The organism is Serratia plymuthica, from assembly GCF_018336935.1.
Taxonomy (GTDB): Bacteria; Pseudomonadota; Gammaproteobacteria; order Enterobacterales; family Enterobacteriaceae; genus Serratia; species Serratia plymuthica_B.
This window is the reverse complement of record NZ_CP068771.1, coordinates 691,275-1,152,647: the sequence shown is the minus strand read 5'-3', so window position 1 is coordinate 1,152,647 and position 461,373 is coordinate 691,275. Positions and strand designations below refer to the sequence as shown.

The 461,373-nt window shown below is 56.9% G+C and carries 428 protein-coding genes, 12 tRNA genes, 4 other RNA genes, 5 pseudogenes, 2 riboswitches and 1 other annotated feature (2 of these 452 running past the window's edge); of the genes and pseudogenes, 207 read left to right on the top strand and 242 right to left on the bottom strand.

The features are described 5' to 3' along the window. Positions 1–381, bottom strand: the 5' portion of a protein-coding gene (locus tag JK621_RS05470) for a LysR family transcriptional regulator (RefSeq protein ID WP_212558931.1). It extends 498 nt beyond the left edge of the window; 381 of the gene's 879 nt are visible here — the first part of the coding sequence; it begins with the start codon at positions 379–381; its stop codon lies beyond the left edge, outside the window. Between the two features lie 99 nt (positions 382–480). On the opposite strand from JK621_RS05470, the gene JK621_RS05465 reads away from it, so the two are divergent. Both JK621_RS05465 and JK621_RS05460 read left to right on the top strand, forming a co-directional pair. Further along, positions 481–1,404 carry a DMT family transporter gene (locus tag JK621_RS05465; protein ID WP_249337145.1) on the top strand — a complete coding sequence of 308 codons (924 nt, stop codon included), beginning with the start codon at positions 481–483 and terminating at the stop codon, positions 1,402–1,404. Between the two features lie 108 nt (positions 1,405–1,512). Next, on the top strand, positions 1,513–2,049 hold the full coding sequence (locus JK621_RS05460; RefSeq protein WP_212558930.1) for a GNAT family N-acetyltransferase: 537 nt from the start codon (positions 1,513–1,515) through the stop codon (positions 2,047–2,049). A 37-nt stretch (positions 2,050–2,086) separates the two neighbouring features. On the opposite strand, the gene JK621_RS05455 is transcribed toward JK621_RS05460, so the two are convergent. Both JK621_RS05455 and JK621_RS05450 read right to left on the bottom strand, forming a co-directional pair. Next, positions 2,087–3,004, bottom strand: coding sequence for a DUF808 domain-containing protein (locus JK621_RS05455; protein WP_212558929.1), 918 nt, complete (start codon positions 3,002–3,004; stop codon positions 2,087–2,089). Positions 3,005–3,095: 91 nt separating this feature from the next. Continuing rightward, entirely contained in the window at positions 3,096–3,491 is a 396-nt protein-coding gene (locus JK621_RS05450) for a VOC family protein (RefSeq protein ID WP_212558928.1), read from the bottom strand. Positions 3,492–3,555: 64 nt separating this feature from the next. On the opposite strand from JK621_RS05450, the gene JK621_RS05445 reads away from it, so the two are divergent. After that, entirely contained in the window at positions 3,556–4,011 is a 456-nt protein-coding gene (locus tag JK621_RS05445; RefSeq protein ID WP_212558927.1) for a GNAT family N-acetyltransferase, read from the top strand. Between the two features lie 34 nt (positions 4,012–4,045). On the opposite strand, the gene pbpG is transcribed toward JK621_RS05445, so the two are convergent. The 3 genes from pbpG to JK621_RS05430 form a co-directional block, all read right to left on the bottom strand. Next, the gene (gene pbpG, locus JK621_RS05440) at positions 4,046–4,975 is read right to left on the bottom strand and encodes a D-alanyl-D-alanine endopeptidase (protein ID WP_212558926.1); all 930 of its coding nucleotides are present in this window, start codon (positions 4,973–4,975) and stop codon (positions 4,046–4,048) included. A 162-nt stretch (positions 4,976–5,137) separates the two neighbouring features. Then, positions 5,138–6,241 (bottom strand): adenosylhomocysteinase, encoded by a 1,104-nt coding sequence (locus JK621_RS05435; RefSeq protein ID WP_212558925.1) that lies wholly within the window; start codon positions 6,239–6,241, stop codon positions 5,138–5,140. A gap of 48 nt (positions 6,242–6,289) precedes the next feature. Next, positions 6,290–7,234 carry a GlxA family transcriptional regulator gene (locus JK621_RS05430; RefSeq protein ID WP_212558924.1) on the bottom strand — a complete coding sequence of 315 codons (945 nt, stop codon included), beginning with the start codon at positions 7,232–7,234 and terminating at the stop codon, positions 6,290–6,292. Between the two features lie 91 nt (positions 7,235–7,325). Between JK621_RS05430 and JK621_RS05425 the strand changes: the two genes are divergently transcribed. Together JK621_RS05425 and JK621_RS05420 are read left to right on the top strand one after the other, a co-directional pair. Further along, entirely contained in the window at positions 7,326–8,006 is a 681-nt protein-coding gene (locus JK621_RS05425) for a DJ-1/PfpI family protein (protein ID WP_212558923.1), read from the top strand. Between the two features lie 50 nt (positions 8,007–8,056). After that, a complete protein-coding gene (locus tag JK621_RS05420; RefSeq protein ID WP_212558922.1) occupies positions 8,057–8,620 on the top strand; it encodes a DedA family protein in 564 nt (187 codons plus the stop codon). 2 nt (positions 8,621–8,622) lie between these two features. Here JK621_RS05420 and JK621_RS05415 read toward each other — a convergent pair whose 3' ends face one another. Both JK621_RS05415 and JK621_RS05410 read right to left on the bottom strand, forming a co-directional pair. Next, on the bottom strand, positions 8,623–9,246 hold the full coding sequence (locus tag JK621_RS05415; RefSeq protein WP_212560133.1) for a LysE family translocator: 624 nt from the start codon (positions 9,244–9,246) through the stop codon (positions 8,623–8,625). 78 nt (positions 9,247–9,324) lie between these two features. Further along, on the bottom strand, positions 9,325–10,218 hold the full coding sequence (locus JK621_RS05410; RefSeq protein WP_212558921.1) for a LysR family transcriptional regulator: 894 nt from the start codon (positions 10,216–10,218) through the stop codon (positions 9,325–9,327). A 112-nt stretch (positions 10,219–10,330) separates the two neighbouring features. On the opposite strand from JK621_RS05410, the gene JK621_RS05405 reads away from it, so the two are divergent. Continuing rightward, the gene (locus JK621_RS05405; protein ID WP_212558920.1) at positions 10,331–10,768 is read left to right on the top strand and encodes a PACE efflux transporter; all 438 of its coding nucleotides are present in this window, start codon (positions 10,331–10,333) and stop codon (positions 10,766–10,768) included. A gap of 561 nt (positions 10,769–11,329) precedes the next feature. Then, a complete protein-coding gene (ansP, locus tag JK621_RS05400; protein ID WP_212560132.1) occupies positions 11,330–12,793 on the top strand; it encodes an L-asparagine permease in 1,464 nt (487 codons plus the stop codon). Between the two features lie 39 nt (positions 12,794–12,832). Here ansP and JK621_RS05395 read toward each other — a convergent pair whose 3' ends face one another. Continuing rightward, on the bottom strand, positions 12,833–13,612 hold the full coding sequence (locus JK621_RS05395) for a HalD/BesD family halogenase (protein WP_212558919.1): 780 nt from the start codon (positions 13,610–13,612) through the stop codon (positions 12,833–12,835). A 112-nt stretch (positions 13,613–13,724) separates the two neighbouring features. Between JK621_RS05395 and JK621_RS05390 the strand changes: the two genes are divergently transcribed. Then, entirely contained in the window at positions 13,725–14,636 is a 912-nt protein-coding gene (locus JK621_RS05390) for a LysR substrate-binding domain-containing protein (RefSeq protein WP_212558918.1), read from the top strand. Here JK621_RS05390 and JK621_RS05385 read toward each other — a convergent pair. Next, complete coding sequence (locus tag JK621_RS05385; RefSeq protein ID WP_212558917.1) at positions 14,633–15,502, bottom strand: ATP-grasp fold amidoligase family protein; 870 nt, start codon at positions 15,500–15,502, stop codon at positions 14,633–14,635. The genes JK621_RS05390 and JK621_RS05385 overlap by 4 nt on opposite strands. A 155-nt stretch (positions 15,503–15,657) precedes the next feature. Between JK621_RS05385 and JK621_RS05380 the strand changes: the two genes are divergently transcribed. Then, entirely contained in the window at positions 15,658–16,950 is a 1,293-nt protein-coding gene (locus tag JK621_RS05380; RefSeq protein WP_212558916.1) for an oligosaccharide flippase family protein, read from the top strand. A 25-nt stretch (positions 16,951–16,975) separates the two neighbouring features. Here the strand turns inward: JK621_RS05380 and JK621_RS05375 are convergent, their stop codons facing one another. Beyond that, positions 16,976–17,836 (bottom strand): DMT family transporter, encoded by an 861-nt coding sequence (locus JK621_RS05375; RefSeq protein ID WP_249337144.1) that lies wholly within the window; start codon positions 17,834–17,836, stop codon positions 16,976–16,978. Positions 17,837–17,917: 81 nt separating this feature from the next. On the opposite strand from JK621_RS05375, the gene JK621_RS05370 reads away from it, so the two are divergent. Together JK621_RS05370 and JK621_RS05365 are read left to right on the top strand one after the other, a co-directional pair. Beyond that, the gene (locus tag JK621_RS05370) at positions 17,918–18,853 is read left to right on the top strand and encodes a LysR substrate-binding domain-containing protein (protein WP_212558915.1); all 936 of its coding nucleotides are present in this window, start codon (positions 17,918–17,920) and stop codon (positions 18,851–18,853) included. Positions 18,854–19,012: 159 nt separating this feature from the next. Next, complete coding sequence (locus tag JK621_RS05365) at positions 19,013–19,774, top strand: arylamine N-acetyltransferase family protein (protein ID WP_212560130.1); 762 nt, start codon at positions 19,013–19,015, stop codon at positions 19,772–19,774. A gap of 683 nt (positions 19,775–20,457) precedes the next feature. Here the strand turns inward: JK621_RS05365 and JK621_RS05360 are convergent. The 4 genes from JK621_RS05360 to rhlE all read right to left on the bottom strand — a co-directional run bounded on the left by JK621_RS05360 (position 20,458) and on the right by rhlE (position 26,334). Beyond that, positions 20,458–22,551 (bottom strand): AAA family ATPase, encoded by a 2,094-nt coding sequence (locus JK621_RS05360; RefSeq protein WP_212558914.1) that lies wholly within the window; start codon positions 22,549–22,551, stop codon positions 20,458–20,460. A gap of 132 nt (positions 22,552–22,683) precedes the next feature. After that, positions 22,684–23,613 (bottom strand): tRNA dihydrouridine(16) synthase DusC, encoded by a 930-nt coding sequence (gene dusC, locus JK621_RS05355; RefSeq protein WP_212558913.1) that lies wholly within the window; start codon positions 23,611–23,613, stop codon positions 22,684–22,686. 284 nt (positions 23,614–23,897) lie between these two features. Next, positions 23,898–24,857: a D-2-hydroxyacid dehydrogenase family protein gene (locus JK621_RS05350; RefSeq protein WP_212560129.1), complete on the bottom strand. Its 960-nt coding sequence runs from the start codon at positions 24,855–24,857 to the stop codon at positions 23,898–23,900. Positions 24,858–24,975: 118 nt separating this feature from the next. Further along, positions 24,976–26,334: an ATP-dependent RNA helicase RhlE gene (gene rhlE, locus JK621_RS05345; RefSeq protein WP_064798705.1), complete on the bottom strand. Its 1,359-nt coding sequence runs from the start codon at positions 26,332–26,334 to the stop codon at positions 24,976–24,978. Between the two features lie 302 nt (positions 26,335–26,636). On the opposite strand from rhlE, the gene cecR reads away from it, so the two are divergent. The 5 genes from cecR (at position 26,637) to JK621_RS05320 (ending at position 32,479) form a co-directional block, all read left to right on the top strand. Next, on the top strand, positions 26,637–27,326 hold the full coding sequence (cecR, locus tag JK621_RS05340) for a transcriptional regulator CecR (protein WP_212558912.1): 690 nt from the start codon (positions 26,637–26,639) through the stop codon (positions 27,324–27,326). A gap of 146 nt (positions 27,327–27,472) precedes the next feature. Then, positions 27,473–28,459, top strand: a complete 987-nt coding sequence (gene hlyD, locus JK621_RS05335; RefSeq protein WP_212558911.1) for a secretion protein HlyD — start codon at positions 27,473–27,475, stop codon at positions 28,457–28,459. 10 nt (positions 28,460–28,469) lie between these two features. Continuing rightward, positions 28,470–30,200, top strand: coding sequence for an ATP-binding cassette domain-containing protein (locus JK621_RS05330; protein WP_212558910.1), 1,731 nt, complete (start codon positions 28,470–28,472; stop codon positions 30,198–30,200). Continuing rightward, positions 30,197–31,363 (top strand): ABC transporter permease, encoded by a 1,167-nt coding sequence (locus JK621_RS05325; RefSeq protein WP_432761919.1) that lies wholly within the window; start codon positions 30,197–30,199, stop codon positions 31,361–31,363. The genes JK621_RS05330 and JK621_RS05325 overlap by 4 nt, the downstream gene beginning before the upstream one ends. A gap of 9 nt (positions 31,364–31,372) precedes the next feature. After that, a complete protein-coding gene (locus JK621_RS05320; protein WP_212558909.1) occupies positions 31,373–32,479 on the top strand; it encodes an ABC transporter permease in 1,107 nt (368 codons plus the stop codon). Positions 32,480–32,659: 180 nt separating this feature from the next. Here the strand turns inward: JK621_RS05320 and JK621_RS05315 are convergent, their stop codons facing one another. From JK621_RS05315 to moaA, 6 genes are all read right to left on the bottom strand, one after another. Further along, positions 32,660–33,370, bottom strand: coding sequence for a Bax inhibitor-1/YccA family protein (locus JK621_RS05315; protein WP_004941907.1), 711 nt, complete (start codon positions 33,368–33,370; stop codon positions 32,660–32,662). Between the two features lie 129 nt (positions 33,371–33,499). Then, entirely contained in the window at positions 33,500–33,967 is a 468-nt protein-coding gene (gene moaE, locus JK621_RS05310; protein WP_212558908.1) for a molybdopterin synthase catalytic subunit MoaE, read from the bottom strand. Between the two features lie 2 nt (positions 33,968–33,969). Next, a complete protein-coding gene (gene moaD, locus JK621_RS05305) occupies positions 33,970–34,215 on the bottom strand; it encodes a molybdopterin synthase sulfur carrier subunit (protein WP_212558907.1) in 246 nt (81 codons plus the stop codon). Further along, a complete protein-coding gene (gene moaC / locus JK621_RS05300) occupies positions 34,212–34,691 on the bottom strand; it encodes a cyclic pyranopterin monophosphate synthase MoaC (RefSeq protein WP_212558906.1) in 480 nt (159 codons plus the stop codon). Before moaC ends, moaD begins: the two co-directional genes overlap by 4 nt. A gap of 5 nt (positions 34,692–34,696) precedes the next feature. Beyond that, a complete protein-coding gene (gene moaB / locus JK621_RS05295; RefSeq protein WP_212558905.1) occupies positions 34,697–35,209 on the bottom strand; it encodes a molybdenum cofactor biosynthesis protein B in 513 nt (170 codons plus the stop codon). Positions 35,210–35,312: 103 nt separating this feature from the next. Continuing rightward, positions 35,313–36,299, bottom strand: a complete 987-nt coding sequence (moaA, locus tag JK621_RS05290) for a GTP 3',8-cyclase MoaA (protein ID WP_212558904.1) — start codon at positions 36,297–36,299, stop codon at positions 35,313–35,315. Next, positions 36,286–36,429, bottom strand: a riboswitch (molybdenum cofactor riboswitch). It overlaps the preceding gene by 14 nt. A 260-nt stretch (positions 36,430–36,689) precedes the next feature. On the opposite strand from moaA, the gene yvcK reads away from it, so the two are divergent. Further along, positions 36,690–37,607: a uridine diphosphate-N-acetylglucosamine-binding protein YvcK gene (yvcK, locus tag JK621_RS05285; protein WP_004941894.1), complete on the top strand. Its 918-nt coding sequence runs from the start codon at positions 36,690–36,692 to the stop codon at positions 37,605–37,607. Positions 37,608–37,622: 15 nt separating this feature from the next. On the opposite strand, the gene JK621_RS05280 is transcribed toward yvcK, so the two are convergent. Together JK621_RS05280 and uvrB are read right to left on the bottom strand one after the other, a co-directional pair. After that, on the bottom strand, positions 37,623–37,880 hold the full coding sequence (locus JK621_RS05280; protein WP_063202833.1) for a VF530 family DNA-binding protein: 258 nt from the start codon (positions 37,878–37,880) through the stop codon (positions 37,623–37,625). Positions 37,881–38,039: 159 nt separating this feature from the next. After that, complete coding sequence (gene uvrB / locus JK621_RS05275; protein ID WP_212558903.1) at positions 38,040–40,052, bottom strand: excinuclease ABC subunit UvrB; 2,013 nt, start codon at positions 40,050–40,052, stop codon at positions 38,040–38,042. A gap of 1,319 nt (positions 40,053–41,371) precedes the next feature. On the opposite strand from uvrB, the gene JK621_RS05270 reads away from it, so the two are divergent. Both JK621_RS05270 and JK621_RS05265 read left to right on the top strand, forming a co-directional pair. Further along, complete coding sequence (locus JK621_RS05270; RefSeq protein WP_119803970.1) at positions 41,372–42,082, top strand: ATP-binding cassette domain-containing protein; 711 nt, start codon at positions 41,372–41,374, stop codon at positions 42,080–42,082. Positions 42,083–42,253: 171 nt separating this feature from the next. Beyond that, positions 42,254–43,900 carry a hypothetical protein gene (locus JK621_RS05265; protein WP_212558902.1) on the top strand — a complete coding sequence of 549 codons (1,647 nt, stop codon included), beginning with the start codon at positions 42,254–42,256 and terminating at the stop codon, positions 43,898–43,900. A 59-nt stretch (positions 43,901–43,959) separates the two neighbouring features. On the opposite strand, the gene bioD is transcribed toward JK621_RS05265, so the two are convergent. Genes bioD through bioB form a run of 4 tightly spaced genes read right to left on the bottom strand, consistent with a single transcriptional unit; the run spans position 43,960 to position 47,572 of the window. Next, positions 43,960–44,640 carry a dethiobiotin synthase gene (gene bioD / locus JK621_RS05260; protein WP_212558901.1) on the bottom strand — a complete coding sequence of 227 codons (681 nt, stop codon included), beginning with the start codon at positions 44,638–44,640 and terminating at the stop codon, positions 43,960–43,962. Continuing rightward, positions 44,633–45,400 (bottom strand): malonyl-ACP O-methyltransferase BioC, encoded by a 768-nt coding sequence (bioC, locus tag JK621_RS05255; protein WP_212558900.1) that lies wholly within the window; start codon positions 45,398–45,400, stop codon positions 44,633–44,635. The genes bioD and bioC overlap by 8 nt, the downstream gene beginning before the upstream one ends. Then, positions 45,384–46,535, bottom strand: a complete 1,152-nt coding sequence (gene bioF, locus JK621_RS05250; protein WP_212558899.1) for an 8-amino-7-oxononanoate synthase — start codon at positions 46,533–46,535, stop codon at positions 45,384–45,386. Before bioF ends, bioC begins: the two co-directional genes overlap by 17 nt. Then, complete coding sequence (gene bioB, locus JK621_RS05245) at positions 46,535–47,572, bottom strand: biotin synthase BioB (RefSeq protein WP_212558898.1); 1,038 nt, start codon at positions 47,570–47,572, stop codon at positions 46,535–46,537. Before bioB ends, bioF begins: the two co-directional genes overlap by 1 nt. Positions 47,573–47,662: 90 nt before the next feature. Between bioB and bioA the strand changes: the two genes are divergently transcribed. Next, on the top strand, positions 47,663–48,937 hold the full coding sequence (bioA, locus tag JK621_RS05240) for an adenosylmethionine--8-amino-7-oxononanoate transaminase (RefSeq protein WP_212558897.1): 1,275 nt from the start codon (positions 47,663–47,665) through the stop codon (positions 48,935–48,937). A 4-nt stretch (positions 48,938–48,941) separates the two neighbouring features. On the opposite strand, the gene JK621_RS25505 is transcribed toward bioA, so the two are convergent. Next, positions 48,942–49,343 carry a YkvA family protein gene (locus tag JK621_RS25505; RefSeq protein ID WP_212558896.1) on the bottom strand — a complete coding sequence of 134 codons (402 nt, stop codon included), beginning with the start codon at positions 49,341–49,343 and terminating at the stop codon, positions 48,942–48,944. A gap of 165 nt (positions 49,344–49,508) precedes the next feature. Here JK621_RS25505 and JK621_RS05230 point away from each other — a divergent pair, with 165 nt between their 5' ends. Beyond that, a complete protein-coding gene (locus tag JK621_RS05230) occupies positions 49,509–49,991 on the top strand; it encodes a kinase inhibitor (RefSeq protein WP_212558895.1) in 483 nt (160 codons plus the stop codon). A 144-nt stretch (positions 49,992–50,135) separates the two neighbouring features. On the opposite strand, the gene pgl is transcribed toward JK621_RS05230, so the two are convergent. Beyond that, entirely contained in the window at positions 50,136–51,131 is a 996-nt protein-coding gene (gene pgl, locus JK621_RS05225) for a 6-phosphogluconolactonase (protein ID WP_212558894.1), read from the bottom strand. 178 nt (positions 51,132–51,309) lie between these two features. On the opposite strand from pgl, the gene JK621_RS05220 reads away from it, so the two are divergent. After that, the gene (locus JK621_RS05220) at positions 51,310–52,134 is read left to right on the top strand and encodes a pyridoxal phosphatase (RefSeq protein ID WP_212558893.1); all 825 of its coding nucleotides are present in this window, start codon (positions 51,310–51,312) and stop codon (positions 52,132–52,134) included. Positions 52,135–52,166: 32 nt separating this feature from the next. Here the strand turns inward: JK621_RS05220 and modC are convergent, their stop codons facing one another. The 4 genes from modC to JK621_RS05200 all read right to left on the bottom strand — a co-directional run bounded on the left by modC (position 52,167) and on the right by JK621_RS05200 (position 55,007). After that, the gene (gene modC / locus JK621_RS05215; RefSeq protein WP_212558892.1) at positions 52,167–53,234 is read right to left on the bottom strand and encodes a molybdenum ABC transporter ATP-binding protein ModC; all 1,068 of its coding nucleotides are present in this window, start codon (positions 53,232–53,234) and stop codon (positions 52,167–52,169) included. After that, a complete protein-coding gene (modB, locus tag JK621_RS05210) occupies positions 53,235–53,924 on the bottom strand; it encodes a molybdate ABC transporter permease subunit (protein ID WP_212558891.1) in 690 nt (229 codons plus the stop codon). Then, on the bottom strand, positions 53,921–54,694 hold the full coding sequence (gene modA / locus JK621_RS05205) for a molybdate ABC transporter substrate-binding protein (RefSeq protein ID WP_212558890.1): 774 nt from the start codon (positions 54,692–54,694) through the stop codon (positions 53,921–53,923). The genes modB and modA overlap by 4 nt, the downstream gene beginning before the upstream one ends. Before the next feature lie 163 nt (positions 54,695–54,857). Continuing rightward, a complete protein-coding gene (locus tag JK621_RS05200) occupies positions 54,858–55,007 on the bottom strand; it encodes an AcrZ family multidrug efflux pump-associated protein (RefSeq protein WP_004941845.1) in 150 nt (49 codons plus the stop codon). A 190-nt stretch (positions 55,008–55,197) separates the two neighbouring features. Here JK621_RS05200 and modE point away from each other — a divergent pair, with 190 nt between their 5' ends. The 9 genes from modE to gpmA all read left to right on the top strand — a co-directional run bounded on the left by modE (position 55,198) and on the right by gpmA (position 64,262). Continuing rightward, complete coding sequence (modE, locus tag JK621_RS05195) at positions 55,198–55,989, top strand: molybdenum-dependent transcriptional regulator (protein WP_212558889.1); 792 nt, start codon at positions 55,198–55,200, stop codon at positions 55,987–55,989. Positions 55,990–56,079: 90 nt separating this feature from the next. Further along, positions 56,080–57,552: a molybdate ABC transporter ATP-binding protein ModF gene (gene modF / locus JK621_RS05190; protein ID WP_212558888.1), complete on the top strand. Its 1,473-nt coding sequence runs from the start codon at positions 56,080–56,082 to the stop codon at positions 57,550–57,552. A 131-nt stretch (positions 57,553–57,683) separates the two neighbouring features. Next, the gene (locus JK621_RS05185; RefSeq protein WP_212558887.1) at positions 57,684–58,256 is read left to right on the top strand and encodes a cysteine hydrolase family protein; all 573 of its coding nucleotides are present in this window, start codon (positions 57,684–57,686) and stop codon (positions 58,254–58,256) included. A gap of 154 nt (positions 58,257–58,410) precedes the next feature. Beyond that, a complete protein-coding gene (locus JK621_RS05180) occupies positions 58,411–59,229 on the top strand; it encodes a CPBP family intramembrane glutamic endopeptidase (protein ID WP_212558886.1) in 819 nt (272 codons plus the stop codon). Between the two features lie 286 nt (positions 59,230–59,515). Next, positions 59,516–60,565, top strand: coding sequence for a galactose-1-phosphate uridylyltransferase (gene galT / locus JK621_RS05175; protein WP_212558885.1), 1,050 nt, complete (start codon positions 59,516–59,518; stop codon positions 60,563–60,565). Then, complete coding sequence (gene galK, locus JK621_RS05170) at positions 60,565–61,716, top strand: galactokinase (protein ID WP_212560127.1); 1,152 nt, start codon at positions 60,565–60,567, stop codon at positions 61,714–61,716. Before galT ends, galK begins: the two co-directional genes overlap by 1 nt. After that, positions 61,710–62,753: a galactose-1-epimerase gene (galM, locus tag JK621_RS05165; protein ID WP_212558884.1), complete on the top strand. Its 1,044-nt coding sequence runs from the start codon at positions 61,710–61,712 to the stop codon at positions 62,751–62,753. Before galK ends, galM begins: the two co-directional genes overlap by 7 nt. A gap of 197 nt (positions 62,754–62,950) precedes the next feature. After that, complete coding sequence (locus tag JK621_RS05160) at positions 62,951–63,295, top strand: PsiF family protein (protein WP_212558883.1); 345 nt, start codon at positions 62,951–62,953, stop codon at positions 63,293–63,295. A 214-nt stretch (positions 63,296–63,509) separates the two neighbouring features. Then, a complete protein-coding gene (gene gpmA, locus JK621_RS05155) occupies positions 63,510–64,262 on the top strand; it encodes a 2,3-diphosphoglycerate-dependent phosphoglycerate mutase (protein WP_013811938.1) in 753 nt (250 codons plus the stop codon). 272 nt (positions 64,263–64,534) lie between these two features. Here the strand turns inward: gpmA and aroG are convergent, their stop codons facing one another. Beyond that, positions 64,535–65,587, bottom strand: a complete 1,053-nt coding sequence (gene aroG, locus JK621_RS05150) for a 3-deoxy-7-phosphoheptulonate synthase AroG (protein WP_212558882.1) — start codon at positions 65,585–65,587, stop codon at positions 64,535–64,537. 331 nt (positions 65,588–65,918) lie between these two features. On the opposite strand from aroG, the gene JK621_RS05145 reads away from it, so the two are divergent. Genes JK621_RS05145 through zitB form a run of 3 tightly spaced genes read left to right on the top strand, consistent with a single transcriptional unit; the run spans position 65,919 to position 70,692 of the window. Beyond that, positions 65,919–66,524 carry a response regulator gene (locus JK621_RS05145; RefSeq protein WP_212560126.1) on the top strand — a complete coding sequence of 202 codons (606 nt, stop codon included), beginning with the start codon at positions 65,919–65,921 and terminating at the stop codon, positions 66,522–66,524. After that, positions 66,521–69,730, top strand: a complete 3,210-nt coding sequence (locus JK621_RS05140) for an ATP-binding protein (RefSeq protein ID WP_212558881.1) — start codon at positions 66,521–66,523, stop codon at positions 69,728–69,730. The genes JK621_RS05145 and JK621_RS05140 overlap by 4 nt, the downstream gene beginning before the upstream one ends. Then, positions 69,730–70,692 (top strand): CDF family zinc transporter ZitB, encoded by a 963-nt coding sequence (gene zitB, locus JK621_RS05135; RefSeq protein WP_212558880.1) that lies wholly within the window; start codon positions 69,730–69,732, stop codon positions 70,690–70,692. The genes JK621_RS05140 and zitB overlap by 1 nt, the downstream gene beginning before the upstream one ends. 37 nt (positions 70,693–70,729) lie before the next feature. On the opposite strand, the gene pnuC is transcribed toward zitB, so the two are convergent. The 21 genes from pnuC to cydA form a co-directional block, all read right to left on the bottom strand. Continuing rightward, positions 70,730–71,455 (bottom strand): nicotinamide riboside transporter PnuC, encoded by a 726-nt coding sequence (pnuC, locus tag JK621_RS05130; protein WP_212558879.1) that lies wholly within the window; start codon positions 71,453–71,455, stop codon positions 70,730–70,732. 26 nt (positions 71,456–71,481) lie between these two features. Beyond that, positions 71,482–72,543, bottom strand: coding sequence for a quinolinate synthase NadA (gene nadA, locus JK621_RS05125; protein WP_013811933.1), 1,062 nt, complete (start codon positions 72,541–72,543; stop codon positions 71,482–71,484). A 223-nt stretch (positions 72,544–72,766) separates the two neighbouring features. Then, positions 72,767–72,891: non-coding RNA, RtT sRNA (locus JK621_RS05120), on the bottom strand. Between the two features lie 43 nt (positions 72,892–72,934). Further along, positions 72,935–73,010 (bottom strand) — tRNA-Lys (locus JK621_RS05115). Between the two features lie 58 nt (positions 73,011–73,068). After that, positions 73,069–73,190, bottom strand: a non-coding RNA gene (locus JK621_RS05110) — RtT sRNA. Between the two features lie 13 nt (positions 73,191–73,203). Further along, positions 73,204–73,279 (bottom strand) — tRNA-Lys (locus JK621_RS05105). Positions 73,280–73,350: 71 nt separating this feature from the next. Next, a non-coding RNA gene (locus tag JK621_RS05100) (RtT sRNA) lies at positions 73,351–73,471 on the bottom strand. 14 nt (positions 73,472–73,485) lie between these two features. Continuing rightward, a tRNA-Lys gene (locus JK621_RS05095) sits at positions 73,486–73,561 on the bottom strand. Between the two features lie 7 nt (positions 73,562–73,568). Then, positions 73,569–73,644, bottom strand: a tRNA-Val gene (locus JK621_RS05090). Positions 73,645–73,676: 32 nt separating this feature from the next. Continuing rightward, a tRNA-Lys gene (locus JK621_RS05085) sits at positions 73,677–73,752 on the bottom strand. 178 nt (positions 73,753–73,930) lie between these two features. Then, the gene (gene cpoB / locus JK621_RS05080; protein WP_212558878.1) at positions 73,931–74,731 is read right to left on the bottom strand and encodes a cell division protein CpoB; all 801 of its coding nucleotides are present in this window, start codon (positions 74,729–74,731) and stop codon (positions 73,931–73,933) included. Positions 74,732–74,740: 9 nt separating this feature from the next. Further along, entirely contained in the window at positions 74,741–75,256 is a 516-nt protein-coding gene (gene pal / locus JK621_RS05075) for a peptidoglycan-associated lipoprotein Pal (RefSeq protein ID WP_013811931.1), read from the bottom strand. Between the two features lie 44 nt (positions 75,257–75,300). Then, positions 75,301–76,593 (bottom strand): Tol-Pal system beta propeller repeat protein TolB, encoded by a 1,293-nt coding sequence (gene tolB / locus JK621_RS05070; RefSeq protein ID WP_212558877.1) that lies wholly within the window; start codon positions 76,591–76,593, stop codon positions 75,301–75,303. A gap of 133 nt (positions 76,594–76,726) precedes the next feature. Beyond that, complete coding sequence (tolA, locus tag JK621_RS05065) at positions 76,727–78,064, bottom strand: cell envelope integrity protein TolA (RefSeq protein ID WP_212558876.1); 1,338 nt, start codon at positions 78,062–78,064, stop codon at positions 76,727–76,729. Positions 78,065–78,145: 81 nt separating this feature from the next. Further along, complete coding sequence (tolR, locus tag JK621_RS05060) at positions 78,146–78,574, bottom strand: colicin uptake protein TolR (RefSeq protein ID WP_004949769.1); 429 nt, start codon at positions 78,572–78,574, stop codon at positions 78,146–78,148. Between the two features lie 12 nt (positions 78,575–78,586). After that, entirely contained in the window at positions 78,587–79,270 is a 684-nt protein-coding gene (tolQ, locus tag JK621_RS05055; protein WP_006324117.1) for a Tol-Pal system protein TolQ, read from the bottom strand. Beyond that, complete coding sequence (gene ybgC / locus JK621_RS05050) at positions 79,267–79,671, bottom strand: tol-pal system-associated acyl-CoA thioesterase (RefSeq protein ID WP_212558875.1); 405 nt, start codon at positions 79,669–79,671, stop codon at positions 79,267–79,269. Before ybgC ends, tolQ begins: the two co-directional genes overlap by 4 nt. A gap of 130 nt (positions 79,672–79,801) precedes the next feature. After that, positions 79,802–80,098, bottom strand: coding sequence for a cyd operon protein YbgE (gene ybgE / locus JK621_RS05045; RefSeq protein WP_212558874.1), 297 nt, complete (start codon positions 80,096–80,098; stop codon positions 79,802–79,804). Next, positions 80,098–80,211: a cytochrome bd-I oxidase subunit CydX gene (cydX, locus tag JK621_RS05040; RefSeq protein ID WP_004949761.1), complete on the bottom strand. Its 114-nt coding sequence runs from the start codon at positions 80,209–80,211 to the stop codon at positions 80,098–80,100. Before cydX ends, ybgE begins: the two co-directional genes overlap by 1 nt. 17 nt (positions 80,212–80,228) lie before the next feature. Further along, positions 80,229–81,368, bottom strand: a complete 1,140-nt coding sequence (gene cydB / locus JK621_RS05035; RefSeq protein ID WP_212558873.1) for a cytochrome d ubiquinol oxidase subunit II — start codon at positions 81,366–81,368, stop codon at positions 80,229–80,231. A gap of 14 nt (positions 81,369–81,382) precedes the next feature. After that, positions 81,383–82,951 (bottom strand): cytochrome ubiquinol oxidase subunit I, encoded by a 1,569-nt coding sequence (cydA, locus tag JK621_RS05030; protein ID WP_004949759.1) that lies wholly within the window; start codon positions 82,949–82,951, stop codon positions 81,383–81,385. Between the two features lie 808 nt (positions 82,952–83,759). Between cydA and JK621_RS05025 the strand changes: the two genes are divergently transcribed. Beyond that, positions 83,760–85,658 (top strand): bifunctional metallophosphatase/5'-nucleotidase, encoded by a 1,899-nt coding sequence (locus JK621_RS05025; protein ID WP_212558872.1) that lies wholly within the window; start codon positions 83,760–83,762, stop codon positions 85,656–85,658. 63 nt (positions 85,659–85,721) lie between these two features. On the opposite strand, the gene sucD is transcribed toward JK621_RS05025, so the two are convergent. From sucD to sdhC, 8 genes are all read right to left on the bottom strand, one after another. Further along, on the bottom strand, positions 85,722–86,594 hold the full coding sequence (gene sucD, locus JK621_RS05020) for a succinate--CoA ligase subunit alpha (protein ID WP_004949757.1): 873 nt from the start codon (positions 86,592–86,594) through the stop codon (positions 85,722–85,724). Continuing rightward, positions 86,594–87,760, bottom strand: coding sequence for an ADP-forming succinate--CoA ligase subunit beta (sucC, locus tag JK621_RS05015; protein ID WP_004949756.1), 1,167 nt, complete (start codon positions 87,758–87,760; stop codon positions 86,594–86,596). The genes sucD and sucC overlap by 1 nt, the downstream gene beginning before the upstream one ends. A gap of 238 nt (positions 87,761–87,998) precedes the next feature. Further along, a complete protein-coding gene (gene odhB / locus JK621_RS05010) occupies positions 87,999–89,219 on the bottom strand; it encodes a 2-oxoglutarate dehydrogenase complex dihydrolipoyllysine-residue succinyltransferase (RefSeq protein WP_004949755.1) in 1,221 nt (406 codons plus the stop codon). Positions 89,220–89,237: 18 nt separating this feature from the next. Next, positions 89,238–92,045, bottom strand: coding sequence for a 2-oxoglutarate dehydrogenase E1 component (gene sucA, locus JK621_RS05005; RefSeq protein ID WP_126486279.1), 2,808 nt, complete (start codon positions 92,043–92,045; stop codon positions 89,238–89,240). 384 nt (positions 92,046–92,429) lie between these two features. Next, positions 92,430–93,146 (bottom strand): succinate dehydrogenase iron-sulfur subunit, encoded by a 717-nt coding sequence (locus tag JK621_RS05000; RefSeq protein WP_212558871.1) that lies wholly within the window; start codon positions 93,144–93,146, stop codon positions 92,430–92,432. Positions 93,147–93,162: 16 nt separating this feature from the next. Beyond that, positions 93,163–94,929: a succinate dehydrogenase flavoprotein subunit gene (gene sdhA / locus JK621_RS04995; RefSeq protein ID WP_212558870.1), complete on the bottom strand. Its 1,767-nt coding sequence runs from the start codon at positions 94,927–94,929 to the stop codon at positions 93,163–93,165. Next, the gene (gene sdhD, locus JK621_RS04990; protein ID WP_004949748.1) at positions 94,930–95,277 is read right to left on the bottom strand and encodes a succinate dehydrogenase membrane anchor subunit; all 348 of its coding nucleotides are present in this window, start codon (positions 95,275–95,277) and stop codon (positions 94,930–94,932) included. After that, entirely contained in the window at positions 95,271–95,660 is a 390-nt protein-coding gene (sdhC, locus tag JK621_RS04985) for a succinate dehydrogenase cytochrome b556 subunit (RefSeq protein ID WP_212558869.1), read from the bottom strand. Before sdhC ends, sdhD begins: the two co-directional genes overlap by 7 nt. Positions 95,661–96,395: 735 nt before the next feature. Here sdhC and JK621_RS04980 point away from each other — a divergent pair. Next, the gene (locus tag JK621_RS04980) at positions 96,396–97,688 is read left to right on the top strand and encodes a citrate synthase (RefSeq protein WP_004949745.1); all 1,293 of its coding nucleotides are present in this window, start codon (positions 96,396–96,398) and stop codon (positions 97,686–97,688) included. A 59-nt stretch (positions 97,689–97,747) separates the two neighbouring features. Here the strand turns inward: JK621_RS04980 and nei are convergent, their stop codons facing one another. The 12 genes from nei to JK621_RS04920 form a co-directional block, all read right to left on the bottom strand. After that, the gene (gene nei / locus JK621_RS04975; RefSeq protein WP_212558868.1) at positions 97,748–98,539 is read right to left on the bottom strand and encodes an endonuclease VIII; all 792 of its coding nucleotides are present in this window, start codon (positions 98,537–98,539) and stop codon (positions 97,748–97,750) included. A 58-nt stretch (positions 98,540–98,597) separates the two neighbouring features. Beyond that, positions 98,598–99,242 carry a pyroglutamyl-peptidase I gene (gene pcp / locus JK621_RS04970; RefSeq protein WP_212558867.1) on the bottom strand — a complete coding sequence of 215 codons (645 nt, stop codon included), beginning with the start codon at positions 99,240–99,242 and terminating at the stop codon, positions 98,598–98,600. A gap of 8 nt (positions 99,243–99,250) precedes the next feature. Next, on the bottom strand, positions 99,251–100,270 hold the full coding sequence (locus JK621_RS04965; RefSeq protein WP_212558866.1) for a DUF979 domain-containing protein: 1,020 nt from the start codon (positions 100,268–100,270) through the stop codon (positions 99,251–99,253). Continuing rightward, positions 100,267–100,998 (bottom strand): DUF969 domain-containing protein, encoded by a 732-nt coding sequence (locus JK621_RS04960; RefSeq protein ID WP_212558865.1) that lies wholly within the window; start codon positions 100,996–100,998, stop codon positions 100,267–100,269. Before JK621_RS04960 ends, JK621_RS04965 begins: the two co-directional genes overlap by 4 nt. Positions 100,999–101,168: 170 nt before the next feature. Then, positions 101,169–101,906 (bottom strand): 5-oxoprolinase subunit PxpA, encoded by a 738-nt coding sequence (gene pxpA, locus JK621_RS04955; RefSeq protein WP_212558864.1) that lies wholly within the window; start codon positions 101,904–101,906, stop codon positions 101,169–101,171. Next, complete coding sequence (gene pxpC, locus JK621_RS04950) at positions 101,896–102,828, bottom strand: 5-oxoprolinase subunit PxpC (RefSeq protein ID WP_212558863.1); 933 nt, start codon at positions 102,826–102,828, stop codon at positions 101,896–101,898. The genes pxpA and pxpC overlap by 11 nt, the downstream gene beginning before the upstream one ends. Then, a complete protein-coding gene (gene pxpB / locus JK621_RS04945; RefSeq protein WP_212558862.1) occupies positions 102,822–103,478 on the bottom strand; it encodes a 5-oxoprolinase subunit PxpB in 657 nt (218 codons plus the stop codon). Before pxpB ends, pxpC begins: the two co-directional genes overlap by 7 nt. Before the next feature lie 280 nt (positions 103,479–103,758). Then, the gene (locus JK621_RS04940) at positions 103,759–104,502 is read right to left on the bottom strand and encodes a type 2 GTP cyclohydrolase I (protein ID WP_212558861.1); all 744 of its coding nucleotides are present in this window, start codon (positions 104,500–104,502) and stop codon (positions 103,759–103,761) included. A 17-nt stretch (positions 104,503–104,519) separates the two neighbouring features. Beyond that, on the bottom strand, positions 104,520–105,500 hold the full coding sequence (locus JK621_RS04935; protein ID WP_212558860.1) for an MBL fold metallo-hydrolase: 981 nt from the start codon (positions 105,498–105,500) through the stop codon (positions 104,520–104,522). Between the two features lie 22 nt (positions 105,501–105,522). Further along, positions 105,523–106,953 carry a deoxyribodipyrimidine photo-lyase gene (gene phrB, locus JK621_RS04930; protein ID WP_212558859.1) on the bottom strand — a complete coding sequence of 477 codons (1,431 nt, stop codon included), beginning with the start codon at positions 106,951–106,953 and terminating at the stop codon, positions 105,523–105,525. 15 nt (positions 106,954–106,968) lie between these two features. Continuing rightward, positions 106,969–107,925: a YbgA family protein gene (locus JK621_RS04925; RefSeq protein WP_212558858.1), complete on the bottom strand. Its 957-nt coding sequence runs from the start codon at positions 107,923–107,925 to the stop codon at positions 106,969–106,971. A 579-nt stretch (positions 107,926–108,504) separates the two neighbouring features. Then, a complete protein-coding gene (locus JK621_RS04920; RefSeq protein WP_126480932.1) occupies positions 108,505–108,711 on the bottom strand; it encodes a YbfA family protein in 207 nt (68 codons plus the stop codon). 444 nt (positions 108,712–109,155) lie between these two features. On the opposite strand from JK621_RS04920, the gene JK621_RS04915 reads away from it, so the two are divergent. The 6 genes from JK621_RS04915 (at position 109,156) to kdpE (ending at position 117,216) form a co-directional block, all read left to right on the top strand. After that, positions 109,156–109,245, top strand: coding sequence for a K(+)-transporting ATPase subunit F (locus JK621_RS04915; RefSeq protein ID WP_004949718.1), 90 nt, complete (start codon positions 109,156–109,158; stop codon positions 109,243–109,245). Beyond that, complete coding sequence (kdpA, locus tag JK621_RS04910; protein WP_212558857.1) at positions 109,245–110,933, top strand: potassium-transporting ATPase subunit KdpA; 1,689 nt, start codon at positions 109,245–109,247, stop codon at positions 110,931–110,933. Before JK621_RS04915 ends, kdpA begins: the two co-directional genes overlap by 1 nt. Positions 110,934–110,959: 26 nt before the next feature. After that, positions 110,960–113,029: a potassium-transporting ATPase subunit KdpB gene (kdpB, locus tag JK621_RS04905; RefSeq protein WP_212558856.1), complete on the top strand. Its 2,070-nt coding sequence runs from the start codon at positions 110,960–110,962 to the stop codon at positions 113,027–113,029. Between the two features lie 142 nt (positions 113,030–113,171). After that, positions 113,172–113,741 carry a potassium-transporting ATPase subunit KdpC gene (gene kdpC / locus JK621_RS04900; RefSeq protein ID WP_212558855.1) on the top strand — a complete coding sequence of 190 codons (570 nt, stop codon included), beginning with the start codon at positions 113,172–113,174 and terminating at the stop codon, positions 113,739–113,741. 73 nt (positions 113,742–113,814) lie between these two features. Then, entirely contained in the window at positions 113,815–116,508 is a 2,694-nt protein-coding gene (gene kdpD, locus JK621_RS04895; RefSeq protein WP_212558854.1) for a two-component system sensor histidine kinase KdpD, read from the top strand. Between the two features lie 18 nt (positions 116,509–116,526). Next, positions 116,527–117,216: a two-component system response regulator KdpE gene (gene kdpE, locus JK621_RS04890; RefSeq protein ID WP_212558853.1), complete on the top strand. Its 690-nt coding sequence runs from the start codon at positions 116,527–116,529 to the stop codon at positions 117,214–117,216. A gap of 25 nt (positions 117,217–117,241) precedes the next feature. Here kdpE and JK621_RS04885 read toward each other — a convergent pair whose 3' ends face one another. From JK621_RS04885 to seqA, 4 genes are all read right to left on the bottom strand, one after another. Next, positions 117,242–117,541, bottom strand: coding sequence for a DUF3861 domain-containing protein (locus JK621_RS04885; RefSeq protein WP_212558852.1), 300 nt, complete (start codon positions 117,539–117,541; stop codon positions 117,242–117,244). Further along, positions 117,541–118,182 (bottom strand): PadR family transcriptional regulator, encoded by a 642-nt coding sequence (locus JK621_RS04880; RefSeq protein WP_212558851.1) that lies wholly within the window; start codon positions 118,180–118,182, stop codon positions 117,541–117,543. The genes JK621_RS04885 and JK621_RS04880 overlap by 1 nt, the downstream gene beginning before the upstream one ends. Positions 118,183–118,369: 187 nt before the next feature. Continuing rightward, entirely contained in the window at positions 118,370–120,013 is a 1,644-nt protein-coding gene (gene pgm / locus JK621_RS04875) for a phosphoglucomutase (alpha-D-glucose-1,6-bisphosphate-dependent) (protein ID WP_212558850.1), read from the bottom strand. Between the two features lie 77 nt (positions 120,014–120,090). After that, a complete protein-coding gene (gene seqA / locus JK621_RS04870; protein WP_126480916.1) occupies positions 120,091–120,630 on the bottom strand; it encodes a replication initiation negative regulator SeqA in 540 nt (179 codons plus the stop codon). 284 nt (positions 120,631–120,914) lie between these two features. Between seqA and ybfF the strand changes: the two genes are divergently transcribed. From ybfF to fur, 4 genes are all read left to right on the top strand, one after another. Next, the gene (gene ybfF / locus JK621_RS04865) at positions 120,915–121,688 is read left to right on the top strand and encodes an esterase (RefSeq protein WP_212558849.1); all 774 of its coding nucleotides are present in this window, start codon (positions 120,915–120,917) and stop codon (positions 121,686–121,688) included. 256 nt (positions 121,689–121,944) lie between these two features. Then, a complete protein-coding gene (ybfE, locus tag JK621_RS04860) occupies positions 121,945–122,232 on the top strand; it encodes a LexA regulated protein (protein WP_004949692.1) in 288 nt (95 codons plus the stop codon). 229 nt (positions 122,233–122,461) lie between these two features. Then, positions 122,462–123,001: a flavodoxin FldA gene (gene fldA, locus JK621_RS04855; protein WP_212558848.1), complete on the top strand. Its 540-nt coding sequence runs from the start codon at positions 122,462–122,464 to the stop codon at positions 122,999–123,001. A 322-nt stretch (positions 123,002–123,323) separates the two neighbouring features. Next, complete coding sequence (fur, locus tag JK621_RS04850) at positions 123,324–123,770, top strand: ferric iron uptake transcriptional regulator (protein ID WP_004949689.1); 447 nt, start codon at positions 123,324–123,326, stop codon at positions 123,768–123,770. Positions 123,771–123,976: 206 nt separating this feature from the next. Here fur and JK621_RS04845 read toward each other — a convergent pair whose 3' ends face one another. The 8 genes from JK621_RS04845 to nagE form a co-directional block, all read right to left on the bottom strand. Then, positions 123,977–125,938 carry a glycosyltransferase gene (locus JK621_RS04845; RefSeq protein ID WP_212558847.1) on the bottom strand — a complete coding sequence of 654 codons (1,962 nt, stop codon included), beginning with the start codon at positions 125,936–125,938 and terminating at the stop codon, positions 123,977–123,979. Positions 125,939–125,940: 2 nt separating this feature from the next. Next, positions 125,941–126,972: a UDP-glucose 4-epimerase GalE gene (gene galE / locus JK621_RS04840; RefSeq protein ID WP_212560125.1), complete on the bottom strand. Its 1,032-nt coding sequence runs from the start codon at positions 126,970–126,972 to the stop codon at positions 125,941–125,943. A 48-nt stretch (positions 126,973–127,020) separates the two neighbouring features. Then, positions 127,021–128,175, bottom strand: coding sequence for an MFS transporter (locus tag JK621_RS04835; protein WP_212558846.1), 1,155 nt, complete (start codon positions 128,173–128,175; stop codon positions 127,021–127,023). A 71-nt stretch (positions 128,176–128,246) separates the two neighbouring features. Then, positions 128,247–130,904 (bottom strand): beta-N-acetylhexosaminidase, encoded by a 2,658-nt coding sequence (locus tag JK621_RS04830; RefSeq protein ID WP_212558845.1) that lies wholly within the window; start codon positions 130,902–130,904, stop codon positions 128,247–128,249. A gap of 18 nt (positions 130,905–130,922) precedes the next feature. Beyond that, on the bottom strand, positions 130,923–131,249 hold the full coding sequence (gene chiQ, locus JK621_RS04825) for a ChiQ/YbfN family lipoprotein (RefSeq protein WP_212558844.1): 327 nt from the start codon (positions 131,247–131,249) through the stop codon (positions 130,923–130,925). Positions 131,250–131,297: 48 nt separating this feature from the next. After that, complete coding sequence (gene chiP, locus JK621_RS04820) at positions 131,298–132,701, bottom strand: chitoporin ChiP (protein WP_212558843.1); 1,404 nt, start codon at positions 132,699–132,701, stop codon at positions 131,298–131,300. Positions 132,702–133,276: 575 nt separating this feature from the next. Then, the gene (gene glnS, locus JK621_RS04815; RefSeq protein WP_212558842.1) at positions 133,277–134,941 is read right to left on the bottom strand and encodes a glutamine--tRNA ligase; all 1,665 of its coding nucleotides are present in this window, start codon (positions 134,939–134,941) and stop codon (positions 133,277–133,279) included. Positions 134,942–135,182: 241 nt separating this feature from the next. Further along, positions 135,183–137,219 carry an N-acetylglucosamine-specific PTS transporter subunit IIBC gene (nagE, locus tag JK621_RS04810; protein ID WP_212558841.1) on the bottom strand — a complete coding sequence of 679 codons (2,037 nt, stop codon included), beginning with the start codon at positions 137,217–137,219 and terminating at the stop codon, positions 135,183–135,185. Between the two features lie 335 nt (positions 137,220–137,554). Between nagE and nagB the strand changes: the two genes are divergently transcribed. The 12 genes from nagB to JK621_RS04750 all read left to right on the top strand — a co-directional run bounded on the left by nagB (position 137,555) and on the right by JK621_RS04750 (position 146,119). Beyond that, a complete protein-coding gene (gene nagB, locus JK621_RS04805) occupies positions 137,555–138,355 on the top strand; it encodes a glucosamine-6-phosphate deaminase (RefSeq protein WP_013811891.1) in 801 nt (266 codons plus the stop codon). Between the two features lie 18 nt (positions 138,356–138,373). Further along, positions 138,374–139,513: an N-acetylglucosamine-6-phosphate deacetylase gene (gene nagA / locus JK621_RS04800; protein ID WP_212558840.1), complete on the top strand. Its 1,140-nt coding sequence runs from the start codon at positions 138,374–138,376 to the stop codon at positions 139,511–139,513. A 149-nt stretch (positions 139,514–139,662) separates the two neighbouring features. After that, entirely contained in the window at positions 139,663–140,883 is a 1,221-nt protein-coding gene (gene nagC / locus JK621_RS04795; RefSeq protein WP_212558839.1) for a DNA-binding transcriptional regulator NagC, read from the top strand. Between the two features lie 68 nt (positions 140,884–140,951). After that, positions 140,952–141,704, top strand: coding sequence for an HAD-IIA family hydrolase (locus JK621_RS04790; protein ID WP_212558838.1), 753 nt, complete (start codon positions 140,952–140,954; stop codon positions 141,702–141,704). Positions 141,705–141,905: 201 nt separating this feature from the next. After that, the gene (locus JK621_RS04785) at positions 141,906–143,345 is read left to right on the top strand and encodes a carbohydrate-binding protein (protein ID WP_212558837.1); all 1,440 of its coding nucleotides are present in this window, start codon (positions 141,906–141,908) and stop codon (positions 143,343–143,345) included. Positions 143,346–143,633: 288 nt separating this feature from the next. Then, complete coding sequence (gene asnB, locus JK621_RS04780; protein ID WP_212558836.1) at positions 143,634–145,298, top strand: asparagine synthase B; 1,665 nt, start codon at positions 143,634–143,636, stop codon at positions 145,296–145,298. 219 nt (positions 145,299–145,517) lie between these two features. Then, positions 145,518–145,594: transfer RNA gene (locus JK621_RS04775), tRNA-Met, on the top strand. Positions 145,595–145,601: 7 nt separating this feature from the next. Further along, positions 145,602–145,686, top strand: a tRNA-Leu gene (locus tag JK621_RS04770). 29 nt (positions 145,687–145,715) lie between these two features. Next, positions 145,716–145,790, top strand: a tRNA-Gln gene (locus JK621_RS04765). 43 nt (positions 145,791–145,833) lie between these two features. Then, positions 145,834–145,908 (top strand) — tRNA-Gln (locus tag JK621_RS04760). A 40-nt stretch (positions 145,909–145,948) separates the two neighbouring features. Beyond that, positions 145,949–146,025 (top strand) — tRNA-Met (locus tag JK621_RS04755). Positions 146,026–146,044: 19 nt separating this feature from the next. Beyond that, positions 146,045–146,119, top strand: a tRNA-Gln gene (locus tag JK621_RS04750). A gap of 108 nt (positions 146,120–146,227) precedes the next feature. Here JK621_RS04750 and ubiF read toward each other — a convergent pair. Next, positions 146,228–147,409, bottom strand: coding sequence for a 3-demethoxyubiquinol 3-hydroxylase (gene ubiF, locus JK621_RS04745; RefSeq protein ID WP_212558835.1), 1,182 nt, complete (start codon positions 147,407–147,409; stop codon positions 146,228–146,230). Between the two features lie 197 nt (positions 147,410–147,606). On the opposite strand from ubiF, the gene miaB reads away from it, so the two are divergent. The 12 genes from miaB (at position 147,607) to JK621_RS04685 (ending at position 159,388) form a co-directional block, all read left to right on the top strand. Further along, positions 147,607–149,043: a tRNA (N6-isopentenyl adenosine(37)-C2)-methylthiotransferase MiaB gene (gene miaB, locus JK621_RS04740; protein WP_212558834.1), complete on the top strand. Its 1,437-nt coding sequence runs from the start codon at positions 147,607–147,609 to the stop codon at positions 149,041–149,043. Positions 149,044–149,286: 243 nt separating this feature from the next. Continuing rightward, complete coding sequence (locus JK621_RS04735; RefSeq protein ID WP_004949642.1) at positions 149,287–149,622, top strand: zinc ribbon domain-containing protein YjdM; 336 nt, start codon at positions 149,287–149,289, stop codon at positions 149,620–149,622. 202 nt (positions 149,623–149,824) lie between these two features. Next, positions 149,825–150,880 (top strand): PhoH family protein, encoded by a 1,056-nt coding sequence (locus tag JK621_RS04730; RefSeq protein ID WP_004949638.1) that lies wholly within the window; start codon positions 149,825–149,827, stop codon positions 150,878–150,880. Next, entirely contained in the window at positions 150,877–151,350 is a 474-nt protein-coding gene (ybeY, locus tag JK621_RS04725; protein WP_212558833.1) for an rRNA maturation RNase YbeY, read from the top strand. Before JK621_RS04730 ends, ybeY begins: the two co-directional genes overlap by 4 nt. A gap of 84 nt (positions 151,351–151,434) precedes the next feature. Continuing rightward, entirely contained in the window at positions 151,435–152,313 is an 879-nt protein-coding gene (gene corC / locus JK621_RS04720) for a CNNM family magnesium/cobalt transport protein CorC (protein ID WP_006319913.1), read from the top strand. Between the two features lie 7 nt (positions 152,314–152,320). Continuing rightward, positions 152,321–153,850 carry an apolipoprotein N-acyltransferase gene (gene lnt / locus JK621_RS04715; RefSeq protein WP_212558832.1) on the top strand — a complete coding sequence of 510 codons (1,530 nt, stop codon included), beginning with the start codon at positions 152,321–152,323 and terminating at the stop codon, positions 153,848–153,850. Between the two features lie 383 nt (positions 153,851–154,233). Further along, the gene (locus JK621_RS04710; protein ID WP_212558831.1) at positions 154,234–155,130 is read left to right on the top strand and encodes an amino acid ABC transporter substrate-binding protein; all 897 of its coding nucleotides are present in this window, start codon (positions 154,234–154,236) and stop codon (positions 155,128–155,130) included. A gap of 216 nt (positions 155,131–155,346) precedes the next feature. Then, positions 155,347–156,087 (top strand): amino acid ABC transporter permease, encoded by a 741-nt coding sequence (locus JK621_RS04705; RefSeq protein WP_212558830.1) that lies wholly within the window; start codon positions 155,347–155,349, stop codon positions 156,085–156,087. Then, positions 156,087–156,761: a glutamate/aspartate ABC transporter permease GltK gene (gltK, locus tag JK621_RS04700; protein WP_212558829.1), complete on the top strand. Its 675-nt coding sequence runs from the start codon at positions 156,087–156,089 to the stop codon at positions 156,759–156,761. The genes JK621_RS04705 and gltK overlap by 1 nt, the downstream gene beginning before the upstream one ends. After that, positions 156,761–157,486: an amino acid ABC transporter ATP-binding protein gene (locus JK621_RS04695; protein ID WP_126480871.1), complete on the top strand. Its 726-nt coding sequence runs from the start codon at positions 156,761–156,763 to the stop codon at positions 157,484–157,486. The genes gltK and JK621_RS04695 overlap by 1 nt, the downstream gene beginning before the upstream one ends. A gap of 122 nt (positions 157,487–157,608) precedes the next feature. After that, positions 157,609–158,541 carry a pyrimidine-specific ribonucleoside hydrolase RihA gene (gene rihA / locus JK621_RS04690; protein WP_212558828.1) on the top strand — a complete coding sequence of 311 codons (933 nt, stop codon included), beginning with the start codon at positions 157,609–157,611 and terminating at the stop codon, positions 158,539–158,541. 148 nt (positions 158,542–158,689) lie between these two features. Then, positions 158,690–159,388 carry an FMN-dependent NADH-azoreductase gene (locus JK621_RS04685; protein WP_212558827.1) on the top strand — a complete coding sequence of 233 codons (699 nt, stop codon included), beginning with the start codon at positions 158,690–158,692 and terminating at the stop codon, positions 159,386–159,388. A gap of 49 nt (positions 159,389–159,437) precedes the next feature. On the opposite strand, the gene JK621_RS04680 is transcribed toward JK621_RS04685, so the two are convergent. After that, the gene (locus JK621_RS04680) at positions 159,438–159,920 is read right to left on the bottom strand and encodes a zinc ribbon-containing protein (protein WP_126480865.1); all 483 of its coding nucleotides are present in this window, start codon (positions 159,918–159,920) and stop codon (positions 159,438–159,440) included. A 276-nt stretch (positions 159,921–160,196) separates the two neighbouring features. On the opposite strand from JK621_RS04680, the gene leuS reads away from it, so the two are divergent. The 13 genes from leuS (at position 160,197) to lipA (ending at position 173,754) form a co-directional block, all read left to right on the top strand. Continuing rightward, positions 160,197–162,779, top strand: a complete 2,583-nt coding sequence (gene leuS / locus JK621_RS04675) for a leucine--tRNA ligase (RefSeq protein WP_212558826.1) — start codon at positions 160,197–160,199, stop codon at positions 162,777–162,779. A gap of 14 nt (positions 162,780–162,793) precedes the next feature. Beyond that, on the top strand, positions 162,794–163,354 hold the full coding sequence (lptE, locus tag JK621_RS04670; RefSeq protein ID WP_212558825.1) for an LPS assembly lipoprotein LptE: 561 nt from the start codon (positions 162,794–162,796) through the stop codon (positions 163,352–163,354). Further along, the gene (gene holA / locus JK621_RS04665; RefSeq protein WP_212558824.1) at positions 163,351–164,385 is read left to right on the top strand and encodes a DNA polymerase III subunit delta; all 1,035 of its coding nucleotides are present in this window, start codon (positions 163,351–163,353) and stop codon (positions 164,383–164,385) included. The genes lptE and holA overlap by 4 nt, the downstream gene beginning before the upstream one ends. Then, the gene (gene nadD, locus JK621_RS04660) at positions 164,375–165,037 is read left to right on the top strand and encodes a nicotinate-nucleotide adenylyltransferase (RefSeq protein ID WP_212558823.1); all 663 of its coding nucleotides are present in this window, start codon (positions 164,375–164,377) and stop codon (positions 165,035–165,037) included. The genes holA and nadD overlap by 11 nt, the downstream gene beginning before the upstream one ends. A gap of 188 nt (positions 165,038–165,225) precedes the next feature. Next, entirely contained in the window at positions 165,226–165,543 is a 318-nt protein-coding gene (gene rsfS / locus JK621_RS04655) for a ribosome silencing factor (RefSeq protein ID WP_004949598.1), read from the top strand. Between the two features lie 3 nt (positions 165,544–165,546). Further along, a complete protein-coding gene (gene rlmH / locus JK621_RS04650; protein WP_004949595.1) occupies positions 165,547–166,017 on the top strand; it encodes a 23S rRNA (pseudouridine(1915)-N(3))-methyltransferase RlmH in 471 nt (156 codons plus the stop codon). Between the two features lie 38 nt (positions 166,018–166,055). Next, positions 166,056–167,951 (top strand): peptidoglycan DD-transpeptidase MrdA, encoded by a 1,896-nt coding sequence (gene mrdA / locus JK621_RS04645; RefSeq protein ID WP_212558822.1) that lies wholly within the window; start codon positions 166,056–166,058, stop codon positions 167,949–167,951. An 8-nt stretch (positions 167,952–167,959) separates the two neighbouring features. After that, positions 167,960–169,072 carry a peptidoglycan glycosyltransferase MrdB gene (gene mrdB / locus JK621_RS04640; protein WP_212558821.1) on the top strand — a complete coding sequence of 371 codons (1,113 nt, stop codon included), beginning with the start codon at positions 167,960–167,962 and terminating at the stop codon, positions 169,070–169,072. 10 nt (positions 169,073–169,082) lie between these two features. Beyond that, the gene (gene rlpA, locus JK621_RS04635; protein ID WP_212558820.1) at positions 169,083–170,168 is read left to right on the top strand and encodes an endolytic peptidoglycan transglycosylase RlpA; all 1,086 of its coding nucleotides are present in this window, start codon (positions 169,083–169,085) and stop codon (positions 170,166–170,168) included. A gap of 238 nt (positions 170,169–170,406) precedes the next feature. Further along, positions 170,407–171,618 carry a D-alanyl-D-alanine carboxypeptidase DacA gene (gene dacA / locus JK621_RS04630; protein WP_212558819.1) on the top strand — a complete coding sequence of 404 codons (1,212 nt, stop codon included), beginning with the start codon at positions 170,407–170,409 and terminating at the stop codon, positions 171,616–171,618. A 111-nt stretch (positions 171,619–171,729) separates the two neighbouring features. Continuing rightward, on the top strand, positions 171,730–171,993 hold the full coding sequence (gene ybeD / locus JK621_RS04625) for a DUF493 family protein YbeD (RefSeq protein WP_004949579.1): 264 nt from the start codon (positions 171,730–171,732) through the stop codon (positions 171,991–171,993). Positions 171,994–172,127: 134 nt separating this feature from the next. Then, positions 172,128–172,796, top strand: a complete 669-nt coding sequence (lipB, locus tag JK621_RS04620) for a lipoyl(octanoyl) transferase LipB (protein WP_212558818.1) — start codon at positions 172,128–172,130, stop codon at positions 172,794–172,796. After that, a complete protein-coding gene (gene lipA, locus JK621_RS04615) occupies positions 172,789–173,754 on the top strand; it encodes a lipoyl synthase (protein ID WP_012005634.1) in 966 nt (321 codons plus the stop codon). Before lipB ends, lipA begins: the two co-directional genes overlap by 8 nt. A gap of 94 nt (positions 173,755–173,848) precedes the next feature. Here the strand turns inward: lipA and tatA are convergent, their stop codons facing one another. Then, positions 173,849–174,058 carry a Sec-independent protein translocase subunit TatA gene (tatA, locus tag JK621_RS04610; RefSeq protein WP_212558817.1) on the bottom strand — a complete coding sequence of 70 codons (210 nt, stop codon included), beginning with the start codon at positions 174,056–174,058 and terminating at the stop codon, positions 173,849–173,851. Positions 174,059–174,277: 219 nt separating this feature from the next. On the opposite strand from tatA, the gene JK621_RS04605 reads away from it, so the two are divergent. Continuing rightward, on the top strand, positions 174,278–175,339 hold the full coding sequence (locus JK621_RS04605; protein WP_212558816.1) for a diguanylate cyclase: 1,062 nt from the start codon (positions 174,278–174,280) through the stop codon (positions 175,337–175,339). Here JK621_RS04605 and JK621_RS04600 read toward each other — a convergent pair. Beyond that, positions 175,336–175,767, bottom strand: coding sequence for a GNAT family N-acetyltransferase (locus JK621_RS04600; protein ID WP_212558815.1), 432 nt, complete (start codon positions 175,765–175,767; stop codon positions 175,336–175,338). The two genes, JK621_RS04605 and JK621_RS04600, sit on opposite strands and share 4 nt — an antisense overlap. Before the next feature lie 81 nt (positions 175,768–175,848). Further along, positions 175,849–175,911: riboswitch (Fluoride riboswitch) on the top strand. A 76-nt stretch (positions 175,912–175,987) separates the two neighbouring features. Between JK621_RS04600 and crcB the strand changes: the two genes are divergently transcribed. The 3 genes from crcB (at position 175,988) to JK621_RS04585 (ending at position 178,458) form a co-directional block, all read left to right on the top strand. After that, positions 175,988–176,371, top strand: coding sequence for a fluoride efflux transporter CrcB (crcB, locus tag JK621_RS04595; RefSeq protein ID WP_062793053.1), 384 nt, complete (start codon positions 175,988–175,990; stop codon positions 176,369–176,371). A 293-nt stretch (positions 176,372–176,664) separates the two neighbouring features. Beyond that, the gene (locus JK621_RS04590) at positions 176,665–177,261 is read left to right on the top strand and encodes a TetR/AcrR family transcriptional regulator (protein ID WP_212558814.1); all 597 of its coding nucleotides are present in this window, start codon (positions 176,665–176,667) and stop codon (positions 177,259–177,261) included. 6 nt (positions 177,262–177,267) lie between these two features. Beyond that, a complete protein-coding gene (locus JK621_RS04585; protein WP_212558813.1) occupies positions 177,268–178,458 on the top strand; it encodes a multidrug effflux MFS transporter in 1,191 nt (396 codons plus the stop codon). 67 nt (positions 178,459–178,525) lie between these two features. On the opposite strand, the gene cspE is transcribed toward JK621_RS04585, so the two are convergent. Further along, the gene (gene cspE / locus JK621_RS04580; protein ID WP_002210315.1) at positions 178,526–178,735 is read right to left on the bottom strand and encodes a transcription antiterminator/RNA stability regulator CspE; all 210 of its coding nucleotides are present in this window, start codon (positions 178,733–178,735) and stop codon (positions 178,526–178,528) included. A gap of 345 nt (positions 178,736–179,080) precedes the next feature. Between cspE and JK621_RS04575 the strand changes: the two genes are divergently transcribed. From JK621_RS04575 to JK621_RS04555, 5 genes are all read left to right on the top strand, one after another. Beyond that, positions 179,081–180,244 carry a M20 peptidase aminoacylase family protein gene (locus tag JK621_RS04575; protein WP_212558812.1) on the top strand — a complete coding sequence of 388 codons (1,164 nt, stop codon included), beginning with the start codon at positions 179,081–179,083 and terminating at the stop codon, positions 180,242–180,244. A gap of 198 nt (positions 180,245–180,442) precedes the next feature. Further along, positions 180,443–181,768 carry an LLM class flavin-dependent oxidoreductase gene (locus tag JK621_RS04570; RefSeq protein ID WP_212558811.1) on the top strand — a complete coding sequence of 442 codons (1,326 nt, stop codon included), beginning with the start codon at positions 180,443–180,445 and terminating at the stop codon, positions 181,766–181,768. 129 nt (positions 181,769–181,897) lie between these two features. After that, entirely contained in the window at positions 181,898–182,425 is a 528-nt protein-coding gene (locus JK621_RS04565; protein WP_212558810.1) for a GNAT family N-acetyltransferase, read from the top strand. Positions 182,426–182,467: 42 nt separating this feature from the next. Further along, positions 182,468–183,355 (top strand): amino acid ABC transporter permease, encoded by an 888-nt coding sequence (locus tag JK621_RS04560; protein WP_212558809.1) that lies wholly within the window; start codon positions 182,468–182,470, stop codon positions 183,353–183,355. A gap of 8 nt (positions 183,356–183,363) precedes the next feature. After that, on the top strand, positions 183,364–184,191 hold the full coding sequence (locus tag JK621_RS04555) for an amino acid ABC transporter ATP-binding protein (RefSeq protein ID WP_283249346.1): 828 nt from the start codon (positions 183,364–183,366) through the stop codon (positions 184,189–184,191). A gap of 34 nt (positions 184,192–184,225) precedes the next feature. On the opposite strand, the gene JK621_RS04550 is transcribed toward JK621_RS04555, so the two are convergent. Further along, positions 184,226–184,735 (bottom strand): VOC family protein, encoded by a 510-nt coding sequence (locus tag JK621_RS04550; protein ID WP_212558808.1) that lies wholly within the window; start codon positions 184,733–184,735, stop codon positions 184,226–184,228. A gap of 166 nt (positions 184,736–184,901) precedes the next feature. Between JK621_RS04550 and JK621_RS04545 the strand changes: the two genes are divergently transcribed. Both JK621_RS04545 and JK621_RS04540 read left to right on the top strand, forming a co-directional pair. Continuing rightward, entirely contained in the window at positions 184,902–185,381 is a 480-nt protein-coding gene (locus JK621_RS04545) for a cold-shock protein (RefSeq protein WP_126486273.1), read from the top strand. A 167-nt stretch (positions 185,382–185,548) separates the two neighbouring features. Continuing rightward, positions 185,549–185,710 (top strand): YnfU family zinc-binding protein, encoded by a 162-nt coding sequence (locus JK621_RS04540; RefSeq protein ID WP_164713297.1) that lies wholly within the window; start codon positions 185,549–185,551, stop codon positions 185,708–185,710. 5 nt (positions 185,711–185,715) lie between these two features. On the opposite strand, the gene JK621_RS04535 is transcribed toward JK621_RS04540, so the two are convergent. The 3 genes from JK621_RS04535 to JK621_RS04525 form a co-directional block, all read right to left on the bottom strand. Then, on the bottom strand, positions 185,716–187,164 hold the full coding sequence (locus JK621_RS04535; protein WP_249337143.1) for a GGDEF domain-containing protein: 1,449 nt from the start codon (positions 187,162–187,164) through the stop codon (positions 185,716–185,718). A gap of 630 nt (positions 187,165–187,794) precedes the next feature. Beyond that, positions 187,795–188,346 carry a flavodoxin family protein gene (locus tag JK621_RS04530; RefSeq protein ID WP_212558806.1) on the bottom strand — a complete coding sequence of 184 codons (552 nt, stop codon included), beginning with the start codon at positions 188,344–188,346 and terminating at the stop codon, positions 187,795–187,797. Positions 188,347–188,476: 130 nt separating this feature from the next. Beyond that, positions 188,477–189,388, bottom strand: a complete 912-nt coding sequence (locus JK621_RS04525; protein WP_212558805.1) for a LysR family transcriptional regulator — start codon at positions 189,386–189,388, stop codon at positions 188,477–188,479. Positions 189,389–189,485: 97 nt separating this feature from the next. On the opposite strand from JK621_RS04525, the gene JK621_RS04520 reads away from it, so the two are divergent. Beyond that, complete coding sequence (locus JK621_RS04520; RefSeq protein ID WP_212558804.1) at positions 189,486–190,550, top strand: aldo/keto reductase; 1,065 nt, start codon at positions 189,486–189,488, stop codon at positions 190,548–190,550. A 299-nt stretch (positions 190,551–190,849) separates the two neighbouring features. Next, the gene (locus JK621_RS25325; RefSeq protein WP_249337142.1) at positions 190,850–191,014 is read left to right on the top strand and encodes a YnfU family zinc-binding protein; all 165 of its coding nucleotides are present in this window, start codon (positions 190,850–190,852) and stop codon (positions 191,012–191,014) included. Positions 191,015–191,084: 70 nt separating this feature from the next. On the opposite strand, the gene JK621_RS04515 is transcribed toward JK621_RS25325, so the two are convergent. Then, positions 191,085–192,629: a glycosyltransferase family 39 protein gene (locus tag JK621_RS04515; protein ID WP_212558803.1), complete on the bottom strand. Its 1,545-nt coding sequence runs from the start codon at positions 192,627–192,629 to the stop codon at positions 191,085–191,087. Positions 192,630–193,561: 932 nt separating this feature from the next. Here JK621_RS04515 and JK621_RS04510 point away from each other — a divergent pair. Beyond that, on the top strand, positions 193,562–193,828 hold the full coding sequence (locus JK621_RS04510; RefSeq protein WP_212560123.1) for a hypothetical protein: 267 nt from the start codon (positions 193,562–193,564) through the stop codon (positions 193,826–193,828). 157 nt (positions 193,829–193,985) lie between these two features. Here JK621_RS04510 and JK621_RS25320 read toward each other — a convergent pair whose 3' ends face one another. Further along, positions 193,986–194,369: a hypothetical protein gene (locus tag JK621_RS25320; RefSeq protein WP_249337141.1), complete on the bottom strand. Its 384-nt coding sequence runs from the start codon at positions 194,367–194,369 to the stop codon at positions 193,986–193,988. Between the two features lie 426 nt (positions 194,370–194,795). Further along, positions 194,796–196,694 (bottom strand): beta-ketoacyl synthase, encoded by a 1,899-nt coding sequence (locus JK621_RS04500; protein WP_212558802.1) that lies wholly within the window; start codon positions 196,692–196,694, stop codon positions 194,796–194,798. A 218-nt stretch (positions 196,695–196,912) separates the two neighbouring features. Between JK621_RS04500 and JK621_RS04495 the strand changes: the two genes are divergently transcribed. Next, a complete protein-coding gene (locus JK621_RS04495) occupies positions 196,913–197,935 on the top strand; it encodes a GlxA family transcriptional regulator (protein WP_249337140.1) in 1,023 nt (340 codons plus the stop codon). Positions 197,936–197,978: 43 nt separating this feature from the next. Here JK621_RS04495 and JK621_RS04490 read toward each other — a convergent pair whose 3' ends face one another. Next, positions 197,979–199,178 (bottom strand): L-dopachrome tautomerase-related protein, encoded by a 1,200-nt coding sequence (locus tag JK621_RS04490; RefSeq protein ID WP_212558801.1) that lies wholly within the window; start codon positions 199,176–199,178, stop codon positions 197,979–197,981. Between the two features lie 71 nt (positions 199,179–199,249). Beyond that, entirely contained in the window at positions 199,250–200,044 is a 795-nt protein-coding gene (locus JK621_RS04485) for an SDR family NAD(P)-dependent oxidoreductase (protein WP_212558800.1), read from the bottom strand. Between the two features lie 220 nt (positions 200,045–200,264). On the opposite strand from JK621_RS04485, the gene JK621_RS04480 reads away from it, so the two are divergent. After that, complete coding sequence (locus JK621_RS04480) at positions 200,265–201,158, top strand: LysR family transcriptional regulator (RefSeq protein ID WP_212558799.1); 894 nt, start codon at positions 200,265–200,267, stop codon at positions 201,156–201,158. Between the two features lie 58 nt (positions 201,159–201,216). On the opposite strand, the gene JK621_RS04475 is transcribed toward JK621_RS04480, so the two are convergent. From JK621_RS04475 to JK621_RS04465, 3 genes are all read right to left on the bottom strand, one after another. Next, a complete protein-coding gene (locus tag JK621_RS04475; RefSeq protein WP_212558798.1) occupies positions 201,217–203,346 on the bottom strand; it encodes a prolyl oligopeptidase family serine peptidase in 2,130 nt (709 codons plus the stop codon). A gap of 16 nt (positions 203,347–203,362) precedes the next feature. Then, positions 203,363–203,572 carry a hypothetical protein gene (locus JK621_RS04470; protein WP_212558797.1) on the bottom strand — a complete coding sequence of 70 codons (210 nt, stop codon included), beginning with the start codon at positions 203,570–203,572 and terminating at the stop codon, positions 203,363–203,365. A 159-nt stretch (positions 203,573–203,731) separates the two neighbouring features. Next, positions 203,732–203,890 carry a hypothetical protein gene (locus tag JK621_RS04465; RefSeq protein ID WP_212558796.1) on the bottom strand — a complete coding sequence of 53 codons (159 nt, stop codon included), beginning with the start codon at positions 203,888–203,890 and terminating at the stop codon, positions 203,732–203,734. Positions 203,891–204,138: 248 nt separating this feature from the next. Between JK621_RS04465 and JK621_RS04460 the strand changes: the two genes are divergently transcribed. Then, entirely contained in the window at positions 204,139–205,419 is a 1,281-nt protein-coding gene (locus JK621_RS04460) for an HlyD family secretion protein (RefSeq protein ID WP_212558795.1), read from the top strand. Between the two features lie 15 nt (positions 205,420–205,434). Further along, positions 205,435–207,534 carry a peptidase domain-containing ABC transporter gene (locus tag JK621_RS04455; protein WP_212558794.1) on the top strand — a complete coding sequence of 700 codons (2,100 nt, stop codon included), beginning with the start codon at positions 205,435–205,437 and terminating at the stop codon, positions 207,532–207,534. Between the two features lie 300 nt (positions 207,535–207,834). Here JK621_RS04455 and JK621_RS04450 read toward each other — a convergent pair whose 3' ends face one another. Next, complete coding sequence (locus tag JK621_RS04450; protein ID WP_212558793.1) at positions 207,835–208,452, bottom strand: GntR family transcriptional regulator; 618 nt, start codon at positions 208,450–208,452, stop codon at positions 207,835–207,837. A gap of 1,573 nt (positions 208,453–210,025) precedes the next feature. On the opposite strand from JK621_RS04450, the gene JK621_RS04445 reads away from it, so the two are divergent. The 5 genes and pseudogenes from JK621_RS04445 to JK621_RS04425 form a co-directional block, all read left to right on the top strand. Then, the gene (locus tag JK621_RS04445) at positions 210,026–211,327 is read left to right on the top strand and encodes a sensor histidine kinase (protein ID WP_249337139.1); all 1,302 of its coding nucleotides are present in this window, start codon (positions 210,026–210,028) and stop codon (positions 211,325–211,327) included. After that, positions 211,312–212,649 carry a sigma-54-dependent transcriptional regulator gene (locus tag JK621_RS04440; RefSeq protein ID WP_212558792.1) on the top strand — a complete coding sequence of 446 codons (1,338 nt, stop codon included), beginning with the start codon at positions 211,312–211,314 and terminating at the stop codon, positions 212,647–212,649. Before JK621_RS04445 ends, JK621_RS04440 begins: the two co-directional genes overlap by 16 nt. Before the next feature lie 151 nt (positions 212,650–212,800). Continuing rightward, positions 212,801–213,487 carry a hypothetical protein gene (locus JK621_RS04435; protein WP_212558791.1) on the top strand — a complete coding sequence of 229 codons (687 nt, stop codon included), beginning with the start codon at positions 212,801–212,803 and terminating at the stop codon, positions 213,485–213,487. 180 nt (positions 213,488–213,667) lie between these two features. Then, a complete protein-coding gene (locus JK621_RS04430) occupies positions 213,668–214,900 on the top strand; it encodes an MFS transporter (protein WP_212558790.1) in 1,233 nt (410 codons plus the stop codon). Between the two features lie 22 nt (positions 214,901–214,922). After that, positions 214,923–215,162: pseudogene (locus JK621_RS04425) on the top strand (tyrosine-type recombinase/integrase); the annotation flags it as partial. A gap of 15 nt (positions 215,163–215,177) precedes the next feature. Here JK621_RS04425 and JK621_RS04420 read toward each other — a convergent pair. From JK621_RS04420 to JK621_RS04410, 3 genes are all read right to left on the bottom strand, one after another. Next, positions 215,178–215,254 (bottom strand) — tRNA-Arg (locus JK621_RS04420). 146 nt (positions 215,255–215,400) lie between these two features. Continuing rightward, on the bottom strand, positions 215,401–215,697 hold the full coding sequence (locus tag JK621_RS04415) for a hypothetical protein (protein ID WP_212558789.1): 297 nt from the start codon (positions 215,695–215,697) through the stop codon (positions 215,401–215,403). Further along, the gene (locus JK621_RS04410) at positions 215,694–215,894 is read right to left on the bottom strand and encodes a hypothetical protein (protein WP_212558788.1); all 201 of its coding nucleotides are present in this window, start codon (positions 215,892–215,894) and stop codon (positions 215,694–215,696) included. Before JK621_RS04410 ends, JK621_RS04415 begins: the two co-directional genes overlap by 4 nt. 208 nt (positions 215,895–216,102) lie before the next feature. Between JK621_RS04410 and folD the strand changes: the two genes are divergently transcribed. Further along, a complete protein-coding gene (gene folD, locus JK621_RS04405) occupies positions 216,103–216,969 on the top strand; it encodes a bifunctional methylenetetrahydrofolate dehydrogenase/methenyltetrahydrofolate cyclohydrolase FolD (RefSeq protein ID WP_004949430.1) in 867 nt (288 codons plus the stop codon). A 10-nt stretch (positions 216,970–216,979) separates the two neighbouring features. Next, positions 216,980–217,192 (top strand): ribosome-associated protein YbcJ, encoded by a 213-nt coding sequence (gene ybcJ, locus JK621_RS04400; protein ID WP_212558787.1) that lies wholly within the window; start codon positions 216,980–216,982, stop codon positions 217,190–217,192. A 61-nt stretch (positions 217,193–217,253) separates the two neighbouring features. Here ybcJ and cysS read toward each other — a convergent pair whose 3' ends face one another. Beyond that, the gene (gene cysS / locus JK621_RS04395; protein ID WP_212558786.1) at positions 217,254–218,639 is read right to left on the bottom strand and encodes a cysteine--tRNA ligase; all 1,386 of its coding nucleotides are present in this window, start codon (positions 218,637–218,639) and stop codon (positions 217,254–217,256) included. Positions 218,640–219,067: 428 nt separating this feature from the next. Here cysS and ppiB point away from each other — a divergent pair, with 428 nt between their 5' ends. From ppiB to purK, 4 genes are all read left to right on the top strand, one after another. Further along, positions 219,068–219,562: a peptidylprolyl isomerase B gene (gene ppiB, locus JK621_RS04390; protein ID WP_212558785.1), complete on the top strand. Its 495-nt coding sequence runs from the start codon at positions 219,068–219,070 to the stop codon at positions 219,560–219,562. 10 nt (positions 219,563–219,572) lie between these two features. Next, complete coding sequence (locus JK621_RS04385) at positions 219,573–220,295, top strand: UDP-2,3-diacylglucosamine diphosphatase (RefSeq protein ID WP_212558784.1); 723 nt, start codon at positions 219,573–219,575, stop codon at positions 220,293–220,295. 165 nt (positions 220,296–220,460) lie between these two features. After that, positions 220,461–220,985: a 5-(carboxyamino)imidazole ribonucleotide mutase gene (purE, locus tag JK621_RS04380; RefSeq protein WP_126480807.1), complete on the top strand. Its 525-nt coding sequence runs from the start codon at positions 220,461–220,463 to the stop codon at positions 220,983–220,985. After that, positions 220,982–222,049 (top strand): 5-(carboxyamino)imidazole ribonucleotide synthase, encoded by a 1,068-nt coding sequence (gene purK, locus JK621_RS04375; RefSeq protein ID WP_212558783.1) that lies wholly within the window; start codon positions 220,982–220,984, stop codon positions 222,047–222,049. Before purE ends, purK begins: the two co-directional genes overlap by 4 nt. Positions 222,050–222,235: 186 nt before the next feature. Here purK and galE (JK621_RS04370) read toward each other — a convergent pair whose 3' ends face one another. The 4 genes from galE (JK621_RS04370) to ybbA form a co-directional block, all read right to left on the bottom strand. After that, positions 222,236–223,258, bottom strand: a complete 1,023-nt coding sequence (galE, locus tag JK621_RS04370; RefSeq protein ID WP_212560120.1) for a UDP-glucose 4-epimerase GalE — start codon at positions 223,256–223,258, stop codon at positions 222,236–222,238. 73 nt (positions 223,259–223,331) lie between these two features. Continuing rightward, positions 223,332–224,738, bottom strand: a complete 1,407-nt coding sequence (locus JK621_RS04365) for a sugar porter family MFS transporter (protein ID WP_212558782.1) — start codon at positions 224,736–224,738, stop codon at positions 223,332–223,334. Between the two features lie 407 nt (positions 224,739–225,145). Further along, the gene (gene ybbP / locus JK621_RS04360; RefSeq protein WP_212558781.1) at positions 225,146–227,578 is read right to left on the bottom strand and encodes a putative ABC transporter permease subunit YbbP; all 2,433 of its coding nucleotides are present in this window, start codon (positions 227,576–227,578) and stop codon (positions 225,146–225,148) included. Next, complete coding sequence (gene ybbA / locus JK621_RS04355) at positions 227,575–228,261, bottom strand: putative ABC transporter ATP-binding protein YbbA (RefSeq protein WP_212558780.1); 687 nt, start codon at positions 228,259–228,261, stop codon at positions 227,575–227,577. Before ybbA ends, ybbP begins: the two co-directional genes overlap by 4 nt. Between ybbA and tesA the strand changes: the two genes are divergently transcribed. The 3 genes from tesA to JK621_RS04340 all read left to right on the top strand — a co-directional run bounded on the left by tesA (position 228,232) and on the right by JK621_RS04340 (position 230,606). Continuing rightward, the gene (tesA, locus tag JK621_RS04350; RefSeq protein ID WP_212560119.1) at positions 228,232–228,870 is read left to right on the top strand and encodes a multifunctional acyl-CoA thioesterase I/protease I/lysophospholipase L1; all 639 of its coding nucleotides are present in this window, start codon (positions 228,232–228,234) and stop codon (positions 228,868–228,870) included. The two genes, ybbA and tesA, sit on opposite strands and share 30 nt — an antisense overlap. Positions 228,871–228,895: 25 nt before the next feature. After that, positions 228,896–229,672 (top strand): SDR family oxidoreductase, encoded by a 777-nt coding sequence (locus JK621_RS04345; RefSeq protein WP_212558779.1) that lies wholly within the window; start codon positions 228,896–228,898, stop codon positions 229,670–229,672. Between the two features lie 79 nt (positions 229,673–229,751). Beyond that, positions 229,752–230,606: a thioredoxin family protein gene (locus tag JK621_RS04340; RefSeq protein WP_212558778.1), complete on the top strand. Its 855-nt coding sequence runs from the start codon at positions 229,752–229,754 to the stop codon at positions 230,604–230,606. A gap of 280 nt (positions 230,607–230,886) precedes the next feature. Here JK621_RS04340 and cfa read toward each other — a convergent pair whose 3' ends face one another. Beyond that, positions 230,887–232,038 (bottom strand): cyclopropane fatty acyl phospholipid synthase, encoded by a 1,152-nt coding sequence (cfa, locus tag JK621_RS04335; protein ID WP_212558777.1) that lies wholly within the window; start codon positions 232,036–232,038, stop codon positions 230,887–230,889. A gap of 261 nt (positions 232,039–232,299) precedes the next feature. Here cfa and JK621_RS04330 point away from each other — a divergent pair, with 261 nt between their 5' ends. Further along, a complete protein-coding gene (locus JK621_RS04330; RefSeq protein ID WP_212558776.1) occupies positions 232,300–233,205 on the top strand; it encodes an SPFH domain-containing protein in 906 nt (301 codons plus the stop codon). 2 nt (positions 233,206–233,207) lie between these two features. Beyond that, positions 233,208–233,669, top strand: coding sequence for an NfeD family protein (locus JK621_RS04325; protein WP_212558775.1), 462 nt, complete (start codon positions 233,208–233,210; stop codon positions 233,667–233,669). Here the strand turns inward: JK621_RS04325 and cueR are convergent. Continuing rightward, a complete protein-coding gene (gene cueR, locus JK621_RS04320) occupies positions 233,666–234,067 on the bottom strand; it encodes a Cu(I)-responsive transcriptional regulator (protein WP_126480791.1) in 402 nt (133 codons plus the stop codon). The two genes, JK621_RS04325 and cueR, sit on opposite strands and share 4 nt — an antisense overlap. A 107-nt stretch (positions 234,068–234,174) precedes the next feature. Between cueR and copA the strand changes: the two genes are divergently transcribed. From copA to ybaK, 3 genes are all read left to right on the top strand, one after another. Beyond that, on the top strand, positions 234,175–236,895 hold the full coding sequence (gene copA, locus JK621_RS04315) for a copper-exporting P-type ATPase CopA (protein WP_212558774.1): 2,721 nt from the start codon (positions 234,175–234,177) through the stop codon (positions 236,893–236,895). A 169-nt stretch (positions 236,896–237,064) separates the two neighbouring features. After that, positions 237,065–237,868, top strand: coding sequence for a TraB/GumN family protein (locus JK621_RS04310; protein WP_212558773.1), 804 nt, complete (start codon positions 237,065–237,067; stop codon positions 237,866–237,868). A gap of 228 nt (positions 237,869–238,096) precedes the next feature. Beyond that, the gene (gene ybaK, locus JK621_RS04305; RefSeq protein ID WP_126480785.1) at positions 238,097–238,576 is read left to right on the top strand and encodes a Cys-tRNA(Pro)/Cys-tRNA(Cys) deacylase YbaK; all 480 of its coding nucleotides are present in this window, start codon (positions 238,097–238,099) and stop codon (positions 238,574–238,576) included. Positions 238,577–238,763: 187 nt separating this feature from the next. On the opposite strand, the gene ushA is transcribed toward ybaK, so the two are convergent. Then, positions 238,764–240,416 (bottom strand): bifunctional UDP-sugar hydrolase/5'-nucleotidase UshA, encoded by a 1,653-nt coding sequence (ushA, locus tag JK621_RS04300; protein ID WP_212558772.1) that lies wholly within the window; start codon positions 240,414–240,416, stop codon positions 238,764–238,766. Positions 240,417–240,598: 182 nt separating this feature from the next. Between ushA and JK621_RS04295 the strand changes: the two genes are divergently transcribed. Together JK621_RS04295 and ybaL are read left to right on the top strand one after the other, a co-directional pair. Then, on the top strand, positions 240,599–241,819 hold the full coding sequence (locus tag JK621_RS04295) for an MFS transporter (protein WP_212558771.1): 1,221 nt from the start codon (positions 240,599–240,601) through the stop codon (positions 241,817–241,819). A gap of 244 nt (positions 241,820–242,063) precedes the next feature. Beyond that, positions 242,064–243,755: a YbaL family putative K(+) efflux transporter gene (gene ybaL / locus JK621_RS04290; protein ID WP_212558770.1), complete on the top strand. Its 1,692-nt coding sequence runs from the start codon at positions 242,064–242,066 to the stop codon at positions 243,753–243,755. Between the two features lie 51 nt (positions 243,756–243,806). Here the strand turns inward: ybaL and JK621_RS04285 are convergent, their stop codons facing one another. The 9 genes from JK621_RS04285 to JK621_RS04245 all read right to left on the bottom strand — a co-directional run bounded on the left by JK621_RS04285 (position 243,807) and on the right by JK621_RS04245 (position 253,563). Continuing rightward, positions 243,807–245,111, bottom strand: a complete 1,305-nt coding sequence (locus JK621_RS04285) for an inosine/guanosine kinase (RefSeq protein WP_212558769.1) — start codon at positions 245,109–245,111, stop codon at positions 243,807–243,809. 76 nt (positions 245,112–245,187) lie between these two features. Next, positions 245,188–246,150, bottom strand: a complete 963-nt coding sequence (gene hemH / locus JK621_RS04280) for a ferrochelatase (RefSeq protein ID WP_212558768.1) — start codon at positions 246,148–246,150, stop codon at positions 245,188–245,190. Positions 246,151–246,341: 191 nt separating this feature from the next. Then, positions 246,342–246,986 carry an adenylate kinase gene (adk, locus tag JK621_RS04275; protein ID WP_212558767.1) on the bottom strand — a complete coding sequence of 215 codons (645 nt, stop codon included), beginning with the start codon at positions 246,984–246,986 and terminating at the stop codon, positions 246,342–246,344. A gap of 327 nt (positions 246,987–247,313) precedes the next feature. Continuing rightward, on the bottom strand, positions 247,314–249,179 hold the full coding sequence (gene htpG / locus JK621_RS04270; protein ID WP_212558766.1) for a molecular chaperone HtpG: 1,866 nt from the start codon (positions 249,177–249,179) through the stop codon (positions 247,314–247,316). Positions 249,180–249,320: 141 nt separating this feature from the next. Continuing rightward, on the bottom strand, positions 249,321–249,926 hold the full coding sequence (gene recR, locus JK621_RS04265; protein WP_212558765.1) for a recombination mediator RecR: 606 nt from the start codon (positions 249,924–249,926) through the stop codon (positions 249,321–249,323). Next, complete coding sequence (locus tag JK621_RS04260) at positions 249,926–250,255, bottom strand: YbaB/EbfC family nucleoid-associated protein (RefSeq protein WP_004949379.1); 330 nt, start codon at positions 250,253–250,255, stop codon at positions 249,926–249,928. The genes recR and JK621_RS04260 overlap by 1 nt, the downstream gene beginning before the upstream one ends. A gap of 41 nt (positions 250,256–250,296) precedes the next feature. Next, on the bottom strand, positions 250,297–252,246 hold the full coding sequence (gene dnaX, locus JK621_RS04255) for a DNA polymerase III subunit gamma/tau (protein ID WP_212558764.1): 1,950 nt from the start codon (positions 252,244–252,246) through the stop codon (positions 250,297–250,299). Beyond that, positions 250,900–250,964: a sequence feature (DnaX frameshifting element), on the bottom strand. Its footprint overlaps the gene before it by 65 nt. A 92-nt stretch (positions 252,247–252,338) precedes the next feature. Continuing rightward, positions 252,339–252,890, bottom strand: a complete 552-nt coding sequence (apt, locus tag JK621_RS04250; protein WP_212558763.1) for an adenine phosphoribosyltransferase — start codon at positions 252,888–252,890, stop codon at positions 252,339–252,341. A 292-nt stretch (positions 252,891–253,182) separates the two neighbouring features. Continuing rightward, positions 253,183–253,563, bottom strand: a complete 381-nt coding sequence (locus JK621_RS04245) for a DUF454 family protein (protein WP_212558762.1) — start codon at positions 253,561–253,563, stop codon at positions 253,183–253,185. Between the two features lie 150 nt (positions 253,564–253,713). Here JK621_RS04245 and priC point away from each other — a divergent pair, with 150 nt between their 5' ends. Beyond that, a complete protein-coding gene (gene priC / locus JK621_RS04240) occupies positions 253,714–254,250 on the top strand; it encodes a primosomal replication protein PriC (protein WP_212558761.1) in 537 nt (178 codons plus the stop codon). Positions 254,251–254,359: 109 nt separating this feature from the next. Then, the gene (gene rsmS, locus JK621_RS04235; RefSeq protein WP_126480765.1) at positions 254,360–254,539 is read left to right on the top strand and encodes a pleiotropic regulatory protein RsmS; all 180 of its coding nucleotides are present in this window, start codon (positions 254,360–254,362) and stop codon (positions 254,537–254,539) included. A 44-nt stretch (positions 254,540–254,583) separates the two neighbouring features. Here rsmS and mscK read toward each other — a convergent pair whose 3' ends face one another. From mscK to acrR, 3 genes are all read right to left on the bottom strand, one after another. Next, a complete protein-coding gene (gene mscK, locus JK621_RS04230; RefSeq protein WP_212558760.1) occupies positions 254,584–257,970 on the bottom strand; it encodes a mechanosensitive channel MscK in 3,387 nt (1,128 codons plus the stop codon). Between the two features lie 99 nt (positions 257,971–258,069). Next, positions 258,070–258,423, bottom strand: a complete 354-nt coding sequence (locus tag JK621_RS04225) for a DsrE/DsrF/TusD sulfur relay family protein (RefSeq protein ID WP_126480761.1) — start codon at positions 258,421–258,423, stop codon at positions 258,070–258,072. A gap of 13 nt (positions 258,424–258,436) precedes the next feature. Further along, entirely contained in the window at positions 258,437–259,117 is a 681-nt protein-coding gene (gene acrR / locus JK621_RS04220; protein ID WP_212558759.1) for a multidrug efflux transporter transcriptional repressor AcrR, read from the bottom strand. A gap of 142 nt (positions 259,118–259,259) precedes the next feature. On the opposite strand from acrR, the gene sdeX reads away from it, so the two are divergent. From sdeX to ykgO, 4 genes are all read left to right on the top strand, one after another. Continuing rightward, positions 259,260–260,447 carry a multidrug efflux RND transporter periplasmic adaptor subunit SdeX gene (gene sdeX / locus JK621_RS04215; protein WP_212558758.1) on the top strand — a complete coding sequence of 396 codons (1,188 nt, stop codon included), beginning with the start codon at positions 259,260–259,262 and terminating at the stop codon, positions 260,445–260,447. A 17-nt stretch (positions 260,448–260,464) separates the two neighbouring features. After that, positions 260,465–263,611 (top strand): multidrug efflux RND transporter permease subunit SdeY, encoded by a 3,147-nt coding sequence (gene sdeY, locus JK621_RS04210; protein WP_212558757.1) that lies wholly within the window; start codon positions 260,465–260,467, stop codon positions 263,609–263,611. A gap of 180 nt (positions 263,612–263,791) precedes the next feature. Further along, positions 263,792–264,046, top strand: a complete 255-nt coding sequence (locus JK621_RS04205) for a type B 50S ribosomal protein L31 (RefSeq protein ID WP_004949355.1) — start codon at positions 263,792–263,794, stop codon at positions 264,044–264,046. A 12-nt stretch (positions 264,047–264,058) separates the two neighbouring features. Next, positions 264,059–264,199, top strand: coding sequence for a type B 50S ribosomal protein L36 (ykgO, locus tag JK621_RS04200; protein WP_006322277.1), 141 nt, complete (start codon positions 264,059–264,061; stop codon positions 264,197–264,199). Between the two features lie 115 nt (positions 264,200–264,314). On the opposite strand, the gene JK621_RS04195 is transcribed toward ykgO, so the two are convergent. From JK621_RS04195 to JK621_RS04180, 4 genes are read right to left on the bottom strand one after another with little or no spacing between them, the layout of a single operon-like run. Continuing rightward, on the bottom strand, positions 264,315–265,193 hold the full coding sequence (locus JK621_RS04195; protein WP_212558756.1) for a metal ABC transporter substrate-binding protein: 879 nt from the start codon (positions 265,191–265,193) through the stop codon (positions 264,315–264,317). 25 nt (positions 265,194–265,218) lie between these two features. Then, complete coding sequence (locus JK621_RS04190) at positions 265,219–266,076, bottom strand: metal ABC transporter permease (RefSeq protein WP_212558755.1); 858 nt, start codon at positions 266,074–266,076, stop codon at positions 265,219–265,221. Continuing rightward, the gene (locus JK621_RS04185; protein ID WP_212558754.1) at positions 266,073–266,786 is read right to left on the bottom strand and encodes a metal ABC transporter ATP-binding protein; all 714 of its coding nucleotides are present in this window, start codon (positions 266,784–266,786) and stop codon (positions 266,073–266,075) included. Before JK621_RS04185 ends, JK621_RS04190 begins: the two co-directional genes overlap by 4 nt. Beyond that, positions 266,783–266,932: a hypothetical protein gene (locus JK621_RS04180; RefSeq protein WP_212558753.1), complete on the bottom strand. Its 150-nt coding sequence runs from the start codon at positions 266,930–266,932 to the stop codon at positions 266,783–266,785. The genes JK621_RS04185 and JK621_RS04180 overlap by 4 nt, the downstream gene beginning before the upstream one ends. A 331-nt stretch (positions 266,933–267,263) precedes the next feature. Here JK621_RS04180 and JK621_RS04175 point away from each other — a divergent pair, with 331 nt between their 5' ends. From JK621_RS04175 to JK621_RS04160, 4 genes are all read left to right on the top strand, one after another. After that, positions 267,264–267,590, top strand: a complete 327-nt coding sequence (locus JK621_RS04175; protein WP_212558752.1) for a hypothetical protein — start codon at positions 267,264–267,266, stop codon at positions 267,588–267,590. A gap of 159 nt (positions 267,591–267,749) precedes the next feature. Next, the gene (tomB, locus tag JK621_RS04170) at positions 267,750–268,118 is read left to right on the top strand and encodes an Hha toxicity modulator TomB (RefSeq protein WP_004949348.1); all 369 of its coding nucleotides are present in this window, start codon (positions 267,750–267,752) and stop codon (positions 268,116–268,118) included. A 46-nt stretch (positions 268,119–268,164) separates the two neighbouring features. Beyond that, on the top strand, positions 268,165–268,368 hold the full coding sequence (locus JK621_RS04165) for an HHA domain-containing protein (protein WP_006322256.1): 204 nt from the start codon (positions 268,165–268,167) through the stop codon (positions 268,366–268,368). 462 nt (positions 268,369–268,830) lie between these two features. After that, positions 268,831–270,840 (top strand): right-handed parallel beta-helix repeat-containing protein, encoded by a 2,010-nt coding sequence (locus JK621_RS04160; RefSeq protein ID WP_212558751.1) that lies wholly within the window; start codon positions 268,831–268,833, stop codon positions 270,838–270,840. A 79-nt stretch (positions 270,841–270,919) separates the two neighbouring features. Here JK621_RS04160 and ffs read toward each other — a convergent pair. Continuing rightward, positions 270,920–271,016, bottom strand: an RNA gene (ffs, locus tag JK621_RS04155) — signal recognition particle sRNA small type. 158 nt (positions 271,017–271,174) lie between these two features. On the opposite strand from ffs, the gene JK621_RS04150 reads away from it, so the two are divergent. Further along, complete coding sequence (locus JK621_RS04150; RefSeq protein WP_119804832.1) at positions 271,175–271,489, top strand: MGMT family protein; 315 nt, start codon at positions 271,175–271,177, stop codon at positions 271,487–271,489. 65 nt (positions 271,490–271,554) lie between these two features. Here JK621_RS04150 and JK621_RS04145 read toward each other — a convergent pair whose 3' ends face one another. After that, entirely contained in the window at positions 271,555–272,046 is a 492-nt protein-coding gene (locus JK621_RS04145) for a YbaY family lipoprotein (RefSeq protein ID WP_212558750.1), read from the bottom strand. A gap of 230 nt (positions 272,047–272,276) precedes the next feature. Here JK621_RS04145 and tesB point away from each other — a divergent pair, with 230 nt between their 5' ends. After that, on the top strand, positions 272,277–273,140 hold the full coding sequence (tesB, locus tag JK621_RS04140) for an acyl-CoA thioesterase II (RefSeq protein WP_212558749.1): 864 nt from the start codon (positions 272,277–272,279) through the stop codon (positions 273,138–273,140). Positions 273,141–273,226: 86 nt separating this feature from the next. Here the strand turns inward: tesB and amtB are convergent, their stop codons facing one another. The 5 genes from amtB to JK621_RS04115 all read right to left on the bottom strand — a co-directional run bounded on the left by amtB (position 273,227) and on the right by JK621_RS04115 (position 279,290). Continuing rightward, a complete protein-coding gene (gene amtB / locus JK621_RS04135) occupies positions 273,227–274,513 on the bottom strand; it encodes an ammonium transporter AmtB (RefSeq protein ID WP_212558748.1) in 1,287 nt (428 codons plus the stop codon). A 36-nt stretch (positions 274,514–274,549) separates the two neighbouring features. Further along, on the bottom strand, positions 274,550–274,888 hold the full coding sequence (glnK, locus tag JK621_RS04130) for a P-II family nitrogen regulator (RefSeq protein WP_004949337.1): 339 nt from the start codon (positions 274,886–274,888) through the stop codon (positions 274,550–274,552). Positions 274,889–275,187: 299 nt separating this feature from the next. Then, the gene (locus JK621_RS04125; RefSeq protein WP_212558747.1) at positions 275,188–276,966 is read right to left on the bottom strand and encodes a SmdB family multidrug efflux ABC transporter permease/ATP-binding protein; all 1,779 of its coding nucleotides are present in this window, start codon (positions 276,964–276,966) and stop codon (positions 275,188–275,190) included. Further along, entirely contained in the window at positions 276,959–278,734 is a 1,776-nt protein-coding gene (locus tag JK621_RS04120) for a SmdA family multidrug ABC transporter permease/ATP-binding protein (RefSeq protein WP_212558746.1), read from the bottom strand. The genes JK621_RS04125 and JK621_RS04120 overlap by 8 nt, the downstream gene beginning before the upstream one ends. Positions 278,735–278,828: 94 nt before the next feature. Beyond that, the gene (locus JK621_RS04115; RefSeq protein WP_004949329.1) at positions 278,829–279,290 is read right to left on the bottom strand and encodes an Lrp/AsnC family transcriptional regulator; all 462 of its coding nucleotides are present in this window, start codon (positions 279,288–279,290) and stop codon (positions 278,829–278,831) included. Positions 279,291–279,412: 122 nt separating this feature from the next. Between JK621_RS04115 and JK621_RS04110 the strand changes: the two genes are divergently transcribed. Continuing rightward, positions 279,413–280,453, top strand: coding sequence for a PLP-dependent cysteine synthase family protein (locus JK621_RS04110; RefSeq protein ID WP_212558745.1), 1,041 nt, complete (start codon positions 279,413–279,415; stop codon positions 280,451–280,453). Between the two features lie 116 nt (positions 280,454–280,569). Here the strand turns inward: JK621_RS04110 and cof are convergent, their stop codons facing one another. Continuing rightward, the gene (gene cof / locus JK621_RS04105) at positions 280,570–281,394 is read right to left on the bottom strand and encodes an HMP-PP phosphatase (protein ID WP_212558744.1); all 825 of its coding nucleotides are present in this window, start codon (positions 281,392–281,394) and stop codon (positions 280,570–280,572) included. Positions 281,395–281,497: 103 nt separating this feature from the next. Between cof and JK621_RS04100 the strand changes: the two genes are divergently transcribed. Then, positions 281,498–283,213 carry an SgrR family transcriptional regulator gene (locus tag JK621_RS04100; RefSeq protein WP_212560118.1) on the top strand — a complete coding sequence of 572 codons (1,716 nt, stop codon included), beginning with the start codon at positions 281,498–281,500 and terminating at the stop codon, positions 283,211–283,213. 124 nt (positions 283,214–283,337) lie between these two features. After that, a complete protein-coding gene (queC, locus tag JK621_RS04095; protein WP_126480697.1) occupies positions 283,338–284,036 on the top strand; it encodes a 7-cyano-7-deazaguanine synthase QueC in 699 nt (232 codons plus the stop codon). Positions 284,037–284,199: 163 nt separating this feature from the next. Here the strand turns inward: queC and JK621_RS04090 are convergent, their stop codons facing one another. From JK621_RS04090 to bolA, 9 genes are all read right to left on the bottom strand, one after another. Continuing rightward, complete coding sequence (locus tag JK621_RS04090) at positions 284,200–284,613, bottom strand: acyl-CoA thioesterase (protein ID WP_212558743.1); 414 nt, start codon at positions 284,611–284,613, stop codon at positions 284,200–284,202. A 157-nt stretch (positions 284,614–284,770) separates the two neighbouring features. Continuing rightward, entirely contained in the window at positions 284,771–285,160 is a 390-nt protein-coding gene (locus JK621_RS04085; RefSeq protein WP_212558742.1) for a ComEA family DNA-binding protein, read from the bottom strand. A gap of 138 nt (positions 285,161–285,298) precedes the next feature. After that, on the bottom strand, positions 285,299–287,182 hold the full coding sequence (ppiD, locus tag JK621_RS04080) for a peptidylprolyl isomerase (RefSeq protein ID WP_212558741.1): 1,884 nt from the start codon (positions 287,180–287,182) through the stop codon (positions 285,299–285,301). Positions 287,183–287,364: 182 nt separating this feature from the next. Further along, complete coding sequence (gene hupB, locus JK621_RS04075) at positions 287,365–287,637, bottom strand: nucleoid-associated protein HU-beta (RefSeq protein ID WP_006319790.1); 273 nt, start codon at positions 287,635–287,637, stop codon at positions 287,365–287,367. Positions 287,638–287,853: 216 nt separating this feature from the next. Beyond that, a complete protein-coding gene (gene lon / locus JK621_RS04070; protein WP_212558740.1) occupies positions 287,854–290,208 on the bottom strand; it encodes an endopeptidase La in 2,355 nt (784 codons plus the stop codon). Between the two features lie 193 nt (positions 290,209–290,401). Further along, positions 290,402–291,673: an ATP-dependent protease ATP-binding subunit ClpX gene (gene clpX / locus JK621_RS04065; RefSeq protein WP_006319788.1), complete on the bottom strand. Its 1,272-nt coding sequence runs from the start codon at positions 291,671–291,673 to the stop codon at positions 290,402–290,404. A 162-nt stretch (positions 291,674–291,835) separates the two neighbouring features. Next, a complete protein-coding gene (gene clpP / locus JK621_RS04060) occupies positions 291,836–292,459 on the bottom strand; it encodes an ATP-dependent Clp endopeptidase proteolytic subunit ClpP (RefSeq protein WP_006319787.1) in 624 nt (207 codons plus the stop codon). Positions 292,460–292,897: 438 nt separating this feature from the next. Next, a complete protein-coding gene (tig, locus tag JK621_RS04055; protein WP_006319786.1) occupies positions 292,898–294,202 on the bottom strand; it encodes a trigger factor in 1,305 nt (434 codons plus the stop codon). Positions 294,203–294,568: 366 nt separating this feature from the next. Next, positions 294,569–294,883 (bottom strand): transcriptional regulator BolA, encoded by a 315-nt coding sequence (gene bolA, locus JK621_RS04050; protein ID WP_004949296.1) that lies wholly within the window; start codon positions 294,881–294,883, stop codon positions 294,569–294,571. Between the two features lie 365 nt (positions 294,884–295,248). Between bolA and JK621_RS04045 the strand changes: the two genes are divergently transcribed. The 8 genes from JK621_RS04045 (at position 295,249) to JK621_RS04010 (ending at position 304,283) form a co-directional block, all read left to right on the top strand. Continuing rightward, a complete protein-coding gene (locus JK621_RS04045; protein ID WP_006319785.1) occupies positions 295,249–295,827 on the top strand; it encodes a lipoprotein in 579 nt (192 codons plus the stop codon). Positions 295,828–295,880: 53 nt separating this feature from the next. Next, positions 295,881–297,359, top strand: coding sequence for a muropeptide MFS transporter AmpG (gene ampG / locus JK621_RS04040; protein WP_212558739.1), 1,479 nt, complete (start codon positions 295,881–295,883; stop codon positions 297,357–297,359). A gap of 442 nt (positions 297,360–297,801) precedes the next feature. After that, positions 297,802–298,749, top strand: a complete 948-nt coding sequence (gene cyoA / locus JK621_RS04035; protein ID WP_006319783.1) for a cytochrome o ubiquinol oxidase subunit II — start codon at positions 297,802–297,804, stop codon at positions 298,747–298,749. A gap of 4 nt (positions 298,750–298,753) precedes the next feature. Continuing rightward, positions 298,754–300,745, top strand: a complete 1,992-nt coding sequence (gene cyoB, locus JK621_RS04030) for a cytochrome o ubiquinol oxidase subunit I (protein ID WP_013811740.1) — start codon at positions 298,754–298,756, stop codon at positions 300,743–300,745. Further along, positions 300,735–301,352, top strand: a complete 618-nt coding sequence (locus tag JK621_RS04025) for a cytochrome o ubiquinol oxidase subunit III (RefSeq protein ID WP_013811739.1) — start codon at positions 300,735–300,737, stop codon at positions 301,350–301,352. Before cyoB ends, JK621_RS04025 begins: the two co-directional genes overlap by 11 nt. After that, positions 301,349–301,687, top strand: coding sequence for a cytochrome o ubiquinol oxidase subunit IV (locus tag JK621_RS04020; protein WP_126480678.1), 339 nt, complete (start codon positions 301,349–301,351; stop codon positions 301,685–301,687). Before JK621_RS04025 ends, JK621_RS04020 begins: the two co-directional genes overlap by 4 nt. Before the next feature lie 18 nt (positions 301,688–301,705). Further along, positions 301,706–302,596 carry a heme o synthase gene (gene cyoE / locus JK621_RS04015; RefSeq protein WP_004949283.1) on the top strand — a complete coding sequence of 297 codons (891 nt, stop codon included), beginning with the start codon at positions 301,706–301,708 and terminating at the stop codon, positions 302,594–302,596. Between the two features lie 322 nt (positions 302,597–302,918). Next, positions 302,919–304,283: an MFS transporter gene (locus tag JK621_RS04010; protein WP_212558738.1), complete on the top strand. Its 1,365-nt coding sequence runs from the start codon at positions 302,919–302,921 to the stop codon at positions 304,281–304,283. 51 nt (positions 304,284–304,334) lie between these two features. Here the strand turns inward: JK621_RS04010 and JK621_RS04005 are convergent, their stop codons facing one another. After that, entirely contained in the window at positions 304,335–304,826 is a 492-nt protein-coding gene (locus tag JK621_RS04005) for a YajQ family cyclic di-GMP-binding protein (RefSeq protein WP_006319770.1), read from the bottom strand. Between the two features lie 183 nt (positions 304,827–305,009). Here JK621_RS04005 and panE point away from each other — a divergent pair, with 183 nt between their 5' ends. Together panE and yajL are read left to right on the top strand one after the other, a co-directional pair. Next, positions 305,010–305,921, top strand: coding sequence for a 2-dehydropantoate 2-reductase (gene panE / locus JK621_RS04000; RefSeq protein ID WP_212558737.1), 912 nt, complete (start codon positions 305,010–305,012; stop codon positions 305,919–305,921). Further along, positions 305,884–306,474 carry a protein deglycase YajL gene (gene yajL, locus JK621_RS03995; RefSeq protein ID WP_006323929.1) on the top strand — a complete coding sequence of 197 codons (591 nt, stop codon included), beginning with the start codon at positions 305,884–305,886 and terminating at the stop codon, positions 306,472–306,474. The genes panE and yajL overlap by 38 nt, the downstream gene beginning before the upstream one ends. Before the next feature lie 150 nt (positions 306,475–306,624). Here the strand turns inward: yajL and thiI are convergent, their stop codons facing one another. Further along, on the bottom strand, positions 306,625–308,073 hold the full coding sequence (gene thiI, locus JK621_RS03990) for a tRNA uracil 4-sulfurtransferase ThiI (RefSeq protein WP_212558736.1): 1,449 nt from the start codon (positions 308,071–308,073) through the stop codon (positions 306,625–306,627). A gap of 232 nt (positions 308,074–308,305) precedes the next feature. Between thiI and xseB the strand changes: the two genes are divergently transcribed. The 4 genes from xseB to JK621_RS03970 all read left to right on the top strand — a co-directional run bounded on the left by xseB (position 308,306) and on the right by JK621_RS03970 (position 312,476). Further along, positions 308,306–308,569, top strand: a complete 264-nt coding sequence (gene xseB, locus JK621_RS03985) for an exodeoxyribonuclease VII small subunit (RefSeq protein WP_004949276.1) — start codon at positions 308,306–308,308, stop codon at positions 308,567–308,569. A gap of 5 nt (positions 308,570–308,574) precedes the next feature. After that, on the top strand, positions 308,575–309,495 hold the full coding sequence (gene ispA / locus JK621_RS03980) for a (2E,6E)-farnesyl diphosphate synthase (RefSeq protein ID WP_212558735.1): 921 nt from the start codon (positions 308,575–308,577) through the stop codon (positions 309,493–309,495). A gap of 32 nt (positions 309,496–309,527) precedes the next feature. Continuing rightward, entirely contained in the window at positions 309,528–311,393 is a 1,866-nt protein-coding gene (gene dxs / locus JK621_RS03975; protein WP_212558734.1) for a 1-deoxy-D-xylulose-5-phosphate synthase, read from the top strand. Between the two features lie 108 nt (positions 311,394–311,501). Then, the gene (locus JK621_RS03970; RefSeq protein WP_212558733.1) at positions 311,502–312,476 is read left to right on the top strand and encodes an aldo/keto reductase; all 975 of its coding nucleotides are present in this window, start codon (positions 311,502–311,504) and stop codon (positions 312,474–312,476) included. A gap of 46 nt (positions 312,477–312,522) precedes the next feature. Here JK621_RS03970 and pgpA read toward each other — a convergent pair whose 3' ends face one another. The 7 genes from pgpA to JK621_RS03935 all read right to left on the bottom strand — a co-directional run bounded on the left by pgpA (position 312,523) and on the right by JK621_RS03935 (position 317,086). Beyond that, positions 312,523–313,077, bottom strand: a complete 555-nt coding sequence (gene pgpA / locus JK621_RS03965) for a phosphatidylglycerophosphatase A (RefSeq protein WP_212558732.1) — start codon at positions 313,075–313,077, stop codon at positions 312,523–312,525. Next, positions 313,019–314,002, bottom strand: a complete 984-nt coding sequence (thiL, locus tag JK621_RS03960; RefSeq protein ID WP_212560117.1) for a thiamine-phosphate kinase — start codon at positions 314,000–314,002, stop codon at positions 313,019–313,021. Before thiL ends, pgpA begins: the two co-directional genes overlap by 59 nt. Before the next feature lie 176 nt (positions 314,003–314,178). Next, complete coding sequence (nusB, locus tag JK621_RS03955; protein ID WP_006319758.1) at positions 314,179–314,595, bottom strand: transcription antitermination factor NusB; 417 nt, start codon at positions 314,593–314,595, stop codon at positions 314,179–314,181. A gap of 20 nt (positions 314,596–314,615) precedes the next feature. Continuing rightward, positions 314,616–315,086 carry a 6,7-dimethyl-8-ribityllumazine synthase gene (ribH, locus tag JK621_RS03950; RefSeq protein ID WP_004949262.1) on the bottom strand — a complete coding sequence of 157 codons (471 nt, stop codon included), beginning with the start codon at positions 315,084–315,086 and terminating at the stop codon, positions 314,616–314,618. Between the two features lie 243 nt (positions 315,087–315,329). After that, the gene (ribD, locus tag JK621_RS03945; RefSeq protein ID WP_212558731.1) at positions 315,330–316,439 is read right to left on the bottom strand and encodes a bifunctional diaminohydroxyphosphoribosylaminopyrimidine deaminase/5-amino-6-(5-phosphoribosylamino)uracil reductase RibD; all 1,110 of its coding nucleotides are present in this window, start codon (positions 316,437–316,439) and stop codon (positions 315,330–315,332) included. 10 nt (positions 316,440–316,449) lie between these two features. Next, positions 316,450–316,899: a transcriptional regulator NrdR gene (gene nrdR / locus JK621_RS03940; RefSeq protein ID WP_004949256.1), complete on the bottom strand. Its 450-nt coding sequence runs from the start codon at positions 316,897–316,899 to the stop codon at positions 316,450–316,452. Continuing rightward, the gene (locus JK621_RS03935; protein ID WP_212558730.1) at positions 316,871–317,086 is read right to left on the bottom strand and encodes a hypothetical protein; all 216 of its coding nucleotides are present in this window, start codon (positions 317,084–317,086) and stop codon (positions 316,871–316,873) included. The genes nrdR and JK621_RS03935 overlap by 29 nt, the downstream gene beginning before the upstream one ends. On the opposite strand from JK621_RS03935, the gene JK621_RS03930 reads away from it, so the two are divergent. Continuing rightward, entirely contained in the window at positions 317,085–317,645 is a 561-nt protein-coding gene (locus JK621_RS03930; protein WP_212558729.1) for a DUF3251 domain-containing protein, read from the top strand. The genes JK621_RS03935 and JK621_RS03930 overlap by 2 nt on opposite strands. 78 nt (positions 317,646–317,723) lie before the next feature. Here the strand turns inward: JK621_RS03930 and secF are convergent, their stop codons facing one another. The 5 genes from secF to queA form a co-directional block, all read right to left on the bottom strand. Further along, entirely contained in the window at positions 317,724–318,692 is a 969-nt protein-coding gene (gene secF, locus JK621_RS03925; RefSeq protein WP_212558728.1) for a protein translocase subunit SecF, read from the bottom strand. A gap of 10 nt (positions 318,693–318,702) precedes the next feature. Continuing rightward, positions 318,703–320,550 carry a protein translocase subunit SecD gene (secD, locus tag JK621_RS03920; RefSeq protein ID WP_212558727.1) on the bottom strand — a complete coding sequence of 616 codons (1,848 nt, stop codon included), beginning with the start codon at positions 320,548–320,550 and terminating at the stop codon, positions 318,703–318,705. 25 nt (positions 320,551–320,575) lie between these two features. Then, entirely contained in the window at positions 320,576–320,908 is a 333-nt protein-coding gene (yajC, locus tag JK621_RS03915; protein WP_004949246.1) for a preprotein translocase subunit YajC, read from the bottom strand. Positions 320,909–321,065: 157 nt separating this feature from the next. Beyond that, on the bottom strand, positions 321,066–322,193 hold the full coding sequence (gene tgt / locus JK621_RS03910; protein WP_212558726.1) for a tRNA guanosine(34) transglycosylase Tgt: 1,128 nt from the start codon (positions 322,191–322,193) through the stop codon (positions 321,066–321,068). Between the two features lie 73 nt (positions 322,194–322,266). Further along, positions 322,267–323,337: a tRNA preQ1(34) S-adenosylmethionine ribosyltransferase-isomerase QueA gene (gene queA / locus JK621_RS03905; protein ID WP_212558725.1), complete on the bottom strand. Its 1,071-nt coding sequence runs from the start codon at positions 323,335–323,337 to the stop codon at positions 322,267–322,269. Positions 323,338–323,457: 120 nt separating this feature from the next. On the opposite strand from queA, the gene JK621_RS03900 reads away from it, so the two are divergent. From JK621_RS03900 to ggt, 3 genes are all read left to right on the top strand, one after another. Beyond that, a complete protein-coding gene (locus JK621_RS03900; RefSeq protein WP_212558724.1) occupies positions 323,458–324,039 on the top strand; it encodes an ACP phosphodiesterase in 582 nt (193 codons plus the stop codon). Between the two features lie 228 nt (positions 324,040–324,267). Next, the gene (locus JK621_RS03895; RefSeq protein ID WP_004949238.1) at positions 324,268–324,870 is read left to right on the top strand and encodes a peroxiredoxin C; all 603 of its coding nucleotides are present in this window, start codon (positions 324,268–324,270) and stop codon (positions 324,868–324,870) included. A 229-nt stretch (positions 324,871–325,099) separates the two neighbouring features. After that, the gene (gene ggt, locus JK621_RS03890; protein ID WP_212558723.1) at positions 325,100–326,863 is read left to right on the top strand and encodes a gamma-glutamyltransferase; all 1,764 of its coding nucleotides are present in this window, start codon (positions 325,100–325,102) and stop codon (positions 326,861–326,863) included. A 65-nt stretch (positions 326,864–326,928) separates the two neighbouring features. Here ggt and malZ read toward each other — a convergent pair whose 3' ends face one another. After that, positions 326,929–328,752, bottom strand: coding sequence for a maltodextrin glucosidase (malZ, locus tag JK621_RS03885; protein ID WP_212558722.1), 1,824 nt, complete (start codon positions 328,750–328,752; stop codon positions 326,929–326,931). Between the two features lie 248 nt (positions 328,753–329,000). Here malZ and JK621_RS03880 point away from each other — a divergent pair, with 248 nt between their 5' ends. The 4 genes from JK621_RS03880 to JK621_RS03865 all read left to right on the top strand — a co-directional run bounded on the left by JK621_RS03880 (position 329,001) and on the right by JK621_RS03865 (position 331,311). Next, a complete protein-coding gene (locus tag JK621_RS03880) occupies positions 329,001–330,263 on the top strand; it encodes a mechanosensitive ion channel family protein (RefSeq protein ID WP_212558721.1) in 1,263 nt (420 codons plus the stop codon). A 134-nt stretch (positions 330,264–330,397) separates the two neighbouring features. Next, positions 330,398–330,661, top strand: coding sequence for a hypothetical protein (locus JK621_RS03875; RefSeq protein ID WP_212558720.1), 264 nt, complete (start codon positions 330,398–330,400; stop codon positions 330,659–330,661). 84 nt (positions 330,662–330,745) lie between these two features. Continuing rightward, complete coding sequence (locus tag JK621_RS03870; protein ID WP_062869834.1) at positions 330,746–331,024, top strand: type II toxin-antitoxin system RelE/ParE family toxin; 279 nt, start codon at positions 330,746–330,748, stop codon at positions 331,022–331,024. Further along, positions 331,024–331,311 carry a HigA family addiction module antitoxin gene (locus JK621_RS03865; RefSeq protein WP_212558719.1) on the top strand — a complete coding sequence of 96 codons (288 nt, stop codon included), beginning with the start codon at positions 331,024–331,026 and terminating at the stop codon, positions 331,309–331,311. The genes JK621_RS03870 and JK621_RS03865 overlap by 1 nt, the downstream gene beginning before the upstream one ends. Positions 331,312–331,365: 54 nt before the next feature. Here the strand turns inward: JK621_RS03865 and proY are convergent, their stop codons facing one another. The 6 genes from proY to phoB all read right to left on the bottom strand — a co-directional run bounded on the left by proY (position 331,366) and on the right by phoB (position 339,108). Then, positions 331,366–332,772 carry a proline-specific permease ProY gene (gene proY / locus JK621_RS03860; protein WP_212558718.1) on the bottom strand — a complete coding sequence of 469 codons (1,407 nt, stop codon included), beginning with the start codon at positions 332,770–332,772 and terminating at the stop codon, positions 331,366–331,368. Positions 332,773–332,842: 70 nt separating this feature from the next. Further along, on the bottom strand, positions 332,843–334,162 hold the full coding sequence (gene brnQ / locus JK621_RS03855) for a branched-chain amino acid transport system II carrier protein (protein ID WP_212558717.1): 1,320 nt from the start codon (positions 334,160–334,162) through the stop codon (positions 332,843–332,845). A gap of 642 nt (positions 334,163–334,804) precedes the next feature. Next, positions 334,805–335,911, bottom strand: a complete 1,107-nt coding sequence (locus tag JK621_RS03850; RefSeq protein WP_212558716.1) for a cobalamin-independent methionine synthase II family protein — start codon at positions 335,909–335,911, stop codon at positions 334,805–334,807. Between the two features lie 211 nt (positions 335,912–336,122). Next, the gene (locus JK621_RS03845; protein WP_212558715.1) at positions 336,123–337,061 is read right to left on the bottom strand and encodes a PstS family phosphate ABC transporter substrate-binding protein; all 939 of its coding nucleotides are present in this window, start codon (positions 337,059–337,061) and stop codon (positions 336,123–336,125) included. A 16-nt stretch (positions 337,062–337,077) separates the two neighbouring features. Next, positions 337,078–338,394, bottom strand: a complete 1,317-nt coding sequence (gene phoR, locus JK621_RS03840) for a phosphate regulon sensor histidine kinase PhoR (protein WP_212558714.1) — start codon at positions 338,392–338,394, stop codon at positions 337,078–337,080. A 24-nt stretch (positions 338,395–338,418) separates the two neighbouring features. Next, positions 338,419–339,108 (bottom strand): phosphate response regulator transcription factor PhoB, encoded by a 690-nt coding sequence (gene phoB, locus JK621_RS03835; RefSeq protein WP_004949222.1) that lies wholly within the window; start codon positions 339,106–339,108, stop codon positions 338,419–338,421. A gap of 224 nt (positions 339,109–339,332) precedes the next feature. On the opposite strand from phoB, the gene sbcD reads away from it, so the two are divergent. The 4 genes from sbcD (at position 339,333) to licT (ending at position 346,563) form a co-directional block, all read left to right on the top strand. After that, positions 339,333–340,565, top strand: a complete 1,233-nt coding sequence (gene sbcD / locus JK621_RS03830) for an exonuclease subunit SbcD (RefSeq protein WP_212558713.1) — start codon at positions 339,333–339,335, stop codon at positions 340,563–340,565. Further along, positions 340,562–343,816 carry an exonuclease subunit SbcC gene (sbcC, locus tag JK621_RS03825; protein WP_212558712.1) on the top strand — a complete coding sequence of 1,085 codons (3,255 nt, stop codon included), beginning with the start codon at positions 340,562–340,564 and terminating at the stop codon, positions 343,814–343,816. The genes sbcD and sbcC overlap by 4 nt, the downstream gene beginning before the upstream one ends. 262 nt (positions 343,817–344,078) lie before the next feature. Continuing rightward, positions 344,079–345,446 carry an ethanolamine permease gene (gene eat / locus JK621_RS03820; RefSeq protein WP_212558711.1) on the top strand — a complete coding sequence of 456 codons (1,368 nt, stop codon included), beginning with the start codon at positions 344,079–344,081 and terminating at the stop codon, positions 345,444–345,446. Positions 345,447–345,720: 274 nt separating this feature from the next. Further along, positions 345,721–346,563 carry a BglG family transcription antiterminator LicT gene (licT, locus tag JK621_RS03815; RefSeq protein ID WP_212558710.1) on the top strand — a complete coding sequence of 281 codons (843 nt, stop codon included), beginning with the start codon at positions 345,721–345,723 and terminating at the stop codon, positions 346,561–346,563. Positions 346,564–346,565: 2 nt separating this feature from the next. Here licT and JK621_RS03810 read toward each other — a convergent pair whose 3' ends face one another. The 3 genes from JK621_RS03810 to mak form a co-directional block, all read right to left on the bottom strand. Continuing rightward, on the bottom strand, positions 346,566–346,952 hold the full coding sequence (locus JK621_RS03810) for a type II toxin-antitoxin system VapC family toxin (RefSeq protein WP_212558709.1): 387 nt from the start codon (positions 346,950–346,952) through the stop codon (positions 346,566–346,568). Continuing rightward, complete coding sequence (locus JK621_RS03805; protein ID WP_212560116.1) at positions 346,949–347,182, bottom strand: type II toxin-antitoxin system Phd/YefM family antitoxin; 234 nt, start codon at positions 347,180–347,182, stop codon at positions 346,949–346,951. The genes JK621_RS03810 and JK621_RS03805 overlap by 4 nt, the downstream gene beginning before the upstream one ends. 101 nt (positions 347,183–347,283) lie before the next feature. Further along, complete coding sequence (gene mak, locus JK621_RS03800) at positions 347,284–348,192, bottom strand: fructokinase (protein ID WP_212558708.1); 909 nt, start codon at positions 348,190–348,192, stop codon at positions 347,284–347,286. 192 nt (positions 348,193–348,384) lie between these two features. On the opposite strand from mak, the gene JK621_RS03795 reads away from it, so the two are divergent. After that, the gene (locus JK621_RS03795; protein ID WP_212558707.1) at positions 348,385–349,125 is read left to right on the top strand and encodes a response regulator; all 741 of its coding nucleotides are present in this window, start codon (positions 348,385–348,387) and stop codon (positions 349,123–349,125) included. Here JK621_RS03795 and JK621_RS03790 read toward each other — a convergent pair. The 6 genes from JK621_RS03790 to JK621_RS03765 form a co-directional block, all read right to left on the bottom strand. Further along, positions 349,100–350,113, bottom strand: coding sequence for a carbohydrate kinase family protein (locus JK621_RS03790; RefSeq protein WP_212558706.1), 1,014 nt, complete (start codon positions 350,111–350,113; stop codon positions 349,100–349,102). The two genes, JK621_RS03795 and JK621_RS03790, sit on opposite strands and share 26 nt — an antisense overlap. Continuing rightward, positions 350,113–350,973, bottom strand: a complete 861-nt coding sequence (locus JK621_RS03785) for a ketose 1,6-bisphosphate aldolase (RefSeq protein ID WP_212558705.1) — start codon at positions 350,971–350,973, stop codon at positions 350,113–350,115. Before JK621_RS03785 ends, JK621_RS03790 begins: the two co-directional genes overlap by 1 nt. A 12-nt stretch (positions 350,974–350,985) precedes the next feature. Further along, positions 350,986–351,672 (bottom strand): D-lyxose/D-mannose family sugar isomerase, encoded by a 687-nt coding sequence (locus JK621_RS03780; RefSeq protein ID WP_212558704.1) that lies wholly within the window; start codon positions 351,670–351,672, stop codon positions 350,986–350,988. 61 nt (positions 351,673–351,733) lie between these two features. Beyond that, positions 351,734–352,675 carry an ABC transporter substrate-binding protein gene (locus JK621_RS03775; RefSeq protein ID WP_006323889.1) on the bottom strand — a complete coding sequence of 314 codons (942 nt, stop codon included), beginning with the start codon at positions 352,673–352,675 and terminating at the stop codon, positions 351,734–351,736. Positions 352,676–352,774: 99 nt separating this feature from the next. Continuing rightward, on the bottom strand, positions 352,775–353,764 hold the full coding sequence (locus tag JK621_RS03770) for an ABC transporter permease subunit (RefSeq protein ID WP_212558703.1): 990 nt from the start codon (positions 353,762–353,764) through the stop codon (positions 352,775–352,777). Positions 353,765–353,792: 28 nt separating this feature from the next. Further along, the gene (locus JK621_RS03765; RefSeq protein WP_212558702.1) at positions 353,793–355,313 is read right to left on the bottom strand and encodes a sugar ABC transporter ATP-binding protein; all 1,521 of its coding nucleotides are present in this window, start codon (positions 355,311–355,313) and stop codon (positions 353,793–353,795) included. 141 nt (positions 355,314–355,454) lie between these two features. Here JK621_RS03765 and JK621_RS03760 point away from each other — a divergent pair, with 141 nt between their 5' ends. Together JK621_RS03760 and rdgC are read left to right on the top strand one after the other, a co-directional pair. Next, entirely contained in the window at positions 355,455–358,067 is a 2,613-nt protein-coding gene (locus JK621_RS03760) for an ATP-binding protein (protein WP_212558701.1), read from the top strand. An 88-nt stretch (positions 358,068–358,155) separates the two neighbouring features. Further along, entirely contained in the window at positions 358,156–359,067 is a 912-nt protein-coding gene (gene rdgC / locus JK621_RS03755; RefSeq protein ID WP_006321205.1) for a recombination-associated protein RdgC, read from the top strand. Between the two features lie 66 nt (positions 359,068–359,133). Here the strand turns inward: rdgC and ppnP are convergent, their stop codons facing one another. The 3 genes and pseudogenes from ppnP to JK621_RS03740 all read right to left on the bottom strand — a co-directional run. Beyond that, entirely contained in the window at positions 359,134–359,421 is a 288-nt protein-coding gene (gene ppnP / locus JK621_RS03750) for a pyrimidine/purine nucleoside phosphorylase (RefSeq protein ID WP_212558700.1), read from the bottom strand. Between the two features lie 317 nt (positions 359,422–359,738). Beyond that, positions 359,739–359,939, bottom strand: a complete 201-nt coding sequence (locus JK621_RS03745; protein ID WP_212558699.1) for a YaiA family protein — start codon at positions 359,937–359,939, stop codon at positions 359,739–359,741. A 47-nt stretch (positions 359,940–359,986) separates the two neighbouring features. Then, positions 359,987–360,151 (bottom strand): annotated as a pseudogene (locus JK621_RS03740) (nuclear transport factor 2 family protein); the annotation flags it as partial. Between JK621_RS03740 and JK621_RS03735 the strand changes: the two are divergent. Beyond that, positions 360,151–360,309: pseudogene (locus JK621_RS03735) on the top strand (AraC family transcriptional regulator); the annotation flags it as partial. The pseudogenes JK621_RS03740 and JK621_RS03735 sit on opposite strands and share 1 nt — an antisense overlap. On the opposite strand, the gene JK621_RS03730 reads toward JK621_RS03735, so the two are convergent. The 5 genes from JK621_RS03730 to JK621_RS03710 all read right to left on the bottom strand — a co-directional run bounded on the left by JK621_RS03730 (position 360,233) and on the right by JK621_RS03710 (position 364,497). Beyond that, positions 360,233–360,820 carry a TetR/AcrR family transcriptional regulator gene (locus JK621_RS03730; RefSeq protein WP_212558698.1) on the bottom strand — a complete coding sequence of 196 codons (588 nt, stop codon included), beginning with the start codon at positions 360,818–360,820 and terminating at the stop codon, positions 360,233–360,235. The pseudogene JK621_RS03735 and the gene JK621_RS03730 overlap by 77 nt on opposite strands. Before the next feature lie 81 nt (positions 360,821–360,901). Further along, positions 360,902–361,948 carry an aldo/keto reductase gene (locus tag JK621_RS03725; protein ID WP_212558697.1) on the bottom strand — a complete coding sequence of 349 codons (1,047 nt, stop codon included), beginning with the start codon at positions 361,946–361,948 and terminating at the stop codon, positions 360,902–360,904. A gap of 176 nt (positions 361,949–362,124) precedes the next feature. Then, positions 362,125–362,649 (bottom strand): shikimate kinase AroL, encoded by a 525-nt coding sequence (gene aroL / locus JK621_RS03720; RefSeq protein WP_212558696.1) that lies wholly within the window; start codon positions 362,647–362,649, stop codon positions 362,125–362,127. Between the two features lie 117 nt (positions 362,650–362,766). Next, the gene (locus JK621_RS03715; RefSeq protein ID WP_212558695.1) at positions 362,767–363,285 is read right to left on the bottom strand and encodes a GNAT family N-acetyltransferase; all 519 of its coding nucleotides are present in this window, start codon (positions 363,283–363,285) and stop codon (positions 362,767–362,769) included. 96 nt (positions 363,286–363,381) lie between these two features. Next, positions 363,382–364,497, bottom strand: a complete 1,116-nt coding sequence (locus JK621_RS03710) for an ABC transporter substrate-binding protein (protein WP_212558694.1) — start codon at positions 364,495–364,497, stop codon at positions 363,382–363,384. A 210-nt stretch (positions 364,498–364,707) separates the two neighbouring features. On the opposite strand from JK621_RS03710, the gene JK621_RS03705 reads away from it, so the two are divergent. Beyond that, positions 364,708–365,169: a GNAT family N-acetyltransferase gene (locus JK621_RS03705; RefSeq protein WP_212558693.1), complete on the top strand. Its 462-nt coding sequence runs from the start codon at positions 364,708–364,710 to the stop codon at positions 365,167–365,169. Here the strand turns inward: JK621_RS03705 and JK621_RS03700 are convergent, their stop codons facing one another. Beyond that, complete coding sequence (locus tag JK621_RS03700; protein ID WP_212558692.1) at positions 365,170–365,727, bottom strand: class I SAM-dependent methyltransferase; 558 nt, start codon at positions 365,725–365,727, stop codon at positions 365,170–365,172. It abuts the gene before it with no gap. Positions 365,728–365,973: 246 nt separating this feature from the next. Further along, a complete protein-coding gene (locus JK621_RS03695; protein ID WP_212558691.1) occupies positions 365,974–366,258 on the bottom strand; it encodes a YdgH/BhsA/McbA-like domain containing protein in 285 nt (94 codons plus the stop codon). A gap of 311 nt (positions 366,259–366,569) precedes the next feature. Here JK621_RS03695 and JK621_RS03690 point away from each other — a divergent pair, with 311 nt between their 5' ends. Further along, positions 366,570–367,751, top strand: a complete 1,182-nt coding sequence (locus JK621_RS03690) for a low temperature requirement protein A (RefSeq protein ID WP_212558690.1) — start codon at positions 366,570–366,572, stop codon at positions 367,749–367,751. Positions 367,752–367,791: 40 nt separating this feature from the next. Here JK621_RS03690 and JK621_RS03685 read toward each other — a convergent pair whose 3' ends face one another. Further along, positions 367,792–369,153 carry an esterase-like activity of phytase family protein gene (locus JK621_RS03685; RefSeq protein WP_212558689.1) on the bottom strand — a complete coding sequence of 454 codons (1,362 nt, stop codon included), beginning with the start codon at positions 369,151–369,153 and terminating at the stop codon, positions 367,792–367,794. A 447-nt stretch (positions 369,154–369,600) separates the two neighbouring features. Here JK621_RS03685 and aqpZ point away from each other — a divergent pair, with 447 nt between their 5' ends. Beyond that, positions 369,601–370,296 carry an aquaporin Z gene (gene aqpZ, locus JK621_RS03680; protein WP_212558688.1) on the top strand — a complete coding sequence of 232 codons (696 nt, stop codon included), beginning with the start codon at positions 369,601–369,603 and terminating at the stop codon, positions 370,294–370,296. A 57-nt stretch (positions 370,297–370,353) separates the two neighbouring features. Here the strand turns inward: aqpZ and JK621_RS03675 are convergent, their stop codons facing one another. Next, positions 370,354–371,124 (bottom strand): class I SAM-dependent methyltransferase, encoded by a 771-nt coding sequence (locus JK621_RS03675; RefSeq protein WP_212558687.1) that lies wholly within the window; start codon positions 371,122–371,124, stop codon positions 370,354–370,356. Between the two features lie 183 nt (positions 371,125–371,307). Between JK621_RS03675 and JK621_RS03670 the strand changes: the two genes are divergently transcribed. The 3 genes from JK621_RS03670 (at position 371,308) to JK621_RS03660 (ending at position 373,619) form a co-directional block, all read left to right on the top strand. Beyond that, positions 371,308–372,093 (top strand): helix-turn-helix transcriptional regulator, encoded by a 786-nt coding sequence (locus JK621_RS03670; protein WP_212558686.1) that lies wholly within the window; start codon positions 371,308–371,310, stop codon positions 372,091–372,093. A gap of 125 nt (positions 372,094–372,218) precedes the next feature. Continuing rightward, complete coding sequence (locus JK621_RS03665) at positions 372,219–372,968, top strand: DUF2076 domain-containing protein (protein WP_212558685.1); 750 nt, start codon at positions 372,219–372,221, stop codon at positions 372,966–372,968. Positions 372,969–373,067: 99 nt separating this feature from the next. Next, positions 373,068–373,619 (top strand): GNAT family N-acetyltransferase, encoded by a 552-nt coding sequence (locus JK621_RS03660; protein ID WP_212558684.1) that lies wholly within the window; start codon positions 373,068–373,070, stop codon positions 373,617–373,619. On the opposite strand, the gene JK621_RS03655 is transcribed toward JK621_RS03660, so the two are convergent. The 5 genes from JK621_RS03655 to JK621_RS03635 form a co-directional block, all read right to left on the bottom strand. Beyond that, positions 373,616–373,870, bottom strand: a complete 255-nt coding sequence (locus tag JK621_RS03655; protein ID WP_212558683.1) for an ABC transporter ATP-binding protein — start codon at positions 373,868–373,870, stop codon at positions 373,616–373,618. The two genes, JK621_RS03660 and JK621_RS03655, sit on opposite strands and share 4 nt — an antisense overlap. 87 nt (positions 373,871–373,957) lie before the next feature. Beyond that, entirely contained in the window at positions 373,958–374,422 is a 465-nt protein-coding gene (locus JK621_RS03650) for a thiol-disulfide oxidoreductase DCC family protein (RefSeq protein WP_212558682.1), read from the bottom strand. Positions 374,423–374,492: 70 nt separating this feature from the next. Then, positions 374,493–374,825: a hypothetical protein gene (locus JK621_RS03645; RefSeq protein ID WP_212558681.1), complete on the bottom strand. Its 333-nt coding sequence runs from the start codon at positions 374,823–374,825 to the stop codon at positions 374,493–374,495. Between the two features lie 175 nt (positions 374,826–375,000). Continuing rightward, complete coding sequence (gene ycaC, locus JK621_RS03640) at positions 375,001–375,627, bottom strand: isochorismate family cysteine hydrolase YcaC (protein ID WP_212558680.1); 627 nt, start codon at positions 375,625–375,627, stop codon at positions 375,001–375,003. A gap of 121 nt (positions 375,628–375,748) precedes the next feature. Next, positions 375,749–376,630, bottom strand: a complete 882-nt coding sequence (locus JK621_RS03635) for a pirin family protein (RefSeq protein ID WP_212558679.1) — start codon at positions 376,628–376,630, stop codon at positions 375,749–375,751. A 126-nt stretch (positions 376,631–376,756) separates the two neighbouring features. Between JK621_RS03635 and JK621_RS03630 the strand changes: the two genes are divergently transcribed. Together JK621_RS03630 and JK621_RS03625 are read left to right on the top strand one after the other, a co-directional pair. Next, positions 376,757–377,665 carry a LysR family transcriptional regulator gene (locus JK621_RS03630; RefSeq protein WP_212558678.1) on the top strand — a complete coding sequence of 303 codons (909 nt, stop codon included), beginning with the start codon at positions 376,757–376,759 and terminating at the stop codon, positions 377,663–377,665. 116 nt (positions 377,666–377,781) lie between these two features. Next, a complete protein-coding gene (locus JK621_RS03625) occupies positions 377,782–378,399 on the top strand; it encodes a hypothetical protein (RefSeq protein WP_212558677.1) in 618 nt (205 codons plus the stop codon). Positions 378,400–378,434: 35 nt separating this feature from the next. Here the strand turns inward: JK621_RS03625 and JK621_RS03620 are convergent, their stop codons facing one another. From JK621_RS03620 to pagP, 3 genes are all read right to left on the bottom strand, one after another. Next, a complete protein-coding gene (locus tag JK621_RS03620) occupies positions 378,435–378,698 on the bottom strand; it encodes a putative hemolysin (protein ID WP_212558676.1) in 264 nt (87 codons plus the stop codon). A gap of 113 nt (positions 378,699–378,811) precedes the next feature. Continuing rightward, on the bottom strand, positions 378,812–379,297 hold the full coding sequence (locus JK621_RS03615) for a DUF2501 domain-containing protein (RefSeq protein WP_126480561.1): 486 nt from the start codon (positions 379,295–379,297) through the stop codon (positions 378,812–378,814). Between the two features lie 173 nt (positions 379,298–379,470). Then, positions 379,471–380,064, bottom strand: a complete 594-nt coding sequence (gene pagP / locus JK621_RS03610) for a lipid IV(A) palmitoyltransferase PagP (protein ID WP_212558675.1) — start codon at positions 380,062–380,064, stop codon at positions 379,471–379,473. Between the two features lie 893 nt (positions 380,065–380,957). Here pagP and JK621_RS03605 point away from each other — a divergent pair. Beyond that, entirely contained in the window at positions 380,958–382,634 is a 1,677-nt protein-coding gene (locus tag JK621_RS03605) for an alpha-keto acid decarboxylase family protein (protein ID WP_212558674.1), read from the top strand. A gap of 22 nt (positions 382,635–382,656) precedes the next feature. Here the strand turns inward: JK621_RS03605 and JK621_RS03600 are convergent, their stop codons facing one another. Continuing rightward, positions 382,657–383,565 carry a LysR family transcriptional regulator gene (locus JK621_RS03600; protein WP_212558673.1) on the bottom strand — a complete coding sequence of 303 codons (909 nt, stop codon included), beginning with the start codon at positions 383,563–383,565 and terminating at the stop codon, positions 382,657–382,659. Between the two features lie 65 nt (positions 383,566–383,630). Here JK621_RS03600 and JK621_RS03595 point away from each other — a divergent pair, with 65 nt between their 5' ends. After that, positions 383,631–384,476, top strand: a complete 846-nt coding sequence (locus tag JK621_RS03595; protein ID WP_212558672.1) for an alpha/beta fold hydrolase — start codon at positions 383,631–383,633, stop codon at positions 384,474–384,476. Positions 384,477–384,504: 28 nt separating this feature from the next. Beyond that, a complete protein-coding gene (locus JK621_RS03590) occupies positions 384,505–385,113 on the top strand; it encodes a glutathione S-transferase N-terminal domain-containing protein (protein ID WP_212558671.1) in 609 nt (202 codons plus the stop codon). On the opposite strand, the gene JK621_RS03585 is transcribed toward JK621_RS03590, so the two are convergent. Continuing rightward, entirely contained in the window at positions 385,110–386,225 is a 1,116-nt protein-coding gene (locus JK621_RS03585; protein ID WP_212558670.1) for a DUF1615 domain-containing protein, read from the bottom strand. The two genes, JK621_RS03590 and JK621_RS03585, sit on opposite strands and share 4 nt — an antisense overlap. A gap of 229 nt (positions 386,226–386,454) precedes the next feature. Here JK621_RS03585 and tehB point away from each other — a divergent pair, with 229 nt between their 5' ends. The 3 genes from tehB to JK621_RS03570 all read left to right on the top strand — a co-directional run bounded on the left by tehB (position 386,455) and on the right by JK621_RS03570 (position 389,782). Continuing rightward, the gene (gene tehB, locus JK621_RS03580; protein WP_212558669.1) at positions 386,455–387,315 is read left to right on the top strand and encodes an SAM-dependent methyltransferase TehB; all 861 of its coding nucleotides are present in this window, start codon (positions 386,455–386,457) and stop codon (positions 387,313–387,315) included. A gap of 171 nt (positions 387,316–387,486) precedes the next feature. Further along, the gene (leuE, locus tag JK621_RS03575) at positions 387,487–388,125 is read left to right on the top strand and encodes a leucine efflux protein LeuE (protein WP_212558668.1); all 639 of its coding nucleotides are present in this window, start codon (positions 387,487–387,489) and stop codon (positions 388,123–388,125) included. 157 nt (positions 388,126–388,282) lie between these two features. Next, positions 388,283–389,782, top strand: coding sequence for an aldehyde dehydrogenase family protein (locus JK621_RS03570; RefSeq protein ID WP_212558667.1), 1,500 nt, complete (start codon positions 388,283–388,285; stop codon positions 389,780–389,782). 35 nt (positions 389,783–389,817) lie between these two features. On the opposite strand, the gene feaR is transcribed toward JK621_RS03570, so the two are convergent. The 3 genes from feaR to JK621_RS03555 form a co-directional block, all read right to left on the bottom strand. Next, positions 389,818–390,732, bottom strand: a complete 915-nt coding sequence (feaR, locus tag JK621_RS03565) for a transcriptional regulator FeaR (protein WP_212558666.1) — start codon at positions 390,730–390,732, stop codon at positions 389,818–389,820. Positions 390,733–390,914: 182 nt separating this feature from the next. Next, entirely contained in the window at positions 390,915–392,762 is a 1,848-nt protein-coding gene (locus JK621_RS03560; protein ID WP_212558665.1) for a hypothetical protein, read from the bottom strand. Between the two features lie 171 nt (positions 392,763–392,933). After that, the gene (locus tag JK621_RS03555; protein WP_212558664.1) at positions 392,934–393,572 is read right to left on the bottom strand and encodes a DsbA family protein; all 639 of its coding nucleotides are present in this window, start codon (positions 393,570–393,572) and stop codon (positions 392,934–392,936) included. Between the two features lie 231 nt (positions 393,573–393,803). Between JK621_RS03555 and JK621_RS03550 the strand changes: the two genes are divergently transcribed. Together JK621_RS03550 and JK621_RS03545 are read left to right on the top strand one after the other, a co-directional pair. After that, positions 393,804–394,052: a hypothetical protein gene (locus tag JK621_RS03550; RefSeq protein WP_212560115.1), complete on the top strand. Its 249-nt coding sequence runs from the start codon at positions 393,804–393,806 to the stop codon at positions 394,050–394,052. Positions 394,053–394,399: 347 nt separating this feature from the next. Next, positions 394,400–394,630, top strand: a complete 231-nt coding sequence (locus JK621_RS03545; RefSeq protein ID WP_212558663.1) for a hypothetical protein — start codon at positions 394,400–394,402, stop codon at positions 394,628–394,630. Between the two features lie 211 nt (positions 394,631–394,841). Here JK621_RS03545 and JK621_RS03540 read toward each other — a convergent pair whose 3' ends face one another. The 3 genes from JK621_RS03540 to JK621_RS03530 all read right to left on the bottom strand — a co-directional run bounded on the left by JK621_RS03540 (position 394,842) and on the right by JK621_RS03530 (position 401,247). Beyond that, positions 394,842–396,074: a YncE family protein gene (locus JK621_RS03540; RefSeq protein WP_212558662.1), complete on the bottom strand. Its 1,233-nt coding sequence runs from the start codon at positions 396,072–396,074 to the stop codon at positions 394,842–394,844. A gap of 45 nt (positions 396,075–396,119) precedes the next feature. Then, positions 396,120–399,023 carry a condensation domain-containing protein gene (locus tag JK621_RS03535; RefSeq protein WP_212558661.1) on the bottom strand — a complete coding sequence of 968 codons (2,904 nt, stop codon included), beginning with the start codon at positions 399,021–399,023 and terminating at the stop codon, positions 396,120–396,122. Positions 399,024–399,123: 100 nt separating this feature from the next. Then, positions 399,124–401,247 carry a TonB-dependent receptor gene (locus tag JK621_RS03530; protein ID WP_212558660.1) on the bottom strand — a complete coding sequence of 708 codons (2,124 nt, stop codon included), beginning with the start codon at positions 401,245–401,247 and terminating at the stop codon, positions 399,124–399,126. Between the two features lie 504 nt (positions 401,248–401,751). Here JK621_RS03530 and JK621_RS03525 point away from each other — a divergent pair. Together JK621_RS03525 and JK621_RS03520 are read left to right on the top strand one after the other, a co-directional pair. Next, complete coding sequence (locus JK621_RS03525; protein WP_212558659.1) at positions 401,752–403,344, top strand: condensation domain-containing protein; 1,593 nt, start codon at positions 401,752–401,754, stop codon at positions 403,342–403,344. Positions 403,345–403,416: 72 nt separating this feature from the next. Then, positions 403,417–406,509 (top strand): amino acid adenylation domain-containing protein, encoded by a 3,093-nt coding sequence (locus JK621_RS03520; RefSeq protein WP_212558658.1) that lies wholly within the window; start codon positions 403,417–403,419, stop codon positions 406,507–406,509. A gap of 43 nt (positions 406,510–406,552) precedes the next feature. Here the strand turns inward: JK621_RS03520 and JK621_RS03515 are convergent, their stop codons facing one another. Then, positions 406,553–407,899, bottom strand: a complete 1,347-nt coding sequence (locus tag JK621_RS03515) for a condensation domain-containing protein (RefSeq protein WP_212558657.1) — start codon at positions 407,897–407,899, stop codon at positions 406,553–406,555. A 340-nt stretch (positions 407,900–408,239) separates the two neighbouring features. Between JK621_RS03515 and JK621_RS03510 the strand changes: the two genes are divergently transcribed. The 3 genes from JK621_RS03510 to JK621_RS03500 all read left to right on the top strand — a co-directional run bounded on the left by JK621_RS03510 (position 408,240) and on the right by JK621_RS03500 (position 411,391). Beyond that, a complete protein-coding gene (locus JK621_RS03510; RefSeq protein ID WP_212558656.1) occupies positions 408,240–409,838 on the top strand; it encodes an ABC transporter substrate-binding protein in 1,599 nt (532 codons plus the stop codon). 115 nt (positions 409,839–409,953) lie between these two features. After that, positions 409,954–410,478 carry a cytochrome b561 gene (gene cybB / locus JK621_RS03505; protein WP_212560114.1) on the top strand — a complete coding sequence of 175 codons (525 nt, stop codon included), beginning with the start codon at positions 409,954–409,956 and terminating at the stop codon, positions 410,476–410,478. A gap of 373 nt (positions 410,479–410,851) precedes the next feature. After that, complete coding sequence (locus tag JK621_RS03500; protein ID WP_212558655.1) at positions 410,852–411,391, top strand: hypothetical protein; 540 nt, start codon at positions 410,852–410,854, stop codon at positions 411,389–411,391. A gap of 85 nt (positions 411,392–411,476) precedes the next feature. Here JK621_RS03500 and JK621_RS03495 read toward each other — a convergent pair whose 3' ends face one another. After that, on the bottom strand, positions 411,477–411,740 hold the full coding sequence (locus JK621_RS03495; protein WP_212560113.1) for a helix-turn-helix domain-containing protein: 264 nt from the start codon (positions 411,738–411,740) through the stop codon (positions 411,477–411,479). Between the two features lie 104 nt (positions 411,741–411,844). On the opposite strand from JK621_RS03495, the gene JK621_RS03490 reads away from it, so the two are divergent. Further along, entirely contained in the window at positions 411,845–412,090 is a 246-nt protein-coding gene (locus tag JK621_RS03490; protein WP_212558654.1) for a helix-turn-helix domain-containing protein, read from the top strand. A 196-nt stretch (positions 412,091–412,286) separates the two neighbouring features. On the opposite strand, the pseudogene JK621_RS25315 reads toward JK621_RS03490, so the two are convergent. Next, positions 412,287–412,644 (bottom strand): annotated as a pseudogene (locus JK621_RS25315) (DDE-type integrase/transposase/recombinase); the annotation flags it as partial. 678 nt (positions 412,645–413,322) lie between these two features. On the opposite strand from JK621_RS25315, the pseudogene JK621_RS25570 reads away from it, so the two are divergent. After that, a pseudogene (locus tag JK621_RS25570) lies at positions 413,323–413,566 on the top strand (IS30 family transposase); the annotation flags it as partial. 19 nt (positions 413,567–413,585) lie between these two features. Here the strand turns inward: JK621_RS25570 and proA are convergent. The 5 genes from proA to gpt form a co-directional block, all read right to left on the bottom strand. Further along, positions 413,586–414,839 carry a glutamate-5-semialdehyde dehydrogenase gene (gene proA, locus JK621_RS03475; RefSeq protein WP_212558652.1) on the bottom strand — a complete coding sequence of 418 codons (1,254 nt, stop codon included), beginning with the start codon at positions 414,837–414,839 and terminating at the stop codon, positions 413,586–413,588. Between the two features lie 10 nt (positions 414,840–414,849). Next, positions 414,850–415,953 carry a glutamate 5-kinase gene (gene proB / locus JK621_RS03470; RefSeq protein WP_006323805.1) on the bottom strand — a complete coding sequence of 368 codons (1,104 nt, stop codon included), beginning with the start codon at positions 415,951–415,953 and terminating at the stop codon, positions 414,850–414,852. 174 nt (positions 415,954–416,127) lie between these two features. Continuing rightward, positions 416,128–416,529 (bottom strand): sigma factor-binding protein Crl, encoded by a 402-nt coding sequence (gene crl / locus JK621_RS03465; RefSeq protein ID WP_212558651.1) that lies wholly within the window; start codon positions 416,527–416,529, stop codon positions 416,128–416,130. Positions 416,530–416,589: 60 nt separating this feature from the next. Beyond that, on the bottom strand, positions 416,590–417,837 hold the full coding sequence (frsA, locus tag JK621_RS03460; protein ID WP_212558650.1) for an esterase FrsA: 1,248 nt from the start codon (positions 417,835–417,837) through the stop codon (positions 416,590–416,592). 243 nt (positions 417,838–418,080) lie between these two features. Beyond that, the gene (gpt, locus tag JK621_RS03455) at positions 418,081–418,539 is read right to left on the bottom strand and encodes a xanthine phosphoribosyltransferase (RefSeq protein WP_004949082.1); all 459 of its coding nucleotides are present in this window, start codon (positions 418,537–418,539) and stop codon (positions 418,081–418,083) included. 325 nt (positions 418,540–418,864) lie between these two features. Here gpt and pepD point away from each other — a divergent pair, with 325 nt between their 5' ends. Next, positions 418,865–420,325 carry a beta-Ala-His dipeptidase gene (pepD, locus tag JK621_RS03450; RefSeq protein ID WP_212558649.1) on the top strand — a complete coding sequence of 487 codons (1,461 nt, stop codon included), beginning with the start codon at positions 418,865–418,867 and terminating at the stop codon, positions 420,323–420,325. Between the two features lie 50 nt (positions 420,326–420,375). Here the strand turns inward: pepD and dinB are convergent, their stop codons facing one another. Then, the gene (gene dinB / locus JK621_RS03445; protein WP_212558648.1) at positions 420,376–421,437 is read right to left on the bottom strand and encodes a DNA polymerase IV; all 1,062 of its coding nucleotides are present in this window, start codon (positions 421,435–421,437) and stop codon (positions 420,376–420,378) included. A 239-nt stretch (positions 421,438–421,676) separates the two neighbouring features. Between dinB and JK621_RS03440 the strand changes: the two genes are divergently transcribed. Then, entirely contained in the window at positions 421,677–422,573 is an 897-nt protein-coding gene (locus JK621_RS03440) for a glycerophosphodiester phosphodiesterase family protein (protein ID WP_212558647.1), read from the top strand. A 28-nt stretch (positions 422,574–422,601) separates the two neighbouring features. Here the strand turns inward: JK621_RS03440 and nqrM are convergent, their stop codons facing one another. The 8 genes from nqrM to JK621_RS03400 are packed head-to-tail and all read right to left on the bottom strand — an operon-like array spanning position 422,602 to position 429,711. Beyond that, on the bottom strand, positions 422,602–422,829 hold the full coding sequence (gene nqrM / locus JK621_RS03435) for a (Na+)-NQR maturation NqrM (RefSeq protein WP_212558646.1): 228 nt from the start codon (positions 422,827–422,829) through the stop codon (positions 422,602–422,604). Between the two features lie 7 nt (positions 422,830–422,836). Next, complete coding sequence (locus JK621_RS03430; RefSeq protein WP_212558645.1) at positions 422,837–423,868, bottom strand: FAD:protein FMN transferase; 1,032 nt, start codon at positions 423,866–423,868, stop codon at positions 422,837–422,839. Further along, a complete protein-coding gene (gene nqrF / locus JK621_RS03425; protein ID WP_006321304.1) occupies positions 423,869–425,092 on the bottom strand; it encodes an NADH:ubiquinone reductase (Na(+)-transporting) subunit F in 1,224 nt (407 codons plus the stop codon). Positions 425,093–425,107: 15 nt separating this feature from the next. Then, complete coding sequence (gene nqrE / locus JK621_RS03420; protein WP_004949072.1) at positions 425,108–425,704, bottom strand: NADH:ubiquinone reductase (Na(+)-transporting) subunit E; 597 nt, start codon at positions 425,702–425,704, stop codon at positions 425,108–425,110. 6 nt (positions 425,705–425,710) lie between these two features. Beyond that, the gene (locus JK621_RS03415) at positions 425,711–426,340 is read right to left on the bottom strand and encodes an NADH:ubiquinone reductase (Na(+)-transporting) subunit D (protein WP_004949071.1); all 630 of its coding nucleotides are present in this window, start codon (positions 426,338–426,340) and stop codon (positions 425,711–425,713) included. Then, positions 426,333–427,127, bottom strand: a complete 795-nt coding sequence (locus tag JK621_RS03410; protein WP_212558644.1) for a Na(+)-translocating NADH-quinone reductase subunit C — start codon at positions 427,125–427,127, stop codon at positions 426,333–426,335. Before JK621_RS03410 ends, JK621_RS03415 begins: the two co-directional genes overlap by 8 nt. Then, complete coding sequence (locus JK621_RS03405; protein WP_212558643.1) at positions 427,117–428,358, bottom strand: NADH:ubiquinone reductase (Na(+)-transporting) subunit B; 1,242 nt, start codon at positions 428,356–428,358, stop codon at positions 427,117–427,119. The genes JK621_RS03410 and JK621_RS03405 overlap by 11 nt, the downstream gene beginning before the upstream one ends. Before the next feature lie 3 nt (positions 428,359–428,361). Beyond that, on the bottom strand, positions 428,362–429,711 hold the full coding sequence (locus JK621_RS03400; RefSeq protein WP_212558642.1) for a Na(+)-translocating NADH-quinone reductase subunit A: 1,350 nt from the start codon (positions 429,709–429,711) through the stop codon (positions 428,362–428,364). Between the two features lie 594 nt (positions 429,712–430,305). On the opposite strand from JK621_RS03400, the gene dpaA reads away from it, so the two are divergent. Beyond that, entirely contained in the window at positions 430,306–431,073 is a 768-nt protein-coding gene (gene dpaA, locus JK621_RS03395) for a peptidoglycan meso-diaminopimelic acid protein amidase (protein WP_212558641.1), read from the top strand. Here the strand turns inward: dpaA and JK621_RS03390 are convergent. Further along, the gene (locus JK621_RS03390; protein WP_212558640.1) at positions 431,008–431,811 is read right to left on the bottom strand and encodes a class II glutamine amidotransferase; all 804 of its coding nucleotides are present in this window, start codon (positions 431,809–431,811) and stop codon (positions 431,008–431,010) included. The genes dpaA and JK621_RS03390 overlap by 66 nt on opposite strands. 97 nt (positions 431,812–431,908) lie before the next feature. Beyond that, the gene (gene lpcA, locus JK621_RS03385; RefSeq protein WP_004949058.1) at positions 431,909–432,490 is read right to left on the bottom strand and encodes a D-sedoheptulose 7-phosphate isomerase; all 582 of its coding nucleotides are present in this window, start codon (positions 432,488–432,490) and stop codon (positions 431,909–431,911) included. Between the two features lie 245 nt (positions 432,491–432,735). On the opposite strand from lpcA, the gene fadE reads away from it, so the two are divergent. Together fadE and JK621_RS03375 are read left to right on the top strand one after the other, a co-directional pair. Beyond that, positions 432,736–435,192 carry an acyl-CoA dehydrogenase FadE gene (gene fadE, locus JK621_RS03380; protein ID WP_212558639.1) on the top strand — a complete coding sequence of 819 codons (2,457 nt, stop codon included), beginning with the start codon at positions 432,736–432,738 and terminating at the stop codon, positions 435,190–435,192. Positions 435,193–435,479: 287 nt separating this feature from the next. Then, positions 435,480–435,632 (top strand): Hok/Gef family protein, encoded by a 153-nt coding sequence (locus JK621_RS03375; RefSeq protein WP_212558638.1) that lies wholly within the window; start codon positions 435,480–435,482, stop codon positions 435,630–435,632. Between the two features lie 84 nt (positions 435,633–435,716). Here JK621_RS03375 and mtnK read toward each other — a convergent pair whose 3' ends face one another. Then, positions 435,717–436,916: an S-methyl-5-thioribose kinase gene (mtnK, locus tag JK621_RS03370; RefSeq protein ID WP_212558637.1), complete on the bottom strand. Its 1,200-nt coding sequence runs from the start codon at positions 436,914–436,916 to the stop codon at positions 435,717–435,719. Between the two features lie 143 nt (positions 436,917–437,059). Between mtnK and mtnA the strand changes: the two genes are divergently transcribed. Then, positions 437,060–438,088, top strand: a complete 1,029-nt coding sequence (gene mtnA, locus JK621_RS03365) for an S-methyl-5-thioribose-1-phosphate isomerase (RefSeq protein WP_212558636.1) — start codon at positions 437,060–437,062, stop codon at positions 438,086–438,088. 17 nt (positions 438,089–438,105) lie between these two features. Here mtnA and JK621_RS03360 read toward each other — a convergent pair whose 3' ends face one another. Genes JK621_RS03360 through JK621_RS03350 form a run of 3 tightly spaced genes read right to left on the bottom strand, consistent with a single transcriptional unit; the run spans position 438,106 to position 439,945 of the window. Next, the gene (locus JK621_RS03360) at positions 438,106–438,648 is read right to left on the bottom strand and encodes a 1,2-dihydroxy-3-keto-5-methylthiopentene dioxygenase (protein ID WP_212558635.1); all 543 of its coding nucleotides are present in this window, start codon (positions 438,646–438,648) and stop codon (positions 438,106–438,108) included. Then, positions 438,645–439,334, bottom strand: coding sequence for an acireductone synthase (gene mtnC / locus JK621_RS03355; RefSeq protein WP_212558634.1), 690 nt, complete (start codon positions 439,332–439,334; stop codon positions 438,645–438,647). The genes JK621_RS03360 and mtnC overlap by 4 nt, the downstream gene beginning before the upstream one ends. Continuing rightward, the gene (locus JK621_RS03350; RefSeq protein ID WP_212558633.1) at positions 439,331–439,945 is read right to left on the bottom strand and encodes a methylthioribulose 1-phosphate dehydratase; all 615 of its coding nucleotides are present in this window, start codon (positions 439,943–439,945) and stop codon (positions 439,331–439,333) included. Before JK621_RS03350 ends, mtnC begins: the two co-directional genes overlap by 4 nt. 162 nt (positions 439,946–440,107) lie before the next feature. On the opposite strand from JK621_RS03350, the gene JK621_RS03345 reads away from it, so the two are divergent. Together JK621_RS03345 and JK621_RS03340 are read left to right on the top strand one after the other, a co-directional pair. Further along, the gene (locus JK621_RS03345; RefSeq protein ID WP_212558632.1) at positions 440,108–441,268 is read left to right on the top strand and encodes a pyridoxal phosphate-dependent aminotransferase; all 1,161 of its coding nucleotides are present in this window, start codon (positions 440,108–440,110) and stop codon (positions 441,266–441,268) included. Next, positions 441,256–442,029: an amidohydrolase gene (locus JK621_RS03340; RefSeq protein ID WP_212558631.1), complete on the top strand. Its 774-nt coding sequence runs from the start codon at positions 441,256–441,258 to the stop codon at positions 442,027–442,029. Before JK621_RS03345 ends, JK621_RS03340 begins: the two co-directional genes overlap by 13 nt. A 34-nt stretch (positions 442,030–442,063) precedes the next feature. Here the strand turns inward: JK621_RS03340 and JK621_RS03335 are convergent, their stop codons facing one another. The 10 genes from JK621_RS03335 to JK621_RS03290 form a co-directional block, all read right to left on the bottom strand. Beyond that, complete coding sequence (locus JK621_RS03335) at positions 442,064–443,416, bottom strand: nucleobase:cation symporter-2 family protein (RefSeq protein WP_212558630.1); 1,353 nt, start codon at positions 443,414–443,416, stop codon at positions 442,064–442,066. Between the two features lie 74 nt (positions 443,417–443,490). After that, positions 443,491–443,826, bottom strand: coding sequence for a hydroxyisourate hydrolase (gene uraH / locus JK621_RS03330; protein ID WP_013811619.1), 336 nt, complete (start codon positions 443,824–443,826; stop codon positions 443,491–443,493). Then, positions 443,819–444,319 carry a 2-oxo-4-hydroxy-4-carboxy-5-ureidoimidazoline decarboxylase gene (uraD, locus tag JK621_RS03325; protein ID WP_212558629.1) on the bottom strand — a complete coding sequence of 167 codons (501 nt, stop codon included), beginning with the start codon at positions 444,317–444,319 and terminating at the stop codon, positions 443,819–443,821. The genes uraH and uraD overlap by 8 nt, the downstream gene beginning before the upstream one ends. Further along, positions 444,319–445,575, bottom strand: a complete 1,257-nt coding sequence (hpxK, locus tag JK621_RS03320) for an allantoate amidohydrolase (RefSeq protein ID WP_212558628.1) — start codon at positions 445,573–445,575, stop codon at positions 444,319–444,321. Before hpxK ends, uraD begins: the two co-directional genes overlap by 1 nt. Then, positions 445,575–446,816, bottom strand: a complete 1,242-nt coding sequence (locus JK621_RS03315; RefSeq protein WP_212558627.1) for a pyridoxal-phosphate-dependent aminotransferase family protein — start codon at positions 446,814–446,816, stop codon at positions 445,575–445,577. Before JK621_RS03315 ends, hpxK begins: the two co-directional genes overlap by 1 nt. Before the next feature lie 46 nt (positions 446,817–446,862). Continuing rightward, positions 446,863–447,606 (bottom strand): amino acid ABC transporter ATP-binding protein, encoded by a 744-nt coding sequence (locus tag JK621_RS03310; RefSeq protein ID WP_004949026.1) that lies wholly within the window; start codon positions 447,604–447,606, stop codon positions 446,863–446,865. Further along, positions 447,587–448,243: an amino acid ABC transporter permease gene (locus JK621_RS03305; RefSeq protein WP_013811615.1), complete on the bottom strand. Its 657-nt coding sequence runs from the start codon at positions 448,241–448,243 to the stop codon at positions 447,587–447,589. Before JK621_RS03305 ends, JK621_RS03310 begins: the two co-directional genes overlap by 20 nt. After that, a complete protein-coding gene (locus JK621_RS03300; RefSeq protein WP_212558626.1) occupies positions 448,243–448,908 on the bottom strand; it encodes an amino acid ABC transporter permease in 666 nt (221 codons plus the stop codon). Before JK621_RS03300 ends, JK621_RS03305 begins: the two co-directional genes overlap by 1 nt. 12 nt (positions 448,909–448,920) lie before the next feature. Beyond that, on the bottom strand, positions 448,921–449,712 hold the full coding sequence (locus tag JK621_RS03295; RefSeq protein ID WP_212558625.1) for a transporter substrate-binding domain-containing protein: 792 nt from the start codon (positions 449,710–449,712) through the stop codon (positions 448,921–448,923). A 219-nt stretch (positions 449,713–449,931) separates the two neighbouring features. After that, positions 449,932–450,771, bottom strand: coding sequence for a MurR/RpiR family transcriptional regulator (locus JK621_RS03290; RefSeq protein ID WP_212558624.1), 840 nt, complete (start codon positions 450,769–450,771; stop codon positions 449,932–449,934). Positions 450,772–451,039: 268 nt separating this feature from the next. Between JK621_RS03290 and JK621_RS03285 the strand changes: the two genes are divergently transcribed. From JK621_RS03285 to JK621_RS03260, 6 genes are all read left to right on the top strand, one after another. Continuing rightward, positions 451,040–452,626 (top strand): gamma-glutamyltransferase family protein, encoded by a 1,587-nt coding sequence (locus JK621_RS03285; RefSeq protein WP_212558623.1) that lies wholly within the window; start codon positions 451,040–451,042, stop codon positions 452,624–452,626. A gap of 24 nt (positions 452,627–452,650) precedes the next feature. Then, complete coding sequence (gene hpxX, locus JK621_RS03280; RefSeq protein WP_006322394.1) at positions 452,651–452,842, top strand: oxalurate catabolism protein HpxX; 192 nt, start codon at positions 452,651–452,653, stop codon at positions 452,840–452,842. Next, a complete protein-coding gene (locus JK621_RS03275) occupies positions 452,839–454,239 on the top strand; it encodes an AtzE family amidohydrolase (protein WP_212558622.1) in 1,401 nt (466 codons plus the stop codon). Before hpxX ends, JK621_RS03275 begins: the two co-directional genes overlap by 4 nt. A 3-nt stretch (positions 454,240–454,242) precedes the next feature. Beyond that, the gene (gene hpxZ, locus JK621_RS03270) at positions 454,243–454,629 is read left to right on the top strand and encodes an oxalurate catabolism protein HpxZ (RefSeq protein WP_212558621.1); all 387 of its coding nucleotides are present in this window, start codon (positions 454,243–454,245) and stop codon (positions 454,627–454,629) included. 85 nt (positions 454,630–454,714) lie between these two features. Further along, positions 454,715–454,993 (top strand): CopG family ribbon-helix-helix protein, encoded by a 279-nt coding sequence (locus tag JK621_RS03265; RefSeq protein WP_212558620.1) that lies wholly within the window; start codon positions 454,715–454,717, stop codon positions 454,991–454,993. Continuing rightward, complete coding sequence (locus JK621_RS03260; protein WP_212558619.1) at positions 454,981–455,271, top strand: type II toxin-antitoxin system RelE/ParE family toxin; 291 nt, start codon at positions 454,981–454,983, stop codon at positions 455,269–455,271. Before JK621_RS03265 ends, JK621_RS03260 begins: the two co-directional genes overlap by 13 nt. A gap of 9 nt (positions 455,272–455,280) precedes the next feature. On the opposite strand, the gene JK621_RS03255 is transcribed toward JK621_RS03260, so the two are convergent. Continuing rightward, positions 455,281–456,165, bottom strand: coding sequence for a siderophore-interacting protein (locus JK621_RS03255; protein WP_212558618.1), 885 nt, complete (start codon positions 456,163–456,165; stop codon positions 455,281–455,283). Positions 456,166–456,170: 5 nt separating this feature from the next. Next, entirely contained in the window at positions 456,171–457,394 is a 1,224-nt protein-coding gene (locus JK621_RS03250) for an MFS transporter (RefSeq protein WP_212558617.1), read from the bottom strand. Positions 457,395–457,531: 137 nt separating this feature from the next. On the opposite strand from JK621_RS03250, the gene JK621_RS03245 reads away from it, so the two are divergent. The 3 genes in view from JK621_RS03245 to iucC are tightly spaced (each overlapping or abutting the next) and all read left to right on the top strand, a layout consistent with a single transcriptional unit that may run on beyond the window. Further along, a complete protein-coding gene (locus JK621_RS03245) occupies positions 457,532–459,277 on the top strand; it encodes an IucA/IucC family protein (protein WP_212558616.1) in 1,746 nt (581 codons plus the stop codon). Further along, the gene (locus tag JK621_RS03240) at positions 459,274–460,224 is read left to right on the top strand and encodes a GNAT family N-acetyltransferase (protein WP_212558615.1); all 951 of its coding nucleotides are present in this window, start codon (positions 459,274–459,276) and stop codon (positions 460,222–460,224) included. Before JK621_RS03245 ends, JK621_RS03240 begins: the two co-directional genes overlap by 4 nt. Then, positions 460,221–461,373 carry the 5' portion of an aerobactin synthase IucC gene (iucC, locus tag JK621_RS03235; RefSeq protein WP_212558614.1) on the top strand. 596 nt of this gene lie beyond the right edge of the window, so only the first 1,153 of its 1,749 coding nucleotides appear in the window; the start codon lies at positions 460,221–460,223; its stop codon lies beyond the right edge, outside the window. Before JK621_RS03240 ends, iucC begins: the two co-directional genes overlap by 4 nt.

Genomic DNA, 461,373 nt, shown 5'->3' with positions numbered 1-461,373 from the left:
CGCCAGTAAGGTCAGCTGTAAATCGGGATAACGCCGCTGTAACTGGACAATACGCGGCGCGATCAGCTTCAGCCCCATCACGGGCGGTACGCTTAGCGTCACGACCCCTGCAATGCCCTGTCGACCGCTAAGTGCGGCGCGGCTGACCGCAAAAGCGTTGAGGGTCATGCTGTCGCCCTCTGCGGCGATACGTTGTCCGTCGGCAGTCAGCAAGTAGCTGCGCGGGCGACGATCCACCAGCTTCAACTTTAGCGACGTTTCCAGACTGGCAATACGCCGAGCGACGGTGGCGTGATCGACCTTCAAACTGCGGGCGGCACCCGACAGCGATTTTTCCTGCGCGAACACCATGAAGTAGTGCAGATCTTCCCAATTGAACATGGGCGTTTTCTCACATCAAAAGTGAACATATAGGGAATATTAACGCAAAGGATTAGAGCGCAAACTGTTTTTATGTTTATTTTGTCACCACAGGAAACCATGATGAAAACCTCGCTGCCGCTGGCCTATCTGGGCGTCATTGTCGCCACCTTTTTCTGGGGCACCAACTTTAATGCCGGTGCCTACGTCATCGCCCGTCAGCCACCAATCAGCGCATCTATCGAGCGTTTCAGTTTGGCAACGCTGGCGCTGTTGGTGTTTTTCGGCCTGCGCGGGCAGCTGCGCCTCAGTACGCTGAAAAACAACTGGCCGGCTTATTTAGGGCTGGGTGTACTGGGTTTCACGATATTCAATCTGTGCACCTTTTTCGGTCTGCAGTCCACCACGCCGGTCAACGGCGCGCTGATCCTCGCCACGACACCCTTATGGACACTGGTCTTTGGCGTAATTTGGGAAAATGAAAAACTGAACGGATCACGCATCGCCGGTCTGCTGGCAGGCTTTATCGGCGTGGCGTTGGTGATCACCAAAGGCCATATCCAAACGCTGCTGCGTCTGGAGGTTAGCCCGGGCGATGGCATTATTTTACTCGGTAGCCTCGCCTGGGCACTGAATATGGTTGGCACCCGTCGTCTGGTACGTAATGCCACTGCCATCGAAAACACCAGTTATTCAATGCTGTTCGGCACCCTGGCCCTCCTGCCCCTGGGATTTATCTTCGAGCACCCACTGCAAAACCTGGCCTCAGCCAACCTTGGTGTACATGCCGCCGTGGCTTATCTGGCACTGTGTGGGTCACTGCTGGCCTATTTGCTGTGGTTCAACGGGCTGGAAAAAATCGGTTCGGTACGCACCGCAATTTTCTTTAATCTGGCGCCGGTTTTCACCATGTTGGTGGCAACAATCACAGGTACCGCCCCCAATGTTTGGCAATTGGCCGGGGCAGCCTGGGTGATCCTTGGCGTGCTTTTGGCCTCGGGTATATTCATGCGTTTTATGCCACGGCGCTCGGCCATAGGTTAGCCATAGTTTTTTTTATCATCGGCATAAAAAAGCCCAATTTACCCTGGCGGCGAACGGGGAGCATAATGCGCTTATCTTCTGATTTCTCAAGGTAAACAGATAACCCTTATGTCCCTCTCCGCCCCGTTGATCATCACCGACGCCACGCCGGATGACCTGACCGCCGTACAACAGATCTACGCCTACCACGTGCTTTACGGCGCGGCATCCTTTGAAGAAACGCCGCCCACGCGGGAAGAAATGCAGCAACGGTGCAGCAAGGTACAGGAGGCCGGGCTGCCCTGGCTGGTCGCCAAACGGGAGGATCGCGTAGTGGGCTACTGTTACGCCACGCCTTATCGGCCGCGCCCGGCCTACCGGTTTACCGTAGAAGACTCGGTGTACATCGCCGAAGGTCTGCAGGGTAACGGCATCGGCAAGGCGCTGCTGGCCGAACTGATCGCCCGTTGCGAACGCGGCCCCTGGCGGCAGATGCTGGCGATCGTCGGCAATGCCGGAGACAATCGGGGTTCGCTGGCCTTGCATCGGAAACTGGGTTTTACCAGCGTGGGTACGCTGAAGGCGGTGGGATTCAAACTGGGTGAATGGCGCGACACGCATATCATGCAACGCGCACTGGGTGAAGGCGACGACAGCCGCCCCTGACGGCAGCTACGGGGGGCGCAAACGCCCCCCGCGGTTATCAGGCGGTAAAGCGCGCGCGGATAGCCCCCAGCGCCGAAACCACCAGCAGCACCACGCCGCCGGCAATCAGGCCGAACACCACGTTGAGCAAGACGGGGAGCGCCCCCTGCAGAATATGGCCGAAGGTCGGTACCAGGGTAGCGTACGACGCCCAGTCTTCGAACAAATGATGCACCGGAGGCAGACCGTGGGTCAGAATGCCGCCGCCGACCATAAACATGGCGACAGTACCGACGATCGACAGGGTTTTCATCAGGTAAGGCGCGGCACTGACAATGCCATTGCCGATCGAGCGCGCCAGCGCGCTGGTTTTTCGGCTCAGGTACAACCCCAGATCGTCAAGCTTGACGATGCCGGCCACGATACCGTAAACGCCTATCGTCATGACAATCGCGATACCGCTCAGCACAATCACCTGCTGGGTGAAACTCGCCCCGGCCACGGTGCCGAGGGTGATGGCGATAATTTCGGCGGACAGCACGAAATCGGTGCGGATTGCCCCTTTCACCTTGCGCCGCTCGTAGGCCGCCACGTCTTCATTGGCGTCCAGCTGTTCTTTTTTTTCCTCCCCTTGCTCGCCGTGGGTCAGGCTGTGGAACACCTTTTCAAAGCCTTCGTAACACAGGTAAGCACCGCCCACCATCAGCAGCGGCGTGATCGCCCAGGGGGCAAATGCGCTGATCAGCAGCGCCAGCGGCACCAGAATCAGCTTGTTGATAAACGAACCTTTGGCCACGCCCCACACCACCGGCAGTTCGCGATCGGCCTTTACTCCGCTAACCTGTTGCGCATTCAGCGCCAGATCGTCCCCCAGCACCCCGGCGGTCTTTTTCGCCGCCATTTTTGTCATCAAAGAGACGTCGTCCAGCAGCGAAGCGATGTCGTCGATTAAAGTCAGTAAGCTACTTCCAGCCAAAGCGGTTCATCCTTTTCAAATTCATGGGTCGTTACCCGTTTAGCATAGCGGTAAACGGCCCTGGATGTGTATAGGAGGATGGCGCGGTTGGTCAGGTGGCCGGCACGTTCAACTGCCAGGAAAGCCCAAAGCGATCGTTCAGCCAACCGAAACGTGCGCTGAAGCCGTAGTCATCGAGCGGCATCAGCACTTCACCGCCATCCGCCAGGCGGGCGAATACCCGTTCAAGTTCGGCTTCGGTCACCAAATTAACGTGGAGAGATACCGCCGGGGTAAAGCTGAAATCATGGCTGACCGGGCTGTCGATAAACACCAGATTCTGCCGGTCAAAGTCTATCGAGGCGTGTTTGATTCGCCGCTGCCCGTCGTGCGTCTCGTCATAATGCAGCAGCTGTTGAACCCTGAAGCTGCCGAACAACTCGCTGTAAAGATCGATAGCCTGCCGGGCGTTGCCCTGAAACATGATAAAGGTTGCAACCTGACTCATAGGATCCCTCTTTCGCATGCGATAGTGTATGGATTAATGATAGCGGATGAATAAAGGAGGAAAGATGGCAATCACCTATCGCCTGGCACAGTTGAACGATCTGGCCGGCCTTCAGGCGCTGTATCAGGAATTGCGTCCGCAGGATCTGCCGCTGCGTCCGGATAGCGCCCAGCGCACGTTACAACGTTTGCTGGACAACCCGGCGATTCGTCTGGTGGTCACCGCCGACGGTGAACAGCCGGTGGCGACCTGCATGCTGGCGATGGTGCCGGGGTTGGTTCATCAGGCTCAGCCGTTCGGTATCATTGAGCACGTGGTGACGGCACCGCCGTATCGCGGGCAAGGCATTGCCCTGGCGATGCTGGAATACACCTTGCAACTGGCGTGGCGTAAAGGGTGCTACAAAGTGATGCTGCTTTCCGGTCAGCAACGCACCGGGGCGCACCAATTGTATCTGCGCGCCGGGTTCGACGGCGATCGGGAACGGGGGTTTGTCATCAAGCGCCCTGAGGGCCGATAGCGGCCTGCGATGGAAACCGCAGGCCAACCCGGAATTATTCGGTTTCGTTCTTCGCCAGACGGGCGTCTTTTTGGCGGCGATAGTCGCGGGCAGCGGCCGGGATCGGCGTCACCTTGCCGGTTTCGATCCAGGTGCGCAGGCGGTTGGCGTCGGCAAAGTGGGTGTACTTGCCGAACGCGTCGAGCACCACCAGCGATACCGAACGGCTGCCGATCATGGTTCGCATCGCCAGGCAATGCCCCGCTTCGTTAGTGAAGCCGGTTTTGGTCAGTTGGATGTTCCATTTCGGGTTGTACACCAAATGGTTGGTGTTGCGGAACGGCAGCGTATAGTCAGGATCCTTGAAGCTCGCCATGCGCTCGGTGGTGGTGCTGAGCTGGCCAATCAACGGATATTGCTTGGTGGCGATCAGCAGCTTGGTCAGGTCACGCGCGGTCGAAACGTTATGTATCGACAACCCGGTCGGCTCCACATAATGGGTATTGGTCATGCCCAGCGATTTCGCCTTGGCGTTCATCGCCTTGATAAAGGCACCGTAACCGCCCGGATAGTGATGCGCCAGGCTGGCGGCGGCGCGGTTTTCCGACGACATCAGCGCCAACAGCAGCATGTCTTTGCGGGTGATTTCGCTGTTCAGGCGCACGCGGGAATAAACGCCTTTCATTTCTGGCGTCTGGTGAATGTCCACCGACAGCATTTCATCCAGCGGCAGATGGGCATCCAGCGTCACCATGGCGGTCATCAACTTGGTGATGGAGGCGATCGGCACCACTTCATCCGGATTGCGCGCATACATCACGTTGTGGGTCTGCATATCCACCACCATCGCACTGCCGGAAGCCAGTTCAGGCTGGGCAGCATGGGCGGCGGCGTTATTTTCGCTGGCCAGCGCGCGCGGCGCGATGCCGGCTCCCGCCTGCAAAGCGAGCAGGGTTAGTACCAAAACACGTATTTTCACATGCATTACTCTGTCACTGGAGAAGATGAAGGTCTTGTTTGGCAGAATTATATGTGAGGGATCTCAAGTTGGCACTGTGATTATGCGCACCCATTTGTGACAAATTCTGTCGGACAGAATATTGCGCAAACCGCGAGCGCTCTGGCATGAGCGCCCGCGATTAAAAAGTTACAGTGCCGGTTGCCACGCCGCCTGCGGCAACAGATACAAACCGGGAGCCTGGCGAGCACCGTCACCAACGATATGGCCAATGCCCGCCGCCATCACCGCCAGCGTCACATCGAAGGCGTTCAGGCTGTCGCCGTAGCCTGCCGTCAGGTTGAACATCGACCCGTTGGCCAACAAATAGATCGTTTTATCACCCAATTGGTAAGCGTTCACAAACGGCATAGGTTCGCTGTGCGGCAGGTTCTTCAGGAAGCCGACGTCAATTTCGGCCGCCACGTGCCCGACGTTGAGAATAAACACCCCGTCCTTCGCCTGTTGCAGATGTTGCGCCGACAGCACGTTTTTCGCCCCGGTCGCCGTGGCGATCACATCAGCCTGGGTAACCGCAGTGGCCAGGCTGACCACCGCCCAGCCGTCGTAACGCGCCTGCAATGCTCGCGCCGGATCGATTTCCGCCACGATAACCTGCCCGCCGTAGGCCTTCGCCGCCGCCGCAACGCCCTGCCCAACCAGACCATAGCCAATCACCAGCACGCATTTTTCATGCAGCGTCAGATGCGTGGTCTGGAAGAAGGTGTGCCAGGCGGTGAGGCCGACCATATGGCGGTTATGCAGCCCTTCTTTCACCGGCAGATCGTCCCAATTGAAGATCGGGTAGCGCGGCGCCATACCGTTCAGTCGGCTGATGCCGGAACCGGTCGCTTCCAGGCCGGCGATAATCTGCGGGCCTTCGGCCGACTGGTGCAAACGGGTCGTCAGATCCGCGCCCATTTCGCACAGGTGGGTCGGTTCCCAGGCCAACGCACGATCGAAGGATGACGACCAGTCGGCATCGCTCATGTCACGCCAGGCGTGAGCCTGTGCGCCGCGCCGCTCCAGCCAGGCGACCACGTCGTCCTGCACCGTGGTCGGGTTGCAGGTGGTCAGGTAAACCGCCGCGCCCTTGCCCAGCAGGCCCGCCACCAGCGGCGCCATTTTCAGATCCAGGTGCATGTTGCACGCCAACCGCACGCCGTTCAAATCGGGCAGCGCCGCAACCGCCGCATGAGTACGCGGCATATGGCGCATAGCCCAATCCAGTTCGCTTTCAAAATCCTGATACATCTGTTGCTCCTTTACTGCGCCACGCCACTGGAGGCATAGCTGAATGAGTTAGCCGGCGCGGCTCAGCCGCCGCATCGCCTGCGGCGACAAACCGAAGACGCGAATAAATGCCCGCCGCATACGCTCCGGATCGCTAAAACCGACGGCACGGGCAATAGCCTCCAACGCTTCGCCGCTCTCTTCAATTCGCCCCCGCGCCGCTTCCACCCGCAGTTGCTCGATCACCTTGGCCGGAGTCTGACCGGTTTCCGCGCGAAACAACCTGCCGAATTGGCGTTCGCTCAGGCAAGCGGCATCGGCCAAATCCGCCACCGTCAGCGGCTGGTGCAGATGCTCACGGGCGTAAGAAAGTGCGCTGCGGATACGGTCTGAAGAAGGATTAAGCGCCAGCAACAGCGAATACTGCGACTGCCCGCCAGGACGGCGGTGATACACCACCAGTTGCCGCGCCACGTTGGCCGCCACCTCTGCGCCGAGATCCTCTTCAATCATCGCCAGCGCCAGATCTATGCCGGCACTGATGCCGGCCGAGGTCCAGAGAGCACCGTCACGAATAAAGATGCGATTGCTGTCAACGCGAATGCCCGGGTAGCGCTGCTGCAACCGCGCGGCGTGGAACCAATGGGTGGTGGCGCGCTTGCCGTCCAGAAGCCCGGCGGCAGCCAGGATAAATGCGCCGGTACACACGCTGGCCATGCGCCGCACCTGCCGGTTCTGCTGCCGCAACATCCCGATCAACGCCGGGGACTCCGCCGCCGCCGCGTTGCCGCGGCCACCGGCAATCAGCAGCGTATCAAAAAGACTATCATCCAATGGCTGGGTCATCACCGCCACGCCGGACGAACCGATCACCATTCCGCCCACCTGCGACACCGGCACACAACGGTATGCCGGTGCGTCGGTAAACCGATCGGCCTGCTCGAAAGCCGCCAACGGCCCCGCAAAATCCAGCAGGTTAAAATCAGGGAAGATCACAAAGCCGATGTTTTTCATGATGGCGCTTTTTGAGGGTTATATGACATACCAGCCAAAAACAGGACAGCTATTATTACCCAGACCAAAGGACAAAACCGAGGCGAATATCATGTCTGCACCATTAGTCATTGTTTTTCCGATCTATCAGGGCGTTACCCAGTTGGATTTCACCGGCCCGCTGCAATTTCTGCGGCGTATGCCCGATGCTGAAATTATCGTTGCCTCAGTCGGCGGCGCAGACGTCAGTTCGGAGGGGCTGCACTTCTCCCGGCTGCAAACGCTGGAGGACGTCAGGCACTGCGATGTCCTGTGCGTGCCGGGTGGCGGCGGCTGTACCCAGGCGCTGCTGGATGAAAACTTCATGCAGCAGATCCGCCGGCTGGGAAGCGGCGCCCGCTATCTGACCTCGGTCTGCACCGGTTCGCTGATCCTGGCCGCAGCTGGGCTGTTGCAAGGCAAGCGCGCTGCCTGCCATTGGTCGATGCGTGAAAGCCTGGCGCTGTTCGGCGCTATCCCGAGCAGTGCGCGGGTGGAGCGCGACGGCAACGTGATCACCGGTGGCGGCGTGACCGCCGGCATCGACTTCGCCCTGACACTGATAGCCGAGCTGCACGACGAAGAAACCGCGCAAATGATCCAGTTGTATTTGGAGTATGCTCCGGCACCGCCGTTCCTGGGGGGAACGCCAGAGCTGGCACCTGCGGGAATTCTGGCGCGAGTGGAGGAAAACATGGCCGACAGCCTGCAACAACGCCGGGCGTTGGTGGCGCAGATAGCCGCCCGCAGCTAGCGCACAGGGCGTATACTTAACCTTATGTGTGAAAGACATAGGGAATCAGAATGGCAGATTTAGCCCACTACATTACGGATTACGGTTACTGGGCGCTGTTTATCGGCTGCCTGGCCGAGGGGGAAACCATCACGTTGCTGGGCGGCATTGCCGCTCATCAGGGGTTGCTGCATCTACCCTGGGTGATTGCGGTAGTGGCGCTGGGCGGCACGCTGGGGGATCAAGTGCTGTTCTTTCTGGGCCGCCGCTTCGGCGGGAAAGTGATTTCACGGATGAAAAGCCAGGAAAAGCGCATCGAGCGCGCCAACAAGCTGATTGCCCGCCACCCGATGCTGTTCGTGATCGGCGTGCGCTTTATGTACGGCTTTCGCATTATCGGCCCGGTGCTGATCGGCGCCAGCAAATTGCCACCGTCACGCTTTGTGCCGCTGAACATTCTGGGCGCCATTCTGTGGGCGACGATTTTCGTGCTGCTGGGTTATTTCGGCGGTGAAGCCATCGCCCGCTTTATCTCCGGCTTCGACAAAAGACTGACCAGCCTGCTGTTCTGCGCGCTGGTGATCGCCGCCATCCTGCTGCTGCGCTTCTGGTGGCGGCGTCGCCGCGCCGATTAAGGCTATTTGTTGAGCATCAGTTTCAGGCCGAGCAACGCCAACACGCCGCCACCCAGCCGATCGAACCAGGCTTTAAAACGCAGGTAAGCGCGGCGCGGGCGCGGCGATGACAGCACAAACGCCACAAAGGCGTACCACAGGACGTCGATCGTCAAGGCAATCACCGGCAACACCACGTACATCAGCGGCGAAATTTTATGGCTGAGCAACGCGGCGAACACGCTACCGAACACGATGGCGGTGTTCGGGTTGCCGAGTTGGGTCAACAAACCGGTGGTGAACGCCTTGCGAAACCCCAGATGTCGCTCGCCGACCGCCTCCACGTTCAGCGGCCGATTTGCCCCGCGCAGCATGTTAAACGCCAAATAGATAAGATAGGCGCCGCCCAGAACCTTCAGCGTGGTGTACAACCACGGCAGCGCCAGCAGCAGCGACTGCAATCCCAGCAGCGCGATCAAGGCAAAGATAAAACAACCGACGCCCATGCCCAACGCCACCGCCATGCCATCGCGGCGCGAAGAAGCAACTGCGGTGCGCGCCACCAAAATAAAACTTTGCCCCGGGCTCATCGCCCCGAGCGTTATCGCCCCGGTAATGCTCAATACCGATAATGCCGTTTCACTCATCATGCTCGCGATACTCCCTTAACAATCCACAGTTCAAAGTAGCGCAGGGACGAAAATAAAAACAATGAATACCGGAGATCATTCAACCTGATCCGCATCGCGCATCAGCGCTACCAGCTCCCGCGCGGCCTTGTCCAGCGGCGCATTTTTTAGCCAGACCAGATGTATCGGCAACCGCAGTTCGTTTTTGGTGTTTTTGAATTTCAGCCGGATTAACCGCCCCTGCGCCAACAAAGGCGCAGTCAGCGACAACGGGAAATTGCCCCAACCCAACCCGGCCTCGACCATGCTCAACGCCATCGGCAGGCTGTCGGTGCGCCAATAGGATTCCGCCACCTGCGGCCGCAGATCGGCGATCGGCAGATCGCGGCTGGCCACCATAATCTGCCGCACGTTGACCAGGTCTTCGAAAAACAGCTCGTCCGCCGCCCCCTGCAACGCCGGGTGGCGTGGCGATAACGTGGCGACCAGCGATTCCGCCCCCACGGAATGGAACTGCTCCAGGCTGTTGACGTTAAGCCCGCCAAACGCCAGGCAAACGCCCACCCTGCCCTGATGCAGCATATGCAGCACATCATCCTGCGGAGCGGTCAGCACTTCGATGTTCAGCAACGGATAACGCTCCGCCAGCGTTTTGATCGCCGCCAGCAGGCCGCTGCCGTTGATGTCCGAAGCGACGCCGATCGACAACGTACTCTCCAGCCCCTGCGACAATTCGATGGCGTGGTTTTGCAATTGTTCAAGTTGGTCGGCGATCAGCCGGGCATGCGGCGCCAGCGCCAGTGCCAGCGCGGTCGGCACCGGTTCGCGGTGCGAGCGGTCAAACAGCGGGAACCCGAGTTCCGCCTCCATGTTGGCGATGCCCATGCTGACCGCCGAAGGCACGCGCCGCAGCGAGCGGGCGGCGGCGGAAAACGAGCCGCGATCCAATACCGCCAGAAACAGCTCAATGTTATCGCTGGAAAAGTTCATTGCGTTACCTGTCAGTAAAACTGACAGCTCCTGACTTTTTCTATCAATGTGATTGACGTTATCTTAGCCGCCACAACCCAAGAAACCACCAAAAATAATTCAGGAGAACATAATGCAAGGCGTTAAACGCAAACTGGTGTATGTCACCGCCTATGAAATTATCGGCATGGCGATCTCCGCTTTGGGGCTGGCGCTGCTTTCCGGCAGCGCGCCCAGCAGCACCGGGCCGCTGGCGGTGATCATTACCACCATCGCCGTAAGCTGGAACTTCATCTACAACTCGCTGTTTGAGCGCTGGGAAAGTCGCCAGACGTCACGCACCCGCACGCTAAAGCGCCGCATTGTGCACGCCGTGGGGTTTCAACTGACGCTGGTGGTGTACCTGATCCCGCTGATCGCCTGGTGGATGGGGATTTCACTGCTGGAAGCGCTGCTGCTGGATATGGCGCTGATCGTCATTATCCCGTGCTACACCTTCGTGTTTAACTGGGCGTTCGACCTGGTTTTCGGTCTGCCTGCCTCGGCTCTGCCGGCCAGGGAATCTGCCTAAGAAATCGCCGTTAATCCCCTCGCCTGCGGGCCATAATCGCCGCAGGCCACAAAAATCTTATTTCTCCTCTTTTTTCACGCCTCGAAAAATAAGCAAAACTCCCTGCAATTTGCGCGGTAATTAATATTTTGTGATTTTCGTCACTTTTTATTCTTCGATGTTTCCGCGTCGAGAAACTTACTCATCATATTGAATAATATTACATTTTATATATGTAATAAAAAATAAACACAATTTATCACGATTTATACGCAGGATTTTTTGCCACGTTTACGGAGAAAAGGTAGCATGCCTCGCCGTTATTTAATGACGGCTGTACATATAATATACCCCAGGGGTTTCAAGTTGCAGCCAAGCGGCCAGCTCGCTTATCACCAGGCGCATACTCAGGTACGTCACTGGGGTAAGCCAGTGCAGCCAACAACCTTGCAGCTTGAAAGACGACGGGTATAAAACAACAGAATGATGCCATGACCTCATTCTCATAACGATTGCCAATAGCAATCGTTTGCTCTCGTCCGAGAGCTGGGTAACCCTATAGACAGGTAAACAGGACGGATGATGCAATCACATAAAAAAACTGCGCATGACAAACACGCCGCCAGAAGACGTTGGTTAGACTCACATGAATCCGGATATCACAAAAGCATGGGCAACCGGCAGATACAGATGATCGCCATCGGCGGCTCCATCGGTACCGGTCTGTTCCTCGGTACCGGCGGCCGACTGGAAATGGCCGGCCCGGCGCTGGCTTTGGTCTATCTGGTGTGCGGGATTTTCTCTTTCTTCATTCTTCGCGCGCTGGGCGAGCTGGTGCTGCACCGCCCTTCCAGCGGCAGCTTCGTTTCTTATGCCCGCGAGTTTCTCGGCGAAAAAGCCTCTTATGTCGCCGGCTGGATGTATTTCCTCAACTGGGCGATGACCGGCATCGTCGACATCACGGCGGTCGCGCTGTACATGCACTACTGGGGCACCTTCGCCGACGTGCCGCAATGGCTGTTCGCGCTCTGCGCTCTCGGGGTCGTCGCGACCATGAACATGATCGGCGTGAAGTGGTTCGCCGAGATGGAGTTCTGGTTTGCGCTGATCAAGGTCGCCGCCATTGCCCTTTTCCTGGTGGTCGGCGTGGTCTTTCTCGGCATGGGCACCCCGGTGGCGGGTAACACTACCGGCCTGCACCTGATTACCGAAAACGGCGGCATGTTCCCGCACGGCTTGCTGCCTGCGTTGGTGCTGGTGCAAGGGGTAATCTTCGCCTTCGCCGGCATCGAGCTTATCGGCACGGCCGCCGGCGAATGCAAAGATCCGGCAAAAATGCTGCCGAAGGCGATCAACAGCGTGATCTGGCGTATCGGCCTGTTCTACGTCGGTTCCGTGGTGCTGCTGGTGCTGCTGCTGCCGTGGAATGCCTATCAGGCCGGCCAAAGCCCGTTCGTCACCTTCTTCAGTAAACTGGGCGTACCTTATATCGGCACCATCATGAACATCGTGGTGCTGACCGCCGCGCTCTCGAGCCTGAACTCCGGCCTGTACTCCACCGGCCGTATTCTGCGTTCGCTGTCGATGGGCGGCTCCGCGCCGAAATTCATGTCAAAAATGAGCAGCCAGCAAGTACCTTATGCCGGCATTCTGGTGACCTGCGGCATCTACGTGATCGGCGTGTTGTTGAACTATCTGGTGCCTTCGCAGGTGTTTGAGATCGTGCTGAACATTGCCTCACTGGGCATTATCAGCTCCTGGGCATTCATCATCGTTTGCCAGATGCGTCTGCGTAAAGCGGTGAGAGAAGGTCGCGCTCAGCCAGTCACCTTCAAGATGCCCGGCGCGCCGGTCACCTCATGGCTGACGCTGGCGTTCCTGCTGGCGGTCGTGGTGATGATGGCGTTCGATTACCCGAACGGCACCTGGACCATCGCTACCATTCCGGTGCTGGCCGTGTTGCTGGTGCTGGGCTGGTTTGGCCTGCGCAAGCGCGCGCAGGAAGTGAAGCTGGAACAGTTGGCTCACGAAGAATCCCACCACTGAGTCTCCGAACTGCCCCCACCGGGGCAGTTTTTTTATCCGTTACAAGCGGCCATAAAAAGTCATGCGCGCGCTCTCCGACAGCGCGATATCCGGCTGGGCATTATAGGCCAGCACCACCAGCATACGGGTGATATCGCCTTCGGTTGGCGTAACCCGGTGCATGGCATTGCGCCCACGAAACAGCACCAAATCCCCCTCCTCCATCGCCAGCGTCTTCACCGCACGCTCGCCGTCCAGCACCTGGGTTACCCCCGCGTAATTCATCTCGCCGCGATCGGCATCCCGCAGGTTTTCCACATATTCAAACCGGCCGCCGGCCTGCGGTTTTTGGATCAGGAGCGTGATGGCGAATGAGGAGTTATCAAAATGCCAGCCCAGTTCCTGCCCACGATGCGCGTAGTGCAGGTTGATCGACGACAGCCGATCGGCGTAGGGATAAAGCTGTTGCTCTTCAAGCACCGCACAGAGGAAATCGCGGAAAGGTTGGGCATCATACAGCGTGCGCAGCGGCGACTGGGCCGGGATATCCTCGTCGGTAATACAGCCCTTGGACGACACCACCTGCCGGTTGCGCGCATGGTCGGCAGGCAGGCTTTCATCCTGCGGTTTCAGGTATACGTTATGCTTGCTGGCGGCATAAAACGCCGCATGGCTGTGTTCTGCCCCTTCCAGACGAACGGTCGCCAACGCGGCTGCGGTCAGAAAGCCCCGCAGCACCAACGCCCCCGCCGTGTCCAGGGTCGCTTTGCATCGGGCTTGAAAATCGGCGTCGCCAATCGGGTTGGCGGATAAATCAACGATATGAGCGAGTTGCTGCATGAGAAGCTCCTGAAGGCTTGGCGGCCGGATACCCCACTGTAGCGAATGTCGCATTGCCGTAATAACAAAAATGCGTTAAGGATGAGGTAACCCATTCTTAACGATAGCCGCCATGAACGCACCTTCCCGCAGCCGCCTGCCCAAACTGAGCGCCATTTTGGCGTTTGAAACCGCCGCCCGTACCGGCAGCCTGACCAGAGCGGCAGACAGCCTGGCGCTGACCGCCGCCGCCGTCAGCCAGCAAATCCGCCAGCTTGAACAGCATCTGGGCATTCAGCTGTTTACCCGCGCCAAAAGCGGCGTAACGCTGACCGAACAGGGAGCGGATTATCTGGCCTATGTGCAGGACGCGTTTGAGACGCTGCGCGTGGCGCAGCAGCATGTCGATCGCCAGCGGGGCCAGGAAACCTTGACGGTGTTTGCGCTGCCGGCGCTGGCGTCAAAATGGCTGAACCCGGCGATTGGCGATTGGCTAGTGCGCCATCCACAGGTGGATATCCGCCTGCACGCCACCCATGCCACGGTGGATTTCGCCGCTTCGGCGGCGGATTTTGCCCTGTGCTTTGGCGATCAAGACTATCCGCTGCTGGAAAAAGTACGGCTGTTTCAGGATTACGTGCAGCCGGTGTGCAGCCCGCAACGGCAGGCTGCCGGTGACTGGACCCGGCAACCGTTGATTCATGTCGATTGGGGAAAGGAGAGCCAGTTCCTGCCGGGTTGGCATGAGTGGTTCAGCGCCGCCGGGCTACCGCTGCCTCAGCGGCGCGGCCTGACCTATAACCTGACCTCGCTGGCGATTGATGCGGCGGTGGCAGGCCACGGCATTCTGCTCGGCCAACAGAGGTTGATCCGGCGCGAACTGGCCAACGGCACGCTGGTGCCGCTGGCGGAACCGGTGCTGCCGCTCAGCAAGCCTTACTATGTCGCCTATCCGCAGCGCACGCTGGACAAACCCAAAGCGGCGGAATTTTTGGCCTGGCTGCAAAGCATCGCACCTCCGCATGCCAGCCGGCAACCGAGCTAACCGCCGCAGCGGCTACCGGCCCTGGACATCATCTCGCCCAACAGCAGGTTGGTCGCACGCGGGAGAAAAACCTCATTACCGGCGCCGGGCGTCAGCGTCAGTTCGCCAATGTAGAGCTGCTCGGGAGTGCGATAGAAATCGACGCGGCAATAGTCGAGATCCGCCGCCACGGCTTTGGCTACCTGGATCATCTCATCCCAAAACGCAGGTTTGGCCTGCAACGTATTGATCTGCGGAATATCCTTCTGAATAAAAAAGCAGGGGTAAACATGCGCGTCCAAAAATTCCAGCGAAGTGGGTTCAGGCCCGCCGCGCAGTAACTCAACGAACAGATAAGGTTGATTTCCATTAAAAACATGCACCTTGTAATCGATCAATTCTCCGCTGCACTCAATATCCAGCAATTTCTCGACGATGATTTTTTGCGGAATAGTGGCGTAATGCTTTTCCCTAAACCTTTTCCAATAGGTTATGCCAGACCAGCCATTAATAATATTCATAATATCCTGATAGCTGGTCTGACTTTTGTCTTTGACTATTTCAACCTGTTGAGACGCATTATTGGTTTTAATTACAAACGATTGTGGCAGAGAAAGGTAGTCCTGCTCGGTAAAATCATCGGTGATCATGATGATCGGCGTTAGGTATTTTTCCGAAACCCGCTGTGAAATATACTCCCTCACCGCGACCTTGTCCGCCAGCAGGCTGAAGCCATACTGTGGATAGCGCATACGTTGATAAATTTTCTCGGAAAATGTCTTCGGGTTTTTGAAATTAACCAAAGAGCCATGAGCAAGATAATGGCTAATTTGATAATAGATAGCATCAGGTGCGGCCCGATAGAGCCGTTTTGCGAGTTTTCTCATTCTTCTGTTTCTTCCATGAAGATAGCATACGGAGAAATGCTTTTAACATTTCGATTATTGCCGCTCAATTATAAAGCCCTGCGGCCCCATCCTTACAGGGGATGGGATAATAATCGGATGATTCTTATCATGGCATGCGACAGGGAAAATCGCTGATGCAATTGAAATTCATAGATATCAATATAGTGAAAAACGCATTCTGGATGATATCTGAAAAAATGGTCTCTATTCTTGGCGTCATTTTCATCACCGCCTATATGGCGAAATATATTGGCCCGGAAAGTTTTGGCAAGATCACCTTCGCTACCGCTATTTTCGCCATTACCCAGACGCTGGCGCTGCTGGGCTCCGACACAGTGCTGTTCAAACGCATCAGCCGCAATCCGCGCTCCGGCACCGCATTGATGTTTTCCACCAACCGGCTGCGCCAGGGCTGTTTTATCCTGTTTTCCGCAGCCATCTTGCTTTACACCGGGTTACGGGACGATTTCATTACCTTCTATTTTTGCGCCGCCACCTTTATCGCCGGCTTTTTCTCGCTCAGGGACGTGTTCACCATTTACCACGACGCCCGGCTGGAGTCGCGCTTCAATACTCTGGCCAACGTTGCCGGCCTGGGCAGCGCCCTGCTGGCGCGTTATCTGATTGTTTATTTTGATCTGCATCTGTATTTCCTGGCGATCCCCATAGTGATGGTTTATCTGATCCCTTACCTGATCCGCCACCGCCTATACCATCGCCGCCACCCGCGCTTTACCGCCCCCGCTCGCGTTCGGCGCAAATATGTGCGCTATCTGCTCGCCAGCGGGCTGCCGCTGGCGGTCTCCAACGTCTCCATCGCCATTTACACCCGGCTGGCGCAGCTGTTCCTGATGTGGTTCGTTTCCGCCGAAGCGCTGGGTATTTATTCCGTCGCCATCACGCTGGCCACCGCCTGGATGTTCGTCACCAACGCAGTGATCTCCTCGTTTTTTGCCAAGATATTCGCTTACCGCCGTGACGACGCGGTGCGCGCCGCCGCCAAACTGAATGGGCTGGTGCTGGCGATCGCCGCCGCAATAGTGGCAGGCATCGTTTTGCTCGGCAAACCGGTGATCGTGCTGCTGTACGGAGAGCAATACCTGGCGGCCTATCCGGCCATGGGCGTGCTGGCGGTAGCCACGCTGCTTTCGGCACTCGGCACCCTGGCCTATAAATACATTGTGATGTTCTCGGGCTACGGCTTCTTGTCGAAGAAGATGCTCCTGGTGTTTATCATCAATATCCCGCTTTCTTATTGTCTGATCCGCCAGTACGGCATAATGGGCGCCGCCTACAGCACCCTGCTGACCGAACTGCTGTCGCTGACCCTGCTCAACTACGTCTTCCAACGCGGCGTGGTCTTGCAAATGCACCTGCGCTCGCTGAACCCGCTCACTTATCTTCGCCGCACACCGCAGGCAGGTTAGGCGAGCCTACCCGCGAGGGAGACAGTTATGTTGGCTTTAAATGCAGCACCACAGCGCCCGCCAACACCGTGAATACCCCCAGCCACTGGAGGCCGGAAAGCCGCTCGCGCAACAAAAGCGCGCCCAACAGCGCGGCGATACCGCCGGACAACGTGCTGAGCACGGTGACGACAGCCACCGAGCCCGCCCCGGCGCCCACGGCAAAGGCGGTAAAACCGCCCAAACTCAGCAGGCTGGCGGCCAGCAACAACCCGCCTTGCCGCCAGGTAGGGCGCGCAACCAGCGCTCGTCGGTCAGTGTTCAGGATCAACACCGCCGCCAACCCGACCGTATAGCCGAGCCACAGGCTGACCCGTGGCCCCAGCACCGGCAGCGTGTATTTTCCCTGCAGCCAAAAACAGGTGCCGTAACAGAGCGCTGCCATCAACGAGAAGGCGACGGAGGGCCATGCCGAACCGGATTTTTCAGGCTGGCGGCCCGGCTCCATCGCGCTGAGTATGACCCCAAACAGACATACCGCCAGCCCCGCCAGCGTCAGCGCGCCAAGCCGTTCGCCGCCGAGCCAGGATAACAGCGTGGTCACCGCGCCGTAGCTGGTGACCAAGGGTGCCACCAGCGCCGTTTTGCCGATGGCAAAAGCCCGGGACAGCGCCAGCGTTGCGCCCACCATCAGGCCGGCGGCCAGCAGCGCCAATCCCCAAACCCTGGGCGACGCCGCAAAGGCGGGAATGGCGGTAGTCAGCAACAACCCGGATAGAATGACAAAACCGATCGCCTGGGAGAAGAATACCGCCCTGCGCACGCCCACCGCCCGCGCGTTGATACCGATCAAAAAATCCGTGCTGCCCCAGCACAGCGCGGCGGCTAACCCCATGAATATATCCACCCAATTCTCCCGTCCGATTCGTTGACAAAAAGTAAGAGAAAAATCGCTTGTGGAACATCGATAGATTGGCAATATGGTTGAATGAAACTCAAGCTGAACGCCCAACCACGACTGCCGTCGCTGAAAGCCTTGCATACCTTCGAGGTGGCGGCGCGCTGCGCCAGTTTTACCGAGGCGGCGGAGCAGTTGAACGTCACGCTTGGGGCGGTCAGCCGCCAGATACGCCAGTTGGAGAACGAGCTGGGCGTTGAACTTTTTCACCGCAAGGGCAATGCGGTGGCGCTCAACGACACCGGCAAACGGCTGGCTACCGACGTCACCCGTGCGCTGACGCTGCTGCAAAAAGCCAGCGATCGCGCCCGGCCGACGCAGCAGCAAACGCTGAAACTCACCTGCACGCTGGGCATTGCCAGCCATTGGCTGGCGGCGCGTTTACCGGCGCTGCGCCACGCCGATCCTGATGTCTCGCTGGTGCTGGACGCCAACGAAAGCCTGCGCGATTTAGCCAGCGGCGAAGCGGACATCGCCATCCGTTACAGCCCCACCGCCAACCCGCCGCCGCATTCCCGCGAACTGTTGGCCGATGCCTTTGCGCCGCTGGCGAGCCCCGCATTTCTGGCCGCACATCCTGCGTTCACCCTCGCCGATTTGCCGCAGGCCCCCTTGATTCACTCGCCGTGGAAGGATGCGCAAGGGCTGGGCGCCGCCGGCTGGCAAGACTGGTTCGCCGCCTTTGGCGCAGGCGCAGCGACACCGCGCGGCATCCTCACCGTTAACAGCGTCGGCCATGCGTTGCAGGAAGCGATGGAAGGCAACGGCATCGTGCTCGGCAGCCTGGCGGTGGCGCAGGATGCGTTAGCCGCAGGCAAGCTGGTGCCGGTGTTTGGCGAATACGGACGACTGCCCTGCGCCTATCAATATCGCCTGTGCTGGGCGGACAGCGCGTTCGTTAGCGCCACCACCCGCCGCTGGGTGAATCTGCTGCTGCAGGCGGCAGGCAAACCCCCGGCGTTTTGACACAGCACGTATTGCGCCCACAGCGGTGAAAAATCCAACTATTTTATATATCCACAATAATTCGAGTTGCATCGCGGCGACACCTAAGCGCAGGCAGTCAACAAAGATGCGGCTTGGAGTATGAAAGATATCATCGATTTTTTGGCTGCGAGACACTCCGTGGATAAACAACGCTACCTGCAACATATTGGATTTGCAGGCATCCCCCAGGCTGACCTCCTGACGCTGCAACAATTACACCGCTGCCATATGCTGAGCGTGCCCTTTGAGAACCTGAGCATTATTTATCGCCAGGGCATTCATCTGGAAGAACAGGCGCTGTTCAATAAAATTGTCGAACGCAACCGCGGCGGCTTTTGCTATGAGCTGAACCGGCTGTTTGCCCTGCTGTTGAAGGACATCGGCTTTAACGTGCAGTTTATTTCCGGCGAGATCCGCGCGCGCGACGGCAGCTTCGGCGCGCCCTTCGACCATATGGCGCTGAAAGTGGAGCTGGATCAGCCGTATCTGGTGGACGTGGGGTTTGGCGATTCGTTCCTGACGCCGCTGAAAATCACCACCACCGAACAGCAGCCGCAGACCAGCGGCACCTTCCATCTAGAACAGGAAGGCGAGACTTATTACCTGGAACGCAGAAACGGCGATAACCGCTCACACGCCAAAACCCTGTACCGCTTTACCCTGCAAGCCCGTGAGCCGAGTGAGTTCGACGGCATGTGCCACTACCACAGCACCTCGCCGCAGTCGCATTTTACCCAGCGGCTGGTGTGCTCGCGGCCAACGGAAAATGGCCGGGTAACCCTCAGCGAGAACAAGCTGATTATCACCGAAGATCACCAGCGCCATGAATCTACGCTGCATTCAGAAGACGAACGGCGTGCAGTGCTGATGCGCTATTTTGGAATTGATTTGGGCCGTTGATGACACAGTTTTAATTTTTTGAGCGCTACTTGGCCCGATGGAATTGTGTTAAATAAGCAGAAGGCAACCTTACTCTGTTTTTTCTCATCAGCTTGGCCAAGTTATTCGGGTATCAATCATGCACCCGCCTATAGGTACTGTTAAGCGATTTATTGCGTTAATAGAGCTGACTGCTAACTATGAATAGCTCTACGCCCCCCATTGATGATCTTACTAGTACAGTGATGATCAACGTTACAGACTGGGAGGAGAGAAAAACCTTTATAGACCGGCTGGTACCACGCTGACTCCTAATCCGGTGAGCTGCTTTCGACTAATGCAAAAAGATCATTTATTTTAGTAATGAAGAGAAAAAATTGGTAGAGTTGAATAAGCTGATACCTCATCTGCTCGAAATCGAGCTAAAAACGCAACGAGACTAATCAAAACCTTGGAATACCTTTATATTAATAGATCAGAGGGTCGCCGCAGGGTAAATGCCTGAGTTCCGAGCCACGTGGTAGATAGAACACTTAAATCTCCGGTAAAAATTCACTATAAAAAACCTGTTATGCAGGAGTTTTATTTTTAAAAACCCAGCCATCAAAAAAATAAAACATGAAAAACGGTGATTAATTATGCAAGTTGCATCCACAAGAGTATACTAAACCGGTTCATCCCCATTATTAAGAACAATTTCACATTTAAGAATTAACTATCTTATTTATTATTTCCTTCATACCAAATGGACGATAAGAATCATTTTTCATGCTAGCGATTATAACATTTCTGAAAACGTCATATGCTACCCCACCACCATGCTTACCAACAAATGACTTAAGCACATCCCTACCTCTGATAATATTAACCCAGGAACCATCAGACAAGCTGCCATAGTACTTTTCACTTAATTTATTTTCAAATTCACTAAGAGATGATACGCTTAATTCATTATCGGTAACACTTTTTATTTTATCCAGTGAATTAGAAGTCGCGGCAAATAACTTACTAGCCAAATCATTAGTATTAGGAGCTACTTTTAAATTAATGCACCTTAATATTTTTTCATTAACAAAGCATGATAGCTCATGTCTTATTAACTCTGGAATTGTTTTAGTTGCACAATCACGTAATTCACTGAGGATAAAATCTTCACTATATCCTTCATTAAGATGAAGAATTGATAATGCATCTTTTATATATTTAGTATTTAGGAAGTAATTTTCTATATGATATACATCCCATGTAAAAATATTTTTTGATGAGTCTTTGTCAATTTTCCTTTCAGAATCCATGTCAGTAATGCAATAAAAATCAAATGGTAATGCCTCATTTGAGGAGAGCTTGTTTAAAATTTCATGTAATGCTCTAACTCTCATTTTATTACTACCTGATATGAGATTGACATGACCAAATAACTCAGGAAATAAAGTCGATATTACCTTCTGATCAAAGTCTGAATCCCCCCCTCCTTCCAAAATAATTACTTTCCCACCAGGTCTATATGCAGCCAAATCTCCGACCATATCAACGAGTGCCAAATCAAGATCTTTTGTCGCAGAAAGTTTCTTTATCTGCCCTACATCATCACCTATACTCCAACATGGTACCATATGAAAGACACTATACGTTTCCACCCCTACAACCTCCCGAAGAAGTGAATCCGAATGAGTAACAAGCCAAATTTGATTATCCAAATCCTCTCCCAGATGTTTATTATAAAAACGAGGCAATGATCTAATTAACCTAGGATTTAAATGTAACTCTGGTTCATCGAGTAAAATTATAGAGTATTTAGGGGCGGAATTCCTAATTCTCAAATATCCATATAGTATTTCCTTCTCACCGGAACTCAATTCATCTAAATCATGGACACTTCCATTTTTTGTCTTAACAGGAAATATCAAACTACCTTTTTTTGTTGGTTGCGGTCCTAAAAACTCTTTTTCAGGAAAAAATGTAGTAAATAGTTCTTTTAACGTATTAGTCAAAGATAACTGTTTTTCTCGAGGGATCCCTGCTTGCTCAATTAACATCTCCTTAATATAGGAGGATGCCATTTCACCCTTTATATTATTATATTTTGACCCATAGTTATATAAGGCAGAATGACTACGCTGTTGCTCAATAGAGTCCAAGTTTAAATTTATACCTTGAATATTCTCTCGACTATAATGCCGCTGGGCACCATGATAATCAACAACTCCTATATCGCTCAATTTGAAATTACTAAAAATTATCGATAAAACAGGAGATAACTCAAACTGGGGAGGTTCATTTGGTTCAATAAAAAACTCCCCTCTTATACATTCATAACTCAACTCTTTTTTAAGAAGATCATTTTCATATTTGAACTTTTCATTAAACTCAATCTCTTTATCTTTAAATTTAGCAGTAAATGCAGCCATCACTTTCACCCCGGATTGATATGCTTCCGGCATCATATCTCTCCAGATTTTTTCCTTTAATAACACTGTTGAATTGTTATTTATATATTCCTTTTCTTCTTTTGACAAACTAAAATCGCAAATAATCCTTACAACTTCAAGCCTATTGTTAAATATAGGGGAAAAATCATCGGGGTTATTCGTAATACTAATTTGAAACTCGCCCATCCATTGATGCCACTCATTTGGCTGATAACCTCCATAGACTGATTTTAGTAACCTAATAGCATCAAAAACACACGATTTCCCAGAACCATTTTGCCCAGCGATTACGACCATTCTACCTAAATTCTCTAATGTTATTTCCTTTATCCCTCTAAAATTAATTATTTTTAAATAATCTATTTTCATTTGATTAGTCACTATTTTAATTTTAAATTAAAACCAGTATAGACTATAACTTTAAACCTGCCAGTACATTAAATGAAAACAATATCGCCAATAGAATAAATCGACCATTAATTTAATTATTTTATATTATTATCACCCACAAATCACCCGCGCAATGTCCTTCGAGTTGGTCAGAGCGCGAACTTCGCCGAACAGGTCGGTGGCCTCGGCATACTCTTTGCGTAAATACCCCAGCCACTGCTTGATGCGCGCCACGTGATACAGGCCGGTGTCGCCCTGTTTTTCCAGATGAACGTATTTTTGCAGCAGTTGCACCACCTGCGGCCACGGCATGCGCGGTTCGTTGTATTTCACCACCCGGCTCAGGTTCGGTACGTTTAATGCGCCGCGCCCCAGCATCACCGCGTCGCAGCCGGTAGTTTGCCGGCAGTCTTGTGCGCTTTGGTAATCCCAGATTTCGCCGTTGGCGATCACTGGAATGGTCAGCCGCTTGCGGATTTCGCCAATCGCCGCCCAGTTAATGCGTTCTGCCTTGTAGCCGTCCTCTTTGGTACGGCCATGCACCGCCAGCTCGGTGGCGCCCGCCTGTTGCACCGCGTCGGCGATTTCAAAACTGCGGCTGTCGCTGTCCCAACCCAAGCGTACCTTTACCGTCACCGGCAGATGATCCGGCACCGCTGCGCGCATCGCTTTCGCACCCTGGTAAATCAGTTCCGGATCTTTCAGCAAGGTCGCCCCGCCGCCGCTGCCGTTGACCAGCTTGGACGGGCAACCACAGTTGAGATCGACGCCGTAAGAACCCAGTTCGACCGCACGGGCGGCGTTTTCCCCCAACCACTGCGGGTGCTGGCCCAGCAGTTGGATGCGCACCAGCGTGCCGGACGGGGTGCGGCTGGCGTGATGCAGTTCGGGGCACAGGCGGTAGAAAGATTTGGCCGGCAGCAGTTGGTCAACCACGCGCAGGAATTCGGTGATGCACAGGTCGTAGTCGTTCACTTCGGTGAGCAGCTCGCGCACCAAAGAATCGAGAACGCCCTCCATCGGAGCCAATAATACGCGCATGATCACCCCAGCTAAAAAAGACGCGCAATGATACGGGGGAATGCCGCCATCAGACAAGCGCACGGGGGAATAAACCCTGCATATTTGAAGCTGCATCTTTGTTGGCTTCCTGCGGATATTCGGCCCATCCGTGGGCCCCCCCCCCTTTGGGGCCGCTGCAAGCAGCGTTCAAATCTGTTCCTGACAGATTTGTCACCCCGGTCACATACTACCTGTACGCTCCCAGGGATGCGCTTAGTTGCCGCCGCGATGCAACTCCAATTATTTTGGGATTCAAACCGCGCTTAGCCCAACCTGCGCAGGGGCTGTCCGGCGAGAAACGCCTCGATGTCCTCAATCGCCTCGCGGAAATAGATGCGGTAGTTGTCATCGGCCACGTAACCCAGGTGCGGCGTCGCCAGCACGTTGGGCAGGCGGCGGAAGATATCGTCCATCGGCAAAGGTTCAACCTCGAACACGTCCAGCCCGGCGCCGGCGATCCGTTGTTGTTGCAGAGCTTCTATCAACGCCTCCTGATCGACAATCGCCGCGCGCGAGGTGTTGATCAGATACGCGGAAGGCTTCATCGCGGCCAGTTCATCGCGCCCCACCAGCCCGCGGCTGCGTTCGCTCAGCACCAAATGGACGGAGACAAAATCGCTCTGCTCGAACAGCGCCAGTTTCGATTCGGCCAGCGCAACGCCCTGTTGCCCGGCTCTTTCCGCCGTCAGGTTCTGGCTCCAGGCCAGCACCCGCATGCCGAACGCCTGCGCCACCTTGGCCATCTGGCTGCCAATCTTGCCCAGCCCCAGCAGGCCCAGCGTTTTGCCTTGCAGAGTGACGCCAAGCGCCTGTTGCCAGGGGCCGTTATTGCGCAGCCCGGCGTTTTCCGCCACCGTGTGCTTTGCCAACCCCAACAGCAGCGCCCAGGTCAGTTCCATCGGCGCGGCCGAACCGCTGGCGGTGCCGCAAACCACAATGCCGCGCTGCTCGGCGGCGGCCAGATCGATAGAGGCATTGCGCATGCCAGAGGTGATCAGCAGTTTTAACTTCGGCAACCGGGCCAGTAGCGTGGCGGTAATCGGCGTGCGTTCGCGCATGATCACCAGCATGTCACAGTCTTGCAGGTGCACCGCCAGCTCCGCCTCATCGGTAAAATGCTGGCTCATGGCGAACACCTCGACCCGCCCGGCTATCGTCGACCAGTCCGCCATCGTGAGTGCCACCTGCTGATAATCATCAAGAATTGCGCACTTCAGTTTCATCATCGGCTCCAGAGAAATTGGCTTACCCCGTCGATCCTAGTACGAAAATTCACTTCCGCCAGACATAAAAAAAGCCACCTGTAAAGGTGGCCTGATAGCATCTTGCAACAGCGCGATATTACTCGCCTGGCTTGCGGCTGCGTGGACGTCGTGCCGGCGCGCCTGAACGTGGCTTGCCGTCACCCTGAGGGCGGGCACTGCCGCCGCCACGGTTTTCACGTTGGCCGCTATGGCCACCGCCGTTACCGCTGCGCTGGCCGCCGCCGGAGCGTTGACCGCCGCCGTTGCCGCGCCCGCCACCCTGACGGCCGTTGATGATCGGCTCCGCCTTGATGCTTGGGTCCGGCTCATAGCCTGGCAGGGCAATACGCGGGATTTCACGCTTCAGCAGGCGCTCGATGTCGCGCAGCAGTTTGTGTTCATCTACGCAGACCAACGAGATCGCCTCACCGGTACGCTCTGCACGGCCGGTACGGCCGATGCGGTGCACGTAATCTTCCGGCACGTTAGGCAGCTCGTAGTTCACCACGTGCGGCAGTTGGTCGATGTCCAGACCGCGCGCCGCGATGTCGGTTGCCACCAGCACGCGAATTTTGCCGTCTTTAAAATCGGCCAATGCACGGGTACGCGCGCCCTGGCTTTTATTGCCGTGGATCGCTGCGGCAGTGATGCCGTCTTTGTTCAACTGCTCGGCCAGGTGGTTGGCGCCGTGCTTGGTGCGGTTGAACACCAATACTTGCTTCCAGTCGCCTTCGCCGATCATCTGCGACAGCAGTTCCCGCTTACGCTTCTTGTCGACGAAGTGCACGCTTTGTTCGATCTGCTCGGACGCCGTGTTGCGGCGCGCCACTTCCACCGAGGCCGGGTTGTGCAACAGCTTGTTCGCCAACGCTTTGATGTCGTCGGAGAAGGTGGCTGAGAACAGCAGGTTCTGACGCTTGGCAGGCAGCTTGGCCAGCACGCGGCGGATATCATGGATAAAGCCCATATCCAGCATGCGGTCAGCTTCGTCCAGCACCAGAATTTCAATTTTGGACAGATCAACCGCGTTCTGGTGTTCCAGATCCAGCAGGCGACCCGGTGTTGCCACCAGAATGTCGACGCCGCCGCGCAGTTTCATCATCTGCGGGTTGATGCTCACGCCGCCAAACACCACCAGCGAACGCAGGCGCAGGTGTTTGCTGTAAGCTTCGACGTTTTCGCCGATCTGCGCCGCCAGTTCACGGGTTGGCGTCAGGATCAACGCACGTACCGGGCGACGGCCCTTGATCGGATGATCATGCTTACTCAGCAGCTGCAACAGCGGCAGGGTAAAGCCAGCGGTTTTACCGGTACCGGTCTGTGCGCTGGCCATCAGGTCACGACCTTCCAACACTACAGGGATAGCCTGGCGCTGAATTGGCGTAGGTTCGCGATAGCCCTGTTCTTCAACAGCGCGCAGAATTTCAGCACTTAAGCCGAGAGTTTCAAATGACATAGTAGAGAAAAGCTCCAGATCCCCCCTAACCTAAACAATGTTCGGTGCAGTTTCCTGGGAGGATGATCAGACGGGGCATTAAGCATGACCACGAGGGATTTGGCACAAACTGCAGTGCACCAGCGCGGGAGTGTAGCAGAAGTCGCACAAGAAAACGCAATTTTACTGACTGAGAGCACAATATGCCGGAAATTCAGTATATCCTGAAAATAACCTGAATTAAAAAAGGGTTTCTGATTGCATTTTACCCAATCTGGCATAAAGTTAATCATACGATTGATTAACTTTTGCGAGCACTGTCTATGCCAGGTAACCAAACTGCCGGCCGGGCGCGCGGCGAACAGGCGCGCCGGCAGCTGATCGCCGCCGCCATCGAGATGTTCGGCGAATACGGCATTCAGGGCGCGACCACCCGCGATATCGCCCAGCGCGCCGGGCAGAACATCGCCGCCATTACCTACTACTTCAATTCCAAAGAAGGCCTTTATCTGGCCGTTGCACAGTGGATTGCCGATTTTATCCAGCAGGCATTCCGCCCGTTGGCCGAGGAGATTGACCGCTTCTGGCAACGGCCTGCCGCCGAGCGCCGGCCGGAGCAGTATCTCGCCTACCTGAAAAGCGGGCTGCTGGCGTTCAGCGAACTGATGACTCAACCGCATACGCTGAACCTGAGCAAAATCATGTCGCGCGAGCAACTCTCCCCTACCGACGCTTATCCGCTGATCCACCAGCAGGTGATAGCGCCGCTGCATAGCAAACTGTGCCGCCTGCTGGCGGCCTATACCGGCATCGACGAGCGCTCGACCAAAATCGTGCTGCACACCCATGCGCTGCTCGGCGAGGTGCTGTCGTTTCGCATCGCGCGGGAAACCGTGCGCCGGCAGGCGGGCTGGCAGCAGATAGGTACGGCCGAAGCGGCGCAAATCGGCGAGGTGCTGGCGGAACACATAGATCTTCTGGTTAATGGGCTGCGCCAGCGTTATGGCGCATAAACCCCGCGTATTTCAAGCTGCGGCGTTGTTGGCTGCGTGCACGCCCCCCAGTCACTTACTTGAGTAAGCTCCCGGGGATTCGCGCACTTGTCGCCTGGCCGTAACGTGAAATTCATCGGGTTTAATCTTTATAGGCAGGGAGTGTTATGAACAAGAAACGCAGTGCCATCATTGTGGCGATTATCGTGCTGATCGCCGGCGCCGGTTATGGTTTTTGGCATTACCACCAGCAGCAAGAGCAGCCGCTGACGCTGTACGGCAACGTCGATATCCGCACGGTGAATCTCGGCTTCCGCGTCGACGGGCGGCTGGCGTCGCTGACCGTCGACGAAGGTGATGCCATTCAGCCCGGGCAACTGCTCGGCAAGCTGGACGACGCGCCGTACATCAACGCGCTGCAACAGGCGCAGGCTAACGTCGCCAGCGCCAAGGCCAAGCTGGCGCTGCTGCTGGCCGGTTACCGCGCCGAAGAGATTGCCCAGGTGCGTTCGGAAGTGGCGCAACGCCTTTCCGCCTTTAACTATGCCGACAGCTTCTTCAAACGTCAGCAGGGGCTATGGGCGAAAAATGCCACCTCCGCCGATGCGCTGGAAGATGCCCGCACCTCGCGCAATCAGGCGCAGGCCAACCTGCAGGCCTCGAAAGACAAGCTGTCGCAATACCTCAGCGGCAACCGCCCGCAGGAGATAGAAGAAGCCAAAGCCAATCTGGCGCAAAATGAGGCCGCGCTGGCGCAGGCACAGCTGAATTTGCACGATACCACCCTGGTTTCCCCCTCGGCCGGCACGGTGCTGACGCGCGCAATCGAGCCGGGCACCATGCTCAGCGCCGGCGGCACGGTATTCACGCTTTCGCTGACTCGCCCGGTGTGGGTGCGCGCCTATGTGAACGAATCCAGCCTGAGTAAAGCGGTGCCGGGTGCCGAACTGGAAATTTATACCGATGGCCGGCCGAACAAGCCTTATCACGGCAAAATCGGCTTCGTGTCGCCGACCGCCGAATTTACGCCGAAAAGCGTCGAAACCCCGGATCTGCGCACCGATTTGGTGTACCGGCTGCGGGTGATTGTCACCGACGCCGATGACGCGTTGCGCCAGGGCATGCCGGTCACCGTTCGTTTTGCCAAACCTTGAGGCGGCGGTAATGGAACAGGTTATTGAACTGGAGGCATTGGAAAAACGTTTTCCATCGTTGGCAAAACCCGCGGTCGCCAGCCTGACCACCCGCCTGACCAGTGGCGCGGTCACCGGGCTGGTTGGCCCGGACGGCGCCGGCAAAACCACCCTGCTGCGCATGCTGGCCGGGTTACTGAAACCCAGTAGCGGCATGCTGCGCGTCGCCGGGCTGGATCCGATCGCGCAAGATCGTCAACTGCACGCCATCCTCGGCTACATGCCGCAAAAATTCGGGCTGTATGAAGATCTTACCGTCATGGAAAACCTGACGCTGTACGCCGATCTGCGCGGGGTCACCGGCGATCTGCGAAAACAGACCTTCGATCGGCTGCTGACCTTCACCGATCTCACGCGCTTTACCACCCGCCTCGCGGGCAAGCTTTCCGGCGGCATGAAGCAAAAGCTCGGGCTGGCCTGCACGCTGGTGGGCCAACCGCAGGTGCTGCTGCTGGATGAGCCGGGAGTCGGCGTCGATCCGATCTCGCGCCGCGAGCTGTGGCGCATGGTGCATGAACTGGCCAACGACGGCATGCTGATCCTGTGGAGCACCTCCTATCTTGACGAAGCCGAGCAGTGCCGCGAAGTGCTGTTGCTCAATGAAGGGGAATTACTGTTCAGCGGCGCGCCTAAAGACCTGACCCAGCGCATGGTCGGGCGCACAGTGCTGATTGCGCCCCCCGCCGGCAGCCACCGCGCCCTGCTGCAACGGGCGATCTGCCTGCCTTCGGTTACCGACGGGGTGATCCAGGGCAAATACCTGCGGCTGATCCTCAGGCAGGGCGAAGATCACCGGCAGGTACTGCAGGCGCTGGATCTGCCGGACGCGGAAATGACGGAGGCGGATCCGCGCTTTGAGGATGCGTTTATCGATCTGCTCGGCGGCGGGCCAAACAGTAAATCGGCGCTGGCGGAGATCATGCCGACCGTCGAGGGTGAAAGCTCGCAAACGGTGATTGAAGCGCAGGGGCTGACCAAGAAGTTCGGCGATTTCGCCGCCACCGACCACGTGGACTTCAAGGTGCAGCGCGGCGAGATTTTCGGCCTGCTCGGCCCGAACGGCGCCGGCAAGTCCACCACCTTCAAAATGATGTGCGGGCTGCTGGTGCCGACCGAAGGCAAGGCGTTGGTGCTGGATATGGATCTGAAAACCAGCTCCGGTAAAGCGCGCCAACGTCTGGGCTATATGGCGCAGAAATTCTCGCTGTACGGCAACCTGACGGTGGCGCAGAACCTGAAGTTTTTCTCCGGCGTCTACGGCCTGAGCGGCAAAGCGCAGCGCGACAAAATCAACGAGATGTCGACCGCCTTCAACTTTGAGCCAATCCTCAGCCAAACGCCGGATTCACTGCCGCTCGGCTTCAAGCAGCGGCTGGCACTGGCCTGCGCGCTGATGCACGAACCGGACATTCTGTTTCTCGACGAACCGACCTCGGGCGTCGATCCCCTGACCCGCCGCGAGTTCTGGTTGCACATCAACGGCATGGTGGATAAAGGCGTGACGGTGATGGTCACGACCCACTTTATGGACGAGGCGGAATACTGCGATCGCATCGGGCTGGTGTATCGCGGCAAGATCATCGCCGCCGGCACGCCGGACGATCTCAAACAGCAGATCGCCTGCGACGACAACCCCAATCCTTCAATGGAGCAGGCGTTTATCGAGCTGGTGCAGGGTTACGATCGGGAGGAGCAGCCGTGAACGAGAAAATAGCCGTGAGCCAGAACCCCACCGACGCCAGCGGTTTCTCCTGGCGACGGCTGCGTGCGCTGTGTCTGAAAGAGACGCGGCAGATCCTGCGCGATCCCAGCAGCGGGCTGATTGCCTTTGTGATCCCATTGATGTTGCTGTTTATCTTCGGCTACGGCATCAACCTCGACTCCAGCAAGCTGCGGCTGGGCATTTTAATGGAGCAACAGAGCGAGGACGCCCGCGATCTGGCCCACGCTTTCGCCGGTTCGCCCTACATCGAACCGACCATCAGCGACAACCGCCAACAGTTGATCCAACTGATGCAGGCCGGGCGGATCCGCGGCTTGGTGGTGATCCCCAATGACTTCGACAAACAGCTGGCGCGGCCGCACGACAGCGCGCCAATCCAGATTATCACCGACGGCAGCGAGCCGAACACCGCCAACTTTGTCCAGGGCTATACCCAGGGAGTGTGGCAAGTCTGGCAGCAGCAGCGCGCCACCGATCGCGGGCGCGAGGATAAGCCGCTGATTGACGTGCAGATGCGTTACTGGTTTAACCCGGCGGCAATCAGCCGGCATTACATCATTCCCGGCGCCATCACCATTATCATGACAGTGATTGGCGCGATCCTCACCTCGCTGGTGATCGCCCGCGAATGGGAACGCGGCACCATGGAAGCCCTGCTCTCCACGCAGGTGACGCGCAGCGAACTGTTGCTTTCCAAACTGGTGCCCTACTACTTCCTCGGCGTGATCGCCATGGTGCTGTGCATGGTGGTGTCGGTATTCGTGCTCGGCGTGCCCTATCGCGGTTCGCTGCTGATTTTGTTCGTGATCAGCAGCCTATTCCTCGCCAGCACGCTCGGCATGGGGCTGTTGATTTCCACCATCACCCGTAACCAGTTCAACGCGGCAATGGTGGCGCTGAACGCCGCCTTTCTGCCTTCGATCATGCTGTCCGGCTTTATCTTCCAAATCGACAGCATGCCGGCGATCGTGCGCGCCGTGACTTATATCATCCCGGCGCGCTACTTCGTCAGCACGTTGCAGACGCTGTTTTTGGCGGGCAACGTCGGCACGGTACTGATGATTAATCTGCTGTTCCTGATCGCCTCGGCGACGGTGTTTATCGGCCTGACGGCCTGGAAAACCCAGCGGCGGCTGGACTAAGGGGGAAGTATGTTTCACCGTCTCTGGACGTTAATCATTAAGGAAATGCAATCGCTGCTGCGCGATCCGCAGACCCGCGCCATCCTGATTTTACCGGTTATTCTGCAGGTGCTGCTGTTCCCGTTCGCCGCCACGCTGGAGGTGACCAACGCCACCATCGCGGTGTACAGCGAAGACAGCGGCCATGCTTCGGTGGAGCTGACCCAGCGCTTCGCCAAGGCGAAAGCCTTTTCGCACGTCTTGCTGCTGCGCAGCCCGCAAGAGATACAAGCCACCCTCGACAACCAGCGGGCGTTGCTGCTGATCCGCTTCCCGGCGCAGTTCTCGCGCGATATCGCCAGCGGCACGACCGCCCCGCTGCAATTGCTGCTCGACGGGCGCAATTCCAACAGCGCGCAGATCGCCGCCAACTATGTGCAGCAAATTGTGCAGGATTATCAAAACGAGCTGATCGGCAACCGCGTCAAACCCAACAACAGCGAGCTGGTGGTGCGTAACTGGTATAACCCGAATCTGGATTACAAATGGTTCGTGGTGCCTTCGCTGATCGCCATGATCACCACCATCGGCGTACTGATTGTCACTTCGCTGTCGGTGGCGCGCGAACGCGAACAGGGCACGCTGGAGCAGTTGCTGGTGTCACCGCTGACCACCTGGCAGATTTTTATCGGCAAAGCGGTGCCGGCGCTGATTGTCGCCACCTTCCAGGCCAGCATAGTGCTGATGATTGGCATCTTCATGTACCAGATCCCGTTCGCCGGCTCGCTGCTGCTGTTCTACGGCACCATGCTGGTTTACGGGCTGTCGTTGGTGGGGTTCGGGCTGCTGATTTCGTCGCTGTGCGCCACGCAGCAGCAGGCGTTTATCGGCGTGTTCGTGTTTATGATGCCGGCGATCCTGCTTTCCGGTTATGTCTCGCCGGTGGAGAACATGCCGGTGTGGCTGCAGGACCTCACCTGGGTTAACCCGATTCGCCACTTTACCGACATCACCAAACAGATCTATTTGAAGGACGCCAGCTTCCGCATTATCTGGCACAGCCTGTGGCCGCTGCTGGTGATCACCGCCACCACCGGCAGCGCCGCCTACGCCATGTTCCGCCGCAAAATGGCATAAAAAAGGGGTTCAGTACATGTGAACTGAACCCCACTATCCAACACTGAGTTTAACCGCGGCGAGACCAAGCTATTGGGCACCGCCCGCAGCACAGAAAGCGCAGTTGACACATAGTCAATGAGCATTTCGAGCAGCGTACGGTGGACAAGAGCGCCGTGTCGCAGCCCGGTTAAAACCGTGTTAGCGACGGTTGCCGAAAATGCGTAATAACATCAGGAACAGGTTGATGAAATCAAGATACAGCGTCAGCGCGCCGACGATGGCGTATTTGCGGAAGCTGTCTTTATCATCGGCGTTCAGCTGCTCGCCCATCGCCTTGAGTTTTTGCGTGTCGTACGCCGTCAGGCCGACGAATACCAGCACCCCGATATAGGTAATCGCCCACATCAACGCCGTGCTTTTCAGCCAGATGTTTACCAGCGAGGCCAGCACGATACCGATCAGCGCCATAAACAGCATGCTGCCGAAACCGCTCAAGTCACGCTTGGTGGTGTAACCGTACAGGCTCATCGCGCCAAACATGCCGGCGGTCACCACAAAGGTGCTGGCGATCGAGCTGTAGGTGTAAGCGATGAAAATGCTGGAAAGCGTCAGCCCGGTCAGCGCCGAATAAAGCATAAACAGCGACGTAGCCACAGTGCCGCTCAGGCGGTTGACCATGCCGGAAATCACGAACACCAGCGCCAACTGGGCGATAATCAGGCCGAAGAAGGTGATCTGGCTGGAGAAGATGAAGTTGAGGATCGCAGGCGTATTGGCCGCGTACCAGGAAACGAATGCCGTCAACAGCAGGCCACAGGTCATCCAGCCATAAACCTGCGCCATATAAGCCTGAATGCCGCTGTTGGCACGTTCAACGATTGAACCATTAGAGCGTGGATATCGGTCCATGACGGTTACCTTTTGCGTATGAAACAAGATTTCGAACCCCATTTATGGGGCTCGGCCTGCTATAAGCCTACCACAGAAAGCCTAGCCTGAAAGTTGCAAAGGTATTGATATATTTCTGCGGTTTACCCTTTATTTACTCGCATTATGCCAACGTTCCGCCGCCTGACGATCGCTGTCGCGCGCGTCGACCCAGCGCTCCCCCTGCCCGGTTGCCTCGCGCTTCCAGAACGGCGCACGGGTTTTCAGGTAGTCCATGATGAACTCGGTGGCGGCGAACGCCATGCTGCGGTGCGCGCTGGTCACGCCGACGAACACAATCTCCTCGCCGGGAAACAGCTCGCCCACGCGGTGGATCACCGTCGCCCGTTGCAACGGCCAGCGGCCGCGCGCTTCTTCGACGATCTCCGCCAGCGCTTTTTCGGTCATGCCCGGGTAGTGCTCCAGCGTCAGCGCACTGACGTTATCGCCCAGATTATGGTTGCGCACCTTGCCGGTGAAGGTCACGACGGCACCGTCGTCATCGCACTGCGCCAGCCACTGATACTCATCGCCGACGCTGAAGGGCGCGGCGCCAACGCGGATACGGGTATTTTCCACTGTTAACCTCCGGTTACCGGCGGAAAGAAAGCGACTTCATCGCCGGCGCGCAGCGGGTGCTCTGCCGCCACCAGCGACTGATTGACCGCCGTCAGCAGCCTGCCGGATTCCAGCGCCAACGCCCAGCGCTCGCCGCGTGCGCACAGCGCCTTGCGCAGCGCCTCTACCGTGGGATAGTCCGCCGGCATCGACAAATCGCCGGTGCCCACCAGTTCGCGCACCTGCGCAAAAAACAGAATGTTAATCATAGGTCCACCTTAAAATCACCGGACTTGCCGCCGCTTTTCGCCAGCAGCCGCACCGGGCCGATCACCATATCTTTCTGCACCGCTTTGCACATGTCGTAAATGGTCAACGCGGCTACCGAGGCGGCGGTCAGCGCTTCCATTTCGACGCCGGTCTTGCCGGTCAGCCGGCAGCAGGTTTCGATGCGCACCCGGCTGTGTTCCGGTTGCGCCTCCAACTGCACTTCAACCTTGCTCAGCATCAACGGGTGGCACAGCGGGATCAGTTCCCAGGTGCGTTTCGCCGCCTGAATGCCGGCGATACGCGCCGTGGCGAATACATCGCCCTTATGGTGGCTACCGCCGAGGATCATCGCCAGCGTGGTGGGCAGCATCTCGACAAAGGCCTCGGCACGGGCTTCGCGCACCGTCTCCGCCTTGGCGGACACGTCGACCATATGGGCTTCGCCCGCGGCGTTAATATGGGTTAGCTGCGTCATGGATCTTATCTCTTCAGATGAGGCTGGAAGTTGCACGGGCGGTGGCGCGCGTCCAACTGCTCTTCAATAATGCGCTCCCAGGCGGTGCGGCAGGCGCGGGTCGAACCCGGCATGGCGAAAATCACCGTCCGGTTGGCGATGCCGGCCAGCGCGCGCGACTGGATAGTGGCGGTGCCGATTTCTTCGTAGGACACCATGCGGAACAGCTCGCCGAACCCTTCGACCTCGCGGTCAAACAGCGGCAGCAGCGCTTCCGGGGTGTTGTCGCGGGCAGTAAAACCGGTACCGCCGGTGATCAGCACCGCCTGCACGCCTTCATCGGCAATCCACGCGGAAACCCGCGCGCGGATCTGGTATTTATCGTCTTTGACGATGGCGCGATCCACCACCCGATGGCCCGCCTCCTGCGCCGCTTCCTGCAGATACTGGCCTGAGGTGTCTTCCTCTTCGCCGCGGCTGTCCGAGACGGTCAGAATGGCGATGTGCGCCGGAATGAATTCACTGCTGGCATGGCTCATTGTTAACGATGCTCCTCTTCGTTGGATACCCAATAGATTCCCGGCCGTCATCAGGGGTGACCGCGTGCAACCGACAACGCTGCGCGTTGAAATACGCAGGGTGTCAGCCGCCGATAAACGACAGGTTCTGGGTAATGCCGGTGTTGTTTTGATGCAGGAAATGGGTCTGTTTTTTGCTCAGCAATCCGCCCTGGATACGTTGCTTCAATGCCTCGAGCTGGCCGTCGTCCGCCAGCAGATCGCGCAGCGTGATGCCCTGCTCGCCGAACAGGCACAGGTGCAGATTGCCGATAGCGGAAACCCGCAGCCGGTTGCAACTGGCGCAGAAATCTTTTTCGTACGGCATGATCAACCCCACTTCACCCTGGTAATCGGGGTGGCTGAACACCTGCGCCGGGCCGTCGCTGCGGCCGCGCGGTTGCCGTTGCCAGCCCTGCCGCTCCAGTTGCAAACGAATCACTTCGCCGGACACGTGGTGCCGGCGAAACAGCTCGCCACCCTCACCGGTTTCCATCAGTTCGATAAAACGCAGTTGGATCGGGCGGTCTTTGATCCAGTGCAGGAATGCGCCCAGTTGCTGATGATTGACGTCACGCATCAGCACCGCATTGACCTTGACCTTGTCGAACCCGGCGGCAAACGCGGCATCGATGCCGTCCATCACCTGGCGGAACTTGTCCTGGCCGGTAATGGCGTGAAACTGGCGGGCGTCCAGACTGTCGACGCTGACATTGATCGCCGTCAGGCCGGCGTCGCGCCACTGGGCAACGTCGCGCGCCAGGCGGTAACCGTTGGTGGTGACCGCTAGGGTACGGATGGCCGGGTTTTCACGCACGGCGGCGATGATCTCGGTAAAATCGCGGCGCAGCGAAGGTTCACCGCCGGTAAGGCGGACCTTTTCAGTACCCAGTTCGGCGAATGCGCGGCTGACGCGCCGGATTTCATCCAGCGACAGGAAGGTTTTCGGGCTGCCTTTAGGCTGGTAACCGTCAGGCAAGCAGTAGGTGCAACGGAAGTTGCACACGTCGGTGATCGACAGGCGCAAGTAATAGAACTTACGCTCATAAGCATCAATGAGTTGCGGCACCATAACACCTTTCCAAAGTCGGGAGATGCAAGCGTTTCCACTCTGCACCCTGGTGGCTGACTTCGCCACGGCCCAAGCGCCATATTGTTCGCAGGAACAACGTAGGCCCAGAGGCTAGGAGTTTTGGTCTCAGTTCCCGCTGCTTGAATAGCCGGAACGAAACCGTGGTTTTCACCAGAATACTAGCGCTAAATAAACGCGATAGCCAACCCGCAATTTCGCTATATAATTGTGTATACAGCGTTTTTACGCGCTTCCAAATCTGGTAAACCATGATAAACGTCCTTTACGCAGACGAATTGACCGGAATCACGCATATCACACTCTTTTTCGCGTTTTTACGCCAGATCCGCTATTTTATGCGGGCAGTTCAGCCCCTTTGTAAGGAAATTTATGCGTAATCGTACCCTGGCCGATCTCGATCGGGTGGTGGCATTAGGTGGCGGCCACGGTCTTGGTCGCGTGATGTCTTCCCTGTCGTCTTTAGGCTCCCGTTTAACCGGCATTGTTACCACCACCGATAATGGCGGTTCCACCGGTCGCATCCGCCGCTCGGAAGGCGGCATTGCCTGGGGCGATACCCGCAACTGTCTCAATCAACTGATCACCGAACCGAGCGTCGCCTCCGCGATGTTCGAATACCGCTTCAGCGGCAACGGCGAGCTGTCAGGGCACAATCTCGGCAATCTGATGTTGAAAGCGTTGGATCACCTCAGCGTGCGCCCGCTGGAAGCGATCAATCTGGTGCGCAGCCTGCTGAAAGTAGATGCGGCGCTGATCCCGATGTCCGAGCAGCCGGTGGATCTGATGGCGCACGATCACGAAGGCCACCAGGTTTACGGTGAGGTAAACATCGACCAGCTTACCCATATGCCGCAGGAGCTGATGCTGTCACCGCACGTCCACGCCACGCGTGAAGCGCTGGATGCCATTGCGCAGGCCGACGTGATCCTGATTGGGCCGGGCAGTTTTCTCACCAGCCTGATGCCGCTGTTATTGCTCGACGATCTTACCCAGGCTCTGCGTCGCAGCAGCGCCAATATGATCTACATCGGCAATCTGGGGCGCGAACTGAGCGTCGCGGCGGCGGCATTGTCGCTGAAGGATAAGTTGGAGCTGATGGAAGAGCGGATTGGCCGCAAGATGATTGATGCGCTGATTGTCGGCCCGGCGGCGGATACCGGAGCGGTGCAAGATCGGGTAGTGATTCAGCAACCGCTGGAAGCCGCAGATATTCCTTACCGCCACGATCGTCAACTGCTGCGCCAGGCGCTGGATCAGGCGCTGATAGAATTGGGTACTCGCGCCTGATTTAATCGCGGCCGGTTAATCGCGCCCGCGCAGCCACGGGTTGTCGCTGGCGGCGCTGTTGACCATATCGATATAGAGATCTTCCACCTGCTTGCGCGCCCACGGCGTGCGGCGCAAAAACTTCAGGCTGGACTTGATGCTGGGATCGCTGCTGAAACAGTTGATGCGAATGCGTTCGGCCAGCCCTGACCAGCCATAGCTCTCCACCAGCTTAGTTAAAAGTTGTTCCAGAGTGACGCCGTGCAACGGGTCTTTGGACTGGTGTTCGGTCATGGTCTTTGGCTCGCGTTAGTCAATTGGCCGCACACCATAATCAGCTTTGGCGCAGGCGACAAGAAATTTATCCCCTTCGTCTTTCAAACTGCAGCATTGTCGGCTGCAGCTTGAAATCCATTGGGGATAAACCTGAACAACATCCGCTGTCTTAACGACTCACGAGATGGCGATAAACTGCTCGCGCAGCTGATGGATTTCGTCACGCAAACCGGCAGCCAGCTCGAACTCCAGATTCTGCGCGTGGGTATACATCTGCGCTTCCAGCTCGCGGATTTTCTGATCCAGCGCTTTTGGCGTCAGGTGCTGATACTGGGCGGCGCTTTCTGCGGCCTTGCCCTTCCCTCGGCCCTTGCTGCGGTTGCCCGGTTGGCCGAGCTGCAGGATATCGGACACTTTCTTGTTCAGGCCTTTAGGCACGATGCCGTTTTCTTCGTTGAACGCCTGCTGTTTGGCGCGGCGGCGTTCGGTCTCGCCAATCGCCCTGGCCATCGAGTCGGTAATTCTGTCGCCGTAGAGGATCGCCTTGCCGTTGAGGTTACGCGCCGCACGGCCGATGGTTTGGATCAGAGAACGTTCGGAGCGCAGGAAGCCTTCCTTGTCTGCGTCCAGAATCGCCACCAGCGACACCTCAGGCATGTCCAGCCCCTCGCGCAACAGGTTGATGCCCACCAGCACGTCAAACTCGCCCAGGCGCAGGTCACGAATGATTTCGACGCGTTCCACGGTATCGATGTCCGAGTGCAGATAGCGCACGCGCTCGCCGTGCTCTTCCAGATATTCGGTCAGATCTTCCGCCATGCGCTTGGTCAGAGTAGTGACCAACACGCGTTCCTTGACCGCCACCCGCTTGCGGATCTCGGAAAGCAGGTCGTCCACCTGGGTGGTGACCGGCCGTACTTCCACTATCGGATCCAGCAGCCCGGTAGGCCGTACGACCTGATCGACAATGTCGCCGCCGGATTTCTCCAGCTCATATTTGCCCGGCGTGGCGGACACGTAGATTGTCTGCGGCGCCAGCGCTTCGAACTCTTCAAAACGCATCGGGCGGTTATCCAGCGCCGACGGCAGGCGGAAACCGTATTCCACCAGCGTTTCCTTGCGCGAACGGTCACCTTTGTACATGCCGCCGATTTGCGGAATGGTGACGTGCGATTCATCGACCACCAGCAGGCCATCCGCCGGCAGATAGTCAAACAGCGTCGGTGGCGGCTCACCCTCGCTGCGCCCGGACAGATAGCGCGAGTAGTTTTCGATGCCGGAGCAGTAACCCAGTTCGTTCATCATCTCCAAATCAAACTGGGTACGCTGCGTCAGACGCTGTTCTTCCAGCAGCTTGTTGTTGGCCAGCAGCACCTTGCGTCGCTCGGCCAGATCCACCTTGATCTCTTCCATCGCCTGCAGGATCCGCTCGCGCGGCGTCACGTAGTGCGACTTCGGGTAAATGGTAAAACGCTGTACCACCTGCTCGATCTGGCCGGTCAAGGGATCGAACAGCGAAAGCCGCTCGACTTCTTCATCAAACAGCTCGATGCGCAACGCCAGCTCGTCCGACTCTGCCGGGAAGATGTCGATCACCTCGCCGCGCACGCGGAAGGTGGCGCGCTGGAAAGCCTGATCGTTGCGGGAATATTGCAGCTCCGTCAAACGCCGCAGGATCGAACGTTGATCGATGATCATGCCCTTGGTCAGGTGCAGCATCATCTTCAGATACAGCTCCGGATCGCCCAGGCCGTAGATGGCCGACACCGATGCCACCACCACGACGTCGCGGCGTTCCAGCAGCGCTTTGGTGGCTGAAAGGCGCATTTGTTCGATGTGCTCGTTCACCGCGGAGTCTTTTTCAATAAAGGTGTCGGAGCTGGGGACATAGGCTTCCGGCTGGTAGTAGTCGTAGTACGAGACAAAATACTCAACCGCATTCTCGGGGAAGAACTCTTTCATCTCGCCATACAGCTGCGCCGCCAGCGTCTTGTTTGGCGCCAGCACCATGGTCGGCCGGTTTAGATCGGCGATGACGTTGGCGACGGTAAATGTCTTGCCCGAACCGGTAACGCCCAGCAGCGTTTGATGCGCCAGACCGTCTTCCAGGCCCTCTTCCAGCTTGCGAATGGCTTCCGGCTGATCGCCGGCCGGTTTGAAATCGGAATGCAGTTTGAAAATTTTACTCATTGACTCGGCTACCCTGTGGAGATGCGCGCGCTCAGGCGGCCATGGAGCGGATGCTCGACGAATGGCCCCTAATTATGGAAAGCCCCGGCGATTTTCGCCAGTGCCTATGATACTGGATATAAAACCAGCTTCAAGCGATTCGTTGCTCAAGATAATGCATCCCGCTGTTGGCCCCCGCGCCGACGCGCAATAGCAAAGCGCCCCCTGATGCGCATCGGCGGGGCGCGGATGCACCGACAGGGTTACAGCCGCGTGACATTTTTATTGTCAATAACTGATTTATCCCCAAAATCCGTCAAAAATTAACTTATTGATAGCACTGCGGTGAAAAATCATACATAGGAACCGCATCAATACATCGGCGTCTTGATTTTAGTTAATTTATTGATATAAAACACAATTAATAAAAAGATGAGAATGCGGTCAACGCGAACAAAACCCGCGCCCGCTCTCGCTTTAAACCGCTTTTCTAAATCTAATGCACAAGGTTATCCACAGGAATAGTGGATAACTCCCACCGCCCCGCCCGTGACGGGAGTTGCAGAAAGAACGCTTTTTGGCGTTTCACCTCGCCGAAACGGCTTTTTTAGTTATTTTTTCACAAAAATATCGCTTTGTTTATGCCGATTAGTGCTAAAAATCCCCATTGCCAAAAACACATTTATCCCATTATCGCGCTCATGCGCTGCATCTTGCCGCAACCGGTAAAATAGTTTGCACCATCGCTTTTCCTCACAGCACTGCAACAGTGCAAAAATCGTCCGCGTTAACTTTCCACCTTATTTTCATCCAGGCCGCGAGGCCAGCTCATGCCTGCCAAATGGTTAACATGGCAATAACATTCCCCTTTTTTTCCGGATTGAAAAAGTTGGCCTGAGAGTTGCAATAACGTTTAACGACAAAAGTGCGACCGGGTGAAATATCCGTGCAGGCACGGCAGGATTACCTGCTCCTCGCTCGGCGTCGGCATGGGGCTAAATAACTGGCAATGTCGAGATAAAGGCGAGAGAGCGCTGATAAACCGCCATTAACGGCCATTTTTACCTGTAAATCGTTTGTTTTTCCTGAACCTGAACTACCTCGTTAAAGGTAGCCATGCAGCATTTTATTCTGGACATTAAGACACTCGGGAAAGAAACCGCTAAGGCGGTTCGAGCAGTAAGGAGTGGATAACGCAGGGAAGTAGACGTTTGATTGCCGTTCCTGCACAAATGCCGCCCGGTGAAATCAGTGCGGTCTTTAACAGAGAACGCGTTACGCCTGCGCCCATCAGGGCGCACATCCACGAGTGGAATACGGGTCTTTGAGGAGAGTGCCGGATGTTGAGTTTAAGGTCAGTGAACCAGTTCTACGGGCAAAATCATACCCTGTGGGATATTAACCTGGAGTTGCCGCGCGGCCAGTGCACGGTGCTTATCGGTCGCAACGGCGTGGGCAAAACCACGTTGGTCAACTGCATTATGGGGCATTTGCCGGTCGTCAGCGGCAGTATGACCTGGCAGTTGGCGGATGAACCTCCGCAGAATCTGCTGCAACAGCCGATGGAAAACCGGGCGGCGCTGGGCATCAGCTACGTGCCGCAAGGGAGGCAAATATTCTCGCAGCTCAGCGTGGAAGAGAACCTGCAGGTGGCGCTGATGGCCGGCCGGGACAAAACCCGGCGCATTCCGCCGCTCATTTACAGCCTGTTCCCCAACCTGCGAGAAATGCGCAGCCGCCGGGCCGGTGATTTGTGCGATGGCGAGCAGCAGCAACTGGCGATTGGCCGGGCGCTGGTGCTGGAGCCGGAGTTGCTGATCCTTGATGAACCTACCAGCGGGGTACAACCTTCGATCGCCGCCGATATCGGCAACGCGATCCGCAAGCTGAACCGCGAGCTGGGCATGACGATCCTGCTGGTGGAACACAAATTGCCGTTTGTACGCCGCGTGGCGGATCGCTTTTGCCTGATGGATCAGGGCCGCAGCGTGGCGAACGGCACGCTGGAGCAGTTGGACGAGGAGTTGATCAATGCCTATCTGGCAGTGTAACTGGCGGGGCGCGGAGTATTGCGCCCCTGCTCTCGTTCGCGCCGGTTGATCCCCTTTCTCTGCTCCTGAGTTGTACCAGCCAGGACAGAGCCTGCATTGCTGTGAACGAGTCTGTGCGCCTTCCATACTCAATGGGCTTTCATACCGATTGACCTTACTGAGGAGTGGACAATGGCCGATAACGACGCAGCATTTATTCAATATAGCGACCTGAACACGAAGACCTGGACCCTGAAAGAACGTCTCGATATCGGGGGCATTTACGTCAAGTCACGCGATGAGCTGATCAAAGCGCAAACCTTCATTAAAGACACATTAAAACGACCGGCAATCGTCAAATTCACTGCCCCCTTTGAGGTATGGGTAGCGCCCAAGACCGATATCGACGTGGGTTTCGTTTATATCGACGGCAACGGCGTAAATATAACCGCTAATATTCCGAGTGGCACTGAAGACGATCACAATTATTTTATGCGTTGCTACACGACCGCCCTCGCGTTGGATAATGGTGTCCCAATTCGACCAGCGCCAATCTTAAGAAACTTTACCGTCAAAGGGATCGGTGCAAAGAAACAACCCACACCGACTACTGTAGCCGATGAAGAAAAACCCGAATACAACTTTATTGACGGGATTTTATTTGATTCACCAGAAAGCCTGCTGGGAAATTTCTCCGTTAGTAATGTATATGTCTCCGGTTTTTATTACGGCATGTATTTTGGCACCAACGCCTATATTGGGCATCACTATGCCTGCGAGATCATCCGCTGCCATGAGTGCGTGCACATGCCCACTGCTGAATCCGGTGCTAAAAATTTTGGTGAAGGGATCAACTTCTTTGGCGGCACGCTCGGTAACTCGCAAGGGCTGGCCATCGGCAACCAGAACCCGAATGGCGCTTTTCGTTTCTTCGGTACATCAATAGATTACGCTGGCGCTATCGTGAATGTGCAAGCAGGGAGCGTCGAACTGCACGGTTGCCATATCGAGTTCAATAATGAAAATAGCCCACTCACCGATTTCCCCTTCCGTTGTAGCGCCAACCAAAATGCTTCATTGCTTATTCAGGGAGGTGAGATTATTACGCTGGAAGGCCCTCTGACCAAAGATTACTGTTTTTTTGCCGAAGCGGGCAGCAGTGGAATTATCGTCGAAAACGTTAAATTTTACGGTGTAAGAACCGCGACAGGGCGTTATTTCGGCGGCACTGGCGACTTTGTGATTAATAACAGCCGGCTCGATGGCGGCGGCGGGGGTAAAGGCCTTCAAACTTTAACTACCGCGAATAATAATAAAATCAAGGACGGCAGTTTCGCATTCAGCACCAAACCCTTAGGTTGGGAGGTTTCCGGCGGTAACGTCAGCGATCCTTTTACCTCGGATGCCATTACCCTTGCCATTGAAACCGGTGCGGGCGTTAACGGCAGCAATGCGTTAAAAGTGACCAAACTGGGCAATACCAATACCAACGCCGGTCTGAGGGTGGTTGTTCCGGTATCGCAATATGAACAGTTGGGGGCCTGCTTTACTCTGAAAACGCTGAATGGCGGGTCCGGCAATTTATTTGCCACGCTTCGTTATGTCTGCATTCAGGAAACAGAAAGCAATGGCGTGTCGATCATCGCCAAATCTGATGCCGCCGCCTGGGATGGCACCCTAAACGCCAATGATTATGCTCAGTTCAAAGAGTACCGTTTCAACAGCAACAGACGAAAAGTGCCGGTTTGGGCAACCCACGTCATCCTGTCTTTCAATTTGTATGCTTTAGCGAAAAATGGCGTTCTGTACTTCGATAATGCCTGTGTTACTGCCATGTGAAAACGACAAGTCACATGATCCCCGTCCACGGCAAATGCCGTGGACGGACGACTCGACGATCAGTGGGATAAAGCGCTCAAATCCAGGTACGTTCCCAGCGCCTGCCGTTCAGGTTGCGGCAGATGCGGGATCTCCCCCAGCATTGGCGCAGGCAGCATACGGCGCAGCGTAGCCAAATATTCCTGATGACGGCGGCCCGGTGCGGTAACGTCGTTGGCAATCCACCCGGCAAGCTGCAACCCCGCCTGCTGGATCGCCTGCGCGGTCAGCACGGCATGGTTAATGCAGCCCAGTTTGATGCCCACCACCAAGATCACCGGCAGTTGTTCCCGCTGTACCCAGTCGGCGAAGGTATGCTGCCCGGAAAGCGGCGTAAACCAACCGCCGGCCCCCTCGACCAACAACCAGTCGGCCCTTTGCTCCAGGTGGCGCAGACCGGCGGAAAGCTGGGCCAGCTCGATTGGCCGCCCTTCGTCGGCACTGACAATGTGCGGCGAAGTCGGTTCGGCAAACACATAAGGATTCACTTCCTCGTAGCTCAGCGCCACGGCGCTGTTGGCCTGCAATGCCAACGCATCGCCGTTGCGCAGCCCTTCGGCCGTCATCTCGCTGCCGGAAGCGACCGGCTTGTAACCGGCCGTGCGATACCCCGCCGAAGTGGCCGCCTGCAACAAGGCGCTGCTGGCCACGGTTTTACCCACTTCGGTATCGGTACCGGTGACGAACCAACGCTTAATCACGATAAATCACTCCATAAACCAGATGATAGCTGAGCGGAAATTCCCCGCCCCGGCGCGGATAGGCCGCCTGCAAGGCGGCAAGCCGCCGGCGGGACAGCAAACCGGCTTCGCGCCCCTGATGCAAATGGGTGGCGCCGATCCCCTTGAGCGATCGCATCAGCGCCATCACATCAGGATAATGCAGGGTTTTCCGCTCCGTCTCCAGACGGTGGCGATAGCCGGCGCAGGCCGCGTCGATCTGCGCCAGCGGCAGAAAGTCGTTCACGTGACGCTCGCCGTCTACCTGCTGCCAGGCATCGCCCAGCTCCTGCAGCGAACCTTCCGCCAGCGTAGAAAACAAAATCACGCCACCCGGCCGGGTGACGCGGTACAGCTCCGCCAAAGCGCGCGGTAAATCACTGCACCATTGCACCACCAGGCTGCTGAAACAGATATCCACCGCAGCAGCTGGCAACGGCACATTTTCGATATCCCCCAGCAAATAATGGTCCGCAGCCTGCTGCTGGCGGGCGAATGCCAGCATGCCCGGCGCCAGATCGAGCGCGGTGACCTGTTTCCCCCGTTCGCGCCAACGGCGGCTGAAGTGCCCGGTGCCGCAGCCTGCGTCGAGCAGCTGTTCGCCCCGATGCTCCGCCCCCATCCCCAGCAAGCGCTCACCGACGTCACGTTGCAGCACCGCCGCCGAATCATAACTGCCCGCCGCGCGGCTGAAGGCCGAGGCTACCGCCTGCTTGTTGACCGGCTCAAAGGCTGACGTCATGCAATACCTCCAGCAGGCGATCGATATCCTGCGGCTGATGCGCCGCCGTCAGGGTAATGCGCAGGCGCGCGCCGCCCGGCGGCACCGTTGGCGGGCGAATGGCGCTCACCCACAACCCCTGGTCACGCAGTTGCTGCGCCAGATCGAGCGTACGCTGGTTGTCACCCACCAGCAGCGGCTGAATGGCGGTCACCGACGCCGTCAGGGCTAATGGCAACTGGGCCGCACCTTGCCGGAAGCGCTGAATATTGTCCTGCAGCCGGGCGCGCAATTCGTCACCCTGCTGGATGCGCTGCAACGCCGTCTGCAAGGCGCAAGCCTGCGCCGGCGGCATTGAGGTGCTGTAAATCAAATGGCGGGCAAACTGCAGCAGATATTCCGCCGTGGCCTCGTCGCACAGCACGGCCGCGCCGCTGACGCCAAAGGCTTTGCCAAAGGTGACCACCAGCAGTTCGGGCCGCACGCCCTGCTGCCAGCAACTGCCGCGCCCCTGTTCGCCATGAACGCCGATGCCGTGCGCGTCATCGACCATCAGCCAGGCTCCCGCCGCTTGGGTCAGGCGATGCAGCTCCGCCAGCGGTGCGCTGTCGCCGTCCATGCTGAACACCCCTTCGGTCACCGCCAGCATCTGGCCACCGCAGGATTTTGCCAGCAGACCGGCCAGCGCCTGCGGCTGATTGTGGCGAAAGCGACGCAGTTGGGCCGGTGAATGGGCGGCCGCCTCCAGCAGCGACGCGTGGCTGAGCCGGTCCGCCAAGATGCGATCGTCCGCCTGCATCAGCGCCGCCAGCAATGCCTGATTGGCGGCATAGCCGGAGATAAACAGCAGCGCACGCGGGTAACCGAGCCACTCCGCCAGTTGCTGTTCCAGCGCCTGATGCGCCGCACTGAACCCGGTGACGTGCCCGGAGCCGCCACTGCCGACGCCATACTGCTCGGCGCCCTGCTGCCAGGCGGCGATCACCTGCGGATCCTGGCTCAGGCCAAGATAGTCGTTGCCGGAAAAGTTCAGGTAGCGCTCGCCGTTGAGCTGAATATGGCGGCCATTGCCGCCCTGATTCACCTGGCGACGACGGTAAGCGGCATTCTGCTGCCGCTCCTCCAGCGCCTGTTCAATACGTTGTTGCCAGCTCATTACAGCGCCGCGTTGTAAAACTCAGCGGTATCGGCATGCAGCAGTTGCTCCGCCAGTACCTGTTGCTGCTGGTTGTCGCCGTGCTCGGTTGCGGTCTGCTGCGGGTTGAGGCCCAGTTTGCGGAACAGTTGCAGATCTTTGTCTTCTTCCGGATTTGGCGTGGTCAGCAGTTTGCAGCCATAGAAGATAGAGTTGGCGCCGGCCATAAAGCACATCGCCTGAGTTTGCTCGTTCATTTGTTCGCGACCGGCGGAAAGGCGGACGTAAGAGGCCGGCATCATGATGCGCGCCACCGCGATGGTGCGGATGAAATCGAACGGATCGACGTCATCGTTATCCGCCAGCGGCGTGCCTTTTACCTTCACCAGCATGTTGATCGGCACGCTCTCCGGCGGTGTCGGCAGGTTAGCCAGCTGCACCAGCAGCCCCGCGCGGTCACGCACCGTCTCGCCCAGCCCGACGATGCCGCCGGAACAGACTTTAATGCCCGCCCCGCGCACCTTGTCCAGCGTGTCCAGACGTTCCTGATAGCTGCGGGTGGTGATGATGTTGCCGTAGAACTCCGGCGAAGTGTCCAGATTGTGGTTGTAATAATCCAGCCCGGCGTCCGCCAGCCGTTCTGCCTGGGTGTGGTCAAGCGTGCCCAACGTCATGCAGGTTTCCATGCCCATCGCCTTCACCCCCTGCACCATCTGTTGCAGATAAGGCATATCGCGCTCGTGCGGATTCTTCCACGCCGCCCCCATGCAGAAGCGGGTCGATCCATTCGCTTTGGCCTTGCGCGCCGATTCCAGCACCTGTTCCACCTGCATCAGCCGCTCGGACTCAAGACCGGTTTTGTAGCGTGAACTTTGCGGGCAGTATTTGCAGTCTTCCGGACAGGCGCCGGTTTTGATTGATAACAGCGTACTCACCTGCACCTGGCGCGGGTCAAAATGCTGACGGTGAACGGTCTGGGCTTCAAACAGCAGCTCAAGTAACGGTTTATCAAATAAGGTCTGGGCAAGACCTACTGTCCAGTGAATGCGATCGGCCATTACGGCGTCTCCAAAAATGAAAAAAGTGTCATCAGTGTAGATATTGTGGATATACTGTCAACCATTACGAATATGATTTGGTTTACAAGAATGTCTATCAGCGCCTCCGACCTTGAATTCGACCAGCGCCATATCTGGCACCCCTACACCTCCATGAGCCATCCATTGCCCTGCTATCCGGTAGAGGCCGCCAGCGGCGTCGAACTGCAATTGGCCGATGGCCGGCGTCTGGTAGACGGCATGTCTTCCTGGTGGGCGGCGATCCACGGCTATAACCACCCGCAGCTGAATCTGGCCGCCACCCGGCAGTTGGAAAAAATGTCGCACGTGATGTTCGGCGGCATCACCCATCCCGCCGCTATCGCACTGTGCCGCAGGCTGGTGGAGATGACGCCGGAGGCGCTGCAATGCGTGTTTCTGGCGGATTCCGGCTCGGTGGCCGTCGAAGTGGCGCTGAAGATGGCGCTGCAATACTGGCAGGCGCGCGGGGAGCGGCGGCAGCGTATTCTGACCCTGCGTCACGGCTATCACGGCGATACCTTCGGCGCGATGTCGGTGTGCGATCCGGACAACTCGATGCACAGCCTGTATCAGGGCTATCTCGCGCCGCACCTGTTCGCCACCGCGCCGCAGTGCCGTTTTGATGAGCCGTGGAATGAAAACGACATTGCGCCGTTCGCCGCGCTGCTGGAACAGCATGCCGGGGAGATCGCCGCAGTGATTCTGGAGCCGGTGGTGCAAGGCGCAGGTGGGATGCGCATTTACCACCCGACCTACCTCAAGCGGGTGCGCGAGCTGTGCGACCAGCACCAGATCCTGCTGATTGCCGATGAAATCGCCACCGGTTTTGGCCGCACCGGCAAGCTGTTTGCCTGTGAGCACGCGGCGGTGGTACCGGATATTCTCTGCCTGGGCAAGGCGCTGACCGGCGGTTATATGACGCTGTCGGCTACCCTGACCACCCGCCACGTGGCGGAAACCATCAGCAACGGCGCGGCAGGCTGCTTTATGCACGGGCCGACCTTTATGGGTAACCCGCTGGCCTGCGCGGTGGCCGAAGCCAGCCTGTCGCTGTTGGCGGAAAACCATTGGCAGCAGCAGGTCGCCGCCATCGAAACTCAGCTAAAACAGCAGCTATTGCCGCTCCTGTCGCTGCCAAAAGTGGCGGATGTGCGAGTGCTGGGGGCGATTGGCGTGGTGGAAATGCGCGAACCGGTGGACGTGGCGCAGTTGCAGCGCGGTTTTGTCGAGCGCGGAGTGTGGATCCGGCCATTCGGCAAGCTGATTTACCTGATGCCGCCTTACATCATTCAGCCCGATCAACTCAGCCGGTTGACCGCCGCCGTGGCCGCAGCGGCGAGCTAACGGCTTACCAGTGCTGGTCCAGATAGCGGGCCAGCAACACCAGACACAACACCCACAATAAAATGATCATCACCGCCGCCATGCGGCCGGTGGGATTATCGATACGCCGTTGCGCCTTCTCCCGCAGTTCCGCCATCAGCGGCCTGGGGATCAGGCGCACCGCCAGCATGATGCCCAACGGCACGATGATCACGTCGTCCAGATAGCCCAACACCGGAATAAAGTCCGGAATCAAATCGATAGGCGACACCGCATAACCCGCCACCAGCAGGGCTACCAGTTTGGCGTACCAGGGCGTGCGCCGATCGCGGGCCGCCAGCCACAGTGCATAGATGTCGCGCTTGATGCCCTTGGCCCAGCGGCGCAGCCAGCCAAACCACGGCGTGCGTTTTTTGAATGAAATCATGATTGCTTTTATCGATCTGTGAATTATTGATGTCGCATATGTAGCTTCGGCGTTAACTATGGTAACTCATAGGTGAAGCCGCTGGCGAGATGCAATGACGCTTGTGTTATCGCGCCAAAAAGCTCTGGCTTAGGCATTCCGCTTTTACCGACCAATGGAGTCATCATGAACTTTCGTTTGTACAGCAACGATCTGCAAGACGGCGCGAAAATGCCGGAGCGCCAGGTGTTTAACGGCATGGGCTATCAGGGCGAGAACCTGTCGCCGCACCTGGCCTGGGATGGCGTGCCGGAGGGCACCAAAAGTTTCGTGATTTCGGTGTACGATCCCGATGCCCCGACCGGCTCCGGCTGGTGGCACTGGGTGGTGGCCAATATCCCGGCGCAGACGCGCGAACTGCCTCAGGGCGCAGGCTCCGGCAAAGGCGGCCTGCCGCTCGGCGCCATCCAGACCCGCACCGATTTCGGCTCAGCCGGCTACGGCGGCGCGGCGCCCCCACAGGGTGAAAGCCATCGCTATCACTTCACGATTCATGCATTGGATGTGGAGAGCATTGAGGTGGATGAAGGTTCCAGCGGCGCGCTGGTCGGCTTTAACGTGCACTTCCACAGCCTCGGCAGCGCCACGCTGACGGTGACGTACAGCTGATTTTTGGCAAATAAAAAGCTCTTCCGAGCCTGCGTTTGATGACAAAAGTCGTTTTTTAGCCCGAGATACCCGGGCCTGGCGCACCGAGGGGCGCTGCATGCCGCGCCCGCTTTAATCGGGGCGAATGTATTCGCCCCCTACTGTTTACCTGGCTAATACGCTGACCCACATCGGGCCTTTACCTACCGGATAACGCGCCAACGTGGTCAATTTGCCGTTGGTCTGGTCGATTTCATAGACGCCGATATGATCGGATTTCTGACCTGCGGCAATCACGAAGCGGCCGCTGTGGTCGATATTGAAACCGCGTGGCTGCTCTTCGATCGGATGATGGCCGACCGGCGACAGGGTGCTGCCGTCTTCGGACACTCTGAAAATCGTCAGGATGCTGGCGGTGCGGTCGCTGGTGTACAGGAAGCGGCCATTCGGCGTGATGTGGATATCCGCCGCCCAGCGGGTGCCGTCGAAATCGTCCGGCATGATGTTCACCGTCTGCGTCAGGGTGTATTTGCTGCCGTTTTCAGTGATGACGAACACGTCTACTGTGCCGTCCAGCTCGTTCACGCAGTAGGCATAGTTGTCATTGTGATGGAACGCCATATGACGCGGGCCGGCGCCGGTTGCGGTAGCCACCGCGTCCTGCGCGTGCGGCGTCAGTTTGCCTTCCAGACTCAGGTTGAACAGGCGGATGCGATCTTCTTTCAGGCAGGGAACCAGCAGCAGCTGATTGGTCGGGTCGATATTGGCCGAGTGCGGCGCGGTTAAACCGTCGATCTGCTGAAGGGGCGCCACTACCACGCCGTCATGGCCGATCGGGCTGACGCTGGCGCAGTTGCCGCTGTAAGACGCGGAGAACAGATAGCGGCCCTGCAAATCGGTGGAAATATGGGTCGGGCTGCCCGGCAGCGGTGCCATGCCGGCCTGTTGCAGCTTGCCGTCCGCCTCAATGCGGTAGCTGACGATCCCGAAGGCCGGGCGCACGCCAACGTAGAGGTGCGTTTTATCCGGGTGGATCGCCATCGGTTGTACCTGGCCCGGTACGTCGACGGTCTGCAGCAGATCCAGTGCGCCGGTGTCATTTAACTGCCACACGTGGATTTGCTGGCTTTCCGGGCTGGCGACATAAACGATTTGCTTCATGTGTTCTCCTTGAAGAGAGTAAAAGAGAAACCGGTTTCAGGTTTTTCGGTTTCCCTTAGCTTACCTCACATCGGTGACATAACAACCCCGGGTTGCAGATGAAATATGTGCGGTTTTATCCATCGCTTATCCGGTGTACCATCGGGTTAGTTTTGTTGCTAACGATAATGAGATCCCTATGAGCTACCGCGTCATTGCCCTCGATCTGGACGGCACCCTGCTGGACAACCAAAAACGCATTTTGCCGCAGTCGCTGGCAGCCCTGGCTGAAGCACGCGCCGCCGGTATCAAAGTGGTGGTGGCCACCGGTCGCCATCACGTGGCGATCCACCCGTTCTACCAGGCGCTGGAAATAGACACGCCGGCGATCTGCTGCAACGGCACCTATTTGTATGACTTCCAGCAGAAAAAGGTGCTGGCTGCCGATCCGCTGCCAAAAGAGCAGGCCAGGTTGGTGCTGCAAATGCTGAAACAAAGCGGCATTCACGGCCTGATGTACGTAGACGACGCCATGCTGTATCAGGACACCAGCGGCCACATCACCCGCTCGCTGGCCTGGACGGAAACCCTGCCCCCGGCGCAACGCCCGACGCTGCTTCACGTCGACAGCCTGGTTCAGGCGGTGGACGAGGTGCAGTCGATCTGGAAGTTCGCGACCTCGCACGACGATATTCCCGCGCTGCGCAGCTTTGCCGAAACGGTGGAAAAAGAGCTGGGGCTGGCGTGTGAATGGTCATGGCACGATCAGGTCGATATCGCCAAAGGCGGCAACAGCAAGGGCAAACGCCTGCAACAGTGGGTCGAGTCTCAGGGGCTGAGCATGGATCAAGTGGTGGCCTTCGGGGATAACTACAACGATCTCAGCATGCTGGAAGCGGCCGGTCTGGGCGTAGCCATGGGCAACGCCGATGACGCTATCAAACAGCGCGCCGATCTGGTGATCGCCGATCACCTGCAGCCAGGCATCGCCGACGTGATCCGCACGCGGGTGCTGGGCCGGTAACCCCCTCGCCCTCCCCTGCGGGAGGGCCGTATTCAGCGCGCCTCGCGACTGATCGACACGCTTTTCACCTGCGCGTACAGCCACTGCCCCGGTCTGATCGCCAGCTCGTCACGCGCCCACGGCGTAATGCGCGCCCACAACACGCTTTCCCCCACCGCCAGCTTCACTTCCACCTGCCCGTCGACTTCCAGACACTCGGTCACCCTGGCCGGCAAGACGTTGCGAATGCTGCTGTTAACCGGCGGCTGCAAGACCAGCGACACGTCGGCGGCGTTGATGCGGATACGCAGTTGCGCCCCCAGTGGAGCATCGACACCGCTGACCCACAGGCGTTGATCGCCCAGCGCCAGCGCGGTCATGGCATAACGAGAATGATGCTCGATCACGCTGACGCGCAACACGCTGCTTTGATCTTCGCGCTGTAGCCAGGGCCGCAGCGCGCTGCTGGCCCAAACCTCTTCCAGCCCGCCGAATGCCCGCACCTGGCCGTTATCCAGCACCATCACCTGTTCCGCCAGGCGCAGGATTTCATCCATGCTGTGGCTGACGTAGAGGATCGGGATATTGACGTCCTGCGCCAGCCGCTCCAGGTAGGGCAGCAGTTCGCGCTTGCGCGGCAGATCCAACGACGCCAGCGGTTCGTCCATCAACAGCAGTTCCGGGGCGGTCAGCAAGGCGCGACCAATCGCCACCCGCTGTTTTTCACCGCCGGACAAGGTCAACGGCAGGCGGTTGAGCAAGGGGCCGATACCCAACAGTTCAACGATACCGTCGAATTGCGCGCGCATGCCGGCCGCCATGCCGTATTGCAGGTTGCCGCGCACCCGGTAATGCGGGAACAGGCGCGCGTCCTGAAACACGTAGCCGATGCGGCGTTTTTCCGGCGGCAGACACAGGCCACTGGCGGTGTCCACCAGCGTGCGGCCATTGAGCGCTATGCGCCCCTGCTGCAAACGCGTCAGGCCGCCGATGGCGTTGATTAGTGAGGTTTTACCGGCGCCGGACAGGCCAAAAATGGCGGTAATGCCCTGAGCGGGCAGATCCGCACGCACGTTGAGGTTGAGATCGCCAAGGCGTTGGGAAAAATCCAGCTCCAGCATTTAGATACCCATACGTTTGCGGCCCCAGCGGGCCAGCCACTCGGAAACCATCAGTGAAACCAGCGACAACACTATGGCAATTATGCACAGGCGCGCGGCGGCGGCTTCCGCTCCCGGCGTTTCAATCAGGGTATACATCGCCAGCGGAATGGTGCGCGTTTCGCCGGGAATATTGGACACAAAGGTAATGGTAGCGCCGAACTCCCCCAACGAACGGGCAAAACCCAGCACCACGCCGACGATGACCCCAGGCAGTGACAGCGGCAGCGTAATGGTGAAAAACACCCGCCACGGGCTGGCGCCCAGAGTGCGGGCGGCCTGTTCGAGGCGGGTATCCACCGCCTCCAACGCCAGACGGATGGCACGCACCATCAGCGGAAACGCCACCACGGCGGACGCCAACGCCGCACCGCGCCAGCTAAAGCTGAAACTGAAACCGAACCAGTCATACAGCCATTCGCCAATCACCCCGCGCCGCCCCATGGCGATCAGCAATATATAGCCGACCACCACCGGCGGCAGCACCAGCGGCAGGTGGATAAGACTATCCAGCAGCGATTTGCCGGGGAAGCGGCAGCGCACCAGGATCCAGGCCATCAGAATGCCGAAAGGCAAGCTGCAAACTACCGCCACGGCGGACACTTTCAGGCTCAGTTCAACGGCCTGCCACTCGTACTCACTCAGAATCATTTACGCGGGGAGAATCCATAATGGTGAAAAATAGCCGCCGCTTCCGGGCTTTTCAGGTAGTTATAAAAAGCGCTGACGGCCGGTGTCTGATGGCCTTTAACCACCGCCATCGGGTATTCGACCGGTTTGTGGCTGTCTTCCGGGAAGATGCCCACCACGCTGACTTTATCACTGGCCACCGCATCCGAGCCATACACAATGCCCAACGGCGCCTCGCCGCGCTCCACCAGCGCCATTGCGCTGCGTACGTTGTTGGCCCGCGCCAGTTTAGGCTCCAGCGCGGCCCAAACGCCGAGATTCTGCAACGCTTCTTTGGCGTAGATCCCCGCCGGTACGTGGTCCGGATCGCCCACCGCCAGGCGGCCGCCGTTCAACAGCTTCGCCCAGTCGGTCTGTTTGTTAAGCGTAACGTTACCCTGCTTGCCGTCTTTGGCGGCGATCAGGACCAGTTCGTTGCCCAACAGCGTATACCGAGTCTCTTTGACCATCTGCTGTTTGTCGATGGCGTAGTCCATCCACTGCTGATCGGCGGAAATAAACAGATCGGCCGGAGCGCCCTGTTCAATCTGGCGTGCCAGCGTAGAAGACGAGGCGAATGAAGGAACCACCTGCACATCCTTGCCTTTCTGATACTGGGTCGCGATATCCTGCAGCGCGTTAGTCAGCGATGCCGCTGCAAAAACGGTAATTTTCTCTGCCGCAGACGCCTGCATGACCATACCTGATGCCAATACAATACCGCCGATCCATTTCGTCCATTGCTGTTTCATGGTGTTCTCCGCAAATTAATGTGTAATATTGCCCTTCGTTATATAAAAAATAATATAACGTTGCGCAGAAGCTTGTCATGCGGTTTATCGGCAGGGGAGGACATATCTTGAGAAACACCCGCCGAACGGCGCCGGCGGGCATTGAGAGGGAAATGGGTGACGATCAGTGCTGAGTGCGGTTTTCTTTCGAGCGGCCCACTTTGGAGAAAATGTTGAACACTTCCGCCAAACCGTAGATCAGGCCGAGGATGATCGCCATGACCACCGGCACCATTACCACAGCGAACAGCAAACTTTTTAATAATTCCAACATGGTAGCCTCACTTAACTGCCCATTGAGCGGTAATTGACACCGCTACGTAGCGCTATTTTAAACCAAAATAGCCGCTAAAACGCAGCTATTTTAAACATCGGGTGAAATTTGTAACCGGCCAAACGTGCCATTTTGGCGCTTTGCCGGCAAATCGGCGACAATAAGGCTTTTGCAGCCGACAGGACGCGTTATGCAGGCCGAAATCCTCCTTACCCTAAAACTCCAGCAGAAACTGTTCGCCGATCCACGCCGCATCGCGCTGCTCAAGCAGGTCCGGCACACCGGCTCCATCAGCCAGGGCGCCAAACTGGCGGGCATCAGCTATAAAAGTGCCTGGGACGCCATCAATGAAATGAACCAACTGGCGGAACAAACGGTGGTGGAACGCGCCACCGGCGGCAAAGGCGGCGGCGGCGCTCAGGTCACTCACTACGGTGAACGGCTGATCCAGCTTTACGATCTGCTGGGCCAAATCCAGCAAAAGGCCTTCGACGTATTGCAGCAAGACAACCTGCCGCTCGACAGCCTGCTGGCGGCAATTTCACGCTTTTCGCTGCAAACCAGCGCGCGTAATCAGTTCTTCGGCACCGTCATCGAGCGCGACCATCGGCAGGTGCAGCAGCATCTGGAGATTTTACTGAGCGATGGCAAAACCCGTCTCAGCGCGGCCCTTACCCAACAGAGCGCCGACCGGTTGCAGCTCGCCCCCGGCAAGGAAGTGTTGGCGCTGATTAAAGCGCCATGGGTGAAACTGAATAGCGATCCGGCCCTCGCCGGGGCGGCGGACAATGCGCTGGCGGGCGTGGTGGCCAGCATCCAGCCAGGCGCCGATCACAGCGAAGTGCTGGTGACGCTGACTGGCGGCGAAACCCTGTGCGCCACGGTGGCCAACCAGGAACTGCAGCAGCTTAAACTGCAGCCCGGCAGCGCGGTACACGCCCTGTTTAACGCCGATCGGGTGATTGTCGCCACGTTGTGTTAAACGCAACGTAACGTTGCGTTTTTGCCGATTGACTTCATACGGCAATACGCCTATTTCTAAATCAAATAATTGCACAATAAGGAATAGGTAATGTCATCGTTGCACATTTCGCAAGGTTCATTTCGCTTAAGCGATACCCGAACCCTGACGCTGGATGCGCTGGAGATTCAGTCTGGCGACAGCTGGGCCTTTGTCGGCGCCAACGGCAGCGGAAAATCCGCCCTGGCGCGTGCGCTGGCCGATGAGCTGGTGTTGCTGAGTGGCGAACGTCGCAGCGATTTCAGCCGCCAGGTGCGCATCTCCTTCGAGCAGTTGCAAAAACTGGTCAGCGACGAATGGCAACGCAACAATACCGACCTGCTCAGCCCCGGCGAAGAAGACACCGGCCGCACCGCGGCGGAAATCATTCAAGAAGAAGTGAAAGACCCGGAGCGCTGCGCGCAACTGGCCGCACAGTTCGGCATCACTCCGCTGCTGACGCGTCGTTTCAAGTACCTTTCCACGGGCGAAACACGCAAGACCTTGCTGTGCCGGGCATTAATGCCGCAGCCCGACTTGCTGATCCTGGATGAACCCTTCGACGGCCTGGACGTGAATTCCCGCGCGCAATTGGCTGCGCTGCTGAGCTCTCTCTCCGAACAGGGTTACACCCTGGTGCTGGTGCTCAACCGTTTTGACGAGGTGCCGGACTTTATCCGGCAGGTGGGGGTGCTGGCGGATTGCACTCTGGCAAGCCAGGGCTCGCGCCAACAGGTGATGGCGGACGCGCTGGTGGCGCAATTGGCGCACAGCGAAAATCTGCATGGCCTGGCGCTGCCGGAAACCGAGGATCCGGCCCAGAAACCCACCTTGCCGGCGGATCAACCGTTAATCATGCTGCGTGACGGCGTGGTCAGTTACAACGATCGCCCCATCCTTAATCATCTCGACTGGCAGGTCAATCCCGGTGAGCACTGGCAAATCGTCGGCCCGAACGGTGCCGGTAAATCTACCCTGCTCAGCCTGATCACCGGCGATCACCCACAGGGCTACAGCAACGATCTTACCCTGTTCGGCCGCCGTCGCGGCAGCGGAGAAACCATCTGGGACATCAAGCGCCATATCGGCTACGTCAGCAGCAGCCTGCATCTGGACTATCGCGTCAGCTCGAACGTACGCAACGTGATCCTGTCCGGCTTTTTCGACTCCATCGGCATCTATCAGGCCGTGTCTGACCGGCAGCGGCAGTTGGCCGACCAATGGTTGGCGCTATTGGGGTTGGGCGGTTCACGCGGCGATATGCCGTTTCACAGTTTGTCCTGGGGTCAACAACGGCTGGCGTTGATTGCCCGTGCGCTGGTCAAGCATCCGACATTGCTGATCCTCGACGAACCGCTGCAAGGCCTGGATCCGCTCAATCGCCAGTTGGTGCGCCGCTTTATCGACGTGCTGATCGGCCAGGGCACCACCCAGTTGCTGTTTGTTTCCCACCATGCGGAAGACGCGCCACAGTGCATTACTCACCGCCTGAGCTTTTTGCCCGACGGCGACGGTTACCGCTATCAGCACGATCGGTTGGCCTGATATCCCGGATTATCCTGCGGAGGGGCGGCCCCGGCACTCCTCCGACGACATATCCGGCAACACTTCCTCCGCAACACATCGCAGTGGGCCTTTTATCATAAGGGGATGAGGGATTCATTTTTGGAGAGGCCATGTCCGCTGCACTGATTATTATCGATCTGATTGAGGATCTGATTGGCCCCAAGGGGCGCGCGAATCACTGCCGTGAACAGGTGGTGGCGCATAACCTGATTGCCAACACCAACGCTGCCGCGGCCTACGCGCGCGTACGCAAAATTCCGGTGATTTGGGTACGCGTGGGGTTTGCCGACGATTATCACGATATCCCTCCCCACTCTCCCTTGTTCAACCACCTTAAACAGATAGGCGCCCTGCGTTTGAGCAGCCCCGGTTGCCAATGGGACAAGGCGTTACAGGTATTGCCGGTGGATTTTCAATTCGAAAAGCATGCCGTTTCCGCCTTTGCCGGTAACAATTTGTTAGCCTGGTTGCAGCAGCATCGTTGCCATCACCTGTTGCTGGGGGGCGTCAGCACCCCGCTGGCAATTGAAAGCACTGCGCGACAGGCGCACGATGCCGGTTTTCAGGTCACCGTATTGCAGGATTTGTGCGCCGCAGCGAGCGAGGAGATACACCAGCAAAGCCTGGATATCTTGCAAAACCTGGCGGAAATCACCCGTTCGCAGGCCTGGATGAAAGGCTAAATCAGACAGTTGCCGAATAAACTCGCTTCAGATCACTGTCCGGACCTTTGCTGTAACCTCTCTATGTTACTATTCGCCATAGCGCTCAACTTCGCCATACTCACACGCCGCACAGGCACTGAGCGCTGTGTGCATATTTTAAAGGGATAGAGTTATGTGGGGCGTACTTTCGATTTCGTTATTCTTTTTGCCATTTAACCGGCTGATTGCCTGGTTATTTCTGGCCGCATCGGCGGGCATGGGGATGTATCACGGGATATTGACCCCGATCAGCCTGGGCTGCGTGTTGGTCATTGCTGCACTGGCCGGCCTGCGACACCATTACCGCGCCCAACGTAATCTGGCAATGCCGCTGGAAGTGCTGGTGGTGGCAAGCTGCGTGGCGCTATTCCTGCATCTGGTGCCGGGGTTCCATAATCAGTTGATGATCGACGGTGAAAAACCCGGTCCGCTCAGCGCGCCGTTCACCATGTATTACAATTTCGACAAAGCGCTGGTGCCATTCCTGTTGTTTGCCTGCCTGCCGACATTATTTGCCGCTGAAACCGGCAAAAGCGTCGGTAAAACCGGTTGGATCGCGCTGATAGCCGCAGTGCCTGCCTTACTGCTGGTGGCGGTGGCGCTCGGCGGCTTGAAGATTGAACCGCATGCACCGGGCTGGATCCTGGCGTTTGTGATGGCCAACCTGTTCTTTGTCTGTATGGCGGAAGAAGCGCTGTTCCGCGGTTATTTGCAACAGCGCCTTAGCCAGTGGTTGGGCGCCTGGCCGGCCTTGATTATCGCAGCACTGGTGTTTGGCGCCGCGCATCTGGCCGGCGGCATGCTGATGGTGGTATTTGCCACGCTTGCCGGTTTGATTTACGGCCTGGCATGGATGTGGAGCGGCCGCCTGTGGGTGCCGATCCTGTTCCATTTCGGGCTTAACCTCACGCATCTGCTGTTATTCACTTATCCACTGTATCAACATCCCTGACGTTATCAGCCGGCAGGGATCCTCCTGCCGGCGATATGGATGAAAACGCTATCATCCTGTTTCTCACCCTACCCGCTCCGTTCTGTAACCCCTGTTGTGTTACCTGTATCCCTTCTTGTCGCACCCAAGTGTAAACGATTCCATTTTTCGCTCTGGATCACCTTTTTGCTCTGTCGGGCATGCTATCTTTTTGCGCATCGTTATCTATTTTAATCTGTAAAGGGTGCGCCTGGCATTGATGAAAGCGATTACATTCAGCCGCGCCGGCCAAGAAAAAGGAACCGCAATGACGGATTTTAATCCCATCGATCATCCCCATCGCCGCTATAACCCGCTGACCGGTCAATGGGTACTGGTGTCGCCGCACCGCGCCAAGCGCCCATGGCAGGGTCAACAGGAACCCGCGCAGCAGGAAACGCTGCCGCAGCACGATCCGGACTGCTTCCTCTGCCCAGGCAATACCCGCGTTACCGGCGATAAAAACCCGGATTATCAGAACACCTATGTATTCACCAATGACTTCGCCGCGCTGATGACGGATACGCCGCAGGCACCGGAAAGCCGGGATCCGCTCATGCGCTGCCAGAGCGCGCGCGGCACCAGCCGGGTCATCTGTTTCTCCCCCGATCACAGTAAAACCCTGCCGGAACTGACGCTTGCGGCACTGGAACGGGTGATTGCCACCTGGCAGGAGCAAACTGCCGATCTCGGGCGCAGCTATCCGTGGGTACAGGTATTTGAAAACAAAGGGGCGGCGATGGGATGCTCCAACCCGCACCCGCATGGACAAGTATGGGCCAACAGCTTCCTGCCGAACGAAGTCGAGCATGAAGATCGCTTGCAGCGCGAATATTTCCAACAACACCAGTCCCCCCTGCTGGTGGACTACGTACAGCGCGAACTCGCGGACGGCAGCCGGACGGTAGTAGAAACCGAGCACTGGCTGGCCGTGGTGCCCTATTGGGCCGCCTGGCCGTTTGAAACGCTGCTGCTGCCGAAGGCCGCCGTGCAACGCATTACCGATCTGAGCGCCGCACAGAGCAGCGACCTGGCCGTCGCGCTGAAAAAACTGACCAGCCGCTACGACAATCTGTTCCAGTGTTCTTTCCCTTATTCCATGGGCTGGCACGGTGCGCCGTTCAATGATGCGGATAACCGCCACTGGCAGTTGCATGCGCATTTCTATCCGCCGCTGCTGCGCTCCGCCACGGTGCGCAAATTTATGGTGGGTTACGAGATGCTGGCGGAAACCCAGCGAGATCTGACTGCAGAACAGGCGGCAGAACGTCTGCGCGCCGTTAACGACATTCATTACCGTGAAGCCGGAGCCGAATGATGAGTTTGAAAAATATTACCCACGCCATTTTTACCGAACGTTTTGGCTACGCGCCCGCACTGACCATTCAAGCGCCTGGACGAGTGAATTTGATCGGTGAACATACCGACTATAACGACGGTTTCGTGTTGCCGTGCGCCATTGATTACCAGACGGTGATCGCCGGTGCCAGGCGTGACGATCGCCAGATACGCGTGATCGCGGCCGATTACGATGGCCAACTGGATCAATTTTCGCTCGACGATCCGATCGTCAGCCACCCGAATCAGCTTTGGTCCGATTACGTGCGCGGCGTAATCAAACACCTGCAACTGCGCAACGCCAATTTTGGCGGCGCGGATCTGGTGATCGCCGGCAACGTGCCGCAAGGCGCCGGCCTCAGCTCTTCCGCCTCACTGGAAGTGGCCGTTGGCCAGGTGATGCAGGCACTGTATGAACTGCCGCTCGATGGCGTAGCGCTGGCTTTGAATGGCCAGGAGGCGGAGAACCAGTTCGTCGGCTGCAATTGCGGGATCATGGATCAGCTGATTTCCGCGCTCGGTGAACAGGATCATGCCTTACTGATCGACTGTCGTTCACTGGAGACCCGTGCGGTGTCGGTGCCGGAAAATATTGCCGTGGTCATCATCAACTCCAACGTGAAGCGCGGGCTGGTGGACAGCGAATACAACACCCGTCGCGAACAATGCGAAGCCGCCGCACGCTTCTTCGGCGTCAAGGCGCTGCGCGACGTCAGCCCGGAACTGTTCTTCCCGATCCAGCATGAATTGGATCCGATCGTCGCCAAGCGAGCGCGCCACGTGATCACTGAAAACGATCGCACCCTGGCCGCCGCAGATGCCTTGGCGGCGGGCGATATGAAACTGATGGGCAGGCTGATGGCGGAATCTCACGCTTCAATGCGGGATGACTTTGCCATTACCGTACCGCCGATCGACCAATTGGTTGAGATCGTCAAAAGCGTTATCGGCGATCGCGGCGGCGTGCGCATGACCGGCGGCGGCTTTGGCGGCTGCATCGTGGCGCTGATGCCGCAAGAGCTGGTGGAGCCGGTGCGCGAGACGGTGACGCGCGAATATCCATTGCAAACCAACGGACTGAAAGAAACCTTTTACGTTTGCAAGGCATCAGCGGGGGCCGGAATATGCTGACAGACAGCCTGCAACTGGCCCCTGATGGCCAGCCTTACCAGCTAACCCGGTTGCAAAACGCCGGTGGGATGACGGTCACGCTGATGGATTGGGGCGCCACCTGGCTTTCCGCCGTGCTGCCGCTGAAATCGGGCGAAACGCGTGAACTGCTGTTGGGCTGCCGGACTCCGGCGGACTATCAGCGGCAGGCGGCCTATCTTGGCGCCACCGTCGGGCGCTATGCCAACCGCATCGGTTACGCCAGTCTGCTGATCGGCAACAAGCCGCATCCGCTGCTCGCCAACCAAGGGGAGCACCAACTGCATGGCGGGCCGGAAGGCTTCAACGCCCGCCGCTGGCGGATTGTTCGGCAAGATGCGCAGCAGGTGAGCTACGCGTTGCATTCACCCGACGGCGACCAGGGATTTCCCGGCAATCTCGAGGTTGAGGTCAATTACCGGCTCACTGCCGATAACCGGCTGGAAATCAGTTATCAGGCCCGGACCGATCGCGCCTGCCCGGTCAATCTGACCAACCACGCTTATTTCAACCTGGATGGCGCCGGCACCGACGCCCGCCGGCAACGGCTGCAACTGTTTGCCGACCGTTATCTGCCGGTCGACAGCGAGGGCATACCCAACGCCGAACTCACGCCGGTAGACGGCAGCGGCATGGATTTTCGCCACCCGAAAACGCTGCTGCAGGATTTCCTGCGCGACCGCGATCAGCAGCGGGTAAAAGGCTACGATCATGCCTATCTGCTGCACCGTACCTGCGGCGCTCTGGACTGCCCGGCGGCGCACCTGTGGTCGGCGGACGGTCAGGTGCAGATGAGCGTATTCACCAGCGCTCCGGCGCTGCAACTGTACAGCGGCAATTACCTGGACGGCACGCCGGCACGTGATGGCGGCAACTATGCCAGTTACGCCGGCATAGCGCTGGAAAGCGAGTTTTTGCCGGACAGCCCGCACCACCCGGAATGGCCGCAGCCGGACTGTTGGCTCAAACCGGGGCAGCAATATCAAAGCGCCACCCATTATCAGTTTTATCCTATCTGACCCGTCGCGCCCCTTGCCATGCGGCCAGGGGCCCTTTGTTATAAATGCTTACCTTTTTACACGCCGGCCCCACCGGCACCTGCCTTTCCTTATTCCAAAGCGCACACTAGAATCAGGCTACGGTGATAAGCACAACCTCTTGTGCTGCGTCACAATTTTCGGCCATCTCTGGCCGGTCAATAGCTGAAGGAACACCTATGCGTCTGATTACTGCACTCCCATTACTGGCGGGTTTACTGCTGAGCACCAACCTGATGGCTGCCGATACCGCAACCGCAGCAAAAACGCCTTCGCCGGCGCAGGCTGCACAGCAAAAGCGCATGACTGATTGTAATCAACAAGCCTCCTCCAAAACGCTGAAAGGCGCGGACCGTTCCACCTTCATGAGCACCTGCCTGAAGGCAGAAGGTTCCACCGCAGCGAAAACCCTGACGCCGCAACAGCAGAAAATGAAAACCTGCAACGCCGACGCCAAAGCTAAAAGCCTGAAAGGCGACGAGCGTAAAACCTTTATGAGCAACTGTCTGAAAAAATCAGCCTGATTGCCCTTCGCCAGCGGCACGGCCGGATCTGATTCCGCCGTGCCGGTTTCCCCCGTGACGCCCGCCTGATCGATTCAGCTTTTCCTCAGAACAGTACTTACTTTGCGGCAAGAAATTGGCTATGGTTAGACACTATCGATTGCCGAGCCACCGGCCGCGGCAATATAATGATTTTCGTTATCATTGAAATGTCAGATTATTAAGGAGTTAAGCTATGGCTGTAACTAAGCTGGTTCTGGTGCGTCACGGCGAAAGCCAGTGGAACAACGAAAACCGCTTTACCGGTTGGTATGATGTTGATTTGTCCGACAAAGGTCGCACCGAAGCGAAAGCTGCAGGCAAGCTGTTGAAAGATGAAGGTTTCTCTTTTGACTTTGCTTACACCTCCGTACTGAAGCGCGCGATCCATACCCTGTGGAACATTCTGGACGAACTGGATCAGGCCTGGCTGCCGACTGAAAAATCCTGGAAGCTGAACGAACGCCACTACGGTGCGCTGCAGGGTCTGAACAAGGCTGAAACCGCTGAAAAATACGGTGACGAGCAGGTTAAGCAATGGCGTCGCGGCTTCGCCGTTACCCCACCAGAGCTGACCAAAGATGATGAGCGTTACCCGGGCCACGATCCACGTTACTCGGCGCTGACCGAAAAAGAGCTGCCGCTGACCGAAAGCCTGGCGCTGACCATCGATCGCGTGATCCCTTACTGGGACGAAGAAATTCTGCCACGCATCAAAAGCGGTGAGCGCGTTATCGTTGCCGCTCACGGCAACTCGCTGCGTGCGCTGGTGAAATACCTGGATAAGCTGAGCGAAGATGAGATCCTCGAACTGAACATCCCAACCGGCGTGCCGTTGGTGTATGAATTCGACGAAAACTTCAAGCCAATCAAACGTTACTATCTGGGTAATGCCGACGAGATCGCTGCTAAAGCGGCCGCCGTGGCAAACCAGGGTAAAGCGAAGTAATTTTCGCCCGTTGATCTAAAAAGCCCCCGGTTTTGGCCGGGGGCTTTTTTTTATTAAGAAACTCCACATCCTATCCCCTATGGCTTTCAAGTTGCAGCCAGGCGGCCAGCTCGCTCATCCCCAGGCGCTTACTTGAGTAAGTAACTGGGGTGAGCGACAAATCTGTCGGGAACAGATTTGAACGCTGCCAGCAGCGGCCCTGAAAGGGCAAGGTCCATGGATGGACCTTGTAAGCAGGTAACAACGCTGCGGCTTGAAAGACGACGGGGATATTAGGCGCGGCGCGCTTTCACGGCTGCCGCCAACTCACGCAGCACGGTTTCCGTGTCTTCCCAGCCGATGCAAGCGTCTGTCACGCTCTTGCCATAGACCAGCGGCTCGCCGCTTTCCAGATTCTGGTTGCCTTCCACCAGATGGCTTTCGATCATCACGCCGATAATCGCTTTTTCACCGCCGGCGACCTGTTTGCACACGTCCGCATTCACGTCCAACTGCTTTTTGAACTGCTTGCTGCTGTTGGCGTGGCTGAAGTCGATCATCACCTGCGCCGGCAGGCCCGCTTTGACCAGCCCGTCTTTGACTTCTTTCACGTGCGCCGCGCTGTAGTTCGGCTCTTTGCCGCCGCGCAGAATAATGTGGCAATCGCCGTTACCGCTGGTGTTAACGATCGCCGAGTGGCCCCATTTGGTCACCGACAGGAAACAGTGCGGTGCGCTGGCCGCGTTGATGGCGTCAATCGCCACTTTAATGGTGCCGTCGGTGCCGTTCTTGAAACCAACCGGGCAAGACAGGCCGGAAGACAGCTCGCGGTGCACCTGGGATTCCGTGGTACGTGCGCCGATCGCGCCCCAGCTCATCAGATCCGCCAGGTACTGCGGGGTGATCATGTCGAGGAATTCCCCCGCAGCCGGCAAACCGCTATCGTTGATATCCAACAGCAGCTTACGGGCAAGGCGCAGACCGTCGTTGATCTGGAAGCTGTTATCCATCAGCGGATCGTTGATCAGCCCTTTCCAGCCCACGGTGGTACGCGGTTTTTCAAAGTAAACGCGCATCACCACTTCCAGTTCGCCGCTCAGTTCCTGGCGCAGCGTCAGCAAGCGCTCGGCATACTCTTTTGCCGCTTTGGTATCGTGGATCGAGCATGGGCCGATAACCACCAGCAGGCGATCGTCGTTACCGCGAAGGATCTTGTGAATTGCACTGCGCGCCAGGGACACCGTCTCAGCTGCACGTTCAGTGGCCGGAAACTTCTCTAACAGGGCCACCGGTGGCAGGAGTTCCTTAATTTCTTTAATGCGTAGATCATCATTTTGGTAATTCATAACTTTTCCATTCGGTATCGAGGGGCGGTATTTCACAAAGCGCATACCCTATGAATTTCAAGTTGCAGCTAGGCGCCCAGTTCACTCATTCCCAGGCGCTTACTTAAGTAAGTAACTGGGGTGAGTGAGTGCAGGTAACAACGCTGCGACTTGAAAGGCGACGGGTATAGATCCAACCAATTTAGCCTGTGAGGGTAGCGCTGTAAATCACCTTAGCCGCCTCGCGGCTGAACGACCAAGTTATCAGTAGATTGTGCTGTTTCATCGGGAGAGCGCAGTGGCTCCTTTTTCGCTATGCTAGCGATCAGGATACCGCTACTTGAGCCAAACCATGCCTTCTCTGTTATTAGTTGATGACCACCCGGTGGTTCATGTCGCACTGGAAGCGGCGCTAATGAAGTCTTCCTGCCCTTATAGCCTGCAGGCGGTACAGGACGATGTTCAGGCCTTGGCCCAATTGGCCAGCGCCGATTTTTCGCTGGTCATTCTGGATATCGGCCTGCCGCAGGTAGACGGCTTGCAACTGCTGAAAAAGATCCGCCGCCACTACCCGCAACAACCGATCCTGATCTACACCGCGCAGGAAGAAGAGATCTACGCGCGCATGGCCTGGGCGGCCGGCGCTAACGGGTTTGTGCATAAAGGCAGCCGGCTTGAACAATTGGTGCAGGCAATTGAAACCGTGCTGGCCGGGGAGCCGAGTTTTCCCGCCGGCGCGATGGCGGAAGAAACGCAATCGGCGGAGGGAACGCTACTGACACCCAAAGAACTGCAAGTCCTCGGCCTGCTCAGCAAGGGGCTGTCCAATCTGCAAATTGCCGAGATGCTGAACATCAGCAACAAAACCGTCAGCACCCACAAGAAGAATATTCTGCGCAAAACCGGCGCCGGCAACCTGTTGGAACTGGTGGCGGTATTTAGAGAACTGACGCCATGATGCGTGGCGTTCTGCTGCTATTGGCGATGCTGTGCAACCTCGCCTACGCGGCGCAACCGGTGCCTTATCGGTTGGTCAGCAGCCTGAATATTCCGGCGGATATGCTGATTGCCAGCGAGAAAAATCCCTGGCGCGACGCTACGCTGCGTGTGGGTATCATCAGCGAGAATGCCAGCCCCTATAACATTATTGTGGACGACGATCTGTACGGGCTGAACGCCGACTACCTCGGTTATATCCAGCAAGTTACCGGCATCCGCTTTCAGATTTACGGCTTCGCCGATTTGCCGCAGCTCGAACAGGCGCTGCACAGCGGCGTTATCGATCTGGTGTACGGCATTCCGCAGAATGAGGCGCTGGAGGATCTGAAAATCTCCCAGCCTTATTACGTCAGCAACCTGCGCGTACTGCGCGATCGGAGCAATGACCGCCAGGTGATGCTGAACTCCGCCGATGCGCGAGTGGCGATCAGTACCCTGACCGATATGCAGGCCGGCAACGCGCTGAAGGCGGTGTCTTCCCACGTGCAGCGTTATGACAATAACCTGCAGGCGGTGTATGCCTTGCTGAACGGCAGCAGCGATTACTTTATTGCCGACGAAGCCAGCGCCAGCTTTATTATTGACCAGTTGCAGCTCGGCCAGCTTTATCAGATCGAAAGCACGGTCAATCTCGGTAACCTGTCTTTCGTCTTCGCCGCCGACAACCCGGCGCTGATCGACACCCTCAACGTCGCCATCGCCGATACGCCCATGGAGTTGATGAACGCCATTCAAAGCCGCTGGAGCAAAAAGATCCCCAGTTATCTCGATACCGGCAACGCCGATCTGACGCAGATGGAAAAAAACTGGGTAGCAAAACACCCCACCGTCTATTACGCCGCCATAGAGGATAACTTCCCGTTCGCCTATCGCGGCTCCGACAACCAACCGCGCGGCTACGCTATCGACATACTCAATATCATTGCGCAAAACACCGGGCTGCGTTTTGCTCCGCTATGGGCGCGCAATGCCGAACAGGCAGATCAACTGGTGTTGTCCGGCCAGGCCAGTTTCCGCACCGCTCTGCCGCTGGCGCGCGGCGTTAAGGCACGTTACAGCACCAGCATGCCGATTCACCGTTCGTTGTGGGGGGTTTATGTAGGTCAGTATGCCAACGGGATTTCTACCTGGAACGATCTGGCCGGCAAGCGCATCGGCGTACTGCAAGGCGATCTGGCGCAGGGGCTGGTCCCTCCGCACGAAGAGCCGGTGCGCTTTGCCGATAGCAAGGCCATGTACGACGCCCTGGCCAACGGCCAGTTGGATGCGCTGGTGGATAACGTGATCTCGGCGAACTTTATCGCCCTGTCACGTTATTCCGGGGCAATAAAACTGGCGTTCGCCGCCAATAACGTCGCCTATCCGGTGGCGTTCGGCGTGCGCCAGGATCAGCCGCTGCTGCTGGCTATCCTCGATAAAAACCTGATGCAGATCCCCTCGGAAACCCTGCAATCGCTGCGCGATGAGTGGATTGTCGATCGCAGCAACCTGATTGACGCGGTGAACGACAACCGCATGCAGCCGCAAACTACCTGGCTGCTGGCGCTACTCGCAGCGGCGATCCTGCTGCTGCTGGCGCTGACATTGCGCCGGTTTATTTTGCAGCGCAGGGAAAAGCGCGAGCGTGAAGTGATCGAGCAGGCACGCCGCCAGGCCGAAGCCGAGAACAGGATGAAAAGCAAGTTTCTGGCCACCATCAGCCATGAACTGCGCACGCCCATGCACGCCATACTCGGCCTGCTGGAACTGGAGCTGAAACGCCGGCCAATGCCGGAGGGGCTGCCGGTGATTTACAGTTCGGCGTCATCCTTGCTCAATCTGCTTAATGATTTACAAGATTACGCCCGGCTGGAAACCGGAACCTTGACGCTGGCGCCAAAGCCCCTGGCGCTGCAACCCTGGCTAGCCCATATCAGCGCGCTGTATCAGCCGCTGATCGGCGAACGCCCGGTAACCTTGAGCGTTACCGCCGGCCACCCACTTCCTGCCGCCGTTGTTATTGATGGTGAGCGTTTACTTCAGGTAGCTAACAACCTGATAAATAACGCCATTAAATTCACTCCGCGCGGCAGCATTCAGGTCAATATCGGCTGGCGCGAGCAGGATAAACAACAGGGCGAGTTGTTACTGACGGTGACCGATAGCGGCTGTGGTATCGCCCCCGATGAGATCGGCAAACTGTTCCAACCCTTCTACCGCGCCCGCGGCGCACAGCGCGTATCGGTACAGGGTACCGGGCTGGGATTGTCTATCTGCAAGGAAATTATCGAGCAAATGGGCGGCCGGATTGAGCTGCAATCGCAACCCGGCATAGGTACGCAGGTCAAGGTTTCGGTGCCGGTTACCCAGGCCCCCCTGGATACCGCTCCCCTCCGCCAGACCGACCCACCGCTCAGCCTGCCGTCGCCCTCCACGCTGCGCGTGGCGCTGATTGACGATCACCCGACCAACCTGCTGCTGATGGAACGGCAACTGCGTCACTTCGGCCTGCAGCCGGCACTGTTCGAACACGGTTATGCACTGCTGAAAGTTCACCGCAGGCAGCCGTTTGATCTGCTGTTCATCGATTACAACATGCCGCGCCCGGACGGCCTGACATTGGCGCGACTGATACGCCGCGATGAACAGCGCTATCGTCGCCCGGCCTGCCAGATTATTCTCTGTTCGGCAGACGTGCAGGAATTTACCCGCATTCCGCAGGGACGGGCGTTTGTCGATCGCTTTTTGACCAAACCGATTTCACTGGCCGCCATTGCCCAGGCGTTACCGCAGCAACCGCAGGCGCTGGAACGGCAGTTAGCCCTTACTGACCTAAAACGGGTGCTGGGCGATATGGCCGGCAATGATCGGCTGATGGCGCAACGCCTGGCCACCACGCTGATCTCCACGCTGCGACAAGACCGGCAACGACTTGACCAGGCGGCGGAGAGCGAAGACTGGCCGAGCCTTGGGCAGGCCGCACATCGCATCAAGGGCAGCCTGCTGATGTTGCAGCGGCCGGAGACGGCAAACCTGTGCCAATTATTGGTGGAAAGCGGCCGTGAAGGGGTATTGGCTCAGGCCGCCTATACTGAACTGAGCGCGTTGGTAGAACAGATACTGATAGAACTGGACGGACTGGTCACCACTGACGCGCCGTATTTCGCTATACATAAGGATAAATAATGACGGACTCCCCACAGGCACATCAGCCAAAAAACAGTAATAGTAAACGCCTACTGACCGCTTTTTTAGTCACTGCGGTATTTATGATCGCCGAAGTGGCAGGCGGGCTGATTTCCGGCTCGCTGGCGCTGCTGGCCGACGCCGGCCATATGCTCACCGACGCGGCGGCGCTGCTGGTGGCGCTGATGGCGGTACACTTTTCACAGCGTAAACCCAACGCACGCCATACCTTCGGCTATTTGCGCCTGACCACGCTGGCGGCGTTTCTCAATGCCGCCGCCCTGTTGGTGATCGTGGTATTCATCCTGTGGGAAGCGATACGGCGTTTCTTCGAGCCACAGCCGGTGATGGGTGTGCCGATGCTGATCATCGCCATAGCGGGGCTTCTGGCTAACCTGTTCGCCTTCTGGCTGCTGCACCGCGGTACGGAAGAGAAGAACATCAACGTGCGGGCCGCTGCGTTGCACGTGTTGGGGGATTTGCTGGGCTCGGTGGGGGCCATCGTTGCCGCCATTGTGATCCTGAGCACCGGCTGGACGCCGATTGACCCGATACTGTCGGTTCTGGTGTCCTGTCTGGTGGTACGCAGCGCCTGGCGGCTGCTGAAAGAGAGCTTCCACGAGTTGCTGGAAGGCACGCCGCAGGAGGTAGATATCAACAAACTGCAAAAAGACCTGTGCCTGAATATCCCTGAAGTGCGCAATATCCATCACGTTCACGTCTGGCAGATTGGCGAACAGAAACTGATGACGCTGCATGCGCAGGTGATACCGCCAAACGACCACGATGGCCTGCTGCGCCGCATTCAGGCTTATCTGCTGGAACACTACCGGATCGGCCATGTCACCATTCAGATGGAATATCAGCACTGCGATACTCCGGACTGCGGGATTAATCGGGCACCCGAGCCGAGTGACCACTCACATTCCGGCTCGCATTCACATCTGGGTCATCACCACTAAAAGTACGAGGGCGCCAGTTTGGCGCCCTCTGCGTTTGTTATTGCGAGGAAGATAACGGCAGGGAATGGTTGCGACCTGCACTTTTGATCCACAACCAGGAACCGTTCAGCGCAATCAGCGTCAGGATCACGTATTCCAGCGCCATGGCGTACACACCCTGATAGGCGAAAATCGCCACGCTGATGACGTCAATCACCACCCACAACAGCCAGTTTTCCACGTATTTGCGCGTCATCAAAATCATCGCCACAATCGACAACACCATCATCGCCGAGTCCCAGAACGGGAAAGCATCCGGTTGCAGTTGCGGCATCTGCACGTTAAGGCCTACTCCCTGCATTACCGTCACCGCAAGCTGCGTCAGCCAGGCAAAGACGCTGTCGATATTGAAGGTCATCAGGGCAATGCCGATAACGCACACCGCCGCCCAAGCCAGCGCTTTCGGTAACGGCAGCCAGCGGATTTGCAGCTCGGCCTGATTGTCCTGGGTTTGGCGGCTCCAGGCATACCAGCCGTAAATATTGGCGACAAAAAAGAACAGCTGCAGCAATAGGCTGGCGTAAAGCTGGATCTGAAAGAAAATCACCGCAAACAGCGTGACGTTAATCAGGCCAAACAGATAGTTGATAATTTTCTCTTTGCTGGCGTACCAGATGCATAGCAGGCCGAACAAGGTCCCTATGGCTTCAATCCATGACAGATCGTAACCGCCCGCCCCCAGCGGGATGTGCACCAAGATATTGCTGGTACTGAAAAAGCTCATCTGTTCTTCCTTATCAAAGAGTTAACTCAGGCGTTTCCTTTAACCTGCATTTTCAGTTGCGCGGCAAAGTCCAGCATCCGGTTAAGCGGGATCAGCGCCTTTTCGCGCAGCGCGGCATCCACGTGGATTTCATGCAGGGCGCCGCCCTGCTCCAACCCGTCGGCAATCGCCTTAAGGCCGTTCATCGCCATCCACGGGCAGTGAGCGCAACTGCGGCAGGTAGCGCCTTCGCCGGCTGTCGGGGCCTCGAACAGTTCTTTATCCGGACAGGCCTGCTGCATCTTATAAAAAATGCCGCGATCTGTGGCAACAATCAGCTGCGGGTTAGGCAGCGTTTTGGCCGCCTGAATCAGCTGGCTGGTTGAGCCGACCGCATCGGCCAAATCGACCACCGCCTGTGGGGACTCTGGATGCACCAGTATCGCCGCTTCCGGGTACAGGGCCTTCATGCGCATCAGCGCCTGGGTTTTAAACTCATCATGGACGATACAGGCCCCTTGCCAGCACAGCACGTCGGCACCTGTCTGCTTTTGCACATAGTTGCCCAGATGGCGGTCCGGCGCCCAGATGATTTTTTCGCCCAGGCTGTCGAGGTGTTCTATCAACTCTACGGCGATGCTGGATGTTACCACCCAATCCGCGCGCGCCTTGACCGCAGCTGAAGTATTAGCGTAGACCACCACGGTACGATCCGGATGGCTGTCGCAAAATGCATGAAACTCTTCTTCCGGGCAACCGAGATCCAACGAACACTCGGCGTTCAGCGTTGGCATCAGCACCTGTTTTTCAGGGCTGAGGATCTTGGCGGTTTCCCCCATAAAGCGCACGCCGGCGACCAGCAGAGTCGAAGCCGGGTGATTGCTGCCAAAGCGCGCCATCTCCAGCGAATCCGCCACGCAGCCACCGGTCTCTTCCGCCAACGCCTGAATTTCCGGATCGGTGTAGTAATGGGCCACCATCACCGCATTGCGCTGCTTGAGCAGGGTTTTAATCTTCTCGCGATAAAACGCCTTTTCCGCTACGTCCAGCGGCACCGGTTTGGGCGGGAACGGGTACACCGCCGCATTGACATCAAACATTTCACTCATCGCTGCAATCGTCTCTGTGCTAGGCTGGGTGTCTGCTGCACGGGTCTCCCCTTCGCAACCGCCACTCGTTTTATATACTAAACAAAATACCTAAAAATACGCCAAAAGTCCGCTGATATTTTCACTATTACGTTTATAGCGTTTAATGGATTGAATTTTTGATAAAAGCAGAGAGTCTGCTGGAAGCAAAATGCATTCCTGAGGAGAAAGGGAACGGATTAGATGGTGGGTCGTGCGGGATTGATTCGGCCTTTGGCCTCACCCTTCGGGCAACGCTACGCGTTGTCGTATCGCTGCGCGATGCTCGAACCTGAACGCAGGGTCTCACCCACACGATTCGTGCGTTATGTAATATTTGAGTTTGGGAAAAGTGCTGAAGTACTTTGAGAAATGGTGGGTCGTGCGGGATTCGAACCTGCGACCAATTGATTAAAAGTCAACTGCTCTACCAACTGAGCTAACGACCCACTGATGTGGTTTACTGCTGAACTGCGTAAGCAGGAGAGAGACTCGCTGCAATAACAATGGTGGGTCGTGCGGGATTATTCGGCTTTCAGCCTCACCCTTCGGGCCATCACTGCGTGATGTTGTCTCGCTTTGCGAGACTCGAACCTTTACGGTTCTCACCCTTACGATTCCACATCGTAATCACGTCTAAAATGGTGGGTCGTGCGGGATTCGAACCTGCGACCAATTGATTAAAAGTCAACTGCTCTACCAACTGAGCTAACGACCCACTGACGTGGTTTACTGCTGAACTATGAATACAAAACCGAGGATTTGTATTGCGGAAAAACAACTCTGAAATGGTGGGTCGTGCGGGATTATTCGGCTTGCGCCTCACCCTTTGGGCCATCACTGCGTGATGTTGTCTCGCTTTGCGAGACTCGAACCTTTACGGTTCTCACCCTTACGATTCCACATCGTAATCACATCTAAAAATGGTGGGTCGTGCGGGATTCGAACCTGCGACCAATTGATTAAAAGTCAACTGCTCTACCAACTGAGCTAACGACCCACAGCAGTGGTGGGTGATGACGGGCTCGAACCGCCGACCCCCTCCGTGTAAAGGAGATGCTCTACCAACTGAGCTAATCACCCACTAGTGTGGTTACTGCTACTACTTCAGAAATTGGTGGGTCGTGCGGGATTCGAACCTGCGACCAATTGATTAAAAGTCAACTGCTCTACCAACTGAGCTAACGACCCAATTTCCTAGCTGCTTTAACATCTTGCAAGATGTCTTGGCAACGGCGGCATATATTACTAATTTATCTTGGCAGCGCAACTTAAATTTTAAAACAAGTGGTTCAACTGCTTGTTCTTCACACGAATGAGCCCAGAAAGCGGTCAGATAGACTAATTTCTGGGCTCATTTTTTTGCTTGTTAACCGGCAACGCGACTTTTCGCCTGTTTGGCCGCAGCACTGGTTGGGTATTGTTTAATCACCTGCTGGAACACGGCTTTGGCTTTATCGGCCTGCCCTTTTTCCTGCATGATGATACCCACCTTGTACATTGCGTCCGGCGCCTTAGGTGACTTTGCGTAATTCTTCACCACGACGGCAAAATAGTAGGCCGCATCGTCTTTCTTACCCTTGTTGTAGAACAACTGCCCCAGCCAATAATTGGCGTTGGGTTGGTAAGTAGACTTTGGGTACTGTTTTACGAAGGTCTGAAAAGCGGCGATCGCCTGATCATACTGTTTTTTTTCCAGCGCCAATGAAACAGCGGCGTTGTAGTCGCTGTTTTCATCGCCCGTACTGGCCGGAGCAGCCGCTGAGGCGCCCGCAGACGCGCTGTCAGCGCCGTCGGTAGAGGCAGCCGCTGCTGCCCCACCTGCGGCACCCGCAGCGGCTGCGGAGCTCTGAGCGCCGCCCTGGCTGATGCTATCCATCTGTTGATAGATCTGCTTTTGGCGTTCAACAACCTGATTCAGTTGATATTGGCTTTCCTGGATTTGCCCGCGGAGAGAATCAATATCGCGCTGGTTGTCAGAGAGTTGTTGCTGGAGTTGGTTTAAAAGCTGGCCCTGAGCATTGGAGATACGCTCAAGTGAAGTGACACGGTCTTCGACCGAGCCGGAGCCGACATTACTGATTGGCGCTTGGGCAGTAGCGGCCCATGGGACCGCTACGCCAACCAGTAACGACAGACTCAACAAGTGACGTCTGAAGTTACTGTTCATGCGATTCTCTTAGTAAACCAGAACGGCACGACGGTTTTTAGCATAAGCCGCTTCGTCGTGGCCCAGTACTGCTGGTTTTTCTTTACCGTAAGAAACGATAGAGATCTGGTCAGCTGAAACGCCTTTGCCTTGCAGGTACATTTTAACTGCGTTAGCACGACGCTCGCCCAGAGCGATGTTGTATTCCGGCGTGCCGCGTTCGTCCGCGTGGCCTTCAACGGTCACTTTGTAAGACGGGTTGTTACGCAGGAATGCAGAGTGTGCGTCCAGCATCTGAGCGAACTCGGAGCTCACGTCATACTTGTCCAGGCCGAAGTAAACAATGTTGTTCTTCTGCAGTTCTTGCATCTGCAGACGAGCTTGTTCTTCAGAAGACAGGTTGCTGCTGCCGTTTTCTGTACCAGTGCCAGCGCCAGCGCCCAGACCAGATTGGTCGTTGTTTGCGCTTTTGTTAGAACTACAAGCCGCTACAGCCAGAACTGGCAGTGCCAGCAGAAGCCCTTTCAGCACTTTGTTCAGTTGCATTTCTTTGATCCTTTTATAGTTTGCCATACATATTTACACATGCATCACAGATACGGCGACCAGGCAGGGAATTTGACCTGTCCATCAGTTGCCGGAAGACGCGCTTTGAAACGCCCATCAGTCGATACCAGTTGCAGCACGGAGCCCATACCTTGCGTGGAGCTATAGATCACCATGGTGCCATTTGGCGCAATACTAGGCGTTTCGTCCAGGAACGTGCCCGTTAAAACTTGAACGGCTCCCGATCCAAGATCTTGTTTGGCGATATGCTGAGCGCCGCCATTGGAGCTCACCATCACCAGGAATTTACCATCAGAGCTGACTTCAGAATCCTGATTCTGAGAGCCTTCCCACGTCAGACGCTGTGACGCACCGCCACTGGCACTGACTTTATAAATCTGCGGTCGGCCGCCCTGATCGGAGGTATATGCCAGAGACTGGCCATCCGGGAACCAGGTCGGTTCGGTATTGTTGCTGCGCCCGTCGGTGATTTGCGTGATCTGGCCAGAGCCGAGATTCATCACGTACAGGTTCAGGCTGCCGCTTTTAGACAGCGCGAAGGCCAGACGGCTGCCGTCCGGTGAGAACGCCGGTGCACCGTTGTGACGCGGGAACGAAGCGATCTGACGGATAGCACCATTAGCCAGGGTCTGTACGACCAGCGCAGAACGGCCGCTTTCAAAGGTCACGTACGCCAGTTTGCTGCCATCCGGCGACCAGGCCGGGGACATCAGCGGCTCCGGTGAACGGTGTACCACAAACTGGTTGTAACCGTCGTAATCCGCTACGCGCAGCTCGTACGGGAATTTCCCGCCGTTGGTCTGCACTACGTAAGCGATACGGGTACGGAATGCGCCCTTGATACCGGTCAGCTTCTCGAACACTTCATCACTGGCGGTGTGTGCAGAATAACGTAACCATTGTTTGGTCACTTTATACTGGTTTTGCGCCAATACGGTGCCCGGTGAACCTGAAGTGTCCACCAGCTGATAGGAGATCAGGTAGCCGCCGTCTGCACCAGGTTGCACCTGGCCGACCACGACCGCGTCAATGCCCAATGCAGTCCAGGCCGCCGGCGTCACTTCAGACGCGGAGGTCGGTTGCTGCGGCATGCGCGCCACGTCAATAGGGTTGAATTTGCCGCTGTTGCGCAAATCTGCGCCGACAATCTTGCCAATATCTTCCGGAGGCGTGCCTGGGCCAGCCCATTTAAACGGTACCACGCCAATAGGACGAGCGGAGTCGACCCCTTGGGTGATTTCGATGCGAACTTCCGCGTGAAGAACGGACGCCCACAGTATTAAAAAACCTAACGCTACTCGAAATGCCTGCTTCATCTCATCTCCCTTATCCAGGCGGGATGCCTGCGATAAATTAGCAGAATTTTAACAAACCAACGCAAACAAAACTACATAATCCCTGTTGGTTACCTTAGTACATCCCTGCGATATGACTTAGCTCAGACAACCATTACTGTGGTTTAAATTCAAGAATAGAACTCTTAAATTGCTGATAAACGGCATCGCTCGGCGGTTTAGGAATATTTGCCGATCTTGCTGCTGCTACCGCTGCCTGACATAAGGCAGGATCGCCACCCGCCGCCTGAACGCTAATCAATAAACCATCAGGAGCCAAGCGGATACGCAGATCGCAGGTTTTCCCACTGTAATCCGAAGCACCGTAGAACTTGCTCTTTATAGCTGCCTGAATTTGACTTTTATAACCATTAATATCAGCCCCACTGGCCCCTGCAGTCTTGGCATTGCCCTGACCGGCAGGTTTACCGTCGCCCTTCGACTTAGCGCCGCCAGACTTGGCGCCGCCGCCTTTCGGTGCGTTCTTACCGTCCGCCAGGTCGCCAAACAGATCGTTCACATCGGAAGACTGCTCAGCAGCGGCGGCAGCCGCCTTCTTCTTGGCATCCGCTGCGGCTTTCTTGGCTGCGGCCTTCTCGGCGGCAGCCGCTTTTTTCTCAGCCTCTGCGGCCGCTTTCTTTTCGGCGTCAGCCGCTGCCTTTTTCTCGGCTTTCTCGGCTTCCGCTGCAGCTTTCTTCTCAGCTTCCGCTGCGGCTTTCTTCTCGGCGTCAGCAGCCGCTTTTTTCTCTGCGGCTTCAGTCGCTTTTTGCTCAGCGGCAGCCGCTTTCTTCGCTTCTTCCGCCTGTTTCTTGGCGGCAGCGGCAGCGGCGGCTTCTTTCTTGGCTTCAGCTTCCGCTTTCTTCTGCGCGTCCGCCTGTGCCTTGGCAACTTTATCCGCTTCGGCCTTGGCCTTGGCGGCGGCGGCTTCCGCTACTTTCTGTTGTTCTTTGGCTTTCTCCGCAGCCTTCTCGGCTACTTTTTGCTGTTCAGCGGCCTGCTTTTGTTGCTCGGCGGCCTGTTTCTGCTGTTCTGCCGCTTGCTTTTGCTGCTCTGCGGCCTGCTTTTGCTGTTCAGCCTGTTCTTTCGCGTCCTGCGCCGCTTTTTCCTGCGCGGTCAAACGCTCTTTCTCCAGCTCTTTCAGGCGTTGTTGTTCCGCCGCCTGCTTCTGCTGAAGTTCTTCGGCCTGTTGCTCCGCTTTTTTCTGGCGCTGCTTTTCAGCACGCTGCGCGTCGTTACTCTGCTGTTGCTGGCGGTTGTACTGCTCCACCACTGCCCCAGGATCGACCATCACTGCACCGACGACCGAACCTTCGCCGCCACCGCCGGCGCTGTCCATGTTGACGTTTTCTTGCAGCGATCCCCAAATCAGCAGGGCAATCAATATGAAGTGCAGAACGACCGAAACAATAACGGCGCGGTTCAGCTTATCGTTTTGCTCAGTTGCCTTTACCAAAATAGATTCCCAAAAACTGGTGTTGCTTATACGGGGTTCCTGCGCCGCAGCACAGGAACCGGGTTGCCTCTAACCTTGTGGTCAGATTGGCTGGGTCATCAGCCCCACGGAAGCGACGCCCGCCTGATGAAGAATATTCAATGCCTTGATAATCTCATCGTAGGGTACTTCCTTCGCCCCGCCGATCAAAAAGACCGTCTTCGGGTTAGCCGCTAAACGCGACTTGGCTTCGGCTGCAACCTGCTCCGGCGGCAACAACTCCATGCGGTTGTGATCCACCACCAGCGTATATTGACCGACACCGGAAACCTCGAGGATCACCGGCGGGTTATCGTCACTGGACACCGCCTTGGAATCGGTGGCATCAGGCAGATCAACCTCAACGCTCTGGGTGATGATCGGCGCGGTTGCCATAAAGATCAGCAACAGCACCAGCAACACGTCGAGCAACGGAACTATGTTAATTTCGGACTTCAGCTCGCGCCGATTGCGTCCACGAACTCTCGCCATGCTACCTCCTACTTATTTGCTGTCGCTGGAGAAGGCCTGACGATGCAGAATAGCGGTAAACTCTTCCATAAAGTTGTCGTAATTCTGCTCAAGCTTGTTAACGCGCTGGTTGAGACGGTTATAGGCCATAACGGCCGGGATAGCGGCAAACAAACCGATGGCGGTTGCGATCAGTGCTTCGGCGATACCCGGTGCTACCATTTGCAGCGTGGCCTGTTTCACCGCACCCAGTGCGATAAAGGCGTGCATAATCCCCCACACGGTGCCGAACAAACCGATATACGGACTGATCGACCCCACGGTGCCGAGGAAAGGAATGTGGTTTTCCAGCGTTTCCAGCTCGCGGTTCATCGAGATGCGCATGGCGCGTGACGCGCCTTCGATCACCGATTCCGGCGCATGGTTGTTAGCGCGGTGCAAGCGAGCGAATTCTTTGAAACCAGAATGGAAAATTTGTTCGGAGCCGGTCAGGCTATCGCGACGTGCCTGGCTTTCCTGATACAGACGGGAAAGTTCAATACCGGACCAGAATTTGTCTTCAAAGGCCTCGGCGTCACGCGTGGCCGCATTAAGGATGCGGGTGCGCTGAATGATGATCGCCCAGGAGGCCACTGAGAAGCATATCAAAATCAACATGATAAGCTTAACCAGCAGGCTTGCCTTCAAGAATAAATCTAGGATGTTCATCTCATTCACTGCTTAAACTCCGCGACAATAGACTTAGGAAGCGCTATCGGCTTCATTTGGTGTGGATCAATGCATGCAATCAACACATCGGCCTGACTCAAAAGAGTTCCGTCAGAATTGACAATACGTTGAGCAAACGTGAGAGAAGCCCCGCGCATTAAGATGATTTCACTCTGCACTTCCAGCTGTTCGTCGAGACGAGCCGGAACCAGATAATCCACCGTCATGCGCCGGACTACGAAAGCGATATGTTCACTGAGCAGCTGCTGTTGATGAAAGTTGTGGTGACGCAGCATCTCGGTGCGCGCTCTTTCAAAAAAGGCGACATAGCGGGCGTGATAGACCACACCACTGGCATCGGTATCCTCGTAGTAAACGCGAACCGGCCATCGAAACAACGTATTACTCACTCTACTTCCCAGCAATGCAATTTAACGGTGCTACTATACGCAAGACGGATCGGGTTGGGAATGGGTTACAAGAAGGGAACGAAAATAATTATGGGCCTGAACGGCCCATAACACGGGGATATAACGGAGATTATAAAGAAACGTAAAATAATCCTGCGGCCAGGATCACAATTGCCGGAAGTGGCGCAAAAAAAGCGCGCCATAACGAACGCTGCGGCCGGAACCCGACGCCGTGAATCACGCCGGTGCACACCGCCCAAATAAGCAGCAGGCCTTCCCAAATCTCCAGCGAGCTGGTCTTCGCCGCAAAGCGGGTCGGATCCCAGAAAATACAGCCCGCCAAAATCAACGCCAGCACCAATGAAAGGGCCCGAACCGGGCCCTTGTCAGTCATGGCGTACAGCTTGTCAGCCAATGACGCACTCATCACTTGCCGTCTTGCTGCGCTTTTGAATCTTCGTGGTGCTCAAGCGCCAGCGCCGTAATGATACCGAAGGCACAGGCAAGAAGCGTTCCGAGGATCCAGGCAAAATACCACATGGTTTAGCTCCTTATCCTTAATACAGCGAATGCTTGTTGTTCTCGATGAAGTTCTTGTCGAGACGGCCAAACATTTTGTAGTACGACCAACTGGTGTACGCCAGAACGATAGGCACGAAGATCGCCGCAACAACGGTCATCACTTCTAGCGTAAACAGGCTGGACGTCGCGTCCCACATGGTCAGGCTAACGTTAGGCACGGTGCTTGACGGCATCACGAACGGGAACATGGTTACCCCGGCGGTCAGGATCACACAGGCAATGGTCAGCGACGAAGACACGAAGGCCAACGCGTCTTTCTGCAAGCGCGAGAACAGCGCGGTGAACAACGGCAGCACGACGCCCAATGCAGGCAGCGCCCACAGAGCCGGGAACTTGTTGAAGTTAATCAACCAGGCACCCGCCTGATGCGCCACTTCTTTACGCATCGGGTTAGACTCCGCCATGGTATTCAGCGCCGAGGTAATCACATACCCATCGATGCCTTTCACCAGCCATACGCCGCCCAACAGGAAGCATACCGCCATCACCAGCGTGGAGATCTGCGCCGCAGCGCGTGCGCGCAGGTGGATCTCGCCGGAGGTACGCATCTGCAGATAAGTTGCCCCTTGCGTCACCAGCATGGTCAGGCTGACCACGCCCGCCAACAGGCCGAACGGGTTCAGCAGTTGGAAGAAGTTGCCGGTGTAGAACAGACGCATGTATTCGTCCATGTGGAACGGCACGCCCTGCAACAGGTTGCCGAACGCCACGCCGAACACCAAGGCCGGCACGAAGCTGCCGATGAAAATGCCCCAGTCCCACATGTTGCGCCAGCGGCTGTTTTCCAGCTTCGAACGGTAGTCAAAACCGACCGGGCGGAAGAACAAGGCTGACAGCACCAGGATCATCGCGACGTAGAAACCGGAGAACGCCGCCGCATAGACCATCGGCCAGGCGGCGAACAGGGCGCCACCCGCGGTGATCAGCCACACCTGGTTACCGTCCCAGTGCGGAGCGATGGCGTTGATCATCACCCGGCGCTCAGTATCGGTTTTGCCGATAATGCGCAGCAGAATGCCGACGCCCATGTCGAAACCGTCGGTGACGGCGAAACCGATCAGCAATACGCCAATCAGAGCCCACCAGATAAATCGCAGTACTTCATAGTCAAACATACGTGGACTCCTGTTTAGCGCGCTTCCTGCACGGCGGCAGTCGGTTGTTCAAAGTGGTAGCGGCCAGTTTTCAGGCTGCTTGGACCCAGACGCGCAAATTTGAACATCAGGTACATCTCAGCCACCAGGAACAGGGTGTACAAGCCGCAAATCAGCCCCATCGAGAACAGAATGTCGCCCGCAGTCAGTGAAGAGTTGGCGACAGCCGTCGGCAGCACCTCACCGATCGCCCAGGGTTGACGACCGTATTCAGCCACAAACCAGCCGGCTTCGATCGCAATCCAGGGCAGCGGCAAGCCGTACAGCGCCGCGCGATGCAGCCATTTTCTCTGACCGATGCGACCGCGAATCACGCTCCAGAACGACAGACCGATAATAAACAGCATCAGCACGCCACAGGCCACCATGATGCGGAAGGCGAAGTACAGCGGCGCCACGCGTGGGATGGAGTCTTTGGTCGCTTGCTGGATTTGCGCTTCCGTCGCGTCGGTGACGTTCGGGGTATAACGCTTCAGCAACAGACCGTAGCCCAGATCCTGCTTGGCTTTATTGAACTCGGCACGCACGGCCGGATCGGTATTGCCGCCACGCAGCTCTTCGAGCAGTTGGTAAGCTTTCATGCCGTTGCGGATACGCACTTCATGCTGCGCCATCAGATCTTTCAGGCCGGTGACCTGGGTGTCCGTTGAGCGAGTCGCAATCAGCCCGAGCGCGTAAGGGATTTGAATCGCGTAGGAGTTTTCCATTTTATCCTGATTCGGGATCCCGAACAGGGTAAAGGCGGCCGGAGCCGGTTGGGTTTCCCACTCGGCTTCGATAGCGGCCAGTTTGGTTTTCTGCACGTCGCCCATTTCGTAACCGGATTCATCACCCAGCACGATAACGGACAATACGGCAGCCATACCGAAACTGGCGGCAATGGCGAAGGAGCGCTTGGCAAAGGCGACATCGCGGCCTTTCAACAGATAGTAAGAGCTGATACCCAGAACGAACATCGCGCCACAGGTGTAGCCGGCAGCCACGGTGTGCACAAACTTCACCTGCGCAACCGGGTTGAGCACCAATTCGGAGAAGCTGAGCATCTCCATGCGCATGGTTTCGAAGTTGAAGTCAGAGGCGATCGGGTTCTGCATCCAGCCGTTGGCAACCAGGATCCACAGTGCGGAGAAGTTCGAGCCCAGCGCCACAAGCCAGGTTACCGCCATGTGCTGCACTTTGCTCAGACGATCCCAGCCGAAGAAGAACAGGCCGACCAGCGTCGATTCCAGGAAGAACGCCATCAGACCTTCGATGGCCAGCGGGGCCCCGAAAATATCACCGACGTAATGGGAGAAATATGACCAGTTGGTCCCGAACTGGAACTCCATGGTCAAACCGGTGGCCACACCCAGAGCAAAGTTAATTGCAAATAACTTGCCCCAGAATTTGGTCATGTCTTTATAGATTTGTTTGCCAGACAGCACATATACCGTTTCCATAATTGCCAGCAAAAACGCCATGCCTAGCGTTAATGGGACAAATAAGAAATGGTACATAGCCGTTAAAGCAAACTGTAAGCGCGACAGTTCGACAATATCAAACATCTTGACTCCTTGCTCCTCGCAGGAAGACTCCGACATGCGGTTATCGGCATATACCCGTCATACTTGAAGCTGCATCTGTGTTGGCTGCGAACGCTCACCCCGATCGCTTACTTAAGTAAACTCCCAGGAACTCACGCTCTTGCCGTAGTGATGCAACATCCATTATTCAGGGTATGACTTTTTTCAAAGCTGCCGGTAACGCCCCGCAGTGAATGCCCTTAAAAACAACAAATTTGATCCAGCTTCTCCGCTTTCAACCGCACACTCACCGCAAGGCCCTGCGGGCCAACGTCAAGCACACCACTGAAAACCGACAACGGGTAACAAATGCAACAAGATCAACCATCCATAATCACAACATGGATGATACTCGCCCAATCCCACACAATAAATAGGTTTTTGCGTGATGTGGGTTAGACTTTTGGTTACAGGTCAAATCCTGGCCAAAAGAGGGACTCCAGGCTAATTTGATCTGAAACAATTTAAGCCTATCTCAGTATTATTTCCATATTCATCAGCACATTTCTCATAATTTTCTTAGGGTCATGTTGCGCAATGGTTTAATTGTTTTTTAATGATATTTTTGTGTTAAATAAATGTAATTTAAAAGCGGCACCATTGTATTATTACGCGCTTATTATGCGACATAATTAACTTTTTATTTCCAATAATCGAACACAGTGATTTCAGTCACAAAAGCAAAAAACTCTCTCCAATATTAGTCTATTTTTAGCTATTTGATCGTAAAGGTTGCATTTTTGTAGCAAAATAAAATCTTGTATAGAAAATCTTTGGCCTACAATAACTTATGAAAAAAATTCTTTTTGCCTCTGTTCTTGGACTCTCAGGGAGCGCCATTGCCGCGGAAACGGTGAATATTACGTTGCTGGGCACCTCTGACCTGCACGGCACCTTCGTGCCCTGGGACTACGCCAGCGATACCGAAAACCTGGCAGGTAGCCTGAGCCAGATCGCCACTCAGATTAAAAAACTGCGCGCCGAGCAGCCCAACCTGATCCTGGTTGACGCCGGCGACACCATACAGGGCAACTTTGTCGAAACCTTCAAACATGAAGCCATCAGCCCGATGATGCTGGGCTTCAACGCGCTCAGGTACGACGTCTGGGTGATGGGCAACCATGAGTTCGATTTCGGTCTGCCGGTGTTGGCGACACCGCTAAAACAGTTTGAAGGCACCGCGCTGGCGGGCAATATTTTCTGGGATAACGGCAAGCCGTTCCTGCCGGCGTACAAAATTGTCGAACGCCAGGGCGTTAAAATCGGCATTATCGGCATGGATACGCCAATGACCGCCGAGTTTGCCAAGGGCACCGATCGCACCAAAGGGCTGAACTTTACCGACCCTGTGCAAGCGGTGAAGAACGTAATCAGCGAGATTGACGGCCAGGTCGACGCCATCGTTCTGGTGGCGCATATGGGTATCGATAACGAAAACCAGCGACCAGGCACCGGCGTGGCCGACATTGCCAACGCCAACCCGCAGCTGGCGGCAATCGTCGCCGGGCATATGCATGTAAAAATCGACAAGGCGGTGGTCAACGGCGTCATTATTACCGAGCCGGATAAATATGGCCGCGCGCTATCGCGCATCGATCTGCAGTTTGAACGGCGCGACGGCAAATTCGCCCTGATCAATAAAGACAGTTTTACCTACCCGATTAAGGGCATCACGCCCGATAGCGGCATGCTGGCCCTCTACCAGCCGTATCACGATATCCTGCGCGCCAATGCCAATCGGGTGGTGGCGACGCTGACCGGCAGCGACCTGGTGCCTGCCGACGAGATCAAGGGCATTCCGCAGGTGCATATTCAGGATACCGGCATCAGCGCCCTGTTCCAGCAGGCCGCCCGTTATTACGCGCCGCAGGCGCAGGTGATCGCCCTGCAGATCGATAATGACTCCGCCAAACTCGATGTCGGTGAAATCAAGGCCAAGGATATCGCGTTTAACTATCAATACGCCGGCGGCGAAATCACCGTTTATCAGCTCAACGGCAAAGCGTTAAGGCAGTATATGGAATGGTCCGCCGGCTACTTTAACCAGCTTAAGCCGGGTGACGTCACCTACAGCTTTAACCCGGCGCGTCGCGCCTCCAAATACTCCACCAACGACTTTTTCGACGGCGTCACCTACAGCATCGATCTGCGCCAACCCGCCGGTTCGCGCATTACCGATTTACGCCTGGCCGATGGCACCCCGGTCACCGACGAGATGCCGATTCGCCTGGGCATGAACAGCTATCGCATGGGGCATCTGACGCAAAAAGGCGGCGCGCTGGAGGGACAATCCTTCCCGATACTGTCCGACAGCAAGGCGCAATACGGCGAGGAAGAAGGCACCATTCGCAATCTCACCCTGCGTTATCTGACGGAAGTGAAAAAAGGACAATATCAAGGGCAGCCGCAGCAACGCTGGAAACTGGTGGGCATGGAAGGTTATGAACCCCAACGGGCGATCGTTAAAAGTCTGTTAAATCAAGGTATCATCCGCGTTCCCACCACCGATGATGGCCGTTATACCAACGTGGCCTCGATCAACGTCAAAGACGCATTATTCAGTGACGCCGCCGGCTATAACGCCGCTCTCTCCTCGCTCGAAAAGCAACGGAGAACCGGCAACGACGCAATGCAAAAACAACGTCTGCAGGATCACATCGCGCTGATCAAGGCACTCAACAGCTTCTGATCCCTTGCCATAAAAAAGGCCACCCCAAAGGGTGGCCAATCATATCGAGAGAGTCTTGCCGTATCAGCGATTCAATACCGCTTTTACCGCTTCACCGATGTCAGCCAGGCTGCGCACGGTTTTAACCCCGGCCGCTTCCAGCGCGGCGAATTTTTCGTCCGCAGTGCCTTTACCGCCGGCGATGATTGCGCCCGCGTGGCCCATACGTTTGCCTTTCGGCGCGGTAACGCCAGCAATGTAACCCACGACCGGCTTGGTGACGTGTTCTTTGATGTAAGCAGCCGCTTCTTCTTCCGCGCTACCGCCGATCTCGCCGATCATCACAATCGCTTCAGTCTGCGGATCTTCCTGGAACATTTTCAGGATATCGATGAAGTTGGAGCCAGGGATCGGGTCGCCGCCGATGCCCACACAGGTAGACTGGCCCAGACCGGTATCGGTGGTTTGCTTAACCGCTTCATAAGTCAGGGTACCGGAGCGGGAAACGATGCCCACTTTGCCCGGCAGGTGGATGTGGCCTGGCATGATGCCGATTTTGCACTCGCCCGGAGTGATAACGCCAGGGCAGTTCGGGCCAATCATGCGCACGCCGGCTTCATCCAGCTTCACTTTCACGGTCAGCATATCCAGCGTCGGGATGCCTTCGGTGATGGTGATGATCAGTTTGATGCCTGCATCGATAGCTTCCAGAATGGAATCTTTGCAGAACGGCGCCGGGACGTAGATCACGGACGCAGTGGCGCCGGTGGCTTCTACCGCTTCGCGCACGGTGTTGAACACCGGCAGACCCAGGTGTTGAGTGCCGCCTTTGCCCGGCGTAACGCCACCGACCATTTTGGTGCCGTAAGCGATAGCCTGCTCGGAGTGGAAGGTCCCCTGGCTACCGGTGAAGCCCTGGCAAATTACTTTGGTGTTCTTATCGATTAAAATGGACATTATTTACCCTCCACTGCCGCAACAACTTGCTGAGCCGCATCAGTCAGGCTGGTCGCAGCAATGATATTCAGACCGCTGTCCGCCAGTTTCTTGGCGCCCAGTTCGGCATTGTTCCCTTCCAGGCGCACGACCACAGGGACGTTAACGCCCACTTCGGCGACTGCGCCAATGATGCCGTCGGCGATCAGATCGCAGCGTACGATACCACCGAAAATGTTGACCAGAACCGCTTTCACCTTGTCGTCGGACAGAATGATTTTGAACGCTTCGGTCACGCGTTCTTTGGTCGCGCCGCCGCCTACGTCGAGGAAGTTGGCCGGTTCGCCGCCGTGCAGTTTAACGATGTCCATGGTGCCCATCGCCAGACCGGCGCCGTTAACCATGCAGCCGATGTTGCCGTCGAGAGCAACGTAGTTCAGCTCCCACTGCGCAGCGCGAGATTCACGCTCATCTTCCTGAGAAGGGTCACGCATTTCGCGCAGTTCAGACTGGCGGAACAGTGCGTTGCCGTCGGCGCCCAGTTTGCCGTCCAGGCAGATCAGATCGCCCTGCTTGGTCACTACCAGCGGGTTGATCTCAACCATCGCCAGGTCGCGCTCCAGGAACAGCGTCGCCAGACCCATGAAGATCTTGGCGAACTGGCCGACTTGCTTGCCGGTCAGGCCCAGTTTGAAGGCCAGCTCACGGCCCTGATAAGGCTGTGGGCCTGCCAGTGGGTCGATGGTCATTTTGTGGATCAGTTCCGGGGTTTCTTCCGCAACTTTTTCAATCTCAACGCCACCTTCGGTGGATGCCATAAACACCACGCGACGGCTTGCGCGATCGACCACCGCGCCCAGGTACAGTTCTTTATCGATGTCGGTCGCCGCTTCTACCAGGATCTGGTGAACCGGTTGGCCCAGCGCGTCAGTCTGGTAGGTCACCAGACGCTTGCCCAGCCAGGCTTCAGCGAAAGCACGGATGTCTTCTTTGCTGTTAACCACTTTAACGCCGCCAGCTTTACCGCGACCGCCAGCATGAACCTGACATTTTACCACCCACGGGCCTGAGCCGATTTTGGATGCGGCTTCTTCTGCTTCACGCGGTGTGGTACAGGCGTAACCGGTTGGTGCCGGCATGCCATACCGAGCAAACAGCTGTTTTGCCTGATATTCGTGTAAATTCATGATGTTCTATCCATTCAGTTCTGAAGGTTTTAGCCGAGCCATTTTGGCGGAAAACCGCATGACTTTAGTCGGCCACATAGCACAGAGTGTGGACGCGGCGTACCCGTCATACTTGAAGCTGCATCTTTGTTGGCTGCCTTCTCTCACCCCAGTCACATAGTTCGCTATGTTCCTGGGGATTCGTTCCGTTGCCGCCGCGATGCAACTTCAATTATTTAAGGTCGCGCGCCCATCAGGGTTATACGTCCAGCAGCAGACGAGCCGGATCTTCCAGCATCTCTTTCACCGTCACCAGGTAACCAACGGACTCTTTGCCGTCGATCAGGCGGTGATCGTAAGAAAGCGCCAGATACATCATTGGCTGGATCACAACCTGGCCATTCACCGCCATTGGGCGATCTTTAATGGCGTGCATGCCCAGGATCGCGCTCTGCGGCGGGTTGATGATCGGGGTAGACATCAATGAGCCGAATACGCCGCCGTTGGTAATGGTGAAGTTACCGCCGGTCAGTTCTTCCACGGTCAATTTACCGTCACGGCCTTTGACCGCCAGCTCTTTGATTTTCTTCTCGATATCCGCCATGCTCATGCTGTCCACATCGCGCAGAACCGGGGTCACCAGGCCGCGTGGAGTAGATACCGCAATGCTGATATCGAAGTAGTTGTGGTAGACCACGTCGGTGCCGTCGATGGAAGCGTTCACTTCCGGGAAGCGTTTCAGCGCTTCAACCACCGCCTTGATGTAGAAGGACATGAAGCCCAGACGTACACCGTGGCGTTTTTCGAAGGCTTCACCGTACTGCTTGCGCAGGTCCATGATCGGCTGCATGTTGATTTCGTTGAAGGTCGTCAGCATCGCAGTGCTGTTCTTCGCTTCCAACAGACGCTCAGCCACGCGCTTGCGCAGACGGGTCATCGGCACGCGTTTTTCGCTGCGGTTGCTCAGAGCAGGCTGCGGTGCGGCTTCAACTGCGGCTGCGGCCGGCTTGTCGGCTTTCTTGCCGTTAGCCAGATGCGCTTCCACGTCTTCGCGAGTGATGCGGCCACCCACGCCGCTGCCTTTGATGGCTGCAGCGTCGAGATCGTGTTCAGCAATCAGGCGGCGGATCGCCGGGCTGAGCGCATCGTTGCTCTCTTCTTCCAGGCTGGCGGTTGCGCGCTGTGCCGGAGTGGCTTCTTTAGCCTGGCTTTTCTCTTCGGTCGGCTTGCCAGAGCTGTTGCCCGGGCGAATACGGCCGAGGATCTGGCGAGAAAGCACGGTTGCGCCCTCTTCTTCCACGATCGCATCAAGAATACCTGCTTCGCTGGCCGGCACTTCCAACACAACTTTGTCAGTTTCGATTTCAACCAGCACTTCGTCACGCTGGACGCTGTCGCCTGGTTTCTTGTGCCAGGTGGCTACGGTCGCATCGGCAACCGATTCAGGAAGGTCAGGAACCAGAATATCTACGCTACTCATTTAGCTTTCCTTTAATCTTTATTCAATATTCAGCGCGTCATTAACCAGAGCCTGTTGCTGCTTCTGGTGTACGGACATATAACCGACCGCCGGAGAGGCGGAGGCTGGACGTCCGGCGTAACGTAAAGAAGCCCCGAACGGCACGACTTCACGGAAATTGTGTTGGCTGCAGTACCAGGCGCCCTGGTTCAGCGGCTCTTCCTGGCACCAGACGAAATCATGCACGTGAGCATACTTCTCCAGCACGGCCTGAACGGCCTGGTGCGGGAACGGGTACAGCTGCTCGATGCGTACGATAGCCACGTCTTTCTGGTCGTTCTTGCGGCGCTGTTCCAGCAGGTCGTAATACACCTTGCCGGAGCACATCACCACGCGTTTGACCGCTTTCGGATCCAGCTCGTCGATCTCGCCGATAGCCGGCAGGAAGGTGCCGTTAGCCAGTTCGTCCAGGGAAGAAACCGCCAGCGGATGACGCAGCAGGGATTTCGGTGACATCACCACCAACGGACGGCGCATACCGCGCAGCGCCTGACGACGCAGCATATGGTAAACCTGTGCCGGGGTGGACGGGATGCACACCTGCATATTCTGTTCTGCGCACAGCTGCAGGTAACGCTCCAGACGCGCGGAGGAGTGCTCCGGACCCTGGCCTTCGTAGCCGTGCGGCAACAGCATCACCAGGCCACACATACGGCCCCATTTCTGCTCGCCGGAGCTGATGAACTGATCGATCACCACCTGAGCGCCGTTGGCGAAGTCACCGAACTGCGCTTCCCAGATGGTCAGGGTGCGCGGTTCCGCAGTGGCGTAGCCGTATTCGAACGCCAGCACCGCTTCTTCAGACAGCACGGAGTCCCAGACTTTAAACTCGCCCTGCCCGCTGTGCACATTCGCCAGCGGAACGTAGACCGAACCGTTTTTCTGGTTATGCACCACTGCATGACGGTGGAAGAAGGTCCCGCGCCCGGCATCTTCACCGGAAATGCGAATCGGAATGCCTTCATCGACCATAGTGGCGTAGGCCAGCGTTTCAGCCGCGCCCCAATCGAACGCTTTGTTGCCTGCGGCCATCTCTGCACGGTCGCCGTAGATTTTCGCTACGCGCGACTGCATTTCGATCGCTTCCGGGACGGTGCTGATGCGACGAGCCAGTTCCTGCAAGCGCTTCATCTCAACCTTGCTTGGGTACTCTTCGTCCCACTCGTGGTTCAGGTACGGCGACCAGGTAAAGGAATGCAGATTCATCGGACGCCATTCTTCAACCACGCAATCGCCGCGATCGAGCGCATCGCGATACAGGTTGACCATTTCCGTGGCATCTTCCAGGCTCGCGACTTTCTGTTCGGTGAGAACGTCAGCATAAAGCTTGCGCGGCGTCGGATGTTTTTTGATTTTCTGGTACATCACCGGCTGGGTTGCACTTGGCTCGTCGGCCTCGTTATGCCCATGACGACGGTAGCAGACCAGATCGATCATCACATCGCGTTTGAAGGTGTTACGGAAATCCAACGCCAGGCGGGTAACGAACGCCACCGCTTCCGGATCGTCGGCATTGACGTGGAAGATCGGCGACTGCACCATTTTGGCGATATCGGTACAGTATTGGGTCGAACGCGCATCCAACGGGTTGGAGGTGGTGAAACCAACCTGGTTGTTGATGACGATACGCACCGTGCCGCCCACTTCGTAACCGCGAGCCTGCGACATGTTCAGGGTTTCCTGAACCACGCCCTGGCCGGTAATAGCGGCGTCACCGTGGATGGTGATTGGCAGCACCATGTTGCTGCGCGCTTCGTCCAGACGATCGCGGCGGGCACGTACGGAGCCCATCACCACCGGGCTGACGATCTCCAGGTGCGACGGGTTGAACGCCAGCGCCAGGTGAACCATGCCGCCTTCGGTTTCGACGTCGGAGGAGAAGCCCTGGTGATATTTTACGTCACCGGTGCCGAGGTGTTCTTTATGCTTGCCGGCAAACTCGTCGAACAGGTCGGCCGGTTTTTTGCCCAGCACGTTGATCAACACGTTCAGACGGCCGCGGTGAGCCATGCCCAGCACCACTTCGCGCGTGCCGTTCTTGCCGGCGTGGCGAACCATCTCTTTCAACATAGGCACCAGCGCATCGCCGCCTTCCAGAGAGAAGCGTTTCGCTCCCGGGAATTTAGCGCCGAGATAGCGTTCCAGACCTTCCGCTGCGGTCAGCTCGTTCAGGAAACGGCGTTTCTCTTCGTTGGTAAAGCTGGCGCGCCCCGCTACCGATTCGATGCGCTGTTGGATCCAGCGTTTCTCTTCGGTATTGGTGATGTGCATGTATTCCGCACCGATCGAACCGCAGTAAGTCTGCTTCAGCGCGGCATACAGATCGCCCAGCTTCATGGTCTCTTTGCCGATGGCAAATGAACCCACGTTGAAGGTTTCCTGGAAGTCTGCGTCGGTCAGATTGTGGTAAGCGGGATCGAGATCGGCAACGGTCTCTTGTTGCCACAGACCGAGCGGGTCGAGGTTGGCATGCTGATGTCCGCGGAAACGGAAGGCGTTGATCAGCTGCAGTACCTTGACCTGTTTGGCGTCGGTGTCTGGATCGTTGATGGTGGTGTTGTAACGCGCAGAGTCTTTCGCCAGGCGGCGGAAGTAGTCACGCGTTTGAGAGTGAAGCTGATCGGGTTTAACACCCGCGGTTGGTAGCTGTTGAAAAATGGAACGCCAGCTATCTTCAACGGAGCCCGGATCGGTTAAGAAGTCTTCATAGAGCTGTTCTATGTAAGACTGGTTCGCGCCCGCCAGATAGGAGGAATCCAGCCAGGCCTTCATTGCGCCGTTCTGCATCATGATCCCTTAAGCTTTGAAGCTTTAGTTTTCGCCGTGGTTAACATAATTACCGTGATGGATACGGTTTGCCGTAGAAACGGTTCACTCGACGTACTTAATACCCGTCGCCTTTCAAGCCGCAGCGTTGTTGCCTGCGTTCGCTCCCCCCAGTAACTTACATGGGGACTCGCGAACCGGTCGCCTGGCTGCAACTCGAAAATCATAGGGTATGCCATTATGGCCTGATACGTTTTGTTATGGACCTTGCGGTCCCTTACAAGGAACCTCTAAAAACCGGCGGGCGAACCAGGCTGCATAGCGCCGCAGCCGCGGGTCAGTTTTTAGAGGCTCCCTCCTTTGCGATGTGCGCCGGGACCTGCCCGGCGCAGCATCTCGTTTCGCTTATGCGCCGCGTTGCAGCAGCATAGACTTGATATGACCGATCGCACGCGTCGGGTTCAAGCCTTTAGGGCATACACTGACACAATTCATAATGCTATGGCAGCGGAAAACACTGAAAGCGTCGTCCAGATCGTCTAAACGTTCTTCCGTTTCCGTGTCACGGCTGTCGATCAGGAAGCGATACGCCGCCAACAGACCGGCCGGCCCTATGAACTTGTCAGGATTCCACCAGAACGATGGGCAAGACGTCGAGCAACAGGCGCACAGGATACATTCATACAAACCGTCCAGTTTAGCCCGTTGTTCCGGCGATTGCAGGTGTTCGCGCGCCGGAGGATTCTTGCCGTCGTTCTGCAGGTAAGGTTTGATCTTTTCATACTGGGTATAGAACTGGCCCATATCAACCACCAGATCCCGCACCACCGGCAACCCAGGCAGAGGACGGATCACAATCTTGTTGTTGCCTTTGCGCAACGCCGAGACGGGGGTAATGCACGCCAGACCGTTTTTACCGTTCATGTTCAGACCATCGGAACCGCACACGCCCTCACGGCACGAACGGCGGAACGACAGGGTCGGATCTTTCTCTTTCAACTGGATTAACGCATCCAGCAGCATCATGTCCCGGCCTTCTTCCGCTTCCAGGGTGTAATCCTGCATATGCGGAGCGTCATCGACATCCGGGTTATAGCGATATATTGAGAATTCGAGTTTCATCAATCGATCTCCGCGATCAGTAGGAACGCACTTTCGGTGGGAATGCCGGGCGCAGCTTCGGTTGCATGTTCACTTCACGACGCGTCATGCTTTCCGATTGCGGCTGATACAGCGAATGGCACAACCAGTTGGCGTCATCGCGATCCGGGAAGTCGAAGCGGCTATGCGCCCCACGGCTCTCGGTACGGAAGTTGGCCGACACGGCGGTGGAAAACGCAGTCTCCATCAGGTTATCCAACTCCAGGCATTCGATGCGCTGGGTGTTGAATTCGCTGGAGGTATCGTCCAGGCGTGCGTTCTTCAGACGTTCACGGATCTCTTTCAACTCTGCCAGCCCTTTCGCCATGGCATCACCTTCACGGAATACCGAGAAGTTGTGCTGCATACAGGCTTGCAGCGCCTTGCGAATTTCAACCGGATCTTCGCCGGAACGGGTATTGTTCCAACGGTTCAGACGATCAAGCGACGCTTCCACATCCGACTCACTGGCGTCACGGCTTTCGCCCTGCTCCGCGAGTGACTCCTGCAAATGCATGCCGGCAGCACGCCCGAACACTACCAGATCCAGCAGTGAGTTGCCGCCCAGGCGGTTGGCGCCGTGTACCGATACGCAGGCGATTTCGCCCACGGCAAACAGACCCGGGATCACCACGTCTTCGCCTTTCTCGTTCACGGTCAGTGCCTGGCCGGTCACCTTGGTCGGAATGCCGCCCATCATGTAGTGACAGGTCGGGATAACCGGGATCGGCTCTTTGACCGGATCGACGTGCGCGAAAGTGCGCGACAGTTCCAGAATGCCCGGCAGGCGGGATTCCAGCACCTCTTTACCCAGGTGATCCAGCTTCAGCTTGACGTGTGGCCCCCACGGACCGTCACAGCCGCGGCCTTCGCGGATTTCAATCATGATCGAACGGGCAACCACATCACGGCCTGCCAGGTCTTTGGCGTTCGGCGCATAGCGCTCCATGAAACGCTCGCCGTGTTTGTTCAGCAGGTAACCGCCTTCGCCACGACAACCTTCCGTCACCAGAACCCCGGCGCCGGCAATGCCGGTCGGGTGGAACTGCCACATTTCCATGTCCTGCACCGGCACGCCGGCGCGCAGCGCCATGCCGACACCGTCGCCGGTATTGATATGCGCGTTGGTGGTGGACTGGTAAATACGGCCTGCACCGCCGGTCGCCAGCACGGTGGCTTTGGCTTTGAAGTAAACCACTTCACCGGTTTCAATGCAGATAGCCGTGGTACCCACTACCGCGCCATCCTGGTTTTTCACCAGATCCAGCGCATACCACTCGGAGAAAATAGTGGTGTGGTTTTTCAGGTTCTGTTGATACAGGGTGTGCAACAGGGCGTGACCGGTACGGTCAGCCGCCGCCGCGGTGCGTGCCGCCTGCTCGCCACCAAAGTTCAGTGACTGGCCGCCGAACGGGCGCTGATAAATGCGGCCTTCGTCCGTACGGGAGAACGGCAACCCCATATGCTCCAGTTCCAGAACCGCTTCCGGGCCGGTTTTACACATATATTCAATGGCGTCCTGGTCACCGATATAATCGGAACCTTTCACCGTGTCATACATATGCCATTCCCAGTTATCATCGTGGTTATTGCCCAGGGCTACGGTAATGCCGCCCTGCGCAGACACGGTATGGGAACGGGTCGGGAATACTTTGGATAGCAGGGCACAAGTTGAGCCCGCTTGAGAAATCTGCAGTGCAGCGCGCATACCTGCACCGCCAGCACCGATAACTACTGCATCAAACTCTCTGACCGGCAGCTTCATTTACACACCCCACACTACGATTGTTCCGTACAGTAAATAGACCAGCAACACGACAACGATCGCCAGTTGCAATACCAGACGCACTGCCAGCGGTTTGACGTAATCCGTCAGCACCTGCCACAAACCGACCCAGGCGTGAACCAGAATCGACAGCAGCGTCAGCAGCGTGAACACTTTCGTAATAGAGGTGGCGAAGAAACCGCGCCAGATTTCATAGGTGAGATCCGGAGCCGTGACGAAGAAGCCCAGGATATACAGCACGTACAGGGTGATGACGATAGCGGAAGCACGCAATAACAACCAATCGTGTACGCCATTGCGCCCTAATGCAGAAACATTGTTTACCATACGAGGACTCCAGCCAGAACTGACAGCACGACGGTCAGACCGATCGCCACTTGGGCAGAACGTTGACCTACGGCTAAACTCTCTTCGATATAGCCAAAATCCATTAACAAGTGACGGATGCCACCGCAAATGTGATAGGCCAACGCCGTGAGGATGCCCCAAAATATGAATTTAACGATGAAGCTATTCATGATGGCAGCAGCCTGCATGAAACCCTCTTGGGAAGAGAGAGACAGGCCCAGCAGCCAGAGGAGGATACCTACGGCAACGAAGGTAATTACGCCAGAGACTCGGTGTAAAATGGACGCTATCGCAGTTACGGGAAACTGAATCGTTTGCAGATCCAGGTTGACAGGTCTTTGTTTTTTCACGTTTTTGCCCACACAGCTCTTATTATTTTCCTTCCTCCGGGCCTGGGTGGGGATCAGACAGCGTTAAGAGCCAAAACCCTTACACGTCACGCGCTCAAACATCAACATCCTCTGTGCTTAAACGGCGCGCATTTATAACGCTGGGTGCTCCTACTTCAGGGTAATCCGGAGACCTGGCGGCAGTATAGGAGGATCACATTCTGATTACAATTCCCATACAATCTGTTTGGTAACATTTCCCCCGAACAGTGATTGAGATCACGGATTTCACAATTAGCACAAAATTAATTATCTGATTTGACAAGAGATCAACATTTCCATTACATATAGGGGCACAAACGGTCCTATGATGCGCTATAGGTCAGCAGATACACTTCCCCCAGTGTTCAAGATATGCAACAGTGTATTTGGCAGAACCTATCCCAATAACCGTTTTTGCCGGTCATGTTTGCAACAAACCACCGCAGGTAAAAGCAAATAAGGCAAATAAAACAGCATATTGGGATAGGTTCATAAAACCCCCGAACACGTCGTAGGTACGATTAACAGAATATAACGAATTCCGATGAATCGTTAACAACTGGTCACCCGCCTCGTTCGCCTGGTTAGCACTCTGTACCCTACCCGCGCAATTGCGCAGTCGCTCACAGAGTTAGCGCCCGCTCCATTTTTTGCGGGCAACCTGCGGAGAATTAAGGTATTTCAGTTGTTAGAGGTTTTTAAAATAAGGCGCTAAGGAGACAGTAAATGACTGATAAGAAAGCGACGCTAACCATTAACGATGGCGAAGCTCCGATCGAACTGGGCGTATTATCCCCGACGCTGGGCCCCGATGTCCTCGACGTCCGCGCTCTGGGCTCCAAAGGTTATTTCACATTTGATCCCGGCTTTACTTCTACCGCTTCCTGCGAATCCAAAATCACCTTTATCGACGGTGACAAAGGCGTGCTGCTGCACCGTGGCTTCCCGATCGAACAACTGGCGAAAGAGTCTTCCTACCTGGAAGTGTGCTACATCCTGTTGTACGGCGAGACCCCGACCGCAGAAGAGTTCGAGACCTTCAAAACTACCGTGACCCGCCACACCATGATCCACGACCAGATCACCCATCTGTTCCGTGGCTTCCGTCGCGACTCGCACCCTATGGCGGTGCTGTGCGGCGTAACCGGTGCGCTGGCGGCGTTCTACCACGACGCGCTGGATGTGAACAACGAGCGTCACCGCGAGATCACCGCATTCCGTCTGCTGTCCAAAATGCCTACCGTGGCGGCGATGTGTTACAAATATTCCCTGGGCCAGCCGTTCGTTTACCCACGTAACGATCTGTCCTACGCCGGCAACTTCCTGCACATGATGTTCGCTACCCCATGTGAAGAATACGTGGTGAACCCGGTGCTGGAACGCGCAATGGATCGCATCCTGATCCTGCACGCCGACCACGAGCAAAACGCCTCCACGTCTACCGTACGTACCGCAGGTTCTTCAGGCGCTAACCCGTTTGCCTGTATCGCGGCCGGTATCGCCTCTCTGTGGGGGCCGGCGCACGGCGGCGCCAACGAAGCCGCGCTGAAGATGCTCGAAGAGATCAAAACCGTTGAGCACATCCCAGAGTTCATCAAGCGCGCGAAAGACAAAAACGATTCGTTCCGTCTGATGGGCTTTGGCCACCGCGTGTACAAGAACTACGATCCGCGCGCCACCGTGATGCGTGAAACCTGTCACGAAGTGCTGAAAGAGCTGAACAAGAAGGACGACAACCTGTTGGAAGTGGCGATGGAGCTGGAACACATCGCGCTGAACGACCCGTACTTCATCGAGAAGAAACTGTACCCGAACGTCGACTTCTACTCAGGCATCATCCTGAAAGCGATGGGTATCCCTTCTTCCATGTTCACCGTTATCTTTGCCATCGCCCGTACCATCGGCTGGATTGCGCACTGGAACGAAATGCATGACGAAGGCATCAAAATTGCTCGTCCGCGTCAGCTGTATACCGGCTATGCCGAACGTGATTTCAAATCCCAGCTGAAAAACAAATAACGCCGCTTTACCCTACATAAAGCAGCACAGCGCCGCCCAATTGGGCGGCGTTTTTTTTGCTATTTTTGGCAACCGGGGCACCAATAAAACGGCCGCGACGACAGCTGGGTTTTGACAATCATCACGCCGCAGCGCCCGCAAGGCTCGCCGCTGCGATGGAACACGTTGAAGCTGAACAGCGCGCCGTGATGACGATTCTCATCCGCCAGCCCACGTGTCCGGTAAGAGAGGCGCGGCACCGCCAACAGAGCCTCCGCCAGCCGCTGTAACACTTCCGGCGCCAGCTCTTGCGGCCGGTGCTGCGGCGCCAGTTCCGCCTGCCAGAGAATTTCAGCGCGCAGGTAATTGCCCAAACCGGCAAGAAACGCCTGATCGAGCAACATTCCTCCCAATTGTCGGCGGCGAAACGCCGGCGACAACAGCCGTTGTTCCACCGTTGTCACCGTCAGCGACATATCCAGCACATCGGGCCCAATACGTTGCAAGAATGGGTGTTGCTCAATCTCTTCGCGCGGCCCCAGGGTGATCTCCGAGGCGCTGTACAATAAAATCGCCCGCTCCGCCGTTTCCAGCCGCACCCGCAAATCGCGTTTGGTGTCCGGCGTCTCCCCCGCCGCCGCCACCTTCCATACGCCATACAGCTGATTGTGGCTGTACATCGTCAGCCCGTTGGAAAAGTGGGTCAACAGCGCCTTGCCGCGTGGCTCGATAGCAATAATGCGCTCACCGATTAACCGGTCGCGGTAATGTTTAAGCTGGGGAAAAGCGAAATCGACGTCGGTCAGCGGCTGATCGATCACCGCCGTAGCCAGCGCATCCGCCGCCCGGCGAATTTCCGGTCCTTCCGGCATGTGGCAACTCCTGAATTAACCGGGGTACCGCAGCGGGCGCCCCGGTGAAAAACACCTGTTAATGCGTGGCACCACCCACCACTTTCAGATCGTGCTCCACCTGCAACGCGATGGAAACGGCCAGCTCCAGCGCAAACAGCACCGTCTGAGACGCCATGCTGGGCGCACCGGGGTGCGCAGCGGCCTGTTCCGGCAGATAAGGGATATGAATAAATCCCCCCTTGATCTCCCCCTGCCCGCTCAGGCGATGCAACAGTCCGTACATCACGTGGTTGCAGACATAGGTGCCTGCAGTTTGCGAAACGGAAGCCGGAATGCCGGCCTCACGCATCGAGCTGACCATCGCCTTGATCGGCAAGGTGCTGAAATAGGCCGCCGGGCCGCCGGCGACGATCGGCTCATCGACCGGCTGCTGCCCCTGATTATCGGGGATGCGCGCATCATCGACGTTGATCGCCACCCGTTCAATTGTGATATCGGTACGCCCACCGGCCTGGCCGATAGCCAGCACCATGACCGGCTGCACCTCGTCGATCGCCGCGTTCAGCGCTTCCAATGCCGCGCCGAACACGCATGGCAGCTGGCGCGCCACGATGCGCGTGCCGACCAGTTCCATATCGTTGAGCTGCTTTACCACTTCCCAGGAAGGATTGAGGCGCTCGCCGCCAAAAGGCTCAAAGCCGGTAATCAATACTTTTTGCATCCTTACTCCTACAGGAACATCAGGAAATAAAGCAGGAACACGTTCACCAATAGCAACAGCGCCCCGGTCGGCACCTGTGCCTTGATCACCGCATTCTTGTCCGGCAATTCCAGCAACGCCGCCGGCACAATATTAAAGTTAGCAGCCATTGGCGTCATCAGCGTGCCGCAATAACCGGAAAACATGCCGATTGCCGCCATGACGGCCGGATTACCACCGTGTTGCAGCACCAGGATCGGGATGCCGATGCCGGCAGTGACGATCGGGAAGGCAGCGAAGGCGTTGCCCATCACCATGGTCAGCAGCGCCATGCCGATGGCGTAAACCGCCACGGCGATAAAGCGGTTGTCGACCGCCAGGTATTCCTGGGTCAAATGGGAAATCGCGGTGCCGACGCCGGCGGCAGTGAACAGCAAACCCAGCGTGGCCAGGATCTGCGGCAAAATAAACGCCCAGCCGACCGAATCCAACAGACGACGCGCTTCCTGTATCGGCTGTGACAGGGTTTCGCGAGTCATGCGCACCGCAATAATGCCACCCAGCACCACACCCAGCGCCATCGAGAACAGCGTAATCAACGTGGCGTGATTGCCGCTGCCGAACACCGCCTTCTGCAAAGCCGGAATATTGTTGAACAGCAACACGCCGGCCACCGTCACCACCGGGATCGCCAATGCAGGAATAAACAGTCGATTGCCCAAGCGCCTGGCACTTTCCTCACGTTGCTGCGGAGTGCGCTGATGGTAACTGCCAAGCCGCATGCCGCCAAAACCGGCGATCAATGCCATCACTATGACCACAATGCCGACGATGATATGCAGCACGCGTTTCTCATTGCCGCCCTCGCCCAACACGTCACCCAGCAGGCTGTAGGTCCAGTCGCCGACCAAAAAGACCAGGCCGTACAGCGCCCAGAACAGCCCGGTGGTGATGCGACGCGGGTTGGCGCGATCGCGGAACGACATCACCGCGACGATCAACAGCACCGCACCGGCCAGCCAATAGAGATATTGTTGTTGGAAATTCATTGGGTATCTCCTTTGGCCCGCAACGCCGCCTGATTGAGCTGCGCCAGCTCGGCGCTGAGCTGTTTGTCCATCCGATAAAGCCGGAAGGCATGGATCAGGAAAGCGAAAATGGCGGTCGGAATGCCCCATAAAGCGATATGCAACGGCTCGGTCTGGATACCGCCAGACTCCAGCATAAAGTTATGCATGAAGATGATCGCCCCAAAGGCCACGAAGATATCCTCGCCAAAGAACAGCCCGACGTTATCGGTGGCGGCGGACATGGCACGCAGGCGATGCCGCGTGCGTTCCGGCAACTCGCCGTAGCGGTTTTCGGTTGCCCCTTCCGCCATCGGCGCCAGCAGCGGCCGCACCATTTGCGGGTGTCCCCCCAGGCTGGTCAGCCCCATGGCGGCGGTGATTTCACGCACAAACAGGTAGACGATCAGCAACCGCCCGGCGGTGGCGCTCTTGATCTTGGCGATCCACGCCTGCGCGCGCTCTTTCAGCCCGTGGCGTTCCAGCAGACCTATTACCGCCAGCGGTAGCAGCAGGATCAGCGGCAGATTCCGGGTATTGAGGAAGCCTTCGCCCAGCTTTTCCAGAATGACGTCCAGCGGCATCAGCGCCGCCAGCCCGGTGATGATGCCGGCGGCAATCACCACCAGCACCGGATTGAAACGCAAAACAAAACCAACCACGATGGCGACAATGCCAATCAATGGCCATAAGTTAACAACCTGTTCCATAGCGCCTTCCTTTTCCCCTCGGCTTTCAAGCCACAGCGTTGTTAGCTGCATGCGCAAACGCCAGTCACTTACTTAAGTAAGCTCCTGGAGATTTACGCCCTTGCTGCCTAGCTGTGACTCGAAATCCATTGGGTATTATTGTGTTGTGTGTTGTGTATATTTAATTATTTTTATTCTGCGCTGACGCTAATGCCCTCTACGGCGAAACGTTCGCGCAGCGTGCGGGCGAAACTTAACGCATGTTCACCGTCGCCGTGCAGACAGACGGTTTCCGCCTGCACCGCCGCCCAGGTGCCGTCCTGCGTGCGCACCCGATGATGTCGCACCATTTCCAGCGTTTGCGCCAGCGCCTGTTCGTCGTCCTCGATCAGTGCGCCCGGCTGCCCGCGCGGCACCAGCGTGCCGTCAGCCTGATAGCCGCGATCGGCGAACACTTCCTGCCGCGTCGCCAAGCCCAGTTTTTCGCCGGCGCGGATAAGCTCGCTGCCCGCCAACCCCACCAGCCGCATGGCAGGATCGACCGCCTTCACCGCCCGGGCGATGGCCTCCGCCAAAGCCGGTTCTACCGCAGCCTGGTTGTACAACATGCCGTGCGGCTTCACATGCACCATCACCCCGCCTTCGGCACGGGCCATCGCCGCCACCGCCCCCAGTTGATACACCATCTGCGCATACACCGTTTCCGGCGGCAGTTGCATGCGGGTACGGCCAAAGTTCTCGCGATCGGGGAAACTAGGGTGCGCGCCAATCGCCACGCCATATTGCAGCGCCCAACGGATCGACTGACGCAGGGTTTGCGCATCACCGGCGTGAAAACCGCAGGCAATATTGGCCGAACTGACCAGTTGCAGCAGCGCCTCGTCGTTGGCGCAGCCTTCGCCGAGATCGGCGTTCAGATCAATGAGCATCTAACCCCCAGGCAATTTGTTGGATAAAGCGATCCTGCTCAGCCTTGGCGCGTTGCGCCTCCGCCAGCGTGCAGGGAACAAAGTGGATAGCCTCGCCCAGACGGATCTGCGCCAAATGGTAGAGATCGGCTTCGATCACACAGGCAATGCGCGGATAACCGCCGGTAGTTTGCGCATCGGCCATCAGCACGATCGGCTGGCCGTTATGCGGCACCTGCACCACGCCCGGCAACAGGCCGTGCGACAGCATTTCGCGGTCGGTGGTGCGGCCCAGCACAGTGCCACCGTGCAGACGATATCCCATGCGGTTGCTCTGCGGGCTGAGCTGCCAGGCGGTACGCCAGAAAGCCTCCTGCGCCTCGGGGCTGAACTCGGCATATTCCGGTCCCGGCAAGGCGCGGATGCGGTTATTGAACAGCAGTTGCTTTACGCCACAGCTGTTTTGCGGCAGGGAAGCCGGCTTGCCCAACGGCAAGCTGTCGCCGTCTTTCAGGTTGCGCCCTTCCAGCCCGCCAAAGGCAGCTTTGATATCCGTGCTGCGCGAGCCGAGCATTTCGGGCACGGCGATCCCCCCTGAGAGCGCCAGATAGCTGCGCATACCGCGTTTAGGCATACTCATGAGCAGTTGCTGGCCCGCTTTAACCGGGTAACGCCAGCCGGTCCACAGCGGTTTTTCGTCCAGTTTTGCATCGCAACCGGCCCCGGTCAGCGCGATCCACCCCGCCTGGGTGAATTCGACGCTGAATTGACCCAAGGTGATTTCCAACCCGGCGGCATCCGCTGAATTACCCACCAGCAGGTTAGCAATTTTCAGCGCCGGCAGGTCCAGCGCACCTCCCTGACTAACGCCAAGGCGGCGGAAACCTTGACGGCCCGCATCCTGTACCGTGGTGTAAATGCCCGCACGCAGGATCTTCAACATACGCCCTCCTTCTGCGGCACAAAGCGCACGTTATCGCCAGGACGCAGCAGTGTCGGCGGCATGTCATAAGGATTGAATAACGACAGCGGCGTGCGGCCAATCAACTGCCACCCCCCCGGCGTGACCAGCGGATAAATGCCGGTCTGGCTGCCGCCGATGCCGACGGAACCTGCGGCCACCGCCTGGCGCGGTTCGGCGCGGCGCGGCGTCGCCAATTTTTCCGGCATGCCGCCCATATAAGAAAAGCCCGGCTGGAAGCCAAGGAAATAAACCACATAGGCCGCAGAAGAGTGGCATTCCACCACCTGCTGCGGCGTCATGCCGGTATGGCGCGCGACCTCGTCCAGATCCGGCCCATATTCGCCGCCGTAGATCACCGGAATATCTACCTCGCGCAATTCCGGCACCAGGCTTTCCTCGCTGTCCCAGCCCTGCTGCAACAGCGCCAGCATCGCTTCGGCGTCCGCCTGCGGCGTATTCAGCAACAGCGTCAGATTGTTCATTCCCGGCACCACTTCCAGCACATCGGGATGATGATTCAGTTTTTCAGCCAGCGCCCAGATCCGCTGCTGGCTCGGCAGCGTCACCGGTGGCGACAGCTCAAGCACTACCGCTCGTTCACCCAACAGGTAATATCGCGCTTGTTGCACCCTTCTTCTCCTTTAACCGTTAACCGCCGTCTTTCAAGCCGCTGCGTTCCGCCCAACTTACCTGGGCGCAACATGCAACGCCCCGACAATAGTTGGGTATCAACGAACAGGTCGCCTGGCCGCAACTGGAAATACATAGGCATTTTTATTATTTGCAATAACACAGTTATGCGCGACACGGCTCCGGCTGTCAATAAAACGCAATCATTGTGAAAATAAGGAGTTAGCAACGCAGAAGGATTCAGCCGACGTGTGAATCGGGCTGAATCCCAGGGAGAAATCAGGCGGGGTTCGGGATATCGATAAAGGTCACTTCAAAGCCATGATGCTGCGCCAGCCATTCACCCAGCGCCTTCACGCCGCCACGCTCGGTGGCGTGGTGACCGGCAGCGAAGAAGTGAACGCCCATTTCCCGTGCGGTGTGAATGGTTTGTTCCGACACTTCGCCGCTGATAAAGGCATCCACGCCGAAACTCGCCGCGCTATCGATGAAACCCTGGCCGCCGCCGGTACACCAGGCCACGCTGCGAATGTGCGCCGGCGCGTTATCGCCACAGTGCAGCACTGCACGGCCCAGGCGGCTCTCAATGCGTTGCTGCAGCTCAACGCCGGTCAAGGGTTGTTCAAACTCGCCGTGCGGCACCAGCGGCTCCACTTCGCCAATCACGCGAATGCCAAGCAGATGCGCCAGTTGCGCGTTGTTGCCCAGCACCGGGTGGGCATCCAGCGGCAGATGATAGCCGTACAGGTTGATATCATTGGTCAGCAAGGTTTTCAGCCGATTGCGTTTCATGCCGCGCACCGCCGGCGCTTCGTTTTTCCAGAAATACCCGTGATGCACCAGGATAGCGTCCGCCTGCTGCTCCACCGCCGCATCCAGCAGCGCCTGACAGGCCGTCACGCCGGTGACGATGCGCTTCACGTGCGGCCGCCCTTCTACCTGCAGGCCATTCGGCGCATAGTCCTGAAACGCGGCGGTGTTCAGTTTGCTGTTGATCAGATTTTCCAGATCGAGGTTACGCATAGTCTTCTCTCTTCAATTCAAAATGTCTGCCGGTCACCCTGTTGCATCAGGATAAACTTCACGCCCAGATCGTTGCCCTGATCCAACTGCCGTTTAATGGTAGCGCGCACCTCTTCGCCCTGCTTCAGGCTGGGTTTGATGTGGCCGATCACTACCGGAAAATCTTTCAGCGAGCCTTCGCCGCCGCTGTACTGAGTCAGATTTTTCAGCTCTTTCAACAGCCACGCCGGCGTCAGGTGGCCGTACAGGTTTTTATCTTCAACGCCATTGGGGTAAGAGGTTTCAATAATCATCCCCTTCAGCTTTTTCTGTTCAATTAACGGCCCCAGCGCGCGCCAGGCGGTATCCAGATTGCGCGACTGCTCGAGCGCATCCGGCCCGGTGTCGCCGAAATAAGCGAAGGATCCGCTGCGATCGGACACCAGCAGCATCGAAGAAGGATAGCGATCGTGGCTAAGCGGATACATCACGCCGCTCAGGCCGGTGACGCCAAGGGTAAAGCGCTGCTGCGGCCGCACCGTTTGCAACCGATAGGTGCCCAGCCGCGACCCGTTACCGGCGTCGGTGAAGTTTGGCCAGGCCTTCCAGTTAAAGTAATGATTGCGCAAGGTCAGGATGGTATCGGCCTGGGCATAAATATTTTTCTTGCTGTCCTCGGGCGAGGCGATAATCAGCCCAGCCACGTGGTCCAGATGGCCGTGACTGATAAAGTAACCGCCGATCAGTTGCCGAAACACATAGCCTTGCGGCGTATAGGGCGCCGCAAGTTCGGGGGTCACCTGCGGGAAACTGCCTTTTTCCAACCCTTTGGCAATGCCCGGCAACAGTGAGCCGGCATCGAGCGCCAGATATTGCGGCTGGTTGTCGCTGCGGATCAGATAGGATGTCAGATTGCCGTCGCTGACGCCGCCGTCAACGCCAAGCGCTACCACGTCAAAGCCGGCCAGCGCCAGGGCTGAATAGCCGCTCAGGCACAGGGCCAGCACCTTGTTCATCATTCTTTCGCTCCTTGCTGTCGCCTTAATATTCCCCCCGCCTGGCCGCTTCAAAGGCCGCCAGCGTCTCCAGCCGGGCCTGCTTGTGATCGACAATCGGCAGCGGGTAATCCAGCGTGCGTTGCTGTTTTTCCGCCCAGCGATGGGGTTGATGGAGAGCATTGTCCGGTACATCCGCCAGCTCGGGCAACCATTTACGGATAAAAGTGCCTTGCGGATCAAAACGTTCGCCCTGGGTGGTCGGGTTAAAGATGCGGAAATACGGTGCGGCGTCGGTGCCGGTTGAGGCCGCCCACTGCCAGCCACCGTTGTTCGCCGCCAGATCGCCGTCCAACAGCTGCGACATGAAATAGCGTTCGCCGGCGCGCCAGTCGATCAGCAGGTCCTTCACCAAAAAGCTGGCGCTGATCATGCGTAACCTGTTGTGCATCCAGCCGGTTTTATTCAATTGACGCATGGCGGCATCGACGATCGGATAACCGGTCGCGCCTTGCTGCCAGGCCAGCAACAGCATGTCGTTATCCCGCCAGCGTACCTTATCCGTCCACTCGATAAAGGGACGGTGCCTGCATAATGCAGGATAGGCCACCATCAGATGCCGATAAAATTCGCGCCAGATCAATTCGTTCAGCCAGCCAAAAGCGCCGCTGTCGCTGTTTTCCAGCACCTGCGGGCATTCGGCGCGCAGGCGGTTAAAGCACTGGCGCGGCGACAGTACGCCAATCGCCAGATACGGCGACAGGCTGCTGGTACCGGCAATAGCGGGAAAATCACGTTGTGGCAGGTAATCTTGCACCTGCTCACGGCAGAAAGCGCGCAGCCGTTGCAGCGCCGCCTCTTCCCCGGCGGGAAAATCTGCGCCCACCTCGGCCTGCGGGTAATCGAACGCCGCCGGCGCAACTGACACCGGCAGCACGCCGCCCTCACGGGATTTGGGTGCCGGCAGAGAACGAACGTCGGATTCGGTCAGCCGCTGGATGAAAGCCTTGCGAAACGGCGTATAAATCTTGTACATCTCACCGCCACCGGTTTGTACGCTGCCCGGCGGCAACAGCAGGCTGTCATCGAAGCTCTGGCAAATCACCTGCCCGGATAAACGCCGCTCTGCCTGCCGGTCACGCTTTAGCTCATTGAGCTCGTACTGGCGGTTATAAAACAGCGTATCCACCCGCTCTTGCGCGCAATATGCCACCAGCCAGTCAACCGCAGCGGCAAAATCATCGCACTGATGGCAGACCAGCGGAATACCGCGATCCGCCAGCGCCTGCTGAACCTGCAGCAGGTTGGCATGAATAAACGCCGCCTGACACGGCGCCATCTCATGCTGCCGCCACTGCCCAGGGGTTGCGATAAACACCGCCAGCACGCGGGCGGCGGGATCGAAACAGGCGGCGTGCAGCGCTTTGTTATCGGTTATACGCAGATCGTTACGTAACCAGACCAGATGCGTGGCCATAAAACTCCTCGTCGGTTAGTGGCCGTAACGCAGGCGCAAGGCTTCGGGATAGGGTTCGAAATAACGTTGTTCGGCCAGATAGCGATCCGGGTATTCGGCCATGTAATGTTTGAGCAGGGCGATCGGTGCCAACAGCGGCTGCATTCCCTGGCGATAGCGGTCGATCAGCTGCGCCAACTCCTGCCGCTGAGCAGAACTGAGCTGGCGGCGGAAATACCCCTGCACGTGCATCAGCACATTGGTGTGATTGCGGCGCGTAGCCTTGTGCGCCAACAGCCTCATCAGGCGGCTGCGGTATTCAATGGCGAACGCCTCCAGCGACTCCCACTTTTCGATACCGGCGACAAAACGGCCCAGTTCGCGGTATTCCGGCTGCGAATGCGCCAGCAGCGAAAGCTTATAGCGGCTGTGGAAAGCGATCAGCCCGCCACGGGTCAGCCCCTTGCGCCACAGCATATTCAGTTCATACAACGCATAAACCCGCTCGATAAAGTTTTCCCGCAGGGTGGCATCGTTCAGCCGCCCGTCTTCTTCTACCGGCAGCCACGGCATCTGGCGCATCAGTTCGGCGGTGAATAACCCGACGCCGCTTTTGCGCGACTCCTTTCCGTTTTCGCTGTAAACCCGCACCCGCTCCATACCGCAGCTCGGGGATTTGGCGCAGACGATATAGCCGCACAGATGCCCCAGCTCCGCGACGCGTAGCTCGGAGAACTGCTGCATTTTGTCGGTCACGTCGACGCTGTCGTCGTTGCTGAAACGCATTGCCGGCGATGGATGCGGCCGTTTGCTCAATCGCAGGGCCGGGCGTGGAGTCGGCAAGCCGATAGCCATTTCCGGGCACACCGATTCAAAACGCACATAAGGTGCCAGTTGCTCCACCGCAAAGGCCAGGCGTTTATGGCCGCCGTCGAAACGCACCGCGTCGCCCAACAGGCAGGCGCTGATCCCGACCGGAATTTTGTCACTCATGATTTGTTCCCACAGTCCTGAACGATGCTAAAAGTGTAGAGGAATTCACGCGGGGAAACGACAGTTAGCTGGGCATGACCGGGCTGCGCCCATAAAAACCCCCTGTGGCGAGGTGCAATGCCGGTCAGTTAAGCCTGACTGATGCGCACTAAGGTCAACACACGAATCGGCTGCCACCGGGCAACCTATGCCCTTAATTTGATATTGCGTGATGAAAGACAGTGAAAATAGTGAGATGAGCAGGAAGTTGGCCGCCCTTGAAGACGCCGAACGCAGGAACGGCGCATAGGCGAAACCGCCATGGACGGCGGTTTCAGGCGAGACAGGCAGGGACGCCTGTCGTAGCCGGCCGTGATGCGACGTGACGGAGGGAGGGGAGTTGGCGCAGCCAACCGTCTGATAGGGCAAAGGCGTGGGTTGCAAGGGACCCCGCCCTGGGTCCCTTGCTCGGTCGAGGCGCGTGGGCCTCATGTTGCATCTCACCTTTATCGACCGAAAACGTCACTAATACCTGCAGAAAAACGCTAACTGACTGGCATTACGCCGCGAGGCGAGGGTTTCAGGGGACGCTGGCGGCGATCAGTAGAAATCGCAGGACGCCAGTTCTGCCTGTTGTAGCCAGACCGGCTTATCGCTGGTTTTAGACCAGACGCGGTGCAGATAGCTGTAAAAACGTGCCCGGTCGCTGCGGAACAGCATAACCGGTAAAGCCAAAATTCCTGCCAGGATCACTGCGCTGCGGCGCAGGAGAATCCGATGCAATGAATAAGCGTGATAAATAGACATGCGAACCTCCTCAAAAACGCCCGGCCGTTGATTTTCTGGAAACAGCGCTGGCGTAGACAATGTAAATGCGACAATTTGGTAACTGAACAAAATTTTAGCGCAACCGATGAAAGTTTACTACTCATCCGACCACTAAATTGCACAAAAAATCGCAAATAAATGCGCCATTCCGTAATTTTGTTACAGCAAGGTTAATAACAAACTAACCATTGGTTATATTGTGGTTATTTACGGTCGGTTTACGCCTGCCGCTTCCCCAGGCAGGGCAGAACACGGGCTGAAACGCGCCACTCGCTCATAAAACCGCCGTTAAAAAGCCATTTTTTGCTGTAATTTCAGCCATTTTTATACATTTTTTACACCGGCTCGCGCTATTTTTTCATCTTCTTTTGATCGCCCTCCCTACACTCGCAGTATCAAAAACTACACCTCTGGAGGTGTCCTGTGAGTATCAGCGTTATTGGTGGTGCGCTGTTGGTTCTGCTGCTATTGGGCTATCTGGTTTATGCCCTGTTCAACGCGGAGGACTTCTGATGGCGGCTTCAGCCTTTTTACTGATTGCCAGCTTCCTGCTGGTGCTTCTGCTGCTGGCCCGGCCTTTGGGCAGCTTTTTGGCACGCCTGATCGAAGGCGAGCCGCTGCCTACCCTGCGCCATGTGGAAGCCACCGTCTGGCGCTGCTGCGGCAATGACACCGCCGAGATGAACTGGTGGCAATACGCGTTGGCGATTTTGTGGTTCAACCTGCTTGGCCTGGCGCTGCTGTTCGTGTTGCTGATGACTCAAGGCTCGTTGCCGCTTAACCCGCAGGGTTTCCCTGGGCTGTCGTGGGATCTGGCGTTCAATACCGCCGTCAGCTTTGTCACCAATACCAACTGGCAGGCTTACAGCGGCGAAAGCGCCCTCAGTTACCTCAGCCAGATGGCCGGGCTGGCAGTGCAAAACTTCTTGTCCGCCGCCACCGGCATCGCAGTGGCCTTTGCGCTGATCCGTGCCTTCACTCGCCGTTCCAGCGCCACCATAGGTAACGCCTGGCTCGATATTTTCCGCGTGACGCTGTACGTATTGCTGCCGATTTCTCTGCTGATCGCGCTGTTCTTCGTCAGCCAGGGCACGCTGCAAAACTTCCTGCCTTATTTGCATACCACTACGCTAGAAGGCGCGCAGCAGACGCTGCCGATGGGGCCGGTGGCCTCGCAGGAGGCGATCAAGATGCTCGGCACCAACGGCGGCGGCTTCTTTGGCGCCAACTCGGCTCATCCGTTCGAGAACCCGACCGTACTGACCAACTTTGTGCAGATGCTGGCGATCTTCCTGATCCCGTGCGCGCTGTGCTTCGCCTTCGGTCAGGTTGCCGGTGAGAACCGCCAGGGCCACGCGTTAATCTGGGCGATGGCGCTGATCTTCGTGGTGGCGGTGGTCGTGGTGATGTTCGCCGAACTGGCGGGCAACCCGCATCTGGGCGAACTGGGCAGCGCCAGCAACATCAATATGGAAGGCAAGGAATCGCGCTTTGGCATTCTCGCCACCAGCCTGTTCTCGGTGGTGACTACCGCCGCCTCCTGCGGCGCGGTCAACGCGATGCACGACTCCTTCACCGCGTTGGGCGGCATGGTGCCGATGTGGCTGATGCAGATTGGCGAAGTGGTGTTCGGCGGCGTAGGTTCCGGCCTGTACGGCATGCTGCTGTTCGTGCTGCTGACGGTGTTTATCGCCGGGCTGATGATCGGCCGCACGCCGGAGTACCTGGGTAAAAAGATCGACGTCTATGACATGAAAATGACCGCCCTGGCGATCCTGGTCACGCCGACACTGGTGTTGCTGGGTACGGCGCTGGCCATCGCCACCGACGCAGGCCGCGCCGGCATCCTTAACCCAGGCGCGCATGGCTTCAGCGAAGTGCTGTATGCCCTGTCCTCCGCCGCCAACAACAACGGCAGCGCCTTTGCCGGCCTGAGCGTCAACACGCCGTTCTACAACCTGCTGCTGGCTTTTGCCATGTTCGTCGGCCGCTTCGGGGTCATCCTGCCGGTGCTGGCCATTGCCGGTTCGCTGTGCGCGAAAAAACGTCAGCCTGCGGGCAACGGCACCCTGCCCACCTACGGGCCGCTGTTTATCGGCTTGCTGATCGGCACCGTGCTGCTGGTGGGCGCATTAACCTTCGTACCGGCGTTGGCGCTGGGACCGGTGGCCGAGCATTTACAGCTTTGGTTGGCAAAATAACGGACGTCATAGAGAGAGAATGAGAGATGACTCGCAAACAACGCGCACTGTTTGAACCGGCATTGGTCCGTACCGCGCTGATCGATGCGGTGAAAAAACTGGATCCGCGCACCCAATGGCGTAACCCGGTCATGTTCGTGGTGTATATCGGCAGTATTCTGACCACCATAATCTGGCTGGCGATCCTGGCGAAGCAGACCGACGGCAGCGCCGCTTTTACCGGCAGCATCGCCCTGTGGCTGTGGTTCACCGTACTGTTCGCCAACTTTGCCGAAGCGCTGGCCGAGGGGCGCAGCAAGGCACAGGCTGAAAGCCTGAGGGGCACCAAGAAAACCAGTTGGGCAAAGAAATTGGCCGTGCCGCATCGCGAGGGCGCTACCGAAAAAGTGTCCGCAGAGAGCCTGCGCAAAGGTGACGTGGTGCTGGTGGAAGCCGGTGATACCATCCCCTGCGACGGCGAGGTGCTGGAAGGCGGCGCGTCGGTGGACGAAAGCGCCATTACCGGCGAATCCGCACCGGTGATCCGCGAGTCCGGCGGCGACTTCTCGTCGGTGACCGGCGGCACCCGCGTGCTGTCCGACTGGCTGGTGGTGCAGTGCAGCGTCAACCCGGGCGAGACCTTCCTCGATCGGATGATCGCCATGGTGGAAGGCGCCAAACGGCGTAAAACCCCGAACGAGGTGGCGCTGACCATCCTGCTGGTGGCGCTGACCATCGTGTTCGTGCTGGCGACCGCTACGCTGTTCCCGTTCTCGCAGTACAGCGTCGACGCGGCCAAAGGCGGCTCGGTAGTCACCATCACCGTGTTGGTGGCGCTGTTGGTCTGCCTGATCCCAACGACTATCGGTGGCCTGCTGTCTGCCATCGGCGTGGCGGGGATGAGCCGGATGCTGGGCGCTAACGTGATCGCCACCAGCGGCCGGGCCGTGGAAGCCGCCGGCGACGTCGACGTGCTGCTGCTGGACAAAACCGGCACCATCACGCTGGGTAACCGTCAGGCCTCCGAGTTTCTGCCTGCGCCTGGCGTGAAGGAACAGGACCTGGCCGATGCGGCGCAGCTGTCTTCGCTGGCCGATGAAACGCCGGAAGGCCGCAGCATAGTGGTGCTGGCCAAACAGCGCTTTAACCTGCGCGAACGCGACCTGCAGGCGCTGAACGCCACCTTCGTGCCCTTCTCCGCCCAGACGCGCATGAGCGGCGTCAACGTGCAGGACCGCATGATCCGTAAAGGGGCGGTGGATGCCATTCGCCGTCACGTGGAATCCAATCAGGGCCACTTCCCGCAGGCGGTGGACGATCTGGTGGCTAGCGTCGCACGTACCGGCGGTACGCCGCTGGTAGTGGCCGAAGGGCCACGGGTGCTGGGCGTGGTGGCGCTGAAGGATATCGTCAAGGGCGGCATTAAAGAGCGTTTCGCCGAGCTGCGTAAAATGGGCATCAAAACGGTGATGATCACCGGCGATAACCCGTTGACCGCTGCGGCTATCGCCGCCGAGGCCGGGGTGGATGACTTCCTGTCGGAGGCCACGCCGGAAGCCAAACTGGCCTTAATCCGCCAGTACCAGGCGGAAGGCCGGCTGGTGGCGATGACCGGCGACGGCACCAACGATGCGCCGGCGCTGGCGCAGGCCGACGTGGCGGTAGCGATGAACTCGGGCACTCAGGCCGCCAAAGAGGCGGGCAACATGGTCGATCTGGACTCCAACCCGACCAAGCTGATTGAAGTGGTGCATATCGGTAAACAGATGCTGATGACGCGCGGCTCGTTGACCACCTTCAGTATCGCCAACGACGTGGCGAAGTATTTCGCCATTATCCCGGCGGCGTTCGCGGCAACCTATCCGCAGTTGAACGCGCTGAACGTGATGCACCTGCACTCCCCCGCTTCCGCCATTATGTCGGCGGTCATTTTCAACGCTCTGGTGATCGTATTCCTGATCCCGCTGGCGCTGAAAGGGGTGAGCTATAAGCCAATGAGCGCCGCGGCGCTGCTGCGCCGCAACCTGTGGATGTACGGTGTGGGAGGTCTGTTGGTGCCCTTTGTCGGCATCAAACTGATCGATCTGGTCCTGGTTGCCTTGCATATCGCCGGCTAACCATTAATACCCAAAATAATTCGAGTTGTATCAAGGCGGCAACTGAGTGAATCCCCAAGAGCTTAATCCAGTAAGTGACTGGGGTGAGCGAGGGCAGCCAACAAAGATACAGCTTGAAGTATGCAGGGTTAAGGAGATGAACATGTCTTATTTACGACCTTCGCTGGTAATGCTGATTTTGCTGACGTTGATTACCGGCATTGCCTATCCGCTGTTGACTACCGGGCTGTCGCAGTTGCTGTTTTCCGGCGCGGCCAACGGCTCGTTGCTGTATCAGGGCGACAAGGTGGTGGGGTCCGCGCTGATCGGCCAAAACTTTACCAAACCGGAGTATTTCTGGGGGCGCCCTTCTGCCACCGGTGATTCGGCCTATAATGCCATGGCGTCCGCCGGCAGCAATCTGGCCGCCACCAACCCGGCGCTGGATAAAGCCATCGCCGAACGTGCGGCGCAGCTGCGTCAGGCCAATCCGGCGATGAAAGGCCCGATCCCGGTCGATCTGCTGACCGCCTCCGGCAGCGGTCTGGATCCGCAGATTTCCATCGCTGCGGCGCAATATCAACTGGCCAGGGTTGCCGCGGCGCGCCAACTGCCGCCGGAGCAAATCGCCAGGCTGATTGACGAAAACACCGATCAGGCAACCCCCAACTTTATGGGCGAATCGGTGGTTAACGTGCTGAAATTGAACCTGGCGCTCGACGCATTGCGGTAATACGCCGCATTCAGCATAGTGAGAGGGTTCGGCGTGCCGAACCCATTTTTGCTTTGTTACGCAAGGAATTGTAATGGTCGAAGAAGAACAGCAGCGCCCCGATCCTGACAGCCTGCTGGCGGTAGCCAATGAAAAACCGCGGGGCCGGCTGAAGGTGTTCTTCGGCGCCTGCGCTGGGGTGGGCAAAACCTACGCCATGCTGCAAGAAGCCCAACGCCTGCGCGGTCAGGGGTTGGACGTGCTGGTTGGCGTAGTCGAAACCCACGGCCGCAGCGAAACCGCTGCGCTGTTGACCGGCCTGGACGTGCTGGCGAAAAAGCGTATCCAGTATCGCGGCCGGCTGGTGCAGGAATTTGATCTCGATGCCGCGCTGGCACGCCATCCGGCGTTGGTGCTGATGGACGAACTGGCGCACAGCAACGCCCAGGGTTCGCGTCACCCGAAACGCTGGCAGGATGTGGAGGAGTTGCTGGACGCCGGTATCGACGTGCTCACCACCGTGAACGTGCAGCATCTGGAGAGCCTGAACGACGTGGTCGGCGGCGTAACCGGAGTGCGGGTGCGCGAGACCGTGCCTGACCACGTGTTCGACGAAGCCACCGAAGTGGTGCTGGTCGATCTGCCGCCGGACGATCTGCGCCAGCGGCTCAATGAAGGCAAGGTGTACATTCCCGGCCAGGCCGAACGCGCCATCGAGCACTTTTTCCGCAAGGGTAACCTGATCGCCCTGCGCGAGCTGGCGCTGCGCCGCACCGCCGATCGGGTCGATGACCAAATGCGCGCCTTTCGCGATACCCAGGGCCGGGAGAAAGTGTGGCACACCCGCGACAGCATTTTGCTGTGCGTCGGTCACAACAGCGGCAACGAAAAGCTGGTGCGCATCGCCGCCCGGCTGGCGGCGCGCCTGGGTTGCCACTGGCATGCGGTATATGTGGAAACGCCGAAGCTGCACCGGCTGCCGGAAAACCAACGCAGGGCAATCCTGCGGGCGCTGCGGCTGGCGCAGGAGCTGGGAGCCGAAACTGCCACCCTGTCCGATCCTACCGAAGAACGCGCGGTGCTGCGTTACGCCCGCGAGCACAACCTGGGCAAAATCATTATCGGCCGGCGTGGTGAGCAGCGCTGGAAACTGCGCGGCAGCTTCGCCGATCGCCTTGGCCGTCTGGGGCCGGATCTCGATTTGGTGATCGTCGCACTGGAAAACGACAGCGTCCCGCAGCCCGGCAAAGAGCATGACAACCGTAACTTCAGCGAGAAGTGGCGCATGCAATTGCGCGGCTGTGCCGTCGCCGTGGCGCTGTGCGCCCTGATCACCCTGCTCTCGCAATGGCTGCTGCCGGGTTTTGATCAGGCCAACCTGGTGATGGTATATCTGCTCGGCGTGGCGATCGTCGCACTGTTCTTCGGCCGCTGGCCGTCGGTGCTGGCAGCGGTGATCAACGTCGCCAGTTTTGATCTGTTTTTCGTCCAGCCCGAATGGTCGTTTGCCGTCAGCGATATGCAGTATCTGCTGACCTTCGGCGTCATGTTGATCGTCGGCATCACCATAGGCAACCTGACCGCCGGGGTGCGTTACCAGGCCCGGGTCGCACGCTATCGCGAACAGCGAGCCCGCCACCTGTATGAGATCTCACGCGGCCTGAGCCAGGCGCTGACCCCCGAAGATATCGCCAAAACCAGCCGCCACTTCCTCTCCAGCAGCTTCCAGGCCAAAACCGTGCTGCTGCTGCCACAGCAGGACGGCAAGCTGCAACAGATGGTCGGAGAAACCGGCGGGTTGTTGTCGGTGGATGAGGCGATTGCCCGCTGGAGCTTTGACAAGGGCATGCCGGCCGGTGCCGGCACCGACACTCTGCCCGGCGTGCCTTATCAACTGCTGCCGTTAACCGCCTCGAAGCAGACCTTCGGCCTGCTGGCTATCGAACCCGGCAACCTGCGCCAACTGATGGTGCCGGAGCAGCAGCGGCTGCTGCAAACCTTTGCGGTGCTGATCGCCAGCGCGCTGGAACGGCTGCACCTGGCACGCAGCGCCGAGGAAGCCAAGCTGGAGGCCGAACGGGAACAACTGCGCAACTCTCTGCTGGCGGCGCTGTCCCACGATTTACGCACCCCGCTGACGGTGCTTTTCGGCCAGGCGGAAATTCTGACGCTCGATCTGGCGGCCGAAGGCTCCAGCCACGCGCCGCAGGCCAGCCAGATCCGTCAGCAGGTGCTAAGCACCACCCGGCTGGTGAATAACCTGCTGGATATGGCGCGTATTCAGTCCGGCGGTTTTAACCTGCGTAAAGAGTGGCAATCGCTGGAAGAGATCGTCGGCGCATCGCTGCACATGCTGGAACCCTTGCTGACCCAACACCAGATCAAGGTTGAGCTGCCGCCTGATCTGGTGCTGGTCAATTGCGACGGCAGCCTGCTGGAGCGCGTCTTCACTAACCTGTTGGAAAACGCCAATAAATACGCCGGCATCGATGCTATTATCGGCATTCGCGCCCATACTCTGCCGGAGTGGCTGGAAGTCGAAGTCTGGGACAATGGCCCCGGCATTCCCGAGGGGAAAAAACAGCTGATTTTCGATAAGTTCGCCCGCGGCAATAAAGAGTCGGCAATTCCCGGCGTAGGGTTGGGGTTAGCGATTTGCCGTGCCATTATTGAAGTGCACGGCGGCCGCATCTGGGCGGAAAACGGCGCCAACGGCGGTGCCAGTTTCCGTTTTGTTCTGCCGCTGGAAAAACCGCCCGAAATTGACGGCGAGTCCTTCGATCTGTAATCAAACCCTGGGAGCACTGTGAGCAACGCGCCAACCAATATTCTGATTGTCGAAGATGAAAAAGAGATCCGGCGTTTCGTACGCATCGCATTGGAAAGCGAAGGTCTGCGGGTGTTTGAAAGCGAAACGCTGCAACGCGGGCTGATTGAAGCCGGCACGCGTAAACCGGATCTGATTATTCTCGATTTAGGGTTGCCGGACGGCGACGGGCTGGACTATATCCGCGATCTGCGGCAATGGAGCGCCATTCCGGTGATCGTCCTCTCGGCGCGCAATGCCGAAGAAGACAAGGTCGCCGCACTGGACGCCGGGGCAGACGACTATCTCAGCAAACCTTTTGGCATCGGCGAACTGCTGGCGCGGGTGCGGGTTGCCTTGCGCCGCCACTCCGGCAGCCAGCAGGAGAGCCCGCTGATCAGCTTTTCCGAAATCACCGTCGATCTGATCAACCGTCGGGTGCTGCGCAATGGCGAAGACTTGCACCTGACGCCGATAGAGTTCCGTCTGCTGGCCGAGTTGCTGGCCAACTCCGGCAAAGTGATCACCCAACGTCAGTTGCTGAGCCACGTCTGGGGGCCGAATTACGTCGAGCACAGCCACTATCTGCGCATTTATATGGGGCACCTTCGGCAGAAACTGGAGGCCGACCCGGCGCGGCCGAAACACCTGCTGACCGAGACCGGCGTCGGATACCGATTTATGCCTTAAGGCTAACGGGGGCCGTGCGACGCCCCTACAAATGCGGCCCTTTCTTCAACCCCATCATAAATTCCTTGAACGCCTCGCGCAGCGGTGCGAACACCGGATGCTTGCGGTTCTCGATCATCACCTCCGAAAACAGCTTCAGGCCGACGGCAAAGGCCGCACTTTTATCTTCGCCAAAGTTCAGATCTTCACGCGCCTTGATACGCTCGACGATACCGAGAATGTCGTCGTGGTTTTCCACTTCAAAACTCAACGGCGCTTTATCGACCGGTTCGCCTTTGCGATCGTTCAGGGCTTCAACGGTGATACGGAAACGGTGGCCTGGCATCAGTCGTTCTCCTGCGTTGTCGTGTTAATGTTCATTTCACTTTCGATCGTCGCCACTGCGGTGAGCAACGCCTGATTGATGCGTTCAACCTGCTGGGGCGTGAGATCGGCGCGCATCACGTTACCGCGCAGCAAACTGCGCAGGCGGTTCATGGCTTCGGAGATACCCTCCGCCAGATTGCCGTGATGATGATGACTGCGGCCGGCCCCGGCCAAACGGGCAAGGATCAGATCGACGGCGGCCTGGTGCTTTTGCAGTTCACTCTGGCCAAGCGCAGTGATTTGGTAGCTTTTGCGGCCATTACCGGTGGTGATCGGCTCGAGGAAGTCCTGCTCTTCCAACAGCGTCAGGGTCGGATAAATGACGCCTGGACTTGGCACGTACAAGCCGGAGGAAGCCTCGTCGATCGCCTTAATCAGCTCATAGCCGTGGCTCGGTTTGCGCGCCACCAGCGCCAGCAGCACCAACCGCAAATCGCCATGTTCAAACATGCGGTGACGGCTGCCGCGCCCACCGCGTCCGTGTTCTTCGCCGTGCTCGCCGCCAAAGTGGTGACGCCCGCCGCGGCGACGATGTTCGTGCCCTGCTTCACTGTCATGGTGGCAACCGTGCCGGCGATGTAAACCTAATCGATGGAACATAGGGTTTTACCTCTCAATGGATAGTCAGTTGACGAAGTGATTTAGATATATCTAACTAACTTCGATATATCTAATCTAGATCGATATATCGAAATGTGCAACGGGTCTTTGTAAATAGATATATCTAAATTGCAGGCATAAAAAAAGCGCTGTAAAAACAGCGCTTTTCATCAGGAAATAGAAGAGATTATTTGGCGGAGGCCAGCACTTCGCTGACGATATCTACCGCTTCACGCTCGATCTTTGCGCGGTGTTCGGCGCCCAGGAAGCTTTCGCAATAGATTTTGTAGGCTTCTTCGGTACCTGAAGGACGGGCAGCAAACCAGCCGTTGTCGGTCATCACTTTCAGGCCGCCGATGGAGGCGCCGTTGCCCGGAGCCGCCGTCAGACGAGCGGTGATCGGATCACCCGCTAACGTGCTGGCCTTGACCATTTCCGGCGACAGCTTGGCCAATGCGGCTTTCTGCGCATGGGTAGCCGGTGCCTGAATACGGTTATAGCTCGGTGCGCCGAAACGCTTGGCCAGATCGTCGTAATGACTCTGCGGGTTTTCGCCCGTCACAGCGGTGATTTCCGCCGCCAGCAGGCACATGATGATGCCGTCTTTGTCGGTCGACCACGGGGTGCCATTGAAACGCAGGAACGAAGCCCCGGCGCTCTCTTCGCCGCCAAAGCCAAAGCTGCCGTCGAACAGACCGTCAACAAACCATTTGAAACCGACCGGCACTTCCACCAGTTTGCGGCCCAGGGAGGCCACCACGCGGTCAATCATCGCGCTGGAAACCAGCGTTTTGCCCACGGCCACATCCGCGCCCCACTGCGGGCGATGCTGGAACAGGTAGTTGATGGAAACGGCCAGATAGTGGTTCGGGTTCATCAGGCCTTTAGGCGTGACGATGCCGTGGCGATCGTAGTCCGGGTCATTGGCGAACGCCAAATCGAACTTGTCGCGCAACGCCAGCAGGCCGGCCATCGCAGATTCCGACGAGCAGTCCATGCGGATAATGCCGTCGTGGTCCAGGTGCATAAAGCGGAAGGTCTGATCGATGGAGTCGTTGACCAGCGTCAGATCCAGCTTGTAGTGCTCGGCAATGCGCTGCCAGTAGGCAATGCCGGAGCCGCCCAGCGGGTCAACGCCCAGCTTCAGGCCGGCACGCTGAATGGCGGGCATGTCAACCACGTCCACCAGCCCTTCCACATAAGGTTGCACCAAATCCTGCGCGTGCAGATGACCGCTGTTCCAGGCTTTGTCCAGCGACTGGCGCTGAACGCCTTTCAGCTGTTGCGCCAGCAGTTCGTTGGCGCGTTTTTCAATCACCGAGGTCAGGTTGGTGTCGGCCGGGCCGCCGTTGGTCGGGTTATACTTGATGCCGCCGTCTTCAGGCGGGTTGTGCGACGGGGTAATGACGATGCCGTCGGCCTGCGCCCCGCCGTTGCGGTTGTGGCACAAAATGGCATGGGATACCGCAGGGGTTGGCGTAAAGCCGTTATTTTCCTGCACGATCACATCTACGCCGTTGGCAGTCAGGACTTCCAGCACGGAAATAAAGGCCGGCTCCGACAGCGCGTGGGTGTCTTTACCGACGTAGCAAGGGCCGGTAACCCCTTGCTGGCGACGCACTTCGGCAATCGCCTGAGCGATAGCGAGGATATGGGCTTCATTGAAGCTGTGGCGCAGGGCACTGCCGCGATGCCCTGAAGTACCGAACTTCACCGCGTGTGCGGCGTTGCCCGCTTCCGGCTGCAGTACATAATACTGCGACGTCAGTTGGGCTACGTTGATCAAATCGCTTTGCTGAGCCGGCTGCCCGGCACGTGGGTTATTCGCCATCGACATATCTCCCTAATCCCTGTCCGGCAGCCGGGCAATATGTCGCTCACGGCCACCATGACGGGCTGTTCGCTAAATTAGATAGTGCCGCAAACTTTATCTGTCAGTTCCGCAGGGAACTGCATAGCCTGCATGATGTGCTCAACCATGCTGCGTTTACGACCGGTATTGGTATTGGTGATCACCCAGTAAGGCGTACCCGGAACGTGCTTTGGCTTGGTATGCGTTCCGTTCGCCAGCAGGGTTTGTTGATCGCCGGCAAAATAGGTGCGGGTGCGGCCATGCAATGCATCGGTCGCTGCGGCAAAACCCGCCGCATCGAGGGTATACAAGGTCGAAAGCACCAGCATAAAACGATTAACCGCTCTGCTCTGTTCGGCATATTCGTCCGACAACAACAGCTCGCGCACCGCGCGCACACGATCGCGAGGACGCTGCGCGGCGACGGTTTTTTCCTGCTCGGCGCTCTGAACACTGGCGGCAGGCGCGACGCGCAATGGCTGGCCTGCGGTAAACTTCAACATACGGCGTAAAATATCGGACGCGCTCTCACCAATATGTTGCGTGTGGCTGGCAATATAGCGGTAAAGCTCTTCGTCGACTTCAATAGTTTTCATCTTTATCCAGTACTGTTTTTTTCTACTTAGAACCTGAAGCCAGATCCTGCATTCAAGCCATGGGATTATAAGGTTAAAAGCGCTAGAGCGAACACAACTATGTGTCTGCGGGCGGAAAATGCAGACTAATACCTATAGTCGGCGCTGCCAAGCCCGAACCTCGAAAAATCCGCGATATACCCTATGGATTTCAAGTTGCCGCTAACCAGGCTGCTGCCTGAAAGGCGACGGGTATATTCGTCGTGTGTTTTAATCATGATACCCTAATCTGAATCTCTCTCAGTATGAACTTCGCCATGAAATTACATTATCAACTGCTGGCCACCGAGTCCGCCGCCCTGCCGGTCGTGCTGATCCACGGGCTGTTCGGCAATCTGGACAACCTTGGCGTGCTGGCGCGCGATCTGAATCAACGGCACAGCGTGATTAAAGTCGATCTGCGCAACCACGGCCTTTCGCCGCGTTCTGCGGTAATGACCTATCCCGAGATGGCGCAGGACCTGCTGGCGCTGTTCGATGAGTTGCAGTTGGAGAAAGCGATTGTGATCGGCCACTCCATGGGCGGCAAAGCGGCGATGGCGCTGACGGCGATCGCCCCGGAACGGGTCGAAAAACTGATCGTTATCGACGTGGCGCCGGTGGATTACCGCACTCGTCGCCACGACGAGATTTTCGCCGCCTTAACAGCGGTGAGCGCGGCCGGCATCACTCAACGCCAGCAGGCGGCGGAATTGATGCGCAGCTACCTGCAAGAAGAAGGCGTGATCCAGTTTCTGCTGAAGTCCTTTCATCAGGGCGAGTGGCGCTTTAATCTGCCGGTGCTGATCGACCAATACGAAAACGTCACCGGCTGGCAGGAGGTTCCCGCATGGCCGCACCCGACGTTGTTTATCCGCGGCGGCCTGTCCCCCTACGTTCAGGACAGCTATCGTGAAGATATCGCGCGCCAGTTCCCGCAGGCGCGCGCGCACGTGGTTGCCGGCACGGGCCACTGGGTGCACGCGGAAAAACCGGAGGCGGTACTGCGTGCCATCCACCGTTTTCTCGGCGAAGCCTGAATAAAAACCGCCCACTGGCGAAAAAACGCGCTAAAGATAACGGCTTAGCGCGTTTTCGGTTCAGTTAAACATTGTCGTTGCTCTATCTGCTGGGGTAATATGGCGCGCTATAATTTTGCCGCCCTGCTCTGCGTGTTCAGTAACGTCAGGCCGGGGGTGAATTTGGGTTAGGGTTTATTGACCCGAAGTGTGTTAACCGAACCGTCCGGAAGCGTATACGCTTTTTGATGCAAACTCCCTTGCAGTACCGCTACCTATGGCAAAAGAACAAACGGATCGCACGACGCTGGATCTGTTCGCAGATGAACGCCGTCCGGGGCGCCCGAAAACCAACCCGCTATCCCGAGATGAACAGCTTAGAATCAATAAGCGTAATCAGCTTCGACGCGATAAAGTCCGTGGCTTACGGCGCGTGGAACTGAAAATCAACGCGGATGCGGTGGACGCCCTGAACAAACTGGCGGAACAGCGTAATATCAGCCGCAGCGAGCTTATTGAGCAAATGCTGCTGGCACAACTGGCGGATGAACAGCCGGAACATTGATCTTTGCAGCCGCACATGCGGCACGGTGTTATGGATGACACCGATCAACACCGTTTTATTCCTCCCGGCATCGCATAAACGCGATAAAACCCCGGGGTAAATCTCTGGCATGATACGCACTTACCGGTAAGAGGCAGATTCTTGCCATGTCATCATTTTAATCGGTGTTATCGCGTTCAACGCTAACATCGTGCAATGCAATTAATTGAATTTAAAGGTTATACGCGATATGGCTAATGTAGGCATTTTCTTTGGCAGCGACACTGGCAATACCGAAAACATTGCCAAGATGATCCAGAAAATTCTTCAGCAGCAGTTTGGCAAAGAGGTGTCGGAAATCCGCGACATCGCCAAAAGCAGCAAAGAGGATCTGGAAGCTTTCGACATTCTGCTGTTGGGTATTCCTACCTGGTACTACGGCGAAGCCCAGTGCGATTGGGATGATTTCTTCCCGACGCTGGAAGAAATTGATTTCAACGGCAAGCTGGTTGCGCTGTTCGGTTGTGGCGATCAGGAAGACTACGCGGAATATTTCTGTGATGCGATGGGCACCATCCGCGACATCATTGAGCCACACGGCGCCGCGATTGTCGGCCACTGGCCGACCAAGGGTTACCACTTCGAAGCATCGAAAGGTCTGGCGGACGACAATTTCTTCATCGGCCTGGCGATTGACGAAGATCGTCAACCGGAATTGACCAACGAACGCGTCGCAGCCTGGGTGAAGCAGATCAGCGAAGAACTGAGCCTGGCCGATATCGTCGGCTAACCCTCAAAGGTTGAACAAAAGCCCTGCAAAGTGCATAGTGTTGCCAGCAGGGCCGTTCATCGGCAGCACGGATTTCTGCAATAGAAGCTACATGTTTGTAACTTCCCACATCGTCAAGGTAGACTGAGATATCGGTTTATCCCATCCATCAAGACGTTGCGTGTGTAACATGCAATTGTGCCATGATATCTTTGTTAACAACCGGCGGTTTCCATTTAGGGCAACCGGTTCTATAATGACACGCAATTAACTCTTTGTGCCGACCGATGCCACAGGCAAAAATGCCTCAACTTGATTAGCATAGTAACAGGACTGAATCCGCATGACTGACAACAACACCGCATTGAAGAAGGCCGGCCTAAAAGTCACGCTTCCGCGACTCAAAATCCTGGAAGTACTGCAAAATCCGGAATGCCATCACGTCAGTGCGGAAGATTTGTACAAAAAACTGATCGACATGGGCGAAGAAATTGGCCTGGCGACGGTTTACCGCGTACTGAACCAGTTTGATGATGCCGGCATTGTAACCCGTCATAATTTCGAAGGCGGCAAGTCCGTGTTCGAATTGACCCAACAGCATCACCACGATCACCTGATTTGCCTGGACTGCGGCAAAGTGATCGAATTCAGCGATGAGTCTATCGAAGTGCGTCAGCGTGATATCGCCAAGCAGCATGGTATCAAGCTCACCAACCACAGCCTGTACCTGTATGGTCACTGTGAAATCGGTGATTGCCGCGAAGACGACACCTTGCACGACAAAAAATAATGCCCTCAACCGGCATTGAGAACCGCCTTAACGGCGGTTTTTTTATGCCTCCAGGCAGGGATAAAAAAATCCCCGGACAGGCCCGGGGAAAATCACATCCGAAAGACAACAATTGCAGCGGCACTTCTCCGCGGTACTTCTCTCACTACCCACTGACACTCACTTCACCGTCAACTCACCCGCCGACACGCGGATGGGTAAACTCGTCACAATGCATATTCAAGCAACAGCAGCCGATCGAAGAAAATCGGCCAGGCATCGTCGAAAACGCCGCGAACGCGGAACCCTTGCTTCAAGTAGATTTGGCAGGCATCGCTGCTTTGCCATACGCACAGCACGATATGTTTCGCCCGGCGCTGCTGCGCGCGCTGCTTAATCAGAGCAAACAACGGGTTAAAATAGCCCTGCCCGCGAAACCGGCTCTCGATGGCCAGGCTGCAGATAAAGTAATCGTCCTCCGTGCACTGCGTTCGCACAAAACCGTCGTAGGCCTCATCCAGCGGCTTTATTTCATCGCGATATAGATAGCTCGCCTCAACGCCATATAACTCGTCGAGACTCGCCGCAGTGAAAAATCCGACAAACGCCCCGCACCGATCGTAAGCCAGGGTAATCAGGTCCAGATAGGGGTCGATATTTTGCGCCTGCTGCAGAGAGACCAAACCCATCCCGGCCGGGTTGCCGGCGGAACAATACTCCAGGTAGCTGGTGGCAAAAATCAGCTTCGCCATGCGAGTCTTGTCCGCGTCGTCCGCCTGGCACCCCGGCAGAAAATGCAACCCGCCCTGCGATAGCGGCAATACCGCATCGCCCGCGCCGACGGTTGGCCGCCAGTAATGGCCCTCATCGATCTGCCGTCGGTTATCGGCTATCAAATACTCGCCGAAAAGCCGGTTCACCCGATCCAGCGCGCGATCATGAGACAGCACCGAATAGTAATGGTAGTGATCGATATCGGACCTTATCTGCGCCGGATAGGCCATGCGCGGCACCTCATCGACGGTAAATATTTCCGCATGGCGCGCCAGGTCCATCGGTTGCTCAAGCTGCCAATCCACCTGCTCCAGCCGATCAATGCATTGCCGATAGCTGCGCAGTTCCTCCTCCCCGAGCGGCAACCTCTCATTGGTGATCACATCTTCCAACAGGCGCATGCCGCGGATACCGCAGGTCACCGCCTGCGGAACAGCGTCATAATGAACCCCATGATCCTGGCAAAAACTATCGTGGCTGAGGAAAGTCCTGCCAATGTGGCGGCTCCACAACAGATAAAACGCATCGAACAACTTTCTTTCATAGATGGGGTTTTTATCCGGCACGTCACCGGTTTGCGCCGCATGGATCCGATCCAGGCCCGCCAATATTTTGCACAGCGACCTATCGCCGCTGCGGCCAATGATCATCCCGGTTTCATCAAGAAACAAATTCAACCCGCTGACGTGGCTGACTTCGCCATCGGGCAGGAGCTGAAGGTAATCCGGCACTTCCGGCTTCAGCAGGAAAAACGTCGCCGAACGGTGCGGAAGGGTGTCGATATCCATGTACATTCCGCCCATTTCAATCAGGATCAAAAAGCGAAAGTAATCAGAAAGCGTGGCGTAATAGCGCTTATCATGGAGCACGTGGATAAAACCCAGGTTGCCGCCGACCCTTTTTTGCGCCAGTTCACTCAGCGAATGCACCTGCAACCGGTGGTTGCCGGCATCGAACTCCCCCAGCAGCCCGCCTTTCACTTCCGCCGCAGGGGTAAAATACGCCTCGTTTTTGAGTTGCCGCGCATCCCATACCCAGAGCATCCCGGTCCATTCGTCGGCGATTGTGCTGCGAACAGCCTGCTGCGCATCTCCCCATTGGGAGATAACCTCTCTGGCATCGTCTGGAATGGCGCCGCCCAGCCAAATGCGGTGCAGCAATTTTTCCTGCGCGGCCAACTGGCGCGTAGGAACGCAAAATAATGAGGAGCACTGCGCGGCATCGAATAAATGCCCTTGTTCAGCCAGCCACGCCCGCAGTTGGCCAACCCCTCGCCGGTACTGCCCCAGCAACGCCGGGGAACGCTGGCGCTGATATTTCACGAACGCTAACTTCAGATTATTAATCCAGGCCTCGTAGTCGGCGCGAAACAGGTCATGCCGCATCAATCCCAAACGCTCGTCATCAAGCTTCATCGTCAGCCTCCCGCCTGCGGTGAACAAGATCCGTATCCCTGTGGATTTTTGCTCTGCCAATGCCAGGCGTCGCGAACCATTTTTTCCAGACCTCTCTTGGCTTGCCAGCCTAATTTTTCCGCCGCCAGCGTCGGATCAGACCAGCACTCGGCAATATCTCCTGCGCGGCGCGGGTTAATTTGATAGGCGATTTTAAATCCGCAGGCGTGTTCAAATGCCTGGATAATCTCCAGCACCGAATAGCCTTTGCCGGTGCCCAGGTTATACACGTTAAAACCCGGCCGCAGATTATCCAGCGCTTTCAAATGCCCTTCGGCCAGATCCATAACGTGAATGTAATCACGCACCCCGGTGCCATCACTGGTGGGATAGTCATTGCCATACACCGGCAACACCGCAAGTTTGCCAATAGCCACCTGCGCCAGATAAGCCAGAAGATTATTGGGAATGCCTGCGGGGTCTTCACCGATCAACCCCGACTCGTGCGCCCCGGCCGGGTTAAAGTAACGCAGCGCGGTGATCGCCATCTGCGGTGCGGTTCTGGCGAACTCCGCCAGGATCTGCTCCACAATCAGCTTGGAAGTGCCGTAAGGATTTGTCGTCTGCCCGACGCGGCAACTCTCCGTCAGCGGGGTATATGCCGCTGGCCCGTATACGGTGGCGGAAGAACTGAAAATAAATTGCCGAACCCCGGCATGGCGCATTCTGTCCAGCACGATCAGCGAGCCGGAAATATTATTTTGATAATACTTCAGCGGCTCTTCGGTAGACTCGCGAACCGACTTCAACCCCGCAAGATGAATAACCGCATGAATATCATGCCGGCGAAAGAGATGATCCAGTAAATGATGCTCTTGAATATCCCCCTGATAAAAAATCACTTTCTTACCGGTCAGCCTCTCCACTCGAAACAGCGATTCCGGTGAACTGTTGGACAAATTGTCCAGCACGACAACGTCCTCTCCCCTTTCCAGCAATGCCAATACGGTATGCGAGCCGATATAACCGGCGCCGCCCGTCACTAATATAGCCATCATGTATCCTTGTTTGTGTTTAAAAATAAACGACTCACTCAGAAACCACTAAACTTCCCGAACGTTACACCCCACGGGCAAAGCAATTAAAAGCAGTAACACGGCTAACAGATAAACGGAGGAATGCGGCCCGTACTCGGTCAAAGCGCCTTGTAATATTCCGGCCAGGATCACGCCGGTTGAAATGCTGTTGGTAAACAACGTGGTGGCCATTCCGGCTCGATCCGGCATCAGATCCTGAAAATAGAGCATGCCGACGGTGGCGATAATGCCGATGAATATCGCGTTAAACGCCTGCAGAGCCAGCAATCCGCCGGCGGTGGTAAACCACAGCATGCCGGCATAAAACAGCATGCCGGCCACGATGGCGCCTGCCATCATCGGGCGCTTGCCCACTCGGTTCACATAACGCCCGGCCAGAATCATGATCGGGATCTCGACTGCGGCGGCAACGCCCATAACCCAACCTGTCAGGCTCTGCGACAACCCCAGCTCGGCAGTGATATACAGCGGCACGTCGATCAGATACATGGCGCTACAGGTCCACATCAATACCGAGGCGCAAAACAGCAGGCCAACGTCTTTATCGAAGGCCCCTTTTCGCCGCAACGGCGGATCAATATCGACGTTGCCCGCTTCGGTTCGCTCCACGCCGGGCAATACCCGCCAGGCCAACAGCGTGACCAACAGGAATATCCCAGCGGCAAACATAAACATGGCCGTAAAGCCGTAATTCACCACCAGCATAAAAGCCAATGGCGGGCCAAAGACCCAGGCAAGCGAAAGCTGGGCGCGCATAATCGCGCTGAACATCGCCACGTTATGCGATGTTTTCTCGCCATACTCACGCGCCAGCGCAAATAATTGCGGTATCGCCGTATTGGCGATGGCGGTTAACAGCACGCCCGCCGTAATCAACGTCAAATAATTGCGGTTAAACGCAAACAGCAGGCAGTTACCCGCAGCCAATAAATAACAGATGACAATCAGACTGCGCCGGTCACGCTGACGATCCGATCTTTTTGCCAGCAAGAAACTGACCACAATGCCCGTGCCGGCGTTAACCGCATAAAAAAATCCGACCCATAACGACGTGACCTGCACCTCGGTGGTAAGAAACAGGCTCAGCGTCGGTATTTGCAGTGCGCCGGCAATACCGGAGCAAAAAGCGACCGCCATAAACGTCAGCCGTATCGAATTCATGATTGATGACCGCCGAACGTTACCGTTGAAAAAAATGGCCCGCCTGCAATCAGACGAGCCACGGTTAAGGCTTACACTTTCTCTGCACGGCTATAGCGCTTGCCATCCGGGCTTACCGCCCGAATCTGCACTTCGCCGGTTACCGCAGGTTTGGCTGTGGCGTCGTAGCGCTGCCAATGTTTGCCGCCATCGATGGAATACTCAATGCCCAGGCCCGGCAGCGAGATATTGGCTTCCAGCTTGCCGCCCACCACGCGGGCGCCCGGAACCGGCAAGCGATAGCTCACCCCGCCCTTGTCCAGTTTCGCCAACTCGCGTTGCCCCAGAATATTGGCAAAGCGCAGCCAGTCCCGATCCAGTTTCTTGCCGTCGACAAAATGGGTTTCCCCGCCTTTATACTCGCGCCCCGCCCGGTAATCCTGCTCCCAGCCGGCGCGGTGCCATGCGCGTTCGGCCACCGATAACGAGCGAGGGAAGATCATGTATTCCATTTGCGGATCGGTGCGTTGGGTTTCGCTCCACATCTGTGCGGAGATGCCGTAAGCGCCCGGCCAGGGTTTGTCGCTCTTGGCGGTAAAGTGGTTGCCGTCGCGGTCAACCGAGGTTTCGGCGTTCTGCGACAGATTGTTCGGCGCGAAGCTGAACATTTTCCGTTCGTCGCTGAAGCGTGTCCCCCAGTAGTAGCCGCGCTCGTCCGGGTTCACCTCATACGGGAAGTCCATGTAGACGTAATCCGGGTTGGAAAGGATAACTTCGTAACCTTTGTTCGCCCAATCGTTGGCGCTATCAAAACCGCCCCAATACAGGGTATCCCAGAAGTTCACCCCAACGCGTTGGGTGGCGAATGCCTTGGCGTCCTTCGCATCTTTCAGGCCATCCTGCCACGCCTGCATTCTGTCGATGCCATGCGCCTTCACCAGTTGGCTGACTTCCAGCCCGAAGTAGCTTGGCAGGTGTTCCATATCGGCCACTTTGCCTGCTTTAATCATCGCCTGGCACACCTGAGATTTCGCCCAAGGCTTGTCTTCCTTGCTCTGATCGATGATGCCTTTGCCCGCCTCCGGCTTGCTCAGATTGGAATAGCCCGCGCCCAGACGAATGTTTTTCGCCTCATCGCCGCCAAAATGCCAGGTGCGCAGCGGCTGCCCGGCCTCTTTGTGCATCTGGGCAATCTCACCGATCACCTTGTCGACAAAGCGTTTGGATGAGTTCAGGCACGGATTCAGGTAGCTCTGGCGGTTAAAATACTGCACCGAGGTGGTGTTCGAGGTATCGGTCGGGTCCAGCAGACGGAACTCGTCCGCCTCTTTCTCTTTCCCGGCGGCGTGCAGCTTTTTGTAACGCGCCTCCATCGAAACCACCGCCGCACGGGCATGCGCCGGCATGTCGATTTCCGGGATCACTTCAATCTGGCGCGCCTGGGCGTATTTGATAATGTCGATGTAATCCTGGCGCGAGAAGAACCCGCCGTACACGTCAGGCCCCTGACCGTATTGCGGCAGCAGGCAGGCGGTTTCGCTCAGGTCGTGACAACGCCGCCCCCCGACTTCGGTCAACTCCGGCAGGCCCGGGATTTCAATGCGCCAACCTTCGTCATCGCTCAGATGGAAGTGGAATTTATTGAGTTTGTAAGCCGCCATCTGATCGAGCAACCGCAGCACCGTATCCTTCTGGTGGAAGTTGCGCGCCACGTCGAGGAAGATGCCGCGATACTGGAAGCGCGGTGCATCTTTCGCGTCCAGCGTGGCGATATTGGCGCTGCCGTCTGTCGGGACAAGCGACAAAATAGACTGCAGACCATAGAACACCCCGGCCTGATCGAAGCCGATGACCCGCGCTTCCTTATTGCCAATCTTCAGCTCATACGCGCCCGACACCGCCAGCTCACCTTTAAATTTACCCGGTTGGATATCGGTTTTTATGGGGTAGCCGCTCGCATTATTGGTCACCCCCAGCAATGCGAAGCGTTCGGCCGCCGCGTCGGCAGCAGGCTTGCTCAACGCGCTCAGTTCGAGCGCCACGCCGTTGCTCAGGTCCACATCCTGCCGGTGCACTTTCACCTCCAGCGGCGTCGGCACTATTTGGCCACGCAGCGACGCTGCCGGTAAGGTTTTCAGCTCGGCGTTTTTAGTGAAACGAGAAGCCGGGGTCATCAGGATATTGTTGTCATCCTTGGTGCGCTTCCACTGGTCACCGGTAAAGGGCGCCACAAACCGGTTCAGATCTTCGGTATCGGTATTCACCAGAATTTTTGGTTTGGCATCGCCGGAGGTCGCGTACCAGCGCGGCACGAAGTCGGTTTTAAACAGCTGCCAGTATTCCGCAATAATCGGAATTTCCACCGTTTTACCGGCAGGGAACCCGGTAAACTTGGCGGTCGGCTCCAGTTTGTACAAATCCCCGGTCACATGAGAGACAGTGAACTGGTCGTTATCCACTCTCATGGTCTGGCGGGCGCTGTGAAAATAGATCGCCCAGTCTTGGCCTTTAATGTCCTGATTATCGTTGGTCAGGCCGATCAGGACTTTATTGCAGGCTGCCCAGTCGGCGCCCAGCTTGCCGCAATCCAGGCCGCTGTCGGCCGCGCGGTTGTCCACCATCTTTAAATTCAGCTTTAACTGGCCGAGTTGATCCACCAGCTGTTGATCGGCCATTGCGTTCCCCACGCCGCCAAACAATCCAACGGTCGCCGTCAGGGCGGCAAGCGCGTTCAATTTAAATGTGTTCATCGTTAACATCATCCTTAATTAATTGTTATTTTCGCGGATCTCTTTCCAAATCTTGCCGCATTTGGCGTCGTAGGCCTGGCCGTTACCGCTGTGGGCTGCCTGAATGCAGCTCTGGTAATCCATCACCCGCACCTTTTCCTGCGCGGCAAACTGCTGGTGCTGCTTTTCTTGCCGCAGCACGTTCAGCACCGCCTGGCACGACTGCAGTTTTTCCGGCGAACCTTCCGCAGTGTTAATGCAGGCGCTGTACGCCTGTTTCAATTTGGTGTCTTCCGGCGGTGCGGCGGGCTGCACACAGGCATTAAGCGTGACCACGGCGGCCAACGTCAGCATCATTTTTTTCATCGTTATATTCCCTTTTAAGCTTCCCCGGCGTCACCGCCGGGGAAGGCATCAGAAGATGGTGAATGGCGCGATAACCATGAATTTGACGTCTTTCTCGTCCTGGAAGATGTTGCCGTAACCGCCGCTCCAGCTTGGGATGTCGGTGTGATTGTCGTACTGGGTGTAATGCAGTTTCAGCAAGGTACCTTTGGCGCGGCCTTCCTGTACGGTGTACATGGCGTCCAGACTCCAAGCGCTCTCTTTCAGACGCTGGCTCTGATCGTAGATAGGGTTGGTGCTTGGTTTGGCATCCCAGGCATACACGTAAGAACCGCCCACCGCCATGCCCGGAAGATTCCAGTTGCTCAGGTCATACATCACGCCGGCATAAACGGCTTTCTCGCCGTTGGCGTTGAAGTCGGAGCGGTTATCCCACCACACGTCGAGGCGGCCGTTGGAGGAGGCGTAGGTTGGCGTCATACGCTGCAGGAAGAAGCCCTGATTGCCTTCGGCTTTCACCATGGTGCCTTCCAGCCGCCAGTTAAACTGACCGGTGGTGTAACCGAAGGTCAACGCCTGCAGCCAGGCCAGGCCGTCGTAAATGCTGTTAGCGTCGTTTTTGTCGCTGATGCGGTCTTCCGCACCGTAGAACTGGTAGCTGGTGGTTAACGGGTTGCCCAACAGATCGAACTTATAAGACGCCTTGGTAAAGTACTGGTTTACATAGCCCTGAGCCTGACCGAACGCCGCTTCCAGCACCAAATCATTTTTGAAGTCGTACTTGGCGCCGAGTGAATGCAGGTAGGATACGCCGGTTTTTTTATCGTTTTGGCGGAAGTCGTCCATCTCGATATGCCATGGCGCCTTGTACTTGTTGGTCCACATGTAGGAGAAGCTCAACGCGCCGGCATCGCCGTAGTCAAACTTGGCGCCGGCCTCGGCCCCCTGATAGGTGCCCGGCATAAAGCTCCAGTGCGGCGCCAGCAGCGTCTGACCGCTTGGCTGGATATAACCGGCACGCGCCCAGAGCGGGCCGTATTTGAACTTGCCGGCCGCTTTATACAGGCTGATGCCGCCTTTGTCGCCGCTGTAGTCTTCATCATAGGTACGGTTTTTCGCGGAGAATGCAATTTCGTTCGGGTGGCCACTGGCACTGGACTCGGCCAGCTCAATGGCGGTGAAGGCGCCCACGTCCAGACCGAACATATCCCAGGCATAGCCCGAAGCGAAATCCAGGCTCAGGTTGGCCGTCGAGTGCGACAGGTTGGTGGTGTATTTATTGTAATCGTCGCTGGTCGGATTGAGATCTTTACGGTCGCGCTCACGTTGCCAGTAATAAATACCGCCGGTCAGCGTGGAATCATCGACAAACCCTGCGGCTTTCGCCTCAGGGGCCATGGCAAACCCTGTTCCCAACAGCGCACCCGCTATGGCGAGCGCCAGCGTTTTACGCTGAGCACCGTGCGTACCCATAATGAAATTCCTCTTTGACTTAACTTTAAAAGTTGCAGCCGCCCGTGTTCACCACTGCCCTGCACGACTGCCAATAAAAACCCAATCGGGTAAAAAAATATTGCGGCGGGGTGAAATCCCCACAGCACTTATTGCTACAGACAGACTATTTTTCGCGACGCGAATTATCAAATGAAAAATGAGAGAGATTTGTCAAAGTATGACAAAGAGCACATATCGATGAGATTATGTTACGTCGCTATGCAAAGAGGAAATTGAATAAAAAATTCAATAAAATCAGAATAAATATTGATACCAGGTCAATCAGAGACGATTAATGGTTTCAGCTTGACGAAAACCATCAGCCAGAAAGGAAAAAATGAGAGCGCTCTCCAAATGACATTAATTCGCATCACAAATATATAAGATTATGTTAACTGAATGAAGCCTTATATCAAGGAATTGATGATTAACCGCTGTGATGAAAGTTTTAAATCAGATTGAGGAAATGAGGCATGATCGGAGAGAAAAAGAGGCGAGCACCATAAAAAAAGCGCAACCGAAGTTGCGCTTTTATCTGTCAGCGGTAATCACGCTCAGGCGTCGATTTTCGCCCAGGTGTCACGCAAGCCAACGGTGCGGTTAAACACCAGATGCTCAGCCGAAGAGTAGCGGCTGTCGGCGCAGAAATAGCCTTCGCGTTCGAACTGGTAGGCTTTTTCCGGCTGTGCGGCAGCCAGGCTTGGCTCCACGAAGCCATGCTTGATAACCAGCGACTCAGGGTTGATGGTAGCGAGGAAGTCCTCTGCCGCCGCCGGGTTCGGTACGTTGAACAGGCGATCGTACAGGCGGATTTCCGCCGGCAGCGCATGCGCAGCGGAAACCCAGTGGATCACGCCCTTCACCTTGCGGCCATCGGCAGGATCCTTGCTCAGCGTATCCGCATCGTAGCTGCAGAAGATGGTGGTGATCTCGCCCTCGGCATCCTTCTCGACGCGTTCAGCCTTGATCACATACGCATTGCGCAGACGCACTTCCTTGCCCAGCACCAGACGCTTGTATTGCTTGTTGGCTTCTTCGCGGAAGTCGGCACGATCGATATAAATCTCGCGGCTGAACGGCACTTCGCGGCTGCCCATTTCCGGCTTGTTCGGGTGGTTAGGCATGGTGACCATTTCCACGCCTTCCGCCCGGTTCTCGATGATCACTTTCACCGGATCCAGCACGGCCATAGCACGCGGCGCGTTCTCGTTCAGGTCTTCACGAATGCAAGCCTCCAGCGCCACCATTTCGACGTTGTTATCCTGCTTGGTCACGCCGATACGCTGGCAGAACTCACGGATAGAAGCCGCGGTATAACCACGGCGGCGCAGACCGGAAACGGTCGGCATACGCGGGTCGTCCCAACCTTCAACGATATTCTCGGTCACCAACTGGTTCAGCTTGCGCTTCGACATGATGGCGTACTCAAGATTGAGGCGCGAGAACTCGTACTGACGCGGATGGCAAGGGATGGTGATGTTATCCAGCACCCAGTCATACAGACGGCGGTTGTCCTGGAACTCCAGCGTACACAGCGAGTGGGTGATCCCTTCCAGCGCATCGGAAATGCAATGGGTGAAATCGTACATCGGGTAGATGCACCACTTGTTGCCGGTCTGATGGTGTTCCGCGAATTTAATGCGGTACAGCACAGGATCGCGCATCACGATGAACGGCGAAGCCATGTCAATTTTGGCTCGCAGGCAGGCGGTGCCTTCGGCAAACTCGCCATTGCGCATTTTCTCAAACAGCGCCAGGTTCTCTTCCACGCTGCGGCCGCGATACGGGCTGTCTTTGCCGGGCGCAGTCAGGCTGCCGCGATATTCGCGGATCTGCTCAGGCGACAGTTCGTCGACGTAGGCCAGCCCTTTGTTGATCAGCTCAACCGCATAGTGGTGCAACTGATCGAAGTAATCCGAGGAGTAACGGACATTGCCGCTCCACTCAAAGCCCAGCCACTCCACGTCGTGCTTGATTGACTCAACGAATTCGATGTCTTCTTTTACCGGGTTGGTATCATCGAAACGCAGGTTGCACTGGCCCTGGTAATCCTGGGCGATGCCGAAGTTCAGGCAGATGGATTTGGCATGGCCGATATGCAGATAGCCATTTGGCTCCGGCGGGAAACGGGTATGTACCGACGCGTGTTTCCCTGACGCCAGATCTTCATCAACGATCTGACGGATAAAATTGGTTGGGCGGGCTTCAGCCTCACTCATTTGACTATTCCTCAATGCAAAGCGCTACACATAACCGCCTATGATCCAACAAGCCACGCCCGGAAACAACCGTTTGTTTCACGAAAAACTCACCGCGCTGCACCGCGATAGACCGCAGCACCACTACGGGGCAAATTGCGCCCATAAAAAAGCGGGAAGAGATCGCTCTCCTCCCGCCAAAGGTAGGGTGTGTTCCGTCATGACTCGTTAAACACCCTGGGTACTCCTCAGGTAAAACGCTTTACTTCTGGATGTCGAACAACTTGGTCTGGCCTGCGATTACGGAACCGGTCGCCAGCGCAGCCAGGCCGGCGTAATCGTCAGAATTGCTGACCACCACCGGGCTTATCATCGAGCGGGCATTGGCGTTCAGGTAGTCCAGATCCAGCTCAAGAATCGGCTGGCCGGCTTTCACCTCAGCGCCCTCTTCCACCAGACGTTTGAACCCCTGACCGTTCAGCGCCACGGTGTCGATGCCCATATGCACCACAATCTCCGCGCCCTTGTCGGTTTCCAGACAAAACGCGTGGTTGGTGTTGAAGATTTTCACGATGGTGCCGTCCGCCGGTGCCACCACGGTTTTGTCGGTCGGGCGGATAGCTACGCCGTCGCCCACCGCTTTGCTGGCAAAGGCTTCATCAGGAACCTGATCCAACAACACCACTTCACCGGTTACCGGTGCCACCAGCGTCTCAAAAGCCGCCTTCGGCGCATTAGGCACCGCCTGCGGCTTGGCTTCGGCCACAGGGGCCGCGGCAGGCGCTACGGTAGCGGCAACCGGACCTGCGGCGACCACGTTGCGCATGGCGCTGGCAATCAGCTCCGCACGGGTGCCGACAATCACCTGCACGCTTTGTTTGTTCAGGCGGATCACGCCGGAAGCACCCAGGCGTTTCGCCACCGCGTCGTTCACCAGCGCAGAGTCTTTCACGTTCAGACGCAGACGAGTGATACAGGCGTCGATGCCGGTCAGGTTATCAGAACCGCCGATGGCGCCCACGTAACGGCGTGCCAGCGTCGTGGTTTCGTTTTCGTCTTTACCGGCGTCGGTGCCGACGTTAACGTCATAACCGTCGGTTTCGTCACCGGCAACCGCCAGTTCGCGCCCTGGGGTCATCAGGTTGAACTTGTTGATGGTAAAGCGGAACACCGCGTAGTAAATGGCGAAGAACACCAGGCCCTGCGGGATCAGCATGTACCAGTGGGTCGCCAATGGGTTGCGTGACGACAGCACCATATCCACCAGACCGGCGCTGAAGCCGAAACCGGCAATCCAGTGCATGCTGGCGGCGATGTATACCGAAATGCCGGTCAGTATCGCGTGGATCACATACAGTACCGGAGCCACGAACATGAAGGAGAATTCCAGCGGTTCGGTGATGCCGGTAAAGAAGGCGGCAAAGGCGCCCGCCATCATGATACCCAGCACTTTGGCTTTGTTTTCCGGACGCGCGCAGTGATAAATAGCCAGCGCCGCACCCGGCAGACCGAACATCATGATCGGGAAGAAGCCCGCCTGATAACGACCGGTGATGCCGACAACCGCTTTACCGGCTTCGATAGACTGCTGGCCGCCGAGGAAGTTAGGGATATCGTTAATGCCGGCCACGTCGAACCAGAACACCGAGTTCAACGCATGATGCAGGCCAACCGGGATCAGCAGACGGTTGAAGAACGCATAAATACCTGCGCCGACGGAGCCCAGCTTCTGAATGTGCTCACCGAAGTTAACCAGGCCACCGAAAATCATCGGCCAGATATACATCAGAATGAAAGCCACCAGGATCATCAGGAAGGAGATCAGGATAGGCACCAGACGGCGGCCGCTGAAGAACGACAGCGCTTTCGGCAGCTCAACGCTGCTGAAACGGTTGTAGACTTCGGCGGAGATAATGCCCACCAAAATACCGACGAACTGGTTCTCAATCTTGCCAAACGCGGCAGGCACCTGGTCGAGAGGGATCTTCTGAATCATCGACACGGCGGCCGGCGAACAGAGGGTGGTCAATACCAGGAAACCGACAAAGCCGGTCAGCGCGGCGGCGCCATCCTTGTCTTTGGACATGCCATAAGCCACACCGACGGCAAACAACACCGACATGTGTTCGATAATGGCAGAGCCGGATTTAATAAAGAAAGCAGCGAGAGCGTTGGAGGCGCCCCAACCCGTAGGGTCAATCCAGTACCCGACGCCCATCAAGATCGCGGCGGCGGGCAGCGTGGCGACCGGCACCATCAAGGCGCGGCCCACTTTTTGCAAATAACTAAGAATGTTCACCTTTTCCCCCTATGTTGTCCGCGGACGGACCCTATTAGTAGTTTATTTAACGCTCTCACTACCTTTTAGAAATAACGCATGGCACGTATCACTCATGCGGAGTGTAAAAAAATTATTTCGTATCGCAAATTAAAAGCTCCTTTTTTGTGATTTATATCACCAAAAAGTAGTCTTAACCTGCCACATTGCTAGCCATCACACAAAACTTATTTTATCATTCGAAAAATCATCGGGACTGACGCTTCACGTGAGAATCATAAAGTTGGATTACGCTTAGACTCTTATTCAGGCCCGTAACAGTATAGCTTTAGTTTACTTACCCAAAGAGGTGTTAGATGAGACTTATCCCACTGAAAGATACTGCACAAGTCGGCAAATGGGCCGCCCGCCATATCGTCCAGCGCATCAACGCATTCAAGCCCACTGCGGAGCGTCCGTTTGTGCTCGGCCTGCCGACCGGCGGCACTCCGCTCGAAGCCTACAAACATCTGATTGCGATGCACAAAGCAGGTGAAGTAAGCTTTAAGCATGTTGTGACTTTCAACATGGATGAATACGTTGGCCTGCCGCAGGAGCACCCGGAAAGCTATCATACCTTCATGTACCGTAATTTCTTTGATCACGTTGATATTCCAAGTGAAAACATCAACCTGCTGAATGGCAATGCGCCGGATGTTGACGTCGAATGCCGTAAGTACGAAGAAAAAATCAAATCTTACGGTAAAATCCACCTGTTTATGGGCGGCGTCGGCGTTGACGGTCATATCGCGTTTAACGAGCCGGCTTCATCACTGGCGTCGCGTACCCGTATCAAAACGCTGACTGAAGATACCCGCATCGCCAACTCTCGCTTCTTCGGCGGGGATGTCAGCCTGGTGCCGAAATACGCGCTGACCGTGGGCGTGGGTACGCTGCTTGACGCAGAGGAAGTGATGATCCTGGTGACCGGCCATGCCAAGGCGCAGGCGCTGGAAGCCGCAGTGGAAGGCAATATCAACCATATGTGGACCATCAGTTGCCTGCAGCTGCACGCCAAGGCGGTTGTGGTGTGCGATGAACCTTCCACCATGGAACTGAAAGTCAAAACCGTTAAATACTTCCGCGAATTAGAAGCGGAAAGCGTTAAGAGTCTTTAATTTTTGCAGGGGGCTACGATGTTCGCTTTAACCCAATGCCGGATTTTCACCGGCCACGACGTGCTTGACGACCATGCGGTAATCATCGCTGATGGACTGATTGAACGAGTCTGTCCGCTGGCTGAACTGCCGGCCGGCATGGAAACGCGCGATCTGGGTGGCGCTATCCTGGCCCCCGGTTTGATCGACGTGCAGCTTAACGGCTGTGGCGGCGTACAATTTAACGATTCGCTGGAGGCCATTTCGGAAGAGACGCTGGAGATCATGCAGCGCGCCAACGAAAAATCCGGCTGCACCAGCTATCTGCCGACGCTGATCACCAGCAGCGACGAGTTTATGAAGCACAGCATCGATGTGATGCGCACTTATCTGAAAAAACACCCGAATCAGGCGCTTGGTCTGCATCTGGAGGGGCCGTACCTCAGCCCGCTGAAAAAAGGCACCCACAACCCGGCGTTCATCCGCAAACCGACTCGCGAGATGATCGACTATCTGTGCGCCAACGCCGACGTGATCACCAAAGTCACGCTGGCGCCGGAAATGGTAGAACCGCACTTTATCAAGCAGCTGACCGCGGCGGGCATTGTGGTCTCCGCCGGCCACTCGAACGCCACCTACGATCAGGCCCGCACCGGCTTTGCCGCCGGCGTCACCTTCGCGACCCATCTGTATAACGCCATGCCGTATATCACCGGGCGCGAACCTGGGTTGATGGGGGCGATTTTCGATACGCCTGAAGTGTATACCGGCATCATTGCCGACGGCCATCACGTGGCCTGGGCGAGTATCCGTAACGCCAAGCGCATGAAAGGTGATAAATTGGTGCTGGTCACCGATGCCACCGCCCCGGCGGGCGCAGAGATTGACCAATTTATTTTTGCCGGTAAAACAATATACTATCGCGACGGGCTGTGCGTGGATGAGAACGGCACCCTGAGCGGCTCTGCGCTGACCATGATCGACGCGGTGAAAAATAGCGTAGAGCACGTCGGTATTGCGCTGGACGAAGCGCTGCGGATGGCAACCTTGTATCCGGCGCGCGCCATCGGCGTAGACCATCTGTTAGGCACAATCGAAGCCGGCAAGGTGGCAAACCTGACCGCATTTACCCGTGATTTTAAAATCACCAAAACGCTCGTTAACGGTAACGAGGTTTAACTAACATATGTACCCAAAATAATTCGAGTCGCAGGCAGGCGGCAACTGAACGAACCTCAATGCGCATACGCCGATATGTGATTTGAGTGAGTAAAGGCGGCCCCCCTGCGACTTGAAGTATGAAGGGTAGACAGAGAGTAAAATTATTGATGAGTACTGGCGGACAGGCACAAATAGGGAACGTTGACTTAGTCAAGCAACTCAACGGCGCAGCAGTGTACCGCCTGATCGACCAGCAGGGTCCGATCTCGCGCATTCAGATAGCCGAGCTCAGCCAGCTAGCGCCCGCCAGTGTCACAAAAATTACTCGCCAGCTGTTGGAGCGCGGGCTGATCAAGGAAGTCGATCAGCAAGCTTCCACCGGCGGCCGCCGCGCCATTTCCATTGTCTCCGAAACCCGGCACTTCCACACCGTGGCGGTGCGTCTTGGGCGTCACGACGCCACCATCACCCTGTACGACATGAGCGGAAAATCGCTCGGTGAAGAACACTACCCGCTACCGGAACGTACCCAGGAGACGCTGGAAAACGCACTGTTCAACGCCATTGCGCAGTTTATCGAAAGCTACCAGCGCAAGCTGCGCGAACTGATCGCCATCGCGGTGATCCTGCCAGGCCTGGTTGATCCGGCGCAGGGCGTGGTGCGCTATATGCCGCACATCAGCGTCAACCACTGGCCGCTGGTAGATAACCTGCAGCAACGTTTCAACGTCACCAGCTTTGTCGGGCACGACATCCGCAGCCTGGCGCTGGCGGAGCATTACTTTGGCGCCACTCGTGACTGCGAAGACTCTATTCTGGTGCGTCTGCACCGGGGTACCGGTGCCGGCATCATCGTCAATGGCCAGATTTTCCTCGGTAACAACGGCAACGTCGGCGAAATCGGCCATATTCAGATCGATCCCTTGGGCGAACGCTGCCACTGCGGCAATTTCGGCTGTCTGGAAACCGTGGCCGCCAACGCCGCGATTGAACACCGCGTGCGCCATTTGCTGACCCAGGGTTACCCAAGCAAGCTGACGCTCGACGATTGCAGCATCGGCGCCATCTGCAAAGCCGCCAACCGTGGCGATCTGCTGGCCAGCGAAGTGATCGAGCACGTTGGCCGCTACCTCGGCAAAGCGGTGGCTATCGCCATTAACCTGTTTAATCCGCAAAAAGTGGTGATCGCCGGGGAAATTACCGAAGCCGAAAAAGTGCTGCTGCCGGCCATCCAAAGCTGCATCAATACTCAGGTACTGAAAGACTTCCGCAAAAATCTGCCGGTGGTCACTTCCGAACTCAATCATCGCTCGGCGATCGGCGCTTTCGCCCTGGCCAAGCGGGCAATGCTCAACGGCGTGCTATTGCAGCGATTGCTGGAAAGTTGAGCCGCCGCTTCAGGCAGGTGTGCATCTACGCGTTTTTTGCCTGCCGTAAATCATGAGAAACAGCAACGATGACAATCAAGAACGTTATATGTGATATCGATGGCGTGCTGCTGCATGACAACACGCCGGTTCCCGGTGCCGATCTTTTTCTGGCGCGCATTCAGGAACAGGGTATGCCGCTGGTGGTGCTGACCAACTACCCGTCGCAGACCGCGCAGGATTTGGCGAACCGCTTCGCCGCCGCCGGATTGGACGTGCCTGAGAGCGCGTTTTATACCTCCGCGATGGCCACCGCCGATTTTCTGCGCCGCCAGGAGGGCAAAAAAGCCTATGTGGTCGGTGAAGGTGCATTGATTCATGAGCTCTATAAAGCCGGTTTTACCATTACCGACATCAATCCGGACTTCGTGATTGTCGGCGAAACCCGCTCCTACAACTGGGATATGATGCATAAGGCCGCCTACTTCGTGAATAACGGCGCGCGCTTTATCGCCACCAACCCGGATAGCCATGGCCACGGCTTCACGCCGGCCTGTGGTGCGCTGTGCGCGCCTATCGAAAAGATCACCGGCCGCAAGCCGTTTTACGTCGGCAAACCAAGCCCGTGGATCATTCGCGCCGCGCTGAACAAAATGCAGGCGCATTCGGAAGAAACGGTGATCGTCGGCGACAACCTGCGCACCGACATTCTGGCGGGCTTCCAGGCCGGTCTGGAAACCGTGCTGGTGCTGTCCGGAGTCTCGACGCTTAACGATGTCGAAACCATGCCGTTCCGCCCGAGCTATATTTTCCCTTCCGTGGCCGACATCACTATTTTTTAATTCCCGTGGCGGCCTCAATGGCCGCCTCTGCCCGATTATCTCAATAATAAAACCTTCGCCAACGTGAATTTAATTTATTCCTGGGCGCAAAAGGTTTCAGCCTGCCCTCGTTAAAAATCCGCACTATGTATTTACACCCCGCCAATCACTGAATGGCCGGCGAGTGAAAATACCCCTACGCAAAAAGATAACGAGGTCACTATGAGCACGAATAACATTCTCAATGCACAAGCCGCAGACGCTGCTGCCGCGATGCCGGACCTGACCGGTAAAAAAATCCTGATGGGTTTTTGGCATAACTGGCTGGCCGGCGCCAGCGATGGTTACAAACAAGGCAAATTCGTCAATATGGATCTGACCGATATTCCGCCTGAATATAATGTGGTGGCGGTCGCCTTTATGAAGGGTGAAGGCATTCCCACCTTCAAACCTTACAACCTGTCCGACGCCGAGTTCCGCCGCCAGGTTGGCGTGCTGAACAGCCAGGGCCGGGCGGTGCTGATTTCACTGGGTGGCGCAGACGCGCACATCGAGTTGAAAACCGGCGATGAAGACAAGCTGAAAGATGAAATTATTCGTCTGGTAGAAACCTACGGCTTTGATGGCCTGGATATTGACCTGGAACAAGCGGCGATTGGCGCAGCCAATAATAAAACCGTATTGCCCGCCGCGCTGAAAAAAGTTAAGGATTATTATGCCGCCCAAGGCAAAAAATTCATTATCAGCATGGCGCCGGAATTCCCTTATTTGCGTACCAACGGCAGCTATCTGGATTATATTACCGCGCTCGAAGGCTATTATGACTTTATCGCGCCGCAGTTCTATAACCAGGGCGGCGATGGTATTTGGGTTGACGAGCTCAATGCCTGGATCACCCAGGTTGACGATGCCAAAAAAGAAGAGTTTCTTTATTACCTGACCGAAAGCCTGGTGACCGGCACCCGCGGTTATACCAAGATCCCGGCGGCCAAGTTTGTGATCGGCCTGCCAAGCAACGTGGACGCAGCAGGAAGCGGCTATGTGATCAATCCGCAGGCGGTATTCAACGCTTTCAAACGCCTGGATGCCAAAGGGCTGTCGATCAAGGGGCTGATGACCTGGTCGATCAACTGGGACAACGGCAAAAACAGCGCCGGCGTTGCCTATAACTGGGAATTCAAAACGCGCTATGCGCCGTTGATCCAGGGCGGCGTCACCCCGCCGGGAAAGCCTGATGCACCCACGGCGCTGGCAGCCTCGGATCTGACGGCCACCTCGCTGAAACTGAGCTGGCACGCTGCAACCGGCCCTGCGCCGATCGCCAGTTACAGCGTTTACCGCAACGGTAGCGCCATCGGCCAGACCGGCGGCCTTTCGTTGCAGGACAGCGGCCTGCTCCCATCCACTCAGTACAGCTATTTCGTTACCGCAACCGACAGCCAGGGCAATACCTCGCTGCCAGGCAGCGCACTGGTGGTGAAAACCGCCGACGGTAGCACGCCACCCGATCCGGGCGTAACCGAGTGGCAAAGCAATCACAGCTACAAAGCGGGCGATGTGGTGACCTATAAAGGCAAAAAATACACCTGCCTCCAGGCTCACACCTCGAATCCCGGTTGGACGCCGGATGCAGCCTTCACCCTGTGGCAGTTGACCGCCTGATAGTCGGCAACGAGTCGCCGGTAAAACTGGTCGGCGACTCACTCATTCACCAAAAAATTGAATATTCCACAATTAAAGACGATAAAAACTGAATATCCGCTAAAAACCGAACTACCCCAAACAACTATTTTTCCGCGTAACGCTAAAACGCTTGCATCCCCTGCCGGTTTTGACGCATTTTCATAAACACAACGCAGCAAAACCGCGTCATCGCTGATGAACCGGCCGCGCCGCCCATAACAGCAAAACAACATCACAGTCTAAAAAAGTCGTTAGGAGAGTCGTTATATGTGTTCTATTTTCGGTGTGCTTGATCTGAAGTCCGATCCCGTTGAACTGCGTAAGAAAGCGCTGGAGCTGTCTCGTCTGATGCGCCACCGCGGTCCGGACTGGTCCGGCGTTTACGCCAGCGATAAAGCCATTCTGGTGCATGAGCGCCTGTCGATCGTCGACGTCAACAATGGCGCCCAACCGCTGTACAACGCTGCGCACACCCACGTTCTGGCCGTAAACGGTGAGATCTATAACCACCAGGCACTGCGCCAACAGCTGGGCGATCGTTACGAGTTCCAGACCGCTTCCGACTGTGAAGTGATCCTGGCGCTGTATCAGGAAAAAGGCATCGACTTCCTCGACGATTTGCAGGGCATGTTCGCCTTCGCCCTTTATGATTCAGAGAAAGACGCTTACCTGATTGGCCGCGATCACTTGGGCATTATCCCGCTCTACATGGGCCATGACGAATTCGGCAACCTGTATGTCGCCTCCGAAATGAAAGCGCTGGTGCCAGTCTGCCGCACCATCAAAGAATTCCCGGCGGGCAGCTATCTGTGGAGCCAGGACGGCGAGATCCGTGAATATTACCAGCGCGACTGGTTCGATTACGACAATGTCAAAGACAACGTGACCGACGCCAACGCACTGCGCAACGCGTTGGAAGACTCGGTGAAAAGCCACCTGATGTCCGACGTGCCGTACGGCGTACTGCTGTCTGGCGGCCTGGATTCCTCCGTGATCTCCGCCATTACCAAAAAATACGCCGCACGCCGAGTGGAAGATCAAGAGCGCAGCGAAGCCTGGTGGCCACAACTTCACTCCTTCGCCGTCGGCCTGGAAGGCTCACCGGACCTGCGCGCCGCGCAGGAAGTGGCCAACCATTTGGGCACCGTGCACCATGAAATTCACTTCACCGTGCAGGAAGGCCTGGATGCCATTCGCGACGTGATTTATCACATCGAAACCTACGACGTCACCACCATTCGCGCCTCCACGCCAATGTATCTGATGTCGCGTAAAATCAAGGCGATGGGCATCAAGATGGTGCTGTCCGGCGAGGGTGCGGACGAAGTGTTCGGCGGCTATTTGTACTTCCATAAGGCGCCGGATGCGCGTGAATTCCACGACGAGACCGTGCGTAAGCTGCTGGCGCTGCATATGTTCGACTGCGCGCGCGCCAACAAGGCGATGTCCGCCTGGGGTGTGGAAGCCCGCGTCCCCTTCCTGGACAAGAAATTCCTCGACGTGGCGATGCGCATCAACCCGAAAGATAAAATGTGCGGCAACGGCAAAATGGAAAAACACATCCTGCGCGAGTGTTTTGAATCCTATCTGCCGGCCAGCGTGGCCTGGCGCCAGAAAGAGCAGTTCTCCGACGGCGTGGGCTATAGCTGGATCGACACGCTGAAAGAAGTCGCTGCGAAGCAAATCAGCGATCAACAGCTCGAAACCGCACGTTTTCGTTTCCCGTACAACACGCCGAGCTCCAAAGAAGGCTACCTGTATCGCGAAATCTTCGAAGAGCTGTTCCCACTGCCAAGCGCGGCCGAATGCGTACCTGGCGGCCCGTCAGTGGCTTGCTCTTCAGCGAAAGCCATCGAATGGGATGAATCCTTCAAAAAGATGGATGACCCTTCTGGCCGTGCCGTAGGCGTCCACCAATCCGCCTACAAGTAATCGCGCGGGTTTTATCTTCAGGGCGGGCCTCATGGCCCGCTTTTTTGTTGATGTTTTCAACCATTAATCACCTGAATTGATGCTTTTATCACCATACTGTTCACAACCCAGACAAACAACACATCCAGCCGCTTTTTCGGGAAAAAACTTGTTGACGCAAAACGGCCATATACGCATAATGCGCCCCGCAACGCCGATGAAGGTTGCGCGAAAAAAGATGGCTACGTAGCTCAGCTGGTTAGAGCACATCACTCATAATGATGGGGTCACAGGTTCAAATCCCGTCGTAGCCACCATCTTTTTGCGGGAGTGGCGAAATTGGTAGACGCACTAGATTTAGGTTCTAGCGCCGCAAGGTGTGCGAGTTCAAGTCTCGCCTCCCGCACCATTTCTTTTCATCGTCGTGCAGGCAACAGGTGGGGTATCGCCAAGCGGTAAGGCACCGGTTTTTGATACCGGCATTCCCTGGTTCGAATCCAGGTACCCCAGCCATCTTTTTTAGGATGGGGATGTTGCAAAAAAGTTTACGTGTTGATGGGGTATCGCCAAGCGGTAAGGCACTGGTTTTTGATACCAGCATTCCCTGGTTCGAATCCAGGTACCCCAGCCATACCGACACTGTTGACTTTTAAGGTAAAATATCGAAAAATGGCTACGTAGCTCAGCTGGTTAGAGCACATCACTCATAATGATGGGGTCACAGGTTCAAATCCCGTCGTAGCCACCATATTTTACTGTTATACCATTGGGGTGTCGCCAAGCGGTAAGGCTCTGGTTTCTGATACCAGCATACCCAGGTTCGAATCCTGGCACCCCAGCCACATTTAGAAAAGCCCGCTTCGGCGGGCTTTTTGCTATTCTGAATTTATTGACGTCTCGTTAAAGCGGGCGCAGCCTGTTGCGCCCGTACCCGACAATATCCCCCTCGACTACAAGCCCAATGCGTATTTCAGCGCATGCTCCTTCAGCCTGCCTACCCGCTGGGCCGCCATCAGCGCAATATTGCGCGCTACGTTCAGCGGCGCCAAATTATTGCTGAAAGCGGTATAAAACAGATCCATGCCGCTTTGCATCAGCAGGTTATCGGTGCGACGACGGCGCTGATAGCGCATCAGCACCGCTTCACTGCTCCAGTCCTCGCCCAGCTCCCGCGCGTCGCTCAGTACCGCCAGCAACGCTTCCACATCGCGATAGCCCAGGTTCACTCCCTGCCCCGCCAACGGGTTGATGGTGTGCGCTGCATCACCGAGCAACGCCAGCCCCGGCAGCACATAGCGCTGTGCGTGGCGGCGCGCCAGCGGAAAGGCCCCGGCGGCATGCACTTTTACCGCCCCCAGGCGAGCCGGAAACGCTTCGGCGATTTCCCGCTCAAGCTGCGCCGGCGGCAGCGCTTGCAACTGACGGATGCGTTGCGGGCTGTCATACCACACCAGCGAAGCCCATTGATCGTATAGCGGCAGGAAAGCGCGCGGCCCGGAAGGGAAAAATTGCTGCCAGGTCACATCCTGCTGCGGCGCACCGGTATCGACGGTGATCAACATGCAGGACTGGCGATACTGCCAGCCGCTGGTGCCGATGGCCGCCAGATTACGCACCTGCGAATTGGCGCCGTCGGCGCCCACCACCAGCCGCGCCTGCAGCCTCTCAGAAGAGTCCAGCTCCAGTTGCCAGTGGTCATCTGCCCGTTGCAGCGAACGCAGCCTGGCGGGGCAACAGAGCGTCAAATTGCCGCACCGCTCCATTTGCTGCCACAGCGCCAATTGCAAAATCCGATTTTCCACCATAAAGCCCAGCTCAGGCAGGCCCAGCGAGGCCGCGTCAAACGCCACGCGTGAGGACGCCCATTCCCAGGTTTCCAACCGGCGGTACGGCGCCGCACGCATGCCCGCCACCGCTTGCCAGACGCCAAGCTGCTTGAGCAGCCCCACCGAGGTGCAACCAATCGCGGAAATACGCAGATCCGGCGGGCTTTGCTCATCGAACGCCTGCGGCGCCTGATGTTCCAACAGCGCCACCGACCAACCGGCCTGCGCCAATCCCAGCGCCGCCGCCGCGCCGACCATCCCGCCGCCAACCACTACGGCGTCATACCTTTTTTGAGATGTGTTCATTTTGGTCATGTTTTCTTAGTGAATTATCGCCATCCCAGCGGGCACGGCATTTGGCATCAGTGTACCGGATTTTTAATTGCGCATCAGGTCGCATACCGTTTTCCCCACGCTGGTCACAACGGCGCCAAATGATTACAATACGCATTCTGCATGTCGCGTAACGCAACTTTCGCTCCGCACTGAGTAATGGCAAGTCAATGACGAAAAAACTACATATCAAAACCTGGGGCTGCCAGATGAATGAATACGATTCATCGAAAATGGCCGACCTGTTGAACAGCACACACGGCTTCGAGTGGACCGAAAACGCCGAAGAAGCGGACGTGCTGCTGCTGAATACCTGCTCAATTCGTGAAAAGGCGCAGGAAAAAGTTTTCGCCATGCTTGGGCGCTGGAGATTGCTGAAAGAGAAAAACCCGGCGCTGATCATCGGCGTGGGCGGCTGCGTCGCCTCTCAGGAAGGCGAATTGATCCGCACTCGCGCGCCCTGCGTTGACGTAGTGTTCGGCCCGCAGACCCTGCACCGCCTGCCGGAAATGATCAACCACGTACGCGGAACCCGCAGCCCAATCGTCGACATCAGCTTCCCGGAGATCGAGAAGTTCGACCGCCTGCCGGAACCGCGCGCCGAAGGCCCAACCGCCTTTGTTTCCATTATGGAAGGCTGCAACAAATACTGTACCTTCTGCGTGGTGCCTTACACCCGCGGCGAGGAAGTGAGCCGCCCAAGCGATGACGTGCTGTTCGAAATCGCCCAACTGGCGGCACAGGGCGTGCGTGAAGTGAACCTGCTAGGCCAGAACGTCAACGCCTACCGCGGCGCCACCTACGATGGCGGTATCTGCTCGTTTGCCGAGCTGCTGCGCCTGGTGGCGGCTATCGACGGCATTGACCGCATCCGTTTCACCACCAGCCATCCGATTGAGTTCACCGACGACATCATCGCGGTGTATCAAGACACGCCAGAGCTGGTCAGCTTCCTGCATCTGCCGGTACAGAGCGGCTCAGACCGCATACTGACCATGATGAAACGCGCGCACACCGCGTTGGAATACAAAGCGATCATTCGCAAACTGCGCAAGGCGCGGCCGAACATACAGCTCAGCTCCGACTTTATCATCGGCTTCCCGGGGGAAACCCAGGCCGACTTCGAACAGACCATGAACCTGGTCGCCGAGATTAACTTCGACGCCAGCTTCAGTTTTATCTATTCGTCACGCCCGGGCACCCCAGCGGCCGATATGGTGGACGACGTCAGCGAAGACGAAAAGAAACAGCGCCTGTATATCCTGCAGGATCGCATCAACCAGCAGGTGTTGCAGTTCAGCCGCCGCATGCTCGGTACCGTGCAGCGTATTCTGGTGGAGGGCACCTCGCGTAAAAGCCTGATGGAGCTGGCCGGCCGCACCGAATGCAACCGTATGGTGAACTTTGAAGGTACGCCGGATATGATCGGCCAATTCGTTGACGTGGAAATCACCGAAGTCATGACCAACACACTGCGTGGCGCAGTGGTGCGTACCGAACAGCAGATGGATCTGCGCGTACATGAATCCCCGCAGTCGGTGATCGCCCGTACCCGCAAAGAGAATGCGTTGGGCGTCGGCACTTACCAGCCCTCCCTTCATACTTGAAGCTGCATCTGTGTTGGCCCCCCAGTCATTTGGTTTACTAGGCTCCTGGGGAGTCAACCCGGCAAAGCCTCACCCCGTTGGGGCCCGTGCAAGCGCTGCTCAACAAAGCCGTGGCTTTGTTGTGATGCAACTCCAATTATTTTGGGATGGCATCCAACACAAAAACATTATTTCTCCGCCGGGCGCTTGCGTCCGGTGATGTTCTTTTTTGTTTTTTTATTATTTATTAAGAGGCGACATAGCATGCAACTCCCACACTGCCCGAAATGCAACTCCGAATACACCTATCAGGACAATGCGATGTTTATCTGCCCTGAATGCGCCCACGAGTGGAGCGACAGCGCCCCGGCGGAAGACAGCGATGCATTGATTGTCAAAGACGCCAACGGCAACCTGCTGGCCGACGGCGACGCCGTGACCGTGGTGAAAGATCTGAAGGTCAAAGGCAGCTCTTCGATGCTGAAGATTGGCACCAAGGTGAAAAACATTCGCCTGGTGGAAGGCGACCATAACATTGACTGTAAAATCGATGGTTTTGGCCCGATGAAGCTGAAATCCGAGTTCGTGAAAAAGAACTGATCCCCGCACAATTACGCGGCTGTTTTTGCCGCGTTTTTTCCTCTTCCGGCCCTTGAATTACGCCGCCGGCGCACAGATAGATCATGGGTAAACTTGCGCCAGTGCGGCGCACCATGAATAATTCAAGGTAGAAACATCAGGGTTTACCCTGAATGCGCGTACCGAAAATCAACCAGGCCCGATGTGAGCCTTGAGGAATAGTTTGAACGTCGCAACACAAGAAATTTTGTTAGAGCCGGCAGACAATAAGCGATTGCTCAGCCTGTGCGGCCCGTTTGATGACAATATCAAACAGATCGAACGCCGGTTGGGGATCGAGATCAACCGCCGTGACAACCGTTTTAAGCTGGTTGGCAAAAACCCGTGCGTGGTTGCCGCCGCCGATATCTTGCGCCACCTGTACGTGGACACCGCGCCCATTCGCGGTGTGATCCCGGATATCGACCCGGAACAGATCCATCTGGCCATCAAAGAGAGCCGGGTGCTTGAACAGGTAGCCGACAGCGTGCCGGATTACGGCAAAGCGGTGACCATCAAAACCAAGCGTGGCATGGTGAAACCGCGCACGCCGAATCAGGCGCAGTACATCGCCAATATTCTCGATCACGACATCACCTTCGGCATTGGGCCGGCGGGGACCGGGAAGACCTATCTGGCCGTCGCCGCTGCGGTAGACGCCCTGGAACGCCAGGAGATTCGCCGCATTCTGCTGACGCGCCCGGCGGTTGAGGCCGGTGAAAAACTGGGCTTCCTGCCGGGGGATCTGAGCCAGAAAGTCGATCCTTACCTGCGCCCGCTGTACGACGCCCTATTCGAAATGCTGGGCTTTGAGCGCGTGGAGAAGCTGATCGAACGCAACGTGATTGAGGTCGCGCCGCTGGCCTATATGCGCGGCCGCACGCTGAACGATGCCTTTATCATTCTCGATGAGAGCCAGAACACCACCATCGAACAGATGAAGATGTTCCTGACGCGCATCGGCTTCAACTCGAAGGCGGTGATCACCGGCGACGTGACGCAGATTGACCTGCCGCGCAACCAGAAATCCGGCCTGCGCCATGCGATAGAAGTCCTGTCGGATGTCGAAGAACTGAGCTTCAACTTCTTCCATAGCGAAGACGTGGTGCGCCACCCGGTGGTAGCTCGCGTGGTTATCGCCTATGAAGCCTGGGAAGCCGCCGAACAAAAACGCAAAGACGCGATTGCCGAACAACGTAAGCACGAGGCCATCATCGCCTCCGGGCAGGAGACACTATGAGCCAGGTGATTTTGGATCTGCAGATTGCCTGTGCAGACAGCAACGGCCTGCCGGACGAAACCACCTTCCAGCGCTGGCTGGAAGGCGTGCTGCCGCAGTTTCAGGAAGAGGCCGAGGTCACCATTCGCGTGGTGGACGAAGCCGAAAGCAACGAACTGAACCTGACCTACCGCGGGAAGGACAAACCGACCAACGTACTGTCCTTCCCGTTCGAAGCCCCGCCGGGCATCGAGCTGCCGCTGCTCGGCGATCTGATCATCTGCCGTCAGGTCGTTGAACAGGAAGCGGTTGAACAGGGCAAGACGCTGGAGGCCCACTGGGCGCATATGGTTGTCCATGGCAGCCTTCATCTGCTAGGGTATGACCACATCGAAGACGATGAAGCCGAAGAAATGGAGTCTTTGGAAACCGAAATCATGCACGGCCTGGGCTATCCGGACCCGTACCTGGCGGAAAAAGACCCCGTCTGACGTCAGCTGATTCCCCCGCAGCCCCTGTAAGGGGCTGTCGCTGACGCCCCTAACTCTTACATGAGTGATATTAACTAAAACGCCATGAGCGACGACCATTCACAAAGCAATGACAGCCCCAGTCCCAAGAAGGGGTTCTTTACTCTCATCCTTAACCAGCTATTCCACGGCGAACCGAAAAACCGTGGCGATCTGGTAGAGCTGATCCGCGATTCCGAGCAAAACGATCTGATCGACCCCGATACCCGAGACATGCTGGAAGGCGTGATGGATATCGCAGAGCAGCGCGTACGCGACATCATGATCCCACGCTCCCAGATGGTCACACTCAAGCGTAACCAGACTCTGGAAGAGTGCCTGGACGTGATTATCGAATCCGCCCACTCGCGTTTCCCGGTGATCAGCGAAGATAAAGATCACATCGAAGGCATTCTGATGGCCAAGGATCTGCTGCCGTTTATGCGCGCAGAGTCTGAACCGTTCAGCATCGACAAGGTGCTGCGCACCGCGGTGGTGGTACCCGAAAGCAAGCGGGTTGATCGGATGCTGAAAGAATTCCGCTCCCAGCGCTATCACATGGCGATCGTCATTGACGAGTTCGGCGGCGTTTCCGGCCTGGTCACCATCGAAGATATTCTGGAACTGATTGTCGGCGAAATCGAAGACGAATATGACGACGAGGAAGATCTGGATATCCGCCAACTCAGTCGCCATATGTATACCGTGCGGGCGTTGGCGCCGATTGAAGACTTCAACGAAGCCTTCAATACGCACTTCAGCGACGACGAGGTCGACACCATCGGCGGCCTGGTGATGCAAGCCTTCGGGCATCTGCCTGCGCGCGGGGAAACCATTGAAATCGAAGGTTACCTATTTAAAGTTGCGATGGCCGACAGTCGACGTATCATCCAGGTTCATGTAAAAATTCCGGACGATTCTCCGCAACCGAAACTGGAAGACTAAATCCAACATGGCTAAAGCCTCTTTCCTTGAACGCCAGCGGGTTCGCGCCCTGCTGGCGCTGTTGTCTGGTGCCGGCGGCGCGCTGGCGTTTTCTCCTTACGATATGTGGCCTGCGGCCATTGTTTCCCTGTTCGGCCTGCTGGCCGTTACCCTGAACCGCACCGCCAGACAATCCGCCCTGCTCGGCTTCTGCTGGGGGTTCGGTCTGTTTGGCGCCGGCGTCAACTGGGTTTACGTCAGCATTGCCGACTTCGGCGGTATGCCGTTTGCCGTCAATATTTTCCTGGTCGCGCTGCTGGCCGCTTACCTGGCGTTGTATACCGGGCTGTTCGCCGGGTTGTTGGCGCGCCTGTGGCCGGCCACCAGTTGGTACCGCCTGGCGATTGCCGCGCCGGTGCTTTGGCAAGTGACCGAGTTTCTGCGCGGCTGGGTGCTGACCGGTTTCCCCTGGCTGCAGTTCGGCTACAGCCAGCTCAACGGGCCGCTGAAAGGCGTCGCGCCGCTGCTGGGGGTTGACGCCATCACCTTCATGCTGATGGCGATCGCCGGGTTGCTGGTGTATGCCATCAATCAGCGCCGCGTTGCCGCGGCGGTCGTTGCCATCGCACTGCTGCTGCTGCCCTGGCCACTGCGTCAGTTGCAGTGGTTTACCCCGCAGCCGGAGAAAGCGGTGAATGTCGCCATGATACAAGGCAACATCGCCCAATCGATGAAGTGGGATCCGAAAGCGCTGGTCAGCACGCTGCAAACCTATCTGGATGAAACCCGCCCTTATATGGGCAAGGCGCCGATCATCATCTGGCCGGAATCCGCCATCCCGGATTACGAGGCCAGCCAGAATGGCTTCCTGACCATGATGGACGACCTGATGCGCGCCAAAAACAGCAGCCTGATCACCGGTATTGTCGACGTACGCGCCACTCCGCAAGGCCAGCAAATCTATAACAGCGCCATTGTATTGGGTGAACAGACGCCGTACGTCTACCCGGCCAAAGACCGCTATAACAAGCATCATTTGGTGCCGTTCGGCGAGTTTGTACCGCTGGAAACGCTGTTGAGGCCACTGGCGCCGTTCTTCGATCTGCCGATGTCGTCCTTCAGCCGCGGCGATTACGTTCAACCGCAGTTGAGCGTGAAAGGGTATAACCTGACGGCGGCTATCTGTTATGAGATTGTTCTCGGCCAGCAGGTGCGCGATAACTTCCGCCCGGACACCAACTTCCTGCTGACCATCTCCAATGACGCCTGGTTCGGCCATTCCATCGGCCCGTGGCAGCACTTCCAGATGGCGCGCATGCGTGCGCTGGAGTTGGGGCGCCCGCTGTTGCGCAGCACCAACAATGGCGTAACCGCCGCCGTTGACGCCAACGGTGAGGTGATAGCGGAGATCCCGCAGTTCACCCGCAGCGTGCTTGAGGTGAAAGTCACCCCAACCACCGGCATTACGCCATACGCCCGCTTTGGCGCCACACCGTTGTGGATCATCACCCTGCTGCTTGGCGGCATGGCGCTGATGCTCGGCCTGCGCCGCAGGTAATCTCACCCGGTGCGCAGTTCAGTGAACTGCGCACCGCGTCCCTATCCCTATCTCAAACACCCGTCAAATCAACGCTTCTGGCACACTCCTTGCTTTAATTACTCTGTGATTTAAGACCGATTTACTTTTACTGACGTTTTGTCGCACTTATGCACAACTTGAGAGCATCACTGGCACCGGAAAGGTGCATCAGGGTTTTGTTGCATTAATTTGGTGCGCGTGGCGTCTCAAAAAATGAAACATCTTAGTTTCATTGTGTTCACAATCGGCTATTTTCTAACGGTTATCTGTTCCAAGACTATCTTTATATCTTGAGTAAGAGATCCCGTTTTAAACCTGACACTCTTGAGTCAGAACCACGACAACAGCAAAGGAGCTGGACCATGCAAATGCGTAAATTGGCGTTATCGTTACTGCTGATCGGTATGGCGGGTAACGTAGCCCATGCGGAAGAACTGACCGGTACGCTGAAGAAAATCAAAGACAACGGCGTGATCGTTGTCGGCCATCGCGAATCGTCAGTGCCGTTCTCCTACTACGACAACCAGCAGAAAGTTGTGGGCTATTCCCAGGACTACTCCAACCAAATCGTTGAAGCGGTTAAGAAAAAACTGAACCTCCCCGATCTGCAGGTAAAAATGCTGCCGATCACCTCGCAGAACCGTATCCCGCTGCTGCAGAACGGCACCTTCGATTTTGAATGTGGTTCAACCACCAACAACGTTGAACGTCAAAAACAAGCGGCCTTCTCCGACACCATCTTCGTGGTCGGTACCCGCCTGCTGGTGAAAAAAGGCTCTGACGTCAAAGACTTCAAAGATCTGGCCGGCAAACCGGTGGTAGTCACCTCCGGCACCACATCGGAAGTGCTGCTGAACAAATTGAACGACAGCGGCAAGATGAACATGCGCATCATCAGCGCCAAGGACCACGGTGACTCGTTCCGTACCCTGGAAAGCGGCCGTGCCGTAGCCTTCATGATGGATGATGCGCTGTTGGCAGGCGAACGAGCCAAAGCGAAGAAGCCGGATCAATGGGAAATTCTCGGCACGCCGCAGTCGAAAGAAGCTTACGGCTGTATGCTGCGTAAAGACGATCCTGAGTTCAAAAAACTGGTCGATGACACCATCGCTCAGGCCCAAACCTCCGGTGAAGCGGCAAAATGGTTTGATAAGTGGTTCAACCAGCCAATTCCACCAAAAAACCTCAACATGAACTTCGCCCTGTCAGATGACATGAAGCAGCTGTTCAAAGAGCCAAACGATAAAGCACTGAACTAATAGAAAAAGAGCTGGGGCGGCCGCCAGGCCAAACCGGCCCTGTTGATGGCTGGGACAGACAGGAATGAGGGGGGCCGTTCCCCTCCCTCATTTTCCCCCTAACTCACAACCGATCTCCGCGCGCACAAGCCAGCCTGACTGGCTGCGATTCGATCGGCGCCGAGCCGAATAGTCATCAATCTTTAGGCGCTCTGCGCCCGCTTAACGGAGTTTGTTATGTCAATAGATTGGAACTGGGGTATCTTCCTGCAGCAGGCCCCGTTTGGGAATACCACCTACCTCGGCTGGATTTGGTCCGGCTTTCAGGTCACGGTAGCCCTCTCCGTCTGTGCTTGGATTATCGCTTTCTTTGTCGGTTCGCTGTTCGGTATTTTGCGTACCGTGCCAAACCGTTTTCTTTCCACTCTCGGCACCTGTTACGTCGAACTGTTCCGTAATGTGCCGCTGATTGTGCAATTCTTTACCTGGTATCTGGTGGTTCCGGAACTGCTGCCGACCAATCTGGGTATGTGGTTCAAAACCGAACTCGATCCTAACGTGCAGTTCTTTATCTCCTCCATGCTGTGCCTCGGGCTGTTTACCGCTGCTCGCGTATGCGAACAGGTGCGCGCCGCTATTCAGTCCCTGCCGCGTGGCCAACGCGCCGCCGGGCTCGCCATGGGCTTGACGCTGCCGCAAACCTATCGCTACGTGCTGCTGCCGAACGCCTACCGGGTCATTGTGCCGCCGATGACTTCGGAAATGCTCAACCTGGTCAAAAACTCCGCCATCGCTTCAACCATTGGTCTGGTGGATATGGCCGCTCAAGCCGGCAAACTGCTGGATTACTCCGCGCATGCCTATGAATCCTTTACCGCCATTACGCTGGCCTATATCGGCATCAACGCCGTGATCATGCTGTTTATGCGTTTGGTAGAGAAGAAAGTGCAGTTGCCTGGCAATATGGGGAGTAAATAATGTACGAATTTGACTGGGCATCCATTGTCCCAAGCTTCCCTTACCTGCTGCAAGGGTTGGTCATCACGCTGAAGATCACCGTGACCGCCATCGTTTTCGGCATTCTCTGGGGCACCATTTTGGCGGTCATGCGCCTGTCGCCAATCAAACCTATCAGCTGGTTTGCCACAATCTACGTCAACCTTTTCCGTTCCGTACCGCTGGTGATGGTGCTGCTGTGGTTCTACCTGGTGGTTCCAAGCTTATTACAACAAGTTCTGGGGCTGTCGCCGAAAACCGATATTCGGCTGATCTCGGCTATGGTAGCCTTTTCCCTGTTTGAAGCGGCCTATTACTCGGAAATTATCCGCGCCGGCATTATCAGTATTTCCCGCGGCCAGTCATCCGCCGCGCTGGCGCTGGGCATGACCCACTGGCAGTCGATGAAGCTGGTGATCCTGCCGCAGGCGTTCCGCGCAATGGTTCCGCTGCTGCTGACCCAAGGCATCGTATTGTTCCAGGATACCTCGCTGGTCTACGTACTGAGCCTGGCCGACTTCTTCCGTACCGCCTCAACCATCGGCGAGCGCGACGGCACACAGGTTGAAATGATCCTGTTCGCCGGTTTTGTCTATTTTGTTATCAGTATCGCCGCCTCGGCGCTGGTAAGCTATTTGAAGAAAAGGACTGTTTGATGATATCCCTGAAAAATGTTTCTAAGTGGTACGGTCACTTTCAGGTTCTGACCGATTGCACCACAGAAGTGAAAAAAGGCGAGGTGGTGGTAGTCTGTGGTCCTTCAGGCTCGGGCAAATCTACCCTGATCAAAACCGTCAACGGTCTGGAGCCGATTCAGCAAGGCGATATCCTGGTGAACGGCACGGCGGTCAACAACAAGAGCACCAACCTGGCGCAGCTGCGTTCCAAAGTGGGCATGGTATTCCAGCATTTTGAGCTGTTCCCGCACTTGTCGATCATCGACAATCTGACGCTGGCGCAGGTAAAAGTACTCAAACGCGATAAAGCCGCCTCCCGAGAGAAAGGCCTGAAATTGCTGGAGCGCGTCGGCCTGATCGCCCACGCCAACAAGTTCCCCGGGCAGCTTTCCGGCGGCCAGCAGCAGCGCGTGGCCATCGCCCGTGCGCTGTGCATGGATCCGATCGCCATGTTGTTCGATGAACCGACCTCCGCGCTTGATCCGGAAATGATCAACGAAGTGCTGGACGTCATGGTTGAGCTGGCGCAAGAAGGCATGACCATGATGGTGGTAACCCACGAAATGGGCTTTGCCCGCAAGGTGGCCCACCGGGTGATCTTTATGGATGAAGGCAAAATTGTCGAAGACCGCAACAAAGACGACTTCTTCAATAACCCGGAATCAGAGCGCGCCAAAGACTTCCTGGCCAAGATCCTGCATTGATTCATTGACACTATGCGCCCCGCCCGGGGCGCATTCTCGCCCCCCTTTCCCGGCACTAAAAGCACTTGTTTATCCCCTGTTTTGATCCGATGCTCACTGGATAACAACAAAAGGAGATAAACATGCCCCGCCCTATCATTATCGATTGCGACCCCGGCCTCGACGACGCCATTGCCCTTGCCATGGCGCTGCGCTCGCCGGAACTGGACATCAAGGCCGTCACCACCTCCGCCGGCAACCAGACGCCTGAGAAGACCCTGCATAACGCGCTTGGCCTGCTGACGCTGATGAAACGCGAAGATATTCCCGTCGCTGCCGGCGCCGCTGCGCCGCTGATGCGCGCGCTGGTGATTGCCGATCATGTCCACGGCAAAACCGGTATGGGCAATACCCATCTGCCGACGCCAACGATAAAACCGGTCGCGCAAACCGCCGTGGAACTGATAGCCGGGCTGCTGCGCACCAGCCCGCAACCGATCACCCTGGTGGTCACCGGCCCGATGACCAATATCGCCCTGTTACTGGCACAGCATGCCGAGCTGAAAGGCAACATCGATCGCATCGTATTTATGGGCGGCGGAATGAATGCCGGCAACGCCACGCCGGCGGCGGAATTCAATATCTTTGTCGATCCCGAAGCCGCAGAAATCGTACTGAAATCCGGCGTGCCACTGACCATGGCCGGGTTGAACGTCACCCATCAGGCACTGGTGCTGCCCCAGGATATCGAACGTATCCGCCAGATTGACAATCCGGTGGCGCAGGCGGTCGCAGAGATGCTCGATTTCTATCTGCCGCTGTACCTCAGCCACCCACGCGGGTTGCCGGGTGCCGCGATGCACGATCCCTGCACCATCGCCTGGCTGCTGGCACCGCAGCTGTTTACCGGCATCGAACGCTGGGTCGGCGTGGAAACCAAAGGGGAATATACCCTCGGCATGACGGTGGTGGATCACTTTCAGCAGAGCGGTAAGCCGGCCAACGTTGAAGTGCTGACCGGTATTGATCGCGAAGGATTTATCGAACTGCTGATTGAACGCGTGGCGCGTTACTGATTGGCCGGGGTGCTTGCTGCACCCCGTTACATTCAATTTTTTTGATTTAACTCAGCGAATTTTTACGCTATCACTGACCACGACTTGCCTCTAAGATGCCTTATACACCGTATCAACAACACCTTAGAGAAAGTCTGGAGATAGCCTGATGAGTCGCATACTGGTCCTGAAATCAAGTATTCTGGGCGATTATTCCCAGTCTGGAAAATTAGTCGATTTTTTTGTTGAACAGTGGCAAAAAGCGCATCCGGATGACACATTTACCCTTCGCGATCTGGCCAACCCAACTCTGCCCGAACTGGATGGCGAAGTGATTGGCGGTTTTAACGCCGGCGATAACCCATTGACGCCACATCAAAAAGAGACGCTGGCGCTTTCCGATGAGCTGATTGCCGAATTGAAATCGCACGACACCATCATCATCGGTGCCCCGATGTACAACTTCAATATCCCCACTCAGTTGAAGATCTACTTCGATCTGGTGGCCCGCGCCGGGCAAACCTTCCGTTACACCTCTGAAGGCGCAGAAGGCCTGGTGACGGGTAAAAAAGCGATCGTGATCTCCAGCCGCGGCGGTATCCACGCCGATACGCCAACCGATCTGATCACCCCTTATCTGAAGCTGTTCCTCGGGTTTATCGGCATCACCGACGTAGAGTTCGTGCTGGCGGAAGGTTTTGCCTATGGTCCGGATGCCGCTGAAAAAGCCGCACAAGACAGCCGTATCGCCGTGACGCAAAAAGTGCCGGCCAAGATACAGCTAGCCCCAGTAGCCCAGCCTGCGGCGGTACAGCCCCCGGCGAACGGCGGTTTTCTGAGTAATCTGATGAAAAAGCTCTTCGGCTGATAGCCTCCCCTCATCCTGACTTGGCAGAAAGAAGAATGAGGGGGCAAACTCAAGGTTCGAAAGGCCGACGCTGGAACTGGTCATGGCCGCATTTAGGGCAGAGCGGCAGCACTTCCGGCGTGTAAAACGCCAAATTATGGTGGCACTGTTCGCACACCAGATTACCCAGCCCGACCACCTCACCGCTGTGGTAGACGCCGTGATGGCTGACGTCTTTAAACACTTCTCGCCATTCCAACTGGGTTTTATCCGTAATATCCGCCAGTTCCTGCCACAGGCTCTCCTTGATTACCCGCATAAAGACGCTGTCGGTAAACTCGCCCTTGCTTTCCTGGTAACTGCGGGCGAACTCTTCCAGGTCTCGCCGTACCGCCTGGATCACCTGCTCCACCTCACCGCGCGTCAATTCACCCGCTTCGTTCAGCCGTTTCTCGGCGCCGGCGACCAATTCGTCAATATCACGCTCGCCATTTTTCAGACGTTCGGTCAGAGATGCCACCAATTCGCGGTAATACTGAGCAACCTTGTTCATATTCTCTCCTCGATGAACTTACGTGACAGGGCTTATCTCCTAAAACTATCTCTTATCATTTTAGTCGTAAATTGCTGATGTCACTTGGCAAGGCTCGGGATCCCCAAGATGTGAGTCATATCATGGCGGGGATTTTTTAAATGCGCCGAGTCGGGCGCTTGGTGTTGTTGCCGGGAGGTCTTATCAGCTATGCTATGCGGATCTACGAATACTAAATCTTCATAGCCTTATCTCTGACTGAGATAACGGTTTACACCAACAGGACCACCGGCCGCCATGCAAGAGCAATACCGTCCAGAAGACATAGAATCGAACGTACAGCTTCACTGGCAAGAGAAGCAAACTTTCAAGGTTACCGAAGACGCAAGCAAGGAAAAGTACTACTGCCTATCCATGCTGCCCTACCCATCAGGCCGTCTGCACATGGGACACGTTCGTAACTACACTATCGGCGACGTGATCTCGCGCTATCAGCGCATGCTGGGCAAAAACGTGCTGCAGCCAATCGGCTGGGATGCTTTCGGCCTGCCGGCGGAAGGCGCCGCGGTGAAGAACAACACCGCACCGGCTCCGTGGACCTACGACAACATCGAATACATGAAGAACCAGCTGAAACTGCTGGGCTTCGGCTATGACTGGGATCGCGAGATCGCCACCTGCGATCCGGATTACTACCGTTGGGAACAGTGGTTCTTCACCAAGCTGTACGAAAAAGGCCTGGTCTACAAGAAAACCTCTGCGGTCAACTGGTGCCCGCACGATCTGACCGTACTGGCCAACGAACAGGTTATCGACGGCTGCTGCTGGCGCTGCGACACCAAGGTCGAGCGTAAAGAGATCCCGCAGTGGTTTATCAAAATCACCGACTACGCCGATCAACTGCTCAACGATCTGGATACGCTGGAAAGCTGGCCTGAGCAGGTGAAAACCATGCAGCGCAACTGGATTGGCCGCTCTGAAGGGGTGGACATCACCTTTGACGTGGCGGGCAGCGACGAGAAGCTGACCGTTTACACCACCCGTCCGGATACCTTCATGGGCGCCACCTATGTGGCCGTCGCGGCGGGCCACCCGCTGGCGCAACAGGGTGCGGTGAATAACCCGGCGCTGGCTGAATTTATCGAAGAGTGCCGCAATACCAAAGTGGCCGAAGCCGACATGGCGACGATGGAGAAGAAAGGCATGCCGACCGGCCTGTTCGCCATTCATCCGCTGTCCGGCGAGAAGGTGCCGGTTTGGGTTGCCAACTTCGTCTTGATGGAATACGGCACAGGTGCAGTGATGGCGGTTCCGGCTCACGACCAGCGCGACTGGGAGTTCGCCACCAAATACGGTCTGCCGATCAAACCAGTCGTGCTGGCGCTCGACGGCAGCCAGCCGGACGTGCATGCCGAAGCCATGACCGAAAAAGGCACGCTGTTCAACTCCGGCGAGTTCGATGGCCTGGATCACGAAGCCGGTTTCAACGCCATTGCCGACAAACTGGTCGCCATGGGCGTGGGCCAACGCAAGGTCAACTACCGTCTGCGCGACTGGGGTGTGTCTCGTCAACGTTACTGGGGCGCCCCGATCCCGATGGTGACGCTGGAAGACGGCACCGTAATGCCAACGCCGGAAGACCAACTGCCGGTGATCTTGCCGGAAGACGTAGTGATGGACGGCATTACCAGCCCGATCAAAGCCGATCCCGAGTGGGCGAAAACCACGGTCAACGGCCAGCCGGCGCTGCGTGAAACCGACACCTTTGACACCTTTATGGAGTCCTCCTGGTACTACGCGCGCTACACCTGCCCGCAGTACGACCAGGGCATGCTGGACCCGGCCGCCGCCAACTACTGGCTGCCGGTCGATCAGTATGTCGGCGGTATCGAACACGCCATCATGCACCTGATGTATTTCCGCTTCTTCCACAAACTGCTGCGTGACGCAGGCATGGTTGATTCCGACGAGCCGGCAAAACGCCTGCTGTGCCAGGGCATGGTGCTGGCGGACGCCTTCTACTACACCGGCAACAGCGGCGAACGCGTCTGGGTTTCCCCGGTCGACGCCACCGTTGAACGCGACGACAAAGGCCGCATCGTTAAAGCCACCGATCCACAAGGCCGCGAACTGGTCTATGCTGGCATGAGCAAAATGTCGAAGTCGAAAAACAACGGCATCGACCCGCAGGTGATGGTCGAGAAATACGGCGCGGATACCGTGCGTCTGTTCATGATGTTCGCTTCGCCGGCAGAAATGACGCTGGAATGGCAGGAATCCGGTGTGGAAGGGGCAAACCGCTTCCTGAAACGCGTTTGGAAACTGGCCTACGAGCACCTGGAGAAAGGCGCTGTCCAACCGCTGAACGTCGCGACGCTGAACGAAGATCAGAAAGCGCTGCGCCGTGATCTGCATAAGACCATCGCCAAAGTGACCGATGATATTGGCCGTCGTCAGACCTTCAACACCGCCATTGCGGCCGTGATGGAGCTGATGAACAAACTGGCCCGCGCGCCGCAGGAAAGCGAGCAGGATCGCGCTCTGTTGCAGGAAGCGTTGCTGTCCGTCGTTCGTATGCTGTATCCGTTTACCCCGCACGTTTGCTTCTCGCTGTGGCAGGCGTTGGGCGGCGAAGGCGATGTAGATACCGCAGCCTGGCCGCAGGCCGACGAGCAGGCGATGGTCGAAGACTCCAAGCTGGTCGTGGTACAGGTAAACGGCAAAGTTCGCGCTAAAATCACTGTGGCAGCAGATGCAACCGAAGAGCAGGTACGTGCGCGTGCCGCTGAGGAACATCTGGTCGCTAAATATCTGGACGGGGTTACGGTTCGTAAAGTGATCTATGTTCCGGGCAAATTGCTTAACCTGGTTGTGGGTTAACACAAGGAGGAGTTGTGCGACATCGTATTCTGACGCTGTTGCTGGGGTTGGCGGTGCTGGTCACCGCCGGCTGCGGTTTTCACCTGCGTGGCACCACGCAGGTCCCCTCGGAAATGAAAACGCTGATACTGGACAGCGGGGATCCTTACGGCCCTCTGACCCGCGCAGTGCGTGAGCAGTTGCGTCTGAATGACGTGACAATCGTCAAGGATCCGAAAAGTAAGGATATTCCTTCCCTGCGTATCATCGGTTCCAGCGAAAGCCAGGACACCGCCTCGATCTTCCAGGACGGCAAAACCGCTGAGTATCAGATGGTGCTGACCGTTCAGGCTCAGGTGCTGATCCCGGGTCACGATCTGTATCCGCTGAACGTGAAAGTCTTCCGTTCGTTCTTCGACAACCCGCTGACCGCGCTGGCAAAAGATTCCGAACAGGACATTATTCGCCAGGAAATGCGTGTTCAGGCCGCCCAGCAACTGGTGCGTAAACTGCTGACCGTGCATGCGGCGGAAGAACAAGCTCAGCAAAAAGCTGCCGCCGCCGGTGAAAAAGCGGAAAGTCTCTCAGCGCAATGATCCGTATTTATCCTGAACAACTTGCCGCGCAGCTCCGAGAGGGGCTGCGCGCTTGTTATTTATTGAGTGGCAATGAACCGTTACTGCTGCAGGAAAGCCAGGATCTGATCCGGCAGGCCGCGCAACAGCAGCAGTTCACCGAGCACTACAGCATTTCTCTCGACGCCCATACCGACTGGGACGCCATTTTCAGCATCTGTCAGGCCATGAGCCTGTTCGCCAGCCGCCAGACGCTGCTGCTGATCTTGCCGGAAAACGGCCCGACCGCCCCCCTCGGCGAGCAACTGATCAAGCTGGCGGCTCTGCTGCATGACGACATCTTGCTGATGTTGCGCGGCCCTCGCCTGACCAAAGCGCAGGAAAACAGCGCCTGGTTCAAAGCACTTAGCCCAAATGGCGCTTACGTCAGTTGCCAGACGCCTGAACAGGCGCAGTTGCCGCGCTGGGTGACGCAGCGAGCCAAAAGCATGAAGCTCGAGCTGGACGATGCGGCCAACCAACTGCTGTGCTACTGCTACGAAGGTAACCTGCTGGCGTTATCGCAGGCGCTGGAAAGGCTGTCTCTGTTGCATCCGGACGGTAAGCTCACACTGCCGCGCGTTGAACTAGCGGTCAATGACGCCGCTCACTTTACGCCGTTTCACTGGCTGGACGCCCTGCTGGCAGGCAAAAGCAAGCGCGCCTGGCATATCCTGCAGCAAATGCAGCAGGAAGATGTCGAACCGGTGATCCTGTTGCGCACCCTGCAACGCGAGCTGCTGCAGTTGCTGAACCTGCAACGACGCATGGCCTCGGTGCCCCTGCGCACGCTGTTCGATCAATACAAGGTCTGGCAAAACCGTCGCAACCTGGTGACTCAGGCGCTGCAGCGGTTGTCCGGCGCTCAATTGCAGCAAGCGGTCCATTTGCTGGCGCAAATTGAAATCACCCTTAAACAGGATTACGGTCAGTCGGTGTGGCCGGAACTGGAAACCCTGTCGATGCTGCTGTGCGGCAAACCCCTGGCCACGAGTTTTTCAGATGCCCACTAATCCGCAAAGCGCGACAATCCTGCATGCCCTGTTCGGCGGCACCTTTGATCCTATCCATTACGGCCATTTGCGGCCGGTGGAAGCGCTGGCCGCAGAAGTCGGCCTGAACCAGGTCACGCTGCTGCCAAACCACGTCCCTCCCCACCGTCCGCAGCCTGAGGCCAATGCCCAACAACGGCTGAAGATGGTTGAGCTGGCGATCGCCAATAACCCGCTGTTCGCCGTTGACGACCGTGAACTGCACCGCACTGCGCCTTCCTATACCATTGAGACGTTGGAAACCGTTCGTAAAGAACGGGGCCCCGCGTTGCCGTTGGCATTTATTATTGGTCAGGATTCGCTGCTGACGCTGCACAAATGGCACCGCTGGCAGGCGTTGCTGGATATCTGCCATTTGTTGGTGCTGGCCCGCCCTGGCTACAATGACCAAATGGATACGCCGGAACTGCAACAGTGGCTGGAGCGCCATCGTGTCACCGACGCCGCACTGCTCAGCCAACGGCCGCAGGGGCATATTTATCTGGCCGACACGCCATTGTTGGAAATTTCCGCCACGGAAATCCGCCAGCGCCGCCATCAGGGCATCAGCTGTGACGATCTGTTGCCGCGCTCTGTGCAGCGCTATATCGAGTTACAGGGTTTATATCGCTAGCCGAAGTCGCGTGATATACTGCGCCGCTATTTTTCAGGTATTCGCTGAAAACCCCGGAAACCTTAGCTGGCCGGGCAATTACCAGCTGGCTTTCAGCGGCATCCTGCCGACATTATCATTGATTCAGGCCGCATGCGGGCATTTGCCTGCCGCAGTCGAACAAACAGAACACACCCGAGGGGGAACCTTTGCAAGGTAAAGCGCTCCAAGATTTCGTCATCGATAAAATTGATGACCTGAAAGGCCAAGACATTATCGCTCTGGATGTACAGGGCAAATCCAGCATCACCGATTGCATGATCATCTGCACCGGGACCTCTACCCGCCACGTGATGTCTATCGCCAACCACGTAGTGCAGGAAGCCCGCTCCGCAGGTATGGAACTGTACGGCATGAAAGGTCAGGAAGCCTCCGACTGGGTAGTGGTCGATTTGGGCGATGTGATCGTACATATCATGCAGGAAGAAAGCCGTCAGCTGTATGAGCTGGAAAAACTCTGGAGCTAAGCGGTGAAACTGCAACTGGTAGCGGTCGGCACCAAGATGCCAGACTGGGTGCAGACCGGTTTTATGGATTATCTGCATCGTTTTCCGAAAGACATGCCGTTTGAGCTGACCGAAATCCCGGCAGGCAAGCGCGGCAAGAATGCCGACATCAAGCGCATTCTGGAAAAGGAAGGCGAGCAGATGCTGGCTGCGGTGGGCAAAGGCAACCGCATTGTCACGCTGGATATCCCCGGTACGCCGTGGGAAACGCCGCAGTTGGCGCAACAGCTCGAACGTTGGAAGCAGGATGGCCGCAACGTCAGCCTGCTGATTGGCGGCCCGGAAGGGCTGGCGCCGGCCTGCAAAGCCGCTGCCGAACAAAGCTGGTCGCTCTCGCCATTGACATTACCGCATCCTTTAGTGCGCGTCCTGGTGGCTGAAAGCCTCTATCGCGCCTGGAGTATTACAACAAATCATCCTTACCACCGGGAATAACCGATGGTGACAGTGACAGAGTGAAATAAAGCAGCGGGATGAAAATAGAACGTAACCCTTTTCGCGACTATACGGCTGAATCTGCCCTGTTTGTACGCCGCGCCCTGGTGGCGTTTTTGGTCATTCTGGTGCTGAGCGGCACCCTGATCGCCAATCTGTATAATCTGCAAATTGTCCGCGTCGAGGATTACCGCACCCGCTCCAACGAAAACCGCATCAAGCTGGTGCCCATCGCCCCCAGCCGCGGCATTATCTACGATCGTAACGGCACCCCGCTGGCGCTCAACCGCACCATCTATCAATTGGAATTGATGCCGGAAAAGATCGACGACCTGAAAGCGACGCTGCAGGCGCTGCGTCCGGTGGTCGATCTGACCGATGACGACATCGTCAACTTCGAGAAAGAGCGCAAACGCTCACGCCGTTTCGTTTCCATCCCGGTGAAAACCGCGCTGAACGAAGTGCAGGTCGCCCGCTTTGCGGTCAATCAGTTCCGCTTCCCCGGCGTGGAAGTGAAAGGCTACCAGCGCCGCTATTATCCTTATGGCTCCGCCCTCACCCATGTCACCGGTTATGTCTCGAAGATCAACGATCGCGACGTCGAACGGCTGGACAAAGACGGCAAGCTGGCGAACTACGCCGCCACTCACGATATCGGCAAGCTGGGTATCGAGCGCTATTACGAAGACACCCTGCACGGTAAAACCGGCTACGAAGAGGTCGAGGTCAACAACCGCGGCCGGGTCATCCGTCAGTTGCACGAGCAGCCGCCTTCCGCCGGCCAGGACGTTTACCTGACGCTGGATCTCAACCTGCAACGCTATATCGAGCAATTGCTGGTGGGCAGCCGGGCGGCGGTGGTCGTGAGCGACCCGCGCACCGGCGGCATTCTGGCCATGGTTTCCAACCCCAGCTATGACCCGAACCTGTTCGTGGACGGCATCTCCAGCAAGGAGTATCAGGGGCTGCTGAACGATCCGAACCGGCCACTGATCAACCGCGCCACGCAAGGGGTTTACCCACCTGCGTCAACGGTAAAACCCTATATTTCCGTCTCGGCGCTCAGCGCCGGGGTGATCACCAAAAACACCATAGTGTTCGATCCCGGCTGGTGGCAGTTGCCCGGTTCGGAAAAACGCTTTCGCGACTGGAAAAAATGGGGCCATGGCCGCCTGAACGTCACCAAGGCGCTGGAAGAATCGGCGGATACCTTCTTCTATCAGGTGGCGTACGATATGGGCATCGATCGCTTGTCGACCTGGTTGACCAAGTTCGGCTACGGCCAGTACACCGGCATCGATCTTTCCGAAGAACGTTCCGGTCTGATGCCGACCCGCGACTGGAAATTCAAACGCTATAAAAAACCCTGGTACCAGGGCGATACCATCCCGGTGGGCATAGGTCAGGGCTACTGGACCGCAACGCCGATCCAGATGTCCAAGGCGCTGAACACCCTGATTAACGACGGTAACGTCAAAACGCCGCATCTGTTGCAGAGCACCCGAATCAACGGCGCGCTGGTGCCTTTCCGTCAGGAAGAGAGCACGCAGATCGGTGATATTCATTCCGGCTTCTGGGAAATTGCCAAAGACGGCATGTACGGTGTCGCCAACCGCCCTAACGGGACGGCGCGTAAGTACTTCGCAGATGCACCCTACAAAGCCGCGGCAAAATCGGGTACCGCACAGGTATTCGGCTACGAAACCTACAACGCCCACAAACTGGCAGAACACCTGCGTGACCATAAGCTGATGACTGCCTTTGCGCCGTACAATAATCCAACGGTGTCGGTCGCCGTCATTTTGGAAAACGGCGGCGCCGGTCCGGCGGTCGGGACGATTACCCGTCAGATCCTCGACCATATCCTGCTGGGCGACAACAATACGCAATTACCAGCCGAGGCCCCGCTGCCGCCTGGTGTAGAAGGTGATTAAGGTAGAACATGACTGAAAGCCAACAAAAAGGCTCGATCTGGACCAAGATCCATATCGACCCCACTTTCCTGTTATTCATTCTGGCTCTGCTGGTCTACAGCGCATTCGTGATGTGGAGCGCCAGCGGCCAGGATATCGGCATGATGGAACGCAAAATCGGCCAGATCGTCATGGGCCTGATCGTGATGGGCGTAATGGCTCAGATCCCGCCGCGGGTCTATGAAAGCTGGGCGCCCTACCTGTACATCTTCTGCGTGATCCTGCTGATTATGGTCGACGCGTTCGGGCAGATCAGTAAAGGCGCTCAACGCTGGCTGGATCTCGGTTTTGTGCGCTTCCAGCCGTCAGAAATCGCTAAAATCGCCGTCCCGCTGATGGTAGCGCGCTTTATGAACCGCGACGTCTGCCCGCCTTCACTGAAGAATACCGCCATTGCGCTGGTGCTGATTTTCCTGCCGACCCTACTGGTTGCCGCGCAGCCGGACCTGGGCACGTCGATTTTGATCGCCGCCTCTGGCCTGTTCGTGCTGTTCCTTTCCGGGATGAGCTGGAAGCTGATCGCTGTCGCCGCCCTAATGCTGGCGGCCTTTATTCCGGTGCTGTGGTTCTTCCTGATGCACGGCTATCAACGCGACCGCGTGATGATGCTGCTCGATCCGGAAAGCGATCCGCTCGGCGCCGGCTACCACATCATTCAGTCGAAAATCGCTATCGGTTCCGGCGGCCTGTCCGGCAAGGGTTGGCTGCATGGCACCCAGTCGCAGCTGGAGTTTTTGCCGGAGCGCCATACCGACTTCATCTTCGCGGTACTGGCCGAGGAGCTGGGGCTGATTGGGGTACTGGTGCTGCTGGCGCTGTACCTGCTGGTGATTATTCGCGGGCTGATGATCGCCGCCAAGGCGCAAACCACCTTCGGCCGGGTCATGGTCGGCGGCCTGATGCTGATATTATTCGTTTATGTGTTTGTTAACATTGGTATGGTCAGTGGCATTTTACCGGTAGTTGGCGTACCTTTGCCTCTGGTCAGTTATGGGGGTTCGGCGCTGATCGTACTTATGGCTGGGTTCGGCATCATCATGTCGATCCACACGCATCGGAAAATGCTGTCTAAAAGTTTATAAGAGGTGAGTAATGCGTAAGGAATGGCTTTGGGTCGGCGTAGTGGCTGTGTTGCTTTCCGCCTGTACCTCCCCGACCACGGAACAGCAGGCACCGCCGCAGCAGCCGTATAACGGGCCGGTGGTGGAAATCGGCGGCGTTGAGCCTCAATATGAACCCTATAACCCTAATAACATGCAGGATTATAAGGTTAATGGCGATACTTACCGCATCGTGAAAGATCCGCAAAACTTCTCGCAGACCGGTCTGGCCAGCTCCTATGGCGAAGAAGCCCGGGGCAACACCACCGCGCTGGGCGAACCCTTCGATCCTAACGGCCTCACCGCCGCGCACCCTACGCTGCCGATCCCAAGCTATGTGCGTGTAACCAACCTCGCCAACGGCCGCCAACTGGTGGTGCGCGTTAACGATCGCGGGCCTTACACCAACGGCCGCATTATCGATCTGTCGACAGCCGTGGCCGACCGCCTGAACCTGTCCAACAACACCAGGGTTAAAGTTGATTTCATCAACGTGGCGCCGGATGGCACCCTGAGCGGCCCCGGTACCATAGGTACGACCGTCGCCAAGCAAAGCTACGCCCTGCCGTCGCGCCCGGACCTCGGTTCGAGCAGCATGGGGACGCCAGTGCAACAGGAAGTCCCTGTCGCCAGCGGTGCCGCAGTACGCCCAATAGATAACAGCAGCCTGGACACCGGCGACAACGCCCCGGCCGCCACTACCGGCAACGCGCGCACCGGTTTCCTCGGCGCACCAAGCCAGGTTCCCGCCGGGGTGCTGGAAGGTTCAGAACCTGAACCGGCCGTCAGCGCAGCAGCCATTGCGGCCCCCGTTGCCGCCACCGCAGCCGTTGCTGCCGGCGCTTCTTCCGCCGGGAGTTATGTCGTGCAGGTCGGCGCTCTCAGCAGCGCTGAACGCGCACAAACCTGGCAACAGAGCCTGAGCCGTCAGTTTGGCGTGCCTGGCAAGGTTGCCGCCAGCGGCGGCGTCTATCGCGTGCAGTTAGGCCCGTTCGGCGATCGCCAGCAGGCGGCCCAGCTGCAACAGCGCCTGGCGGCGGAAGCGCAACAACAATCTTTTGTCACTGCCGCACCCTAAACAGAGCTACCCGACCCATTTCAAGTTGCAGCCACACGCTGCAGCTTGAAAGGTCAAAAGCATGAAGCCCGGCGAGCGATCGCGACTGATAAGCGTTTCTCTAGCTGAAACATTTTCTTTCAGCAAAATGTCCGTAAAGCGCTATGAGTCAGATGAATGGATAATGCCTGCCGGAATCTCATCTGTTATAGTGTGGCTCGTTTTTAACTTTACCCTCATGGATGTTGTCCTCTCGATCATGAAACAAGTAACTTCTTTTCGCTTAATCAAGAGCATAGCGCTCGGCTCCGTTATCGCGATGAGCGCAGTTTCCGTTGCGCAAGCCGATGACGTTAATATCAAGACCATGATCCCAGGGGTCCCGCAGATTGATGCGGAAGCCTACGTCCTGATTGACTACAACTCCGGTAAAGTTTTGGCGGAAATGAACGCCGACGCACGCCGCGATCCGGCCAGTCTGACGAAAATGATGACCAGCTACGTCATCGGCCAGGCGCTGAAAGCGGGTAAAATCGGCCCGGAAGACATGGTTACCGTGGGGCAAGACGCCTGGGCAACCGGCAACCCGGTATTCAAAGGCTCCTCGCTGATGTTCCTGAAGCCGGGCGATCGCGTGCCGGTTTCCAAACTGACTCGCGGCATCAACCTGCAATCCGGTAACGACGCCTGTGTGGCGATGGCGGATTACGTAGCCGGCAGCCAGGACGCGTTCGTTAACCTGATGAATACTTACGTCAACAAGCTGGGCCTGCAGAACACCCACTTCCAGACGGTACACGGCCTCGACGCACAGGGCCAGTACAGCTCCGCGCGCGATATGGCGTTGATCGGCCAGGCGCTGATCCGCGACGTGCCGGACGAATACGCGATTTATAAAGAAAAAGAGTTCACCTTCAATAACATTCGTCAGATGAACCGTAACGGTCTGCTGTGGGATACCAGCCTGAACGTGGACGGTATCAAAACCGGCCATACCGATGCGGCGGGTTATAACCTGGTGGCTTCCGCCACTGAAGGCCAGATGCGCCTGATCTCTGCGGTATTGGGCGGCCGGACTTATAAAGGCCGTGAAACCGAGAGCAAAAAGCTGCTGACCTGGGGCTTCCGCTTCTTCGAAACCGTTGCACCGCTGAAAGTGGGCAAAGAGTTTGCGTCTGAACCGGTCTGGTTCGGCGATGCGGATCGCGTTGAGCTGGGCGTGGACAAAGACGTCTACCTGACCATCCCACGCGGCCGGATGAAAGATCTTAAAGCCAGCTATGTGCTGAACACACCGGAAATTCATGCGCCACTGGCGAAAAACCAGGTTGTCGGCAGCATCAACTTCCAGTTGGATGGCAAAACCATCGAGCAGCGCCCTCTGGTGGTGATGAACGAAGTGAAAGAAGGCGGTTTCTTCAGCCGCATCGTGGATTATATCAAACTGATGTTCCACCACTGGTTCGGTTAACAGTTGAAACGGGCAAAATTGCCCCCATATACTGATTAACATTAACTCCCGCTCCGGCGGGAGTTATAATTTATAGATTCGCTATGTTGATAGCAGCACTCTGGAGCGCACATGAAAACTAAACTGAACGAACTGCTCGAATTCCCTTGCTCGTTTACCTACAAGGTAATGGGCCTGGCACAGCCAGAGCTGGTAGACCAGGTGGTGGAAGTGGTACAGCGCCATGCGCCGGGGGATTACAACCCGGAAGTAAAACCGAGCAGCAAAGGCAATTACCACTCCGTCTCCATCACCATCAACGCCACCCATATCGACCAGGTGGAGACGTTATATGATGAATTGGGCAACATTGAAATTGTCCGCATGGTGCTGTAATTCCAGCATAAAACCCTGCATACCAACCCGGGCCAGAGGATCGTCTGCCCGGGTTGCGCATTTTTGGTCAGTGAAATGCTGGTCGCGGGCCAGACCGCCCGGTATAATGGCATTATCACTTCTGTAACCTGACGATGACTCTTTTGCAACCAGACAAGATCATTTTGCGTCAGCTGGGGTTGCAGCCCTATGAGCCTGTATCCCAAGCCATGCACAACTTCACCGATCGCAGAACCAATACCACGCACGACGAGCTGTGGTTGGTTCAGCATCAGTCCGTGTTTACTCAGGGCCAGGCCGGTAAAGCAGAGCACGTGTTAATGCCGGGTGATATTCCGGTTGTCCAGAGCGATCGCGGCGGCCAGGTGACCTACCACGGTCCGGGGCAGCAGGTGATGTACGTGATGGTCGATCTGAAACGCAACAAGATTGGCGTTCGCCAACTGGTCACGGTTATCGAAGATACCGTTATTAATACCCTCGCCCACTTCCGTATCGAATCGCGCGCCCACCCGGATGCGCCCGGTGTTTACGTGGGGGAGCAAAAAATCTGTTCGTTGGGTCTGCGGATCCGCAAAGGCAGTTCATTCCACGGCCTGGCACTGAATGTGGCCATGGATCTCAGCCCCTTCCAACGCATCAACCCTTGCGGTTACGCCGGCATGCAAATGGCGCAGGTCAGCGCGCTGGTGCCCGGCGTAGGCATAGAAGACGTACACCCAATCCTGGTACAGGAATTTGTTCATTTACTCGGCTACTCGAAGGTCGAGCTTCGTAACTGGAACCTGCACGATTATGAGTAAACCAATTCAGATGGAACGCGGCGTTAAATACCGCGATGCAGACAAAATGGCGTTGATCCCGGTTAAAACGGTGGTCACCGAACGGCAGGAGCTGTTACGTAAACCCGAGTGGATGAAGATCAAACTGCCTGCCGACTCTACACGCATTCAGGGCATTAAAGCCGCCATGCGTAAAAACGGTCTGCATTCGGTGTGCGAAGAAGCTTCCTGTCCGAACCTGTCTGAATGTTTTAACCACGGCACCGCCACCTTTATGATCCTGGGTGCCATCTGTACCCGCCGCTGCCCGTTCTGCGACGTGGCTCACGGCCGCCCGGTCGCCCCCGATGCCAACGAGCCGGAGAAACTGGCCCAGACCATCGCCGACATGGGCCTGCGCTACGTGGTAATCACTTCGGTTGACCGCGACGATCTGCGCGACGGCGGTGCTCAGCACTTTGCCGACTGTATCGCCGCAATCCGCGCCAAAAACCCGACCATCAAAATTGAAACGCTGGTGCCGGATTTCCGTGGCCGTATGGATCGCGCGCTGGAAATTCTCACAGAGACGCCGCCGGACGTGTTCAACCACAACCTGGAAAACGTGCCGCGCGTCTACCGCCAGGTTCGCCCGGGCGCCAACTACGAATGGTCGCTAAAACTGCTCGAGCGATTCAAAGAAGCGCATCCGCACATCCCAACCAAATCCGGTCTTATGGTCGGCCTGGGGGAAACCAATGCGGAAATCGTTGAAGTCATGCGCGACCTGCGCCGCCACGGCGTCACCATGTTGACCCTGGGCCAGTACCTGCAGCCAAGCCGTCATCACCTGCCGGTCCAGCGCTATGTCAGCCCGGCAGAATTCGATGAAATGAAAGAAGAAGCGATGGCGATGGGCTTTACCCATGCGGCCTGCGGCCCGTTTGTTCGTTCCTCCTACCATGCCGATTTGCAGGCGAAAGGGATGGAAGTGAAGTAAGTGCGGTAATGATTTGTTACATTTCATCTGGCGGAAACGCCAAAAACGGATGTCCTTGCGGCATCCGTTTTTTATTGCTCCGCAAAAAACGTAATTACTGGTCTTTCTTTTCGACGCTCTGCGGGTTGGATTGGCTTTCTGCCGTGTTTGCCGGCGGCGGAGTGGTGTCGTCGCCTACGGCCTTTTTAAAGCCCTTCAGCGCAGCGCCCAGATCGGCACCCAAGGTGCGCAGTTTGCTGGTACCGAACAGCAAGATAACCAACACCGCAATCACCAGAAGTTTGGTAATACTGATACCTTCCATACTCACCTTCTTATTCATATAGCGCTGCACAGGCAGCGAAAAAACAAACCTTGCCTAAGGTTATTTACCTACTTTCGCCAAGCCAACACAACAACAACATGTAACAGAGTGAGATCCCTGCGCCGAGACCGCTTTTAAATGCATTGAGCATTAATCAGACTATTCTGAGTTATCACACTGCATGGTACGCTGTCGTTACACCTATCAGGGAGCCGCAGGATGTATGCACCATCAGTTATCGATACCAGACGATCCGGCCTGAGCTTCGCCAGACGTACCTATTTGCCACGCATCGCCGGCCTGGGAATCGGTTTTCTCTGTGTGTTCTCGGTGCTCTATTCGCGGCAACCGGCCCTCTGGACGTGGGGGCTGCTGATTTTTCACGGTTTTATTTGGCCGCATGTCGCCTACCAATGGGCGCGCCGCTCTGCCATGCCCTTCAAGGCGGAAACCCGCAACCTGCTGATCGATTCGTTTTTTGGCGGTCTATGGGCAGCCATGATGGCTTTCAATGCATTGCCGTCGGTGGTCATTCTGTCGATGATGGGCATGAACAATATTGCCGCCGCCGGCAAGACACTGTTCTTTAAAGGGCTGGCGGCGCAGCTGGCCGGCGCCCTGACGGTCAGTGCCCTGTTGGGTTTTCCCTTCCAGCCACAAAGCACGCCGCTGCAGATCTACCTCTGCCTGCCGATGATCTATCTCTACCCGGCACTGCTGGGGTTGGTCACCTATCGCACCGCCAAGCGGTTGGCGCAGAAAAAACAAGAGCTGCTGCGTATCAGCATGCGTGACGGCCTGACAGGGCTGTACAATCGCCGCCATTGGGAGCATTTACTGCATCACCAATTCGACAGTTGCCGCCGCTACCAACACACCGCGACCCTGATCCTGATAGATATCGATCGTTTTAAAACCATCAACGACACCTTCGGCCATGCGCTGGGTGACGAGGCGCTGGCGGTGCTGGCAGAAGAGCTGTTAATTGGCCTGCGCGCCGTGGATATCGTCGGGCGCTACGGCGGTGACGAGTTTGGCGCCGTGTTGCCAAATACCAGTGCAGAACAGGCCAGCATTGCGCTGCTGCGCATCCAGGAACGGTTGAACGGCATTATTTTCCGTGAAGCGCCGCAGTTGCGGCTGAACATCAGCGCCGGTATAGCCGATTACCACGGTGAAATGGGCGGCTATCTGGACTGGCTGAAAGCCGCCGACAGTGCGCTGTACCGGGCAAAAAACAATGGTCGCAACCGTTTGGAACTGGCGGTACCCGGCAACTAACTTAATAGCTTGGCAAAGTATTTAGGGACCTCCAAAAAACCCTCCCGCCGATAGAACGCGTGGGCCCGTTCACGGCTGCCGTGGCAATGCACTTCCAGGCGATCACAGCCGCGCCGGCGGGCCAATGCCTCACCTTCCGCCAACAAGGATTGACCGACACCCAGGCCGCGCGCATGGCTATCAATGCAAAAATAGCTGATCCGGCAAATATCTCCGGCCAACGCCAACTGCGGCAAGAAATGCAGCGACAAAATCCCCAGCACCTCATTATCGTCATCGTCGGTCGCGACCAGCAACGCTTCATCGGGATGCGCCAATAGTTGCGCCAGACGCGCGTCAATAAATGCCCCGGTTCCGGCGTAATCCAGCTCCGTCATTAACGCCACAATGGCGTCTTTATCAGCCTGTACCGCCGTTCTCACTTTCATTTCGGTTGTTTCCGTCGTCACAGATACTACAAAATAGGCGGCGCCGGGTGTAAGATCCAGCCTGCGTGGCAAAAAGCGGCGCCGATCGAAGGAGATGACATTCCTCCATAACCGCCCTCACAGGCTGATGATGTCTACGTAACCTCTCAAAGGGGTGCGTAGCGTCGCGCCTGACCCTTTCTGAGCCTTGATTCCCCTTTTAGTGAAAGGTATTTCAACCATGTTGAGTTCTTTACTGGCAGTCTTTATTGGCGGTGGTGTCGGCAGCGTGTTGCGTTGGGTCATCAGCATGAAGATGAACCCGCTTAACGCGCATATCCCCCTGGGCACGCTGGCGGTGAATCTGGTAGGCGGTTTTATCATCGGGTTGGCCATTGCCACCTTTACCCGCATAACGCACCTGGATCCCACCTGGAAACTGCTGATTACCACCGGTTTCTGCGGCGGTTTAACCACCTTCTCCACCTTTTCGCTGGAGGTCGTGTATTTGCTGCAAGATGGCCGTTTTGCCTGGGCGCTGGCCAATATGTTGCTCAACCTGGCCGGTTCACTGGCAATGACCCTGCTGGCGTTTATGCTGGTCATTTGGGTTAACGGACAATAGCAAACCTGGTTCTCTTAATGTTTCCTTAATCTGCCGCACGCATAATCTCATCCAGTGCCCCAAACTGGATGAGAACGCGAATGTTTAGCCTGCCCAAAACCACCGCTGAAGTGACCGCGACCCTGCTGTGCCTGCTGATTGTCGCCGCTTTTATCAAGGTTTATCTGTTCGCCTGACGCTTAACTCCCTCAGGCTCCCCCTTTAGAGTTCCCCTTCTGCCGTTCTTGCATTACAATTGAGAATGAACGTTCGCACCCAAAAAGCGAACCCCTCTCTTGGTAAAGGATCGGGACATGATATCCACCAGCGACAGCAGGCAAGCCAAAGCGCAGGCCCGCCGAGATCAAATTGTCGATGCGGCGAAAATCTGTTTTCGTCAGCATGGTTTTCACGCCGCCAGCATGGCGGAAATCGCCCAGGGTTCGCAGCTCAGCGTCGGTCAAATCTACCGCTATTTCGCCAATAAAGACGCGATCATCGAAGAAATCGTCAATCGCATCATCGCCAGTAAAATGCGCCATCTTGAGGATCTAGGCGATCACATTAACCTGATTGCCGGCACTCTGGCGGCCCGCGCCCAGTTCCAACAACCGGGTGAAAACGAAACTGACCATATGCTGATGCTGGAGGTCACCGCCGAAGCCACGCGTAACCCGGTGGTTGCGAAAATGCTCAGCGATGCGGAAACGCGGCTGTTTCGTCATGTCTGTCAGAATCTGCAGCGGATGTATCCGCATTTCACCGAACAGGAAATCGCCGCACGGGTAGAATTTATCGCCGTATTAAGCGAAGGCACAGGTTATCGCATCCTTACCACGCAAAAAGCCGATGTCAGCTTGCTGAACGGCTTGTATCAACAAGCTATCTCTCACCTGTTCAGGAAACCCTAACTCCCTATGACCAGACAATTATCCAGACAACGTCTGGTGTACGCGGTGGTGCTCGGCCTGCTGGCCGCACTGGGGCCGCTGTGCACCGATCTCTACCTGCCGGCCCTGCCGGAAATGGCCGGCGAGCTGAATACTTCCACCGCCACGGCGCAACTCAGCCTGACCGCCGGCCTGCTCGGGCTGGGCGTAGGCCAACTGATTTTTGGCCCCTTCAGCGACAAACTCGGCCGCATGCGGCCGCTGCTGCTGTCGCTGATACTGTTGCTGGTCGCTTCTCTGTGGTGCGCGCTGGCGCCGAATATAGACCAGTTGCTGATTGCCCGTCTGTTGCAGGGGCTGGCCGGTGCAGGCGGCGCGGTGATCTCCCGCGCCATAGCGCGCGACCTCTATGCCGGGCACGAACTGACGCGTTTCTTCGCCCTGCTGATGCTGGTGAACGGCCTGGCGCCGATTATTGCCCCGGTGCTGGGCGGCGCCATGCTGCAATTGATGGACTGGCGCGGGATCTTCGGTGTACTGGCGGCCATTGCCATACTGCTGTTTACTCTTTCGAGCCTGAAGCTGCGCGAATCGCTGCCCGTGGAACGCCGCAGCCAGGGCGGTATTTTGGCGATGTTGATGTCGCTGGGCGGATTACTGACCCAACGCCAGTTTATGGGTCTGTGCCTGACGCAGGGTTTCGTCATGGCCGGGATGTTCGCCTACATCGGCGCATCGCCCTTCGTATTGCAGCAGATTTATGGCCTAAGCCCGCAGATGTTCAGCCTGTGCTTTGCCATTAACGGCGTCGGTTTGATTATTTCTGCACAGCTTGCCAGCCGCCTGAGCGCGCGTTGGGGGGAAAGGCAAGTGCTGAAAGGCGGCTTAACATTAGCGGCCGTCGCCTCACTGCTGTTGCTGCTGGCAGGCAGCCTGCACGCGCCGCTGACGCTGTTGCTGGTCCCGTTGTTCTTCTCGGTGGCGGTGATCGGCATTGTCGGCCCGACGGCGTCGTCATTGGCGATGCAAAGCCAGGGCGACAAAGCGGGCAGCGCCTCGGCGCTGATCGGCGTGTGCATGTTCGCGCTCGGCGCATGTAGCGTGCCCATCACCGGGCTGGGTGGCACTTCCAGCGTGTCGATGGCGCTGACCATTGTCGGCTGTTATGCCATCGCCATCGCGCTGTTCACCCTGCTGGTGCGCAAACCGCAGGCGTAAGCTACCGCAAAAAGGCAATAAAAAACCCGCTCAGGGAGCGGGTTTTAAGAATTTCGGCTACTGTAGCTTAGATAGCGATAACGTTAGCAGCAGATGGCCCTTTGGCACCGTTCGTGATTTCAAATTCTACACGCTGGCCTTCAGCAAGAGTTTTGAAACCATTGCTAGCGATGGCAGAGAAGTGAACGAAAACGTCCTTGCTACCATCTTCCGGAGTAATGAAGCCGAAGCCTTTGGATTCATTAAACCACTTAACGCTACCTTTAATCTTAGACATCAAACTTACCTTTAACGTGAATGTAAGACACAAAATGTGTGTCCAGTACAGTACAGCAATTAGACCGGATTTTGTCCACAACCTGGATCACATAAAACCGATAAAAAGTGAAAAAATCGGTATCGTCCGCTGTAAATCTGTTGCACCGTTCGCCGTTGCCAATCTTGACAGCTCAATCCTCTTTAATCCCCGGCGAACAACGGCCGAACGCCTGTTTCAGCCCCGGCAACGCGCATTGCCGGCACGATGCAGACATAATCGCTATGAAATATAACCAGATAGTCTTTTTGCTTCCGGCCGCCCTGCACTAGGGTTAGAGCTTATTAACCACAGTGAGCCAAGACTATGACCAGCCAACTGGCCGAGAAGATCGTCGCCTACCGCCGTGAACTGCATCAGAACCCTGAGCTGTCCAACCACGAGTTTGCCACTACCGCACGCCTCACCCGCTGGCTGGAAGAGGCCGGTATCCGTATTCTGCCGCTGGGGCTGAAGACCGGCGTGGTCGCCGAAATCGGCAGCGGCAAGGGCCCGATCATTGCGCTGCGCGGCGATATTGACGCCCTGCCGATAGAAGAGATTTCCGGCGTGCCCTTCAGCTCGCAAAATAGCGGCGTCATGCACGCCTGCGGGCATGATTTTCATACCTCGGTGATGCTCGGCGCAGCGCATTTGCTGAAAGCTCGCGAGGCCACCTTGCCCGGCACGGTGCGTATTTTCTTCCAACCGGCGGAGGAAACCTTCAACGGCGCCCAGCATCTGATCGACGCCGGTGCTCTGGATAACGTGGCCGCGGTATTCGGCCTGCATAATGCGCCGGAGCTGCCGACCGGCACCTTCGCCACCCGCGCCGGCGCGTTTTACGCCAACGTCGATCGCTTCCAGATCCTGATCACCGGTAAAGGCGCGCACGCCGCCAAACCGGAACAAGGCGTAGACACCATTGTCACCGCCAGCCAAATTGTCAACGCGTTGCAAACCCTGCCCAGCCGCAGCTTTAGCTCGCTGGAGTCGCTGGTGGTGAGCGTGACGCGCATCGAGGGGGGCAACACCTGGAACGTACTGCCGCAGACCGTGGAACTGGAAGGTACGGTGCGTACTCACAACGAGAAAGTCCGTCTTCAGGTCCCGGACAAAATCCGCCAGGTGATTAACGGCGTAGCCGCATCGCTTGGCGCGCAGGCGGAACTGCGCTGGCAGCCTGGCCCACCGGCGGTGGTCAATGACGCGCGCTGGGCGGCCTTCAGCAAAACCGTCGCCGCCGAAGCCGGTTATCGGGTAGAAGAAGCGGATCTGCAGATGGGCGGCGAGGATTTCGCGCTTTATCTGCACCACGTGCCGGGCGCTTTTGTCAGTATAGGTTCAGCCAGTGAGTTCGGCTTGCACCATCCGCGCTTTAACCCGGATGAACAGGCGATCTTCCCTGCCTCGCAATATTTCGAACTGCTCGCTGAGCGCACGCTGCAACAATTAGCCACCGTGCCGGAAAAGATCACCAGCAAAGCGTAAAAACCACCTCATTATTATTTCGCGGCGCAGCATCTTCTGCGCTGCGATTTATTATTTCCCCTTTATCCATACCCGCCGCGATATTTGCTATTTTCAACATTTGAATATGCTGTTTTGTTGTTTTACATCCTGAGGGCGCTCATCAATAGTGGGAATTCGACAGATAGCGCCACAGCGGCACTTAACAGGATGAAAGCAATGAGCAACAGTGCGAAAAACAAACGGCAATTGCGTCTTGGCGCCATTTTGCATGGCGCATCGGGAAATATGTCCGCCTGGCGGCATCCGGACGCCACCGCCGACGCCAGCATTAATCTCGATTTTAATATTGCCACGGCGAAAAAGGCCGAACAGGGTAAATTGGATTTCGTGTTTGTTGCCGACGGCTTATATATCAATGAGAAATCCATTCCGCATTTCCTTAACCGTTTTGAACCCCTGACCCTGCTTGCCGCCCTGTCCGCCGCCACCGACAAAATCGGGCTGGTGGGCACGCTGTCCACCTCATACAGCGATCCCTTTACCGTCGCGCGCCAGTTCGCCAGCCTGGATCACCTGAGCAAAGGCCGGGCGGGCTGGAACGTGGTGACGTCGCCGCTGGAAGGGTCGGCAAAGAATTTTTCGCGCACCGAGCACCCGGAGCACAGCCTGCGTTATCGCATCGCCAGCGAATATCTCGATGTCACCAAAGGGTTGTGGGACTCGTGGGAAGGTGATGCCTTTGTGCGTAACAAAAACAGCGGCGAATTTTTCAGCGCCGGTAAGCTGCATACCCTGAACCATCAGGGGGAGTTCTTCTCGGTGCAGGGGCCGCTGAATATCGGCCGCACGCCGCAGGGCCGCCCGATTCTGTTCCAGGCCGGCGCGTCGGAAGACGGCAAGCAGTTGGCGGCAAAACACGCCGACGCCATTTTCACCCACCATGAAACCCAACAGTCGGCGCAGGCATTTTATCAGGACGTAAAAAAACAACTGGTGGAACAGGGCCGCGAACCGGACGATCTGCGAATTTTCCAGGGCGTCAGCGTGATCGTCGGCGACGACAATGAAGACGTGGAACGCCAATATTGGGAAACCGCACGCCTGGTCAGCATCGAGAATGCGCTCAACTACCTGGGCCGCTATTTCGAGCATTATGACTTTTCCCGCCACCCGCTGGATGAGCCCTTCCCGGACATCGGCGATTTAGGGCAAAACAGCTTCCGCAGCACCACCGATGCCATCAAACGCAACGCCCGCGAGCGCAACCTGACGCTGCGCGAAGTGGCGCTGGAAGCCGCCTCGCCGCGCCCGGTGTTCGGCGGCACGCCGGAGGCGGTAGCGGACGGCCTGCAAAACTGGTTCGACACCCAGGCCGCCGACGGTTTCATCATCAGTGGCGGTACGCCGAACTCCTTCGGCCACTTTATCGACCGCGTAGTGCCTATCCTGCAGCAGCGTGGCCTGTTCCGCAGCGATTACAGCGGCGATACGCTGCGCGACCACCTTGGCCTGAAGCAGCCGCTGAACCAATTTACGCAATAAAAACTCTTTTTCAGGGACATTCCGCTATGCGAAAAACCTTTGCCGGCCCCGACATTCATTTAAAAGCCATCAAACCCCGTCTCTACGTGGCGAAAAACCAGCAAGTTCTGGGCGACTAGGAGCATACCTATGGCAAACGACGTCTTTATCCAAACGCTGCCGGACGACCCTTTGGTCGAGCCGGTGATTCAAGGGCTGTTCGGCGAGTACCGCCAGCGCTACGGCGATTATTTTGGTGACCAGGAACAAGAAACGCTGGATCTGTACGCCCCGCCACAGGGCGCGTTTATCGTACTGTTACGCGCCGGAGTGCCGATCGCCATGGGCGCGTTCAAACGCTACGATCCGCACACCGCCGAGCTAAAGCGCATCTGGACGCGAACCGATCTGCGTCGCCAGGGGCTGGCGCAAAAGGTCTTGCAGCAACTGGAGACGCTGGCGCTGGAGCAGGGTTACCGCCAGCTCTACCTGACCACCGGTTTTCGCCAGCCGGAGGCGGTGGGCCTGTATCTGAGCAACGGCTATCAGCCGCAGTTCGACCCCACCGTCGACAGCGAAGTTTACAGCCGCCCGCCCTACGACGGCCGATTGCCGTTTCGCAAGAGCCTGATAACAGCAGGCGCACTCTGTTGCGCGCCGGAAAGGAAGATTGCCTAGGGGCCTGCCCCCTGCCCTTTTATCTGTTTCAGGAGCAATACCATGTCCAAACAAGAAGTGTTGAAAGTGGTTCCCGCGCGCTACCCGCTGCGGCTGGTGGGCGCGCTGTTTTCGGTGTTTATTCTGGCGGCGATAGTCCAGTCGGTGGCGGCCAACGAGCGCTGGGAATGGGCCGTGTTTGCCGAGTGGTTCTTTGCGCCGGCGGTGCTTTCCGGTCTGGGGCAAACCTTGCTGCTGACGCTGCTCGGCACGCTGTTCAGCATTATTTTCGGTACCTTGCTGGCGCTGGCGCGGCTGTCGCGATCTTATCTGTTGGCGTCGCTGGCCTGGGGCTACATCTGGCTGTTCCGTTCGCTGCCGCTGATCCTGGTGCTGATCATCTTGTATAACTTCTCTTACCTGTATGATTCCATCTCGCTGGGCATTCCCTTTACCTCGCTGGTGTTCGCCAGCTACCCGACCATCGATATCCTCAGCCAGTTTTCCGTCGCGGTCCTGGGGCTCACCCTGGTGCAATCGGCCTATACCGCTGAAATCATCCGCGGCGGCATTCTCGGGGTGGAATATGGCCAGCATGAGGCCGCAGCGGCGCTCGGTCTGCCGGGCTACCGCCGCACTTTCCGCATCATTTTGCCGCAGGCGCTGCGCTCAATCGTTCCGACCGGTTTCAACGAGATCATCAGCCTGGCCAAGGGCACCTCGATCGTTTACGTGCTGGCGCTGCCGGAGCTGTTTTACACCATTCAGGTCATCTATAACCGCACGCAGCAGGTGATACCGCTGCTGATGGTCGCGACCGTCTGGTACTTGTTTATCACCACCGCGCTGTCGGTGATCCAATACTACATTGAGCGCTATTTCGCCCGGGGCGCAGTGCGCGAGTTGCCGCCGTCACCCTGGCAGAAACTGGCCGGCTGGATAAAACGTTAGGAGGATTTATGTCCGAAGCTATTGATTATTATGCCCTGCGCGAAGCGCCGGTGCACAACATCGTTCCGGTACCGGCGCGCGGCCTGATTGAAATCAGCAACGTGAGCAAATTTTTCGGCAAGCACAAGGCGCTCGACGACGTCAGCCTGACGCTGCGGCCGGGCACGGTCACGGTGATCCTCGGGCCGTCCGGCTCGGGTAAATCCACCCTGCTGCGCGCCATCAACCACCTGGAACGCGTCGATGAAGGCTTTATCCGCATCGACGGCGACTACGTCGGCTACCGGCGCAAAGGCGACAAACTGTATGAACTGAAAGAGAACGCCATTCTCAAGCAGCGTATCAACGTCGGCTACGTGTTCCAAAACTTTAACCTGTTCCCGCATCTGACGGTGCTGGAGAACATTATTGAAGCGCCGGTGGTGCATAAGATTTATTCGCGCGCTCAGGCAAAAGAAGTCGCTTACCAGTTGCTGGATACCGTCGGCCTGCGCCACAAGGCCGACGCTTATCCGCGTCACCTGTCCGGCGGCCAGCAACAACGCATTGCCATTGCGCGTGCGCTGGCGTTGAACCCGAAGGTAATTTTGTTTGATGAGCCCACTTCGGCGCTCGATCCGGAGCTGGTCGGCGAAGTGCTGGACGTGATCAAAGGGCTGGCGGACCTGGGCGTAACGCTGGTGGTGGTCACCCATGAGATTGGTTTTGCGCGTGAAGCGGCAGATCAGATCGTGTTTATGGTCGACGGGCAGATCGTCGAGCAGGGTAACGCCCGGCAGGTGCTGAACCATCCGCAGCACCAGCGCACCATTAACTTCCTCAACAAAGTTCTGTGACTCGCGGGGCGCAACCGCGCCCCGCCCAATAACTTTATCCCTTCGCGAAGCGGCGTTTCTCGGCGGCGAAATCCAGCGGCTTGATGCCGCGCTGATTGCGATCCTGCTCGGTCAGCAGCGCCGGCGGAATAAACCAGGTCACTTCAAACAACAATCCATCGGGATCGTGACCATAGATGCTCTTGTGCACGCCGTGATCCTCCTCCAGCCCGAGAATGCCGCGCTGCGCCAATTGATCGCGAATGCGTTCGAGTTCATCCAGACTATCGACTTCCCACGCCAGATGGTACAGCCCGGCCGGTGGCTCGTTTTCCGCCGGCGGTTCACCGTTGGCACGAAACACCCCGGCTCGCTGCTGCCCGAGATTTTTGCTGAACAACGCCAGATCGTGATCGTTATCCGAATCGGCCGCCTGGGTAAACACCGCGTTGTCGGGGCTGCCCGAAGGTTTCAGCTTGAACCCCAGCACCTGATGATAAAAATTCGCGCTTTGCTGCACATCGCTGACATACAGCACCGCGTGGTTAAGCCGTTTAATTCCCATCGATTTTCCCTTTCCGCATTGAATACAGTCAGCTTGAAAATAGCACGTGGCCGGAAACCCGCTAAATGCCGTTATCGCATTATCAAAACCGGCGCGCGCAACCTGTCACTGCAAGGCATTCCGCGCTATCATAAGCACTGTATTGAACGAATTAACGAGAATGATGATGAACGGCAAGATAACGACTTTTTTTGAAGACAAAGGCTTCGGCTTTATTACCGATGAGAACGGGGAAAATCGTTATTTTCACGTGATTAAAGTGCAAAACCCGGAGCTGATTAAGAAAAACGCGGCGGTGACCTTCGAACCGACCAACAACACCAAAGGCCCTTCGGCGTATGCGGTCAAAGTGCAGGCGGCGAGCAAATACATCATCATCGCCAACGAAAGAATCAAGATCACCAGCATCAAATCTTTCAATACCTTCACCAAAGAAGTGCCGGTGAAAGCGGACGTCGACAAAGAAAACACCGTGCTCTCGGTGGGCCTGCTGATGAACCGCATCCGTCCGCAGTCCGAAGAGGCGCCGCAGACCATGCAGACGCTGCGCATGCTGACCATCACCACTTTCCAGAACGCGACCCATACCTTCTCCGAACAGGAGATCGACATGGATGAAACGCTGAAAGTGCTGAAAAGCCTCTAACCGCCGCCAACGCCTATCCCGCCTGTAGGGCCGCCGCCTGCTGCGCTCGCCTTCACCGGGAGGAATATATTCGCGCCCTGCTAATGGGCGCGCGTATAAAAAACAATCTAAGCAATTTGATATCAGCTGTGATAGCGTGGGTTCTCACCTGACACAGGCCGTGCTATATGACTGATTCCAGCAGCGTTAAAGGCTTTATCAACCGCTCCACCAACATCGCCTGCCCCAAATGCGCCTACGTCACCAGCCAAAAATGCGCGACGCTACGGCAAAACGTTATGCTGATCTGCCCAAACTGCGGTACCCGATTTGAACCCAGGCAGAACTGAAACCCCTATTTAAACATGATGTGACCAACGCTGTTGCCGCTCACCACGTTAAACGACTCTACGCGATTGCGCCCCTGCGATTTGGCGCGATAAAGCGCAATATCCGCCATATTCATCAGCTGTTCCAGAGACTTCACTTCATTCATCGCCAGGCTGGCGACACCTACGCTGATGGTGATTTTCAGCGGCGTTTTGCCGCCGGGATACAGATCGGTTTTTTGCACCAGCTGCCGCAAATGCTCCGCCAAAGCCACCCCCTGCGCGGCCAGCGCACGCGGTAGCATAATCGCGAACTCTTCCCCGCCGAGACGGCCAAACAGCTGATCGTGGCGCAGTTCACGCCGGACGATGTGGGCAAAGGAGGCCAATATCTGATCGCCCACTACGTGGCCGTGCGCGTCGTTAATCAGCTTGAAATGGTCGATATCAATCAACAGCAGCGACACCGCCTCTTTCGATTTATATTTGTGCTCCAACAGTTCGCCGGCCTTTTGCGTCAGCGCACTGCGTGCCAGCACCCCGGTCAGAAAATCGTGATTGGCGCTGTGTTCCAGCCGGCGCATCAGCTTACGATTAACGGCTATCGAACTGGCGAGGATCAGCGGCCCCATCACCAGCATGGCGATCCCCAACCGGGCGGACATCAGGGTATCGAGGAATGCGTTGTGGTTGTTCGGCGTTTCATACAACATCAGGTTGGCGGAGATGCTGCTGATTTCAGTCATGCCGGTCAACAGCGTCAGCAAAGTCACGGTGAACAGCTGGTAGCGGACCGCACACCACAGCAATGCCGGGATCGGGAAGGCTATCGCCCCCGGGCCGCCGATGTACACGCTGAATATCAGGGAAAACAGCAGCGCCAACAGCGGCATGCCGGCCCGCAGCGGCCAGTTTATCGGCATGCTCAACAGTTGCTTCAGCCGCGGAGCCGCCAGGAACACCGGCAACAGCAGCAGGTTAGTGGAGAACTGTTCACTGAACCACGCCAGCCAGGCGGTGATCACCGTATTATTGTACAGGCTGTCACTGCGCAGTATCGACAGGGTCGATGCCACCGCCGCGCCGCTCAGGCTGGCGGTAAACATATAAAGTATCGCCTGCGGCTTGCCCATTCTGCGCTGCGACTGCGGTAACAGCAGCATCACGCCGTAACCGGTGGCGATCAGCGACATATTGCAGGCATTCAACCACATCGCCAAAGGCAGCGCTTCGCCGGTCGTCAAATCGGCGGTAATCATGCCAAGGTAGGTGGTCAGCCAGCCCAACGGCGTGGCATAGGCGGGTTTGCGCAAGAGCAGGCCGAGTAAAATCGCATTCACCGGCCAAAACAGGGAAAGAGATCCAATCGGACGAGTAAATATCCCCAGCAAGGAAAGCAAAAACGCCAGCAGAAAAAGAGTGATCAGCTGGAGGGTAACAGGCAGGCCATGTTTGGCATTTATTCTGGCGTTCATCACCTTACCCATAACTTCATAATAACCAGAGCAATTGTCTGCATATTCCCTCGCCCGGCATGATAAGGAGGACAAAGAACCCGTTCTCAACCAGTAAATACAGATGAATCAAAAACAAAGAGACATTCATTTTATTTAGCAGAATGTTCTTAACACTACGGCTCATCGGCACAACTCCGTGTGAAACGCATTCACACCGACCGGCAGAATAATGTTCAGCGATATCTACCAGCATAGCCTAAGTCGCCGCGGATCCGCATAAACGCAAAAGCCATAAAAATAAAATGGGTACTATTCATTTACCCTATTGTGCCGCCGATGATTTTCCAGCAAGTCCCCCGGAAGCGCAATTAGAACCGGAAAGATAAAAAAAGCCCGCAGAACGGGCTTGCTTGAAGAACAGCAAATTGACAGTTACGACACAGCCATTGCATGCCTGTGCTGCTGTTCATGATATCGGCGGAAGCTTAAGCGGACCTTAGCAACAAAAAACCCGGTCTAGGAACCGGGAATATTTGAACGAAATGCAGTGTTAGCCCAAGCAGGCTAATAACATTTCGCATTTTACACGCCAAATGTGCAGAAAAAATGAACGACGCGTTCCTTCCACCGGACGTGATGGGGAGCAGATCACGCCAGTTTGGCGGCAATGCTCGCGACGCGCTGACCGTACAATTTGGCGGTTTCCAAATCCCCCGACAGCATTTCATCTACGCTGGCATCGGCGGGCGTTTGTACCAACAGGCCAACTGAGCCGCCCAGATTGTTCACATCGGTACGCTGCGCCGCTTTGCTGTTGGCCGGCGGCAGCCCCAGGCTGACCCACAAACCGCCGTGCTGTGAAGCCAGCGTTTGCAGGGCGATCAGCGTAACCTGCTTGTCGCCGTTCAGGCTGGCGCTGTTGGTGAAACCGCCGAACACCTTGTCCTGCCATTTGCGAGTGAACCAGGCTTTTGAGCTGGCGTCGGCAAATTTCTTGAACTGCCACGATGGGCCGCCCATGTAGGTCGGCGAACCAAAGATGATGGCGTCGGCCTCATCCAGTTTCTGCCAGGCTTCTTCGCCGATATTGCCGTCTTGATCGATAGCGATCAGCTCAGCTTCTGCGCCTTCGGCAACAATGTTCGCCAAACGCTCGGTGTGGCCGTAGCCGGAATGAAAAATCACCACTGTCTTCGCCATAAGAAACTCCCGGGTAGTTGCATCGGGGTGCCGGCGGCACCCTCAAATATTCTGATCCAATCTACTCAAGTGGCCGCAGTGTGAATACCCAATTTAACTGACGGAGTTATTCAAAAAAACCGGATGGCATTTATGCCCCTGCCGCCTGCACGCCCTGCTGCCGGGCGAAATCAATAAACGCGCGCAGTGGGCGCGGCATTTGTCGGTTGGCGGGGTAGTAAAGGTAAAAACCGGGAAAAGGCGGTGTCCAGGCATCCAACAGCGGTGCCAGCCGGCCGTCGGCCAGCGCAGCGGCCACTTGGTGCTCAAACAGGTAGGCGATGCCCACGCCGTCCAGCGCCGCCCGCACCAGGATCTCCGGTTCGTCGACGATCACCGGCCCTTCCACCGCGATATCCAGCGTTTCACCGTCGCGCTCAAACTCCCAGCGGTAAAGATTGCCATTGGTTGGCCAGCGAAAATTCAGGCAAAGATGTTGGCGCAGCTCGCGCGGCGCCTGCGGTTGGCCATGACGGGCCAGATACGCCGGCGAGGCGACTACCCGCATCCGCAGGTCTCCGCCAAGCTTGATCGCCACCATGTCCTTTTCCAGCTTCTCATGCAGACGCACGCCGGCATCGAAACCGCCGGCGACAATGTCCACCAGCCGGTCTTCCACGTTGAGATCGAGGAGAATATCCGGGTACTGTCGATGAAACGGCGCGATCAACGGCGCCAGATAATGCATGGCGGCGATCCGCGTAATATTGAGCCGCAAACGCCCGGTGGGCAGCTGGCGTTGGTTGACCGCCTGCGCCACCGCCGCATCGATTTCGGCAATAGCCGGCAACAGGCGCGCCAACATCTGCGCCCCGGCGTCGGTGGGCGCCACGCTGCGGGTGGTGCGGTTCAACAGCCGCAGCCCCAAACGGCTTTCCAGATTGCGCAGCGTCTGGCTCAGCGCCGAGGCGCTCATGCCCAGGTGCGCGGCGGCGCGGGCAAAGCTGCCGTGTTCAACAATGGCGGCAAAAGCGCGCAGCTCTGCAAATTCACTCCCTCTCATTATGCCTCCATCACTTAATAATTCATGAAGATTATAGCGTATTCCGTGAAGGGCCCGCCGGGTCTATCTTGAAATCCACATCAACAGGAGAACGCCCATGAACACATCCTTATCGCTGGACAGTTACCGCCTGCTGGGCCGCTCCGGCCTGCGCGTCTCGCCGCTGGCGCTCGGCACCATGACCTTCGGCGCCGACTGGGGCTGGGGAGCGGAACAGGCCGAGGCCCGCCGCCTGTTCGACACCTATGTCGATCGCGGCGGCAACTTTATCGATACCGCCAACCGCTATACCGAAGGCAGCGCCGAACGCTTTGTCGGCGAATTCGCCACCGGGCGCCGCGACCGTCTGGTGATCGCCACCAAATACACGTTGCCGATGCAGCCCGATAACCCGAACTCCGGCGGCAATCACCGCAAAAGCATGGTGCGATCGGTGGAGGATAGCCTGCGGCGCCTGAACACCGACTATATCGATCTGCTCTATTTGCACGCCTGGGACTACACCACGCCGGTGGAAGAAATCATGCGCGCGATGGACGATCTGGTGCGCGCCGGCAAAGTACTCTACCTGGCGGTATCGGACCTCCCGGCCTGGCAGGCCGCCAGAATGCAGATGCTGGCGGATTTGCGCGGCTGGTCGCCGCTTATCGGCCTGCAGATCGAATACAGCCTGCTGGAACGCACGGTGGAGCGCGAATTGATCCCGATGGCACAAGAGTTGGGGCTGGGCGTGATCCCGTGGTCGCCGCTCGCGGGAGGGGTATTGAGCGGCAAATACCGGCGGCAAGATCTGCACCCCGAGGGGGATGAGACGGGTACGCGACGCGAGGTGGTACGCACCAAAGGAACGCTGACCGCCCACAATCTCGACATTGCCGATGCCCTGGGCGATATCGCCCGCGAAACCGGTTACACGTCCGCCCAGGTAGCGCTTGCCTGGACGCTGCGCAATCCGGCGGTGACCGCGCCCATTATCGGCGCACGCACGCTGACGCAACTGGATGACAACCTCGGCGCGCTGGCGGTCAGGCTGGCGGAAAATCAGTGGCAACGGCTGGATGCACTTAGCGCGATTGAATTGGGCTTCCCGCATGATTTCCTTACGCTGTCGACCACCCGCAACATCATGTTCGGCGGCCTGAACATCGCCGGGCGCAGATAAAAAAATCCCGCACGAGGCGGGATAAACTTAACAGGGATGGGGTAATACACTACAGGGACTAACACACAACATCATCGGGTAGGGTTACCTTACCAATCCCTATGTATAGAACTGTCATTCCTGCGTAAGGTTGCTCCGGCAGATGTAACACCGGATGGAAATGTGACCTGTTGACCGTGACGCCGGCGCTCAGGGATGAGTATCGCGCTCACAAAACAGATTAAAAAACAATCGATTCAGGGCTATTGAGAGCGCCGGGTGGTATAGTGATAACCCCCTACATCTACCCGGTGAAAGATATGTCTATCTTTGATGCCCTTAAGATGTTCAGCGCCACATCCGTGAAAGTGACTTGCCCAAAATGCGCTTACGTCTCCGAACAAAGCAGCAGCAAGGTGCGCAAAAATATCACCATGATCTGCCCTAAATGCGGGCATTATTTCCGCCCTGGAGAAGAAAAGTAACGCCTCCCGTCAATGCACCCGCGGAGTGGTGTCGTTGGCGACTCCCCACAGCAGCCGCGGCCCTCGGCCTTCACCGGCCTGATTTAACGATAAACAGCCGCGATTCGAACCCGCCGCTTTTAAAGGTGCTGGTGTTGGCCCATCCTGGCGGCAACCGCCCAAAATCCTGATTAAAATCGCCGCCGCTGACTAACCACACCCGGCGATGAGGCCCCACCAGGGCGTTGAGATTATCGACATAGGTCTGCGCCGCGCGATCGTGGAAAAAAGTGCCAAAGCCATAGGCATTGGGCTTTCCGGAAATACCGTTGGGCTTGACCGGCGTATACAGCAACGCGCGATGCCCTTTTTCGTTGTAATAAACATAACTCAGATAATTGAACATATTGCTGACGACGACGGCATCATCAGGTTGATAGCCACTGTTGATATAACTCACCATCGCCTTAAACTCATCTTTCTCCGACGGATAATCATTCCGCAGCCCGCTGCCAAACAGCAGGCTAACCAGCAGCAACAATAAAATCCTGTGCGCCTTTTTTTCGTTTTCAGTAATTAACAGGGCCAGGATGATCGGAATGCCCAATGAGGCGAAAAATAAATAGCGGTCGACGAACAGCGGTGTTCGGAACGAAATAATAAACAGCAGAGTAACAGGGATAAATACGCTGCAAAGCAACAGCAGAGGGTATTTTCTTTCCCCTCTCCGCCCCATCAGCCAGAAGCATGACAGCCCGGTGAAACACAAAGGTAACAGCCAAAAAATGATCGCGGGATAACCTCTGCCGTCATCCCCGGTGAATAACCGCCAATACATGGCAGGAAGATCGCTCCACACCACCTGGGGGATCCAGCCGACATCCCCGCCCACTTTCAGCTCCGCAATATGATCCAGCAAGTTCACCAACACCAACAGCCAGGGGATATAGGCCAGCCCTATAGCCAGATTAGCCAGCCACCAGGCCGGTTGCTTAAGATAACGCTGGGGTTCATCACGCCGGCAGGACAGCGCCAACAGCACTATCCAGTGACTTATTAAGGCAAAAATGGTGAAGTAGTGCGTATAAAAACTCAACGCCATCAATAACGCATAAACCGCCAAATAACGACGGTTAGCGGGCGTCTTTAACCACATCACCAGCGCCAGGGTAGCGGCGATCGTCAACATTCCCATCAGCGCATACATACGCGCCTCCTGGCTGTAACGCACCGCCATCGGCATCATTGCCATCAGGCTGCCGGCCAGCAGTGCCGCCCGTTCATTGGCAACCTTGCGCGTCAGCTTTATGGCCAGCGCGACCGTAATAACGCCAAACAGCAGGCTGAGAGAACGGGCAGCAAAAATGCTATCGCCGAACAGCAGCATCCAGCCACGCAGCAGCAGATAATAAAGCGGCGGATGGACGTCAAAAGAAGCATGGTACAACAGCGCCGAAACGTCATAACGGCTGGTCAGCACGCTGGAGGCCTCGTCACACCAAAAGTATCTGCCGGTTAAGGAAATAAACCGGATCCCGGCGGCAAACATCAGAATCAGATAGACGCAATGCCGATAGCCAATGCCTTTTAGCGCCTTGCCGGCCAGGGGTTTGGTAGGGATTTGTTGCAGAGACATAACCGCATTCCGCCGGATTGTTCCACACAGTGTGGAGACGTGGCGGTCATCATTACCGAGTTCAGGTAAATGTCAGCTCAATCATCGCCAAATAAGCCAACATCGCCTTAGCCGCCGCAAAGGTGACGTCATTTTGATGCCGATTATCGGGGGATGTTTTCTTTAGAGGCTAAATAACGGCGTTTAATACCGCCAGACCCGAGTCGGAGACAGGTGGGAGCATGCAGGTTAGCCGACCGTTGAACGCATGGATGCGCGATACGAGCCTCCATGGACGGATTCACGGCGTGTCGGTGCTCTGTAAGCTCCTCACCTGTAGCACCATTAGGCGCAGCTATTTAGGTATCGGCTTAAAGACGGTTGAGGCTGCAGAGCAGTGAGAAACTCGTCTGTTGCTTATCAACGTTGGCTTGCCCGATTCAGTACGAACGCTTCCGATGCCTGCGCTGTGAAACAAAAAACTGATGGGAAATACAAAATTATTTATGTTTTTTCCAATAATATGAGTGCTGTTGATGCTACAAGAATGCTGTAGAACTCATCGCAATCTACGGCGAAAATTATTTAAGCGAGTGACATAAATCATAATTTATAAATATTTACTTTTTTTACGCGTCATACATGAATAGTATGTAACTCAATAATTTCTAATGATTGTAAACTCAGTAAATCCACAGGAGAGCATTTATGAAGGAGATTTTAAGTAGCCACAGGTGGATGGCAGGCTCGAGACGGGAGTGGAAATAACGGTGGTGATCACCGTTCTGGATCATTCTTGTCACAAAATAGTCACTATGGCAGTGACTCCGGTGCCAGTGGTTTCTGGGAAAATGGTACTGAGTCTAATGAAGCTAGAGAGTCCGGAACCAAATGTTAGTTAACTAACAAAAATTTTTACAGGAATAAAACTCTGTACCTTTATGGAGAATATGATGAATAGATATGTTGTTTTTATAAAGAGCGATGCATCAAGAGTGATGAAAAAAGAAGTGGTTACACGAGAAATAATTAAGGATATGAAGCTAAAAGGGTTTAGAAGGCATCGCATTGAAATCGATGCTGAAAACGAAGCGGAAGCAATTAGTAAGTTAAATAAAAACAACAATGATTATTTAGACTCATTAAAAGATTTCTCTGGGAATTTATTAATCTGTTCCGTCTGTGTTGTTGTTATTGCTATAATTTATTTCTTTAGCTAAGAAGTAAAGTAAAATATTTATTTTTTCTATTGATTTTAATTTTTCACCATCATTTAAATGCGTAGTGGGATATCAACGATAGATTTATCCAAGATACCCCAGTTTCTGACAGCATCCATTTTGGATAGATTGGCGATTTAAATGGAGAAAACACAAGTTATATCGACGTATGGAGGAAAAAGTGATCTCCCCCTTTTAAACAGTACCAGTCTAAACTGAAGTATCCGGTCTTTCTTTCACCGAACAAAGAGGCCAATCCGTCATGAAAAAGCCCCGTTATACCGAAGAACAGATCGCTTTTTCGCTGAAACAGACCGAAACAGGTCCCCGGGTGGAAGCCCAATTCGTCCAGCAGGTTAATCTGCAGCAGGAAACGCGCAGCCATTTTTTCCCTGGCGCCCAGGCGGCCTTCCAGCCGTTTTGCCGAGCTCAGCGCTTCGATCACCGCATCGGTAAAGACCTGGGAAAAAGCATGATAAAACTCCAGATGGAAGACTTTCATCTGGTTGAGATAAAATTCACCGCTATTCATTTTTGACAAGACAGGGTTTCTCATCAACGGATGAGATTCAACGCGAGCAATTATTCTCTTTGCAAATTTACTATTACGTGATAGTTATTATTTTCTACCGTTGCAGCAATAACGTCTCTGCCGAGTTGGCGTGCACTCAGTAACGCTTCCATTATTAGGCTCTCAATATAAAAACTACAATTGATAGAAGATTACAGTGCTGATACCCTGCCTACGGCCATAACAATCAAGGCAAATATCCCCATTACCCCCCATCATAATACCCACAACAATACCGTCCCAACCAAAGGCAATCAGAATCTCACTGAGATTAACCACTTTGTTTCTCCAGATTATTATCGCCACACAGATAAGGTGCCTGCGGAATCGCAAACACCCTTATAAATAAAAAGTTTATAAATAATTTCAACGCTATAAAGTTATAAATCCGTATAATTAAAAATCTGGAAATTGTTTAACGTTGGAATAATGAATCGGTTGTTCAAATCCCGGCATCGTGATGCCGTTCATGTCGATCTTAACCTCAGCCTCATCCATGCCATGCTGCCCAAAAAGATAGATAACGTTCAGTTCGCCACGTGAGGCTGCCACATCATAATCCGCCGCCTGTTGCTGTACCTGCCGTCTGCGCTGCTGGTAGTCGGCGAAGGCCTGCTCGCCATGCCGTTTGCGCAACCACTGCGCCGTCAGTTGCGGTGAGTAGACCACGCCGGTGGCATTGTTTCCGCCAAACCCTTTCGAGTTGATAAAAGCGATCTGCGCCTGGTCGGCAGACAAAGGCCGATCCTGAGTCGGGATCAGCAAGCGAGCGTCATTCACCTGCGGCGATATCTGATCCACGCTCTTGATTCCCGGCAAGATGCCGTACTTAAAGGTGCCCAAACAGCTGATCAACTGATCGCCACTCGCCGGCCCCAATGAGTGCCCCAGATAGGATTTCACCGCCGTGACGGGCCATGCGTCAATGGAAAAGGCTTCGGCGACCCGGTCAAAGATCTCGGCTTCGGACACGCAGTTTTTTGGCGTGCTGGAACCGTGCGCCTGAATGAAAGAGCCTTTTTGTACGCATTCCAGCCCGGCCATCGTGACGGCAGACGCGACGGCCTTCGCCATGGTGATGTAATTGCCCGGCCCCGGCGAGGCGATGGAGCGTTTATAACCGTCGGCGTTGATGAAAACATCGCTCACCGCACCATGAATCTCCGCCCCCAGTTGCAATGCCAGCTCATCATCCATCAGCACAATATATTGGCTGGACTCGGCAATCACAAAACCGCAGCTGTTGCCGAACGGACGGCTGCTGTTGCGCCAGTCTGCCGTTTCGGTTTCATCGATACGTTTGAGCTTGCTCTCCGTCGCCAGCGCCCCCATCGCATCAAAACCCTCGATCACTTCCGGGGTGATCGGCGCCTCCGCGCTCCCTACGATGGCCACGCGGATCCTGCCTGCCTTGATATCTTCCGCTGCGGCATTCAGGTTGTAGAGAAAAGTGGCGCAAGCGCCCAGGGTAGCGCTGGTGTGCCCCACACTGCCCAACACATAGGCATTCAAAAAATCGGCGCACATGCTGTTCAAGCCCAACGGGCACTGTTTGGCGCTGACGCGGTTACCCTTCAGGCGCGATTGCAGCATACCGCCAAACCCCTGGTCGTCGAGCTGCCCCAGAATATTGCCGGAATACACCCCCAACTGGTCCGGCGCAATCGCAGCCCGGACTTCATTCCACGGGATCCCCAGGGCATTAATGGCATCGGAGGCCGCAACGATCGCCATCTGCAACGCGCGGGGATGAAACTGCGAGCTGTAGTGGTCACCCGGCCTGAATCCCTGCGGCAATTGGCCTGCGGCTTGCGCTTCGGTGCGCAGCGTGACGTCAATTTTGCAGTCCATTTCGCCCCGAACGGTAATGCGTACCCGATCGTCCGCGAGCGGCTCAACCCGCCATCCTTGCGGCAAAGGCTGGGGCAACTGCCGGCTGGGCATATCAAAACTCAAAGGTTCGGCACCCGCCGCCATATTCAATTTGGCATGGCTGGCCACGGCATCGACATCAAAATACTCTTTGGCGATCTTCCTGATCAGTGTGCCTTGCAACACGGCTTCTTTTATTTCAGCTGCTGCCTGTGTAGCTGAGCGTATATTCCCTTCGGCGTTAGGGTAGCCGCCATCCTGATATTTAAGCAATCCCATCAGCACTGCTAATGATAATAACGTCTCTTGCCGTTGGTCCTCCGGTAAAGCGTCCATGACCATACGACGAAATGCGTGGTGCGAAGAGCTCCGACCTGCGGGACCGTAGCCACCGAATGCGGTTATGACAGGTAACTTGACCATAGAGTATCCTAGCCTTTCAGCGGCATCGTTATGTTTCACTTACTTTAGATAATTTATAGATATCAGTTTACAAAGCGTGGGCAAAAGCTATTATGAAAATCCGGCCAAAATGCAGACTTTTTTGGCCAAGACAGGTGTAGCAGTAATAATCCAATAATAAACCAGGTATTGATTGGAAAATGATAAATACAAAGATAGGATTTGTATTGTGTGAGCACATGCTGAGTTCCGGCCTCAGCCTGCCAATAGAAATGTGGAAAGCAGCAGCAAGCAGTTATTTTGCGGAACAAAGAAACCATTATAAAAATCAAGATAAATACACACTTACCTTATGTAAACCCGAAAACATCCTCAGTATTAGTACTATAGGTATTAATAAAAATCCCATACCGACACACAGCGGTTTTAGCCTGATTGCCGATGACGTACTGGAAGAGGATGCCGATTACGATATCATCTATCTGCCCGCCATCTGGCGCAATCCGCGCCCTATTGTAAGACGCAACACGGCCATTACCCAGTGGCTGACAACACAGGCGGCAAAAGGCACGCGGATCGCCGCCGTCGGGACAGGTTGCTGTTTCCTGGCGGAAGCCCGGCTACTGGATGGCCAACCGGCCACCACCCACTGGCACTATTTCGAACAGTTTGCGCATGATTATCCCGAAGTTAATTTAAAAACAAAATATTTCATCACCCAGTCCGAGAATATTTTCTGTGCAGCCAGTGTGAAAGCCCTTTCCGATCTCACCGTTCATTTTATTGAGACCACCTACGGTAAAAAAGTGGCAAACCATACGCAACGGACTTTCTTCCATGAGATCCGCAGCCATTTTGAACGCCTGTGTTACAGAGAAGAAAATAAACCTCATCCTGACGAGGATATAATCCAGATCCAAACCTGGATAAAGGAAAATTGCACGACAAACTTACCGATGCAGAAACTCGCCGATATGGTAGGCATGAGTTTGCGCAACTTTAACCGCCGCTTCAAAAATGCGACCGATATTTCGCCTTTGCAATATCTATTAAAGGTTCGGATTGAGTCCGCAATCAATATGTTACAAACGACTAATTTGAGCATTCAGGAAATTGCCGCTCTGGTAGGTTACCAGGATATTGCGCACTTTAACCGCCAGTTCAAACGCATCTCCAGCGTTTCGCCCGGTGATTATCGCAAAACCGTTCGCGCCAAGATGTTCCGTACGGAACACGCCGTCGAGGCTGAATCAGAGTTTTAACCCAGGGGCCCCGCAAAGGGCCCCAATCACCTCTCGTGCTCAATCAGCGTTCGCCCAATGGCAAACGCCATAGCTCATAACGCTCTTCACCCCGTTTAACGGTTCCCGCAAAGTGATCATTCAAGCTGCTCGACGTGAAGATAAGATCCCCTCCCGGTTGGATAGCCGGCGTGTCAGGCCAGCGTACGCCCTCGGCGGCGGCGAGCAGCGACATCGCCCCGCTTTTGGGATCAAACTTCACGATGCCATTGCGGGTGACGTCGGTAATGTAAAGGTTGCCGACGGCGTCGGTCACGATGCCATCGGTATTACCGCCTACGGAGCCAAGATCCTGGATCTTTGCGGTAATCTGTTCATCTGTAGCCGCAGCGTTGCGCAAGATTTCGGTCGGCACCGCATGCGCGTGCGTGCCTGTCGTCACTGTCCAATACAACGTGCGGCCGTCCGGCGACAAGGCGATGCCGTTAATGCCAATAAGTAACGGGTTACCTGGCCAAACGTCTGCGCCATGCGCAACGACCTTCACACCCGCCTCAACCTGCAGGCTCACGTGCCGGTCAAGTACCCGGCGGGCACCGCCGGTGGCGAAATCCACCACGATCAGGCCGACTTTATTGTTCGGCGCGCTGCGCGAACCGCTGTCGGAGATATAGGCAACGCGACGGCGCTCATCGACGACAATATCGTTCAGGAAGCTGCCCTTGCGGTCGGCCACGCCATCCAGGCCGATGCGCTTGATCGTTCGGCCCGACTTCAGATCCAGTACCAGCACCTTCTGCGACCCGGCCGGGGCCTCGGTTTCACCGGCGACAAAACCCATGTCCAGTGCCCACAACCAGCCGTTCTCACGATCGACATAGAAACCCAGCACATTGCGCAGGTTTTGCTCCGGCGCGGCATTCACGGCGTTGCCTGCCCGGGAAGGGAATGCCGTCAACCGTGCGGGGCCGGACGTGGCACGGGTGTCCAGAATGCTCAACGTGGCAGGCGCAGCGGCGGACACCAGGCGCGGCGTACTCACGAACGCGGCGCCTTGCTGATCGAAATGGATACCGGCGATAGGCGCGTTGACCGACCCGGAAAAAGCAGCCGGATCCTTGCCACCTTTGGGTGATTCCCAGCTCACGCCGCTATAACTGCGCCAGCGTTCAAGGGGTGGCGAATCTGCCGCTATCGCCGCGGTTTCGAAAGACAACACGGCCACCATGGCCATGGCGGAAAGACGAAAGAAATGTTTGGGCATAAACGTGCTCCGTGGAATGTCAGGAAAAACGGTGAATGGGGATCCAGGCGTTTTGGCGAGGCGGCCCCTATTTAAAGGATGGAACGGAAGGTTCCGCCTTCTACACGTACCGCAGCGCCATTAGAAGCCGCACCCAACGGACTGACCAACAAAGCCACCATTGCCGCAATTTCGTCGGCTTCGATCATACGTGCGATCAACGAGCTGGGACGATAAGTCTGGAAGAAATGCGCTTCGATCTCCGCATCGGTCATACCTGGGCGCGGTGCCGTCTGGCGCAGATAGTCGACGATGCCCTCTGAACGGGTGGCCGAGGGCAACACACTGTTGACGGTCACGCCGGTGCCCTTGGTCAACTCGGCCATGCCGCGCGAGACCGCTAACTGTGCAGATTTGCTGACCCCATAGTGAACCATGTCTGGCGGCGTGAACGCGCCGACTTCGCTCGACATGAAGACCACCCTGCCCCAGTTCCTTTGCAGCATGCGCGGGAAGTAATGGCGTGACAGACGCACACCGGACATCACGTTAACATCGAGCATGTGAAGCCAATCGTCGTCGGTGATCTCGGCGAAGGGTTTAGCCTCGTAGTAGCCAAGGTTGTTGATCAGGATGTCGGTATCCGGGTGCGCAGCAATCAGCGCAGCGGCACCTTCAGCGCGGCTGAGGTCCGCAACTACCGTGGAAACCCGAGCATCGGGGATTTCAGTGACGATTTCCGCAGCAGCGCTTGCCAGTTTTTCGGGATCACGCCCCGTGAGAGTCACCGCCACGCCTTCACGTACCAGGGTACGCGCGATAGCCAAACCGATGCCCGCAGTGGCGCCGGTGACAAGTGCTGTCTTGCCAGTCAGTTGCAGATCCATAAAGATTTCCTTTTGGTGAGATCGAGTGAATGAAAATACCCCGCAGCCAGGCAGTGCTACCTCTAGGAATTGCGCAATGCCGGTAATGGGTTTACCGAGGGAAAGGAGGCTCTCTGGCCGATGGCGATCCCCCTTTGATAAGGAACAGAGAAATTGTATTCATAACTCTCAGGGTGATAAATTGGCTTAAGAGACAAAGATTTGTTCTTTGGAGGATAAAATGAGCCGTAAATTTGACTACCTTGGGGATGTTGAGGCTTTCATTGCGGTGGTCGAGAAAGGTTCTTTTACTGCGGGAGCCGTGGCGCTTTCCACCACGGCTTCCGTTCTGAGCCGGGCCGTTTCCCGCCTTGAAACACGCCTGGGGCGGCAATTGCTGCATCGAACCACCCGCCACCTGGGCCTGACTGAAGCCGGGCGGCTCTACCTGGAGCAGGCGCGATCGGCATTTCAGCAGCTTGACGAGGCCGGGCGCGAGATCCAGGGGCTGGAAGGCGAACTGACCGGCCGCGTGCGGATAAGCGTGCCCACCACTTATGGGCACTATCGCCTACCGCCGCTGCTGGCGCGCTTTGCCCAGCAGTTCCCGCAAGTCCGGGTGGAATTGAATATCACCAATCGCAATGTCGATTTGGTCGCGGAAGGGTTTGATCTCGCCATCCGCCTTGGCGACTTGCCCGACAGCGGCCTGGTCGCGCGAAAACTCGAAGATGCGGCATTGCTTTTGGTCGCCTCGCCCGACTACCTCAAACGAGCCGGTACCCCCAAGACATTGGAAGAATTGGAGCGGCATATGTGCCTGCCGTTCGTCATGCCGCGCACCGGCCGGCTCGCGCCGTGGGTATTTCGCGACGGTGAGCGTGATATTGACTGGCTGCCCAACTCATCCATCGAAATTTCCGATGACGTATTGGGCGTAGTGTCCCTGGCCGAACAGGGTATGGGTATTTGCCAGAGCTATGAATTTATCGTTCACGACCGAATGAAAAGCGGCCGGCTAGTGGAAATACTGCCGCATCTGCGCGGCCGTTCACGGCCCTTCTCGGTGGTATACGCACCGCATCGCCGCCAATCGCCGGCAACGCGGGCCATGATCGAGCAGTTGTGTTTATAGGATGATTGGGTTAGCTGTCTATAGAATAAGGAGCATTCCAAGTCTCGGCTAAGGGCCATTAAGGCACACTGATGCTTGAGTCATCGTCGGCTGTTCTCCAAATAAAGAAACTCATGATATCCAGGAACTTTGCATCAGCTTGCGCATAGGTACTTGGGCTGTGCCCAGAATTATTTTCAGCGAGAATAAGCACTGGATTTGGTTCTTTTTCCTTTAGAGCTATCTCTTCCAGGCGGGCGGCGAATTTGGCCGTTTGCCATGGGGAAACCCGCGCATCATTTAACCCAACCGTAAGTATTACAGCAGGATAACGTACACCGTCTTGCAGGTTGTTGTATGCATCGATTTTTCGCAGGTCACGCCGCCCATGTTCGGTGGATGGTGAACCAAACTCTTCAAAATTCATTGGGCCAATTGGAATTTGGTCCAGTCGACTGGTATTAAGAATGCCAACATCAATTGCCGCGGCGGCAAACAACCGGGGGCGCTGTACCATTGCCATTCCAATAATGATTCCGCCAGCGCTTTCACCGCTTATAGCAAGTCGTGCAGGTTTTGTGTAACCATGACTCACCAGATATTCTGCACACTGTATGAAATCAGTAATTGAATTTTCTTTGTTTGGGCCACGTCCACCTGCATGCCAGGCAGGCCCCAGTTCTCCCCCCCCGCGAACATGAGCGATTGCGATAATACCGCCATTTCTGAGCCAGATAAGACGTGACGGATCAAAGTTGGGAAACGTACTTGTTCCATAAGCTCCGTAGGCACTTAGCCAAGTTGGCGCAGAGCCATCTAACCTCATTCCTCGACGGTGAATGATGGTGAGAGGGACACGCACATGATCTTTTGACATAACCCATTTTTCGTCCACTTCATAGTCAGAAAAAGAATAGGATTTCGGCTCAATCAGATTGGTCTTCTCGACTGATATGTTATCAGGGTCATAATGAAATATTCCCGGTGGCCTAGTCCACCCCTGCAACGTGAAGAGAATCCCTCGCCTGTCAATGCCTGAAAACAAGGCCGTAACCTCGCCATCAAATGGACGAGGGACATTCTGAATATGATTAATATTCGCGAATGGCACACGCACAAATCTGTTCGTCCCGGAATCATGATATGTGATGTAAAGCGCCTCGCTACTGGTTGTAAAACCAGTTAATTCACCATTCGACCACTCAAGCACTTTCTCTTCCGAAGTATATGGCTTACCGAGATCCAGGCGCGTAATCAAGTAACCTGAAGATAAATTATATTTTGCCAGGTATAACCATTTCCCGGAAAAAACAAAATCAGATACATTCTTCTTTCCATCGATAATTTTCACCCACGGGGTTTTTCGTCCATTCAATGCTTTAACACGTACTGAAAATATTGATCTGCTATACCCACTAACTGAAGGTGATATAGATGCAAGCAGCCAATCTGAATCCGGCGACGCATATAAAGCCACATCATCGTAAGTGCTTTTTCTTAGTCCTGATACCATATAAGCATCAAAAATGGTTTCATCGCTTTTATAATCCTTACCGATATGGTGAAGATAAACCTTTTCACCAGAAAGACTCTCGGAAGCCAAGCCATTTGTTTTTATGGGCGGCAGGCGCGTGTAGTAGAATGATCTATTATCAGGTCGCCACACTATGTTTGGGTAGCGAACACGTGGAATAATATCGTCAAGTTTTTTTCCGCTACTGACATCAAGAATCTTAATTGAGGTAATTTCTGCACCACTTTCGGATAGTCCATAAGCGACATACCGACCATCATGCGAAGGAGAAAAAAAGTGAATACCGCTACCTACAGGAGGATCAATAATCACTTTTTCGCTGCTATTTTTCTGTTTTACAAAAAGGCGTAAATAAGGAAATGCAGGAGTGGAGCGTAGATAAAAACGACTATCCCCTGCATCGTAAACGTCTGAAAGGTTGCCTTCAGCATTGATAAAAGCATGCAGCTGGTTTTCGGTAGCCCCTCTCCAGGGAAGGGCATCTATCGTTTTTCGAGATTGCTTCGTTCTGAGCTTAAGCCATTGAGCCATATAGCTCTGTTCAACTTCCATCCAGCGATAGTGATCCTTGTTTTTTTGAGAATCAAACAAAACATCAGCTCGGGCGCAACAATATGCTACGCCAGCCAGAAGATACAGCGAAACCATAAAAATAGTTTTTCTCAAAAGGATCAATATTTTACACCTCATTTCAGTCAAACTTAACGGCCATCTTTTCCGTCATGCCCATTGTGTCCCCCCCTTCCACCCTCACCCCCTTTTCCGCCCTTCCCACCAGGTCCTCCATTTCCTCCATTACCGCCATTACCGCCAGGTCCGCCGTTCCCCCCATTTCCACCGTTACCATTGCCACAGCTTCCACCATTGCCACCTGTACCCCCGTTACCTCCTCTTCCTCCATTCCCGCCCCTGCCCCCGTTACATTGGGAACCTCCAGCAATGAGCAACATTTCTGAGTGAAGCAGTTCGCGCATTTTTTTCTCCTGACATTGTTTAACTGAGTTACTCACAACGGCTCGTCCCCCTTAGGATCGGCGAACCGCTGTTTTTTGGGACCTAATTAACTCTTAATGGCGGCCACCTCCGCTGTTACCACCACCGTTACCACCGCCGCAATTGCCGCCGTTACCACCATTACCGCCATTACCACTTCGCCCACCACCGCCGCCAGGACCTCCGTTACAAGTGCCGCCGTTCCCGCCACGATTGCCGTTACCATTGCCGTTGCCGTTGCCGCTCCCGTTCCCGGCACCAACTCCCCCGGCTACACTTACCATTTCATACGATTCAAGTTCACGCATTGGCATTTCCTTTGTGAATGGTTAATCCCCTTATCGGGTCATTACAATATGCTACATTAATCCAGTAAATTGAAAATATATTCTAATTATAATGTGTTTATTCTTCCTTCATAGAATATATTTCCATGAAATTCGCACTGGAGAGTATTGTTACAGGAGTCCTAATATGAATCAGACTACCAACGAGGAATCCCTCCCACTATTCAGACATGAGGCAATTTCCGAGCGTAGTGGTTCCTATTTCGGTAATAGCATAGCACTCAGGCCACTTGGAATAACCTTTCTTACCGGAGTAAGTCTTATTGTAACTGGCGCAGTGTTGTCTTTTTTGTATTTTGGGGAATACACCAGTCGGGTTAAAGTCGCAGGACTGGTCCAGCCATCCTCAGGTGTTGCACGCGTTTATGCCTCAAGGTCGGGATATATCACCAGATTCAATGTCAGCGAAGATAGTGTAATCACTCGTGGCTCACTACTCCTTTCCGTAGCGTCTGATAACAGAACAGCTATAGGTGGTACACAAGAAAACATACTGTACCAACTACGTAATCAGCGTTCCGAACTCACCCAGGAAATGGCACGGCGAATAGCACGAGAGAAGATTGAAAAACCGTCCTTGCAGCACCAAAGCACATACTTTCAGGAAGAAATAAATAGAATAGAACAGCAAATATCTCATTATGATTCTTATATGAATGAAATGCGTCGAAGCTACAATAGCTACAAATCTTATTCTGAAAAAGGATTAATTAGCAAAATAGATTTAATGGACAGGTATGAAAACTATCAAAGAGTGATTAAAGAACTTGATGAGCTAAAGAAAGAGCGTATTCAGATAGCCAGAAAATTTGATGAAATCAGCTATACTCTTTCCGCTTTTGATTCAAAGGCTGCATCCGAGAACAGTGAAATAAGTAGGCAAATTTCCTCAATAGACAAGGATATTGCAGAAAATGAGTCCTTAAGAGAGATTGACATCTCTGCTCCAGTATCAGGAACCATCACCTCCATATTATTCCAGCCAGGTCAGTATGTGGCGGCAGGTACTCCCCTTCTATCCATACTTCCCGCCTCATCAAATTTAGATGTTTATCTCTTCGCAAAAAGCTCGCAGATTGGCTTTTTGAATAAAGGTGCGCGGGTATTGCTAAGATATGCTTCTTATCCATATCAAAAATTCGGGACCTATCCAGGTACAGTGAGCACCATTTCAAGAGCGCCTGTTTCCGGGGAGATCCCTGATGCAGAAGGGAAAAATGATCAAATGTGGGCTCAGAATACAGACCTTTACCGAATCACCGTAAAGCCTGATAGCAACCAGGTCACCGTCTATGGCCGGCGAGTGCCATTAAAGGCGGGAATGGCGGTAGAAGCTGATGTTCTGCTTGAAACCCGACGAATATATGAGTGGCTTTTTGAACCGATCCTTGGTCTGCGTAGCATCTAGCGGAAATTAAGATATATGAGATTTAACGATATTCAATTTAGCTTTACCAGACGACTTCCTGTTGTGCTACAGACAGAGGCTGCAGAATGTGGACTGGCATGCCTGGCTATGGTGGCCGGGTTCTATGGGTTTAGAGTGGATTTAAGCGCACTGAGACACCACTTCTCTACGTCTTTAAAGGGGATGACGCTCAAGGATTTGGCAGATATGTGTGGAAAGTTGTCTTTAACAAGCCGAGCATTACGCATAGAGCCGGAAGAACTTCATGAATTGCGTTTACCTGCTATTTTACACTGGGACTTCAATCACTATGTTGTACTGGAGCGAGTTAATTCTAAGGAAATAATTATTCATGATCCAGCCCAGGGAAAAAGAAAAATATCATATTCAGAGGTCAAAAAACACTTAACTGGGATCGTTTTGGAAGTGTTTCCCACTCCAAGCTTTCAAAAGCGCACTGAACTGAAAAAATTAAGTTTATCGGGACTTTTCGATAAAATCAGTGGTCTCCGACGCAGTCTTATCTCAATATTTTTACTCACTTTCTGCCTGGAATTTTTTGCCTTATTAGGGCCGATCGGACTTCAACTGGTAATTGATCAGGCCGTGGTCAGTAGCGATCTTGAACTTGTTACCATGACCGGGATAGGATTATTAATCGTTCTAATCCTACAAGCATTGATCAGCTTCGGGCGATCATGGATGATGATGTTCTTAAGTACTCAACTCAGCCTGCAATGGGAAATCGGACTGTTTTCTCATTTAATTCGCCTTCCATTAACATTTTTTGAAAGTCGTCACGTCGGAGATATTTTATCGCGATTTCATAGTCTTGATTCAATTCAACATACCCTCACGACAGACCTCATAGATGCCATAATAGATGGGTGCATGATCGTAGGACTTATTGCAATGATGTTCACCTATAATTCCTCTCTGGCTGTGTTAGCACTTATGATTATAGCAACTTATATAGCTATAAGAATTCTGTTCTACAACACCTATCGCCAATCCTCTGAAGAAAGACTGGTCCTACAGGCCCGCGAAAGCACCCATTTTATGGAAACAATTCGTGGAGCTGCCAGTTTAAAAGTTTTGGGCCTTGAGACAAACCGTTTAGCATCATGGATAAAGAAACTTGCTGACGCCACAAACTGCGGATTAAGGATTCGACGGATTGATATTTTGTTCGACTTTATAGCAATTTTCCTTTTTGGTACTGGAAGGATCATAATGTTATGTCTGGGAGCACGTGCGATTATACATGGTCAAATGACTGTCGGTATGTTCATAGCATATTCATTTTATCAAGAGCAATTGTTCAGCCGTTCAAATAAATTAACTGACATAGCTTTTCGTTTAAAAATGCTGAGCCTACATTCACAACGTCTTGCCGATATAGCTCTTACAAATGTTGAAGAAGACAGTAGCCTGCACGTACCACCACCTCAGCCAGGGTTTCAAAAAAATGCTATTTTTGAGGCGAAAGATATTCATTTCAGATATGGAACAGGTGAAGCAGAGATTTTAAAAGGAATCAATTTGACTGTTGAACCGGGTAAAAGCATTGCCATTGTGGGGCCTTCAGGTTGTGGTAAAACAACCCTGCTGAAAATCCTTGCCGGTTTGATTTCTCCTTCCAGTGGTCAGGTCATGTATGGCGGGAAAAATATCAAAAGCATTGGACTTTCTAATTACCGCGCACTCACAGGTTGTGTGTTACAGGATGACAGACTCTTTTCCGGTACCATCGCTGAGAACATTGCATGCTTCGATCCTGTCGCTGATCAGGACTGGATTGAAGAGTGCGCACGCACCGCTCAAATTGATACAGAGATCACCGCGATGCCGATGGGTTATTCTTCGTTCGTAGGCGATATGGGAAATTTGCTTTCAGGAGGCCAAAAGCAACGGCTCTTTCTTGCCCGGGCACTATATCGCAAGCCGATGCTTCTTTTCATGGACGAGTCAACCAGCCATCTCGACGAAAACAATGAAAATCTCATCAATGAAGCCATTTCCGATTTGGGAATTACACGAATTATTGTCGCTCATCGCCCCAAAACTATTGCGCTAGCAGGTAAAGCATTTTCTCTCATAAATAAAGGGAAATGAATATCGCCAGTTAATCCTTCACCGTATAGAGACAGGTTTCTGCCTCAATGACATACGGTGCTACCGAAACACTACTGCACTTTCGTGGGGTATATGGACGATACTTTGGCATACGTATTGCGGAATTTTCGACAAACACGTGCCATACTGGCATTCGATGTCTTCCACGAGATTCTGATCTATGATTTTTCCCGTAAAGAGATAGAAATCCGTCTGTAAAACGGGGGTTACTTTAACTACCCCGTTCTACAGCACCTTATTAACAATTAACTAGTTTTGTATCTGCCAAACCTTCGGTATTCATACCGTTTGGCAAATGCTTTGAACATCGTCGTCAATAAATTGCAACCCTGCCTCCAGAGCTTCATGTTTGCGATAACTGTAAGTGTACTCAATTGTCTTTTTCAGGAGAAACAAGCGAGAGGATATTTTATCAGGTTCGAGCACAAACATCCTTCGGTGGTACTCATGAATTCTGTCATAGGCTATCTGGAAAATATGGAACTCAAATTCAGACATAATCACATTATTATATTCAAGAAATATATCTGATAATTCAGTCCAGTTTAAATTATCAGATAGTGCAGAGGTGATGCGACTGCAAGCATTTTTCAGATAGTCTGGTGAAATTTGTAGCGGGCACAAACGATTAATCGCGTTTGTAAAGATTGTACGTTTCATCTGCAATATTGCGGCGCATTCTGACAAACTACACGATATTATTCTGAACCCACGTTTTCTTTCCCATATAAGCAGACCTCTTTCGGAGAGACGAATCAATGCCTCACGCACTGGCACCGGACTGACTTTAAGTGAGATGCATAGTTCTCCTGGATTTATATACTGCCCCTCCTGAAAATCCCCTTCTATTATCCTGTTCCGTAATCTGTTAAAAACATCATCCTTTATTTCATACACTGGCGTTACATCCTCTAAAACAGACACTGTTCATTATAAATGATGACCATAGTGTGCCTCAGTCCCCCCACATATATCTATACACTTTTTAACCCTTAACTCAGTCTTTGATCTTACCCACCATTTCCAGACAGATTTTGTCCGGTGGCCGTGCGTATCTTTGTAGCTCAGCCCTGACTTCGGCTTGCTAGCAGGCTTATTCATGATCCCCCGTCAATCACTTGGTCAGCGTAACTCCTCCACCGAAATCAAATTTTTCCCTTATAGCATTTTAAGCTAACAAGTTGATATTTTTATTTATCTATACGCATAGAACATTCAGGAGGTTCAGTGAAACATAGACAACGTTCTCCGCCATTTTTACAACGTCCCCCAGTCCTAAGATACTCATCATACAAAATATTCACTAACACTTTATAAGCACACTCATAATTCATTTTATTTGTTTTTTAGATGCGATTCAGACTTAATCCAGTGATATAAATAATTCGCACTATCTATTCTTTTCATTAGAAATCTATCAGGTTCCAATGAAATCACAATTTAACCATCTATTAAACAAGTTTTTCTTTCAGTGGAGAGTCTTTCTGAAAGCCTTTCGTTAACTATTTTTCTTTCATCATCAACAATCACAGGTATCTGGCCGCAGTAGCAATTATAGCAGTTATCATTAGCACAAATAATAAAGCGAAAAATATCCATACATAACCAGGTTTAAGATACTGGATAAAAATCCAGAACACTAAGAAGAAGCCAAGCCTTTCGCCCTGAGTCCCTTTGCTTGTTCTGGGGGACTTTTTCTCTTGCAACAAGCCTTAAACGGGTCGATGTGTATCGGAATTGGCTGAGGCCGAAATGCAAAACCCCGCATAATGGCGGACCTTTAGAGCCCCTCCATGTGACAGGCGTGAATATCACACCATGGAGATAAGATGGTAAATATTCACAAACCATCAACACTCTACTTTTAACGTGTCACTATTTTTCATTAAGCGATTACGTAATGGTCAACTAAAACTGGCCACCGCTTTAGCGTTTTTCCGGTATTGGTTTCCCGGCTGATTCCCCCCAGAACGCCTGGTGTCCCCCGTGTAAGTCGGGAACGCTTATCTGCACTAGGAAAACTTCCTGTCAAACTCTTCCACAAGCGGCACAGCCTTGACCAACAACTCCCGGCCTTTAGCAGCGGTGCAGAAAAGTCGGTGCGAACCGCAGGTAGTATCGTGAATAACCACAAACGGGTTTAACGTTCTGCCATTTCAGTCAGCACCTGGATCACCGGTTCATCACGCCGGGTAAGCGGGATGCTTACAAAGAATGTTAGAATTCGCTGATTCAAAAACGTATGAACCGCTCATAACAAAAAGGAAAAATGATGCCTCTGCGACGCGGGTTATTGTTCATATGGTTAAGTTTTGCGGCGGTCTCAATAACGCTAGGGTGGCTTATCTTCGAGCTTGGCCGACAGGGGGCGGATGAGCAGATTAGGCGCGTTCGCCAGGAAACAGCCACCAGCTGTGAAACTTTACGGGCTTCCGCCTCGCGGGCGGGCATTCGCGCTGTCCCTGGCAATATGGACACAAACCCGCAGTGGGTTTCCACCGCACAGGCAATCATCGATTTAACTCTGCGAGACAGGCCTGGCGTTGAAGGTGGATTGTGGAGTGCCCACTCGGGGGTCGTGGCCTACGCCTTCCCCACTTATGACGGAAGTGGGATCAAACAGGACCCGCCAAGTGCTGAATTGGAGCGAATTGAGTCAACAAGCCATCGCGCATTCGAAGGGCGGCGTTCCGTTACCGATTTGCGCCTAGGTCTGCGTGAAGCCGTCGTTTTTTCAGCCTGCCCGATGGAGGCTAATACGGGGCTGGTTGCGTGGACATTATCTCGCGTTCCGACAATCACCGGTGATGCGCTTGATAAGTTGGTATTGGCAATGGGGCTTTTGCTGGGGTTTGTACTCTTATCCGGCGGTTGGTTGGGTTGGGCACTTACTCGCTGGTCACGCGGCGTACATCATCTGGCTGAGGTCCTGGACAAATCGCGGACTGCTATCGACTCACCGACCCTCGCCGAACTCTCAGGGCTGCCTGAGCTTGATCGGGTGACGGTGGCGCTGAATGACTATGCGCAACGCTTGGCTAATGCCCAACGTGAATCTACACGCCTGTCGGCTGAATTGGCACAGGCAGAAAAACTGGCGGCGCTAGGTGAGCTTTCCGCCGGGCTGGCGCATGAAATTCGTAATCCGCTCGCCACTATGCAAATGAAGGCCGAAAATGCGTTGCTCGCCCCCGAAGCGATCAGGCTGGTACGAGCAGAAAGTGCCTTGCAGGCGGTTTTAGAGCAAACGGAACGGCTAAACCGGTTGGTTTCCAGCCTGCTGGCCTTAACACAGCCATTTCGCGTTGAACGCCACGCAGTCAACATTGAGGCATGGTTACAGGAAAGGAAAACAGTGCATCTTGAGACTGCCCAGAAGCGGCAGATTGAACTGGTGCTGACGATTGCCCCTGAGTTGCATTCCCAGATGCACGGCATCACATTGTTCGACCCGCCACAAATGGCGCGAGCACTGGATAATCTGATATTAAACGCGCTGGCTCATGTTTCCGACCTTGGGCGTATTGAGATGGGGGCCAGACGTAATGATAACGGTAACTTGTTATTGTGGGTGGCTGATGATGGCCCCGGCGTATCCGAAGAGCTGCGGGCTCAGCTGTTCAAGCCATTTATCACAGGCCGGCATGGCGGCACCGGGCTAGGTCTGGCGCTGGTACGTGAAATTGTTCATGCTCACGGCGGACACATTTACTTGGTCGATTGCGTGCGAGGGGCGCGTTTTGAAATGGAGCTGACATGGCCTGTGTGTTGATTGTTGATGACGATGTCGCTTTCCGTGCCAGCCTGGCTGAAGCCGTGACCGATTTGCATCATCACGCGATAGAGGCTGACGGTACATTGGCCGGACTAGAACAGCTTCGCGCCGGCCATGTCGCTGTCGCTATTGTGGATTTACGTATGCCGGGTGATGACGGGCTGGTCTTCCTGCGTCAGGCTCGCAAGCTCGCACCCGGCGTGCCCTGCATTATGTTAACGGCGTATGCCAGCGGTGGTAATACCATTGAGGCAATGCGGATGGGCGCCTTTGATCACCTGACGAAACCCATTAGCCGGGCAGCGCTGCAAGAGGTGCTAATGCGCGCCCTGAGGCAGAGCGCGGAAGATCAGAGCGCGTCAAAACCGTCTGCTGAGATGCCATCACCTGACGATGATCTGGTCGGGAGTAGCGAGGCCATGCGACAGGTTTTTAAACGTATTGGCCAGGTGGCGAACAGTGATATCACCGTACTGGTTATGGGGGAGACAGGAACAGGGAAAGAATTGGTGGCCCGCGAGCTACATCGTAACAGTTCATACTCCACCGGGCCTTTCATCGCGGTAAATTGCTCGGCAATCCCGACAGATCTGATAGAAAGCGAATTGTTTGGGCATGTAAAGGGGGCATTTTCCGGTGCCATATCGGATCGTATTGGGCGATTCCGAGAGGCAGAGGGCGGCACCCTGTTTTTGGATGAAATCGGTGACATGCCGTTGCCGACGCAAGCGAAAATTTTACGAACATTGCAGGAGCGAGAGGTCACTCCCGTCGGGGGATCTCGCTCCTATCCTGTGAAGGTGCGCATCGTTGCCGCTACGCATCATGACCTGCCTTTGGCGGTGCGGGAAGGCAGTTTCCGTGAAGACTTATGGTATCGGCTACAGGTCATCACCATTACGTTGCCCCCACTGCGTGAACGCTTGGGAGACGCAATTTTACTGGCGGAACATTTTTTACGACGTTCGGGGGGCGATACACCCAAGCGTCTTTCCCATCAGGCCGCTCAAGTGTTGTTGGCGCACCTGTGGCCGGGGAACGTGCGTGAGTTGCAGAATGCGATAAAAAGGGCATCAGTGCTCAGTCAGGGTTCGATTATTGACCCCAACCAACTGGGGTTGTGTGCCTCTCCGGTTGAGAGCCCAGGGCCGGTGCTGAACTGGGATGGTACGCTGGAGGAGACTATGGCGGCCATTGAGCGGGAGATGATTATGCGCGCATTGGCTGCAACCGGAGATAACCGAGCTCAAGCGGCCCGTCGGCTTGGCCTTTCGCGTCAGCAGCTTTATCGTAGGCTTGAACATTTTGGCATTAAATAGCAGGGGTGTCCGTATTCTGGACATCAGCCTGTCCGATTTTCGGACACTTTATAAAAAGCATTTAACCTAATAAACTGAATAGTTTAAATTTTTTATTTGGCACACTCCTTGCCATAGGAAAAGACATGGCTGTTTTTTCTCGGGAGTTATCATGAAAGTGTCCGTTACGGTTTTATCTTTGTTCTCTATATTGGGTGGAATAGCGCCGGCTATAACACAGGTCCCACCCAACCCTCCTCTTGTGTCTCTTCACCCCTTGCCTCTGCCCTCGGTTAACCATGCCTCGAACGATTTGGCGGCGGTAGCTGAAGGCAAGGTACAGCGTCTTCTCATCAATCCTTTCGGGGAAGTCGATGGTTTGCGGCTGGAAAGCGGCATCATCGTCGCCTTTCCACCCCATATGGGGGACATATTGGCCGTGGTCGCCTCGCCGGGTCAGTCCATTCGTATCATGGGGTATCGGGAAACGGCGGAACGAGTAAAAGCCAACAGCATAGTCAATGTTGCGACAGGCCGCGTTCTGATTGATCAACCACCGGCTATCGGTAATGGGGGGGTTCCTCCCCATCTGCGTGCGAATAATTTGCAGCAACTGGAAGTTGAAGGTTCTATCGAGACTGTCCTGACAGGACCCCTTGGTGAAACCAATGGTGTGATCCTCAACGACGGAAGTATTGTGCGTTTCCCCCCCAATGGTATGCAGATCCCCATTAAAGCCGGAATGCCGTTTGCCGCGTCGGGGCTGGGGACACGTAATAATTATGGGCAGTCGCTTGAAGCCGTTAGTGCGGGTGCTCATCTCTCGGCACTTCAGCCTCTGTATCGCGGCGTCCCCTGATGCGGGCAAGCCTATGGATTTGGCTTGTTACTGGTTCGCTGTCCACTGTTTTATGGCTAAGCGCATTACGGCGAGAAGGGTTACATGTCGGCATGATTCAGTTTTTCAAACTGGCCCGTTGGCGATGCAGCCTGCGCTCTTGCTCTTGCTCTTGCTCTTGGTACTACATGGAATGTCATAATGACCGTGCTAAGTGATCTACATACCCATATTCGAACCCGAACGCTCGTTTCGCTGGCGACACTTAACTTCTTTCTTGCAGATGCCCGTGATGGAATGGGGCCATTTCTTGACGCCTGGTTAGTTACCCAAGGTTGGACGCCGTTTCAATTGGGATTATTGGCAACTTCCGGGGGAATTATCGGACTACTTGGGGGGATCCCTGCGGGGGCATTGGTCGATGCAACCCGCTTCAAACGCAGTTTGATCATCGTGCCGGTAGTACTGACCACCTTGTTAGCTTTTGCCTGTATTTTGTGGCCAACCAAACCTGTGGTTTTTGCTACTCAGGCATTAACAGCTCTGGCAGGACTGCTTATCGGCCCCGCAATGGTTGCTATCTCACTGGGGCTGGTCGGGCGCAAGGACTTTGGTCAACAGGTCAGCCATAATGAGGCCTGGAGCCACACCGGCAATATTGTCCTGTTAATCGGCACCTGGTGGATCAGTAGTGAAATAGGGTTATCCGGGGTAGCAACGCTAATGATCCTGACCACCGTAGTCACTGTACTCGCAACATTATCGATCAGTGCCCATCACATTGATCATGAAGTGGCTCGCGGGCAGGGTGAAGCGCAACAAAAGGGCCGGCCCAATCAACCCTCCCAATTGCAGGTTCTATGGTCTAACCGCGTTTTGCTGGTTTTTGCATTAACACTGATGCTGTTCCATTTTGGTAATGCGCCGATCTCTCGTTTGTTGATTCAACAATTTGCATTAAATCTGGAGCAACCTTTTAAAACAACGGCAATTATCATGATTGTCGGGCAAGTCTCGGCCATCGCCGGGGCATTATTGGCACCTGCCGCAGCCCGGCGCTTTGGGTTACGCCATATGGTGTTGTTTGCGTTGGCCACATTACCGGTACGCGGCGTGATTGCGGCCCAGGCTCAAAGTTTTGATGTGATTTATCCGGTACAAATTCTTGATGGCCTGGGTGCCGGCTTACTGGGTATTTTGACACCCTTGATGCTAGAAAAATTGTTGGTAGGAACGGGACATTTTAACCTCGGATTCGCAGCCGTACTGACCGTGCAGGGTATTGGCGCCACGCTAAGCAGCGTGGTGGCGGGGATGGTTGTTCAGGAATCGGGTTATGGCGCTGCATTTTTATTTCATGGCTTGATTGCACTGTTGGCACTGCTGCTATTTGGTTTAGCGGGTCAGGGACAGAGCCGACCTCCTCTGATTTAAACGCTGTGAATCGCCACGGGTAACCGACTTCCGGTTTCATGATCTGCGCCACACTTGGGCAAGTTGATTGGTTCAGGCAGGAGTACCACTTTCAGCGTTACAGGAAATGGAGGGCTGGGAGAGCATAGAGATGGTTCAACGATATGCTCACCTTTCCCCTTCCCATTTAACCGAACATGCGAGAAAAATTGACGTAGTTTTGGCGGATAATGTCGCTAATTTGGCACTTTGGGAAAATGTGGCGGTTGGAGGGCAGAGGTAACTCATTGAAACTTAATGGTACGCCCTACAGGGCTCGAACCTGTGACCTACGGCTTAGAAGGCCGTTGCTCTATCCAACTGAGCTAAGGGCGCATTGGGATGCGGCAACCGGGGGTTGCGGGTTGGGATTATACGGTCAGAGGTCACTGAGTCAATGCCTTTTCATGACGTTACGGCGGCAGCCGTGCTTTATGGCGATTTTTCGCCCATCGCCCGTGCCGCCCATTGGGCCGGCACCTTCATTTATCTTGGGTGAGATCCGGCAGCAGGCTGCTGCTGCGCTGGGCCAGGCCGCGATCGGCGGTGGCGGGAAGGCGCTCGGATTGCTCCTGCCCTGCCGGGCGTTGCAGGCAAACGCGGGCCGAACGCACCACCGCGTTGATATTCCCCCAGTCGGCGTGTTGTGCCGTCAGCAGGTTGCAGGCCGCCGTTAGCTGTTGGCTGAGCGCGGCGTTGACCGGTGCGGCATTTAACGAGGCGTGGCCCAGCGGCATCCACGCCAGCAGCATAAAACCTATGCCCGCGAGTTTTCTCATGCGCGCATCCTCCGGTACAACGCGTGCAGCCGCGCTCTCCATGAAGGCTGCGCTTTGTGTACGGCGAGTTTGTGCAACGCAATCAGCTGCGCCACATCCGCCGGGTGCAAAGAAGAGTCGAACACCGTTTCACCGACGTGTTTCGGTTCGCTATCAATCGGGTGGTGCAATGAGTGCAACCGGGCGATGACCATCATGATTTTACTCCCGTACCGCAGTATGAATAATGCCAGCTTACGCAGCAGCCGGTAAAAAAGGCGTAGAGGATCATTCCGTTGGCATAAAAAAAACGTAAATCCCCACCGGCAAACGCCGACGATCGCGATTCAGCGCCTGACAGCGCGCTCAGCTTCTGACAAAATAGCGCCATCCCCCGCTTTTCTTAATTGATGGATTTCCTCACTGATGGCAGCAAAGATTATTGATGGTAAAACGATTGCGCAGCAGGTTAGAAACGAAGTGGCTGAGCAAGTTAAACAACGTCTGGCGGCCGGCAAACGCGCCCCAGGCCTGGCGGTCGTGCTGGTTGGCGAGAACCCGGCGTCACAGATTTACGTCGCCAGCAAGCGCCGCGCCTGTGATGAAGTGGGCTTCCTTTCCCGCTCTTACGATCTGCCTGCCACCACCAGTGAGGCCGAGCTGCTGGCACTGATCGACAAGCTGAACGCCGACGGCGAAATCGACGGCATTCTGGTGCAACTGCCGCTGCCGGCCGGCATCGATAACGTCAAAGTGCTGGAACGCATCCATCCGGATAAAGACGTCGACGGTTTCCACCCGTACAACGTCGGTCGCCTGTGCCAGCGCGCGCCGAAGCTGCGCCCCTGCACCCCACGCGGCATCGTCACCCTGCTCGAGCGTTATAACATCGACACCTACGGCCTGAATGCCGTGGTGGTTGGCGCATCCAACATCGTTGGCCGCCCGATGAGCATGGAGCTGCTGCTGGCCGGTTGCACCACCACCGTGACCCACCGTTTCACCAAGAACCTGCGTCATCATATTGAAAACGCCGATCTGCTGGTGGTGGCGGTCGGTAAACCGGGCTTTATTCCGGGCGACTGGATCAAACCGGGCGCGATCGTGGTCGATGTCGGCATTAACCGTCTGGAAAGTGGTAAAGTGGTCGGCGACGTGGATTTCGATGCCGCCAGTGAGCGTGCAGCCTACATTACCCCGGTTCCGGGTGGCGTTGGCCCGATGACCGTTGCTACACTGATCCAAAATACCTTGCAGGCCTGCGAGGAATATCACGACGTTCAACCTAAATAAGTAAGGCAGTATGGAAACTTTTAATCTGGATAATCACCCGCACGTCGAACTGTGCGACCTGCTCAAGTTCCAGGGCTGGTGTGAAAGCGGCGGCGCCGCCAAAGAAGTCATCGCCGAAGGGTTGGTGAAAGTGAACGGCAAAGCCGAAACGCGCAAACGCTGCAAAATCGTCGCCGATCAGGTGGTGGAGTTTAACGGCGGCCAGGTTGTGGTTAAGCCCTAAGCCCCGCTCCATAGAAAAAGGCGCTGATAATCAGCGCCTTTTTTGTTTGCGGCTGCGCCTGTTACTTACGGCGCCAGGTGGTGCCCTGCGGGCCGTCTTCCAGCACGATATTCATCTCGTTCAACCGATCGCGAGCGGCATCCGCCAACGCCCAGTCTTTGGCTTTGCGCGCGTCGTTACGCTGTTTGATTAACGCCTCGATCTCCGCCACTTCACCGTCGTCAGCCTGTGCGCCGCTTTGCAGGAACTGTTCCGGCTCCTGTTGCAGCAGGCCCAGCACCTTCGCCAGCTTGCGCAGTTCCGCCGCCAGCCCGTTGGCCGCCGCCATGTCTTCGCCTTTCAGGCGGTTAACGTCACGCGCCAGATCGAACAGCGCCGAGTAGGCTTCCGGGGTGTTGAAATCGTCGTCCATCGCTTCGCGGAAGCGGGCTTCGAAGGCTTCGCCGCCGGCCGGTTGCGCGTTGGCGTCGGTGCCGCGCAGTGCGGTGTACAAACGCTCCAGCGCGGTGCGCGCCTGCTTGAGGTTCTCTTCGCTGTAGTTCAGCTGGCTACGATAGTGCCCGGACATCAGGAAGTAACGCACCGTCTCGGCATCGTAATGGCCGAGCACGTCGCGGATAGTGAAGAAGTTATCCAGCGATTTCGACATCTTCTCGCGGTCAGTCATCACCATGCCAGTGTGCATCCAGTAGTTGACGTAGGGGCCATCGTGGGCGCAGGTGGACTGGGCAATCTCGTTCTCGTGATGCGGGAACATCAGATCCGAACCGCCGCCGTGGATGTCGAAATGAGTGCCGAGCTGCTTGCAGTTCATGGCGGAACATTCAATGTGCCAGCCTGGGCGGCCCGCGCCCCACGGCGATTGCCAGCTCGGCTCGCCCGGTTTGGACATCTTCCACAGCACGAAGTCCATCGGGTTGCGCTTCACGTCGTCAATCTCGACGCGCGCACCGGCCTGCAACTGATCCAGATCCTGGCGCGACAGCAGGCCGTATTGCGGATCGCTGTCAATCGAGAACATCACGTCGCCATTGCTGGCGACATAGGCGTGATCGCGATCGATCAGGCGTTGGGTGATCTCGATGATCTCTGCGATATGCTGGGTGGCGCGCGGCTCTTGATCCGGGCGTTCGATCAGCAGCGAATCGAAGTCCGCGTGCATCTCCGCCAGCATGCGTGCGGTCAGTTGATCGCAGCTTTCGCCGTTTTCTGTCGCGCGGCGGATAATTTTATCGTCAACGTCGGTCACGTTGCGCACATAATCCAGCGAATAGCCGAGATAGCGCAGGTAACGCGCCACTACGTCGAAAGCGACAAAGGTACGCCCGTGGCCGATATGACACAGGTCATAGATGGTTACCCCGCACACGTACATGCCCACTTTACCGGCATGAATGGGTTTGAATTCCTCTTTTTGACGACTCAGGGTATTAAAAATCTTTAGCATCGGGACATTCCGTGGTGTGCGTGATAACAAAAAAGGGAGTTAGGCTATAGACCTAGCAGGTGTATTGAAACCCGAAGCCTGATCTAATGCAAGGTTAAGCCCGCGCTTTGCTGCGACGGGTTGCGCAAATCGGTGATATACCCGTCATCTCGCAAGCCGCAGCGTTGTTGCCTGCGCGCCCTCACCCCAGTCACTGACCTAAGTAAGATCCTGGGGACTCCTGCGTTTGCCGCCTGGCTGCAACTTGAAAGCCATAGGGTATAAATTAATGCCCACCGTTATTGTTATAATATAACAAAGCCCAATTTACCACAGAGCCTGCGCGGTCTAGCCGCTGCTGACTCGCTAAAAGAGATATGTTATAAGGTCGGTCTGAATGTTCACTCGCTCTACGTGACGTCTCACTTCATCTTGTTAGGACTAAAACTATGGTTACTTTCCACACGAATCACGGCGACATCGTTATCAACACCTTTGCTGACAAAGCGCCGGTTACCGTTGAAAACTTCCTGAACTACTGCCGTGCAGGTTTCTACGACAACACTATCTTCCACCGTGTTATCAATGGCTTCATGATTCAGGGCGGCGGTTTCGAGCCTGGCATGAACCAGAAAGACACCAAAGCGACCATCAAGAACGAAGCCAACAACGGTCTGAAAAACACCGTGGGCACCCTGGCGATGGCGCGTACCAACGATCCGCACTCCGCTACCGCTCAGTTCTTCATCAACGTGGCTGACAACGACTTCCTGAACTTCCGCGCCGAGAACGCGCAAGGTTGGGGTTACTGCGTATTTGCCGAAGTGGTTGAAGGCATGGACGTGGTCAACAAGATCAAAGCCGTGAAAACTGGCCGCAGCGGCATGCACCAGGACGTTCCGGTAGAAGACGTCATCGTCACCAGCGTTACCGTCAGCGAGTAATCGCGGCTGCATGAACACGCTGTTCATCGCGGATCTGCACTTATGCGCACAGGAACCGGCAATCACTGCCGGTTTTCTGCGTTTTTTGCGGCACGATGCGATCCACGCCGAAGCCCTGTACATTCTTGGCGATCTGTTCGAAGCCTGGATCGGCGATGACGATCCCGAGCCGCTGCATGCGGAGATTGCCGCTGCGCTGAAGACGCTGCAACAAGCCGGCGTGCCCTGCTACTTTATTCAGGGTAACCGCGATTTCCTGCTCGGCAAGCGCTTTGCCCGCGCCAGCGGCATGCATCTGCTGCCGGAAGAGAAAGTGCTGGAGCTGTACGGCCGCAAAATCCTGATCCTGCACGGCGACACGCTGTGTACCGACGATCGGGCCTACCAGCAGTTCCGCCGCAAGGTGCACAACCCGTTAATCCAGAAGCTGTTTTTGGCCATGCCCCTGCGCTGGCGCCTGAAGATCGCCGCCAAGATGCGCGCTCGCAGCCGGCAGAGCAATCAGGGCAAATCGCAAGCCATTATGGACGTCAACCCGCAGGCGGTGGAGCAGGCGATGCTGAGCCATAACGTGCATTGGATGATCCACGGCCATACCCACCGCCCGGCGATGCACGAGCTGAAACTGAGCAACGGCAAGGCCCACCGCGTGGTACTGGGTGCCTGGCACGCTGAAGGTTCGATGATCAAAGTCAGCGCCGACGCCGTCGAACTGATCCAATTTCCTTTCTAACCCCCTGACTTGCCACGCGAGTAAAAAATTCGCGTTTGCGACGGTGAAAACCGGCGACGCAACCGTTTTCCTCGCCGTGCGCTCATGGTATGATCTGCGCCCTCATTCGGCCTCCCGCCGCAGGCAACCGGCCGTCGTTTGTACACTTACAGGAGCCTTACACCCATGGGAGCCAACGCCGCTTCAGCCGCCAACGCTGGGGTTAAAATCGCAATTGTAATGGGATCGAAAAGTGACTGGGCCACCATGCAGTTCGCGGCCGAAATCCTGACCCAACTCGATGTCCCGTTCCATGTCGAAGTCGTTTCCGCTCATCGCACGCCAGACAAGCTGTTCAGCTTCGCCGAACAGGCCGGCGCCAATGGCTTTGACGTGATCATTGCCGGTGCGGGCGGTGCTGCGCACCTGCCGGGCATGCTGGCGGCGAAAACGCTGGTTCCGGTGCTGGGTGTTCCGGTACAAAGCGCCGCGCTGAGCGGTGTAGACAGCCTGTATTCTATCGTGCAAATGCCGCGCGGCATTCCGGTCGGCACTCTGGCGATCGGCAAAGCCGGTGCGGCCAACGCCGCGCTGCTGGCGGCGCAAATTCTGGCGCTGCACGACACCGCGCTGGCACAACGTCTGGCCGACTGGCGCCAGGCGCAGACCGAAGACGTGCTGAACAACCCGGATCCGCGGGAGGAAGCATGAAGCCGGTTTGCGTACTGGGCAACGGCCAACTGGGGCGCATGCTGCGCCAGGCCGGTGAACCGCTGGGCATCGCCGTTTATCCGGTCGGCCTCGACGCCGAGCCGGAAGCGGTGCCCTATCAAAACAGCGTGATCACCGCCGAAATCGAACGCTGGCCGGAAACCGCGCTGACGCGTGAACTGGCGACCCACAACAGCTTCGTCAATCGCGATATTTTCCCCCGTCTGGCGGACCGCCTGACGCAAAAACAGCTGCTCGATCAGCTCGGCCTGGCCACCGCGCCGTGGCAATTGCTGGCCGATGCCGCCGAATGGCCGCAGGTGTTCGCCACCCTGGGTGAACTGGCGATCGTCAAACGCCGCGTCGGCGGTTACGACGGCCGCGGCCAATGGCGCTTGCGCCCGGGCCAGGAAGCGGAACTGCCGGCGGATGCCTACGGCGAGTGCATCGTCGAGCAGGGGATTAACTTCTCCGGCGAGGTTTCGCTGGTGGGCGCGCGCGGGCACGACGGCAAGTCGGTGTTCTATCCGCTGACCCATAATCTGCATGAAGAAGGCATTCTGCGCACCAGCGTGGCGCTGCCCGAACCTGATCCGGCCCTGCAACGGCAGGCAGAACAGATGCTGGCGGCGATCCTCGACGAGTTGAACTACGTCGGTGTAATGGCGATGGAATGCTTTATCGTTGGCGACAGCCTGCTGATTAACGAGCTGGCGCCACGGGTGCACAACAGCGGCCACTGGACGCAAAACGGCGCTTCCATCAGCCAGTTCGAGCTGCACCTGCGCGCTATTCTCGCCCTGCCGCTGCCGAAACCGGTGGTAAGCACACCGTCGGTGATGGTCAACCTGATCGGCACCGCCGTGAATCAACAGTGGCTGGCGCTGCCGTTGGTGCATTTGCACTGGTACGAGAAAGAGGTGCGCGAAGGCCGCAAGGTCGGCCACCTCAACCTGAACGATCCGAGCGCCGCCGCGCTGCAACAGGCGTTGCAGGCACTGGCGCCGCTGCTGCCGGCCGAATACCAAAGTGGACTGGCCTGGGCACAGCAAAAGCTGGCTTAGCATTACGCCGCGCCAAAAACAAAGGGTTCAACTCGATGAGTTGAACCCTTTTTACTGCCGATGAAAAGCTAATCACGCCGTACCCTAAATAATTGGCGTTGCATCGCGGCGGCAAGCTTGTAAGCCCCTGGAGCATAGATAACTATGTGACTGGGGCTCGCAAGCGCAGCCAACAAAGAGGCAGCTTCAAGTATGACGGGTATAGCCCTGCGGATTTTTGCTCTGCCAGTTCCAGGTATCGCGCATCATCTCATCGAGCCCGCGTTGCACTTCCCAGCCCAGTTCCCGTTTAGCCAGGCTGACATCGGCCCAGAAAGCGGGCAAATCCCCGGCACGGCGCGGTAAAATCCGATAAGGCACGGCAACGCCGGCGGCTTTCTCGAACGCATGCACCATCTCCAGCACCGAATGCCCTACCCCGGAACCCAGGTTATAAGCTTTAAAACCGGCGATCTGTTTTAGGTGATCCATCGCCGCCAGGTGGCCCTGCGCCAGATCCATCACGTGAATATAATCGCGCACGCCGGTTCCGTCTTTGGTGGGATAGTCCCCGCCGAACACGCTCAGATGATCCCGCTTGCCGACGGCCACCTGAGCAATATAAGGCAACAGATTATTCGGGATGCCGCTGGGGTCTTCCCCCATCAATCCGGACTCATGGGCGCCCACCGGGTTGAAGTAGCGCAGAGAGACAATGGAAAAGGCCGGTTCCGCTCTGGCGAAATCCTGCAGGACCTGCTCCACCATCCACTTGGAGGTGCCGTAAGGGCTGGTCGTGCCGCCAATAGGCATGTCTTCGCGGTAAGGCACCGGCGTCTCTTCACCGTACACCGTCGCCGAAGAGCTGAAGATAAACTGATGAACTCCGGCTTCGCGCATGGCTTCCAGCAATACTAGCGTGCCCGCTACGTTGTTCTGGTAGTACTCCAGCGGCTTGCGGGTGGATTCTCCCACCGCTTTCAGACCGGCGAAATGGATCACCGAAACGATCTGGTGCTCGCCGAAGATCCGGCTCAGGCATGCCGCATCCCGCACATCCCCCTGGTAAAACGCCGCCGCTTTACCGGTCAGTTGCGCGGCACGGCGCAAGGACTCTTCGGAAGCGTTGACCAAATTATCCAACACCACCACCTCTTCACCGCGCTCCAGCAGCGCCAGTACCGTATGCGAACCTATGTATCCGGCACCGCCGGTCACTAAAATCGCCATCATGCTCCCCTTTCATCAGCCTCGGGCGCTAACACCCGAGGCATAAGCCCGTTTCATGCGCGCAGCCAGCCGACTAGCGCGTGCCGATGTTGCGTAATGGCTTTCCGGCCATCAGATTACGTTCGATATGTTCCAGAGAGATATTTTTGGTTTCCGGGATCAACGCCAGCGTAATAAAGATAAACGCCACGTTGAGCGCCGCGTAGACCCAAAAGGTAGAGGCGCTGCCCAGCGAATTGAGCATGGTCAGGAAGGTCGCGCCGACGATCATGTTGGCGATCCAGTTGGTGGCAGTGGAACAGGTGATGCCAAAATCACGGCCTTTCAGCGGCTGGATCTCTGAACACAGCACCCAAATCAACGGGCCGGCGCTCATGGCGAAACCGACAATAAACATCAACAGCATGATAACGGCGAAATATTGCGTCGCCGGCGAGCTCATGCCGATACTCATCATAGTTCCCAGTGCGCCCATGCCCACCGCCATCACGATAAAACCGAGGATCAGCGTCGGTTTGCGGCCCCAGCGATCCACCAGCCCAATGGCGATAAAGGTAGCCAGCACGTTAACCAGCCCGACGATCACCGTTCCCCACATCTGCTGTTCGGTACTGGCAAAACCCGCCAGGCCAAAAATCTTCGGCGCGTAATACATGGTGACGTTCATGCCGGTAAACTGCTGCATGACCTGCAACAGGATGCCGAGGAAAACGGCGCGGCGGAAATTTTTATTGCCCTTGAACAGCGCCCAGCCACTTTGCTTCAGCTTGAGGCTTTCACGGATTTCGTTCAGTTCATGCTGTGCCTGGGCGCTGCTGTCGCGCAGCTTTTCCAGCACCTGACGCGCCTGTTCATGGCGATTGCGCGAGGCCAGCCAGCGCGGGCTGTCCGGCAGGAAGAACACGCCAATCAGCAGCAAGCCGGCCGGAATGGTGATAACCCCCAGCATCCAGCGCCAGGCGCCGGTGTAACTGAACGCGGTATCAGACAGGTAGGCGGCCAAAATCCCGATGGTGATCATCAATTGATACATCGAAATCATGCTGCCGCGAATTTTCTCCGGCGCGATTTCAGACAGGTAAATCGGCGCGGTATAGGAAGCGATGCCCACCGCCAGCCCCAGCAGAATGCGCGAGAGTATCAATATGTCCACATTGGGCGCTGCTGCGGAACACAACGACCCTGCCACGAACAGGATCGCGCCGATCATCAGGCTGTATTTGCGCCCGATGCGGAAATTCATCCAGCCGCTGCCCACGGCGCCGACCGCCGCGCCGAACATCATCGAGCTGACCACCCACTCTTGCTGGGAACTGGTGATGTGAAAAGAGTCGGCGATAAACGGCAAAGCGCCCGCAATCACGCCGATATCCAGGCCAAACAGCAGCCCGGCTAGCGCAGCCAGAAAACAGACGAAAAAAGTCATACCGGCATTCGTGTGGCTGTTCTCAGCCGACGCAATTTTGGCGGTAACACCCATACAGCCTCCATCCAATAGATAACGTTGAATCAGTTAGCCGTCATGATAGGAGGCAATCCGCAGGCGGTAAGTGAGTGAGATCACATTAGTGGAAACGGTTACATTATTTTAATTTTCACAAAACCACATATCGATGCTAAAAAACAAACATATACTATTGATTATAAATAATAATAACCTCATATCATTTACCGAAATGATCAAAAAAACCGCCCACCCTTATCAGCCCTCGATACCAACCTTAAAAAACAGCCATTTATTTGTAATCGATTTCACTTGAATTGTCTGCTCAGCGAAGGAGCAAAGGCACTTTCCAGGCAGACGGTCATGAAGGGGAATTTGTGAGGTTTCAATAAAGATATCGGCCCGGCTCCCGATAACGGGGGCCGGGCCGACCATGCGGCGGTTTAACCCTCGTAGCTGCGGAACAATGCCTGGCCGCGCAGTAACCGCACGCCCAGCCAACCACCGCACAGCGACAACAGCAACGCGCTGAGCAGCGGCAATGCCCACCACAACACCGGCGTGGGTGCCCACGGGAAATCGAATACCTGGCTTTGCAGCAACCATAGCGCCGCCTCTGCCCCCACCGCCGCCGCAATGCCCGCCACCAGCCCAAGCAGCGCAAACTCGCACCACAGTGTGCTGCGCAACAGGCGTTTGCTGGCCCCCAGAGTACGGTACACCACCAGCTCCTGGCGCCGTTGCCGCATACCCACCTGCACCTGCGCCATCAGCAACAGGCCACCGCAAATCACCACCAGCACCACCATCACCTCCAGCGCACGGCTGACCTGTTGCAGCACTCCGCCGACCTGTTTCAGGATTGACCCGATGTCCAGCAGGCTGAGCGTCGGGAATTGCCGGTTAAGCTGGGTCAGCATCTGGCCGTCCCCGTCATAGCGGAAACTGGTAAGCCAGGTCTGCGGTTGACCGTCCAGCGCACCCGGCGGGAAGATGAAGTAAAAGTTCGGCTTCAGGCTTTCCCAATCCACCTGCCGCAGGCTGGTGACCTTGGCGCTGAACGACTGGGTATCGCCGCTGAAGGTCAGCGTGTCGCCCAGCTTAACCTTGAGCCGCCCGGCAATGCCCTGATCCATCGACACCTCACCGGATTTCGGCGGCCAACTGCCCGCCAGTAGCGGATTATGCGCCGGTAGATCCGCCAGCCAGGTCAGGTTCAGTTCGCGGTTAACCGCCTCGCCGCCCGGATCGTCCTCGTGTACCCGCTCGGTCGCCACCTGCTGATTAATCTCGGTCAGGCGCACGCGTACAATAGGGTAATAGGTTTCCGGCTTGACCTGGTGCTGCTGCAGGAAGGTTTTCACCTGCGGCACCTGTGCTTCGGTCAGGTTCAGCAGGAAGTAGTTCGGGCTGTCCGGTGGCAGTTGCTGTTGCCAGCGGTCGAGCAGATCGCCACGCAGCACCAGCAACAATGCCAGCAGCATAAACGACAGCGAAAACGCCGCCAGTTGGCTGACCGTGACCCAGGGCTGATGCAGCAGGCGATTGACCGCCAACCGCAACGCCAGGTTTTGAAGCCGAATGCGGCGCAGCAGCAGCAGGCTGCCCCAGCCGATGGCGCCCAACAGCAGCGCCAGCACCAGAATACCGGCGAGGATCGACCACAGCAGCGTGCTGGCCCCCATTAATGCGATCAGCATCGCCACCACAATCAGCGCCGTCACCGGCAGGAAGTAGCGCAGCGGCCAGACGTTGGCCACCACGTCGCGGCGCAACACCCGCAGCGGCTGGGTCGCCAGCAATTGCCGGTACGGCCGCAGCCCCACCAGCAGCGAAATCATCAGCAACGCGCCGATCGCCCACAACCACGGCCAGGCCCCGGCGGCAGGCAACTCCGCCGGCAGCACCGGCGCCAGCAGCCGGATCAGCACCGCTTCAAACCCCAGGCCGATAATGCCGCCGCACGCTGCCGCCAGCAAAATGACCGCCAGCCACTGACCGACGATCAGCTTACGCAAGGCGTTACGGCCGGCACCCAGCGTTTTCAGCACCGCGATCAGATCGTAACGGCTGCGGCAATAGTGGCTCATGGCCACCGCCACGGCGGCGATCGACAGCAGCAGAGTCAGCAGCGCCGACAGCAGCAGGAACTGTTGCGATCGTTGCAGCGATTTGCCCAGCGCGCTGCCGGACTCCTGCAACCCAAACCAACGCTGGTCGGGGTGGAGCTGCGGCGTCAGGCGCGTTTCGTAACGCTGGATGTCCTCCGGCGAACCGGCGAACATATAGCGGTAACTCAGGCGGCTGCCCGGCTGCACCGCCCCGGTTTTATCCACATCCGCCAGGTTGATCATGATGCGCGGCGCCGTCTGGAACGGATTGAAGCCGGAGTCCGGCTCCTGAAGAATTTCACCGGCAATGCGCAGGCGGGTGTCGCCCACGTCCAGCGAGTCCCCCACTTTCACATTCAGCAACGCCAGCAAGCGCGGCGCCACCAGCACGCTGCCCGGTTCAAGCTTGACGTTGGCCGGGCGCGTTTCCAGCTTGCCGTACAGCGGATAGGCCAGATCGGTGGCTTTCACGTCCGCCAATTGCGGCCTGTCGCCGGCGTAAGTCATGGTAGTAAACGACAGCTGGCGGCTCACTTTCAGCCCTTCCTGCCGTGCATCAAGCAGCCAGCCTTCCGGCACCGGCCGGGCGCTGCGCAGCACCCGATCACCGGCGATGAAATCGCGGCTCTGCTGGCTCAGCCCCTTGTCCATGCGATCGCTGATGCTGCCCAGCGCCAGCACGCAGGCCATCGACAGCGTCAGCGCCAGCCAGACGATCAGCAGTGACGGCGAACGCCATTCCCGCCAGAACCAGCGCCAGATCATGCTTCCTCCCACAGCTTGCCTTCACGCAGGCGCAGCCGCCGCTGGCAGCGCGCCGCCAGGGTTTCGTCATGGGTGACCAGGATCAGGGTGGTGGAGAAATCGCGGTTGAGAGAGAACAGCAAATCGGCGATGCGTTCGCCGGTCTGGCGATCGAGGTTGCCGGTCGGCTCATCGGCAAACAACACTCGCGGCCGGCCGCTGAACGCACGCGCCAACGCGACCCGCTGTTGCTCGCCGCCGGAAAGTTGCGCCGGCAGGTGATCGAGCCTTTTGCCCAGCCCCAGTTGCTCCAGCAACTGAACCGCCTGCTCGCGGCTCTGCCTGTCGTTCTCACCGCGCAGCAGCGCCGGCAGTTGCACGTTCTCCAGCGCGTTGAGCGTCGGCACCAGCATGAATGACTGAAATACAAAGCCGACGTTTTTGGCGCGCAGGGCCGCGCGCCCTTCTTCGTCCAGCGCGGTCAGCGATTCCCCCAACAAATGCACCTCTCCTGCACTGCCGTCGTCCAACCCGGCGAGGATCCCCAACAGCGTCGATTTGCCCGAGCCGGATTCGCCAATCAGGGCAATTGTCTGCGCGGGTTTGACAACCAGCTCGACTCCGGTAAGGATGGAGAGCTGATGCTCACCCTGACCAACGTGTTTACTAAGATGATGAACTTCAAGAACGTTTTCCGCTGGCATCTTCCCTTCCTTTTGCTGTTGGGATTATTCAGTTTACGCGCTGTCGCCGCCGATACCTTATTGATTTTAGGCGACAGTTTAAGCGCCGGTTACCGCTTGCCGGTGGCGCAGGCCTGGCCGACGCTGCTGGCCGACCAATGGCAGAAAAAACCGGGTGAACCGCAGTTGGTGAACGCCAGCATCAGCGGCGACACCGCCGCGCAAGGGCTGGCGCGCCTGCCCGCACTGCTGCAACAACACCAACCGCGCTGGGTGCTGATCGAACTGGGCGCCAACGACGGCCTGCGCGGTTTCCCGGCGCAGGACGTGCAACGCGATCTCAGCCAGATCATTACTCTGGTGCAGCAAGCCGGTGCGCAGCCGCTGCTGATGCAAATCCACATTCCGCCCAACTATGGCCGCCGCTATACCGAGGCTTTCAGCGCGATTTACCCGCAGCTTGCCAAACAATTCGACATTCCACTGCTGCCGTTCTATATGGAACAGGTGGTGGTGAAAGCGGAATGGATGCAGGATGACGGATTGCACCCCAATAAGGACGCCCAACCGTTTATCGCCACCTGGATGGCGGAACGCCTGGAACCTCTAGTAAAACATGAGTCTAACTAAATAGGGTTGTACACTAGGTAAAGTTATGCAAAAAGCGGTATTGATAACCGGCTGTTCCAGCGGGATAGGACTGATTGCAGCGCAGGATCTGCGTAATCGCGGCTACCGGGTGCTGGCCGCCTGCCGCAAGCCGCAGGACGTGGAAAATATGCGTCAACTGGGGCTGGAAGGCATTGAGCTGGATCTGGACGATAGCGACAGCGTCGAACGTGCCGCTGCGCAGGTGATCGCACTGACCGGCGGCCGGCTGTATGGCCTGTTCAACAATGGCGGCTTCGGCGTTTACGGCCCGCTGAGCAGCATTTCCCGTCAGCAGTTGGAGCGGCAATTCTCCACCAACCTGTTTGGCACCCACCAGTTGACCCAGTTGCTGTTGCCGGCGATGCTGCCGCACGGCGAAGGGCGCATTATTCAAACCAGTTCGGTGATGGGGCTGGTCTCCAGCGCCGGACGCGGCGCCTATGCCGCCAGCAAGTTTGCGCTGGAAGCCTGGTCCGACGCGCTGCGCATGGAGCTGCACGGCACCGGCATTCAGGTCAGCCTGATTGAACCCGGCCCGATTTCGACCCACTTTACCCAGAACGTGAACCAGGCGCAGAGCGATAATCCGGTGCATAACCCCGGCATCGCCAGGCGTCTGACGCTGCCGCCGGAGGCCATTTTGCCGAAGCTGCGCCACGCGCTGGAAAACCCGCGCGCCAGGCTGCGCTATCCGGTGACCCTGCTGGCGCACGCGCTGAGCGTATTGCGCCGCATTCTGCCCGGCCGCTGCCTGGACTGGCTGCTGCGCAGCAACGGTTAATTGGGCCGCAGGGGTTGAAGAATGCCGCCCCGCCCCCATCTAAGAGCCAATGGCTCCGCAAGATCAGAGAGAGAATCACATGCTAGCTCAAGCTGTTGTTGATATTAACGAAACAAACCTGCACCAAACGCTGGAACAATCGATGTCCCTGCCGGTGCTGTTCTACTTCTGGTCAGATCGCAGCCAACACTGCCTGCAGCTCACCCCGATCCTGGATAAGCTGGCGGCGGAATATGCCGGCCAGTTCTTGTTGGCCAAGGTGGACTGCGACGCGGAACAAGCGATCGCCGCGCAATTCGGGCTGCGCTCCCTCCCTACGGTTTACCTGTTCAAAGACGGCCAACCGGTCGACGGTTTCCAGGGCCCGCAGCCGGAAGACGTCATCCGCGAATTCCTGCAGCGTTTCCTGCCGAAGGCAGAAGATCTGAAACTGGCACAGGCAACCGACCTGCTGGCCGAAGGCAACGCGGCTGAAGCGCTGCCGCTGTTGAAAGACGCCTGGCAAGCCAGCCAGCAACGCAGCGATATCGGCCTGACGCTTGCAGAAACCCAGATCGCGCTGAACCGCACTGAAGAGGCCGAAACGGTGCTGGCGACGATTCCTTTACAGGATCGCGATACCCGTTATCAGGGCCTGGTGGCGCAGATTGAATTGCTGAAGCAGGCGGCCGACACGCCGGAAATCCAGCTGTTGCAGCAACAGGTGCAACAACAGCCGGAGAACGTCGAGCTGGCCGTGCAACTGGCGCTGCAACTGCATCAGGTGGGGCGCAACGAAGAAGCGCTGGAACTGCTGATAGGGCACTTGAAGAAAGATCTGGCCGCCGCCAACGGCAGCGCGCGCAAGACGCTGATGGATATTCTGGCCGCACTGGGCACCGGCGACGCGCTGGCCGCCAAGTATCGCCGTCAGCTCTACTCACTACTCTATTGATATACCCTTCGTCTTTCCAGCCGCATCGTTGTTGGCTGCACGTTCGAACCCCAGTCACTTAGTTATCTAAGCTCTTGGGGTTTCTCGCGTTTGCCGCCTGGATGCAACTGGAAATCCATTGGGTCTCTATCCCAAAGTAAATAATTGAGGAAATATCCTCTAAATAGTTCGAGTTGCATCCAGGCGGCAAGTTTGTAAGTCCCCAGGAGCTTACTCCAGTAAGTGACTGGGGCGCGCAAACGCAGCCAACGCCGAGGCAGCTTGAAATATGACGAGGATATTAGCGGTAAACCCGAACACCGCCTTCAACCCCCTTCGGACTGAACAACACCTGCCACAGCTGAATATCGCGCGAACGGAACGCACCCGCGCAGGCATTCAGGTAATAAGTGAACATCCGCTCGAAGCGCTCAGAGTAATTTTCCGACAGCGCCGGCCACGCCCGTTTGAAATTCTCATACCAGGCCATCAGGGTGCGATCGTAATCGGCGCCGATATTGTGCCAATCCTCCATCACGAAACGCTGTTCGCTGGCTTCGGCGATATGGCGCACCGAGGGCAGGCAGCCGTTGGGGAAGATGTATTTATCAATCCAGGCGTCGACGTGGAGATTGGTTTGGTTGGCGCCAATGGTGTGCAACAGGAACAGGCCATCGGGCTTCAGATTACGCGCCGCGACGCTGAAATAGGTGTCGTAGTTTTTCGGCCCGACGTGTTCGAACATGCCGACGGAAACAATGCGGTCAAACTGGCGGTTCAAATCGCGATAATCCTGCAACAGAATCTCTACGTCCAGCCCCTGACAGCGCTCCTGAGCCAGCTTTTGCTGCTCGGCGGAAATAGTCACGCCATGCACCGATACGCCGTAGTTTTCCGCCGCATACTGTGCCAGCCCGCCCCAACCGCAGCCGATGTCCAACAGCGACATGCCCGGTTTCAGTTGCAGCTTCTCGCAGATCATTTTCAGCTTGGCCAGTTGCGCCTGTTCCAGCGTTTCAGCCTCCTTCCAGTAACCGCAGGAATATTGCATATAAGGATCGAGCATGGCACGAAACAGATCGTTGCCGATGTCGTAATGCTCTTTCCCCACCTGCCAGGCGCGTTTGCGCGATTGCCGGTTAAACAGCCGCGCATAGGCGATCCGCGTAATGTCCGTCAGGCGTTTTGGCAGACGTTCATCAACGCCGAAATGCAAGATACGGGTAAATAGCGCGTCCAGCCTTTCGCAATCCCACCAGCCATCCATATAGCTTTCGCCAAACCCGAGCGAGCCTTCCTGCAGAATGCGTTTAAATAAGCCCGGATTGTGCACCTGAAGATCAAATGCATTATTCCCGTTGATGGTAATGCCGGCCGCCGCCAACATTTCTTCCACGATGAGATACCAGCGATCTTTTTTCTGGGCGAGTTCATCGACACTGATTGAGTCCATAACGATCCTTGGCGCAAGATGTCACTTCAAAAAGCATAGTCGCAAATAGAAATGACAAAAATTTGAAGATAAGAGCAGCGACAAATCCCACTCTAGCCAAGGCAGACAACGTCATGAAATGAATAAAAATTATTGGAAACATGCCAATTTGGAATGTTATCGCTGCCTATCCTGATTTCCCTCCTGAAACGACGGGGATATTAGGCTTTCCCTGCGCTGTGGCGTAAAATCCTCTTACATATGTCTGACAGGAGGTTTGCCATGTTTACCCTTATCCCCATTGTGATCGTCGTCGCGCTGATCATCGTCTTCGCCGGCGTCAAAATTGTTCCGCAAGGGTTCCAATGGACGGTGGAACGCTTCGGCCGCTATACCAAAACGCTGATGCCCGGTTTGAACCTGGTCGTGCCCTTTATGGATCGCATCGGCAGAAAAATCAATATGATGGAACAGGTGCTGGATATTCCCTCGCAGGAAATCATCTCGCGCGATAATGCCAACGTGGCCATCGATGCGGTGTGCTTTATCCAGGTGGTCGATCCGGCGCGCGCCGCCTATGAGGTCAGCAACCTCGAGCGGGCGATCGTCAATCTGACCATGACCAACTTCCGTACCGTGCTCGGCTCAATGGAACTGGACGAAATCCTGTCGCAGCGCGACAGCATCAACAGCCGCCTGCTGCATATCGTGGACGAAGCCACCAACCCCTGGGGCGTCAAGATCACCCGTATCGAGATCCGTGACGTGCGCCCGCCTGCCGAACTGATCGCCTCAATGAACGCCCAGATGAAGGCCGAACGTACCAAGCGTGCGGACATCCTTGAGGCCGAAGGCGTACGCCAGGCGGCCATTCTGCGCGCCGAAGGGGATAAGCAATCGCAGATCCTGAAGGCCGAGGGCGAACGCCAGTCGGCATTCCTGCAGGCGGAGGCGCGTGAACGTGCCGCAGAAGCGGAAGCACGGGCCACGCAGTTGGTTTCCGACGCTATCGCCAGCGGCAATATCCAGGCGGTGAACTATTTTGTGGCGCAGAAATACACTGACGCGCTGCAGAAGATCGGTTCCGCCAACAACAGTAAAGTCGTTATGATGCCGCTGGACGCCAGCAGCCTGCTCGGTTCAATCGGTGGCATTGCCGAGCTGTTGAAAGACACCAAAGGCAAGTAATCATGCTCGAACAAATTGCAGCAAACCCGCACTGGTTCTGGCTTTCTCTCGGCGGGCTGCTGTTGGCGGCCGAGATGCTCGGCGCCAGCGGCTACCTGTTATGGAGCGGCGTGTCGGCGGTGGCGGTCGGCGCGATGGTCTGGCTGCTGCCGCAGTTGGCCTGGGAGTGGCAGGGGGTGATTTTTGCCGTACTGACCATTGTCGTGGCCTATCTGTGGTGGTACTGGCTGCGCCAGCGACCGGCGGCGGCAACCAGCGGTTCGCAGGTGCTGAACCAGCGCAACCGCCAGTTGATCGGCACCCGCGCGACCTTGACCGAAGCCATGCACAACGGCATGGGCCGCATTAACATCGGCGACAGCAGTTGGCGCGCACAGGCCAGTGAAGATCTGGCGATAGGGACCGAAGTGGAAGTCATTGCCGTCGAGGGCGTAACCCTGGTGATCCGTGCCGTTACGCGCTAGTGATTGTGGCAGCAACCCGCCAGGTTATTAATGATCGGGCATTCTGCCCCGTCATCGCCCGGGCATTCGTTCGCCAGCGCCAGCAGACGCTGGCGCATCTCGCCCAACTCACCGATGTGTTTTTCAATATCCGCCACTTTTTGCAGCGTGCGCGCTTTCACATCGGCGCTATGCCGGGCCGGATCGTTAAACAACGCCACCAGCTCGCGACACTCGTCCAGGTTAAAACCCACCTGCCGCGCCTGGCGCAGCAGCGTCAGCTCTTCGATATGCTTCGGGTTATAGCTGCGGTAACCGTTATCGGTACGGATCGGCGCGGTAACCAGCCCTTTCTCTTCATAAAAGCGGATCGCTTTGCTGGTTAAACCGGTTTTTTTCGCCACGTCGCTGATATTCATTTTCACTCCTTGACCTTCCCCTTGCTGGAAGGTTTAACCTTCATTCTTAGTGAAAACAGGCTAAGCGGTCAACCTTTAAACACCGCACTTGAGCGAGGAACCGAATCATGTCACAAACCACCGTGCTGGCGTTGCAGGGGTTAACCTGCATGAACTGCGCGCAACGGGTGAAAAAAGCCCTGGAAAGCCGCAACGATGTCGAACAGGCAGAGGTTAATGTCAATTACGCCAGGGTCACCGGCGATGCGCCGAGCCAGGCGCTGATCGACAGCGTGATCGCCGCCGGTTACCAGGCTGCCGTAGCGCAACGGCCCGATACCGAACTGCAGCTGAGCGGCCTGAGCTGCATGCACTGCGCCGCCAGCACCCGCAAAGCGCTGGAAGCGGTACCGGGCGTGATCGCGGCAGACGTCGGCATCGAGTCGGCCAAGGTCTATGGCGATGCCGCTGCCGGGGCGTTGATCGCCGCAGTAGAAGAAGCCGGTTATCACGCCAGCGTCAATGGAGCCGCCCCTCTCCCAAAAACTGAGCCGTTGACTGAATCAGCCCCTGAATTGCCGGAACCCCAGGCAGCGGCCCCCTCTTCCCTTCCGGCAACCCACCTCAACGACGATGATGACAGCGTTCAACTGCTGCTCAGCGGCATGAGCTGCGCCAGCTGTGTCAGTAAAGTCCAAAACGCGCTGCAAAGCGTGCCCGGCGTCGAACAGGCGCGGGTCAATCTGGCGGAACGCAGCGCATTGATTACCGGCGCGGCCGATCCGCAGGCGCTGGTGGCGGCGGTGGAGAAAGCCGGCTATGGCGCGGAAATGATCCAGGACGAAACCGAACGCCGCGAACGCCAACAGCAGACCGCGCAGGCCAACATGAAGCGCTTCCGCTGGCAGGCGGCGCTCGGCCTGGCGCTGGGCATTCCGCTGATGGCCTGGGGCCTGTTTGGCGGCAGTATGTCGCTGACGCCGGAAACCCAACGCCCGTGGCTGTGGGTTGGTCTGATCACTCTGGCGGTGATGGTGTTCGCCGGCGGGCATTTTTACCGCAACGCCTGGCGCGCGCTACGCAACGGCAGCGCCACCATGGATACGCTGGTCGCACTCGGCACCGGCGCCGCCTGGCTGTATTCGATCAGCGTCAACCTGTGGCCGGATTTCTTCCCTATGGAGGCGCGGCACCTGTATTACGAGGCCAGCGCCATGATCATCGGCCTGATCAACCTCGGCCATGCGCTGGAGCAGCGGGCGCGCCAGCGTTCGTCGCAGGCGCTGGAGCGGCTGCTGGACCTGACTCCGCCGACGGCGCGGCTGGTGACCGAAGACGGCGAGAAAACCATTGCGCTGGCGCAGGTGCAACTCGGCATGACGCTGCGCCTGACCACCGGCGATCGTATCCCGGTGGACGGCGAAATTGTGCAGGGCGAAGTGTGGCTGGACGAAGCGATGCTGACCGGCGAAGCCGTACCGCAGCAGAAAGGCGTTGGCGACACCGTACATGCCGGTACGGTGGTGGATGACGGCAGCGTGCTGTTTCGCGCCGGCGCTATCGGCAGCAAAACCACGCTGGCGCGGATCATCAAACTGGTGCGCCAGGCGCAGAGCAGCAAGCCGGAGATTGGCAAACTGGCGGACCGCATTTCTGCGGTGTTCGTGCCGGTGGTGGTGGCCATCGCCCTGTTCAGCGCGGCGATCTGGTATTTCTTCGGCCCGCAGCCGCAGTTGGTTTATACGCTGGTGATCGCCACTACGGTGCTGATCATCGCCTGCCCTTGCGCGCTGGGCCTGGCGACGCCGATGTCGATCATTTCCGGCGTTGGCCGCGCGGCCGAGTTCGGCGTGCTGGTGCGCGACGCCGATGCGTTGCAGCAGGCCAGCACCCTGGATACGCTGGTGTTTGATAAAACCGGCACCCTGACCGAAGGCCAACCGCGCGTGGTGGAGATTATCACCTTCAATCAGATCGACGAGCAGCAGGCGCTGCGTTGGGCAGCCGCACTGGAACAAGGCGCCAGCCACCCCTTGGCGCGTGCCATCGTTGAGCACGCCGCCGGGCAATCGCTGCCGTCGGTTGAGCAGTTCCGAACCCTGCGCGGGGCCGGCGTCAGCGGTGAAGTGGACGGCGTGAAGCTGTTGCTGGGCAACGCCGCACTGTTGCAACAGCACCAGGTGGCGACCGCAGTGCTGGAAGCGCAAATTCAGCAACAAGCCGAGCGCGGCATTACGCCGGTGCTACTGGCAGCCGACGGGCGGCCGGCTGCGCTGATCGCCATCCGCGATCCGCTGCGCAGCGACAGCATTGAAGCGCTGCAGCGTCTGCATCGTCAGGGTTATCAACTGGTGATGCTGACCGGCGACAATCCGGTGACCGCCAACGCCATTGCCAAAGAGGCCGGTATCGACAAGGTCATCGCCGGCGTGCTGCCGGACGGCAAGGCCGAGGCGATCAAACGGTTGCAGGCGCAGGGCCACCGCGTGGCAATGGTCGGCGATGGCATCAACGACGCCCCGGCACTGGCGCAAGCCGACGTGGGCATCGCGATGGGCGGCGGCAGCGATATCGCAATCGAAACCGCCGCCATCACCCTGATGCGTCACAGCCTGAATGGCGTCGCCGACGCGCTGGAACTGTCGAAGGCCACGCTGCGCAACATGAAACAGAACCTGCTCGGGGCATTCATTTACAACACGCTCGGCATTCCCATCGCCGCCGGGGTGCTGTATCCGTTGACCGGCACTCTGCTCAGCCCAGTAGTGGCGGGCGCCGCGATGGCGCTGTCTTCCATTACCGTGGTCAGTAACGCCAACCGACTGCTGCGTTTTAAACCGAAACGCTGAATGCCACAGGGGGCGCAAACTCTTGCGCCCCGCTTCCTTTGGGATAATTCCTCCACTCTTCAGGCTTTCTTGTGCGGCGGATAGCGTTTAGCATGGCACAACCGCGTTACCCGCCAGAGGGCCAGGCCGTCGCTTGCAAGCTCGCGGGGAAAATAAGGAGCCACGCTGTATGGGTAAGCTATTACGCCGCATCGCCGCCTTTCTCGGCATTATTTCTCCGATGACCTACGCCTACCCGGCGCTGGATATCCGGCTGCCCGGCGATCGTCAATTCCATCTGGTGGGCAGCATTCATATGGGTACGGTGGATATGTCGCCGCTGCCGGCCACGCTGGCTACCCGCCTGAAACAGGCTGACGCCCTGATTGTTGAGGCCGATATCACCGGTTCCGCTTCGCCGTTTGACCGCGCTGACGCACAACCCGAGCTGGCGGAGCGCCTTTCCGAGAACGAGTTTCAGCAGTTGTTGACCCTGTGCCAGGAATTGGGCGCCGACGCCGAGGCGTTCTCGACCCTACCCGGCTGGCAGGTGGCGCTGACGATGCAGGCGCGCCAGGCTCAGCGGCTGGGGCTGCGCGCCGAGTACGGCGTGGACTACCAACTGTTGCAGGCCGCCCGGCAACAACACAAAAAGGTGATTGAGCTGGAAGGCGCGGAACAGCAGATGGCGATGCTGGAACAATTGCCGGAAGGCGGCATGGCGCTGCTGCGCGATACGCTGGAGCACTGGCACACCAACGCGCGGCTGCTGCAAACCATGGTCAGCTGGTGGCTTGACGCGAAACCCAATGGCGCACTGGAAACCCTGCCCGCCACCTTCAGCGCCGATCTGTACGACGTGCTGATGCATCGGCGCAACCGGGACTGGCGGCAGAAACTGGAGGCGTTGCCGGCCGGCAACTACGTGGTGGCGGTGGGCGCGCTGCATCTGTACGGCGAAGATAATCTGCCGGCGATGCTTCAGGCGCAGTAAAAAAAGTGGCCAATATCGCTACTGGCCAGTCAAAGAGGAATTTCTTGTATTTTAGTTATACGCATAGCAACCGTGTTAACGGTTACAATAGACAGGGTAGCAACCCAGTGAACACCTTGGCAACCCGCTTTATGTAACAGCGGCTCAGGTTGCTGCCACCGTTAGATTTTTGTAATTTTGTTGCTTCGCGTTGCAACTTCCCGTGCAAAGGGGAAATAGGAAAACAGTATGACGCCCGCAGTGATCCTGCTTGAGAAACAAAAAATCGCGTTTACCCTTCATCCCTATCATCACGACAGTGCAGAAACCCACTTCGGCGATGAAGCGGTACAGAAACTTGGGCTCGATGCCGATCGCGTCTATAAAACGCTGCTGGTGGCGCTGAACGGCGATGCCAAACAGCTGGCGGTGGCGGTAACGCCGGTCGCGACCCAGTTGGATCTGAAAAAGGTCGCCCGCGCCCTGGGCGCAAAGAAAGCGGAAATGGCCGATCCGCAACTGGCACAACGCGTGACCGGTTATCTGGTCGGCGGCATTAGCCCGCTGGGGCAGAAAAAGCGGTTGCCGACGGTGATCGACAGCCCGGCGCAGCAGTTCGCCACCATTTACGTCTCCGGCGGCAAACGCGGGCTGGATATCGAACTGGCCGCCGGCGATTTATGCCGCCTGCTGGCCGGCAGCTTCGCCGATATCGCCAAGCGCGATTAAATGGCGGGGGCATCGGCCCCCAGCGACCCCTTTTACCCTAAATAATTGACGTTGTATCGAGACGGCAAGGCCGTAGGGTGAGCCTCAAGGATGAGGCTCATAATCCCCAGCAGCATAGATGGCTATGAGACTGGGGTGAGCGGACGCCGCCAACGCAGAGACAACGTCAGGTATGGCGGGTGAAAGCTTACTGATAAACAATCTCGCCCTTCGGCTCATAGGCCGCCGCATCCAACGGAGAGTGCTTCTCGATATACTGTTTCAGCACTTCGGCATCGATAAAGCCGGTGTTGACGTAGCCTGGCAGGGTATCCAGCTTCGGATAGCCGTCGCCGCCCAACGCATTGAAGTTCAGCGTCGCCATACGGTAGGTTTTGTCTGCCTGCAATGGCTCGCCCTTGATCTTCACGTTGCTGACGCCCTTGCCGTCCGCCATCAGGCTGACGTTGGCAAACTGCGCATAAGCGCCGGAATCCACCTTCATGTTAGCCACCACCGCCAGGTATTTTTCTACCTCGCTGCCTTTCATCTCGGCATAGACCAACGTGTTGCCGAACGGCTGCACCTTGAGCACGTTTTTATAGGTAATGTCGCCGGACTCGATCGAATCACGCACCCCGCCGCCGCTCATCACCGCAAAATCGGCTTCGACACGTTCCATTTGCGCCGCCAGCAGTACGCGCGACAGGTTGGTCTGAACGAAGCGCACCTTGCTGCGATCGCCCTCCAGCTTGCCGTTCACGCTGCCGATTTTAACGTCAAGCTGCGCCTTGCCCTTGTCCTGGAATGGCGTCAGCAGTTTCATCATGGAAGGATCTTCCTGAATTTTCTGGGTGTAATATACCCGCTCGCTGGTGCCGTCGGCTTTTTCCACCTTTTTCTTCAGGTTGACCGGGATCAGTTGATAATGCACCAGCTTCAGCTCGCCATTGCGGAACTGGAAATCGGCGCGGCCGACGTATTTGCCCCACTCGTGCGCCTGCACGATCCAGGTGCCGTTTTGACGATCCGGCGAGCACGGGGTACCCGGCACGTAATCCACCTGTTTGTGGTTTTCCCCGGCCATACAGACCGGATCCTGCGAGTGGCCGCCGACGATCATATCCAGGTAACCCGCCGGCAGGCTGCGCGCCATCTCGACGTCGCCCGGCGCGTTGGAGCCGTGGTTGCCGTCATCGTAATGGCCCATGTGAGTGGCGGCGATGATCACGTCCGGTTTTTCATCCTTGCGCAGTTGCTCAACGACTTGTTTCGCCTCCTGCGCCGGCACGCGGAACTCGATATCGGTGAAGTATTCCGGGTTGCCGATCTTGGCGGTGTCGTCGGTGGTCAGGCCGATAACCGCAATCTTGATGCCCTGTTTGTCGAATAAGGCGTAAGGTTTGAACAGGCGCTGTTGGGTGCTTTTCTGATAGATATTGGCCGACAGCAGCGGGAAGGTCGCCCATTTCTCCTGCTGACGCAGCACGCTGAGCGGGTTGTCGAACTCATGGTTGCCGATCGCCATCGCATCGTAACCCACCAGGTTCATACCGCGAAAATCCGGTTCGGCATCCTGCAGATCAGACTCCGGCACGCCGGTATTGATATCGCCGCCGGACAACAGCAGCAGGCTGCCGCCCTTGGCCGCCACTTCCTGGCGAATGCCGTCCACCAGGGTTTTCTGCGCGCCAAGGCCGTACTCACCGTGATCGTTCTGCCAGAAATGGCCGTGGTGATCGTTGGTATGCAGGATGGTGATCTCGTAGGTCTTATCCTTTTCCCAGGCGCTGGCGGCTCCCGACAGGAAAGTCAGGGACACGGCCAAGGCGCATGCGGTGGTTTTTAACGAAAAACGCATGGCGGCTCTCCATGATGAAAATGAACTGTTTTTTGAGGTGGCCCAAATTGTAGCGCGAAATAAAGACAAGTGATTTCAAATTTTTGCGATATACGTCAAATTATGTCGAGTGTGGTAAAAATTGAACAACTTACCTAAGATAATCTGCTCTGAACCCTAAAACTTACCAGGCTAACAATAAAATGACCGACCGTAGCGAAACCGCCATGCCGCCGGCCAAGGGCGGCGCGGTTAAAGGCACCGCTTTCTCGATCCTCGGCGCCATCAGCGTATCCCACCTGCTGAACGACATGATTCAGTCGCTGATCCTGGCGATTTACCCGATCCTGCAGGCCGATTTCAATCTCAGCTTCGTGCAGATCGGCATGATTACCCTAACCTACCAATTAACCGCTTCATTGTTGCAGCCGCTGATCGGCCACTTCACCGATAAACACCCGCAGCCTTATTCGCTGCCAATCGGCATGGGTTTTACCCTGTGTGGCCTGCTGTTGCTGTCGGTAGCCAATACCTTCCCGCTGGTGTTGCTGGCCGCGGCGCTGGTCGGTACCGGCTCTTCGGTCTTCCATCCGGAATCGTCCCGCGTAGCGCGCATGGCTTCCGGCGGCCGGCATGGCCTGGCGCAGTCGCTGTTCCAGGTCGGCGGCAACTTTGGCAGTTCGCTCGGCCCCCTGTTGGCGGCATTGATTATCGCGCCTTACGGTAAGGGCAACGTCGCCTGGTTCTCGCTGGCGGCACTGCTGGCTATCGTGGTGCTGTTGCAGGTCAGCAAGTGGTATCAGCAACAGCAGCGGGCGACAAAAGGCTTGCCTAAAGCCGCCGCTGCGCGGCAACCGCTGCCAAAACGTACCGTCACCTACGCACTCGGCATCCTGCTGGTGCTGATATTCTCCAAATATTTCTATTTGGCCAGCATCAGCAGCTATTACACATTTTATCTGATACATAAGTTCGGCGTTTCGGTTCAGAATGCTCAGATACACCTGTTTGCGTTCCTGTTCGCCGTAGCCGCCGGTACCATTATCGGCGGGCCATTGGGAGACAGGATAGGCCGAAAATATGTTATTTGGGGCTCCATACTCGGCGCAGCACCTTTCACGCTCGTTTTACCCTATGCATCTTTATACTGGACCGGTATTTTGACGGTGATCATAGGAGTAATTCTCGCCTCGGCGTTTTCGGCCATTCTGGTCTACGCTCAGGAGCTGATCCCGGGGAAAGTTGGTATGGTTTCCGGTTTATTCTTCGGTTTTGCTTTTGGTATGGGTGGATTAGGGGCGGCAGTTCTTGGTTATGTCGCAGATTTGACCAGCATCGAATTGGTTTACCAAATCTGTGCTTTCTTACCCTTGATCGGCATTATTACCGCACTACTGCCTAATATGGATCATAACTCGCAATAACCCTTCTGTGACCCGGCTGATAAATATCATTCAGCCGGGTTATCTCCAACATAAATCAATGTTATTTGACTTATTAATTGATAAATCCCCTCACTGGCTTGCTTAATGCGGAATCCCCTGCTTTTTCGCAAAAAAGCCAAATTTAGCTAAGCAAGGCACGCACAAATGCAATAAACTAAATGTATCTTTTCGTAACTTAGTTGCGCTTTCCCTCTGCCGCAATGCATAGCTAGAAGGAGTCTGGATGCATAATTCAACACCGTTAATCACCACTATTGTCGGAGGGTTAGTACTCGCCTTCCTCCTCGGTATGCTGGCGAATCGCCTGCGCATCTCCCCACTGGTAGGATACCTTGCAGCAGGCGTGCTCGCCGGCCCCTTTACCCCCGGATTTGTCGCCGACACCTCGCTGGCGCCGGAACTGGCGGAAATTGGCGTGATTTTGTTGATGTTCGGTGTTGGCCTCCATTTCTCTCTTAAAGACCTCCTCGCAGTAAAACATATCGCCATTCCCGGCGCCGTGGCGCAGATTGCCGTCGCCACCTTGTTGGGTATGGGGCTGTCGAAGCTGCTCGGCTGGGATTTGATTTCCGGGCTGGTGTTCGGGCTGTGTCTGTCCACCGCCAGTACCGTGGTACTGCTGCGCGCACTCGAAGAACGCCAGTTGATTGACAGCCAGCGCGGGCAAATCGCCATCGGCTGGCTGATTGTGGAAGATCTGGCGATGGTGCTGACGTTGGTGCTGCTGCCTGCCTTCGGCAACATGATGGGCAATGACAACGCCAGCAGCAGCCAGTTGCTGATGGATCTGGCGCTCACCATCGGCAAGGTCATCGCCTTTATCGCGCTGATGATTGTGGTCGGCCGCCGCCTGGTGCCGTGGATCCTGGCAAAAACCGCCAGCACCGGTTCCCGCGAGCTGTTTACCCTGGCGGTGTTGGCGCTGGCGCTCGGCATTGCCTATGGCGCCGTGAAGCTGTTCGACGTTTCCTTCGCTCTGGGGGCGTTCTTCGCCGGCATGGTGCTGAACGAGTCGGAGTTGAGCCACCGCGCAGCCCACGACACGCTGCCGCTGCGCGATGCTTTTGCGGTGCTGTTCTTTGTCTCGGTCGGCATGCTGTTTGATCCGATGATCCTGATCAACGAGCCGCTGGCGGTGCTGGCGACGCTGGCGATTATCGTGTTCGGCAAATCGGCGGCGGCGTTCCTGCTGGTGAAAATGTTCGGCCACTCCAAGCGCACCGCGCTGACCATCTCCGCCAGCCTGGCGCAGATCGGCGAGTTCGCCTTCATTTTGGCCGGCCTTGGCATCTCGCTCGGCATGATGTCGGAACACGGCCGCAATCTGGTGCTGGCCGGCGCCATTCTGTCGATCATGCTTAATCCGCTGCTGTTCACCCTGCTTGAACGTTATCTGGCCAAGGCCGAAACCATGGAAGACCAGATTCTGGAAGAAGCGGTGGAAGAAGAAAAGCAGATCCCGTTCGATATGTGCAATCACGCCCTGCTGGTCGGCTATGGACGCGTCGGCAGCCTGCTGGGCGCCAAACTGGCCGAGGCCGGCATTCCGCTGGTGGTGATCGAGAACTCTCGCCCTCGGGTCGAAGCGCTGCGTGAACAGGGCATCAAAACGGTGCTGGGCAACGCCGCCAATCCGGAGGTGATGGATCTGGCGCGGCTCGACTGCGCGCGCTGGCTGCTGCTGACCATTCCAAATGGCTACGAAGCCGGGGAGATCGTCGCCTCTGCGCGCAACAAACGGCCAAACATCGAGATTATCGCCCGCGCGCATTACGATGACGAGGTGTCATATATCTCCGATCGCGGTGCCGATCAGGTCGTGATGGGCGAGCGGGAAATCGCCAACAGCATGTTGAATATTCTTAAGCTGGATTCGCTGAGCGAAGAAGAGAAATTGGGCACCTGCCCGATTTGACGTGAAAAGCGGCGATCAAAAAAGGTCCGGCTTGCCGGACCTTTTGCTTTTTTACCGTTCCCAGTAAGACTCTTCCAGGCTGTCTTCCCGTTCCGGCAGGCCACGCGTCAGGCGCGGTGAATGCTGGTTCAGCACCTGATAGCTGACGCGGTTGGCGTATTTGCATACCTGCGCCAACGAGGAGTAAGTCAGGTAGCTGCGCACGTGCTTGCTGGAGTTCGGCACGTTATTGCGGTGAAAACCGTTGGCGGCGATATCATGCAACAACGCCGACAGCGCGCCGTCGCCGGCGCCGTTGGTGTTCATGATTTTCTCCGGCCCGCCCATGTACGGCGCGATATGCGAATAGATGCGGAACGGGTTCTCACAGCTTTCACGACGCATGGCGCGGCTGAACTCATAACGGTTGAATTCGGCGATATGCCCCGGCAACAGCGGATGCTGGGTTTCCCGCTTGTTGGCCTCTTCAGTGTAGCCCGCCATATACAGGCCGTTTGGCCCGGCGGTGCACAGCACCAGATCCACCCATTCGAGCGCCATGTCCGAGGCGGTGAGCGGATCGCTCAGCCCGGTCAGTTCCAACGCTTCGTCTTCGTTCATCGCCAGAATCGACACGTGTTGCTTCAGGAAGTCGCGCCACCACTGCGGGTTATCGGCAATCACATACTTGGTGCCCAGCGTCAGCACCACCGGCACATCGTGTTTCTTGGCGAACTCGATCGCCTGCATGGTAGCGGCCGGCATCGGCTCCCCCTCCTTGCAGCGCACCAGATACGACGTCAGCACCAGCGCAGAAGCGCCTGCGATCACCTCTTCCGGCACGCTCTCCGGCCGCAGTTGGTTCATCTGTCCGGGGCTGATGGCGAAAGTGCGTTCGCCGCTTTCGGTGATCAACGTAAAGCAGCGGCCAATAGCGCCGTCAACCGCCTGCAGGTGGTTAAGATCGGTGCGGCTGGAGGTATTGCACAGATAACGGTAGGCGTAGCTGCCGATTTTGATGTTGCTGCACATGACGCCGAGCAGGACCGAACGGTCATCCGCCAGCACCGAATAGTTGTGCAGGGTATTGCCGATGGTGCCGCCGGCGAACTGATGGTCGATCTGATTGTTTTCGCTTAGCTCCTGATACAGTGCCTCGGCGACGTCATCCTCAATCACCAGGGAATGCCCCAGGCTCAGGCCGTAGCGCTGGATAAACGCATCATCCACTTTTGCTTCGATATCCACCAGCGTCTGGTCGATGCCGACGATATAAGAGGTGCTGACTTCATTTTCAGGCTGAACCTGCTGCAAGAGCGGATCGCGGGCGTTCACCGGAAAATAGTGTTTGGACTTACGTTTACCAGGAAATTTCATGTGATTGGCGGCAGTGGCTATTATCAGGCAGAAAATGTTAGCACATTTCTGCCTGATGTAGGGGGTTGTATGACGATCAGAAGCGCTGCGCCACCAGCTGCTGCATCATGTCAATATGCGCCGGCTCGTCGTTCAGCGCGGAAATATACTCGAATTTCTCACCGCCGGCCTTGAGGAAGATCTCGCGGTTCTGCTCTTTGATTTCTTCCAGCGTTTCCAGGCAGTCCGCCGAGAAGCCGGGGCAAATCAGCTGAATGTGCTTGATGCCCTGCGCCGGCAGGCTTTTCAGAGTTTCATCGGTGTAAGGCGTCAGCCAGGGTTCGCGGCCAAAGCGCGACTGGTAGGTCATCATGACCTTGTCCGGAGCCAGCGGCAGCGTGGCGGCCAGGGCGCGCTGGGTATCTTCACAGCGCTGCGGGTAATCGTCGCCGAGACGGGCATAGCGCTTGGGAATGCCATGGAAAGACAACACCAGACGATCCGGCTGACCATGCTCGGCGAACGAACGCTCAACGCTCTGGCGCAGCGCGGCAATGTAGGCCGGGTGCTCGGCGTAGTCACGGATAAAGCCTATCGACGGCAGGCGGCGGTAGCCTTTCAGTACGCGAGCCACGCCGTCCCACACCGCCGCACTGGTCGAGCAAGAGTATTGCGGATACAGCGGCAGCACCACCAGATTGGTTACGCCTTGCGCCAACAGCTTGTCTATCGCCTCCGCCAGGTTCGGCGAGCCGTAGCTCATCCCCAGCTCCACCGGGGTGCTCGGCATGCGTGCGGCCAGCGCGCGCTGCTGGCGGCGGCTGTAGACCAACAGCGGCGAGCCTTCGTCCATCCATACCGACTTATACAGCTTGGCGACGCGCGGCGATCGGATCGGCAGGATCACGCCATTAAGGATTGGCCACCAGATCAGCGGTGAAGTATCGACGACGCGGTCGTCGCTGAGGAACTCCTTCAGGTAGCGTTTTACCGCCGACGAGGTCGGAGCATCCGGCGTGCCCAGGTTCACCAGCAATACCCCGTGTTTCTCTTGCTTCATCTCAGCTCCCCTTGATGCCTTGCAGGCTAACACCCCGTTCTGGGTCAGGGCGTTAACGTCAATTAATGGCCTCTATTGTAGCGGAAAAGCGCTTCACCGGAACCGATATCAGCAACAGGCGATACCTCAGACGCCAGATAAAAAAAACGCCAGACCTAAGGCCTGGCGCTATGCACAGCAATAAAAATCGATCAGCCGAGGATGTTCGCCAGCTCAGCGCTCACTTCGGTCACTTTACGGGTGCCGTCGATTTTACGGTATTGGGTGTTGCCTGCTGCAGCTTCTTTGCTGTAGTAGGAAATCAGCGGTGCGGTCATCTGATGGTATTCCACCAGGCGCTTGCGCACGGTTTCTTCCTGATCGTCTTTACGGGTGGTCAGCTCTTCGCCGGTCACGTCGTCTTTGCCTTCCACCTGCGGCGGATTGAATTTAACGTGATACACGCGGCCAGACGGCGCATGTACGCGGCGGCCAACGATGCGATCGACGATCAGTTCGTCCGGCACGGCGAATTCCAGCACGTAGTCCACGTTGATGCCGGCTTCTTTCATCGCATCAGCCTGTGGAATGGTGCGCGGGAAACCATCCAGCAGGAAGCCGTTACGGCAATCCTCCTGGGTGATGCGTTCTTTGACCAGTGCAATTACCAGCTCATCGGTCACCAACTTGCCGGCGTCCATGATTTCTTTCGCCTGCTTGCCCAGTTCACTGCCGGCCTTCACGGCTGCGCGCAACATATCACCGGTGGAGATTTGCGGAATACCGTATTTCTCCATGATGAATTGAGCCTGAGTACCTTTACCAGCGCCCGGAGCGCCCAGCAGAATGATACGCATTGCGTAAATCCCCTTGCTATTATTCCCTTCATCTTTCAAACCGCAGCGTTGTTGGCTACGCACACTCCCCCCTGTCACTTACCTGAGTAAGCTCCCGGGGCCTCACGCACTTGCCGCCTGGCCGCAATTTGAAATTTTTTGGGTATTAAGTTTTTATAAAATTGCGAAAACGCTCAACCATACCATTTCCGGGGGGGCTGGCTCAAGGTACGCAAGGAAATCGATTGCGGAACAGCACGGACAACAAGGCGGGTAAAATGGGAAAATCAGGGAGAAAAACCAAGAATGCGCCCTTAACTCCGTGGTTAAGAGCGCATAGGTCCGGAATTATGCCGACAACAGCTTATTCATGCGACGGATAAACTGGTTTGGATCTTCCAGCGTGCCGCGTTCAGCCAGCAGCGCCTGATCCATCAGCAGATCGATCCATTCGGCGAATTGTTCGTTATCACCCACATCGGATGCGCGTTTGACCAACGCATGCTCCGGATTTAACTCGAAAATGTATTTCACTTCCGGCGCTTCCTGGCCCGCAGCGGCAAACAGTTTTGCCATCTGGGTGCTCATTTCATCGGCACCCGTGGTGACAATGGCCGGCGTATCGGTCAGGCGGTGCGTCAGGCGCACGTCCTTCACGCGATCGCCCAGCAGCGTCTTCACGCGGTCGACAAACGGCTCCAGCTGCTTCTCGGCGGCCTTCTGCTCTTCGGTTTCATCCGCCAGCTTGTCCAGCGCGTCGTCCGCCTTGCTGACCGACTGGAATGGCTTGCCGTCGAACTCAGTCAGGTAGCTCATCATCCATTCGTCGATACGATCGGAAAGCAGCAGCACTTCGATGCCTTTCTTGCGGAACAGCTCCAGGTGCGGGCTGCTCTTGGCGGCGGCATAGCTGTCGGCAGTGATGTAATAAATTTTATCCTGCCCTTCCGCCATGCGCCCGACGTACTCTTCCAGCGAGACGGTTTGCGCGGAGCTGTCGCCCTGGGTCGAAGCGAAGCGCAGCAGTTTGGCGATGGCCTCTTTGTTGCCGCCGTCTTCTGCCGGGCCTTCTTTCAGCACCAGGCCGAACTGCTGCCAGAACTTCTGGTAGCCTTCGGCATCGTCTTTAGCCAGTTTTTCCAGCATCTGCAGTACGCGCTTGGTCAGCGCGCCGCGCAGGTTTTGCGTCACGCGGCTGTCTTGCAGGATTTCACGCGAGACGTTCAGCGGCAGGTCGTTGGAATCTATCAGGCCGCGCACGAAACGCAGGTAGTTCGGCATGAACTGCTCGGCGTCGTCCATGATAAACACGCGCTGCACGTACAGCTTCAGGCCGTGTTTATGATCGCGGTTCCACATGTCCCACGGAGCCTGCGCCGGGATATACAGCAGGCTGGTGTATTCCTGCTTGCCTTCCACCCGGTTATGGCTCCAGCTCAGCGGATCGGTAAAGTCGTGAGCGATGTGCTTGTAGAACTCTTTGTACTCTTCGTCGGTGACGTCAGCCTTGCTGCGGGTCCACAGGGCTTGCGCCTTGTTGATCTTTTCCCAGGTGACGGTGCCGTCTTCTTCGTTTTTGCTTTCAATTTCAACCGGCAATGCGATGTGATCGGAATATTTGCCGATCACCGAACGCAGACGCCAGGCGTCGAGGTATTCATCTTCGCCTTCGCGGAGATGCAAGGTGATCTCGGTGCCGCGATCTTCTTTGGTGTCATCGGCAATAGTGTAATCGCCTTCGCCGACAGACTCCCAGAACACGCCCTGATCCGCCGCCGCGCCGGCGGCACGGGTACGCACGGTGACTTTATCCGCCACGATGAACGCCGAATAGAAACCGACGCCGAACTGGCCTATCAGTTGGCTGTCTTTGGCCTGGTCAGAACCGATAGATTCCAGGAATGATTTAGTACCTGATTTGGCGATGGTGCCGAGGTTCTCGATCACTTCGTCGCGGCTCATGCCGATGCCGTTATCGGCGATGGTCAGCGTACGCTGATCTTTATCGAAGGATAGGCGCACACGCAGCTCGCCGTCGCCTTCATACAACTCAGGCGCAGACAGCGCACGGAAGCGCAGCTTGTCGGCGGCATCCGAAGCGTTGGAGATAAGCTCGCGCAGGAAGATTTCTTTATTGGAGTACAGCGAATGAATCATCAAATGAAGCAGTTGTTTTACTTCAGACTGGAAACCGCGGGTTTCTTGACCTTTCATACTCAAATTACCTCAAAGACAGTGGCTACCAAAATCGGACAATGAGGAATAAGTGGGGACAAGCACGTTGTTTTTCAAGCGGCTGACGGGAGATTTTTGCGGGGAAATAACGGGGCCGCATGGACCCCGTCAGGGAAAACATTAAAACTTGATGACGTTGCGGCCGGCCAGCGAATGCGACAGCGTAGTGCCGTCGACCATCTCCAGCTCGCCGCCCACCGGCACGCCGTGGGCAATGCGGCTGGCAACCACACCATACTGACCGCACATTTCTGCGATGTAGTTGGCGGTTGCATCACCTTCCACCGTCGGATTAGTGGCCAGGATCACTTCGGTAATGCTTTCCTTATCCAGCCGTTGCTCCAACCGATCCAGACCGATATCGCCAGGCCCAATGCCGTCCATCGGCGACAGGTGGCCCATCAGCACAAAGTAGCGCCCGGCGAACTGGCCGGTCTGCTCGATGGCGTGAATATCAGCCGGGCTTTCCACCACGCAGATCTGGCCGTTTTGCAGACGGCGCGGATTGGCGCAAATGGTACAGATATCCTGCTCGGTGAAAGTGCGGCAATCGGCACAGTGGCCAATTTCCGACATGGCGCGGGTCAGCGCCTGCGCCAAGCGCATTCCGCCGCTGCGATCGCGCTGCAGCAGTTGAAACGCCATACGCTGGGCTGACTTCGGGCCAACGCCCGGCAGGCAACGCAACGCCTCCATTAATGTTTCAAGGAGCGGGCTGGTTTGCATCAGAACGGCATCTTAAAGCCAGGTGGCAACTGCATGCCGCTGGAAACAGACGCCATCTTCTCTTTCTGGGTTTCGTCGATGCGGCGCGCGGCGTCGTTAAACGCAGCGGCGATCAGGTCTTCCAGCATCTCTTTGTCGTCTTCCATCAGGCTTTGATCGATCTCCACACGACGGCAGTTGTGCGCGCCGTTGATGGTGACTTTCACCAGGCCGGCACCGGATTCGCCCGTCACTTCCAATTTGGCGACTTCTTCCTGCATCTGTTGCATCTTTTCTTGCATTTGCTGGGCTTGCTTCATCAGGTTGCCCAGACCGCCTTTACCAAACATAGTCGTCTCTCGTCGCTAGGGCCGCGCACTTTGCGCAGCGTTTAAAGGGGGCGAATACTCTCTTCATCCAGATCCGCGTCGAAAAAGCGGCGCAGCGTCTGGATATTGGTATCCGCAACGATGGACTGGCGCGCCTGCGCCAGTTTTTCTTCATAAATGGCTTGCCGCCACTCCAGCGGAGTCCGCTCCGCCGGATTATCGTCTTCCACCACGGTCAACTCAACCGGGCTGCCGTACAGCTCGCCGAGTGCGTCGGTCAGCACCTTCTGCGCCGAAGGCGAGTTCAGATGGCGCTGCGAAGACCGCAGGCGGAGACAAATTTTGCCTGGTTCCAGCTGTTGTTTCACGGCGTTCAACGCCAGTTGCTGCACCAGTTTCGGGATTTTCAGCTTATCGATCTCTGCCGCCCAGGGATCGCGCTCAAGCGACTCAACCACCAATTTGGCCGACAGCTCGGGCGTTTTCTCATGCTCCAGTGCAGTACGCAACGCTTTCGGCGTCGCCAGCGGTTCCGCCTCCGGTTCCGGCTCGGTCAGCGCCCGCCAACGGTAGGCTTCCGGCTTGGCCGGTTTTTCCTGCACCTGTTTTTCCGCCAGGCGCTGCTGGCTGCGCTCAGTCACTGAAGCCAAACGCTCCAGCGCTGAGTTTGCCGGCCGCGCTTTTCCAGGCGCCGCCGGCTCATTCTTTTTTGGTGTGGATGCTCCCTGCCGTAGCAGTTGGGTGCGCGCCTTTAATAACTGCGCGGTGGCATCCGGCAAATTCGCCGGTTGATTATTTTGCGGCGCGGCTTGCCCTAATGGCGGCGGCACGTCCTGAAACTGTGGCGGTTGGGCCGATGGGGCCTGCGGCTGCGCTATCTGCGCAGGGGCAATTTGCACCTGCGCCACCGGCTCCGGGATCACCGCTTTCGGGTGAAACGCCAACGCACGCAGCAGGGTCATCTCAACCCCCATGCGGCGATCCGGCGCAAAAGCCAGCTCTTTGCGCCCTACCAGCAGCGTTTGGTAATAAAGCTGTACGTCAGTCGGCGGCAAAGTGCGCGCCAGTTCACGCAGCCGCTGTTCAATGGCGGCGTAATGATTGTCCAGTACCGACGGCAACAATTGCACCATCGCAATGCGGTGCAACAACGCCAGCGTCTCGACCAGCAAATTTTCCCAATCTACGCCGCGAGAAGCCGCCTGCGCGACCTGCGCCATGACCTTTTCGCCGTCGGCGCTCACCAGCGCTTCAAGGATGGCCAGCGGTTGTTCGTCGTCCAGCGTGCCCAGCATTTGGCTTACGGTGGCGGTCGTCACCTGACCTTGCCCCATGGCAATCGCCTGGTCGGTCAGGCTGAGCGCGTCACGCATGCTGCCGTCGGCGGCGCGCGCCAACAGTTGCAAGGCACGTTGATCGCTGGTGATTTGCTCCGCCTGCAACACCGTTTCCAGTTGGTTGCGGATCTGATCGACATCCAGCGCTTTGAGATGGAATTGCAGGCAGCGTGACAGAATGGTCACCGGCAGCTTTTGCGGATCGGTGGTCGCCAGCAGGAACTTCACGTGCGAAGGCGGCTCTTCCAGCGTTTTCAACAGCGCATTGAAGCTGTGACGCGAGAGCATGTGCACTTCGTCAATCAGGTAAACTTTGAAACGGCCGCGGGCGGGCGCGTACTGGACGTTATCCAGCAGATCGCGGGTATCTTCCACCTTGGTTCTGGACGCGGCATCTATCTCGATCAGATCGACAAAACGCCCTTGCTCAATCTCGCGGCAGTTATCGCATTGGCCGCACGGCGTGGCGGTGATGCCGGTTTCACAGTTCAGGCCTTTGGCCAGCAGGCGCGCAATGGTGGTTTTACCCACGCCGCGCGTACCTGAAAACAGATAGGCGTGATGAATCCGCCCCAGCGAGAGGCCGTTAGCCAGCGCCGTCAGGACGTGTTCTTGTCCGACAACATCTGCAAACGTTTGAGGGCGCCACTTACGGGCAAGAACCTGATAGCTCATTAATACCGGAGAAGTCGAGGAATCTAGAGGGTCATGCTAACACAGCCCCGCGGCGATCCGCGAGGCCGTTATGGCATTGGGACAATGCAGGATCAGTGACCGGCGAAGTTGACCAGGCTGTAGCATTCGATGCCTTGCTTATTTAAACGGGCTTCACCGCCCAGCTCCGGCAGATTGATGATGAAGGCGGCATCGTTGACTTCCCCACCCAAGCGGCGGATCAGTTTCGCGGTGGCCTCAATGGTGCCCCCGGTCGCCAGCAGATCGTCAACCACCAGCACTTTATCGCCGGTAACGATGGCGTCGGTGTGGATCTCCAACTTATCGGTGCCGTATTCCAGCTCATAGCTCTCGCTGAGGGTCGCGCGCGGCAGCTTGCCCGGCTTGCGTACCGGCACAAAACCCACGCCCAACGCCAGCGCCACCGGGGCGCCAAACAGAAAACCGCGCGCTTCGGTGCCAACCACTTTGGTCACGCCCGCATCGCGATAACACTCAACCAGCAATTCGATGCTGGCCGCGTAAGCCAGCGGGTTTTCCAGCAGGCTGGTGACGTCACGGAACAGTATGCCCGGCTTTGGATAATCCGGAATGGTTTTGATACTGTCTTTAATAAACTGAAGCTGCTGCGCAGTAGCGGTCATAATTATTGCCTGATAAAACTGCCTGATGACTTGCGCGCAACCCTCTTCTTCCCGCCCATTATAAAGAGGGAATGGAAAGCAGGCCGCGCACGAAAACGCCCAAATCTATGCAAACTGGCGGACAAATGCAACTATCCCCGTCATCTTTCAAGTTACGGCGTTGTTGGCAGCGCTTGCGTCCGCCATGACTCCAGAACCGCCACGTCCCCATGCGGCGCCCCTCAATGCCTGGGGATGAACGAACGGGTCGCCCGGCTGCGACTTGAAAGCTGTCGGGTATAATAAGACAGGATCAGCGCTGTTTTTGTTGTGACAGATCAACAACCGGCAGACGCAGCATAAAGGTCAACAAGATAGCCAGCATCAGCAACAGCAATCCACGCACCCACCAGAGTTTAACCAGCCACAGCGAAACCGCAAACGTCAGCACAGTCACCGCTACCGCCTTCCATTTGGCCCCTGGCGGCAACGCACGGTGCTGTTGCCAATGGCGCAGATAAGTGCCGAACCAGGAGCGATGCAGCAGCCAATGGTGAAAGCGCGGCGACGAGCGGGCAAAACACCAGGCGGCCAGCAGCAGAAATGGCGTGGTCGGCAACAGCGGCAACGCCACGCCCAGCGTGGCCAGCACCACCGCCAGCCAACCGAGGATAATCAATAACCAGCGCGTCATGCGAGCCCTTGTCCGCTAATCTGTCTGGCGTTACTTTATCACCCTCCTCCCCTGCGTCACCAGCCGCAACGGCCGGAATATGCGCGCCGCGCTTGTTTAACGGCGGGATCGCGGGCAAGCTGAGCCCTGTGAAATTTTAATGGAGCCAACGTGAGCACTCACCGTCTATTACAGGTGTTAGAACAGCAGATCGCGGCATTGGCCGCCGAGGTGACGCCGCGCGGCGACGCGCCTATCCCTCAGGCGCGCTTTGACACCGCGCTGTTTTCCAATCGCGGCACCCGGTTGCGCGATTATCTGGCAGAAGTGCAAAGGAACTTCACCCAGTTGCAGACGGCGGCCAACGACAGCCGCACCAGCCAGGTCGCCTTTCTGGCAGAGAAGTTGGTGGCCCAGATCACCGCTCTGCAGCGCGAGCTGGCGACGCAGGCGTTGCGCCGTAAAAATCAGCCGAAAGAAGTGGCTGCGGTCGATTTGTATCACAAGCTGGCCGAACATCAGGATTATGAACGCCGGTTAATGTCGATGATTCAGGATCGGGAAAGCCTGCTGGGAAGGCAGACCACCTTTGCCGCACAGCAAAAATTGCAGCACGAACTGGCGGCGCTGGAAGGCAGATTGGTACGTTGCCGCCAGGCGCTGGCGCGCATAGAGCGCAGCATCGAGCGTAAAGAAAACGGTTTTTGAAGATTTATCACATTACTTTAATGATTATTCCCCGCCGCGCGCCTTGTTCACTATACTCAGCCGAAGCGACACCTTATTCATTCACCTACTAAACAAAAACGTTGGTTTTATGTCTCTAGATAATGCCTCACCGGAATTGCAGCTGGCGGTAGATCTGATTTACCTGCTGGAATGTAACGAGATCGATCCAGCCATCGCGCTGGCGGCGCTGGATATTGTCAAACGGGACTATCAGGAAAAACTGCAACGCAACGGCGTCACCACGCCCTACCTGCCCGTCGGGCAGTAAAAAGGGTTCAGCCTTGAATGCGCTGAACCCTCGTTTTCATTCCCTTATCCTGCCGACGGGCTGCCCCTGTCCTGCGACAGCGTCCGTTTCACTTCCTGTACCTCGTTACCCTGCTGGTTGTGCAAATACACTTCAAGCTGGTTGAAGGCGATATTAATGTCATTCTCCCGGCACAGGCGATCGATCGAACGGTTAAGCTCATCGACGGTATAGCTGCGGTCACGCAATTCACGAACATAAAGACGCAATTCGTGATCCAGCGTGCTGGCGCCAAAGTTAAGGAAGAAAACCTGCGGTTCCGGATCGGTCATCACCCGCGGGTTATCATGCGCCGCCTGCAACAGCACCGCCTTCACCTTGTCCAGATCGGAACCGTACGCCACCCCAACCTTGATCAACACCCGGGTAATGGTGTCTGACAGCGACCAGTTGATCAGCCGCTCGGTAACAAACGCCTTGTTCGGGATGATCACCTCTTTACGATCGAAATCGGTAATGGTGGTGGCGCGAATGCGGATTTTGCTGACCGAGCCGGAGAAAGTGCCGATAGTAATGGTGTCGCCGATGCGGATCGGCCGCTCGAACAGAATGATCAGGCCAGAAACAAAGTTGGCGAAAATCTCCTGCAGGCCGAAGCCCAGACCGACGGTCAACCCGGCGGCCAACCATTGTAGCTTATCCCAGGACACGCCCAGCGATCCGAGCGCGGTAACGGCGCCCACGGTGGTGATCAGATAGGTCAGTATAGTGGTGATGGCGTAAGACGCGCCTTGCCGCAGTTGCAGCCGCGACAGCACCACGACCTCCAGCAGGCCCGGCAAGTTGCGCGTCATGACATAAGCGACGATCACCGCCGCGATGGCCACCATCATGTTGCCCAGCGTCACCGCCTGCGGCACGCTGCCGCCGGCAACGGTGGTGGTGTAATGCCACAGCGTGATGCTGTCCAGATACGAAATCACCGTCACCAGATCTGACCAAATGCCGTAGAAGGCGCTGGCAAAGATGATGAACAGCACCATAGTGGTCAGACGCAACGACTGCTGGTTGATCTGATCCAGCGCCAAAGGTGCCTCCTCGACCGGCTCCCCGCCTTCTGCCCCCTCTTTCGCCAGGCTCTGGCGACGCGCCAGCGCGCGGCGGTAAGCCAAGCGGCGTGCCGCAACGCTCAGGCCGCGAATGGCGGTCAGATAAACGATGTTCCACAGGAAGAACAGATACAGACTGTCGATCCAGCGGCCGGCCAAACGCAACGTGGTGTAGAAATAACCGGCGAACATCAGGCCGAGCAGGATTAGCGGCGTGGCGGCAATGGCGGTGATAATCACCAGTTGCACCGCGTGCGAGCCTTTCTCGCGCCAGCCGTCACGGCACAGCGGAAACACCAGCACGGTAAGCAGTGCCAGCGTCAGTATCACCACCACCTGGCCAATAACATCCTCCACCAGCCGCAGCGGCGCTTTCTCGCCCAGCACCGACCAGAAAATCAGCGGCAGCAGCGCCAACCCCAGGCGCAGGGTCTGCCGGCGGTAGTGCGCGCACAAGCCGGTGGAAAAGTTGAAGTGGCGCTCGGTAACGCCGCCCGGTGCCAACGTACGGTAGGTAAAGCCGAAAATCAGCCAGAACAGCGCCAGTTGCTGCGACAATGCCCACAGAAAATCGCTGAGGCCGATTTCCGCTCGGTAACACCAGAAACCGGCACCAAGCAGCAGCGCCGAGCCGGGCAGCACTTTCAACAAGGTCAGCATAATGGCCTTCGGCGTGTGCAGTTGGCTGTCGCGTTTTAACTGCCCAACGTCGTTAGCCAGCTTTTGCAGGTGCGTATCGATCAACTTGTAGCGCCAGCGCAGCAGGACGATCAGAATCAGCATCGGAATCAGGAACACCAGCGCATTCAAACCGCCCTGCAGTATTTTGCCGGTGTCCAGTTTGAAATCGAGCGAGGCAATCTGATCTTTGACCGCCCCCGGCAAGGCTTTCAACCACGCCAGATCGATCGGTTTGTTACTGTTGACCCAGAATATTTGCTGGGTCAGCGTGTTTTGCAGCGAGCTGTAAACGCTGGTCAGTTGCTGCTGGTTAATCTGCAAGCTAATAGACTGCGCAAGCTGGTTGCTGAGCTGCTTATTCAACTGATCCAACAGCTCACGGCGCATATCGATGATTTCGTTCAGCGCATCAAGCACATCCGCGCTGGCTTTTTCTTTGCTGTCGGTAAGCAGCTTATTAATGTAGTCATCGCCCTTGAACAGATCGTCGCGCTGCTGGTTGATATCAAACTGCTCCAGGCGTAAATCGGCGATTCGCGTGCCCATATCCGCCACCAGCGTGCCCTGCGGCAAATTTTGCTGTTGCTGATACAGAATGCGCGACAGCACCAGGCTGCCTTTCAACACCTGGATCTGTTCCTTCAGATTACGCTCCGACTGCAGGCCGCGATCGAGCCAGTTCTTTACCCGGATATTCTGTTGAAACAGTACGTTGCTCTCTTCCGTGGCGGCAATCAGCCGCTGGCTGAGTTGGCGGTTGACGTCCAGCTCTTTACTGACCAACTGATCATGCTGAATATCCGTGGCGTCTTCCGGATTCTGCGCCTCTTTGGCGGTTTTTTCCGACAGCGTCAGGCGTTTGCTGTTAACCACTTCTTGCAGCAACTGCACCGAGCGGTCCAGCGCGTCGATGTGCCCGGTGGTGTAATCGCGCTGTTTCTGTAACAGGTCCTGCAGGGTGGTGTTGGCTTCCAGGCTCTTGCGTTGCAGATCAATCTGCGCATTGAGCAACACCTGCTCCGTTGCCAGCATCACCTGCTGGCTGTCGCGCAGCGAGTTTTGTCCCGGCGTCTGGTCGTTGAGCTGGTTGCGGATCTCCTGCAGACGCTGCGACGCGGTATACATGCTGCTTTGCACCCGTTCCGGCTGGGTCTGCAGCGAAACCAGTTGGCTGTTATAAGTGGAGAGGTTTTCCTGCGCGGTTTGCAGTTCGTCCAGCGTCTGATAAAGGCGGGTTTCCAGTTGGCGCAGGGAGAGCGGCAGCAGATCGGCTCTGGCCGCCGCGCTATCCACGGGGACCTTCAGCGCATCCAGATCCTCGGTCACCTGGCGCAGTTTGCCCGGCGCCAACTGCACCTGCTGTTTAAGCTCAGCGCCATCCTGTTTGACGCGTTCGAGGGCGTCCAGCAGTTCGAGCGTGCGCGTCAGATCCTGCTGGGCGAGCTTATTGACCGGCGTCAGCGTCTTCTGCTTATTCAGCGCATCAAGCTGATTTTGAATGTCGCTGCGCGACGGCACATCGCCGTTCGACGCCGCATGGGCAACAGGCTGGCAGACCGCACAAACGGCGATCAATAAAAACAGGGTCAGGGCGCGGGAAATATCCACACCGAAGAACGAGGATAACGCCAGAAAAGGACGTTTAGCTAACCTGCGATACATGATTTGACTTCGAATCGATAAAGAAGCCAAAAGATTATCACGATCGCAGATAGCCAACGAATAGGAAAACGTTGCTGGTGATGTACAGATGTAGCGGGATCAGAACGTCAGCACTTTTCCGGCGGCCAGCGTCCATTGCGCGAGTTCCGTCAGCGTACCGATTTCCACCCCGTCTGCCAGCGGTAACCGGCTGACGCCGCGCGCATCTGCGCAGGTTTTGCACAGTTTTACCGGCACCTGCTGCGCGGTGAGGATCTCCAGCATCTGCTGCAGATGATAGCCTTCGTGCGGTTGCTGCCCGGCAAGACCAGCTACCACGGCATCTGACATCAAAAACAGTTTCAGATTGAGGTCGGCCTGCTGCTCTTTCAGCGCAATGCCCAGACGCAAGGCGTTAAACAGTGATTCCTGGCCATAGGCCGCGCCACTTGCGATCAACACAACGGATGACATGGTGCATCTCCTTTTAAGGATGACAGTCGGCACTGTGCGGCTCGGCCGCCTGCTCTGCCGGTTTTGCCCGTAAGGTCGGGCAGTATTGGGCCATTTCGAGGAACGAATCGACCAAGGCCCCCGCTTCGGCTTTCAGATCAAAACTTTCCGGCATAAACAGCCAGTTTTCCATCAGTCCGGTAATATAAGCGCGCAGGATGATCGCCGCGCGGCGGGTATTGAGATCGGCGGGAAGCTGGCCGTGACGCATGCTGTTGCGCAGCACCGACTCGATACGTTCGTAGCCTTCCAAACTCAGCACTTTGCGCGCTTCCTGCAGCGGTACCATTTCACCGACAAATTCGCACTTGTGGAATACGATCTCCATCAGCGCTCGCCGGCGGCTGTCATCGACCGTCGCCGTCAGTATATAAATTAGTATTTCACGTAAAATACGCAGTGGATTCTCGGGGTACTTTGCCTGATACTCTAATTCGAGATCGCCTATTTTCGACTCTGACAATTCCCAAACTTCGTTAAACAGGTCTACCTTATTCTTGAAGTGCCAATAAATAGCACCACGAGTAACACCGGCAGCGGTGGCAATATCTGTCAGTGACGTTGCGGAAACGCCACGTTCAGAAAATTCCTGCACCGCAGCATCGAGAATGTGCTGTCGTGTTTCTAGCGCCTGCTGTTTGGTTTTTCGTGCCATGGCGTTGTTTTTTCGGGGGAGTGTGATTTACATACATTCGCGTATGTATGTACCATAGCACGCACATATAATTAACGCAGCAATGGGTTTTAAAGCTTGTGATCCATTGATCATTTTGAAATCGGACACTTGAGGTTTTTCTATGAACAAAAACAGAGGGTTAACGCCTCTGGCGGCAGTTCTGATGCTTTCAGGCAGCTTAGTACTTACAGGATGTAACGATAAAGAAACCCAACAACAAGGCGCCCAACCACCGGCTCCCGAAGTGGGCGTAGTGACATTGAAGGCCGAGCCTCTCAACATTACTACCGATCTTCCTGGCCGTACTGCTGCGTATCGTATCGCCGAAGTTCGCCCTCAGGTCAGCGGTATCATCCTGAAGCGCAATTTTGTTGAAGGCAGTGACATCAAGGCAGGGTCTTCCCTGTATCAGATCGATCCCGCCACCTATCAAGCTACCTATGACAGCGCCAAAGGCGATCTGGCCAAATCTCAAGCCAGCGCTTCGATCGCGCGCGTAACGGTGAACCGCTACAAGCCTTTGCTGGGCACCAACTACATCAGTAAACAGGATTACGACACCGCAGTTTCCACGCTGCAGCAGGCAGAAGCCGCCGTGGTGGCCTCGAAAGCCGCAGTGGAAACCGCTCGCATCAACCTGGCTTACACCAAAGTGACCTCACCGATCTCCGGCCGCATCGGCAAATCCGCCGTGACCGAAGGCGCGTTGGTCACCAACGGCCAGACCACGGCGCTGTCTACCGTGCAACAGCTGGATCCGATGTACGTGGACGTCACCCAATCGAGCAACGATTTCCTGCGCCTGAAACAAGAGCTGGCCAGCGGTGCGCTGAAACAGGAAAACGGCAAAGCCAAGGTGACCCTGCTGCTGGAAAACGGGGCGGAATATGCCCAGGCAGGCACGCTGGAGTTCTCTGACGTCACCGTTGATGAAACCACCGGTTCCATCACCATTCGCGCAGTGTTCCCTAACCCGAACGATACGCTGTTGCCGGGGATGTTCGTTCGCGCGCGTCTGGACGAAGGCGTACGCAGCGATGCATTGCTGGTGCCGCAACAGGGCGTGACGCGTAACCCACGCGGCGAAGCTACCGCGATGGTGGTGGGCGCTGACAATAAAGTCGAGTTGCGCACGCTGAAAGCGGATCAGGCTATCGGCGACAAATGGCTGGTTACCGACGGTTTGAAAGCCGGCGATCGCGTAATTGTCACCGGCCTGATGAAAGTCCGCCCGGGCGCTCAGGTGAAAGTGCAGGAAGTTGACACTCAGGCGCAGAAACAGCCGCAGTCTGAAGCGCAGAAGTCATAAAAAGGAGCCGGTAAGACATGGCTAAGTTCTTTATAGATCGCCCGATTTTCGCCTGGGTAATCGCCATCATCGTCATGTTGGCGGGAGTGCTTGCAATAATGAAACTGCCGATCGCGCAGTATCCCACTATTGCACCACCGGCGGTGAGTATTTCCGCCAACTATCCAGGCGCGGATGCAAAAACGGTGCAGGACACCGTGACCCAGATTATCGAACAGAACATGAACGGTATCGATAATCTGATGTACATGTCCTCCACCAGTGATTCCTCTGGTAGCGTCACCATTACGCTGACATTCAACTCCGGCACCGACCCTGACATCGCGCAGGTTCAGGTCCAGAACAAACTGTCGCTGGCTACGCCGCTGTTACCGCAAGAAGTGCAGCAGCAAGGCCTGAAAGTAGAAAAATCCAGCAGCAGCTTCCTGATGGTAGCCGGCTTCATTTCCGACGATCCGAACATGACTCAGGACGACATCGCGGACTATGTAGCCTCAAACATCAAGGATCCTATCAGCCGTTCACAGGGCGTGGGTGAAGTGCAGCTGTTTGGTGCTCAGTACGCCATGCGCATCTGGCTGGATCCGGGCAAGCTGAACAATTTCCAACTGACCACGACGGACGTGACGTCCGCCATCACCGAGCAGAACAACCAGATCGCCGCAGGGCAATTGGGCGGGATGCCACCGGTACCGGGCCAGCAGCTTAACGCCTCCATCATCGCGCAGACCCGTCTGACCTCTCCTGAAGAGTTCGGCAAAATTCTGCTCAAGGTGAATGCGGACGGCTCTCAGGTTCGCCTGAAAGACGTGGCTCGCATTGAGCGCGGCGGCGAAAGCTATGCCGTAACCGCACGGTATAACGGCAAACCGGCGGCGGGCCTGGGTATCAAACTGGCTACCGGCGCCAACGCCCTGAACACCGCCAAAGCGGTAAAAGACGCGTTAACCAAGATGCAACCGTTCTTCCCTCAGGGGATGAAAGTGGTTTATCCGTACGACACCACCCCGTTCGTCAAGATTTCGATCAACGAAGTGGTGAAAACGCTGTTCGAAGCGATCGTGCTGGTATTCCTGGTTATGTATCTGTTCCTGCAGAACTTCCGCGCGACGCTGATCCCAACCATCGCGGTGCCGGTCGTCTTGCTGGGCACCTTTGCGATACTGGCGGCCTTTGGCTTCTCGATAAACACCCTGACGATGTTCGGCATGGTGCTGGCGATAGGCTTGCTGGTGGATGACGCCATCGTGGTGGTGGAAAACGTCGAGCGCGTAATGTCCGAAGAGGGACTGCCGCCGAAAGAAGCGACCAAGAAATCGATGGAGCAAATCCAGGGTGCGTTGGTCGGTATCGCCATGGTGCTGTCGGCAGTATTCGTACCTATGGCATTCTTCGGCGGTTCAACCGGCGCGATCTACCGTCAGTTCTCCATCACCATCGTTTCCGCGATGGCGCTGTCGGTGCTGGTGGCGTTGATTCTTACGCCGGCGCTGTGCGCCACCCTGCTGAAACCGGTGCAAAAAGGCGACCACGGGGCTAAAACCGGCTTCTTCGGCTGGTTTAACCGCATGTTCGAAAAGAGCACCCACCACTATACCGACAGCGTAGCCAGCATCCTGCGCAGCACCGGTCGCTATCTGGTGATCTACCTGTTGATCGTCGTCGGCATGGGCCTGCTGTTCCTGCGCCTGCCGTCCTCGTTCCTGCCGGAAGAAGACCAGGGCATCCTGCTGACCATGGTGCAGTTGCCTGCGGGCGCCACCGAGGCTCGAACCTCGAAGGTGCTGGAAGAAGTCACCGACTACTTCCTGACCAAAGAAAAAGACAACGTGGTTTCGGTGTTTACCGTTGCGGGCTTCGGCTTTAACGGTAACGGCCAGAACAACGGTCTGTCGTTCGTCAGCCTGAAAGACTGGTCCGAGCGTAGCGGAGAGCAGAATAAAGTGCCGGCGATTGCAGGCCGCGCCATGGGCGCGTTCTCGCAAATCAAAGACGGCCTGGTATTCCCGTTCAACCTGCCTGCGATTATCGAACTGGGTACCGCTACCGGTTTTGACTTCCAGCTGATTGACCAGGGTGGCCTGGGGCATGAGAAACTGACCGAAGCGCGTAACCAACTGCTGGGGATGGCGGCACAGCATCCGGACCTGCTGGTCGGCATGCGTCCTAACGGCCTGGAAGATACGCCGCAGTTCAAACTGATTATCGATCAGGAAAAAGCCAAGGCGTTGGGCGTCAGCATCACCACCATCAACAGCACGCTGACCACCGCGTTGGGTGGCTCGTACGTGAACGACTTCATCGATCGCGGTCGTGTGAAGAAGGTTTACGTGCAGGCTGAAGCACCGTTCCGTATGTTGCCAGAGGACATCAACAAGTGGTTTGTCCGCGGCACCAGTGGCCAGATGGTTCCGTTCTCCGCGTTCTCGTCAGCGAAATGGGAGTACGGTTCACCGCGTCTGGAACGTTATAACGGCCTGCCTTCCATGGAAATTCTGGGGCAGGCGGCACCGGGCAAAAGTACCGGTGAAGCAATGAACATGATGGAAGAGCTGTCCTCCAAGCTGCCGAGCGGCATCGGTTACGATTGGACCGGTATGTCCTACCAGGAACGTCTGTCCGGTAACCAGGCCCCTGCCCTGTACGCCATCTCGATTCTGGTGGTGTTCTTGTGCCTGGCAGCGCTGTATGAAAGCTGGTCGATTCCATTCTCGGTCATGCTGGTTCTGCCTTTGGGGGTTATCGGCGCATTGCTGGCGGCCACCATGCGCGGCCTGAACAATGACGTTTACTTCCAGGTGGGGCTGTTGACCACCATCGGCCTGTCAGCGAAGAACGCCATCTTGATAGTCGAATTCGCCAAGGATCTGATGGATAAAGAAGGCAAAGGCCTGGTAGAAGCCACGCTGGAAGCGGTGCGCATGCGTCTGCGCCCGATTCTGATGACCTCACTGGCATTCATCCTCGGGGTACTGCCGCTGGTTATCAGCAGCGGTGCAGGCTCCGGCGCTCAGAACGCGGTAGGTACCGGCGTTATGGGCGGGATGATTACCGCTACCGTGCTGGCCATCTTCTTCGTTCCGGTGTTCTTCGTGGTGGTTCGCCGCCGCTTCAGCAAGAAGTCTGAAGATGTGGAACACAGCCATCCGGTCGAGCATCACTGATAACCCAGTGAGCGCTTACCACTGAACACAAAGGCCGCTTATGCGGCCTTTTTCTTTTGCTTCATTCGCTTAATGCAAACCACTCTCGTTAATTCGCCTGCTGCGGCATTTTGTACTTGATCCGCCCCGTCGTGCGGCGCATAATAATTGTTATAGTATAACATTACACTGGAGTGCATCATGAAAGCAGGCATCCATCCAAACTACCGTACCGTGGTATTCCACGATCTGAGCGCCAATACCTACTTTAAAGTGGGCTCGACCATTAACACCGATCGCACCATTGAACTTGATGGCGAAAACTGGCCGTACGTCACTATCGACGTCTCTTCTGCGTCGCATCCGTATTACACCGGCAAGCAGAAAGAGTTCTCCAAAGAAGGCAGCACGGCGCGCTTCCAGCAGCGTTTTGGCCGCTTTCTCGGCAGCAAGTAAAAGGGAATCAATATGCAGGTTTTAAGTTCATTGCGTTCGGCGAAGAATCGCCATCCGGATTGCAAAGTCGTACGCCGTAATGGCCGTATCTATGTGATTTGTAAAACCAACCCGCGATTCAAAGCGGTACAGGGACGTAAGAAAAAGCGTTAACGTTTGAAGTGTCATCTGTCGCAAAGCCCCGCTGCTGCTCAACGGGGCTTTTTTATGGAGAAAGGAAACTGAAACGCAACCTGTGGCCCTGCCTTAACCGCAGAGCCACTACGGTTTATTTCATGCTGCCTAACAGCGTATCGACGTTGTGCTGGAACGCCTGTACATAGGTCGCCGCCGGCCCTTGCGGTTTGGACAGTGCCTCTGGATACAGTTCACCGCCGGCTTTCGCTCCGGTGGCGGCGGCAATCTGTTTCACCAGCCGCGGATCGGTTTGGTTTTCAATAAAATAGGCATTAACCTTCTCCTGTTTGATCTGCTTGATCAAACCGGCCACGTCGCTGGCGCTGGCTTCGGCCTCGGTAGAGAAACCGACCGGGGCAAGGAAGGTGACGCCATATTCTTGCCCAAAGTAACCAAAAGCATCATGGCTGGTCAGCACCTTGCGTTTTTGTTGCGGTACCGCGGCAAACCGGGTCTTGGCCCAGAGATCCAATTTCTGCAACTGCTGGATATATTCCGAACCGCGCTGGCGAAAATAATTAGCGTCTTGCGGATCGGCGGCAATCAGCGCATTCATCACGTTGGTTGCGTACTGCACCCCATTCTTCATGCTGTTCCAGGCATGGGGATCTGTGACTTCCTTGCCATCTTCGCTCATCTGGCGGGTGTCGATCCCCTGCGATGCGGTAACCACCGGCCCTTGATATCCCGAGGCACCGACCAGACGATCGATCCAACCCTCCAGCCCAAGCCCGCTGACGAACACCACGTCAGCCTGCGACAATACCTTGCTGTCTTTCGGCGAGGGTTCAAAGCTGTGCGGATCGCCGTCCGGCCCCACCAGTGTGGTGACCCTGACATGTTCTCCCCCCACCTGCTTCACGATATCGCCGAGGATCGAAAAGCTGGCGACGGCATCAACGGTTTTCGCCATCGCCAATGGGCTGGACAGCAGAGCAGCGACCGCCAGCGAAATAGGTAAACGTTTCATACTTTCTCCTTGAACTTGGTACTTATCAACGGCGCGCGCGGGAATAAATCCCCCCACGCGTTCCAAACAGAATCGATCCAAAAAAGATCACGCTGGCGCTGAGCACAATCGCCGGGCCGGCGGGCAAGGAGGCGTAATAAGACCATTCGAGGCCAATCAGGCTTGAGAGCATGCCTATCCCCATCGCTACTGCCAACGTATGCGGCAGGTTACGCGCCCAAAAACGCGCGCTGGCGGCGGGCAGCATCATCAACCCCACCGACATCAGCGTGCCGAGGATCTGGAACCCCGCTACCAGGTTTATCACCACCAGCGCCAGAAACAGCCCGTGTATCAACGCCAGCCAACGCGGCGCACTGACGCGCAAAAAGGTGGCGTCAAAAGACTCAATCACCAGGGCGCGATACAACACCGCCAGTGCCAACAGCGAAAAACTGGCTATCGCCCCCACCATCAGAATGGCGTTTGTGTCCACCGCCAGAATAGAACCGAACAGCACGTGCAGCAGATCGACGCTGGAACCGCGCAGTGAGACCAGCGTCACCCCCAGCGCCAATGAACCCAGATAAAAACCGGCGAAACTGGCATCTTCTTTCAGCGGTGTCCGGCGGCTGACCAGCCCCGATAGCATCGCCACCGCCAGCCCGGCGATAAATCCGCCAACGCCCATCGCCACCAGCGACATGCCTGAAATCAGGTAACCTATCGCCGCCCCGGGCAGCACCGCATGGGACAACGCATCGCCGACCAGGCTCATACGCCGCAATAACAGAAACACCCCCAGCGGCGCGGCGCTGAGCGACAGCGCAAAACAGGCCACCAGCGCACGGCGCATAAAACCGAATGAGGCAAAGGGATCGAGGAGAGGATCAAGCAGCATCATGGCGCTACCACCCTCAGGCACGGGGGCCGGCTGGCGACGTTCAGCGCCGGAATATGCTCCAGCACCCGATCGGCATCGCCCCAATGGCAGCACTGTGGCGTTAACAGCAACGCCTGAGGAAAATGATTGGCCACCATCGACATATCGTGCAGCACGGCAATCACCGTTCGCCCCTGTTGGTGCAGTTGTGCGATCACCTGCAGCAATAACTGGGTGGTCGTGCTGTCGATGCCGGTAAAAGGTTCATCCAATAAAATCAGCGGTGCCTGCTGGACCAGCAGGCGAGCAAACAGCACGCGTTGCATCTGGCCACCTGAAAGTTCGCCTACCGGGCTTCTCGCCATCGGCGCCATGCCTACGGCATCCAGCGCCTCGACAATCTGCAACCCGGCGCGCTTGTTCAGCCCACCGAACATGCCGCACTGCGGCCAGCTTCCCATTGCCACCAGATCGCTCACTACGATCGGAAACTGACGATCCAGCTCAGCCTGCTGCGGCAGATATGCCATGCGCGGTAACTTGTTGCCGCTGAAAAGCAGGCTGCCGCTCTGCAAGGGTAAAAGCCCGGCCAAGGTTTTCAGTAACGTAGACTTCCCCGCGCCGTTAATTCCCACCACCGCCGTCAAAGAGCCGGCAGCGAAATGTCCGCTAAGCGGGGGAAACAGCGGTGTGCCGCCATAACCAATCACGGCCTGTTGCAGCGTAATCATGGCAGCAATACCGCCCAGCGAATGCCCAGCCAGAGCAGGATCAACAGCGCTACAGCAATACCGCAGCGCAATCCCGCCGATGCGGTGAACAGGGAGTGCAGTGACGATACGGCGTCATTTTGATGGGGTGCAGGTGTCAGTTTCATAGCCTGAGTGAAGAAAAGATATTGTTATAATATAACATCACAAACTCATCAACGACTCAAGCGCTCACCCAGTGATTTATGTAACGGAACTTAACAACGAAAGTTATACTTGCACCGATAATTAGCAGGTTAAGGAATAACGGGGGTACTCCCTTTGGGATATACCGAATGACATCAGGGTTATTAAGCAGTAAACAACGTTGGAAAACTGTAAAAAAATCTTCGGTTAACGAAAAGTTTACCGACGAGGTGGCGAAAAAGGAGTAAGATAAATAGATTAGGTAGCTGTACGGCCAGACATTAAATGCATGTAACTCTTCGTTGCGACACAATGACGGAAGCACTTTCCGTTAAAAAACTAAAAAAAATGATTAACGGTAAAATGTCAGAGTTGGTGCCGGCATTGACCAGCGGCCTGAGTTTTTATTCGGAAAGCGCGCGTTACGCCGAGGGTTCATTAGAAATACTTGATATTCAAAATGTGAGCAGCAGCCAGTATTCAATGAGTTATCGCTATAAATGGACAATTTTCAACGCCTGTCTGGATATCAGCGCCGAGGAATACATCAGCGACAGCGTGGCCTTTAGCGTTGTCGAAACGGGATTAACCTTTGACATCATTGATAACTCCCGCCCCTCTACCGCAGATGAATTGTAAGTTTACGTAATAACAGCAGGCCAAATGCGAAAAAATGATTTATATTCATTATACGGAAAGTTTATTTTGTCACCGTTAAGCTGCCTCCGTCCATGATGTAAATCAGCTTACTCACAGAGTGTTATCAACACCGAAATTAAGACTTACGGAGGGGATGATATGGATGAGTATTCGCCTAAAAGGCACGATATTGCTCAGCTCAAATTCTTGTGCGAAAATTTGTATGATGAAGGTATCGCCACGCTGGGCGACAGCCACCACGGTTGGGTGAACGATCCAACGTCTTCCGTCAACCTCCAGCTTAACGAGTTGATTGAGCATATTGCTTCGTTTGTGATGAGTTATAAAATTAAATACATGGACGAAAGTGATTTATCGGAGTTGGTCGAGGAGTATCTCGACGATACCTACACGCTGTTTAGCAGTTACGGTATTAACGATTCCGATTTGCGCCGCTGGCAAAAAACCAAAGCGCGATTATTCAGAATGTTCTCAGGAGAGGGCATCTGTACGACAATGAAAACTTAAGGGATAATTATCCCCAAATTACTCTACGGTTTAACTAAAGGTTATCATGACTAAAATTGACTATCTGATGCGTTTACGTAAATGCACCACGATTGACACCCTGGAACGCGTTATTGAAAAAAATAAGTATGAGCTTTCGGACGACGAGCTGGAGCTGTTTTACTCCGCAGCCGACCATCGCCTTGCCGAGCTCACCATGAATAAGCTGTACGATAAAATCCCTGTTGCCGTTTGGAAATTCGTAAGGTAATCCGGGTGGTAAATGCGTTGAGCCGATACCTTTATCGGCTTCAATGTTTGCCGTAATCGAGAATTTATCGTATTGACTTGCAATGATTTTCATTCATTGCCCCTATCCTGTAATAATAGTCGCAAGCCCCTTCAATTAACGCTGGGCGGTGCTGGACAGTAGCACCAGGACGCGGCTAAGCATCAGCCGCCACCGATGACGCCACAGCCAATTCAATATCATTCAATTCAGTGGTGTAAAGCGACGGTAAAATAGCTACCGAAATTTTCGAGCTCCCCTGCGTAAAGAGCCTCCCCCACTATAGCGCTGAGATATCCCCCTCACAATGTTACCCGCATGTCTGCTGAGAGATAACCAAACATCAGACTCTTGTCATCAATATAAAGTATCTATAATTTTAACATTATAACGACCATCTTAACGCCATCAAATTAATCACACCATGTCAGAAGGACATTAAGTATGGACAACAGCAGCAATGTTATTAATGTTAAAGACTACTATGAAAATAAAAATGCCATCGGTGATGGTATAACCGATGACACTGCAGCGATAAGAAGAGCGATTAAAATCGCTAAAGCCAGCGGTAAAGCGGTTTATTTTCCAACGGGTATCTATCGCTATTTTCCTCAAGCGGGTCTCATTGAACCAATCGATGATCCGGAAAATCCTCAACAATACAGCAAAGAAGGCCCAGCCTTACCCATCTCCGGAAATGTCACATTACTGGGTGACGGTATGTTGAAGTCAGTGCTTTATTTTGAAGATGAATATGGTACCGGTAGTGCAGGAATTGGCGGTGTTGATGTCAGAAATCTCACTATAAACGCGTTAGGTTTTAATGGTTCATGGGGTGAAAATGGCAACTGGAGCGGTGGCCGAGATAAAGCCAGACATTTACTAGGAGTAACAATGTCGGAGGGCGAACTAAGAATAACCGATTGCCGATTCTCTAACTCCAGATATATGATGGCCAGCATCTGGCGCGGGAAAACGGCGATCGTTACCGGTTGCCAGTTTGATCGTAGCGTTGCGGATGGTATCAGGCTAATTAACTTCAAACGAGTCATTGTCGCCAATAATAACTTTGCATTTATTAATGATGATTGCATTGCGGTTCACGTTACCGATGATACCAATCCTGCTGTTATCGATCATTCTATCTGTATCAGTAACAACACGATCACCGACAGTCAGGGCATCTGTGCGCTGGGTGCTAAAAACACCGTGATAGAAGGCAATACCTTGGTCAGGCCTCATGCTCGAGCTATCGCTGTCGGCATGGATACGCCGGCGATCAGCGGTGCAGCACAGGAAGGTTCCCAGGTTCCAATGAACATAATTATAAAAGGGAATACAATCAGTGATGTTTTCCGTGGGAAAGTGTTTGCACCTGACACTGGAAATATACAACAGTACATTTATATTGGCGGTATTAACCTTCATACAGGTTCAGAAGTCATTCCGGGCAAGCCGATTAATGGGGAAATCACACCTATTGAACCTTATCTCTATAAATCAAACCTGGATGTCAATAAACGCATCTATCCGGGTGCATTTTCAATAACCATTACTGAAAACATATTAACCAGAACATTGCCGGCCAGCGCTACATCAGAAAATAACAATTCCGATTTTTTTTACGCTGACTATGGTTATGACTACCGGTATGCCAGAAATGGACCTGTATCACCAAAAATACTGCATTCCGATCTAAATTGTAATGGTATATATGTCACCGGCACACTGACCAATCTATTAATCAGTGGTAACCAATTAACGAACATGAACACAAGTATAAGCGTCGCCGTTACCGGTTCATTGAGTTTAAACTCTGATTCATGGAACATTAAAATCTCAAACAATATTCTCCATGGCTTTTATGAAAAAGGGATTTATCTAAACTCAAAAATGGCAGTGGAGATACAAAACTGTATATTCAATGGAGATCCCTACTTCAAAAAAAGCAACAGATCAGCAAATGGCCGCTGGGTAGCAGGGACTGGCGCAGAACACACCTGTATCCACAACAATAATACCGGAAACTCTGTTGTCCATGCAGCGGGTAACCTGTTTAAAAATGCAGCTTCAATTAGTCAGGGAAGCGCATTTATTTGGGGGACAGATAATAAAATGATGTGCCTGCCCGCATTTTCCGGCGGAGAGGCGATGAATCAGGGGATTATGAATTTCCCATCTGGCTGGTTTTCATCTGTGGGCGTGATTATTCCTACGGACTGCGATCCATCCTCAGAAAACTTTGATGCAATCAAAAGTGTGCCGGGAACCAGCGGAGTATCAATCCCATCATCTGGGATCTACTATCGCGGATTTTATCGCCGAAATCTGGTTCTTTCGCCTAACACCGCCAATGGCCAGAGCTACTACGTACGAGGATGGTTGAGGGTGACAAATGGTGAAAACCATGTTTTAGGCACTGACTGGATTGAAGATCGGATCGCCATTCCGTAAAGCGTGCGACGGACAGAAAACGGCATAGTATCGCCAAATGAGGTCGGTAGCTTTTACAGGAGGCTGAAATTGGTGGAGGCCCTGCCAGCTACATCCCGGCACACACGTCACCTGCTACGGCTGCTTCCTTCCGGATCTGACCGAGTTCACAAGTTAGTGTTGCGGGAGAACCAACAGGGCCCCCATTGACGGCTTCTATGACTGCGAAGCGGTGGGCATTATCGGCGATGACCAGCCAAATAGCAAGCCAACCGGGGTCAACCGCTGTTTTCTTACCCACCCTGGCTGTGGCACACTTCTATCCTTGGCTTTTTGCCGCAGCAGGAAAACATAAATGGAACCAGAAGACGCCACATTCAGCCAGCGCGTGTTCCACGTGGTAGCCGCCATTCCCTATGGCAAGGTCACGACCTATGGCGAGGTAGCGCGGCTGGCTGGCTCACCGCGTGCCGCACGTCAGGTCGGCGGCGTATTGAGGCGCCTGCCGGAGGGCAGCAGCCTGCCCTGGCACCGGGTGATTAACCGTCACGGCCAGATTTCGCAGCAGGGAGAGGACTTTCAACGCCAGCGCCAGGCGCTGTTGGGTGAGGGGATCATCTTTGGTGCGCACAGTACGGTCGACCTGCTGATTTACGGCTGGCGCTGGTAGCAACAAAACAGCCTTTGGCCGGAGCGCAAAGGCTGTTGATCTCTAACTGTTTCAAGATTGCCGGTTTACGGCATCGCGGTTGGCATCGCCTGAACCGGCATGCCCTGCACCGGAACCAACTGCAGGTCGGCACGGGTGCCGTTGCGGGTCACTACTTCCTGGATAGTGTCGGTAATAAAGGTCATCCGACCGTTTACCGTAATGGCCGCGCTCAGAATGATACGCGCGTTGGGCTGAATATCAGCCGGGTTGTAAGGCAGTACAAAATTAAACGGCGCCTGCTTGCCTTCAGTGCGCACCGCGCGCTGGGCAATCACTTTCGACGGCGCATCCGACAATGAAGCATCAGAGAGCGTAACCGTCAGTACGGCATCCGGTGGCAGCGCAATGCGCTGGCGAATGTTAACCGAACCAGTTACCGCCGGGCCCTGAATCTGCGTTTGCGCAATCGCTGGGTTTCCCGCTGCCGGTACAGGCATTTTTGCGCTCTTTTGAGCACAACCCGCCAGGGTGATCGTCAATACTGCTGCTCCACCTACGATTTGCCAGAGTTTCATGGATCGGTCTCCTTTTTTATTATCAATGCCTTGGTGGCTTTAACCACCTCACTCATTAAACTTAGCACAAAATACTGAAAAATCCATTTAGCACTGCCTGTTAACCACTTAGCCTTCTAATAACGCTCAGTATTCAGGCAATTTTCCCTGTGCTTTAACGCAACATATTGACGTCTTGCCGTGATATTCCGCACACTGCGCAAAATGATTATTAAAAGGGTAGTAACTTTATGAGCCAGGCACTGCAAAACCTCCTCGATCTGCTGGATCTGGAGAAAATCGAAGAAGGGTTATTCCGCGGACAAAGTGAAGATCTGGGTCTGCGTCAGGTATTCGGCGGTCAGGTGGTCGGCCAGGCGCTGTATGCCGCCAAACAAACGGTGCCGGCAGAGCGCAGCGTGCACTCGTTCCACAGCTACTTCTTGCGCCCAGGCGACAGCAGCAAGCCGATTATTTATGACGTAGAAATCCTGCGAGATGGCAATAGCTTCAGTGCCCGTCGCGTCAGCGCCATTCAGCACGGCAAACCGATCTTCTACATGACCGCCTCTTTCCAAAGCCCGGAAGCGGGGTTTGAGCACCAGAACACCATGCCGGACGTACCGCCGCCAGAAGGCTTGATGTCCGAATCCGACATTGCCCAGAAGCTGGCGCATATGTTGCCGGAGAAGGTTCGTGAAAAGTTTATCGGCCAGAAGCCGATTGAGATGCGCCCGGTCAAGTTCCATAACCCGCTGAAAGGCACGGTGGAAGAACCGCATCGCTACGTGTGGTTCCGCGCCAACGGTACCATGCCGGACGATCAGCGTATCCATCAATATCTGCTGGGCTATGCGTCAGATTTCAACTTCCTGCCGACGGCACTGCAACCGCACGGCGTCGGTTTCCTTGAGCCGGGCATGCAGGTGGCGACCATCGATCATTCGATGTGGTTCCACCGGCCGTTCCGCATGGATGACTGGTTGCTGTACGTAGTGGAAAGCTCCTCCGCCTCTGGCGCACGCGGCTTTGTGCGCGGCCAGTTCTACACCCGAGACGGCGTGCTGGTCGCCACTACGGTGCAAGAAGGCGTAATTCGCCAGCGCGAAGCTTAAAAACAAAAAAAGGGCGATGTCACCATCGCCCTTTTCGCATCATCATTATTTTTCGAGTTATTTAGCGCACTGCCCTTCTTCAAGGCTTATTGGTTGTAGGCACTCTCGCCATGGCTGTTGACGTCCAGACCTTCGCGTTCCTGCTCTTCCGGTACGCGCAGACCGACGATGGCGCCCGCCACTTTAAAGGCGATAAAAGCAGCCACACCGGACCAGACCAGGGTGATCGCCACGCTCATCAATTGGATCAACACTTGATGGCCCATGGTAACGCCTTCTGCGTACCCGGTACCGCCCAATGAGGCAGAAGTGAACACGCCGGTCAGCAGACAGCCGACGATGCCGCACACGCCATGTACGCCAAACACGTCACAGGTATCATCCACATTCAGCCATTTCTTCAGCGTGACCACGCCCCACAGGCCGGCAACGCCGCCCACCAGGCCGATAATCAGCCCCCCGCCGATACCCACGGTGCCCGCAGCCGGCGTGATGGCGACCAGCCCGGCGATCATGCCTGAGCAGGCTCCCAGCAGCGAAGGTTTGCCGCGCACAATCCACTCGGCAAAGGTCCAGGAGAGGATCGCACCGGCGGTAGCAACCACGGTGTTCAGGAACGCCAGTGCCGCAATGCCGTTAGCCGCGCTGGCGGAACCGGCGTTGAAACCAAACCAGCCGACATACAGGATTGAAGCGCCGGTAAACACCATCGGCAGGTTATGCGGCTTGAAAGCTTCTTTGCCGAAACCGGCACGTTTGCCCAACAGGTAGGCGCCAATCAGCCCGGCGCTTGCCGCGTTGATGTGTACTACGGTGCCGCCGGCAAAATCCAGCGCGCCGTCAGCGGCCAGAAAACCGCCGCCCCATACCATGTGTGCAATCGGCAAGTAGGAAATGGTGAACCAGATGGCCGCAAAAATCACTACCGCAGAGAAGCGGATACGCTCGGCAAAACCACCCACCACCAGCGCAACGGTAATACAGGCAAAGGAGGCCTGGAATGCCACGTGGATCATCTGGCTAAAGGTGCCGGTGACGCTATCGATGCCAATGCCTTTCAGCATCGCCGTCTGGAATCCGCCGAAGAACGCATTGCCCTCGCTGAACGCCAGGCTGTAGCCATAAAGCACCCACAGCACGCACACCATTGCGAAGGTGACCGTGACCTGAGTCAACATGGAGAGCACGTTCTTGGAACGCAACAAACCACCGTAAAACAGAGCTACGCCCGGCAAGGTCATGAACAGCACCAAAGCGGTGCAAATCATCATGAACGCATTGTCAGCCTTGTCTGCGACCGCCGGAGCGGCCAGGGCCAAAGAAGGAACCATGGTTACCGTACTCAGGCCCAACATGGATAAAAGTTTTTTCATTATCAATCCATCCCCATTACTTTACTGAGCCTGTGATTACAGTGCTGCTTCGTCTGTTTCGCCGGTGCGAATGCGAATGACACGTTGCAATTCGGCAACGAAAATTTTGCCGTCACCGATTTTGCCGGTGTAGGCCGCTTTACTAATGACATCAACCACTTCGTCCAACTGATCGTCGGCGATAGCAATGTCGATTTTGACTTTAGGTAAGAAGTTGACGCTGTATTCCGCTCCGCGATAGAGCTCAGCATGTCCCTTCTGGCGACCAAACCCTTTCACTTCGGTCACGGTCAGCCCCTGAATACCTACAGAGGATAGGGCTTCACGCACGTCCTCCAGCTTGAATGGTTTAATCACCACGGTAACCAGCTTCATATTGCCCCTCCACGAATTAAGCCCAAACTCACCCTTGGTACGAGTCTTATAAAGCAAAGGCTATGCCACAAATGGTTTTGTACGTGAATTCAGCAAATTAACCGGCGGGGCGGCGATGCGATGTGTGGCATTGACCCGGCAACCTGCTCTCACACAGAGAACCGGTCAAATATTGCGCACTATTTTGGTGCGTGACGCGTCGAAAAAGTGCAGAGAAAGGGATTTGAAAAGAATAAATGCCTGTTTGTGGTGCGTGGCGGGAAAAAGAAAGGGCCGGTTTTGGTGACCGGCCCCCGGGATTATGCGATTTGCGTTTCTTCGCGGGTGGCGGCGGCCAGCTCCTCGCCCACCAGTTGCAGTTGATACATCTGGTAGTAACGCCCCTGCTGCGCCAGCAGTTGCTGATGATTGCCCTGCTCGACTGCCTGACCACGGTGCAACACCAGAATCGAGTCGGCATCGACAATGGTCGACAAGCGGTGAGCGATCACCACCAACGTGGTGTGTTCACGGATCAAACGCAGCGCGCGCTGGATCGCCTGTTCGGTTCCGGAGTCAATGTTGGCGGTCGCCTCGTCGAGGATCAGGATCTGCGGCGCCTGCACCAGTACCCTGGCCATTGCCAGCAGCTGTTTCTGGCCCACCGACAGGTTGTTGCCCTGCTCGCCCAGGCGGGTATGGATGCCCTGCGGGAAGGCACGTACCAGCTCAGCCAACTGCACCGTTTCCAGCGCCTGCCACACCGCCTCTTCGCTGATGTTGCGCCCCAGAGTGACGTTGGCCAGCACAGATTCGGCGATCACCACCGGATCCTGTTGCACCATCGCCACGCCCTGGCGCAGCGTACGGTGCGACAGATCGGACAAGGGGCGCCCATCAAGACGCACTTGGCCTTCGTTGACCGGGTAATAGCCCATCAGCAGGTTAGCCAGCGTGCTCTTGCCGCTGCCGGTATGGCCGACCAGCGCCACGAAACCGCGCGAAGGCACCGACAGCGAAATATGTTGCAGCACCTTTTTATCTTCGCGGTAAGCGAAGCTCAGGTTGTCGATCTCGATACGCCCGCTTTCCAGCGGACGATCGTCGGCACCGTAGCTCTGCTGGCTGCGGTCCATCAGCTCGAAAATGCGCTCGCCGGCCACCACCGCCTGTTGCAGAATCGACTGCTGCGACGTCAGTTCAATCAATGGCTCATTCAGGCGCCCCAGGTAATTGATAAAGGCATACAGCACGCCGACGCCTATCGACCCTTCGCCGCTGAAACCGAACAGCATCAGCAGGCCGCACAGCACCAGCGCCGAAAACAGGCTGAGCAGCGGCCGCAGCAGAAAACCGTCCAGACGCAGCGTCTGCATGCGTGCGGAATAGTGTGAACGGCTGGCTGCGCTCATGCGCTCGCCAAAGCGGATCTGCTGACGGAACTGCTGGATCACGCCCATGCCGTTGATCACTTCATTAAAACCGTCGTTGATGTCCGCCAGATAGCCGCGCATCCGGCGTACGACCGGCGTGCTGTAATACTGATAAATGCCCATCACCACAAATACCGCCGGGAAGATGCAAATCGCCACCAGCGCCATGCGCCAGTCGAGGCTAAACATCGCCACCAGCATGGCACCAATCAACGCGGCGCTTTTCAGCACGGTGGAAACCACCATCACGTACAGATCTTTAATCACTTCGGTGTCGTTGGTCACCCGCGAGATTAACTGCCCGACCGGTTGCGTATCGAAGGCGCTGAGCGGCTGACGCAGTGCGGCGTCCATCACGTCGGTGCGCAGACGCTGAACCACCCCCACCGCAGCCTGATTGAACAACAGCGCCTGAAAATAGTGCAGCGCCGCCGCCAACAGCTCCAGCAAAATGTAAGCCGCCGCCAGCCCGCAGACGATCATTAACGGCAATTGGCCCCTGGCGACGTAATTATCGATAAAGTAACTGACCAGAATTGGCCCGGCGACTTCCGCCGCCGCAGCTACCCACAGCATCAACACTGCCAGCCCCAGCGGTTTACGGTAAGGCGAGCCATAAGCCAGCAGCCGTTTCAGCGTCGGCCACAGCTTTTGCATTTTATTCATTGGCTACTCTCTCCTCGCCGACTTGCGGAGCTTCATCCAGCGCCGCCTCCAGTTGCTGATAGCGATACATATCGCGATACCAGCCGGGCTGATCCGCCAGTGAGGCATGCTGGCCACGTTGCGCCACGCTACCGTGCTGTATCACCAGGATCTCGCTGGCTTCGGTCAACGCCGAAAGCCGGTGCGCACTGATAATCACCGTCCGGTTCTGCCCCCAACTGCGTAAATTGTGCAGGATCTGGTGTTCAGTACGGCCATCCACCGCCGAGAGCGCGTCGTCGAGGATCAGGATCTCCGCATCCAGCAGCAGAGCACGCGCAATGGAAATACGCTGCTTCTGCCCGCCGGAGAGCATGACGCCACGCTCACCCACTTCGGTTTCATAGCCCTGCGGCAATCGCAAGATATCGTCGTGCACGCTGGCCAGGCGAGCCGCGCGCTCAATCTGATCCTGCGTCGCTCCCGGCTTGCCCAGCGCGATATTGTTGGCAACGCTATCCGAAAACAGGAACGGCGTCTGGCTGACCACGGACAGCCTCGAGCGCCAATCGTCAAGCTTCACCTGGGTCAGCGGCATCCCCTGATAACTAATCTGGCCATCGTCAATATCAAACTGACGCTGGATCAACGACAGCAGCGTCGACTTCCCGGCACCGGTTGGCCCGCACAGCCCGAGCATCTGCCCCGGCTCCAGTTTCAGCGCCACGTCGTGCAGCGCCGCGTGTGAATTTCCCGGGTAATGGAACGCCCGGATATCGACCTTCAGACTGCCTCGCCCGGCCGGCAACGGGTTCTCGCCGTCCGTCACCGCCGGCGCTTCCTCCAGCAGGCTGCGAATACGGCCATAGGCTGCGCTGCCGCGCTCCACGATGTTGAACATCCAGGCCAGCGCCAGCATCGGCCAAATCATCAGGCCAAGGTACATCACGAAGCTGGTCAGTTGGCCAAGCGTCAGCGAACCGTTGACCACCATCCAGCTGCCGCCGCCGATCGCCAGCAGATTGGAAGCGCCGATGGCGATATAAATAGTCGGATCAAAACGGGCGTCTATCCGCGCCACATGCATGTTTTTGGCGCCGGTTTGGGCGGCGACTTCCGCAAACTGATTGGACTGATGATCTTCCAGGCCGAATGCCTTGATCATGCGGATGCTGGTCATGCTTTCCTGAGCCTGATCGTTCAGACTGGAGAACGCTGCCTGCGCCGATTTAAAGCGCTGATGCAACTGGTCGCCGTAGTACTTAATCACAATCGCCATGATCGGCATCGGGATCAGCGACAGCAGGGTCAGTTGCCAGCTGATTTGGGTGCTCATCACCACCAGCACCGCCAACCCCATCACCAGTGAATCCACCAGCGTCAGCACCCCTTCACCGGCGGCGAAAACCACCCGATCCACGTCATTGGTGGCGCGTGCCATCAGATCACCGGTGCGGTGACGCAGATAAAAGGCCGGATTCTGCCGGCTGAGCTGGCGATAGAAGTTCTCGCGCAGTTCAACGGCGAGTTGATAAGAAGCACCAAACAGCAGCACCCGCCACACGTAGCGCAGCAGGTAAACAATCACGGCAGTACCGAGCATCAACCCCAGCCAGGCCATCAACACGCCGGCGGACATCTGTTGTTCGGTGACGCCGTCGACAATGATGCCCACCAGCTTGGGCGGCAACAATTGCAGTATGGCGATGACGATCAGCAGCACCACCGCCCCCAGGTAGCGGCGCCACTCGCGGCGGAAATACCAGCCGATTTGAGCAAATAATCTCACGCAGTTTTATTCCAGGATAATGTAGTCGATTTTACTCTCGCTCTGACTCAGCAGAGTAGAATACCACCGTTACTTTGCCAGTTCGGTGAACATTTCACTCGGGAACCGGCAGTGCGGTGGTGTATTTGATTTTTTCCATTGCGAAGCTGGAGGTGACGTCAATCAGCCCCGGCACGCCGTTCACCAGGCGCTTGTAAAAGCTGTCGTAACTCTTCATGTCCGCCACTTCCACCTGCATCAGGTAATCGTACTCGCCCGCCATGCGATAGAACGCCAGCACCTCTGGCATCTGTTGGGTCAGTTGCACGAACTTCTGATACCACTCGCTGCTGTGCTGCTGGGTTTTGATCAGCACAAACGCCGTTAGCCCCAGGCCCAGCTTTTCATTATCCAGCAGCGCGACGCGCCCACGGATATAGCCTTCATCTTCCAGCCGCTTCAGCCTTTTCCAGCAGGGCGTCGACGTGAGATTGACCGCGTCGGCCAGCGCCTGCAGCGACTGCGTGCAGTCCTGTTGCAGCATGCACAGTAATTTACGGTCTGTTTTATCTAACATATCGCCAACCAGGAGAAAATTTTTCTCCCATTAGGCGATTAAACAGGGAAAATGGCAATCCTTTTTTCCCTGCGACAGGCTATGCTACGCGGTAAACAAGCCCCCTATTCTGAGGCCAGACGATGACAAATTCTTGGGTAAAATATGCGATCGGCGAAATAGAAGCAGATTTCCAACGCTCCGCCGACACGCACCTGATCCGCCTGAACCTGCCTGAATTTCCCGGTATCTGCCTGTACCTGAAAGATGAAAGCACTCACCCGACCGGCAGCCTGAAGCACCGGTTGGCCCGCTCGCTGTTCCTGTACGGTTTGTGCAACGGCTGGATCACCGAAAACACCACGATTATCGAAGCCTCTTCCGGCAGTACCGCAGTGTCCGAAGCCTACTTCGCCCGGCTGATTGGTTTGCCGTTTATCGCCGTGATGCCGTCGTGTACCGCGCGCCGCAAGGTTGAGCAAATCGCCTTCTACGGCGGCCGCTGCCACTTTGTCGACCATGCGGCGCAAATTTACGCCGTCTCCGAACAGTTGGCGAAAGAGCTGAACGGCCACTATATGGATCAGTTCACCTACGCCGAGCGTGCAACCGACTGGCGCGGGAACAACAACATCGCCGACAGTATCTTCCGCCAGATGGCGCGCGAGCCCTTCCCGGTTCCCAAACATATTGTGATGAGCGCCGGTACCGGCGGCACCTCTGCAACCCTGGGGCGCTATATTCGCTATCAAGGGCACGACACGCGCCTGACGGTGGTCGATCCGGAAAACTCGGTGTTCTACGATTGTTTCCACCAGAGCGATCGCACCATTATCGGCAGTTGCGGCAGCAGGATAGAAGGCATTGGCCGCCCACGCGCCGAGCCTTCGTTTATTCCGTCGGTGGTCGACGGTATGCTGCGCGTACCGGATGCCGCCAGCGTCGCCACTATCCACTGGCTGGAAAAGGTTCTGGGGCGCAAAGTGGGCGCCTCCACCGGCACCAACGTGTGGGGCGCGCTGCAATTGGCGAAACAGATGCGGGAAAAGGCTGAACAGGGATCGATCGTCACCCTGCTGTGCGACAGCGGCGAACGCTATCTGGATACCTATTACAACCCCGAGTGGGTAAGCGACAATATCGGTGACCTGACGCCCTGGCTGGCGCAACTGGAAGATTTGTAATCAGCAACAATCCCCCATGGATTGCGAGTTGCAGCCAACAACGTTGCGGCTTGAAAGATGCAGGGGATAAAAAAAGCCGGGTAAGTCATACCCGGCCGGCTGTAAAAGTAAAAACCTCATAATTCGGGGGAATAGGTGAGGTAAGGTGAACGCAGCCAATGTTGCAAATAGTGAGCCACCGCCTGCCGTTCGCAGTGGCCGATAACCTGTAGCTGGGGCAACGACGACTTCAACTGCGGCAAGGCATTGCCCATCACCACGCCGTGCCCCACCGTCGCCAGCATCTCCTTGTCGTTCATCGCATCGCCAAACGCCATGCACTCCGCCATCGTTATCCCCAGGTGGCGGCTCAGCGTATCTAACGCCGTGCCCTTGTTGCAGCCGAGCGGCAGCACTTCCAGGCACTCGTAGGCGGAAAAACAGAGATCGGCCGTTCCGCCCAGATGCGCCTGGAGTTGCAACTGCAACTCCAGTAACTCCTCATGCGGTGCGATAAAACACACTTTGCTGTTGCCGAATGCCGGCAATCTGCGCAGCTCCGCCAGTTGGAAACGAAAACCGCTCAGGTGATGCGCCCACAGCATCTCGTCCGGCACCGCAAATTCCGTCATCCAGCCTTCGTCACGAAAAACGTGTATGCTGGCCTCGGTGCGCCAGTGGGTATGCAGCACCTCTTCGGCAATATCGGCAGGCAAATCGGTAGCGTGCAATTGCCGCCCCTGATTGTCATAAACCCGGGTGCCGTTGCCGGTAATCAGGTAGCCCTGCAAGCCGAGTTGCGCCATGATCGGCTGCGCATCAAGGTAGTGCCGCCCGGTGGCGAAGGTCACGATCATGTCCCGTTCAACCAGTTGCTTCAGTACCGCCAGGGTTTCCGAACCGACCCGGTGATCCGGCGTCAGCAAAGTGCCATCCATATCAAAAGCCGCCAGACGATACATAAAGACCTCGTGAATGTGAACCCGATTACAATCACTGCAGTATGGGATGGTATTTGCGGAAGTAATAGTGAACAATTCCGCAAAACTGTTCCGGATTTCTATCATGCGCCTGACCCACCGCCTCAGCCAATATCAACGTCTGTACCAGCAACTCGGCGGCGCGCCGGTGGCGATTACCATCGGCGAGCTGGCGGCGCTGTTCTATTGCAGCGAACGCCATGCCCGCACGCTGGTGCAGCAGTTGCAGGATCAGGGCTGGTTGAGCTGGCATTCACAGGCCGGACGCGGCAAGCGCGCACGCCTTCACTGCCTGAAAACCCCGGATGAACTGCGCGCCGCTCATCTGCAACGGCTGTTGCATAATGGCGATCATCGGGGCGCGCTGGAAATGGCGCAACTGGACCCGCAGCATCTGCAAGAATTGCTCAGCCCGCACCTCGGCGGCCAATGGCAGGCGGGCAGCCCGACGCTGCGTATCCCCTACTACCGCACGCTGGAACCCCTGGATCCGCTGACCCTCACCGGGCGTGCAGAGCAACATCTGGTCGCCACGCTGCACGCCGGATTGACGCGCTTTATGACCGGCAACCCTGAGCCTCAGCCGGATCTGGCCCATCACTGGCAAATCAGCGAGGATGGCCTGCGCTGGCAGTTTTTCCTGCGCAGCCAGTTGCGTTGGCATAACGGCGAGCCTCTGACCGGGCAGCAACTGCTGCAAACGCTGGGAAAATTGCTCCAGCACCCACGCAGCCAGCCAAGCCTGTCCAGCGTTGCCGCCATCAGCCTGCCGCATGCGCTGTGCATTCAGTTTGATCTGCAGCGCCCGGACTACTGGCTGGCACACCGGCTGGCAGAGTTGCCTTGTCTTTTGACGCACCCGGATTCACCGGGCATTGGCGCCGGCCCCTTTAAGCTGACGTTAAATGCCCCTCATCTGGTGCGCCTGGAACAGCATCCATTTTACCATTTGCAGCATCCTTATCTGGAAAGTATTGAGTATTGGATCGCCCCGGAACTGCATGCCGACAGGGCTTACACCAGTTGCCAACACCCGGTGCGTATTACCCTCGGCCCACAGGAAGAGCTGGCCCGGCCGGTACAACGCAGCATGAGCCTGGGTTGGTGCTATCTGGCGGTGAATCTGAAGCATGGCGTGCTCAGCGAAGCGCAGGGGCAAAAGCTGCTGATGCTAATCCAGCAATCCGGCCTGCTGGCCAACCTGCCGGTACCCAACAGCGTCATCACCCCCAGCCACGAGATGCTGCCCGGCTGGGCAATCCCGCAGCATCAGGCCAACCAGGATATTGCCCTGCCCGCCAGGCTGACGCTGCTGTACCGGCCGCCGGTTGAGCTGGAGACGGTCACGGTGGCGCTGCAGCAGTTATTGGCGCGCCATGGCTGTGAGTTGGAGGTGCGTTACTACGCGGGCAAACGCTGGCAAAGCGCGGAGCAAATCGAGCAGGCCGATCTCCTGCTGGCGGATAACCTGATTGGCGAATCGCCAGAGGCCACGCTGGAAAGCTGGTTGCGGCAAGATACGCTGTGGCGTGGCATTTTACCTGCCTCACGCTGGCAAGATCAGCAACAAAGGTTACAACGGATCCAGCAACTTCCCGCGCAGCAACCGCGTTTTGAGCAATTGAAAACCTACTATCAGCAGTTGATGGCCGCGGCAATCATCACCCCTTTGTTTCACTATCAGTATCAAATCAGCGCGCCGCCGCGCATTCATGGCGTCACCCTGACCGCCTACGGCTGGTTTGATTTCTGCCAGGCCTGGCTACCGCCGCCGGTGGAGGATCAGCAGCCACCTTCTTAACGATGAGCATGTACAACCGCTACGGCAGCGGCTATTTCTGCTACCCTAGTTGCCGCACGCATTTTTTATTCGGCCGCCCGGGCATGTATCGGGTCTGGCTTCAGCCATAAAATAAGGTGATTTTATGAAACGCGCGGTTGTCGTTTTCAGCGGTGGACAAGACTCCACGACCTGCTTGATTCAGGCATTGCAGCAGTACGATGAAGTGCATTGCATCACGTTCGATTACGGCCAGCGTCACCGCGCCGAAATCGAAGTCGCTCAGGCGCTGTCGGTGGCGCTTGGCGCCAAAGCGCATAAGGTACTGGACGTGGGCCTGCTCAACGAGCTGGCTATCAGCAGCCTGACGCGTGACAACATTCCGGTGCCTGTTTATGACAGCGAGCAAAAAGGCGGGCTGCCAAGCACTTTCGTACCGGGCCGTAATATCCTGTTCCTGACGCTGGCCGCTATCTATGCCTACCAGGTGGAAGCCGAAGCCGTGATCACCGGCGTTTGTGAAACCGACTTTTCCGGTTACCCGGATTGCCGCGACGAATTTGTCAAAGCGCTGAATCATGCCGTGGTACTCGGCATCGCCCGCGATATTCGCTTCGAAACGCCGCTGATGTGGCTGAACAAGGCAGAAACCTGGGCGCTGGCGGATTACTACCAACAGTTGGAACGGGTGCGCCAGGATACCCTGACCTGCTACAACGGCATCCAGGGCGATGGCTGCGGTGAATGCGCGGCCTGCCATCTGCGCGCCAACGGCCTGAAGCAATATCAAATCAACAAAGCCGAAGTAATGGCGAGCCTGAAACAGAAAACCGGCCTGGCCTGAGTGTACATACCTTAAATAATTCGAGTGGCATCGAAGCGGTAAGCAAACGCATCCCGATGGGCTTACTCAAGTAAGTGATTCGGGTAAGCGCGCAACCAACAAGGATGCCGCTTGAAGTATGGCGGAGATAACGGCGGCAAAGAAAAGATTGCCGCTCATTGCTTTACTGATTCTCCGGCTGTGTGAGCACCTGCAGGTGTTCGCGCAGTTGCCCCTCAATCGGCAACGCCCGTTGGGTTTTCAGATCGACACAGACGAAGGTCAGTAGCGCATCCGCAACCAGCGTGCCCGTTGCATCCTGCGTCACCTTCTGGCTCAGCACACCGCTTTTGCCGTTAAGCTGCACCATCTGGCTGTCGATACGCAGCTTGTCCCCCAGCACCGCCGGAGTGCGGTAATTGATATTGATATTCACCACGATAAAGGCGATGTTGTTTTCCGTCATCCAACGGAAGCCTTCATGATTCTCCAGCCAATCCCAGCGCGCCTCCTCCAGAAACTCCAGATAGCGGGCATTATTCACATGTTGATAAACATCAAGATGATAACCACGGACTTTGATAAAGGTATGATGCATAGGGAAACGCAGCTCCAGCCTGGTGATTACAGAATAAAGCGGGGGCGGCATACTGCCCCCGCACCCGTTTGGTCAATATGCCAAACTGGTAAGACCTGTAAAATGTAGCAGAGGAAAAAGGCTGCAATGGCACTTTGCCACGCAGCCGTGAACAACATCACATTTTGAGCCGTGCGCGATTCCTTTCAAACAATGCAGGCCCGATGCCCGGCACTTCCTGAAGTTGTTCTATCTGCGTAAACGGACCATTCTGCTCGCGGTAGCGCACAATGCTCTCCGCTTTCTTAAGCCCTACGCCCTTCAACACGCTGGCCAGTTGCTCGGCATCGGCCTGATTGATACTGACTGAGGCTTCGTCATCGGCGGTGAGCACCACCTCACTTCCCTGCCCCGCCTTAACCGCCGGCGCAGATAATACCGGCGGAGCAACCCCCGCTTTTTCCACCGCGGCCATCGACGGCCCCGTCAGGCAAATCAGGGCCGCCACCAACAGCGCTTTGACGCTGAAACCATAACCATTAACCGCTTTTATTTCTGTAAGTTGCATGCTGTATCCTCCTTGTGTTTAACAGCATGGCTACCTTGCCGCAGCGGGTGACGATCGGCAATTGGCGGATTTCAGATATGGAAAAGGCCGCGAAAGCGGCCTTTGGTTATTGCATAGCGTTGCACAAAAATGCGGTGCTTACTGAGGCTGCTGCTGCTCAGCGGCTCCCATCTTGATCTTGGCTTCTTTACGCAGGCTGGCCAGCAGAGAGTCGAAGGACACGCCGGTCGCCCCTTCTTCCATCTTGCCGACAAAGGTTTTCATTTCTTCGGCCGGCAAGGTGCCTGGGTTAACGGCATCAAGCGCAATCAGCACCACGTTGTCCTGGCGATCTTGCGACATGCCGTAAACCGGTTTGCCTTCCTGCGGATGCGGCAGCGCAAACACGCTCTGCACCAGTTGGCTGTCTTCCGGCGCACGCGCCATCTTCTGCACGCTGCCAAAGCTCAGGCCAGCCGCTTTCATCGCGTCGTCACCCTTGCCTTGTTTCAGCTCAACCAGCAGCTTCTCGCCCTGCAGTTTCGCTTCCTGTTCAGCCTTGTTGCGCTTAACCAGCTCGGCGACGCGGTCTTTGACCTGGTCGAACGGCTCAATGCCTTCCGGTTTGTGGCCAGAGACGCGGATCACGAAGGCGCGGTCGCCATCAACGGTGATCACGTCGGAGTTGCTGCCCGGTGAGCCACCCTCGCCAATCAGTGAACCGTCGAAAATCGACTGGATGACAGGTTTAAAGTTCAGCGCCGCCGGAACGTTGTCGCGGGTGAACCATTCGGTTTGTGCCGCTTTCACGCCGGCGGCCACTTCGGCTGACGCCAGAGATTCGTTATCGCTGGTAGCGGCTTCGCTCACCTTCTGCTGCAGCGCGTAATAAGCGTCTACCGCTTTCTCCTGCTTGACCTGCTTGGCGATGTCGTCGCGCACTTCGCTCAACGGCTTCACTTTCTCAGGTTCGATATCGTTCAGACGCACCACCAGATAACCGACGGAGGATTTCACTACGCCGGAAAGCTGGCCTTTTTCGGTCAGGTTAGCCTGCTTTAGCTCATCCGCGGTCGTTTCCGGCTCCAGCCAACCCAGCTCACCGCCGGTGCGGCGTGAGATGATGTCAGTGGATTTTTCTTTCGCCAGCGTGGCGAAATCGCCGCCTTTTTTCAGCGCATCCAACACCGCATTGGCTTCAGCCTCGGTTTTCAACTGGATCACGCTGTAATTTTTGCGCTCAGGCTGGCCATAGCTGCTTTTGTGCTGATCGTAGTAAGCGCTGATATCCGCATCTGCCACCGTCACCTTGTCTTGCATCGAGGCGGCGTCCATCGGGATGTAGCTCACTTTGACCTGTTCCGGCGCAATGAAGCTGTTCTTGTTTTGGCTGTAATAGTCTTTCAGTTCGTCGTCGGTTACGGTCTGTTTAGCCTGCAACGCTTTCAGATCCAGAGTCGCCAGGCGCACGTTGCGCTCCTGCAGCACCAGAGCAGCCATGCTCTGAGATTCGGATGGCAACACGAAGCCTGATTGGCCGAAGGCCTGGATCACCTGCTGATTAACCAGCTGTTGGCGCATTGACTGTGCGAAGTTGTCGGCGGTGTATCCCATGCGGCTGATCAAATCGAGATATTTGGCGTTATCGAACTGGCCGTTAGTCTGGAAATAAGGCGCCTTGCGGATGGCGTCTTTTACCTGCTCGTCGCTGACGCTCAGGCCTAATTTTTTGGCGTATTGGTCCAGCAGCATGTTGTCGATCAACTGTGACAGTGCCTGATGGCGCATCTGCTGCATATAGCCTTCGTTGCCCGCCAGTGCCGAGAACTGGTCACCCAACTGTTGCTGCATGCGGCTGCGTTCGCTTTGGAAAGCCTGTTCCAGCTGAGCACGCTCGATCACCTGGCCATTGACCTTAGCTGCATAATCACCGGCACTCCCCTGATAGCTGACTACCCCTGTCAAAAGAAATGACAAAATGATCAGGCCCAGGATGATTTTGAGCACGACGTGATTAGCTGCCGCGCGTAAATTGTCCATCATAGTGTGACAACACTCCGCTGTGATGTGGATTAAAAACACCCTTGCGCAGGCGCGTTCCCTGCGACAAAAATAAAAAAAGCGCATCAATCTGATGCGCCTTATATCTTACCTTACCAGCACCGTTGCGTCAGGTGATTGTTTATTACAAAACCCTGTAACGCTAACCGGTTAGACGCAAACGATCAGTTTACTGCGTCTTTCAGCGCTTTCCCTGCACGGAAGGCCGGAACTTTGGCTGCCGCGATTTTGATCTCTTTACCTGTTTGCGGGTTACGGCCAGTACGGGCCGAACGCTCACGCACTGTAAAAGAACCGAAACCAACCAGGGCCACGTCATCCCCTTCCTTCAAGGATTCGGTAACAGACGCAATTACTGCATCTAAAGCACGTCCAGCTGCCGCTTTGGAAATATCAGCACCTGCGGCAATTTTGTCGATCAGTTGTGACTTATTCACTCTATCATCCCCTCTAGAATTCAATCGTCGCACCGAAAAATCCCTACGGTGGCGACAGCGCAGCTGTTATATCAATCCCATCGAGCCTTGGCAAGCCACCGAAAGCGTGGCAAAACGCGGGCCGACAGCTTTCTAACTTAGCGGTACAAAAAAAGACTGGCAAGTCCGAAATGACTTGCCAGCATAAGTTTTATCAATGGTTTTTGCTATTCGTCACTATTTTGCCGCTACCGGCAGTGCGCCGAAGGCCGGGTTTTGCAACGCAAGGTTCAAAACTTCATCAATTCGCTGCACCGGGTGAATATCCAGATCGGCGATGACATTATCTGGGATCTCTTCCAGATCGCGCTTGTTCTCATACGGGATCAGCACGGTTTTGATACCGCCGCGATGCGCCGCCAGCAGTTTTTCTTTCAAACCGCCAATAGGCAACACCTGGCCGCGCAGCGTGATCTCACCGGTCATCGCCACGTCGGCGCGAACCGGGTTACCCGTCAGGCAGGAAACCAACGCGGTGCACATTGCGATACCGGCGCTTGGGCCATCTTTCGGCGTCGCGCCTTCCGGCACGTGCACGTGGATGTCACGCTTCTCGTAAAAATCAGCGTTGATGCCCAGTTTGTCCGCGCGCGCGCGCACCACAGTCAGCGCCGCCTGAATCGATTCCTGCATCACTTCGCCCAGAGAACCGGTGTAGGTCAGCTTGCCTTTGCCCGGCACGCAGGCGGTTTCTATGGTCAGCAGGTCACCGCCCACTTCCGTCCACGCCAGACCGGTAACCTGGCCTACGCGGTTTTCGGTGTCCGCACGACCATAGTCAACGCGCTGCACGCCCAAATAGTCTTTCAGGTTGTCGCCGTTGATCTCGATATGTTTGATCTTCTTGTCCATCAGCAGCGCTTTCACCGCTTTACGGCACAGCTTGGAGATTTCACGCTCCAGGCTACGCACCCCGGCTTCGCGGGTGTAGTAGCGGATAATGCCGATGATGGCGCTATCGTCTACCGTCAGCTCACCTTTCTTCAGGGCGTTACGCTCAAGTTGCTTCGGCAACAAATGCTGCTTGGCGATGTTGAGTTTCTCGTCCTCGGTATAACCGGACAAACGAATCACTTCCATACGGTCCAGCAACGGCGCAGGAATGTTCATCGAGTTGGAGGTGGCGACGAACATCACGTCGGACAGATCGTAATCCACTTCCAGGTAGTGATCGTTAAACGCCACGTTCTGTTCCGGATCCAGCACTTCAAGCAGTGCAGAGGCCGGATCGCCGCGCATGTCGGAAGACATCTTGTCGATCTCGTCCAGCAGGAACAGCGGGTTTTTCACCCCGACCTTGGCCATTTTCTGGATCAGCTTGCCCGGCATAGAACCGATATAGGTACGGCGGTGACCGCGGATTTCCGCTTCATCGCGCACGCCGCCCAACGCCATACGCACATACTGGCGACCGGTCGCTTTGGCGATCGACTGCCCAAGCGAGGTTTTACCCACGCCAGGAGGCCCTACCAGACACAGGATAGGCCCTTTGATTTTGCTTACGCGGCTCTGTACTGCGAGATACTCAAGGATGCGATCTTTGACGCGCTCCAAGCCGTAGTGATCGATATCGAGCACTTCCTGCGCTTTGTTCAGATCTTTTTTCACCTTGCTGCGCGCATTCCAGGGCACCTGCAGCATCCAATCGATGTAACCGCGCACCACCGTCGCTTCCGCAGACATCGGTGACATCATTTTCAGCTTTTGCAGTTCCGCTTCGGTTTTTTCACGCGCGTCTTTCGGCATTTTCGCCGCTTCGATCTTGCGCTTCAGCGCTTCATGCTCGTCCGGCGCGTCGTCCATTTCGCCCAGTTCTTTCTGAATCGCTTTCATTTGCTCATTCAGATAGTACTCGCGCTGGCTTTTTTCCATCTGTTTCTTGACGCGGTTACGGATACGCTTCTCGACCTGCAGCAGGTCGATTTCCGATTCCATCATCGCCATCAGGTATTCCAGACGCTCGGTGATGTCGAACATCTCGAGTACCGACTGCTTGTCGCTGAGTTTCAGAGGCATGTGCGCAGCGATGGTATCCGCCAGGCGTGCAGCATCGTCGATGCTGTTCAATGACGTCAGCACCTCCGGTGGAATTTTCTTGTTCAGTTTGATGTAGCCTTCAAACTGATTGATTGCCGTGCGCACCAGGACTTCTTGTTCGCGCTCGTCGATCGCCGGCGATTCAAGGTATTCTGCCTGGGCGGCAAAATGCTCTCCGCTATCGGAAAGCGTAGTAATACGTGCCCGCTGCAGGCCTTCCACCAGCACTTTTACCGTGCCGTCTGGCAGTTTCAACATCTGCAAGATAGACGCGACTGTGCCGACAGAGAACAAGTCGTTAATGCCAGGTTCATCCGTTGAGGCCTCTTTCTGTGCCACCAGCATGATCTTTTTATCATGATCCATTGCTGCTTCGAGGCACCGAATTGATTTTTCCCGGCCAACAAATAACGGGATCACCATGTGCGGATAAACCACCACGTCGCGCAAAGGCAAGACGGGGATTTCAATGCGTTCGGAACGCTCAGGGTTCATAGAGCTCTCTCTTAGTTTAGTTTCCGCCAGGTTGAGGGGAATCTCATGAGACGCAAGCATCAAACGTTTCATAAAATCTGGTTAATGAGTATATGGGGATGAATCTCTGACATTCAACGGCCAGAACGCAGGAAAAAGAAATGGGGGATAAAATCCCCCATTTTGATATTAACTTTCTGGTTTGATTGGCTAATTATTCGCCTGAAGCCTGCGCTTCGGGTTTGCCGTAAATCAACAGAGGTTTGGACTGGCCGGCGATGACCGATTCGTCGATCACCACTTTGTCGACGCTGTCCATTGACGGCAGATCGTACATGGTGTCCAGCAACGCGCCTTCGACGATAGAACGCAGGCCGCGCGCGCCTGTTTTGCGCGCCATGGCCTTCTTGGCGATAGCGTTCAGCGCTTCATCGCGGAACTCCAGCTCCACGCCTTCCAGATTGAACAATGCCTGATACTGTTTGGTCAGAGCATTTTTCGGCTCTTTCAGGATCTGAATCAATGCATCTTCGCTCAGTTCGCTCAGCGTCGCGACCACTGGCAGACGACCGATGAACTCAGGGATTAGACCAAACTTGATCAGATCTTCCGGCTCGGCCTGCAGCAGCAGCTCACCTTCGGTCGCTTTCTCGGACTCGCCCTTCACGGTCGCACCGAAGCCGATACCGGAACCGGTATTGACGCGCTGACCGATCACTTTATCCAGACCGGCAAAGGCGCCGCCACAGATAAACAGGATTTTCGAGGTATCGACCTGCAAGAATTCCTGCTGCGGATGCTTGCGGCCCCCTTGCGGCGGAACGGCGGCAATGGTGCCTTCGATCAGTTTCAACAGCGCCTGCTGCACGCCCTCGCCCGACACGTCACGGGTAATCGACGGGTTGTCTGACTTACGGGAAATCTTATCGATTTCATCGATGTAGACGATGCCGCGCTGCGCTTTTTGCACGTCGTAGTCACACTTCTGCAACAGTTTCTGGATAATATTCTCCACGTCCTCGCCCACATAACCGGCTTCGGTCAGCGTGGTGGCATCGGCCATGGTGAAAGGCACATCCAGGAAACGCGCCAGCGTTTCCGCCAACAAGGTTTTACCGCTACCGGTCGGGCCAATCAGCAGAATGTTGCTTTTCCCCAACTCGATGCCGTTGCTGCTGTCGCCATTGCGCAGGCGTTTGTAGTGGTTGTACACCGCTACCGCCAGCACTTTCTTCGCCTGCTCCTGACCGATGACATAGTCATCCAGGTGGTGACGGATTTCATGCGGCGTCGGCAGCGCGCTACGCTCACGATGCGGGGAAACTTCTTTAATCTCTTCGCGAATAATGTCGTTACACAGGTCAACACATTCATCGCAGATATACACTGACGGGCCGGCAATCAGCTTACGCACTTCATGCTGGCTTTTGCCGCAGAAAGAGCAATACAGCAGCTTTCCTGAACCGTCTTTGCGCTTATCTGTCATCAGTAAACCTCTTCTTTAGTCTTTGTCCCGCAGGAAAATCACGGCGGCAGTGCGCCCAAAACTCATACCGGGAACGCCGATAATGCTCACCAGAGCGAGCCGCGCCCACTCTGATTACTATAGTCTATCGGCTCGCACATATACCTCGCCAGCCGCGTAGTTCTAGCTGCGGTGCGTCAGAATACCGTCAACAAGACCGTATTCTACTGCTTCTTCCGCGGTCATAAAGCGATCGCGCTCGGTATCGCGTTCGATCTGCTCCAGCGTCTGGCCGGTATGTTCCGCCATCAACTCGTTCATGCGCGCCTTCACCTTCAGGATTTCACGCGCATGGATTTCGATGTCCGTCGCCTGGCCCTGATAACCGCCCAGCGGTTGGTGAATCATCACGCGCGAGTTTGGCAGGCAGAAACGTTTGCCCTTGGCACCGGCAGTCAGCAGGAAAGAGCCCATCGAGCACGCCTGGCCCATACAAATGGTGCTGACGTCCGGCTTGATGAACTTCATGGTGTCATAGATTGACATGCCTGCGGTGATCACGCCACCCGGAGAGTTGATGTAGAGGAAAATGTCTTTTTCCGGGCTTTCCGCTTCCAGGAACAGCATCTGCGCCACAATCAGGTTGGCCATGTGGTCTTCTACCTGGCCGGTCAGGAAAATAATGCGCTCTTTCAGCAGGCGGGAGTAGATGTCGTAAGAACGCTCCCCGCGTGAAGTCTGCTCTACCACCATCGGCACCAGGGCCATGTTAGGTGCAAATTGATCTCGTTCGCCACTGTATGACATTACCGTCTCCTAATAGAAATTGCCTTGGCGGCCAGGGTTACACCCTATTACACCGATTCTACTTGAGAACGGTCATGATGACTATGCTCAAGCATTCGACCGCGCCACACGTACCCGACGGTTATAATCATCCCGCGCACTCTGGCAAACAGCACATATATATACATTTTACAGATTGGGGCCACTGACGGAATTTCAAGCCCGGCGCAATATTTTTACCGGCCGGCCTGTGCGCCAAAACGACAGTGATGGCCATCATGCCAGACTGCCCCACGCGCAACAGGGTAAATATAGTGCATATTGGCGCGCTTAACCTGAGATTAATCAGCAACGTGGCAAAAAGAAAAGCCCGCAACCGAAGGTTACGGGCTTTTTATTACGCAAGGGCCGGCATGCCGACCCTGACGGCGCAACGGGTTGCGCCTCTGCGTCCAGACATTACGCCTGTTGAGTCTGGTTCATCAGCTCGCTGAAGGTAGTGGCTTTCTCAGTCACTTTCGCTTTCGCCAGCAGGGCTTCAACCGCTTGTTCTTCCAGAGCAACGTTGCGCATATTGTTCATCAGCTCTTTGTTTTTGCTGTAGAACTCAACAACTTCACTTGGATCTTCGTAAGCGGAGGCCATTTCTTCGATCAGGGTCTTGACGCGATCTTCATCAGCTTTCAGATCGTGAGTGCTGATCACTTCGCCCAGCAGCAGGCCAACAACAACGCGACGTTTTGCCTGCTCTTCGAACAGTTCACGTGGCAGTTCCAGCGCTTGCTTCTCGTTGCCGCCGAAACGTTGTGCAGCCTGGCGGCGCAGAACGTCAACTTCGCCGTCGATCAGTGCAGCAGGCACGTCGATGTCGTTAGCGCTGACCAGACCGTCGATTGCCTGAGTCTTGATACGGTTACGCACTGCGCCTTTCAGCTCGCGCTCCATGTTTTTACGCACTTCGGCACGCAGGCCTTCGATAGAACCATCAGCCACGCCGAAACGCTTGATGAATTCTTCGGTCAGCTCTGGCAGCTCACGCTCTTCCACTTTCTTCAGAACGATAGCGAATTTAGCCGCTTTGCCCTTCAGGTTTTCAGCGTGGTAATCGTCCGGGAAGTTAACGTCGATGACGAATTCTTCACCGGCTTTATGACCAACCAGACCTTCTTCGAAGCCTGGGATCATGCGGCCCTGGCCCATGGCCAGTACGAAGTCAGAGGCTTTGCCGCCTTCGAACACTTCGCCGTCGATAGAACCGGTAAAGTCCAGAGTCACACGGTCTTCAGCCTGCGCTGCGCGATCGCTGTCTTTCCAGGTCGCCTGCTGCTTACGCAGGGTGTCCAGCATGGTATCAACGTCAGCGTCGTTAACTTCAACCACTGGCTTCTCGACTTCGATGGCATCCAGGCCTTTCAGCTCAACTTCCGGATACACTTCGAATTCAACCGCGAAAGTGAAGTCTTCACCTTCTTTATACTCGCCCGGCACGTAGTTTGGTGCGCCGGCCGGGTTGATCTTTTCTTTGATGATCGCGTCAACAAAGCTGCGCTGCATCGCGTCGCCCAGCACGTCCTGACGAACGGAGGCGCCGTAACGCTGCTCAACGATGTTCATCGGCACTTTGCCTTTACGGAAGCCATCGATACGAACGCTTTTCGCTGCGTTGATCAGCTCTTTTTTAACAGCCTGATTAATAGTATCAGCGGGTACAGTAATAGAGAGACGGCGCCCAAGGCCTTGAGTGGTTTCTACAGAAACTTGCATCTTGTTACCTCAAAAAAATCACAGTGCTCGGTCAACTCCGTTCCAAGAACCAGGACGGCTACATTACAGAACCGAATTCCCTGATGACTGAAGCGTCCCGAAACCATTCCGGAAAAATAAGACGCGACATTATAGCGGCGCAAGCGGAGCGAGTCGAGGAAAGCAAGGCGGCAGCGGCGCGCTAAAACTCACACTTTTGCCGATTTGATCGCCAAAAGACCGCCGAAGCCGACCTGGCCTTAGCTGCATTGCGCATCGGCTATGTCGTCGTCAAAAACAGAAACGGCCCGCAGGCCGTTCCAAAATTCGTCAGTAGTAATACCCTAAATCGTGGTCAAAGTTCCACTGATACCGCAAATTTAGCCGTCAGGCCAAGGTACCGGCCCCGCGACAGGGTGGGGAAGCAGGCACGGTATCCTGCAGCCCTTCCCACTCTTTCAGGGTATAAGTATGCAACGCCAGGGCGTGTACGCCATCGGCCAACTCATCCGACAACACGCCGTAAATCGAGCGGTGACGCGTCAGGAAACGTTCTCCGACAAAGCGATCGCTGACCAACACCACCTTGAAATGGCTTTCTGAACCCGCCGGAACGTTATGACGATAGCTTTCATCAACGACTTCCAGATACGCGGGCTCAAATGCCGCCCTTAACTTTGCTTCTATTTGCTCGCGAATCATAGGATCTCCTTACTACGCCGGCAGAGGGCCGTACACATCTATTTCAATATTAGCCGGTTTCGCCCCTTTTAGACTATCCATCACGTAAATTTCTCTTCCCCACGCGCAAAAAATGGCCAACATCCGCTATCGCTTGAGCTTTATCTGATTGAGACGGTCAAAAAAGCATGTTTTTATCAACGGCAGGTAAAAATTTGTCACTCCGGTGCGTTCTGCGCTTCCCCCGGCCGGCGGCGATGCTATGATGTCGACAATTCGTTGTTGGCTATCCCGCTCTGATTATTACAGAAAGTTTACTCAAACTGGCCTCTCTATCATCAGCAGTTTGAGTCGGCTTAAAATCCATCGAGAATGAGACAGTAACTATGTTAAAAAAACTTTGCCTTCCACTGTTGGCCGCTCTGATGCTGGCCGGCTGTGCTACCAGCAGCAACACCCTGAACGTAACGCCAAAGATCGTACTGCCGCAGCAGGATCCGACCCTGCAGGGCGTAACTATCAGCATTAACGGCGCAGATCAGCGCCAGGATCAGGCGTTGGCGAAAGTGAATCGCGACGGCCAGCTGGTTACGCTTACCCCATCACGCGACCTTCGCTTCCTGCTGCAAGAAGTGCTGGAGAAACAAATGGGCGCGCGCGGTTACATGATCGGCGCCGATGGCGCGGTTGATCTGCAAATCGTGGTGAACAACCTGTATGCGGACGTCTCCGAAGGCAACCTGCGTTATAACATCACCACCAAGGCCGATATTTCGATCACCGCTCAGGCGAAGAACGGTAACAAGCAGGTGAAAAACTACCGCTCCACCTATAACGTGCAAGGCGCATTCACTGCGACCAACGAGAAAATCACCAACGCGGTTAACACCGTATTGGGCGACGTTATTGCCGATATGGCGCAAGACACCAGCGTCAACGACTTTATCAAGCAGAACGCGCGTTAATCCGCGAATACTTTGTGCCGCCTGAGCAATCGGGCGGCACAGACAGGGAACTCATGTCGAAACAGTATCTGAATATTTTCACCCAGCGTAACTCCGCCATTCTCCTGCTGCTGGGCTTTGCCTCAGGTTTGCCGCTGGCACTGACCTCCGGCACGCTGCAAGCCTGGATGACCGTCGAAAACATCGATCTGAAAACCATCGGTATTTTTTCACTGGTCGGTCAAGCCTATGTATTCAAATTTCTGTGGTCTCCGTTTATGGACCGCTACACCCCGCCATTCCTGGGGCGGCGTCGTGGCTGGCTATTGATCAGTCAGTTGCTGCTGGTCGTGTCGATTGTGGCCATGGGCTTTATGCAGCCGGCGGAGCATCTGTGGTGGCTGGCGGCATTGGCGGTACTGGTCGCCTTCTGTTCTGCCTCGCAGGATATTGTTTTTGATGCGTATAAAACCGACCTGCTGAGCGCCGAAGATCGCGGTACAGGGGCGGCAATTTCCGTTCTCGGCTACCGACTGGCGATGCTGGTTTCCGGCGGATTGGCGCTGTGGCTGGCGGATCGTTACTTCGGTTGGCAATCAACCTACTGGCTGATGGCAGGGCTGATGCTGATTGGCGTCGTCGCTACCCTGCTGGCGCCAGAGCCGGACGATGGCATTCCGGCGCCGCGCTCCATGGAGCAGGCGGTCGTCGCCCCGCTGCGCGATTTCTTTGCGCGTAACAATGCCTGGCTGATTTTATTGCTGATCGTCATGTACAAGATGGGCGACGCCTTTGCCGGCAGCCTGAGCACCACGTTCCTGATCCGCGGCGTGGGCTTCGACGCCGGAGAAGTCGGGTTGGTAAACAAGACTCTCGGCCTGTTCGCCACCATTGTCGGTGCGCTGTTTGGCGGCGTGCTGATGCAGCGCCTTAGCCTGTTCCGCGCCCTGATGCTGTTCGGCATCCTCCAGGCGGTTTCCAATCTCGGTTACTGGATCCTGGCGGTCACCGACAAGAATATCATGACCATGGGCAGCGCCATTTTTCTGGAAAATCTGTGCGGCGGTATGGGCACTGCGGCTTTCGTCGCGTTGCTGATGACGTTGTGCAACAAGTCGTTTTCCGCCACCCAGTTCGCCCTGCTGTCGGCGCTGTCCGCCGTTGGCCGCGTCTACGTTGGCCCGATCGCCGGTTGGTTCGTTGAAGCCCACGGCTGGCCGCTGTTCTATTTATTCTCGATAGCCGCCGCTCTGCCAGGCCTGCTGCTGTTGCGTGTGTGCCGTCAAACGCTGGAATATACTCAGCGCACAGACAATTTCATGCCGCGCACCGAGTTCAGCCAAGCTTACCGCTGGGCGCTGCGTCTGCTGACCCTCGGCTGCTCATTGTTGGCGGCCTGGCTGATTGTGCTGATTACCAACGCGCTCGGCTGGAGTGCCTTGCCGAACCTGGCCGTTCTCATGCTGCAGGCAGGCGCCGCACTGAGCCTGGTGGGTATCGCGATGGGCAGCCTGCTTGACTACCTTGCGCTGCGTCGCACCCGACTGGCCTGATATCGCCGGCCGGTCATAGCACCGGTCGGCAAAAAAGCATCAATGCGACGAGTTTATTTTTCTAAAAAAAACATAATTGCCGTTAAAATTATTTTTTTATCCGAGCAAGACACGCGGAAATAAAATTACTTTCACTTTAAATACACAATTATTTTACATTATATAAACCTTTCCTTCGTATTTAAAATACGGCAAGGTAATCTGCCAAAATCAGCATACCGTTAGTTTTCCTTAACATAGAGTCTACCCGGCACGATTCAGCGCGCCAACGCGTTGTTGCCATTGGTAAATTGTCACGCAAGGTTACATCTGTGACCCCCTTAACAGAAAGTGTCAACAAGGCGCTGACACTCCCTTAAGCATGTTTACAGTACTGCAACCTTCCCGTAAAATGCCCGCACACATGAAACGACAATAGAGCCTTTGTAATTGAGGTCGTTAGATGAGACTTAAGAAATACAATAAAAGTATTGGGATGTTGTCATTAATTGCATCCACTGTAATGCTCAGTGGTTGCAATATGGTATTGATGAACCCCAAAGGAGCAATTGGTGTTGAGCAACGGACACTGATTATCACTGCAATCGCGCTGATGTTGATCGTGGTGATACCGGTTATCTTTATGGCGTTCGCCTTTGCCTGGAAGTACCGTGCTTCCAACAAAGACGCCAAATACAGTCCGAACTGGTCACATTCCAACAAGATCGAAGCGGTCGTCTGGACCATTCCTATCATTATCATCGCCATCCTTGGTACCATTACCTGGAAGACTACCCACGAACTTGATCCGTTCAAGCCGATTGTCACTGACAAGAAGCCGATGACGATCGAAGTGGTGTCGCTCGACTGGAAATGGCTGTTTATCTACCCGGAACAAGGCATCGCGACGGTTAATGAGCTGGCTTTCCCGAAAGATGTTCCAGTCGAATTCAAGATCACCTCTAACTCGGTAATGAACTCGTTCTTTATTCCTCAGTTAGGTGGGCAGATTTATGCGATGGCCGGGATGCAGACCAAACTGCACCTGATCGGCAATGAAGCGGGCAAATACGACGGTATTTCCAGTAGCTTCAGCGGTCGCGGGTTCTCCGGCATGAAATTCACCGCTATTGTCACCCCAACCGAAGGCGACTTCGATCAGTGGGTTGCCAAGGTGAAAGAATCGTCTAATAACCTTAACGCCACCAGCGACTTTAACAAACTGGCAGAGCCGAGTGAAAACAACCCGGTCGAGTACTTCTCCAGTGTCAAACCGAATTTGTTCAAAGAAACTATTGGCAAATTCATGGGCGACATGAACATGCACAAAGGCGCAACCGCGCATGAAGGTATGGACATGAGCCAGGGTATGGACATGAGTGAGCATGCTCACGCCGGAGCCGAGGAATAATCTGATGTTGGGAAAATTAACACTTGATGCGGTTCCGTACCACGAACCGATCATCATGATCACCGTTGCTGCGATTGTTATCGGGGGCCTGGCTCTGCTGGCGCTGATAACCTATTTCGGCAAATGGAAATGGTTGTGGAGCGATTGGCTGACGTCGGTCGATCATAAAAAAATTGGTATCATGTACATCATCGTGGCAATGGTTATGCTGCTGCGTGGTTTCGCCGATGCCATCATGATGCGTAGCCAGCAGGCGCTTGCGTCCGCCGGCGAAGCCGGATTCCTGCCACCGCACCACTACGACCAAATCTTTACCGCTCACGGCGTAATCATGATCTTCTTCATGGCGATGCCTTTCGTGGTAGGCCTGATGAACGTCGTGGTTCCGCTGCAAATCGGCGCGCGTGACGTTGCCTTCCCGTTCCTGAACTCCCTGAGCTTCTGGTTCTTCGTGGTGGGCGTAGTGCTGATCAACATCTCTCTGGGGGTTGGTGAGTTCGCGCAGACCGGTTGGCTGGCTTATCCGCCGCTGTCGGGCAAGGAATACAGTCCTGGCGTAGGGGTCGATTACTGGATCTGGAGTCTGCAGATTTCCGGTCTGGGTACCCTGTTGACCGGTGTGAACTTCTTCGCCACCATCATGAAGATGCGTGCCCCTGGCATGCCTCTGATGAAGATGCCGGTATTCACCTGGGCGGCGCTGTGTACTAACGTCCTGATCATCGTTTCTTTCCCAATTCTGACCGTCACCATCGCGTTGCTGACCCTGGATCGCTATCTGGGCACCCATTTCTTTACCAATGATATGGGCGGCAACATGATGATGTACATCAACCTGATTTGGGCCTGGGGTCACCCAGAGGTGTATATTCTGGTTCTGCCGGTGTTCGGTGTGTTCTCCGAAGTGACCGCGACCTTCTCCAGAAAACGCCTGTTCGGCTATACCTCACTGGTATGGGCTACCATCGCGATTACCGTTCTGTCGTTCATCGTATGGCTGCACCACTTCTTTACCATGGGGTCCGGCGCGAACGTTAACGCCTTCTTCGGTATCGCCACCATGATCATTTCCATCCCTACCGGGGTGAAAATCTTCAACTGGCTGTTCACCATGTACCAGGGCCGCATTCAGCTCAACTCGGCGATGCTGTGGACCATCGGCTTCATCATCACCTTCTCTGTGGGTGGGATGACCGGCGTATTGCTGGCAGTTCCGGGCGCGAACTTCGTGCTGCACAACAGCCTGTTCCTGATCGCTCACTTCCATAACGTTATCATCGGTGGTGTGGTGTTCGGTTGCTTCGCAGGCCTGACTTACTGGTTCCCTAAATCCTTCGGCTTCACGCTGAACGAGAAATGGGGCATCCGTGCGTTCTGGTTCTGGATCATCGGTTTCTTCGTTGCCTTTATGCCGCTGTATGCTCTGGGCTTTATGGGTATGACTCGTCGTATCAGCCAGAACATCAACCCTGAGTTCCACCCACTGCTGCTGGTAGCGGCTAGCGGTGCAGCTCTGATTGCCTGCGGTATTCTGTGCCAACTGATTCAGATCTTCGTCAGCGTGCGTGACCGCGAGCAGAACCGCGATCTGACCGGTGACCCATGGGGCGCTCGTACGCTGGAGTGGTCTACTTCGTCTCCACCGCCGTTCTATAACTTTGCCGTAGTACCGCAGATTCATGACCGTGATGAATTCTGGGACATGAAAGAAAAAGGCGAAGCTTATAAGAAACCGGCTAAGTACGAGCCGATTCATATGCCGAAAAATACCGGCGCCGGTGTGATTATTGCTGGCTTCAGCCTGGTATTTGGTTTCGCGATGATCTGGGACATCTGGTGGATGGCGATCGCTGCCTTCGTAGGTATGATCGTGACCTGGATTGCCAAGAGCTTCGATGAAGATGTTGATTACTATGTGCAGGTTGATGAAATCGAGCGCATTGAGAACCAACACTATGAACAAATCAGCAAAGCAGGCGTGAAACATGTCAACTGATACTCTGACTAACCATAACGCAGCCCATGCAGAGCATGGGCACCATGACGCAGGAGAGACCAAAGTCTTCGGATTCTGGATCTACCTGATGAGCGACTGTATTTTGTTTGCGAGCTTGTTCGCGACTTATGCAGTACTGGTGAACGGGACCGCCGGCGGTCCCTCTGGCAAAGACATCTTCGATCTGAAGTTTGTCCTGGTTGAAACCTTCCTGCTGTTGTTCAGCTCCATCACCTACGGTATGGCGATGATCGGCATGAACAAAGGCAAGGTTGGCAGCGTTAATACCTGGCTGTTCCTGACCTTCCTGTTCGGTCTGGGCTTCGTCGCGATGGAAATCTATGAATTCCATCACCTGATCGCCGAAGGCTTCGGTCCGGATCGCAGCGCGTTCCTGTCCGGCTTCTTCGCACTGGTTGCGACTCACGGTCTGCACGTGTCTACCGGTCTGGTCTGGATCGTCATCATGATGATTCAGGTGAGCAAGCGCGGCCTGACTTCAACCAACAAAACCCGTCTGATGTGTCTGAGCCTGTTCTGGCACTTCCTCGACGTGGTCTGGATCTGCGTATTTACCGTTGTTTACCTGCTGGGGGTTATGTCATGAGCCATTCATCCCATGAAACTTCTCACGGCGGCGCAAGCCACGGTAGCGTTAAGTCATATCTGATCGGCTTTATCCTGTCGATCATCCTGACGGTGATTCCATTTGCGATGGTGATGAGCGGTACAGCCTCTCACTCAACCATCCTGGCGGTTGTAGTCGGCATGGCGGTCATTCAGGTAGTTGTTCACCTGATTTACTTCCTGCACATGAATACCTCATCGGAAGAGCGCTGGAACCTGGTGGCATTGCTGTTCACCGCTATGATCATCGGTATCGTTGTTGTGGGTTCACTCTGGATTATGTACAACCTCAACATCAATATGATGGTCAGTTAAAGAGCCGAGCTGCACGTGATGATTAAGCAATACCTGCAAGTAACTAAACCAGGAATTATTTTCGGCAATTTAATTTCTGTCGTAGGGGGATTCCTGCTCGCTTCCAAAGGAAGCATCGACTATCCCCTGTTTCTCGCCACCCTGGTGGGTGTCTCGTTGGTTGTCGCTTCGGGCTGTGTGTTTAACAACTACATTGACCGCGACATCGACAAGAAAATGGAGAGAACGAAGAACCGGGTGCTGGTGAAAGGCCTGATCGCGCCGAGTGTGACCCTGGTTTATGCTACCGTTTTGGGTATTGCGGGCTTTGTGTTGCTGTATATCGGTGCCAACCCGCTGGCCATGTGGCTGGCGGTGATGGGCTTCGTGGTTTATGTCGGCGTTTACAGCCTGTACATGAAACGCCACTCGGTATACGGCACGCTGATCGGCAGCCTGTCGGGCGCTGCGCCACCGGTTATCGGTTACTGCGCGGTGACCAACGAGTTTGATGCCGGTGCGTTGATCCTGCTGGCTATCTTTAGCCTGTGGCAGATGCCGCATTCCTATGCGATTGCCATCTTCCGCTTTAAAGATTACCAGGCGGCCAACATTCCGGTGCTGCCGGTGGTCAAAGGCATTTCCGTGGCCAAGAACCACATCACGGTCTACATTCTGGCGTTTATGATTGCTACGCTGATGCTGACCCTGAGCGGCTACGCCGGCTACAAATACCTGATTGTCGCTGCGGCGGTAAGCGTATGGTGGCTGGGTATGGCGCTGCGTGGTTACAAAACCGAAAATGACAGCATCTGGGCACGCAAGCTGTTTGTGTTCTCTATTGTTGCCATCACTTCGCTGAGCGTGATGATGTCTATCGACTTCAGCGCCACGGCATCGCCAGAAACGCTGATGACTTACGTCTGGTAAGCCAAATCGTCTGTAAATGGGCCGCTTAGCGGCCCATTTTATTTGTCGGTTCAGAAATCCGTTTCCTCCCGAAATGATTGGAGCTGCAGCAAGGCGGCAAGAGTGCGGATCCCTGGGAGCTTGGCCAACCAAGTGACCGAGATAAGTACTCGCAGCCAACACCGCTGTAGCCTCAAGCATGAAGGCAGAGCTGTAATATCTGCTAAACAACATTCGATTTACCCCCCCTGCCCTTCACACTAAAATGACGCAGTTTTTCAGAAGCTATCCCACCAGGCGTTATCGCCGATAACCTGCTGGAATGGCTTTTAATGAGGTTTTAATGAACGACAATGCAATGACCCCGCAGGAACGACGGGCGACCTGGGGATTAGGGACGGTATTTTCACTGCGCATGCTTGGCATGTTTATGGTGCTGCCGGTTCTGACCACCTACGGTATGGCGTTAAACGGCGCCAGCGAAACGCTGATCGGTATCGCCATCGGCATTTACGGCCTGGCGCAGGCGGTGTTTCAGATCCCCTTCGGCCTGATTTCCGACCGCATCGGCCGCAAGCCGCTGATCGTCGGCGGGCTATTGATCTTTGCGCTGGGCAGCGTTATCGCCGCAGTCACCGACTCCATTTGGGGCGTGATCCTCGGCCGGGCATTGCAGGGCTCCGGCGCTATCGCTGCGGCGGTAATGGCATTGCTGTCGGACCTGACCCGCGAGCAGAACCGCACCAAAGCGATGGCGTTTATCGGCGTCAGCTTCGGCATCACCTTTGCCATTGCCATGGTGGTCGGCCCGATCGTCACCCACGCTTTCGGCCTGCATGCGTTATTTTGGATGATTGCCGTGCTGGCCTTGGCCGGTATCGTGATTACTCTCGCCGTCGTGCCTTCCGCCGACAACCACGTGCTGAACCGAGAATCGAGCATCGTGCGCGGCAGCTTCAGCAAGGTGCTGAGCAACTCCCGTCTGCTCAAGCTGAATTTCGGCATCATGTGTCTGCATATCCTGCTGATGTCCAGCTTCGTGGCGCTGCCGCTGGCGATGGAAAAAGCCGGCCTGGCGGCAAGCCGGCATTGGATCGTCTATTTGGTCACCATGCTGGTGTCGTTCGCCGCCGTGGTGCCCTTTATCATTTATGCCGAAATGAAACGCCGCATGAAGCAGGTGTTTATGGGCTGCGTGGCGGTGCTGTTCTGCGCCGAAGTGCTGTTGTGGCTATCCGGCGCCCACCTGTGGGGCATCATTGCCGGCGTGCAGTTGTTCTTTATGGCCTTTAACGTGATGGAAGCGATTCTGCCTTCGTTGATCAGTAAAGAATCCCCGGCCGGTTACAAAGGTACCGCCATGGGGGTTTACTCCACCAGCCAGTTTATCGGCGTGGCGATTGGCGGCAGTTTGGGTGGCTTGTTGTACGGTCTGCATGGCGCCGGGTTGGTGTTTATCGCCGGCGCGGTTATCGCCGCAGTGTGGTTCCTGGTCAGCAGCACCATGCAAGAACCACCGTACGTCAGCAGCCTGCGCATTACGTTGTCGGAACTGGCGGTGAAGGATTCTGCGCTGGAAAACCGTCTGAAGGCCCAGCCTGGCGTAGCGGAAGCGATTGTAGTGCCCGAAGAGCGCAGCGCCTACGTGAAGGTCGATACCAAACAGACCAACCGCGGCCAACTGGAAGCGCTGGTGAATTCACTGTAAAGAAAAGGGCCAGCAAGCTGGCCCTTCAAGATCTTCGCCTGCGCAAAAACCTTAATCGCGGAAGTTCTTGAACTGGAACGGTTGCCCCAGATCGGCGCCGCGCACCAGCGCCATCACCCCTTGCAGATCGTCGCGTGACTTGCCGGTAACGCGAACTTCATCACCCTGAATTTGTGCCTGCACCTTCAGCTTGCTGTCTTTGATCAGCTTGACGATTTTCTTCGCCTGGGTGGTTTCAATACCCTGCTTCAGCTTGGCTTCCACGCTGTAGGTTTTGCCGCTGTGGGTCATTTCCTCCGGGATCTCCAGCGCGCCGCCATCGATACTGCGCTTGCTCAGTTTCTCACGCAGAATATCGAGCAGTTGCTGCACCTGGAAATCAGATTCGCTGGCGACTTTGATGCTTTCATCTTTTTCGTTCAGCTCAAAACTGGCCGGCACGTTGCGGAAATCCCAACGGGTGCCGAGATCGCGCGTGGCGTTCTCAACGGCGTTACGCACTTCCTGCATATCAATTTCGGAAACAATGTCGAAAGATGGCATACTTCTTCCTCCTGAATTAGAGCCTAATGCGATAGGCGATTTCGATGCCGAGCATGATAACCGCTTTAGCGCCTCAGGCAAAATCTGCTGAACCTACCGGCAGGATACCTCGCCGGATAGCAGAAAAGTCTATAATTATGCGACAGTAATTGAGCGGTATTCCCGTTACCCCAAGGAGACTGGATGAAAATAACTATTCTTGGTTGCGGCGCGCTCGGACAACTGTGGCTCTCCAGGCTTTATCAGCAGGGCCACGACGTACAAGGATGGCTGCGGGTGCCGCAACCCTTCTGCGCAGTGAACGTGATTGAGCCTGAGGGCGTCTCGTTCAACCGTAATTTGCCCACCAACGATCCCGAACATCTGGCGCAGAGTGAGCTGCTGCTGGTCACGCTGAAAGCCTGGCAGGTTTCCGGCGCCGTCAGCGCGCTGCTGCCCAGGTTGAACCCGCGTTGCGCCATACTGCTGCTGCATAACGGCATGGGCACCCAGGATGAACTGCCGGTAAACAGCCAGCCTATATTGCAGGGCACCACAACCCACGCGGCACGACGCGAAGGCAGCACCATTATCCATGTTGCCGGCGGCACCACGCATATCGGCCCGACATCACCGGCGGCGATACACCTTAGCCATCTGGCGGAAGTGTTGCATCAGGCGCTGCCCGATGTCGCCTGGCACGACAACATTGCTTCAGCAAACTGGCGCAAGCTGGCAGTCAACTGCGTGATTAACCCGCTGACGGCGCTGTATAACTGCCGTAACGGCGATCTCCAGCGTTACCCGGAGCAAATCGAAGCCCTGTGCCGCGAAGTCTCCAGCGTGATGGAAATGGAAGGCTACCACACCTCATGCGAAGGGCTGTGGCAGTACGTGATGGAGGTGATTCAAAGCACGGCGGATAACATCTCTTCGATGCTGCAGGATGTCCGCTCCCAGCGGCATACCGAGATCGACTATATTACCGGCTACCTGCTGCGCCGCGCGCGCAGCCACGGCATGATTCTGCCGGAGAACGCGCGGTTGTTTGAACTGATTAAGCGAAAGGAAAATGAATATGAGCGTATCGGCGCTGGTCTGCCTGGCACCTGGTAGCGAAGAAACCGAAGCCGTCACCACCATAGATCTTCTGGTGCGAGCGGGCGTGAAAGTCACTACCGCCAGCGTGGCCGGTGACGGTGACCTGACTATCGTCTGTTCACGCGGCGTAAAACTGCTGGCGGATGCGCCGCTGGTGTCGATTGTGGACGATCCCTTCGACGCCATAGTGCTGCCCGGCGGCCTGAAGGGGGCCGAGTGTTTTCGCGACAGCCCGCTATTGGTAGAAAAAGTGCGTCAGATGCATCTGCAGGGCAACATCGTCGCCGCCATCTGCGCGGCGCCGGCCCTGGTATTGCAACACCACGATCTGTTCCCCATCGGCAATATGACCGGTTTCCCCGGATTGAAAGATCAGATCCCGGCAGACAAATGGATGGAGCGGCGCGTGGTATACGACGCGCGCGTCAACCTGCTCACCAGCCAGGGGCCGGGAACATCGATGGAGTTTGCGCTGAAGCTGATTGATTTGTTGTTGGGTAAAGCCAAAGCGGCAGAGATTGCCGCTCAGTTAGTCTTGATACCGGGAATGTACGATTTCCGCGATTGAATCCCCGTTCTGAAATAAAGTCTAAAATCCGCAAAATAATTGGAGTTGCGACAAGGCGGCCAGTACGGGAATCCCCGGGAGCTTACTTGAGTAAGTGACCGGGGTGAGTGTACGCAGCCAACACCGTTGCAGCTTCAAGTATGAAGTGGATTATGGGCGATAGACTTTGACGTTGTTGAACCCCTGCTCCAGCAGGTACAACGCCTGCAGGCGGCTCATCACGCCGCGCTCGCAATACAGCAGGTAGGTTTTGCTCTGATCCAGGGAGCCAAACTGCGTGCTGAGTTTGTAGAACGGCAGCGGTTTCACCTCAACCTGTTCCAGCTTCAGCGGCTTCTCTTCCTGCTCGTCGTTAGAACGGATATCCAGGATCACGTCGTCAGCGCCAAAGGCCGCCACGGTTTCTACTTCAGCAACCTGTTCCTGCGCCTGTTCGGCGATGGTACGGATATCGACATTCTTCGCTTCGCTCACCACGCGATCGAGAATGGAAAAATCGAAGTGACTTTCCTCTTCTTCAATTTTCGCCTTGATCGCTTTTACCGTCGGGCTTTTCGAGATAACGCCGCAGTATTCCGGCATGGTCTTGGCAAAGTCTTCGGTGCCAATCTCGCGCGCCACTTTGATGATGTGCTCTTTGTCGTGCGAAATCAGCGGGCGCAGGATCAGCGTATCAGACGCATTGTCGATCAAACGCAGGTTAGTCAGCGTCTGGCTGGATACCTGGCCCAGCGCCTCGCCGGTCACCAGCGCCTGTACACCATAACGTTCCGCAACTTGCGAGGCGGCGCGCACCATCATGCGTTTGAGCACCACGCCCATCTGGCCATCGTCGACCTTTTCCAGGATCTCGCCGACCACAGGTTCGAAATCGATGGCGACAAAGCGCACCTTGTGCGAGCTGGCAAAACGATTCCACAGATAATACGCCACCTGCTTGACGCCGATTTCATGCGCCGCACCACCCAGATTGAAGAAGCAGTAATGTACGCGGCAACCGCGACGCATCAGCATATAGCTGGAAACGCCAGAGTCAAAACCGCCGGAAATCAGCGACAGCACGTCTTCCTGGGTGCCAACCGGGTAACCGCCGATGCCTTCGCGGCGCGCTTTTACCAGCATCAGCTTGTCGTCTTCGATCTCCAGATTGACCGTCACCTGCGGGTGCGACAGCTTGACGCGCGCACTTTCGATGTGCTGGTTCAAACCGCCGCCAACGTAACGTTCCACGTCCTGCGAGTTGAAGTCCTGCTTGCCGCGGCGCTTGACGCGCACACAGAAGGTTTTCCCTTCCAACTGCTCGCGGTAAGCTTCCAGCGTCTGCTCGAAAATGTGGTGGATATCGGTATAGGCGCGGTCTTCCACTTCCAGAATATGGTGGATGCCAGGAATGCGCGTCAGCGCGTCGGCAATCACCGGCCGCTGGTTTTCATCTTTGGCGCGAACTTCGATATGATCCCAATGACGGACAACCGCCAGCGTTTCATCATACTGCTTCAGGACGTTGCGGATATTGGTCGAGAGAATCTTGATGAAGCGCAAACGCACAGATTGACTCTTGATGGTGATTTCCGGGAACAATTTAATGATAAACTTCATGGCGGTCTTTATTGTCAGAATTACGAGGGAAAAGGATTTACAATGTATATGCGATTGATAAAACCAACGGTACTGCCGAATGTTTTATCAATCGCATTTGCGGCGCGGAGTATATCACTATCTGGTGAGGCTCGGTGCACAAAACCACACATGCGCGCCATGATTTGCTAATCAAGATCCGCTAGGATAGGCTCTGGCGCCACTGCTCACATGATGATGTAAAAAGAAAATTATGCCGAAAAAACCTGCACAATCAGACAGTACAGAGCAAAGCATCAGCTTTGAAAGTTCCCTCAGCGAACTGGAAAACATCGTGACGCGTCTGGAATCGGGTGAGTTACCGTTGGAGGATGCGCTGAATGAATTCGAACGCGGCGTACAGCTGGCGCGCCAGGGCCAACAGAAACTGCAACAGGCCGAGCAGCGCGTGCAAATTTTACTTAACGACAGCGCCGATGACGCCGCGCTGGCGCCTTTCACCCCGGATGCAGAGTAATAGTCATGTCTGAGATCGTCCAACAGGTCGCTTTTTCTGAGCAGTTACAGGCTTTTCGCCAACGAGCCGACCGCGCGCTGCTGGATTTTATCGCACCGCTGCCGTTCAACGACGGCAACATGGTGGCTGCAATGCGCCATGGCGCGCTGCTGGGCGGTAAACGTCTGCGCCCATTCCTGGTGTATACCACCGGGCAGATGTTTGGCGTTTCACTGAATAATTTGGATGTGCCGGCCGCTGCGGTAGAATGCATTCATGCTTATTCGTTGATCCATGACGATCTACCGGCAATGGACGATGATGACCTGCGTCGCGGCCAGCCGACCTGCCATATCAAATTTGGCGAAGCCAGCGCGATCCTGGCGGGTGATGCGCTGCAGACGCTGGCATTTTCCATTCTGGCCGATGCCGACATGCCCGATGTGGCGCTGCGCGATCGGCTGGCGATGGTGTCCGAACTGGCGGCCGCCAGCGGCGTTGCCGGCATGTGCGGCGGCCAGTCGTTGGATCTCGAAGCTGAAGGGCGGCAAATCGATTTGCCTGCGCTGGAACAGATCCACCGCCACAAAACCGGTGCGTTAATCCGCGCGGCGGTTCGCCTTGGGGCTCTGGCCGCCGGTGAATCTGGCCGTGCAGCGCTACCGCAGCTTGACCGTTACGCTGCGGCGATCGGCCTGGCGTTTCAGGTGCAGGATGACATTTTGGACGTTGTCGGCGAAACCGAGAAAATCGGTAAACGCCAGGGAGCGGACCAACAACACGAAAAGAGCACCTATCCGGCTTTGCTCGGGCTTGACAGCGCGAAAGCAAAAGCGTGGGATCTCTATCAGGAAGCTTTAGCTGCATTAGACACTTTGGCAGCACAATCTTATAACACAGCGCCATTGCGAGCGTTAGCCAGCTTCATTATTGAACGCGACAATTAACGTGTGACGTTAACCTCTGATATGAGTATCGAATGAGTCTTGATATAGCCAAATACCCGACCTTGGCGCTAGTGGAAAATCCCGATGAACTCCGCTCGCTGCCAAAAGAGAGCCTGCCGAAGCTGTGTGACGAACTGCGGCAATACCTGCTGGACAGCGTCAGCCGCTCCAGCGGCCACTTTGCGTCCGGACTGGGTACCGTCGAACTGACGGTGGCATTGCACTATGTTTACCACACACCGTTCGATCATCTGGTATGGGATGTTGGTCACCAGGCCTACCCGCATAAAATTCTGACCGGCCGTCGCGACAAGATTTCCACCATCCGCCAAAAAGATGGCCTGCACCCTTTTCCCTGGCGCGCTGAGAGTGAATATGACGTGCTGTCGGTTGGCCACTCGTCTACCTCGATCAGCGCCGGCCTCGGCATGGCGGTTGCGGCGGAGCGCGAAGGAAAAAATCGCCGCACGGTCTGCGTGATTGGCGATGGCGCGATCACCGCCGGCATGGCGTTTGAAGCCATGAACCACGCTGGGGACATCAACCCGGATATGCTGGTGGTATTGAACGATAACGAAATGTCGATCTCCGAAAACGTCGGCGCCCTGAACAATCATTTGGCGCAGTTGCTTTCCGGCAAACTCTATTCCACCCTGCGCGAAGGCAGCAAAAAAGTGCTGTCCGGCCTGCCGCCTATCAAAGAGCTGGTCAAACGCACCGAAGAACACCTGAAAGGCATGGTGGTCCCGGGCACGCTGTTCGAAGAGCTGGGCTTCAACTACATCGGCCCGGTTGACGGCCACGATGTCCAGGGCCTGGTCGCCACGCTGAAAAACATGCGTGATCTGAAAGGCCCGCAGTTGCTGCACATCATGACCAAAAAGGGCCGGGGCTACGCGCCGGCGGAAAAAGATCCGATCAGCTTCCACGCGGTGCCGAAATTCGATCCGGCCAGCGGCACCTTGCCGAAAAGTGCCGGCGGCCAACCGTCCTATTCAAAAATCTTCGGCGACTGGCTGTGTGAAACCGCCGCCAAAGACAGCTCGCTGATGGCCATTACCCCGGCGATGCGCGAAGGCTCCGGGATGGTGCAGTTCTCCCGTGACTATCCGCAGCAATACTTTGACGTCGCCATTGCCGAACAGCATGCGGTCACCTTTGCCGCCGGCCTGGCGATTGGCGGCTACAAGCCGGTGGTGGCGATTTACTCCACCTTCCTGCAGCGTGCTTACGATCAGCTGATCCACGACGTGGCAATCCAGAAACTGCCGGTGATGTTTGCCATCGATCGCGGCGGCATCGTCGGCGCCGACGGCCAGACTCACCAGGGGGCGTTCGATCTGTCGTTCATGCGCTGTATCCCGACCATGGTGATCATGACGCCGAGTGACGAAAACGAGTGCCGTCAGATGCTGTACACCGGTTATCACTATAATGAAGGCCCAAGCGCCGTCCGCTATCCGCGCGGTAACGGCACCGGTGCGCCGCTGGAACCGCTTGCCGCGTTGCCGATCGGCAAAGGCGTGGTGCGCCGGGAAGGTGAAAAGGTCGCGATTCTGAACTTCGGTACCCTGCTGCCGGAAGCGGCTCAAGTAGCTGAAGCCCTCAATGCCACGCTGGTGGATATGCGTTTCGTGAAACCGCTGGACGAACAGCTGGTGCTGGAACTGGCTGCCGGCCACGAGGTTCTGGTCACGCTGGAAGAGAACGCCATTATGGGCGGCGCAGGCAGCGGCGTGAACGAGCTGCTGATGGCCAAACGCCGCGCAGTGCCGGTACTGAATATCGGCCTGCCGGACAGATTTGTGTCACAGGGCAGCCAGGAAGAGGTCCGCGTCGATTTGGGCCTGGACGCCGCCGGCATACGGCGACAAATTGAAGCCTGGCAGGCGCAATAATCCCCGCGCCTGATTGACCGACGCCTCCGCTTTGCGGGGGCGTTTTCGTTTCAGTCATCCCGATCATCCACTACAGTTATAGATCTGTGCTGACACCCGGAGGCAAACATGAAGTATCTGAAACTGGGCAACACCGATCTGAACGTCTCGCGCATCTGCCTGGGTTGTATGACCTACGGTGAACCCACCCGCGGCAACCACGCCTGGACATTGCCGGAAGAAAGCAGCCGGCCGCTGCTGAAACAGGCACTGGACGCCGGCATCAATTTCTTTGACACCGCCAACAGCTACTCAGACGGCAGCAGCGAGGAGATCGTCGGCCGGGCGCTGCGGGATTATGCCCGCCGTGATGACGTGGTGCTCGCCACCAAAGTCTATTTCCCCCTGAGTAATCTGGAGCGCGGGTTGTCGCGCGCCAAAATCATGCAGTCTATCGACGACAGCCTGAAACGATTGGGCACCGACTATGTCGATCTGCTGCAAATCCACCGTTGGGATTATGAAACGCCCATTGAAGAAACGCTGGAAGCACTGCATGACGTGGTCAGGGCCGGTAAAGCGCGCTATATAGGTGCCTCGTCGATGTATGCCTGGCAGTTCGCCAAAGCGCTGTACACCGCCGATCTGCATGGCTGGACGCGGTTTGTCAGCATGCAGGACCAGTACAACCTGATTCAACGTGAGGAAGAGCGCGAAATGCATCCGCTGTGCGCCGCCGAAGGCATCGCGGTGCTGCCGTGGAGCCCGTTGGCACGCGGCCGTCTGACTCGCCCATGGGGTGAAACCACCGCACGGCTGGTGTCCGATCAGGTCGGCAAAAATCTGTATGACGAAACCGAAGGTATCGATGGCATTATCGCCGAACGCGTCGCCACCCTTGCTCAAGAACGCGGTGTATCGCGAGCACAGATTGCGCTGGCCTGGCTGTTGAGCAAACCGGTGGTCAGCGCGCCTATTATCGGCGCGTCGCGTCATGAACATCTGGAGGACGCCGTGGCCGCCGTCGATCTGGCATTAACGCCGGAAGAGATTGCCGAGCTGGAAACGGCCTATGTGCCGCATCACGTAACGGGGTTTGAATAACGCGGAGGGTTCAAGGGCGCAGCCGGGTTGAACTGCGCCCCTGTGATCAAAACAGCCCAAGCGGCCAGTGGTGCCCAATCAGGTAGATGATGCCGGCGGACAGCACCCCGGCGACGATATCGTCGACCATGATACCCATGCCGCCATGCACGTTGCGATCGAACCAGCGGATCGGCCAGGGTTTCCACATGTCGAGAACGCGGAAAATCACAAAGCCTGCGGCCACCCACTGCCAGTCGTTGACCGGCAGCGCCATCAGCGTGATCCACATGCCGACAAACTCGTCCCAGACGATGCTGCCGTGATCGTGTACCCGCATGTCCTTGGCCGTCTGGTGGCACAAATAGACGCCGATACAGATGCTGAACATCACCAGCAGCGAATAGAGCTGCCACGGCAGTTGGATCAGCAACAGCCAGAAGGGTATAGCCGCCAGTGACCCCATGGTGCCCGGGATCACCGGTGACAGACCACTGCCGAAACCGGTAGCCAGCAGGTGCCACGGATTGCTCATCCGCAGACGGCGTTTAGCTTCATCCATGTTACGCCTGCTCCGCGCTGAAATGATCGAAGCCCTTCCAGGGCAGTTCCACCGCTTCATCGTTGCGGTAGAATTTAATGCCTTCGGAAAGCGGGCCAATCTGGCCAATACAGGTGTAATCCGCACCCAGGTGGCTCAGCGCCACTTCCAGCGCGCCGCGGTTGATTTCCGGCACCGTAAAGCACAGTTCGTAATCTTCACCGCCGGTCAGCGCCCAGCGTAGCGCCTGTTCGGTGTCCGCGTGGCTGCTCAATACCTGCGACAGCGGCAGCTCATCCAGATCGATGCGCGCCCCGCACTCGGAGGCTTTCAGCACGTGCTTCAGATCGGAGATCAACCCATCGGAAATATCAATCGCCGAGCTGGCTAAATCACGCAGCGCCTGCCCCTGCAACACCCGCGGCTGCGGCCGCAGATGGCGGCCAATCAGGTAATCGCGTGCGTCGGTATCCGCTACCTGCAGGCGATCTTGCAAAATCGCCAGGCCGGCGGCGCTGTCGCCCAACGTACCGGTAACGTATATCCAATCGCCGATGCGCGCACCGCTGCGGGTCAACGCCCGGCCGGCCGGGATCAAGCCATGAATGGTTAACGTCATGCTCAACGGGCCGCGCGTGGTGTCGCCGCCAATCAATTGCATACCGTAATAATTAAGCTGTTCGAACAGGCTGTCGCTGAACGCCTTCAGCCAGGGCTCATTCACGTCAGGCAAGGTCAACGCCAGTGAAAGCCAGGCCGGATCGGCGCCCATTGCCGCCAGATCGCTCAGGTTGACTGCCAGCGCTTTGTAGCCGAGATCGGCCGGATCGATATCCGGCAGGAAGTGAACGCCCGAAACCAGGGTGTCGGTACTGACGGCCAAAAGCTGTTTTTCTGCCACTGTCAGGAGTGCGCAGTCATCTCCAATGCCCAACTGTACGTCCCGGCGCAGACTCTTAAACCGGTCAAAATAGCGGGCAATGAGGTCAAATTCGCCGCATGCCATGGTCATATTCCAATATACTCTTCATACTTGAAGCTGCATCCGTGTTGGCTGCAAGCGCCCATCCCAGCCACTTACTTAAGTAAGCTCCGGGGAACTCACGCTTTTGCCGCCTTGATGCAACCCCAATTATTTTGTGTATAGATAAAATTAAGGCCGGAGATGCCGGCCTTAATTTTTTATTTTTTCTTGCGGATGCTTGGTGCTGCTTTATCCAGCACGCCATTCACAAACTTGTGGCTGTCTTCAGCGCCGAAGGTTTTCGCCAGTTCGATCGCTTCGTTGATAGCCACTTTGTAAGGCACATCCTCACGCATTTTCAGCTCAAACAGCGCAATGCGCAGGACGGCTCTTTCTACCTGGCCCAGCTCTTCGAGCTGACGCGACAGGAAAGGCGCCATCAGGCCATCCAGCAGACCCGCATTCACCGCCACGCCGGACAGCAGCTCCCGAAAATAGGCGATGTCCACATCTTTGACATCTTGCTCCGTCAGGAACTGGTGTTCAACATCGGCAATGTCATTTTTAGACAACTGCCAAGAGTAAAGCGCTTGAACAGCGCACTCACGAGCGCGGCGACGAGCAGCAGGTTTCACGGAATTCCCCTTAACTAAATTCAGGCTTTAATAGCTTTGATAACATTAATCATTTCAAGTGCGGTCAGAGCCGCTTCAGCACCCTTGTTGCCCGCTTTGGTGCCGGCACGCTCGATAGCCTGTTCAATGCTTTCGGTGGTCAGCACGCCAAAGGCAACCGGGATTTCGGCGTTCAGCGAAACATTGCCGATGCCGGAGCTGGCTTCGCCCGCTACATATTCGAAGTGCGCGGTGCCCCCACGGATAACGGTGCCCAACGCGATAATCGCATCGTATTTGCCGGTGTTGGCCAGCACGCGAGCCGTCAGCGGCAGCTCGTAAGCGCCCGGGACCCAGACAACGGTGATGTTGTCGTCAGCAACCTGACCAATGCGTTTCAGTGCGTCGATGGCACCTTGCAGCAGGCTGTCGTTGATGAAATTGTTAAAACGTGCAATTGCGATCGCCACACGGGCATTTGGAGTAGCAACAACACCTTCGATAACTTTCATGGGCTTTCCTTAAAAATGGGTTCGATACCCCGCAGGGGGGCGGATTCTATCATATTCTTTATACCCGTCATACTTGAAGCTGCATCTGTGTTGGCTGCGCGGCCTTACCCGAATCACTTACCCGAGCAAGTTCATCGGGATAAGCGCCCTGGCCGCCGGGATGCCACTTCAATTATTTAGGGTACCTCTGCCTGCGCGGCGGTTTCGTAAAACGCCAGGCGGAGCGGCAAACAGACTTTACATTCAGTATTTCGGCTTCAGCCGCAAGCGCAGGTCGGGGCCGATCTGCCGCACTTCGCTGAAGACGAACTCCGGCGCATCGGCCAGGCGCTCAAGGCCCGGCAACTGGCACAGGCCGCGCCCATTATCACCCATCAGTTTTGGCGCGATGTACAAAATGAGCTCATCAACCAGCCCTGCCTGCAGCAACGCGCCGGAGAGTGCAGCGCCGGCTTCTACCCAGATGGAATTCACCTGGCGTTTCGCCAGTTGCATCATCATCACGACCAGATCGATCCCGCCGCCGTGCGCCGGAAACGTCAATTGTTCGACATCCTGCGGCCAACGCTGATCGTCCGGTTGCAACCGAGCCAGCCAGGTCGCCCCCGGCTGCTGCACCACCCGGTGCTGAGGCGTTACGCGGTTCCGGCTGTCGAGGATAATGCGCAACGGTTGGCGCAGATTTTCACGCGGATAGAGACTCTGAGTGGCGGCATCCAGCTCATCCCAACGCACCGTCAGCGACGGATCGTCGGCCAGCACGGTGGCGCTGGTGCTCAGGATGGCGGCGCTTTGCGCCCGCAGACGCTGCACGTCCTGCCGCGCCTGCGGTGAGGTGATCCACTGGCTCTCGCCGGAAGCCATTGCCGTGCGGCCATCGAGCGAGGCACCCAGCTTCAGTTGCACATAAGGAAAACCGGTGCGCATCCGTTTGAGAAAACCCGGATTCACCGCCTCGGCTTCAGCCAGCATCAGGCCGTGGCGCACGTCTATACCCGCCTGTTGCAGCTTGTACAGGCCACGACCGGCAACTTCTGGGTTGGGATCCTGCATCGCCGCAACCACGCGGGCAACGCCGGCGGCGACCAGCGCATCTGCGCAGGGAGGGGTACGCCCGTGGTGGCTGCAGGGCTCCAGCGTGACATAAGCGGTGGCGCCACGCGCCCGCTCGCCCGCCATGCGCAACGCATGCACTTCAGCATGAGGTTCGCCTGCGCGCAGATGATAACCCTCGCCGACGATTTCGCCGTCGCGCACAATAACGCAGCCGACGTTGGGATTGGGCGCTGTGGTAAAGCGCCCGAGCCGCGCCAGCTCAAAGGCCCGCGCCATATAAAATTCGTCGTTATGCATGCACTGTCCCTCAGTCTTGCAGACGGGCGATTTCTTCGCCGAATTCGCGAATATCTTCAAAGCTCCGGTAAACCGAGGCGAAACGAATATAGGCCACTTTATCCAGCTTTTTCAGCGCGTCCATCACCAGGTTACCGACCAGTTTGGTCGGCACTTCGCGTTCACCGGTCGCGCGCAGCTGGGATTTGATGTGGTTAATCGCATTTTCCACGTCGTCGGAGCTGACCGGACGTTTTTCCAACGCTTTCAACATGCCGCGACGCAGTTTGTCTTCGTTGAACGGCTCACGCACTTCGTCGCTTTTTATTACCCGTGGCATCACCAGCTCAGCCACTTCAAAGGTGGTGAAACGTTCATTACAAACCAAACACTGACGGCGACGGCGCACCTGCGAACCATCACCCACCAGGCGGGAATCAATGACTTTGGTATCAACGGCGGCGCAGAAAGGGCAATGCATAACACGTCCTGATAAACGTTTTCATAGTTAAGAGCAGTTTAACCCGAAGTGCGGTCACAACAAAGGCCGCCGACCATTTGTTGCGAACCGCGATACCGGATGGCGCTAAAACGGCGGCGCGCATGACTTTCCCCGCCGGGCGGGCTAAGCTGATAACAGGAGATATTGAATAGGAAATCGCCGCCATGACAACCCCTTATCCGAAAGTTTTCCTGCTCAGCGCGCTGGTTCTGCTGGCGGGCTGCGCACAAACTCGCGAGGTGCCGAAGCTCCGCCATCAGGTGGTGGAACTGAATCAGAAACTAAGCACCCTGACCAACCAGGCCACGGCGCTGGAACAGCAGAACCAGTTGAATCAGAACTCCACCAGCGGCGCCTACCTGCTGCCTGCGGCCAATAACGCCGCACGCCTGCAAAGCAGCATCGGCGAACTGAGCGTATCGCTCAGCCACGTAAAAACCGAAGCCAACGGCACCCAGGCAATGCTGCACGTACGCACGCTCTCGCAGGCTTCGCTGCCGGCCTTTAAAGCGGTGGTGGAATGGGGGCAACTGGATGCCGCCACCGGTAAACCGCTAACCGCCGACTCGCTGGCACAACCGATCGCCAGTACAGACTCGCTGCTGCCGAAGCCGGAGCAGAATTTCGAACTGCGCTTTAGCGGCCTGACGCCGGAGCAACTGGGCTTTGTGCGGTTGCACAGCATCGTTCCGACCGCCCAACCGGCGGTGGTTCAGCAGCACTGATCCGCGATCCCTCTCCGCAGGCAAAAAAAAGGAGCGCCAAACGGCACTCCTTTTTTACTTCACTGAAAACGCAGCCTATTAAGGCAGAATCGAAGGCTGATCTGCGCCCTCTTTTTCCACTTTCTGCTGCAGCATGTGCTCGCGTTTCATACCCAGTTTCAACGCCAGCGCGGACGCTACGTAGATAGAGGATATGGTCCCGATAGACACGCCGATCAGCATCGCCAACGAGAAGCCCTGCAGCATGGCGCCACCGAAGATGTACAGCATCAGCACCACCATCAAGGTGGTACCTGAGGTCATCAATGTACGGCTCAGCGTTTGGGTCAACGACACGTTCATGATTTCGTAAGGCGTCCCGCGACGGATCTTGCGGAAGTTCTCACGAATACGGTCGGAAACCACGATACTGTCGTTCAGCGAGTAACCGATAACCGACATCAATGATGCGACGATGGTCAGGTCAATCTCGATACGGAACAGCGACAGCACGCCCATGGTGATGATCACGTCGTGCGCCAGCGCAATAACCGCCCCAAGCGCCAGGCGCCATTCGAAGCGGAAACCGACGTAGATCAGGATACAGATCAACGCCACCAGCAGCGCCATGCCGCCGGTCTGCGCCAGTTCGCTGCCCACGCTCGGGCCGACGAACTCGATACGCTTCACGGTGGCGTTTTTATCCACCGTGCCGTTGATCACACCGATCACTTTATTGCCCAGTTCCTGGCCTGCGGTGCCGGTCGCCGGTGGCATACGCACCATCACGTCACGGCTGCTGCCGAAGTTCTGAATAATCGGGTCCTGGAACCCGGCTTTTTCCAGCGTATCGCGCATCAGATCGAGGTTAGCCGGCTTTTCCAGGCTGATTTCGATTACCGTACCGCCGGTGAAATCCAGACCCCAGTTAAACCCGCGCACCGACATGGTGGCGATTGACGCGACCAACAACAGCAAAGAGATGCCGAAGGCCACGTAATCCCAGCGCATAAAGTCATAGACTTTACGGCCGTAGTTGAGTTGTTCAACAGTATAATCCTGTGCCACAACGCACTCCTCAGATAGACAGCTTGTTAATGCGTTTGCCGCCGTAAAGCAGGTTGACGATGGCACGGGTACCGACAATCGCGGTGAACATGGACGTCGCCACACCGATTGCGGTGGTAATCGCAAAGCCCTTGATCGAACCGGTGCCCACTGCGTACAGAATGATCGCGGTGATCAGGGTCGTGATGTTGGCGTCAACGATACTGGAGAACGCGCCTTTATAGCCTTCATGGATCGCCTGTTGAACGGAACGTCCGTTCTTCAGCTCTTCCTTGATACGTTCGTTTATCAGCACGTTGGCGTCGACCGCCACCGCCAGCGTCAGCACGATACCGGCAATGCCCGGCATGGTCAGCGTCGCCCCCGGCAGCAGGGACATCACGCCGACAATCAGCACCAGGTTGGCAACCAGCGCCGTGGTGGCGATCATGCCGAACTTACGGTACCAGACCACCATGAACACGATAGAAGCCACCAGGCCCCACAGACAGGCTTCCAGACCTTGGGTAATGTTCTGTTGCCCCAGGGTTGGGCCGATAGTGCGCTCTTCCACGATCTGGATAGGCGCGATCAGCGCACCGGCACGCAGCAGCAGCGAGAGCTGGCGCGCTTCGTTCGGGTTGCCGATACCGGTGATGCGGAAGCTGTTGCCCAAGCGCGACTGAATGTTCGCCACGTTGATCACTTCTTCCTGTTTCACCAGAACCGCACGGCCGTTGGCGTCTTTCTTGCCGCTGTCCTTATACTCCACGAACAGGGTCGCCATCGGTTTGCCGATGTTGTCCTTGGTGAAGTTGGACATTGACGTGCCACCGGCGCTGTCGAGCGAGATATTAACCTGCGGCTGGTTGTATTCGTCGGTGCTGGAGGTGGAGTCGGTGATGTGGTCACCGGTCAGGATCACACGCTTATACAGCACTACCGGCTGGCCTTCGCGCGTGTTTTTCACCTCGGAATCGCCCGGTACACGGCCGTTGGCCGCGGCTGTCGCATCCGCGTTGGTGTTGACCAGACGGAATTCCAGCGTAGCGGTAGCGCCCAGGATCTCTTTGGCGCGTGCGGTGTCCTGAATACCCGGCAATTCAACCACGATACGGTCGGAACCCTGGCGCTGCACCAGCGGTTCGGCAACGCCGAGCTGGTTAACGCGGTTACGCAGGATAGTGATGTTCTGCTGCACCGCGTATTCGCGCGCTTCGCTCAGACGAGCATCCGTCAGGCTGGCTTTCAGCGTGTTGGTGCCATTGGCGGAAAGCACCATATCGCGCTGACGCGGGGTAATGTAGCTGATGGCCTGATCGCGGGCGGCATCGTCACGGAAGCGAACTTCCACGCCGTTGTTGTCCAGCTTGCGGATAGACGCATAAGGAATGCCCTTTTCACGCAGCTCGCTGCGCAGGGTATCCATGGTTTGTTCCTGCAGCTTGCTCAGCGCGGTGTCCATGTCCACTTCCATCAGGAAGTGCACGCCGCCACGCAGGTCCAGGCCCAGTTTCATCGGTTCGGCGCCCAGCATGGCCAACCAGGCCGGTGTGGCCGGGGCCAGGTTCAGCGCGACGACGAACTTGTCGCCCAGCTCCGCCATCAAGGCTTCACGGGCACGCAACTGAACGTCAGGATCTTTAAAGCGAGCCAGGATGGCGCCATTTTCCAGCGCAATCGACTTGCTCGCGATATTGTCTTTTTCTAATACGGTACGGACTTGGTCCAGCGTAGTTTCACTGGCGGCGACACCGCGCGCGCCAGTGATTTGTACAGCCGGATCCTCACCATAGAGGTTGGGAAGCGCATAAAGCAGACCGACGATGATCACGACGATCAGCATCAGATACTTCCACAAAGGATAACGGTTTAGCACGGCAATTCCCTTAGGGAAAACAAAATTACAGGGCCTTCATGGTACCTTTCGGCAGAACGGCCGCCACGAAGTCACGCTTGATCATCACTTCCGTGGTGTCGTTCAGCGCAATGGCGATGATGCCGGTGTCAGCCACTTTGGTCACGCGGCCAATCAGGCCACCGGTGGTCAGCACTTCATCACCCTTGCCAATCGAGTCCATCAGCTTCTTGTGCTCTTTGGCGCGTTTTTGCTGTGGGCGCAGGATCATGAAATAGAAAATCAGACCAAACACGACCAGCATAATGATCAGAGAGTACGGGCTTCCCTGAGCCGGGGCCCCTGCGGATGCGACGGCGTCAGAAATGAAAAAGCTCATTGAAATTCCCTCATTAAGTTATCAATTATTAATTCAAGCGTTTCTACCCTTCATCTTTCAAACTGCAGCGATGTTGGCTTCTCTCTTTCACCCCAGTCACTTAGCTATCTAAGCGCCTGGGGATTCATTCGGTCGCCGCCTGGCTGCAACTTGAAATCTATTGGGCAGTTAAAGGTGGAACCGGTTTGCCGATCCGACCGTAGAAATCCGTAACAAACAGCTCTAATTTACCCTGTTCAATAGCCTGGCGTAAACCCGCCATCAGGCGTTGGTAGTGGCGCAGGTTATGAATGGTATTCAATCGGGCACCCAGTATTTCGTTGCAACGATCGAGATGATGCAAGTAGGCGCGGCTGTAATTGCGACACGTGTAGCAATCACAGTCTTTATCCAGCGGAGAAGTATCATCCTTGTGCTTGGCATTACGGATTTTTACCACACCGTCAGTCACGAACAAGTGGCCGTTACGGGCATTACGCGTTGGCATCACGCAGTCGAACATATCGATACCGCGACGCACGCCTTCAACCAGATCTTCCGGTTTGCCGACGCCCATCAGGTAGCGTGGCTTATCTTCCGGAATTTGCGGGCAAACATGTTCGAGAATACGATGCATATCCTCTTTTGGCTCGCCTACCGCCAAGCCGCCAACAGCGTAACCATCAAAGCCGATATCCACCAGCCCTTTTACTGAAACATCTCGTAAATCTTCGTAAACGCCGCCCTGAATAATGCCGAATAAGGCGTTTTTATTATTCAGTTCGTCAAAACGTTGACGGCTGCGCTGCGCCCAGCGCAGCGACATTTCCATCGAGCTTTTGGCGTAGTCCCAGTCGGCCGGATACGGCGTGCACTCGTCGAAGATCATGACGATGTCGGAACCCAGGTCATACTGGATTTCCATCGATTTTTCCGGGCTGAGGAACACTTTATCGCCGTTAATCGGATTACGGAAATAAACGCCCTCCTCTTTAATTTTGCGCATCGCCCCCAGGCTGAACACCTGGAAACCGCCGGAGTCGGTCAGGATCGGACCGTGCCACTGCATGAAATCATGCAGATCGCCATGCAGTTTCATGATCTCCTGCCCTGGGCGCAGCCACAGGTGGAAGGTATTGCCCAGCAGGATCTGCGCGCCGGTCTCTTTCACTTCTTCCGGCGTCATGCCTTTTACCGTGCCGTAGGTGCCGACCGGCATAAAGGCCGGGGTTTCCACCACGCCGCGCTCAAAAATCAGGCGGCCGCGGCGGGCGCGGCCATCAGTTGCTTGTAATTCGTACTTCACAAAACCTCCAGCGCCAGAGAAACAGTCTGGCGTGATTAACATCGAGCCGCGCCAGTTGCGCGACTCAGGGAATTTATTTGCCGACGGACTCGTGTTCCGCCTGCGGATTACGGCTGATGAACATCGCATCGCCATAGCTGAAGAAACGGTACTGCTCGGCCACCGCCTGCTGATAGGCGTGCATGGTGTTTTTATAACCGGCGAAGGCGGATACCAACATAATCAACGTCGACTCCGGCAGGTGGAAATTGGTCACCAGCGCGTCGATCACCTGATAGTGGTAACCCGGGAAGATAAAGATGCTGGTATCGCCGAAGAACGGCGCAATCAGCGCATCCTTGCTGGCGTTGGCCGCGCTTTCCAGCGAACGTACCGAGGTGGTTCCCACCGCGACTACGCGCTTGCCCCGTGCCTTGCAGGCCAGCACCGCGTCAACCACATCCTGCGGCACTTCCGCGTATTCGGCGTGCATCACGTGCTCTTCGATGGTTTCCACCCGCACCGGCTGGAAGGTGCCCGCGCCCACATGCAGAGTGACAAACGCCATCTCGACGCCCTTCGCGCGCAACGCCGCCAGCAGCGGCTCATCGAAGTGCAGCCCGGCGGTCGGCGCCGCAACGGCACCCGGCTTCTCGCTGTAAACCGTCTGATAAAGCTCGCGGTCGGCGTCTTCATCCGGCCGATCGATATACGGCGGCAGCGGCATATGGCCAACGGCATTGAGGATGGCGAACACATCGCGTTCATCGTTGAAGCGCAATTCGAACAGCGTATCGTGGCGTGCCACCATGGTGGCGGCAACGCTTTCGTCATCGCCCAGCAGCAGTTCTGCGCCCGGCTTCGGCGCTTTTGAAGCGCGCACGTGCGCCAACACCCGATGATCGTCCAGCACGCGCTCAACCAGCACTTCAATCTTGCCGCCGCTGACCTTGCGGCCAAACATGCGCGCCGGGATCACGCGGGTGTTGTTGAATACCAGCAGATCACCGGCTTCCAGGTTGTCCAGCAGATCGGTGAATACGCCGTGCGTCAGCGCCCCGCTCGGCCCGTCCAGCTGCAGCAAACGGCAACCGCTGCGCTCAGGCTGAGGATAATGGGCAATCAGGGACTCGGGAAGTTCAAAGGAAAAATCGGCGACGCGCATGGGTATTCACTTCTTCAATATAGAACTGGTTGGTAAAAAATAAGCGGCCTAGTCTAAAGCCGCCGGCGGTCAGCAGCAAGAAATAAGGAGGATTTGCGCGACTTCGGATACAATGCCCGGATGAACTTCCTTGCACATCTCCATTTGGCTCAGTTGGCGGAAAGCTCGCTGCTGGGCAACCTGTTGGCCGACTTCGTGCGCGGCAACCCCGCAGGCGAGTACAATCCCGAGGTAGTGGCCGGCATAATGATGCACCGCCGCGTCGACGTACTGACCGACAGCCTGCCCCAGGTGAAAGTCTGTCGTGACTTCTTCAGTGACGAACACCGCCGCGTGGCGCCCATCACGCTCGACGTGGTGTGGGATCATTTCCTGGCGCGCCACTGGCAACAGTTGGAACCCTCCCTCAGCCTGCGCAGCTTTACCCAAGAGGCCCGCAGCCAGATCGTTCCGCATTTGCCGCTGACGCCGCCGCGCTTTCAGAACTTAAACGGGTATTTATGGCAGGAACGTTGGCTGGAGCGCTACGCCGAGCTGCCGTTTATCGGCACCGTGCTGGCCGGCATGGCCAGCCGCCGTCCCCGTCTGGCGGCTCTGGCCGGCTCTTTCGCCGACGTGGAGCGCCACTATCATCAGCTTGAAACACAGTTCTGGCAGTTTTATCCGCAGATGATGCAGCAGGCAAAAGACAAAAAGCTTTAAGCGCAAACCAAACCCGTTGAAAATGCGACGCTTTACAAGAAACCGGGTTTTAAGCCTTGCCCTTTTGCGGGAAAAGGTTATTTTAAAGCCTGCTAAATTCAATTGCCAAATTCGATAGGTAAAAGCTATCTCATCGATTGGTCTTTTACCCTTTATTCGCCGGGTCTTGGTCCCTATACTGGCCCTTGCTTTTACATCAACCCCTTAACACCTATTACAGGAGTAATTATGGTCCTGGTAACTCGTCAAGCCCCTGACTTCACTGCAGCTGCCGTACTGGGCAGCGGCGAAATCGTTGAAAACTTCAACTTTAAGAAGCACCTGAACGGCAAACCGGCCGTACTGTTCTTCTGGCCGATGGACTTCACCTTCGTATGTCCTTCTGAGCTGATCGCTTTCGATCACCGCTATGAAGAGTTCCAGAAGCGTGGCGTTGAAGTGGTTGGCGTTTCATTCGACTCAGAATTCGTTCACAACGCATGGCGTAAAACCCCTGTCGAAAATGGCGGCATCGGTGAAGTGAAATACGCCATGGTTGCTGACATCAAGCGTGAAATTCAGAAAGCTTACGGTATCGAGCACCCGGAAGCCGGCGTTGCGCTGCGCGGCTCTTTCCTGATCGACAAAGACGGTGTGGTTCGCGCTCAGGTTGTTAACGACCTGCCAATCGGCCGTAACATCGACGAAATGATCCGTACCGTTGATGCGCTGCAATTCCACGAAGAGCACGGCGAAGTGTGCCCGGCTCAGTGGGAAAAAGGCAAAGCAGGTATGGGCGCATCTCCAGACGGCGTAGCTAAATACCTGTCCGAGAACGCTTCCAAGCTGTAATTTCAGCCTGCAAGTGAATCAACCGGCCCTCGCGGCCGGTTTTTTTTGCTCTTTTTTAGGGCAGCCTGCCCCCCACCCGGGCTTTATTTCCCTGTTTCCGCTCACATTTCCTGCCCTGAATACCGCGTAATACCCCACCTGTAGCTACTATAAATAACGCTGGCTCGCTCTTTGCAGGGTAAAACGGCAAGCCAATCACAATAAGAACACTGACAGGGTAGGAATAACTATGTTTTTACAGAAATGGAGCAAGCCGCTGACCATGGCGGCGCTGCTGGTCAGCAGCAGCCTGTACGCCGCCTCCAACCCGGCGGTCGAAGCCAAAAATGGCATGGTAGTGACATCGCAACATCTCGCCTCGCAGGTGGGCGTCGATATCCTCAAGTTGGGCGGCAACGCCATTGATGCCGCAGTAGCGGTCGGTTATGCGCAGGCGGTGGTTAACCCCTGCTGCGGCAACATCGGCGGCGGCGGTTTTATGACGGTACACCTGGCCGACGGTACCGACACCTTTATCAACTTCCGTGAAACCGCTCCGGCGGCAGCCAGCGCCAACATGTACCTGGATGCCGAAGGCAACGTGAAAAAAGGCGCCAGCCTGTATGGCTACCTGGCGGCGGGCGTGCCGGGCACCGTGCTGGGCATGGAAACCGCACGCCAGAAATACGGCAAGCTGAGCCGCGAGCAGGTGATGGGGCCGGCGATCAAACTGGCGCGCGAAGGCTTTGTACTGACCCGTGCCGATACAGATATTCTCGATACCACCGTCGCCCGCTTCAAACAGGACCCGGAATCCGCCAAGATCTTCCTGCGCCCGGACGGCAGCGCACTGCAACCGGGCGACCGTCTGGTGCAGAGCGATCTGGCCAACACCCTGGAAGCCATCGCCAAAGACGGCCCGGACGCCTTCTATAAGGGCAAGATCCCGCAGGCCGTGGAGGCCGCAGCCAAACAAGGCGGCGGCATCCTGACGGCGAGCGACTTCGCCAACTACAAAGTGACCGAAACGCCGCCCATTACCTGCAGCTACCGTGGCTATAAATTTGTTTCCGCACCGCCACCCAGTTCCGGCGGCGTAACGCTGTGCGAAATCCTCAACGTGGTCGAAGGTTATGATCTGAAAAGTATGGGCTTTAACTCGGCGGCGGCCATCCACACCCTGACCGAAGCGATGCGCCACGCCTATATGGACCGTAATACCTACCTTGGCGACCCGGAATTCATCAAGAACCCGATCGATCGCTTGGTCAGCAAGAGCTACGCCGAAGAGATCCGCAAAAAAATTGTGGCAGACAAGGCCACGCCGTCGGAGAACGTGCAGCCGGGCATGGAGCCCCACGAGAAACCGGAAACCACCCACTATTCCATTGTCGATCATGACGGCAACGCAGTATCCACCACCTATACCGTCAACGGCCGCTTTGGCGCGGTCGTGATAGCCCCGGGTACAGGTTTCTTCCTTAACGATGAAATGGACGATTTTACCGTTAAGGTCGGCGAGAAAAACCTGTACGGACTGGTGCAGGGCACCGCCAACAGCATTGCCCCCGGTAAGCGCCCACTATCGTCGATGAGCCCGACGCTGGTGACCAAAGACAACAAAATCTTTATGGTGCTTGGCTCGCCGGGCGGTTCGCGCATCATCACCATCACCCTGCAGACCGCACTGAACGTGATCGACCACGGCATGGCGCCGCAGGAGGCGGTGGATGCCCCCCGCATTCACCATCAATGGCTGCCGGACGAAGTTTATTACGAGCAGCGTGGCGTTTCCGCCGATACGCTGAAACTCCTGGGCGGCATGGGGTACAAGATGGTTGAGCAAACGCCGTGGGGCGCCGCCGAACTGATTCTGGTGGGGCTGCCGGGTGCCGCCGGCGTCAGCCCAGCCAACTCCGGCAACGATTCGGCGGTTTCCGGCAAGGTACGCGAAGGTTATCTGTACGGCGCCAATGACGTGCGCCGCCCGGCAGGTTCAGCGGTAGGCTATTGATCTTATAGAAAGTGTGAACGCACACTAACTTAATCAGGGGCCGGTTTATCGGCCCCTTTGCTGTCTTAGCCTACCCGTCGCCACAAGGTGACCGACTCTTCGCCCAGTTGCAGCGTCATGCCGTTCTGCTCTTCTCTCAGCTCACCATGCCCTTCCAGCCGCTGCCATTGGCCTGCGGCCAGCAGCGGGCTGTACGGCAACGCCACTTCACCGCTGCCGCCACGCTGTAACGCCACCAAGACCTGTTCCCGTTGATAAATGCGCACGAACACCAGCGTTTCACCGACGGCATGCAGCACCTGGCAACCACCGCGACGCAGCGCCAGGCTCTGTTTGCGCAGCGCCGCCATTCGCCGGCACAGCGCCAGCAGGTTCTGATCCCACTGGTTCTCATCCCACGGGAACGGCTTGCGGCAGAACGGGTCGTTGGCGCCATCCAGGCCAATCTCGTCGCCATAATATAAGCAGGGAACGCCAATCCAGCTCATCAGCCACACCGCCGCCATTTGCATGCGTGCCTGATTGCCCTGCAACAGGGTCAGAAAGCGCGCAGTATCATGGCTGTCGAGCTGGTTAAACTGAATCAGTTGGCTGCCGTGCGGCAACCCGGCACGGTAGCCGTCCATCCACTGCGCGCAGTCCGCAGCATCGATCTGCACCGGATGATGCGCCACGTCCAGCCCGGCAAGGAACCCTCTTACCGGCAGGGCGAAGCCCATATAGTTCATCGCCGCGTCTTCCACGCCGGCATGCAGCCAGCGGCGCGCGTCGCCAAAGTGTTCGCCCAGCACGTAGGCCTGCGGGTTTTCCTGTTTAACCGCCTGATAAATGCCGGCAAGATGTTGGAGATTGCCGGTAGCACCGCCGTTCTCGCCCAGCATGTGCACTACGTCCAGCCGCCAACCGTCGATGCTGTAGGGTGGGCGTAACCAGTGGCGCACCACGCTACCCTCGCCGCGATAAATCTTCTCGGCCACCTGAGGCTCGGCAAAATTGAGCTTCGGCAGGCTGGCGTTACCTTTCCAGTCCAGCGCCCGGCCGTCAGGGTAGAAATTGAACCAGCCGCGGTACGGTGAATCCGGGTGATGACAGGCGCCGTTGTCGCCCTGCTGATGGCGATCAAACCAGGGGTGGGAATCGCCGGTATGGTTAAACACCCCGTCCAGCACCAGTTTCATGCCAACCTTGTGAGTACTCACTCGCAAACGCTGCAAGGCGGCGTTGCCACCGAAATAGGGATCGACCTGGTAATAGTCTTCGGTGTCGTATTTATGCACGCTTGGCGCGGTGAAAATCGGATTCAGGTACAGCGCCGTGACGCCCAGCTTCTGCAGGTAAGGCAGCTTTTGACTGATGCCATCCAAATCGCCGCCATAAAAAGTGGAAGCGGCATTCAGGTCTTCCAGCGGATGCTGCCAGTCGCGACGCACCACGTCGCAACCGGCCGCGTGATGGCGATAGCTGCCGTTCTGGATGCCGTGCTCACCGCCGCTGCCGGCGAAACGATCGGGGAAAATTTGATAAAATATCTGATCCGCCACCCAGGCCGGGCTGCGGTCAGGCTCGTCGAGCGCAAACTGCGCCAGTTGGCCCGGCGGGATCAGCGACCAACCCTGCGGCCCGAACCATTGCTGACGATCGGCCCACACCAGCTTGAAGCAGTAGCGCCGCGTGGCCTCTCCTTCGTTCAGCGTCAGGCTGGCCTGATAACGCCACCGGCCCTCAACGCCCTGCGCTTTCATGATCAGCAGCCATTCTTCGTTATCCGGCTCGGCGCGTAAAAACACCCTTTCAGGCACATCATCACCCTGTAACCACAGCGTGATATCCAGGCGTTGTCCCTTCTTCACCACAAAGGGCGGGACCGGTTGATGCCAGGCGTTAAGCATACTGTTCTCCTGCTGTACAAAACGAAATCGACGACGTTATTCAATACCGCGAACAATGCCACGTTGAGTGCAAGTCCCCCTCCTCTTTGGCCGCTAAACTCGGGGAGGAGCCGGGGGGCGGAGATAGGCAATCGGCGGCAACCCTATGTAAAAAAGGGTAAACAGCCGCACATTATGGCCCGCAGCCATTAGGCTAACGTCTTTTGAGTGTATTGGATATTTTTTGCGCATTTTTTAAAGGAGCGATTATGCAACAACAGATAACACTGTGGCTGGAGAGATTCGGGCTGGAATTCAGCGGGGTGATGTCTCTGCTGATGGTGCTCGGGCTGATCGTCCTGATTTCGGTGGCCATTCATCTGGTGCTGCACCGCGTAGTGCTGGCGGCAATCCAGCGCCGTGGCCAGCAGTCGCAGCGCGTATGGCAACAAGCGCTCACCCGGTACAAGCTGTTTCAGCGCATGGCGCTGTTGCTGCAAGGGGTCATCATCAATCTGCAGGCCGTGCTGTGGTTGCACGGCGGCGAGACGCAGGCGTTCATCGTCACCGCCGCGCAGGTCTGGATCATGGCCTTTGCCCTGCTGTCGCTGTTTTCGCTGCTGGATACGCTGCTGGCGGTGTTGCGCCAAAGCCCGCTGTCGAATCAACTGCCGCTGCGCGGCATTTTCCAGGGGCTGAAACTGGTAGCCGCCATTCTGATCGGCATCATGATCGTTTCATTGCTGATGGGCAAATCGCCATTGCTGCTGCTCAGCGGCCTGGGCGCGATGACCGCGGTGCTGATGCTGGTGTTCAAGGACCCCATACTCGGGCTGGTGGCCGGCATTCAGCTTTCCGCCAACGATATGCTGAAAATCGGCGACTGGCTGGAGATGCCGAAATACGGGGCCGACGGCGCGGTCACCGACATCGGCCTGACCACGGTAAAAGTGCGTAACTGGGACAACACCGTCACGACCATTCCCACCTATGCGCTGATCTCAGATTCCTTCAAGAATTGGCGCTCAATGTCGGAATCCGGCGGGCGGCGCATCAAGCGCAGCATCAATATCGATACTACCAGCGTGCATTTTCTGTCCCCGGAAGAGCAACTGCGCCTGAATCGCAACCCGCTGCTGCAGCGTTATCTGAACGATAAAACGCAAGAACTGAGCCACTATAATCAGCAGAGTGCCGTGGATCTCAGCTCGCCGCTCAACGGCCGCCGCCTGACCAACCTCGGCACGCTGCGCGCCTACCTGGTGGCTTACCTGCGCGCGCACCCCAAGATTCATCAGAGCATGACGCTGATGGTGCGCCAAATGGCGCCGACGCCGGAGGGCTTGCCGCTGGAGATTTACGCCTTCACCAACACCACGGTGTGGGCGGAATACGAGAGCATTCAGGCCGATATCTTTGACCATATTCTGGCGGTGATTAACGAGTTCGATCTGCGCGTGCATCAAACGCCCACCGGCAACGACATGCGTAGCATGCTGAGCCAAATGCGAGCGGCGACGGACGTTTCCTGACGCAGGCTGACGTAATTATGTCTGCTGGTAATTATTCCCTGCCGATTGCCAGCAGATGTCTCCAGACGCTTTTCTTCTGCGATTAAAACGGCATTAATGAGCCTTTCCTCCCGCGCACAGAAGAAGAGACACCTTTGCTGAAATCGTTAAAACGCCGGTTGTTTACCCTGCTGGCCACCCTGATGTTTATCGGCTGCCTGCACAGCGCCTCGCTGGACGAAAGCCGCATGAGCCGCACGCTGCAACCCTCGCTAAGTGCCCTCAGCAGCAGCATGCAGGATATCCGTGAAGTGCTGGCGCGCTGTGCCGGCGAGGACGAGGAAGAACGGCTGTGCGACAGTAGTTTGCGTGTTGAAACACGCGCCTCGGGTGACGATGAACCCGAGGATAGACGATAGTCTGCACGGGTCAAAACAAACCATTGCGTCATGCGCAACACCCAATTATGATGCGTATAACGCAACACCGATGGAGCCATCAGGATGATAAAAAGCTTCAGACATAAAGGACTCAAGAAATTCTTTGAAACTGGTTCAACGGCCGGCATCGACGCCAAACAGGCGAAAAAAATCAGCCTCCGGCTGAGCGTGTTGGATCTGGCTAAGGAAATCAATGATGTAGACCTCCCCGGATTCTTTCTTCATTCGCTGACGGGCGATCGAACAGGACTTTGGTCAATCACCGTCACGGGCAACTGGCGAATTACGTTTGAATTGTCCGAGGGGGATATCTATATCGTCAATTATGAGGATTATCACTGATGAACCACATGCATAACCCGCCACATCCCGGAGAACTGATCAAGGAAACGATGGAGACATTGCAGCTTAGCGCGCGCGCCCTGGCCAGAGCGCTTGATGTAGCGCCATCAACGGTTCAACGTCTGATTACCGGCAAGTCCGATATCTCACCGGAAATGGCTATACGTTTATCGATTGTTATCGGCAGTTCCGAACATGTCTGGATGGGAATGCAGGATGCCTACGATCTCTGGCACGCCAGACAAACCATTGACCTATCGAAACTACGCAAACTGGATTTTGCCTGACAGACCAGAACCATAAGCTTAAAAAAACACCGGCGCTGGCCGGTGTTTTCATTTTCAATCCTGCTGTGGCGCCAGAACCGCCCGCTTCTTCTGGCGGTTGACCTTGAAGTAGTAACCCGCCAGCAGCAGCACAACCCACACCAGGCCGGCGTACAACGAAACGCGGGTCGTCGGGAAGTAGCCTATCAGGCCAATGATGAACGCCAGGAAGATAATCGCGACCACAGAGGTGAACACGCCGCCGCGCAGCGGGAACGCCAGCTTTTTCACCTGCTCTTTGCTCAGACTGCGGCGGAAGGCAATCTGCGAGCACAGGATCATGATCCACACCCACACGGTGGCAAAGGTCGCCAACGAGGCAATCACCAGGAACACGTTTTCCGGCATGATGTAGTTGAGATACACCGCCAGCAGCAGCGCCAGCATCATCACCAACACCGTGACCCACGGAATGCCGCGCTTCGACACCTTGCTGAACATCTTCGGCGCATGGCCCTGCTCGGCCATCCCGTGCAGCATGCGGCCCACGCCGAATACATCGCTGTTAATCGCCGACAGCGACGCGGTGATCACCACAAAGTTGAGGATGCCGGCGGCCAGGGTAATGCCCATGTGCTGGAAGGTCAGCACAAAGGGACTGCCGTTGGTGCCCACCTGGTTCCACGGATAAATCGACATGATGACGAACAGCGTACCGACGTAGAACACCAGGATACGCCACGGCACCGAGTTGATGGCCTTGGGAATCGACGTTTTCGGGTCCTTGGCCTCACCGGCGGTAATACCGATGATCTCGATACCGCCGTAGGCGAACATCACGAGTTGCAGCGACAGGATCATGCCGATAAAGCCATTGCTGAAGAAGCCGCCGTTGGACCACAGATTATGAATGCCGGTCGGTTGCCCGCCGTTGCCAATCCCCCAAATGATGATGCCGATACCGGCGGCGATCATGATGATGATGGTGGCGACCTTGAAGAACGAGAACCAGAACTCCAGCTCACCGAACACCTTCACGCTCATCAGGTTGATGGCGCCGATCACCAGCACCACGCTCAGCACCCAAATCCAGTGCGGCACCTCGGGGAACCAGACGCCCATATAAATGCCGAACGCGGTCACGTCGGCGATGGCGACGATCAGGATTTCAAAACAGTAGGTCCAGCCGGTGATATACCCGGCCATCGGGCCAAGGTAGTCCTGCGCGTAGCGGGAGAACGAGCTGGCCTGCGGGTTGTTGACCGACATCTCGCCCAAGGCGCGCATGATGATAAAGGCGACGATACCGCCAATCAGGTACGCCAGCAAAACGCTCGGGCCGGCCATTTTAATGGCATCCGCCGAACCGTAGAACAGACCGGTGCCGATGGCCGAGCCAAGAGCCATAAAGCGGATATGGCGCGTGCTGAGACCGCGCTTCAGCTTATTGGCCACAGGGGCGGAGGGTGACTGTTGTTGCATGAAAATAACCCGTGTTTTTAAACGTAAAAAAGCCACGGACAAGTCCGTGGCCCTAGACTAAGCCGGGGAATTATTGGTGCGCGGTCACTTCAGAACGCGTACACACCCGGTCATAAATCGCGACCAACACCAGCATCAGCAGAGAAGGCGACAACCATGCCAGCCCCTGCGCAGCCAATGGCAGGTGATTGGTCCACTCCGGCAACAGGTGCTGGAAGGTGGACGCTTTCACCGCGTCAAGGATACCAAACAACAGGCTGACCAGCATCACCGGCGCCACGATGCGCGTCGCGCTGTTCCACCAACGCAGGGTGAAGCTCAATACCACCAGCACGATACACGGCGGGTAAATCGCGGTCAGCACCGGGATAGAGATCTGGATCAGATGGCTCAGGCCCAGGTTGGAAACCACCATCGAGAACAGGCCCAAAATAAACACCAGCGTCTTATAAGAAAACGGCAGGTACTGAGCGAAGAACTCGGCGCAGGCACAGGTCAGGCCTACCGCAGTCACCATACAGGCGATGAAGATCAGCGCCGCCAGGAAGAAGCTGCCCAACCCGCCGAAGGTGTTTTGCACATAAGCGTGCAGGATCACCGCGCCGTTGGTCGCGTCCGGCACCAGCACGCCGCTGCCGGAGCCCAGCTTGAACAGGCTCAGATAAACCAGCGTCAGGCCCACGCCGGCGATCAGGCCGGCCAAAATGGTGTAACGCGTCAGCAGGCCGGCATCTTTCACGCCGCGGGAACGCGCAGCGTTGACGATGACGATGCCGAACACCAGCGCGCCCAGCGTATCCATGGTCAGATAGCCGTTGACGAAGCCGGAAGAGAAAGGAACGTGCTGATAAATGTCGGTCGCCGGAATAGGCGTGCCCGCGGGCCAAACCAGCGCGGCAATACCGAGTGCGCCGAGCGCAACGATTTTCAGCGGAGCCAGCACGTGGCCCACGGTATCGAGCAGGCGGCCCGGATACAGTGAAATGCCGATGACCAGTGCGAAATACACCAGGCTGTAGATAAACAGCGGCATGGCGCCGTCACCGGTCAGCGGCGCAATACCCACTTCAAAGGACACGGTCGCGGTACGCGGGGTGGCGAACAGCGGGCCAACCGCCAGATAACAGACCGTCGCCAGCAGCAAACCGGCGCTGCGGCCAATCGGCGTGCTAAGGGCGTCGATACCGCCGCCAACGCGCGCCAGAGCGATCACGGTTATCACCGGCAAACCGACTGCGGTGATCAGAAAGCCGATTGCAGCGGTCCAGACGTGCTCACCGGACTGTAAACCGACCATTGGCGGGAAAATGATGTTCCCGGCGCCGACAAATAAGGCAAAGGTCATAAAACCCAGTGCCATAATATCTTTTGACGTTAAACGATGACTCATAAGATGTCGTGTTGCCTGTTCAAATGAAAAAAAGTACCCGATATCGTGGTGACCTAACGCCCCCACCCGGTTGTCGGCTTACCCTTTCATCGCGAGATCAATAAGAGCAAAAAACGCATGACGTCCGGCGTTTTGTCCTTATTCGAAATAGACCACTCATGATGTTGGGCAGAGTTTTATAAGTTATATACCCAAGATAATTGGAGTTGCATCACAACAAAACCACGGGTTTTGTCGAACAGCGCTGGCGCTGGCCCCAAGGGGGCGAGGCTTTGCCGAGTAACGCGACGGCAAAGGCGCTTATCCGATAGGCTTACTGAGGTAAGTGGTTCGGGTAAGTGAGCGCAGCCAACACAGAGGCAGCTTCAAGCATGACGGGTAAAATGGAGGTTTAGTCCGACAACGGGGGCTAAGTTAAACGTTTATAGCGTTGAAAGGCAAGGCGTGCGACAAAAACCAGAGCTATCGACCAGATAATCTTTTGTCACCAGTCGATCATATTGGCTATCAATAAATATACACTACATGATTTGTATCATTTTTAAGCGACGCATTCACAAACCGTGAAACATCTGGCGTAAGACCGCGCGAAAACGCCAATAAAAGGTCGGTTTCCGCGCGGTCTGAACGGGTTCTCGGGACTTACCAAACCTCTCGGGCAATATTCACCACGCTTTGCAGTTTATTCCACTGCTGCTGTTCGCTCAGGCTATTGCCCTCTTCGGTCGAGGCAAATCCGCACTGGGTACTGAGGCACAGTTGGCGGCGATCGACAAACTGCGCGGCCTCCTCGAGGCGCTGCTTCACCTGTTCCCGATCCTCCAGCTCGCCGTTTTTGGTGGTGATCAAGCCCAGCACCACCTGCTGTTTACCGGGTTTGATAAAGCGCAGCGGCTCGAAACCACCGGAGCGCTCGTTATCGTACTCCAGGAAGAAAGCGTCGATATTCACCTGGCCGAACAGGATTTCCGCCACTGGCTCGTAGCCACCTTCGGAGATCCAGGTAGAGCGGAAATTACCGCGACACACGTGCAAACCGATAGTCAGATCGTCCGGCTTGCCGGCGATCGCGGTGTTCAGCACGTCGGCATAAATCTTCGCCAGACGATCCGGATCCTCGCCGCGCTCGCGGATCTGCCGCCGTTGATCGTCCGAGCACAGATAAGCCCAGACGGTGTCATCCAGTTGCAGGTAGCGGCAACCGGCATCATAAAACGCCTTGATCGCATCGCGGTAGGTCTGCGCCAAATCGTCAAAATAGGCTTTCAGATCCGGGTAAACCTGGCTGTCGATCGCCTTGCGCCCGCCGCGGAAGTGCAGCACGCTCGGGCTGGGAATGGTCATTTTCGGCACCGCATCGCCGGCCGTCGCCTTCAGGAAACGAAAATCCGCCAGCATCGGGTGCTGGGGGTTAAAACCCAATTTGCCGACCACCTTGATGCTGCGCGCCCGGGTTTGCACGCCGTTGAACTGGATCCCCTGCTCCGCATCATAACCTTCCACGCCGTCCAGCCCTTCCAGGAAGTCGAAATGCCACCACGCGCGGCGGAATTCGCCGTCCGTCACCACCGCCAAACCGAGGTCTTTCTGTTTTGCCACCGCCAGACGAATCTGCTCGTCCTCAACCGCCCGCAGCCGGGCGGCATCGATTTCACCCTGCTGGAATTGCTGGCGAGCGGTTTTCAGCGCCGCAGGGCGCAACAGACTGCCGACAACGTCAGCGTGAAAAGCATGGTTGCAATCGCACATATTTAAACTCCCGGTGACAGGCAAAGGATCGGGCCTCTTTGCTTCAATGATTGACAGTGTGAACTATTACGTCAGGTTATAATGGACATCCAGACGTCTAAACACTTATTGAGAGGCATCCTGTCATGCCGATTGCCGGGCGGCAATGGAAGAATTTTCATTGGCGTTGAGAGAAATTCATGTTGGACGCCGTGCAACGTCCGGAGGCAGGTTATTTCAGGCCCAGCGCCAGGCGGGTTTTACGCAGCGTGTCGGGTGGCAACGGCAAGTAACCGTCATGGCTGACCCGTTTTTGCCCGTCATCGGACAAGACGCGATCGAGAAAGGCGGCGGTCAGCGGCTCCAGCGGTTGGTCGGGAGCCTTGTTGATGTAAATGTACAGGTAGCGCGACAACGGATAGCTGCCGTTGCGCACGTTGGTATCATTGGGGAAAACATAGTTTTCGCCCGACTCAGCCAGCGGCAGCAGGCGCACGCCGCTGGCGCGAAAGCCGATGCTGGCATAGCCAATGCTGTTCAGCGAACCGGCCACCGCCTGCACCACCGAGGCCGAACCGGGCAGCTCATTGACCCGCGGCATAAAGTCGCCGCCGCACAGCGCGCGCAGTTTGAAGTAGCCGTAGGTGCCGGAGGCGGAATTTCGCCCGAAACGCTGCAGATCGCGCTGTTGCCAATTGCCGGTCAGCCCCAGTTCACCCCAACGCGTCAGCGGCCGGCTTTCGCCGCAGCGCCTAGTGGCGGAGAAAATGCGATCGAGCTGCTGCAGGTTCAGGCCACGCAACGGATTGTCCTGATGCACCAGCACCACCAGCGCATCTACCGCGACCGGCACGGCCAGCGGCGCATAGCCATAGCGATGTTCGAACGCCGACACTTCCGCCGCCTTCATCGGCCTGCTCATTGGCCCAAGCTGCGCCGCCCCCGCCGCCAACGCGGTAGGTGCGGTTGAAGAACCGGCGGCCTGGATCTGCAGATTGACGTTAGGGTAGTGCTGACTGAAGTCCTGCGCCCACAGCGCCATCAGGTTCGCCAGCGTATCTGAGCCGACGCTCGACAGGTTGCCGGACAGCATCCCGTCCGGCTGCGCCAGTGCGCCGCGGCTCGCCAGCAGCGCCAGGCACAGCAACAACCATCGGGTAATTCGGATCATGCCAGCCTCTCGCGCGTTAATTTTTCACCGCATTCTCTGATAAAGCTGCAGGAACAATCAACCGGTTAGGCAAGGTAAAGATGAAACGGGTGCCGATCCCCTGCTCGCTGAGGATCTCCAGCCGCGCATCGTGGTGGCTGAGCGCATGCTTGACGATCGCCAACCCCAGCCCGCTGCCGCCGGTCTGGCGTGAACGGGCTTTATCGACGCGGTAGAAACGCTCGGTCAGGCGCGGAATATGTTCGGCGGCGATGCCCGGCCCGTTGTCGCTGACCTGGAACTGCGCGCCGTTTGGCGTCTGTTGCCAGCTCACCTCAATATTGGTGCCCTTCGGCGTATGATTGACGGCGTTATACACCAGATTCGACACAGCGCTGCGCAGTTGGTCATCGTTGCCGAACACCTTGAGCTGCTCATTCACCCGGAAGCTAATCTCGTGGTTGCCGCCACTCAGCGACTGCGCCTCACGCTGCAACACCCGCAGCATCAGCGGAATATCGACCCGCTCGTTCATATCGACGTTAGGTGCCGCCTCAATGCGCGACAGCGTCAGCAGCTGTTTGACCAGCCCGTCCATGCGCCGGGTCTGCTCCTGCATGGTCCCCAACGCCTTGCCGCGCAGCGAGCCGTCCAGCTCCTCGTCGCTCATCATCTCCAGGTAGCCCTGCAATACCGTCAGCGGGGTACGCAGCTCATGGCTGACGTTGGCGAAGAAGTTGCGGCGCGCGCCTTCCAGCTGGCGCATTTGGGTGACGTCGCGCGCCACCATCAACAGTTGCCCTTCCGAATAGGGCATCACGCGGAACTCGACGTAGTGCTCGTTATTGAGTTGCAGCGTCAGCGGCCGGGTGAACTCCTGCCGTTGCAGATAGTGGCTGAACTCCGGGTAACGCAGCAGGTTAAGGATGTGTTGGCCGTTGTCTTCCGGCCAACGGAATCCCAGCAGATGTTGCGCCAGCCCATTGCACCAGAAGATATTGCCTTCAACGGTGGTCATCACCACCGCATCGGGCAGCGATTCCGCGCCGCTGCGAAAGCGTTTGATCAACAACGCCAGTTCACGACGACGACGACGGTTGCGCTGCTGCATCTGGTACAGGCCGTAAAACAGCGGTTCCCAGCTCCAGCGCCCGGGCGGCGGCGTCATGCTGCGATCGACCCACAACCAGTGGGAAAGTTTGAGTTGGTTGTAGAAATTCCATACCAGCGCCGCCAGCACGGCGGCCAGCAGCAGCCAGGGCAGATAGCCGAAAATCAGCCCCAGCAACAAGGCAGGTAAACAGAAAAGAGCCAGCTCCAGGGCCAGCCTCTTCCAGGAAAGGCGTTCTAGCACAGCATATTCTCCAGCGCGACGCGATCAGTAACGCGTTGAGAATCGGTAGCCGGTGCCCCGAACGGTTTGAACCATTTTGTCATGACCAGTGGTCTCTAACGCCTTACGGAGCCGGCGGATATGCACGTCAACGGTGCGGTCTTCCACATAAACGTTAGTGCCCCAAACGTGATTAAGCAACTGTTCGCGGCTATAAACACGTTCCGGATGGGTCATAAAGAAATGCAGCAGTTTGAACTCGGTCGGCCCCATATCCAGCGCCTGTTCATTAGCCATTACGCGGTGTGACGAAGGGTCCAGGCTCAGCCCTTGCATTTCAATCACTTCTTCCACCGCCATCGGTGAAATGCGGCGCATTACCGCCTTGATGCGCGCCACCAGCTCTTTCGGCGAGAACGGCTTGGTAATGTAATCGTCCGCACCCACTTCCAGACCGCGCACCCGGTCTTCTTCTTCACCGCGCGCCGTCAGCATCATCACCGGAATATCGCGGGTCAGCGCCTCGCGCTTCATGTGTTTGATAAACTGGATACCGGAACCGCCGGGTAACATCCAGTCGAGCAACACCAAATCAGGGAACGGCTCAGACAGGCGCGTCACGGCGCTGTCATAATCCTCGGCTTCCAACGGTTGGTAACCATTCTGTTCCAACACAAAGCACACCATCTCACGGATCGGCGCTTCGTCTTCCACCACCAGTATGCGTCTTGCCATCGTCAATCCTGCCAATGTGTTAGCGATCACAGTTGATTGCGGGCGCCATTATGCGTCAGTTTTGTGACACTTTTATGAAAAAAACAGCCTGTTATAGCCAGTAAGCATAGCGATTATTTCCAGCTTCAAAGAAAAATCATTCAGTTGTCATAATCATTGCGTCACGACAGGAGAGTCTGCCCCCTTTATAATCACCGCCATCAGCTTATCGCCCCGGGAGTGTCATGCGCCTGATCCACACCTCTGACTGGCATCTTGGCCAGTACTTTTTCACCAAAAGCCGCGCCGCCGAGCACCAGGCTTTTTTACGCTGGCTGATCGAGCAAATAGAGCAGCAACGAGTGGATGCGCTGATCGTCGCCGGGGATCTGTTCGACACCGGCTCGCCGCCAAGCTATGCCCGCGAGCTGTATAACCGCTTTGTGGTCGAGCTGCAGCGCACCGGTTGCCAGCTGGTGGTGCTGGGCGGTAACCACGACTCCGTGGCAACCCTGAATGAATCGCGTGAATTGCTTTCCTGCCTGAATACGACCGTGATCGCCAACGCGCAGACTGAAATCGAACAGCAAATCCTGGTCCTGAACCAACGCGACGGCCAACCGGGTGCGGTGCTGTGCGCCATCCCGTTCCTGCGCCCGCGTGACCTGCTCACCAGCCGCGCCGGCGAATCGGGTGGGCAAAAACAGCAGGCGCTGCAAGAGGCGATTGCGGAACACTACCGGCAGCTTTACCAGGCAGCCTGCGCGCGTCGCGACGCGCTCGGTCTGGCGCTGCCTATCGTTGCCACCGGCCACCTGACCACCGTGGGGGTTACCACCTCCGATTCGGTGCGCGATATTTACATCGGCACGCTGGATGCCTTCCCGGCGCAGGCGTTTCCGCCGGCCGATTACATTGCGTTGGGGCATATTCACCGGGCGCAAAACGTCGCCAAATCCGAGCATATCCGCTACAGCGGTTCGCCTATCCCGCTCAGTTTCGATGAGCTGGGCAAACCCAAAAGCGTGTTTATGGTGGATTTCGCCGAAGGCGCCCTGCAACAGGTCACCGCACTGGATATCCCCAGTTTCCAACCGATGCAACTCATCAAGGGCGATTTGGCGCAGATCGAACAACAATTGCGGCAGTTCGCCGATTATCGGGGGGAACTGCCGGTGTGGCTGGATATCGAAGTGGCCACGCAAGACTATCTCAGCGACATTCAACGCCGTATCCAGCTGCTGGCGGATCAACTGCCGGTGGAGGTGGTATTGCTGCGCCGCAGTAAAGAGCAGCGCCGCCAGGCCATTGAACAGCAGGACAAGGAAACGCTCAATGAACTGAGCGTCGATGAGGTCTTCGAGCGGCGGCTGGCGCAAGAGACGGAAATCACAGAGCCCCGCCAACAGCGGATGCGCCAAATGTTCCATCAGGTGGTCGAGGCCGTACGGCACAACGACGAGGAGCCGACCCAATGAAAATCCTGAGCCTGCGGCTGAAAAACCTCAATTCATTGCAGGGCGAGTGGAAGATCGATTTCACCGCTGAGCCTTTTGCCAGCAATGGGCTGTTCGCCATCACCGGGCCAACCGGCGCGGGCAAAACCACCCTGCTGGATGCCATCTGTCTGGCGCTGTACCACCAGACACCGCGCCTTAACGTGACGCCCAGCCAAAATGAGCTGATGACGCGCCACACCGCCGAATCGCTGGCGGAGGTCGAATTTGAGGTCAAGGGCGTCGGCTACCGCGCCTTCTGGAGCCAGCGCCGCGCCAAAAACGCGCCGGACGGCAACCTGCAAGCGCCAAAGGTGGAACTGGCACTGCGTGAAGACGGTAAAATCCTGGCGGATAAAGTCCGCGACAAGCTGGATTTGACCGCCGCAATCACCGGGCTGGATTTCGGCCGCTTCACCAAATCGATGATGCTGTCTCAGGGGCAATTCGCCGCCTTCCTCAATGCCGATGCCAATGACCGGGCCGAACTGCTGGAAGAGCTGACCGGCACCGAGATTTACGGCCAGCTTTCCGAACGGGTTTTCGAGCAGCACAAACAGGCTAAAGCCGATCTGGACGCCTTGCATCAACGCGCCAGCGGCATTGAACTGCTGAATGACGAACAGCGTCAGCAACTGGAGAACCAGTTGGTTGAGCTGAGCGCGCAGGAAACCGCCCTCAGCGAGCAGGCCCGGCAACAGCAACAGGCACTGAACTGGCTGCAACAGTGGCAGCAAACGCAGCACCGGCAGCAGGAATACCAACGCCAGTTGGCCGTCGTGCAACAGGAGCTGGCGGCGGCCGAACCGCAGTTGCAGCAGTTGGCGCGCAGCGAACCGGCGGAGAAATTGCGGCCGCTGCATAACGATCGTCACCGCTGCCGCAGCGAGCAGCAGGCGCTGCAACAGCAGATCGCCCAAATGGCGCAGCAGCAGGAGCATCAGCTTGCGCAGATGGCGCCATTGCAGCAGGCGGTGGAAAAAGCGCGCGCCGAGCAGCAGGCGCAGGCCGAACGCCAGCAGACTCAGCAGCGGCTGATCGACGAGCAGGTCGTCCCGCTCGACCACCAGATTGCCCAGTTGCAAAAAACGCAGACGGAATTGCAGCAGGCGTGCGACAACGCCGCCCGCCAGTGCCATCAGCAGAAAACGGATCTGGAGCAGTTAAACGTTCAACGCAGCCAACTGACCGCGCAGGCCGGGCAGCATCAGGAGACGCTTAACGGCCTTACCGCAGCGCTGATGGCACGGCAACAACAGCAAAATGCGCTGGAAGCGCAGTCACCGCTGGCGGCGCTGCGCCAGCGTCAGGCCGCGTTGGCCGAACTGCGCCCGGCACGCCAGCAACTGTTCACCCTCTCCTCGCTGTTCCGCCAAACCAATGAGCGGCTCGAACAACAGCGCAAAGAGTTTACCGCCCGTCAGGCACAGCTTGGCGAACATGAGCAACAACTGGAAGAAACGCGGCGGCACTACAAGCAGCAAAAAGCGCATCAGTTGGACGTGGAAAAAGCCCTTGAGCTGGAAAAGCGCATCGTCAGCCTGGAAGCCGAGCGCGCGCTGTTGCAAAGCGGCGAGCCCTGCCCGCTGTGCGGCTCCGCCAGCCATCCGGCCGTTGAGCAATATCAGGCGGTAAAACCCTCCGAGACGGCATTGCGCCTGGCGGAAATGCGCGTCAAAACCGAGGCGCTGTACACTCAGGGCACCGAACTGCGCACCCGTTGCGAAAGCCTGAAGGAACAGCAACAGCGCCAACAACAGCAAATAGCGCAGGACGAGCAGCAACTCGCCGCCCAGCGCCAACAGTGGCAAAGCCTCAGCGCGCCGCTGGCGTTTGATTTCGATCTGCACGATGCCGAGCGCCTGAGCCAGTGGCTGAATGCCTGCGACAACGAAGAACGCCAGGGCCAGCAATGGCTGGCGCAGCACGAACAGGCAGCACAGGCGGTACAGCAGGCGAAAGATGCGCTGGCCGAACTGCAGGCACGGCAGCAGCAAGCACAACAGCAACACGCGTTGCTGGACGAACGCTTTACCCTGCTGGAAAAAAACCACGCCGACGCGCAGTTGCAACAACAGCGTCTGCAACAGCAGTGGCAAGAGGGCGAGAAAACCCTCGGCGAACACCGCGCGCAGCGGCTGGCGCTGTTTGGCGAACAACACATTCCGCAGGTGCGCGAACAGCTGCGTGCCCAACAGGCCGCCTGCGAGCAGGCCAGCCATCAGGCGGCGGAACAATGGCAGAAAGCTCAGGAGCAGCGCGATCGCCTGGCCGGCCAGCTTGCCGGCTTGCAACAACAGCAGCAACGGCTGAGCGAGAGGTTGCAACAGGCAGAACAAACCTGGCTGGAAGCACTGGCCGCCAGCGAATTCAGCGACGAAGCCGCATTCAGCGCCGCGCTGTTGGATGACGCACAACGCCGGCAATTGCAGCAGCATAAAGAACGGTTGCACCAGCGGCAGGTGGAGGCCAGCGCCCTGCTGGCACAAGCGGTTCAGACGCTGGAACAACAGTGGCAACAGCGCCCGGAGGAGGTGGATGAAGCCCAGACCGACGCACAAGCCCTGAGCCAGAGCCTGGAGGTGCTTGCGCAGCAGTTGAAAACCTTGCAATTGCGCCAGGGCGAAGTGCGCAACCAAGTGGAAAGCGACGCCGCACGCCGCCTCAATCAGCAATCGCTGTTTGAGCAAATCAGCCAGAGCCAGCAGCAGTACGATGACTGGAGCTACCTCAATCAGCTGATCGGCTCCAAAGAAGGCGATAAATTCCGCAAGTTTGCCCAGGGGCTGACGCTGGATCATCTGGTATACCTGGCCAATAATCAGCTTGGGCGGCTGCATGGGCGCTACCTGTTGCAACGCAAAACCAGCGATGCGCTGGAACTGCAGGTGGTGGATACCTGGCAGGCGGACGCGCTGCGTGACACCCGTACCCTGTCCGGCGGCGAAAGTTTCCTGGTCAGTCTGGCATTGGCGCTGGCGTTGTCTGACCTGGTCAGCCACAAAACCAGCATCGACTCGCTGTTCCTCGACGAAGGCTTCGGCACGCTGGATGCGGAAACCCTGGATACCGCGCTGGACGCGCTCGACAGCCTGAATGCCTCCGGTAAAACCATCGGCGTGATCAGCCATGTCGAAGCGATGAAAGAACGCATACCGGTGCAGATTAAGGTGAAAAAGGTCAACGGACTGGGGATCAGCCGGCTGGAACCGCAGTTTCGGCTGGAAAGCTAGGTCGGCAGTTGCCGCCACCGGCGCGGACCTATGCCAAACCATCTCCCCTTGGCGGTCAAGAAATCACCAGAAAAGCGCATGCTCGCCCCCTGACTGCTCACTTTTGGTGCGCGGTCAGGCGGTGGACTTCTCGGTTTGATTAGTAGCCGTTAGCGGCTCACCCGCGCGGGCGGACAGGCATTGTCATGGCATAAAACCTGCAACGTTGTGGCTGGATACCTTCTTTATCAGCGCAGGCGGTTTTTTCGAGCGGGAGAACGACATGACAATGCAACTTAAACCTACCCTGGGCACCCTGCATCTTTGGGGTATTGCCGTCGGGCTGGTGATTTCCGGGGAATATTTTGGCTGGAGCTATGGCTGGGGTGTGGCGGGGACGCTCGGTTTCCTGATCACTACCCTGATAGTGGCGACCATGTACGGCTGTTTTATCTTCAGCTTTACCGAGCTGACCACCGCAATCCCTCACGCAGGCGGGCCTTTCGCCTATAGCCGCCGCGCCTTTGGCGAAACCGGTGGCCTGATCGCCGGGCTGGCGACGCTGGTGGAATTCGTGTTCGCGCCACCGGCGATTGCCATGGCGATCGGGGCTTACCTCAACGTGCAATACCCGGCGCTCAACCCCAAGTGGGCGGCGGTGGGTGCCTACGCCATTTTTATGACGCTGAATATCCTCGGCGTGAAGCTGGCGGCGCTGTTCGAACTTTGCGTCACCGTGCTGGCGGTCTTTGAGCTGCTGGTGTTTATGGGCGTAGTGGCGCCCGGCTTTAGCTTCAGCAACTTCGTGCTCAACGGCTGGGCGGGCAGCGATCATTTCGGCAGCGCGGCGCTGTCCGGTATCTTCGCCGCCATTCCGTTTGCCATCTGGTTTTTCCTGGCCATCGAGGGTGCGGCAATGGCGGCGGAAGAAGCCAAGGATCCGAAACGCACCATTCCGCGCGCCTACATTTCCGGCATTCTGACGCTGGTGGTATTGGCGCTGGGTGTGATGCTGCTGGCAGGCGGCGCAGGCGACTGGAGCAAACTGTCGAACATCAACGATCCGTTGCCGCAGGCGATGAAAATGGTGGTCGGCGAGAACTCCGGCTGGATGCACATGCTGGTATGGATTGGCCTGTTTGGATTGGTGGCCAGCTTCCACGGCATTATTCTCGGCTATTCGCGCCAGTTCTTCGCGCTGGCGCGCGCCGGTTACCTGCCGACTTCGCTGGCCAAGCTGTCGCGCTTCCAGACGCCGCACCGGGCGATCCTGGCCGGCGGCGTGATCGGCATCGCCGCGATCTTCAGCGACAGCTGGATCAACCTGCAGGGCATGAGCCTTACTGCCGCCATGATCACCATGGCCGTCTTCGGTGCCATTGTGATGTACCTGATGAGCATGCTCAGCCTGTTCAAACTGCGCCGCATTGCGCCGGAGCTGGAACGCAGCTTCATGGCGCCCGGCTATCCGCTGGTGCCGGCCATCGCGCTGGTGCTGGCGTTGGTGTGCCTGATCGCCATGCTGTGGTTTAACCCGGTGATCGGCGGGGTGTTTATCGCCCTGATGGCCTGCGGTTATCTCTATTTCCTGCTGACCAAAACCCAGCGCCGCAACGCACCGCAGGATCTGATGCTGTCCGGCAGCGACTGAGAAGTGTGACCGCGGTGGCACTCCCCGGCAAAAAGCGTTGAGGCGCCGCTGACAAGGGTTATGATGCTGCTGATAACAGGATTGCTACTGTATACCTAAGAATTTCAAGCTGTAGCCTTGCCCGATGACTCGGACTCATGCAGGTGCGGCATGCAGCCCCCGGCCGGTTCAGGGGAAGAGAAATATTCGAATACAGGCAAAACCTGACGCATGGGATCGCTCCCGTGCGTCAGGTTTTTTCGTTTTCAGCGCGCTGAAACAGCAGGGAACAACCATGAAAATCGCAAAAATACTTAATAATAACGCGGTGATTACCTTGGACGACCGTCAGGAAGAAACGGTGGTGATGGGTCGCGGCATCGGTTTTAAAAAGAAGGTCGGCGATCTGCTGGATGAGAGTCTGATCGAGAAGATCTTCACTCCGAATGGCGGTGAGATGGGCGAACGCTACAAAGAGCTGCTGGCGGAGATCCCGCTGGCCTGCGTGACCACCGCAGACAAAATCATCACCCTTGCCCGCCAGCGCCTGCCGGGCAAGTTGCACAACATCGTCTATATCACGCTGACCGACCATATCCACTTTGCGCTGCAACGCCACACCCAGGGGCTGGACATCAAGAACGTGCTGCTGTGGGAAATCAAAAAGCTCTATCCGGGCGAGTTTGCCGTCGGGCTGGAAGCGCTGGATCTTATCGCCCAGCGGCTGGGCACCGCCTTACCGGAGGACGAGGCCGGTTTCATCGCCCTGCATCTGGTCAACGCCCAGTTGAACGACGAGATGCATAACACCCTGCACATCACCCGGGTGATGCAGGAGATCCTTAATATCGTCAAATACCATTTCCGCTTTGATTACAACGAAGAAGCGCTGAGTTACCACCGTTTTGTCACTCACCTGAAATTCTTCGCCCAGCGCCTGCTGGGGAAAAACTACGTCGACAGCGACGATGATTCGCTCTACCAGGTAGTGAAAGAGAAATACCGCGAGTCATTCGCCTGTGCCGGCAAGATCAATCAGCATATCGAAAAATATTACCAACACCAGCTGACCAGCGAAGAGATGATGTTTTTGACCATTCATATCGAGCGGGTGCGCAGCGAAAGCGAGGTGAAATAGGATCAGCGCCGGGCGTCGAACACCCGAATGCCATACTGCGGGAAAACGCCGTCGGCGGTGATCAGCGTCAGACCTTCGGCCTGCGACTGGGCGATCAGCATGCGATCGAAAGGATCGCCATGGTGTTGCGGTAACTGCCCGGCCTGCTGGCTATGAAAAGCGACTATCGGCAACGACAGAAAATCCTCCGCCTCAATGATATCAAAAATGTCCTCCGGCACCGGCAGCTTGCCCAACGCCTGCTTGATCGAGATTTCCCATACGCTCGCCGCGCTGACGTAAACCAGGTTACCGGGATCGGCGATCAGATTGCGGGTCAGCGGCCCCAGGCTGGCGTTGTCCACCAGCCACCACAGCAGCGCGTGGGTATCCAGCAACAGTCGCCTCATTTTTCTCCCTCAAACAATGCGCTGATGTCCGCATCGCCGGCATTAATATCCTCCGGTACGGTGAATTTACCTTTGGCCGCACCGGGCTTGCGCGCTTCACCTTTAATCGCCGTCAACTGAACGTACGGCTTCCCTGCTTTCGCTATGATCACGGTCTCTCCCTCTGCGGCTTTATCCGCCAACTGGCTCAGGTTAGATTTTGCTTCGTGCATATTGGCCTGAATAGGCATGAGCGTCTCCTTAGCTAAGTTAGCTAAAGCATAGAGGGGCGTCCAGTTTTTGTACAGCGAATTGATTAAAGCGCGAACAGGCTCGCGCTTTTTTGCAAGGGTTACCTCTGCGGCCACAGCCAGGCCGCGCCGCGTACGCCGCTGGAATCGCCGTGGATCGCTTTGCGTATTGGCGTTTCGCATTCGCCGCCGAATACCCAGGATTTCACCAATTGCGGCACGTGCTGATACAAGCGGTCCACATTGCTCATGCCGCCGCCCAGCACTACCACGTCCGGATCGAATATATTGATCACATGCGCCAGCGATTTCGCCAGCCGCAGTTCATAGCGGCTGATGGCTCGCTCCGCCAGGGCATCACCTTGCGCCGCCAGCGTCATGATCTCATGGCCTTTTAGCGGGTTGCCACTCAGACGCGCATAGTCGGTTGCGAAACCGGTGCCGGAGATAAAGGTCTCGATGCAGCCTTGTTTGCCGCAGTAACAAGGCACCTCGGTGCGAAAACGCAGTTCGTCGTCATCCATCCAGGGCAAAGGGTTATGCCCCCATTCGCCGGAAATGCCGTTACCGCCGGAGTGCGCCTGCCCGTTAATCGCCACGCCTGCGCCGCAGCCAGTGCCGATAATCACCGCAAACACGGTTTTCTGACCGGCCGCCGCGCCATCGGTGGCTTCCGACACCGCCAAACAGTTGGCGTCGTTGGCGATGCGCACTTCGCGCGCCAACATCGCCGACAGATCTTTATCCATGGGTTGGCCGTTGAGCCAGACCGAGTTGGCATTTTTCACCAGCCCGGTATAGGGCGACAGCGTACCGGGAATACCGACGCCGACAGAGCCCTGCTGCCCGGTATTTTCCTCCGCCAGCTTCACCAGGCCGGTGATTGCATCCAGCGTTTGTTGATAGTCATGACGCGGCGTCGCGATACGATGGCGGAACAGCTCATGCCCATCGTTGGCCAGCGCGATCACTTCAATTTTGGTGCCACCCAGATCGATACCAATGCGCACGATTTTTTCTCCTCAATGCACAACAACATTGCTACAGACTACTGTAACCGGCATGCGGGATCATCCCCTTGCCGCCGAATGTGACGGCGGCGGCAATTTCCGCATCAGACCCCATACCGGCTGCCGCTTATTAATTAGCCATCAGGTACACTGTTTTTAAAGGGTTCCACATAATAAATCCGGAGAGCAGCGATGAAACCTGCCGTACTGATCGTCGATGACGACCCCGCTATCTGTGACGTGCTCTGCGACGTGCTCAATGAACACGTATTTACCGTTCATGCCTGCCACCGGGGCAGCGAAGCGCTGGCCTTACTCAACCAGCAGCCGGACATTGCGCTGGTGCTGCTCGATCTGATCCTGCCGGATACCAACGGCCTGCTGGTGCTGCAACAGATCCACCGCCTGCGCCCGGATCTGCCGGTAGTGATGCTGACCGGCCTCGGTTCCGAGTCTGACGTGGTGGTCGGCCTGGAAATGGGCGCCGACGATTACATCGCCAAACCCTTCAACCCGCGCGTAGTCGTGGCCCGCGCCAAAGCGGTGCTGCGGCGTACCGGCGCTCTGGCGCTGGAGCCGGTTGCCGCCGGCCAGAGCAAGCCCGAAGGCTGGCAATTCAACGGCTGGTGTCTGGACGCCACCCGCTGCACCTTGCACAATCCACAACGGCAACCTGTCGATCTGACCCAGGGCGAATATGGCCTGCTGCTGGCGCTGGTACAGCACGCACGCAAAGTGCTGACCCGCGATCGCCTGCTGGAGTTGACCCACAGCGAAACGCTGGAGGTCTTCGATCGCACCATCGACGTGCTGATCATGCGGCTAAGGCGCAAGATCGAGATCAATCCGCATCAACCCGAACTGATCCGCACCATCCGCGGGCTGGGTTATGTCTTCGCTGCCGACGTCAGCCAGCCGGTGGCTGCCGCCTGATATACGCCTGCAGTTCCGGTAACGGTCGTGCGCCGTCGATCGCGTTGGCGCACAGCAGATTGAAACGTGCGCAGGCGTGCGCCAGTTGCAAAGTCTCCTCCAAAGGCCAGTCTTCATGGCTGGCGTACAACACCCCGGCGCAAAACGCATCTCCGGCGCCGACGCTGCCGACAATCTCGCCTTCGCTCAGGCGCCATGAGGGCTGCCAGCGCGCGTCACCGCCGTTTTCCAGCCCGTACGCCCCTTCGGGGCAGTGGATCACCACCCTTCGCCGTACGCCGGCCTGCAACAGCTGCTGCGCGGCCTGCGCCATCAAATGCTGCTGCAAAGCGCCCTGGGCAGATCGCAGCGCCAGCCCGGTAAACTCGCCGGCCTCCAGCTCGTTGATCACCAGATAATCCAGCCAGCGCAGCGCCGGCAAAACCAGCGGCCGGTAGCGCGGATCGCCCTGTCGCGATACCAGATCCAGCGACGTCCGGTAACCGCGCTGCTGCATCTGCGCCAGCAGCCGCGCGCTGCGGGTGCCGAACGCCTCATCCGGGCGATCCAGGCTGTCGAGCAACAGCAGATAACCGAGATGGAAAATTTTGTGTTCGCTGTGCAGCCCGTCGAAAGCATCCAGATCCAGCAACCGATTGGCCCCCGGCGCATGGAAGAAGGTTCGCTGCCCACCCGGTTCGGTCATCACCTGCGTCATGGAGGTCATCGCCCCTTCGCTGCGCCGCACCCAGCGGCCGTCAACCCGGTGCTGCGCCAGCATCTGCATGATGTAGTCGCCGTCCGCGTCGCAGCCGATCAGCCCGACGGCCGCCAGCGGCAGCCCGGTTTCCATCCGCGCCAGCGTCAGCAGTACGTTAAGCGGCGCGCCGCCGGTGCAGCGCTGGCTGCGTTCAATCTCCACCAGCCAACCCGGCTGCGGCCAGTGAGCGATTTGATGGACGTGATCCACCAGCATATTGCCGGCCGAGACAATGCCGCGCCGGGTCATTACAGCCGCCCGGCACTGCCGAAAATATGCATCTGTTGCTGCACCACTTCGCTAATCGACTGCTCCACCGCCAACAGCACCTCGGCGAACTCATCGTAAATTGCGTGGCGCTGCGTCATCCGCTGCTCAATCGCGCCCAGCGCCGCCTGAGACATGCCGGTGTAGAAATTGATCTTGTGAATACCCAGGCCAATCGCCCGCTTGAAGTCGGCATCGCTGATACCGGAACCGCCGTGCAATACCAACGGAATGCCGGCCTGCTGCTGGATCGCCGCCAGCCGGTCGAAATCGAGCTTCGGCTCGCCCTTGTATTTACCGTGCGCATTGCCAATCGCCACCGCCAGCGCATCGATGCCGGTCAACCCGACAAACTCGCGCGCCCGCTGGGGATCGGTGAATTTATTGCTGTCGGCCTCGCCGTACAGCGCCCCGCCTTCGTCGCCGCCGACCGCGCCCAGCTCGGCCTCGACCGAAACCCCGGCCGCGTGGCACATGCGCACCACTTCCTGCGTCTGGCGTACGTTCTCTTCATAACTCAGGCCGGAACCGTCGAACATCACCGAACTGAACCCCAGGCGCAGCGCCTGCACCACCGCCTCGAAATGCAAACCGTGATCCAGATTCAACACCACCGGAATCGCGTGCTGCGCCGCTTCGCTTTTAATCGCCGCCACCAGCGACTCCAGCGAGACGTACTTAAAATGCACTTCGGCAATGTTGATAATAAACGGCGATCGCGCCGCTTCCGCTGCGGCAAACAGCGCACGCAGGAAGTGGCTGTCGAGCACGTTGAACGCGCCTAGCGCGTAGCCGTGCTGACGAGCGTGCGCCAACCCCTGCGCCAGTGAAATCAGTGCCATAACCGTTCTCCTTTAATCGATAAAACGCGAATATTCGTTGCACAGCAGCCACTGCGGCGGCTGGTCTTCCGTTATTTGACCGAAGCGGCTGAGCGGCGTCAGGAAACGGTTGTCGTTGTCGTCATCGTTGACCGTCGAGACTTCGCCCACCAGCACGTCACCAAAGCCCTCCTCACCCCAAAAGCTGTGATAAATGCCCGGCGTCAGGCAGATACTTTCTCCCGGCGCCAACCGCAGACGTGAACCGGCCGCATGGGTCTGCCGGCAACCATCCAGGGTAACGGTCACCGCCCCCTCAGCCAGCCGTTCATCGGCATCGGCGTTGTGCAGTTCAACGATCAGATTGCCGCCGCCGCGGTTGATGATGTCCTCGCGTTTGCGCCAGTGGAAATGCATTGGCGTCACCTGCGCTTCGCGGCAGTGCATGATCTTCTCCGCATAACATTTGGCATAGGGCTGGCCGCCGGGCGAACCGTTGCGCAGCGTGAACAATGTCAGGCCTGTGCGCGCAAAGTCATCGCCGCCGAACGCGGTGACATCCCAACCGAGTTTCAGATCGAAGACCTCCTGCCACGACTGACGATCGCGCTGCCGCCAGACCGACGGGCTGAAATGGGCGAAAGGCGGCAGATGGACGTCGAAGCGGGCAAAAAAGTGCTGGGTTTGCTGCAGGATCCGGTTCACGGCGGAACGGTTCATGGCACCTCCGGGCGTGGTTATGAATAGGGGCCGGACTGAGCCGGCCCCTGTCGGCAGAAGGTTATTTCACCGTCCAGCCTTTGTAGCTGCCGATATTATTTTTATCGATCATGGTCACCGGGATCAGCACCGGGCCGGTTGGCGCGGGTTTGCCCTGCAGAATGTCGTAACCGATCTCGACTGCCTTGGCCGCCATCACCTGCGGATCCTGCGCCGGCGTCGCCACAAACAGCGAATTGCCGCGCTTGAGCGCCTCTTCACCGTCCGGCGAACCGTCTACGCCGACGATAAAGAACTCGCTGCGCTGCGCCTGTTTGGCCGCCAGATCGGCGCCGATCGCCGTCGGATCGTTAATCGCGAATACGCCGTCGATCTTCGGATTGGCCGCCAGCAACGAGGTCATGATCTCCAGACCGCCCTCGCGGCTGCCCTTGGCATTCTGGTTATAGGACAGCAGCTTGATATCCGGGTGTTTCTTCAGCTCGGTCATGCAGCCTTCCACCCGGTTTTGCACCGCAGAAACCGGCGGCCCGTTGATGATCACCACGTTGCCTTTCTCTTTCAGGCGATCGCTGATGTATTTACAGGCCATCGCACCCGCCTGGGTGTTATCCGAAGTGATGGTGGCGTCGGCGCCTTCGGCCGCCACGTCTACCGCCACCACCACGATGCCGGCGTCCTTGGCGCGTTTGACCGCCGGGCCGATGCCTTTGGAATCGGCGGCGTTGAGGATGATCATATCGACCTTGGCGGCGATAAAGTTGTCGATCTGCGCCACCTGCTGGCCAAGATCGTAACCGCTCGACACCAGCGTCACATTCACCTTGTCACCGGCCAGCTCACGCGCTTTCAGCTCCGCGCCCTTGGTGATCTGCACAAAGAACGGGTTGGCCAGATCGCCCACCGTCACCCCAATCGATTTCAATTCTTTCGCCTGAACCACAGAGGCGCTGCCGAGCGCGGCGGTAACCAACAAAGCGGTAATCAATGGCTTGAAACGCATAGTGTTTTCCTCATTATTTTCAGATCTACGAAAAACCTGCCCCGGTGGGCACCAACCTTTCTTTATCACTCACGCCGCAGCTTGAAAGACTCGGGTAAGTTAATGCTGATAATTGCGGGTGCGATATTTGTCGATCAACACCGCGATGATGATCACCGCCCCTTTGATCACCAATTGCCAGAAATAAGAAACCCCCATCAGCGTCATGCCGTTGTTCAGGGTCGCGATAATCAGCGCCCCCACCAGCGTGCCGGTAATGGTGCCGATGCCGCCGACGAAGCTGGTACCGCCGAGGATCACCGCGGCGATGGCATCCAGCTCATAGCCCATGCCCAGGTTGCCGTTGGCGCTGTAGAGCCGGGAGGCGCTCATCACCCCGCCCAGCCCGGACAGCAGGCCGCTCATGCCGTAGACGAACAGCAGCACCGCACCCACCTTGATGCCGGTCAGACGTGCGGCCTGTATATTGCCGCCCACCGCATAGATATGAACCCCGAGCGTGGTGCGACGCAGGATGAACCAGCACAGCGCGATCACCGCAAAGGCGATAATCACCAGCCAGGGAATCGGCCCCAGATAAGCATTGCCGATCCATTCAAAACTGATATTCGAGTTGATGATGGTGGTGCCGTCCGCCAGCAGATAAGCCGCGCCGCGCAGTGCGGTATAGGTACCCAGCGTAACGATAAACGGCGGCAAACCTGCGTAGGCCACCAGAAATCCATTGAACAGCCCCATACCCAGCCCGGCCAACAGCGCCAGCGGGATCGACAGCCCGGCCATGCCCGGCATCAGGGAAACCGCCATCGCCACCACCGCCGTGGTGCCCAGCATCGAACCGACCGAGAGGTCGATGCCGCCGGTAAGAATGATAAAAGTCATGCCCGCCGCCAGCACGATGTTAATCGACGCCTGACGGGCGATATTCAGCAGGTTGGCGTCGGTAAAGAAATTCGGCGCGACAAAGCCGAAAACCGCGACGATCAGGATCAGGATCGGCAGAATGCCGACGGTTTGCATCATATCGCCCATTAACGCCCGTTTCAGCGTGGGATTTTTTGCGCCGGGCGGCAGCGGATTCGAAGTCATGGCAGGCTCCTTGAGCGTACGGATTGAATTATTCATGGCCGGCGATTTCCACGGCTGTTTCGACGCCGGTGGCCAACGTCATGATGTTTTCCTGAGTAATGTCGCTGCCGCTCAGTTCACCGGCGATACTGCCTTCGTGCATGACGTAAACCCGATCGCTCATCCCGACCACCTCAGGCAGTTCGCTGGAGATCATCAGGATCGCCACCCCCTGCTGCGCCATCTGGCTCATGATGCGGTAGATTTCGCTCTTGGCGCCGACGTCGACGCCGCGCGTGGGTTCATCGAGGATCAAAATGCGCGGACCGATCGCCACCCAGCGTGAAATCAGCAGCTTTTGCTGGTTGCCCCCGGACAAGCCGCCGGCGCGCACCTGAGCATGCGGCACACGGATATTCAGCAGACCGATAGCGTCTCTGGAAATGCTCTGCGCCTTGCGGCGATTCAGCAGGCCGTAGCGGCCATCGCGCTCCAGCGTTGCCATAACGATATTTTCATGCGCCGCCAGATCGAGAAACAGCCCCTGCTCCTTGCGGTTTTCGGTGAGAAAACCGATGCCCAAAGCGATGGCGTCGCGCGGCGAATGGATATTGGCCGTTTTACCGTCGATCTCCACAGTGCCGCCGCTCGCCTTGCGCACGCCGAAAATCAGCTGCGCCAGTTCAGAGCGCCCGGCGCCCACCAGCCCGGAAAGGCCGACAATCTCGCCGGCGCGCACCTGCAGGCTGACCGGCTTGACTTTTTTGCCGTCGGTCAGCCCGTGCAACGTCAGGCGCGGTTGGCCCACCGCAATCCCCTGCTCCTTATTGAACAGATCGCTCAGCGGGCGGCCCACCATCATGCGCACCAGCTCGCTGGCGGACAGCTTGTCGCGCGTCAGGCTACCGACGTACTGGCCGTCACGCAGCACGCTGACGCGATCCGACAGTTCGTACACTTCCGCCATGCGGTGGCTGATGTAAATGATCGCCATACCCTCATCGCGCAGGCGTTTGATCAGCTCGAACAGCCGATGCGTTTCGCGCGAAGAGAGCGCCGCCGTAGGTTCGTCCATCACCAGAATGCGGCTGTTGCGATGCAACGCGCGGGCGATTTCCACCTGCTGCTGCTCGGCGATGGTTAATTTCATCACCCGATCGCCGGCGCTGAACTGCGCGCCCAGCCTGTCGATCACCTTCTGCGCCTCCAGCAACATCTGTCCGCGTTTCACCAGGCCGCCGCGCTGGATCTCGCTGCCCAGAAAAATGTTCTCCGCCACCGTCAGGTTGGGGGCCAAATTCATTTCCTGGTAAATCAGCGTGATACCTGCCGCCAGGGCGTCTTTTGGCCCTTTGATGGCGAACGGCTGCCCATCGATAAAAATTTCCCCGCTGCTGGCGATATACGCGCCGGCCAATATTTTCATTAACGTGCTTTTACCCGCGCCGTTTTCACCCATCAGCGCGTGGATCTCACCGCGATATACCGTCAGGTCGACGCCTTTCAGCGCATAAAACTGACCAAAACTCTTGGCGATGTTGTGCATTTCCAAAATCGGGGTCACGCTCATCGTCATACCTCAGGCTGCGGTTCGGATTACATGCAGTTAACCACGCATAAATAAATGCAAAATGTCAGCGCCCGTTCATGTTTGTCATATTGTTAATGGAACGGGGATTTATACTGCGAACAGTCAGTTACGGGAGATACGATGCGCAGACTGCCTTTCCTTGCCGGTGCGCGTGGGCGCCTGCTGATGTTCAACCTGCTGGTGGTGGCGGTGACGCTGATGGTCAGCGGCGTGGCGATCGTCGGCTTTAAGCATGCGGGCAAGCTGCAGGAACAGGTGCAGGCGCAAACGCTGAAAGAGATGAACGGCAGCATGGCGCTGAGCCGGGATACGTCGAACGTCGCCACCGCCGCCATTCGGCTTTCGCAGGTGGTTGGCGCGCTGGAGTACCAGAGCGAATCCGCCCGGTTGAAACAGACCCAGTTGGCGCTGCAGGCGTCTCTCAACCGGCTGGCGGATGCCCCGCTGGCCCACAGCGAACCGGCGCTGGTCAAGCGCATCATCAGCCGCAGCAACGCGCTGGAAACCAGCGTCACCCGCATGCTGGAACTCGGGCACGCGCGGCACCTGCAACGCAACGTCCTGCTCAGCGGGCTGTATCAGACGCAGAGCACGCTGCGGCATATCACCAGCCTGAGCCAACGCGATAATCTGGACCAGCCTACGCAGCCGCTGCTCGGCCAGATTGACCGGCTGCTGGCAATCGCCATTCAGACGCCAACGCCCAAGGCGGCCGCCCAGCAACTCGACAGCGTCATGGTCTACTGGCCGCAGCACAGCCCGGATGCGTTGGTGGACGAGAAAATGCGGCAGTTTCGCGCCAGCGAGCAGCGCCTGCTGCCCGAAACGCTGGAACTGGAGCAAAGCGACCTGGCACTCGCCTATTATACCTACCATATCAAAGCGTTAGTCGCGATGCTCAACGACGACATCAACCTGTACGTGCAAAAGGTGGCGAACGAGTCGGAGCTGCGCACCCACCAGACGCACCACGAGCTCAGCTCCATCAGCATATTTATCGGCCTGTTCGCCCTGCTGGCGTTGGTGATCACCGGTTTCGCCGGGCTGTATATCTACCGCAACCTAGGTTCGAACCTGACGGCGATCGCCAACGCCATGACGCGGCTGGCGCGCGGCGAACGCGACGTCAGCGTGCCGGCACTGCAACGCCGCGATGAACTGGGTGAACTGGCGCGGGCTTTCAACGTGTTTGCCCGCAATACCGCCTCGCTGGAACAAACCTCTCGCCTGTTGAAAGAAAAAAGCACCCAGTTGGAAACCACGTTCCTGGCGATGCGCGACGGTTTTGCACTGTTTGATAACGACGGACAACTGGTGGTGTGGAACCCGCAATACCCGCTGCTGCTGGGGCTGAACGAACACCAGTTGCACCGCGGCCAGCACTACCGCGAGTTACTGCAGCACGTAACGCCGCCACGGGGCCAGCGCTGGGAGGCGGTGCTGGCCAATCTGTCCAGCGAACTGCCGCAGCCGCAGGAACTGCGTCTGGATGACGGCCGCACCGTCGAACTGCGTTTCAGCCCGGTGCCCAACCGCGGGGTGGTGAACGTGGTGCTGGAACGCACCGAGCGCAAGGCGCTGGAGGAGGCGCTGCTGCACAGCCAGAAAATGAAGGCGGTCGGTCAACTTACCGGCGGCCTGGCGCACGATTTTAACAACCTGCTGGCGGTGATTATCGGCAGCCTGGAACTGACAACCGGGCAAACGCAGGACGCGCAAACCGCACAACGCATCGCCCGCGCGCTGAAAGCCGCCGAACGCGGCGCGCAACTCACCCAACGGCTGCTGGCGTTCTCACGCAAACAGGCGCTGCACCCGCAGGCCATAGCACTGCGCACGCTGGTGGAAAACCTGCAGGAACTGCTGCGCCATTCGCTGCCCGCCACGCTGTCGCTGACCATTGAGGCGCAACAACCCGGCTGGCCGGCGTGGATCGATGCCAATCAGTTGGAAAATGCGTTAATCAATCTGGTGGTCAACGCACGGGATGCGATGGAGGGCCGCAGCGGTGTGGTGAAGATCCGTATTTATAACCAGCGGGTGGTGCGCAGCAGCGGCAAAAAACAGGACATGGTGGCGCTGGAAGTGATAGACGCCGGCTGCGGAATGTCGGAGGAGGTCAAGGCCCAGGTGTTCGAGCCCTTCTTCACCACCAAGGCGGTCGGCAGCGGCAGCGGGCTGGGCCTGTCGATGGTGTACGGATTTGTTCGCCAGTCCGGCGGGCGGGTGCAGATTGAAACCGCGCCGGGCAAAGGCACGCTGGTGCGTCTGCAACTGCCCCGGGCGCCCATGCAGGCGGTAACGGAAGCTCCGCTGCTGCCGCTCGACGACAGCGACGGCACCGACAATCTGGTGCTGGTACTGGAAGATGAAAACGACGTGCGCCACACGCTGTGCGAGCACTTACACCAGCTCGGCTACCTGACGCTGGACAGCGCAGACAGCCGGGAAGCGCTGGCGCTGTTGCGCCAGACGCCGGACATAGCGCTGCTGATAAGTGACCTGATGCTGCCGGGCGAACTGAGCGGCGCCCAGGTGATTGAACAAGCGCGGGAGATCAATCCGCACCTCTGCGCCTTGTTGATCAGCGGCCAGGATATGCGCCGCCACCCTCAGGGAGATCTGACTGAGGTTGAGCTGTTGCGCAAACCTTTCAGCCAGCGGCAACTGGCGCTGGCGCTGCAACGGGCACGGAGAAGAAACGCGGCCGGCGACGCAATTCAGAGGGAATGAGGCGATTTTTCGCCTCTGATTCGTTATCATGCCGCCCTGCTTTTGATGAACAAGCGTGCCGACTGCACGCCCAGCTAGGGACAACATTATGCTGTGGTTTAAGAATTTGATGGTTTACCGTTTGAGCCGCGAAGTTGCGCTAAACGCGGATGAAATGGAAAAACAGCTCAGCGCTTTTGCTTTCACCCCTTGCGGCAGCCAGGACATGGCGAAAACCGGCTGGGTCTCCCCAATGGGTTCCCACAGCGACGCCTTGACGCACGCGGTTAACGGCCAAATCGTCATCTGCGCACGCAAAGAAGAAAAAATCCTGCCTTCGCCGGTCATCAAGCAAGAGTTGCAGGCCAAGATTGAGCGCCTGGAAGGCGAACAGCACCGCAAACTGAAAAAAACCGAGAAAGACGCGCTGAAAGACGAGGTGCTGCACAGCCTGCTGCCGCGCGCCTTCAGCCGTTTCAACCAGACCTTTATGTGGATCGACACCGTCAATGACCTGATCATGGTTGACGCCGCCAGCGCCAAACGCGCGGAAGATACTCTGGCGCTGCTGCGTAAAAGCCTGGGTTCGCTGCCGGTGGTGCCGCTGACCATGGAAAGCCCGATTGAGCTGACGCTGACCGAGTGGGTGCGCTCCGGCGAGCTGCCGGCCGGTTTTATCATTCAGGACGAAGCGGAACTGAAGGCGATTCTGGAAGACGGCGGCGTGATCCGCTGCAAGAAGCAGAACCTGATCAGCGACGAAATTGCGGTGCATATCGAAGCCGGCAAGCTGGTGACCAAACTGGCGGTGGACTGGCAGGAACGCATTCAACTGGTGCTGGCGGACGACGGTTCGCTCAAGCGCCTGAAGTTTGCCGATGCGCTGCGTGAGCAGAATGACGATATCGATCGTGACGACTTCGCCCAACGTTTTGACGCCGATTTTATCCTGATGACCAGTGAACTGGCGGCGTTAATCAAGAACACCATCGAAGCCCTGGGCGGCGAAGCCCAGCGTTAACTCTGCCTGAAAACACCAAGGGCTCTGCATGCAGAGCCCTGATTTCCCAACAAAAAGGGAAAACGACTAACTCAAGTAACGGCACAGATAGGCGGTAGCGTCAGCCACCTGCAGGTTGAACTCACTGTGGCCCGGTACGAAGAACTTCTCACCCGGCATGAACACCTGCCAGTCCGGCGAGCCCGGCAGCAACACTTTCAACGCGCCGGTAATCACCGTCATCTCTTCCGGCTGGGCGGTGCTGAAGGTGTACTCACCCTCTTCCATCACACCGACGCTGGTAAGGCCGATGCTGCTACTATCGAAACCGATAGACTTCACTTTTCCGGCAAAATACTCGTTCACTTTCAGCATAGACTGGCACCCGCGTAATCAACTTTATGAGGAATCCATATTGGGGGATTGCGGTTGATCTGTCACTGGTTTTTCACGCGAAATGCGATCGTGGCGCAGAGTAAAATTCTGCCCGGCGATCGGCCGCCGGCCAGCCGTTCTGAATCCGCAACAAAAACGACGCTTAACCACCGCATGACAACGGCCGCCATAATATTTTATTAGTATTCGAATCAGTTAATTAACTCAGCGGCCGACAAGATCAATGCGCACGAAGCGGCCTTAAGCAAAAGACAAAAAGAAACCGGCATCACGCCGGCTTCTATAGGGTGTGCAGGTTAATCTTCCAGCGCCTGATCTTCGTAGCGGTGCTTGGCGTCGAGCGCTTCCTGCTCGGTCGAATGCTCACTGAGCAGCGTATTCGGCTCAATGTCATCGGTGCGCACCTCAAAACGATGCATATGCAAGCTGGGGTCGCCCCGGTCAACTTCGACCACCCGAGCGGTTCTCGGATAGCCTGGTCGGTCATTTTCGCGCATGCTGTTCTCCCATGTGGATCACACAAGGTTAAGTATAGCAGCCATGTTTACGCCGACACGCGTGACCCCAGATCGCGATCGCCATGTTCGCCTTCCAGCAGCTGCGTCAACTCATCGCAAGCACAGATCTTACCGTCGCGTACGGTGAAATGCGCCAGCACCTTGACCAGGCCGCGGCCACCGTCGCGCTTTTCCACCCGCACCTGATGGTGCCGGTGACTGCGGTTACGACAACGTCAGTGCCTATATCGCCGCCTTCCGCGAGCGTTTCGGCACCACGCCGGGGAGATATTTTACTCAACGTCCTTCGGCAGCAGCGCCTGGCGCGCCGCGTCGAGAAACTGTTCCGACAGCTCATCGCCGCAGGTAGCCCGCGCCAACGTCAACGCCCCCACCAGCATCGCCATCTGCGCCAGAGCCTCCTGGTGCCGCTGTTGTTCATCTTCCGATGGCGACAGCGATTCCAGCCGCGCCAGCATCGATTTTGCGCCGCTCAGGTAGGCCTGGCGTACGGGTTTATCGGCCCCTTCCCGCGCTACGTCGCCGGCCAGCGCGGTGACCATGCAGCCTTCGGCGGGACAGTCCCGGTGTTTCACGGCCAGATAGTTGTCAACCAGGGTTTGCAAAGTGTGTTTGCCGGGCTGACTGCTCAGCGCCTCCCAACGTTGGCCCGACTCCGCCGCCGCTCTGCGGCTGGCTACCGCCGCCAGCTCATCCTTGGAGGAAAAATGGCCATAGAAACCGCCGTGGGTCAGCCCCACCGCCGCCATCAGGTCATTAACGCTGACGCCGTTCAGGCCACGTTCACGAAACAGTTGTGAAGACACCTGTTCAATCGCCTCGCGATTGCGTTCCATTTGTTGCTTTGATACCCGCGCCATGGTGTTTTCTCCTTATCAATCGGGCATCATCTTAGGCCATCCGTTGGCCGCGCTCAATGATGATGCCCTTCATCAAAAGATTCAGGCACGCGGGGGGCGCGGTGCGGCAAAACGGCCGCTGTCACCGCCCTGCGCTCGCGCCAGGGTGTCGGCAATCTGCCGGTGAGGCGTGCCCGGATCGATAGCGCTTACCCGATCCAGGCGCGCCAATTGCTCTTCGCTCAGCGTCAGGCTGAGCGCCGACAAGGTATCGTCCAGCTGCGCCAAGGTGCGCGGGCCCAAAATGGGGATCAGGCTGGTGCTGGAGTGCGCTGCCCGGCTTCGCAGCCAGGCGATGGCGACGTGGGTCGGCCGGACACCGTGCTCCTGCGCTATTGCCAGCACTTCATCCAGCAGCGCGGTATCTTTTTCGCGATGCACCAGGCGCCCCAGTTCGGTCAGCCGCCCGGCGTTGCTGTGGCGATATTTCCCGGTCAACAGACCGCCGCCCAGCGGTGACCACAGCGTCGCGGCCATCCCCAGCGCTTCGGCCATCGGCAGCAGTTCACGCTCGGCGGTGCGTTCCACCAGGCTGTATTCCACCTGAATGCCGGCGATGCGCGCCCAGCCGCGCAGCTCGGCCAAGGTATCCGCCCGGGCAATGCGCCAGGCAGGGAAGTTGGACAGCCCGGCATACTGAATCTTGCCGGCGCGAGTCAGATCGTCAAACGCGCGCACAATCTCCTCCAGCGGGGTCAGATTGTCGGAGAAATGCGCCCACAGCAGATCGATACGATCGGTTTTCAGGCGTTTCAGGCTGGCCTCCACCGAGGAAATCATGTTTTTACGGCTGTTGCCGGTGTGCGCAATACTCGCTTGCGGCGCCGCGCCCAGCGTGTATTTGGTGGCGACGACGAAGTTATCGCGATCGGCGGCGATAAATTCCCCCACCAGTTGCTCCGACTGGCCAAACTGATAGGCATCAGCCGTGTCAACGAAATTGCCGCCGGCATCGACGTAACGATCGAATACCTGCCTGGCCTCTTCTTTTTCCGAACCGTAACCCCAGCCGGTGCCAAAGTTGCCGGTGCCCAGAGCCAGTTCGGCAACGCGCAGGCCGGTGTTGCGGCCAAAAGTGGTGTATTTCATGCAAAGCCTCGCAATTAACTTGGGTTGAACGCTATAGATGATAGATGACATTTATTTATATATGTCACTTATCATCTATAAAGACAAGCGTGATGTGTCGTCAAACAGGAAAAAGCAAGGGGGGAAACAGAATATTGGGCACAACCCACTGTGCCCAAAGGAGAATGCGCGATGGATTATTTTACCGTTTCGCGCTGCAACGCCGAGAGGATTTGTTCGACCACCTGCTGCGGGCTGCCGGTGCCATCCATGACGAAGTGCGCGGCCTCCTGGTACAGCGCTTCACGCGCCGCCAGCACTTCAAGCATTTCTTCGGCAATCGGACGGCCGGTGAGCGTTGGGCGCTGCGCGTCCTGCGGATACTCTTCCAACCGCTGCGCCAACACGCCCGCCGGGGAACGCAGATAAATCACGGTGCCGTGCTGGCGCATAAAGCGACGATTATCTTCCGCCAGGATCACGCCGCCGCCGGTGGCAACTACGGTTGACGGCTGGGTCACCGTTTGCAGGGCAATGCTTTCACGGTGGCGAAAACCCAGCCAGCCTTCATGTGCGACCATTTCCGCCACGCTCATTTGCGCGGTCTGTTGCATAAACAAATCGGTATCGGTGAATTGATAGCCCAGTGCCTGCGCCAGCGCGCTGCCCACCGTGGTTTTACCGGCTCCGCGAGCGCCTACCATGAAAATGGTTTGTGTCATTACGGGTTGTCCCTTATACGGTGACTTGAGTGCATTTGTACGCCTGAAAACCGGCGCGCAGATCGTGCGATGGCGTGGTTGCTTGCATCATACCGCCATCAGCCTGTATTTCAATATTTACGACAGTGTAAATTCCATTGCACAGCGGCTGTCAGTACCCCATCCCTGCTCCGCCTCCTTCGCCAGCCGTTGCCGCAGCGGCGGGGTGAGCCGTTCGGCCGTGATCTGCCGGAACCCTAACCTCTGGTAATAAGGCGCATTCCAGGGCACGTCGATAAAGGTCGTCAGCGTCAGGCGCTGCGCGCCCTGCGATTTTGCCTGCATGGCCACCTCGGCGATCAAACGCCGGCCAATGCCCCGCCGCTGCCAGCCGGCGGCCACCGACAGCTCGGCGATGTGCCAATCCTGCCGTTGCGGCAATACGGCGATAAACCCGGCCACCTCACCCGACGCGCTTTCAGCCAACCATTCCCGCTGATGCTGAATAAAATCGGCGTGCTGTTGTCGGCTCATGACCGGGCCATTGGCAAGAAAACGCCACGCCGGTTGCTGCAGAAACAACTGCGCCGCCGAGCGCTCAATGGCAATCAGTTGGGTGATATCCTGCGGTTGCGCCAAACGAACAGGCAGACTCATCGGGTTCTCCTTAACGACCGGGCGGCGATATAACCCAACGTCGGTATCGATGCGCAGGCCGCCAGAGGCCGTGCGCGCCGGTAGCCACGTTTGGCGTTATTCGTTATTCAACTGGCTCCAGTAGGCGCCAGAGAAAGGTAACGGCAAAAATTGCTGGTATAGCTGCTTAAAGGTCTGCTGCGGATTGATGTCTGCAAACAGATCCGGATAGAAGGCCTTGGCGAACATCTCGACCGCCACGACGTGATACGGGCTGAGATAGAAGTTGTGCCAAATACTCCAGGCCTGGTGAGTCTTTATCGCTTTCAGGTTGGCGAGCATCGGCTGTTTTTGCATGATCATGCGGAAGCTTTCATCAGCCTCCTGCTGGGTAACCAGCGGCCCAAGGCGCAGATCGGAAAAACGTTTGCCCTGTGGCCCGGCCATGCCGGTGGCGATGTAGATGTCGGGATTGGCAGTCAGGATGGTTTCCGGATTCAGCTCGCCGTACACGCCCTTGATGCTGGCGTTGGCGATATTGTCGCCGCCGGCAAAGGCCAGCAGATCGCCAAGATTGCCGTGCGCCGCGGTGGTGCAGCAGGTTTCGCGCCGCCCGAGGTGCAGGTGCAGCATCACCTTGGGTTTTGGCCCCTGGTAGCCGGCCAGCCGCTGCCGGATCACCGCCATATGCTGCTGATAGAAACTGATGAACTGCTCCGCCCGCTGCTGGCGATTGAGCACTTCCCCCAGCAGACGGACGCTCGGCACGGTATTGTTCAGCAAATCAACCCGTAAATCGACGTAGATTACCGCAATACCGGCCTTGTTCAGCGCCGTCAGCAGAAAACTGCTGTCGCCCTCTTCACGCGCGTAACGCGCCAGGATCACCAGATCCGGCTTCAGTTGGATCAGGTTTTCGACGTTGACCTGAAGGAAATTGCCCTTGCTGATGGAAGGGATCGCCTTGATCTGCGGGAATTTTTGCGTATAGAGCTGCCAACTTTGCGCATCATAACGCGCCATGTCTTCCGGCCAGCCGACGACGCGCTGGGCAGGATTACCCGGCTCCAGCAGCGCCAGGGTATACAGCATGCGGCTTTCACCCAACACGATGCGCTGCGGGTTATCCGGCACTTTGACCTGTCGGCCTGTAATGTCGGTGACCATTTTCGCCTGAGCGCTAAAAACGCCGAACAACAGGGAAAGCAACAGTAAAACGAAAGGATTGCGCATGAGTGGGCCGGGGGCAGCTAAAAGATGGGGGCATGATAATTACTCTCATTAACAGTTTCAATTGATAACGCGCAGGACGGGACAAATCTGCTGAATCACCGTGTTTCGGCGCCGATAAATGCAAAACCGCCGTAAATGTGATTTTCTACAGTAAAAATCGGCCGATAAATCGATAAAAATGGCGAGATGGGGAAAACCAGAGGAGCACAGATGAGCCAACGTATTGTTTCGCTGACGGAATGCCCGCAGTATAGTGATGTTTGCGCCGCATGGGCCTTTGGCCAATGGGGATCACAGCGCGGCGGATCGCTGGAGCGCACGCGCCAGCGTTTTGCCCTGTGCGCCCAACCGAGCGAAGACTATGTCACCCTGTTGATACTCGATGGCGAACGCCCGCTAGGCATGGCCAGCCTGTGGCCGAACGACGACCATCAGCGAAGGGATCTTTCCCCCTGGCTGGCGGGGGTATTTGTTCATCCTGACCACCGGCGTCAGGGCATTGCGCAGCGTCTGGAAGCCGCGATCGCGCAGTTGGCCCGCCAACGTAACCACCCCGTATTGCACCTGATCACCGACAAATCAGAAACTTTGTATGCGGGCTGGGGTTGGCAAACTATCGAGCGCCGCCAGCAATATGATGGCGAAGTGGTGGTCATGGAGAAAAAACTGTAGCTAACGCGGCGTGCAGATATACACCAATGCCGGCGGGAAGTTACGCACCACTCGCACCCGCTTCCAATGAAAATAGCGAGACAACAGTTTTTCCGACAGGTGGCTGTACTGGAACAATACCAGAGTGCCGCCACGTGCCCGCAAACGTTGCCGGGCTTGCTGCAGAATACGGATGCTGATTTTAACCGGGATCGACAGCAGCGGCAGACAGGAGAACACCACATCATAGTCGCGGGCCATCTCTTCCGCGGAACGGTCCATAACGTGCAGACGACGATCGTCAATCTTGCGCAGCTGATGCACAAAATTAGGCTGGATCTCAAACGCCTCGAGCGAGGCATCGGCGCGCATGCGTCCCAGTATGCGCTTGGTGAGCACCCCATCTGCGGCCCCCAGCTCGGCAATCGACAAGGCGCCAGTCCATTCGATCTGATTCAACATCGCCTGACACAGCCAGGGTGAAGAAGGCGCCAGGGTGCCAATGGTGCGCGGTGAAGCCATAAACTGCTGGAGATAGGAAAAGTGGTTCTTCAGTTGCAGCCGTGTCGCATTTAACATTGGGGGCCTCCGTCGGTTTGAGTAGCCACCAATCTGCCCTCAATTTCTTAAGTATTCATTAACATGAATCCGAAAGCCATCGAAACAGTTGTAATAAAATGCGACCGGCGCGCCAAAAACGTGAAACGGCTGCAGCAATAATCTTAGGGTAATCAAACGATAAGATTACCGGTCGGATTATCTTCCGCAACCGTTTATTTTATCGGCCACCTGGCGGCGGCCAAATAATTATTTTCAACCCACTTTTTAACGATAAATTTCTGCATTAGCGCGCCATTTACTGGAATCTCCCGGGGTGTCCAGGGAGATAATGCGGTAATGGCCTGCGCCATCCGCCGCGGCTTTTTCTTTCAGCGCATGAACCGCGTCGCCCGGTGAACCGCTGATGCCGGAAACCGACACCACACCGATGCTTTGCAGGTTGCTTGCCTGCTCGCTGTCAACTTGTTTTACCGCTGACAGCGGCGCGGCGAAAGAGGAAAAAGAAGCGGCTGCGATCAGGACTGCTGCGATGCCAGGTAATAGTTTCATGATTAACTCCAGATGTTTTTTTGTTTATTTTCTCTATCAGTGGAGTTAATTATCCGCCTGGCTGTGCAAAGCGACGTAATTCAATGTAAAGAACATCAATCATTGTGAGGTAAATAAGGAGAAAGTGCGTACATCCGTGTCCAGGAAAGATAATTCTGCGATTGCTGAGAAAACTTTACCGCTGCCCGGCTGTAATTAAAAGCTCGTTGCTCATAGTAATATAAAAACCTTCATTTTTAAGAATTATCTTCCCTCCGTTAGCCCCTGAGCTACGCTGTTTTCTGAAGGTTATCACTTTAGAAGGACTCTCCATGTCGCAAACCTTACTGCGTGTACGCGATGGTCGAGGCGCTTCGGTTTCGTTCTCGGAACTGTTATTCGATCTGATCTACGTTTTTGCCGTTACTCAACTTTCCCACTACCTGCTGCATCACCTGACGCTGACCGGCGCGCTGGAAACCCTGTTGCTGTGGTTTGCCGTCTGGCTGGCGTGGCAATACACCGCCTGGGTGACCAACTGGTTTAATCCGGATACCCGCCCCATTCGTCTCTTGCTGTTCGCCATCATGCTGTTGGGGCTGTTTGCCTCCTCCGCGCTGCCGCAGGCGTTTGGCGAACGCGGGTTGATTTTCGCGCTGTTCTACGTGGCGATTCAGGTTGGGCGTTCCTGGGTGGTCCTGAACCTGCTCGAAGCCGATCACCCGCTGAAGCAAAACTTCCGCCGTATCCTGGGCTGGTTGTGCATTTCGGCAGTATTCTGGATCCTGGGCGGGCTGGCGCAAGGCCATAGCCGGCTGCTGCTGTGGGCGCTGGCGGTGCTGTGCGAATACGTTTCACCGATGTTCGGCTTCCGCCTGCCGGTGCTGGGCCGATCCGACAGCAGCAGTGAATGGACCATAGAAGGCCACCATCTGGCGGAGCGCTGCCAGCTGTTCGTGATCGTGGCGCTGGGGGAAACCATTCTGATTACCGGCTCTACCCTCAGCGAAATGGAAACCTGGACAGCGCCGGTGCTGATCGCCTCGCTGGTGGCCTTTATCGGCAGTCTGGCGATGTGGTGGGTCTATTTCGATACCAGCAGCAAAGCCGGCAGCCACGCCATCAGCCAGGCGGAAAATCCCGGCCAGTTGGGTGCCTACTTCCACTATGTACACGTGGTGCTGGTCGGGGCAATCATCGTCTGCGCCGTCGCCAACGAACTGGTGATTGCCCATCCCGACGGCCACATCAGCAACGTGACGGCGGCGGTGTTGCTCCTCGGTCCGGCCATTTACCTGCTCGCCAACGCCTTGTACAAACGGCTGATATATCGCCGCTTCCCGCTGTCGCACCTGGTGGGCCTGATCGCGCTGGCCGTGCTGACGCCGATAGCTTACCTGACAGATTTGTTGATGGTGAACGGGCTGACCACGCTGATTATGGTGGTGGTCGCGGTGTGGGAGAGCATCTCGCGGGGCAAAACGCCGCAGAAACAAAACGGCGCGCCCCTATAACCAAGGCGGACAGGGGGAGTGATTCCCCCTGTCACGGCAGTTACTTCAGCGGTTGCGGCAGTTTCAGCACCCACAGTTCGCTCAGGGATTCCGGCTTATCCAGTGGCCGCAGTTCGATGGTCGTCGACACGGTTTTACCATCAAGGGTCAAGCCTCCCTGCTTATCCAATTGGTAATCGCCGATTTTCTTACCCTTGGGCTCAGCGTTAACCAGCTTGGCCTGCAGACCAAAATCGTTATCGTTAATCACCGCCAGTGTGCGATCGTCGATCAGCGTCAGGCCTTCCACCTTTTCCTGCTGCCAGCCCAATTTGCGCAGATCCACCACTTCGCGCTTTTGCGCCAGCTTCACGCCGCGCTTGGCGAGATCTTTCGCATCATCAAACTCCAGCGCTTTGTCCTTGCCGTCGAAGGCCGTCAGATCGGTCGCCTGGCTGAGATCGACCAGGTAGATTTTGTTAATCATCTGCTTGTCTTTATCGCTGCCCTGTTCAATCAGCAAGATATGCTGGTTGTCCACCGCCACGATGTCGCCGACTTTGGCATCCTTGGCCTTGTTATAGCTTTCGATATCAATCGGGTAGCCGTACATCGCCGTTTTGCCGCTGGCCGGATCAAAACTGACCAGGCGAGTAAATTGCGCCTTGTTCTTGCTCTTGCCATCAACGTCCAGCGTGCTCTGCACCGCCGCCAAAATGCGGCCATCCGGCAGGCGAGTGATGCCCTCAAAACCCCGGTTCGGCTGGCGCCACTTGATAATGTTCGGTAAACCGCCAGCCACCGCCTGCTCCCCTTTTTGCGGCGCAGGGCCGTATTTGGCGAGGATCTTGCCTTTACTGTCGATATGGATCAGGAACGGGCCGTATTCGTCGCACAACCAGTAGCCACCGTTACCGTCGGCCGTGATGCCTTCAGTATCCAGCCCGCGCCGATCGCCCGGCAAGGTTTTGAGCGTATCGCTCAGCGCCACTTCGTTGGTGGATCCAATCAGCCCGCCCGGCAGCGGCAGCCCGCTGACGGGCCCCTGCTCGTCATGCAATGGGCGCTGATTGCCGGCCACGGCTTTCCCGCCGCCGACGCGAATATCCATCAGCAGGGGAACGAACTGCGGGTTGGCAAAGATTTTGGCTTCTTGCTCACCGACCGCAGGCGCATCGGCGTTGGGACCGCGATCGGTGACGGTAGTCAGCAGCAGATCATTGCCCTCACGCCCATTGAACACCAGGCCGGAACCGATACCCACAGGCAATCCCTGCGGAAAATGCTTGGCGAAAGCGCCCTGATAGCTTACGTGCTCACCGCCGGGGAAGCTGACGACATAGCGCTCTACCTCAACGTCGGCGGCATAAGAGATCAGAGGAAACAACGAGGTGATTAACAGCGAAACCGGTTTTATTTTCATGGTTATGGCTCAGAGTTAAGGGAGTGAAGTTCGCAGCTTGCTAAGATATTAACCTGGTGTGACATTCTGATGACAGCCCCGCTAATGTCATGAATTATAGTGCTAATTGAACATGGCAAATAGAAATTAACAATTAACATCGGCGAATTGAATGGGAAAAGCAGATGGAAAATTAAATTTACCGAGGGCCGGATTACGCTAACAACGGCCCCAATATTTAAGCTTAGGGTAAATTCTTATAAGAAAGATAAAAAAATAAACAAACGCGCGAAAATTCGGAAAAATATAGCCAAAGTCGCATAGACAAAACTAATTTAGGGGGATTTAATACCCGCCGTTATTTAAGGTGCATTAAGAAAATACTGATAGAAACCTGCATTAATTGATAAAGGTGTTCTATAGTTTTTAGTGCTAACGATCGTTAGTATTTTCCGTAGGATGGAGTTTATGTCAAAGCGACTATTTGCTGAATTTTTTGGCACATTTTGGTTGGTGTTTGGTGGTTGTGGCAGTGCGGTATTAGCTGCAGCATTTCCGCAACTGGGTATTGGTTTTGTCGGTGTGGCACTCGCTTTTGGTCTTACCGTAGTCACAATGGCCTATGCCGTTGGCCATATTTCCGGCGGGCACTTTAACCCGGCCGTTACCGTGGGATTATTTGCCGGCGGTCGTTTCCCGGCCAAAGACGTGATCCCCTATGTGATCGCTCAGGTGATCGGCGGTATCGCTGCAGCGGCCGTGCTGTATTTGGTTGCCAGCGGCAAAGCGGGCTTTGATCCCACCGGCGGCGGCTTTGCCTCCAACGGTTACGGCGAACATTCACCGGGCGGCTATTCTCTGCAATCCGCTATCGTTATTGAATTGGTCCTGACCGCATTCTTCCTGATTGTTATTCACGGCGTGACAGATAAACGTGCGCCGGCAGGGTTTGCCCCTTTGGCTATCGGTTTGACATTAACGCTGATTCACTTAATCAGCATTCCGGTAACCAATACCTCCGTTAACCCGGCGCGCAGTACCGGCGTGGCAATATTCCAGGGCACCTGGGCATTGCAACAGCTTTGGGTATTCTGGCTGGTGCCGTTAATCGGCGGTGTCATCGGCGGCCTGATTTATCGCTGCCTGCTGGAAGACAAAAAGTAATTACGCGGTATTTGATTTCGTTTAACAGGGCAGCCCTTATCGGCTGCCCTGCTGTTTTCAGGCTTTCGCCGCTTCAAACATCATAATGTCGCTGGTGAAGGATCCGTCCGGTTGAATGGCGAAGTGCTGGAGCACATCTTCGGAAACCCCCTGCTGCAACGCGCGAATGGCGGTAACGAAATGCTCCGGCGTACGCATGCGCGCCACCCAACTGCCGAACTCAAGATACAAGCGATCCGAAGTCACTTCCCGCACCACCAATCCGGCTTCAGTCAGCAGGCTCAACCATTCCCCCGGCGCATAATTGCGCACATGCGACGTGTCGCGCAGCACCTCAACGGTTTGCAGATAAATATCCAGCAGCGGGTGCCCCGGTGACACCACATCCATAAAGATCGCCGCGCCGCCCGGTTTCAGCACGCGTTTAACTTCGCGCAGCGCCTGACCCACGTCATGCCAGTGGTGCGCCGAGTAACGGCTGATCACCAGGTCAAAGCCGGCATCGTCAAACGGCAGCGATTCCGCCACGCCCTGCTGTACCTGAATATTGTTCAACCCTTTATCCACGGCCGCCTGGCTAACCACCTCCAGCATCTGCGCGGACAAATCATAGGCCACGACCTGAGCCACTTTCGCCGCCGCGGTAAAGCTGGCGTGCCCGGCACCGCAGCCCAGATCGAGCAGCCTGGCATCGGCATGGGGCTCCAGCAATGTTGCCAGGCGCTGCAAATCTTTGCCCTGCGCATGCACCGCGCTGGTCAGGTAGGCGCTGGCCTGTTCGCCGAACTGACGATCGACCGCATTTTTATGGCTGTTGCTGATGCTCATATTTGCTCCTGTTATTGTCGGGCTTACGCCCGCGCCGGGTGGCTTTCTCTGTAAGGGATATCCCGTCATTGCACCTGGGCGCCGCCGGCGGCGACAAACGATTACGGGATACAACCCACTATAATCAGGCTGATATACGGGTACAATATAAGCAGTTATCCTAGTATGAGAAGGTACCCCCCTATGGAATCCGAAGCCTTATCCGGCCCCAAAGCCCTCGGCGCCTTTCTGCGCGCCCACCGCGAGCGCATCACGCCAGACATGTTGGGGCTGCCCAGCGCACCGCGTCGCCGCACCAGCGGCCTGCGGCGTGAGGAGTTGGCGCAAATCAGCGGCATCAGCGCCACCTGGTATACCTGGATAGAGCAGGGCCGCGAGGTGTCCATCTCTCCGCATACGCTGGCGCGCATCGCCAAAGCGTTACGGCTGGGGCATGCCGAACGTCACTACCTGTTTACTCTGGCGCGGGTGGCCGATCCCGAGCAGGAACAGCATCAGGACCTCGCCAACAGCGCCGTTTTGCAAAGCGTTTACCAGGTGGCAGCGCCCTGCTACCTGCTGGATCTTACCTGGAACATCCTTGCCTGGAACCCGCAAGCGGAAACCCTGTTCAGCGGCTGGCTGGGCCAGGCCAAGACGCCCAATCTGCTGCACTTTATGTTTTTCCACCCGCTGGCGAAGACCCTGGTCAGCGACTGGGACGATCGCGCACGGCGCGTAGTGGCCGAGTTTCGCGCAGAAACCAGCCATCACCAGAATACAGAAGCGATGCGCGCCTTCGTGCGCAACATGACGCACAACAGCGAAGCCTTTAATCACTGGTGGAAACAGCATGACGTGATGGCGCGCGAAGGCGGCGAACGGAGGTTTACTCATCCGCTGCAGGGGGCGTTGCGCTATCGGCAACTGACGTTTCATCCGGCGGAAAACAGCACGCTGAAGCTGGTCATGCTGATCCCTTTGCCGTAACTGGTAACAAATTTATAAACAGGTTTACTCACCATTTATTTATTGGTTCACACAAACGCGCTAGGGTGATAGCTACCGATGATTATCATCATCCAGCTTTGTTATTTATCTCCTGAGGTAACCCTATGCAATCTGAAGAACAGCGCCTTATCGATGGTTTGTTTGGCCGCTTGAAAGAAGCCGAGACCAAGACAGGCCAGAGGGATCTCCAGGCAGAACAGCTCATCAACCAGCATATCCGTGAACAACCTTCTGCACCTTATTACATGGCGCAGGCGATGATCATCCAGGAAGCGGCGCTGAAGCAACTGGACCAGCGGGTAAAAGATCTGGAGAACCAGGTTGCCCAGCAGCAGCAAAATACCGCCAGCCAACAGAGCAGCGGCGGCTTCCTGGCCGGGTTGTTCGGCGGCGGCAATCGCAATACGCCAAGCCCGCGCGACCAGTACCAGGCGCAACAGCAAAATAATGCCGCCTGGAACAATCAGCCGCAGGCGGGTTATGCCCCGCAGCAGCAGCCGCAACAAGCGCCACAGCAGGCGGCTGCGCCTTCTCGGGCCGGCGGGTTCCTCGGCGGTGCTTTGCAAACTGCGGCAGGTGTGGCCGGCGGCGTGGTGTTGGCCGACATGCTGACCGGCATGTTCCGCCATTCGCAGCCGCAAGAGATTGTGAACATTATCGATGAACCCCCGGCGCAGCCTGTAGATGACAGCGCAATGAAAGAGTTTGACGCGTCCAACAACCTCGACACCTTCAACAACGGCGACAACCGCTTCCTGAATCAGGACAACGGCTTCCAGAACGCAGGTTATCAAACCGATGACAGCGACGATTTCTCGGATGACGATTACAGCGACGACGATTCATTTATCTGATTCTGCCCCCCTCTCCGCCCGGAGAGGGGTTTATGTTTCCTCCCCCGCGCAGCTGGTCTACAGTTAAACCTGCCCAATCACAGCAGGTTACGAGAAGCCATGCCCAAGATGACCCCTACCGATCCCTATGTCAGCACCCGCCTGTTGATGCGCCCACCGGTGGCAGACGATCTGGCCAGGTTTTACGCCATTTTCGGCGATCCGGAAACCCAGCGCTTCAACCCCGCCGGCCCCGTTGCCGGCGAAGAACAGGCGCGGCAGGCGCTGACTGAACGGATCGAGAAATGGCGGCAGCACGGCTATGGCTCCTGGGCGATTGCGCTGCGTGAACGACCGGAGTGGATCATCGGCTTCGGCGGGCTGTCGTGGCATCCGCTCGGCGCACAGCGCACGGTGAACCTGGGTTACCGCTTCGATACGCAGGTCTGGGGAATGGGATTGGCCACGGAGATGGCGCTGGCAGCGCTCGAATATGGTTTCGAACACCTGCGGCTGGACGAGATTTCCGCCACCGTGCGCGCAAACCATCAGGCCTCGCGTCACGTGTTGGAAAAAGCGGGATTGCGTTTGGTGGATACGTTAAACGATGTGCCTGACGCCGAGCCAAGCCTGATTTATACCCTGATGCGCAGCGACTATCAGGGCGGTTAAACGGAGGCGTCGTCGTTGATTTCCGCCAGCACCCGGCGATAGGATTTCACTTTCTTGCGTTTCTTCAACCAGATGACGGTGGAAACCATAAAAATGACCCCAGACATGGTCAGCACGCCAACCGGATGGCCGTAAAACACCATCAGGGCAAAGTAAACGGCTGAAACGATCGCTACCCATTTCGCCGAATTCCCCACGGCGTTCTTTTCCTGGGTTAGACGGCGGAGATACTCTTCTTCACTGATTCCCATACGTGCTCCTTTTTTGGCTGAACGCTCCATCATATGGAGCCAGGATGCTGATATTTCAAGCAATTAAAGGGTAAAGAAGCGTAAAGCTCAGCGAGAACGACGGGAACCGGAATGCAGATAGCGCCCCGGCAGGTCGGTGCCGGGCAAAGCGGTGCCGTCATTGCGGCCAAATAACCGGTAGCGATTGCTCGCCACTGCATTGTAAACCCCATCGGCCAGCCGTTGCGGCAGAAAGCGCGCCAACGCCAACAGGCGAAATGGCCAACCAAGCTGGCGCAACGCCTGAAAAAACGCCGCCGAACGCAGCCAATAGTGCCCCTGCTCAAGATAAACGATGGAATCGACAGGGTCAGTGGGCAACCCCAGCCAGCTCAGGATCGCCTGCCCTTCCGCCGATTGCACCGTCGCCAACAGGATTTTGGCTTGTCGATCGGCGCGGATAAGATATCTCACCAACCCATGGCAAAGGTTGCATTCGCCATCAAATAACAGCACCCGATCGCCAGGCCGTAGATAAGAAGAGAGATTAGGGGGAAACTTTGGCGAATTCATCCGGCCTCCAGGGGTGATCGCTCCAGACTAGCGCGCATTCCCCCCCAGAGCCAGCAGACTGATGCGGCCTTTAAGGGGCTGGCGGTGCCGGCGGCGTATCCGGCAATGCCACGACCGAGATTCGCACCTCATAGTGCTTGGCGCTGGCGGCCGGGATCACCGAGGTCAGCTTATTGATGGTTTCGGTCGGGTTATCGCTGGCCGAGGTGGCGCAGAACAACTCCCCGCCGTGACAAAAACCTGGCTTCGGCATATGCCCCTGCGGGAAAGGCGGCAAACGGAATTCTTGCCCTGCCGGCGGCGCATTTTTATCTGCCGGAGCCGGAGCGGAAAGCGCGCCGACGCTGAACAGCGTCGCAACAGCCAGGATAGGCAGCGCCAGTACTTTGCATGCATTTTTCATGATATTGACCTCATTTACCGGGATTGGGCTTAACCTACCCCGCTCCCGGCAGATGAGAAAGCCGCTTTTCACGACCTTTTCACACCGATGATCTTTGCTTACATCCTGGCGCCAACGTGATCAAAGCTTAAGGATCTTGTAAAGACACATCGGCATTTGCATCCCGCTCGTCGTCTTATTTACCGCGAGTCAGCGTGCTGTAACTGGTCATCAGGTTACGGTAGTCCGGGATATGATTGGAGAACAGCGCGCCCAACCCTTCCACATCGTTACGCCAGTCGCGATGCAGCTCACAGGCCACGCCGAACCAGGTCATCAGCTGCGCGCCTGCGGCCTCCATGCGGCTCCAGGCCGACTGACGCGTCAGCTCGTTGAAGGTGCCGGAGGCATCGGTGACCACAAACACCTCAAAGCCTTCGCTGAGGGCGGACAGCGCCGGAAACGCCACGCACACCTCGGTGACTACGCCGGCGATAATCAGTTGTTTGCGGCCGGTGGCTTTCACCGCTTTCACGAAGTCGTCGTTATCCCAAGCGTTAATCTGCCCCGGGCGTGGAATGAAAGGCGCGTCAGGGAATTGGGCCTTCAGTTCCGGCACCAGCGGGCCGTTCGGACCCTCTTCGAAACTGGTGGTCAGGATGGTTGGCAGGTTGAAATACTTCGCTAAATCACCCAGCGCCAGTACGTTGTTTTTAAAACGATCGGGATCGATATCACGTACCAGCGAAAGCAGCCCTGCCTGATGATCCACCAGCAATACGGCGGCCTGATCCTTGTCGAGGCGTTGGTAATTTGCAGTCATGGTTTACTCCTGTCGGGTTTTGATTATTGCGGATATAGCGCCCCGGCCACAACGCCAGGAGCGCAGAGGTTTAAGTGTAGTGTCTGACCCGGAGAATATGTTCCGGGTCAGGAGGGATGCCTTAGCTCGCCTCGTACTTTGCTGCCATGGTGCCGAACTTGCCGCCGTTGAAATCGCTGAAAGCCTGCTGGATTTCCGCGTCGCTGTTCATCACGAACGGACCGTAGCCGACGATAGGCTCATCGATCGGTTCGCCGCTCAGCACCAGCAAGGCGACATCGTTGTTGGCTTCGATAGTGATCGAATCGCCCGCACGGTCAAACCTGACCATTTGGGTTTCGCGCACCACTTCCTCGCCGTTAACATGAATGGCACCGTGCAGCATCACCAACGCCAGCGTATGGCCTTCTTCCACCGTCAACGTGGTGGTGTGGCCGGCGTTCAGCTTCATGTCCCACACGTTGAGCGGGCTGAAGGTGCGAGCCGGGCCGGCGTGGCCGCCAAAGTTACCGGCAATCACCCGAACCTGCCCTGCGCCGTCCGCCAGCGGAACCACCGGGATATCCGCATTCAGCAGCGTCTGGTAACCCGGTTCGGCCATTTTGTCTTTGGCCGGCAGGTTGACCCACAGCTGTACCATTTCCATGGTGCCGCCGTTACGCGAGAAATCCCGTGAATGGAACTCTTCGTGCAAAATACCCGAGGCGGCAGTCATCCATTGCACGTCGCCGGGGCCAATCACCCCGCCGCTGCCGGTGGAATCGCGGTGCTCCACTTCGCCCTGATACACGATGGTCACAGTTTCAAACCCGCGATGCGGGTGCTGGCCAACGCCACGGGTGCCGGAGGCAGAGCGGAATTTGGTTGGCGCGGCATGATCCAACAGCAGGAACGGGCTCATTTCCGCCCCCAGATCGTTGTAGGAGAACAGCGAATTCACCAGGAAACCGTTGCCGACCCAGTGGGCTTCAGGGCTGTCGTAAATACCGAGGATCTTTTTCATCTTGAACTCCTGTTTCAGGTCTCACGACCTTAGGTTGATGTCAGAAGTCTAATTGAACGCCATTTGCCGCAGTAGTCGGCAAGATGTACACTCAGTGTTCTATAAATAGAACGATAGGGACAGGCGATGTTCACCGATTTGAACGATCTGTTTTATTTCGCCAGCGTGGTCGATCATCAGGGATTTGCGCCTGCCGGCCGGGCGTTGGGTATCCCGAAGTCCAAGCTCAGCCGCCGCGTCGCGCTGCTGGAAGAACGTCTGGGCGTGCGCCTGATCCAGCGTTCAACGCGGCGTTTCTCCATCACCGAAGTGGGCCAGAACTACTACGTTCACTGCAAGGCAATGCTGGTGGAAGCCGACGCCGCACAGCAGGCCATTGAGCAAACCCGCGCGGAGCCTTGCGGCACGGTGCGCCTGTCTTGCCCGGTGGCGCTCCTGCATACCCGCGTCGGCAGTATGGTGGCGGCCTTTATGGCCGATTACCCCAAAGTGACTGTCCATCTGGAAGCCACCAATCGCCGGGTGGACGTCGTGGGCGAGGGCCTGGATCTGGCGATCCGCGTGCGGCCACCGCCGCTGGAGGACAGCGATCTGGTGCTGAAGATCCTGGCTCAACGCATCTGGTACATCGCCGCCAGCCCCGCGCTGGTGCGGACCCTTGGCCCGGTGCAACGGCCTGAACAATTGGACAAATACCCGACGCTCGATCTTGGGCCGGCACGGGCACAGCACCAGTGGCAACTGACCGGGCCGGACGGTGAGAAAGTGGAATGGGAACACAGGCCGCGGCTGGTTACCGACGATATGCTGATGCTGCGTACCGCAGCAATTGCCGGCGTCGGCATTGTGCAGCTGCCGTCGATGATGATGCGCGACAACATGCTGCGCGGTGAGCTGGTGCCGTTGCTACCCGACTGGCAACCGCAGGGCGGCGTAGTGCATGCGGTCTACCCTTCACGCCGTGGGCTGCTACCGGCGGTGCGGTTGCTGCTCGACTATTTGGCCCAGCAGTTCGCTCTCCTCGAAGAAGAGTGATCAGGCGGTAATTTCGATGGCATTGCCATCCGGATCGCGGATGATCGCCTTGTTGGCTATACTGAGGCAAGCATCGTTACCGCAGAACGTAACGGCTTGGGCGCTAAGGGAAAAAGATGCTGTCGAAAATCGCGAAATGGTTATTTCAATTACCGGGCAGGCTGCTTGGATCGATCTTCAAGAATCGCCTGACGATTTTTATCTTCTTTATGTTGATTGCCGTTGGGGTATTCAGCGCCAAACGCTATTTGCGCGCGCATCAAAGCGATGATGAATTTGTGACGCCCCCCCCCACCGATTACAACCGGGCCATCCAGCGCGAAATGCCGCTGCGCGAAGCGCGTGAACAGTGCGGCGGGCCTCTGCACGACAATGCAGGGCAAGCCTGGCCGTCATCGGCCGGCTATCTGCATCAACCGGAACGCCTGACCGGCGCCGGCTTGCATCGTCTGACGCTGGACAATCAAGGCAACGATTTTGCGGTGTTGGTCAGGCTGGAAACGCCCACCGCACCGCAACAGCTGGCGGAGGTGTTCATTCCCGCCGCCGGCAACTTCGATGTCAAAATCGATTCGGCTGCGGAACACGTGATGAAAATCAAGAACATCAAGAGCGGCTGCAACTTCCGCTCCAGAGCTTTCGCCCTGAGCAAAGACAGCGATTGGCGGATGCCGCTGGAGATGCACTCGAACGGCGGCATCGAGTTCCAATCCATCAGCGATCGCGAGTTCTGATACGGCGCCAGATAAATTCCCCGACGCCGTCAAGCTTACTTCTTAACAGGGTGATCGCGGCGGAACAGTTCCCAGCTCTCTATTTCCTGGCCGTTCGGCAAGGTGCAGGTGGAATACTGGCCGTCGGCGTTTTGCCTGGCGTTCAGTCTGCCGCCAAGCCCTGAGCAATAAACGTCTGCCGGGTTTGCCATCCCGATCGGTTTCACCTGCGGCGGCGGCGGCGCCTCGGGAGATTTCATTGCGCACCCCTGTAGCAGCGTCGCCCCTGCCAACAGGGAGATCATCAGAATTTCTTTCATGTTTGCTCTTTTAACTCCCTATGAATTTCACGTTGCAGCCAACAACGCCGCAGCATGAAATACGACGGGGAAATAAAAACGGCGGGTGGCCGTAACCCCCGCCGTTCAGGCTATCAGGAAATAAAGGACGCGCCCTGTTTCAGCACCAGATCGCAGGCTTTTTGCTTCACTTTTTCGGTAATTTGCGAAACGCCCAGGTTGTTCAGATCCAGGCTCTTGCCTTCGCCGGTTTTCAACAGACCGCCCAGCCCTTGCTGATAATCCTGGCTCTTGGCGTTTTCCGTGCTGCTGATACCCAACTTGCTCAGCAATTTGTCTTTCACCGCTTCGGTGCCATTGGCCGACAGGACGTTATTTTTCACGCAGTATTGCAGGATGCCGGCGGCGTTGGTCATGCTGCCGGAACTCAGCGCTTTATCGCCGCCATTCAGCAGGCCGGTCAGCGAAGACAGCGAGGTGCCGCCGGTGCTGCCCCCAGACTTGCTGAGTTCACCGGCGGCGCTGCTGATGGAATCCATCAGCCCGGCAGCCTGTGCTGCCCCGCAGGTCATAGCCGTAGTCAAGGTCAGCGCCAACAGTAAACGATGTTTGGTGTTCATGAGGGTAAAGCTCCTGTTATTTCCCGAAAACGGCGCGCTCTACGCAATGCGCCGGGTCACCTCTTCCGACGTCACCGTTGCCGACAAGTTCCTTTTATCTCTCGCGGCAGCCGTTTTTCAGAATTCAGGTAATTTTTGGGTGGGAGAGCAGCGGGCCAAAAGGCCCGCCGGGATCAGAACTGCCAGCGCAGCCAGGCGAAGAACACGTTGCCGTTGTTGTAAGTGCCGGGAATGTAGGTCGCCTGGAAGGTCAGCCGTTTATAGCCGATCGACGCCAGCGGCAACGGCGCCGGGATAGGAATGTAGTTCCAGTTGTCCCGCGCGGTAATGCTGGCGGTAAACCCCAGCCCCAGGCGGAAATCCTTGTCATCCAGCGGCCGCCAGATTTTCTCGTAAGCGTAGCCGCCGATAGGTTCCCACTTGTTGAACGAATCCTTGAACGCCATCAGATAGATACCGTGCCAGTCTCCGTCGCTATCATAGCGCGAGATGCCATAACCGGCGCCCCAGGGGCGCTCATTGTACCTGTCGATGTGCTCGTCATCGTAAGCCCAGCGGTTGTGCCAGGTGATGGCCGGCAGGTAGATGTCTTTATTCGGCGAGTTATTCCAGGTTTCCGACACGTTATTGGTGAAACGCTGCCACAACCCCGGTTTTTCAGCCTGTGCGGAATTACTATTTCCTGCACCAACCTCGGCATAAGAAGGTAGTGCAGGAAATATCAATGCCACCGAGCAAGCCAAAATTGTCCGTTTAAAAAACATCATAAAGCTCCTGTAAAATTAAGGCCGAGGATTCTTACCCATCACATTGGCAAGATCAAGCTGTATCTTATTTATCCAAGATATTTTCCTTGCCCTGTTGCCCCCTGGTTAAGTTTAGCCGTCGGCAAAGCGTGCCACCCCACAAGTCCTATTCCGGGCGCTCAGCCTACTGCTCGCCAAATACCTCGTCTGTCGGAAAACTCCGCAATAATGAAAGTCGCCACTGTATGGGACGATCTTCATCGTCACGCAAAGTGTAGCGAAATCGTTACTCCCGCTGGAGAAGAGAATGTGATGGCCACCCCGTTTGCAACTGCGGCTGAAAGCCCACTTTGCAGGCCGCCCTCATCACACCGAGGCTCGTCGTAATGCTGCCACTATGTAAATACAATGTTACATGGATGAAACATGAAAAATAACCGTTCATGGCCTGCGTTGGGCCACCTGCAATTTAATGAGCTCACCCAGCAGAGATACTTAAAAAGAGTTATTCATGGTGGGAGGTCATACGGAAAAAGTTAAAAAGACACGGCCATAAAAAATGAGGATTAACCCTGCCGGCAAAAGTACCGAGAGATAGCCCAACGCCCCATTATCTGCACGCCCTATCCCGATTTTACTGCTCAATCAGATTCAATGAAAAATGCCACCGCCCAATAACCTTATTTTTCATATTGATTACTGACAACGTAAACCCTCGAATACGATCCCGCCGTTTACCGCACCATAGCCCCAGCTTGAACAAGTGGGGTGTTTAAATAATGGTTAAAACCAGCGAGAAAAAACCCGTTTGCACCAGAGCGGCATATTGACTCATTCGCCACACAACATCGCCGGCAATGTATTTTGCTGATTTCTGCCTGATAAAAGAAAAGAGATAAAATCCGGAGAAGCACATGAAAATCACGATTGGAGCCTTTATTCTGCAACAGCTCCGTACCCTGAGCATCGATCGTATCTATGGCGTGCCCGGTGATTATAACCTGGCGCTGCTGGAATTGATTGAACAGGAGGGCGATCTTGAGTTTATCGGTAATTGCAACGAACTGAACGCCTCCTATGCCGCCGACGGCTATGCGCGCCTAAAAGGCGCCGGGGCGCTAATCACGACCTACGGCGTGGGCGATCTGGCCGCGCTGTCCGGCATTGCCGGCGCCTATGCCGAATCCGCACCGGTGATCTGCCTGTCCGGCACCCCGCCGCTGCATGCGATGAAAAACCATGAGTTGCTGCACCATACGCTGGCGGACGGTAACTTTGATAACGTCATGAACTGTTTTAAACAGTTCACCGTCGCCCAAGCGTTAATCACGCCGGAAAATGCGGCGGTTGAAATTCCGCGCGTTATTTCCCGCGCCTGGACGGAAAAGAAACCGGTTTATTTACAGTTGCCTTCCGATATTTGCGATGTCGAAATTGAAATAGCCCAGACCATTGCCCCACCGCAATTACCGCAAAGCGACCAATATAATGTCCAACTGGCGGCGATGGCGCTGTTGGCGCGCATTAAACGGGCGAAAAAACCGATTATTCTGGTCGACCAAATGGTGGATCGTTTTCAGCTACAGCAATTAGTGATCGAGGTCGCCCATAAATTTGCGATCCCACTCACCAATATGCCGACGGCAAAATGCATTATCCCGGAAACCACCGCGGGTTGGATGGGTGGCTACAGCGGCGACCTGTCGCGCCCCGAGTTGTATGAGCACATGGCGAACGCCGACTGCGTACTGACCTTCGGCGTACGCCTGGTCGATTCCACCACCGGTTATTTCTCGCACCACATCCCCGCCGGCGCGCAGATTGATATTCAGCCTTTCTCGCTGAAGCTGGGCAATACCTCCTACCCGGCGGTAGCGGCGGCAGACCTGCTGCAAGCGCTGCTGGCGCTGGATAACGGCATAACGGCCCCGCCGCTGGCACCGCTCCCCGAACAGAAGCACAGGCTGGCGACGCCGGGCGAAGCGGCTCTCGATCAGGCCTATTTCTGGCAACGTATGCAGCGCTTTATTCGGGCGGATGACGTGCTGGTGGTGGAGAACGGCACCTCAGGGGCGGCGATTGGCGGCATGCGCATGCCGGACGGCGTGCAAGTGGTTAATCAGCCGATCTGGGGGTCGATCGGTTATACCCTGCCGGCGCTGCTCGGCACCATGATGGCCGCGCCAGATCGTCGGCACCTGCTGTTTATTGGCGATGGCTCCTTCCAGCTCACCGCCCAGGAGGTCTCCACCCTGCTGCGCTATGAGCAAAAACCCATCATTTTCCTGATTAATAACGACGGTTACACCATAGAGCGCTACATTCTCGGGGAAAATTCGTCTTACAACGACATTGGCCCCTGGGATTACGCCAAGCTGCCGGCGGTGCTCAACACCCAGGCCACGCCGTTCAGCGTGGCGGTCGAAACCACGCAACAGCTGGAGCTGGCGCTGGAACAGGCTTCACGCCAGGATCGGCTGGCCTTTATCGAAGTGAAGGTGCCGATGATGGATACCCCGCCGGTGATGAAAGAGTTCTGCAACCGCTGCAATAACTTCAACTTCGGCCTGACCAACCCGCGCCGCGCATAACCGCGCCGTTACCCGCCGCTTCTCAGCAAGCGGCCGTTTTCCCCAACGCCTGTACGATCCGCTGTTGCAGCCTTTGCAGCAGCGGATGATGCCGCTTGGCGCCCAGACGCAACGCATTCACCACTTCGGGCAGCGGCATGCTGCGTTCAAACCCGGCATCGACCTGCACCCGGCGATCGAGACATTGCTGGCTGAGCAGGCCAATCCCCATTCCCGCAGAAATGGCCACCAGCATGCCGGCTATCGAGGGGCACTCGACGCAGACCCGGTAATCGATGCCCGCCGCGCTCAGGCGATCCTCCGCCAGACCGCGGTAAAAACAGTCCGGCCCGTAGCTCACCAGCTTCACTCTTTCGCCCGGCTGATAATGCCACCCAGGCGGGACGCACCAGTGAATGCGTTCGCTTTCCAGCGCCACATCCTCGGCGCTCAGGGCATCGCGGAACTGCTGATGCAGCACCAGATCGAGATCCCCTTTCGCGAGAGCAGCACGCAATACCTGGCTTTGTTCAATCACCAACTGCACGTCAACCTGCGGATGCTGATGGGTAAATGCCGTCAGCAAAGCGGCGAGTTGGGCCAGCGGCATCTGTTCCGTGGCGCCAAAACGCACCACGCCCCGCAATGACGAGGGCGAAAAGTGAGCCAGCGCCCGATCGTGAGCCTGCAAAATGCGCCGTCCATGCAGCAGCAGCGCCTCGCCGTCGGCGGTGGCGGTCAACACGCCGCCCTGACGATCGATCAGAATGCGGCCCAGCTGTTCCTCCAGCCGTTTGATTTTCCAGCTCACCGCCGACTGGCTGAGATTAAGCTGTTGCGCGGCGCGCGTCATGCTGCCGGTATCAATGACGCTTTGCAGCGCCCGTAATGCATCGATGGATAAACGCGGGGTCATCTGCGCACCATGACAAAAATGGGATTGACTCACCATAACTTGTCATTGGCGTCATGAAAAGAGAATGGGTAGCTTGGGTACGGCCACCTCATGGAGAGATCATGATGAACAACTTCCCCACCCTGCTTGATCGGCACATTATCGTCGACGGCCATCGCATTGCCGCCGGCGTGCACGGCGCTGGCGATCCGCTGGTGCTGGTGCACGGTACGCCCGCTCACTCGATAATCTGGCGTAACCTGCTGCCCAGGCTGACGTCTGCGGGCTTTCAGGTCCACCTTTACGATTTACTGGGTTTTGGCGCGTCAGAGCGCCCGCTGTCGGCAGACACCTCGATTGCCGCACAGGCGGAGTTGCTGATTGGCCTGCTGGATCACTGGCAACTGGATACCGCCCACGTCTTTGGCCACGATATTGGCGGCGCGCTGTCATTACGTGCGGCGTTTAGCCATGCGGAGCGCTTTCGCTCGCTGAGCATCGCGGATATTTGCAGCTACGATTCCTGGCCTTCCCCCACCTGGCGCGGCATTCGCGATAACTATCGTCAGTACGCCGTGATGGACGAGCGGCAGCATGAGCAAACCCTGGAACGGCAACTGAAAATGGCGGTGTTCGACAAATCGCTGATGAAGGGAGAATTATTGCAGCGCTATCTGGCGCCGATCGTCGGCGTGGTCGGCCAACCGGCGTTCTATCAGCAGCAAATCGCCCATTACAACGCCCGCTATACTGAGGATTTCGCACAGCGCCTGCCCGAACTGCGCCTGCCGGTGCAGATCCTGTGGGGCGAAAACGATGAATGGCAACCGGTCAGTTACGCCTACCGTTTGCAGGCCGACATTCCCGGTGCCAGGCTGCAGGTGATCCCGCGCGCGGGGCATTTTGTCATGGAAGATGCGCCGGAGGTGGTGGCGCAACGGTTGGTGGCATTTATACATTCACTTTAAACGGGCAATATGCCCAGGAGAAAATCTGATGCAATTGATTGGCATGCTGGATTCACCCTATGTGCGCCGGGTGGCTATTTGTCTGAAATTATTGGGCGTCGAATTTGAACACCGCGCGGTGTCGGTATTTCGCGATTTTGAACGATTCAAAACCCTCAACCCGGTGGTGAAAGCCCCAACCCTGGTGCTGGCCGACGATCAAATCCTGATGGATTCGTCGCTCATTCTGGAGTATGCCGCCGGGCTGGTTCCCGCCGGCCAGGCCCTGTTGCCGGCGCACGGACCTGCACGGCTGCGCGCTTTGCAATTGACCGGGCTGGCGCTGGCCGCCTGCGAAAAAACGGTGCAAATCGTTTATGAACAGCAGTTGCGCCCGCAGGAGAAACAACATCAGCCGTGGCTGGATCGCGTTCAGGGCCAATTGCTGGCGGCTTACGCCGAACTGGAGAAACTGCTGGCGCAAACCGCCGCGATACCGCAACTCATGGGCAGCGCGGAGGTCAGCGTGGCGGTGGCCTGGAGCTTTACTCAACTGATGCTGCCCGAACGGATCACCGCGCAGGCGCACCCGGTGCTGGCGGCGTTTACCGCCCAAGCCGAGCAACACCCCGCGTTTATCAGCACCCCGCAGGTTTAGCCTGCCGATGCGCGCGCCAGGCAACGCTGGCGCCGCTCATCCACCCGCTTGGCAAACCAGGCGGTGGTAAGTTTACGGGTGATTTTCGGGCTTTCCAGTTGAATGCCCGGCAGCATTTCGCGCGGCAGTTTCTTGCCGGCCGTTTTTTCCGCCAGCGTATAGACCCGCTCATAAAGGCGGGTGTCGGCAAACTCGAGCAAATCCCCTTTCTCCAATGCCCCGCGAATCGCCGAATCGCTCATATCCAACCGTTTTCCTAGCGTGCGCACCGCCAATTCGGTGGAGCCGGGCTTATCGGTGCCGTAGTTAATCAAATCGCCGTCCAGCGCCAGCGGAATGCCGCTCGCCCGGCTGACCGCACTCTGGAACGCCGCATTGCGGCTGGCGTACCAGCCGGCATTGAAATCGGCAAAGCGGTAGATCGGCTGGCTGTAGTCTGCCGGGTAGCCCAACAGGTGCGCGATGCCAAAGTACATACCGCCGCGGCGACTGAACACTTCACGGCGGATCGAGCCGTCGATCGGGTACGGATAACCTTTGGCGTGCGCCTCGGCAAAAGCGATGCTCACCTGCATCGGCCCGGCGGTATGCACCGGGTTCAGGCTGCCGAACAGCTTTTGCCCCATCGGCACCGTATCGATCATGTCATCAAAGATATCGCTCAGATCCTTCTCGGTGCGCACCTTGTCCAGCCGCTCGCTGTAACTTTTGCCGTTCGGCGATTTGATCAGCAGCGCGGTATGCACCAGGAAGTTCGGGATATGCATCTGATCGGCGCGGCGGTCGATCTCTTTCCAGGCAATGTTGGGCAACCCCGCGATCGGCGGATTGGCCTGGAAGGTCGACTCTTGCTCGGTCACCGCCAACACCGAACACAGGTTTTCGGTGTTCGGTTCTATACCCTGTGCGGCAAAGGCGGCGGTGATGTCGGTGGCCCAGCCCTGGCGATCGGCAGCGTTGGCCGGCATCAGCCGCACCAGTTGCGCCTTGACGTCGGCGGGGCGATGTTCCGGCGCTGTCGTGGTTTTCGTCGTACAACCGGCCAGCACCAGCAGCGCGGCCAGGCTCAACGGACGCAAGGTCATCGAGTTGATATAACGGTGAAGTGACATCTTTTCCCTGATCGTTTGGCATAATCTGCACTGACGTTAGCCCAGCCGGAGAACGCGATCCAGTTAAAAATAGGCGGATCAGATCGCCTCAGCTTCAAAGCGGTAAACCGCGCCTTTCCTCCTGGCAGGCATTTTCAAACGGCCAATAAACATGTATTTTATATGCAACATATAAAATCATCTTGTTCGCCCGCCACGCGCCGGCAACGCCCTGCCTCAGGAGAGACGCATGAACGATCTGCTTTGTTATAAAACGCTGCCGCAATGGAACAGCGCAACGCTGCCGACCAGCTTCCAGCAACAACACAATACCCAGGCCGGCACCTGGGCCAGGCTTACTTTGCTGAGCGGCGCCCTCACCTTCGCGCTGATGACGCAAGAGGGCGAAACCACCGAAACCTGGCAGTTCAGCCCCGAGAGCCAACCGCCGTTTATCGAGCCGCAGCAATGGCACCGCATCGTTTCCTTCTCGGACGACATGATCTGCCAACTGGCTTTCTACTGTTCGCCGGAAGATTACTACGCTAAAAAGTATGAGCTGACGCGCACCCACTCGGAAGTGATCGAAGCCGCGCGGCAAATCGCCCCCGGCAAGACGCTGGATCTGGGCTGCGGCGGCGGGCGCAATTCGCTTTATCTCAACCTGAAAGGCTTTGACGTCACCGCCTGGGACAAACACTCGCCGTCGATTGACAAGCTCAACGGCATCATCGACGGCGAAGCCCTGTCGCACATCCGCGCCGGCACGCTGGATCTCAACATCCACTCTTTCAGCGGCGAATACGATTTTATTCTTTCTACCGTGGTGTTCATGTTCCTGAACCGGGAGCGGATCCCCTCGCTGGTGCAGGAGATGCAAAAGGGCACCCTCAGCGGCGGCCACAACCTGATCGTCGCGGCGATGGATACCCCGGATTACCCGTGCAACCTGCCCTTCCCGTTCACCTTTAAACCGGGGGAGCTTAAAGACTATTACCGGGGCTGGGAAATCCTCAAATACAACGAAGACGTTGGCCAACTGCACAAAACCGACGCCGCCGGCAACCGCATTTCCCTGCGTTTCGCCACGCTGCTGGCGCGTAAGCCCTAATTCCGAGCAAAAGATTGGCGTTAGTCACAGCAGATTCTGACTGACGCCATTTTCAGAAAACAACATGAAGTTTATTACGTTGCCAACCCAGCGGCGCAGCGTTAGGATCGCGGCCGGCTACGGGCGTAGCCAGTTTTTTTGCCTGTCAGTTCCGCGCATGGAGAGGTTATTGTGTTAGAAAGTTTTGGCGTCCTGAATCTCTGGACCTATCTGGCCGGGGTGGTTTTCATCATCATCCTGCCGGGCCCGAATACGCTGTACGTACTGAAAACCGGGGTTTCACGCGGCGTACGCGCCGGCTATACCGCTGCGCTGGGCGTGTTTATCGGCGATGCGATCCTGATCTTCTGCGCCTATATCGGCGTGGCTTCGTTGATCCGCACTACGCCGTTCCTGTTTACCCTGGTGCGTTTTCTCGGTGCGATTTACCTGCTGTTCCTGGGCGCAAAAATCCTCTACGCCACCTTTATCCAGAAAAACACAGCGCAGCAACAGCAGGTTGAAGACAGCCACAGCATCCTGCGCAAATCGCTGACGCTGAGTCTGACCAACCCGAAGGCGATTTTGTTTTATGTGTCGTTCTTCGTGCAGTTTATCGATTTCAACTATGCTCACACCGGCCTGTCGTTCACTATCCTGGCCGTGATCCTCGAGTCGGTCAGTTTTATCTACATGACCACGCTGATCTTCTCCGGCGCGATGCTGGCGCACTTCTTTAACCACAAGAAAGGGTTGGCAAAACTGGGCAACGGCCTGATTGGCCTGCTGTTCCTCGGCTTCGCCACCCGCCTGGCGACGCTCAGTTCGTAATCTGGTTCAGCAACGGCTGAGCGTCTCAGCCGTTGCCTTCTTGCAGACTGTCACGCAGCACAAACCGAATGTCAGGCAGACAAAAGGCGATCCCGGCCGCCTGTTGTAGGCTTTGAAGGTTAACGATAGCGACCTTTTTTGTCTGACAGGAGGGCGTATGCCTGACAATACCCAAGCAGTGATGGACAGCGTTTCGCGTTTTCTCGATCGTCAACACAGGCTGTATATCGACGGCCAATGGTGCGAATCCAGCGCCGATGACCGGTTGGCGGTGTATAACCCCGCCGACGGGCAGCAAATCGCCTCCACCGCCGATGCCAACGCGCAGGACGTAGCCCGTGCGGTGCAATCGGCCCATAAAGCCTTCACCACCGGCGTTTGGGCACAGCGCCTGCCGGCAGAACGCGAGCGTATTTTGCTGCGCTATGCCGATCTGGTTGAACAACACGCCGAAGAATTGGCCCAGTTGGAAACGCTGGAACAGGGCAAATCGATCAATATCGCCCGCGCCTTTGAAGTGGGCTGCACGCTGAACTGGATGCGCTATACCGCCGGGCTGACCACCAAGATTGTCGGCCAGACCCTGGATGTGTCGATCCCGATGCCGCCAGGCGCAAAATATCAGGTTTATACCCGTAAAGAGCCGATTGGCGTGGTGGCCGGCATAGTGCCGTGGAACTTCCCGCTGATGATCGGCATGTGGAAGGTGATGCCGGCGCTGGCGGCGGGCTGTTCGATCGTGATCAAACCGTCTGAAACCACCCCGCTTACCCTGCTGCGCATGGCCGAACTGGCCACCGAGGCCGGCGTTCCGCCGGGCGTATTCAACGTGGTGACCGGCCGGGGCACAGGTTGCGGCAAGGCGCTGACCGAACACCCGCTGATCGCCAAAGTGAGCTTTACCGGCTCCACCCCAGTCGGTAAAAGCATCGCACGCAGCGCGGCGGACCGCCTGACGCGCGTCACGCTGGAGCTGGGCGGTAAAAACCCGGCCATCGTGCTGAAAGATGCGGATCCGCAGCAGGTGATCGAAGGCCTGATGATGGGCAGTTTCCTCAACCAGGGCCAGGTGTGCGCCGCCAGCTCGCGGATTTACATCGAAGCGCCGATTTACGACAGGCTGGTGGCCGGGTTCGAGCAGGCGGTGAAATCTCTGACCGTCGGGCCGGGCATGGACGCCACGGCACAGATAAACCCGCTGGTCTCCAGCGCTCACCGCAATAAAGTGGCGGCCTATCTGGATGATGCCAGAGCCAAGCACGCAGAGCTTATCAGCGGCGCAGCCGGGCCGGATCCGCAAGGATTTTACATTCCGCCGACGCTGGTGATTAACCCGGACGACAAGCTGAACCTGACGCGTGAAGAAGTGTTTGGCCCGGTAGTCAACCTGATCCGGGTCGCGGACGCCGAAGAGGCGCTGAGCAAAGCCAACGACACCGACTACGGCCTGACCGCCAGCCTGTGGACCACCAGCCTGCAACAGGCGATGGCTTTGACGCCGCGCATTCAGGCCGGCACGGTGTGGGTCAATACGCATACCTTGATCGACGCCAACATGCCGTTCGGCGGCTTCAAACAGTCCGGCAGCGGCCGCGACTTCGGCCCCGACTGGCTGGACGCCTATACCGAAACCAAATCGGTGTGCATTCGCTATTGAGAATCGGCTAAATCATCAGGGCGCCGCCTGCGGCGCTACTGATACTGCTTGCGGTATTCGCTCGGCGAGACGCCAAAGCGGGCTTTGAAGGCGGTAGAAAAGTGGCTGTGATCGGTAAAACCCCAGTCATAGCCGACCGTAGCCAGTTTTTGCCGCCCCGGCGCGCTGCGCAAGGCTTGCGCGCACAAATCCAGACGGCGGTTCTTGATGTACTGGGCCACCACCAGCCCCTGACGGGCGAACATCCGATACAGGCTGCGTACCGAAACGCCAAGCTCCCCGGCGATCCACTCTGGGCGCAACTGTTCCGACTGAATATGCGAATCAATAAATGCCAGCGAGCGGGCGAAGAGCTGCGGCTGCGCTTCGAACGCCACGTCAGGGTCGATTAGCGCCGGGCGCAGCAACGTAGCCACCGCGTTCAGGATCGCCTCGCTCTCTGCGGCGCTCATCTGCGGGTCCTGCATGCAGCCCAATATCAGTTGACGGCTGAGCCGCACCACGCTGTTTTCCGCCTCGATCCGCCGCGCGCACGGCAAGTCGGTGCCACCCAGAGGCCGTTCGATATAGCTGCGCGGCATCAGTAAGGAAATTTGGCGAGAGTCTTGTTGAAAGGTAAAGCTGCTGGGCCGTGCAGCGTCGATTAACGTGATGTCACCGGCGGACAACACGGCCTGCCGGTCGTCTTGCTCCATCAATGCGCTGCCACGCAATTGAAATACGGTAAAAAAGTGCGAACCGTCGCTGCGGGCAATCTCCTGCGGCGTACGATACAACCGGGTTTGGGCGGCATCCACCACGCTCAGGCGCAGCGCGTGCGTACGAAACTCCTGTATCGCACCGCTAAAGCCCGGCCCCAGCGTCTTGGCGCAAAACCGGCCGCAGGCGGAATTGATTTTCCCCAACCACGCCTCAAATCCGGCGTCTCTGACCTGTGCGGAAATTGCCATGATTTTCCCCTTCAAACACCCGCGATAAAACCGCGAGCCTTGCTGAACAGAAAATAAACATAACAACCCGATAACACACAATCAACGCCGGGACGGCGATCTGGCGCAGGGATCACAGATTGCCCTTTCACCATGCATAAAGGAAAAACCCGGCCGTGGCCGGGTTTGCCATATAAACAGAATCACAAAACGTTAAAGTTGATATTACCGATATATAACGACTCACCGGCTGGCAAGTTGGTCAGGTTGATATAGAACAACAGCCATTGCTGGCTACCGTCGGCAATATTACGCGGCGCTTGCCCGCTGCCTACGTTGAAATCGCTGGCGTTACCAAACATGTTGATTGCCGTCATTGGTGTAGTGGTCACATTAACCGTACCGAAGTTCCAGGTGTCCTTAACGTTGGAGAAATAATAGCCGACTGGTGCTGTCACACTGCGGATCCCTTCGCCGGAAAAGGCATAACCAGCAGTGGTAGCAAACTCCACCGACCCCATCACCTGCACTTGGCAATAAGGTACCTTGCCTTCCCCCATCGCCATCGGGATAGCAATCCGTTGGCTACCGGTAGTCGCGGCCGTTTTCCTGATCTCAATGACCTTACCGGTAAAAGCAGACCCGGCTGGTGGATAAACGGTTTGCACAAGATAATTGGCTGCGGTAAAGGCGTAACCGAACACGGTGGCCAAATAAGAGGTTACCTGCTCAGCCGTTTGCAGCTTCAGCATTTTATTGTTTTTTGAGGTTAGAGGCTGTAACACCGGGCATTGGTTCTGATTAACCATAAAACATCCCTGGGTTCTTAACTGCCCCTCCCCGGATAACAAACTGTTATGCCCGAAGGTGTTCTCAAACTCACAGTCCTGCAGGATCACCTTGCTGTGATATTGTTGAGCATCAAAGTAGGAAGGCGCGGTAATGGCTACATTGGTGGTACCGTAAAACTTGGTGCCCACGGCGGTAAAACTGCCGGTCCCCGTGATCACCACCCGGCTGTTGGTAACATCACTGTTAATCTCCATATGGCCGCCAAGCATGCTTACCCGCGCGTTTTTAATCATAAAACCAAACTTTTGATAATCGACAGAGCAGTCGACGAAGTTATGCGCCCCACCTTCCAGGTTCAGAATCCCTCCATTAGCAAAGGTGCAATTGGTATAGCTGAGATTCTCCCCGGCGTCGGCGATACCCGCAGGGTAATAAACATCCCCACCTGAGTTTTGCGAAAAATAGCAGTCATAGAAACGGATCAAATAAGCGCGTGCACCGTATCTGACCGCTGGAGCCGTATGGAAATGGTAGAATTTTGCCTCGCGGACAACGCATCGGCAAAAACGGAAATCCCCCGCGACACCTTCACCTTCAAACAGCATCCCTGTCACACCCAGATTAATGGTGCTGCTGTCGATACGGTTTGGACTGCATGAATACATTTCCAGTTTTTCTAGCGTGCATTCAATAGTCGGCCGATTTTTTTCGTTGTACAACTGCAACAGGGCTTTCGGGTTGTTCACATCCTGGTTAAAACCTTCGTTGGCAAAGATAGCGCCACCGTTAGCGTACAAATTAATGCGCGTGTTCCAAATAACGGTAGAGCCTAAACCATATTGACGATTACCTTTAAAGCGCACGCCTGCCGGTTTGGGAGTCCAGTTAATATAGGTGCCACCCGGCGCTGTGCCTGCAGTACCAACCAACCAGGCCAACATACGGCTAAATGCCGGGGCGCTGTCATAACCATCGTTTACAAAGTTACCGGACTTATTACGGTAAAACGGTCGGGCTCCCCACCACTCTGGATCGACACAGTCTTCAAAAACTCGCTCCCAAATAACATTGTTGGCGTCTTTAATCAGCATTACACCGTCGACATCCCAACGATCTACCGTCGGGCTAGTGACTTGCTTGATAAACCGGCCGCCGGTATAGCTGTCCGTTACAACAATCTCTTCGGTATTGCTGATGTTTAACGCGACGTCATTCAGAGTTGCAACATAGTAAATGGTGCTTGATGAGGGTAATGGCATAGAGGGCTCCAGGATGTCAGTAGCAGAAGTCATTTAACGCCTGCGAAGGAGTCACAACTATATCGACGACAACAAGGTGGGGTTAGCGTAGCGCGTCCACTTGTGGCTGGCACAACAATCGAGAGAAAAACAAAGAATAAGGCACAGAGGACGCCCCTGTACCTTCAGAAATTAAGGCTGGGTGGTCAGCAGATAACGGACCACGGCCGCGTACTCTTTCGCGTAGCCGTCGACGCTTTGACTTGCCATGCCGGTATTATCGATTTTGTACTTACCGGAAACATAAAACGATGGCGTCGCACGCACGTCCAGCGCCTTCACCGCCTCATTTTGCTTGGCGATCAGGCCTTTCACCAACAGGCTGTGGCGCGCATTTTCATAAGCGGCGGCGTCGACGCCGGCGGCGGCAAACACCCGCCGGATATCCGCTTCACTGTTGATAGCCCGCTTCTTTTGCAGCTCGTCGAACAGCATAGCTTCGATTTTGTCCTCAATGCCCATCACCATCGCCACCGACCAGGCCTCGGTCAGTTCATTGCCCAGCTTGCCCATCAGACCAACATGATATTTGGTCAGTTTAGTGCCCGCAGGCAGTGCCTGGCTGACGGTGCTGCCCACGTGATAGATTTCGGCAAACTGATAACAGGGGCCGCAATAGAAGGAGAAAAACTCCACCACCGCAGGGGCGGACGCCACCGGCTTATCCAGACGGGTATATTGTTCGCCTTCGCGATAATCCGCCGCAGTAGCGGCAGGAAGCAATAACATCAGCAGTACAGCGGCGATTAACCGATTCATTTTAGCCATCATAAACACTCCCGTTTCAGATTCGACTATTGTCCCTAACGGCGGTGTTTATAATAAAATTATCGGTTCAAGGCCAGTTTTATTACCTTCTGTTTATAGGGAGTTGACGCGCATCAAAATCAAAGCCTGAAAATCAGCGTTTCATTGGTATTCTCCACCTCAACCACTATCCTTGAAAAAGAAGAGTGGGATGCAAAGATCCTGCGGCTGGAGCCGGGCGAGATAGAGGTAAAAATGACGCTGATTAATAAAAACGTGGGTGAATACGACTTCACTGCGGAAAAGAAAGGAGGGATGATCACCGGAACCATCAGCGGCGAGTTTCCGGACAGCGACGCCAACCTTCCTCTTCTGCCTTTCTCAGGCACCTTTTCAGCGCCTTCTGTCGCGGAGGCGATTGCGGATATTACGCGACAGTTCCCTGACATAGAGCCCGCGATCGTCGATTTGCTGCGAGAAGAGATGCTCAAGGCCGGGTTTTAGCCCGTCTTATCTCAATCGCTCAATATCCCCCCGATTAGAATAATCTTACTTACGGAATCTTTTCGGTTTGCCTACCCTTTCCATATTGCTAACCCCCGCGTCGGAAGATAATACTAGCCACCTCGATTTAGCGATAAAGGTTATATTATGCGTCGTATTCTGATGTTCATCAGCGCGGTGACTATTAGCGCAATGCTGTCCGGCTGTTTATTCCCACCTCCAGGTGGCGGCGGCGGGCGCGGTGGCCCAGGCGGGCCAGGTTATCACTTTAACGCGCCGCGCTAAATAACAGCCCCTTCAACATGGGGCTTAATAAAAATATATTTATTAAAACTCAGGGTATAATAATGAAAAAACTGATACTTATTATCACCGCCGTTATGGCGTTAAATAGCGTACAGGTCTTCGCGGCACCACCGATAAATGAACATCATGAAAAACCGATAATTCACCAGAATAATAAAATGCCGCCAAAGCCGCATCACAATAAAAAACCGCTCAGAAAAACGCACAAACCAGCACCGGAAAAACGCGCACCAGAGGCACGCCTCGACCGCAACAAGCATGCCGATTATTGAACCTGCGGTCACCCAAACAGCGGACAAAAAACACCGTCGGATGATCCAGATGGGCGTAGCATGCAGCGCCCCCAAGAAGAGAATCGATCCTGCCAGGGCGGTTTTGGCTGGATAAGTGAAAAGACTGCGTCAGCGGTGGCTGACGCAGCGCGGTAACGCTAAATAGCCGCGTTTAATACCGCCCATCTGTAGCACTATTCGGCACAGCGCTTCAGTTTTTGCGCAGTTGAATACGCACTACGCTTTCCGGTTTGCCGGCCTTGGTGCTTGCACCGTCATTTTTCACCGTCACGAACAGCACATTGTTGCGCGTATCCAGCGCCAGGCTGTTAGGGTGCGGCGGCAGCGCCACGGTTTGCAGGCGCTTGAGGGTGTTCGAATCAAACACCGTCAAGGTGCCGGCACCCCGTTCGACGCGGATCCCATTACGGTTGGCAACGTACAGGCGTTGGTTGCCGTCGTCCAACAGCAGGCCGATCGGCACTTCATCCGTCAGTTCGCTGGCCAGCACCTTGCCGCTGTCCGCATCCAGTGCAAACACCCGGTGCCCGCTGCTGCGCTTGGCGTATTCGTGCCCCAGATGAGTGTTGCGGTAGTCGTCGCGATCGATCCCCTGATCCACCCCTAGCAAACGGTTATGCTTGCCGTCATACACCAGGTTCAGCAATTGATCCGCCTGGATCTCTTTCGTCGAGGTGATCGCCAGCGTATCGGCATTCAGGGTGATCAACTGCCCCTGCATGTTGGAGACAAATACCCGTCGCCCTTTCTCATCGAGCGTGATGCCCACCGCGTTATAGCCAAAACCGGGAATGATTTTTTCCAGCTTGTTATTGCGGGTGTCGACCACAAACAGCACGCTATCCACGCCAAATCCCAGCCCCGGCAGGAACAGGCGACCGGTCTGCGCGTCATATTTCACCTCGCGGATCCGGTACTGGTAATCCTCGGTGATCTTGAAGCGTTTAAGCTCCCCGAGCAGGAACTCCAGCCGTTTGCCGCTGATGCCCGCCTGTTTGTAGGTCTGCTCAAGCAGGGTCTTTTCGGTCACCGGGATGCTGCTCAGCGCACGGTTGGTCTGAGTATCCACCACGCCGACCGAACCGTTGAAGCCCTGCGTCAGATACAGCCGTTTACCGGCATCATCCAGCGCCACGCCAAACCCCTTAACCTGCAGCGGGATCTCCGCCTGCACCGCCAGCGTGGCCGGATCCAGCCGCAGCACGCGTGAACGCGCCTCTTCCTTCCAGTCCGGCGCACTGACAAACAGCGACTGCTGGCTCGGGCTGTAGGCCATCTCCACCAGCGCAGACGACAGCGCCTGACGCTGGATATCCTCTGGCTTGATCCCGGCCTCGCGAGCCTGTGCCGCACCGGCCACCACCAACGAGGTTGCAATCAACAGCGACAGTAAGGCGCGGGGTGTTCCTATTGTTCCAGACATCCGTTTATCTCCTTGAAATAATAAAGCCCGTTAGGGTGAACAACGTCATTCCTGCGGCACCGGCGATAAGGCCGACAGCGGGATATCCCCACCGGCGTGCTGCGCAAAATGTGAGAACACGTGCTCAATGGCGCCGGCGATCAGCCCCGCCTGCTGAGCGGTGTAGTGATCGGTGCGGTAGGTCATCATCACGCGCAGGGATTTCACGCCGTCGAGGTTTTCCTCCATCACCTCGAACTGCAGGCCAAGCAGCGATTCGGTTTTTTCCGGCTCTACCTGGCGGTATGCCACCGTACTGCCGTCTTGCAGAGTGAATTCCCCGTTCAGCTTGATGCGGCTGTGGATCTGAATGAACACTTCGAACATGTGATTCTTGCGATCGGCGTGCGCGCCAAACAGCCCCTCTTCCACCAGATCGATGGGGATGTCGGTATAGGGCATCGAGCCGTTGATGGTGTTTTTGACCTGGTCGATCAAACCTGCCAGCGTCAGTGAGTCAGCGAAACGCACCCGATGTACGACCACGGTGGTGAAGTAGCCGACGGTGTCGAAGAATTCGGCGTCGTTACGGCCGGAGGTCGAGGTGCCCACCAGCAGGTCCGCCGGGCCGCCAAGCAGGCGCAGGGCGGTGGTAATGCCGGCATAGACCACATTGAACAGCGAAGCGTTGTTCTTTCTGGCCTGCGCGTACAGCCCATCGGCCACCGCCGGATCGACGTCAAACTCCAGCCACCCGCCGTTGACATCGGCCTCCGCCGGTACCGCAGGATGGTGTGAAGGCTCCTGCTGGAACAAAGGTTGGCCGACCGGCGCATCGCGCAGGTTATCGAGCCAGTAATCCAGGTGTTTTTGCCTGACGCCGCTCGCCTGTTGCTGCCGGGCGAAGGCATAAAACTGCGGCACCCCGGTTTTCCACGTCGGCGGCTGCCCCGCCACGCGATGGCGGTAGGCAATGCCCAGCTCTTCCATCATCAGGTTCAGCGACCACTCGTCCAGCACCACATGGTGGAACAGCAGCGAGAGCAACTGCCGGCCCGTTGCCGCGTCGCGCAGGAAGGTGGCGCGCAGCGGCAGCTCGGTGGCCAGGTTAAAGCGGTGTTCACCGGCTTTGGCCAGCATTTCGCTCGCGTCGCCGGCCGGGGTTTCATGGGAGAAACGGAACCAGGCATAGTCCGGCAGCTCAACGGCCGGCACCACCTGCTGACGCACCTCGCCTTGCTGCTCGATAAACAGCGAGCGCAATACGCTGTGGCGCACCATCACGTCAATAAACGCCTGGCGCAACGCCCCTTCATCCACCGGATCGAGGAAACAGATGGCGAACGGCAAGTTGAAGATTTCGTCGTGACCAAAAGCTTCGTAAACCTTCCACAAAGAGTGCTGCGCCAGTGACAGCGGCGCCTGCACCGCTTCGCCCTGCTCCTGCGTGACCCGCTCCGCCACCGGGGCCGCAGCCGCCTGCCGTTTCGCGTAAACCGACAGCCCACGGGCGGTGGCGTGGCTGAACAGATCGTTAATGTTAAGCTCGATGCGGTGCAGGCTAAGCAGCCGACCGATAACGCGGGTCGCCACCAGCGAGTGCCCGCCACGATCGAAGAAATCTTCATCGAGGGTCATCTCCGGTGCGGCCAGCGCGTCGCGGAACTCCGCCAAAATCAGCTGCGCGATCTCTTCATCTGCCCCGTCGTCCGGCGCCATAGGCCGTTCACTGGCGGGGAGCAGCGCCGCCGCTACCCTCTGCCCGGCAAGGGAAGCGACAAACTGCTCCAGCAGGAAAGGGGCGGCATGTGGGGTGAGTCTTGGGTCCGCGACCAGTTCCAGCAGCACCGAGTCGGGATCCGGCAGGCTGAGGGCCAGCACCAGTTCAAAGGGGGTATGCAGCGGTGGCAACAACAGGCGCTCGGCGCTCACGCCATCGAGCTGCAAAGCCACCGACGGATCCGCCAGCCAGGTCACCAACAGTTGGGCCAGGTCTGGATTCGGTTCTTCCGCCATTTGTTGCGCCAACAGCCTGTTCAATGGGTCGGGATCAGAATGTTGCAAAGTCAGGCGCTTCAAGCGGGCGGTGCCCGTCCAGCTCTCCAGGCCGATAGCCTCTTGCGCATCCCCCTGCGGCACGCACAGTTGCAACGGCTGCCCGCCGGCCTGGGCGGAGATAAAACCGGCGAAGCGAACGGCGACTGCCGCCAGCAGTTGCGCCGGGTTTTCGGCGGCAGGCAACATCCTGCGCGCAACGCGGGTCGCGACGCGTACGCCGGCCTGCGCCAGAATGCCATCCTGCGGCACAACCGAGCGATAGTCCCGCAGCGCCGCCGCATGACGCGGCCACGGCAGCGCCAGACCGGCACTTTCCGGCAATCGCGCATTTAACCCCATCGGCGGCAAGGCGGCATAAATCGATGCCGGCTCCTGCCGGTTATACAGTGCCGACAGCCGGGTCAATAACTGCCGGCATGACAGCGTTTCAGCCAAAATATCGTGCGCAACCACGCCCAGCACGGCGTTTGCGCCCGTGAACACCAAAAAGCGCAGCGGCGCTTCCCGCGCCAGTTCAAGCGGTGTGGCCTGCGCCTGCAACAAGCGGCTGAGCGCCTGTTCCTCGCTCGCCACCGACTGAATCTCCACCGGGTTCAGCGGCGCATTGCCGCGCAGCTTGCGCAAACCTCGTTCATCATCGAAATCATAGCGGACGTCCAGCTCCGGCATCTGCCGCGTCAGGGCTTCCAGCGCGCTGGCCAACCTGCCGATATCCGGCTCACCGCCCAACCGCCACGCCATCGCCTGTTGGCTGCCGCCGTCTCCCCGCTGCTGATGGGTGAACCACGCCAGCTCTTCCGCCTCACTCAAAGGCTGCGAGGCATCCGCCGCCCGGTCGCCCAGCGTCTTGAACGCCAGATCCAGACGCTGGGCCTCGTCGTCGCTCAGAATACTGTCAAAATAACCGCTCACTGCTCTATCTCCTTGTGCCCGGTCGCACCGGAACGTCGGGGAACGCTTGTCACGAAAAGGGGCGTTTGCACGCCCCGCAGGCAATTGACAAAGCCCGTTATCAGAATGTCAGTTCCAGTGCGGCACCAATCATGCTCGGACGCTGCTGGGTCGCGGTATAAACGTCGTTGCCGCTGACCATCACGCGACGTTCCGAGTCAAACAGGTTCTGCGCATACAGGGTGGCGCGACCATAGGCGAAGGTGTACGCCAGTTGGGTATTCGCTGACCAGTAAGAACCGATACGCCCGCGTGAGTCGTTGTCGTACTGCGAGTAGTAGGAGTCCGAGAACGCCACGTTGCCGCTCAGTTCCAGCCCGGCCATCAATTGATATTTGGCCCCCATGTTGGCGGTATAGGCCGGCGCACGCGCCAGTTCGTGCCCATCTACGCCGCTGCCCGAGAACTTCTTGATCTTGGTCTTCAGCAGGCCGACGTTACCGAACAACTCGAAGTCCCAACGCGGCTGCCAGGTCGCCCCCATTTCCGCGCCGTAGGTTTCCACCTTGTCGGCATTGCGGATCACGCTGGAGTTCTCACCCAAGGAGTAAGGCAGCTGCATGTCCTTGTAGTCGTTGTAGAAAATGTTGCTGGTCAGGATGACGTTGGCGTCTTTCAGGTGGTGGCGGGAATACAGTTCATAGTTCCAGACATATTCGGAGCCGTAGGTGTAGCTGACCACCGGCGTGCCGATAGTGATGCCGGCGCCGCCGGCGTTATAGCCGCGCGCCACTTTGGCGCCGTAGGTCTGCGCGTCCGTCGGTTTCCAGGCCAGATCCAGCTTCGGCAGGAACACATCGTAGGTTTCGTCGAAATCGATACGCACGGCGTTGCTGCCACCGGTACGCCGGCGATGTTCACGCTCCACGCGGCTGGCGGCCGTGATATCCACCTGTGGCGTGATGGCGTAGGTCAGTTCGGCAAAGGCCGAGTGGGTGTCGGTTTTATCCTTGAAACTGGAGCCGCCGAAAATATTAACGAACTCATCCTGCTTGGCGTGGAAATACCGCAACCCCGCCAGCCCTCGCAGGCGGCTGTCCGGCCCGCCAAAGCGCGCCACCGGCTCCACATGTACCTCTTTACCGTCGATTTCCGCATACTGAATATTGTAGGCAGTGGGACGATTAATATTGAAGTCGGTGTAAATAACGCGGTTTTCCAGCGTCAGACTGTCGGACTGCTCCCAGGCCAGATCCCAGACGCTGCTGTTGGTATTGCTTTTAAACACCGCACGGCGCGGATCGTGGCGCGGGTTAGTCGGGTGAACCAACGGGTTAAGGCTCTCGTTTTGCGGTGAGGTGCTGCCAAAATGGTTAAAGGTCAGCTTGGTGGTCAGCTCGCGCATACCTGCCGGGTTAAACAACAGTTTGGCGCGAGCGGTGGTGGCTTCAACCTCACGCGGATCCCCTACCGGTTCATAAGCGGGAAGGTCGACATCGCTGCGGCGACGCTGACGATCGACGCTGACGCGGAACGCCAGTTGGTCCTCCACCAGCGGGCCGGAGGCCATGGCGGACAGCTGTGAAGAATGCTGGTTGCCGGCTCCGCCCTTGAAGGCGCTTTCCCAGTCGAAAGTCGGATCCTTGCTGGTCATTACGATGGCGCCGGCGATGGCGTTGCGCCCCTGAATATAGCTCTGCGGACCGAGAAACACTTCAACGCGATCCAGATCCCACAGCGACTGCGGACCAAATGCCTGCTCGTTATAGGTCAGAGAACGGCCGTCCATTGACAGATTGAGACGCGGGCGAGTGCCGCTGAGGAAAGCATTGGCGCCGACGTTCGGGCCGGAGCCGTCGATGCCGCGCACGGTCGGCAAATTGTTGCCAATGCCCAAATCGACCACGTTAGGGGTCATGCGCAGCAAATCGGTGACCTGCAACGCATTCGGCATGGAAGAAATCCGTTCGCTGTCGAACACTTGCACGCTGGAGCCGGTATCGAAAATGGTGCGTTTAATTTTTTCGCCGGTGACCAGCAGGCTCTCCGAGTCCTGCCAATTGCCTTGACGTTTGCCGTCGGCGGCTTCCTGCACCTTATCGTCCGGCGCTGCTGCGTTAACGTTCCCCACAGACACAGAGCACAGCCCCAAAAAGAGTGAGGAAAATGCCCCGATGGCCTGTAAGCCCGCTTTTTCCTTGTTTCCTACGGTTTTATGCCTTTGAGCCGCTGAATTCTTGCTCATAGATGTATTCTCCTTTCATCCCAGATGCACAAAAATTTGATTGTTTTCACATAGGTAACGACGCTGATACTCACACTAACACTGGCATTGCGGCCTTCCCTGGCCTTGCTGTTGCCTATCCCTGCCGCAGACGGCTTCCCCCCAGACGCACAGCGGGCGGATGCAGTATTTTTGTCTGGAAACGTAAAGAAATGTTAATAATGATAATGTTTTACATATTTTAATGCAAATCATTATCAATGAAGAAAGATGAGCAGGCTAGAAACCACACCGCAGGAAGGCCAATAAACCGGTTTTTTCTGTCATTTAAAATCGCAATAATTTCATTAAAAATTAATATAAAACAAAATTATATAGAAAATATTCATTTACCCCATGAGGTCGATACGCATCCGCCCCTCATGACGACTTCGTTTTACAATAACAAATAAAAATAGTAATAATTTTCATTCTTATTAACATTGGAATATATTCTTCCCGTCTCTCAATACTGATGGAAACCCAATGAAAGCGTTGACCACGATGCAGGCCGCCTACTGGGTGGGCCGGCAATCCGAAGCGCCGCTGGGGGGCGTCTCCGCCCACCTGTATGCGGAATTTAACGGCTGCGACCTGGACGTCGAACGACTGAGACAGGCCGTGACCGCCCTTTATTTGCACCACCCGATGCTGCGCCTGCGCATCACGGCGGACGGTCAACAGACCATTGATGCCTGCGGTCCGCGTCATTGCCTGCATATCGACGACTTCCGCCATACCGACGCCCCCGAGATGGCCAACGCGCTGAGCGCCAAACGCCGGCAAAAAAGCAGCCAGAAATTGCCGCTGGAACAGGGCGTTCCTTGCGACATCAGCCTCAGTCTGTTGCCGGAAGGACACAGCCGGCTGCATGTGGATTTGGACATGATCGCCGGCGATGCCATGGGATTTCGCGTATTGATGGAGGATCTGGCGCGCTTTTATCACCACTGCCCGGCCGCCCCGGACAACGACGGCGTACCCTATTTTGACTATCTGGAGCGGCACCATGCCGACGCGGAGCTACCTGAGCGGCGCGCCCGCGCTCAGGCCTGGTGGCGCGAACGCCTGGCGCAACTGCCGCCCGCGCCCCACCTGCTGCGCGCACCGGAACGCTGCCAGAGCGATCGGCTGGCGCTGCAGCTGAGCGCAAGAGAAACCCAAGCGCTGGAAGATGCCGCCAAAGCGCATAGCGTCACGCTTTCCGCCCTGTTTCTGGCACTGTTCGCCATTACCGTCGGCCACGGCTGGAACCTGCGACGCTTCCGGCTCAACGTGCCGCTGTTCCACCGGGATGCGGAAGGCGTGGAGGGCATCATTGGCGACTTCTCCAATTTGGTGCTGCTCGGTGTAGAGCTCAATCCGGCGGAAAACTTGCCCGCCTTCTGCCGCCGCCTGATGGATCAACTGGCGGAATTGCTCGCCCATGCCGACTACCCGGGCGTGAGCGTGATGCGTGACCTGTCGCGCCTGCACGGCAGCATGCAACCTTCGCCGGTGGTGTTCACCGCCGGTTTCGGCATTCGCGGCAAAGCGCTGTTTTCCGACCAGGTCACCCATACCTTTGGCCCGCTGGACTGGGTGATTTCCCAGGGCCCGCAGGTAGCGCTGGACGCCCAGGTGGCGCATGCCAACGGCGGTATTTTGATCAACTGGGATCTGCGGATGGATGCCTTCCCGGACCGGCTGCCGCAGCGGCTGTTTGCCACCTACGGCGCCCTGTTGCAACAGGCGGCGCACCACCCCGACAGTTTCAGGCGGCCATTGGCGCAGTTGCTGTCACAGTGCTTGCCGGAAACCCAAACCCCGGTACGCCAGTTGCTGCACCTTTTGTTGGCGCGCGTAGCGCCGGGCGTCAGGCTGCGCGACGATGACGACATCACCGCCCTGCCATTGCCGGAGGCCGCGTTGCTCGCCCTGCTCGGGGTGCTCAATAAATACCTGCCGGTAGCCTTGACCGCGCAAGATCTGGCGGCGCACCCCACTCCGGCAGCGCTGGCCGCGTTGATCTGCGAGCGTGACCCCAACGCCGCCGCAGGCGCGCAGATGCTGCTGAAAGTGCTGGCACCTCAGGTCTGATTCGGCTTTGGGCGCGCCGCCCCCACGCGCCCTGCGTTCTTTTTCATCGGTTAGCGACAATAGGGAAATACCATGGAGACACCATTAACCGCGCTGCAACAGGCTTACCTCCTCGGCCGCAGCGAACAGTGGCCGCTCGGCGGCGTGGCAATGCACGATTTCCGCGAATACCGCGGCCAACGGCTGGATCTGGCGCGGCTGGAAACCCGGCTGGCCGAACTGGTGCAGCACTATCCCGCGCTGCGTACCTGCCTCGATCCCCAGCGTTTCACCCAGCGCGTACGGCCGGAAACCACGCTGAACCTGGACCGGCACGATCTGCGCTCGCTGGAGCATGATACGGCGCAGCAACGGCTGGCCGCCCTGCGCGAGCAGTATTCGCACCAGCGCCACGATCCGGCGCAGCCGCTGTGGCGCATTGCCGCCATTCAATTGCCGGAGACGCAGGACGCCATCGGGCGCTACGACACGCTGATTTTCACCAGCTTCGACGCGCTGATCCTCGATGGCCAGGGCATCGCCACCCTGATTGCCCGGCTGTTCGATGACGCTCCGTTGCCGCCAATCGCACCGGCTACCCCGCCGGACGCCGCAACGGCAGAACAGCGCCGGGCCGACGCCGCCTATTGGCAGACCAAACTGCAGGACGTCACCACGCCTTCGGCGTTGCCGTGGCGCATCCCGCTGGCCAACATCAAAAGTTCTCGCTACCGACGCGCCAGCCTGACCCTGCCGCGCGAAGTGCTAAAAACCTTCTCGCGCCTGGGCTCTGCCCATTCGCTGCTGCGCAACAGCGCCCTTTCGGCGGTGATCCTCGATACGCTGGCGCAGTGGACCACCGACGGCGAGCTGTGCGTGGGCGTGCCGGTGGCATTTCCTGCGGCGGGCGGTTCGCACGGCAACGCGTCCACCTTTGTCGCCGTGCGTTACTCACTCGCGGGCGGTACCTTTGTCAGCCGCGCACAGGCACTGCAGGACGATATACTGGGCGCTCTCGACCACCTGACGTTTTCCGGCGTTGATCTGGCGCGGCAGTTGCTGAACCGCAGCCAGGGCGCCCCGGCGCTGCCGGTCATTCTCACCAACTGCCTGAGCTGGGAGACGCTGTCGGCCGGCGCGCCGGTCCGCTACCACGACGGCCTGACCCAAACGCCACAGGTCGCGATCGACATCCGCCTGACGCAGGACGCCGACAAAAATCTGCAGCTATGCGTCGATTACGCCGAACAGGCGCTGGACGGCGAACAGGTGCGGGCGATGCTGGACGCCCTGCAACGCCGGGTGGCGCACATGTGCCAGGACAGCGATCTGGAGATCGCCCCGGCGCGGTTTATCGATTATCGGCACTATCGCCATAACTACGGCGAAGCGGCATTCACCGCTTATCCCTACCTGACGCAGCTGGCCGAACGGCTGTTTAACGACCCACAGCCGCGACCGGCGCTGATCTGCGATGAGCAGACCCTGTCTTATCCTGAGTTGGGTCGCCAGGTCGGGGCCGTCATGGCCAACCTGCAGCGGCGCAATCTGGGGCGCGGCAGCGTGCTGGCGCTGTATCTGGCGCGCAGCCCGGAACACGTGACTATCTCCCTGGCCTGTGCGCTGCTGGGGGTTATCTGGGTGCCGATCGACATCAACTCGCCGCCGGAACGCACCGCCTATCTGCTGAGCAACTGCCGGCCAGATCTGGTGGTGCATCGGGGCGAGCTGGATACCCCGCACGGGGTGACGCCGACGGAGTTGCTCGATCCGGCTGCGGGCACGCCTCAACTGCCGGGCGACCAAACGCTGACGGAGCGCAGCGCAAGCACCGAGGCAGGCTATTACCTGTACACCTCCGGCACCACCGGCAAACCCAAATGCGTGGTGCTCAACAACCGCGCCACCGCCAACGTGCTTGGGCAGACGTTGCAACGCTGGGCGGTCACCGCCGATGATGTGTTTATCTCCGTGACGCCGCCGCACCACGATATGTCGATGTTTGACCTGTTCGGCTCGCTCAGCGCCGGTGCGACGCTGGTTCTGCCCGCGCCGCATCAGGAAAAAGACGCCATCGGTTGGAACCGGTTGGTGGAGCGCCACCGCGTCAGCCTGTGGTGTTCCGTGCCTGCGATCCTGGAAATGCTGCTCACCTGCAAAACGGCCGACAGCCTGCGCTCACTGCGGCTGGTGGCTCAGGGCGGCGATTACATCAAACCGGCGACGGTGCAGACGTTGCGTAGCCTGCGCCCGGACATCTGCCTGTTCTCACTCGGCGGCCCGACAGAAACCACTATCTGGAGCATCTGGCATCCGATTGCAGCGCAGGACACCGGCACCGTGCCCTACGGCCGGCCATTGCCGGGCAACCAATACTTTATTTGCCATGACGACGGCACGCACTGCCCGGCCGGCGTGGTGGGCCGCATTCATACGGCGGGGGTGAATCTGGCGTTAGGTTATCTGGAAGACGGCGAAGTGAAGCAACATGACTTCATCCCGTTGCATGGCCCCGACGGGCAACCGCTGCGGGCCTTCCGCACCGGCGATCAGGGCTACTATCGCCCGGACGGCAACATCCTGTTCGCCAGCCGGGTGAACGGCTATGTGAAAATCCGCGGCGTGCGCGTGTCGCTGCCGGAGATCGAAGACGTGCTGCGCGGGCATGAGGCGATTCTGGACATCGTGGTGGTGGATTATCCGAGCGGGGAAAATGCCGAATCGACGCTGGGCGCGATGTACCTCACCCACGACGGCAAGCCGCTGTCGCTGGCGGATATTCGCGCCTTCTCGACCGGCTATCTGCCTTGTACACATATCCCGACGCGTTTTATCCACGCCGAAGCGCTGCCGCTTTCCGGCAACGGCAAAACCGACCGTCACGCCATCCGCGCCGCGCTCGGGGCCGGGCGGGCGGCTCCCGGGTTGAACGCCTGTGCAGCACCGTTGCCGAGCGCGCCGCCGGTACTGAGCGGCAAAATTCTGACCATCTATCTGCAGGCCATCGGCACGCCGCCGCATCCTGAGTGGGGGGAGGAAACCGCCTTTATCAGCATGGGGCTGAAACTGCCGCACATCCGCCAGGTGGCCGCACGGCTTAATGACGCCTTTGGCACCCAACTGCCGCCAACGGCGCTGATCCCCTGCAAGAACGCACGGGAGGTCGCCGCGCTGCTGGCCCGCTAACCGTCAATCCCCTACGGGCAGGGTCATCCCCTGCCCGCTTTCATCAGGCGGACACCGCCACCAACTCGCCGATCGCCCTCTCCAACGCGCCTTCCCGCAACGCGCGCTGCAAAAAGCCCTGCAAGGCGCTTCGGTAGTTGGCCGCTCCGGCGGTGGGGAACTGCTGCACAAAGACATCGATATCCAAATGCAGATCGCCGGCGTCAGCGCCGCCACGGAAGATCAGGTTAATCCCGTCGCCGGCACCGCCTGCCAGCACCCGGCGCGTGCTGGTGCAGCCGCTGAAACCGGCCGAGTCAAATGGCTGAACGTTGATAAACGGGGAAATAAACAAACGCGAAGCGGGCGTCACGCCGCGATCGGCGGCAATCTGCCGCAGGCGATAACCGGCGTGGCTGCGCAATTCACGCAGCGTTTGCGTGACACCGGACAGGAAATGCCCCAGCGTCTCTTCGGCACGCAGTGAAACCAGAAACGGCAGCGTATTGACCGCCAAAGCCGGCGTATTGGTCGCGTTGCTGCTGCGACGATTCATCGCCGGCATCCACAGGGTGCGCGTATCCCCTCTTTCATGCGGTAAGGGCGGCAACGTAAAAAACAGCCAGGCGGCGGACAGTGCCAGCAGCAGATCGGGCCAACCGATGCCGCTGCGTTCGGACAACAGGCGCAGCCGCCGTGAAATGTCCTCCGGCAGCGGCGTGCTGGTGCTCAGGCATTTCACGCCATATTCCCGGCCGCCTTTACGCACCGTCGGCAGCACCTGCGACGGCGGTAAATAACGCTGCCAGAACCGACGATCCTTGTCGCAGCGTTCGGAAGCCCCGTAGGCCAGTTCATGCTGCTGGAAGGCGCTAAAGGCGCCCAATGCATGCCCCGCCGTGCCCTTGCCGAGAAAATGCGCGTACAGCGTAGCGCAGCGATGCTCGACCAGCGCCATGCCGTAACCGTCGATAATGATATGGTGAGCACGCAGGTACCAGAGATAGCGCGTCGGCCCCAGAGTGAGCAGCCACACGGCCGCCATAGGTTGAGTATGCAGATCCATCGGCTGCTCGGCATCGGCCTGCATCAGCCGCATCGCGGCCTGATATGGGTCGGGATGTTCCTGCAAATCAATACGCTGCAGACGTGGCACCCGTTCGGGATCGTAGCGCTGCATCGGCAACCGATCGCCTCTGCGGGTGCCAAACCGCAGCGCAAACGCCTGCGTTTCTGCAACGGTGAGGGTTATCGCCCGACACAGCGCCGCCTCGTCCACCGCTCCGCGCAATTCGGTGACGTGAGCGACGGTGGAAAAAGGCTGCCCGGGATGCAGGCTAAACTCCTCCCAGAAGTCTAACTGCGCCGGCGACAGCGGCAGCCATTCAGTAGCCAAAAGGGTTTCCGACATGTTACCTACCTTTGATATGCGACAGGGAGACCAGGAAAACGACGGCCGCAACGCGCTGAAAGTGTTTCAACATGGTTACAAATGAAAATGATAATAACACTTATTATCATTTTCATAAATATAGAGCAACAGGTTAATGCATGTCGGAAAAAGGGACTATCGAGGTAAAAAACGTTCGCCGGCGGCGGTGGAAATGTTGGCGATCAACGCAATAACCGGAAAGGAATCCGCCGCCACCCGTTCCCAGATCCGCAAAGTCTCATTATAGTTAAACCGGGGGCTGCCTGAATGCCACAGCGGCGGCAGTGTCCCCCATCAACCTGAGGGAGCTATCACTTTTATGCTTTTAAAACAAACAACTGCAAGCCTGCTATTGGCGGGAACCAGCCTGTTGGCGGCGGGCAGCGCGCTGGCAGCTTCCGATACGCTGGTCTATTGCACAGTCGCCTCGCCGGAGTCTTTCAATCCGCAACTCGCCAGCTCCGGGCCGACGTTTATCGCCACTTCGCAGGTGCTGTATAACCGCCTGCTGACGCTGCGCGAAAGCGATAAAACCCCTGCCCCCTCGCTGGCCACCGAGTGGACCATCAGCCCGGATGGCAAAACCTACACCTTTACGCTGCGCAAGGGCGTGAAATTCAACAGCAACAAATACTTCACCCCGACGCGCGACTTCAACGCCGAGGACGTGGTGTTCACCGTGATGCGCCAAAAAGACGCTAATCATCCGTACCACAAGGTATCCGGCGGTAACTACGAGTACTTTACCGACACCGGGCTGGACAAGCTGATTACCAACGTCGAAGCGGTGGATAACGACCACGTGCGCTTTACGCTGAGCCAGCCCAACGCCGCGTTTTTGGCCGACTGGACGATGGATTTCGCCTCGATTCTTTCCGCAGAATATGCCGACGCCATGCTGAAGAAAGGCACGCCGGAGTACGTGGATAACTGGCCTATCGGCACCGGCCCGTTCGCGCTGCAGCAGTACAAGCAGGATTCGCTGATCCGCTACGTGGCCAACCCGCATTATTGGCAAGGCGAGGTGGCCAGCAAACACCTGATTTTCTCCATCACGCCGGATGCGCAGACCCGGGTGGCCAAGCTGAAAACCAACGAGTGCCAGATCATTCCCGCTCCGCTGCCGGAGCAGTTCGACGCCATCAAGAACGACAAAAACCTGCAACTGCACAGCATCAACGGCCTGAACGTCGGCTATCTGGCGTTCAACACCCAGAAGAAACCTTTTGATAACGTGCTGGTTCGCCAGGCGCTGAGCTATGCGGTGGACAAAAAGGCGATTATCGCGGCGGTATTCAAAGACAGCGGTACAACGGCCAATTCGGTGCTGCCGCCAACGATGCTCGGGTACAACCCGAAACTGCAAGACTATGCCTACGATCCGCAGAAGGCTCGCGAGCTGCTGAAACAGGCCGGGCTGGAAAAAGGCTTTGAAACCGATATCTGGTCGATGCCGGTGGCGCGGCCATACAACCCTAATTCACGGCGCATTGCCGAGATGATCCAGAGCGACTGGGCGAAAGTGGGCGTGAAGGCCAAAATCGTCACCTGGGAATGGGGCCAGTATCTGGCCGGGCTGCGCAAAGGGGAACAGCAGAGCGCGCTGTATGGCTGGATGTCGGATAACGGCGACCCGGACAACTTCGCCACGCTGCTCGGCTGCGCCGGCGTGCAAACCGGTGCCAACGTAGCCCGCTGGTGCGACAAAGGCTACGATCGGTTGATCCAGAAGGCGATTCAGGTGAGCGCTCCGGCAGAACGCGCCAAGCTTTATCAGCAGGCGCAGGTGATTTTTGCCGAACAAACCCCTTGGTTACCGCTGGCTAACGGCAAGGTGTTCTACGCCACCCGCAGCAACGTCAGCGGCTATGTGGTTGACGTGAACGGCAGTGACTTCGCCAAGGCGAAAGCGAACTAAAACCCGGCGCCGGGATAAATTCAAACCCGGCGCTTTTCTCTCCTGTAACATTTCGTTACTCTCAATGCCTATCGAATCTCACCTTAGCAAGGCAAACCCAGTGCAGAAAACATTTATGCCGATGCAGATCCGTCTGCACTGGCTGGTCGCTATCCTGTTGGTTATCACCTGCGCCACGATTGAGCTGAGAGGCTTTGCCGAACCGGGCACGCCGTTGTGGTATCTGCTGGTGGTCACCCACTTCAGCTGCGGGGTGACGGTGTTCGTCTTGATGATCGCCCGCCTGATCCTGCGCTCACGCCACGCCTCCCCCGCCATCAGCCCGATGCCGCCAAAATGGCAAACCGGCGCGGCGCATCTGGTGCATACCCTGATTTACCTGCTGCTGCTGACGCTGCCGGTTCTGGGCGTCTATTCGCGCTATCTGGGCGGCAAGGAGTGGTTTTTATTCGGCCTGCCGATGCCCTTTGCCGAGATAGCCGACCGGCCGCAGGCGCGGACAATCATCGGCTGGCACAAGACGCTGGCCGCCTTCGGTTATTGGCTGATTGGCCTGCACGCCGCGGCGGCGCTAATCCATCATTATGCCTTTAAGGACAATACCTTGGTGAGAATGCTGCCGCTGTTTAAAAAGCGTTGACCAAGGGGCAATAAGATAATAATAAGCCTGTATATATAATCCAATGGAAATAATATATTGGCTTATTAAGCCCGCTATTTTTTCGATAAAATAAAAATCTCACCCATCGAGTTGTATCTATCCCGGATATTGACTAAGGTTATCCATACCAATTATATGCCCGCAGGCTCATAACAATAGTCATAACCCGATTTATTTAACACTCATGTCTTCATCTTAAAAACGCCAGTTATTTTTCTGGGCGGCGATGTCATGCCATGTGTTTACACAAGGTGATTTGGCGCTACCCATAATTTCATTAATTAAATTTCATCGGCTACACACACGGGAAAGCCAATATGGTTTTCCCACAGATAAAAACTGGAGAAATGTAATGAAAATAATGACTGGCGTTATTCTACCCACGGTTGCGGCCCTCGTTTTTTCCGGTATGGCGCAAGCGGCAGACAGCGCAAAACCCATGACCGGCAAAGCGCAGGTGACGTTGGAACATGTGCACGCCGTGCAAGAAAATGGCAGCCCCGCGCCCCAACACGATGCCGCCTGTATGAAACAGCTTTCGAAACCCGAATCCAAATATGTCGGGATGAAAGTGACCACTGAATACACCATCGATGCCACTTCGATGATGATGTCCGCAAAATCCATGCTGCCCTCCCCGAATACCTTGCAGCCGCTAGAACTTACGGTCGATTTGTCCCCGTTGGGCATGGCGGGTGTTTATGCGTTTGGCGCCTTCAAACCGAGTTCTTTGCCACAGGATTATGTTTATTTCACTATCGGCAAGGACTATAAAAACCCGGTCAGCACCTTTATGATCATTAATAAAGACGAGAAATATAACTGCGTTATTTCCAGCTCTAACAAGGCGATGAGCAAAGAACAGCGCAGCCACCTTGTCGTTAAGCAATAACCTCGAATATTCATTAGATAATAATGGGGGCTACGGATAGTTAACTGTCCTACCCCCATATTTGTATCTGCTGTTTTCATCCGCGTTAAATAGTGCCGAGTTCTGATGCAGAATGACCGCCCTGCTCATCCTTATATGCAGGTTCAGAGTACCTTGAAGGCCATATCTCCGCAGGGGGCAGATTCAAAGCTTCGGCTATCAGTCGCTCTCCCTTCGGCCAGTGCCGAGCCAGTGCATTGCCCAACGTAGAAGACGCCAATCCCGCCTCTCTGGACACCGCCGCCAGCGTCGTGCCCTTCTTCTTTAATGCGGCGATCACGTCCGCCGGATGCCAATCGCGTTTATCCATCATGTTTAACCCTCCTGGTTATCTGATGGCTTAATTATCCCATTTTGGGATAATTGCAGCAATGGCAGATATTCGATTTTGGGATATCACTCGCGGAAAGCGCCATGACTTCAGTTTATTCAACCGAGTATCAATTAGTTATAAAAATACTTCGGGATGCTCGTATAGAAAAAGGCATAACTCAGACCAAGCTGGCCGAGGCGCTGGGCCGCCCGCAGTCGTTTATCGCCAAGGTTGAGAACGGTGAACGCAAGCTGGATGTGGTTGAATTTGCTGTGATGGCGCGGCTGCTTGGGGTGGATGCTGGAGCGGTGATTCAACAGATTGGTGGGCGGGTTCAGTTGTTGTAATAACGAAATCGAACCTACGACCTCCGCATTACGAATGTGTAAATAGATCCGATATCAATGCGCAAAACAATAAAACTGCTTTTGTGCAAACGAGTCTGCTACTGCTGTTCTGTTGCATTAACGACGGCAAGTTAACAAAAGTTTCATTTCCTGTTTTTAGCCTGGCAACAAATGAAATGGTTCAGTCGGGGACAAACCGTCCCCGTCTGCATGAGCTGAATCCCAACATCGGACATATTCGCCATTTGATATTCCGATGAGCCTGTTCCACAACGTTGTTCAGATACTTACTCTGCCTGATAGTAATGGCTTCTTCTTCAGATTTACCCGCGTTGAGGGCTGCTAATACGGCAGTATTGGTATCGCTTTTATCAACGGTCACGACCTCTGGTTCGTCGTGATGTCCAATGCCCTAGTGGAAAAAGCGCAGAGTTGCACTGCATCCCGCCTGTGACGGCGAGCAGAAAATCGATGGTATGGCCGAAAGAATTTACCGCCCGGCACAGGAATTACCACTGACCTTTGATTTTTATGTAGGTCACATCCATTCGCCGCCGGGTAGCTAAATTAATTATGTTAGCAACGGAAGATAGCCAACTAATATATATTAACAACATGAAATTTGTTTTTTATATTTTTACTGGCAACTTAAAAGAAATGAACTTACAATTCTTCAAGAAAATTTTCTCACATAACAAAGGAGTTGTTAATGAAAGTAATAGAATCTTCTTAATTCGATAAAGTCTCTCGCAGCGGTGGCCACAACGATAATTCATCTCAACAAAGAAATGATAACAACAGTGCTGTGGTTAGTTGTAATAATGGCACCATCGGAGGCATGATTGCCGGTGCTATTGGCAGTGTCCTTGGATTAGTACTTGTCGGTGGCGCCATTGCAGGAGGTTTTTTTACCGGCGGCAGTGGAAATCCAGGTAATAATAACACTGGCGGCGGCAGTTGCGGTAATAACAGCGGCGGTACCTGTTCCAGGTAAATATTGCTGATTAATTCACAAAAGACGGGTAGATATATATGATTAAGTTAGTCCGATACTTCCTTATGTTCTGTATGCTGTTGATATCTGCATCGCTGTTAAGCGGTGCAGGCCTTTTTTATACTTCATGGTATCCTGCGCCACGAAACTTATCAGTAGCCATTGTATCTATCACGAGTATATGTTTTATCGTATGGTCAATAGATAAAGTTTTTAGAAGATTTTTTATGGCTAAAAATTAGAAAAAGAGCTGCAACAGTGTCTCAGAAGCAGAAGAACAGTACGTAAATCCAGAATAACATCGCTTAAAGGGAAAGGATTAGGGTCAATCCAGGATGCGCTACCCATCACCTGATGTTGCAGACAGAGCCATGCCAGGCCACAGGGAAGGCGACCTGATACAAGGCTCTAAAAACTCATACATTGTCACCCTGGTAGAGCGCCATTCCCGCTTTGTTATGCTGCGAACGGCGCCCTCAAATTTAAAACGCGAAACCTGACTTAACTGCGCACCAAATCGTCGCCGTAGCCGATCCACTTGTAGGTGGTCAGTGCGTCCAGCCCCATCGGGCCGCGTGCATGCAGCTTCTGGGTGCTGACCGCCACTTCTGCGCCCAGGCCGAACTGGCCGCCGTCGGTGAAGCGGGTGCTGGCGTTAACGTACACCGCCGAGGAATCCACGGCGCGCACGAAGTGCTCAGCGCTGCTCAGCGAACGGGTGAGGATCGCATCGGAGTGGTTGGTGCCATGAGCGCGAATATGGTCGATGGCTTGATCGATATCGTCCACCACCAGCACGTTCAGATCCAACGACAGCCATTCGTCGTCGTAATCCCCTTCCTCCACGTCCACCACCGTCGCCGGGCCGTTTTGCAGCAGCGGCATGGCGTTCTGCGCCGCGTGCAGCGTCACGCCCGCAGCCGCCATCCTGGCGCTCAGCGCCGGCAGGAACTGTTCGGCGATGTTGCGGTTCACCAGCAGCGTCTCAAGCGAGTTACAGGCGCTTGGGCGCTGGATTTTGGCGCTCTCGATGACCGTCAACGCCTTGTCGAAATCAACGCTGTCGTCAACGTAGGTATGGCAAACGCCGATACCGCCGGTGATCACCGGAATGGTCGACTGTTCGCGGCACAGCTTGTGCAAACCGGCGCCGCCGCGTGGGATCAGCATGTCTACGTAGCGATCCAGGCGCAGCAGCTCATTCACCAGCGCACGATCGGGGCTGTCAATCGCCTGCACCGCCGCTGCCGGCAGGCCGCATTGTTCCAGCGCCTGCTGGATCACCTTCACCGTCGCCAGGTTGGTGTTGTGGGTTTCTTTACCGCCGCGCAGGATCACCGCGTTGCCGGTCTTCAGGCACAGGCTGGCGACGTCGATGGTGACGTTCGGCCGCGCTTCATAAATCACGCCGATCACACCGAGCGGCACGCGCCGGCGTTCCAGCTTCAGCCCGCTGTCCAGCAGGCTGCCGTCCAATACGTGGCCGACCGGATCGTTCAGGCGGCACACCTGGCGCACATCGTTGGCGATGGCCGCCAGCCGCGCCGGGGTCAACAACAGGCGATCGAGCAAGGCTTCGGTCATCCCGGTTGCGCGCGCCTGCGCCATGTCCTGTTCGTTGGCCTGCAAAATCACTTCGCTGTTGGCTTCCAGCATGTCGGCCATCACCGACAACACCTGGTTTTTCTTCGCCGTGCTCAGCACCGCCAGTTGCCAGGAGGCCTGTTTGGCGGCCTTCCCCATTTGCTCCAGCATGCTCACTCCTTTAGCTCACAATCATGTCGTCGCGGTGCACTGCCACCGGGCCGTATTCGTAACCGAGAATTTCGCTGATTTCCTGCGAGTGGTGGCCGGCAATCATGCGCATCGCGTCGCTGTTATAACGGCTGACGCCGTGCGCCAAGTCGCGCCCCGCCAGGTTGCGGATGCGGATCACTTCGCCACGGGAGAAATCGCCTTTCACTTCGCGAACGCCCTTCGGCAGCAACGAGCTGCCGCGCGCCATAATGGCGTCGACCGCGCCGTCGTCCACGGTGATTTCACCGGCCGGCGGTGCGCCGAAGATCCAGCGTTTGCGGTTTTCCAGCGGGGTTTCCAGCGCGTGGAAACGGGTGCCCACCGGTTTGCCTTCTATCACGTCGCCCACCACGCCCGGCTTGCTGCCTGCGGCGATGATCACGTCGATACCGGCGCGGCAGGCCACGTCGGCCGCCTGCAATTTGGTGCCCATGCCGCCGGTGCCCAGCCCGGAAACGCTGTCGCCGGCGATGGCGCGCAACGCGTCGTCAATGCCATGCACTTCACGGATCAGTTCCGCCTGCGGGTTGTTGCGCGGGTCGGCGGTATACAGGCCTTGTTGATCGGTCAGCAACAGCAGTTTGTCGGCCCCGGCCAGGATCGCCGCCAGCGCCGACAGGTTGTCGTTGTCGCCCACCTTGATTTCTGCGGTCGCTACCGCGTCATTCTCATTGATTACCGGCACGATACGGTTGTCCAGCAGCGCGGTCATGGTGTCGCGCGCGTTGAGGAAGCGTTCGCGGTCTTCCAGATCGGCGCGCGTCAGCAACATCTGCCCGACGTGGATGCCGTAAATGGAGAACAGCTGTTCCCACAGTTGGATCAACCGGCTCTGGCCGACCGCCGCCAGCAGTTGCTTGGAGGCGATGGTGGCGGGGAGTTCGGGGTAGCCCAAATGTTCGCGCCCGGCGGCAATCGCGCCGGAGGTGACGATAACGATGCGGTGACCCGCTGCATGCTGTTGTGCGCACTGGCGTACCAGTTCGACAATGTGGGCACGGTTAAGACGCAGCGATCCGCCGGTCAACACGCTGGTGCCCAATTTCACAACCAGTGTCTGGCTGCCGTTCATAGTGTTTCTGCCGTGTAATATACCCGTCATTTTTCAAGCTTCAGCGTTGTTGGCTGCAACTCGAAAGCTATAGGGTATGATGAGAATAAGAGTGCAAAGGTCTTTGTAACAGGAGAGACGCGTTATGCCAACAGGCACAACGCGAAATCAGCACAATACTATAGTCAAACGGGGTCAGGCGGAGAGTTTAATCGGTTTTTCTTTGAAATCATCGGCCGGTTCAAGCGCCAACTCCATCGTCGCCAACAACTCGCCCAAACGACGATGGAAATCACGCAGGGTGGTTTCCAACTTGGTTTTTACTTCAGTATCTTTAATCTTTTCCGGCGTCCAACGCCCGTCCTTATCAAACAGACCGAACTGATAAGCATAAGTGAAACGCGTCTCTTCAGCATGCAGCTCGATCCACCATCCCCAGAACTCACGCTTCTCTGGCGCGGGTTTGACATTGACGCAAACGGCTAAGCAATCAAAGAAAAAACGGTCGTTCTCGCACTGCCCTTCACGCAGGTACGGCCCCAAGCTGGCAAAACGTTTCATTAGTCGGCTTTTAGGGTGACCACTAGGTAACGTCATTCTTTAACCTCCTCAATGTAGACCACTCTTTTTAACAAATTGTTAAAATTTAGCAACAAATTAACGCATTTTATCTTTCATCCAGTGGGCCATTTGCAGCAAGGCCTTGTGGAAACTGCTGTACACCGGCGCTCGTGGAATAGCCATTAACTTGCCGTCCATCGAAGACGAAGCGATCAGTTGCGCCTCCTCTTTCGGGCTGAGCGGGTCCCGATCCCAATAACCCGCCAGCATCGGCGTCGGGCAGCGGCGGCCCAGCAATCCCTGGGTTTTCAGCGAATAGCTGTTCAGTTCCACCCTCAGCACGTTATCCGAGGCGTTGGCCAGCCCCATCCGGCTGGCGAGCACGTCCATATACATGTCCGGCACGTCTCGCTGGCGGCCGACGTCGCACAACAGGCTGTGGACCACCGGCCCCAGGCAGGCCACGCCACGCAACCGCTGCGGCTCCAGATAAGCCAGGCGCACCGCCACGTTGGCGCCGAAGCGGAAGCCAAATGCGGTAACGCGCTGATGGTCGATCCAGGGCACCGAAGAGAGTTGGGCCAGCACTTGCTGATGCAGGAAGCTGGAATCCTGCGTCAGCTTCCACTTATAAGAAGAACCGATGGAAGGCATATCGATGGTCAGCATGGCGATGCCGTGCGGCGCCAGGTATTCGCGGAACAGGCGGTGATAATCGGTCTGCAGGGTATCCAGGCTGCCGCACATCAGCACCGTCGGGAACGGCGCTTCGCCCTTCTCCGGCAGGTGCAGGAAGCCGTTAATACTGCTTCCCCCTTCAATGCGGAACTCCAGCACCTTGAGCTGGTAAGGCAGCAGCAGCGCGGCCTCTTCATAGGCGCGGGTGGCCAGCGCCTCGGCCTGTTCGGCCAGTTCGTCGCCTTTCAGGTGCGGATAGCCGGCGATGCTGTAAAAGTTGACGGCGTTGAGCCAGTATTGGCCGCCGATCAGCGGATCTTGCTGTTCCAATGCCCGCTGCTGCCAGAGCATGCCCTGATGCACCCACTCGTAGATCCAGTTGCCGTTACGGTAACCGATCACGGTATCGAGCAGTTTGTCGTTGGTATGTTCCACATCGGCGACCGCGATACGCGCCAGCACTTCGTTGATTTCGATCGGATCAACGCCGCGCCAGGCCCACAGCAACGGGTTGAGCATACGGTACCAGTTGCTGACGGTGTTGCCTTCCAGCGTGGAGTGCAGATCGGCGCCGGCTTTGTTGCGCGCACGCAGCACCAGCGTCGAGGTCTCGGGGTGTTTAAATGAGGGTTTGAACAGGATTTCAGAAAGGTTGGCTTGTGCCATGGTAACAACAGCCTCCGTAAATCTGGCCGTAGGCCGCAAACAGCCTACTTAACTGGAGGTAGTGTACCTAACTCTGGAGAGATAAACCCGTCATACTTGAAGCTGCATCTGTGTTGGGGCCAGCGCAAGCACTGTTCAACAAAACCCTTGGTTTTGTTGTGATGCAACTCCAATTATTTAGGGGCGAAAATCAGAAACGAAAACGCCCGGCATAACCGGGCGTTTTACTGGCGCGAGCGGGGATTAACGGCCGCCGATCGGTGGCACGAAGGTCACCGCCATGTCCCACGGCTGCTCGATCCAGGTATCCTGTGGGATATCGACCACATAGTCGTCCACCAGCGGGCGGCCTGCCGGCTTGGCGAAAATGGTGACGAAATGCGCTTTCGGGTACATGTCGCGGATCGCTTTCGCGGTGCCGCCGGTATCCACCAGATCGTCGACCACGATAAAGCCTTCGCCGTCGCCTTCGGCGCGCTTGAGTACCTTCATTTCGCGTTGGTTGTCATGGTCATAGCTGGAAATGCAGACGGTATCCACGTGGCGGATGCCCAATTCGCGCGCCAGTAAGGCTGCCGGCACCAGGCCGCCGCGGCTTACGGCAATAATTCCCGTCCATTGGTCAGCAGGCAGCAGGCGGTGAGCCAGTTTGCGCGCTTGCATTTGCAGCATGTCCCAGGTAACAACGTATTTTTCGCTCATAAAATGGTATCCCAGCCAGCAATGGTGTGGCTTACTCGTGATCAGGGGAAAAAAGGTTGCGCGAGATTATAGAGACTGGTTGAGCCGAATACCAGTTGTACTGTGGAAATCATAAGTATTTCGTCTGGTGATTGATCCTGCATAAACAAGCAATCGCACGTCAGATATGTGTATTATCCCCCTTAAACAGTGCAATAGGGTACGCGCGCGCCCCTGAATAAAGTGATATTCTCTGGAGATCGTGCCAAAAAACGCACCGATGCCAATCCACCCTAACCGAGCGGCATTCACGCCATGCTGAGAATGCTGTCACAGGAGACCTATAGTGTCTGAATTGTCTCAACTTTCACCACAGCCGCTGTGGGATATTTTTGCCAAAATCTGCTCTATTCCGCATCCTTCTTATCATGAAGAAGCACTGGCGCAGCACATCCTCGCGTGGGCCAAAGAGAAGAATCTGCATGCCGAACGCGATCAGGTAGGCAATATCCTGCTGCGCAAGCCGGCCACCAAAGGCATGGAAAACCGTAAACCGGTTGCCCTGCAGGCGCACCTGGATATGGTGCCGCAGAAAAATAACGACACCGTGCACGACTTCGCCAAGGATCCGATTCAGCCGTATATCAGCGGTGAGTGGATCAAGGCGCGCGGCACCACGCTGGGCGCCGACAACGGCATCGGCATGGCTTCTGCGTTGGCGGTGCTGGCTGACGACAGCGTCGAACACGGCCCGCTGGAAGTGCTGCTGACCATGACCGAAGAAGCCGGCATGGACGGCGCATTCGGGCTGCAGCCTAACTGGCTGCAGGCGGATATCCTGATCAACACCGACTCAGAAGAAGAAGGCGAGATCTACATGGGTTGCGCCGGCGGTATTGATTTCATCACTACCCTGCCGTTGCAGCGCGAAGCGGTACCGGCCGGCTATCAGACGCTGAAGCTGACCCTCAAGGGCCTGAAAGGCGGCCACTCCGGCGCCGAGATCCACGTGGGCCTGGGCAATGCCAACAAGCTGCTGACGCGCTTCCTGTTCGCTCATGCCGCAGAGCTGAACCTGCGCGTGCTGGATCTGAACGGCGGTACCCTGCGCAACGCTATCCCGCGTGAAGCCTCTGCGGTGGTTGCCGTACCGGCGGCAAAAGCCGACGCGCTGAAAGCGCTGAGCCAGGCCTTCCTGAGCACGCTGCAAAACGAGCTTTCCGCCAAAGAGAAGAACATCACCGTGCTGTTGGAGCCGGTGACCAGCGCCTCTCAGGCGTTGACCGCCGACAGCCAGCAGCGTTTCCTGGCCCTGCTGAACGCTACGCCAAACGGCGTTATCCGCATGAGCGACGCGGTAAAAGGCGTGGTGGAAACCTCGCTGAACGTTGGCGTGGTCACCACCAGCGAGAACGAAGCGGAAATCATCTGCCTGATCCGCTCGCTGATCGACAGCGGCAAAGATTACGTGGTCGAGATGCTGACCGCGCTGGGCCAACTGGCCAACGCCAAAGTGGCGCCAAAAGGCGGCTACCCTGGCTGGCAGCCGGACGCGGACTCACCGGTCATGCATCTGGTGCGCGAGATCTATCAGGATCTGTTCAACAAGACGCCGAACATCATGGTGATCCACGCCGGTCTGGAATGCGGCCTGTTCAAAAAGCCGTACCCGAACATGGATATGGTGTCGATTGGGCCAACCATCACCGGGCCACACTCGCCGGATGAGCAGGTTCATATCGAAAGCGTCGGCCTGTACTGGAAGCTGCTGACCGCGCTGTTGAAAGCCATCCCCGAGCGCGCGTAATCGCGTAATTAAGCGTTTAACGGTAAAAGGCTAGCCTCTCGCCGGCCTTTTTATTCCCACGGCAACAACAGTTGCCGCTCAAGCTGCGGATCCAGCAGCGTTACGTGCAAGCCGACCAACCGCACGCCACGGCCTTCCCGTCGCTCACGCCATGCCTGCCGCGCCACGTTGAGCAAATCGTCTTTATTCAGCACCGGCCAGACGTGTTCCTGAGTGGTTTGCTGAAAATCCTGAAACTTCAGCTTCACGCCCTGGCGCGCGATATGCAGATCCGGTTTCACCTTGCGCAGCCGCATTTCCAGCTCGGGATAGAGCTTGTCGACGATCAACGCCTCGCAGTCTTCCCAATCATGAATATCTTCCGCCAGCGTGCGCTCCACCCCTACCGATTTACGCAGCCTTTCCGACGAGACTGCGCGCAGGTCTATTCCCTGGCAGCGCTCCCACAGCACCCGGCCAAACTTGCCGAAGCGCTTGAGCAGCAACGCCAGATCGTACTGCTGTACGTCGGCGCAGGTGATTAACCCCACGTCTTCCAACCGTTTGGCGGTCACTTTGCCCACGCCCGGGATTTTGCTCAGCGGCAGTTGCCGCAAAAAATCCGGCACCTGCGCCGGCGTGATGACGTATTGTCCGTTCGGTTTGTTCAGCTCTGAGGCAATTTTGGCGAGGAACTTGATCGGCGCGATGCCCGCAGAGGCCGTGAGGTTAAGCTCTTCGGCAATCGCCTGGCGGATTTCCTGGGCGATCAGCGTCGCCGAACCGTTGCACCGGTTGCAGTCGGTCACATCCAGATAGGCTTCGTCCAACGACAGAGGTTCAATCAGTGGCGTGTAGCGGGCAAAGATTTCGCGAATGTGCAGCGAGGCTTCCTTGTACGCCGCCATACGGCCCGGCAACAGTTTGAGATGCGGGCACAGTTTAAACGCCATCGCCGTCGACATGGCGCTGTGCACGCCATAGCGGCGTGCGGGATAGTTGGCGGTGCTAATCACCCCGCGCAGGTCGGCACTGCCGCCGATCGCCAACGGAATATCGCGCAGGCTGGGATCGTCGCGCATTTCTACCGCCGCGAAGAAGCAGTCCATATCGACATGAATGATTTTACGCATCGCGCCTCCAATAACACTGTATAAGTATACAGCCAATAATCGAAAGCTCAAGACTCGGCGGGTAGGGAGAAAACGGCGTTTGCGCCAGATATTTCCGCGTTGTTAAAAAAGCTTAATTTTTCAATAGTATGATCTCCGCTGACTCACGCTCTCTCATTCTTATTCCCTATGGATTTCATGTCGCCGCTCACCAGGCTGCCGCCTGAAAGACGACGGATATAGCATATAAGGTATCTCGCATGATCAGGTTTTCTCATTTGCTGTTGGCCTCCACGCTGTCGCTGGTTTCGCTGGCGTCAGGCGCCGCTGTCGGCCATGCCCCGGCCATTATCGCCCACCGCGGCGGCACCGCAGACGCGCCGGAAAACACCCGCATCGCCATTGAAACTGCTCTGAAAAATGGCGCCGACGCCATTTGGATCACGCTGCAACAATCCAAAGACGGCGCGATCGTGCTGTACCGCCCTTCCGATCTCAACGCATTGACCAACGAGCAAGGGCCGGTCTCCGCCCATACGGCCGATCAACTGGCTAAAGTGGACGCCGGCTGGTCATTCGCAAAAGGTGAAACGCATCCGTTTCGCGGCAAGGGCATCGGCATCTCGCGCCTGGACCAGATCCTGGAGGCTTTCCCCAAGGTGACCTTCTATCTGGATATCAAGTCGCCGGACGCCGACCCGGCGCAATTCGGCAAAGCGCTGCTGGCGACGCTGGAGAAGACCGACAGCCTGAACCGCACCCGCGTGTATTCTACCGATGCCAAATACCTGCAGGCGCTGCCGCCGCAGGTCAAACGCTTTGAAAGCCGCGACGAAACCCGCACCCTGCTGGCCAATGTCGCCATGGCGCACCAGTGCGAATTGAAAGCGGATAATCAACAACCGCGTTGGTACGGGCTGGAGCTGAAACGTGAAGTGGAAGTGGTGGAAAAATACACTCTGGGCGAAGGGCGCTCGAAAGCGTTTCTGATCTGGGATAAAGAGTCGATCGACTGTTTCCGTTCGCAAGGCCCGGCGCATATCATTTTGTTCGGCGTCAATTCACCAGCGGAATACCAGCAGGCACTGGCGCTGGGGGCAGACGGGGTGATGGTCAACTCACCGGCCGACGCAAAAAACTTCCGCAAGGCCAAATGACAAAACCCGGTACAAGCCGGGTTTTCAATTACAGGATGCGGTGTTTTTCCAACTGCCGCCGCCGCAGCGCCGCTTTGGCTTCGCGCTTCTTGCGCGCATCACAAGGCTCCGGGCAGTCACAAACCTTTTCCATCCCCAGCGAAGTGATGCCGCCGCAACTGCCCTGCAGGCTTTTGCGCTTGAACACATAGCCCAGCGACATGCCGCCGATAACCAGCAGAAACAGCACGAAGGTGGCGATAAATACCGTCAACATAGCGGCCTCATGAGCTCTTTTTCAGATAGGGTTTAAACGCCTCGGAGTAACGCTCTTCAAATCCGTTGGCGGTTTTCACAATCATGAACACCGGGATCCCCATCAGGTTGGCCAACGCCATACCTCGCTCCGGCCCCAGCACGTTTAGCCCGGTCGACAGACCGTCGGCAGCCATGCAGGTCGGGCTCAGTACGGTGATCGAAACCAGATGATGATGGATCGGCCGGCCGGTGATCGGATCTATGGTGTGCGAGTAGCGCACGCCGTTTTGCTCGAAGTAGTTGCGGTAATCCCCCGAGGTGGCGATAGACATCTCGCCCGGTTGAATCACCAACTGCGCTTTTTGCTCCACGCCGGCCGTCGGCCGCTCAATGGCGATACGCCAGGGTTTTTTCTCGCCGTTGTGGCCACGGGTACGCACCTCACCGCCGATATCCACCATGTAGTTTTTCACCTGCTGCGATTGCAGGTACTGGGCTATCACATCCACGCCATAACCTTTGGCAATGGACGAGAGATCGACATACAGTTCCGGAATGTGTTTCACCAGCGCGTTGCCCTGCACCGACAGTTTGTCGATGCCGGTCCAGGCGCGGCGTTGTTCCAGTGCGGCAGCGCTCGGCACCTTGTCCGGTCGCCCTTCCGGGCCAAAGCCCCACAGATTGACCAGCGGCCCGACGGTCACGTCCAGCGCGCCGTCAGTCACGCGGTTGATGCGCAGCGCCTCCAGCACCACTTCGGTCGTCGCGGCCGATACCGGGAAGGGTTTGTCCACCTCACGGCTGGCGTTGAAGCGGCTCAGTTCCGAACCCGGCCGGTAGGTAGACATTTGATCGTTCACCAACTCCAGGCGTTTGTCGATCTCAGCCCGTATTCTGGCCGCCGACGGCGTGCCGTCACCGGTGACATAACGGATCGAATAAGACGTCCCCATGGTTTTGCCATCGAGATTCACCTGTTCCGGCCCGCAACCGGTCAACAACAACGTGGCGCCCAGCGCCAGCGCCGTCATCCAGCCCTTCCTTTCCCCTATGCGCATTTAGCCACCAAAATCATCCAGCATGATATTTTCATCTTCGACACCCAGATCTTTCAGCATCTTGATCACCGCGGCGTTCATCATCGGCGGGCCGCACATATAAAACTCGCAGTCTTCCGGCGCCGGGTGGTGCTTCAGATAGTTCTCCAGCAGAACATTATGGATAAAGCCGGTGTAGCCGGTCCAGTTATCCTCAGGCTGGGGATCGGACAGCGCCACGTGCCAGGTGAAGTTTTCATTCTCCGCCTGCAGCCGATTGAAATCATCCTCATAGAACATTTCACGCAGCGAACGCGCGCCGTACCAGAAGGTGATTTTGCGCTTCGAGTTCAGGCGATTGAGCTGATCGAAAATATGCGAACGCATCGGCGCCATACCGGCACCACCGCCGATAAAGATCATTTCGGCGTCGGTGTCTTTGGCGAAGAACTCGCCGAACGGCCCGGAGATGGTCACCTTGTCGCCGGCTTTCAGCGACCAGATATAGGAGGACATAATGCCCGGCGGCACGTCCGGCGCACGCGGCGGCGGCGTGGCAATACGCACGTTGAGCATGATGATGCCCTTTTCATCCGGGTAGTTCGCCATTGAGTAAGCGCGCACCGTGGTGTCATTCACCGCCGAGCGATAGCGGAACAGGTTGAACTTGTCCCAGTCGCCGCGGTACTCCTCCGGCACGTCGAAATCGGCATAGCTGATGTCATGGGCCGGCGCTTCGATCTGGATAAACCCGCCGGCGCGGAACGGCACGTCTTCGCCATCGGGAATTTTCAGCTTCAGCTCTTTGATAAAGGTGGCTTTGTTATCATTGGAGATAACTTCGCACTCCCACTTCTTCACGCCGAAAATTTCTTCCGGCAGCTCGATTTTCAGATTCTGCTTCACGTTCACCTGACAGGCCAGGCGGCAGCCTTCTTTCGCTTCGCGCTTGTTGATGTGCGAAAGTTCGGTCGGCAGGATATCGCCGCCGCCCTCTTTAATCACCACCCGGCACTGGCCGCAGGAGCCGCCGCCACCGCAGGCCGAGGACACGAAGATCCCCTGGCTGGAGAGCATGTTCAACAGCTTGTCGCCCGCCGGCGCATTAAAACTCTTGCCCTGATCGCCATTGACTTCCACCGCAATGTCACCGGTGTTCACCAGCTTTGATTTGGCGAACAGGATCAGCAGTACCAGCACCATAACGATGCCGGTAAACATCGCGACGCCTAAAATAATTTCCATAGATTCTTCCCGCCTTTACAACTGAACACCGGAGAAGGACATAAAGCCCAACGCCATCAGCCCGGTGGTGATAAAGGTAATGCCCAGACCGCGCAGCCCTGCGGGGACGTTGGCATACTTGAGTTTTTCGCGGATCCCCGCCATCGCGACAATCGCCAGCATCCAGCCGGTGCCGGAGCCGAAGCCGTACACCACCGATTCTGCGAAGTTGTAGTCACGTTGCACCATGAAGGACACGCCGCCGAAAATGGCGCAGTTCACGGTGATAAGCGGCAGGAAAATGCCGAGTGCGTTGTACAACGACGGGAAGAAGCGATCGAGGATCATCTCCAGAATCTGCACCAGCGCTGCTATCACGCCGATGAAGGTAATGAAGTTGAGGAAGCTCAGATCGACGCCCTCCATCAACGCGCCATCGCGCAGCACCAGGTTGTAGACCAGGTTGTTCGCCGGCACCGAGATGCCGAGCACGATGGTCACCGCGATGCCGAGACCGAAGGCGGTCGACACCTTCTTCGACACCGCCAGGAAGGTACACATCCCCAGGAAGAACGCCAACGCCATGTTCTCGACGAACACCGCGCGCACAAACAGGCTGATATAATGTTCCATCGGCCGTTACTCCTTTTCGATCTGTGCGGGCTTCAGGGTGCGCAGCACCCAAATCAGCAGGCCGATGATAAAGAACGCGCTCGGCGCCAGCAGGAACAGGCCGTTCGGCTGATACCAGCCGCCGTTTTGCACCGTATCCAGCACCGGAATGCCAAACAGCTTGCCCGAGCCAATCAGCTCGCGCAGGAAACCGACCAGCACCAGGATCACCCCATAACCCAGCCCGTTGCCGATACCGTCCATAAAGCTTTCAATCGGCGGCGACTTCATGGCGTAGGCTTCGGCGCGCCCCATCACGATACAGTTGGTGATGATCAGGCCGACAAACACCGACAGCTGCTTGGAAATCTCGAACGCATAGGCGCGCAGCAGCTGATCGACCACGATCACCAGCGAGGCGATAATCGCCATCTGCACGATGATGCGCACGCTGTTCGGAATATGGTGGCGGATCAGGGAAATAAAGAAGCTGGAGAACGCCGTGACCAGGGTCACCGCGATGGTCATCACCACCGCCGTTTCCAGCTTGGTGGTCACCGCCAACGCGGAACACACCCCGAGTACCTGCAAGGCTATCGGGTTGTTGTCAAACAGCGGCCCGAGCAGGACCCGCTTAATCTCTTTGGAATCAGCCATTTTTCAGCGCTCCTTCACGGACTTTTTGCAGGAATGGGCCAAAACCTTGCTCGCCCAACCAGAAATCAAAAGTGTGCTGCACACCGTTGGAGGTCAGCGTGGCACCGGACAAACCGTCCACCCCGTGCTCATCCCCCTGACGCGCCCCGCCTTTCACCACGCGGATCGCCGGTTTGCCGTCGTTATCAAACAGCTTTTTGCCGATCCACTGCTGGCGCCAACCGGCATTCTCAACTTCACCGCCCAGACCCGGGGTTTCCCCCTGATCGTAATAAGTGATGCCTTTCACCGTGTTGCCGTCGCTGTCCAGCGCCACAAAAGCGTACATCATCGACCACAGGCCGGTGCCGTAGACCGGCAGCACGATTTGATTCACCGCCCCGCCGTTGTCGCGCACCAGATAGATCTCCGCCCGGTTGCTGCGGCGTTTGATGCCGGCCGGATCTTCGCCCGCCGACAACGCGACGCTTTTGGCATCGTCACGCAGCGCGGCGGCCAGATCGAACGCCGCCGCATTGCCCGCCACAAACTCGCCGCTGTTCAAATCCAGCAGGCGCGGTTCGATGCGCTGGGTGAACAGCGCCTTGACCTGCTCACCTTCCATCTTCGGCTGCAACAGGCCGGCCACGTCGAGGATATTGCGCTGCTTGTCGAGCAGCTTTTGCTCCTGCTGTTTGGACTTCAGGCCGACGGCGGAACCCGCCACCACGACCGAACACACCAGACACAGCAGCAGTACCACCAGCAGCGTTTTACCGATGGTGTCGTTTTTGGATTCATTCGCCACGGGCTTTTCTCCGCTTGATGTTGGCCTGCACCACCAGATAATCGAACAGCGGCGCGAACAGGTTGGCGAACAGGATCGCCAGCATCATGCCTTCCGGGTAGGCCGGGTTGACCACCCGGATCAACACGCACATCACGCCAATCAGGATGCCGTACCACCACTTTCCCTTGTTGGTAAAGGCGGCGGAAACCGGGTCGGTGGCCATAAAGATCATGCCGAAGGCAAAGCCGCCCAACACCAGATGCCAATACCACGGCATGGCGAACAGCGGGTTGGTGGCGGAGCCGATGCTGTTGAACAGGAAGGCGGTAGCCATCATGCCGAGCATCACGCCGGCGACGATGCGCCAGGAGGCCACGCGGCCAAACAGGATAATCGCGCCGCCGATCAGGATCATCAGCGTGGAAACCTCGCCGACCGAACCGGGGATGTTGCCGAGGAAGGCGTCCATCCAACTGATCGACTGGCCGGTAGCGACGTTGCTCAGGCTGTGCGCCCCGCCCACACTCCATTGCGCCAGGGGCGTCGCGCCGGAGAAGCCGTCGGCGGCGGTCCACACCAGGTCACCGGAGATCTGCGCCGGATAGGCGAAGAACAGGAAGGCACGCCCCGCCAGCGCCGGGTTGAGGAAATTGCGCCCGGTGCCGCCGAAAATCTCTTTCGCCACCACCACGCCGAAGCTGATGCCCAGCGCCGCCTGCCACAACGGCAGCGTTGGCGGCACAATCAGCGCAAACAAAATGGAGGTGACGAAGAAACCTTCGTTAATCTCATGTTTGCGGATGACCGCGAACAGCACTTCCCAGAAACCGCCGACGAGAAACACCACGGCGTAGATCGGCATAAAGTAGCAGGCGCCCAGCACCATTTTGCTGGCCCAGCCGGCATCCGCCGCCAGCGACGCCCCCAGCCATTGCGCCAGCCGGTAGTGCCAGTCGCCCGCCAGCACCTGCTGCAATTGCTCGCCGCTGTACAGATGGTGCAGCGCCGGGATGGCCTGCTGGCCGACGTTGTACATACCCCAGAACATCGCCGGGAATACCGCCAGCCACACCAGAATCATCATGCGTTTCAGATCGATGGCGTCGCGCACGTGCGAAGCGCCGCGCGTCACCAGACCGGGGGTATAAAACACCGTGGTAGTCGCTTCAAACAGCGGGTACCACTTTTCCAGCTTGCCGCCCGGCGTGAAGTGGTGCTCGATCTTGTCAAAAAAGTTCTTCAGGCCCATCGGTTATCCTTCCTGCTCAATCTTGGTCAGCACGTCGCGCAGCACCGGAGCATATTCATACTTGCCCGGACAAACGAAAGTGCACAGCGCCAGATCTTCCTCATCCAGCTCCAGACAACCCAGCGCCTGCGCGCTGTCGGTATCGCCCGCCAGCAGGTCACGCAGCAGCAACGTCGGCAGGATATCCAGCGGCATCACCCGCTCGTAGTTGCCGATCGGAACCATGGCGCGCTCGCCGCCGTGGGTGGTGGTCGAAAAGGCGAACAGCTTATTTTTCAGGAAGTGGCCCAGCGTGGTGCGGGTGATGGAGAATTTGTCCGGTGAAGGCGCGATCCAGCCGAACAGCTCTTTCTCGCGCCCCTCTTCCAGCACCGAAACCTGCGAGTGAAAACGGCCGAGATACGCATTCGGGCCGGCGACATGCGTGCCGCTCAGCACCGAACCGGAAATCACCCGGTTCTCGCCGCTTTTAAGCCGACCGGCGGTCAGTTGCTCAATGCTGGCGCCCAACCGGGTGCGCAGCAACACCGGCTGTTCTACCTGCGGCCCGGCCAGCGCCACCACCCGACGGGTGTCGAGCTGGCCGGTGGTGAACAGCGTGCCGATGGCGATGACATCCTGATAGCCGACATGCCAGACGGTTTTTTTCAAACTGACCGGTTCGAGGAAGTGAATGTGGGTGCCCACCAGCCCGGCGGGATGCGGGCCGGCGAATTCGTTGTAGGTTATCTGCGCGCCAGGCTGTTTGCCCAGATTCGCACCTGCGGCGTGGCAAACGTGCAGCTTGCCGTCGGTCAGGCGCGCCAGCACCGCCAGCCCGGCGTTAAAGGCCTCCCGTTGCCCGGCAATGATCACCTGCGGATCGGCGGCCAACGGCTGGCTGTCCATGGCGGTCACGAAGATGGCGCGCGGGGTGGTGCCGGGACGCGGCGTTTTACTGAAGGGGCGGGTGCGCAGCGCAGTCCACAGGCCGCTGGCGATCAGTTCGCTCTCGACCTGCTCTCGCGGCAGCTCCGCCAGTTCGACGACCGGATAATGAGCGAATTCAAGTTGCTCGTCACCGCCGTTTTCTAGCGCAATCACCACGGACTGCAACACGCGGCGCTCACCGCGGTTGATTGCCGCAATGTGCCCGCTGGCGGGCGCCGTGAAGAAAACCCCGGGGTTCTTTTTATCTTCGAACAGCGCCTGGCCTTTCTTAACGGCATCGCCTTCCTGCACTAACATGGAAGGGCGCATGCCGACGTATTCTTCCCCAAGCAGGGCAACATGCTGAATTGGTGGGCCGTCCTGAATCGCCTGAACCGGAGCTCCGGCAATGGGCAGATCTAACCCTTTTCTGATTTTAATCATAGGATTTATACGATATTGACTAGGTTTACACGTCTTACCGGCCCCAGAGGCTGGTGCTGACGATGCCTGGATGATGAGACTGCATCAGCAGCCTCCGGGTTAAGCGCAACGGCATCACGCTCAACATGAATTCTTTCGCGCTTACAAAATAGGGTTATGCACATTCCCTTGATTGACTCCCGCCTGCCTTGTTTTGCACGACAAATCGTCTTACACCACAAAAACGCTGTTAATACTTTGTTGCTGCAGAGCCCCTCTTATCGCCATGGAGATAAGGTCAAGGCCCGCTTCTACATCAGCAACAACAAGTTAACCGGAGCCGGAATATTAACATTTTTCACCACTTTGTTCTGCGTTGAGCAGTGACCTGAGTCAAGCAAATGCAATTAAATGTCTGCTGTTTTACACCACCGATCGTTAAAATCTGCCTGTCGATTCACTTTTATCGAAGTTTGTGGTTTTTTTATACATATCGCATATTGCTAAAAAAAAACACACTGGTAATCTGGCGGTGTTTTGACACAGTAAAACAATAATCAGTGGCATGCTGGCCGAGTTCATTGAGCCAGCAGATAAATATAAGCAGGAATAATAATGAGCAAAATCGCGCTGTTGTTTGCGATGCTTTTTTCTATGCCGATGATCACGGCCTGCAGCGCCAGCGAGCAGGTTCCCGAGGCACCGGTAGTTAAACAGCAATTAGTAGGTTCACCGGTCTATATTCAGATCTTCAAAGAAGAACGCACGCTGGAATTGTATGCCAAAATGGGCAACGAATTCCGTCTGGTGAACTCCTTCCGCATCTGTAATTTTTCCGGCGGACTCGGCCCGAAACGCCGTGAAGGCGACTTTAAAAGTCCGGAAGGTTTTTATAGCATCGACTCACGCCATCTGAAACCCGACAGCAAATATTATCGCGCAATAAATATCGGTTTCCCGAACGATTACGACAAGTCGCAGGGTTATTCCGGCGCTTATCTGATGATCCACGGCGAATGTAAATCGATTGGTTGTTACGCAATGACCAACACCTATATGGATGAGATTTACCGTTACGTAGAAGCCGCCTTCGCTTATGGCCAGAACCGGATCGATATCAGCATCTATCCGTTCCGCATGACCGATCAGAACCTGAAGCGCCACCGCACATCCAGCGATATCGCCTTCTGGAACCAGTTGAAGCCGGGCTATGACTACTTCGTCAAGAATCACCAGCCGCCGGTGGTCAGCGTCTCCAACGGCCAGTACGTGCTGGGCCAGCCGGTCATGAGCAGCAGCCAGATGACGCAGTACGCGTCAACGGCTCCCGCCGTCAGCACCAACCCCTTCGCTCAAACCAAGCCGCTCACCGAAGTGAAATAGTGCGAACTCGCCTGGCGCAATCTTGTGCCAGGTTTCATTCGCCGTCAGCGGCTGGGTAGCAATCACCGTGACCACATCGTTTGGTGTGGTCTGTTGCTGGAAATCAATCTCCACATCCTGATCGAGCAACGTGGCTTTGCCAAACGGCGCGCGGCGGGTGATCCAGTATAAGTTGGTGGAGCAGTAGGCCATCACGAAACGCCCGTCCGACAGCAACATATTGAATACCCCCTTCTTGCGCAGTTGATCCGCCAGCAGAGCGATATAGCGGAATACCGGCGGCCAACGGCTCGGGGTGCGCGGGTATTTCAGCGAAAGCTGATGCAGTAACCAGCAAAAAGCATATTCGCTGTCAGTCTGGCCCACCGGGCGGAAGGTGCCGGTTTCCAACTGACGATAGCCCTTCAACTGGCCATTGTGCGCGTAGGTCCAGTTACGGCCCCACAGCTCGCGGGTAAACGGGTGGGTATTTTCCAGCGCCACTTCGCCGCGGTTAGCCTGGCGAATATGCGATACCACCGCGCAGGATTTGATCGGGTATTCTTGCACCAGGCGGGCGATTGGCGAATCGAAACTCGGCTGGGGATCCTTAAACGTACGGCAGCCGTTCCCTTCATAGAAGGTAATGCCCCAACCATCTTTATGTGGCCCGGTACGGCCACCGCGCTGAACCAGCCCGGTAAAGCTAAAGCAAATATCGGTCGGTACGTTTGCGCTCATCCCGAGCAGTTCACACATCGCTTGCCACTCCTTACCCACCACCGGCACTGTCTATGCGGGCGCAGCATGCCGCGCCCTTACAAAATATCGAGGGGGCGGCTGCCCCCTGAAGCCATTAAGCCTTAACCATCTCTTTTTCAATCAGCTGAATCAAGATGTGAATCGCTTTGATATGGATTTCCTGAATGCGGTCAGCGTAGCCGAAGTGCGGCACGCGGATTTCCACATCGGCGGAGCCGGCCATTTTACCGCCGTCTTTGCCCGTCAGGGTGATCACTTTCATCCCTTTGGCGCGCGCCGCTTCGATAGCTTTAATGATGTTGCCCGAATTGCCCGACGTGGAAATGCCCAGCAATACGTCGCCTTCGCGGCCTACCGCTTCCACGTAACGTGAGAACACGTATTCGTAACCGAAATCGTTGCTGACGCAAGACAGGTGGCTGACATCGGAAATGGCAATCGCCGGATAGCCAGGGCGGTTTTCGCGGTAGCGACCGGTCAGCTCTTCGGCAAAGTGCATGGCGTCACAGTGGGAGCCGCCGTTGCCGCAGGAAATCACTTTTCCGCCGGCTTTAAAGGAATCGGCCAGCAGCACTGCCGCGCGTTGAATGGCGTCGATATTGGCATCGTCATTGATAAATTTCGCCAGGGTATCGGCCGCTTCGTTCAGTTCACTGCGAATAAGGTCGTGGTACATGAGGAACCTCTTGTTATCGTCAATCTTCCGCTTCGCAGTGTACCGGATCGGGGAAAAACCGAGAAGCACTGTGAGCCAAACAGCGCGCCGGTTGAGGTACGAGTGAGGTTTTTGATTATTGATGCGCTCAGTTTGTGACTTAAGTTGTAATTAAACTGTAAATGCATTGATAAAAATATGGGGTTGTACTAAAACCTAATACATACATACAACAGGTCAGACCTCTTACTACTTCGGAGCTTCTTATGATGGTTCTTAGTATTGTTGTTTTACTGGCACTCATTGGTGTGGTGTTTTATCACCGAGTGAACCTCACCCTCAGTAGCCTTATTCTGCTGGCATATACCGCCGCCATGGGCGCTATCGGCTTGTGGACCTTCTGGATGCTGCTGCCGCTGGCGATTATCCTTCTGCCGCTGAACGTGACTTCCCTGCGCCGTTCGATGCTGTCCGCTCCGGCGCTGCGCGCGTTCCGCAAAGTCATGCCGCCGATGTCCACCACCGAGAAGGAAGCGATCGAAGCCGGTACCACCTGGTGGGAAGGCGATCTGTTCCGCGGCCAACCGGACTGGAACAAGCTGCATAACTACCCGAAACCGCAACTGACCGCCGAAGAACAAGCGTTTATCGACGGTCCGGTGGAAGAAGCCTGCCGCATGGCGAACGATTTCCAAATCACCCATGAACTGGCCGACTTGCCGCCGGAACTGTGGGCCTATCTGAAAGAACACCGCTTCTTTGCGATGATCATCAAGAAAGAATACGGCGGCCTGGATTTCTCTCCTTACGCTCAGGCGCGCGTGCTGCAAAAACTGTCCGGCGTTTCTGGTATTCTGGCGATCACCGTCGGTGTGCCAAACTCCCTCGGCCCGGGCGAGCTGCTGCAACACTACGGCACCGACGATCAGAAAAACCACTACCTGCCAGGCCTGGCGCGCGGCGACGAGATCCCTTGTTTCGCCCTGACCAGCCCGGAAGCGGGTTCAGACGCCGGCGCCATTCCGGATGTCGGCACCGTGTGCATGGGCGAGTGGAAAGGCGAACAGGTATTGGGCATGCGCCTGACCTGGAACAAACGCTATATCACGCTGGCGCCGGTCGCAACCGTGCTGGGCCTGGCGTTCAAACTGCATGACCCGAACCGCCTGCTGAGCGATAACGAATCACCGGGCATCACCTGCGCGCTGATCCCGACCAGCACCCCAGGCGTTGAAATCGGCAACCGCCACTTCCCGCTGAACGTGCCGTTCCAGAACGGCCCAACCCGCGGCAACGACGTGTTCGTCCCTATCGATTACATTATCGGCGGGCCAAAAATGGCCGGTCAGGGCTGGCGCATGCTGGTTGAGTGCCTGTCGGTCGGCCGCGGCATTACCCTGCCTTCCAACTCCACCGGCAGCGTTAAATCTATGGCGCTGGCCATTGGCGCTTACGCCCATATCCGCCGTCAGTTCAAGATCTCTATCGGCAAGATGGAAGGCATCGAAGAGCCGTTGGCGCGTATCGCCGGTAACACCTATGTGATGGATGCGGCGGCAACGCTTATCACCAGCGGCCTGATGCTGGGCGAGAAACCGGCGGTGCTGTCAGCCATCGTGAAATACCACTGTACCCACAGAGGCCAGCAGGCAATCATTGATGCAATGGATATCGCCGGCGGTAAAGGCATCATGCTGGGCAAATCCAACTTCCTGGCCCGCGCCTACCAGGGCGCACCGATCGCCATCACGGTTGAAGGCGCCAATATCCTGACCCGCACCATGATGATCTTCGGCCAGGGCGCCATCCGTTGCCATCCTTACGTACTGGACGAAATGGCGGCGGCGCAAAGCAATGATCTGAACGCTTTCGACAAATCGCTGTTCGGCCATCTGGGCCACGTGGGCAGCAGCAAGGTACGCAGCTTCTGGCTGGGCCTGACCAATGGCCGCACCAGCAGCACGCCGACCAAAGATGCGACTCGCCGTTACTACCAACAGTTGAACCGCCTGAGCGCGAACCTGGCGTTGCTGTCGGACGTCTCCATGGGCGTGCTGGGCGGCAGCCTGAAACGCCGCGAGCGTATCTCCGCCCGCCTGGGGGATATTCTCAGCCAGATGTACCTGGCTTCCGCGACGCTGAAACGCTTTGAGGATGAAGGCCGTCAGAAAGAAGATTTACCGCTGGTACACTGGGGGGTGCAGGACAGTCTGCATCAGGCAGAGCAAGCGTTGGACGATCTGCTGCGCAACTTCCCGAATCGTTTTATCGCCGGCGTGATGCGCTTCGTGATCTTCCCGTTCGGCCGCGTGCATACCGCACCTTCCGATCGTCTGGACCACCAGTTGGCCAAGATTATCCAGCAGCCGTCCGCAACCCGCAGCCGTTTGGGGCGTGGCCAGTACCTGACGCCAAGCGAGCATAACCCGATTGGCCTGCTGGAAGCCGCGCTGGCCGACGTCATTGCCGCCGAGCCGATTCACCTGCGCCTGTGCAAGGAAAGCGGCAAGAACCTGCCGTTTACCCGTTTGGATCGCCTGGCGCAACGTGCGCTGGAAGAGGGCAAGATCAGCGCCGATGAAGCGAAGATCCTGGTGAAAGCCGAAGAGAGCCGCCTGCGTTCCATCAACGTAGATGACTTCGAACCGGAGGCGCTGGCGGCCAACAAGCCGGAAAAGCCGGTAGCGACGTCTAAACGCCAGCAACACACCGAAGCGGCGTAACAGCAATAAACACACTGACCCAGGGGCGATAATCATCGCCCCTTTTCTATTTTTTCTCAAAAATGCGCGACGCTTCGCAACGTCACCAGAACGGCTAATTTAACCCCGGGAATAGTCGGATAGACTGCGGATGGATGCTCTGGATCTTTCTTTCCGGAGCTGCAGTTGAGTAAGGGATAGAAAGAGAAAGGCCCCGAGTCGATAAATCAACCCGAGGCCACTCTGAACGTCCAACAACGTCAGGTTAGCCTCTTACCCGCCGCAAGGCAAGGATAAGGAGGTCAAAAATGCAGCAGAAACGGGTCGTTCTTAGGCTGATGATTATCTGCATCACGTTGATAGCGCTGATGTGGATCACCCGCGGTTCACTGTGTGAATTGCGCATCAAACTGGGGGACACGGAGGTTGCAGCCATTTTGGCTTACGAACCCGAAAGGTAAGGCAACCCAACGGAGGGGCTCGCCCCGCCTGTTGGTTGTTGACGACAGATCCATGAGCACCCTCTCTCACGGCATCCGACAGTCCTAACCGTTCTGCCGAATGCGCGCCAATAACGCGTCGATATGCTCAATCTGCGCCGCGTTGACGATCAGCGCACGGCCCAGGCTCAGAGCGCTGCGCTGGCATTCGGCGCGCATTTCGGCATCGCTGATGCTGTCCAGATCGGCGACGTGCGCCAGGCCGATAGTGCGGCGGATCAGCTCGCTGCCGCAGTAACCTATGGCATCGGTCCACACCTGCTGCAGGAACTGTTCGGCATAGCCCGGCACCGCCAGCGCTATCTCGCGAGTCTGCTGGTGGCACAGCGCCAGGAAGCGATCGGCGAAAATCAGCCAAAGCTCACGCACATCCTGCAGGCGCTGCGCCCGCCCGGCGGCGGCATCACGCGGCCCTAACAGGCCCGGCAAACCGCAGTAATTCAGCAACAGGTTACCCAACGCGCTGCCGACGTCAAAACCTATCGGGCCATAGAAACCAAACTCGGCATCTATCGCCTTCAGCTTGCCTTCCGCAACAAAAATCGAGCCGCTGTGAATATCGCCGTGCAGCAGCGCTTCCGCCTTGCTGAGGAAACGGTGCTTCAGCCCGGCCACCGCCAGCCTCAGCGCGGTATCCTCACGCAGCGCTTGCACCTGCGGCAGCAACGCCTCGTCGAACTGGTTGCGTTCGTGATCGATATAGGGGTCGGTAAAGAACAGATCTTCGGTGATCTGGCACAGCTCAGGGTTGGTGAAGCGGCTGACCTCGGCCTTTTTTTGTTGCGCCGTCTGGTAAAAATCGGAGGTATGAAACAGGGTTTGCGCCAGATATTCCGCCAGTTGCCCGGCCGCCAGCGGGTAATAGTGGCCCTTGATAAGCTCGTTGCGCCAGATATGGTGATCGGAAAGATCCTCCTGCACCATCACCGCCAATTCAGGATCGTGATGCAGCACCTTCACCGTATGCCGTGGGCAAACGCCGCCGTGGATCAACAGGGTTTCCGCTTCAATGCGCGCCCGGTCCAGGGTCAGAGGCCAGGATTCGCCCACGCAGCGTACGTACGGCAATGCCTGTTTGACGATCACCCGGCTTACGCCGTCGCGATCGCGGATTTTGAACACCAGGTTCAGGTTGCCGTCACCAATCTCGTCAGCGCTCACCAGCGCCTGCGGATCGGCCACCTGCCCGTATTGGCGGGCATATTCAACGGCATCGGCAGCAGTAAAGGTACGATAAAGCGACATTCCCAACCCCTCTGATTTTTCTCACTGACACAGCGATGTTATTTTTTAGACGTAAAAGCATTTGGACGTCTATACATCCGTATGGCATGTTGGCAGAATACCTTTTCAGATGCAATAACAACGCAACAAGGATTTAACTGCCGATGCAATCGCTTAACACCACCAGTTTGACCCTGAGTGACAACCGACTTTGGATCCTCGACCAGCAGGCTTTGCCGCAGGAGAAACTGTGGCGCCAGTGCGACACCGTAGAAGAGTTGGTCGATCACATCCTCACCTTGCGGGTGCGGGGCGCACCGCTGATCGGCCTGTCCGCCAGCCTGTTGCTGGCGCTGCTGGCGGAGCGCGGTCTGCCGCGTGAAGAACTGGAGCAAGCGTTGGCCACCTTACGCGCCTCGCGCCCGACGGCGGTTAATCTGATGAACAATCTGGACCGCATGAAACAGGCTCTGGCACAACCGCAGTGGGTGCCTGCGATGGTGGAAGAAGCGTTGCGACTGGTGGAAGAAGACCACAAGTTGTGCGATCGGATCGCCGATCATGGCGCGGAACTGGTGCAGCCCGGCAGCCGCCTGCTGACCCATTGCAATACCGGTGGCCTGGCGACCGCCGGTATCGGCACGGCTATCGGGGTGCTGTTGCGCGCCCATCAGCAAGGAAAAGTACAGCAGGTGTGGGTCGACGAAACTCGTCCGTTGCTGCAAGGTGGTCGCCTTACCGCCTGGGAACTGGGCGAGCTCGGCATTCCCTACCGGCTGATTTGCGATTCGATGGCCGCCAGCCTGATGGCGCAGGGCCAGGTAGATGCCGTGTGGGTTGGCGCAGACCGCATTGCCGCCAACGGCGACGTCGCCAACAAGATTGGCACCTACAGCCTGGCGGTGCTGGCGCACTATCACCGTATTCCGTTCTACGTGGCCGCCCCGCACACCACCCACGATCCGCACTGCCCGAATGGCGCGGCCATCCCGATTGAGCAACGGGCAGCAGCCGAAGTGACCGGCGTCTCCGGCAGTTTCGGATCATGCCAGTGGGCGCCTGCCGATGCCCCGGTCTATAACCCGGCGTTTGACGTGACGCCTGCGGCGCTGATTAGCGGTTGGGTGTTCGACAGCGGCGTGATTACGCCGCAACAGGTTAAAGAGGGGATTTTTCAGCGAGCGTTGGGGTAACACCCGCCCAGGGTTAATCAGTCGAGACGCGGGTAGGCGTCAGCGATCCTGTCGCCGGTGAAATGCGCGACCCAACCTTCCGGATTATCGAAGACGCGGATCGCGGTAAAGTTGGGCGCCGATCCCATATCGAACCAGTGACGGGTATTGGCCGGCACCGAGATCAGATCGTTCTTCTCACACAGGATCTGGAAGATCTTGCCATCCAGATGCAGGCAGAACAGCCCTGCGCCGGCCACAAAGAAACGCACCTCGTCTTCGCCGTGCGTATGTTCGGAAAGAAATTTGCTGCGCAAGGCTTCGCGCTGCGCATTGTCCGGACGCATGCTGATCACGTCCCAGCTCTGATACCCCTTCTCCGCCACCAGCCGATCAATCTCGTGCTGATAGGCGGCAATCACCGCCGCCGGCTCCGGGTTTTCACCCAGTTCGCGATCCGCCTGCCAGCGCTCGAAGCGCACGCCAATCTGCGTCAGTTGCCGTTGAATCGCCTCGGCATCCTGGCTCTGCCATAACGGCTGCTGCGGCTCTTTATCGCTGAAAATGGTCAATCCACTCATGCGGCAAACTCCCCTAAATCGATCTGATCAAAACGGTTAACCTGCGGATGCCGGCTCTGCGCGTCGGCGTCGTCGCGGATCAACTGGCAAGTACGCCAGCCTGCGTCACGTGCGGCGTCCAACTCTTGATGAATGTCGGAAAGGAACAACAGCGCGTCGGGCGCAATGCCGATTTCAGCGGCGATATTTCGGTACGAGGCGGTTTCGCGCTTGGCGCCGACATGGGTGTCGAAATAGCCGCTGAACAGCGGTTGCAAATCCCCCGCGTCGCTGTAGCCGAACAGCAGCTTTTGCGCCTCCACCGAGCCGGAAGAGTAGACGTACAGTTTCAGCCCTTGCTGCTGCCAGGCAGCCAGTTGTTCGGCCACTTCCGGGTACAGATGACCGCGAAAATCACCGTTTTGGTAGCCGCTGCGCCAGATGATGCCCTGCAGCGCCTTCAGCGCGGTGGATTTGCGATCTTCATCCATAAAACCGTACAGCGCGGCAATCAACTGCTCAATGTCTGCCTGCGGTTGGTCAATCTCCTGCCGCAGCGCGGCCAGCGGTGCGGCCACTTCGGCATCGGCGGCGTGCTGGCGAAGAAACTCAGCCAGCCGCTCACGCGCATAGGGAAACAGCACCTGGTGCACGAAGCGAATATCGCTGGTGGTGCCTTCAATATCGGTGACGATGGCGCGGATCATTTAGCCTCCAGTAAGCGGCGTTGCAGTTCGCACTGGAACAGGAATTCCAGCCCTTCAAGGTGACGACGGGCTTCCGCCACCTGGCGGCCCCAGCAATACAGGCCGTGTCCACGAACCAGAAAGCCGTACTGCAGCGGCGTCACTTCGGCATAAGCCGCCACGCGCGCCGCAAGCCGTGGAATATCCTGATCGTTATCGAAAATGGGAATAATCACGCTGTCCAGATGGCTGCTCTGGCCACCGAGCGATTTTTGCATTTCATAGCCCTGCAACACCAGCCCATCGCTGCGTTCAACGCGCGACAGTACGGTCGCATTCACCGAATGCGTATGCAACACCGCGCCAATCTGCGGGTACAGCCGGTAAATCAGGGTATGCAGGCCGGTTTCCGCCGAAGGCGTGCGGCCGCTCGGCACATGATTGGTCGCCGTTTCCACCAGCAGGAAGTCCGCTTCGGTCAGGCTGCCTTTATCCTTGCCGGATTCGGTCACCAGGCAACGTTGGTCGTCGAAACGCAGCGACATATTGCCGCCGGTCGCCGGGCACCAGCCCTTGTCGCCAATCCAGTGGCAGGCAGCCAATAGCGCTGTAAGTTGCGGATTTTCCGTCATTATCGTTTCCCGGTTTCTAAGGTTATCGGCATAAGGAGCTTAGAATGATTTGCTTATATCGTTAGATTTTTTCTTCATTTAGCCATCTAAGCGTCTTGATTGCCAAATACTAACATCGTGTTATATTGACGGCAACCTAAGCGCCAGGAGTATTAGCCCGCTATGAGCACGTCAGCATTGATTCCCGACAGTAAATTGCCCGCTCTGGGCACCACCATTTTCACGCAGATGAGTGCGCTGGCGGCGCAGCATCAGGCGATCAACCTGTCGCAAGGCTTCCCCGATTTCGATGGCCCGGATTATCTGAAGGAACGCCTGGCCTGGCACGTCAACCAGGGTGCCAACCAATATGCCCCCATGACCGGTGTCGCGCCATTGCGCGAAGCCATCGCCGAGAAAACCGCCGGGCTGTACGGCTGGCTGCCGGACGCCGCCGGCGAAGTCACGGTGACGGCCGGCGCCACTGAAGCGCTGTTCGCCGCCATCAGCGCCTTGGTGCGCCCCGGCGATGAAGTGATTTGTTTCGACCCGAGCTACGACAGCTATGCGCCGGCGGTCACGCTGTCCGGCGGCATATTGAAACGCATTGCGCTACAGCCGCCGGCATTCGGCGTAGACTGGCAGCAGTTTGCCGAATTGCTTTCGCCACGCACCCGTCTGGTGATCCTCAATACGCCGCACAACCCGTCCGCCACCACCTGGCAGGCGGAAGATATGCAACAACTGTGGCACGCGATTAGCGATCACGAAATCTATGTGCTGAGCGACGAAGTGTATGAGCATATTTGCTTTGCCCAGGGGGGCCACGCCAGCGTGCTGGCCCATCCGCAGCTGCGGCAACGTGCCATCGCGGTGTCTTCTTTCGGCAAAACCTTCCATATGACCGGTTGGAAAGTGGGTTACTGCGTGGCCCCCGCCGCGCTGAGCGCCGAAGTACGCAAAGTGCATCAATACCTGACTTTCTCGGTCAACACCCCGGCACAGCTGGCGCTGGCGGATATGCTGCGCAGCGAGCCGGAGCATTGGCAGCAGTTGTCGGCGTTTTACCGCGCCAAGCGCGATCGCTTTGTGCAGGCGTTGTCAAACAGCCGACTGGAAATTTTACCCTGTGAAGGTACATACTTCTTGCTGGCGGATTACAGCGCGGTCTCAGATTTGGACGACGTCGCTTTCTGTCATTGGTTAACCGAGCACGTGGGCGTGGCGGCAATTCCGCTGTCGGTCTTCTGTGCCGACCCTTTCCCTCATAAATTGATCCGGCTGTGCTTCGCTAAACAGGACGCCACGCTGGATGCGGCTGCGGAGCGGTTATGTCGACTTTAAAAATTACCCTGTTGCAGCAACCGCTGGTCTGGCGCGACGGCGAAGCCAACCTGCGCCATTTCGACGAGCTGCTGGCACCGCTGACCGGCCGTGATCTGATCGTGCTGCCGGAAATGTTCACCACCGGCTTCGCGATGGACGCCGGGGAAAGCGCGCTGCCGGAGCAGCAGGTCATCGCCTGGCTGCACGGTTGGGCCAGCAAAAACAACGCCCTGGTCGGTGGCAGCGTGGCGTTGAAAACCGCCGAGGGCGCAGTCAACCGTTTCCTGTTGGTCGAACCTCACGGCCGGGTGCATGCGTACGATAAGCGCCACCTGTTCCGCATGGCCGGCGAGCACCTGCATTACCGCGCCGGTAAAAAACGCGAGATTTTCGAATGGCGCGGCTGGCGCATTCTGCCGCAGATCTGTTACGACCTGCGCTTCCCGGTGTGGTCCCGCTATCAGCAGGATTACGATCTGGCGCTGTACGTCGCCAACTGGCCGGCGCCGCGCAGCAAACACTGGCAAACGCTGCTGGCCGCACGCGCCATTGAGAATCAGGTCTACGTGGCCGGCTGCAACCGCGTCGGCGAAGACGGCAACGGGCTGAACTACAGCGGCGACAGCCTGATCCTCAGCCCGCAGGGGGAAACGCTGGCGCAGGCGGAACCGGGCGCCGCCGCACGGCTGGACGCCGAACTGTCGCTGGAAAACCTGCAGAGCTACCGCAGCGCTTTCCCGGCCTGGCGCGATGCCGACAGCTTCCTGCGGCACGATTGATCCTTCCGGGCGCAGTCCGCTGCGCCCGCTCTCCTCAGGAAAGCTGTTCCTCCGTCGCATTTTTCTCTGCCGCATCGATCCGGTTGAACAACAGATTCAGCAACAGCGCCGCCAGACACGACGCGCTGATACCTGAATGCAGCAAGGTACGCACCCAATTCGGGAACTGATCGTAAAAAGTCGGCATCACAATCGGGATCATGCCGAAGGCAATCGCCGTCGCCACCACCACCAGATTCATGTTGTCCTTATACTCCACCTTCGCCAGAGTGCGAATGCCGCTGGCCGCCACCGTACCGAACAGCACCACGCCGGCGCCGCCCAATACCGGCGGCGGAATGCAGGCCACCAACCGCCCGAGAACCGGCAACACGCCCAGCAGCACCAAAATGGCGCCCCCGGCACTGACCACAAAACGGCTTTTCACGCCGGTGATTGCCACCAGGCCGATATTCTGGGCAAACGAGCTTTGCGGGAATGAGTTAAATACCGGCGACAGCGCGCTGGAGAGCATATCGGCACGCAGCCCCTTGGCGATACGGTGCGAATTGACCGGCGAACCCACGATTTCCCCCACCGCCATCAGCCCGGCGGTGGTTTCCGTCAACAGCACCAGTACGATCAACAGCATGGACAGGATCGCGCTCAGCTCGAAGGTTGGCCAACCGTAGGCGAAAGGTTCGGGGAAGGCCAACCACGGCCCGTTGCCCACGGCGGCAAAGCTCACTTTCCCCGCCAGCGCCGCCGCTACGCAGCCTACGGCCATCGCCAGCAGTACCGACAACCGCTTCAACGCCGGGGAACCGATCTTATTGAGCAACAAAATGACCGCCAGCGTGAAAGCAGCCAGGCCAATATTCCCGGTCGCCCCCCAATCCGCCGCCTTGGCGTTGCCGCCCATTGCCCAGCGCACCGCCACCGGCATCAACGACAGACCTATCACCGTCACCACGGTGCCGGTCACCACCGGCGGGAAGAAGCGGATAATTTGCGAGAAAAACGGTGCGATCAACAGCCCCGCCAGCGAGGCGGCGATCACCGCACCAAATACCGCAGGCAGCCCGCCATCCCCGGTCACGATGGTCACCATGGTCGCCACCCCGGCGAAGGAAACGCCCTGCACCAGCGGCAGGCGTGAACCCAGGCCGGGCAGGCCGAGGGTTTGCAGCAACGTCGCCAACCCACTGACAAACAGCGCCGCCGTCACCAGCATGCCAATCTGCGGCGCGCCTAAACCCGCAGCCGAACCTATGATCAAGGGCGGCGCAATAATTCCACCGTACATGGTTAAAATATGCTGCAGGCCGAAAGCAAAGGTTTTTCCCAGCGGCAGTTTTTCATCTTCCGGGCAGCACGAAGCCGCACCCTTATCCTGAGACAGAGCCATATTTCCCCCGTTTACTGGGTGATTGAATCCGGGAGCGCGGTACGCCGCGCCCGCAGGTACGTCAGTGGATCAGATCAACTGCCGCGGTAGGTCGAGTACGAATAGGGGCTGATTAACAACGGTAAATGGTAATGCTGCGCCGCATCGCCGACGACAAAATCGATAATCGCCGTGGCGTACAGCGTGTCGCGCCGGCCTGCGGCAAAATAGCCGCCGAGATCGGCATACAGGCGGTAATGCCCGGCGGTGAGGCCATCCGGCGTCAGGTCGCGCGCGCGGCCATCGGCATCGGTATGGCTTTCGGCCTGCATCCGCCACTGCCCGTCGTGCTCTCTCTCCAGCCACACCCGTACGTCTGCCGCAGGTTTACCCAGTGAAGTGTCCAGAATGTGGGTGCTGATATTACTCATCGCTCAGTAACTCCTTAAAACGCAGCATCACGATTTCACGCAGCTGTTCGGCGGTTTCCCGCTGTTCCTGCTCCGCATTGTTGTTCAACCGACGCTCCAGCTCACGCAATATAGCCTGGCCATCGCGGCCGGCGGCGCGGATCAGAAACACCTGATCAAATCGCGCTTCATAACGCCGATTGCCTGCCAGCAGCGCCTCGGTCAGCGCGGCGTCCTCCGTATTGACCGCCGCCTGTTCACGCCGGGAAAACTGCGCCTCGCGGCCTGGCCCGCCGGCACGTTCGCCGATGCGTGGGTGCTGCGCCAGCGCCCGATTGACGTCCTCCGCCTGCCAGCGCTGTGACGCCTGCCGGGCAAACGCCAGTGCGGCATCAAGGCCGGCGAACGGCCGGGCGGCAATCACCGCCGCGATCCAGGACGGAATATCCACGCAGGGGCGCAGCAACCGCTCGGCTTCCGGCGGCGACAGCCGGTTAAACGCGTGCAAATCCATCAGGCTTCCTCCCAACTGACAACCGTCTGACAGTAGGCCTGAATCGCCAACGCCACATCGGCGTGAGTGACGGCCTCTGCCGGATGATGGCTGATACCGCGATCGCAGCGCACAAACAACATCCCCACCGGCCAGCAGGCCGCCACGGCTATCGCATCGTGCCCGGCGCCGCTCGGCAGCGCCATACTGCGGCCCTGAACCTGCATTACGCCGTCCTGCCAGCGCCGTTGCAAATTTGCATCACAGGCTGTTGCATTTATGCGGTAAAACTCTTCGCTGGCAAAACTCAGCCCCCGGCGCGCGCAGATCGCCTCGGCCTGTGCCAGCAGTTGCGCCAGCAACGCCGCCAATGGGCCATCCTCCGGGCCGCGCACGTCGAGCGACAATGTTACCTCGCCGGGGATGACGTTGACCGCTCCCGGCAGGCTTTCGATTCGGCCTACGGTGGCCACCAGATGTGGATCGCCGGCCGAAGTGATCGTCTCGACTGCCACCATCCATTCCGCCGCCGCAGCCAGCGCGTCTTTGCGTTGCCCCATCGGCACGGTGCCCGCATGGCCCGCCTCGCCGGTAAAGGTGCAGTTGAGCCGGCGAGCGCCGTTGATTGCCGTCACCACTCCCAGCGCCAAATCGGCCGCTTCCAGGCAAGGCCCCTGCTCAATATGCAACTCCAGATAACCGCAGATATCACGTTGTGCACGCTTGGCCTCACCCACCGCCGCCGGATCCAGCCCAAACTCGCGCAGCGCCTGCGCCATGCTGATCCCTTCTGCATCGGTCCGTTCCAGCCACTCGGCAGGCCACTGCCCGGTAATCCCCCGGCTGCCCAACAAGGCAACGCCAAAGCGGGTGCCCTCTTCATCGGCGAAGCCAATCACTTCCACCGCCACCGGCAAACGCCGCTGCTGCCTATGCAGATGCGCCACCACTTCCAGGGCGGTCAGTACGCCAAGCATGCCGTCGTAGCGGCCGGCATTGCGCACCGTATCAAGATGCGAACCGAGCAGCAGCGCCGGTGCGCCTGGCGTTTGGCCTTCGTAACGGCCGCAGATATTGCCGACGCTGTCCTGATGCACTGTCATGCCAAGGGTACGCATCCAGTCGCCCACCCGTTGGTTGGCGCGCCGATGTTCCGGCGACAGATAGACCCGCGTCAGTTGGCCCGGCGTGGCGCTGATCGCCGCCAGCGCATCGCAGCGCGCCATAACGCGGGCCGCCGCCTGTTCCGCCTCCTGGGCGGTTAACAGCGCCGCCATCAGCGGATCCCGGCGTCGTAGGTATTCCAGGCCGCCTGCAAGGCTTCGCCCTGCGTGCTGGCGAAGCCCAGCCGGTTCAGCACCGCCTCCAGCGCGGTCAGGGTCTGCAACACGCAGTCTTTGCGTGCGTTGTAACCCATGGTGCCGATACGCCAGATTTTGCCCTGCAGCGGGCCGAACGAGGTGCCGATCTCGATGGCGAAATCATTCAGCATCATCTGACGCACCTGCTCGCCGTGAACCTGCTGCGGGATCACCACCCCCAGCACGTTGTTCATGCGGTTATCGAGATCGCCGAACACCTCCAGCCCCATACCCTGAATGCCGGCCAGCATCGCCGCGCCGTTCAGTTTGTGGCGGGCGATGGTATTTTCCAGCCCTTCTTCCAGGATCACCCGGGCGCACTCGCGCGCGGCGAACAGCATGCTGGTGGCTTCGGTATGGTGATTCAGGCGTTCCGGGCCCCAGTAATCCATGATCATGCCGAGATCGAAATAGTTGGAGTAGATCATCTCGTCGTCGCCGTCGGCATGGTCAGACGTGCGAATGCCCTGCTCCACGCATTTACGGCGGCGGACGATCTCTTCAAACTGCGGGCTGAGGGTGACGGGCGAACTGCCGGACGGGCCGCCCAGGCATTTCTGCAGGCCGGCGGATACCGCGTCCAGCCCCCAGGCGTCGGTTTCCAGCGGGTTGCCGGCGAAGGAGGCGGTGGCGTCGGTGTAGAACAGCACGCCGTGGCGGCGGCAGATGTCACCCAATTCGTCCAGCGGCTGCAACATGGTGGTGGACGTATCGCCCTGTACCGTCAACAGCAGGCGCGGGCGTACCTTCTTGATCGCGTCTTCAATCTGATCGGCGCTGAACACCTCGCCCCAGGGCACCTCGATAGTGTGCACCTCGGCACGGCAGCGACGGGCTATTTCGCACAGCAGATGGCCGAAACGGCCAAACACCGGCACCAACACCTTGTCGCCGGGGCGAATCGAGGAGATCAGCATGGCTTCAATACCGGAACGCGAGGTGCCGTCCACCAGCATGGTCCAGCGGTTTTCGGTGCGGAACAGCGCGCGGTACAACTCCATAACCTGGTTCATGTAGCCGGTCATCGCCGGATCGTACTGGCCGATCAGTTGGCTCGACATGGCGCGCAGCACGCGCGGATCGGCGTTGATCGGCCCCGGCCCCATCAACAGGCGAGCCGGCGGATTAATCTGATCGAACTGGGTGATATCTAGCATGCTCATTCCTTACCAACTTAATAAGTTATTATTTAATTCGTCCCGGTCAAGCCTCTGTCAGCCCACGGACCGAAGCGATAAACTGTTTTAATTCCTGCGTTTGCGGATTGGCGAACAGCGTGCGGCTGTCGCCCTGCTCCCAAACCTTGCCCTGGTGCATAAACACCACCCGGTCGCCGACCTCGCGGGCAAAATTCATTTCATGGGTTACCAGAATCAGTGTCATGCCTTCTTTGGCCAGTTGCTCCAGCACTTTCAGCACCTCGCCCACCAGTTCAGGATCCAGCGCCGAGGTAATTTCGTCGCACAGCAGCACCTTCGGGTTCATCGCCAGCGCCCGGGCAATCGCCACGCGCTGCTGCTGGCCGCCGGAAAGGTTAGCCGGTGAATAGTGCATCCGCTCGCCCAGCCCGACCTTATTCAACATCTCTTCCGCCAGTTCGCGGCATTCGGCGGGGCTTTTTTTCAGTACCCGGCGCGGCGCCAGCATCACGTTCTCCAGCGCGGTCATGTGCGGAAACAAATTAAAATTCTGAAATACCATGCCGATGGAGCGGCTGATCTCACGCGCCTGCGAATCGCGATCGGTAATGGTCATGCCGCCCAATTTGATGCTGCCTTCCTGATACCCTTCCAGGCCATTGATACAGCGCAACAGCGTGCTCTTGCCGGAACCGCTGCGGCCGATAATCGAAATCACCTGCCCCATGTCGATATCCAGATCCACGCCCTTCAGCACATGGTTCTGGCCGTAATATTTCTGAACCTGATTAATTGTGATGAGCGGCATGGAATTTCTTCTCCAGATAATGGCTGTAACGCGACAGCGGGTAACACATCAGGAAATAGCCCAGCGCGACCAGGCCAAACACTTTAAACGGCTGATAAGTGACGTTGTTCAGCATGGTGCCGGCCTTGGTCAGCTCGATAAAACCGATGATCGACGCCAGCGCGGTGCCCTTGATCACCTGCACCGAAAACCCGACGGTGGGCGCGATGGCGATACGCACCGCCTGCGGCACAATCACCCGCATCAGGGTCTGGCCAAAACTCAGCCCCAGGCAACGCGACGCTTCCCACTGCCCTTTCGGCAGGGCGGCGATGCTGCCGGACCAGATATCCACCAGAAAAGCGCTGGTGAACAGTGTCAGCGCCAGCGCGGCGGCGGTCCAGGGGCTGACGTCGATGCCGAACAGCGCCAGGCCGAAGAACGCCAGGAACAGCTGCATCAGCAGCGGCGTGCCCTGAAACAGCTCGGAATAAAAGCGGACAAAACGCATCGCCCACTTGCGCTTGCTCAGGCGCAGCAACAACAGCGGCAACGTCACCAGGGTGCCGCCGAAGAACGCCGTCAGCGACAGCAGCAACGTCCAGCGCGCCGCCAGCAGCAGGTTGCGCACAATGTCCCAGTCGGTAAAAGTCAGCATCAGCCCCGGCTCCCCAAAAAGCGCCGTCCGGCGGCCAGCAACAGCTGGCGCATCAATACCGATAACAGCAGATAAAACAGCGTCGTCACCAGATACACCTCAAAACTGAGGAAAGTGCGCGACTGGATCAGGTTGGCGGCGAAGGTCAACTCTTCGAACGACACTTGCGATACCACCGATGACCCCAGCATGACGATAATGCACTGGCTGACCAGCGCCGGATAAATCCGCTGCAACGACGGCGGCAGCACAATGCGCAGAAACGTCTGGCTGCGGCTGAACCCCAGCACTCGCCCGGCTTCCCACTGGCCTTTCGGCGTCACCTGAATGCCGGCGCGAATGATTTCAGTGCTGTAGGCGCCCAGGTTGATCACCATCGCCAACAGCGCCGCCTGCCCGGCGGTCAGTTTCCAGCCCAGGCTCGGCAGGCCGAACACGATGAAGAACAGCTGCACCACAAACGGCGTATTGCGCACTACCTCGACGTAAATGCCCCAAATATGGCTAAGCAGATTAGCCTTGCCGCTGCGGATCGCCGCGCCGCAGATCCCCAGCGCAACGCCCATCAGGGTGGCCAACGCCGTCAACTCGATGGTGGTCAGCAGACCGGCCAGCAGTTCGGGCATATAAGGCCACAGAGCGGGAAAATTCAGCTGATAGGTCATCAGGCGCTCCCGTTATGCACCAAGGTTGGCAGGCAGCGGCGCTTTCAGCCATTTTTCCGACAGGCCGTTCAGGGTGTTGTCCTTCAGTGCCTGTTCAATCAGCTCATCCACTTTCGCTTTCAACGCCGGTTCTCCCAGGCGCAGGCCGACGAAGCACGGCGAGTCTTTCAGCATAAACTTGGCGACCGGCGCTTTGGTCGGGTTCTGCCGCGCGATGGCGCTCACCACCAGGTTGCCGGTGGCGATGTACTGCACCTGGCCGGACAGGTAGGCCGACAGCGTGGTGTTGTTATCCTCATAGCGCTTGATTTGCGCGCCCTTCGGCGCGGTATCGCTCAGCACCATGTCTTCGACCGCGCCGCGCGTCACGCCGACGGTTTTGCCGTCCAGCTGCGCGGCATCGCCCAGTACCGCCTCTTTCGGCCCGAAGACCCCGAGGAAGAACGGCGCATAGGCGCGGCTAAACGCAATGGTCTTCTCGCGTTCCGGGTTTTTGCCCAGGCTGGAGATCACCAGATCGACCTTGTTGGTTTGCAGATAAGGCACGCGGTTGGCGCTGGTGACCGGCACCAACTGCAACTTAAGTTTCATCTTGTCGGCCAGATAATGCGCCATGTCGATGTCATAACCCTGCGGCTGCAGATCGGTGCCCACGGAGCCAAACGGCGGGAAGTCCTGCGGCACCGCCACCCGCAGCACGCCGCGCTGCTGGATTTCCTGTAATTGATCCGCCATTGCCGAGGCGGCCTGCGCCATCAGCAAAACCGCACCCAATGTCGCTATCCCGATTTTCTTGAAGTTCATAGAGTATCCCCGATGGTGAAATGATGAAACAAAAGATTCTTTGATTATCACTTTGCAACTAATGTGCCAACCAGCCATGCGGGGAACGTTCTGCTTTATTGCCCGTAACTTAAGGGATCAGGAGGGGATTTCCCCTGCCGCTGCAGCGGCGGAGGAAAGGCATAATGTGGGGAAAAATACGCACCATCAAAGTGCAACAGCACCAAAATAGCGCCGAGATCAGCGCTGTTCCAGCTCGTCCAAATCGTTATACAGGTCGGCGATTTGATGAATGCGCTGCCGCCCTTGCGCCAACGTCTCGTGCAGCAAAGCGTTACTGAGCAGGTTAGCCAGGCTCATGGCGGCAGAGTAGCTGTCAAAGGCAGAAACGCTGTCGAGCGGCGCCGCCAGATGCCAGTTCGCCAGCGGGATCAGCGCCTGCGCCTGCGGTTCGCACACCAGCAGCGTCGGCACCTGCTGGACCTGCAATTGCGTTAGCAACGCCCGCAACTGGCGCGGTCGACGGCGAAACGCCACCACCACCGCCACATCCTGCGTACTCAGATCGACCAGTTCTTCGGCCAGCGTCTGCCCAGGCTGCGGCACCAGCAACACATTTTCACGCACCTGCATCAGTTGCTGCCGCAGGTGCATCGCCACCGGATAGCTGTTGCGAAACCCCATCAGCACCACCCGCCGCGCCTGGACCAGCGCGGCGATCACCGCGTTGAACTGGTTTGCATCGATATGGTTCACCCAGTGCGTGAGATTGGCCATTTCCTGCTTGTAGTGGCGCGCCAGCAGGGTGTTGCCCTGCACTGCATCGCGGTTGTCGGTCAACGGCATGCCGCTCTGGCGCAGGGTGCGCAGTTCGTCGCGCATTTCGCGGTAGCTTGGGTAACCCAGCCGCTTGAACAGACGGCTGACGGTGGCTTTGGAAACACCGCTCAGGCGCGCCAATTCTGCGCTGTTGTAGCTGATCAGATCATCGAAATGATCGAAGATAAAATCGGCCACCCGCTGTTCCTGCGGCGTCAACTGCGGGTATTCACTGCGCAGGCGTTCATCAATCTGCTTCATTGCTACTCCTGCTTTTCCCAATAGATTTCAACGTGCAGCCAGGCGGCAACCGAACGAATCCCCAGAAGCCTAGCCCTCTAAGCGACTGGGGGAGCGAGGGAAACCAACGCCGATGCAGCGTGAAATATGACGGGGATGTAACGTTCGTTTCAGCGGAACATAGCACGGTCAATCCACCTGCTGGCAAGCAATTATTGTCCCCCGAAAAAATATGGAACGCCTCTTGCTTGTATTGCATCAGATGCTGACCTCAAAAAAGGGCCAAGAAATGATTAACAGCAACACCGCGCCATTGGGTATGGCGGTCACGCCGCATCACCTCGCCAGCGAAAGCGCGCTGGCGGTTCTGCGCGAAGGCGGTAACGCCATTGAGGCGATGGTCGCCGCAGCCGCCACTATCGCGGTGGTTTACCCGCACATGAACGGCCTGGGCGGCGACGGTTTCTGGCTGATCGTTCCGCCACAGGGCGATCCGGTCGCGATTGACGCCAGCGGTGCAGCAGGCTCCCTGGCTACGATGGATTTCTACGCCGGCGAAAGCCACATTCCGCACCGTGGGCCGAAGGCGGCGCTGACCGTCGCCGGCACCGTCGGCGGCTGGCAGGCCGCGCTGGATTACTCCGCCGAATTGGGCGGCGAACAGCTGCCGCTACCGCGCCTGTTGGCCGACGCCATTCGCTATGCGGCGGACGGCATTCCGGTCACCGCCTCGCAGGAAGCCGCCACCCGCAGCAAGTATCATGAGCTGGCGGATCTGGAACACTTTGCCCGCACTTACCTGCCGCACGGGCAGATCCCTCATGCCGGCCAGCGTTTCTGCCAGCCGCAACTGGCGGATACCCTGATCGCGTTGGCCGAAGACGGATTGGACAGCTTCTATCGCGGTGCGCTGGCGCACAGCATGGCAGCGGATATGGCCCAACTGGGCATGCCGCTCACCGCACAGGATCTGGCAGATTACCGGCCGCGCCGCCGCACGCCGCTGCGGCTGTTGCATCAGAAAGGCGAAGTCTTCAACCTGACGCCGCCCACTCAGGGGCTGGTGTCGCTGGCTATCCTCGGGCTGACCGATCGGCTGCCGCTCGCCGGCCAAAGTGAAGGCGCCGTGGTGCACGGCATTGTGGAGGCCACCAAGTTGGCTTTCGGCCTGCGCGATCAATTCATCACCGATCCCCGCCATATGACGCAGGATCCGCAGGCGCTGCTGGAAGCCGAGCATTTGGATGCGTTGGCCAAACGCATCGATCCCCACCAGGCCGCCGCCTGGGGGAAAGGCAAAGGCCCGGGCGACACCGTTTGGATGGGGGTGATGGACAGCGGCGGTCTGGCGGTGTCCTTTATTCAGAGCATTTATCACGAATTCGGCAGCGGCGTCGTCCTGCCGCACAGCGGCGTGCTGTGGCAAAACCGCGGCGCGTCATTCAGCCTGGATGCCGCCCACCTGCTGGCGCTGGCGCCAGGCAAACAACCCTTCCACACCCTTAACCCGGCCGCCGCACGCCTGTATGACGGGCGTACTCTGGTCTATGGATCAATGGGCGGTGACGGCCAGCCGCAAACCCAGGCTGCGGTATTTGTCCGCCACGTGGTGCAAGGGTTGCCGCTGCAACAGGCCATCAGCGCGCCGCGCTGGCTGCTCGGCCGCACCTGGGGCGAAAGCTCGGACTCCCTGAAGCTGGAGGGCCGTTTCAGTACCGAAACCGTGGAGTATCTGCGCCGACGCGGCCATGAGGTGGAATTGCTGCCCGATTTCAGCGAGGCGGTCGGCCACGCCGGCGCCATCGTTCGTCATACCAACGGCATGCTGGAAGGCGCTTTTGACCCGCGCAGCAACGGCAGCGCCGCCGGCTTTTAGCCATACATTACACAGGGGACACCTATGAACAACCTGCCTGCCACCGACTGGGCGGCCTATATCAGCCAGATGGAGGCGATATTGGCCCTGGAAATGGATGACGCGCGCCGCCAGGAACTGCTGACTCAGTTCAACCGCATCGCCGCGATGGCGGAACCGCTGATGGCCTTCCCGCTCGATCAACGCCTGGAGATTGCCGGGGTGTATCGCGCATGAATCCGTTAAGCACACTATCGATCGCCGAGATCCGCGCCGCCCTTAAACAGGGGGCGATTTCCGCCCGCGAAATAGCCCAGCAAACGCTGGAGAATATCGACACGCTCAACCCTTCACTGAACGCCTATACCCACATCACCCGCGAGCGGATGCTGAGTGAAGCCGATCACCTCGATCGCCTCCGCGCCAAGGGGCAAACGTTGCCGAGCCTGGCGGCCATCCCCTACGCGGTGAAAAACCTGTTCGACGTCACCGGCGAAACCACCTTGGCCGGCGCCAGCCTGTTCAGCGACCGCGCGCCCGCCAAACAAGACGCCTGGGCCGTGGGCAAACTGGCGACACAAGGCGCGCTGCTCTCCGGCATGCTGAACATGGATGCTTACGCCTACGGCTTTACTACCGAAAATAGCCACTACGGCGCAACCCGCAATCCGCACGACACCACGCGCATTGCCGGCGGATCGTCCGGCGGCTCGGCGGCCGCGGTCGCCGCCGGGCTGGTGACCTTCTCGCTCGGCAGCGACACCAACGGCTCGATCCGCGTACCCTCATCGCTGTGCGGCATTTACGGGCTGAAACCGACCTTCGGCCGTCTGTCGCGCAGCGGCAGCCAACCCTTTGTCGCCAGCCTGGATCACGTGGGGCCTTTCGCCCGTCGGGTGCGGGATCTGGCGGCGGTGTACGACGTGATGCAGGGCACCGATATCGAAGACCGCTTTCAGGCGGAAAAACCGATCACCCAAACCGAATCGCTGCTACCACGCGGCCAGCAGGGGCTGCGTTGTGCGGTGCTCGCAGGCTATTTCCAGCAGTGGTGCAATGACGACGCCAAAACCGCCGTGCAACAGGTCGCGATGGCGCTGGAGGCCTGCGCCGAGGTGGAGCTGCCGCAGGCTGAACTGGCGCGTTCGGCGGCGTTTATCATCAGCGCCGCCGAAGGAGGAAACCACTATCTGCCGCAGTTGCGCAGCCAGCCGGAACGCTTTGAGCCGCTGTCGCGTGAGCGACTGTTGGCAGGCGCCATGCTGCCCGCGGCTTGGTATGTGCAGGCGCAGCGCTTCCGCGCCCATTTCCAACAGCAAGTGCTGCCGCTGTTTGAACACTGGGATATTCTGATCGCCCCGGCAACGCCGTGCAGCGCTACCGGCCTTGGTCAGGAAACGATGCGCATCAACGGTGCCGATCTGCCGATCCGCGCCAGCATGGGCATGTTGACGCAGCCGATTTCATTCCTCGGCCTGCCGGTGGTGACGGTGCCGCTGAAAACCGCTTCGGGGTTACCCATCGGCCTGCAACTTATCGCCCCGCCGTGGCGTGAAGATCTGGCGCTGCGTGCCGCCTATGCGCTCGAGCAACGCGGCGTGGCGAACTGTTCCTTACCGGCAAAACAGGGTTAACGAATGAAAAGTGAATATATCGACCGGCCGGCGGTGCTGGCTGAGGTGAACGCCGCGTTTTATCGCTATGAACAGGCGCTGATCGGCAATGACATTGACGTGTTGGATGAGCTGTTCTGGCACGATGGGCGTACCGTTCGCTACGGCGCGACGGAAAACCTGTACGGCATCGATCAGATCCGCGATTTCCGTCAGCAACGGCCGTCGCAAGGGTTGGATCGCCTGCTGGAGAACACCGTCATTACCACTTACGGTGATGATATGGCGGTTGCCAGCACCGAGTTTCGTCGCCCGGGCAGCGAACGCGTCGGCCGCCAGATGCAAACCTGGGTCAAACTGGCCTGCGGCTGGCGCATCGTGGCCGCGCACGTGAGTTTAATGGCAGAATAAGTCACTGTGCGCAAAAATTGGACAGCCTGGCGCCATGAGCCGTATAGTAGTTAAAGGTATTACCTTTAACTAACTGAGGCTACTTATGGCTACTGCTACGTCGATAAAAATTGATGATGAGCTTAAGCAACGGGTGCAACACATTGCCGCCACCCAGCAGCGCAGCGCACACTGGATTATGCGTGAAGCTATTCGTGAATATGTCGAGCGTGAAGAAAAACGCGAGGCTGTTCGCAACGATGCATTGCAGGCATGGGAAACCTATCAGGCCAATGGTAAACATCTGACTCAGGACGAGGCTGACGGCTGGCTCGCCGATCTGGAAAAAGGTGATGATACGGAGATACCCGGGTGCCACAACTGATATGGACGCCAGCGGCGCTGCTGGATGTGCAACGTCTTTATCGATTTCTGGCCGAGAAGGATCTCAATTCGGCAAAGCGCGCTGTCGCCGCTATTCGCAACAGCATCAAAATAATAGCGCACCAACCCAATACTGGCCGCCCCGCTAAAGATATGGCACCTGAATTCAGGGAGTGGCCTGTCGATTTCGGTAATAGCGGTTATCTTGTTCTGTATCGGTTTAACGGTGTAACCGCGGTTATTTTGGCTATTCGCCACCAAAGTGAAACCGGGTATTGATACCGCGACTCAACACCAGTAAGCCATAAAGTTAACGGTGGAACGGTCCAGATCGCGCTCGCCGATCAGGTAACGACGCAGCGCCTTCACCGCAGAAGACTCCGCCGCCACCCAGGCATAGAAGCCCTTTGCGCCCTCCGCGCGCTCCCAAAGCAGTTCGCCGCCCAGGCTGTTTTCCGTCAACGACTGGGCTTGCGCACGCGCCGATTCAGGAATGGTCACCCGCTGGCGCACCGATTCCACCAGCAGCGTGCCATGCATCTGCTGGTGCCCGACGTCACGCGGCAACCAATACACCTCGGCGAACGGGAAGCGATCCATATTCAGGCAATCGCTCGCCAACGGCACCTCAAAGAATGCCTGCACTTGCGGTGGGTTGGCCTGCTGCGCCAGTTGTTCCAGAATGCCCATTGCCGCCGGCACCGCCGTTTCATCGGCAATCAACAACGCCTGCCGCAGATGCGCCGGCGGCGCCCACTCGTAACCGCCGCTGTCGCCGTCAAAATCCGCATTGGGGGCCACCGCCTGGAGGGTATCCCCCGGCTTGGCATGAGTCGCCCAGGCGGAAGCCGGGCCGTTCACGCCATGCAGCACAAACTCGACGTCCATCTGATTGTGTTCAGTACGCAGCGCTCGCAGCGTGTAGGTACGCATTATCGGGCGTTGCTCTTTCGGTATCGCCATATAGTGGCGATACCAGTCGTCGCTGTTTTCCAGCCGCAGGATCTGGCCGGCATCGGCCGGAAACAGCAGTTTAATGCGCTGATCCGGCGCCTCCAGCTTCATGCGGTGGACATCCGGGCCTTCGAAAACGCAGCGCAGTAAGGAAGGCGATACGTTTTCTTTTGCTTTCAGTGTGATATCAAAAATTCGATAACTTGATGCGCCGGACATATCTGTTACTCTCCCGCAGAATGTAGCTGAATACGCTGCCGGCACCATAGCCAGCCGCTGATACCGCCCAGTAGGACGGCCATCGCCAGAGCCGCTGCAATCAGCTGTGACTCGCCATAAAACCTTGCCACCACCGGCACCATCAACGCGCTCAGACCGTAGCCCAGCGTATGGCTGGTGGCGATAGCCCCGGCGCCTTTGCCGGTAGATAATTTATCGTTCAGCATCAACTGATAGCCTGGCGTCGCCATCGCCGCGCCAAAGGAAGCCAGCGCGCAACCGAGATAGAACAGCGCCAGCGGTTGCGCGCACATCAAGCCTAATCCCGCCACCATCAATACCGCCGCGATCAACAGCAATTGCGGCGCGCTGAATCGCTGCGGACGCACCACCAGGAACTGCGCCAGCAACGTACAAGCCGCCGCTACGCTGAGCAACACGGCCACATGATGGCTGACGGTCGTGGCAGAGTGGTTGAACAAACGGGTCAGATGCGGCGCCAGGCCAAGTTGCATCAGGCTGACCGATGCCGCCAGCAACAGCGCGCAAAGCAGATAAGGCACCATAGTGAGACGCAGGCGATTTTGCTGTTGCGCCACCGGCGGCAGGGGCGGATCGTTATGCTGGCGGCTCACCACCAGCAAGGCGATGAATGGCGCAACGGCCATCAGCCACAGCGGTGCCATCGGATGAAGGGACAACGCCAGCGCGGCACACAGCGGGCCAAGCAACCGCCCGCAGCTCAGCCCGGAGCTGATGGTCGCCAGCGCCGACATGCGCTGTTCGTAGCCGGCACGCTGCAATGCCCAGGTTTGGCTGGCAGGCACCATGCCGGACACCGTCAGCCCATAGATAACGCGCGCCAGGATCAGGCCGCCCAGCCCCGCCATCGGGGAAAGCCAGCCGGCCGCCAGCCCCCAAACGGCCAATGCCAGTAAAGCAAAGCTGAATAAATAACCGGCAAGCGCCATCGTCACGACAAACTTGCAGCCGCGAATTTCAGACTGCCGCCCCCACCAGGGGGAGCCGACCAGAAACAGCATCGAACCGAGCGTCAATAACCCGGCCCAGACGGAAAGCGACAAGTGAGTCATGCCGACCAACACCGGCAACGCCACCAACAGGCCGTTTTGCCCGATGCCCAACAGACCGGCGCACAGCGCCAATGGCCAGTTTGAAGGAGACGTATTCCCAACTTCAGGGGATTTAGCGGAAGGTGAAATACTCATCAAAAGTAAGGTTACCGTTAATGAAATTATATGGTTATGAAAGAATCATTGAAAAATTGTATCATAGGACGATTGATAACAATAAATATTATTGATATAAGAATCATTCTCAATTGATTCTCAGCGAAAATCGGATCATGACTCTCCAGTTTGAAACCGCGGCGACCGACGTGGCTGCCCAATGTTTTCTCAACGCACTGATGCGTGAAACCCGGGACTGGCAAATCATCCCTGCCGCCAGCCACCAACAGTATCCGCAGCTCAACATTCCGCTTTCATCTACCCAGGCTATTCGTATTGCCTTACGCCATACCTCGCCCACACAACATCACCAGTACCTTTTCCCTGCTCATCTGCATCGGCAGGACGATGGTGCCGGCGTGGCGCTGAGCATGGAACAACTGGTCACCCTGCTGCTGGAGAAACCGGCGATAAAAGGTGAGCTGTCCGATGAGGTCGTGGCGCGTTTCCGCCAGCGAGTGCTGGAAAGTCATGATAATACCCGCCAGGCCATTGATGTCCGGCTGGACTGGCCTTCACTGCGCGACAAGCCGCTGAACTTTGCCCAGGCGGAGCAGGCTCTGCTGGTCGGCCACGCCTTCCACCCGGCGCCGAAATCCCATGAGCCCTTCGATGAACAGCAGGCGCGCCGCTATCTGCCGGATTTTGCCGCCAGCTTCCCGCTGCGCTGGTTTGCCGTCGATAAGCGCTACCTGTGCGGCGACAGCCTGAACCTGACGCTGCAACAACGCCTGCAGCGCTTTGCCGCCGAAAGCGCGCCGCAGCTGTTGGCGCACTTTACCGATGACGTCTGGCTGCTGCCGATGCATCCGTGGCAGGCCGACCATCTGCTGACGCAGACATGGTGCCAGGAGCTCGCCGCGCAGGGATTGCTGAGCGACCTGGGCGAAGCCGGCGCACGCTGGCTGCCAACCAGCTCCTCACGCTCGCTGTACAGCGCGGGCAACCGCGACATGATCAAATTCTCCCTCAGCGTGCGCCTGACCAACTCGGTGCGCACCCTGTCGGTTAAAGAAGTAAAACGCGGTATCCGCCTGGCCCGGCTGGCGCAAACGCCGCGCTGGCAAGAGCTGCAAGCGCGCTATCCGACCTTCCGCGTGATGCAGGAAGACGGCTGGGCCGGCCTGCGCTCGGCGGACGGCGCTGTCCAGGAAGAAAGCCTGATGGCATTGCGCGATAACCTGTTGTTCGACCAGCCGCATAGCCAAACCAACGTGCTGGTAACGCTCACGCAGGCGGCACCGGATGGCGGTGACAGCCTGCTGGCCGCAGCAGTGCGCCGTCTGGCCGCCCGCCTGCATCTGCCGCTGCAACAAGCCGCCCATGCCTGGCTGGACGCTTACTGCCAACAGGTGTTGCTACCGCTGTTCAGTACGGAAGCCGATTACGGGCTGGTGCTGCTGGCCCACCAGCAAAACATTCTGGTGGAGATGCAGCAGGATCTGCCGATCGGCATGCTGTACCGCGACTGCCAGGGCAGCGGCTTTACCCGCGATGCCGCGCCATGGCTGGAAGAGATTGGCGAAGCCGATGCGGAAAACCGCTTCAGCGAACAGCAATTGCTGCGCTACTTCCCTTACTACCTGCTGGTGAACTCAAGCCTGGCGGTGACCGCCGCGCTGGCTGCCGCCGGTTTCGACACGGAAGAAAGCCTGATGGCTCGGGTGCGCGACGCGCTGAGCGGCCTGCGCGACACGGCCAAAAATACCCTGTGCCTGGACTACGTGCTCGACAGCACCCACTGGAACTGCAAAGGCAACTTCTTCTGTTACCTGCACGACCACAACGAAAACACCATCGTCGATCCGGCGGTGATTTACTTTGATTTCGTCAATCCGCTGCGCCAGGGAGCCGCCCAATGATGCCGCACGCCAAACTGATGCATGCCGGCAGCGGCTTTCGCTGCGAACGGCTGGAAAAGGAGCTGCAACTCGGGCTGGGCCTGGACGGCAGCGCGGTGCTGCACTATCCCGGTTCGCTGCCGCAAGGCTGGCTGGTGCAGGCACTGGACCAGTTGCTGATAGCCGCGCCGCAGTTGAGCGGCATCACGCTGCCCTATGCGCAATGGCGCGAAGAGCCGCAGGCGCAGGCGCTGTTCGCACTGGCAAGCGGCGACTATCTGGCACGCGAGACGTTTTATCAGTTGCCGCTGTGGCTGGGCGCTGAACGCAACCGCGCTTCCACCCAGATGCAGTATGACGCCGAGCGCAGCCTCTGGTACCCGCAACGCCCGACGCGGCCCCATGGCGAGGTCTATCGCCGCTACGATCCGCAACTTAAGCAGACCCTGAGTTTCCGGCTGCCGGAAGTAGATCGCGATGCCGAGCAATTCACCCGTTGGATGAATTCGCCGCGTGTCCATGCCTTCTGGGAAATGAGCGGCCCGCTGGAAACGCAGGCGGCCTACCTGCAACGCCAGCTGGACTCCAGCTACTGCTATCCGTTGCTCGGGTGTTTCGACGATCGCCCGTTCGGTTATTTCGAAGTCTATTGGGCGCCGGAAGACCGCATTGGCCGCCACTACCGCTGGCAGCCGTTCGATCGCGGGCTGCACATGCTGGTCGGCGAAGAAGATCGCCGCGGCGCGCACTATATCCGCAGCTGGTTGCGCGGCCTGACTCATTACCTGTATCTGGATGAACCACGCACCACGCGGGTGGTCGCCGAGCCACGCGCCGATAACCAGCGTCTGTTCCGTCACCTGCCGGCCGCCGGTTACCATACCGTGAAAGAGTTCGATTTCCCGCACAAGCGTTCGCGTCTGATCATGAATCAGCGCGATGAATTCTTCCGGGGGATCGGCTTATGACCACCGCTGATTACGCCAACTGGCAACGGGTTAACCGCCAGATGATCGCCAAGATCCTGGCCGAGCTGGAATACGAACGCACGCTGCACGCCGAACAACATGACGGCCAATGGCGCATCGCACTGGGCGACGCCCGCTATACCTTCAGCGCCGAGCGCGGCATCTGGGGCTGGTTACACATCGACGCCGCCAGCCTGGCCTGCGATAGCCAGCCGCTGGCGGCCGACCAAACGCTGCGCCAGTTGGCGCAGGTGCTGAAGATGGACGATGCGCAGATCGCCGAACATCTGGAAGATCTGTACGCCACGCTGCGCGGCGATATGCAATTGCTGTCCGCCCGCCACGGCATGAGCGCGCAGGATCTGATTGCGCTCGACGCCGACGCGCTGCAATGCCTGCTGGCCGGTCACCCCAAGTTTATCTTCAACAAAGGCCGTCGCGGCTGGGGTCTGAGCGCATTGCAGCAGTATGCGCCCGAATATCAGGGCCAGTTCCGGCTGCACTGGGTAGCGGCCAAACGGGGCAGCTTTGTCTGGTGTGCCGACGATGACTACCCGCTGGAAAACCTGCTCAACAGCGCCATGGATTACGCCGAACGCCGGCGCTTTGACCACCTCTGGCGTGAGCTGAAGCTGAACGATGACTGGATCCCGGTGCCGTTGCACCCGTGGCAGTGGCAGCAAAAAATCGCGTTGCACTTCCTACCGCAACTGGCCGAAGGAGAGCTGGTCGAGCTGGGCGAGTTTGGCGACAGCTATCTGGCGCAGCAATCATTGCGCACCCTGACCAACGTCAGCCGCCGCTCAGCGTTCGACATCAAGCTGCCGCTGACCATTTACAACACCTCGTGTTACCGCGGCATTCCGGGCAAGTACATCAGCGCCGGGCCGGCAGCCTCTCGCTGGCTGCAGCAGGTGTTTGCCGAAGACAGTACGCTGCGCGCCAGCGGTGCCGAGATCCTCGGTGAGCCGGCCGCAGGCTATATGATGCACCAAACCTACGCGGCGCTGGCCAAAGCGCCCTATCGCTACCAGGAAATGCTGGGGGTGATTTGGCGCGAAAATCCTTCGTGCTATCTGCGCGACGGCGAGCAGGCCATTCTGATGGCGACGCTGATGGAAACCGATAACCACGGCCAGCCGCTGATCG

Coding starts and splice junctions, on each gene's coding strand:
- JK621_RS03685 (WP_212558689.1), bottom strand. CDS start 369,153: ATGAAAATAAAACCGGTTTCGCTGTTAATCACCTCGTTGTTTCCTCTG.
- JK621_RS03305 (WP_013811615.1), bottom strand. CDS start 448,243: ATGCTGACTTTTACCGACTGGGACATTGTGCGCAACCTGCTGCTGGCG.
- mrdB (WP_212558821.1), top strand. CDS start 167,960: ATGACTGAAAGCCAACAAAAAGGCTCGATCTGGACCAAGATCCATATC.
- JK621_RS05390 (WP_212558918.1), top strand. CDS start 13,725: ATGAACGCACCTTCCCGCAGCCGCCTGCCCAAACTGAGCGCCATTTTG.
- kdpC (WP_212558855.1), top strand. CDS start 113,172: ATGTCTTATTTACGACCTTCGCTGGTAATGCTGATTTTGCTGACGTTG.
- JK621_RS04540 (WP_164713297.1), top strand. CDS start 185,549: ATGACTGATTCCAGCAGCGTTAAAGGCTTTATCAACCGCTCCACCAAC.
- ggt (WP_212558723.1), top strand. CDS start 325,100: ATGTTTTTACAGAAATGGAGCAAGCCGCTGACCATGGCGGCGCTGCTG.
- JK621_RS04590 (WP_212558814.1), top strand. CDS start 176,665: ATGATATCCACCAGCGACAGCAGGCAAGCCAAAGCGCAGGCCCGCCGA.
- sdeX (WP_212558758.1), top strand. CDS start 259,260: ATGAACAAAAACAGAGGGTTAACGCCTCTGGCGGCAGTTCTGATGCTT.
- cyoA (WP_006319783.1), top strand. CDS start 297,802: ATGAGACTTAAGAAATACAATAAAAGTATTGGGATGTTGTCATTAATT.
- JK621_RS03790 (WP_212558706.1), bottom strand. CDS start 350,113: ATGACCCGGCGCGGCATTGTCTCGGCCGGCAATATGCTGGTGGATCAC.
- dnaX (WP_212558764.1), bottom strand. CDS start 252,246: ATGAGCTATCAGGTTCTTGCCCGTAAGTGGCGCCCTCAAACGTTTGCA.
- JK621_RS04965 (WP_212558866.1), bottom strand. CDS start 100,270: ATGAATTTCCAACAACAATATCTCTATTGGCTGGCCGGTGCGGTGCTG.
- pxpA (WP_212558864.1), bottom strand. CDS start 101,906: ATGCTCATTGATCTGAACGCCGATCTCGGCGAAGGCTGCGCCAACGAC.
- JK621_RS03310 (WP_004949026.1), bottom strand. CDS start 447,606: ATGCCGCTCATCACAATTAATCAGGTTCAGAAATATTACGGCCAGAAC.
- JK621_RS04430 (WP_212558790.1), top strand. CDS start 213,668: ATGACCGTGCTAAGTGATCTACATACCCATATTCGAACCCGAACGCTC.
- JK621_RS04545 (WP_126486273.1), top strand. CDS start 184,902: ATGAACGGCAAGATAACGACTTTTTTTGAAGACAAAGGCTTCGGCTTT.
- JK621_RS04520 (WP_212558804.1), top strand. CDS start 189,486: ATGAACACATCCTTATCGCTGGACAGTTACCGCCTGCTGGGCCGCTCC.
- JK621_RS03295 (WP_212558625.1), bottom strand. CDS start 449,712: ATGAACTTCAAGAAAATCGGGATAGCGACATTGGGTGCGGTTTTGCTG.
- purK (WP_212558783.1), top strand. CDS start 220,982: ATGAAGCCGGTTTGCGTACTGGGCAACGGCCAACTGGGGCGCATGCTG.
- JK621_RS03590 (WP_212558671.1), top strand. CDS start 384,505: ATGCAATTGATTGGCATGCTGGATTCACCCTATGTGCGCCGGGTGGCT.
- nqrM (WP_212558646.1), bottom strand. CDS start 422,829: ATGTTGACGGTATTTATCGCCACCTTCGTGCTGTTTCTGCTGGTTATC.
- JK621_RS05145 (WP_212560126.1), top strand. CDS start 65,919: ATGCCTTCTCTGTTATTAGTTGATGACCACCCGGTGGTTCATGTCGCA.
- JK621_RS03350 (WP_212558633.1), bottom strand. CDS start 439,945: ATGACGGAAAATCCGCAACTTACAGCGCTATTGGCTGCCTGCCACTGG.
- ybcJ (WP_212558787.1), top strand. CDS start 216,980: ATGGAAACTTTTAATCTGGATAATCACCCGCACGTCGAACTGTGCGAC.
- sdeY (WP_212558757.1), top strand. CDS start 260,465: ATGGCTAAGTTCTTTATAGATCGCCCGATTTTCGCCTGGGTAATCGCC.
- JK621_RS04680 (WP_126480865.1), bottom strand. CDS start 159,920: ATGAACAAGGTTGCTCAGTATTACCGCGAATTGGTGGCATCTCTGACC.
- galM (WP_212558884.1), top strand. CDS start 61,710: ATGCTGACAGACAGCCTGCAACTGGCCCCTGATGGCCAGCCTTACCAG.
- JK621_RS03780 (WP_212558704.1), bottom strand. CDS start 351,672: ATGAACCGTTCCGCCGTGAACCGGATCCTGCAGCAAACCCAGCACTTT.
- JK621_RS03415 (WP_004949071.1), bottom strand. CDS start 426,340: ATGGCTGATTCCAAAGAGATTAAGCGGGTCCTGCTCGGGCCGCTGTTT.
- cyoB (WP_013811740.1), top strand. CDS start 298,754: ATGTTGGGAAAATTAACACTTGATGCGGTTCCGTACCACGAACCGATC.
- JK621_RS04150 (WP_119804832.1), top strand. CDS start 271,175: ATGGAACCAGAAGACGCCACATTCAGCCAGCGCGTGTTCCACGTGGTA.
- moaD (WP_212558907.1), bottom strand. CDS start 34,215: ATGATTAACATTCTGTTTTTTGCGCAGGTGCGCGAACTGGTGGGCACC.
- JK621_RS04415 (WP_212558789.1), bottom strand. CDS start 215,697: ATGAGAAAACTCGCGGGCATAGGTTTTATGCTGCTGGCGTGGATGCCG.
- tig (WP_006319786.1), bottom strand. CDS start 294,202: ATGCAAGTTTCTGTAGAAACCACTCAAGGCCTTGGGCGCCGTCTCTCT.
- JK621_RS04530 (WP_212558806.1), bottom strand. CDS start 188,346: ATGGCGAAGACAGTGGTGATTTTTCATTCCGGCTACGGCCACACCGAG.
- galK (WP_212560127.1), top strand. CDS start 60,565: ATGAGTTTGAAAAATATTACCCACGCCATTTTTACCGAACGTTTTGGC.
- JK621_RS04485 (WP_212558800.1), bottom strand. CDS start 200,044: ATGGATCTGCAACTGACTGGCAAGACAGCACTTGTCACCGGCGCCACT.
- JK621_RS04510 (WP_212560123.1), top strand. CDS start 193,562: ATGAATAGATATGTTGTTTTTATAAAGAGCGATGCATCAAGAGTGATG.
- xseB (WP_004949276.1), top strand. CDS start 308,306: ATGCCGAAAAAACCTGCACAATCAGACAGTACAGAGCAAAGCATCAGC.
- JK621_RS03390 (WP_212558640.1), bottom strand. CDS start 431,811: ATGTGTGAACTGCTCGGGATGAGCGCAAACGTACCGACCGATATTTGC.
- JK621_RS03520 (WP_212558658.1), top strand. CDS start 403,417: ATGGAGACACCATTAACCGCGCTGCAACAGGCTTACCTCCTCGGCCGC.
- cfa (WP_212558777.1), bottom strand. CDS start 232,038: ATGGACTCAATCAGTGTCGATGAACTCGCCCAGAAAAAAGATCGCTGG.
- bioA (WP_212558897.1), top strand. CDS start 47,663: ATGTCTATCAGCGCCTCCGACCTTGAATTCGACCAGCGCCATATCTGG.
- JK621_RS05180 (WP_212558886.1), top strand. CDS start 58,411: ATGTGGGGCGTACTTTCGATTTCGTTATTCTTTTTGCCATTTAACCGG.
- JK621_RS03595 (WP_212558672.1), top strand. CDS start 383,631: ATGATGAACAACTTCCCCACCCTGCTTGATCGGCACATTATCGTCGAC.
- lipA (WP_012005634.1), top strand. CDS start 172,789: ATGAGTAAACCAATTCAGATGGAACGCGGCGTTAAATACCGCGATGCA.
- ispA (WP_212558735.1), top strand. CDS start 308,575: ATGTCTGAGATCGTCCAACAGGTCGCTTTTTCTGAGCAGTTACAGGCT.
- JK621_RS04885 (WP_212558852.1), bottom strand. CDS start 117,541: ATGCCAGGCCACCGTTTCCGTATCACCGTTGAAGCCCTGAACGATCGC.
- JK621_RS05200 (WP_004941845.1), bottom strand. CDS start 55,007: ATGTTGGAATTATTAAAAAGTTTGCTGTTCGCTGTGGTAATGGTGCCG.
- JK621_RS04570 (WP_212558811.1), top strand. CDS start 180,443: ATGAGCAACAGTGCGAAAAACAAACGGCAATTGCGTCTTGGCGCCATT.
- JK621_RS03870 (WP_062869834.1), top strand. CDS start 330,746: ATGATAAAAAGCTTCAGACATAAAGGACTCAAGAAATTCTTTGAAACT.
- JK621_RS04445 (WP_249337139.1), top strand. CDS start 210,026: ATGGACACAAACCCGCAGTGGGTTTCCACCGCACAGGCAATCATCGAT.
- miaB (WP_212558834.1), top strand. CDS start 147,607: ATGACGAAAAAACTACATATCAAAACCTGGGGCTGCCAGATGAATGAA.
- nagB (WP_013811891.1), top strand. CDS start 137,555: ATGAGACTTATCCCACTGAAAGATACTGCACAAGTCGGCAAATGGGCC.
- JK621_RS03430 (WP_212558645.1), bottom strand. CDS start 423,868: ATGCGCATAGGGGAAAGGAAGGGCTGGATGACGGCGCTGGCGCTGGGC.
- JK621_RS03895 (WP_004949238.1), top strand. CDS start 324,268: ATGGTCCTGGTAACTCGTCAAGCCCCTGACTTCACTGCAGCTGCCGTA.
- JK621_RS03265 (WP_212558620.1), top strand. CDS start 454,715: ATGGCTACTGCTACGTCGATAAAAATTGATGATGAGCTTAAGCAACGG.
- JK621_RS03850 (WP_212558716.1), bottom strand. CDS start 335,911: ATGTGCGATTGCAACCATGCTTTTCACGCTGACGTTGTCGGCAGTCTG.
- htpG (WP_212558766.1), bottom strand. CDS start 249,179: ATGAAAGGTCAAGAAACCCGCGGTTTCCAGTCTGAAGTAAAACAACTG.
- ybeY (WP_212558833.1), top strand. CDS start 150,877: ATGAGCCAGGTGATTTTGGATCTGCAGATTGCCTGTGCAGACAGCAAC.
- JK621_RS04565 (WP_212558810.1), top strand. CDS start 181,898: ATGGCAAACGACGTCTTTATCCAAACGCTGCCGGACGACCCTTTGGTC.
- brnQ (WP_212558717.1), bottom strand. CDS start 334,162: ATGAGTCATCGTTTAACGTCAAAAGATATTATGGCACTGGGTTTTATG.
- JK621_RS05320 (WP_212558909.1), top strand. CDS start 31,373: ATGTTTCACCGTCTCTGGACGTTAATCATTAAGGAAATGCAATCGCTG.
- JK621_RS04605 (WP_212558816.1), top strand. CDS start 174,278: ATGTATGCACCATCAGTTATCGATACCAGACGATCCGGCCTGAGCTTC.
- JK621_RS03255 (WP_212558618.1), bottom strand. CDS start 456,165: ATGTCCGGCGCATCAAGTTATCGAATTTTTGATATCACACTGAAAGCA.
- JK621_RS03315 (WP_212558627.1), bottom strand. CDS start 446,816: ATGCTAGATATCACCCAGTTCGATCAGATTAATCCGCCGGCTCGCCTG.
- nei (WP_212558868.1), bottom strand. CDS start 98,539: ATGCCGGAAGGACCGGAAATTCGCCGGGCGGCGGATGCGCTGGCTACG.
- JK621_RS04005 (WP_006319770.1), bottom strand. CDS start 304,826: ATGCCATCTTTCGACATTGTTTCCGAAATTGATATGCAGGAAGTGCGT.
- JK621_RS03490 (WP_212558654.1), top strand. CDS start 411,845: ATGACTTCAGTTTATTCAACCGAGTATCAATTAGTTATAAAAATACTT.
- proA (WP_212558652.1), bottom strand. CDS start 414,839: ATGCTGGAGCAAATGGGGAAGGCCGCCAAACAGGCCTCCTGGCAACTG.
- JK621_RS05405 (WP_212558920.1), top strand. CDS start 10,331: ATGCAAGGCGTTAAACGCAAACTGGTGTATGTCACCGCCTATGAAATT.
- JK621_RS04165 (WP_006322256.1), top strand. CDS start 268,165: ATGACTAAAATTGACTATCTGATGCGTTTACGTAAATGCACCACGATT.
- JK621_RS03345 (WP_212558632.1), top strand. CDS start 440,108: ATGAGCACGTCAGCATTGATTCCCGACAGTAAATTGCCCGCTCTGGGC.
- JK621_RS05430 (WP_212558924.1), bottom strand. CDS start 7,234: ATGAAAAACATCGGCTTTGTGATCTTCCCTGATTTTAACCTGCTGGAT.
- feaR (WP_212558666.1), bottom strand. CDS start 390,732: ATGGCAATTTCCGCACAGGTCAGAGACGCCGGATTTGAGGCGTGGTTG.
- JK621_RS03810 (WP_212558709.1), bottom strand. CDS start 346,952: ATGAGGCGACTGTTGCTGGATACCCACGCGCTGCTGTGGTGGCTGGTG.
- JK621_RS05410 (WP_212558921.1), bottom strand. CDS start 10,218: ATGAACTTTTCCAGCGATAACATTGAGCTGTTTCTGGCGGTATTGGAT.
- JK621_RS03935 (WP_212558730.1), bottom strand. CDS start 317,086: ATGGCGGCGATTTCCTATTCAATATCTCCTGTTATCAGCTTAGCCCGC.
- uraH (WP_013811619.1), bottom strand. CDS start 443,826: ATGAGTAATATCAGCACCCACATTCTGGACACTTCACTGGGTAAACCT.
- dusC (WP_212558913.1), bottom strand. CDS start 23,613: ATGCGCGTATTATTGGCTCCGATGGAGGGCGTTCTCGATTCTTTGGTG.
- JK621_RS03625 (WP_212558677.1), top strand. CDS start 377,782: ATGCTGTCGAAAATCGCGAAATGGTTATTTCAATTACCGGGCAGGCTG.
- JK621_RS04460 (WP_212558795.1), top strand. CDS start 204,139: ATGAATCAGACTACCAACGAGGAATCCCTCCCACTATTCAGACATGAG.
- JK621_RS04345 (WP_212558779.1), top strand. CDS start 228,896: ATGCAAAAAGCGGTATTGATAACCGGCTGTTCCAGCGGGATAGGACTG.
- panE (WP_212558737.1), top strand. CDS start 305,010: ATGAAAATAACTATTCTTGGTTGCGGCGCGCTCGGACAACTGTGGCTC.
- JK621_RS03530 (WP_212558660.1), bottom strand. CDS start 401,247: ATGAGCAAGAATTCAGCGGCTCAAAGGCATAAAACCGTAGGAAACAAG.
- JK621_RS04710 (WP_212558831.1), top strand. CDS start 154,234: ATGCAAATGCGTAAATTGGCGTTATCGTTACTGCTGATCGGTATGGCG.
- JK621_RS05380 (WP_212558916.1), top strand. CDS start 15,658: ATGCAATTGAAATTCATAGATATCAATATAGTGAAAAACGCATTCTGG.
- JK621_RS04835 (WP_212558846.1), bottom strand. CDS start 128,175: ATGAATTCGATACGGCTGACGTTTATGGCGGTCGCTTTTTGCTCCGGT.
- ycaC (WP_212558680.1), bottom strand. CDS start 375,627: ATGACTGCAAATTACCAACGCCTCGACAAGGATCAGGCCGCCGTATTG.
- JK621_RS05185 (WP_212558887.1), top strand. CDS start 57,684: ATGTCCGCTGCACTGATTATTATCGATCTGATTGAGGATCTGATTGGC.
- ushA (WP_212558772.1), bottom strand. CDS start 240,416: ATGCGTTTTTCGTTAAAAACCACCGCATGCGCCTTGGCCGTGTCCCTG.
- uraD (WP_212558629.1), bottom strand. CDS start 444,319: ATGGATTTGCACGCGTTTAACCGGCTGTCGCCGCCGGAAGCCGAGCGG.
- JK621_RS04525 (WP_212558805.1), bottom strand. CDS start 189,388: ATGAGAGGGAGTGAATTTGCAGAGCTGCGCGCTTTTGCCGCCATTGTT.
- JK621_RS04310 (WP_212558773.1), top strand. CDS start 237,065: ATGGGTAAGCTATTACGCCGCATCGCCGCCTTTCTCGGCATTATTTCT.
- pxpC (WP_212558863.1), bottom strand. CDS start 102,828: ATGTTGAAGATCCTGCGTGCGGGCATTTACACCACGGTACAGGATGCG.
- JK621_RS04085 (WP_212558742.1), bottom strand. CDS start 285,160: ATGCAACTTACAGAAATAAAAGCGGTTAATGGTTATGGTTTCAGCGTC.
- tesB (WP_212558749.1), top strand. CDS start 272,277: ATGAGCCAGGCACTGCAAAACCTCCTCGATCTGCTGGATCTGGAGAAA.
- cyoE (WP_004949283.1), top strand. CDS start 301,706: ATGATTAAGCAATACCTGCAAGTAACTAAACCAGGAATTATTTTCGGC.
- JK621_RS03405 (WP_212558643.1), bottom strand. CDS start 428,358: ATGGGCCTGAAGAACTTTTTTGACAAGATCGAGCACCACTTCACGCCG.
- JK621_RS04175 (WP_212558752.1), top strand. CDS start 267,264: ATGACGGAAGCACTTTCCGTTAAAAAACTAAAAAAAATGATTAACGGT.
- JK621_RS04880 (WP_212558851.1), bottom strand. CDS start 118,182: ATGTTCCATCGATTAGGTTTACATCGCCGGCACGGTTGCCACCATGAC.
- cspE (WP_002210315.1), bottom strand. CDS start 178,735: ATGTCTAAGATTAAAGGTAGCGTTAAGTGGTTTAATGAATCCAAAGGC.
- JK621_RS03900 (WP_212558724.1), top strand. CDS start 323,458: ATGAACTTCCTTGCACATCTCCATTTGGCTCAGTTGGCGGAAAGCTCG.
- ppnP (WP_212558700.1), bottom strand. CDS start 359,421: ATGCTGAAAGTGAACGAGTATTTTGCCGGAAAAGTGAAGTCTATCGGT.
- JK621_RS03705 (WP_212558693.1), top strand. CDS start 364,708: ATGAGCCAACGTATTGTTTCGCTGACGGAATGCCCGCAGTATAGTGAT.
- pbpG (WP_212558926.1), bottom strand. CDS start 4,975: ATGCATGTGAAAATACGTGTTTTGGTACTAACCCTGCTCGCTTTGCAG.
- JK621_RS05270 (WP_119803970.1), top strand. CDS start 41,372: ATGTTGAGTTTAAGGTCAGTGAACCAGTTCTACGGGCAAAATCATACC.
- mtnC (WP_212558634.1), bottom strand. CDS start 439,334: ATGATCCGCGCCATCGTCACCGATATTGAAGGCACCACCAGCGATATT.
- ybfE (WP_004949692.1), top strand. CDS start 121,945: ATGGCAAAAGAACAAACGGATCGCACGACGCTGGATCTGTTCGCAGAT.
- JK621_RS03300 (WP_212558626.1), bottom strand. CDS start 448,908: ATGACCTATCAGCTGAATTTTCCCGCTCTGTGGCCTTATATGCCCGAA.
- JK621_RS03700 (WP_212558692.1), bottom strand. CDS start 365,727: ATGTTAAATGCGACACGGCTGCAACTGAAGAACCACTTTTCCTATCTC.
- JK621_RS03765 (WP_212558702.1), bottom strand. CDS start 355,313: ATGAGCGTGACCCCGATTTTGGAAATGCACAACATCGCCAAGAGTTTT.
- cpoB (WP_212558878.1), bottom strand. CDS start 74,731: ATGAACAGTAACTTCAGACGTCACTTGTTGAGTCTGTCGTTACTGGTT.
- JK621_RS03930 (WP_212558729.1), top strand. CDS start 317,085: ATGACAACCCCTTATCCGAAAGTTTTCCTGCTCAGCGCGCTGGTTCTG.
- ppiD (WP_212558741.1), bottom strand. CDS start 287,182: ATGATGGACAATTTACGCGCGGCAGCTAATCACGTCGTGCTCAAAATC.
- JK621_RS04830 (WP_212558845.1), bottom strand. CDS start 130,904: ATGAACACATTTAAATTGAACGCGCTTGCCGCCCTGACGGCGACCGTT.
- nagC (WP_212558839.1), top strand. CDS start 139,663: ATGAGTACTGGCGGACAGGCACAAATAGGGAACGTTGACTTAGTCAAG.
- JK621_RS03670 (WP_212558686.1), top strand. CDS start 371,308: ATGGAATCCGAAGCCTTATCCGGCCCCAAAGCCCTCGGCGCCTTTCTG.
- lnt (WP_212558832.1), top strand. CDS start 152,321: ATGGCTAAAGCCTCTTTCCTTGAACGCCAGCGGGTTCGCGCCCTGCTG.
- JK621_RS03340 (WP_212558631.1), top strand. CDS start 441,256: ATGTCGACTTTAAAAATTACCCTGTTGCAGCAACCGCTGGTCTGGCGC.
- bioB (WP_212558898.1), bottom strand. CDS start 47,572: ATGGCCGATCGCATTCACTGGACAGTAGGTCTTGCCCAGACCTTATTT.
- ybfF (WP_212558849.1), top strand. CDS start 120,915: ATGAACTTCGCCATGAAATTACATTATCAACTGCTGGCCACCGAGTCC.
- JK621_RS05140 (WP_212558881.1), top strand. CDS start 66,521: ATGATGCGTGGCGTTCTGCTGCTATTGGCGATGCTGTGCAACCTCGCC.
- kdpA (WP_212558857.1), top strand. CDS start 109,245: ATGGCGGCTTCAGCCTTTTTACTGATTGCCAGCTTCCTGCTGGTGCTT.
- JK621_RS05160 (WP_212558883.1), top strand. CDS start 62,951: ATGCGTCTGATTACTGCACTCCCATTACTGGCGGGTTTACTGCTGAGC.
- JK621_RS03970 (WP_212558733.1), top strand. CDS start 311,502: ATGAAGTATCTGAAACTGGGCAACACCGATCTGAACGTCTCGCGCATC.
- JK621_RS05000 (WP_212558871.1), bottom strand. CDS start 93,146: ATGAAACTCGAATTCTCAATATATCGCTATAACCCGGATGTCGATGAC.
- JK621_RS03660 (WP_212558684.1), top strand. CDS start 373,068: ATGCCCAAGATGACCCCTACCGATCCCTATGTCAGCACCCGCCTGTTG.
- JK621_RS03540 (WP_212558662.1), bottom strand. CDS start 396,074: ATGTCTGGAACAATAGGAACACCCCGCGCCTTACTGTCGCTGTTGATT.
- JK621_RS03805 (WP_212560116.1), bottom strand. CDS start 347,182: ATGCCTATTCAGGCCAATATGCACGAAGCAAAATCTAACCTGAGCCAG.
- aroL (WP_212558696.1), bottom strand. CDS start 362,649: ATGACACAAACCATTTTCATGGTAGGCGCTCGCGGAGCCGGTAAAACC.
- JK621_RS03650 (WP_212558682.1), bottom strand. CDS start 374,422: ATGAATTCGCCAAAGTTTCCCCCTAATCTCTCTTCTTATCTACGGCCT.
- JK621_RS03710 (WP_212558694.1), bottom strand. CDS start 364,497: ATGCGCAATCCTTTCGTTTTACTGTTGCTTTCCCTGTTGTTCGGCGTT.
- JK621_RS04115 (WP_004949329.1), bottom strand. CDS start 279,290: ATGTTAGATAAAACAGACCGTAAATTACTGTGCATGCTGCAACAGGAC.
- bioC (WP_212558900.1), bottom strand. CDS start 45,400: ATGACGTCAGCCTTTGAGCCGGTCAACAAGCAGGCGGTAGCCTCGGCC.
- JK621_RS04585 (WP_212558813.1), top strand. CDS start 177,268: ATGACCAGACAATTATCCAGACAACGTCTGGTGTACGCGGTGGTGCTC.
- JK621_RS04195 (WP_212558756.1), bottom strand. CDS start 265,193: ATGAAACGTTTACCTATTTCGCTGGCGGTCGCTGCTCTGCTGTCCAGC.
- dpaA (WP_212558641.1), top strand. CDS start 430,306: ATGAGCAAAATCGCGCTGTTGTTTGCGATGCTTTTTTCTATGCCGATG.
- modF (WP_212558888.1), top strand. CDS start 56,080: ATGTCATCGTTGCACATTTCGCAAGGTTCATTTCGCTTAAGCGATACC.
- JK621_RS04940 (WP_212558861.1), bottom strand. CDS start 104,502: ATGCGTAACCTCGATCTGGAAAATCTGATCAACAGCAAACTGAACACC.
- JK621_RS04735 (WP_004949642.1), top strand. CDS start 149,287: ATGCAACTCCCACACTGCCCGAAATGCAACTCCGAATACACCTATCAG.
- JK621_RS03525 (WP_212558659.1), top strand. CDS start 401,752: ATGAAAGCGTTGACCACGATGCAGGCCGCCTACTGGGTGGGCCGGCAA.
- JK621_RS05425 (WP_212558923.1), top strand. CDS start 7,326: ATGTCTGCACCATTAGTCATTGTTTTTCCGATCTATCAGGGCGTTACC.
- JK621_RS03655 (WP_212558683.1), bottom strand. CDS start 373,870: ATGGGAATCAGTGAAGAAGAGTATCTCCGCCGTCTAACCCAGGAAAAG.
- JK621_RS05220 (WP_212558893.1), top strand. CDS start 51,310: ATGAGCTACCGCGTCATTGCCCTCGATCTGGACGGCACCCTGCTGGAC.
- JK621_RS03695 (WP_212558691.1), bottom strand. CDS start 366,258: ATGAAACTATTACCTGGCATCGCAGCAGTCCTGATCGCAGCCGCTTCT.
- JK621_RS04790 (WP_212558838.1), top strand. CDS start 140,952: ATGACAATCAAGAACGTTATATGTGATATCGATGGCGTGCTGCTGCAT.
- modE (WP_212558889.1), top strand. CDS start 55,198: ATGCAGGCCGAAATCCTCCTTACCCTAAAACTCCAGCAGAAACTGTTC.
- ybaK (WP_126480785.1), top strand. CDS start 238,097: ATGACGCCCGCAGTGATCCTGCTTGAGAAACAAAAAATCGCGTTTACC.
- ykgO (WP_006322277.1), top strand. CDS start 264,059: ATGCAGGTTTTAAGTTCATTGCGTTCGGCGAAGAATCGCCATCCGGAT.
- JK621_RS03560 (WP_212558665.1), bottom strand. CDS start 392,762: ATGCCATTACCCTCATCAAGCACCATTTACTATGTTGCAACTCTGAAT.
- kdpD (WP_212558854.1), top strand. CDS start 113,815: ATGGTCGAAGAAGAACAGCAGCGCCCCGATCCTGACAGCCTGCTGGCG.
- JK621_RS04705 (WP_212558830.1), top strand. CDS start 155,347: ATGTCAATAGATTGGAACTGGGGTATCTTCCTGCAGCAGGCCCCGTTT.
- JK621_RS04245 (WP_212558762.1), bottom strand. CDS start 253,563: ATGACGCGCTGGTTATTGATTATCCTCGGTTGGCTGGCGGTGGTGCTG.
- hlyD (WP_212558911.1), top strand. CDS start 27,473: ATGAACAAGAAACGCAGTGCCATCATTGTGGCGATTATCGTGCTGATC.
- JK621_RS03745 (WP_212558699.1), bottom strand. CDS start 359,939: ATGCGCGAAAATGACCGACCAGGCTATCCGAGAACCGCTCGGGTGGTC.
- JK621_RS04145 (WP_212558750.1), bottom strand. CDS start 272,046: ATGAAACTCTGGCAAATCGTAGGTGGAGCAGCAGTATTGACGATCACC.
- lipB (WP_212558818.1), top strand. CDS start 172,128: ATGACTCTTTTGCAACCAGACAAGATCATTTTGCGTCAGCTGGGGTTG.
- JK621_RS04160 (WP_212558751.1), top strand. CDS start 268,831: ATGGACAACAGCAGCAATGTTATTAATGTTAAAGACTACTATGAAAAT.
- JK621_RS03600 (WP_212558673.1), bottom strand. CDS start 383,565: ATGGTGAGTCAATCCCATTTTTGTCATGGTGCGCAGATGACCCCGCGT.
- JK621_RS05280 (WP_063202833.1), bottom strand. CDS start 37,880: ATGACCGAACACCAGTCCAAAGACCCGTTGCACGGCGTCACTCTGGAA.
- gpt (WP_004949082.1), bottom strand. CDS start 418,539: ATGAGCGAAAAATACGTTGTTACCTGGGACATGCTGCAAATGCAAGCG.
- JK621_RS03775 (WP_006323889.1), bottom strand. CDS start 352,675: ATGCGTTTCAAGCCATTGATTACCGCTTTGTTGGTTACCGCCGCGCTC.
- galE (WP_212560125.1), bottom strand. CDS start 126,972: ATGGCTATATTAGTGACGGGCGGCGCCGGTTATATCGGCTCGCATACC.
- thiL (WP_212560117.1), bottom strand. CDS start 314,002: ATGGCATGCGGCGAATTTGACCTCATTGCCCGCTATTTTGACCGGTTT.
- JK621_RS03635 (WP_212558679.1), bottom strand. CDS start 376,630: ATGAAAAAGATCCTCGGTATTTACGACAGCCCTGAAGCCCACTGGGTC.
- JK621_RS03290 (WP_212558624.1), bottom strand. CDS start 450,771: ATGAAGCAGATTGATGAACGCCTGCGCAGTGAATACCCGCAGTTGACG.
- JK621_RS05420 (WP_212558922.1), top strand. CDS start 8,057: ATGGCAGATTTAGCCCACTACATTACGGATTACGGTTACTGGGCGCTG.
- JK621_RS03285 (WP_212558623.1), top strand. CDS start 451,040: ATGATTAACAGCAACACCGCGCCATTGGGTATGGCGGTCACGCCGCAT.
- leuS (WP_212558826.1), top strand. CDS start 160,197: ATGCAAGAGCAATACCGTCCAGAAGACATAGAATCGAACGTACAGCTT.
- yvcK (WP_004941894.1), top strand. CDS start 36,690: ATGCGTAATCGTACCCTGGCCGATCTCGATCGGGTGGTGGCATTAGGT.
- sbcC (WP_212558712.1), top strand. CDS start 340,562: ATGAAAATCCTGAGCCTGCGGCTGAAAAACCTCAATTCATTGCAGGGC.
- JK621_RS03585 (WP_212558670.1), bottom strand. CDS start 386,225: ATGTCACTTCACCGTTATATCAACTCGATGACCTTGCGTCCGTTGAGC.
- thiI (WP_212558736.1), bottom strand. CDS start 308,073: ATGAAGTTTATCATTAAATTGTTCCCGGAAATCACCATCAAGAGTCAA.
- JK621_RS03690 (WP_212558690.1), top strand. CDS start 366,570: ATGTCGCAAACCTTACTGCGTGTACGCGATGGTCGAGGCGCTTCGGTT.
- JK621_RS04500 (WP_212558802.1), bottom strand. CDS start 196,694: ATGGTCAAGTTACCTGTCATAACCGCATTCGGTGGCTACGGTCCCGCA.
- JK621_RS03730 (WP_212558698.1), bottom strand. CDS start 360,820: ATGGCGCGGGTATCAAAGCAACAAATGGAACGCAATCGCGAGGCGATT.
- JK621_RS03605 (WP_212558674.1), top strand. CDS start 380,958: ATGAAAATCACGATTGGAGCCTTTATTCTGCAACAGCTCCGTACCCTG.
- fldA (WP_212558848.1), top strand. CDS start 122,462: ATGGCTAATGTAGGCATTTTCTTTGGCAGCGACACTGGCAATACCGAA.
- JK621_RS04440 (WP_212558792.1), top strand. CDS start 211,312: ATGGCCTGTGTGTTGATTGTTGATGACGATGTCGCTTTCCGTGCCAGC.
- JK621_RS03545 (WP_212558663.1), top strand. CDS start 394,400: ATGAAAAAACTGATACTTATTATCACCGCCGTTATGGCGTTAAATAGC.
- queC (WP_126480697.1), top strand. CDS start 283,338: ATGAAACGCGCGGTTGTCGTTTTCAGCGGTGGACAAGACTCCACGACC.
- JK621_RS03645 (WP_212558681.1), bottom strand. CDS start 374,825: ATGAAAAATGCATGCAAAGTACTGGCGCTGCCTATCCTGGCTGTTGCG.
- yajC (WP_004949246.1), bottom strand. CDS start 320,908: ATGAGCTTTTTCATTTCTGACGCCGTCGCATCCGCAGGGGCCCCGGCT.
- phrB (WP_212558859.1), bottom strand. CDS start 106,953: ATGGCCACGCATCTGGTCTGGTTACGTAACGATCTGCGTATAACCGAT.
- sucA (WP_126486279.1), bottom strand. CDS start 92,045: ATGCAGAACGGCGCAATGAAGGCCTGGCTGGATTCCTCCTATCTGGCG.
- sucD (WP_004949757.1), bottom strand. CDS start 86,594: ATGTCCATTTTAATCGATAAGAACACCAAAGTAATTTGCCAGGGCTTC.
- amtB (WP_212558748.1), bottom strand. CDS start 274,513: ATGAAAAAACTTTTATCCATGTTGGGCCTGAGTACGGTAACCATGGTT.
- JK621_RS04925 (WP_212558858.1), bottom strand. CDS start 107,925: ATGAGTGACAAAATTCCGGTCGGGATCAGCGCCTGCCTGTTGGGCGAC.
- JK621_RS04185 (WP_212558754.1), bottom strand. CDS start 266,786: ATGATTACGCTGCAACAGGCCGTGATTGGTTATGGCGGCACACCGCTG.
- glnS (WP_212558842.1), bottom strand. CDS start 134,941: ATGAGTGAGGCTGAAGCCCGCCCAACCAATTTTATCCGTCAGATCGTT.
- yajL (WP_006323929.1), top strand. CDS start 305,884: ATGAGCGTATCGGCGCTGGTCTGCCTGGCACCTGGTAGCGAAGAAACC.
- ybbP (WP_212558781.1), bottom strand. CDS start 227,578: ATGATCTGGCGCTGGTTCTGGCGGGAATGGCGTTCGCCGTCACTGCTG.
- licT (WP_212558710.1), top strand. CDS start 345,721: ATGAAAATCGCAAAAATACTTAATAATAACGCGGTGATTACCTTGGAC.
- cof (WP_212558744.1), bottom strand. CDS start 281,394: ATGTATCGTCTGGCGGCTTTTGATATGGATGGCACTTTGCTGACGCCG.
- JK621_RS04365 (WP_212558782.1), bottom strand. CDS start 224,738: ATGGGTGTTACCGCCAAAATTGCGTCGGCTGAGAACAGCCACACGAAT.
- adk (WP_212558767.1), bottom strand. CDS start 246,986: ATGCGTATCATTCTGCTGGGCGCTCCGGGCGCTGGTAAAGGTACTCAG.
- JK621_RS03440 (WP_212558647.1), top strand. CDS start 421,677: ATGATCAGGTTTTCTCATTTGCTGTTGGCCTCCACGCTGTCGCTGGTT.
- zitB (WP_212558880.1), top strand. CDS start 69,730: ATGACGGACTCCCCACAGGCACATCAGCCAAAAAACAGTAATAGTAAA.
- pgpA (WP_212558732.1), bottom strand. CDS start 313,077: ATGAAGCGGTGGAACTGCCCTGGAAGGGCTTCGATCATTTCAGCGCGG.
- nqrF (WP_006321304.1), bottom strand. CDS start 425,092: ATGGAAATTATTTTAGGCGTCGCGATGTTTACCGGCATCGTTATGGTG.
- sbcD (WP_212558713.1), top strand. CDS start 339,333: ATGCGCCTGATCCACACCTCTGACTGGCATCTTGGCCAGTACTTTTTC.
- JK621_RS25505 (WP_212558896.1), bottom strand. CDS start 49,343: ATGATTTCATTCAAAAAACGCACGCCGTGGTTTGGCTGGCTGCGCCGC.
- gltK (WP_212558829.1), top strand. CDS start 156,087: ATGTACGAATTTGACTGGGCATCCATTGTCCCAAGCTTCCCTTACCTG.
- JK621_RS04325 (WP_212558775.1), top strand. CDS start 233,208: ATGCTCGAACAAATTGCAGCAAACCCGCACTGGTTCTGGCTTTCTCTC.
- bioF (WP_212558899.1), bottom strand. CDS start 46,535: ATGAGCTGGCAACAACGTATTGAACAGGCGCTGGAGGAGCGGCAGCAG.
- pgl (WP_212558894.1), bottom strand. CDS start 51,131: ATGAAGCAAATCGTTTATGTCGCCAGCCCGGAAAGCCAGCAAATCCAC.
- JK621_RS03360 (WP_212558635.1), bottom strand. CDS start 438,648: ATGAGTGGATTGACCATTTTCAGCGATAAAGAGCCGCAGCAGCCGTTA.
- JK621_RS05265 (WP_212558902.1), top strand. CDS start 42,254: ATGGCCGATAACGACGCAGCATTTATTCAATATAGCGACCTGAACACG.
- JK621_RS04555 (WP_283249346.1), top strand. CDS start 183,364: ATGTCCGAAGCTATTGATTATTATGCCCTGCGCGAAGCGCCGGTGCAC.
- JK621_RS04125 (WP_212558747.1), bottom strand. CDS start 276,966: ATGAATAAAATGCAAAAGCTGTGGCCGACGCTGAAACGGCTGCTGGCT.
- seqA (WP_126480916.1), bottom strand. CDS start 120,630: ATGAAAACTATTGAAGTCGACGAAGAGCTTTACCGCTATATTGCCAGC.
- rsmS (WP_126480765.1), top strand. CDS start 254,360: ATGTCTCTAGATAATGCCTCACCGGAATTGCAGCTGGCGGTAGATCTG.
- ampG (WP_212558739.1), top strand. CDS start 295,881: ATGTCGAAACAGTATCTGAATATTTTCACCCAGCGTAACTCCGCCATT.
- ubiF (WP_212558835.1), bottom strand. CDS start 147,409: ATGAACACATCTCAAAAAAGGTATGACGCCGTAGTGGTTGGCGGCGGG.
- moaB (WP_212558905.1), bottom strand. CDS start 35,209: ATGAGCCATGCCAGCAGTGAATTCATTCCGGCGCACATCGCCATTCTG.
- asnB (WP_212558836.1), top strand. CDS start 143,634: ATGTGTTCTATTTTCGGTGTGCTTGATCTGAAGTCCGATCCCGTTGAA.
- chiQ (WP_212558844.1), bottom strand. CDS start 131,249: ATGAAAAAAATGATGCTGACGTTGGCCGCCGTGGTCACGCTTAATGCC.
- JK621_RS04980 (WP_004949745.1), top strand. CDS start 96,396: ATGACTGATAAGAAAGCGACGCTAACCATTAACGATGGCGAAGCTCCG.
- corC (WP_006319913.1), top strand. CDS start 151,435: ATGAGCGACGACCATTCACAAAGCAATGACAGCCCCAGTCCCAAGAAG.
- JK621_RS03785 (WP_212558705.1), bottom strand. CDS start 350,973: ATGGCACTGATTTCACTGGCGCAGGGGTTGGCGCACGCTCGTCAGCAC.
- copA (WP_212558774.1), top strand. CDS start 234,175: ATGTCACAAACCACCGTGCTGGCGTTGCAGGGGTTAACCTGCATGAAC.
- queA (WP_212558725.1), bottom strand. CDS start 323,337: ATGCGCGTCGCCGATTTTTCCTTTGAACTTCCCGAGTCCCTGATTGCC.
- lon (WP_212558740.1), bottom strand. CDS start 290,208: ATGAACCCTGAGCGTTCCGAACGCATTGAAATCCCCGTCTTGCCTTTG.
- sdhA (WP_212558870.1), bottom strand. CDS start 94,929: ATGAAGCTGCCGGTCAGAGAGTTTGATGCAGTAGTTATCGGTGCTGGC.
- JK621_RS05415 (WP_212560133.1), bottom strand. CDS start 9,246: ATGAGTGAAACGGCATTATCGGTATTGAGCATTACCGGGGCGATAACG.
- JK621_RS04225 (WP_126480761.1), bottom strand. CDS start 258,423: ATGTCATCCGTTGTGTTGATCGCAAGTGGCGCGGCCTATGGCCAGGAA.
- pnuC (WP_212558879.1), bottom strand. CDS start 71,455: ATGAGCTTTTTCAGTACCAGCAATATCTTGGTGCACATCCCGCTGGGG.
- JK621_RS04025 (WP_013811739.1), top strand. CDS start 300,735: ATGTCAACTGATACTCTGACTAACCATAACGCAGCCCATGCAGAGCAT.
- JK621_RS03250 (WP_212558617.1), bottom strand. CDS start 457,394: ATGAGTATTTCACCTTCCGCTAAATCCCCTGAAGTTGGGAATACGTCT.
- JK621_RS03375 (WP_212558638.1), top strand. CDS start 435,480: ATGCAGCAGAAACGGGTCGTTCTTAGGCTGATGATTATCTGCATCACG.
- JK621_RS03245 (WP_212558616.1), top strand. CDS start 457,532: ATGACTCTCCAGTTTGAAACCGCGGCGACCGACGTGGCTGCCCAATGT.
- ribD (WP_212558731.1), bottom strand. CDS start 316,439: ATGCATAACGACGAATTTTATATGGCGCGGGCCTTTGAGCTGGCGCGG.
- bolA (WP_004949296.1), bottom strand. CDS start 294,883: ATGATTCGCGAGCAAATAGAAGCAAAGTTAAGGGCGGCATTTGAGCCC.
- JK621_RS03865 (WP_212558719.1), top strand. CDS start 331,024: ATGAACCACATGCATAACCCGCCACATCCCGGAGAACTGATCAAGGAA.
- JK621_RS03845 (WP_212558715.1), bottom strand. CDS start 337,061: ATGATCCGAATTACCCGATGGTTGTTGCTGTGCCTGGCGCTGCTGGCG.
- dxs (WP_212558734.1), top strand. CDS start 309,528: ATGAGTCTTGATATAGCCAAATACCCGACCTTGGCGCTAGTGGAAAAT.
- JK621_RS04455 (WP_212558794.1), top strand. CDS start 205,435: ATGAGATTTAACGATATTCAATTTAGCTTTACCAGACGACTTCCTGTT.
- JK621_RS04330 (WP_212558776.1), top strand. CDS start 232,300: ATGTTTACCCTTATCCCCATTGTGATCGTCGTCGCGCTGATCATCGTC.
- JK621_RS04550 (WP_212558808.1), bottom strand. CDS start 184,735: ATGGGAATTAAACGGCTTAACCACGCGGTGCTGTATGTCAGCGATGTG.
- pal (WP_013811931.1), bottom strand. CDS start 75,256: ATGCAACTGAACAAAGTGCTGAAAGGGCTTCTGCTGGCACTGCCAGTT.
- JK621_RS05330 (WP_212558910.1), top strand. CDS start 28,470: ATGGAACAGGTTATTGAACTGGAGGCATTGGAAAAACGTTTTCCATCG.
- JK621_RS03665 (WP_212558685.1), top strand. CDS start 372,219: ATGCAATCTGAAGAACAGCGCCTTATCGATGGTTTGTTTGGCCGCTTG.
- JK621_RS04470 (WP_212558797.1), bottom strand. CDS start 203,572: ATGGAGGAAGAGGAGGTAACGGGGGTACAGGTGGCAATGGTGGAAGCT.
- uvrB (WP_212558903.1), bottom strand. CDS start 40,052: ATGAGTAAAATTTTCAAACTGCATTCCGATTTCAAACCGGCCGGCGAT.
- cueR (WP_126480791.1), bottom strand. CDS start 234,067: ATGAATATCAGCGACGTGGCGAAAAAAACCGGTTTAACCAGCAAAGCG.
- JK621_RS04685 (WP_212558827.1), top strand. CDS start 158,690: ATGAGTCGCATACTGGTCCTGAAATCAAGTATTCTGGGCGATTATTCC.
- hpxZ (WP_212558621.1), top strand. CDS start 454,243: ATGAAAAGTGAATATATCGACCGGCCGGCGGTGCTGGCTGAGGTGAAC.
- nadA (WP_013811933.1), bottom strand. CDS start 72,543: ATGAGTGAAATGTTTGATGTCAATGCGGCGGTGTACCCGTTCCCGCCC.
- ybbA (WP_212558780.1), bottom strand. CDS start 228,261: ATGCCAGCGGAAAACGTTCTTGAAGTTCATCATCTTAGTAAACACGTT.
- JK621_RS04260 (WP_004949379.1), bottom strand. CDS start 250,255: ATGTTTGGTAAAGGCGGTCTGGGCAACCTGATGAAGCAAGCCCAGCAA.
- pcp (WP_212558867.1), bottom strand. CDS start 99,242: ATGCAAAAAGTATTGATTACCGGCTTTGAGCCTTTTGGCGGCGAGCGC.
- rdgC (WP_006321205.1), top strand. CDS start 358,156: ATGCTGTGGTTTAAGAATTTGATGGTTTACCGTTTGAGCCGCGAAGTT.
- JK621_RS04935 (WP_212558860.1), bottom strand. CDS start 105,500: ATGATGAACAAGGTGCTGGCCCTGTGCCTGAGCGGCTATTCAGCCCTG.
- acrR (WP_212558759.1), bottom strand. CDS start 259,117: ATGGCACGAAAAACCAAACAGCAGGCGCTAGAAACACGACAGCACATT.
- JK621_RS04535 (WP_249337143.1), bottom strand. CDS start 187,164: ATGAACGCCAGAATAAATGCCAAACATGGCCTGCCTGTTACCCTCCAG.
- JK621_RS04785 (WP_212558837.1), top strand. CDS start 141,906: ATGAGCACGAATAACATTCTCAATGCACAAGCCGCAGACGCTGCTGCC.
- dacA (WP_212558819.1), top strand. CDS start 170,407: ATGAAACAAGTAACTTCTTTTCGCTTAATCAAGAGCATAGCGCTCGGC.
- JK621_RS03550 (WP_212560115.1), top strand. CDS start 393,804: ATGACGCTGATTAATAAAAACGTGGGTGAATACGACTTCACTGCGGAA.
- mtnA (WP_212558636.1), top strand. CDS start 437,060: ATGCAATCGCTTAACACCACCAGTTTGACCCTGAGTGACAACCGACTT.
- cybB (WP_212560114.1), top strand. CDS start 409,954: ATGCCGATGCAGATCCGTCTGCACTGGCTGGTCGCTATCCTGTTGGTT.
- recR (WP_212558765.1), bottom strand. CDS start 249,926: ATGCAAACCAGCCCGCTCCTTGAAACATTAATGGAGGCGTTGCGTTGC.
- JK621_RS03630 (WP_212558678.1), top strand. CDS start 376,757: ATGTTCACCGATTTGAACGATCTGTTTTATTTCGCCAGCGTGGTCGAT.
- pagP (WP_212558675.1), bottom strand. CDS start 380,064: ATGATGTTTTTTAAACGGACAATTTTGGCTTGCTCGGTGGCATTGATA.
- moaA (WP_212558904.1), bottom strand. CDS start 36,299: ATGGTGCCGCAACTCATTGATGCTTATGAGCGTAAGTTCTATTACTTG.
- JK621_RS04845 (WP_212558847.1), bottom strand. CDS start 125,938: ATGAAGCTTGATGACGAGCGTTTGGGATTGATGCGGCATGACCTGTTT.
- ybaL (WP_212558770.1), top strand. CDS start 242,064: ATGCATAATTCAACACCGTTAATCACCACTATTGTCGGAGGGTTAGTA.
- tomB (WP_004949348.1), top strand. CDS start 267,750: ATGGATGAGTATTCGCCTAAAAGGCACGATATTGCTCAGCTCAAATTC.
- JK621_RS03510 (WP_212558656.1), top strand. CDS start 408,240: ATGCTTTTAAAACAAACAACTGCAAGCCTGCTATTGGCGGGAACCAGC.
- fadE (WP_212558639.1), top strand. CDS start 432,736: ATGATGGTTCTTAGTATTGTTGTTTTACTGGCACTCATTGGTGTGGTG.
- nagA (WP_212558840.1), top strand. CDS start 138,374: ATGTTCGCTTTAACCCAATGCCGGATTTTCACCGGCCACGACGTGCTT.
- JK621_RS25325 (WP_249337142.1), top strand. CDS start 190,850: ATGTCTATCTTTGATGCCCTTAAGATGTTCAGCGCCACATCCGTGAAA.
- folD (WP_004949430.1), top strand. CDS start 216,103: ATGGCAGCAAAGATTATTGATGGTAAAACGATTGCGCAGCAGGTTAGA.
- phoB (WP_004949222.1), bottom strand. CDS start 339,108: ATGGCAAGACGCATACTGGTGGTGGAAGACGAAGCGCCGATCCGTGAG.
- ppiB (WP_212558785.1), top strand. CDS start 219,068: ATGGTTACTTTCCACACGAATCACGGCGACATCGTTATCAACACCTTT.
- malZ (WP_212558722.1), bottom strand. CDS start 328,752: ATGCTTAACGCCTGGCATCAACCGGTCCCGCCCTTTGTGGTGAAGAAG.
- JK621_RS04435 (WP_212558791.1), top strand. CDS start 212,801: ATGAAAGTGTCCGTTACGGTTTTATCTTTGTTCTCTATATTGGGTGGA.
- ybeD (WP_004949579.1), top strand. CDS start 171,730: ATGAAAACTAAACTGAACGAACTGCTCGAATTCCCTTGCTCGTTTACC.
- JK621_RS03500 (WP_212558655.1), top strand. CDS start 410,852: ATGAAAATAATGACTGGCGTTATTCTACCCACGGTTGCGGCCCTCGTT.
- JK621_RS05385 (WP_212558917.1), bottom strand. CDS start 15,502: ATGAGAAAACTCGCAAAACGGCTCTATCGGGCCGCACCTGATGCTATC.
- JK621_RS04110 (WP_212558745.1), top strand. CDS start 279,413: ATGACAAATTCTTGGGTAAAATATGCGATCGGCGAAATAGAAGCAGAT.
- JK621_RS04010 (WP_212558738.1), top strand. CDS start 302,919: ATGAACGACAATGCAATGACCCCGCAGGAACGACGGGCGACCTGGGGA.
- cydX (WP_004949761.1), bottom strand. CDS start 80,211: ATGTGGTATTTTGCCTGGATCCTCGGAACGCTTCTTGCCTGTGCCTTC.
- JK621_RS04100 (WP_212560118.1), top strand. CDS start 281,498: ATGCGCCTGACCCACCGCCTCAGCCAATATCAACGTCTGTACCAGCAA.
- proY (WP_212558718.1), bottom strand. CDS start 332,772: ATGCAACAACAGTCACCCTCCGCCCCTGTGGCCAATAAGCTGAAGCGC.
- aroG (WP_212558882.1), bottom strand. CDS start 65,587: ATGAATTACCAAAATGATGATCTACGCATTAAAGAAATTAAGGAACTC.
- JK621_RS04575 (WP_212558812.1), top strand. CDS start 179,081: ATGACCAGCCAACTGGCCGAGAAGATCGTCGCCTACCGCCGTGAACTG.
- JK621_RS04295 (WP_212558771.1), top strand. CDS start 240,599: ATGACCGACCGTAGCGAAACCGCCATGCCGCCGGCCAAGGGCGGCGCG.
- JK621_RS03795 (WP_212558707.1), top strand. CDS start 348,385: ATGAAACCTGCCGTACTGATCGTCGATGACGACCCCGCTATCTGTGAC.
- JK621_RS04495 (WP_249337140.1), top strand. CDS start 196,913: ATGCTGAGTTCCGGCCTCAGCCTGCCAATAGAAATGTGGAAAGCAGCA.
- cecR (WP_212558912.1), top strand. CDS start 26,637: ATGCCAGGTAACCAAACTGCCGGCCGGGCGCGCGGCGAACAGGCGCGC.
- cydB (WP_212558873.1), bottom strand. CDS start 81,368: ATGTTTGACTATGAAGTACTGCGATTTATCTGGTGGGCTCTGATTGGC.
- hpxK (WP_212558628.1), bottom strand. CDS start 445,575: ATGGCGGCGCTGTTAACCGCCCAGGAGGCGGAACAGGCGGCGGCCCGC.
- JK621_RS05435 (WP_212558925.1), bottom strand. CDS start 6,241: ATGTATCAGGATTTTGAAAGCGAACTGGATTGGGCTATGCGCCATATG.
- JK621_RS03675 (WP_212558687.1), bottom strand. CDS start 371,124: ATGAGCATCAGCAACAGCCATAAAAATGCGGTCGATCGTCAGTTCGGC.
- ribH (WP_004949262.1), bottom strand. CDS start 315,086: ATGAAAGTTATCGAAGGTGTTGTTGCTACTCCAAATGCCCGTGTGGCG.
- ybgE (WP_212558874.1), bottom strand. CDS start 80,098: ATGAGTGCGTCATTGGCTGACAAGCTGTACGCCATGACTGACAAGGGC.
- JK621_RS04180 (WP_212558753.1), bottom strand. CDS start 266,932: ATGAAACTGACACCTGCACCCCATCAAAATGACGCCGTATCGTCACTG.
- JK621_RS03335 (WP_212558630.1), bottom strand. CDS start 443,416: ATGGCTCTGTCTCAGGATAAGGGTGCGGCTTCGTGCTGCCCGGAAGAT.
- JK621_RS05450 (WP_212558928.1), bottom strand. CDS start 3,491: ATGAGTCAGGTTGCAACCTTTATCATGTTTCAGGGCAACGCCCGGCAG.
- JK621_RS04410 (WP_212558788.1), bottom strand. CDS start 215,894: ATGATGGTCATCGCCCGGTTGCACTCATTGCACCACCCGATTGATAGC.
- JK621_RS03620 (WP_212558676.1), bottom strand. CDS start 378,698: ATGAAAGAAATTCTGATGATCTCCCTGTTGGCAGGGGCGACGCTGCTA.
- mtnK (WP_212558637.1), bottom strand. CDS start 436,916: ATGTCGCTTTATCGTACCTTTACTGCTGCCGATGCCGTTGAATATGCC.
- cydA (WP_004949759.1), bottom strand. CDS start 82,951: ATGTTTGATATTGTCGAACTGTCGCGCTTACAGTTTGCTTTAACGGCT.
- tolB (WP_212558877.1), bottom strand. CDS start 76,593: ATGAAGCAGGCATTTCGAGTAGCGTTAGGTTTTTTAATACTGTGGGCG.
- JK621_RS04560 (WP_212558809.1), top strand. CDS start 182,468: ATGTCCAAACAAGAAGTGTTGAAAGTGGTTCCCGCGCGCTACCCGCTG.
- nadD (WP_212558823.1), top strand. CDS start 164,375: ATGCCCACTAATCCGCAAAGCGCGACAATCCTGCATGCCCTGTTCGGC.
- JK621_RS05315 (WP_004941907.1), bottom strand. CDS start 33,370: ATGGACCGATATCCACGCTCTAATGGTTCAATCGTTGAACGTGCCAAC.
- JK621_RS04190 (WP_212558755.1), bottom strand. CDS start 266,076: ATGATGCTGCTTGATCCTCTCCTCGATCCCTTTGCCTCATTCGGTTTT.
- JK621_RS03495 (WP_212560113.1), bottom strand. CDS start 411,740: ATGGATAAACGCGATTGGCATCCGGCGGACGTGATCGCCGCATTAAAG.
- galT (WP_212558885.1), top strand. CDS start 59,516: ATGACGGATTTTAATCCCATCGATCATCCCCATCGCCGCTATAACCCG.
- eat (WP_212558711.1), top strand. CDS start 344,079: ATGACAATGCAACTTAAACCTACCCTGGGCACCCTGCATCTTTGGGGT.
- JK621_RS04385 (WP_212558784.1), top strand. CDS start 219,573: ATGAACACGCTGTTCATCGCGGATCTGCACTTATGCGCACAGGAACCG.
- JK621_RS04695 (WP_126480871.1), top strand. CDS start 156,761: ATGATATCCCTGAAAAATGTTTCTAAGTGGTACGGTCACTTTCAGGTT.
- JK621_RS04490 (WP_212558801.1), bottom strand. CDS start 199,178: ATGCCCAAACATTTCTTTCGTCTTTCCGCCATGGCCATGGTGGCCGTG.
- JK621_RS03615 (WP_126480561.1), bottom strand. CDS start 379,297: ATGAACACCAAACATCGTTTACTGTTGGCGCTGACCTTGACTACGGCT.
- JK621_RS04600 (WP_212558815.1), bottom strand. CDS start 175,767: ATGAAAGTGAGAACGGCGGTACAGGCTGATAAAGACGCCATTGTGGCG.
- JK621_RS03725 (WP_212558697.1), bottom strand. CDS start 361,948: ATGAAATACACCACTTTTGGCCGCAACACCGGCCTGCGCGTTGCCGAA.
- JK621_RS05445 (WP_212558927.1), top strand. CDS start 3,556: ATGGCAATCACCTATCGCCTGGCACAGTTGAACGATCTGGCCGGCCTT.
- holA (WP_212558824.1), top strand. CDS start 163,351: ATGATCCGTATTTATCCTGAACAACTTGCCGCGCAGCTCCGAGAGGGG.
- JK621_RS04285 (WP_212558769.1), bottom strand. CDS start 245,111: ATGAAATTTCCTGGTAAACGTAAGTCCAAACACTATTTTCCGGTGAAC.
- chiP (WP_212558843.1), bottom strand. CDS start 132,701: ATGGGTACGCACGGTGCTCAGCGTAAAACGCTGGCGCTCGCCATAGCG.
- crcB (WP_062793053.1), top strand. CDS start 175,988: ATGTTGAGTTCTTTACTGGCAGTCTTTATTGGCGGTGGTGTCGGCAGC.
- apt (WP_212558763.1), bottom strand. CDS start 252,890: ATGACCGCTACTGCGCAGCAGCTTCAGTTTATTAAAGACAGTATCAAA.
- fur (WP_004949689.1), top strand. CDS start 123,324: ATGACTGACAACAACACCGCATTGAAGAAGGCCGGCCTAAAAGTCACG.
- JK621_RS04465 (WP_212558796.1), bottom strand. CDS start 203,890: ATGGTAACGGCAATCGTGGCGGGAACGGCGGCACTTGTAACGGAGGTC.
- clpP (WP_006319787.1), bottom strand. CDS start 292,459: ATGTCATACAGTGGCGAACGAGATCAATTTGCACCTAACATGGCCCTG.
- rihA (WP_212558828.1), top strand. CDS start 157,609: ATGCCCCGCCCTATCATTATCGATTGCGACCCCGGCCTCGACGACGCC.
- JK621_RS04480 (WP_212558799.1), top strand. CDS start 200,265: ATGAGCCGTAAATTTGACTACCTTGGGGATGTTGAGGCTTTCATTGCG.
- JK621_RS03770 (WP_212558703.1), bottom strand. CDS start 353,764: ATGACTTCGAATCCGCTGCCGCCCGGCGCAAAAAATCCCACGCTGAAA.
- JK621_RS04340 (WP_212558778.1), top strand. CDS start 229,752: ATGCTAGCTCAAGCTGTTGTTGATATTAACGAAACAAACCTGCACCAA.
- sdhD (WP_004949748.1), bottom strand. CDS start 95,277: ATGGTAAACAATGTTTCTGCATTAGGGCGCAATGGCGTACACGATTGG.
- JK621_RS05360 (WP_212558914.1), bottom strand. CDS start 22,551: ATGAAAATAGATTATTTAAAAATAATTAATTTTAGAGGGATAAAGGAA.
- modC (WP_212558892.1), bottom strand. CDS start 53,234: ATGCTGGAGCTGGATTTTTCCCAACGCCTTGGCGATCTCAACCTCAAC.
- nqrE (WP_004949072.1), bottom strand. CDS start 425,704: ATGGAACATTATATCAGCCTGTTTGTGCGCGCGGTGTTCGTCGAGAAC.
- glnK (WP_004949337.1), bottom strand. CDS start 274,888: ATGAAGCTGGTTACCGTGGTGATTAAACCATTCAAGCTGGAGGACGTG.
- purE (WP_126480807.1), top strand. CDS start 220,461: ATGGGAGCCAACGCCGCTTCAGCCGCCAACGCTGGGGTTAAAATCGCA.
- JK621_RS05230 (WP_212558895.1), top strand. CDS start 49,509: ATGAACTTTCGTTTGTACAGCAACGATCTGCAAGACGGCGCGAAAATG.
- JK621_RS04920 (WP_126480932.1), bottom strand. CDS start 108,711: ATGTCTATTTATCACGCTTATTCATTGCATCGGATTCTCCTGCGCCGC.
- nrdR (WP_004949256.1), bottom strand. CDS start 316,899: ATGCATTGCCCTTTCTGCGCCGCCGTTGATACCAAAGTCATTGATTCC.
- gpmA (WP_013811938.1), top strand. CDS start 63,510: ATGGCTGTAACTAAGCTGGTTCTGGTGCGTCACGGCGAAAGCCAGTGG.
- JK621_RS05395 (WP_212558919.1), bottom strand. CDS start 13,612: ATGCAGCAACTCGCTCATATCGTTGATTTATCCGCCAACCCGATTGGC.
- tehB (WP_212558669.1), top strand. CDS start 386,455: ATGAACGATCTGCTTTGTTATAAAACGCTGCCGCAATGGAACAGCGCA.
- JK621_RS04020 (WP_126480678.1), top strand. CDS start 301,349: ATGAGCCATTCATCCCATGAAACTTCTCACGGCGGCGCAAGCCACGGT.
- odhB (WP_004949755.1), bottom strand. CDS start 89,219: ATGAGTAGCGTAGATATTCTGGTTCCTGACCTTCCTGAATCGGTTGCC.
- frsA (WP_212558650.1), bottom strand. CDS start 417,837: ATGGCACAAGCCAACCTTTCTGAAATCCTGTTCAAACCCTCATTTAAA.
- JK621_RS03715 (WP_212558695.1), bottom strand. CDS start 363,285: ATGAGTCTGCCTGTTCGTTTGGCGCAACCGCAGGATATCACCCAACTG.
- dinB (WP_212558648.1), bottom strand. CDS start 421,437: ATGCGTAAAATCATTCATGTCGATATGGACTGCTTCTTCGCGGCGGTA.
- JK621_RS05460 (WP_212558930.1), top strand. CDS start 1,513: ATGTCCCTCTCCGCCCCGTTGATCATCACCGACGCCACGCCGGATGAC.
- kdpB (WP_212558856.1), top strand. CDS start 110,960: ATGACTCGCAAACAACGCGCACTGTTTGAACCGGCATTGGTCCGTACC.
- modB (WP_212558891.1), bottom strand. CDS start 53,924: ATGATTCTGAGTGAGTACGAGTGGCAGGCCGTTGAACTGAGCCTGAAA.
- JK621_RS03400 (WP_212558642.1), bottom strand. CDS start 429,711: ATGATTAAAATCAGAAAAGGGTTAGATCTGCCCATTGCCGGAGCTCCG.
- moaC (WP_212558906.1), bottom strand. CDS start 34,691: ATGACGCAGCTAACCCATATTAACGCCGCGGGCGAAGCCCATATGGTC.
- tesA (WP_212560119.1), top strand. CDS start 228,232: ATGAACTTCAAGAACGTTTTCCGCTGGCATCTTCCCTTCCTTTTGCTG.
- hpxX (WP_006322394.1), top strand. CDS start 452,651: ATGAACAACCTGCCTGCCACCGACTGGGCGGCCTATATCAGCCAGATG.
- cysS (WP_212558786.1), bottom strand. CDS start 218,639: ATGCTAAAGATTTTTAATACCCTGAGTCGTCAAAAAGAGGAATTCAAA.
- clpX (WP_006319788.1), bottom strand. CDS start 291,673: ATGACAGATAAGCGCAAAGACGGTTCAGGAAAGCTGCTGTATTGCTCT.
- JK621_RS03760 (WP_212558701.1), top strand. CDS start 355,455: ATGCGCAGACTGCCTTTCCTTGCCGGTGCGCGTGGGCGCCTGCTGATG.
- JK621_RS05370 (WP_212558915.1), top strand. CDS start 17,918: ATGAAACTCAAGCTGAACGCCCAACCACGACTGCCGTCGCTGAAAGCC.
- JK621_RS05025 (WP_212558872.1), top strand. CDS start 83,760: ATGAAAAAAATTCTTTTTGCCTCTGTTCTTGGACTCTCAGGGAGCGCC.
- JK621_RS04090 (WP_212558743.1), bottom strand. CDS start 284,613: ATGCATCATACCTTTATCAAAGTCCGTGGTTATCATCTTGATGTTTAT.
- tolR (WP_004949769.1), bottom strand. CDS start 78,574: ATGGCGAGAGTTCGTGGACGCAATCGGCGCGAGCTGAAGTCCGAAATT.
- JK621_RS04205 (WP_004949355.1), top strand. CDS start 263,792: ATGAAAGCAGGCATCCATCCAAACTACCGTACCGTGGTATTCCACGAT.
- rhlE (WP_064798705.1), bottom strand. CDS start 26,334: ATGTCATTTGAAACTCTCGGCTTAAGTGCTGAAATTCTGCGCGCTGTT.
- galE (WP_212560120.1), bottom strand. CDS start 223,258: ATGGCGATTTTAGTGACCGGCGGTGCCGGATACATAGGTTCGCATACG.
- lpcA (WP_004949058.1), bottom strand. CDS start 432,490: ATGTACCACGACCTTATTCGCAGTGAACTGAACGAAGCGGCCGATACC.
- JK621_RS04045 (WP_006319785.1), top strand. CDS start 295,249: ATGTTAAAAAAACTTTGCCTTCCACTGTTGGCCGCTCTGATGCTGGCC.
- ansP (WP_212560132.1), top strand. CDS start 11,330: ATGCAATCACATAAAAAAACTGCGCATGACAAACACGCCGCCAGAAGA.
- tatA (WP_212558817.1), bottom strand. CDS start 174,058: ATGGAAGGTATCAGTATTACCAAACTTCTGGTGATTGCGGTGTTGGTT.
- JK621_RS04960 (WP_212558865.1), bottom strand. CDS start 100,998: ATGGAACAGGTTGTTAACTTATGGCCATTGATTGGCATTGTCGCCATC.
- JK621_RS05350 (WP_212560129.1), bottom strand. CDS start 24,857: ATGAAACTGAAGTGCGCAATTCTTGATGATTATCAGCAGGTGGCACTC.
- JK621_RS03275 (WP_212558622.1), top strand. CDS start 452,839: ATGAATCCGTTAAGCACACTATCGATCGCCGAGATCCGCGCCGCCCTT.
- proB (WP_006323805.1), bottom strand. CDS start 415,953: ATGAACGGCAGCCAGACACTGGTTGTGAAATTGGGCACCAGCGTGTTG.
- crl (WP_212558651.1), bottom strand. CDS start 416,529: ATGACGTTACCTAGTGGTCACCCTAAAAGCCGACTAATGAAACGTTTT.
- JK621_RS05465 (WP_249337145.1), top strand. CDS start 481: ATGATGAAAACCTCGCTGCCGCTGGCCTATCTGGGCGTCATTGTCGCC.
- JK621_RS03240 (WP_212558615.1), top strand. CDS start 459,274: ATGATGCCGCACGCCAAACTGATGCATGCCGGCAGCGGCTTTCGCTGC.
- rlpA (WP_212558820.1), top strand. CDS start 169,083: ATGCGTAAGGAATGGCTTTGGGTCGGCGTAGTGGCTGTGTTGCTTTCC.
- pgm (WP_212558850.1), bottom strand. CDS start 120,013: ATGGCGAATAACCCACGTGCCGGGCAGCCGGCTCAGCAAAGCGATTTG.
- JK621_RS03515 (WP_212558657.1), bottom strand. CDS start 407,899: ATGTCGGAAACCCTTTTGGCTACTGAATGGCTGCCGCTGTCGCCGGCG.
- modA (WP_212558890.1), bottom strand. CDS start 54,694: ATGAAACAGCAATGGACGAAATGGATCGGCGGTATTGTATTGGCATCA.
- hemH (WP_212558768.1), bottom strand. CDS start 246,150: ATGAAGCAAGAGAAACACGGGGTATTGCTGGTGAACCTGGGCACGCCG.
- mscK (WP_212558760.1), bottom strand. CDS start 257,970: ATGTATCGCAGGTTAGCTAAACGTCCTTTTCTGGCGTTATCCTCGTTC.
- sucC (WP_004949756.1), bottom strand. CDS start 87,760: ATGAATTTACACGAATATCAGGCAAAACAGCTGTTTGCTCGGTATGGC.
- JK621_RS03570 (WP_212558667.1), top strand. CDS start 388,283: ATGCCTGACAATACCCAAGCAGTGATGGACAGCGTTTCGCGTTTTCTC.
- aqpZ (WP_212558688.1), top strand. CDS start 369,601: ATGTCAAAGCGACTATTTGCTGAATTTTTTGGCACATTTTGGTTGGTG.
- mrdA (WP_212558822.1), top strand. CDS start 166,056: ATGAAAATAGAACGTAACCCTTTTCGCGACTATACGGCTGAATCTGCC.
- JK621_RS04515 (WP_212558803.1), bottom strand. CDS start 192,629: ATGTCTCTGCAACAAATCCCTACCAAACCCCTGGCCGGCAAGGCGCTA.
- JK621_RS03880 (WP_212558721.1), top strand. CDS start 329,001: ATGCAACAACAGATAACACTGTGGCTGGAGAGATTCGGGCTGGAATTC.
- JK621_RS03555 (WP_212558664.1), bottom strand. CDS start 393,572: ATGATGGCTAAAATGAATCGGTTAATCGCCGCTGTACTGCTGATGTTA.